General features: G+C 66.7%; 451 protein-coding genes, 2 tRNA genes, 2 pseudogenes and 1 riboswitch (2 of these 456 cut by a window edge). Of the genes and pseudogenes, 202 read left to right on the top strand and 253 right to left on the bottom strand.

The annotated features are described in order from the left end of the window. On the bottom strand, positions 1-579 hold the start of the coding sequence (locus tag AC5JBD_RS05520; RefSeq protein WP_495720755.1) for an alkaline phosphatase D family protein. Its footprint begins 1,011 nt before the window's first position; the window shows 579 of its 1,590 coding nt (coding positions 1-579); its start codon is at positions 577-579; its stop codon lies off the left edge, out of view. 167 nt (positions 580-746) lie between these two features. Between AC5JBD_RS05520 and AC5JBD_RS05515 the strand changes: the two genes are divergently transcribed. Both AC5JBD_RS05515 and AC5JBD_RS05510 read left to right on the top strand, forming a co-directional pair. Then, positions 747-1,673 carry an ATP-grasp domain-containing protein gene (locus AC5JBD_RS05515; RefSeq protein WP_495720754.1) on the top strand — a complete coding sequence of 309 codons (927 nt, stop codon included), beginning with the start codon at positions 747-749 and terminating at the stop codon, positions 1,671-1,673. Then, entirely contained in the window at positions 1,670-2,704 is a 1,035-nt protein-coding gene (locus tag AC5JBD_RS05510; RefSeq protein ID WP_495720753.1) for an LLM class flavin-dependent oxidoreductase, read from the top strand. Before AC5JBD_RS05515 ends, AC5JBD_RS05510 begins: the two co-directional genes overlap by 4 nt. Positions 2,705-2,771: 67 nt before the next feature. Here AC5JBD_RS05510 and AC5JBD_RS05505 read toward each other — a convergent pair whose 3' ends face one another. Continuing rightward, entirely contained in the window at positions 2,772-3,053 is a 282-nt protein-coding gene (locus AC5JBD_RS05505; RefSeq protein ID WP_495720752.1) for an SWIB/MDM2 domain-containing protein, read from the bottom strand. Positions 3,054-3,132: 79 nt separating this feature from the next. After that, positions 3,133-3,957, bottom strand: coding sequence for an LD-carboxypeptidase (locus AC5JBD_RS05500; RefSeq protein ID WP_495720751.1), 825 nt, complete (start codon positions 3,955-3,957; stop codon positions 3,133-3,135). 70 nt (positions 3,958-4,027) lie between these two features. On the opposite strand from AC5JBD_RS05500, the gene AC5JBD_RS05495 reads away from it, so the two are divergent. From AC5JBD_RS05495 to AC5JBD_RS05465, 7 genes are all read left to right on the top strand, one after another. Continuing rightward, the gene (locus tag AC5JBD_RS05495; protein ID WP_495720750.1) at positions 4,028-5,422 is read left to right on the top strand and encodes a UDP-N-acetylmuramate--L-alanine ligase; all 1,395 of its coding nucleotides are present in this window, start codon (positions 4,028-4,030) and stop codon (positions 5,420-5,422) included. Between the two features lie 37 nt (positions 5,423-5,459). Beyond that, positions 5,460-5,849, top strand: a complete 390-nt coding sequence (locus AC5JBD_RS05490; RefSeq protein WP_495720749.1) for a cupredoxin domain-containing protein — start codon at positions 5,460-5,462, stop codon at positions 5,847-5,849. Between the two features lie 22 nt (positions 5,850-5,871). Beyond that, entirely contained in the window at positions 5,872-6,270 is a 399-nt protein-coding gene (locus AC5JBD_RS05485; protein ID WP_495720748.1) for a hypothetical protein, read from the top strand. Between the two features lie 9 nt (positions 6,271-6,279). Beyond that, positions 6,280-6,750 carry an OsmC family protein gene (locus tag AC5JBD_RS05480; RefSeq protein WP_495720747.1) on the top strand — a complete coding sequence of 157 codons (471 nt, stop codon included), beginning with the start codon at positions 6,280-6,282 and terminating at the stop codon, positions 6,748-6,750. A gap of 558 nt (positions 6,751-7,308) precedes the next feature. Beyond that, positions 7,309-7,509, top strand: coding sequence for a hypothetical protein (locus tag AC5JBD_RS05475; RefSeq protein WP_495720746.1), 201 nt, complete (start codon positions 7,309-7,311; stop codon positions 7,507-7,509). Between the two features lie 11 nt (positions 7,510-7,520). Then, entirely contained in the window at positions 7,521-7,997 is a 477-nt protein-coding gene (locus tag AC5JBD_RS05470; RefSeq protein ID WP_495720745.1) for a hypothetical protein, read from the top strand. A 26-nt stretch (positions 7,998-8,023) separates the two neighbouring features. Next, the gene (locus tag AC5JBD_RS05465; RefSeq protein ID WP_495720744.1) at positions 8,024-8,665 is read left to right on the top strand and encodes a hypothetical protein; all 642 of its coding nucleotides are present in this window, start codon (positions 8,024-8,026) and stop codon (positions 8,663-8,665) included. 72 nt (positions 8,666-8,737) lie between these two features. On the opposite strand, the gene AC5JBD_RS05460 is transcribed toward AC5JBD_RS05465, so the two are convergent. The 5 genes from AC5JBD_RS05460 to AC5JBD_RS05440 all read right to left on the bottom strand — a co-directional run bounded on the left by AC5JBD_RS05460 (position 8,738) and on the right by AC5JBD_RS05440 (position 11,805). Next, entirely contained in the window at positions 8,738-9,151 is a 414-nt protein-coding gene (locus AC5JBD_RS05460; RefSeq protein WP_495720743.1) for an ExbD/TolR family protein, read from the bottom strand. Positions 9,152-9,267: 116 nt separating this feature from the next. Next, entirely contained in the window at positions 9,268-9,693 is a 426-nt protein-coding gene (locus AC5JBD_RS05455) for an ExbD/TolR family protein (protein ID WP_495720742.1), read from the bottom strand. 19 nt (positions 9,694-9,712) lie between these two features. Next, a complete protein-coding gene (locus AC5JBD_RS05450) occupies positions 9,713-10,198 on the bottom strand; it encodes an ExbD/TolR family protein (protein ID WP_495720741.1) in 486 nt (161 codons plus the stop codon). A gap of 92 nt (positions 10,199-10,290) precedes the next feature. Beyond that, positions 10,291-11,076 (bottom strand): MotA/TolQ/ExbB proton channel family protein, encoded by a 786-nt coding sequence (locus AC5JBD_RS05445; protein WP_495720740.1) that lies wholly within the window; start codon positions 11,074-11,076, stop codon positions 10,291-10,293. Between the two features lie 51 nt (positions 11,077-11,127). Continuing rightward, positions 11,128-11,805 (bottom strand): energy transducer TonB, encoded by a 678-nt coding sequence (locus tag AC5JBD_RS05440; protein ID WP_495720739.1) that lies wholly within the window; start codon positions 11,803-11,805, stop codon positions 11,128-11,130. A 259-nt stretch (positions 11,806-12,064) separates the two neighbouring features. On the opposite strand from AC5JBD_RS05440, the gene AC5JBD_RS05435 reads away from it, so the two are divergent. After that, positions 12,065-12,904: a hypothetical protein gene (locus AC5JBD_RS05435; RefSeq protein ID WP_495720738.1), complete on the top strand. Its 840-nt coding sequence runs from the start codon at positions 12,065-12,067 to the stop codon at positions 12,902-12,904. On the opposite strand, the gene AC5JBD_RS05430 is transcribed toward AC5JBD_RS05435, so the two are convergent. Together AC5JBD_RS05430 and AC5JBD_RS05425 are read right to left on the bottom strand one after the other, a co-directional pair. Continuing rightward, positions 12,894-13,295, bottom strand: a complete 402-nt coding sequence (locus AC5JBD_RS05430; protein WP_495720737.1) for a dihydroneopterin aldolase — start codon at positions 13,293-13,295, stop codon at positions 12,894-12,896. The genes AC5JBD_RS05435 and AC5JBD_RS05430 overlap by 11 nt on opposite strands. After that, positions 13,292-14,080 carry an SDR family NAD(P)-dependent oxidoreductase gene (locus AC5JBD_RS05425; RefSeq protein ID WP_495720736.1) on the bottom strand — a complete coding sequence of 263 codons (789 nt, stop codon included), beginning with the start codon at positions 14,078-14,080 and terminating at the stop codon, positions 13,292-13,294. Before AC5JBD_RS05425 ends, AC5JBD_RS05430 begins: the two co-directional genes overlap by 4 nt. A 56-nt stretch (positions 14,081-14,136) precedes the next feature. Between AC5JBD_RS05425 and AC5JBD_RS05420 the strand changes: the two genes are divergently transcribed. From AC5JBD_RS05420 to AC5JBD_RS05410, 3 genes are read left to right on the top strand one after another with little or no spacing between them, the layout of a single operon-like run. Continuing rightward, positions 14,137-14,703, top strand: a complete 567-nt coding sequence (locus AC5JBD_RS05420) for a DUF1285 domain-containing protein (RefSeq protein WP_495720735.1) — start codon at positions 14,137-14,139, stop codon at positions 14,701-14,703. Continuing rightward, positions 14,700-15,302, top strand: coding sequence for a CoA pyrophosphatase (locus tag AC5JBD_RS05415; RefSeq protein ID WP_495720734.1), 603 nt, complete (start codon positions 14,700-14,702; stop codon positions 15,300-15,302). Before AC5JBD_RS05420 ends, AC5JBD_RS05415 begins: the two co-directional genes overlap by 4 nt. 35 nt (positions 15,303-15,337) lie before the next feature. After that, complete coding sequence (locus AC5JBD_RS05410) at positions 15,338-16,519, top strand: CCA tRNA nucleotidyltransferase (protein WP_495720733.1); 1,182 nt, start codon at positions 15,338-15,340, stop codon at positions 16,517-16,519. On the opposite strand, the gene AC5JBD_RS05405 is transcribed toward AC5JBD_RS05410, so the two are convergent. The 3 genes from AC5JBD_RS05405 to gcvA form a co-directional block, all read right to left on the bottom strand. Continuing rightward, the gene (locus tag AC5JBD_RS05405) at positions 16,495-18,189 is read right to left on the bottom strand and encodes a putative bifunctional diguanylate cyclase/phosphodiesterase (protein ID WP_495720732.1); all 1,695 of its coding nucleotides are present in this window, start codon (positions 18,187-18,189) and stop codon (positions 16,495-16,497) included. The two genes, AC5JBD_RS05410 and AC5JBD_RS05405, sit on opposite strands and share 25 nt — an antisense overlap. Positions 18,190-18,368: 179 nt before the next feature. Further along, positions 18,369-20,615, bottom strand: a complete 2,247-nt coding sequence (gene parC / locus AC5JBD_RS05400) for a DNA topoisomerase IV subunit A (protein WP_495720731.1) — start codon at positions 20,613-20,615, stop codon at positions 18,369-18,371. 21 nt (positions 20,616-20,636) lie between these two features. Then, entirely contained in the window at positions 20,637-21,545 is a 909-nt protein-coding gene (gene gcvA / locus AC5JBD_RS05395) for a transcriptional regulator GcvA (RefSeq protein WP_495720730.1), read from the bottom strand. 127 nt (positions 21,546-21,672) lie between these two features. Between gcvA and AC5JBD_RS05390 the strand changes: the two genes are divergently transcribed. From AC5JBD_RS05390 to AC5JBD_RS05350, 9 genes are all read left to right on the top strand, one after another. Continuing rightward, positions 21,673-21,831, top strand: coding sequence for a hypothetical protein (locus tag AC5JBD_RS05390; protein WP_495720729.1), 159 nt, complete (start codon positions 21,673-21,675; stop codon positions 21,829-21,831). Between the two features lie 13 nt (positions 21,832-21,844). Further along, positions 21,845-22,219 carry a UrcA family protein gene (locus tag AC5JBD_RS05385; RefSeq protein ID WP_495720728.1) on the top strand — a complete coding sequence of 125 codons (375 nt, stop codon included), beginning with the start codon at positions 21,845-21,847 and terminating at the stop codon, positions 22,217-22,219. 123 nt (positions 22,220-22,342) lie between these two features. Further along, positions 22,343-23,308, top strand: a complete 966-nt coding sequence (locus tag AC5JBD_RS05380) for an alpha/beta hydrolase family protein (RefSeq protein WP_495720727.1) — start codon at positions 22,343-22,345, stop codon at positions 23,306-23,308. Then, the gene (kynU, locus tag AC5JBD_RS05375; RefSeq protein WP_495720726.1) at positions 23,305-24,525 is read left to right on the top strand and encodes a kynureninase; all 1,221 of its coding nucleotides are present in this window, start codon (positions 23,305-23,307) and stop codon (positions 24,523-24,525) included. Before AC5JBD_RS05380 ends, kynU begins: the two co-directional genes overlap by 4 nt. Before the next feature lie 120 nt (positions 24,526-24,645). Next, complete coding sequence (locus tag AC5JBD_RS05370) at positions 24,646-26,670, top strand: S9 family peptidase (RefSeq protein ID WP_495720725.1); 2,025 nt, start codon at positions 24,646-24,648, stop codon at positions 26,668-26,670. A gap of 134 nt (positions 26,671-26,804) precedes the next feature. Further along, a complete protein-coding gene (gene purC, locus AC5JBD_RS05365) occupies positions 26,805-27,584 on the top strand; it encodes a phosphoribosylaminoimidazolesuccinocarboxamide synthase (protein WP_495720724.1) in 780 nt (259 codons plus the stop codon). A gap of 68 nt (positions 27,585-27,652) precedes the next feature. Continuing rightward, positions 27,653-28,345: an SRPBCC family protein gene (locus AC5JBD_RS05360; RefSeq protein ID WP_495720723.1), complete on the top strand. Its 693-nt coding sequence runs from the start codon at positions 27,653-27,655 to the stop codon at positions 28,343-28,345. A gap of 11 nt (positions 28,346-28,356) precedes the next feature. Then, positions 28,357-29,580, top strand: coding sequence for a zinc-dependent alcohol dehydrogenase (locus AC5JBD_RS05355; protein ID WP_495720722.1), 1,224 nt, complete (start codon positions 28,357-28,359; stop codon positions 29,578-29,580). Next, complete coding sequence (locus AC5JBD_RS05350) at positions 29,567-30,349, top strand: SDR family NAD(P)-dependent oxidoreductase (protein ID WP_495720721.1); 783 nt, start codon at positions 29,567-29,569, stop codon at positions 30,347-30,349. The genes AC5JBD_RS05355 and AC5JBD_RS05350 overlap by 14 nt, the downstream gene beginning before the upstream one ends. Before the next feature lie 152 nt (positions 30,350-30,501). Here AC5JBD_RS05350 and AC5JBD_RS05345 read toward each other — a convergent pair whose 3' ends face one another. The 5 genes from AC5JBD_RS05345 to AC5JBD_RS05325 all read right to left on the bottom strand — a co-directional run bounded on the left by AC5JBD_RS05345 (position 30,502) and on the right by AC5JBD_RS05325 (position 35,165). Beyond that, complete coding sequence (locus tag AC5JBD_RS05345; RefSeq protein WP_495720720.1) at positions 30,502-31,134, bottom strand: M23 family metallopeptidase; 633 nt, start codon at positions 31,132-31,134, stop codon at positions 30,502-30,504. 215 nt (positions 31,135-31,349) lie between these two features. Beyond that, positions 31,350-32,177, bottom strand: coding sequence for a ferritin-like domain-containing protein (locus tag AC5JBD_RS05340; RefSeq protein WP_495720719.1), 828 nt, complete (start codon positions 32,175-32,177; stop codon positions 31,350-31,352). A gap of 231 nt (positions 32,178-32,408) precedes the next feature. Beyond that, on the bottom strand, positions 32,409-33,728 hold the full coding sequence (locus AC5JBD_RS05335) for a tetratricopeptide repeat protein (RefSeq protein ID WP_495720718.1): 1,320 nt from the start codon (positions 33,726-33,728) through the stop codon (positions 32,409-32,411). 37 nt (positions 33,729-33,765) lie between these two features. After that, positions 33,766-34,509 carry a DUF4331 family protein gene (locus AC5JBD_RS05330; RefSeq protein WP_495720717.1) on the bottom strand — a complete coding sequence of 248 codons (744 nt, stop codon included), beginning with the start codon at positions 34,507-34,509 and terminating at the stop codon, positions 33,766-33,768. Next, positions 34,509-35,165: a DUF4331 family protein gene (locus tag AC5JBD_RS05325; protein ID WP_495720716.1), complete on the bottom strand. Its 657-nt coding sequence runs from the start codon at positions 35,163-35,165 to the stop codon at positions 34,509-34,511. Before AC5JBD_RS05325 ends, AC5JBD_RS05330 begins: the two co-directional genes overlap by 1 nt. 249 nt (positions 35,166-35,414) lie before the next feature. Between AC5JBD_RS05325 and AC5JBD_RS05320 the strand changes: the two genes are divergently transcribed. Beyond that, positions 35,415-37,427 carry a TonB-dependent receptor gene (locus AC5JBD_RS05320; RefSeq protein ID WP_495720715.1) on the top strand — a complete coding sequence of 671 codons (2,013 nt, stop codon included), beginning with the start codon at positions 35,415-35,417 and terminating at the stop codon, positions 37,425-37,427. 33 nt (positions 37,428-37,460) lie between these two features. Next, positions 37,461-38,402 carry an oxygenase MpaB family protein gene (locus tag AC5JBD_RS05315; protein ID WP_495720714.1) on the top strand — a complete coding sequence of 314 codons (942 nt, stop codon included), beginning with the start codon at positions 37,461-37,463 and terminating at the stop codon, positions 38,400-38,402. Here the strand turns inward: AC5JBD_RS05315 and rarD are convergent. From rarD to AC5JBD_RS05300, 3 genes are all read right to left on the bottom strand, one after another. Then, positions 38,363-39,289: an EamA family transporter RarD gene (gene rarD, locus AC5JBD_RS05310; RefSeq protein WP_495720713.1), complete on the bottom strand. Its 927-nt coding sequence runs from the start codon at positions 39,287-39,289 to the stop codon at positions 38,363-38,365. The genes AC5JBD_RS05315 and rarD overlap by 40 nt on opposite strands. A 13-nt stretch (positions 39,290-39,302) precedes the next feature. Next, positions 39,303-39,878, bottom strand: coding sequence for a cysteine hydrolase family protein (locus AC5JBD_RS05305; protein WP_495720712.1), 576 nt, complete (start codon positions 39,876-39,878; stop codon positions 39,303-39,305). A gap of 76 nt (positions 39,879-39,954) precedes the next feature. Beyond that, on the bottom strand, positions 39,955-40,839 hold the full coding sequence (locus tag AC5JBD_RS05300; protein ID WP_495720711.1) for a LysR family transcriptional regulator: 885 nt from the start codon (positions 40,837-40,839) through the stop codon (positions 39,955-39,957). A gap of 111 nt (positions 40,840-40,950) precedes the next feature. Between AC5JBD_RS05300 and AC5JBD_RS05295 the strand changes: the two genes are divergently transcribed. Continuing rightward, positions 40,951-41,817: an ATP-grasp fold amidoligase family protein gene (locus AC5JBD_RS05295; RefSeq protein ID WP_495720710.1), complete on the top strand. Its 867-nt coding sequence runs from the start codon at positions 40,951-40,953 to the stop codon at positions 41,815-41,817. On the opposite strand, the gene AC5JBD_RS05290 is transcribed toward AC5JBD_RS05295, so the two are convergent. Continuing rightward, positions 41,801-42,700 (bottom strand): EamA family transporter, encoded by a 900-nt coding sequence (locus tag AC5JBD_RS05290; RefSeq protein ID WP_495720709.1) that lies wholly within the window; start codon positions 42,698-42,700, stop codon positions 41,801-41,803. The two genes, AC5JBD_RS05295 and AC5JBD_RS05290, sit on opposite strands and share 17 nt — an antisense overlap. Before the next feature lie 107 nt (positions 42,701-42,807). Here AC5JBD_RS05290 and AC5JBD_RS05285 point away from each other — a divergent pair, with 107 nt between their 5' ends. Beyond that, positions 42,808-43,356 (top strand): hypothetical protein, encoded by a 549-nt coding sequence (locus AC5JBD_RS05285; RefSeq protein ID WP_495720708.1) that lies wholly within the window; start codon positions 42,808-42,810, stop codon positions 43,354-43,356. Positions 43,357-43,374: 18 nt separating this feature from the next. Here AC5JBD_RS05285 and AC5JBD_RS05280 read toward each other — a convergent pair whose 3' ends face one another. Together AC5JBD_RS05280 and AC5JBD_RS05275 are read right to left on the bottom strand one after the other, a co-directional pair. Continuing rightward, positions 43,375-43,848, bottom strand: coding sequence for a peroxiredoxin (locus AC5JBD_RS05280; RefSeq protein ID WP_495720707.1), 474 nt, complete (start codon positions 43,846-43,848; stop codon positions 43,375-43,377). Further along, positions 43,838-46,552 carry a bifunctional [glutamine synthetase] adenylyltransferase/[glutamine synthetase]-adenylyl-L-tyrosine phosphorylase gene (locus AC5JBD_RS05275; protein WP_495720706.1) on the bottom strand — a complete coding sequence of 905 codons (2,715 nt, stop codon included), beginning with the start codon at positions 46,550-46,552 and terminating at the stop codon, positions 43,838-43,840. Before AC5JBD_RS05275 ends, AC5JBD_RS05280 begins: the two co-directional genes overlap by 11 nt. A gap of 105 nt (positions 46,553-46,657) precedes the next feature. On the opposite strand from AC5JBD_RS05275, the gene AC5JBD_RS05270 reads away from it, so the two are divergent. Next, entirely contained in the window at positions 46,658-46,807 is a 150-nt protein-coding gene (locus AC5JBD_RS05270; RefSeq protein ID WP_495720705.1) for a hypothetical protein, read from the top strand. A 16-nt stretch (positions 46,808-46,823) separates the two neighbouring features. Here AC5JBD_RS05270 and AC5JBD_RS05265 read toward each other — a convergent pair whose 3' ends face one another. The 3 genes from AC5JBD_RS05265 to AC5JBD_RS05255 all read right to left on the bottom strand — a co-directional run bounded on the left by AC5JBD_RS05265 (position 46,824) and on the right by AC5JBD_RS05255 (position 48,599). Continuing rightward, positions 46,824-47,486, bottom strand: a complete 663-nt coding sequence (locus AC5JBD_RS05265; RefSeq protein ID WP_495720704.1) for a sigma-70 family RNA polymerase sigma factor — start codon at positions 47,484-47,486, stop codon at positions 46,824-46,826. A 99-nt stretch (positions 47,487-47,585) separates the two neighbouring features. Then, positions 47,586-47,723, bottom strand: a complete 138-nt coding sequence (locus AC5JBD_RS05260) for a hypothetical protein (protein ID WP_495720703.1) — start codon at positions 47,721-47,723, stop codon at positions 47,586-47,588. Positions 47,724-47,804: 81 nt separating this feature from the next. After that, positions 47,805-48,599: a response regulator gene (locus AC5JBD_RS05255; protein WP_495720702.1), complete on the bottom strand. Its 795-nt coding sequence runs from the start codon at positions 48,597-48,599 to the stop codon at positions 47,805-47,807. 293 nt (positions 48,600-48,892) lie between these two features. Between AC5JBD_RS05255 and AC5JBD_RS05250 the strand changes: the two genes are divergently transcribed. Further along, a complete protein-coding gene (locus tag AC5JBD_RS05250) occupies positions 48,893-49,105 on the top strand; it encodes a NepR family anti-sigma factor (RefSeq protein WP_495720701.1) in 213 nt (70 codons plus the stop codon). 90 nt (positions 49,106-49,195) lie between these two features. Further along, positions 49,196-50,701 carry a sensor histidine kinase gene (locus tag AC5JBD_RS05245; RefSeq protein WP_495720700.1) on the top strand — a complete coding sequence of 502 codons (1,506 nt, stop codon included), beginning with the start codon at positions 49,196-49,198 and terminating at the stop codon, positions 50,699-50,701. Between the two features lie 20 nt (positions 50,702-50,721). On the opposite strand, the gene AC5JBD_RS05240 is transcribed toward AC5JBD_RS05245, so the two are convergent. Continuing rightward, positions 50,722-50,910 carry a hypothetical protein gene (locus AC5JBD_RS05240; protein ID WP_495720699.1) on the bottom strand — a complete coding sequence of 63 codons (189 nt, stop codon included), beginning with the start codon at positions 50,908-50,910 and terminating at the stop codon, positions 50,722-50,724. Between the two features lie 391 nt (positions 50,911-51,301). Between AC5JBD_RS05240 and AC5JBD_RS05235 the strand changes: the two genes are divergently transcribed. Together AC5JBD_RS05235 and AC5JBD_RS05230 are read left to right on the top strand one after the other, a co-directional pair. Beyond that, on the top strand, positions 51,302-51,430 hold the full coding sequence (locus tag AC5JBD_RS05235) for a hypothetical protein (protein ID WP_495720698.1): 129 nt from the start codon (positions 51,302-51,304) through the stop codon (positions 51,428-51,430). A 240-nt stretch (positions 51,431-51,670) separates the two neighbouring features. Further along, on the top strand, positions 51,671-52,249 hold the full coding sequence (locus AC5JBD_RS05230; protein ID WP_495720697.1) for a YMGG-like glycine zipper-containing protein: 579 nt from the start codon (positions 51,671-51,673) through the stop codon (positions 52,247-52,249). Between the two features lie 120 nt (positions 52,250-52,369). Here the strand turns inward: AC5JBD_RS05230 and AC5JBD_RS05225 are convergent, their stop codons facing one another. Further along, entirely contained in the window at positions 52,370-53,935 is a 1,566-nt protein-coding gene (locus AC5JBD_RS05225; protein ID WP_495720696.1) for a L,D-transpeptidase family protein, read from the bottom strand. A 210-nt stretch (positions 53,936-54,145) separates the two neighbouring features. Then, on the bottom strand, positions 54,146-54,610 hold the full coding sequence (gene argR / locus AC5JBD_RS05220; protein ID WP_495720695.1) for an arginine repressor: 465 nt from the start codon (positions 54,608-54,610) through the stop codon (positions 54,146-54,148). Positions 54,611-54,687: 77 nt separating this feature from the next. On the opposite strand from argR, the gene AC5JBD_RS05215 reads away from it, so the two are divergent. Continuing rightward, a complete protein-coding gene (locus AC5JBD_RS05215) occupies positions 54,688-54,855 on the top strand; it encodes a hypothetical protein (protein WP_495720694.1) in 168 nt (55 codons plus the stop codon). Between the two features lie 15 nt (positions 54,856-54,870). Here the strand turns inward: AC5JBD_RS05215 and AC5JBD_RS05210 are convergent, their stop codons facing one another. From AC5JBD_RS05210 to AC5JBD_RS05180, 7 genes are all read right to left on the bottom strand, one after another. Further along, positions 54,871-56,634: a phospholipase D family protein gene (locus AC5JBD_RS05210; protein ID WP_495720693.1), complete on the bottom strand. Its 1,764-nt coding sequence runs from the start codon at positions 56,632-56,634 to the stop codon at positions 54,871-54,873. Continuing rightward, on the bottom strand, positions 56,634-57,410 hold the full coding sequence (tatC, locus tag AC5JBD_RS05205; RefSeq protein WP_495720692.1) for a twin-arginine translocase subunit TatC: 777 nt from the start codon (positions 57,408-57,410) through the stop codon (positions 56,634-56,636). Before tatC ends, AC5JBD_RS05210 begins: the two co-directional genes overlap by 1 nt. After that, a complete protein-coding gene (gene tatB, locus AC5JBD_RS05200; protein ID WP_495720691.1) occupies positions 57,407-57,751 on the bottom strand; it encodes a Sec-independent protein translocase protein TatB in 345 nt (114 codons plus the stop codon). Before tatB ends, tatC begins: the two co-directional genes overlap by 4 nt. 26 nt (positions 57,752-57,777) lie before the next feature. Beyond that, on the bottom strand, positions 57,778-58,020 hold the full coding sequence (locus AC5JBD_RS05195) for a twin-arginine translocase TatA/TatE family subunit (protein ID WP_495720690.1): 243 nt from the start codon (positions 58,018-58,020) through the stop codon (positions 57,778-57,780). 29 nt (positions 58,021-58,049) lie between these two features. Beyond that, complete coding sequence (scpB, locus tag AC5JBD_RS05190; protein ID WP_495720689.1) at positions 58,050-58,637, bottom strand: SMC-Scp complex subunit ScpB; 588 nt, start codon at positions 58,635-58,637, stop codon at positions 58,050-58,052. Next, positions 58,634-59,389, bottom strand: a complete 756-nt coding sequence (locus AC5JBD_RS05185) for a segregation and condensation protein A (RefSeq protein ID WP_495720688.1) — start codon at positions 59,387-59,389, stop codon at positions 58,634-58,636. Before AC5JBD_RS05185 ends, scpB begins: the two co-directional genes overlap by 4 nt. An 87-nt stretch (positions 59,390-59,476) precedes the next feature. Beyond that, positions 59,477-59,848, bottom strand: coding sequence for a UrcA family protein (locus AC5JBD_RS05180; protein ID WP_495720687.1), 372 nt, complete (start codon positions 59,846-59,848; stop codon positions 59,477-59,479). 127 nt (positions 59,849-59,975) lie between these two features. Here AC5JBD_RS05180 and AC5JBD_RS05175 point away from each other — a divergent pair, with 127 nt between their 5' ends. Both AC5JBD_RS05175 and AC5JBD_RS05170 read left to right on the top strand, forming a co-directional pair. Then, positions 59,976-60,458: a hypothetical protein gene (locus AC5JBD_RS05175; protein WP_495720686.1), complete on the top strand. Its 483-nt coding sequence runs from the start codon at positions 59,976-59,978 to the stop codon at positions 60,456-60,458. Positions 60,459-60,468: 10 nt separating this feature from the next. Then, the gene (locus AC5JBD_RS05170; RefSeq protein ID WP_495720685.1) at positions 60,469-60,831 is read left to right on the top strand and encodes a DUF423 domain-containing protein; all 363 of its coding nucleotides are present in this window, start codon (positions 60,469-60,471) and stop codon (positions 60,829-60,831) included. On the opposite strand, the gene nagZ is transcribed toward AC5JBD_RS05170, so the two are convergent. The 23 genes from nagZ to AC5JBD_RS05055 form a co-directional block, all read right to left on the bottom strand. Further along, the gene (nagZ, locus tag AC5JBD_RS05165) at positions 60,822-61,829 is read right to left on the bottom strand and encodes a beta-N-acetylhexosaminidase (protein ID WP_495720684.1); all 1,008 of its coding nucleotides are present in this window, start codon (positions 61,827-61,829) and stop codon (positions 60,822-60,824) included. The genes AC5JBD_RS05170 and nagZ overlap by 10 nt on opposite strands. Before the next feature lie 115 nt (positions 61,830-61,944). Further along, entirely contained in the window at positions 61,945-62,625 is a 681-nt protein-coding gene (locus AC5JBD_RS05160) for an SPOR domain-containing protein (RefSeq protein WP_495720683.1), read from the bottom strand. Continuing rightward, entirely contained in the window at positions 62,625-64,352 is a 1,728-nt protein-coding gene (argS, locus tag AC5JBD_RS05155) for an arginine--tRNA ligase (RefSeq protein ID WP_495721191.1), read from the bottom strand. The genes AC5JBD_RS05160 and argS overlap by 1 nt, the downstream gene beginning before the upstream one ends. A 66-nt stretch (positions 64,353-64,418) precedes the next feature. Continuing rightward, positions 64,419-65,072: an NAD(P)H-binding protein gene (locus AC5JBD_RS05150; RefSeq protein ID WP_495720682.1), complete on the bottom strand. Its 654-nt coding sequence runs from the start codon at positions 65,070-65,072 to the stop codon at positions 64,419-64,421. Next, a complete protein-coding gene (locus AC5JBD_RS05145) occupies positions 65,072-66,238 on the bottom strand; it encodes a deoxyguanosinetriphosphate triphosphohydrolase (protein ID WP_495720681.1) in 1,167 nt (388 codons plus the stop codon). The genes AC5JBD_RS05150 and AC5JBD_RS05145 overlap by 1 nt, the downstream gene beginning before the upstream one ends. Continuing rightward, entirely contained in the window at positions 66,235-68,286 is a 2,052-nt protein-coding gene (locus AC5JBD_RS05140) for an SPOR domain-containing protein (RefSeq protein WP_495720680.1), read from the bottom strand. The genes AC5JBD_RS05145 and AC5JBD_RS05140 overlap by 4 nt, the downstream gene beginning before the upstream one ends. Positions 68,287-68,488: 202 nt before the next feature. Then, positions 68,489-69,964: a cell division protein FtsZ gene (gene ftsZ / locus AC5JBD_RS05135; protein ID WP_495720679.1), complete on the bottom strand. Its 1,476-nt coding sequence runs from the start codon at positions 69,962-69,964 to the stop codon at positions 68,489-68,491. 107 nt (positions 69,965-70,071) lie between these two features. Further along, complete coding sequence (gene ftsA / locus AC5JBD_RS05130) at positions 70,072-71,343, bottom strand: cell division protein FtsA (protein WP_495720678.1); 1,272 nt, start codon at positions 71,341-71,343, stop codon at positions 70,072-70,074. A gap of 9 nt (positions 71,344-71,352) precedes the next feature. Then, a complete protein-coding gene (locus AC5JBD_RS05125) occupies positions 71,353-72,279 on the bottom strand; it encodes a cell division protein FtsQ/DivIB (protein ID WP_495720677.1) in 927 nt (308 codons plus the stop codon). Beyond that, positions 72,276-73,199 (bottom strand): D-alanine--D-alanine ligase, encoded by a 924-nt coding sequence (locus tag AC5JBD_RS05120; protein ID WP_495720676.1) that lies wholly within the window; start codon positions 73,197-73,199, stop codon positions 72,276-72,278. The genes AC5JBD_RS05125 and AC5JBD_RS05120 overlap by 4 nt, the downstream gene beginning before the upstream one ends. After that, positions 73,196-74,068 (bottom strand): UDP-N-acetylmuramate dehydrogenase, encoded by an 873-nt coding sequence (gene murB, locus AC5JBD_RS05115; RefSeq protein WP_495720675.1) that lies wholly within the window; start codon positions 74,066-74,068, stop codon positions 73,196-73,198. Before murB ends, AC5JBD_RS05120 begins: the two co-directional genes overlap by 4 nt. 113 nt (positions 74,069-74,181) lie before the next feature. Continuing rightward, entirely contained in the window at positions 74,182-75,594 is a 1,413-nt protein-coding gene (gene murC, locus AC5JBD_RS05110) for a UDP-N-acetylmuramate--L-alanine ligase (RefSeq protein ID WP_495720674.1), read from the bottom strand. Further along, positions 75,591-76,763, bottom strand: a complete 1,173-nt coding sequence (gene murG / locus AC5JBD_RS05105; RefSeq protein WP_495720673.1) for an undecaprenyldiphospho-muramoylpentapeptide beta-N-acetylglucosaminyltransferase — start codon at positions 76,761-76,763, stop codon at positions 75,591-75,593. Before murG ends, murC begins: the two co-directional genes overlap by 4 nt. Further along, positions 76,763-77,971 (bottom strand): FtsW/RodA/SpoVE family cell cycle protein, encoded by a 1,209-nt coding sequence (locus tag AC5JBD_RS05100; protein WP_495720672.1) that lies wholly within the window; start codon positions 77,969-77,971, stop codon positions 76,763-76,765. The genes murG and AC5JBD_RS05100 overlap by 1 nt, the downstream gene beginning before the upstream one ends. Continuing rightward, positions 77,968-79,245: a UDP-N-acetylmuramoyl-L-alanine--D-glutamate ligase gene (gene murD / locus AC5JBD_RS05095; RefSeq protein ID WP_495720671.1), complete on the bottom strand. Its 1,278-nt coding sequence runs from the start codon at positions 79,243-79,245 to the stop codon at positions 77,968-77,970. The genes AC5JBD_RS05100 and murD overlap by 4 nt, the downstream gene beginning before the upstream one ends. Further along, positions 79,242-80,312, bottom strand: a complete 1,071-nt coding sequence (gene mraY / locus AC5JBD_RS05090) for a phospho-N-acetylmuramoyl-pentapeptide-transferase (RefSeq protein ID WP_495720670.1) — start codon at positions 80,310-80,312, stop codon at positions 79,242-79,244. The genes murD and mraY overlap by 4 nt, the downstream gene beginning before the upstream one ends. Then, positions 80,312-81,688: a UDP-N-acetylmuramoyl-tripeptide--D-alanyl-D-alanine ligase gene (locus AC5JBD_RS05085; RefSeq protein WP_495720669.1), complete on the bottom strand. Its 1,377-nt coding sequence runs from the start codon at positions 81,686-81,688 to the stop codon at positions 80,312-80,314. Before AC5JBD_RS05085 ends, mraY begins: the two co-directional genes overlap by 1 nt. After that, positions 81,685-83,100 carry a UDP-N-acetylmuramoyl-L-alanyl-D-glutamate--2,6-diaminopimelate ligase gene (locus AC5JBD_RS05080; RefSeq protein ID WP_495720668.1) on the bottom strand — a complete coding sequence of 472 codons (1,416 nt, stop codon included), beginning with the start codon at positions 83,098-83,100 and terminating at the stop codon, positions 81,685-81,687. Before AC5JBD_RS05080 ends, AC5JBD_RS05085 begins: the two co-directional genes overlap by 4 nt. A gap of 3 nt (positions 83,101-83,103) precedes the next feature. Further along, positions 83,104-84,753 (bottom strand): peptidoglycan D,D-transpeptidase FtsI family protein, encoded by a 1,650-nt coding sequence (locus tag AC5JBD_RS05075; protein WP_495721190.1) that lies wholly within the window; start codon positions 84,751-84,753, stop codon positions 83,104-83,106. Positions 84,754-84,791: 38 nt separating this feature from the next. Beyond that, positions 84,792-85,514, bottom strand: coding sequence for a hypothetical protein (locus AC5JBD_RS05070; protein WP_495720667.1), 723 nt, complete (start codon positions 85,512-85,514; stop codon positions 84,792-84,794). After that, positions 85,511-86,485: a 16S rRNA (cytosine(1402)-N(4))-methyltransferase RsmH gene (rsmH, locus tag AC5JBD_RS05065; RefSeq protein WP_495720666.1), complete on the bottom strand. Its 975-nt coding sequence runs from the start codon at positions 86,483-86,485 to the stop codon at positions 85,511-85,513. The genes AC5JBD_RS05070 and rsmH overlap by 4 nt, the downstream gene beginning before the upstream one ends. Further along, positions 86,482-86,988 carry a division/cell wall cluster transcriptional repressor MraZ gene (locus AC5JBD_RS05060; RefSeq protein ID WP_495720665.1) on the bottom strand — a complete coding sequence of 169 codons (507 nt, stop codon included), beginning with the start codon at positions 86,986-86,988 and terminating at the stop codon, positions 86,482-86,484. Before AC5JBD_RS05060 ends, rsmH begins: the two co-directional genes overlap by 4 nt. A gap of 381 nt (positions 86,989-87,369) precedes the next feature. Beyond that, positions 87,370-87,624 (bottom strand): hypothetical protein, encoded by a 255-nt coding sequence (locus AC5JBD_RS05055; protein WP_495720664.1) that lies wholly within the window; start codon positions 87,622-87,624, stop codon positions 87,370-87,372. A gap of 143 nt (positions 87,625-87,767) precedes the next feature. Here AC5JBD_RS05055 and AC5JBD_RS05050 point away from each other — a divergent pair, with 143 nt between their 5' ends. Next, the gene (locus AC5JBD_RS05050) at positions 87,768-88,145 is read left to right on the top strand and encodes a hypothetical protein (RefSeq protein WP_495720663.1); all 378 of its coding nucleotides are present in this window, start codon (positions 87,768-87,770) and stop codon (positions 88,143-88,145) included. 96 nt (positions 88,146-88,241) lie between these two features. Here the strand turns inward: AC5JBD_RS05050 and AC5JBD_RS05045 are convergent, their stop codons facing one another. Then, complete coding sequence (locus AC5JBD_RS05045; protein WP_495720662.1) at positions 88,242-88,712, bottom strand: VOC family protein; 471 nt, start codon at positions 88,710-88,712, stop codon at positions 88,242-88,244. Positions 88,713-88,803: 91 nt separating this feature from the next. Here AC5JBD_RS05045 and purL point away from each other — a divergent pair, with 91 nt between their 5' ends. The 6 genes from purL to AC5JBD_RS05015 all read left to right on the top strand — a co-directional run bounded on the left by purL (position 88,804) and on the right by AC5JBD_RS05015 (position 94,068). After that, positions 88,804-91,053 carry a phosphoribosylformylglycinamidine synthase subunit PurL gene (purL, locus tag AC5JBD_RS05040; RefSeq protein WP_495720661.1) on the top strand — a complete coding sequence of 750 codons (2,250 nt, stop codon included), beginning with the start codon at positions 88,804-88,806 and terminating at the stop codon, positions 91,051-91,053. A 43-nt stretch (positions 91,054-91,096) separates the two neighbouring features. Continuing rightward, complete coding sequence (locus AC5JBD_RS05035) at positions 91,097-91,558, top strand: hypothetical protein (protein ID WP_495720660.1); 462 nt, start codon at positions 91,097-91,099, stop codon at positions 91,556-91,558. After that, positions 91,558-91,965: a hypothetical protein gene (locus tag AC5JBD_RS05030; RefSeq protein ID WP_495720659.1), complete on the top strand. Its 408-nt coding sequence runs from the start codon at positions 91,558-91,560 to the stop codon at positions 91,963-91,965. Before AC5JBD_RS05035 ends, AC5JBD_RS05030 begins: the two co-directional genes overlap by 1 nt. 43 nt (positions 91,966-92,008) lie before the next feature. After that, positions 92,009-92,179: a (2Fe-2S)-binding protein gene (locus AC5JBD_RS05025; protein ID WP_495720658.1), complete on the top strand. Its 171-nt coding sequence runs from the start codon at positions 92,009-92,011 to the stop codon at positions 92,177-92,179. Between the two features lie 102 nt (positions 92,180-92,281). Beyond that, positions 92,282-92,761, top strand: a complete 480-nt coding sequence (gene bfr, locus AC5JBD_RS05020; RefSeq protein ID WP_495720657.1) for a bacterioferritin — start codon at positions 92,282-92,284, stop codon at positions 92,759-92,761. Positions 92,762-92,814: 53 nt separating this feature from the next. After that, the gene (locus tag AC5JBD_RS05015) at positions 92,815-94,068 is read left to right on the top strand and encodes a DUF418 domain-containing protein (protein ID WP_495720656.1); all 1,254 of its coding nucleotides are present in this window, start codon (positions 92,815-92,817) and stop codon (positions 94,066-94,068) included. A 6-nt stretch (positions 94,069-94,074) separates the two neighbouring features. Here the strand turns inward: AC5JBD_RS05015 and AC5JBD_RS05010 are convergent, their stop codons facing one another. The 5 genes from AC5JBD_RS05010 to panB form a co-directional block, all read right to left on the bottom strand. Beyond that, on the bottom strand, positions 94,075-94,503 hold the full coding sequence (locus tag AC5JBD_RS05010) for an Hpt domain-containing protein (protein WP_495720655.1): 429 nt from the start codon (positions 94,501-94,503) through the stop codon (positions 94,075-94,077). 101 nt (positions 94,504-94,604) lie between these two features. Next, positions 94,605-95,951, bottom strand: coding sequence for a ribosome biogenesis GTPase Der (gene der / locus AC5JBD_RS05005; protein ID WP_495720654.1), 1,347 nt, complete (start codon positions 95,949-95,951; stop codon positions 94,605-94,607). A gap of 215 nt (positions 95,952-96,166) precedes the next feature. Beyond that, entirely contained in the window at positions 96,167-97,528 is a 1,362-nt protein-coding gene (locus AC5JBD_RS05000) for an outer membrane protein assembly factor BamB family protein (protein ID WP_495720653.1), read from the bottom strand. Next, positions 97,525-98,253 (bottom strand): tetratricopeptide repeat protein, encoded by a 729-nt coding sequence (locus AC5JBD_RS04995; protein ID WP_495720652.1) that lies wholly within the window; start codon positions 98,251-98,253, stop codon positions 97,525-97,527. Before AC5JBD_RS04995 ends, AC5JBD_RS05000 begins: the two co-directional genes overlap by 4 nt. A 146-nt stretch (positions 98,254-98,399) precedes the next feature. Continuing rightward, positions 98,400-99,254: a 3-methyl-2-oxobutanoate hydroxymethyltransferase gene (gene panB / locus AC5JBD_RS04990; protein ID WP_495720651.1), complete on the bottom strand. Its 855-nt coding sequence runs from the start codon at positions 99,252-99,254 to the stop codon at positions 98,400-98,402. An 82-nt stretch (positions 99,255-99,336) separates the two neighbouring features. Between panB and AC5JBD_RS04985 the strand changes: the two genes are divergently transcribed. Continuing rightward, positions 99,337-100,605 carry a class I SAM-dependent methyltransferase gene (locus AC5JBD_RS04985; protein WP_495720650.1) on the top strand — a complete coding sequence of 423 codons (1,269 nt, stop codon included), beginning with the start codon at positions 99,337-99,339 and terminating at the stop codon, positions 100,603-100,605. On the opposite strand, the gene AC5JBD_RS04980 is transcribed toward AC5JBD_RS04985, so the two are convergent. The 7 genes from AC5JBD_RS04980 to AC5JBD_RS04950 all read right to left on the bottom strand — a co-directional run bounded on the left by AC5JBD_RS04980 (position 100,606) and on the right by AC5JBD_RS04950 (position 110,751). Beyond that, complete coding sequence (locus tag AC5JBD_RS04980; protein WP_495720649.1) at positions 100,606-101,190, bottom strand: thymidine kinase; 585 nt, start codon at positions 101,188-101,190, stop codon at positions 100,606-100,608. It abuts the gene before it with no gap. Between the two features lie 38 nt (positions 101,191-101,228). After that, positions 101,229-102,074, bottom strand: coding sequence for an EamA family transporter (locus AC5JBD_RS04975; RefSeq protein ID WP_495720648.1), 846 nt, complete (start codon positions 102,072-102,074; stop codon positions 101,229-101,231). Between the two features lie 120 nt (positions 102,075-102,194). Continuing rightward, entirely contained in the window at positions 102,195-105,578 is a 3,384-nt protein-coding gene (locus tag AC5JBD_RS04970) for a PAS domain S-box protein (protein ID WP_495720647.1), read from the bottom strand. Further along, positions 105,575-107,134: a glutamine-hydrolyzing GMP synthase gene (gene guaA / locus AC5JBD_RS04965; RefSeq protein ID WP_495720646.1), complete on the bottom strand. Its 1,560-nt coding sequence runs from the start codon at positions 107,132-107,134 to the stop codon at positions 105,575-105,577. The genes AC5JBD_RS04970 and guaA overlap by 4 nt, the downstream gene beginning before the upstream one ends. 97 nt (positions 107,135-107,231) lie before the next feature. Next, entirely contained in the window at positions 107,232-107,741 is a 510-nt protein-coding gene (locus AC5JBD_RS04960; RefSeq protein WP_495720645.1) for a hypothetical protein, read from the bottom strand. Between the two features lie 121 nt (positions 107,742-107,862). Further along, positions 107,863-108,441, bottom strand: coding sequence for a hypothetical protein (locus AC5JBD_RS04955; RefSeq protein WP_495720644.1), 579 nt, complete (start codon positions 108,439-108,441; stop codon positions 107,863-107,865). A 126-nt stretch (positions 108,442-108,567) separates the two neighbouring features. Next, positions 108,568-110,751, bottom strand: coding sequence for a prolyl oligopeptidase family serine peptidase (locus tag AC5JBD_RS04950; RefSeq protein WP_495720643.1), 2,184 nt, complete (start codon positions 110,749-110,751; stop codon positions 108,568-108,570). Between the two features lie 235 nt (positions 110,752-110,986). Here AC5JBD_RS04950 and AC5JBD_RS04945 point away from each other — a divergent pair, with 235 nt between their 5' ends. Further along, positions 110,987-111,211, top strand: coding sequence for a WGxxGxxG family protein (locus AC5JBD_RS04945; RefSeq protein ID WP_495720642.1), 225 nt, complete (start codon positions 110,987-110,989; stop codon positions 111,209-111,211). Between the two features lie 36 nt (positions 111,212-111,247). Next, a complete protein-coding gene (locus tag AC5JBD_RS04940; RefSeq protein WP_495720641.1) occupies positions 111,248-111,478 on the top strand; it encodes a WGxxGxxG family protein in 231 nt (76 codons plus the stop codon). A gap of 152 nt (positions 111,479-111,630) precedes the next feature. Here the strand turns inward: AC5JBD_RS04940 and AC5JBD_RS04935 are convergent, their stop codons facing one another. From AC5JBD_RS04935 to AC5JBD_RS04925, 3 genes are all read right to left on the bottom strand, one after another. After that, complete coding sequence (locus AC5JBD_RS04935) at positions 111,631-111,843, bottom strand: hypothetical protein (protein WP_495720640.1); 213 nt, start codon at positions 111,841-111,843, stop codon at positions 111,631-111,633. A 159-nt stretch (positions 111,844-112,002) separates the two neighbouring features. Further along, entirely contained in the window at positions 112,003-112,266 is a 264-nt protein-coding gene (locus AC5JBD_RS04930; RefSeq protein ID WP_495720639.1) for a hypothetical protein, read from the bottom strand. 49 nt (positions 112,267-112,315) lie between these two features. Beyond that, a complete protein-coding gene (locus tag AC5JBD_RS04925; RefSeq protein ID WP_495720638.1) occupies positions 112,316-112,681 on the bottom strand; it encodes a DUF1622 domain-containing protein in 366 nt (121 codons plus the stop codon). 66 nt (positions 112,682-112,747) lie between these two features. On the opposite strand from AC5JBD_RS04925, the gene AC5JBD_RS04920 reads away from it, so the two are divergent. Next, positions 112,748-113,419, top strand: a complete 672-nt coding sequence (locus AC5JBD_RS04920) for a protein-L-isoaspartate(D-aspartate) O-methyltransferase (protein ID WP_495720637.1) — start codon at positions 112,748-112,750, stop codon at positions 113,417-113,419. Here the strand turns inward: AC5JBD_RS04920 and AC5JBD_RS04915 are convergent. Next, positions 113,400-113,915: a TetR/AcrR family transcriptional regulator gene (locus AC5JBD_RS04915; RefSeq protein ID WP_495720636.1), complete on the bottom strand. Its 516-nt coding sequence runs from the start codon at positions 113,913-113,915 to the stop codon at positions 113,400-113,402. The two genes, AC5JBD_RS04920 and AC5JBD_RS04915, sit on opposite strands and share 20 nt — an antisense overlap. Before the next feature lie 144 nt (positions 113,916-114,059). Here AC5JBD_RS04915 and AC5JBD_RS04910 point away from each other — a divergent pair, with 144 nt between their 5' ends. Continuing rightward, the gene (locus tag AC5JBD_RS04910) at positions 114,060-114,683 is read left to right on the top strand and encodes a hypothetical protein (protein WP_495720635.1); all 624 of its coding nucleotides are present in this window, start codon (positions 114,060-114,062) and stop codon (positions 114,681-114,683) included. A gap of 20 nt (positions 114,684-114,703) precedes the next feature. Here the strand turns inward: AC5JBD_RS04910 and rplQ are convergent, their stop codons facing one another. The 4 genes from rplQ to rpsM all read right to left on the bottom strand — a co-directional run bounded on the left by rplQ (position 114,704) and on the right by rpsM (position 117,300). Further along, a complete protein-coding gene (gene rplQ / locus AC5JBD_RS04905) occupies positions 114,704-115,126 on the bottom strand; it encodes a 50S ribosomal protein L17 (RefSeq protein ID WP_495720634.1) in 423 nt (140 codons plus the stop codon). Positions 115,127-115,309: 183 nt separating this feature from the next. After that, on the bottom strand, positions 115,310-116,374 hold the full coding sequence (locus AC5JBD_RS04900) for a DNA-directed RNA polymerase subunit alpha (protein WP_495720633.1): 1,065 nt from the start codon (positions 116,372-116,374) through the stop codon (positions 115,310-115,312). A gap of 106 nt (positions 116,375-116,480) precedes the next feature. Next, entirely contained in the window at positions 116,481-116,870 is a 390-nt protein-coding gene (gene rpsK, locus AC5JBD_RS04895; RefSeq protein WP_019831586.1) for a 30S ribosomal protein S11, read from the bottom strand. Positions 116,871-116,931: 61 nt separating this feature from the next. Continuing rightward, positions 116,932-117,300: a 30S ribosomal protein S13 gene (gene rpsM / locus AC5JBD_RS04890; RefSeq protein ID WP_495720632.1), complete on the bottom strand. Its 369-nt coding sequence runs from the start codon at positions 117,298-117,300 to the stop codon at positions 116,932-116,934. A gap of 297 nt (positions 117,301-117,597) precedes the next feature. Between rpsM and AC5JBD_RS04885 the strand changes: the two genes are divergently transcribed. From AC5JBD_RS04885 to AC5JBD_RS04865, 5 genes are all read left to right on the top strand, one after another. Then, positions 117,598-118,716, top strand: a complete 1,119-nt coding sequence (locus tag AC5JBD_RS04885) for a glycosyltransferase family 2 protein (RefSeq protein WP_495720631.1) — start codon at positions 117,598-117,600, stop codon at positions 118,714-118,716. Positions 118,717-118,837: 121 nt separating this feature from the next. Then, positions 118,838-121,393 (top strand): sensor domain-containing protein, encoded by a 2,556-nt coding sequence (locus AC5JBD_RS04880; RefSeq protein ID WP_495720630.1) that lies wholly within the window; start codon positions 118,838-118,840, stop codon positions 121,391-121,393. Positions 121,394-121,578: 185 nt separating this feature from the next. Continuing rightward, a complete protein-coding gene (locus AC5JBD_RS04875; protein ID WP_495720629.1) occupies positions 121,579-122,898 on the top strand; it encodes a DEAD/DEAH box helicase in 1,320 nt (439 codons plus the stop codon). A gap of 78 nt (positions 122,899-122,976) precedes the next feature. Further along, the gene (locus tag AC5JBD_RS04870) at positions 122,977-123,831 is read left to right on the top strand and encodes a cytochrome c (RefSeq protein ID WP_495720628.1); all 855 of its coding nucleotides are present in this window, start codon (positions 122,977-122,979) and stop codon (positions 123,829-123,831) included. Positions 123,832-123,879: 48 nt separating this feature from the next. Beyond that, positions 123,880-125,907: a TonB-dependent receptor gene (locus AC5JBD_RS04865; protein WP_495720627.1), complete on the top strand. Its 2,028-nt coding sequence runs from the start codon at positions 123,880-123,882 to the stop codon at positions 125,905-125,907. Between the two features lie 7 nt (positions 125,908-125,914). Here AC5JBD_RS04865 and AC5JBD_RS04860 read toward each other — a convergent pair whose 3' ends face one another. The 3 genes from AC5JBD_RS04860 to AC5JBD_RS04850 all read right to left on the bottom strand — a co-directional run bounded on the left by AC5JBD_RS04860 (position 125,915) and on the right by AC5JBD_RS04850 (position 127,468). Next, positions 125,915-126,706 (bottom strand): EAL domain-containing protein, encoded by a 792-nt coding sequence (locus AC5JBD_RS04860; RefSeq protein ID WP_495720626.1) that lies wholly within the window; start codon positions 126,704-126,706, stop codon positions 125,915-125,917. Position 126,707: 1 nt separating this feature from the next. Continuing rightward, on the bottom strand, positions 126,708-127,076 hold the full coding sequence (locus AC5JBD_RS04855) for a response regulator (protein ID WP_495720625.1): 369 nt from the start codon (positions 127,074-127,076) through the stop codon (positions 126,708-126,710). A gap of 98 nt (positions 127,077-127,174) precedes the next feature. Then, positions 127,175-127,468: a PilZ domain-containing protein gene (locus tag AC5JBD_RS04850; RefSeq protein ID WP_495720624.1), complete on the bottom strand. Its 294-nt coding sequence runs from the start codon at positions 127,466-127,468 to the stop codon at positions 127,175-127,177. Positions 127,469-127,813: 345 nt separating this feature from the next. On the opposite strand from AC5JBD_RS04850, the gene trpD reads away from it, so the two are divergent. From trpD to trpA, 4 genes are read left to right on the top strand one after another with little or no spacing between them, the layout of a single operon-like run. Next, the gene (trpD, locus tag AC5JBD_RS04845; protein WP_495720623.1) at positions 127,814-128,881 is read left to right on the top strand and encodes an anthranilate phosphoribosyltransferase; all 1,068 of its coding nucleotides are present in this window, start codon (positions 127,814-127,816) and stop codon (positions 128,879-128,881) included. Then, positions 128,874-130,286: a bifunctional indole-3-glycerol-phosphate synthase TrpC/phosphoribosylanthranilate isomerase TrpF gene (gene trpCF / locus AC5JBD_RS04840; protein WP_495720622.1), complete on the top strand. Its 1,413-nt coding sequence runs from the start codon at positions 128,874-128,876 to the stop codon at positions 130,284-130,286. Before trpD ends, trpCF begins: the two co-directional genes overlap by 8 nt. Then, on the top strand, positions 130,286-131,455 hold the full coding sequence (trpB, locus tag AC5JBD_RS04835) for a tryptophan synthase subunit beta (RefSeq protein WP_495720621.1): 1,170 nt from the start codon (positions 130,286-130,288) through the stop codon (positions 131,453-131,455). The genes trpCF and trpB overlap by 1 nt, the downstream gene beginning before the upstream one ends. After that, positions 131,452-132,252, top strand: coding sequence for a tryptophan synthase subunit alpha (gene trpA / locus AC5JBD_RS04830; RefSeq protein ID WP_495720620.1), 801 nt, complete (start codon positions 131,452-131,454; stop codon positions 132,250-132,252). Before trpB ends, trpA begins: the two co-directional genes overlap by 4 nt. On the opposite strand, the gene AC5JBD_RS04825 is transcribed toward trpA, so the two are convergent. The 5 genes from AC5JBD_RS04825 to AC5JBD_RS04805 all read right to left on the bottom strand — a co-directional run bounded on the left by AC5JBD_RS04825 (position 132,230) and on the right by AC5JBD_RS04805 (position 136,964). Further along, positions 132,230-133,792 carry a sensor histidine kinase gene (locus tag AC5JBD_RS04825; RefSeq protein WP_495720619.1) on the bottom strand — a complete coding sequence of 521 codons (1,563 nt, stop codon included), beginning with the start codon at positions 133,790-133,792 and terminating at the stop codon, positions 132,230-132,232. The genes trpA and AC5JBD_RS04825 overlap by 23 nt on opposite strands. Beyond that, a complete protein-coding gene (locus tag AC5JBD_RS04820; RefSeq protein WP_495720618.1) occupies positions 133,789-134,496 on the bottom strand; it encodes a response regulator transcription factor in 708 nt (235 codons plus the stop codon). Before AC5JBD_RS04820 ends, AC5JBD_RS04825 begins: the two co-directional genes overlap by 4 nt. 14 nt (positions 134,497-134,510) lie before the next feature. After that, positions 134,511-136,100, bottom strand: a complete 1,590-nt coding sequence (locus AC5JBD_RS04815) for a DUF4153 domain-containing protein (RefSeq protein ID WP_495720617.1) — start codon at positions 136,098-136,100, stop codon at positions 134,511-134,513. 104 nt (positions 136,101-136,204) lie between these two features. Beyond that, positions 136,205-136,750 carry a DNA-deoxyinosine glycosylase gene (locus AC5JBD_RS04810; protein WP_495720616.1) on the bottom strand — a complete coding sequence of 182 codons (546 nt, stop codon included), beginning with the start codon at positions 136,748-136,750 and terminating at the stop codon, positions 136,205-136,207. Beyond that, entirely contained in the window at positions 136,713-136,964 is a 252-nt protein-coding gene (locus AC5JBD_RS04805; RefSeq protein WP_495720615.1) for a hypothetical protein, read from the bottom strand. Before AC5JBD_RS04805 ends, AC5JBD_RS04810 begins: the two co-directional genes overlap by 38 nt. Positions 136,965-137,088: 124 nt before the next feature. Between AC5JBD_RS04805 and AC5JBD_RS04800 the strand changes: the two genes are divergently transcribed. Both AC5JBD_RS04800 and AC5JBD_RS04795 read left to right on the top strand, forming a co-directional pair. Then, positions 137,089-137,433, top strand: a complete 345-nt coding sequence (locus AC5JBD_RS04800; RefSeq protein ID WP_495720614.1) for an ArsR/SmtB family transcription factor — start codon at positions 137,089-137,091, stop codon at positions 137,431-137,433. Then, complete coding sequence (locus AC5JBD_RS04795) at positions 137,399-137,785, top strand: VOC family protein (protein ID WP_495720613.1); 387 nt, start codon at positions 137,399-137,401, stop codon at positions 137,783-137,785. Before AC5JBD_RS04800 ends, AC5JBD_RS04795 begins: the two co-directional genes overlap by 35 nt. A gap of 35 nt (positions 137,786-137,820) precedes the next feature. Here AC5JBD_RS04795 and AC5JBD_RS04790 read toward each other — a convergent pair. The 4 genes from AC5JBD_RS04790 to glpX all read right to left on the bottom strand — a co-directional run bounded on the left by AC5JBD_RS04790 (position 137,821) and on the right by glpX (position 141,318). After that, positions 137,821-137,895 (bottom strand) — tRNA-Glu (locus AC5JBD_RS04790). Positions 137,896-137,987: 92 nt separating this feature from the next. Beyond that, positions 137,988-139,760, bottom strand: a complete 1,773-nt coding sequence (gene recJ, locus AC5JBD_RS04785) for a single-stranded-DNA-specific exonuclease RecJ (RefSeq protein ID WP_495721189.1) — start codon at positions 139,758-139,760, stop codon at positions 137,988-137,990. Positions 139,761-139,838: 78 nt separating this feature from the next. Beyond that, a complete protein-coding gene (locus AC5JBD_RS04780) occupies positions 139,839-140,282 on the bottom strand; it encodes a YybH family protein (protein ID WP_495720612.1) in 444 nt (147 codons plus the stop codon). Positions 140,283-140,337: 55 nt separating this feature from the next. Beyond that, on the bottom strand, positions 140,338-141,318 hold the full coding sequence (glpX, locus tag AC5JBD_RS04775; protein ID WP_495720611.1) for a class II fructose-bisphosphatase: 981 nt from the start codon (positions 141,316-141,318) through the stop codon (positions 140,338-140,340). 65 nt (positions 141,319-141,383) lie between these two features. Between glpX and AC5JBD_RS04770 the strand changes: the two genes are divergently transcribed. After that, positions 141,384-141,770, top strand: a complete 387-nt coding sequence (locus tag AC5JBD_RS04770) for a hypothetical protein (protein WP_495720610.1) — start codon at positions 141,384-141,386, stop codon at positions 141,768-141,770. 212 nt (positions 141,771-141,982) lie between these two features. Here AC5JBD_RS04770 and AC5JBD_RS04765 read toward each other — a convergent pair whose 3' ends face one another. Beyond that, positions 141,983-142,705 carry a hypothetical protein gene (locus AC5JBD_RS04765; protein ID WP_495720609.1) on the bottom strand — a complete coding sequence of 241 codons (723 nt, stop codon included), beginning with the start codon at positions 142,703-142,705 and terminating at the stop codon, positions 141,983-141,985. A gap of 469 nt (positions 142,706-143,174) precedes the next feature. Between AC5JBD_RS04765 and AC5JBD_RS04760 the strand changes: the two genes are divergently transcribed. Next, positions 143,175-143,558: a hypothetical protein gene (locus tag AC5JBD_RS04760; protein ID WP_495720608.1), complete on the top strand. Its 384-nt coding sequence runs from the start codon at positions 143,175-143,177 to the stop codon at positions 143,556-143,558. 133 nt (positions 143,559-143,691) lie between these two features. On the opposite strand, the gene msrB is transcribed toward AC5JBD_RS04760, so the two are convergent. Then, entirely contained in the window at positions 143,692-144,183 is a 492-nt protein-coding gene (msrB, locus tag AC5JBD_RS04755; protein WP_495720607.1) for a peptide-methionine (R)-S-oxide reductase MsrB, read from the bottom strand. A 55-nt stretch (positions 144,184-144,238) separates the two neighbouring features. Next, positions 144,239-145,999, bottom strand: a complete 1,761-nt coding sequence (gene pabB / locus AC5JBD_RS04750) for an aminodeoxychorismate synthase component I (protein ID WP_495720606.1) — start codon at positions 145,997-145,999, stop codon at positions 144,239-144,241. Between the two features lie 81 nt (positions 146,000-146,080). Between pabB and AC5JBD_RS04745 the strand changes: the two genes are divergently transcribed. Both AC5JBD_RS04745 and AC5JBD_RS04740 read left to right on the top strand, forming a co-directional pair. Next, positions 146,081-147,460, top strand: coding sequence for an L-serine ammonia-lyase (locus tag AC5JBD_RS04745; RefSeq protein ID WP_495720605.1), 1,380 nt, complete (start codon positions 146,081-146,083; stop codon positions 147,458-147,460). 161 nt (positions 147,461-147,621) lie between these two features. After that, positions 147,622-147,825 (top strand): hypothetical protein, encoded by a 204-nt coding sequence (locus tag AC5JBD_RS04740; RefSeq protein ID WP_495720604.1) that lies wholly within the window; start codon positions 147,622-147,624, stop codon positions 147,823-147,825. A gap of 313 nt (positions 147,826-148,138) precedes the next feature. On the opposite strand, the gene AC5JBD_RS04735 is transcribed toward AC5JBD_RS04740, so the two are convergent. Beyond that, entirely contained in the window at positions 148,139-148,534 is a 396-nt protein-coding gene (locus AC5JBD_RS04735) for a hypothetical protein (protein WP_495720603.1), read from the bottom strand. Between the two features lie 145 nt (positions 148,535-148,679). On the opposite strand from AC5JBD_RS04735, the gene AC5JBD_RS04730 reads away from it, so the two are divergent. Then, positions 148,680-149,342 (top strand): MBL fold metallo-hydrolase, encoded by a 663-nt coding sequence (locus AC5JBD_RS04730; RefSeq protein WP_495720602.1) that lies wholly within the window; start codon positions 148,680-148,682, stop codon positions 149,340-149,342. Here AC5JBD_RS04730 and AC5JBD_RS04725 read toward each other — a convergent pair. Together AC5JBD_RS04725 and AC5JBD_RS04720 are read right to left on the bottom strand one after the other, a co-directional pair. After that, the gene (locus tag AC5JBD_RS04725; protein ID WP_495720601.1) at positions 149,339-150,364 is read right to left on the bottom strand and encodes a cupin-like domain-containing protein; all 1,026 of its coding nucleotides are present in this window, start codon (positions 150,362-150,364) and stop codon (positions 149,339-149,341) included. The two genes, AC5JBD_RS04730 and AC5JBD_RS04725, sit on opposite strands and share 4 nt — an antisense overlap. Then, a complete protein-coding gene (locus tag AC5JBD_RS04720) occupies positions 150,361-150,801 on the bottom strand; it encodes an MAPEG family protein (RefSeq protein WP_495720600.1) in 441 nt (146 codons plus the stop codon). The genes AC5JBD_RS04725 and AC5JBD_RS04720 overlap by 4 nt, the downstream gene beginning before the upstream one ends. Positions 150,802-150,992: 191 nt before the next feature. Here AC5JBD_RS04720 and rpmF point away from each other — a divergent pair, with 191 nt between their 5' ends. The 5 genes from rpmF (at position 150,993) to AC5JBD_RS04695 (ending at position 154,008) form a co-directional block, all read left to right on the top strand. Further along, on the top strand, positions 150,993-151,172 hold the full coding sequence (gene rpmF, locus AC5JBD_RS04715; protein WP_495720599.1) for a 50S ribosomal protein L32: 180 nt from the start codon (positions 150,993-150,995) through the stop codon (positions 151,170-151,172). Positions 151,173-151,203: 31 nt separating this feature from the next. Then, positions 151,204-152,250 (top strand): phosphate acyltransferase PlsX, encoded by a 1,047-nt coding sequence (gene plsX / locus AC5JBD_RS04710; protein WP_495720598.1) that lies wholly within the window; start codon positions 151,204-151,206, stop codon positions 152,248-152,250. Beyond that, positions 152,247-153,212, top strand: a complete 966-nt coding sequence (locus AC5JBD_RS04705; RefSeq protein ID WP_495720597.1) for a beta-ketoacyl-ACP synthase III — start codon at positions 152,247-152,249, stop codon at positions 153,210-153,212. Before plsX ends, AC5JBD_RS04705 begins: the two co-directional genes overlap by 4 nt. An 87-nt stretch (positions 153,213-153,299) precedes the next feature. Further along, positions 153,300-153,623 (top strand): integration host factor subunit alpha, encoded by a 324-nt coding sequence (locus AC5JBD_RS04700; protein ID WP_495720596.1) that lies wholly within the window; start codon positions 153,300-153,302, stop codon positions 153,621-153,623. 4 nt (positions 153,624-153,627) lie between these two features. Then, the gene (locus AC5JBD_RS04695) at positions 153,628-154,008 is read left to right on the top strand and encodes a MerR family transcriptional regulator (RefSeq protein ID WP_495720595.1); all 381 of its coding nucleotides are present in this window, start codon (positions 153,628-153,630) and stop codon (positions 154,006-154,008) included. On the opposite strand, the gene AC5JBD_RS04690 is transcribed toward AC5JBD_RS04695, so the two are convergent. Both AC5JBD_RS04690 and AC5JBD_RS04685 read right to left on the bottom strand, forming a co-directional pair. Then, positions 154,005-154,544, bottom strand: coding sequence for a SixA phosphatase family protein (locus tag AC5JBD_RS04690; protein ID WP_495720594.1), 540 nt, complete (start codon positions 154,542-154,544; stop codon positions 154,005-154,007). The two genes, AC5JBD_RS04695 and AC5JBD_RS04690, sit on opposite strands and share 4 nt — an antisense overlap. Beyond that, positions 154,541-157,213, bottom strand: a complete 2,673-nt coding sequence (locus AC5JBD_RS04685; protein ID WP_495721188.1) for an ATP-dependent DNA helicase — start codon at positions 157,211-157,213, stop codon at positions 154,541-154,543. The genes AC5JBD_RS04690 and AC5JBD_RS04685 overlap by 4 nt, the downstream gene beginning before the upstream one ends. A gap of 92 nt (positions 157,214-157,305) precedes the next feature. Between AC5JBD_RS04685 and AC5JBD_RS04680 the strand changes: the two genes are divergently transcribed. Together AC5JBD_RS04680 and AC5JBD_RS04675 are read left to right on the top strand one after the other, a co-directional pair. Beyond that, the gene (locus tag AC5JBD_RS04680; protein ID WP_495720593.1) at positions 157,306-158,889 is read left to right on the top strand and encodes a lysine--tRNA ligase; all 1,584 of its coding nucleotides are present in this window, start codon (positions 157,306-157,308) and stop codon (positions 158,887-158,889) included. A 5-nt stretch (positions 158,890-158,894) separates the two neighbouring features. Continuing rightward, positions 158,895-160,178 carry a TCR/Tet family MFS transporter gene (locus tag AC5JBD_RS04675; RefSeq protein ID WP_495720592.1) on the top strand — a complete coding sequence of 428 codons (1,284 nt, stop codon included), beginning with the start codon at positions 158,895-158,897 and terminating at the stop codon, positions 160,176-160,178. A gap of 119 nt (positions 160,179-160,297) precedes the next feature. Here AC5JBD_RS04675 and AC5JBD_RS04670 read toward each other — a convergent pair whose 3' ends face one another. The 6 genes from AC5JBD_RS04670 to AC5JBD_RS04645 form a co-directional block, all read right to left on the bottom strand. Continuing rightward, positions 160,298-161,830 (bottom strand): hypothetical protein, encoded by a 1,533-nt coding sequence (locus tag AC5JBD_RS04670; RefSeq protein ID WP_495720591.1) that lies wholly within the window; start codon positions 161,828-161,830, stop codon positions 160,298-160,300. A gap of 101 nt (positions 161,831-161,931) precedes the next feature. Then, the gene (locus tag AC5JBD_RS04665; protein ID WP_495720590.1) at positions 161,932-162,636 is read right to left on the bottom strand and encodes an OmpA family protein; all 705 of its coding nucleotides are present in this window, start codon (positions 162,634-162,636) and stop codon (positions 161,932-161,934) included. 89 nt (positions 162,637-162,725) lie between these two features. Beyond that, on the bottom strand, positions 162,726-164,234 hold the full coding sequence (locus tag AC5JBD_RS04660) for an aldehyde dehydrogenase family protein (protein ID WP_495720589.1): 1,509 nt from the start codon (positions 164,232-164,234) through the stop codon (positions 162,726-162,728). A 116-nt stretch (positions 164,235-164,350) separates the two neighbouring features. After that, positions 164,351-165,010, bottom strand: coding sequence for a glutathione S-transferase family protein (locus tag AC5JBD_RS04655; RefSeq protein WP_495720588.1), 660 nt, complete (start codon positions 165,008-165,010; stop codon positions 164,351-164,353). Between the two features lie 41 nt (positions 165,011-165,051). Beyond that, on the bottom strand, positions 165,052-167,547 hold the full coding sequence (locus AC5JBD_RS04650; RefSeq protein ID WP_495720587.1) for an ABC transporter permease: 2,496 nt from the start codon (positions 167,545-167,547) through the stop codon (positions 165,052-165,054). Beyond that, the gene (locus tag AC5JBD_RS04645; protein ID WP_495720586.1) at positions 167,544-168,239 is read right to left on the bottom strand and encodes an ABC transporter ATP-binding protein; all 696 of its coding nucleotides are present in this window, start codon (positions 168,237-168,239) and stop codon (positions 167,544-167,546) included. The genes AC5JBD_RS04650 and AC5JBD_RS04645 overlap by 4 nt, the downstream gene beginning before the upstream one ends. Positions 168,240-168,257: 18 nt before the next feature. Between AC5JBD_RS04645 and AC5JBD_RS04640 the strand changes: the two genes are divergently transcribed. Continuing rightward, positions 168,258-168,914 carry an arylesterase gene (locus AC5JBD_RS04640; RefSeq protein WP_495720585.1) on the top strand — a complete coding sequence of 219 codons (657 nt, stop codon included), beginning with the start codon at positions 168,258-168,260 and terminating at the stop codon, positions 168,912-168,914. On the opposite strand, the gene AC5JBD_RS04635 is transcribed toward AC5JBD_RS04640, so the two are convergent. The 3 genes from AC5JBD_RS04635 to AC5JBD_RS04625 all read right to left on the bottom strand — a co-directional run bounded on the left by AC5JBD_RS04635 (position 168,911) and on the right by AC5JBD_RS04625 (position 172,974). Further along, positions 168,911-169,237 carry a PilZ domain-containing protein gene (locus AC5JBD_RS04635; RefSeq protein ID WP_495720584.1) on the bottom strand — a complete coding sequence of 109 codons (327 nt, stop codon included), beginning with the start codon at positions 169,235-169,237 and terminating at the stop codon, positions 168,911-168,913. The two genes, AC5JBD_RS04640 and AC5JBD_RS04635, sit on opposite strands and share 4 nt — an antisense overlap. Further along, positions 169,238-169,564: a PilZ domain-containing protein gene (locus AC5JBD_RS04630; protein WP_495720583.1), complete on the bottom strand. Its 327-nt coding sequence runs from the start codon at positions 169,562-169,564 to the stop codon at positions 169,238-169,240. It abuts the gene before it with no gap. Between the two features lie 170 nt (positions 169,565-169,734). Further along, complete coding sequence (locus tag AC5JBD_RS04625) at positions 169,735-172,974, bottom strand: amidohydrolase family protein (RefSeq protein WP_495720582.1); 3,240 nt, start codon at positions 172,972-172,974, stop codon at positions 169,735-169,737. Positions 172,975-173,182: 208 nt separating this feature from the next. Between AC5JBD_RS04625 and AC5JBD_RS04620 the strand changes: the two genes are divergently transcribed. Both AC5JBD_RS04620 and AC5JBD_RS04615 read left to right on the top strand, forming a co-directional pair. Then, positions 173,183-175,369, top strand: a complete 2,187-nt coding sequence (locus AC5JBD_RS04620) for a family 1 glycosylhydrolase (protein WP_495720581.1) — start codon at positions 173,183-173,185, stop codon at positions 175,367-175,369. Between the two features lie 146 nt (positions 175,370-175,515). Next, positions 175,516-177,321, top strand: a complete 1,806-nt coding sequence (locus AC5JBD_RS04615) for an ABC-F family ATP-binding cassette domain-containing protein (RefSeq protein WP_495720580.1) — start codon at positions 175,516-175,518, stop codon at positions 177,319-177,321. Here AC5JBD_RS04615 and AC5JBD_RS04610 read toward each other — a convergent pair. From AC5JBD_RS04610 to AC5JBD_RS04590, 5 genes are all read right to left on the bottom strand, one after another. Next, complete coding sequence (locus AC5JBD_RS04610; RefSeq protein ID WP_495720579.1) at positions 177,311-179,212, bottom strand: CocE/NonD family hydrolase; 1,902 nt, start codon at positions 179,210-179,212, stop codon at positions 177,311-177,313. The genes AC5JBD_RS04615 and AC5JBD_RS04610 overlap by 11 nt on opposite strands. Positions 179,213-179,400: 188 nt before the next feature. After that, positions 179,401-181,317 carry a tetratricopeptide repeat protein gene (locus tag AC5JBD_RS04605; RefSeq protein WP_495720578.1) on the bottom strand — a complete coding sequence of 639 codons (1,917 nt, stop codon included), beginning with the start codon at positions 181,315-181,317 and terminating at the stop codon, positions 179,401-179,403. After that, positions 181,314-182,678 (bottom strand): PEP-CTERM-box response regulator transcription factor, encoded by a 1,365-nt coding sequence (gene prsR, locus AC5JBD_RS04600; RefSeq protein WP_495720577.1) that lies wholly within the window; start codon positions 182,676-182,678, stop codon positions 181,314-181,316. Before prsR ends, AC5JBD_RS04605 begins: the two co-directional genes overlap by 4 nt. Continuing rightward, on the bottom strand, positions 182,675-184,768 hold the full coding sequence (gene prsK, locus AC5JBD_RS04595; RefSeq protein WP_495720576.1) for an XrtA/PEP-CTERM system histidine kinase PrsK: 2,094 nt from the start codon (positions 184,766-184,768) through the stop codon (positions 182,675-182,677). Before prsK ends, prsR begins: the two co-directional genes overlap by 4 nt. Beyond that, a complete protein-coding gene (locus tag AC5JBD_RS04590; protein WP_495720575.1) occupies positions 184,768-186,156 on the bottom strand; it encodes a TIGR03013 family XrtA/PEP-CTERM system glycosyltransferase in 1,389 nt (462 codons plus the stop codon). Before AC5JBD_RS04590 ends, prsK begins: the two co-directional genes overlap by 1 nt. A 208-nt stretch (positions 186,157-186,364) precedes the next feature. Here AC5JBD_RS04590 and AC5JBD_RS04585 point away from each other — a divergent pair, with 208 nt between their 5' ends. From AC5JBD_RS04585 to AC5JBD_RS04570, 4 genes are read left to right on the top strand one after another with little or no spacing between them, the layout of a single operon-like run. Then, the gene (locus tag AC5JBD_RS04585; protein ID WP_495720574.1) at positions 186,365-186,559 is read left to right on the top strand and encodes a hypothetical protein; all 195 of its coding nucleotides are present in this window, start codon (positions 186,365-186,367) and stop codon (positions 186,557-186,559) included. A gap of 42 nt (positions 186,560-186,601) precedes the next feature. Then, entirely contained in the window at positions 186,602-188,008 is a 1,407-nt protein-coding gene (locus AC5JBD_RS04580) for a right-handed parallel beta-helix repeat-containing protein (protein ID WP_495720573.1), read from the top strand. A gap of 50 nt (positions 188,009-188,058) precedes the next feature. Continuing rightward, positions 188,059-189,126 (top strand): mannose-1-phosphate guanylyltransferase/mannose-6-phosphate isomerase, encoded by a 1,068-nt coding sequence (locus AC5JBD_RS04575; RefSeq protein WP_495720572.1) that lies wholly within the window; start codon positions 188,059-188,061, stop codon positions 189,124-189,126. Between the two features lie 58 nt (positions 189,127-189,184). Continuing rightward, positions 189,185-189,478, top strand: coding sequence for a hypothetical protein (locus AC5JBD_RS04570; RefSeq protein WP_495720571.1), 294 nt, complete (start codon positions 189,185-189,187; stop codon positions 189,476-189,478). On the opposite strand, the gene AC5JBD_RS04565 is transcribed toward AC5JBD_RS04570, so the two are convergent. From AC5JBD_RS04565 to AC5JBD_RS04555, 3 genes are all read right to left on the bottom strand, one after another. Further along, positions 189,479-189,928 carry a hypothetical protein gene (locus AC5JBD_RS04565; RefSeq protein WP_495720570.1) on the bottom strand — a complete coding sequence of 150 codons (450 nt, stop codon included), beginning with the start codon at positions 189,926-189,928 and terminating at the stop codon, positions 189,479-189,481. It abuts the gene before it with no gap. A 90-nt stretch (positions 189,929-190,018) separates the two neighbouring features. After that, entirely contained in the window at positions 190,019-190,348 is a 330-nt protein-coding gene (locus tag AC5JBD_RS04560; RefSeq protein WP_495720569.1) for an ArsR/SmtB family transcription factor, read from the bottom strand. Beyond that, positions 190,335-190,781: an SRPBCC family protein gene (locus tag AC5JBD_RS04555; RefSeq protein WP_495720568.1), complete on the bottom strand. Its 447-nt coding sequence runs from the start codon at positions 190,779-190,781 to the stop codon at positions 190,335-190,337. Before AC5JBD_RS04555 ends, AC5JBD_RS04560 begins: the two co-directional genes overlap by 14 nt. Before the next feature lie 80 nt (positions 190,782-190,861). Between AC5JBD_RS04555 and AC5JBD_RS04550 the strand changes: the two genes are divergently transcribed. Beyond that, entirely contained in the window at positions 190,862-191,797 is a 936-nt protein-coding gene (locus AC5JBD_RS04550) for an aldo/keto reductase (protein WP_495720567.1), read from the top strand. A 5-nt stretch (positions 191,798-191,802) separates the two neighbouring features. On the opposite strand, the gene AC5JBD_RS04545 is transcribed toward AC5JBD_RS04550, so the two are convergent. From AC5JBD_RS04545 to AC5JBD_RS04535, 3 genes are all read right to left on the bottom strand, one after another. Then, the gene (locus AC5JBD_RS04545; RefSeq protein ID WP_495720566.1) at positions 191,803-193,119 is read right to left on the bottom strand and encodes an amidohydrolase; all 1,317 of its coding nucleotides are present in this window, start codon (positions 193,117-193,119) and stop codon (positions 191,803-191,805) included. Next, entirely contained in the window at positions 193,116-193,697 is a 582-nt protein-coding gene (locus AC5JBD_RS04540) for a DUF4893 domain-containing protein (RefSeq protein WP_495720565.1), read from the bottom strand. Before AC5JBD_RS04540 ends, AC5JBD_RS04545 begins: the two co-directional genes overlap by 4 nt. 109 nt (positions 193,698-193,806) lie before the next feature. Further along, the gene (locus AC5JBD_RS04535; protein WP_495720564.1) at positions 193,807-194,562 is read right to left on the bottom strand and encodes a 3-hydroxybutyrate dehydrogenase; all 756 of its coding nucleotides are present in this window, start codon (positions 194,560-194,562) and stop codon (positions 193,807-193,809) included. 115 nt (positions 194,563-194,677) lie between these two features. On the opposite strand from AC5JBD_RS04535, the gene ypfJ reads away from it, so the two are divergent. Continuing rightward, positions 194,678-195,577: a KPN_02809 family neutral zinc metallopeptidase gene (ypfJ, locus tag AC5JBD_RS04530; RefSeq protein ID WP_495720563.1), complete on the top strand. Its 900-nt coding sequence runs from the start codon at positions 194,678-194,680 to the stop codon at positions 195,575-195,577. Here ypfJ and AC5JBD_RS04525 read toward each other — a convergent pair. Together AC5JBD_RS04525 and AC5JBD_RS04520 are read right to left on the bottom strand one after the other, a co-directional pair. Next, entirely contained in the window at positions 195,574-196,260 is a 687-nt protein-coding gene (locus AC5JBD_RS04525; RefSeq protein ID WP_495720562.1) for a Fe2+-dependent dioxygenase, read from the bottom strand. The genes ypfJ and AC5JBD_RS04525 overlap by 4 nt on opposite strands. A gap of 11 nt (positions 196,261-196,271) precedes the next feature. Beyond that, positions 196,272-198,488: a TonB-dependent receptor gene (locus AC5JBD_RS04520; protein ID WP_495720561.1), complete on the bottom strand. Its 2,217-nt coding sequence runs from the start codon at positions 198,486-198,488 to the stop codon at positions 196,272-196,274. Positions 198,489-198,591: 103 nt separating this feature from the next. Between AC5JBD_RS04520 and AC5JBD_RS04515 the strand changes: the two genes are divergently transcribed. Next, positions 198,592-199,740 (top strand): PepSY-associated TM helix domain-containing protein, encoded by a 1,149-nt coding sequence (locus AC5JBD_RS04515; protein WP_495720560.1) that lies wholly within the window; start codon positions 198,592-198,594, stop codon positions 199,738-199,740. Here AC5JBD_RS04515 and smc read toward each other — a convergent pair whose 3' ends face one another. The 4 genes from smc to AC5JBD_RS04495 all read right to left on the bottom strand — a co-directional run bounded on the left by smc (position 199,741) and on the right by AC5JBD_RS04495 (position 205,225). Next, positions 199,741-203,181 (bottom strand): chromosome segregation protein SMC, encoded by a 3,441-nt coding sequence (gene smc / locus AC5JBD_RS04510; protein ID WP_495720559.1) that lies wholly within the window; start codon positions 203,179-203,181, stop codon positions 199,741-199,743. Between the two features lie 90 nt (positions 203,182-203,271). Then, positions 203,272-203,970, bottom strand: coding sequence for a thioredoxin domain-containing protein (locus AC5JBD_RS04505; RefSeq protein WP_495720558.1), 699 nt, complete (start codon positions 203,968-203,970; stop codon positions 203,272-203,274). Then, on the bottom strand, positions 203,967-204,713 hold the full coding sequence (locus AC5JBD_RS04500; protein WP_495720557.1) for a DsbA family protein: 747 nt from the start codon (positions 204,711-204,713) through the stop codon (positions 203,967-203,969). The genes AC5JBD_RS04505 and AC5JBD_RS04500 overlap by 4 nt, the downstream gene beginning before the upstream one ends. 2 nt (positions 204,714-204,715) lie before the next feature. Continuing rightward, a complete protein-coding gene (locus AC5JBD_RS04495; RefSeq protein ID WP_495720556.1) occupies positions 204,716-205,225 on the bottom strand; it encodes a DUF721 domain-containing protein in 510 nt (169 codons plus the stop codon). A gap of 103 nt (positions 205,226-205,328) precedes the next feature. Between AC5JBD_RS04495 and mutY the strand changes: the two genes are divergently transcribed. Genes mutY through AC5JBD_RS04475 form a run of 4 tightly spaced genes read left to right on the top strand, consistent with a single transcriptional unit; the run spans position 205,329 to position 208,202 of the window. Next, positions 205,329-206,378 carry an A/G-specific adenine glycosylase gene (mutY, locus tag AC5JBD_RS04490; protein WP_495720555.1) on the top strand — a complete coding sequence of 350 codons (1,050 nt, stop codon included), beginning with the start codon at positions 205,329-205,331 and terminating at the stop codon, positions 206,376-206,378. Next, positions 206,375-207,265, top strand: a complete 891-nt coding sequence (gene nudC / locus AC5JBD_RS04485; protein ID WP_495720554.1) for an NAD(+) diphosphatase — start codon at positions 206,375-206,377, stop codon at positions 207,263-207,265. The genes mutY and nudC overlap by 4 nt, the downstream gene beginning before the upstream one ends. Continuing rightward, on the top strand, positions 207,262-207,684 hold the full coding sequence (locus AC5JBD_RS04480) for a DUF1801 domain-containing protein (protein ID WP_495720553.1): 423 nt from the start codon (positions 207,262-207,264) through the stop codon (positions 207,682-207,684). The genes nudC and AC5JBD_RS04480 overlap by 4 nt, the downstream gene beginning before the upstream one ends. A gap of 56 nt (positions 207,685-207,740) precedes the next feature. Then, on the top strand, positions 207,741-208,202 hold the full coding sequence (locus tag AC5JBD_RS04475) for a pyridoxamine 5'-phosphate oxidase family protein (protein ID WP_495720552.1): 462 nt from the start codon (positions 207,741-207,743) through the stop codon (positions 208,200-208,202). A gap of 47 nt (positions 208,203-208,249) precedes the next feature. Here AC5JBD_RS04475 and AC5JBD_RS04470 read toward each other — a convergent pair whose 3' ends face one another. After that, positions 208,250-208,852, bottom strand: coding sequence for a hypothetical protein (locus AC5JBD_RS04470; RefSeq protein ID WP_495720551.1), 603 nt, complete (start codon positions 208,850-208,852; stop codon positions 208,250-208,252). A gap of 133 nt (positions 208,853-208,985) precedes the next feature. Here AC5JBD_RS04470 and AC5JBD_RS04465 point away from each other — a divergent pair, with 133 nt between their 5' ends. The 3 genes from AC5JBD_RS04465 to AC5JBD_RS04455 all read left to right on the top strand — a co-directional run bounded on the left by AC5JBD_RS04465 (position 208,986) and on the right by AC5JBD_RS04455 (position 210,503). Then, entirely contained in the window at positions 208,986-209,339 is a 354-nt protein-coding gene (locus AC5JBD_RS04465; RefSeq protein WP_495720550.1) for a DUF2200 domain-containing protein, read from the top strand. Between the two features lie 5 nt (positions 209,340-209,344). Beyond that, complete coding sequence (locus AC5JBD_RS04460; RefSeq protein ID WP_495720549.1) at positions 209,345-209,764, top strand: DUF1801 domain-containing protein; 420 nt, start codon at positions 209,345-209,347, stop codon at positions 209,762-209,764. Between the two features lie 88 nt (positions 209,765-209,852). Next, positions 209,853-210,503, top strand: a complete 651-nt coding sequence (locus AC5JBD_RS04455; protein WP_495720548.1) for a hypothetical protein — start codon at positions 209,853-209,855, stop codon at positions 210,501-210,503. 24 nt (positions 210,504-210,527) lie between these two features. On the opposite strand, the gene AC5JBD_RS04450 is transcribed toward AC5JBD_RS04455, so the two are convergent. From AC5JBD_RS04450 to AC5JBD_RS04390, 13 genes and pseudogenes are all read right to left on the bottom strand, one after another. Next, on the bottom strand, positions 210,528-211,340 hold the full coding sequence (locus AC5JBD_RS04450; RefSeq protein WP_495720547.1) for a class I SAM-dependent methyltransferase: 813 nt from the start codon (positions 211,338-211,340) through the stop codon (positions 210,528-210,530). A 206-nt stretch (positions 211,341-211,546) separates the two neighbouring features. Continuing rightward, positions 211,547-211,930, bottom strand: a pseudogene (arr, locus tag AC5JBD_RS04445) (NAD(+)--rifampin ADP-ribosyltransferase); the annotation flags it as partial. Between the two features lie 49 nt (positions 211,931-211,979). Beyond that, complete coding sequence (locus AC5JBD_RS04440) at positions 211,980-212,192, bottom strand: DUF4287 domain-containing protein (RefSeq protein WP_495720546.1); 213 nt, start codon at positions 212,190-212,192, stop codon at positions 211,980-211,982. A 31-nt stretch (positions 212,193-212,223) separates the two neighbouring features. Further along, positions 212,224-212,586 carry a VOC family protein gene (locus AC5JBD_RS04435; RefSeq protein WP_495720545.1) on the bottom strand — a complete coding sequence of 121 codons (363 nt, stop codon included), beginning with the start codon at positions 212,584-212,586 and terminating at the stop codon, positions 212,224-212,226. Positions 212,587-212,688: 102 nt separating this feature from the next. After that, positions 212,689-213,324: an energy transducer TonB gene (locus AC5JBD_RS04430; RefSeq protein ID WP_495720544.1), complete on the bottom strand. Its 636-nt coding sequence runs from the start codon at positions 213,322-213,324 to the stop codon at positions 212,689-212,691. Positions 213,325-213,382: 58 nt separating this feature from the next. After that, the gene (locus AC5JBD_RS04425; protein WP_495720543.1) at positions 213,383-213,778 is read right to left on the bottom strand and encodes a VOC family protein; all 396 of its coding nucleotides are present in this window, start codon (positions 213,776-213,778) and stop codon (positions 213,383-213,385) included. A gap of 17 nt (positions 213,779-213,795) precedes the next feature. Continuing rightward, a complete protein-coding gene (locus AC5JBD_RS04420; protein WP_495720542.1) occupies positions 213,796-214,263 on the bottom strand; it encodes a hypothetical protein in 468 nt (155 codons plus the stop codon). Then, positions 214,263-214,880: a S1 family peptidase gene (locus AC5JBD_RS04415; RefSeq protein ID WP_495721187.1), complete on the bottom strand. Its 618-nt coding sequence runs from the start codon at positions 214,878-214,880 to the stop codon at positions 214,263-214,265. The genes AC5JBD_RS04420 and AC5JBD_RS04415 overlap by 1 nt, the downstream gene beginning before the upstream one ends. 255 nt (positions 214,881-215,135) lie before the next feature. Then, complete coding sequence (locus tag AC5JBD_RS04410; RefSeq protein ID WP_495720541.1) at positions 215,136-215,651, bottom strand: hypothetical protein; 516 nt, start codon at positions 215,649-215,651, stop codon at positions 215,136-215,138. 62 nt (positions 215,652-215,713) lie between these two features. After that, positions 215,714-216,295 carry a GNAT family N-acetyltransferase gene (locus tag AC5JBD_RS04405; protein WP_495720540.1) on the bottom strand — a complete coding sequence of 194 codons (582 nt, stop codon included), beginning with the start codon at positions 216,293-216,295 and terminating at the stop codon, positions 215,714-215,716. Between the two features lie 26 nt (positions 216,296-216,321). Next, positions 216,322-218,232, bottom strand: a complete 1,911-nt coding sequence (gene thiC / locus AC5JBD_RS04400) for a phosphomethylpyrimidine synthase ThiC (RefSeq protein WP_495720539.1) — start codon at positions 218,230-218,232, stop codon at positions 216,322-216,324. Between the two features lie 11 nt (positions 218,233-218,243). Beyond that, positions 218,244-218,654 (bottom strand): hypothetical protein, encoded by a 411-nt coding sequence (locus AC5JBD_RS04395; protein ID WP_495720538.1) that lies wholly within the window; start codon positions 218,652-218,654, stop codon positions 218,244-218,246. 30 nt (positions 218,655-218,684) lie between these two features. Beyond that, a riboswitch (TPP riboswitch) is annotated at positions 218,685-218,794 on the bottom strand. Positions 218,795-218,821: 27 nt separating this feature from the next. Further along, positions 218,822-219,412 (bottom strand): SOS response-associated peptidase family protein, encoded by a 591-nt coding sequence (locus AC5JBD_RS04390; RefSeq protein WP_495720537.1) that lies wholly within the window; start codon positions 219,410-219,412, stop codon positions 218,822-218,824. A gap of 148 nt (positions 219,413-219,560) precedes the next feature. Here AC5JBD_RS04390 and AC5JBD_RS04385 point away from each other — a divergent pair, with 148 nt between their 5' ends. Continuing rightward, positions 219,561-220,736, top strand: a complete 1,176-nt coding sequence (locus AC5JBD_RS04385; RefSeq protein WP_495720536.1) for a hypothetical protein — start codon at positions 219,561-219,563, stop codon at positions 220,734-220,736. Positions 220,737-220,966: 230 nt separating this feature from the next. Here AC5JBD_RS04385 and dinB read toward each other — a convergent pair whose 3' ends face one another. Then, positions 220,967-222,088, bottom strand: a complete 1,122-nt coding sequence (gene dinB, locus AC5JBD_RS04380) for a DNA polymerase IV (protein WP_495720535.1) — start codon at positions 222,086-222,088, stop codon at positions 220,967-220,969. Between the two features lie 120 nt (positions 222,089-222,208). Then, on the bottom strand, positions 222,209-222,628 hold the full coding sequence (locus tag AC5JBD_RS04375; protein ID WP_495720534.1) for a hypothetical protein: 420 nt from the start codon (positions 222,626-222,628) through the stop codon (positions 222,209-222,211). Positions 222,629-222,922: 294 nt separating this feature from the next. Here AC5JBD_RS04375 and crtY point away from each other — a divergent pair, with 294 nt between their 5' ends. From crtY to AC5JBD_RS04360, 3 genes are read left to right on the top strand one after another with little or no spacing between them, the layout of a single operon-like run. Beyond that, positions 222,923-224,086, top strand: coding sequence for a lycopene beta-cyclase CrtY (crtY, locus tag AC5JBD_RS04370; RefSeq protein WP_495720533.1), 1,164 nt, complete (start codon positions 222,923-222,925; stop codon positions 224,084-224,086). Between the two features lie 10 nt (positions 224,087-224,096). Further along, positions 224,097-225,572 (top strand): phytoene desaturase, encoded by a 1,476-nt coding sequence (locus AC5JBD_RS04365; protein ID WP_495720532.1) that lies wholly within the window; start codon positions 224,097-224,099, stop codon positions 225,570-225,572. Next, positions 225,559-226,461, top strand: a complete 903-nt coding sequence (locus AC5JBD_RS04360) for a phytoene/squalene synthase family protein (protein ID WP_495720531.1) — start codon at positions 225,559-225,561, stop codon at positions 226,459-226,461. Before AC5JBD_RS04365 ends, AC5JBD_RS04360 begins: the two co-directional genes overlap by 14 nt. On the opposite strand, the gene AC5JBD_RS04355 is transcribed toward AC5JBD_RS04360, so the two are convergent. Next, positions 226,400-226,861, bottom strand: coding sequence for a hypothetical protein (locus tag AC5JBD_RS04355; RefSeq protein WP_495720530.1), 462 nt, complete (start codon positions 226,859-226,861; stop codon positions 226,400-226,402). The genes AC5JBD_RS04360 and AC5JBD_RS04355 overlap by 62 nt on opposite strands. Further along, positions 226,858-227,346 carry a sterol desaturase family protein gene (locus AC5JBD_RS04350; RefSeq protein ID WP_495720529.1) on the bottom strand — a complete coding sequence of 163 codons (489 nt, stop codon included), beginning with the start codon at positions 227,344-227,346 and terminating at the stop codon, positions 226,858-226,860. The genes AC5JBD_RS04355 and AC5JBD_RS04350 overlap by 4 nt, the downstream gene beginning before the upstream one ends. Positions 227,347-227,612: 266 nt before the next feature. On the opposite strand from AC5JBD_RS04350, the gene sucC reads away from it, so the two are divergent. The 3 genes from sucC to AC5JBD_RS04335 all read left to right on the top strand — a co-directional run bounded on the left by sucC (position 227,613) and on the right by AC5JBD_RS04335 (position 230,699). Beyond that, positions 227,613-228,812, top strand: a complete 1,200-nt coding sequence (sucC, locus tag AC5JBD_RS04345) for an ADP-forming succinate--CoA ligase subunit beta (RefSeq protein ID WP_495720528.1) — start codon at positions 227,613-227,615, stop codon at positions 228,810-228,812. Positions 228,813-229,011: 199 nt separating this feature from the next. Beyond that, positions 229,012-229,761 (top strand): electron transfer flavoprotein subunit beta/FixA family protein, encoded by a 750-nt coding sequence (locus AC5JBD_RS04340; RefSeq protein ID WP_495720527.1) that lies wholly within the window; start codon positions 229,012-229,014, stop codon positions 229,759-229,761. After that, entirely contained in the window at positions 229,758-230,699 is a 942-nt protein-coding gene (locus tag AC5JBD_RS04335; protein ID WP_495720526.1) for an electron transfer flavoprotein subunit alpha/FixB family protein, read from the top strand. The genes AC5JBD_RS04340 and AC5JBD_RS04335 overlap by 4 nt, the downstream gene beginning before the upstream one ends. A 13-nt stretch (positions 230,700-230,712) precedes the next feature. Here AC5JBD_RS04335 and AC5JBD_RS04330 read toward each other — a convergent pair whose 3' ends face one another. The 6 genes from AC5JBD_RS04330 to AC5JBD_RS04305 form a co-directional block, all read right to left on the bottom strand. Beyond that, positions 230,713-232,530, bottom strand: coding sequence for a YbhB/YbcL family Raf kinase inhibitor-like protein (locus tag AC5JBD_RS04330; RefSeq protein WP_495720525.1), 1,818 nt, complete (start codon positions 232,528-232,530; stop codon positions 230,713-230,715). Positions 232,531-232,586: 56 nt separating this feature from the next. Then, positions 232,587-233,588, bottom strand: coding sequence for a histone deacetylase family protein (locus AC5JBD_RS04325; protein ID WP_495720524.1), 1,002 nt, complete (start codon positions 233,586-233,588; stop codon positions 232,587-232,589). Beyond that, positions 233,588-234,880, bottom strand: a complete 1,293-nt coding sequence (locus AC5JBD_RS04320) for a hypothetical protein (protein ID WP_495720523.1) — start codon at positions 234,878-234,880, stop codon at positions 233,588-233,590. The genes AC5JBD_RS04325 and AC5JBD_RS04320 overlap by 1 nt, the downstream gene beginning before the upstream one ends. Further along, complete coding sequence (gene nhaA, locus AC5JBD_RS04315) at positions 234,877-236,160, bottom strand: Na+/H+ antiporter NhaA (RefSeq protein WP_495720522.1); 1,284 nt, start codon at positions 236,158-236,160, stop codon at positions 234,877-234,879. The genes AC5JBD_RS04320 and nhaA overlap by 4 nt, the downstream gene beginning before the upstream one ends. Positions 236,161-236,233: 73 nt before the next feature. Then, a complete protein-coding gene (locus tag AC5JBD_RS04310) occupies positions 236,234-236,851 on the bottom strand; it encodes an HWE histidine kinase domain-containing protein (RefSeq protein WP_495720521.1) in 618 nt (205 codons plus the stop codon). A gap of 38 nt (positions 236,852-236,889) precedes the next feature. Then, positions 236,890-237,681 carry a Crp/Fnr family transcriptional regulator gene (locus AC5JBD_RS04305; protein WP_495720520.1) on the bottom strand — a complete coding sequence of 264 codons (792 nt, stop codon included), beginning with the start codon at positions 237,679-237,681 and terminating at the stop codon, positions 236,890-236,892. A gap of 211 nt (positions 237,682-237,892) precedes the next feature. Between AC5JBD_RS04305 and AC5JBD_RS04300 the strand changes: the two genes are divergently transcribed. From AC5JBD_RS04300 to AC5JBD_RS04275, 6 genes are all read left to right on the top strand, one after another. Then, positions 237,893-239,269, top strand: a complete 1,377-nt coding sequence (locus AC5JBD_RS04300) for a glycosyl transferase family protein (protein ID WP_495720519.1) — start codon at positions 237,893-237,895, stop codon at positions 239,267-239,269. Between the two features lie 422 nt (positions 239,270-239,691). Further along, a complete protein-coding gene (locus tag AC5JBD_RS04295) occupies positions 239,692-240,339 on the top strand; it encodes a hypothetical protein (protein WP_495720518.1) in 648 nt (215 codons plus the stop codon). Between the two features lie 56 nt (positions 240,340-240,395). Further along, positions 240,396-241,307: a sulfite exporter TauE/SafE family protein gene (locus AC5JBD_RS04290; RefSeq protein WP_495720517.1), complete on the top strand. Its 912-nt coding sequence runs from the start codon at positions 240,396-240,398 to the stop codon at positions 241,305-241,307. Between the two features lie 44 nt (positions 241,308-241,351). Next, on the top strand, positions 241,352-242,068 hold the full coding sequence (locus AC5JBD_RS04285; RefSeq protein WP_495721186.1) for a TIGR02186 family protein: 717 nt from the start codon (positions 241,352-241,354) through the stop codon (positions 242,066-242,068). 96 nt (positions 242,069-242,164) lie between these two features. Further along, on the top strand, positions 242,165-243,865 hold the full coding sequence (locus AC5JBD_RS04280; RefSeq protein ID WP_495720516.1) for an ATP-binding protein: 1,701 nt from the start codon (positions 242,165-242,167) through the stop codon (positions 243,863-243,865). A gap of 170 nt (positions 243,866-244,035) precedes the next feature. Further along, positions 244,036-244,848 (top strand): PEPxxWA-CTERM sorting domain-containing protein, encoded by an 813-nt coding sequence (locus AC5JBD_RS04275; protein WP_495720515.1) that lies wholly within the window; start codon positions 244,036-244,038, stop codon positions 244,846-244,848. Between the two features lie 22 nt (positions 244,849-244,870). Here the strand turns inward: AC5JBD_RS04275 and AC5JBD_RS04270 are convergent, their stop codons facing one another. Then, complete coding sequence (locus AC5JBD_RS04270) at positions 244,871-246,382, bottom strand: M23 family metallopeptidase (protein WP_495720514.1); 1,512 nt, start codon at positions 246,380-246,382, stop codon at positions 244,871-244,873. Positions 246,383-246,596: 214 nt separating this feature from the next. Between AC5JBD_RS04270 and AC5JBD_RS04265 the strand changes: the two genes are divergently transcribed. The 4 genes from AC5JBD_RS04265 to AC5JBD_RS04250 all read left to right on the top strand — a co-directional run bounded on the left by AC5JBD_RS04265 (position 246,597) and on the right by AC5JBD_RS04250 (position 250,931). Beyond that, positions 246,597-249,107: a helicase-related protein gene (locus AC5JBD_RS04265; protein ID WP_495720513.1), complete on the top strand. Its 2,511-nt coding sequence runs from the start codon at positions 246,597-246,599 to the stop codon at positions 249,105-249,107. Beyond that, positions 249,100-249,393 carry an RNA-binding S4 domain-containing protein gene (locus AC5JBD_RS04260; RefSeq protein WP_495720512.1) on the top strand — a complete coding sequence of 98 codons (294 nt, stop codon included), beginning with the start codon at positions 249,100-249,102 and terminating at the stop codon, positions 249,391-249,393. Before AC5JBD_RS04265 ends, AC5JBD_RS04260 begins: the two co-directional genes overlap by 8 nt. A gap of 25 nt (positions 249,394-249,418) precedes the next feature. After that, complete coding sequence (gene fdxA / locus AC5JBD_RS04255) at positions 249,419-249,757, top strand: ferredoxin FdxA (protein ID WP_495720511.1); 339 nt, start codon at positions 249,419-249,421, stop codon at positions 249,755-249,757. A 106-nt stretch (positions 249,758-249,863) separates the two neighbouring features. Then, the gene (locus AC5JBD_RS04250) at positions 249,864-250,931 is read left to right on the top strand and encodes an NAD(P)-dependent alcohol dehydrogenase (protein ID WP_495720510.1); all 1,068 of its coding nucleotides are present in this window, start codon (positions 249,864-249,866) and stop codon (positions 250,929-250,931) included. 9 nt (positions 250,932-250,940) lie between these two features. Here AC5JBD_RS04250 and AC5JBD_RS04245 read toward each other — a convergent pair whose 3' ends face one another. Then, the gene (locus AC5JBD_RS04245; RefSeq protein WP_495720509.1) at positions 250,941-251,090 is read right to left on the bottom strand and encodes a hypothetical protein; all 150 of its coding nucleotides are present in this window, start codon (positions 251,088-251,090) and stop codon (positions 250,941-250,943) included. A gap of 109 nt (positions 251,091-251,199) precedes the next feature. On the opposite strand from AC5JBD_RS04245, the gene AC5JBD_RS04240 reads away from it, so the two are divergent. From AC5JBD_RS04240 to AC5JBD_RS04225, 4 genes are all read left to right on the top strand, one after another. Further along, on the top strand, positions 251,200-251,601 hold the full coding sequence (locus tag AC5JBD_RS04240; RefSeq protein WP_495720508.1) for a DoxX family protein: 402 nt from the start codon (positions 251,200-251,202) through the stop codon (positions 251,599-251,601). Between the two features lie 217 nt (positions 251,602-251,818). Further along, entirely contained in the window at positions 251,819-252,352 is a 534-nt protein-coding gene (locus AC5JBD_RS04235) for a CarD family transcriptional regulator (RefSeq protein WP_495720507.1), read from the top strand. A gap of 127 nt (positions 252,353-252,479) precedes the next feature. Further along, entirely contained in the window at positions 252,480-253,217 is a 738-nt protein-coding gene (locus tag AC5JBD_RS04230) for a head GIN domain-containing protein (protein ID WP_495720506.1), read from the top strand. Between the two features lie 48 nt (positions 253,218-253,265). Then, the gene (locus tag AC5JBD_RS04225) at positions 253,266-253,958 is read left to right on the top strand and encodes a GIN domain-containing protein (RefSeq protein ID WP_495720505.1); all 693 of its coding nucleotides are present in this window, start codon (positions 253,266-253,268) and stop codon (positions 253,956-253,958) included. 1 nt (position 253,959) lies between these two features. Here AC5JBD_RS04225 and AC5JBD_RS04220 read toward each other — a convergent pair whose 3' ends face one another. From AC5JBD_RS04220 to AC5JBD_RS04205, 4 genes and pseudogenes are all read right to left on the bottom strand, one after another. Further along, the gene (locus AC5JBD_RS04220) at positions 253,960-254,256 is read right to left on the bottom strand and encodes a DUF1489 family protein (RefSeq protein WP_495720504.1); all 297 of its coding nucleotides are present in this window, start codon (positions 254,254-254,256) and stop codon (positions 253,960-253,962) included. 318 nt (positions 254,257-254,574) lie between these two features. Further along, a complete protein-coding gene (locus AC5JBD_RS04215; protein WP_495721206.1) occupies positions 254,575-254,922 on the bottom strand; it encodes a hypothetical protein in 348 nt (115 codons plus the stop codon). Positions 254,923-254,995: 73 nt separating this feature from the next. Further along, positions 254,996-255,517: pseudogene (locus tag AC5JBD_RS04210) on the bottom strand (DNA cytosine methyltransferase); the annotation flags it as partial. Continuing rightward, complete coding sequence (locus AC5JBD_RS04205) at positions 255,480-255,800, bottom strand: Com family DNA-binding transcriptional regulator (protein WP_495720503.1); 321 nt, start codon at positions 255,798-255,800, stop codon at positions 255,480-255,482. The pseudogene AC5JBD_RS04210 and the gene AC5JBD_RS04205, both read right to left, overlap by 38 nt. Before the next feature lie 94 nt (positions 255,801-255,894). Here AC5JBD_RS04205 and AC5JBD_RS04200 point away from each other — a divergent pair, with 94 nt between their 5' ends. Then, the gene (locus AC5JBD_RS04200) at positions 255,895-256,092 is read left to right on the top strand and encodes a hypothetical protein (protein ID WP_495720502.1); all 198 of its coding nucleotides are present in this window, start codon (positions 255,895-255,897) and stop codon (positions 256,090-256,092) included. 149 nt (positions 256,093-256,241) lie between these two features. Here the strand turns inward: AC5JBD_RS04200 and AC5JBD_RS04195 are convergent, their stop codons facing one another. The 27 genes from AC5JBD_RS04195 to AC5JBD_RS04065 form a co-directional block, all read right to left on the bottom strand. Further along, positions 256,242-257,456 carry a phage head morphogenesis protein gene (locus AC5JBD_RS04195; protein WP_495720501.1) on the bottom strand — a complete coding sequence of 405 codons (1,215 nt, stop codon included), beginning with the start codon at positions 257,454-257,456 and terminating at the stop codon, positions 256,242-256,244. Next, on the bottom strand, positions 257,449-257,736 hold the full coding sequence (locus AC5JBD_RS04190) for a hypothetical protein (RefSeq protein ID WP_495720500.1): 288 nt from the start codon (positions 257,734-257,736) through the stop codon (positions 257,449-257,451). Before AC5JBD_RS04190 ends, AC5JBD_RS04195 begins: the two co-directional genes overlap by 8 nt. 7 nt (positions 257,737-257,743) lie before the next feature. After that, entirely contained in the window at positions 257,744-258,103 is a 360-nt protein-coding gene (locus AC5JBD_RS04185; RefSeq protein WP_495720499.1) for a hypothetical protein, read from the bottom strand. Beyond that, entirely contained in the window at positions 258,096-258,344 is a 249-nt protein-coding gene (locus AC5JBD_RS04180; protein ID WP_495720498.1) for a hypothetical protein, read from the bottom strand. The genes AC5JBD_RS04185 and AC5JBD_RS04180 overlap by 8 nt, the downstream gene beginning before the upstream one ends. Next, positions 258,341-258,910 carry an MT-A70 family methyltransferase gene (locus AC5JBD_RS04175; protein WP_495720497.1) on the bottom strand — a complete coding sequence of 190 codons (570 nt, stop codon included), beginning with the start codon at positions 258,908-258,910 and terminating at the stop codon, positions 258,341-258,343. The genes AC5JBD_RS04180 and AC5JBD_RS04175 overlap by 4 nt, the downstream gene beginning before the upstream one ends. Further along, positions 258,907-260,511 carry a phage portal protein family protein gene (locus tag AC5JBD_RS04170; protein ID WP_495720496.1) on the bottom strand — a complete coding sequence of 535 codons (1,605 nt, stop codon included), beginning with the start codon at positions 260,509-260,511 and terminating at the stop codon, positions 258,907-258,909. Before AC5JBD_RS04170 ends, AC5JBD_RS04175 begins: the two co-directional genes overlap by 4 nt. Position 260,512: 1 nt before the next feature. Next, positions 260,513-262,045: a hypothetical protein gene (locus AC5JBD_RS04165; protein WP_495720495.1), complete on the bottom strand. Its 1,533-nt coding sequence runs from the start codon at positions 262,043-262,045 to the stop codon at positions 260,513-260,515. After that, a complete protein-coding gene (locus AC5JBD_RS04160) occupies positions 262,042-262,425 on the bottom strand; it encodes a hypothetical protein (protein WP_495720494.1) in 384 nt (127 codons plus the stop codon). Before AC5JBD_RS04160 ends, AC5JBD_RS04165 begins: the two co-directional genes overlap by 4 nt. After that, a complete protein-coding gene (locus AC5JBD_RS04155) occupies positions 262,422-263,390 on the bottom strand; it encodes a hypothetical protein (RefSeq protein WP_495720493.1) in 969 nt (322 codons plus the stop codon). Before AC5JBD_RS04155 ends, AC5JBD_RS04160 begins: the two co-directional genes overlap by 4 nt. After that, on the bottom strand, positions 263,387-263,950 hold the full coding sequence (locus AC5JBD_RS04150) for a phage protein Gp27 family protein (protein WP_495720492.1): 564 nt from the start codon (positions 263,948-263,950) through the stop codon (positions 263,387-263,389). The genes AC5JBD_RS04155 and AC5JBD_RS04150 overlap by 4 nt, the downstream gene beginning before the upstream one ends. A 2-nt stretch (positions 263,951-263,952) precedes the next feature. Continuing rightward, positions 263,953-264,246: a hypothetical protein gene (locus AC5JBD_RS04145; protein WP_495720491.1), complete on the bottom strand. Its 294-nt coding sequence runs from the start codon at positions 264,244-264,246 to the stop codon at positions 263,953-263,955. Continuing rightward, complete coding sequence (locus AC5JBD_RS04140) at positions 264,243-264,602, bottom strand: hypothetical protein (protein WP_495720490.1); 360 nt, start codon at positions 264,600-264,602, stop codon at positions 264,243-264,245. Before AC5JBD_RS04140 ends, AC5JBD_RS04145 begins: the two co-directional genes overlap by 4 nt. A gap of 81 nt (positions 264,603-264,683) precedes the next feature. Continuing rightward, a complete protein-coding gene (locus tag AC5JBD_RS04135) occupies positions 264,684-265,172 on the bottom strand; it encodes a hypothetical protein (RefSeq protein WP_495720489.1) in 489 nt (162 codons plus the stop codon). Next, complete coding sequence (locus tag AC5JBD_RS04130; RefSeq protein WP_495720488.1) at positions 265,169-265,882, bottom strand: phage protein GemA/Gp16 family protein; 714 nt, start codon at positions 265,880-265,882, stop codon at positions 265,169-265,171. The genes AC5JBD_RS04135 and AC5JBD_RS04130 overlap by 4 nt, the downstream gene beginning before the upstream one ends. Continuing rightward, positions 265,875-266,147, bottom strand: coding sequence for a LexA family protein (locus AC5JBD_RS04125; protein WP_495720487.1), 273 nt, complete (start codon positions 266,145-266,147; stop codon positions 265,875-265,877). The genes AC5JBD_RS04130 and AC5JBD_RS04125 overlap by 8 nt, the downstream gene beginning before the upstream one ends. Continuing rightward, positions 266,144-266,560, bottom strand: a complete 417-nt coding sequence (locus AC5JBD_RS04120; RefSeq protein ID WP_495720486.1) for a helix-turn-helix domain-containing protein — start codon at positions 266,558-266,560, stop codon at positions 266,144-266,146. The genes AC5JBD_RS04125 and AC5JBD_RS04120 overlap by 4 nt, the downstream gene beginning before the upstream one ends. Then, positions 266,557-266,748, bottom strand: coding sequence for a hypothetical protein (locus AC5JBD_RS04115; protein ID WP_495720485.1), 192 nt, complete (start codon positions 266,746-266,748; stop codon positions 266,557-266,559). Before AC5JBD_RS04115 ends, AC5JBD_RS04120 begins: the two co-directional genes overlap by 4 nt. Beyond that, positions 266,749-267,027, bottom strand: coding sequence for a hypothetical protein (locus tag AC5JBD_RS04110; protein ID WP_495720484.1), 279 nt, complete (start codon positions 267,025-267,027; stop codon positions 266,749-266,751). Then, positions 267,024-267,689: a host-nuclease inhibitor Gam family protein gene (locus AC5JBD_RS04105; protein WP_495720483.1), complete on the bottom strand. Its 666-nt coding sequence runs from the start codon at positions 267,687-267,689 to the stop codon at positions 267,024-267,026. Before AC5JBD_RS04105 ends, AC5JBD_RS04110 begins: the two co-directional genes overlap by 4 nt. Before the next feature lie 11 nt (positions 267,690-267,700). Further along, complete coding sequence (locus AC5JBD_RS04100; protein WP_495720482.1) at positions 267,701-267,919, bottom strand: hypothetical protein; 219 nt, start codon at positions 267,917-267,919, stop codon at positions 267,701-267,703. Then, the gene (locus AC5JBD_RS04095; protein ID WP_495720481.1) at positions 267,916-268,230 is read right to left on the bottom strand and encodes a helix-turn-helix domain-containing protein; all 315 of its coding nucleotides are present in this window, start codon (positions 268,228-268,230) and stop codon (positions 267,916-267,918) included. The genes AC5JBD_RS04100 and AC5JBD_RS04095 overlap by 4 nt, the downstream gene beginning before the upstream one ends. Continuing rightward, positions 268,230-268,490: a hypothetical protein gene (locus AC5JBD_RS04090; protein WP_495720480.1), complete on the bottom strand. Its 261-nt coding sequence runs from the start codon at positions 268,488-268,490 to the stop codon at positions 268,230-268,232. The genes AC5JBD_RS04095 and AC5JBD_RS04090 overlap by 1 nt, the downstream gene beginning before the upstream one ends. After that, the gene (locus AC5JBD_RS04085) at positions 268,491-268,895 is read right to left on the bottom strand and encodes a helix-turn-helix domain-containing protein (protein WP_495720479.1); all 405 of its coding nucleotides are present in this window, start codon (positions 268,893-268,895) and stop codon (positions 268,491-268,493) included. Beyond that, entirely contained in the window at positions 268,885-269,733 is an 849-nt protein-coding gene (locus tag AC5JBD_RS04080; protein ID WP_495720478.1) for a hypothetical protein, read from the bottom strand. Before AC5JBD_RS04080 ends, AC5JBD_RS04085 begins: the two co-directional genes overlap by 11 nt. Beyond that, a complete protein-coding gene (locus AC5JBD_RS04075; RefSeq protein ID WP_495720477.1) occupies positions 269,733-270,503 on the bottom strand; it encodes an AAA family ATPase in 771 nt (256 codons plus the stop codon). Before AC5JBD_RS04075 ends, AC5JBD_RS04080 begins: the two co-directional genes overlap by 1 nt. Continuing rightward, positions 270,500-272,293: a transposase gene (locus AC5JBD_RS04070; RefSeq protein WP_495720476.1), complete on the bottom strand. Its 1,794-nt coding sequence runs from the start codon at positions 272,291-272,293 to the stop codon at positions 270,500-270,502. Before AC5JBD_RS04070 ends, AC5JBD_RS04075 begins: the two co-directional genes overlap by 4 nt. Before the next feature lie 142 nt (positions 272,294-272,435). After that, positions 272,436-272,693, bottom strand: coding sequence for a helix-turn-helix domain-containing protein (locus AC5JBD_RS04065; protein ID WP_495720475.1), 258 nt, complete (start codon positions 272,691-272,693; stop codon positions 272,436-272,438). Here AC5JBD_RS04065 and AC5JBD_RS04060 point away from each other — a divergent pair. The 3 genes from AC5JBD_RS04060 to AC5JBD_RS04050 all read left to right on the top strand — a co-directional run bounded on the left by AC5JBD_RS04060 (position 272,654) and on the right by AC5JBD_RS04050 (position 274,583). Next, positions 272,654-273,367, top strand: a complete 714-nt coding sequence (locus AC5JBD_RS04060) for an XRE family transcriptional regulator (protein ID WP_495720474.1) — start codon at positions 272,654-272,656, stop codon at positions 273,365-273,367. The genes AC5JBD_RS04065 and AC5JBD_RS04060 overlap by 40 nt on opposite strands. 389 nt (positions 273,368-273,756) lie before the next feature. Then, positions 273,757-274,242 (top strand): hypothetical protein, encoded by a 486-nt coding sequence (locus AC5JBD_RS04055; protein WP_495720473.1) that lies wholly within the window; start codon positions 273,757-273,759, stop codon positions 274,240-274,242. Positions 274,243-274,280: 38 nt separating this feature from the next. Beyond that, positions 274,281-274,583, top strand: coding sequence for a hypothetical protein (locus tag AC5JBD_RS04050; protein ID WP_495720472.1), 303 nt, complete (start codon positions 274,281-274,283; stop codon positions 274,581-274,583). A 114-nt stretch (positions 274,584-274,697) separates the two neighbouring features. On the opposite strand, the gene AC5JBD_RS04045 is transcribed toward AC5JBD_RS04050, so the two are convergent. Next, positions 274,698-275,642: an LAPAL motif-containing putative phage structural protein gene (locus tag AC5JBD_RS04045; protein ID WP_495720471.1), complete on the bottom strand. Its 945-nt coding sequence runs from the start codon at positions 275,640-275,642 to the stop codon at positions 274,698-274,700. A 178-nt stretch (positions 275,643-275,820) separates the two neighbouring features. Between AC5JBD_RS04045 and AC5JBD_RS04040 the strand changes: the two genes are divergently transcribed. The 24 genes from AC5JBD_RS04040 to AC5JBD_RS03925 all read left to right on the top strand — a co-directional run bounded on the left by AC5JBD_RS04040 (position 275,821) and on the right by AC5JBD_RS03925 (position 294,374). After that, complete coding sequence (locus tag AC5JBD_RS04040) at positions 275,821-276,807, top strand: hypothetical protein (protein ID WP_495720470.1); 987 nt, start codon at positions 275,821-275,823, stop codon at positions 276,805-276,807. A gap of 100 nt (positions 276,808-276,907) precedes the next feature. Continuing rightward, complete coding sequence (locus AC5JBD_RS04035; protein ID WP_495720469.1) at positions 276,908-277,255, top strand: DUF2190 family protein; 348 nt, start codon at positions 276,908-276,910, stop codon at positions 277,253-277,255. 109 nt (positions 277,256-277,364) lie between these two features. After that, positions 277,365-278,294, top strand: a complete 930-nt coding sequence (locus AC5JBD_RS04030) for a major capsid protein (RefSeq protein ID WP_495720468.1) — start codon at positions 277,365-277,367, stop codon at positions 278,292-278,294. Positions 278,295-278,376: 82 nt separating this feature from the next. Continuing rightward, complete coding sequence (locus AC5JBD_RS04025; RefSeq protein WP_495720467.1) at positions 278,377-278,748, top strand: hypothetical protein; 372 nt, start codon at positions 278,377-278,379, stop codon at positions 278,746-278,748. Between the two features lie 3 nt (positions 278,749-278,751). Beyond that, positions 278,752-279,081 (top strand): hypothetical protein, encoded by a 330-nt coding sequence (locus AC5JBD_RS04020; protein ID WP_495720466.1) that lies wholly within the window; start codon positions 278,752-278,754, stop codon positions 279,079-279,081. A gap of 270 nt (positions 279,082-279,351) precedes the next feature. Then, a complete protein-coding gene (locus tag AC5JBD_RS04015; RefSeq protein ID WP_495720465.1) occupies positions 279,352-279,681 on the top strand; it encodes a hypothetical protein in 330 nt (109 codons plus the stop codon). 4 nt (positions 279,682-279,685) lie between these two features. Beyond that, positions 279,686-281,464 carry a hypothetical protein gene (locus AC5JBD_RS04010; RefSeq protein WP_495720464.1) on the top strand — a complete coding sequence of 593 codons (1,779 nt, stop codon included), beginning with the start codon at positions 279,686-279,688 and terminating at the stop codon, positions 281,462-281,464. Then, positions 281,461-281,631, top strand: coding sequence for a hypothetical protein (locus tag AC5JBD_RS04005; protein WP_495720463.1), 171 nt, complete (start codon positions 281,461-281,463; stop codon positions 281,629-281,631). Before AC5JBD_RS04010 ends, AC5JBD_RS04005 begins: the two co-directional genes overlap by 4 nt. A gap of 7 nt (positions 281,632-281,638) precedes the next feature. Further along, entirely contained in the window at positions 281,639-282,361 is a 723-nt protein-coding gene (locus AC5JBD_RS04000; protein WP_495720462.1) for a phage protein Gp36 family protein, read from the top strand. Further along, positions 282,361-282,867, top strand: coding sequence for a phage virion morphogenesis protein (locus AC5JBD_RS03995; RefSeq protein WP_495720461.1), 507 nt, complete (start codon positions 282,361-282,363; stop codon positions 282,865-282,867). Before AC5JBD_RS04000 ends, AC5JBD_RS03995 begins: the two co-directional genes overlap by 1 nt. Then, the gene (locus AC5JBD_RS03990; protein WP_495720460.1) at positions 282,864-283,280 is read left to right on the top strand and encodes a phage tail terminator protein; all 417 of its coding nucleotides are present in this window, start codon (positions 282,864-282,866) and stop codon (positions 283,278-283,280) included. Before AC5JBD_RS03995 ends, AC5JBD_RS03990 begins: the two co-directional genes overlap by 4 nt. Next, entirely contained in the window at positions 283,277-283,468 is a 192-nt protein-coding gene (locus AC5JBD_RS03985) for a hypothetical protein (protein WP_495720459.1), read from the top strand. The genes AC5JBD_RS03990 and AC5JBD_RS03985 overlap by 4 nt, the downstream gene beginning before the upstream one ends. Next, a complete protein-coding gene (locus AC5JBD_RS03980; protein ID WP_495720458.1) occupies positions 283,468-284,406 on the top strand; it encodes a phage tail tube protein in 939 nt (312 codons plus the stop codon). Before AC5JBD_RS03985 ends, AC5JBD_RS03980 begins: the two co-directional genes overlap by 1 nt. Before the next feature lie 4 nt (positions 284,407-284,410). Continuing rightward, on the top strand, positions 284,411-284,854 hold the full coding sequence (locus tag AC5JBD_RS03975; RefSeq protein ID WP_495720457.1) for a hypothetical protein: 444 nt from the start codon (positions 284,411-284,413) through the stop codon (positions 284,852-284,854). Then, positions 284,815-285,189 carry a DUF1799 domain-containing protein gene (locus AC5JBD_RS03970; RefSeq protein WP_495720456.1) on the top strand — a complete coding sequence of 125 codons (375 nt, stop codon included), beginning with the start codon at positions 284,815-284,817 and terminating at the stop codon, positions 285,187-285,189. Before AC5JBD_RS03975 ends, AC5JBD_RS03970 begins: the two co-directional genes overlap by 40 nt. Beyond that, a complete protein-coding gene (locus tag AC5JBD_RS03965) occupies positions 285,186-288,398 on the top strand; it encodes a phage tail family protein (protein WP_495720455.1) in 3,213 nt (1,070 codons plus the stop codon). The genes AC5JBD_RS03970 and AC5JBD_RS03965 overlap by 4 nt, the downstream gene beginning before the upstream one ends. 5 nt (positions 288,399-288,403) lie before the next feature. Next, complete coding sequence (locus tag AC5JBD_RS03960) at positions 288,404-290,572, top strand: hypothetical protein (RefSeq protein WP_495720454.1); 2,169 nt, start codon at positions 288,404-288,406, stop codon at positions 290,570-290,572. Then, the gene (locus tag AC5JBD_RS03955) at positions 290,572-291,096 is read left to right on the top strand and encodes a hypothetical protein (RefSeq protein ID WP_495720453.1); all 525 of its coding nucleotides are present in this window, start codon (positions 290,572-290,574) and stop codon (positions 291,094-291,096) included. Before AC5JBD_RS03960 ends, AC5JBD_RS03955 begins: the two co-directional genes overlap by 1 nt. After that, complete coding sequence (locus tag AC5JBD_RS03950) at positions 291,093-291,491, top strand: hypothetical protein (RefSeq protein ID WP_495720452.1); 399 nt, start codon at positions 291,093-291,095, stop codon at positions 291,489-291,491. Before AC5JBD_RS03955 ends, AC5JBD_RS03950 begins: the two co-directional genes overlap by 4 nt. Further along, positions 291,488-292,276: a hypothetical protein gene (locus AC5JBD_RS03945; RefSeq protein ID WP_495720451.1), complete on the top strand. Its 789-nt coding sequence runs from the start codon at positions 291,488-291,490 to the stop codon at positions 292,274-292,276. The genes AC5JBD_RS03950 and AC5JBD_RS03945 overlap by 4 nt, the downstream gene beginning before the upstream one ends. A 37-nt stretch (positions 292,277-292,313) precedes the next feature. Next, positions 292,314-292,898 (top strand): hypothetical protein, encoded by a 585-nt coding sequence (locus tag AC5JBD_RS03940; protein WP_495720450.1) that lies wholly within the window; start codon positions 292,314-292,316, stop codon positions 292,896-292,898. Then, complete coding sequence (locus tag AC5JBD_RS03935) at positions 292,895-293,773, top strand: N-acetylmuramidase family protein (protein ID WP_495720449.1); 879 nt, start codon at positions 292,895-292,897, stop codon at positions 293,771-293,773. Before AC5JBD_RS03940 ends, AC5JBD_RS03935 begins: the two co-directional genes overlap by 4 nt. Beyond that, complete coding sequence (locus AC5JBD_RS03930) at positions 293,770-293,991, top strand: hypothetical protein (protein ID WP_495720448.1); 222 nt, start codon at positions 293,770-293,772, stop codon at positions 293,989-293,991. The genes AC5JBD_RS03935 and AC5JBD_RS03930 overlap by 4 nt, the downstream gene beginning before the upstream one ends. Beyond that, entirely contained in the window at positions 293,976-294,374 is a 399-nt protein-coding gene (locus AC5JBD_RS03925) for a hypothetical protein (RefSeq protein ID WP_495720447.1), read from the top strand. The genes AC5JBD_RS03930 and AC5JBD_RS03925 overlap by 16 nt, the downstream gene beginning before the upstream one ends. Positions 294,375-294,624: 250 nt before the next feature. Here the strand turns inward: AC5JBD_RS03925 and AC5JBD_RS03920 are convergent, their stop codons facing one another. The 3 genes from AC5JBD_RS03920 to mgtE are packed head-to-tail and all read right to left on the bottom strand — an operon-like array spanning position 294,625 to position 296,736. Next, a complete protein-coding gene (locus tag AC5JBD_RS03920) occupies positions 294,625-295,056 on the bottom strand; it encodes a helix-turn-helix domain-containing protein (protein WP_495721185.1) in 432 nt (143 codons plus the stop codon). A gap of 58 nt (positions 295,057-295,114) precedes the next feature. After that, positions 295,115-295,273, bottom strand: a complete 159-nt coding sequence (locus tag AC5JBD_RS03915; RefSeq protein ID WP_495720446.1) for a hypothetical protein — start codon at positions 295,271-295,273, stop codon at positions 295,115-295,117. 41 nt (positions 295,274-295,314) lie between these two features. Continuing rightward, the gene (mgtE, locus tag AC5JBD_RS03910; protein WP_495720445.1) at positions 295,315-296,736 is read right to left on the bottom strand and encodes a magnesium transporter; all 1,422 of its coding nucleotides are present in this window, start codon (positions 296,734-296,736) and stop codon (positions 295,315-295,317) included. A 130-nt stretch (positions 296,737-296,866) separates the two neighbouring features. Here mgtE and AC5JBD_RS03905 point away from each other — a divergent pair, with 130 nt between their 5' ends. Both AC5JBD_RS03905 and AC5JBD_RS03900 read left to right on the top strand, forming a co-directional pair. After that, complete coding sequence (locus tag AC5JBD_RS03905) at positions 296,867-297,328, top strand: peptidylprolyl isomerase (protein WP_495720444.1); 462 nt, start codon at positions 296,867-296,869, stop codon at positions 297,326-297,328. A 34-nt stretch (positions 297,329-297,362) separates the two neighbouring features. Further along, positions 297,363-298,121, top strand: coding sequence for an SDR family NAD(P)-dependent oxidoreductase (locus AC5JBD_RS03900; protein WP_495720443.1), 759 nt, complete (start codon positions 297,363-297,365; stop codon positions 298,119-298,121). A 39-nt stretch (positions 298,122-298,160) separates the two neighbouring features. Here AC5JBD_RS03900 and AC5JBD_RS03895 read toward each other — a convergent pair whose 3' ends face one another. The 3 genes from AC5JBD_RS03895 to AC5JBD_RS03885 all read right to left on the bottom strand — a co-directional run bounded on the left by AC5JBD_RS03895 (position 298,161) and on the right by AC5JBD_RS03885 (position 299,929). Then, positions 298,161-298,499, bottom strand: coding sequence for a hypothetical protein (locus tag AC5JBD_RS03895; RefSeq protein ID WP_495720442.1), 339 nt, complete (start codon positions 298,497-298,499; stop codon positions 298,161-298,163). 81 nt (positions 298,500-298,580) lie between these two features. Further along, complete coding sequence (locus tag AC5JBD_RS03890) at positions 298,581-298,958, bottom strand: hypothetical protein (protein WP_495720441.1); 378 nt, start codon at positions 298,956-298,958, stop codon at positions 298,581-298,583. Positions 298,959-299,026: 68 nt separating this feature from the next. Next, complete coding sequence (locus tag AC5JBD_RS03885; protein ID WP_495720440.1) at positions 299,027-299,929, bottom strand: LysR substrate-binding domain-containing protein; 903 nt, start codon at positions 299,927-299,929, stop codon at positions 299,027-299,029. Positions 299,930-300,262: 333 nt separating this feature from the next. Between AC5JBD_RS03885 and AC5JBD_RS03880 the strand changes: the two genes are divergently transcribed. Beyond that, positions 300,263-302,569 (top strand): CDC48 family AAA ATPase, encoded by a 2,307-nt coding sequence (locus tag AC5JBD_RS03880; protein WP_495720439.1) that lies wholly within the window; start codon positions 300,263-300,265, stop codon positions 302,567-302,569. On the opposite strand, the gene AC5JBD_RS03875 is transcribed toward AC5JBD_RS03880, so the two are convergent. Continuing rightward, complete coding sequence (locus tag AC5JBD_RS03875) at positions 302,547-303,806, bottom strand: MFS transporter (protein WP_495720438.1); 1,260 nt, start codon at positions 303,804-303,806, stop codon at positions 302,547-302,549. The genes AC5JBD_RS03880 and AC5JBD_RS03875 overlap by 23 nt on opposite strands. A 192-nt stretch (positions 303,807-303,998) precedes the next feature. On the opposite strand from AC5JBD_RS03875, the gene AC5JBD_RS03870 reads away from it, so the two are divergent. Further along, positions 303,999-304,616 carry a class I SAM-dependent methyltransferase gene (locus AC5JBD_RS03870; protein WP_495720437.1) on the top strand — a complete coding sequence of 206 codons (618 nt, stop codon included), beginning with the start codon at positions 303,999-304,001 and terminating at the stop codon, positions 304,614-304,616. A gap of 2 nt (positions 304,617-304,618) precedes the next feature. On the opposite strand, the gene AC5JBD_RS03865 is transcribed toward AC5JBD_RS03870, so the two are convergent. Continuing rightward, the gene (locus AC5JBD_RS03865; protein ID WP_495720436.1) at positions 304,619-305,794 is read right to left on the bottom strand and encodes a phospholipase D-like domain-containing protein; all 1,176 of its coding nucleotides are present in this window, start codon (positions 305,792-305,794) and stop codon (positions 304,619-304,621) included. Between the two features lie 120 nt (positions 305,795-305,914). Between AC5JBD_RS03865 and rpoZ the strand changes: the two genes are divergently transcribed. Further along, positions 305,915-306,256, top strand: a complete 342-nt coding sequence (rpoZ, locus tag AC5JBD_RS03860; protein ID WP_495720435.1) for a DNA-directed RNA polymerase subunit omega — start codon at positions 305,915-305,917, stop codon at positions 306,254-306,256. A 60-nt stretch (positions 306,257-306,316) separates the two neighbouring features. Next, positions 306,317-306,880, top strand: a complete 564-nt coding sequence (locus AC5JBD_RS03855) for a methylated-DNA--[protein]-cysteine S-methyltransferase (protein ID WP_495720434.1) — start codon at positions 306,317-306,319, stop codon at positions 306,878-306,880. Here AC5JBD_RS03855 and AC5JBD_RS03850 read toward each other — a convergent pair. Then, a complete protein-coding gene (locus AC5JBD_RS03850; protein ID WP_495720433.1) occupies positions 306,877-307,338 on the bottom strand; it encodes a winged helix-turn-helix transcriptional regulator in 462 nt (153 codons plus the stop codon). The genes AC5JBD_RS03855 and AC5JBD_RS03850 overlap by 4 nt on opposite strands. A gap of 123 nt (positions 307,339-307,461) precedes the next feature. Here AC5JBD_RS03850 and AC5JBD_RS03845 point away from each other — a divergent pair, with 123 nt between their 5' ends. Genes AC5JBD_RS03845 through AC5JBD_RS03835 form a run of 3 tightly spaced genes read left to right on the top strand, consistent with a single transcriptional unit; the run spans position 307,462 to position 310,403 of the window. Then, entirely contained in the window at positions 307,462-307,788 is a 327-nt protein-coding gene (locus tag AC5JBD_RS03845) for a CC_3452 family protein (RefSeq protein WP_495720432.1), read from the top strand. Positions 307,789-307,836: 48 nt separating this feature from the next. Beyond that, positions 307,837-309,924 (top strand): RelA/SpoT family protein, encoded by a 2,088-nt coding sequence (locus tag AC5JBD_RS03840; protein WP_495720431.1) that lies wholly within the window; start codon positions 307,837-307,839, stop codon positions 309,922-309,924. 8 nt (positions 309,925-309,932) lie between these two features. Then, entirely contained in the window at positions 309,933-310,403 is a 471-nt protein-coding gene (locus AC5JBD_RS03835) for a DUF411 domain-containing protein (protein WP_495720430.1), read from the top strand. On the opposite strand, the gene AC5JBD_RS03830 is transcribed toward AC5JBD_RS03835, so the two are convergent. Further along, positions 310,394-311,962: a PQQ-dependent sugar dehydrogenase gene (locus tag AC5JBD_RS03830; RefSeq protein ID WP_495720429.1), complete on the bottom strand. Its 1,569-nt coding sequence runs from the start codon at positions 311,960-311,962 to the stop codon at positions 310,394-310,396. The genes AC5JBD_RS03835 and AC5JBD_RS03830 overlap by 10 nt on opposite strands. A 97-nt stretch (positions 311,963-312,059) precedes the next feature. Here AC5JBD_RS03830 and AC5JBD_RS03825 point away from each other — a divergent pair, with 97 nt between their 5' ends. Continuing rightward, positions 312,060-312,860, top strand: coding sequence for a tryptophan 2,3-dioxygenase (locus tag AC5JBD_RS03825; protein ID WP_495720428.1), 801 nt, complete (start codon positions 312,060-312,062; stop codon positions 312,858-312,860). Here AC5JBD_RS03825 and AC5JBD_RS03820 read toward each other — a convergent pair. Next, complete coding sequence (locus AC5JBD_RS03820; protein ID WP_495720427.1) at positions 312,804-313,796, bottom strand: M48 family metalloprotease; 993 nt, start codon at positions 313,794-313,796, stop codon at positions 312,804-312,806. The two genes, AC5JBD_RS03825 and AC5JBD_RS03820, sit on opposite strands and share 57 nt — an antisense overlap. Positions 313,797-313,957: 161 nt before the next feature. Continuing rightward, positions 313,958-314,218, bottom strand: a complete 261-nt coding sequence (locus tag AC5JBD_RS03815) for a hypothetical protein (protein ID WP_495720426.1) — start codon at positions 314,216-314,218, stop codon at positions 313,958-313,960. A gap of 277 nt (positions 314,219-314,495) precedes the next feature. Between AC5JBD_RS03815 and AC5JBD_RS03810 the strand changes: the two genes are divergently transcribed. Continuing rightward, a complete protein-coding gene (locus AC5JBD_RS03810) occupies positions 314,496-315,086 on the top strand; it encodes a hypothetical protein (RefSeq protein WP_495720425.1) in 591 nt (196 codons plus the stop codon). Here AC5JBD_RS03810 and AC5JBD_RS03805 read toward each other — a convergent pair. Next, positions 315,083-316,081: an NAD-dependent epimerase/dehydratase family protein gene (locus tag AC5JBD_RS03805; protein ID WP_495720424.1), complete on the bottom strand. Its 999-nt coding sequence runs from the start codon at positions 316,079-316,081 to the stop codon at positions 315,083-315,085. The two genes, AC5JBD_RS03810 and AC5JBD_RS03805, sit on opposite strands and share 4 nt — an antisense overlap. A 186-nt stretch (positions 316,082-316,267) precedes the next feature. On the opposite strand from AC5JBD_RS03805, the gene AC5JBD_RS03800 reads away from it, so the two are divergent. Both AC5JBD_RS03800 and AC5JBD_RS03795 read left to right on the top strand, forming a co-directional pair. Beyond that, a complete protein-coding gene (locus tag AC5JBD_RS03800) occupies positions 316,268-317,554 on the top strand; it encodes a sugar transferase (RefSeq protein WP_495720423.1) in 1,287 nt (428 codons plus the stop codon). 28 nt (positions 317,555-317,582) lie between these two features. Further along, positions 317,583-317,867: a PqqD family peptide modification chaperone gene (locus AC5JBD_RS03795; RefSeq protein ID WP_495720422.1), complete on the top strand. Its 285-nt coding sequence runs from the start codon at positions 317,583-317,585 to the stop codon at positions 317,865-317,867. Here AC5JBD_RS03795 and AC5JBD_RS03790 read toward each other — a convergent pair. The 7 genes from AC5JBD_RS03790 to AC5JBD_RS03760 form a co-directional block, all read right to left on the bottom strand. Continuing rightward, positions 317,848-318,771: a hypothetical protein gene (locus AC5JBD_RS03790; protein ID WP_495720421.1), complete on the bottom strand. Its 924-nt coding sequence runs from the start codon at positions 318,769-318,771 to the stop codon at positions 317,848-317,850. The two genes, AC5JBD_RS03795 and AC5JBD_RS03790, sit on opposite strands and share 20 nt — an antisense overlap. Further along, positions 318,768-320,534: an ATP-binding cassette domain-containing protein gene (locus AC5JBD_RS03785; RefSeq protein WP_495720420.1), complete on the bottom strand. Its 1,767-nt coding sequence runs from the start codon at positions 320,532-320,534 to the stop codon at positions 318,768-318,770. The genes AC5JBD_RS03790 and AC5JBD_RS03785 overlap by 4 nt, the downstream gene beginning before the upstream one ends. A 12-nt stretch (positions 320,535-320,546) precedes the next feature. Next, the gene (locus AC5JBD_RS03780) at positions 320,547-321,005 is read right to left on the bottom strand and encodes a lasso peptide biosynthesis B2 protein (RefSeq protein WP_495721184.1); all 459 of its coding nucleotides are present in this window, start codon (positions 321,003-321,005) and stop codon (positions 320,547-320,549) included. A gap of 112 nt (positions 321,006-321,117) precedes the next feature. Next, positions 321,118-323,028 (bottom strand): asparagine synthetase B family protein, encoded by a 1,911-nt coding sequence (locus AC5JBD_RS03775; RefSeq protein ID WP_495720419.1) that lies wholly within the window; start codon positions 323,026-323,028, stop codon positions 321,118-321,120. Between the two features lie 52 nt (positions 323,029-323,080). Continuing rightward, the gene (locus AC5JBD_RS03770; RefSeq protein ID WP_495720418.1) at positions 323,081-323,215 is read right to left on the bottom strand and encodes a hypothetical protein; all 135 of its coding nucleotides are present in this window, start codon (positions 323,213-323,215) and stop codon (positions 323,081-323,083) included. Between the two features lie 81 nt (positions 323,216-323,296). Further along, on the bottom strand, positions 323,297-323,659 hold the full coding sequence (locus AC5JBD_RS03765; RefSeq protein ID WP_495720417.1) for a hypothetical protein: 363 nt from the start codon (positions 323,657-323,659) through the stop codon (positions 323,297-323,299). A gap of 188 nt (positions 323,660-323,847) precedes the next feature. Then, positions 323,848-326,175 (bottom strand): YadA-like family protein, encoded by a 2,328-nt coding sequence (locus AC5JBD_RS03760; RefSeq protein ID WP_495720416.1) that lies wholly within the window; start codon positions 326,173-326,175, stop codon positions 323,848-323,850. A 182-nt stretch (positions 326,176-326,357) separates the two neighbouring features. Here AC5JBD_RS03760 and AC5JBD_RS03755 point away from each other — a divergent pair, with 182 nt between their 5' ends. After that, positions 326,358-327,545 (top strand): nucleotidyltransferase domain-containing protein, encoded by a 1,188-nt coding sequence (locus AC5JBD_RS03755; protein ID WP_495720415.1) that lies wholly within the window; start codon positions 326,358-326,360, stop codon positions 327,543-327,545. On the opposite strand, the gene asnB is transcribed toward AC5JBD_RS03755, so the two are convergent. Genes asnB through AC5JBD_RS03725 form a run of 6 tightly spaced genes read right to left on the bottom strand, consistent with a single transcriptional unit; the run spans position 327,542 to position 336,060 of the window. After that, on the bottom strand, positions 327,542-329,536 hold the full coding sequence (gene asnB, locus AC5JBD_RS03750) for an asparagine synthase (glutamine-hydrolyzing) (RefSeq protein WP_495720414.1): 1,995 nt from the start codon (positions 329,534-329,536) through the stop codon (positions 327,542-327,544). The genes AC5JBD_RS03755 and asnB overlap by 4 nt on opposite strands. Positions 329,537-329,539: 3 nt before the next feature. Next, positions 329,540-331,054 (bottom strand): hypothetical protein, encoded by a 1,515-nt coding sequence (locus tag AC5JBD_RS03745; RefSeq protein WP_495720413.1) that lies wholly within the window; start codon positions 331,052-331,054, stop codon positions 329,540-329,542. After that, positions 331,051-332,607, bottom strand: a complete 1,557-nt coding sequence (locus tag AC5JBD_RS03740) for a hypothetical protein (protein WP_495720412.1) — start codon at positions 332,605-332,607, stop codon at positions 331,051-331,053. Before AC5JBD_RS03740 ends, AC5JBD_RS03745 begins: the two co-directional genes overlap by 4 nt. Beyond that, positions 332,604-333,986: an NAD(P)/FAD-dependent oxidoreductase gene (locus tag AC5JBD_RS03735; protein WP_495720411.1), complete on the bottom strand. Its 1,383-nt coding sequence runs from the start codon at positions 333,984-333,986 to the stop codon at positions 332,604-332,606. The genes AC5JBD_RS03740 and AC5JBD_RS03735 overlap by 4 nt, the downstream gene beginning before the upstream one ends. Next, positions 333,983-335,008 (bottom strand): lysylphosphatidylglycerol synthase transmembrane domain-containing protein, encoded by a 1,026-nt coding sequence (locus AC5JBD_RS03730; RefSeq protein ID WP_495720410.1) that lies wholly within the window; start codon positions 335,006-335,008, stop codon positions 333,983-333,985. Before AC5JBD_RS03730 ends, AC5JBD_RS03735 begins: the two co-directional genes overlap by 4 nt. Before the next feature lie 17 nt (positions 335,009-335,025). Then, entirely contained in the window at positions 335,026-336,060 is a 1,035-nt protein-coding gene (locus tag AC5JBD_RS03725) for a glycosyltransferase family 2 protein (protein WP_495720409.1), read from the bottom strand. Between the two features lie 274 nt (positions 336,061-336,334). Here AC5JBD_RS03725 and AC5JBD_RS03720 point away from each other — a divergent pair, with 274 nt between their 5' ends. Then, positions 336,335-337,885, top strand: a complete 1,551-nt coding sequence (locus tag AC5JBD_RS03720) for a hypothetical protein (RefSeq protein WP_495720408.1) — start codon at positions 336,335-336,337, stop codon at positions 337,883-337,885. Between the two features lie 51 nt (positions 337,886-337,936). Here the strand turns inward: AC5JBD_RS03720 and rfbH are convergent, their stop codons facing one another. Further along, the gene (rfbH, locus tag AC5JBD_RS03715; protein WP_495720407.1) at positions 337,937-339,277 is read right to left on the bottom strand and encodes a lipopolysaccharide biosynthesis protein RfbH; all 1,341 of its coding nucleotides are present in this window, start codon (positions 339,275-339,277) and stop codon (positions 337,937-337,939) included. A gap of 344 nt (positions 339,278-339,621) precedes the next feature. Between rfbH and AC5JBD_RS03710 the strand changes: the two genes are divergently transcribed. Beyond that, the gene (locus tag AC5JBD_RS03710; RefSeq protein WP_495720406.1) at positions 339,622-340,128 is read left to right on the top strand and encodes a GtrA family protein; all 507 of its coding nucleotides are present in this window, start codon (positions 339,622-339,624) and stop codon (positions 340,126-340,128) included. A gap of 11 nt (positions 340,129-340,139) precedes the next feature. Here the strand turns inward: AC5JBD_RS03710 and AC5JBD_RS03705 are convergent, their stop codons facing one another. Continuing rightward, positions 340,140-341,162 (bottom strand): NAD-dependent epimerase/dehydratase family protein, encoded by a 1,023-nt coding sequence (locus AC5JBD_RS03705; RefSeq protein WP_495720405.1) that lies wholly within the window; start codon positions 341,160-341,162, stop codon positions 340,140-340,142. 73 nt (positions 341,163-341,235) lie between these two features. On the opposite strand from AC5JBD_RS03705, the gene AC5JBD_RS03700 reads away from it, so the two are divergent. Genes AC5JBD_RS03700 through AC5JBD_RS03690 form a run of 3 tightly spaced genes read left to right on the top strand, consistent with a single transcriptional unit; the run spans position 341,236 to position 344,310 of the window. Beyond that, on the top strand, positions 341,236-341,934 hold the full coding sequence (locus AC5JBD_RS03700) for a glycosyltransferase (RefSeq protein ID WP_495720404.1): 699 nt from the start codon (positions 341,236-341,238) through the stop codon (positions 341,932-341,934). Between the two features lies 1 nt (position 341,935). Next, complete coding sequence (locus AC5JBD_RS03695; RefSeq protein WP_495720403.1) at positions 341,936-342,799, top strand: NAD-dependent epimerase/dehydratase family protein; 864 nt, start codon at positions 341,936-341,938, stop codon at positions 342,797-342,799. Further along, a complete protein-coding gene (locus AC5JBD_RS03690) occupies positions 342,796-344,310 on the top strand; it encodes a glycosyltransferase family 39 protein (protein WP_495720402.1) in 1,515 nt (504 codons plus the stop codon). Before AC5JBD_RS03695 ends, AC5JBD_RS03690 begins: the two co-directional genes overlap by 4 nt. A gap of 39 nt (positions 344,311-344,349) precedes the next feature. On the opposite strand, the gene AC5JBD_RS03685 is transcribed toward AC5JBD_RS03690, so the two are convergent. Next, a complete protein-coding gene (locus AC5JBD_RS03685) occupies positions 344,350-345,678 on the bottom strand; it encodes a glycosyltransferase family 87 protein (protein ID WP_495720401.1) in 1,329 nt (442 codons plus the stop codon). Positions 345,679-345,818: 140 nt separating this feature from the next. Between AC5JBD_RS03685 and AC5JBD_RS03680 the strand changes: the two genes are divergently transcribed. Further along, positions 345,819-346,838: a glycosyltransferase family 2 protein gene (locus AC5JBD_RS03680; protein ID WP_495720400.1), complete on the top strand. Its 1,020-nt coding sequence runs from the start codon at positions 345,819-345,821 to the stop codon at positions 346,836-346,838. Positions 346,839-346,864: 26 nt separating this feature from the next. On the opposite strand, the gene AC5JBD_RS03675 is transcribed toward AC5JBD_RS03680, so the two are convergent. Then, positions 346,865-348,733, bottom strand: a complete 1,869-nt coding sequence (locus AC5JBD_RS03675) for a hypothetical protein (RefSeq protein ID WP_495720399.1) — start codon at positions 348,731-348,733, stop codon at positions 346,865-346,867. A 129-nt stretch (positions 348,734-348,862) separates the two neighbouring features. Then, positions 348,863-349,216, bottom strand: coding sequence for a GtrA family protein (locus tag AC5JBD_RS03670; protein ID WP_495720398.1), 354 nt, complete (start codon positions 349,214-349,216; stop codon positions 348,863-348,865). Positions 349,217-349,469: 253 nt separating this feature from the next. Here AC5JBD_RS03670 and AC5JBD_RS03665 point away from each other — a divergent pair, with 253 nt between their 5' ends. The 6 genes from AC5JBD_RS03665 to AC5JBD_RS03640 all read left to right on the top strand — a co-directional run bounded on the left by AC5JBD_RS03665 (position 349,470) and on the right by AC5JBD_RS03640 (position 355,972). Further along, entirely contained in the window at positions 349,470-350,267 is a 798-nt protein-coding gene (locus AC5JBD_RS03665; RefSeq protein WP_495720397.1) for an aldolase/citrate lyase family protein, read from the top strand. Between the two features lie 146 nt (positions 350,268-350,413). Next, the gene (locus tag AC5JBD_RS03660; RefSeq protein ID WP_495720396.1) at positions 350,414-350,986 is read left to right on the top strand and encodes an SDR family NAD(P)-dependent oxidoreductase; all 573 of its coding nucleotides are present in this window, start codon (positions 350,414-350,416) and stop codon (positions 350,984-350,986) included. Continuing rightward, on the top strand, positions 350,970-352,112 hold the full coding sequence (locus AC5JBD_RS03655; protein ID WP_495720395.1) for a 3-dehydroquinate synthase: 1,143 nt from the start codon (positions 350,970-350,972) through the stop codon (positions 352,110-352,112). The genes AC5JBD_RS03660 and AC5JBD_RS03655 overlap by 17 nt, the downstream gene beginning before the upstream one ends. 34 nt (positions 352,113-352,146) lie before the next feature. Then, entirely contained in the window at positions 352,147-353,265 is a 1,119-nt protein-coding gene (gene rfbG / locus AC5JBD_RS03650; protein ID WP_495720394.1) for a CDP-glucose 4,6-dehydratase, read from the top strand. After that, positions 353,255-354,997 carry a thiamine pyrophosphate-binding protein gene (locus AC5JBD_RS03645; RefSeq protein WP_495720393.1) on the top strand — a complete coding sequence of 581 codons (1,743 nt, stop codon included), beginning with the start codon at positions 353,255-353,257 and terminating at the stop codon, positions 354,995-354,997. The genes rfbG and AC5JBD_RS03645 overlap by 11 nt, the downstream gene beginning before the upstream one ends. 3 nt (positions 354,998-355,000) lie before the next feature. After that, positions 355,001-355,972, top strand: coding sequence for an NAD-dependent epimerase/dehydratase family protein (locus tag AC5JBD_RS03640; protein ID WP_495720392.1), 972 nt, complete (start codon positions 355,001-355,003; stop codon positions 355,970-355,972). On the opposite strand, the gene rfbF is transcribed toward AC5JBD_RS03640, so the two are convergent. Next, a complete protein-coding gene (gene rfbF / locus AC5JBD_RS03635; protein WP_495720391.1) occupies positions 355,973-356,770 on the bottom strand; it encodes a glucose-1-phosphate cytidylyltransferase in 798 nt (265 codons plus the stop codon). 165 nt (positions 356,771-356,935) lie between these two features. On the opposite strand from rfbF, the gene rfbC reads away from it, so the two are divergent. Together rfbC and AC5JBD_RS03625 are read left to right on the top strand one after the other, a co-directional pair. Continuing rightward, positions 356,936-357,490, top strand: coding sequence for a dTDP-4-dehydrorhamnose 3,5-epimerase (rfbC, locus tag AC5JBD_RS03630; RefSeq protein ID WP_495720390.1), 555 nt, complete (start codon positions 356,936-356,938; stop codon positions 357,488-357,490). After that, entirely contained in the window at positions 357,487-358,989 is a 1,503-nt protein-coding gene (locus tag AC5JBD_RS03625; RefSeq protein WP_495720389.1) for an O-antigen translocase, read from the top strand. Before rfbC ends, AC5JBD_RS03625 begins: the two co-directional genes overlap by 4 nt. 56 nt (positions 358,990-359,045) lie before the next feature. Here the strand turns inward: AC5JBD_RS03625 and AC5JBD_RS03620 are convergent, their stop codons facing one another. After that, complete coding sequence (locus AC5JBD_RS03620) at positions 359,046-359,921, bottom strand: 2OG-Fe(II) oxygenase (protein ID WP_495720388.1); 876 nt, start codon at positions 359,919-359,921, stop codon at positions 359,046-359,048. A gap of 127 nt (positions 359,922-360,048) precedes the next feature. On the opposite strand from AC5JBD_RS03620, the gene AC5JBD_RS03615 reads away from it, so the two are divergent. Continuing rightward, positions 360,049-361,146 (top strand): glycosyltransferase family 4 protein, encoded by a 1,098-nt coding sequence (locus AC5JBD_RS03615; RefSeq protein ID WP_495720387.1) that lies wholly within the window; start codon positions 360,049-360,051, stop codon positions 361,144-361,146. Here the strand turns inward: AC5JBD_RS03615 and AC5JBD_RS03610 are convergent. The 5 genes from AC5JBD_RS03610 to AC5JBD_RS03590 all read right to left on the bottom strand — a co-directional run bounded on the left by AC5JBD_RS03610 (position 361,143) and on the right by AC5JBD_RS03590 (position 366,244). Next, positions 361,143-362,216, bottom strand: coding sequence for a glycosyltransferase family 4 protein (locus tag AC5JBD_RS03610; RefSeq protein WP_495720386.1), 1,074 nt, complete (start codon positions 362,214-362,216; stop codon positions 361,143-361,145). The two genes, AC5JBD_RS03615 and AC5JBD_RS03610, sit on opposite strands and share 4 nt — an antisense overlap. A gap of 22 nt (positions 362,217-362,238) precedes the next feature. Then, complete coding sequence (gene rfbD, locus AC5JBD_RS03605) at positions 362,239-363,129, bottom strand: dTDP-4-dehydrorhamnose reductase (RefSeq protein WP_495720385.1); 891 nt, start codon at positions 363,127-363,129, stop codon at positions 362,239-362,241. Continuing rightward, on the bottom strand, positions 363,126-364,193 hold the full coding sequence (gene rfbB, locus AC5JBD_RS03600; RefSeq protein ID WP_495720384.1) for a dTDP-glucose 4,6-dehydratase: 1,068 nt from the start codon (positions 364,191-364,193) through the stop codon (positions 363,126-363,128). The genes rfbD and rfbB overlap by 4 nt, the downstream gene beginning before the upstream one ends. Positions 364,194-364,210: 17 nt before the next feature. Next, positions 364,211-365,092, bottom strand: coding sequence for a glucose-1-phosphate thymidylyltransferase RfbA (gene rfbA, locus AC5JBD_RS03595; RefSeq protein ID WP_495720383.1), 882 nt, complete (start codon positions 365,090-365,092; stop codon positions 364,211-364,213). An 84-nt stretch (positions 365,093-365,176) separates the two neighbouring features. Further along, positions 365,177-366,244, bottom strand: a complete 1,068-nt coding sequence (locus AC5JBD_RS03590; RefSeq protein ID WP_495720382.1) for an EpsG family protein — start codon at positions 366,242-366,244, stop codon at positions 365,177-365,179. Between the two features lie 128 nt (positions 366,245-366,372). Here AC5JBD_RS03590 and AC5JBD_RS03585 point away from each other — a divergent pair, with 128 nt between their 5' ends. Further along, positions 366,373-367,503: a glycosyltransferase family 4 protein gene (locus AC5JBD_RS03585; protein WP_495721183.1), complete on the top strand. Its 1,131-nt coding sequence runs from the start codon at positions 366,373-366,375 to the stop codon at positions 367,501-367,503. Here AC5JBD_RS03585 and AC5JBD_RS03580 read toward each other — a convergent pair. The 5 genes from AC5JBD_RS03580 to AC5JBD_RS03560 form a co-directional block, all read right to left on the bottom strand. Continuing rightward, positions 367,500-368,873 carry an O-antigen ligase family protein gene (locus tag AC5JBD_RS03580; RefSeq protein ID WP_495720381.1) on the bottom strand — a complete coding sequence of 458 codons (1,374 nt, stop codon included), beginning with the start codon at positions 368,871-368,873 and terminating at the stop codon, positions 367,500-367,502. The genes AC5JBD_RS03585 and AC5JBD_RS03580 overlap by 4 nt on opposite strands. After that, positions 368,870-370,114, bottom strand: coding sequence for a hypothetical protein (locus tag AC5JBD_RS03575; RefSeq protein ID WP_495720380.1), 1,245 nt, complete (start codon positions 370,112-370,114; stop codon positions 368,870-368,872). Before AC5JBD_RS03575 ends, AC5JBD_RS03580 begins: the two co-directional genes overlap by 4 nt. Then, positions 370,104-372,326, bottom strand: a complete 2,223-nt coding sequence (locus tag AC5JBD_RS03570) for a GumC family protein (protein ID WP_495720379.1) — start codon at positions 372,324-372,326, stop codon at positions 370,104-370,106. The genes AC5JBD_RS03575 and AC5JBD_RS03570 overlap by 11 nt, the downstream gene beginning before the upstream one ends. 57 nt (positions 372,327-372,383) lie before the next feature. Next, entirely contained in the window at positions 372,384-373,124 is a 741-nt protein-coding gene (locus tag AC5JBD_RS03565) for a polysaccharide biosynthesis/export family protein (RefSeq protein ID WP_495720378.1), read from the bottom strand. A 130-nt stretch (positions 373,125-373,254) separates the two neighbouring features. Further along, a complete protein-coding gene (locus tag AC5JBD_RS03560; RefSeq protein ID WP_495720377.1) occupies positions 373,255-374,058 on the bottom strand; it encodes a metallophosphoesterase in 804 nt (267 codons plus the stop codon). A 360-nt stretch (positions 374,059-374,418) separates the two neighbouring features. On the opposite strand from AC5JBD_RS03560, the gene AC5JBD_RS03555 reads away from it, so the two are divergent. The 5 genes from AC5JBD_RS03555 (at position 374,419) to AC5JBD_RS03535 (ending at position 382,577) form a co-directional block, all read left to right on the top strand. Next, positions 374,419-376,545 carry an autotransporter assembly complex protein TamA gene (locus AC5JBD_RS03555; RefSeq protein WP_495720376.1) on the top strand — a complete coding sequence of 709 codons (2,127 nt, stop codon included), beginning with the start codon at positions 374,419-374,421 and terminating at the stop codon, positions 376,543-376,545. After that, complete coding sequence (locus AC5JBD_RS03550; RefSeq protein ID WP_495720375.1) at positions 376,545-380,774, top strand: translocation/assembly module TamB domain-containing protein; 4,230 nt, start codon at positions 376,545-376,547, stop codon at positions 380,772-380,774. The genes AC5JBD_RS03555 and AC5JBD_RS03550 overlap by 1 nt, the downstream gene beginning before the upstream one ends. A gap of 30 nt (positions 380,775-380,804) precedes the next feature. After that, positions 380,805-381,152, top strand: coding sequence for a hypothetical protein (locus AC5JBD_RS03545; protein ID WP_495720374.1), 348 nt, complete (start codon positions 380,805-380,807; stop codon positions 381,150-381,152). A 94-nt stretch (positions 381,153-381,246) separates the two neighbouring features. Beyond that, on the top strand, positions 381,247-382,293 hold the full coding sequence (locus AC5JBD_RS03540) for a J domain-containing protein (protein ID WP_495720373.1): 1,047 nt from the start codon (positions 381,247-381,249) through the stop codon (positions 382,291-382,293). Continuing rightward, positions 382,290-382,577 (top strand): HNH endonuclease, encoded by a 288-nt coding sequence (locus AC5JBD_RS03535; protein ID WP_495721182.1) that lies wholly within the window; start codon positions 382,290-382,292, stop codon positions 382,575-382,577. The genes AC5JBD_RS03540 and AC5JBD_RS03535 overlap by 4 nt, the downstream gene beginning before the upstream one ends. Here the strand turns inward: AC5JBD_RS03535 and AC5JBD_RS03530 are convergent. Then, the gene (locus tag AC5JBD_RS03530; protein WP_495720372.1) at positions 382,574-383,140 is read right to left on the bottom strand and encodes an HNH endonuclease; all 567 of its coding nucleotides are present in this window, start codon (positions 383,138-383,140) and stop codon (positions 382,574-382,576) included. The genes AC5JBD_RS03535 and AC5JBD_RS03530 overlap by 4 nt on opposite strands. A gap of 252 nt (positions 383,141-383,392) precedes the next feature. On the opposite strand from AC5JBD_RS03530, the gene gluQRS reads away from it, so the two are divergent. The 5 genes from gluQRS (at position 383,393) to egtD (ending at position 387,349) form a co-directional block, all read left to right on the top strand. After that, complete coding sequence (gene gluQRS, locus AC5JBD_RS03525) at positions 383,393-384,265, top strand: tRNA glutamyl-Q(34) synthetase GluQRS (protein WP_495720371.1); 873 nt, start codon at positions 383,393-383,395, stop codon at positions 384,263-384,265. A 9-nt stretch (positions 384,266-384,274) separates the two neighbouring features. Next, complete coding sequence (locus AC5JBD_RS03520; RefSeq protein ID WP_495720370.1) at positions 384,275-384,478, top strand: twin transmembrane helix small protein; 204 nt, start codon at positions 384,275-384,277, stop codon at positions 384,476-384,478. Between the two features lies 1 nt (position 384,479). Then, positions 384,480-385,052 (top strand): cob(I)yrinic acid a,c-diamide adenosyltransferase, encoded by a 573-nt coding sequence (locus AC5JBD_RS03515; protein ID WP_495721181.1) that lies wholly within the window; start codon positions 384,480-384,482, stop codon positions 385,050-385,052. Positions 385,053-385,118: 66 nt separating this feature from the next. Further along, a complete protein-coding gene (gene egtB / locus AC5JBD_RS03510; protein WP_495720369.1) occupies positions 385,119-386,390 on the top strand; it encodes an ergothioneine biosynthesis protein EgtB in 1,272 nt (423 codons plus the stop codon). 5 nt (positions 386,391-386,395) lie between these two features. Further along, on the top strand, positions 386,396-387,349 hold the full coding sequence (gene egtD / locus AC5JBD_RS03505; RefSeq protein WP_495720368.1) for an L-histidine N(alpha)-methyltransferase: 954 nt from the start codon (positions 386,396-386,398) through the stop codon (positions 387,347-387,349). Positions 387,350-387,436: 87 nt separating this feature from the next. Here egtD and AC5JBD_RS03500 read toward each other — a convergent pair whose 3' ends face one another. Beyond that, positions 387,437-388,717: a Xaa-Pro dipeptidase gene (locus AC5JBD_RS03500; protein WP_495720367.1), complete on the bottom strand. Its 1,281-nt coding sequence runs from the start codon at positions 388,715-388,717 to the stop codon at positions 387,437-387,439. 236 nt (positions 388,718-388,953) lie between these two features. Here AC5JBD_RS03500 and AC5JBD_RS03495 point away from each other — a divergent pair, with 236 nt between their 5' ends. Beyond that, entirely contained in the window at positions 388,954-389,583 is a 630-nt protein-coding gene (locus AC5JBD_RS03495; RefSeq protein ID WP_495720366.1) for a PEPxxWA-CTERM sorting domain-containing protein, read from the top strand. A 116-nt stretch (positions 389,584-389,699) separates the two neighbouring features. After that, positions 389,700-390,173, top strand: coding sequence for a GFA family protein (locus AC5JBD_RS03490; RefSeq protein WP_495720365.1), 474 nt, complete (start codon positions 389,700-389,702; stop codon positions 390,171-390,173). A 20-nt stretch (positions 390,174-390,193) separates the two neighbouring features. Here AC5JBD_RS03490 and lpdA read toward each other — a convergent pair whose 3' ends face one another. The 3 genes from lpdA to AC5JBD_RS03475 form a co-directional block, all read right to left on the bottom strand. Beyond that, on the bottom strand, positions 390,194-391,564 hold the full coding sequence (gene lpdA / locus AC5JBD_RS03485) for a dihydrolipoyl dehydrogenase (RefSeq protein WP_495720364.1): 1,371 nt from the start codon (positions 391,562-391,564) through the stop codon (positions 390,194-390,196). Beyond that, positions 391,557-391,934: an endonuclease domain-containing protein gene (locus AC5JBD_RS03480; protein ID WP_495720363.1), complete on the bottom strand. Its 378-nt coding sequence runs from the start codon at positions 391,932-391,934 to the stop codon at positions 391,557-391,559. Before AC5JBD_RS03480 ends, lpdA begins: the two co-directional genes overlap by 8 nt. Positions 391,935-392,041: 107 nt before the next feature. Beyond that, positions 392,042-393,388 (bottom strand): pyruvate dehydrogenase complex dihydrolipoamide acetyltransferase, encoded by a 1,347-nt coding sequence (locus AC5JBD_RS03475; protein ID WP_495720362.1) that lies wholly within the window; start codon positions 393,386-393,388, stop codon positions 392,042-392,044. A 124-nt stretch (positions 393,389-393,512) separates the two neighbouring features. Here AC5JBD_RS03475 and AC5JBD_RS03470 point away from each other — a divergent pair, with 124 nt between their 5' ends. Further along, positions 393,513-393,968, top strand: coding sequence for a universal stress protein (locus tag AC5JBD_RS03470; RefSeq protein WP_495720361.1), 456 nt, complete (start codon positions 393,513-393,515; stop codon positions 393,966-393,968). Here AC5JBD_RS03470 and AC5JBD_RS03465 read toward each other — a convergent pair. The 4 genes from AC5JBD_RS03465 to AC5JBD_RS03450 form a co-directional block, all read right to left on the bottom strand. Then, positions 393,965-394,798: an RcnB family protein gene (locus AC5JBD_RS03465; protein ID WP_495720360.1), complete on the bottom strand. Its 834-nt coding sequence runs from the start codon at positions 394,796-394,798 to the stop codon at positions 393,965-393,967. The genes AC5JBD_RS03470 and AC5JBD_RS03465 overlap by 4 nt on opposite strands. A 316-nt stretch (positions 394,799-395,114) precedes the next feature. Further along, positions 395,115-395,636 (bottom strand): GAF domain-containing protein, encoded by a 522-nt coding sequence (locus tag AC5JBD_RS03460; protein ID WP_495720359.1) that lies wholly within the window; start codon positions 395,634-395,636, stop codon positions 395,115-395,117. Continuing rightward, positions 395,636-396,049: an alternative ribosome rescue aminoacyl-tRNA hydrolase ArfB gene (gene arfB / locus AC5JBD_RS03455; RefSeq protein WP_495720358.1), complete on the bottom strand. Its 414-nt coding sequence runs from the start codon at positions 396,047-396,049 to the stop codon at positions 395,636-395,638. The genes AC5JBD_RS03460 and arfB overlap by 1 nt, the downstream gene beginning before the upstream one ends. Beyond that, the gene (locus AC5JBD_RS03450) at positions 396,036-396,695 is read right to left on the bottom strand and encodes an RluA family pseudouridine synthase (protein ID WP_495721180.1); all 660 of its coding nucleotides are present in this window, start codon (positions 396,693-396,695) and stop codon (positions 396,036-396,038) included. The genes arfB and AC5JBD_RS03450 overlap by 14 nt, the downstream gene beginning before the upstream one ends. A gap of 167 nt (positions 396,696-396,862) precedes the next feature. Here AC5JBD_RS03450 and ctrA point away from each other — a divergent pair, with 167 nt between their 5' ends. After that, positions 396,863-397,564: a response regulator transcription factor CtrA gene (ctrA, locus tag AC5JBD_RS03445; protein WP_495720357.1), complete on the top strand. Its 702-nt coding sequence runs from the start codon at positions 396,863-396,865 to the stop codon at positions 397,562-397,564. 102 nt (positions 397,565-397,666) lie between these two features. Here the strand turns inward: ctrA and AC5JBD_RS03440 are convergent, their stop codons facing one another. After that, positions 397,667-398,008: a VOC family protein gene (locus AC5JBD_RS03440; protein ID WP_495720356.1), complete on the bottom strand. Its 342-nt coding sequence runs from the start codon at positions 398,006-398,008 to the stop codon at positions 397,667-397,669. A 152-nt stretch (positions 398,009-398,160) separates the two neighbouring features. Between AC5JBD_RS03440 and AC5JBD_RS03435 the strand changes: the two genes are divergently transcribed. Genes AC5JBD_RS03435 through AC5JBD_RS03415 form a run of 5 tightly spaced genes read left to right on the top strand, consistent with a single transcriptional unit; the run spans position 398,161 to position 402,496 of the window. Continuing rightward, the gene (locus AC5JBD_RS03435) at positions 398,161-399,621 is read left to right on the top strand and encodes a circularly permuted type 2 ATP-grasp protein (protein ID WP_495720355.1); all 1,461 of its coding nucleotides are present in this window, start codon (positions 398,161-398,163) and stop codon (positions 399,619-399,621) included. Beyond that, the gene (locus AC5JBD_RS03430) at positions 399,599-400,531 is read left to right on the top strand and encodes an alpha-E domain-containing protein (protein ID WP_495720354.1); all 933 of its coding nucleotides are present in this window, start codon (positions 399,599-399,601) and stop codon (positions 400,529-400,531) included. Before AC5JBD_RS03435 ends, AC5JBD_RS03430 begins: the two co-directional genes overlap by 23 nt. Then, a complete protein-coding gene (locus AC5JBD_RS03425) occupies positions 400,531-401,361 on the top strand; it encodes a transglutaminase family protein (RefSeq protein WP_495720353.1) in 831 nt (276 codons plus the stop codon). The genes AC5JBD_RS03430 and AC5JBD_RS03425 overlap by 1 nt, the downstream gene beginning before the upstream one ends. Before the next feature lie 11 nt (positions 401,362-401,372). Further along, positions 401,373-402,143: a proteasome-type protease gene (locus AC5JBD_RS03420; protein WP_495720352.1), complete on the top strand. Its 771-nt coding sequence runs from the start codon at positions 401,373-401,375 to the stop codon at positions 402,141-402,143. Next, complete coding sequence (locus tag AC5JBD_RS03415) at positions 402,140-402,496, top strand: MmcQ/YjbR family DNA-binding protein (RefSeq protein ID WP_495720351.1); 357 nt, start codon at positions 402,140-402,142, stop codon at positions 402,494-402,496. Before AC5JBD_RS03420 ends, AC5JBD_RS03415 begins: the two co-directional genes overlap by 4 nt. A gap of 5 nt (positions 402,497-402,501) precedes the next feature. Here the strand turns inward: AC5JBD_RS03415 and AC5JBD_RS03410 are convergent, their stop codons facing one another. After that, the gene (locus AC5JBD_RS03410) at positions 402,502-403,263 is read right to left on the bottom strand and encodes an arginyltransferase (RefSeq protein WP_495720350.1); all 762 of its coding nucleotides are present in this window, start codon (positions 403,261-403,263) and stop codon (positions 402,502-402,504) included. A 124-nt stretch (positions 403,264-403,387) separates the two neighbouring features. Then, positions 403,388-404,626, bottom strand: a complete 1,239-nt coding sequence (locus tag AC5JBD_RS03405; RefSeq protein WP_495720349.1) for a threonine ammonia-lyase — start codon at positions 404,624-404,626, stop codon at positions 403,388-403,390. On the opposite strand from AC5JBD_RS03405, the gene AC5JBD_RS03400 reads away from it, so the two are divergent. Both AC5JBD_RS03400 and AC5JBD_RS03395 read left to right on the top strand, forming a co-directional pair. Next, positions 404,625-405,551, top strand: a complete 927-nt coding sequence (locus tag AC5JBD_RS03400; protein WP_495720348.1) for an NAD(P)-dependent oxidoreductase — start codon at positions 404,625-404,627, stop codon at positions 405,549-405,551. The genes AC5JBD_RS03405 and AC5JBD_RS03400 overlap by 2 nt on opposite strands. After that, the gene (locus tag AC5JBD_RS03395) at positions 405,548-407,212 is read left to right on the top strand and encodes an amidohydrolase (RefSeq protein ID WP_495720347.1); all 1,665 of its coding nucleotides are present in this window, start codon (positions 405,548-405,550) and stop codon (positions 407,210-407,212) included. Before AC5JBD_RS03400 ends, AC5JBD_RS03395 begins: the two co-directional genes overlap by 4 nt. 12 nt (positions 407,213-407,224) lie before the next feature. Here the strand turns inward: AC5JBD_RS03395 and AC5JBD_RS03390 are convergent, their stop codons facing one another. Continuing rightward, positions 407,225-408,889: a tetratricopeptide repeat protein gene (locus AC5JBD_RS03390; RefSeq protein ID WP_495720346.1), complete on the bottom strand. Its 1,665-nt coding sequence runs from the start codon at positions 408,887-408,889 to the stop codon at positions 407,225-407,227. Between the two features lie 241 nt (positions 408,890-409,130). On the opposite strand from AC5JBD_RS03390, the gene AC5JBD_RS03385 reads away from it, so the two are divergent. Together AC5JBD_RS03385 and AC5JBD_RS03380 are read left to right on the top strand one after the other, a co-directional pair. Further along, positions 409,131-410,726, top strand: a complete 1,596-nt coding sequence (locus AC5JBD_RS03385) for an alkaline phosphatase family protein (protein WP_495721179.1) — start codon at positions 409,131-409,133, stop codon at positions 410,724-410,726. A gap of 109 nt (positions 410,727-410,835) precedes the next feature. Further along, entirely contained in the window at positions 410,836-415,500 is a 4,665-nt protein-coding gene (locus AC5JBD_RS03380; RefSeq protein ID WP_495720345.1) for an NAD-glutamate dehydrogenase, read from the top strand. Here the strand turns inward: AC5JBD_RS03380 and AC5JBD_RS03375 are convergent. Genes AC5JBD_RS03375 through AC5JBD_RS03355 form a run of 5 tightly spaced genes read right to left on the bottom strand, consistent with a single transcriptional unit; the run spans position 415,497 to position 421,449 of the window. Further along, complete coding sequence (locus AC5JBD_RS03375; protein WP_495720344.1) at positions 415,497-415,733, bottom strand: ribbon-helix-helix domain-containing protein; 237 nt, start codon at positions 415,731-415,733, stop codon at positions 415,497-415,499. The two genes, AC5JBD_RS03380 and AC5JBD_RS03375, sit on opposite strands and share 4 nt — an antisense overlap. A gap of 4 nt (positions 415,734-415,737) precedes the next feature. Further along, positions 415,738-416,460, bottom strand: a complete 723-nt coding sequence (gene phbB / locus AC5JBD_RS03370) for an acetoacetyl-CoA reductase (protein ID WP_495720343.1) — start codon at positions 416,458-416,460, stop codon at positions 415,738-415,740. A gap of 35 nt (positions 416,461-416,495) precedes the next feature. Continuing rightward, entirely contained in the window at positions 416,496-417,503 is a 1,008-nt protein-coding gene (gene hemH, locus AC5JBD_RS03365) for a ferrochelatase (protein ID WP_495720342.1), read from the bottom strand. After that, positions 417,500-419,728 (bottom strand): xanthine dehydrogenase family protein molybdopterin-binding subunit, encoded by a 2,229-nt coding sequence (locus AC5JBD_RS03360; protein ID WP_495720341.1) that lies wholly within the window; start codon positions 419,726-419,728, stop codon positions 417,500-417,502. Before AC5JBD_RS03360 ends, hemH begins: the two co-directional genes overlap by 4 nt. A gap of 32 nt (positions 419,729-419,760) precedes the next feature. After that, entirely contained in the window at positions 419,761-421,449 is a 1,689-nt protein-coding gene (locus tag AC5JBD_RS03355) for a class I adenylate-forming enzyme family protein (protein WP_495720340.1), read from the bottom strand. 63 nt (positions 421,450-421,512) lie between these two features. Here AC5JBD_RS03355 and lgt point away from each other — a divergent pair, with 63 nt between their 5' ends. The 10 genes from lgt (at position 421,513) to AC5JBD_RS03305 (ending at position 431,203) form a co-directional block, all read left to right on the top strand. After that, entirely contained in the window at positions 421,513-422,388 is an 876-nt protein-coding gene (lgt, locus tag AC5JBD_RS03350; RefSeq protein WP_495720339.1) for a prolipoprotein diacylglyceryl transferase, read from the top strand. Between the two features lie 13 nt (positions 422,389-422,401). Next, on the top strand, positions 422,402-423,436 hold the full coding sequence (locus AC5JBD_RS03345) for a class I SAM-dependent methyltransferase (RefSeq protein WP_495721178.1): 1,035 nt from the start codon (positions 422,402-422,404) through the stop codon (positions 423,434-423,436). Beyond that, positions 423,433-423,954, top strand: a complete 522-nt coding sequence (locus tag AC5JBD_RS03340) for a GNAT family N-acetyltransferase (protein ID WP_495720338.1) — start codon at positions 423,433-423,435, stop codon at positions 423,952-423,954. Before AC5JBD_RS03345 ends, AC5JBD_RS03340 begins: the two co-directional genes overlap by 4 nt. After that, the gene (pgeF, locus tag AC5JBD_RS03335; protein ID WP_495720337.1) at positions 423,951-424,718 is read left to right on the top strand and encodes a peptidoglycan editing factor PgeF; all 768 of its coding nucleotides are present in this window, start codon (positions 423,951-423,953) and stop codon (positions 424,716-424,718) included. Before AC5JBD_RS03340 ends, pgeF begins: the two co-directional genes overlap by 4 nt. 75 nt (positions 424,719-424,793) lie before the next feature. After that, complete coding sequence (locus AC5JBD_RS03330) at positions 424,794-426,197, top strand: SLC13 family permease (RefSeq protein ID WP_495720336.1); 1,404 nt, start codon at positions 424,794-424,796, stop codon at positions 426,195-426,197. Positions 426,198-426,318: 121 nt separating this feature from the next. Further along, positions 426,319-427,629: a cystathionine gamma-synthase family protein gene (locus tag AC5JBD_RS03325; protein ID WP_495720335.1), complete on the top strand. Its 1,311-nt coding sequence runs from the start codon at positions 426,319-426,321 to the stop codon at positions 427,627-427,629. A gap of 147 nt (positions 427,630-427,776) precedes the next feature. Beyond that, a complete protein-coding gene (locus tag AC5JBD_RS03320) occupies positions 427,777-428,889 on the top strand; it encodes an ABC transporter permease (RefSeq protein ID WP_495720334.1) in 1,113 nt (370 codons plus the stop codon). Continuing rightward, on the top strand, positions 428,890-429,678 hold the full coding sequence (locus AC5JBD_RS03315) for an ABC transporter ATP-binding protein (protein WP_495720333.1): 789 nt from the start codon (positions 428,890-428,892) through the stop codon (positions 429,676-429,678). Further along, entirely contained in the window at positions 429,678-430,622 is a 945-nt protein-coding gene (locus AC5JBD_RS03310) for an MlaD family protein (RefSeq protein ID WP_495720332.1), read from the top strand. Before AC5JBD_RS03315 ends, AC5JBD_RS03310 begins: the two co-directional genes overlap by 1 nt. Beyond that, entirely contained in the window at positions 430,619-431,203 is a 585-nt protein-coding gene (locus AC5JBD_RS03305; protein ID WP_495720331.1) for an ABC-type transport auxiliary lipoprotein family protein, read from the top strand. The genes AC5JBD_RS03310 and AC5JBD_RS03305 overlap by 4 nt, the downstream gene beginning before the upstream one ends. Positions 431,204-431,209: 6 nt before the next feature. On the opposite strand, the gene pepN is transcribed toward AC5JBD_RS03305, so the two are convergent. Continuing rightward, positions 431,210-433,801, bottom strand: coding sequence for an aminopeptidase N (gene pepN, locus AC5JBD_RS03300; protein ID WP_495720330.1), 2,592 nt, complete (start codon positions 433,799-433,801; stop codon positions 431,210-431,212). A gap of 152 nt (positions 433,802-433,953) precedes the next feature. Between pepN and AC5JBD_RS03295 the strand changes: the two genes are divergently transcribed. Beyond that, positions 433,954-434,271, top strand: a complete 318-nt coding sequence (locus tag AC5JBD_RS03295) for a DUF6481 family protein (protein ID WP_495720329.1) — start codon at positions 433,954-433,956, stop codon at positions 434,269-434,271. Between the two features lie 12 nt (positions 434,272-434,283). Here the strand turns inward: AC5JBD_RS03295 and AC5JBD_RS03290 are convergent, their stop codons facing one another. The 4 genes from AC5JBD_RS03290 to AC5JBD_RS03275 all read right to left on the bottom strand — a co-directional run bounded on the left by AC5JBD_RS03290 (position 434,284) and on the right by AC5JBD_RS03275 (position 437,352). Beyond that, positions 434,284-434,541 (bottom strand): hypothetical protein, encoded by a 258-nt coding sequence (locus AC5JBD_RS03290; protein ID WP_495720328.1) that lies wholly within the window; start codon positions 434,539-434,541, stop codon positions 434,284-434,286. A gap of 67 nt (positions 434,542-434,608) precedes the next feature. Beyond that, positions 434,609-435,322: a PilZ domain-containing protein gene (locus AC5JBD_RS03285; RefSeq protein WP_495720327.1), complete on the bottom strand. Its 714-nt coding sequence runs from the start codon at positions 435,320-435,322 to the stop codon at positions 434,609-434,611. A 102-nt stretch (positions 435,323-435,424) separates the two neighbouring features. Then, positions 435,425-436,354 (bottom strand): DMT family transporter, encoded by a 930-nt coding sequence (locus AC5JBD_RS03280; RefSeq protein WP_495720326.1) that lies wholly within the window; start codon positions 436,352-436,354, stop codon positions 435,425-435,427. Further along, positions 436,351-437,352 (bottom strand): threonine aldolase family protein, encoded by a 1,002-nt coding sequence (locus tag AC5JBD_RS03275; protein WP_495720325.1) that lies wholly within the window; start codon positions 437,350-437,352, stop codon positions 436,351-436,353. The genes AC5JBD_RS03280 and AC5JBD_RS03275 overlap by 4 nt, the downstream gene beginning before the upstream one ends. Before the next feature lie 150 nt (positions 437,353-437,502). Between AC5JBD_RS03275 and AC5JBD_RS03270 the strand changes: the two genes are divergently transcribed. Together AC5JBD_RS03270 and AC5JBD_RS03265 are read left to right on the top strand one after the other, a co-directional pair. Beyond that, a complete protein-coding gene (locus AC5JBD_RS03270) occupies positions 437,503-437,931 on the top strand; it encodes a PilZ domain-containing protein (RefSeq protein WP_495720324.1) in 429 nt (142 codons plus the stop codon). A 34-nt stretch (positions 437,932-437,965) separates the two neighbouring features. After that, on the top strand, positions 437,966-438,307 hold the full coding sequence (locus AC5JBD_RS03265) for a PilZ domain-containing protein (RefSeq protein ID WP_495720323.1): 342 nt from the start codon (positions 437,966-437,968) through the stop codon (positions 438,305-438,307). Between the two features lie 16 nt (positions 438,308-438,323). Here the strand turns inward: AC5JBD_RS03265 and AC5JBD_RS03260 are convergent. Beyond that, positions 438,324-438,398 (bottom strand) — tRNA-Thr (locus AC5JBD_RS03260). A 93-nt stretch (positions 438,399-438,491) separates the two neighbouring features. Between AC5JBD_RS03260 and AC5JBD_RS03255 the strand changes: the two genes are divergently transcribed. Continuing rightward, positions 438,492-438,647, top strand: coding sequence for a hypothetical protein (locus tag AC5JBD_RS03255; RefSeq protein WP_495720322.1), 156 nt, complete (start codon positions 438,492-438,494; stop codon positions 438,645-438,647). Between the two features lie 14 nt (positions 438,648-438,661). Here the strand turns inward: AC5JBD_RS03255 and AC5JBD_RS03250 are convergent, their stop codons facing one another. Then, a protein-coding gene (locus tag AC5JBD_RS03250; protein ID WP_495720321.1) for an aminopeptidase P family protein crosses the window boundary here: on the bottom strand, positions 438,662-439,465 show its 3' portion. 990 nt of this gene lie beyond the right edge of the window; only the last 804 of its 1,794 coding nucleotides appear in the window; its start codon lies off the right edge, out of view — the gene reads right to left on this strand; the stop codon is at positions 438,662-438,664.

The following is a 439,465-nucleotide window of genomic DNA, read 5'->3' as shown; positions in this document are numbered from 1 at the left end:
ATATTCGTAGATATAGTCGCCATAGTGGAAGACGAAGTCGAGATCGGGCTCGGCGGCGAGCTTGCGGTAGGCGGTGAACAGGCCCTGCTCGTAATGCTGGCAGCCCGCCGACGCGAAGCGGACGCGGGCGAGGCTGGAGCCCATAGCCGGCATGGTCTTGGCGCGGCCGTAGAGGCTGCGCTCCGTGCCGGCGATGAAGCGGTACCAGTAGGTGGTCGCGGGATTGAGCCCCGCCACTTCCACATGGACGCTGTGGCCGAGCTCCGGCCGAGCGACGGCGGTGCCCTTCTGGACGATCGTCCTGAAGCCGCGGTCCGAGGCGACTTCCCACTGCACTTCGACCGGCTGCGACGGCATGCCGTGCCCGATTTCGAGCGGTTCCGGTGCGAGCCGGGTCCAGATGACGAAGCCGTCAGGCATCGGATCGCCGGCCGCCACGCCGAGCTGGAAGGGATAGGTGGCGAAGATCGGCTGGGCGAGCGCTTCGGTGCCGAGCAGCGGCATCGCCGCCAGCGCGCCGAAGCTCTGGATCAGGCGGCGGCGCGAAATCGCATAACGCTGCTCAAATATGCGGCTCATCGGGCAATCTCTTCCAAACTTCGGCGGTTGGCAGGAAATAAGCGCGACGCGGCTGCGCCGTGCCGGAGCTTCCTAAACGCTGGCCTTGCCGCGGCAAAGTTGCATTTCAGCGGCCCCGGACACAGATGGGCGCCTCCCGCCCGTCCGGGCGCATCACAAGGTCCGTCATGAAGCCGCAGCTGGCGGTGCTCTACGAGCACCCGAAATGGTTCGAGCCGCTGTTCGCGGCGCTGGAAGGGCGCGGCATCCGCTTTGAGGCGATCCGCCTCTCCGATCATAGCTTCGATCCGGTGTCGGCCGACATACCCGCGCCGGTGGTGCTCAGCCGTGTCGCCATGTCGAGCTTCCTGCGCGAGACCGACCACGGCATCTTCTATGCCGAATCTTTGCTCGCCCACTGGGAAGCGTGCGGAGCGCGGGTCCTGAACGGCGCCGATGTGATCGCGATCGACTCCTCCAAGGCGCGTCAGCTCTCGCTCATCTCGCGCCTCGGCTATGCAGTGCCGGAGACCCGGGTCGTGCACCGCGCCGACGAGCTGGTCACGGCGTCGCGAGGCATGCGCTTCCCTCTGCTGGTGAAGGCGAATATCGGCGGCTCCGGTGCCGGGATTACCCGCTATTCGAGCGAGGATGAGCTTGCCCGATCGGTCCGGGAGGGCACCGTGCCGGACAGCGTCGACAAGGTGCTGCTGCTCCAGGATTATGCCCCTGCGCGCGGCGGCTCGATCATTCGCATCGAGACGCTCGGCGGCAAGTTCCTCTACGCGATCGAGGTGGAGAGCGGCGGCGACAGCTTCGATCTTTGCCCGGCCGATGCCTGCATCGCGGCGCCGGGGCGCAAGGCGATCCGGATCGCGGCAGTGGCTCCCGCTCCGGAGATCGTCGAAGCGGCAGAGCGGATCGCGCAGGCGGTAGGCCTCGACGTCGGCGGCGTCGAGGTGCTGATCGACGATCGCGACGGCACGCCCCGCTTCTACGACATCAACGCCCTGTCCAACTTCGTTGCCGACCCGCTGAACGCGCTCGGCTGGGACCCGCACGAGCGGCTCGTCGATTATATCGCCGCCGCCATTGCAGAGAAGGACGCCGCATGAGGTTCGGTTACTGGATGCCCGTGTTCGGCGGGTGGCTTCGCAACGTGTCCGACGAGGGAATGGAGGCGAGCTGGGACTATGTGAAGCGGCTGACGCAGCGCAGCGAGCAGACCGGCTGGGACCTGTCGCTGATCGCCGAGCTCAACCTCAACGACATCAAGGGCGTCGAGGAGCCTGCGCTCGATGCCTGGTCGACGGCCGCGGCGCTGGCGGCGGTGACCGAGACGATCGAGCTGATGGTCGCGGTCCGCCCCAATTTCCACCACCCGGCTTTGTTCGCAAAGCAGGCGGCGAACATCGACAATATCAGCGGCGGGCGGCTGGCGCTCAACGTCGTCTCCTCTTGGTGGGCGAACGAGGCGAAGCAATACGGCCTGCAGTTCGACGAGCATGACGACCGCTATGCCCGCACGCGCGAATGGCTGACGGTGGTACACGGCCTCTGGACCGAGAAGCATTTCAGCTTCGAGGGCGGCCGCTACCACCTCGAGGACGCGATCTGCGAGCCCAAGCCGGTCTCCCAGCCCTGGCCGACCATCTATGCAGGCGGCGAGAGCGAGGCGGCCAAGACGATGATCGCGACGCAATGCGACGCCTATGTGATGCACGGCGACCCGCCCGAGGCGATCAAGCCGAAGATCGAGGATATGAACGAGCGCCGGGCCAAGGTCGGCGGCGATCGCATGCAGTTCGGCATGGCCGCCTATGCGATCGTCCGCGACAGCGAGGCGGAGGCGAAGAAGGAGCTGGCCCGCATTACGGCGATGCCGCCGCAGCCGCCCGCGGGCTTCGACAATTTCGACCAGTGGCTGTCGGGGACGCAGCTGGAGCGGGAGCTGAAGCTTCAGGAATATTCGGTGTCGAACCGGGGCCTCAGGCCCAATTTGGTCGGGACGCCGGAGCAGATCCGCGAGCGCATCGAAGAATATGAAGCGGTCGGCCTAGACCTGCTGCTGCTCCAGATGAGCCCGCAGGCGGAGGAGATGGACCGCTTCGCCGCGCAGGTGATCGCACCGATGAAGGCGGCCTGATCTAGGCCGGGCATGAAAAAGCCCTCTCCCAGCCGGGAGAGGGCTTTTGGAAGCCGGAAGTTGCGGCTTACGGCTGGCTCAGGTGGCCCGACAGGTGCTTGTTCATTTCGAACATCGAGACCTTGTCCTTGCCGCCGAAGATCTTCTTGAGCTTGTCGTCGGCCAGGATCTCGCGCTTGTTCTGCGGGTTCTGAAGATTGTTCTTCTTGATATATTCCCACATCTTGCTGACGACGTCGCTACGGGCGATGTTGCCCGTGCCCGTGATCGCCGCCAGATCGGCCGACGGCTTCAGCGGCCGCTGCAGACCGTCAGAACCACCCGATTTACCCGTTGTGCCCTTTGCCATTGAAGGCTCCTCCTCGTGAACTGCCTCTTCTAGAGCGCAAACGCGCGCCAAGTGCAATGGTCTCGGCTTCTGCGGCGACTCAAGCTGCCGGCGAGCCGAACGGCACGATCTTGTTGTCGGCATCGTGACCGATATCAGCCGGCCCCAGAAAGGGGATGCCGGCGCGGTCGCACCAGAAGCGCATTATATCCTCCTCGGTCTCGCCGAAGTCGGGGTCGTTCTCCGGCACCAGGCTGCAGCGGCCGAGGCGGATGCCGGCGACGCGTCGCACGTTCGCGCTGCTGGTGATGCGGAACAGCGCGCGGTCGGTGCGATAGCTGTGCTCGGAGACGTCCTCCAGCATCAGCACATGGCCGGCAAGATCGGGCTCGATGGCGGTGCCGAGCAGATGGCTCAGAACCGTGATGTTGAACGCCGCCGCCGGGGCTTTTCGGTCGAGCGAGGGCTCCAGCCCCTCGCGTCCGCCCTCGAGCCAGCCGAGCACCCGCAGCACCGCAGACTCCCCTCCCTCGCGCTTGATGTCCGCCGGCATCGGGCAGTGCACGACCCGCTCGAAACCGGCGCCGTAGAGGGCAGCGAGCGTGAAGCCGGCATCGCTATAGCCGAGATAGCTTTTCCGGCGCGCGGCCGGTTGGAGGCGCTCCACCAGCGCTTCCGCGATGCGATTGGAGCCATATCCGCCACGTGCGTGCCACAGCGCATCGAACTGGTCGTCATTGGCCACTTCGAGGAAGGCCGTCGCGCGTTCGACATCCGTGCCGGCGAAATGCTTGTGCGAGATGAAGCATTGCGGGTGAAAGACGATCTCGATCCCGGGATGATGCGCGGCAGCCAGGGCCGTGACGCGCTCGGCTACTGCCGGCTCGATCGGCGTGCTCGGCGCCACCACCCCTATCCGCATCACTGGCCCCTTTTCAGCGCTTTACCGGCCGCCGGTGCTTCCCATCGGCGGGGCGCATCAATAGGGCTGGCGCATGGACCAGACCAAGTATTTCTTCTGCGGGATCGGCGGGAGCGGCATGCTGCCGCTCGCCTGCATCGTCCGCGCGCGCGGCTCTGAAGTGGAGGGATCGGACCGCTCGCTCGACCAGGGGCGGCTCGCCGAGAAGTTCGAATTCCTGCAGCGCCTCGGCATCCGTCTCCATCCCCAGGACGGCAGCGGGATGCGCAGCGCCGATCAGCTGCTCGTCACCTCGGCTGCGATCGAAGAGACGGTGCCGGACGTGCAGGCGGCGCGCCGGCTCGGCGCCGAGCAGATCACGCGCCCCCAGCTCCTCGCCCGATTGTTCAATGAGGCGCGGATCTCGATCGCGGTCGGCGGCACCAGCGGCAAGTCCACGACTACGGGCATGATCGGCTGGATCCTGCACGAGACCGGCGTCAATCCGACGGTGATGAACGGCGCGGTGATGAAGAATTTCGTCACCGCCGACACGCCTTTCGCCAGCGCGCTGGTCGGCGACGGCGACGCCTTCGTCAGCGAGGTGGACGAGAGCGACGGCTCGATCGCGCTCTACCAGCCGCGCATCGCCGTGCTCAACAACATCACCCTTGATCACAAGTCGATGGACGAGCTGCGCGGCCTGTTCCTGAGCTTCGTCGACAAGGCCGACGTCGCCATTCTCAACATCGACGACGAGGAGACGCGGTCGCTGGCCGCGCAGGTCGATCCGGAGCGGCTCGTCCTCTACGGATTTGCCGACCTCGCCGACCTTCGCGGCGCCAATATCGTCGAGGAGCCGCTCGCGATAAGCTTCGATGTGACCGACGGAAGGAGCGGCGAGACGGTGCCGGTCCGTCTGGGCGTTCCCGGCCGCCACAATGCCGCGAACGCGCTGGCGGCACTCGCGGCAGCCCAGGCCGCGGGCGTCGACCTCCGGCAGGCCGCCGAGGCGCTCGCCGGCTTCCAGGGGCTGAGGCGCCGTTTCGAAGTGGTCGGCACGCGAGGCGGCATCACCGTCATCGACGATTTCGGGCACAATCCGGACAAGATCGCCGCGACGCTCGACACGCTCCACGCCTTTCCGGGACGCGTCCTGGCGATGTTCCAGCCGCACGGCTACGGCCCGCTGCGGACGATGCGGCAGGAGCTGATCGACTGTTTCGCGCAGCGGCTCGGGTCCGAGGACGTGCTGGTCATGCCCGACCCTGTCTATTTCGGCGGCACCGTGGATCGCTCCATCGGCAGCGCTGAGATTGTCGAGGGAGTCCGCGCGGCGGGGCGCAACGCTGAACATATTCCCGATCGCGCTCAATGCGGCGAGCGCCTCGGCGCGCTTGCCCGCCCCGGCGACCGCATCATCGTCATGGGCGCGCGCGACGACACGCTCACCCACTTCGCCGCCGACCTGCTCGCAAGCCTCGGCTGAGCGCGCTATGCTGGGGCGCTATTATCGGAGCCCACCCATGTATCGCTTGCTTGCCGCCGGCCTCCTCGCCCTTGCCGTCGCCCCCGCGGCGGCCGCGGCGGAATGGCGGCAGGCGCGCGACGTCGAGGTGAGGCTGTCCAACTTCGACATCGAGCCCGGCGCGATCCGCCTCAAGGCCGGGGAGCCGGTGCGGCTCCGCTTCGTCAACACCAGCCAGAGCGATCACAGCTTCAGCGCCGACGAGTTCTTCGCCGCCGGGCAGTTGCGCAGGCGCGACACGAAGGTCGTGAGAGGCGGCGGCGTGAACGTTCGCGCAGGCGACGTGCGCGAGGTCCTGCTCGTTCCGGCGGCAGGCCGCTACCGCGCTCGCTGCGGAAACATTCTTCACCGGATATTGGGAATGAGCAGCGAGATTATCGTCGAATAGATCTGACGGAGCAGGACCGATCATGGGCAAAGGCAAGAACAAGAAGAAGTCGAAGAAGAAGGACGAGCAGCTCCCCACCCGACTCGCCGGCGTTCCGCTGCCCGAGAATCTGAGGGAAGTGGCTGCCACCGCCCAGCAACTGGTCCGCCATCCCGTGGTCAGCGACATCATCTCCGCCGGGGTGCTCGCCGCCATTGCTGCCCTGGCCGAGAATGAGAGCGTGCGCCGCGCCGCGCGCAGTGCGGGCGAGGAGGCAGAGGACGCCGCCGGCGAAGCCGCACGCACGGCGAGCCGCGCCAAGGTCGCGGTCAAGGCCGCGGCGGGAGCGATGGGCAAGCGCCTGCTCGACGAAGTGAAGAGCAGCGCCGGGACCGGGAAAGGCGCGAAGTCCGCCAAGAAGGAGCCGGCGCACGCGGGCTAAAGGCTGGGAATGGGCAAGTATACGGCGACGATCGCCTGGCAGGATGACGGGGATTTTGCGAGCGGCCGCTACAGCCGGGCGCACAGCATCATCTTCGACGGCGGCGCCGTCGTCCGCGGCTCCTCCTCGCCGCACGTCGTGCCCCTGCCCTTCTCGGATCCAGCGGGCGTAGATCCGGAGGAGGCCCTCGTCGCCTCCGTCTCCGCCTGCCACATGCTCTGGTTCCTGAACCTCGCGCAGGAAGCCGGATGGCACATCGCCAGCTACCTCGACGAAGCCGAGGGCGCGATGGGACGGGTCAGCCCCGGCAAGATCGCGATGACCCGCATTGTCCTCCGGCCCCGCATTCGCTTCAGCGGTACAGAGCCGAGCCCTCAGCAGGTCGACCTGCTCCACCACGAGGCGCACGAGCGCTGCTTCATCGCCAATTCGCTCAAGACGGAAATCGTCGTCGAGGCGCCGGCCGCAGCCGAAAGCTAAGTTCCGGAAAGTTCCCGACATCCGTTCCGGGCACGTTACTTATCCACGTTATCCTCCTTATCCACAGGTCGATTCCGCTTCTGCGACTCGAAGCTGCGTGACAGGTTGCACTCATGGCCAAAGGGCAGCCCCGCCGGAAACGGCACGCCCTGAAGCCAAAGGTCCGCCAGGGCCGCTCCGGTGCCCCCGATTGAGCCGGAGCGCGAATGACGGGCAGGCGATCGCGGGAGACCAGACGCGGCGGCCAAAGTAGGGCCGGGACTGGCGAACTTCCGATAGAGCCGGCAGCGCGGCGGTCCGTCCGGACGTAACGTGCTGCAACGGACGTGTGGCTGGGTTCGCCCCCGGGCCGAGTGTCCATACCGAGCGACGCCGTCTTTGCCCGCTCCCTGGGCAAGGAAGCGGGCCGGCGCCGGGACGAGGGTGGGGGCCGGCGGCGACGCCGGCCCCCATTTTCCTTTCAGGCGCCATCAGCCTCCCCTCGCCTCTTCCTTCGCGTTCCGCTGGAACGGCATCGCTGCCGCGGCCGTTTCATCAGGCGCAGCAAGGAGCACCGACATGCCCAAGATGAAACCGGACCGGGACGATAGTCGCGGCGGTCTCGGCGCCGGAGGACCGCAGGACGGCCCCGTCGACACCGACGAGAACAATGCCCGCCGCGATCGCGGCGGCGACCTCCTCGAGACCGGCGGCGCCGGCCACGGCGAACTCGGCCAGGGCGGCCAGCGCCATCCAGGCGGCAGCAGCCGCGACCGCTAAGGGAGAATGAGATGACGCAGCAAGGCGGATTGAACGCATCCGAACTCGCCGACCGCGAGGATGAAGATCTCGGCGGCGCGGGCGGCTCAAGCGGCGGCGGCACGAGTGCCGGCCGAGGCGAGCCTTCGGGCGGAGCGATCGGTGGGAGCGGTGGAACCAGCGGCGGCGTCCCCGGCGACATGCTTGGCGGGGAGACACCGTTCGGCGCTGGCACCGGCAGCCTTTCCGGCCTCGACGGCGGCGGCATCGCCGCGGAAGCCGCGGCGCTGGGCACGGCCGACGGCTCGCTCGCCGACGCTGCAAGCGACCGGGAACCCGGCGCAGAGCGGCTGAGCGGCGGCCCGACCAGCGCCGAAGCCATCGGCCAGGGCGCGCGCCGCGGCGAGACCGGCTCCGGCACGCCGGGCGACACCGGCGATCTCGGCGGCGGCGGCGGCGGCACCGGGCCAAGCGGCACGGCGAGCCCGGGCGGCGAAAGCCGCGCCTGAATATCCAAGGACAAGGAGCAAAGAACATGGACCAGCAGCAGGATCAGGCGACACTTGACGAGCAAGGCAGCCGCGACGGTGCGCCGATTACGGGCGGGATCAAGGACGACCTCGAAGGCGGCACGACCGGCGCCGCCAGCATGACCGGCGGCGACAGCAGCGCCGCCTCTCCCGACCAACCTGGCGGCTCGTCGGCGGCCTCGGCGGCGGGCAGGGACAGCCCCGCCGGCGGGGACAAGGGCCCGATCGGCATGGCCAGCGCCGGCGGCAGCCCGGTCGGTGAGGCCGGCGGCGGAGCCCCCACCGGCCCCGGCGGCCAGGGATCGCTCGGCTCTGCCAATTATAACGAACGCGGCAATGTCACCGGCCCCGACAGCCCCGCCGGCTCAAACGCCGCGATTGGCCTCCCGCGTGAAGGTCAGGGCGAAGATCTGGCGAACCGTCTCGGCGGCGGCGACAATCCTCGCACCGGCCTCACCGGCGCCGGCTCCGTGAGCGGCGACATGAGCGCCGATCGCAGCGAGGCGACAGGCGAAGCCGGGGCCGGCGCTCCCGACGCCGGCAGCCCCGGCGGCATGGGAGGCGTTCATGCCCAAGGCGGCACGGGCACCGGCCGCCCGCCCGGTGGCGTCAGCCCGCTCCAGGACGGGCAGGGCGACAGGGAATAACGACCCGGCTTACGGCTTTCGAAAAAGGAAGGGCGGCCGCCGGCCGCCCTTCTCACATCCGCAGATGTGCGCTCAGAAGCTGGCGTAGGCCTCGTTGCCGAAGAAGCCCATCGCCTCGACTTTGGCGCGTTTGGTGATGGCCAGCACCCGATCGACCACCTCATAGCGTGCCTGCGGGTGCGGCTGGAGGTGAAGTTCGGGCGCAGGGGTCATGCCCGCGCTGAGATCGAGATACTGGCGCAGCTGCAGCTCTGTGGTGGGCGCTCCATTCCAGAGGATCGTGCCGTCGCGGTCGATCACGACCTTGTTCTTGACTGGATTGACCAAGCCGGGTGTCGGGCGCGGTAGATCTACTTCGACCGAGTGCGTCTGGACCGGAATGGTCACCAGGAACATGATCAGCAGGACCAGCATGATGTCGATCAGCGGCGTGGTGTTGATCTCCATCATCGCGCCGCCGTCCGCCTCTTTCGCCGCTGCAGTCATGCGATCCTCCTCAGATGTGATGCTATAACATACACCGTTGAAGGCCACACCGCAATCAGGCGAAACAAAAAGGGCGGCCCGAAGACCGCCCCTCACGCTTTCGAACGAGCTTGCCGTCAGAAGTTGGCGTAGGCCTCGTTGCCGACGAAGCCCATTGCCTCGACATTCGCCCGCTTGGTGACGGCGAGCACCTGGTCGACGACCTCATAGCGCGCCTGCGGGTGCGGCTGGAGGTGGAGCTCGGGGACCGGGGTCATCGTCTGGGTGATGTCGAGATACTGCCGCAGCTGCACCTCGTTCACCGGGGCGCCGTTCCACAGGATCGTGCCGCTCGGCTCGATCACGATCTTGTTCTTGATCGGGTCGATTGGCGGCGGATTGTTCTGCTGGCTGTCGACCGGCAGGTCGAGCTTCACCGCGTGGGTTTGGATGGGGATCGTGATGATGAACATGATCAGCAGCACCAGCATGACGTCGATGAGCGGCGTCGTGTTGATGTCCATCATCGGTTCGCCTTCGGCGCCACCAGTCGACATTGCCATGGCGTATTACTCCTGAAACTTAGAGGCGGGTGGTGGCGCCGCCCGGGGCGGGCTCGGAAATGAAGCCGACCCGGCTGAAGCCGGCGCGCTGCATGGTGAAGACGGCGCCGCCGACGCAGCTATAATGGGTGTTGATGTCGCCGCGGATGTGCGCCTCCGGCAGGTCGGTGACGTTGTCGGGTCCACCCTGGCGCTCGATCTCGTTCTTCAGCTTCTCGACGGCGCGGTCGAGAAGCTCTTCCGAATTGACCTTCTGGAGGCCCCAATAGACCTCGCAATTACCCTGGGTGCCGCGAACGGAGAGGGAGACGTTCTCGGGCTTGGTGGTGGTCGGTTCGAACCTGACCTTGGGCAGATCGACGTCGACCGTTTGGATCACGACCGGAACGGTGATGAGGAAGATGATGAGAAGCACCAGCATGACGTCCACGAGTGGCGTCGTGTTGATGTCCGACATCGGAGTTTCTTCGCCACTGCTGTCCGGAGAGCCGACATTCATCGCCATGGGGGATTCGTCCTGTCCTTGGTCTCAATCTGGCGGGTCTTGTGTAACCAGCCCTGAACGGCGGGGCGTCCGGGAACGCCCCGCCGATTCGATTACATCTTGTTGGCGCTGGCGGTGGTGGTGCCGGTGGCGCTGCCGGTCGCCGTGCTGCCCGCCTTGGTCGGCGTCGCGGCGGCGCGGCCCGCAGCGGCAGTGGCCGGACGGACGGAACCGCCGGACATCATGTAGCCGTGCACGTCGTTGGTGAAGCGCGCCAGCTCCTCGAGCACCGCCTTGTTGCGACGCATCAGCCAGTTGTAGGCCATAACCGCAGGCACCGCCACGGCGAGGCCCAGCGCGGTCATGATCAGCGCTTCGCCGACCGGGCCGGCGACCGCGTCGATCGACGCCTGACCGGCGGCGCCGATCTTGATGAGCGCGCGGTAGATGCCGATCACAGTGCCGAACAGGCCGATGAACGGTGCCGTCGAGCCGACGGTGGCGAGCAGCGCCAGGCCGGTCGAGAGCTTGGACGCGATCGCGCCCTGGCTGCGGGCGAGCGAGCCCATCATCCAGTCATGCTGGTCGATCGGATCGGTGAGCTTGTCATGCTGCTCCTGCGCCACGATCGCGTCGTCGACAATCTGACGGTAGGCGCTGTTCTTCTCGAGCTTGGCGGCGCCTTCGCGCAGGTTCGCCGCCTGCCAGAAGCTGGTGCGCGCCTTCTTGCCCTGGTTGATGATCTTCTGCTGTTCGAACAGCTTGACGAACAGGATGTACCAGGACGCGGCCGACATGATCACGAGGATACCGAAAGTCGCATAGGCGATCGTGCCGCCCTGTTCGAGTGCGGCCATGAGGCCATAGGGGTTTTCACCGCCTGCTGCTGGTGCTGCCATGATGTTCGTTTCCTCTCAGTCTTAAGATGAAAATCGCTGTGATACGGGTCTTTAGTCTTCCGGCAGGCGCCAGGTAATCCTGCTCGACGTGCTGTCGTTTGTCGGCTGACCGCTGCTGTCCCTGGCGGGCGTGAAGCGGGCTCGGCTCGTCATGATCCGACAGGTTGCCCGGTCGAGCGTAGAAGATCCGCTCGACGAGGTGATCGTGCAGTTGGTGACGCGGCCGTTGGGGCCGATTTCCAGCCGGAACCCGGTCGTCCCCTGCTCCTCCGAACGGATCGCGGCGTCCGGATAGTCGGAGTCCGAGATGTAGGAGGCGAGGTTGGCGCGAGCGCGAGCCGGTTCGACCTTCACCGGAGGCGGCGGCGGCGGCGGCGGCGCCGGCGGTGCCGGCGGTGCCGGCGGCGCGGTCGGCGTGATCACTACCGGCGGCGCCTGGCGGACCGTCTGGACAACCGGAGCCGGCGTGTTGACGCGCACGATCGGCGGCGGCGAGACGACGGGCGGCGGCTGAACCGGCTGCACGTCGGGCGGCGGGGGCGGCGGCTCCTCCTCGGGGGGCGGCGGCTCTTCCACAACGTCGAAGGTCTTGAGGTCCTCGGCGGCCTTCTTGATGACGTTGTAGGCAAGACCGGTGATGAACGCGTAGCCGAGCAGAGCATGGAGCAAAGCGACGATCACGATCGCCGCGATCCGCCCGTTGCTCATCTTTTGGTCAGCATATGCCATTAATCAGCCACACTCCCTCTCACGAGTTATGCCGTAGCGGCGGGCAGGCAGACAACGCAGCCGAACCATTACGGGTCCATGGATGTTTCAACATCTCATGGCTAGGGTTTGCGTCTCTAACGTCCTGTCATTTCGGAGGCAATCCTCCTGTGCGAAGTGACACCGCTGGTCGAAAACGGCTGTAAACAGCCAAAAACGTGGCTAATCAGGGGTTAACGAGCCATTCAGCAGCCGTAACGAAAAGCCTGTTCGCATGAAGATGAGCCACTTTGGAACTGCCGCCGCGGCCCTTGCCGCGCTCGCTTTGAGCCCTCCCGCCGAATCGCAGGCGCCGGTGCCTGCGCCCTCGCGACTGAGCTACGCCGACCTTGCCGACCTCGCCCTGGACGCACCGGTTGTCGCCCACATTCGGGTTGCGAGCGCCGCGCGGCTCAAACCGGAGGAGGCGCCTGGCCTCGCAGCCGGCCGCACCCGCTTCTATGTCGAGGCCGAAGTCCTCTCCCTGATCCGCAGCCCGGGCGGCCTCTCTGCCCGCGTCGCCTATCTCGTCGATCTTCCGAACGAGGGCGGCAAGCCGCCCAGGCTGCGCAAGGGAAGCGAGCATCTCCTGTTCGCGGCTCCGGTGCCCGGCCGGGCGAACGAGCTGCGCCTGACCGGCCTCGACGCCCAGCTCGCTTTCGCTCCTGCGGATGCCGAGCGGCTGCGGACGATCCTGCGCGAAGCGGCGGGCCCAGGCGCCGCGCCCGAGATCGTGGGCATCGGCCGGGCCTTCCACGTGCCCGGCTCGCTGCCCGGCGAGAGCGAGACCCAAATCTTCCTGCTTACGGCCGACAATCGGCCGGTCTCACTCAACGTGCTGCGCCGGCCCGGCCAGGCACCGCAATGGGCGGTGTCGCTGACCGAGATCGTCGACGACAGCGCCGCCGCTCCGTCGCGCGACACCTTACTCTGGTACCGCCTCGCCTGCTCGCTGCCGCGCGCCCTGCCCCGCCAGAGCCTGAATGAAGCGGGGGCGGAGGAAGCGCAGGCGATTGCAGCAGATTATCGCCTGGTGCTGGAGGGTCTCGGCCCGTGCCTCCGCACCAGGACTAGAAGCTAGCCAGGTCTACGCCGACGCCGGCGCAATCTGGATAGATGTCGGGCTTGCGGCTGCGCACGCGAAGCGCGGTCACGCCGCGGCGGGCAGCGACCAGATCGTAGATCGCGCGGACGAGTGTCTCCTGCAGGTTCCAGCGCCGCGCTCCCGCGATGGCACGGATCTCCGTCCTCAGGAAGTCGTAATCCCACGCTTGGGCTTCGTCGTCCTCGGCAGCGAAGGATTTTTCGTCCACCCACACTTCGACGCTGATCAGCAGCCGCTGCGGCGCGCCGACCTCGAATTCATGGAAGCCGATGTCGACGTCGAGGCTGAAATCCTCGAGTACGATCTTGCGGGTCTTGGGCGCGAGGTGATCGGGCACGAGGCCATCGATCTTGGGCCTGTGGTTCACGTGTTGGGCTCCAGGAATTGCCCGTCGCCGGAGGGCGACAGGAATTGAACATCGCGGGAGAGACCGAGGAAGCGCTGGCCCGCATCGAGGACGATGGTCTGGCCGGTATAGGTCGGCGTGGCGATGATGAAGCGCAAGGCGGCGACGATCTCGCTCACGTCGACGCCGCGGCCGAGCGCGTTGAGGCCGTGCACCTCCTCGAAATTGTCGCGGCTCTGCGGCCCCGAGACCAGGGTCACGGACGGTGCGATGCCGCAGACGCGGATGCCCCGGGCGGCATAGGCGCGGGCGGTCAGCTCGGTGAGGCCGGCCAGCCCCATCTTGGTGATGGTGTAGCTGAAGAAATCGGGGTTCGGGTGGCAGAGCTTGGCATCGAGCAGGTTGATGATCAGCCCGCCGCCCTCCGCCCGCTTCGCGAACGCCTGCGACAGCAGTGCCGGCGCACGCAGGTTGATCGCGTGGTTGAGGTCCCACTCCGTGACGCTGAACCCGTCGGCATCGTCATAGGCGAATCGCGACGCGTTGTTCACCAGCAGCCGCACCGGCGGCAGGTCCCGCGCGGCGGTGAAGATACGCTCGGCCGCATCTGCCTCTGCAAGCTCCGCCTCCACCACCCCGGCGTTGCCCAGTTCGGCGGCGAGCGCGTCCGCCTCGGCCCGCGACCGGTTGCAGTGGATCAGCAGGTGCCAGCCGTCGGCAGCCAGCGCACGGGCGATCTCCGCGCCGATCCGCTTCGCACCGCCAGTGACGATCGCCGTCCGCGGCCCCGTGAACTCACCTGCCATGGCGGCGCCGGATAGGAGCTTTGCGCTTGGCCTGTCGATCCCCTACCTGAGGCGCGATGCCGATGCCGGAGCCCCCGCAGGACCTCAGCCGTCTCTCGCTCGCCGAGATCGCCCGGCTCGCGGCGGAGCGCAGGCTGCCCCCGGTGGAGAGCTGGAACCCTACCCATTGCGGCCCCAGCGACATGCGCATCGCCCGCGACGGCACCTGGTTTCATCAGGGCAGCCCGATCGGCCGTCAGGCGATGGTGCGGCTCTTCTCCACCATATTGAGGCGCGAGGCCGACGGCGGCTATGTGCTCGTCACGCCCGTCGAGAAGCTCGATATCGAGGTCGAGGATGCGCCCTTCGTCGCGGTCGAGCTGAAGAGTAACGGCGAAGGCCGCGAACGCTCACTCGCCTTCCGGCTCAATACCGGAGATGTGGTTGTTGCCGGCCCGGACCACCCGCTCCGCCTGAAAGACGGCGAGGACGGTCCCCACCCTTATCTGGAGGTCCGCCGCGGCCTCGACGCACTGATCGCCCGGCCCGTTTATTATGAGCTCGCCAATTTCGCCCTGGCCGAAGGCGCCGAGCCGCCGGGCCTCTGGAGCAGCGGCGTCTTCTTTCCGCTGGACGCGTCGTGAGCCTCGCGCAGACCCTGCGGGAAGCGCTGGAGCTGGGACATCGCCGCTCGCCCGAGCTGATCGATGGCGATCCGCTCGACCCGCAGCTCCCCGATTCCGAAACGATCACGCCGGCGGCGGTTCTGGTGGCGGTGGTCGACCGACCGGAGCCGACCGTCATCCTCACCGTGCGGCCGGAGACGATGCGCCGCCACGCTGGCCAGATCGCCTTTCCGGGTGGCCGGATCGATCCGGGCGACGACGGCCCGATCGCCGCGGCCCTGCGCGAAGCGGAGGAGGAGATCGCCCTGCCTCGCTCTGCGGTGGAAGTGATCGGCATCGCCGACCGCTACCGCACCATCACCGGTTTCGAAGTCACTCCGGTGGTCGGCGTCGTGCCGCCCGGCCTCCCGCTCGAGCCGCACCCGGGGGAGGTGGCCGACGTCTTCGAGGCACCGCTCTACTATCTCCTCCGGCCGGAGCATCAGCTCGTCAGGACGGCGATGTGGCGGGGCCGGGAGCGCAGCTATTACGAGATCGACTATGAAGGCCGCCGCATCTGGGGCGCGACCGCGGCGATGATCGTCAATCTCAGCCGCCGCCTGGCGCTCGTCTCATGAGGCTCCCCGAAGCGCCCTGGCGGAGCCGCTCCGGCATGCGTAAGCTTCTGGCCACACTCGGCGCGGCCGAGGGCGATACCCGCTTCGTCGGCGGTGCCATCCGCGACACCTTGCTCGACATAAAGGTCAGCGACATCGATCTCGCCACCCGCCTCGCGCCGGAGACGGTGATGGAGCGCCTCAAAGCCGCGCACATCAAGGCGGTGCCGACCGGCCTCGCCCACGGCACCGTCACCGCGATCGTCGGCGGCGCGCCCGTCGAGGTCACGACCCTGCGCCGCGACGTCGCGACCGACGGCCGCCGCGCGACGATCGCCTATACGGACGACTGGCAGGAAGATGCCGCCCGCCGCGACTTCACCATCAACGCCTTCTACGCGGATCCCGCGAGCGGCGAGATCTTCGATTATTTCAGCGGACTTGCCGATCTCCAGGACCGCCGGGTCAGGTTCATCGGTGATCCCCTGACCCGGATCGCCGAGGATCATCTGCGCATCCTGCGCCTGTTCCGCTTCCACGCCCGCTTCGGCGCCGGCGCTCCGGACCCCGCCGCGCTCGATGCCTGCGAGGCCCGCGCCAACGACCTCATGGCCCTGTCACGGGAGCGGATTGCGGACGAGTTGCTGAAGCTCCTCGCTCTGCCCGATCCCACCGCCACAGTCAGGCTGATGGTCGAGCGAGGCATATTCAAGCCCGTCCTGCCGGAGATCGGCTCCGAGGGTGTCGACCGGCTTGCGGCGCTGGTCCGCCGCGAGAGCCTTTCGGGAATCGAGCCCGAAGCGGTGCGCCGCCTCGCCGCCCTGCTCCCGCCGGAGCCGAGCCTCGCCGCTTCGCTGTCGGCGCGGCTCCGCCTCTCCAACAAGGCGATCAAGCGGATCGTCGCCGCCGCCGAGCGCAAGCCCGGCGACGGCGCACGACCGCTCGCCCTCGCTTATCGTATCGGTGCCGACGAGGCGGTCGACCGGCTGCTGCTGGGAGAGGAAGGGGATTCCGTGACCGCCGACAAGGTGCAGAGCCTCGGCGGCTATGCGCGCCCACGATTCCCGCTGACTGGCGGCGATCTCATCCAGATAGGTCTCAGGCCGGGGCCGATCGTCGCCGCGACCCTGCAATCGATCGAGCGGGAATGGATCGAAGGCGGCTTTGCGCTGGATGAAGAGGGGGTGCGGCAGCTCGCCCGCGCCCGGGTCGATCAGGCGTTGCGCGCCAGCCAGTAATCGAGCGCCGCTTCCGGATCGAGCGGCTTGGCGAAGTAGAAGCCTTGGCCGTGGGAGCAGCCAAGCTCGGTCAGCGCCTTGGCGAGTTCCTCGGACTCGATTCCCTCGGCGGTGGTGGCAAGGCCGAGCGCTTCCGCCAGCGACAAGATGGCCCGCACGATCGCGACCGAATCCCCGTCGCCCAGCATGCCGGCGACGAAGCTGCGGTCGATCTTCAGCGTGTCGATCGGCAGCCGCTGGAGATAGGAGAGCGAAGTGTAGCCGGTGCCGAAATCGTCCATCGCGACCTTGGCATCGAGGGCCTTCAGCGCCTCCAGCACCCGCGTCGCGCGCTGGGGATCCTGGATGATCGCGCTCTCGGTCAGCTCCAGCGTCAGCCGGTTGCCGGCGATGCCGCTGGAATTCAGCGCGCCCGAGACGGCGGCCGCCACGTCGTCGCGAGCAATTTGGATGGCCGAAAGGTTTACGCCGACCGTCAGCGGCAGGCGCTTGCCGGTCTTTCGGTCCCATTCCGCCAAGGTTCGGGCGGCGGAATCGAGCGCCCAGCGGCCAAGCGCCAGGATCAGGCCCGATTCCTCGGCGACCGGGATGAATTCCGTCGGCGAAATCTGGCCCCGGTCCTCATGCTCCCAGCGTGCCAGCGCTTCGAAGCCGGACACCTGCCCGGTCGGCAGGTCGATCAACGGCTGGTAGGCGAGCTTCAGCCGGTCGCCTTCGATGGCGCGGCGGAGCTCGGTCTCGATGCTGAAGCGATGGCGGGCTGCCTGCGCCTGGTTGGGTTCATAGACCTGCGTCCGCCCGGTCAGCTTCGAGCGCTTGAGCGCGAACTGGGCGTTGCGAAGAATCTCCTCGGCCAGCTCGACGCCGCCGGTCAGCAGGGCGCAGCCAACCGAGCAATCGACCCGGATTTCCAGCTCCGACAGCCGGAACGGCGTCGCCAGGACCGAGCGGATCCGCTCGCCGAGCTCCAGCGCGTCCTTGAGACCGTTGTCGAGCCGCATGAGGATGCCGAACTCGTCGCCGCCGGTGCGGGCGAGCACGTCGCCTGCCCTGAGCGCCGAGAACAGCCGCCGCGCGAAGCTGATCAGCAATTCGTCGCCGGCCATCGCGCCGACGCATTCGTTGACGCGGCTGAAGCGGGTCATGTCGACGACCACGACTGCGTGACTGCCATCGCGGAAATTGGGATGCTCGAGGATCTCCTCCACCCGTTCGTTGAAGGCGAGGCGGTTGGGGAGGCCGGTGAGGCTGTCGCGGAGCATCTCCGCGCGCAGGCTTTTCTCGGTCTCGACTTGCGCGGTTTTGTCGATCAGCGAAACGAGGCAGCGGCTGGGATGGCCCGCCGTCGGGCTGAGCCGCGCCAGCCGCACCAGGAAATGGCGACCGCCGATCACCTGCCCGTCGCCCCCTTCGAACTGGTGCACCGGCTCCGACCCGTCGAGGAAGTCGCGCAGGCTGAGGCCGATCGGGCCGCGCTGGAGCAGGTCGATGCGATCGATCGCACCGCCGTCCAGACGCTCGTCGCAGCGGGCAAGGTGGCGGAAATGGTCGTTGGTGCGCTCGATCTCGTGCAGCCCCGCACGCGAACGCCCGACCACCGCCGCAGCGATGGGCAAGGCGTCGAGATATTCCTGCTGGGCGCCGGCTGCCTCTTCCGGGGCGATGGCCACGACGGCGCGTTTCGCAGCCCGGATCGGGGCAGCGGCAGTGTCCGGCGTTTTCCTGCGCCGGGGCGTGGACGCGACCTGCATGACAGGAGGCTCTAAACGTGAGCGGTTAATCTTCCCTTTCCGCTATGCGTGACAGCGGTTTCCGCGCGGGACGGAAGAGTTAATGCCGGTCCTGCCCCTTAAAACTTATTGTCCCTTGGAAAACCGACCGGGGGCATCCGGCCGGCGGCGCCGCGAGCGGTGCGCCACGCGGAAAGGTCGGCCTCGGTGCGGGTGCGGCCGGTGGCGCCGCCCATGCTCCAGCTCATGCCTTCCGCGAACTTGAAAGTAGTCACGTCGGAGAGACCTCCGTCGCGGTAGCGCTGGAGGGCGACGCCCTGGCCGCGGCCCATCTCCGGGAGCTCGGTCAGCGGGAAGACGACCATCTTCCGATTGTCGCCGATCGCGGCGACATAATCATCCTCGGGCCCGATCTGCTTGACGATGGCGAGCGTGGCGCCGGTCTTGAGGTTGACGACCTGCTTGCCCTTGCGCGTCTCGGCAATGGCCCCGCTCGATGAGGTGACGAAGCCGCGCCCGTCGGATGACGCCAGCAGCAATTTGGACGCGGCGCTCGCCGGGAACAGCGCCACGATGTTGCTGCCCTCGCCATCGAGGTCGACCATCAGCTTGACCGGTTCGCCAAAGCCGCGCCCGCCCGGCAGCTTGTCCGCCGCAAGCGTGAAGAAGCGCCCGTTCGCCGCCGCCAGCAGCAATTTGTCCGTGGTCTGGGCGTGGAAGAAGAAACGCGGGCCGTCGCCTTCCTTGAACTTCAGCGCTTCCGAGTTCGACAGCTCGACATGCCCCTTCATCGCGCGGATCCAGCCGCGCTCGGACATGATGACGGTGATCGGCTCGCGCTCGATCATCGCCTCCAGCGGAATCTCGCGCGCCGGCCCGGCTTCCTCGATCAGCGTGCGCCGCGCGCCGATCTCCGTGTCCTCCGCGTAGCGCTTGCGGAGATCGGCCAGATCCTTCTTCAGCCGCGTGCGCTGCCGCGCCGGGCTTTCGATCAGCTTCTGTAGCTCATCCCGCTCCTTCTCGAGCGTGTCGCGCTCGCCGCGGATCTGCATCTCCTCCAGCTTGCGCAGGGAGCGCAGGCGCATGTTGAGGATGGCCTCGGCCTGACGGTCGGTGAGGCCGAACTCGGCCATCATCACCGGCTTCGGCTCATCCTCGGTGCGGATGATCTCGATCACCCGGTCGAGGTTGAGGTAGGCGACCAGATAGCCTTCGAGCAGCTCGATCCGGTCGGCGATCTTCTGGAGCCGGTAGTTGGAACGCCGGACCAGCACCTCGAACTGGTGGGCCAGCCAGGCGAGGAGCGCCTCCTTGAGGCTCATCACCCGCGGCGTCCGCGTCGCGTCCAGCACGTTGAGATTGAGCGGGATGCGCACCTCGAGATCGGTCAGCCTGAACAGGCTGTCCATCAGCACGCCGGGATCGACCGAGCGGCTTCGGGGCTCCAGCACGATCCGGATCGCCTCGTCCGATTCGTCGCGGACATCCTCCAGGATCGGCAGCTTCTTCTCGGCGATCAGCGCCGCGATCTGCTCGATCAGCTTGCCCTTCTGCACCTGGAACGGGATTTCGGTGACCACCAGCGACCAGGTGCCCCGGCCCAGATCCTCCTGGCTGTATTTCGCCCTCACCCGGAAGCTGCCGCGGCCGGTGCGATAGGCCGCCGCGATCGTGTCGGCACTGTCGACGATCACGCCGCCGGTCGGAAAATCCGGGCCGGCGACGAAATCCATCAAGGCCGAATCCTCGGCCTTGGGATTGTCGATCAGGTGCGTCGCGGCATCGATCAATTCGGCGGCATTGTGGGGCGGGATCGAGGTCGCCATGCCGACCGCGATCCCACTCGCGCCGTTGGCGAGCAGGTTCGGGAACAGGCCGGGAAAGACCTCCGGCTCCTCGTCCTCATTATTATAGGTCGGCCGGTAGTCGACCGTGCCTTCATCGAGGCCCGCCATCAGCTCGATCGCGGTCTGCGTCAGCCGCGCCTCGGTGTAGCGGTAGGCGGCGGCGTTATCGCCGTCGACATTGCCGAAATTGCCCTGCCCGTCCACGAGCGGATAGCGGAGCGAAAAGGTCTGCGCGAGGCGCACCATCGCGTCATAGACCGACTGGTCGCCATGCGGGTGGTATTTGCCGATCGTGTCGCCGACGACGCGGGCGCATTTCTTGTAGCCCGCCGCAGGATCGAGCTTCAGCAGTCGCATCGCCCAGAGCAGTCGCCGGTGCACCGGCTTCAGCCCATCGCGCACGTCCGGCAGCGAGCGAGCGGTGATCGTCGACAGCGCGTAGACAAGGTAACGCTGCGACAAGGCGTCGTCGAACGACGCATCGACAATCTGGTCGAAGGGATCTTCAAGCTCGGCCATGCACCTGCGATAGCAAGGCTTTCAGCCTTCGACGAGGGTTTTAAGGTCGCTTTCGACCTCGGCCAGCAGCCATTCGCGGAAGCGCTTGATCTTGGGCACGTTGCGGCGGTGCTCCGGATAAACCAGCCAATAGCCGTAGCCGCGTGAGGAGACTTGCTCGAACGGCCGCACCAGCCGTCCCTGGGCAAGGTCGACGCGCCAGAAGAAGGGCGTCAGCATCGCCATCCCCTGCCCGGCGAGAGCGGCATTGCCTTCATGCGCCTGCGAATCCATGCGGAGGCCCGGCCGGATCGCGCCGTCGGGCACGTTGACGCCCGCCTCCTCCAGCCAGTATGACCACCACACGTCCTGCGGGCTAACGAGCGGCAGGCGGAGGAGGTCGGCGGGCTCGAGCTTGCCGCCGTGGCTTTCGAGGAAAGCCGGGCTGCACATCGGCGTGAAATTGACCCGCATCAGCCGCTCCGCATGGAGGCCCGGCCAGGCGGGTTCGCGACCCGCCCGCACCGCCACGTCGACATCGTCGGTGACGAAATCGGCGAGCGCATCGGTGGCGGCCAGCCGCACGGCCATATCGGGATGCGCCATCTGGAACCCGCCCAGCCGCCACGCGAACCAGGTGTTGGCGAAGGTGTGCGAGGTCGAGATCGTCAGCATCGATTCGTCTTCGGCGCGGAGCCTGGCGAAAGCGGAGTCGAGCGCATCGAAAGCGCGCGAGACCTGAGCGGCGGCCTTCTGGCCCGCATCGGTCAGCGCCACGCGCCGCTTCTGGCGATGGAAGAGAGGCAGGCCAAGCCGTTCTTCCAGCAGCTTTATTTGATAACTGACCGCCGCTTGAGTCATGCCGAGCTCGGCTGCCGCGCTGGTGAAATTCTGGTGGCGAGCGGCGGCTTCAAAGACCCTGACGGCCGGCAGAGGCGGGATCTGACGCATCCCCGTAACGATAAGCCACCCTTATCATCCATGTCGAGCCTTTAGTTGGCGCCGCAGCCGCTTTCCAGCCATCTTCCTCCTGTGCCGGACATGAACGACCGGCGGACATGGAAAGAAGGATCATAAGATGCGCGACCAGATCGATGGCCGCCTTTGGGCGGAGCATGGCCACCTTTTCGCGGAGCAGCTGGGCCAGCTGCTGGACACCACGATGCGCGCTTTCGAGCGCCTCAACGCGATCGAATTCGCCGCCCCCTGGCGCGCGAACTCGGCCGCCAAGTGCTGACGGGAGACAGATGATGATCGTTCAGGGAAAATTCGCCGGCCTCGCCTTTGCGGCGGCGCTCCTCACCACCGCCGCCACGCTCGCCGCCACCGGCGCGCCCGTCCACGCTGCCGAACCTGGCGCGGCTCCGGCCAAGGTGCGCTCCGTCGCCGTGCATCACGGCGACCTCGATCTCTCCACCAGCGCGGGGTTGCGCCAGCTGGAGAACCGGGTGCGCAAGGCCGCCGAACGCCTCTGCGTGAACGGCGGCACGGCGCCGCTGCAGGCGGCGGTGATCGCGCGCCAATGCATCGCCGAAGCGGTCGCCGGCGCGGCGCCGCAGGTCCGGCTGGCCACGGCCCGGCAGCGCCAGGCCCAGTTCGCTTCCCGCGCGCTGGCGAACGAATAGACGAGAGCGCCCCGCCGCTCCCACTGTGCCGCGCCGCCTTCCTCTCCGGCGCGGCACTTTTCCCCTTCCTGCCTCTAACGGAAAAGCGCTTTGCATCGTGGCGGCCCCGGCCTAGCGAAAAGCATGATCTCGGCCCGATCGCTTGCCCTTGCCGCCGCCTCGGCGCTAGCCGCCTGCTCCGTGACCAGCCCGACGCCCGCGCCTGCCCCCACCGCCACCCCGGCAGCGCTGATGACCTGGCCGGACCTGCTTGAACGGCCGCGGCCGGAGCCCAGCGCGACGATCGAATATGGCGACCAGCAGATGCAGCGGGTCGACCTCTGGCTGCCCGCCGGCAAGGGACCGCACCCGACCGTGCTGATGGTCCATGGCGGCTGCTGGCAGACCGAGATTGCCGACCGGCGGATCATGAACTGGATCGCCGACGACCTTCGCAAGCGCGGCATCGCCGTCTGGAACATCGACTATCGAGGCGTCGATCGCGAAGGCGGCGGTTATCCCGGCACCTTCGCCGACGCCGCCGCGGCGGCCGACGCGCTGCGGCTGCATGCGCCCCGCTACAATCTCGACATCGAGCCTTTGGTCGCCACCGGCCATTCCGCTGGTGGGCACCTTGCTCTCTGGCTGGCGGCACGGCGCTCCGAGGAGGCACGCGCCTCCAATCCGCTGATCCCGCAGGGCAGCCCCCTCCTCTCCCCCGATCCGCTGAAGATCGACGCCGTGGTCAGCCTGGGCGGCCTTCCGGATCTCGAGCTTGCCGCCACGCCGCCCGGCAGCGGCTGCGGGACCGCGATCATCGAGAAATTGGTCGGGCCGCCGACGCTGAGCGTCCGCAACGTCTATGCCGACACGTCCGTGCCCCGGCTGGCGCCGCTCGGCATCCCGCAGGTGCTGGTGAACGGACTTCAGGACCGCATCATCCCGACCGCCTATGCCACGGATTATGAGCGCAAGATGCGCGCGGCAGGCGACGAGGTCCGGGTGCGGACGATCGAGGATACGGGCCATGTCGAGCTGATCGCCCCGGAAACGGCGGCTTGGGCAGCCGCGGTCGAGGAGGTCGAGCGCGCCTTGGGACGTCGCCGGTGACCCGGGACGAGGCCCGCGCGCTCGACGCATCCGATCCGCTCCGCTCCTTCCGCGCACGATTCGAAATCCCCGACGGCGTCATCTATCTCGATGGCAACTCTCTCGGCGCACTCCCCAAGGCCGCCGTGGCGCGGCAACAGGGCGTCGTCGCACTCGAATGGGGCCACTCCCTCATCCGCAGCTGGAACGAGCATCATTGGATCGATGCCCCACAGCGCATCGGCGCCAGGATCGCGCCGCTGATCGACGCGAAGCCGCACGAAGTGATCGTCGCCGACTCGGTCACGGTGAATATCTTCAAGCTGCTCACCGCCGCGGCCCCGCTCGCGCCGGGGCGGCGGACGATCCTGTCCGAGGCCGGCAATTTCCACACCGACCTCCACGTCGCCAGCGGCGCGGCCGAGTTGCTCGGCATGGAGCTGAAGGTGGTCGAGCGGGAGGCGGTGGAGGCGTCGCTGGGCGCGGACACTGCCCTGCTCCTCCTCACCCACGTCCATTACAAGGCAGGCTTCCGCTTCGACATGGAAAAGGTGACGGCGCGGGCGAAGGCCGCCGGCGCGCTCACGTTGTGGGACCTCAGCCACAGCGCCGGTGCTGTGCCCGTCCACCTTAATCGGGATGGCGCCGAGCTGGCGGTCGGCTGCGGCTACAAATATCTCAACGGCGGCCCCGGCGCGCCGGCCTTCCTCTACGTCGCCGAGCATCTCCAGGAACGCCTCGTCCCCGCGCTCCGTGGATGGATGGGCCACGCCGCCCCGTTCGCCTTCACCGACGATTACCGGCCCGCGCCGGGCATCGCCCGCTTCCTCGCGGGCACGCCGCCGATGCTCAGCCTGTTGGCGCTGGAGAGCGGCGTCGAGAGCTTCGCCGGCGTGGACATGGAAGCGATCTGGGAGAAGTCGGTCCGCCTCTTCGACCTCTTCCTGCGCCTTGCCGAGGAGCGCTGCCCGGAGCTCGAATGCATCTCGCCGCGCGAGCCCGAGCGGCGCGGCAGCCACATCTCCTTCCGCCACCCGCACGCCTTCGAGATCTGCCAGGCGCTGATCGCCGACGGCGTGATCGGCGACTTCCGCGCGCGGGACGTGGTCCGCTTCGGCCTCACCCCGCTTTACCTCGGCTATGAGGACATTGTCGAAGCGGTCGAGCGCATGGCCGCGATTCTCGACAGCGGGCGCTGGCGCGACCTGCGCTTCGCCGTCCGCGGCAAGGTGACCTGACCAGAGCCGCTTATCCCTCTTGTGTATTGTGTCAGTAATACACTAAGCTCCCGTAGATTCAGGCTTTCCGCAGCATCGAAACGGGTTCACAAAAATGACGCAACACAGGGGGATGAGATCATGCGCAACAGACTGTTCCTGCTCGCCGCCGCCGCGGCGCTGCCGTTCGTAGCCATGCCGGCGCTCGCTCAGACCAGCGCGCCTTTGATCCCGCGCGAGAAGATCTTCGGCAATCCGTCGCAGACGGCGGGCCGGCTCTCGCCGGACGGCAAGTGGTTGTCCTGGATCGCGCCGCGCGACGGCGTGCTCAACATCTATGCCGCGCCGGCCTCGAACCCGAAGGCTGCGAAGGCACTCACCAACGAGCGGCAGCGCCCGATCCGGCAATATTTCTGGTCGCCTGACAGCAGGCAGATCCTGTTCATCAACGACAAGGGCGGGGACGAGAATTTCCTGCTCTACGGCGTCGACGTCACCTCCGGCGAGCAGCGTACGCTGACGCCCTTTGAGAAGACGCGGGTGCAGGTCGTCAACATCTCGAGCGACGTGAAGGATCGCATCCTTATCGGCGTCAACAATCGCGATCCCAAGTGGCACGACGTCCACAGCCTCGACCTCGCGAGCGGGAAATTGACGCCCGTGCTGATCAACAGCGGCGGCTATGCCGGCTTCATCGCCGACGAGCGCTTGCAGCTCCGCCTGGCGAGCAAGTCGCGCCCCGACGGCGGCACCGACTATTTCCGCGTTGCCGACAACAAGGTCGAGGCGGAGCCGGTCGAGCAGGTCGGCCTCGAAGACGCGCAGACCACCCAGCCCGCCGGCTTCACCGCCGACGGCAACACCTTCTACTGGATCGACTCGCGCGGCCGCGACACGGCGGCGATCTTCGAGCAGGATGTCGCTACCGGCAGGAAAACGCTCGTCGCGCAGGATGCCAAGGCGGACATCGGCGGCGCACTCGCCAATCCCAAGACCGGCCGGCTCGAAGCCTATGCGGTCAATTACCTGAAGAATGAGTGGGTGCCGGTCGGCTCTGCCCTGAAGGGCGATCTCGACTTCCTGAAGAGCCGGCTCAAGGGCGAGATCAACGTCACCTCCCGCACCGAAGCGGACGACAAATGGATCGTGGCGGTCGATCCGGTGACGTCCCCTTCCGCCGCCTATCTCTACGATCGCAAGGCGCGCACCCTCACCAAGCTCTACACCACCAGGCCGGAGCTCGAGGGCGCGCCCCTCGCGGCGATGCACCCGGTCGAGATCAAGACACGCGACGGCCTCACCATGGTGTCGTACCTGACGCTGCCGCCGGGCAGCGATCCCGACGGCGACGGCCGCCCGGACAAGGCGGTGCCGATGGTGTTGCTGGTCCATGGCGGGCCGTGGGGCCGCGACGGCTATGGCTTCAACGGCGACGTGCAGTGGCTCGCCAACCGCGGCTATGCGGTGCTTCAGCCCAACTTCCGCGCGTCAACCGGCTTCGGCAAGAAGTTCATCTCGGCCGGCGACCTCCAGTGGGGAACCAAGATGCACGACGACCTGCTCGACGCGGTCGAGTGGGCGATCGGGCGCGGCGTGACCTCGGCCGACAAGGTGGCGATCATGGGCGGCTCCTATGGCGGCTATGCGGTGCTCGCCGGCCTCGCCTTCACCCCGGACAAGTTCGCCTGCGGCGTCGATATCGTCGGCCCGTCCAACCTGAACACCCTGCTTGGTTCGATTCCGCCTTACTGGGAATCGATGAAGGCAGAGTTCGCCAAGCGGATGGGCGATCGGAACACCTCGGAGGGTCAGGCTCTGCTCAAGGAGCGTTCGCCGCTCTACAAGGCGGACCAGATCAAGCGCCCGCTGCTGATCGGGCAGGGCGCCAACGATCCGCGCGTCAACGTCAAGGAATCGGAGCAGATCGTCGATGCGTTGAAGGCGAAGAACATACCGGTCACCTATGTCGTCTTCCCGGACGAGGGCCACGGCTTCGCGCGGCCGGTGAACGACATCGCCTTCAATGCGGTGGCTGAGAATTTCCTCGCCAAATGCCTCGGCGGCCGTGCCGAGCCGATCGGAACGGCGCTGAAGGGCTCCACCGCCGACGTGCAGCATGGCGCCGAATATGCGCCCGGCCTGAAGGACGCGCTGGCGCTGAAGTAGAAACCGGGAGGCGCGGCGGCTGATTGCGCCGCTGCGGCCGCTCCGCTATACGCCCGGCCACACGCCCCGCCCGCGCGTTTCGAAGCGAACGCTGCTCGCGGGGCGCAGTCGTTTTTCGCCGGAGACTCGAGCCAATGTCCCGCCGCCGCCAGATTTACGAGGGCAAGGCCAAGATCCTCTATGAGGGCCCCGAGCCCGGCACGCTCATCCAGTATTTCAAGGACGATGCGACTGCCTTCAACGCGCAGAAGAAGGGCACGATCTCCGGCAAGGGCGTGCTCAACAACCGTATCTCCGAGTATATTTTCACTCTGCTCGGCCAAGTCGGCGTGCCGACGCACTTCATCCGCCGCCTCAACATGCGCGAGCAGTTGATCCGCCAGGTCGAGATCATCCCGATCGAGGTGGTGGTGAGGAACGTCGCCGCCGGCTCGCTTTCGAAGCGGCTCGGCATCGAGGAGGGCACCCAACTCCCGCGCACGATCATCGAATATTATTACAAGGACGACGCGCTCGGCGACCCGATGATCGCCGACGAGCATATCGCCTGCTTCGGCTGGGCGAGCCAGGAAGAGATGAACGACATAGCCGACATGGCGGTGCGCGTGAACGACTTCATGTCCGGCCTGTTCGCCGGCATCGGCATCCGCCTGATCGACTTCAAATTGGAGTTCGGGCGGATCTGGGAAAACGAATATGCCCGCGTCATCCTGGCGGACGAGATCAGCCCCGACGGCTGCCGCCTGTGGGACATGAAGTCGGGCGACAAGCTCGACAAGGACCGCTTCCGATTGGATCTCGGCGGAGAGGCCGAAGCCTATCAGGACATCGCCCGCCGGCTAGGCCTGCTGCCGGAGGGCGAGCCCAACATGGTCCTCGACCTCGACAAGCACCGCAAGAAGCGCGGCAAGTAGCGGCCACATCCACGCGGAGCCATTCGGCCTCAGGTCCGTTAACGGTCGGACTCTGAGGAGAATGGCCGATGCCCGAATATTATGAGGCGGATTCGAACGAGCGGATCCGCGAAGATGGATTTCAGCGCGCCCTGATCGGAGCGGCAGGCGTGGCGGCCGCCGCCGGGCTGGCTTATCTGATCGGCCGCAGCTTCACCCAGGATTCCGAGCGTCAGCTGATCAGCGACGCCCCCGCCTCCACCTTCCGCGGCCGCGCCGGCAGGGACGCGCCGATCCAGCGGACGGTGACGATCAACCGGCCGCGGCAGGAGCTTCACGCCTTCTGGCGCGACTTCACCAACCTCAGCCAGTTCATGGACAATATCGAGCGCATCGAACGGCTCGACGAGAACCGCTCGCGCTGGACGGTGAAGGCTCCGGCCGGCACCAGCATTGAGTTCGTCAGCCGTGTCACCGAGGATGTGCCCGGCTCCGTCATCGGCTGGGAAAGCGAGGAAGGCGCCGACGTGCGCAACAGCGGCCGCGTCGAGTTCATCGATGCGCCGCCGGGGCGCGGCACCTATGTTCGCGCGACCATCTCCTACGATCCACCCGCGGGCGCGCTTGGCAAGGCGATCGCGAAGGTCCTGCAACGCGAGCCGAACGTGCAGGCGCGCCGCGACCTTCGCCGTTTCAAGCAGCTGATGGAAACCGGCGAAGTGACCAGCTCCGCCAGCCCCTCGGGCCGCGCGTCCGAAGATCCGACCAAGCAATATCTCTAGGAGAATAAACGATGCGCGCCCTTACCTGGCACGGCCGCCACGACGTTCGTGTGGACAATGTTCCCGATCCCGAGATCGTCAATCCGCGCGACGCGATCATCAAGATCACCTCGACCGCGATCTGCGGCTCGGACCTCCACCTCTATGACAAATATATCCCGACCATGCGGGCCGGCGACATTCTCGGCCATGAGAATATGGGCGAGGTTGTCGAGGTCGGCCCGAAGAGCACGCTGAAGAAGGGCCAGCGGGTCGTGATCCCCTTCACCGTCTCGTGCGGCAGCTGCTTCCACTGTTCGAAGCAGCAATTCTCCGCCTGCGACAACAGCAATCCGGCGACCACGTCCGACATGTCGGAGACGCTCTACGGCTATCCGATGGGCGGCGCCTTCGGCTACGCGCACCTCACCGGCGGCTATGCCGGTGGCCAGGCCGAATATCTGCGTGTGCCCTATTCCGACGTCGGCCCGATCGTCATTCCGGAAGGGCTCAGCGACGATCAGGTCCTCTTCCTGTCGGACATCCTGCCGACTGGCTGGATGGGCGCGGAGAATGCTGAGATTGAGCCCGGAGACACGGTCGCGGTCTGGGGCTGCGGCCCGGTCGGCCTGTTCGCCATCCAATCGGCCTTGGTCATGGGCGCACACCGGGTGATCGCGATCGATCACTGTCCGCGCCGGCTGGAGCTGGCCAAGCAGATGGGTGCAGAGATCCTCGACTTCCGCGAGGTGGACGTGCGCGATGCCCTGTTCGAGATGACCGGCGGCATCGGTCCCGACGCCTGCATCGACTGCGTCGGCATGGAGGCGCACGGGCTCGGCATCGACAACCTGGCCGACCACGCCAAGGTCTGGACCAAGCTCGGCACCGACCGCCCGGCGGCCTTCCGCCAGGCGATCCTCGCCTGCCGCAAGGGCGGGCGCGTGTCGGTCCCCGGCGTCTATGGCGGGATGATGGACAAGTTCCCGCTCGGCGCCTTCATGGAGAAGGGGCTGACGCTCAAGACCGGCCAGACCCACGTCCAGAAGTACACGCAAAAGCTGCTCGACATGATCCAGGAGGGCAAGCTCGACGCCACCTGGTTCATCTCGCACCACGCCAGCCTTGAAGAAGGACCCGACATGTACCGGCACTGGCACGACGAGCAGAACGACTACACCAAGATCATCCTCAAGCCCGGCCTCGAGAAAGGCCAGGTCCAGACCGCGCAGGAGAAGCAATATGAGCCAGCGTAAGTTCGCCATCGTCACCGGCGCGTCCACCGGGATCGGCCTCGAGATCGCCAAGCTCGCCGCGAAGGACGGCTACGATTTGCTCGTCGCCGCCGATACGCCGCTGGTCGATGCATCATCGCAGTTGCAGGGCCTCGGCGTCGAGGTGCGCAATGTTGAGACCGACCTGTCTACCTTCGAAGGCGTCGACCGGCTGTTGGGCGCGGCCGGCGGCCGTGACGTGGACGTGCTGGTCGCCAATGCCGGCCACGGCCTCGGCCGCGATTTCCTGGGCCAGGACCCGGCCGAGTGGCGGCACGTGATCGACACCAACATCACCGGCACGATCTACCTCGTCCAGAAAGTGGCGCAGCGGATGGTGGCGCGGAACCAGGGCAGGATACTGATCACCGGCTCGATTGCCGGGCATATCGCCGGTGCCTTCCAGGCGGTCTATAACGGCAGCAAGGCGTTCATCGACAGCTTCTCCGATGCGCTCGGCAACGAGCTCAAGGACACGGAGGTCACCGTCACCTGCCTGAAGCCAGGCGCCACCGACACCGAATTCTTCGAACGCGCCGACCTCATGGACACCAAGGTCGGGAGCGACCCCAAGAAGGACGATCCCGCCGACGTCGCGAAGACGGGATGGGAAGCGATGAAGGAGGGCGAGCGTAGCGTCGTCCACGGGCTCAAGAACAAGCTTCAGGTCGCCGGCGCGAAGGTGCTCGGCGGCGGCGCCTCGGCCGAGATGCACCGCGACATGGCCGAGCCGGGGACCGCGAAGGAATAAGGCGAATCGAAGGAACCTGACTTCGGATTCGGTCCGGGTACTCCTTTCACGAGATCGGCGAAAAATGCCGGATTAGGGCCGGCGCGCACGTCCAAACAGAAAAGGCCCGCCGATCCTTGGACCGGCGGGCCTTCCTCTCCTATTTCGGAAGCTTACTTGGCCGGGTTGCTCGGGCCGCCCATGGCAACCTTGACCGCGGCGGCAGCGCGTTGCTGCACCGCGAGCAGATATTCGCCGGCTTCCATGAACGGCACCGGGTTCACGGCCTTGCCGTCGATCCGCACTTCATAATGGAGGTGGCTGCCGGTCGAGCGGCCGGTCGAGCCCATGTAACCGATCAGCTCGCCGCGCTTCACGCGCTGGCCCGCCTTCACGATCGAGCGGGTGAGGTGGCCGTAGCGGGTCTGGATGCCGCGGCCGTGGCTGAGCTCGATGAGGTTGCCGTAACCGTTCGCCCACTCGGAGCGGCCGACGATCGCATCGGCAGTGGCGTAGATGGCGGTGCCGAGCGGACCGGCGAGGTCGATGCCGGCATGCATGGCGGCGCGGCCGCGGAACGGATCGGAGCGGACGCCGTAGCCCGAGGTCAGCGCAGTGCCCTTGACCGGCTGGGCCGAGGGAATGGCGACGCTCGCCTGCGGCTTTTCGAGCTGCTTCCAGCTCATGAACATCTGTTTGAAGTTGGGGACCTGAGTGGTGAGCGGCTTCACCGCTTCGAACGGACCGCCCTGCCCAGTCTGGGCGAGCGCCGGCTCAGCTGCCGCGAGCGACAGCAAAGCGATCACCGCTCCACGAAAAAAATTGGCCGGCCTCAAAAAGTTACGGAACTTTCCAAACGCCGAACCATTGTTCGCATTAACCAAAGCAATCATCGCAATCCCCGATCGACCTGACGGTCGGCTCGGCCACGCGCACACGCAGCCTTTGTTAAGCAACAGGGGCTTTTCCGCCCGATTTGTTCGTCAGGAAGCTGCCCACCCCGTGACGTGAGCCAAGACTGTTAAAGTCCGCTTTCCGGGGCAAGCCCTAAGTAGAAATCCCGGGATAGACCGGCTTGGTCGCGCGCCGAACGGTTGAACGGCGGCTTTATTGCGGCCCTGCAATGACGTTCAACCAGTGATTGCCAATGGTTAACAGCTGAAAACCCGCGCGATTCTGCGGCGCGCCTGAACCAGCTCGTTCCTGCGGCGACATGGCGGATCTCGTCGCGGTAGATGCGGTCGAGGATTTTGGCGGAGCGATCGTCCCCCACAGCCTCGAACCGAGCGACCGTCGCGGGCGTCACATCGAGCCCCCGCGCCTCCAGCACCATCGGCACTACGGCCAGCCGCGCGAGCACGTCGCCGGCCGTCGCCGTCGCCGCTTCCCACAAACCGTCATGCGCCGGCAGCGCGCCGTAGGACGAGCCGAGTGCTCTCAAGCGTCGATCCAGCAGCGCAAAGTGCATCGCCTCGTCCGCGCCGACGGCGAACCAGTCGCTCACGAATTCCGGCGGGAACTCGGACCCGAACCGTCCCGCCAGATCGAAGGCAAGGTCGATGGCGCCGAACTCGATATGGGCGAGCGCATGCACCAGGGCGATCCGCCCCCGCTCCGAGCCGCCCTTCCCTCGCTTCGGCATCTTTCCGGGCGGCAGCAGCTCGGGCCGCGCCGGACGCGCGGGTCTGTCCGGCATCTCCACGTCGAAGCGATGCTCGAGCCGACCCGATCGCCATGCGCGGGCGGCGGTTCGGGCGGCGCGGATCTTCGTCCTGGGTTCCGCCGCTAGCAGCACCAAGCGTGCTGCCTGCGCGACGGTCGCGGGCTCAGCAGGAGGGGCGTCTGCCATCGGGGCGCTCTATGCTTCGATATTCACGAGCTGCCAGCAAATTCTGCCCTCTCCCCTTGCGGGAGAGGGTAGGGTGAGGGGTTCGCACGAGCAGCCTCGATGACTGCTCGTGCGAGGCGCGGCTGTGCCGCGCGTGTCGCTGAAGCGGCGCTCACCCTCTCCAACTCCGCCTAGGCTCCTGCGTCGCCAAGGCTTCGTATCCTCTCCCATCAAGGGAAAGGGAGAGTCCGTTCAGTCGAGTGCGTGCGGGTCCAGCGCCAAAGCCAGACCTTGCTGGCCCCGCGCTTTGGCCGCGTCGCCATTGGCCGCGTAGATTTCGGCTGCCACCTTATGGGCGGCCGGAGCTCGCCAGGACGAGGCGAGCACCGGCTCGATCGTCGCCCGCGCCTCCCCCGGGCGGCCGTTGTGGAGCAAGGCCTCCGCCAGGGCGATCTTGGCATCGCCATAAGGCCGCGCCTCGTGGTTGCGCCGGGCGAGCGCGAGCGCGCAGCCCCAGTCCCCCTTCTGCACGCAATGATCGATCGCATGGCCGAAGGACGCCTCGGGGAATTGCCGCAGGCGCTTTCGCCAGACCGCGTCGGCGCGCCGCGTCCAATCCGCCTGGGCGGCCTCGTCGCCTTGCTGCGCCGCGATGCCGGCGAGCGCGTCCATGAATTCGGGATGGCCGGTGCGGCGGACGATGTCGCGGTAGAGCTGCGCGGCGCCGGCGAGATCGCCCTTCAGCGCGGTCACCTCGGCGATATGCTCCTCGATCAGCCAATAGCCGGGAAACAGCTCGTCCGCCTTGCGGAAATGCGCGAGCGCATCGTCCCAGCGCCCGCGCTCGAGATCGAGGATGCCGCGCTGCAGCTCCATCCGGCCGCGCGCCTGTGGGGTCGGGAAGGGAAGCTCCCGCTCCGCCTTGTCGTAATAATCCTGGGCGAGATCGGGCCTGCCGGTCTTGCTGTAATAGACGGCGCGGCGGAAGTCGGATGTGGCAGGGAAAATCTTGTCCGCTTCGTCATAGCGGGCGAGCGCCGTGGCATAGTCGCCGCGGTAGAAGGCGATGTCGCCGCGCATCGCGATGATTTCGGCCAGATCGCCGCCGGCGGGCGGCACCGCATAGCCCTCGACGATGTCGAGATAGCGCTCCGCCTCCCCCAGGCGGTGCATCGAGAAAGCGAGGATCGCGCCGCTCATATGCGGGCCGGTGCGCGGCTCGGCGCGCGCGAATCCCCTGGCGAGGGCCGCCTTCGCCGCCTCATGATCGTCGTAGGAGCCGGTCAGGCGGGCCCGCCACAGCCACGCCCGCGCGAGGATGTCATAGACGAGCCAGCCGTCGTCCAGGCTCTCCGCCCGCCGCCGCGCGCCATCGATATGGACGTCGAGCCGCGCCAGCGCCTGGGGGTAATCCTCGGCGATGCCCACTAGGCTGACCGGCTGCCCCGCCGAGCGGAAGCCGAGCCGCTCCGGATCGCTCACACCCCATTCGATGGCGAACAGCGCCAGCCCGGCGATGACCGGGACGGCAAGCCAGCGCAGTGCCGGCGGAGCGACGGCGGCGCGGTTCATCTCGCCGCTCCCCGGCCGGACGTCACTAGCCGGACGCTCAGCTGGCGCAGGGCGTCAGCCCCGCCCCCTTGAGGTCGTCGTCGAGCTGGGTCGCCAGGATCCGCAGCGTGTTCACCATGTCCGGGACGAAGGTGCCGGCAATGTCGTCGGGCGGGCTCGCATCGTTGAAGGCGAGCTTGCGCGGCGCCGGGATCAACGCCGTCGAGGTCGCCGGGAAACCGGTCCGGTCGACGCGCGTATAGGCGTTGATCGGATCGTCGCGGAACCGGAAGCCTCCCTGCACGCCCGCTGCGATCGGCGGACTGCCCTGCGGCGCCGCCATGAACGGGAAGTCGGAGCGGAACGGCCGGTCGTTCGCCGGCGGGTTGAGCGGAAGGCTGGCGAACGTCGCCGCCGAATGGACGCGAAGGTCGAGCAGCAGCGCCGCGAGCGTGATGTCGACCACCGAATCCTCGAGCCGCCGCCCGTTCGGGAAGCCCGGCGGCTGACTGAGCCGGATTTGCGTGGTATCGGGGATGACGAGGCTGGCCACGCTCTGGCCCGGCCCGACCTCCTGGGTGATGCAGCGGTCGACGTTGAGCAACGCCGTCGGCGTCGGGCTCGGCGAAGGCGACGGGCTCGGGGAAGGCGAGGGACTCGGCGAAGGCGTCGGTGCCGGCGAAGGCGTGGGCGTCCCACCGATCGGCCCCGGATTGCCGCCATTGCCGTCGCCGCCGCAGCCGGCGAGCATGAGCGAGAGTGCGAGCGCTGCCAGCGGCAGCCGCATATTGATCGTGCGCATCACAGCTGCCCTCCGAACCTGCCGGTTTCAGACCAGATGTCGAGTGAAGCATTGCCGTTCTCGACCCGGCTTCGCGGGATCTGGATCACCACCCCGGTGATGTTGGCGTTGGCGAAGGAGCTGCGATCGTTGCGGAACATCAAGGTTCCCGTCGCACGCGTGTCGTTCAGGCCCTGAAGGTCGAAGAAGAACGGGTCGTCGAAGAGGCCGGCGCGGATCAGATACCCGCCCTGGGAAATGTTGGTCTCGACCGGTCCCTGGATAACGGTCGCGCCCGGCAGCCCGCGCACCTCGACGCCCGGATTGCTGCCGTCGAAGCCGAAGCGGACATCGACCGGGATTTCCGTATCGCTGCGGTCGCCGTCGTTGGAGATGTGGATGCGGTAGAGCACGTCGCGATCGTAGATTGCGGGCAGGTTGGTCGCCTGCGGTCCGCCAAAGGTGATGATCACGACCAAATCGGTCGCATTGTGGAAGGCATAGATGTCGGCGAGGTCGGCAGCCCGGTCGGGCGTCGGGTCGACACCGACCTGGGTCCGGGTGGCCGGCTCGTTATGATCGGCCGCGACGAGCGCGCGTTGACCGACGAAGACGAGAGCGGAGAGCGCAAGTGCTGATGGCACCGCGACTCTGGCGAGGCGCTTGATGTTCGACATCGTTCCCCCTTTTCTTGGTTCCACAGGAACTTAGTCAGGGTCATGTCAAATTGACGAATACAGGACTCGCCCCCGAAGCTGGTTAACGTAGCACAAAACCATTGTCACACAACTGTAGCTTAGTCTTATTTTCCACCTCTCTTGTCGCGGAATTGAAGTGGGGGCAGGATCAGAGCCAAGGATAAGACTGACGTTTTGAGCACCGTCTTATCAACGGAGGCTAAGCTATTGCTTTCACTATTTGCCGTTATGGCAGCTTCGACTGCCGCCGCGGCCGTTGAGGCACCTCAGGCGGCGGAGCCGGGGCCGCCGGAGGAACAGCAGGAGATCGTCGTTTACGGTCGGCAGCTGGAGCAGATCGGGACCGCGCAAACGGCATCGGAGGGGGTCGTCGGCTATGCCGACTTCGCGGGCAAGCCGATCTCCCGCGTCGGCGAACTCGCCGAGAACGTGCCCGGCCTGATCGCCACCCAGCATTCCGGCACCGGCAAGGCGAACCAGTATTTCCTGCGCGGCTTCAATCTCGACCACGGCACCGATTTCGCCGCCTTCGTCGACGGCGTCCCCGTCAACATGCGCAGCCACGGCCATGGCCAGGGCTATCTTGACCTCAATTTCATCATCCCCGAACTCATCGAGCGCATCGACTATAAGAAGGGACCCCATCACGCAGACACCGGCGACTTCAGCCTCGCCGGAAGCGCCGCCTTCCGCACCTATGATCGGCTCGCAGAGCCCTTCGTGGAGGCGACCGGCGGCGAATATGGCTATTACCGCGCTCTGGCGGCGGGCAGCGCCGCGGTCGGCGCGGGCGACCTGCTGCTCGGCCTCGAAGGCACGCTCTCCAACGGACCCTGGCTGCTCGACGAGGATCTGGAGAAGGTGAACGGCCTCGCGAAGCTGAGCGGCGCCGGCGGCCGCTGGCGCGTCACGGCGAGCGGCTATCATGCCAGCTGGACCTCGAGCGACCAGATCCCGCTCCGCGCAGTCGAGGCCGGTCTCATCCCGCGCTTCGGCTTCATCGATCCCGACCTCGGCGGCCGCACCACGCGCCTCGGCCTGAATGCGGGCGCGGACGTCGGCGACCTGTCGTTCGGCGCCTACGCCGTCCATTACCGCTTCCGCCTGACCTCCAACTTCACCTATTTCCTTGATGATCCCGTCAACGGCGACGAATTTCAGCAACGCGATCGGCGGAGCGTGTTCGGTGGCTCGCTCCGCTACGGCGTGGACAGCAGCATCGGCACCCTCCCCGTCTCTTTCCGCCTCGGCGCAGACGCCCGCTACGACGATGTCGGTCTGGTCGGCCTCTATCGAAGCACCAACGGCATTCGTCGCGAGACGGTGCGCGAGGACTCGCACGACGAATACAGCCTCGGCCTGTTCGGCGAGGCGGAGCTCGCCCTCAGCCCGCGTCTGCGCGCCATCGTCGGCCTGCGCGGCGAGACCTATGGCTATGATGTCCGCTCGGCTCTGGCCGCCAATAGCGGCGACGGCGACGAGTCCATCCTCCTGCCGAAGGTGTCGCTGGCCTGGCGCCCCGCTCGCCACGCCGAATTCTATGCGAGCTACGGCGAAGGCTTCCACTCGAACGATGCTCGGGGTGCCGCCATTGCCGTCGATCCGGTGAGCGGCGATCCCGCCGACCGCGTGCCCTTGCTGGTGCGCGGGCGCGGAGCGGAGCTCGGCGCCCGCGTGGAATATCCGCGTCTCACCGCCTCGCTCGCCCTGTTCCGGCTGACCATCGGTTCGGAGCTGGTGTTCGTCGGCGATGCCGGCGGCACCGAACCGAGCCCGCCGTCGCGGCGGCAGGGTGCGGAGGCGAACCTCTTCTGGCGCCCCCTCGATCGGCTGACGCTGGACGGCTCCGCCTCCTTCACCCGCGCCCGCTTCCGTGGGCTCGGGCCTGACAATCGCATTCCAGGCGCGGCCGGCGAGGTGTTGTCCGGCGGCGCCACCCTCGATGTCGGCCACGGCTTCTCGGGCACGATCCGCCTCCGGCACTTCGGTTCCGCACCTCTGATCGAAGACGGCAGCGTCCGGTCGGAGGGCACCACGTTGGTGAATCTCGGCGCCTATTACGGTTTCCGCGGCGGCCGGATCGCGCTGGACCTGTTCAATCTGTTCGATGCCGATGACGCCGACATCAGCTATTTCTACGCGTCGCGCCTGCCCGGTGAGCCCGCCGAAGGGGTGGACGACGTCCACTTCCACCCGGTCGAGCCGCGCCAGCTCCGCGCCTCGCTCCGTCTCGCTTTCTAGCAACCGCGCGCGCAGGCGACGCGTTCGCTGGAGATGAGCAAGCCGCTGACGCTCCCCTTCGGGCTCCAGAAGCTGGTCGAGCGGCTGGCGAGCGACCTCCTGCAGCCGCCGGGAATGAAACCCTTCGATTTCACCGTGCCGCCTGGGGAGCCGGCGCTGGCTGCGGCGGATTCGGTCTCGTGGCAGGTTTTCCGAAACCCGGTCTCGCTGTTCATCGGCGGCGTGACCGCAGTGATCCTGGAGCTTGCCGAGCCGCGCGTTCGCAGCGGCGTCTGGGAGCATAGCAGCTTCCGCACCGACCCGGTCGACCGCCTCAGGCGCACCGGGCTCGCAGCTATGGTGACAGTCTACGGCGCGCGCAGCGAAGCGGAGAAGATGATCGCCGGGGTCCGCCGTGCCCATGACCGCATTACCGGCGAGACACCGGCCGGCGCCCCCTACCGGGCCAACGATCCGGAGCTGCTGAGCTGGGTCCAGGCGACGGCGCAGTTCGGGTTCCTCGAAGCCTATACAGAGTACGTCCGACCGCTCAGCCAGGCCGAACGCGACCGTTTCCATGCCGAGGGCGCGCCCGCCGCCGAGCTTTACGGCTCGGTCGACACGCCGTTGTCGGAGAGCGCGCTTCGGGCTCTCATGGCGGCGATGACGCCCCGGCTGGAGGCATCACAGGTAATTATGGAGTTCCTGCGGCTGATGCGATCTGCACCGGTGCTTCCGGCCCCCTTCCGCCCGGTCCAGCACATGCTGGTGCGCGCGGCGGTGGCGATCGTCCCTTCCGACCTTCGCCCCCAGCTCGACCTCGGCCACAATTGGGACTTCCGGCCGGGTGAGGGTCTCCTGGTCCGCCGGCTGGCCCGCATCGCCGAGCGCATCCGCCTCAATTCAAGTCCTGCAACCCAGGCGAGTATCCGGCTCGGCCTGTCGCCCGACTATCTTTACGCCCGCCGCGCGACCCGCACCGCGTCAGCCGCATAGACGGCGAGGCCGATCCAGATGCAGGCGAAGGTCACGAGGTGCGCCCCGCTGAGCGGCTCCTTGAAGAGCAGGACCGCCAGCAGGAACTGAATGGTCGGCGCGACATATTGGAGCAGACCTAGCGTGGCGTAGCGCAGGCGCTTGCCCGCGGCCGCGAACAGCAGCAGCGGCGCCGCCGTCACGAGACCGCTGAGGATCAGCAGCGCGTCGGTCGAGCCGCTCTGCCCGAAGCTGCCCGCGCCCAGAGTCGCCAGGTAGATCAGGGCAAGCGGCGCCAGCAGGGCCGTCTCGGCGAGCAGGCCGGTCAGCGGATCGGCCGGCGCCATCTTGCGGATGAGGCCGTAGAGCGAGAAGCTGAATGCCAGCGCGAGGCTGATCCAGGGGAGGCTACCCTGCGCGACCGCGAGGATGGCGACACCGGTCGCGGCAAGCGTGACCGCGCCGATCTGCGCCTTCCGCAGCCGTTCCCGCAGCACGATCACGCCGAGCGCGACATTGACCAGCGGATTGATGAAGTAGCCAAGGCTGGTCTCCAGCACGTGGCCGGCATTCACCGCCCAGATGTAGATCAGCCAGTTGACGCCGATCAGCAAAGCCGTGAAGCCGAGCAGCACGATCGTGCGCGGATCGCGGGCCAGCGCGACCAGCGGCTGCCAGCGCCGCATCGCCGCGACCAGACCGGCGAGCAGCAGCACCGACCAGAGGATGCGGTGCGCCAGCACCTCCGGCGCGGGCACGTTGCCCAGCAGCTTGAGGTAGAGCGGGAGGAAGCCCCAGGTGAAATAGGCGGTGAGGCCGAACGCCACGCCCATAGCGGCGTCGCTGCGAAGCGATCGGGGATCGACCTGGGCCGGAATGGGCCGCGCAAGATCGGCAATGTTCGACATGCTTATGGATCCGTCAGGAGGCGAGGCGAAGCTGAGTCGCCTCCGCCAGCGTGGCGGTCGGCAGCACCCGGCCGAATTCGGTGTTGAGCGTAGCGAGATTGGCGCGGTGGATGGTATCGGCGTCGATGCACCCACCCGCGGGATCGCTCTGGCCCCACGTGTGGCAGGCGTCGCCGGCGACGATCACCTCGAAGCCCAGGTTCGCACCCATCCTTGCGGTCGTCGAGACGCACATATCCGTAGCGATGCCGAACAGGACGAGCTGCCGCACGCCCGCGCGGCGGAGCCAGGTCTCGAGGTCCGTGCCGATGAAGGCGCTGTTGACGGTTTTCGGCACGATCAGCTCGCCGGACCACGGCTCGAAGCCGGCTTTGAAGCCGTTGCCCGGCTGGTTCAGCGCCAGCGGCGAGCCGGAATTCTTGCTGTCGTGGCGGGTATGGACGACAGGCCGCCCGCTCGCTCGCCAGGCGGCGAGCAGGATGCGCCCGTTCGCCTCCATCTCGGGATTGTTGCGCGTGCCCCAGCTGTCGGCGTCGAAGCCCCGCTGAACGTCGATCGCGATGAGGGCGGCATTGGCGTGAAGCTGCATGTTCGGGCTCCCCTTGAGGTGCGCCCGCTCCATCCTCCCGCAGCGACCGGAGCGCCATTGCCCAAGTGCGCGAAGCCTATGCGCGTTTCTGCACAGGCCCCTCGATCGGCCGCCGGTCCCGCTCCAGGATTTCGATCATCGTGTCCATCACGGCGCGGACGCTGGGTGAGCGCCGCACGTCGGTGTGGACGACCATCCAGAATTCGCGCTGCAGCAGCGCGTCACCGGCCTCGATGCAGGCCAGCTCCGGCGCCAGTTCGGCCATATAATTGGACAGGACGGCGACGCCGATGCCGGCGCGGACGGCGGAGAACAGACCCATCACGTCGTTGGAACGGATCGCCAGCGGCCGGCCGGCGGCGTAGCGGCGCATCCACACCTGGTTGGACGTATGCTCCAGCGTCTCGTCATGGCCGAGCAGGGTCCATCCGTCCGAAGGCACGTCATCGACATAGTCCTTCCGGCCGAACAGGCCGTAGGCGAAGTCCGGCAGCCGCCGCGCCACCATCGATGCGCCTTCCGGCCGCCCGATCCGCAGCGCCAGGTCCGCCTCGCGCCGGGTGAGATTGGCCATGCGCTGCTCGCCGATCAGCTCCAGCTCGATGCCGGGATGGCGCTCGCGCAGCAGGCCCATGCGCGGCATCAGGAACAACGCCGCGAAGGCCGGCGGCGCGCTGACCCGCACCGTGCCGCCGAGCGCGCAGCTGCGCCCGCGGGCGAAGGAGGTGATCGCGAATATCTCCTCCTCCAGCGGCCGCACCCGCTCCGCCATCTGCTCGCCGTCCACGGTCAGCGCCCAGCCGCGCGGCAGCCGGTCGAACAGGCGGACGCCGAGGCTCTGCTCCAAGGCCGAGACGCGCCGCGCAACGGTGGTGTGGTCGACCTTCAGCGCCCGGGACGCGCCGGAAAGGCTCCCTGTCCGCGCCAGTTCCGCGAAATAGCGCAGATCGTCCCAGTCCATCGCCGCTCCCCGTGCATTCCCGCGCACCCGCCCGAACCTGCGGCGCATTAGCGCAGATGCCGCCCTATCATCTACTCTGGACCTTTTGTGAGGGACGGGTGTTCGCCGGACATGGTTGCTTTCACCCGCACGATCGAGCTGCCGCGTGCCGAGCCGCAGCGCGCGCCGCTCAAGCTTTCGCTGATGCACTGGTGGCGCAACGGGCACTTCCCGGATCTCGCCGAGCCGACCACCTTCAATGAGCTGGTCCAGGCGCGGAAGCTCAATGACCGCGATCCCCGCCTGCCCCTCCTCGCCGACAAGATCCGGGCGAAGGACCATGTCGCCCGCCGGCTCGGCGAGGAGTGGGTGATCCCGACGCTGTGGCACGGCACCGAACTCCCCAAGCACCCCGACTGGCCGCTCCCATTCGTCCTGAAATCCAGCCACGGCTGCTGCCAATGCGCCTTCGTCCGCACCGGCGAGGAGAATTGGCCGGCCATCCGCCGCCGCGCCCATCGCTGGCTGAAGCGCCGCTACGGCGGAATTCTGGACGAGTGGCTTTACGCCAACATCCAGCCGCGCCTCCTGGTTGAGCCGTTCGTCGGCCGCGCGGGCGAGTTGCCGGTCGACTACAAATTCTTCGTCTTCGGCGGCCGCGTCGAATTCATCCAGGTCGATACCGATCGCGAACATGGTCACAAGCGTGTGATCTTCGACCGGCGCTGGCGACGGCTTCCCTGTGCGCTGCAATTCCCGATGGAGCGGCGCGAGATCGCTCCACCTCGGTCCCTCCACCGCATGATCGAGGCTGCCGAGGCTCTCGGCCGTGGTTTCGATTTCGTCCGTGTGGACCTCTACGACCTGGAGGAGAGGCCGATGTTCGGCGAGCTCAGCTTCTATCCCGGCTCCGGCCTCGACCGGTTCCGACCGGCTCGTTTCGACGCCTTGTTCGGCGAGCATTGGCTCCGCGCCCGCGCCGTCAGCCCGTCCTGGTAGCCCAGCGCGGATAAAGAAGGCTGACGGCGAGCCCGGAAATTACCAGAGCGGCCGCGGCGATCTTCCATAGCGGCAGCGGCTCGCCGAGCCAGAGCAGCGACACGCTCATCCCGAACACGGGGACCAGCAGCGCCATCGGCGTCACGCTCGCCGCCGGATGGCGCTGGAGCAGCCAGCCCCAGGCCACATAGCCGAAAATGCCGGCCGCCGCCGAATTGTAAGCTATCGCGGCCCAGGCGCCCCAACCCGCTTGAACCAGGCTGCCCGCAATGGCGACCGGCCCTTCGAACAGAAGGGAAAGCAACAGCAGCGGCGGCGCAGCGAACAGGCTCGACCAGACGACGAACGCGAGCATGTCCGCCGGATCGGCGGCGCGCGCAGCGAGATTGCCTCCGGCCCAGCTCGCGGCCGCAGCCAGCATCAGTGCCACGCCGAGCGGAGTCGTGCTGCCGTCCGTATTGGCCATGATCGTCGCGAGCCCCGCAAAGCCGAGCAGCAGCGACACCCAGTGGAACGGCCTCAGCCGTTCACCCGCGCGCCACACGAACAGGCCGATGGTGAAGAAGACCTGCATCTGCACGATCAGCGACGCGAGGCCCGGCGTGATGTCCCGCTCCATCGCGATGAACATCAGACCGAACTGGCCGAAGCCGATCAGGAAGCCGTAGGTCGCCATGTAGCGCCACGGCACGCGCGGCCGCTTCAGAAAGAACGCGGCGGGCAGCAGCATGAAGGTGAAGCGGAGGCACGCGAACAGCAAGGGCGGCAGCTCGGCCAGCGCCAACTTGATGACGGTGAAGTTGGTGCCCCACACCGCCACCACCAGCAGCGCCAGCAGGATGTGCCGCAGCGGAAGATGGTGGTGCGAGGCGCCTTCTGTCACGCCGCGCGCTTAGCGGCTTCGCCCGATGCGGCAAACGGCGCTTGCCTCCGGCGCGTCACTCTGTGAGGGTGCATCCGCGTCAGGACCAGGCCAGGGGGAAGGTCGTCATGGTTTCCAAACGTCTCTTGAGCACGCCGATGCTGCTGCTCGCCAGCGGCTGCGCCTTCGTCGGGCCGATCTACGATCGCTCGCTCGAAGATGCGCCTTATTCGGCCTGCGCCCGGTTCGACGGCGGCAATGCGCCCGCCGGAGTCGTCGCGCAGAAGCCGGTCACCGTCGGCTGCTTCGACGTTGTCGCCCGCACCATGTCCTCCTACGGCGCCGCCTCGCCGGTCGACCACAATTTCACCGCCGACGGCCTCGCCATCACGAACAACGCCTCCTTCCGGCTGAATGGCGCGCAAGGCTGCACCGGCATGTTCACCAATTTCGTCGTCGAATATTCGACGCCCGAAGGCGGCGCGGCGATGCTGGGGGCGACCAGCGCGACCGGAACCGTGCTCGGCACCAGCCGCATCCGCGATGAGGCCTCGCCCAAGCTCCGCCGCACGGTCATGCGTGAAATGGGCGATCCGATCCGCGACCCCTCGATCCTCGAGATCAGCAATGTCGAGGGAACGGTGGTCGTCCGCTCCGTCTGCCTCAAGGGCTATTGACGCTCGGCCACGCCCGGATCAGGACTCCGCGTTCATCTCTCGCGCGGCGGCGAGCACTTCCTCGGCGTGGCCGGGGACGCTGACCTTGCGCCAGATGCGCTTCACGATGCCGTCGCGGTCGACCAGGAAGGTCGCCCGCTCGATGCCCATATATTTGCGGCCGTACATCGATTTCTCGACCCAGACGCCGAACGCCTCGCAGGCCGCGCCGTCGGCGTCGGTCGCGAGCGAGACCTTCAGCTCATATTTGTCGACGAACTTCCTGTGCTTGGCGGCGCTGTCTTTGGACACGCCGAGGATCCAGGTGCCGTCCTTTGCGAACTCGTCCGCCAGTGCGCTGAAATCCTGAGCCTCTTTGGTGCAGCCGCTCGTATCGTCCTTCGGGTAGAAGTAGATGACGAGCTTGTTGCCCTTGAAGTCGGCGGGGCTGACCGGCTTCCCCTCCACACCTTCCAGCTTCACGTCGGGTACGGGATCGCCTTCACTCAGCATCCGAATCTCCATCGGCCGACGCGACCTCGCGCCACAGCTCGACCACCCTCTGCCGCGCCGCGTCGTGGGCGGCAAGCAGGCTGTCCCAGTCGCCAAGTCCACAAGCTTTCGCGACGAGCGGCCGTGAGGCCGACGGCGGCTCCGCCGAACTGGGCGAGACCAGCCGCAATGTGACGAGGATGCGGGTCAACAGCCGAAGCGCCGGGTCGATATGCTCGGACACCAGACCTGCCGCGACCAGATCCGCAAGTGCGTCCTCCAGCCTCGGGTGGAGACCGACACCATGGCGGAGCTGGAGGGTGTGGACGGCGAATTCGAGATCGACCAGCCCGCCCGGGCCGAGCTTGATATCGAACGTCCCCTTGGGCGCCTTGTGGCTCGCCATCTCGGCCCGCATCGCGACTGCGTCCGCGGTGACCTTCTGTGGGTCGCGAGGCTTGGCCAGCGTGGCGCGGATCACGCCGGCCAGCGCCGCCTTCGCCTCGGCCGAGCCGTAGACCGGCCGACCCCGCGTCAGTGCCATATGCTCCCAGGTCCAGGCGCGGGTCTGCTGGTACTCGGCGAAGCTGGACAGGGTGATCGCGATCAGTCCGTCCCTGCCGGAAGGGCGCAATCTCGTGTCGACCTCGTAAAGCGGGCCGGCGGCGGTGGGCACGGTAAGTGCCGCCGTCACGCGCGGCGCCAGCCGGTTGAAATAGTCGGTCGCGCGGAGCGGCTTGCGTCCGTCCGACTCCGCATCATGCGTGCCGGTGAAGAGATAGACGAGATCGAGGTCCGACGCGTAGGTGAGCGCCTCCCCGCCAAGCCGGCCGAGGCCGAGGATCAGGAGCTCTGACCCCGCCACCTTGCCATGGACCGCCTCGAACTCGGCGATGGCGGCATCGGCAAGGACGTTGATCGCCGCCTCGGCTACCCGCGAATAGCCCTCCGCCACGTCGAGTGGGTCGCTGCGCGCGAGCACGAGCTGCGCGCCGAGCGCAAAGCGCCGCTCGTTCACGCGCCGGCGCACGCGGTCGAGCAGCATCTGATAATCTTCGCCGCTCCGCTCCGGCCGCGAAAAATCGGCGACGAGCACCTCGACCGCCGGAGTCGGAGCAAAGGCCGAGGCGTCGATCAGCCCGTCGAGCAGCTCCGGCCGCCGCCCGAGCTGCTCGGCCAGCGCCGGCGCATGGCTGAGGATCGTCGCGAGCAGCGATGTCAGCCCGGGCCGCGCCTCCAGAAGACGATAGAAATTGACGCCGCTCGGCAGCTTCATGACGAGATCGTCGAACCGGTTCATGGCCCGCATCGGTTCGGGCGCGGCGCCGAATGCGTCGATCAGCGCTGGCAGCATCGCCTCGAAGGCATCGCGCGCCGGCGCGGTGCGCAGCGAGCGAGGTCGGCCGGAGCGCCAGGCTTCGATCCGCTGTCGCGCAGCGGCCGCATCGGTGAAGCCGGCAGTCGTCAGCCGCCGCTCCAGCGCCTCCGAGGGCTGCGGCAGGCGCCGGCTGTCCTCGCCCCCCAGCGCGCCATAGATGGTGGCCACTCGCTCGACATGCGGCCGCAGCAGGTCCAGCAGCGCCGCACCGTCCTCCAACCCGTGCAGCCGCGCGACATTGTCGAGCGCGGCTGCGTCGGGCGGCATGCTATGCGTCTGCCGATCATCCACCATCTGCAGCCGGTGCTCGATCGTCCGCAGCAGCCGGTAGGCTTCGGCCAGCGCCGCCGCGTCGGGCGGCGGGATGCGGCCGGCTTCGGCGAGGCGGGCGAGCGCGTCCATCGTCGCCGGAGCGCGCAGGCCGGGCTCGCGGCCGCCATGGATGAGCTGGTGCATTTGGGTGAAGAATTCGATTTCCCTGATGCCGCCCCGCCCGCGCTTGAGATCGTAGCCGGGCCCGAATGCCTGGCCGCCCGCATAATGGTCGCGGATGCGGCCGGTGATCGCCTGGAGCTCGCCGATCGCTCCAAAGTCGAGGCTGCGCCGCCAGACGAATGGATGGATAGCATCGAGGAAATAGCGGCCGAGCGCCTTGTCGCCGGCCACCGTGCGCGCGCGGATGAAAGCCGCGCGCTCCCACGGCAGGGCGCTGGACTCGTAATAAGAGATCGCCGCATCGGCCGAGAGCGCGATTGGCGTGACCTCGGGCGACGGCCGAAGCCGCAAGTCGACGCGGAATACATAGCCTTCGCCGTCGCGCTTCTGGAGCAGCTCGACGACACGCTGGGCGACGCGGACGGCCGCCTGCCCCGGTTCCTCCCGTGGTTTCAGCGGCAGGGTGGCGGGATCGTAAAGGAACAGGAGATCTATATCTGACGAGTAATTGAGCTCGCGGCTGCCGAGCTTGCCGAGCGCGATGGCGACGAAGCCGGAGGGCGGGGCGGCCGGCGCGCGTTCTGCCAAGGCCGCCGCGATCGCCCGCTCTAGCGCTTCGTCCGCGAAGTCGGAGAGAGTGCCTACGACCCTCTCGAGCGGCAGCAGCCCTGCCAGATCGCCGACCCCGACTGCGAGCGCCATGCCACCCCTTCGGCGGCGAAGCGAGGCTCCTTCATCGGGCGCGTCTTGAGCACATTCCGTCGTGACTTCAATGGCTTGACCTATGTCGCCCTGAAGCAGGGCGGCGGCGACCTCCGGTCGCTTCTCAAGCTCCAGTCTCAGAAAGGGAGAGCAAGCGCGGGCCCTCTCCAGCGCATCCTGTATGGACCGGTCACTCCCTGTCTCTCTCATGTCACAATACAGATCAGTTCCGTTTGACAGGCGCAACATTTGCAACCGGGGGCCGGAAAAGGCGTTCTAGCATGCGTGAATACGATCAACCCGAGAAGAGAAGCCATGGTTAATGCTTCGTCACGCCGCTTCGTGAAGGTGGCGCCGCCCACCGTCCATGCCGGCGTCGGCAACGCGTTGCGTGAGGCCTTCGCGATGGACGGAGAGATGCGGTCCCTCGAAATGTTCGAGGAATTGCTCGCCAAGCTCGACTGAGCCGCCGCGCCTGCGGCTAATTTCCCCTGTTTCCCGCCGGATCCCGATCCCGGCTAAGATCGTCCACTTCGCTCATGATCGACTGGAGGGCCGTCTTGTTGGCGTCTGTCTCGTGCTCGCGGCGTGAGGGAAGCTTGCCTTCGGCGAGAAGGGTCTCAAGCGCGACCCGGCCGCGCGCGACGCGGCTCTTGATCGTGCCGACCGCGCAGCCGCAGATCTCCGCCGCTTCCTCATAAGCGAAGCCGCCTGCTCCGACCAGGATCAGTGCCTCGCGCTGCGGCTGCGGCAGGTGCATCAGCGCCCGCTGCATGTCGCCGAGTTCGACGTGCCTGTCCTGGCTCGCCGGTGCCGCGAGCAGCTTGGAGGCGGTCAACTCGTCCCACTCGCCCTTGAAGCGAGCGCGCCGCATCTGGCTGAGGAACAGGTTCCTGAGGATGATGAAGGTCCAGGCGCGCATGTTCGTGCCCGCCTGGAAGCGCTTCCGGGCGGCCCATGCCTTGAGCAGGGTCTCCTGGACGAGATCGTCGGCCAGGTCGCGACTGCCCGACAGGGAGCGGCCGAAGGCGCGCAGGTGCGGAATGACCTGCGCAAGCTGATCCTTGAACTCATTGTCCGGGAGCGGCACGGGCTCGTGCCCTGCCTTCGCCTCGTCCGTAAATGCCGGCTTATCGCCCGCCATCAAGCCCCCAATCCGAGCCTATCATGATTTAGGCCGCTCTCGCAGGGGCTGCTTGGGGCAACCGTTACAGCGGCACAATTATTTCGGTTAAGTATGTGCTTAGCGCCAGACAAACAAGATCAGCGCAAAGGCGATGACGACCAGCACCAGGGAGGCGACGAGGACCACCCGAGCCACATGGGGCGTCGTTCCCGCACGGGCTTCGGTCTTTCCGACATGACGTTCGGGTTCGAGCATCGGCGCAATCAATCCTGTTTCGCTTCTGCAACTGATGTTGCAACTGATGCGCCAACGCCCGCTTGGGTTGGCGGTTCCCGATCAGGCGGGAACCGTCGCCTGATCGAAGAACAAAGCCTGGGCGATCGCCGCCTTCACGGTCGAACGCTGGAACGGCTTGGTGATGAGGAAGGTCGGCTCGGGCCGCTCGCCGGTCAGCAGCCGTTCCGGGAATGCGGTGATGAAGATAACCGGCACCTGGAACTCCTGGAGGATGTCCTTGACCGCATCGATCCCCGAGCTGTCGTCGGCGAGCTGGATATCGGCAAGCACAAGGCCCGGCCGCCGCGCCATCGCCTGGGAGACAGCCTCGTCGCGGGTCACGGCCACGCCGGTGACGTTGTGGCCGAGGTCGCGGACGATCGTCTCGATGTCCATGGCGATGATCGGTTCATCCTCGATGATCAGCACTTCGGCGCGGGTCTGGCGCTCGATCTCGGCCAGCGCCTCGGCGACGAGATTCTCGACCTCGTCAGGCTCGGCGCCGATCAGGTAGCCGGCATCCTCGGGCGTGAAGCCTTCCATCGCGGTCAGCAGCAGGGCCTGGCGCGACAGCGGCGTGATCCGGGCCAGCCGCGCCTGCGCGATGCCTTCCGGATCGGAGGCGGCGGAGCCTTCCGGATCCTCCTCGATGTTCGCACTCGACCAGATGGCGTGGAAGGTGCGGTAGAGGCCGAGCCGGGGATCGACGTCACGCGGGAAGTCAGCCGGCGCCGCGACGATCGCCTCGAGCGTGGCGCGTACGAAGGCGTCGCCATGGCCCTGGCTCCCGGTCAGCGCGCGCGCATAGCGCCGGAGGAAGGGAAGGTGTGGCGCGAGTTCCTGACCGAGCGACATGATCGTTACGACTCCTATTCAAATCGCCGGTCTTGTGATGGGCTGTCGGCGCGTTGGCAAGCCCGCGCGGGGCGGCCTGTCCAGCGCGCGGACACGTGGAAAAGAACCCCGGCCCGCTCCTTTCCAGGGCATGGAACCAATGGACGACTTTTTAGTTTCCAAGGCCACGTGGGCGACATATGCGTCCCCGTGGCAACATTGTCTGTGCGACAGGTGGGTGCGCCGAACGCTCTCCCGCAGGCGCCTGGAACCAAAGAGCGGGGCGGCCTTTCGGCCGCGAGGGGTGGATTCATTTGACCTTCGCACGTGAAAAGAATGGCGGACGGCGGGGCGACCCTGGCCCAAACGCCGAGAGTGACGACATCAGCACCACCACCACACCCAGATCGAAGAAGAAGCGCGGCGACACCCCAGAGGTCGGTCAGGCGCTTCGTTCCGTGTACCAGCGGACCATCGAAGAGGACATTCCTCCCGATTTGCTCGATCTGCTCGGCAAGCTTGGATAGAAAAAGCGGCTCCAGACGTTCGGACGGGGCGTGAAGCACGAGCAGACAAGCTTTGCCTCCAGGGTCGGGGGAATTCCGACCGGACTGAAGATGCTGTTGATCCTCAGTCTGGGGCTGCTCCCGCTCGGGCTGATCGCAATCCTCGCCTCGATCGAGAGCGCCCGCGAGAACCAGGCGGAGCATTATGAGGAAATTGAGGCGCGCGCCCAGCTGAAGGCGCAACGGATCGACAGCATACTCTCCCGCAGCGTGCTGATGCTCCGCGCGGCGAGCGCCGCGAGCGATCCCGCCTACGGTCCCAACCTCTGCAACCGCACGCTCGAGCGACTCAGCCGCGCCGAGCAGCTGCCCGGCCGTTTCGCGCTCTATTCCGCCGGAACGCTGCGTTGCGCGACGCCGGGCTACAACCCGCCCACCTTCACGGCGATGCGTGGCGAGACGACGCGGATCGAAATCGCACCGAGCGGCGACATCCTCCGCTTCGCCGTGTTCGACGAGCGCGGCTGGATCGAGGGCAGCGGGGAGTTCAGCCGCGAAAACCTGGCGGGAGTGACCGACCTGCCAGGGGGCCGAACGACATACGACCTGACGCTCGCAAGCAACGGCCGCAGCATGGTGCTGCGGCAGGGGCTGCGGCAGGGCGCCCTGGAAAGGGTCGCGGATGTGCGGGAAGCGCTCGCTGGCGGACGGCTGCAGCTGCTGCTCAGGGACAGCACGGCGCCGCTCAGCGCGGCCGAGCTGCTGATCTCGCTGCTCCCCGTCCTGATGTGGATCGCCGCGGCGGTGATCGGCTGGGTGATCGTCGACCGGCTGATCCTGAAGCCGCTGGTCGGCATGCAGCGCGCGATCGCCGCCTATCAGCCGGGCGACAGCCACTTCGCGCTGCCGCCGCTGTCATCGCCGGCGCGCGAGATCGGCGAGCTCGGCGGTGCCTTCACCCGCGTGACGCAGACGGTGGCGCGGCACGAGGCGGATCTGGAAGCCGGCATCGAACGGCAGACGCGGCTCGTCCGCGAGGTCCATCACCGGGTCAAGAACAACCTCCAGGTGGTCGCTTCCCTGCTCAACCTGCACGCACGCGGCGCCCCCAGCGAGGATGTCGCGGCCGCTTATGCCTCGATTCAGCGCCGGGTGGACGCGCTCGCGGTGGTCCATCGCAACCATTATGCCGAGCTCGAGGAGAATCGCGGGGTCGCGCTGCGGTCGCTGATCTCCGAGCTGGGCGCGAACCTGCGCGCCAACGCGCCCAAGTCCGCCGCCCACATGCAGATCCGGCTCGACGTCGAGCCCTATTACGCCACGCAGGACGTCGCGGTGTCGATCGCCTTCCTGATCACAGAGGTGGTCGAATTCGCCATGTTCTGCGGCGCCCGGAACGTCGCCATCTCACTGCAGGGAGCCGACGCCGCGACTGCCCGCCTCACGATCGAGTCCGAGGCGCTGCGGGGCGAGATCAGCTGTGATGAAAGGCTCGCCGAGCGGTTCGAGCGGATCGTCACGGGCCTCGCCCGCCAGCTCCGCTCCACCATCGATCGCGATACCGAAAAGGGCTGCTACGCCGTCAACGTGGCCGTGGTGGATAAGGGCGACCGATAGGGAAGCGGGCGCCGCTCAGGTCACCGCGTACGGTCGTCCTTGTTCTTCTTATCCTCAGTATAGTCCGGTCGCGCGGCATTGCCGTCCTGCGCCCGCTTCAGGTCCTCGGCTCCCTGGCCGAGCTCCGCGGCCACGTCGGTGTTGCGGCGCTCGTTCTCGTGAACGCCGTCCAGGTCGGAATGGGGCGTCGATTTCGGCGGCTTCGGCATGCTTCGCTGCTCCTTCAATTCCCTCACAACCGGCGGGCCGAGCGCAGGTTGCGGAGCCGCCGCCTCCGCGCCGCAACTTTTTCGCTCGGATTGAAAATTTTTCAGCAGCGGGCGGAACCCCCGACCCGCTGCCTCGTTCTGCTCTTCGGATAGTGACCTTTTGCCCCCCCGCTCTCGCTATCCAGAACATGAGCCCGGATGCGCCAACCCTCCCCCCCCCGGTGGCGCTTCCGGGCTCAACATTTTTCTGGGGCTTCCTTTCCCATCCACTCGTCGGAACGCCTTCACCGCAGCCTCTGCACGGCCGCAGGCCAATTCGTTACGGCGTGGAACCCTTTTCGCAGGGGGGCATTTACCCGCTGCCCACCCCCCAAGTTCGGGAGACATGAGTATGATCCGTAAGGCCCTCAACATCGCCCTCATCACCGGTGCGATCGCCACCCTGGTTGCTTGCAACACCGTCCGCGGCGCCGGCGAGGATGTTCAGTCCGCCGCCAATGCCGTCGACAACGGCACCTGAGCGACTTCCCATAGTCTTTCAACAAGGCGTCACCTTCGGGTGGCGCCTTTCTTTTTGCCCCTTGTGCGCGAATGCGCCCGGGCGGGGGACGCTAAACTGCATCAGTCTTGGGGACGCCATTGCACGCACGGAACGTTCCTTGCGCGGCGTCGTTTGAGGGATGCAACTTGCCGGCCGTCCCGCGGCAAGACTTCGCGGGTTTTATGTGTTGCTCGGCTGGCCTCTTACAGGGAGATCGGGATGAAGAAGCCTTTGGTCGCCATTCTTATGGCCAGCTCACTTTCGCTCGGCGCATGCGCCACTGATCCTTATGCCGACGATACGCTCGCCAGTGCCGGCACCGGCGCCGCTATCGGCGCAGTCGCCGGAGCGGGCGCCGGCGCCGTCATCGGCGGCCTCAGCCCGATCGAGGGCGCGGCGATCGGCGCCGCCGTCGGCGGCATCGCCGGCGCGGTTTGGGCCGATCGCGACAATGACGGTTATGCCGACGGCTATTATCGCGACGGCCAATATTATGAAGGCGAGCCTTCGGGCTGGCGCACTGCCTCGGCCTCGCGCAGCTGCCCGTCCACGCTTGGCGGCGCGGCTACCGGTGCGGCGATCGGCGCGGCCGGCGGGGCCGGCGTCGGCGCCCTGGTCGGCGGCATCAACCCGCTGGAAGGCGCCGCGATCGGTGCCGTCGTCGGCGGCATTGCCGGCGCGGTCTGGGCCGATCGGAACAATGACGGCTGCGTCGACGGCTATTATCGCGAAGGCCAATATTATGAGGGCGCGCCGCCGCCCGCGCCGGTCTATTCCCGCGCCGGCGAGCGCGGCTGACACCTCGTTCAGGCCAGTTGATTACCGCCTGACGATCGAAGGGCGCTCCAGCACATGCTGGGGCGCCCTTTCTTGTGCACGCAAGGCCCTGCGGTGCGGAGGCCGTCGCTCAGGAAGGAACTAGCGTGATGCGCTGGCGAAGGACGGGCCGCGAAGCTGCGCGAGCTGCTCGCTATCGCGGCCATAAGCGTCGGCGCGAAAGGCGATGCTCTCGCCGGCAGGCGCCGCGGTCAGATAGGTGATGTAGACCGGCACCGGCCGCGGCAGATTGACGTGCTGCTCCGGCGCGTCCGACTTGGTGGTCAGCGGCCGTCCGAACAGCCACTTGGCCAGCCGCGGCGCATCCTCCACCCGCACGCAGCCCGAGCTGAACCGCCGCTCCGCCTTCTGGAACAGCTCCCGCTCGGGCGTGTCGTGCAGGTAGATGCCGAGATCGTTGGGCAGCATGAACTTCACCTTGCCCATGGCATTGTCCTTGCCGGGCAGCTTGCGCATCGGCAGCTCGATCCGGCCTGCCGCCACCGCCTCCCAATCGACCTCGGCGGGATCGAGCTTGCGGGCGTTGGAGGAGTAATCGGAGAGGACCTCGAAACGGTTGGCCTTCACGAACGATGGCCCGCGCTTCAGCACCGGCTCAGCGATCCGCTTGCGGGCGAGGTCGGGCGGCAGATACCAATAAGGATTGACCGCCGCGTAGCGGATATAGCCGGCCAGCATCGGCGTCTGCTGGGTCGGCATTCCGACCACCACTTTCATGGAATCGACCAGGCGGCCATCCTCATAGGCCAGGAGCCGCGCCGAGGCGGCGTCGACGATCAGGTGCCGACCGCGGCCGCCGGCCGGAAGCACGCGCGCCCGCTCCATGTTCAGCCGGATCACGTCCTCGCGATCGCCGGAACCTTCGTTGAGCGCCGCTAGGGTGCGCGGCCCCGCCACGCCATCGACGGGCAGGCCATGGGTCGACTGGAATTCACGAACCGCTGAGGCGAGCTCCGCATCGAACACGTCGGTGCCCGGAAGCCCGAAGCGCTCGCGGAGCAGCCTGACGCGCTCGCCTTTGGCGCCGGGCTTGAGCAGCGGCCCGTCGGCGATGAAGACGCCCTGCCTGCCGCCCCAATTGTAGCGGTAGTCGGTGAGCCCGCGGCGCAGCTCGGCATAGATCGGGTGCATCCAGCCGATGCTGGCGACATAGTCGCGAAGCGACGGCGCCGCGTCCGCCGCCTGAAGCACGGCGCGGGCCGAAGGCGCCGCCGGCGCGAGCTCGGCATCGATATAGCGCGTCTTGTCGAAGGTGGCGCGGCGCGTATCCCGCACATAAGCGACAAAGGCGCGCGACAGCATCATTTCGGCGCGCGCGACATCCTTGGCCGATCCTTCTTCCGACGCACGGTCGATGGCATCGACGAGCGCCCGGGGCCGGTATTCCTCCGGGTCGAGCCCGTCGAGATCGGCTGTCGCAATCAGCTCGACGAGCTGCCGGGCTGCAGGCGTGTCCGGCCCCTCCTCGAACCAGAGCGGCCGGTTCTTTCGCGCCTGATAGAAGGCCCGCAGTTCCCGGTCGGACTTGGCGGCCGATTTGAGTGCGGCGACGACCGAGGCCGGAGCCGCGACGGCGGCCTGACCGATCGGCAGCGGAGCCACGCTCAGCGCAGCAACGAGGCAAGTGGTGAGAAGAAGTTTACGCATAGACACAGATCGAGGCACTCCGCCCCGCTCCCGAACGCATTATGGCCCGATACAACCAAGCCCTTGAACACGCACAACTAAGCAATTCATCCCTCTCCGCCAAGCCGAGGCCGCGCAGCAACCTGGATCAGGTCCGCCAACGAGAGGCCGGTCGAATCGTTCCGGGCGCAACATGGCGCGCGTCCCGCCAGGGGACCGGCTCGCGCCGCGTCAGCCCCCGCCGAACTTGCGGAAGCGCTCACCGAGGACATGGGCGTTGACGCCGTCCCGGACGGCGATGAAGATCGTGTCGTCACCCGAGATCGTTCCCGCGATTTCCGGCACCTGCGCCTGATCCAGCGCCAGCCCGACGATATGCGCGGATCCCGGCGGGGTGCGCAGCACCAGCAGGCTGCCTGCCGGCTCGATCGACTGCACCCATTCAGCGAAGATCCGCTCGAGCCGCGAGGCAGCCCAGTCGCTCTCCCCCAGCTGATCGGGAAGCGCATAGCTGATCATGCCGCCGCGCTTCACCTTGACCGCTCCAAGCTGTACGAGGTCGCGCGACACGGTGGCCTGGGTGACGTTGAAGCCGGCCGCGCCGAGCCGCTCCGTCGCCTCTTCCTGGCTCCCCACCCCTTCGGAGCGGATGATCTCGGCAAGCGCCTTCCGGCGGCGGGCTCTCACGTCGCTCATGGATTGATTTATGCTGTGTTAAGCATAATTATGCAACTAACCTAGGTGAAGTTCCGCTGCTGAGTCGGGGAGGGATCATGGCAAAGTTCGAATGCTCGAAGGAGGCTCCATGGGGCATCCATTTGTCCCTGCTCGGCCAGCACTGCCCCCGTTGCGGCTGGGAAGCGCCGAAGCCGAAGCGGATACCGGCCGCGCCCGAGCCCGAGTTCGGCTGGATGCCCGTGGGCACGCTGCTCGCTTCGTAAGCGCTGGCGCCGCCGTCACACCAGATCGTCGGGAATGAACCAGTAGGGCCGCGCGAAACGGCGGGCGCGCCCGAGCTGATAAGGCAGCACGAACCCCTTGCGCTCGTGCGGCTCGGCGCCGCTGTTGAAGCGCGCGACGTCCCGCCATCCCTCCAGGTCCATCGTCTCGGGCAAGCTGCCGCCGAACAATTGCCACCATAATTTCCGCCGGAATTCGCCGATCGCGTCCCCCTTCTCGGCCCAGATGAAGCCGAGTTCGGTGTCCCATTCGAAACTGCGGCCGTTGATGTTGGCGGAGGAGAGCAGGCACGCCTCGTCATCCGCGATCAGCAGCTTCGAATGGATGTGGATCAGGCCGGAGCCGTAGGCGGTGCCGCGCGTCTCCTCGAACTTCTCTTCGTTCGGCTTCACCGGCTCGTGCTTCGCCAGTGTGAAGAGGCCGACCCGCTTCGGCCCCGCCTTCCTCAGCAGCCGTCCGAGGGCGCGGGCCTGGAGGTGCTCGCCGTGGCGATGCGCGAGGTTGTCGGTCTGCCCTTCGAAGGCGATCTCCTCCGGCGCGTTGGCGACGAGGATGATCACCTCCAGCTCCGGATGCACGCGCAGCGCCGCTTCGACCCAGTCGGCGGCATCCTTCGAGCGGAAGAACTGCGCCTCGATGTAGAGCAGCCGCCGGGCCGAGGTGATGATGCTCCGATGGGCCGCCTTGAGCTCGCGCACGCAATGCCGCGGCCCGATCGCAACGGGCGAGGCGTTGTGACGCGACAGGGTCCGGACGAGCTGTACCGTCGCCTCACCTGTCGGTGGGGGCTTATCCGTGGGGCTGGAGATCTCGCTAAGCGGATCGAGCATCAGCTCCTGCCCGCAACCGCCGATCCATTCCTCGACCGTCCCACGGTAGCGCGGCAGCTCTCTATTCCACAGCCGCGCGAAGTGTCGCGCGGCATCCCCCGCCGCGGGGCCTTCGATCAGCGCGGAAATGTCGTGCCAGGTCTCGTTCGCCCGCTGGCGATGGCGTCGGTCGTCCCAGCGCCGCTCGTCGAGATCGAGCCCGCCGACGATCGCCTGCCTCTGGTCGATGACCACGAACTTCTGGTGGTACGTCGCCGGCCACAGCCGCGGCGGCGGCGCGGCCTTGAACGCGGTGGGCTTGCCCTTCTCCCAAGCGAGATGGCGCCACAGCCCCGGTCGCGTGTCGAACCCGCCGTCGTCATTGTGGCCGCGTCGGAGCAGCTTGCCGACGACCTTGCGGATGCGCCGCCGCAGCAGCGGGCGGAGCAACTGCCGCCAGCACCAGCCGATCTCGCCCTCATGCTGGATGACGATGAGCTGCAGCCGATCACGCTCGGCTTCGTCCAGTGCCTCGACCACATCGCGGATGCGGCGATAGCTGTGCCACGACCCCGCATGGAGATAGTCGGCGAGCACCGGCTCGAAATCCGCAAGCAGGATCCGGACCTCTACGCCCCGCTTCACGACATAGGCGATCAGCGCCGACCAGTCGGAAAGCCCCAGCGCCTTCGCCTGGTCCGAGCGCAGCTTGGTGTCCGGGTCGAAGACGCGGAACGACAGCCAGACCGAGCTTTGCGCCTCCAGCACCAGCTGCTCCAGCATCGGATACATGTCCGCCGCCTCGATCAGCGGCGTCACTCGGCAGCCTTCGCGCGGCGGCGCGGGATCGAGCCAGTCCGGCCCCTCCTCCACCGCGAGCATCGCGTTGCTCCGATCCAGGAAAAGCGCCTCCGCATACATCGCGGCGCGGCGGGGATCGGCGTCTGCCACTACAACAGCTCGCTCCCGTTGGGCTCCCGCGCGCGGCGGCGCTCGGTGAACCAGATGGCGATGAGCGAGATCTCATAAAGCAGGATCAGGGGGACCGCGAGCATGAACTGCGAAACGACGTCGGGCGGCGTCGCGACAGCAGCAATCACGAATGCGATCAGGATCGCGTAGCGCCGCCCCGCCTTGAGCTGGGTGCGCGTGACGATCCCCGCCCGCTCGAGCAGCATCAGGAGGACGGGAAGGAGGAATGCGATCCCGAACGCCAGTATGAAATGCATCACGAAGGAGAGATATTCCCCCATCGCCGGCAGCGCTTCCTGCTGGATGCCCGGTATCTGCCCCTGATAGCCGAGGAAGAAGCGTATCGCCGTCGGCATCACCACATAATAAGCGAGCGCAGCGCCGAGCCCGAACAGTATGGGTGTTGCGATGAGGAAGGGAAGGAAAGCCCTCTTCTCCTTCGCATAAAGGCCCGGGGCAACGAACGCCCATATCTGATTGGCGATCACCGGGAAGGCGAGGAAGAAGGCCGCGAAGAAGGCGACCCGCACTTCGGTGAAGAACGCCTCATAGAGCTTGGTGTAGACGATGCGCCCCTCGCCCGGTCCGCCGAAGCCGTCGATCAGTGGCTGCACCAGGAAGCCGAAGATATCGGCGGCGAAATAGAAGCAGACCCCAAAGGCGGCGAACAGGGCCGCGAACGACCAGATCAGACGCTTCCTGAGCTCCACCAGATGGTCGAGCAGAGGCGCCGCGGTCTCGTCCAGATCCCTCACGGCAGTTCCGGCTTCGGCTGTGACGGCGGATCCGTGTCCGTCGGCGGCGGCTCCAGCTCGGCGCTCTGTCCACTCGGCGAGGGGAGCGGCTCGGGGGCGGCAGCGGCGGGAAATTCGCGCATGATGCGCTCATTCTCCGCCTTCCACTTCTTCTCCATCTCCTCGAGCTCGGACTCGCGGATCATGGTGTCGATGCCGGAGCGGAAATGGCGCGCCATGCCGCGCGCCTTGCCGACCCAGTGGCCGATCGTGCGCATCACCTTGGGCAGGTCCTTGGGCCCGATCACGACCAGCGCGACCAGCGCCACGATCAGCAGCTCGGTAGGGGCAATGTCGAACATCTACGCGCCCGCGACGCGGCGTGAAATCAGGGCTCGCGCCGTTCGACCGGATCGGCGGCGCGGCTGCGGTCGGCGCCATGGTCGATGGTGCGGTCGGCCTCCAGGCGGCGCTGCGCAGCGGCGGCCTCCTCGTCCTCGCTCATGCCCTTCTTGAAGCTTTTGATGCCCTTCGCAACGTCGCCCATCATGTCCGAGAAGCGACCCTTTCCGAACAGCAACAGGATGATCACGCCCACCACGAGCCAGTGCCAGAGGCTGAAACCACCCATTACAATTCTCCACAATACCTAGGTGGCATCTAATGCTCTTCGCCCTCACTTTCCAGTTCAAGCTGTCCCATCTGCTCCAGCGCGGCATCGATCGGGTCGAGCAGGCCCGCTGCCTTGAGGTCGTCGAGACCCGGCAAGTCGCGCCGGCTCTCCAGCCCGAAATGCTGGAGGAAGCCGACGGTGGTCGCATAAGTGAGCGGCCGCCCAGGCACCTCGCGCCGCCCCGCCGGCCGCACCCAGCCGGCCTCCATCAGCACGTCCAGCGTTCCCTTTGAGATCTGCACGCCGCGGATCGCCTCGATCTCGGCGCGGCTGACCGGCTCGTGATAGGCGATGATCGCCAGCGTCTCGACCGCGGCGCGGCTGAGCTTCCGCGCATCCTCCCGCTCGCGGCGGAGGATGTGGGCGAGGTCGGGCGCGGTCTGGAAGTGCCACTTCCTGCCGCGTTCGACGAGCTCGACGCCGCGGCCGCGATAATGCTCCTCCAGGATCGACAGCGCCTCCGCGACGTCCACGTCCGGCCCGACATATTCGGCGATATCGGCGGCGCTCAGCGGCTCCTCGGAGGCGAACAAAGTCGCCTCCACCGCGCGCACGTCGTCGCCGATCGGGCTCATGCCGCGCGGATGTAGAGCGGCGCGAAGGCCGATTGCTGGTCAAGGTGAAGCTTGCCCTGGCGCGCCAGCTCCAGCGTGGCGACGAAGCTGGAGGCCAGCGCCGAACGCCGATATTCCCCGTCCTGCGTCTCGGGCAGGAAGGACCTTATCTCCGCCCAGTCGACGCGGGTGCCGAGCAGCCGCTCCACCCTGGTGAGCGCCTCGTCCAGCGTCATCACCGGCCGGCGGCCGACGACATGCACCGCCGGCTCCATCCGAGCGCGAATGGAGCCATAGGCGCTGATCAGGTCGTAAAGCTCGGCCGTCCAGGCGGCTTTCTTCACAACCCTCAGTCCCTCCGGCGCGCCGCGCAGGAACACGTCGCGGCCGACCCGGTCCGATGCCACCAGCCGCGCCCCCGCCTCGCGCATAGCGCTGAGGCGCTGGAGGCGCAGCTGCAGCCGCATCGCCAGTTCCTCGGGACTGGGATCGGCGGCCGCCTCCTTGGGCAGCAGCAGGCAGGATTTGAGGTAGGCGAGCCACGCCGCCATCACCAGATAATCGGCGGCGATCTCCAGCTTCAGCTTCTTCGCATCGGCGATGAACGCGAGATATTGCTCGACCAGCGCCAGGATCGAGATCTCGCGCAGGTCCACCTTCTGCGACCGCGCCAGGGTCAGCAGCAGGTCGAGCGGCCCTTCCCAACCGTCGAGGTCCAGCGTCAGCCGGTCTGCCGACGCCACCGCGGGCGCCTGATCGAAAAGCTCTTCCACGAAGTGAGCTTAAGCCAGCCCCGCGCCCGCGCAAGCCTTGTTCGCGGGAGCCGCGCCTTCCGAAACGCGGCCCCCGCACGCGGAGCGCTAGCGGCGCGCCGCGACCTCGATGAGTCTTGGCTGCGCATCCTGCCGCCGCTCGAAGCCAGCAACCGCGAGGTCGATCTCCTCGGCAGCATCGGCAACCGCGGAGCGCATGCAGTCGCGCTCGGCCCGCATCTGCCAGAACGGCTCCATCCCATGCTTCATGCACAGACCCTCGGCCGCGCCGCGAACCCGCGCCTCGAGCGCCCGCACCCCGTCGGCAGTGGCGAGGTCGAGGTCGGCATAGCTCACCTGCGCGACTGGCGCTCCGATGCTGATCGTGACCGGCGCGACGCCGCTCGCCGCCGCCATCGCCGCACCGAGCGAGAACAATCCGAAGGAGGCGCTGATCGCCTGAAGATATCTGCCGGTCATCCGAGCCTCTCCTGCCCATGCGGCGCCGTTGCCGCGTCAGGGAGGAGCTAGGGCCGAAGGGTGCTTCGATCTTGAGGGCCGGCTGATAAGATCGTGGGTCAGAATCTTTCCACAATCGGGAGCCCGGATGACCGACCTCGACCCGCGCCTGCTGGAGACGCTGGAGCAGCTTGCCCCCTTCACGTCCCAACTCTCCGATCCGTGGTGGCTGTTCGGCAGCGCTGCCATGGCCCTCCACGGCGCCCGCCCGATCGCAATCGGCGACGTCGATCTGCTGGTGAGCCGCGCCGACGCGCCGACGCTGTTCGACCGCCTCGGTCTTTCGCTCGCTCCTGGCACGCAATCCGACCGCTTTCGCTCGGACATCTTCGCCTGCTGGCGCGATCCGCCGCTGTCGGTCGAGATCCTCGCCGGCTTCCACGTTCGCTCAGGCGACGAGTGGCAGGAGGTGCTCCCACGAACGCGGTTCGAAATGATGCTTCCCTCCGGCGTCGTTTACGTGCCGGACGTGCCGGAGCTCATCGCCCTCTGCCGCCTGTTCGGCCGGCCCAAGGATTTCGAGCGGATCGAGCTCCTCGAAGCGCTTGCTGCCGGCGATGGCGGGGCCTAGGCGGGGCGCGATGCGGTGGATCCTCCTCTCGGGCGCCTTGCTCGGCGGCCTCGGCGTCGCGTTGGGCGCCTTCGGTGCTCACGGGCTTCGCAATAGCCTCGACGCTACGCGCCTCGGCTGGTGGAACACCGGGGTCCAGTATCAGCTCTGGCATGCCGTTGCCCTGCTTGCGCTGGCGGCGCTGCCTCTGCCGCGCCGCGGACTTGCCGCCGTCCTGATGACGCTCGGCACGATCCTTTTCGCCGGCACGCTCTATGTCATGGCGCTGACCGGGTTGCGCTGGCTCGGAGCCGTCACGCCGCTAGGCGGGCTGCTGATGATCGGCGGCTGGGCCACCCTCGCCTGGGCTGCGTTCCGGGCGCCTCAGGCGTAAGCAAGCAACTCGTCGCGCCGCGCGGCGAGCTGGACATAATCCGGCCCGTCCTCCACCAGCGCGACCGTATCCATCGCCCGGTGCAGCCGTCGCCGCGACTCCTCGCCCATGCTTTCAAGCTCATGCGCGACGCCCTGCATCTCGCCCATCTTCCCTGAACAATGGAGAGCGACGTCGCAGCCCGCTGCCAGCACGCCCGAGGCGCGGTTGCCGAAATCGCCGGTCAGCGCATGCATGCCGATATCGTCCGACATCAGGAAGCCGTCGAAGCCGATCCGTCCGCGGATGATCTCATCGATCACCGTCGGCGATAGGCTGCCGCAGCGGCTGCGGTCCCAGGCGGTGTAGACGACGTGCGCCGTCATCCCCATCGGCGCCCAGCTCAAGGTCCGGAACGGCTCGATATCCGCCTCCAGCTCCGCTTCGCTGGCATTGACGACCGGCAGCTCCTCATGGCTGTCGACCAGGGCGCGTCCGTGCCCCGGCATATGCTTGACCACGCCGACCACGCCGCCCGCGCGCAGCCCTTCCAGCACCGCCCGGCCAAGCGCCGCCACCTGCATCGGCTCCGCGCCCAGAGCGCGGTCGCCGATGATATCGCTCGCCCCTTCCTGCCGCACGTCTAGCAAGGGCAGGCAGTCTACGTTGACGCCGACCTCGCGCAAGGTGACTGCAATTGCGTGTGCGTTCGCGCGCGCGGCCTCGATCGCCGCGACTGGTGAAATCTGGTAGAGCTTCGAGAACTTCTCGCCGGGCGGAAATGCCGGCCAGACCGGCGGCTTCATCCGCGCCACGCGCCCGCCCTCCTGGTCGATCAGGATCGGCAGATTGTCGCGCCCATGGATCGCGCGCAGCTCGTCGGTCAGTGCCCGCACCTGCTCCGGCGAGGAGACGTTACGGGCGAACAGGATGTAGCCCGCAGGGTTCGCATCCGTGAAAAAGTCGCGCTCGTCGGCCGTCAGCCGCTCCCCCGCCATCCCGTAAATCGCCGGCTGCATCGCTCTTCCCCTCACCCGCCAAAGCAAACCGCCCGCCCCGAGCAGGCGCGAGCCTCAGGCTCGACGGCTACTCGGGACGGGCGGCGAAGAAAAGCGCCGGCGCGCCGGCTGAATCTCAGTTCACGACGATGCAGCTCTCCCCAGCCACTTCGAGGCGGCGGCAGATGTCGCGGGCGTCGGCGCCGCTGGCGCGCAGGCGGTAGAAGGTGCGGCCGTTGACATTGGCGGTCATCACGCTCTGGCTCAGCGGCTCCAGATATTTAAAGCGGGCCGACATTGCCTTCCAGGCACTGTTGGCCGCGGCGTTGCTGTCGAACGCGCCGAGCTGGATGGTCGCGCCGCCGGCTGCGGGCGCCGCGGTGGGGGCCGGAGTCGGAGCCGCGGCGACCTGGGTCGGCCTCGGCGCCGGGGTCGGCTGCGCGGCCTTGGGCTGCGCGGTGACCGGAGCCTCGGAGACGGCGTCGACGTTGATCTTGCCCTGCGGCTCGGCGCCCTGGCTGGCGGCCAGCGCGGTCTCGTCGCGGTCGTCCACCTTCATGCCGCCGGGATCGTCCGGCTTGACCTTATAGTCGCCTTCGGGCGCGGCTATGAGCGTCTCGTCCTCGCCCGCGCCGCCGGCGCCGCCATCGCGGTTGCCCATCCAGAACAGGCCGCCGACGATCAGGCCGATCGCGAGCAGGCCGATGACGACGAAGGCAATGAGCTTGCCCGCGGACGGACCTTCGCGAGAATCGTCCTCGTCGACGGCCTCCAGCCAGGGCAGCCGATCATCGTCATCGGCGCGAACATCGCTCATCACTGCATCTCCTCCGCTGCGGCCACGCCCATTAACGCCAAGCCGTTACGAATTATTTGCCCTATTGCGGAAGCGAGTTCCAGACGCGCCCGTGTCATTTCGGGATTGTGTGCCAATAGAAAACGCCTGGAAGGATCATCATTACCCTTGTTCCAGAGGGCGTGGAACGAAGCGGCCAAGTCGTTGAGGTAAAATGCGATCCGGTGCGGCTCATGGGCCAGCGCCGCGGCCTCGACGATACGGGGATATTGGGCGGCGAGCTTCACCAGCGCCAGCTCGTCCGCGTCGAGCAGGGCGAGATCGGCCTCGCCGGAGAGATCGAACCCCTCCTCCTTCGCCTTCCGGTGCAGCGACGAGATGCGGGCATGGGCATATTGCACGTAGAAGACGGGGTTGTCGCGCGACGCCTCGACCACCTTGGCGAAGTCGAAATCCATCTGCGCGTCGTTCTTGCGGGTCAGCATGGTGAAACGAACGACGTCCTTGCCGACTTCCTCCACCACCTCCGCCAGCGTGACGAAGCTCCCCGAGCGCTTCGACATCTTGACCGGCTCGCCGCCCCTCAGGAGCCGCACCATCTGGACCAGCTTCACGTCGAGCGCCGGCCGCCCGGCAAGCGCCTCGACCGCCGCCTGGGTGCGCTTGACTGTTCCCGTGTGATCGGCGCCCCAGACGTTGATCAGCTCGTCGGACGCCTGGAGCTTCTGCAAATGATAGGCTGCATCGGCGGCGAAGTAGGTCCAGCTGCCGTCCGACTTCTTGAGCGGACGGTCCTGGTCGTCGCCGAAGCGGGTCGAGCGGAACAGGATCAGCTCGACCGGCTCCCAGTCTTCGGCGACCTTACCCTTGGGGGGCTCGAGGACACCGCGATAGACCAGCCCTGCGGCGTCCAACGCCGCCAAGGCGCGGTCGACGGCGCCGGACGCCTGCACCTCGGCTTCGGAGGAGAACAGATCGTGGTGGACGCCGAGCGTCGCCAGGTCGGAACGGATGAGGTCGAGCATTGCCGCCACCGTGCGGCGGCGGAAAAGCTCCAGCCACTCGGCTTCGGGAGCGGCAGCGTAGAGGTCGCCGAACTCAGCGGCGAACGTCTGCCCCACCGGCACCAGATAGTCGCCGGGGTAGAGGCCTTCCGGGATCTCGCCGATCTCCTCGCCCAGCGCCTCGCGGTAGCGGAGCCAGGCGGAGCGGGCGAGCGTATCGACCTGCGCCCCGGCATCGTTGACATAATATTCGCGGGTGACGGCAAAGCCGGCATGTTCGAGCAGGCTGGCGAGTGCGTCGCCGACCACCGCGCCGCGGCAATGGCCCATGTGCATGGGCCCGGTCGGGTTGGCGGAGACATATTCGACGTTGATGCGCTGCCCCCGGCCGAGGCTGGAGCGGCCGTATTTCTCGCCGCCTGCGAGGATGGCCCGCAATTCCTCCTGCCAGACGGCCGGGCTCAGCCGGATGTTGATGAAGCCGGGCCCGGCGATCTCGGCGCTCTCGACCTCCTCCAGCTCCCCGAGCTTCGGCGCGATCAGCCCCGCCAGCGCCCGCGGGTTCGTCCCCGCACCCTTGGCGAGCACCATCGCCGCATTGGTGGCGAGATCGCCATGCGACACGTCGCGCGGCGGCTCCACGGCGACGTTGCGGCGCTCCAGCCCCGCCGGCAGCTTGCCCTCGGCTTCGAGGCTGTCGAGAATGGCGCCAAGATGCGCAGCAAAGCGGGCGTAGAGTGTCACCATCTGGTCCGTGGCTTGGGAAAGCGCGCGGCTTAGACGAAGCGGCTCGGGATTTGAAGCGCCGCGCTATCGCCGCGCAAGAGCAAGGATGGCGCGATTGCCGTGCACGAAGGTCCCGGCCTCGGTGCGGCCGAGAACCGCGAGCATGGCGTCGGCAACAACATCAGCTCGGACTGCGGCATAGCGGTCGAGGCGCCCCTTGAGCAGCAGATTGGCGAGCGGACTGAGCGCGATGGCCAGCCGTTCGCCGGGACGGGGTGGGCCGCCGCGCGCCCCGAGCAGCAGGCCCGGGCGGAATATGTCGAGGCGCTCGAAACTGAGATCGCGCAACGCCGCCTCGGTCTGGCCTTTCACCCGCAGGTAGAAGGTGCGCGAGGCCGCATTCGCGCCGACGGACGAGACGAGCAGCATCTGGCGCGCACCAGCCTGCCGGACAGCAGACGCGAAGCCGACGATCGCGTCGTGATCGACGGCACGGAAAGCCTCCCTGGACCCCGCCATGCGCATGGTCGTGCCGAGTGCCGACACGGCCGCGTCCGGGCGGAGGCGGGTCAGGACGTGCGGCCATTCGTCGGCCGGTGCGACATGCTCACGCCAGGCGACGGCAGTGCGGCCGGTGGGGCGCCGGACGAGGGCGTCTACTTCGTGACCGGCGTCGATCAGCCGATCGGCGAGCTGCGCTCCGATCAGGCCGGTGCCGCCGATCAGCGCCACCCGCATCAGAAGCCTTCCGGCAACTCTACCGGCCCAACCAGCTCGCGATACTGGCGCACCGCATAGCGGTCGGTCATCCCCGCGATGAAGTCGCCGATCGCGCGAAGCGTGCTGACAGTCGAAGCGTCGGCGGGGCGCCATGTCTCGGGGAGGAGGCGCGGGTCGTCGCGATAGGCGGCGGCGAGGCCGGCAACGACCTTCTGCGCCTCGACGCGGACCGCCTCCACCTGCGGCGCCTTGTACATGCGCGCGTAGAGGAAGGCCTTGAGGGCCCGCTCCTCGGCGGCCACTTTCTCCGAGAAGCCGGCAAGCGGCCCGGGATGGTGGCGCACGTCTTCGACACTCTCGACGCCCGACGCCGCGATCCGGCACCCGGTCTCGATCAGCACGTCGTTGACCATCAGGCCGATCTGGTGGCGCACCAGCTCCGGCAGCAACCGCTCCGGCGCCACGTCCGGAAAGCGCCGCCGCACCGCATCCCAGCAGCGCGCGACGAGCGGTACGGCGAGCAGGTCCTCCAGCGTGAACAGCCCTGCTCTGAGGCCGTCGTCCACGTCGTGATTGTCGTAGGCGATATCGTCCGACAGCGCCGCGATCTGCGCCTCCAGGCCCGGCCAGGTGCCGAGGTCGAGCGGGAATTCGCCATTCGCCTCCGCCAGCGCCCAGCTCGGCTGCGGGATCGGCCCGTTATGCTTGGCCAGCCCCTCCAGCGTCTCCCAGCTGAGGTTGAGGCCGGCGAAGCGCGGATAGGGAGTCTCCAGCCTGGTGAGCAGGCGGAGCGTGTGAGCGTTGTGGTCGAAGCCGCCCGCCTCCTTCATCGCCGCCTGCAGCACGTCCTCGCCGCTATGGCCGAACGGGGGATGGCCGATATCGTGGGCGAGGCAAAGCGCCTCGGTCAGATCCTCGTTGAGCGCCAGCGCGCGCGCCAGGGTGCGGCCGATCTGCGCGACTTCGAGGCTATGGGTGAGGCGGACGCGGAAATGGTCGCCATCGGGCGCGACGAAGACCTGGGTCTTGTGGCGGAGGCGCCGGAACGGCACGGAGTGGATGATCCGGTCGCGGTCCCGCTGGAAAGCGTCGCGCGGACCGCGAGCCTCACCGGCCTCGGCCTCGGCATGCAGGCGCCCGCGCGAGTGGGCGGGATCGGACGCGTAGCGGGCCAGCGGCCTCACTTGGCGGCGAGCTTCTCGATCTCCTGTCCGTCCGCGCTCTTCCATGGCACGGCGGCTATATTCGACTTGGCGAGTTCGTTCACCAGTTCCTGCGCTTCCTTCTGGTCCTTGAACGGACCGACGAGGACGCGGTTGGTCGAGCGGAACGAGGCTTTCCAGCCGGTGGTCCCGCCGAGCAGCTTCGGCGCCTTCCCCTTCAGCCGTTTATATTCGCCCATTGCCAAGGCATCGGATGCACTGGCGATCTGGACCCAATGGCGGCTCGGTGCCTCGGCCTCGGCCACCTGTTCCTTCTCTGGGGCCTTCTTCGGCTCGGGCTTCGGCTCGGCCTTGGCGACCTTCACCGGCGGCTTCGGCTCTTCCTTCGGCGCTTCGTCGGGCAGCGCGCGGATTGTAGCCGCGAGCCCCGCGAGGCCGGATGAGGCGGCAGGCGAAACCACCGCAGCCGGCGGTGGCGCAACTTCGGGGCTGACGCTGGACGGCGGCGGCGTCACCGTCGCGATGTCTGCGTTCGGTGCGGAAGGGGCGGCAGCGGGCGGAACCGCCGCCGACGCGATCGACGAGGGCAGAAGGTTGGTCAGCCCGGTTCCCGCGTCCGCAGCTGTCGCCGCGACGTCGGCGGTTCCGGCTGCGGCCGTGCTTGGCCCGCTCGATCCCGCAGCTTGCGGGAGGATGTTGGCGGGTCCGCCTCGCGAAACCGTATCGGCAGCGATTGCCGCCGGTGCGCCGGCGTCGCCGGGAGGACCTTGGACGGGCCGTGACAGGGATCCGGCATCCGCCAGCTGCACCGGGCCGGACGTCGGCGGTGCCGTGATCGGCTTTGTCGCTACGGGCGTCGGCGCCTGAGCGGACTGAGCCGGAGGCGCCGCGACCCGCGCCGGCGACTGGCTCGCAGGTGCCGAGCTTGAGTTATTTTGGATTGGCACGGCCACGCGCGGTTCCGCGCGAGCGATGCGGGCGGGCTGCTCTGTTCTGGCGGGCTCGGGCCGCGCCTCGACGGGCTTGCTGACGCCGCGACGGCGGACCGTCCCGCCACCGCGAAGCAGATCACGCTCCTCGGCAAAGCTGAGGCCGGATTCCTCAGAGCCGCTTCGGCGGCGCGAGAAGGACGCGGCATCGCCCCTCTGCTCACGCCGTGCAGCAGGCGCGGTAGCCGACGCTGCCGGATTCCGCCGCGAAGATACCGTCGGTGTCGGGGTCGCGACCATGGGCGCCGTGCTGCGCGGCGGCACAGGCGTGACGCTCGCATATTGCTGCGGCACCTGAGCGACCTGGATCGCTCCGCCATCGTTCGGGAAATGCCCGAAATGAACGGCCATGGCACGGTCGGCAGGCCGAAGGGCGGGCAGCCTCGCGAGGAAGGGCTGCATCGCCGCCGCCTGCGCCGGCATCACCGCGCGCACGGCTTCGGTCGCGCCATTGGCGTCCCCAGTCAGCGCCAACACGAAAGCGCGAACGCGCCATGCTGCACGGTCCTGGCGCCGGAGCTGCTCGTCGATGATCGCCAGGGCGCCGGCGCGATCGCCGCTGATCGCCTTGGACAGCGCCATCCGCCGCCGCACCTCGGGCGTGTCGGCGGTGCGCATTGCGAGCGCGTAATCGCGCTGCGCCTGCGACGGATTGCCGAGCAGATCGTGGGCGAGGCCGCGGTCGGCGGCATATTCGCCCTCCGGCGCGCCGAGCGTCCGCGCGTCCTCGAAGAATTTGAGCGCCGCCTGCGCCTGCTCCATTGCAAGGAAGGCGGAGCCGAGTCCCGCCTTGATCCGGCCGTCGCGCGGCGCGACCTCCTCCGCCCTGGCATAGAAGGTCGCTGCCGCCTGCACGTCGCCTAGCTCGAGCGCCGCCTTGGCCGCGCCAGTCAGCGCGCCGAGGTTGCGCGGGGATTCGGCGAGCGTCTTCAGGTGCCGCGACAAGGCAGTGCCGGGATCCTCCTGGAGTGCGCTATAGACGGGCTGGGCAGCCGCCGGGGCCGCGACGGAAAACGCGATGCCGCTCGCCAGCAGGGCCACGCCCAGCCGGAGCCGCTTGTTAACCTGTATCGATCTCATGCACGAGAATAAGCCCTCGCCAAGCTTTCTGGGCAATGACCAAGTGCCTGAATCTGCGCCCGGGCGGTGCCTGAAGACGGTGAGCGGGTCGGCGACGTCGGGAACAAAGTTCCATGCCGCAGAAAAGAAGAACCCGGCAGCACGAGTGCCGCCGGGTTCGTTTTGCCTGCCTGCCCGCTCCCGATCGGGAGCGGAAGCTAAGTCACTGATTATTCTGGCGGTTCAGGAAGCGCGGAATGTCGAGCGGGTCGCGGCCATTGGCCCGCATCGGGGCCTGCGGCTCCTCGTCCACCTGCGCCTTGGCAGCGCCGCGGGCGATGTTCGACATGCGTTCAAACAAGGTGCCGCCGTCGCGGCGAACGGTCGGCTGGGGCGCCTCCTCGTCGGGGATCGGGCCGATCCAGCTGCGGCTGCCGTTCACCGCCGGCTCCGCCTTGGGCTCGTCCGTCGCCATCATGCTGCCGGCGTCGAGCAGCAGCTCGTCGCCGCCCTGATCGGTGTCGTCGAAGGTTACCGGTGCAAGATCGAGCAGGGTCGGATCGTTCGAGCCGGCAGTGATCGGCGCCGGCTGCGGCGCTTCCGCGATCGTCTCGGGCTCGGCCACGACGGGAGCCGCCGCCATCGGTGCAGCGGTCGGCGTCTTGATCGGCTCGGCGGTGCGTGCGGTGCCGGGGAAGGCGAACACCTTGGCCGGTGCGGCCTGCGCCTGCACGTCGGCATCGATGCCGGTCGCGACGACCGAGACGCGGATCTTGCCTTCGAGATCGTTGTTGAACGCCGAGCCCCAGATGATGTTGGCGTCCGGGTCGACCAGCTCCTTAATGTGGTTGGCGGCCTCGTCGACCTCCATCAGGCGCATGTCCTCGCCGCCGGTGATCGAGATGATGACGCCCTTGGCGCCCTTCATGCTGACGCCGTCGAGCAGCGGATTGGCGATCGCCTGCTCGGCCGCCTCAATGGCGCGATTGTCGCCCGAAGCCTCCCCGGTGCCCATCATCGCCTTGCCCATCTCGCCCATCACCGAGCGGACGTCGGCAAAGTCGAGGTTGATCAGGCCGGGCATGACCATCAGGTCGGTGATGCCGCGCACGCCCTGCTGGAGGACCTCGTCGGCCATCTGGAACGCTTCCTTGAAGGTCGTGTTCGGGTTGGCGATCCGGAAGAGGTTCTGGTTCGGGATGACGATCAGCGTGTCGACATGCTGCTGCAGCTCTTCGATGCCCGCGTCGGCGGCGCGGCCGCGGCGGGTGCCCTCGAAGCTGAACGGCTTGGTGACGACGCCGACGGTCAGGATGCCGCGATCACGGGCCGCCTTGGCGATGACGGGCGCCGCGCCGGTGCCGGTGCCGCCGCCCATGCCGGCCGCGATGAAGCACATATGGGCGCCTTCCAGCGCCTTCTCGATGTCGGCGATCGTCTCCTCGGCGGCCGCCTTGCCGATCTCCGGCCGCGAACCCGCGCCGAGACCCTGGGTGATCTTGAGGCCGAGCTGGATGCGCTGATCCGCCTCGGACGAATTGAGCGCCTGCGCGTCCGTGTTGGCAACGAGGAAATCGACGCCCTGGACATCGCTCTTGATCATGTTGGCAATGGCGTTGCCGCCCGCGCCGCCGACGCCGATCACGCTGATACGGGGCCGGAGCTCGTCGACTTCCGGCCGAATGAAATCGATACTCATAAGCTTACGCTCCCCTTACAACGCCCGCCGCCCGAGCGGTCTACACTGTTGAATCACATCTGATTCGCCCGATCCAGCGAAAAGTTAACGGGCGATTCAAATAACTGTTAATAACCGCTCCGGAACGCCGAAATCAGCCGCTGGACGACGTTGCCGCCTTCCTGTTTCGGCGCCGCCGACTGAACGTGAGCGGTCTGCCTGATGTCGATCTCCTTCGACGCCGCGAATTGCGCCAGACCGGCCAACGTGGTGAAGGCCGGACCGCTATGCGCCTCGGGCAGGCCCGCCATCTTCGGCCGCCCCACCCGCACTGCCCGTCCTAGCACTCCCTGGGCATAATCGGCGATCCCCTTGAGCTCCGATCCACCGCCCGTAAGCACCACTTGGCGGCCAAATGGCCCCGAGAAGCCGAGCTCCTTCAGCGCATTCGCGATCTCGCCCATCAGATGCTCGAGCCGCTGGCGAATGACGCCGATCAGTTGCGCACGGGTGATGCGCACCGGCTCCGTGCCCTCCTCCTGGCTGGAGATCGGGTTGACGTCGATCATGTCGTGATTGTCGCGCGGGCTCGTGGTGGCCGAGCCGTAGAAGCACTTCATCCGCTCGGCCTCGCCGCGGCGGGTGCCGAAGGCGGAGGCGATATCGTCGGTGATGTCGATCCCGCCCATCGCCAGCGACTTGAGGCCGACAAGCATGCCCCCGGCGAAGACGGAAACGTTGGTGACGCCCGCACCGAGCTCCACCAGCGCGACGCCGAGCTCGCGCTCCTCTTCGCTGAGGCAGGCCTTGCCCGCCGCGACGGGCGAAGCGACGATCGCCTCGACGCCGAGATGGGCGGAGCGGACGCAGAGGTCGAGATTCTTGACCGGCGACGGCTCGGCCGCGACGACATGAATGTCGACCGCGAGCTTGTCGGCATGGAGGCCGAGCGGCTTCTTCACGCCCTGCAGGCCGTCGAGCGTGTAGAGCGCCGGCAGCGCGTGCAGGATCATCCGCCCTTGGGGATCGATCGACTGCCGGCCAACGGTCATCAGCTGCTCGATATCCTGCTTCTCGATCTGCCGGCCGCCAATCTCCAGCTCGACGCTGGCAACCGTGCTGACCAGCCCGCCGGCCGAGAAGCCGACGAACACCTGGTCGATCGCAAGGCCAGCGATCCGCTCCGCCTGCTCGACCGCCTCGCGGATCGTCGCCTCGGTGCGCTCCATGTCGGCGACGAAGCCGCGGCGCACGCCCCGGCTCTCGCGCTGGCCGGTGCCGAGAATCTTGAGCTCGCCGTCATCGCCGGCCTCGGCGATCAGCGCCGAGACCTTCGACGATCCGATATCAAGCGCGGTGACCAGCTTGCGGGCCGGCGGAGGCGACGTCCTGTTCCTCAATTCAGGTCCTTAAATGACGGTTGCTGGATCGACCGGCCCGCCCTGTCCCGGCGCAGGGGCCGGCGGCGGCGGCGGATCCTTGATGATGGTACCGGGCTGGCTCGACACGCGGACGATGAACTTGCCCGGGATGCGCATGTCGAAGCGGACCAGGCCGCGGCCGAGCAGCTGCGTCATCTTGTCCATCCGCGCGAACTGGACCAGCGCCTTCTCCGCCGTCTCCTGCCCCTCAGGAAGCGCGAGCACCTCGCCCGACTGGAAGCGAAGGTCCCAGCGGCGCCCGCCGACCCAGCTCGCACCGGCCAGCTGCGGCTTCAGGTGCGGCGCGGAGGCGACCAGCTCGTTCAGCGCGGTCGCCTTGAGATTGGCGGCGGGGCCGATCACGAGCGGCAGGTCAGGCATCGCCTCCAGCTTCACCGGCTCCAGCGGCACGCCGGTGCGGTCGATCAGGGTCAGCTCCTGGTTGTGCTGCCAGATCGCGGCCGGCCTGCGCTCGACGATGTCGACGACAAGCGTGTCGGGCAGGCGCCGCGACACTCGCGCTTCCTCGACCCAGCCGAAGCGGAGCAGGCGCTCGCGTGTCGCGTCGAGATCCACCAGCGGCATCGCCATCGACTGCTGATCGAGCGCGGCCGCATAGATGGGCAGGCGCTGCATCCGGTTGAGACCCTTGATCTCGACCCTCTTCACAGCAAAGCCGGCCTCGCCCACCGCCTCGCCGGCAGCCACGCCCGCCATCTGCGGCACCTGGAAGGCGGTCAGCACGGCGAGCAGCAGCGCCAGCATCATGCCCGCGAAGATCCACATGCTGACCTTGCGCACCGTCTCGGCCGGCAGCGGCAGCGCCTCGACCGCCTTCGGCGACGCTTTGCGGGAGGGACCCTTCCCCTTCGGGCGGGTCCGGGCCTGGGTGCCGCGGGCGATCTTCGCCGTCATAAGGCCTCCTCAACGATACGCTGGACGAGCTCGGCATAGGTCATGCCGCGATATTTGGCCTGTTCGGGGACGAGACTGAGCGGCGTCATTCCCGGCTGGGTGTTGACTTCGAGGAGATAGAGCCCCTCCACTCCCTGCTCGTCGTCCCAGCGGAAGTCGGAGCGCGACGTGCCCTTGCAGCCGAGCGCCTGATGCGCCTTCAGCGCCATGTCCATCGCCGCGTCCCGGATCTCGTCCGGGATCTCAGCCGGGCAGACGTGCTGCGTCAGCCCGTCCGTATATTTGGAATCGTAATCGTAGAAGCCGTGGGTCGGCTTCAGCTCGGTCACCGCGAGCGCCTCGTCCCCGAGCACCGCGACGGTCAGCTCATGACCCTTGATGAACGGCTCGGCGAGCAGCTCATCGAACTCCTGCCACGGCCCCGCCACGTCGCGGCCGATCGGGTTGCCGTAATTGCTGTCGGCGGTGACGATCGCGACGCCCACCGAGGAGCCTTCGTTGACCGGCTTCAGCACGTACGGCCGCGCCATCGGGTCGGCCTGGTACAGGCTTTCGCTCTTGACCATGTGACCGCCCGGCATCCGGATCCCGCGCGGCACGAGGTGCTGCTTGGTCAGCTCCTTGTCGATCGCGATCACCGAGGTGGTGAGGCCGCTATGCGTGTATTTGATCTGCATCAGGTCCATCAGGCCCTGAACGGTGCCGTCCTCGCCCGGCGTGCCGTGGAGCGCGTTGAAGACGATGTCCGGCCGCACCGCCTCCAGCACCTGGGCAAGGTTGCGATCCATGTCGATGCGGGTAACGCGGTGCCCGACGCTCTCGAGCGCATCGGCGACGCCTGAGCCGCTCGACAGCGAAACCTCGCGCTCGGCCGACCAGCCGCCCATCAGCACGGCGATATGAAGCTTACCGGCACTCACTTAACCACCCCCACACGCTGGATCTCCCACTCCAGCATCACGCCCGAATGCGCGTGCACCCGGCGACGCACTTCCTCGCCCAATGCTTCGATATCGGCAGCTTTAGCATTGCCAAGATTGAGCAGGAAGTTGCAATGTTTTTCAGAGACTTGGGCATCACCAATTTGCAGTCCGCGGCAGCCCGCCTCGTCGATCAGCTGCCAGGCCTTCTTTTCCGGCGGATTCTTGAAGGTCGAGCCGCCCGTCCGGCTCCGCAGCGGCTGGCTCGCCTCACGCTCCTCGGCGATGCGGTCCATCTCTGCGCCGATCGCCGCAGGGTCGCCCGGCGCGCCCTGGAACAGCGCTTCGACCACCACCGCGCCTTCCGGAGTTTCGCTGTGCCGGTAGGTGTAACCGAAGCGCTCCGCCGGCCAGGTCCCGACCGTTCCGTCGCGCAGCACGACGGTCGCCTCAACAAGGATGTCAGCAACCTCACGCCCATAGGCGCCCGCATTCATGCGCACTGCCCCGCCCGTCGTTCCCGGAATGCCGCGCATGAATTCGAGGCCGGCTATCCCCGCATCACGCGCCTTGCTGGCGACGGTGATGCCCATGGCCCCGGCTCCCGCGCGGACCCGATTGCCGGGCTCGACCGTCACCTGCGCCAGGCTCTTCGGCAGCCGCACCACGACACCCGGCAACCCGCCGTCGCGGACGATCAAGTTCGAGCCGACGCCCACCGGCATCAACGGCACGGAAGGGTCGAGATGGGTGAGGAAGCGGGAAAGGTCCTCAATGTTTTTCGGCCGCACCAGCCATTCGGCCGGCCCGCCGGTGCGAAACCAGATGAAGTCAGCGAGGGAGCCGTTCTGGTCGACCGTTCCCTGCAATTCGGGTAGCACCCACCCCCTAGCCCCCTCCCTTGAAAGGGAGGGGGGAAGATCGGCCGCAAGCTCCCCCTCCCTTTCAAGGGAGGGGGTTGGGGGGTGGGTGCTGCGACCGGTCATTTGCTGAGCCTCGCCCTGCGCACGCCCTCAGCAAGGCCCGCGGCCCACTTGGTGATGTCGCCGGCGCCGAGACAGATCACCATGTCGCCCCGCGCAGCGATATCGCGCAGCTGGCGGGCGAGATCGTCCGCGCCTTCCACTGTCCGAACCGCCCGATGCCCGCGCTGTTTGAGACCCTCGGCAAGGGCCTCGGCGTCGACGCCTTCGATCGGCTCCTCTCCGGCCGCATAGACCGGCGCGACATAGACGATGTCGGCATCGTTGAAGGCGCCCTGGAACTCGTCCATCAGGTCGCGCAGCCTGGTGTAACGATGCGGCTGGACGACCGCGATCACGCGGCCCTGCGCACCCTCGCGCGCGGCGGCGAGCACCGCTTTGATCTCGACCGGATGATGGCCGTAATCGTCGATGATCACGGCGCCGTCCAATTCGCCGACCTTGGTAAAGCGCCGCTTCACGCCGCCGAACTTCTCAAAGCCCCTAGCGATCACCTCGTCGGAGATGCCGAGTTCGATCGCGACGCCGATCGCGGCCAGCGCATTCTGGACGTTGTGCCGGCCGGGCATGGGAAGCTCGACGCCCTGAACGGTCCGCTGCGTGTTGGCGCGGTCGCGGATCACGACGTCGAAGCGGTTGCCGCCCGGAAAAGGCTGAACATTCTCGCCGCGAATGTCGGCCAGTGCGGCAAAGCCGTAGGTGACGACCCGCCGGTCCCTTAGCCGCGGGATGATGGCCTGCACTTCCGGGTGATCCACGCAGAGCAAGGCGGCGCCGTAGAAAGGCACATTCTCGACGAACTCGACGAAGGCATCCTTGACGCCGTCGAAGCTGCCATAATGGTCGAGATGCTCCGGATCGATGTTGGTGACGACGGCGATCGTGCCGTCAAGCCGGAGGAAGGAGCCGTCGCTCTCGTCCGCCTCGACCACCATCCAGTCCGAGGTGCCGAGCCGGGCGTTGGAGCCGTAAGCGTTGATGATACCGCCATTGATCACGGTCGGGTCGATCCCGCCCGCGTCGAGCAACGCCGCCACCATGGAAGTGGTCGTCGTCTTGCCGTGCGTCCCGGCCACCGCGACCGTGTTCTTGAGCCGCATCAGCTCGGCGAGCATCTCCGCCCGCCGCACCACCGGAATGCGGCGTTCGTAGGCGCATTCGACTTCCGGATTGCCGCGCTTGATCGCGGTCGAGGTCACCACCACCGCGGCGTCGCCCAAATTCTCGGCCGCATGGCCGATCATCACCTTGATGCCCTGCTCGCGGAGGCCTTCGACGACGTAGCCTTCGGCGACGTCGGACCCCTGCACCTTATAGCCGAGGATGTGCATCACCTCGGCGATGCCGGACATGCCGATGCCGCCGATCCCGATGAAGTGGATCGTGCCGATGTCGGTGCCGACGCCTCTCATGCATAGGCACCTTGGGGCATCGGGCGCAGCACCGTCTCCTCCGTCGGCAGCGGATCGGACGCGCGGTCGCGGCCGGTGCGCTCGACGAGGTCGGCGAGGTCCCTGGTGGCGTCGGGGCGCCCGACGGCCTTAGCGCGCTCCGCCGCGCGGGCGAGCGCCTCCGGCTCGAGACCAAGCTTCTGCATCTGCTTGGCGAGTTCGACCGGGGTGAACTTCTTCTGCAGGATCATGCGCGCGCCGCCGGCCTTCGCCATTTCGCGCGCGTTCGAGACCTGGTGGTTGTCCGTCGCCGAGGGCAGCGGGATCAGGATGGCGGGACGGCCGGCGGCGGTCAGCTCGGCGATCGTCGAGGCGCCGGCGCGGGCGATGACGAGGTGCGACCAGGCGAGCCGGTCCGGCAGGTCTGGGAGATAGGTGGCGAGATCGGCGGGGATGCCGAGCTTCGCATATTTAGCGCGCACTTCCTCAATATCCTCGGCGCGGCATTGCTGTGTCACCTGGAGACGGCGGCGGAAATGCTCGGGCAGCATGGCAAGGCCGTCGGGCACGACGTCCGACAGCACGGTCGCACCCTGGCTGCCGCCGGTCACCAGCACCCGGAAGATGCCGTCTTCGGTCAAGGGCGGGAAGGGCTGGTTGCGCAGCCGCAGCACCTCGTCGCGCACCGGATTGCCGACGAGGTGGGTCTTGCCATTGTGCTTGGGCGCGAGGCGGTCGACCTGCGCATAGGCCGTCGCGATCGCATCGACCTTCTTGGCAACCAGGCGATTGACACGGCCGAGCACCGCATTCTGCTCGTGCACGAGCGTCGGGATGCCGTCCTTATGCGCGGCCAGCAGAGCCGGGAATGCCGGGTAGCCGCCGAAGCCGATCACGGCCGAGGGACGGAAAGTCTCGTACATGCGCGAGGCCATCTGCCGGCCGGCATAGATGCTCTTGAGGCCCCTGAGCCAGCCGATCGGGCCACCGCTCATCCGCCCGGCGGGAAGGATATGCACCGGCACCCGCTCGAACAGGCCGGGGATGCGCGCGCCCCGCTCGTCCGTCACCAGCGCCACATGATGGCCGCGCTGCATCAGCTCCTCGGCCAGCGCATGGGCGGGAATCATGTGCCCGCCGGTCCCGCCTGCGGCGAGCACGTAATGGCGCGAGATTCCGAACGTCTCCATCAGCGAGCGCTTCCTTTCACCACGTAGGGGGAGCGGTGCAGATAGGGGTTGCGGCGAGTGAAGGCGAGCAGCAATCCGAAGCCGATCGACAGCGCCACCATCGACGATCCGCCATAGGAGATGAACGGCAGCGTCATGCCCTTGGACGGCGCGAGCTGGGTGTTCACCGCCATGTTGATCATCGCCTGGAGGCCGAACTGGGCAACCAGGCCGCCGGTGGCGAGGACGAGGAACCGGTCCTCCTCGTGCAGCAGCTTGATCAGCACGCGGGCGATGATCGTCATGTAGATGATCGCGATGGCGAGGCAGGCGATGATGCCGAACTCCTCTCCGATCACCGAGAAGATATAGTCGGTGTGCGGCTCCGGCAGGTAGAATTTGCGCACGCCGCCGCCCGGCCCCGTGCCGAACAGCCCGCCCGCGGTCAGCGTCCTCAGGGCGCTGTCGGTCTGGTATGTGTCGGTGTCGCCGGTCGCGCCGAACAGGAAGGCGTCGATGCGCACTGTCGCCACGTCGTAGAAGAAATAAGCGGCGACGACCCCGGCCAAGGCGGCGCAGCCGAGGATCACCAGGAGGCGCATCGGCACGCCAGCCAGCGTCAGCAGGATCACCCAGGCGGCGGCGAAGATCACCGTCTCGCCGAAATTGGGCTGCTGCATCAGCAGCAAAGCGACCAGCCCGGTGACGATTCCGGACAGCGACACGACCGGCAGCGTCTTGTCCTTGTCCCTCAGCGATATCAGCCAGGCGAGGCTGACGATGAAGAGCGGCTTCAGGAATTCCGACGGCTGGAACTGCGCGAAGCCGACGCCGAGCCAACGGCGCGCGCCGTTCACTTCGACGCCGATGATCGGGACCAGGAACAGCATGCTGGTGAAGAGGATCGCGCCGATCAGGCAGAAGCGCCGCGCTTTCTCCTTGGGCAGCATCGAGACGCCGACCATCACCGGCACCGCCACCATGATCCAGACGAGCTGGCGCCAGAAATAGTGGAGCGGCGTGAAGCTGACGTCGCCGCCGGAATAACGCGATCCGGCCGCCGGCGAGGCGGCCGCGACGGCGATCAGGCCGATCGAGATCAGCACCGCGACCAGCAGCAGCAGCACGCGGTCGATCTCCCAGAACCAGCGGCCGACCGCGCTCCGGTCCGAGCGGCCGAACTTCGCCGCCTTCGATTTCCTGACCGTCGCCCCCTGCACCACGCTCATCGTAACGCCTCCACAGCGGCGCGGAACGCATCCCCCCGCGCCTCATAATCCCTGAACTGGTCGAACGAGGCGCAGGCGGGCGACAGCAGCACCACCTCGCCCGGCTGCGCGGCTTCTGCCGCGGCGCCGACCGCCTCGATCAACATCTCGCACTCGCGTACGGGCACCTTGTCCGCCAGCAGCTTCGCAAACATCGGACCCGCTTCGCCGATCGTATACGCTGCCCTGACGTGGCCCAGATGCGGCTCACAGGCGTCGAGATCGTCAGACTTGGGCAGCCCGCCGAGGATCCAGTGCACCGCCGGATAGGCGGCGAGTGCCGGCGCGGTCGACGTAGGGTTGGTCGCCTTGCTGTCGTTGACGAACAGGACGCCGTTCTTCTCAGCCACGCGCTCCATTCGGTGCGGCAGACCGGGATAGGTGGCGAGCGCCTGACCGATCACCTCATCATCGATGCCGAGGGCCCGCGCCGCGGCCACTGCTGCGGCGACGTTCTGCGCATTGTGCGGCCCCTGCAACGACGGCCATTGCGACTGGTCCTTCACGTCCTCGGCCGCGACCAGGATGCGCTCGCCGGTGAGCTGCCCGGCGATGGCGCGGGTGAAATCGTCCTCGGCGGCGACGATGGCGACATGCTCGGGCGACTGCATCGTGAACAGCCGCGCCTTGGACGCCGCATAGTCCTCGACGCCGTCATAGCGGTCGAGATGATCGGGGCTGACGTTCAGCAACACCGATACGTCGCAGTCGAGGCTGTGGGTGAGGTCGATCTGGTAGGAGGAAAGCTCCAGCACATAGACGCCGCCCTCGGGCAGCGGGTTCTGGCCGAGGATCGGCAAGCCGATATTGCCGCCCATCATCGTCGGCACACCGGCCGTCTTGAGGATGTGGTGGACGAGCGCCGTCGTTGTCGACTTGCCGTTGGTGCCGGTGATGCCGACCACCTTGTGCGGCGGCAGCGTTGCCCGCGCCTGCGCGAACAGCTCGATATCGCCGATCAGCGGCACCCTGGCGGACCGCGCCCGGTCCGCGATCGGGTGCTTGTTGAGCGGCACGCCCGGCGACACGACGACGCCGGCAAAGCCGTAGATGGACGTGGTGACCGGGTCCGCCAGCCGCGCCTTGCCGGCGACCGCCGCCCGCGCTTCCTCGCGGCTGTCCCAGGCCATGATCGTCGCGCCGCTCGCATAAAATGCGTCCACCGCGGCGAGGCCCGACCGGGCGAGCCCCAGCACCGCGTAGGACTTGCCGGCGAAGGCGGGGCTGGCGATCATCTCAGCTTCAGCGTCGACAGGCCGGCAAGGGCCAGCACGAAGGCGATTATCCAGAAGCGGATCACGACGGTGGGCTCGGACCAGCCCATTTGCTCGAAATGGTGGTGGATCGGCGCCATCTTGAACACGCGGCGCCCCGTGCGCTTGTAGAAGAAGACCTGAATGATGACGCTCATCGCCTCGGCCACGAACAGGCCGCCGATGATGCCGAGCACGATCTCATGCTGGGTCGAGACCGCGATCGCCCCGAGCGCCCCGCCCAAAGCGAGGCTGCCCGTATCGCCCATGAAGACGGCCGCCGGCGGCGCGTTGAACCAGAGGAAAGCGAGGCTCGCGCCGACGATCGCGGAGCACAGCACCGTGAGGTCGCCCGCGCCGAGCACGAACGGAATGCCGAGATATTCGGAATAGACCGCGTTCCCGACCAGATAGCTGATCAGGAGGAAGGCGAGGCTGGCGATGATCACCGGCATGCTGGCGAGGCCGTCGAGCCCGTCGGTCAGGTTCACGGCATTTCCGAACGCGACGATCACGAACGAAGCGAAGGCAATGTAGAACAGGCCCAGGTCGACGACCGGGCCGGTGTAGAAGGGTATATAGAGTTCGGTGCCCGTGCCGCGGAGGATGATGTAGCTACCGATGCCGGCCACCACGAATTCCGCGAGCAGGCGCGTGCGCCCGGAAACGCCGGCATGGTGGCGCTTGGTCACCTTGTCATAGTCGTCGAGGAAGCCGATCAGGCCGAAGCCCACCGTGATGAACAGGCAGGCCCAGAGATAGCGGTTGCCGAAGTCCATCCACAGCAGCATCGACACCGTGATGGACGTTAGGATCATGAGCCCGCCCATTGTCGGCGTGCCGCGCTTCTGGAGGTGCGACTGCGGCCCGTCGTCGCGGATCGGCTGGCCCTTGCCCTGGCGCACGCGCAGCCAGCCGATGAACTTGGGGCCGATGATCAGGCCGAGGAACAAAGCGGTCGCCGTCGCGGCGCCCGCGCGGAAGCTGATGTAGCGGAAGAGATTGAGAATCCCCGGAAAGCCAAGCTGTTCGGCAATGAAGAGAAACATCAGCCTTTTCCGCCCGCCAGTTCCTCCACGAGGGCGGCAAGCCCGATGGAATTCGACCCCTTGACGAGTATGGCGTCCCCCGGCCGGATCGCGTCGCGCAGCGGCTGGATCGCCGACCGCGCATCCGGGACATGCGTCATGTTAACCTTTTGGCCAAGCGCTTTCGCAAGCGCCTTCATCTCTTCGCCGACCAGTATGGCATAATCGACACAGGCGGCCTCGATCGGCTCGGCGAGGCCGGCGTGGAAGTCGTCCGAGCCCGCCCCGAGCTCGCGCATCGAGCCGAGCACGGCGATCCGCCGCCCCTCCACCTTCTGCTGAGCGAGGCTTTTCAACGTCGCCCGCATCGAAGCCGGATTGGCGTTGTAGCTTTCGTCGATCAGCAGCGCCTCCCCGCCGTCGATGCTGATGCGATGCCGCTCGCCCCTTCCCTTCAGCCCCGGCATGTCGGCCAGCGCGAGGCCGGCCGCGGCGAGATCCCCGCCGAGAACCTCCACAGCCCCGAGCACGGCCAGCGCGTTCGACACCCAATGCTCGCCGGGCTGCGAGATGGTGAAGGTCAGCTCCGCATCGGGCAGCACAGCCGTGAGCATCGTGCCGCCATTCTGCGCGGGCACCACGTCGCGGGCGCGGATGTCGGCGCCTTCGCCGAGGCCGAACGTCAGGATGTGAGTGGCGTAAGGGGTCGCCGCCGCGATCAGGCGATCCCGATGCGGGCTGTCGAAGGGGATGATAGCGGTGCCGCCGGGCTCCAGCCCTTGGAAGATCTCGCCCTTCGCGTCGGCGATCTCCTCCTCACTGGCGAAAAATTCGCGATGAGCAGGAGCGATAGCGGTAACGATCGCCACATGCGGCCGCACCAGCCGGGTCAGCGCGGCAAGTTCGCCGGCATGATTCATCCCCATCTCGAACACGCCGAAGCGCGCTTCGCGGGGCATGCGGGCGAGCGAGAGCGGCACGCCGGTATGGTTGTTATAGCTCTTGACCGACCGGTGCGCCTTGCCCGGCGCCGAGCGGTCGAGAGCTGCGAAAAGCGCCTCCTTCGTCCCGGTCTTGCCGACCGAGCCGGTGACGCCGCAAATCCGCGCCTCGCTGCGCGCCCGCGAGGCGCGGCCAAGATCGTTCAGGGCCCTGGTGGTATCCTCCACGCGGACGTGAGGACGGTCGATGGACTGGCTGACGATCGCTCCGGCTGCACCGGCTCCGTACGCCTTCTCGAGGAAGAGGTGCCCGTCGGTCGCCTCGCCTTTCATCGCGACGAAGAGGTCGCCCGGCCCAATCTCGCGGGAATCGAAGGCGACGTGGTTCACCTCAAAGTCTGCGGAGCGGGTGCCGCCGACGGCCTCGGCGATCTCCTGAGCGGTCCACAGGCTCATGCCGCGCACTCCCTCGCGACGGTCACGTCGTCGAAGGGCAGCACGCGGTCGCCCACGATCTGGCCCTGCTCGTGCCCCTTGCCGGCCAGCAGGATGATGTCCTCGGCGTCCGCTTCGGCGACGGCCGCGGCGATCGCCTCGCGCCGGCCGCCCACTTCGCGGGCACCGGGAGCGCCCGCCAGGATGTCGCGGCGGATCGCCGCCGGGTCTTCGCTGCGGGGATTGTCATCGGTGACGATGACATAGTCGGACAGCCGCATCGCCACCGAGCCCATTTCCGGCCGCTTGCCCGTGTCGCGATCGCCCCCGGCGCCGAAGACGGTGATCAACCGCCCCTTCGCGTGCGGCCGAAGAGCCTCGATCGCGCTCTCGATCGCATCGGGGGTGTGGGCATAATCGACATAGACCGGAGCGCCGGCCTTGGTGATGACCGCGCGCTCCAGCCGCCCGCGCACCGGTTGCAGCCGGGCGAGATTGGTCAGCGTCTGCTCGAGTTCGCCGCCGGTCGCGAGCACCAGGCCGGCCGCCGTCAGCACGTTGGCGGCCTGGTACGCGCCGATCAGCGGGATGTTGAGCGTGCGGGTCTTGCCGCCCGCCTCCACCGTCAGCGTCTGGCCGAGCTGGGTGGGCACGCGGGAGAGAAGCCGAAGCGTCTCCCCGCGCGCACCCACCGTCAGCCTGCGGAGCCCCCGCTCCTCGCATCTCCTGATCACTTCGTCCGACTTGGCATCGTCGGTCCAGATCACCGCCGTCCCGTCGGGCTCCACCACCTCGCTGAACAGCCGCATCTTGGCCTCGAAATAGGCCTCCATCGTCAAATGATAATCGAGATGATCGCGGCTGAAATTGGTGAAGGCCGCCGCCCGCACCGGCAGCCCCTCGGTCCTATATTGCGACAGGCCGTGGCTCGACGCCTCGAAGGCGGCGTGGGTGATCCCCATCCGCTTGAGGCCGGCCATGTTCGACAGGAAGGTGACGATGTCCGGCGTGGTGAGGCCGGTCGTCACCTGTTCGTCGGCAGTGGTGACGCCGAGCGTGCCGATCGAGGCGGAGGGATGCCCCCCCATCCGCCAGAGCTGCCGCGCCATCTCGACGTTCGAGGTCTTGCCGTTGGTGCCGGTGACAGCGACGACCACGTCCGGGAAAGGCGCGAAGAAGCGGGCGGCCAGCCGCGCGAATTCCCGCCGCGGCTCCTCGGCCTTCAGGTGCGGAGCGCCATCGACCTGGACCTCCGGCCGCGCCACGACGGCGACCGCGCCGGCGTCGACCGCCCTCGGAATGAAATCCTCGCCGTTGAATGCAGTCCCCTGGAAGGCGCCGAACACAGTCCCGGGGGCCACCTTCCGATGATCGATGGCGAAGCCTGTCACCTTTGAATCAGAATCGACTCCGGCGAGATCGCCCAGGCGCATCGCTCAATGCTTTTCGGGCTGAACGTAGGGAAGGACCTCGGCGAGGTTGGCGTCGCGGCGCATGTCGGGGACCACGCCCAGCACCGGCGCGATACGGGACACCGTCTTGGAGATGACCGGCGCGACGTTCCAGCCGGCCGTGCGGAAACCGTGGGTTTCCTGAATTCCTTTCGGCTCGTCGAGCATCGCGACGATCACATAGCGGGGATTGTCCATCGGGAAAACGCCCGCGAACGTGGTCACCAGCAACGAGCGGTTGTGATATTTCTCGGCCGAGCCGGTCTTGCCGCCGATCCGGTAGCCCGGGGCATCGGCCTTCTTGCCGGTGCCGTGCGTCACGACCAGCCGCAGCAGCGCCCGCATCTTGTAGGACGTATCCTCACTGAACACGCGACGGCCCTTCGGCGCCGGCCGGTTGCCGTCGACCTTGAGCAAGGTCGCCGGCCGCCAGATGCCGCCGTTGAGCAGGGTCGCATAGCCGGTCGCCAGGTGGAGCGGCGTCACCGCGATGCCGTGGCCGAAGCCCACCGTCATGGTCGAGATCTCGCCCCAGTTCGCGCCCGGCGACAGCGGCCGGCCGCGCTCCTTCAGCTCGACCGAGACCGGCTCGAGGAAGGCCATCTTGCGCAGGAATTCCTTCTGCCGCTCGGCGCCCAATTGTGCGGCGATCTGGGCGGTGCCGATGTTAGACGATTCCTTCATGATCTCGGCGACCGAGCAGGGGCGGCCGAACGGATGGGTATCCTTGATCGTGAAGCGGCCGGCGCTGAGGCCGCCCGGGCAGGGATAGATCTGGCCGAAGCTCTTCACGATGCCGGCATCCATCGCCATCGCGACGGTGAAGGGCTTGAAGGTTGAGCCGAGCTCGTAGACGCCAAGCGTGGCGCGGTTGAAGCGCGCGTCGTCGCTGCCCTTGCCGGGCGCGTTCGGGTTCAGCTCCGGCAGCGAGGTCATCGCCAGGATCTCGCCGGTGTGGATGTCCATGATGATGCCGGACGCGCCCACGGCGCTGAACTTGGTCATGGCCGCGCCTAGCTCGGCCTCCAGCGCATGCTGCACCTTGGCGTTGAGCGACAGGGCCACCGGCTCTCCGCGCAGGTCCTCGCGAGTGAGTCGATCGTTGAGCGCGCGCTCCATGCCGGCTTCGCCGACGCCGTCGAGATTGGTGTAGCCGATGATGTGGGCGGCAAGGCCGAGGTTCGGATAGAGCCGCTCCGGCTCGCGGTCGAAGCCGATTCCGGGCTCGCCGAGCGCGTTCACCGCCTGGACCAGCTCCGGCAGCGCCCGGCGCTTCAGATAGACGAAGGTCTTGCCGGATTTCAGCATGCGTTCGTATTCGGCGGCGCTCTTCTCGGGCATCAGAGAGGCGAGCTTGACCGCCAGCTCGGCCGGATCGCCGATCAGCTTCTTGGGGTGGACGCCGATCGACCAGGCGTCGATCGTCCGCGCCAGCGTAGCGCCGTTGCGGTCGACGAGGTTGGCGCGCGGCGGCAGCAAGGGGTTGGCGGCGCTGGCATTGCCGCCGCGATCGGTGAAGAGCTGCAGAAAAACGAGCCGCCCGACGATCAGAGTGGTGACGCCGGCGAACACCAGCATCATCAGCATCAGCCGGTGATAGGTGAGCGCCAGCGTGTCCGGCCGCTGGCCCGGCATCCTCACCCGTGGCGCATTGGCGGCTGCGGCGAACGTGGTCACCGGAGGCCGGCCTCCGCCTTCACCTTGCCGCCGCCGGTCACTTCGGCCGGCTTTTCGTCGTCCAGCCTGGCGACGACGGTCTTCAGGCTGCTCGCCTTCTTCGGCTCGGCTTTGGCTTCAGTATTTTTAGGCGGCGTTGACTTGACCTCGGCCTTCTTCGGCTCAGCCTTCGCAGCGACCTTGGGCGCCGCGGGCTTCGCTTCGAGCCTAGCGACGGTCGTGACCGCCTTCGCCTCGCCGGGCGTGTAGCTCGCCTGGCGCAGCAGCGGCTGGGACTGCGGTACGGCGCGCTGGGTGGCGACGGCGAACTGGACCGGCGGAAGCTTGCGAGCGGGCGCGAGCTCGGACTGCGGCTCGACGCGCGGCGCGGGCTTGGGCAGCTCGGCCGAGGCCATCTGCACCTTGGCCTTCTCCTCGAACGTCATCTCGGGCTGCTCGAAACGGGCGAGCGTCACCGCATCCTCCAGGAACTGGGCCTGACTGGGGGCGGAGAGTGCCAGTACTTCGGCGTTCCAATGCTCGAGCTGCTGCATCCGGCCGCGGGTGCCGAGCTCGGTCTGCAGCGAGCGAATGTCCTGCTTCGCGAGCAGAATTTCCCGCTCCAGCTTCGCCACCTCGGCGCGCTCGGCCGCGACGTTGAGCGAGAGCATGTAGCAGCCGAGAGCGGCGCCGCCGACGGCAGCGACCCAGCCGACCGGTTTGAAGCCTTGGGGCATCATGGGCGAGTTCCTTTACGCGTACGAGAGGGAGCGGAGGTGCGGCGCGCGACCCTGAGGGTGGCGGAGCGGGCGCGCGGATTGGCGGCGACTTCGGCCTCGCCGGCTTTGATGGCCTTGGCGACAGCTTCGAAGGTCGGCTGGATATCGTTGGCCGGTTGGGCCGGCAAATGGCGCGAAGCAGCGGGGACCGCACCGCTGCGCTCGCGCAGGAAACGCTTTACTACACGGTCCTCGAGGCTGTGGAAGGTGACGACGGCGAGGCGGCCGCCGGCCTTCAAGACCTGCTCGGCGGCTTCGAGACCGCCTTCGAGCTCGTCGAGCTCTTCGTTGAGGTGGATGCGGATCGCCTGGAAGGTGCGGGTCGCCGGATCCTTCTTCATGTGCGGCTTCCAACCGACCGCCTTGCGGACGATCTCGGCGAACTGGCCAGTCCGCTCGATCGGCCGCGCGGCGACGATCGCCCGGGCGATGCGGCGAGACTTGGGCTCCTCGCCATAAGTATAGATGACGTCGGCGATCGCCGCCTCGTCGGCATTGTTGAGGAAGTCGGCGGCGCTCTCGCCTTCCTGGCTCATCCGCATGTCGAGCGGGCCGTCGCCCTGGAAGGAGAAGCCGCGCTCCGCCTGGTCGAGCTGCATGGACGAGACGCCGATATCCAGCGTCACGCCGTCCACTTCCTCGACGCCGCGGGAGGCAAGCGCCTGACGCATCCGGGAAAAACGCTCCGGAACAAGCGTCAGGCGCCCCCCGCTCACATCCGCGAGCCCACTCCCGTCGCGGATGGCACTCGGGTCGCGATCGAACGCATACACTCGCGCACCCAAATCAAGCATGGCCTTGGTGTAGCCGCCGGCGCCGAACGTGCCGTCGACATGGATCTCTCCTTCCGTGATCGCGAGGCCGGCGATCACTTCGTCCAGAAGGACGGGGACGTGCGGCGCTGCAGCCCCGGAAGAGCCCAGGGCGCTCATAGCGGCAGCCCCTTCTCTTCGAGGCGGTAGGCGGCGAGGTCCTTGAGGTCGGCATCGCCGCTCTTCAGCGCCACATAGGGGTTCCAGATCTCGAACGTGCCGCCGACGCCGACGAACAGGGCGAGCTCCTCGATCTGACCCTTTCGGCGCATCATCGGGGGTAGGATGATGCGTCCGCTGGTGTCGTAGGGGACATCCTCGGTGATGCCGAAGGTCCGGCGGGCGCGAGCGTAGTGAGCCGCCGCGTCGCCGCCCTGCTCTTCCTCGATCAGGCGCTTGCGCTCGATCTCGGCCTGGAGGTGGCGGCCGTAGCCACGGTCATAAGCGGTGAGGCAGGAGTCGACGGCGTGCTGGCCGATGATGATTGCCTTGGCGTCCGAGCGGCGCTCCACCACCGAACGGATGAACGACGGAACGGAGAGGCGGCCTTTCGGGTCCACCGCGTTCAGCGCGCTTCCGTTGAAGAGGTGCTCCAACTCCACTTTGGCGTCCGTCCCCTGCACGCGGACCTTCCCTGTTCACGGACGCACGCCCTTGCGCCCGTGTGGCTCACCATCAGCCTGGAAGTGCCCCGAAACTCTTGAAGCCAGTGGATAACATTAAGGACTTGGTGATGGAAGGGGTTTTCATGCCCTCAACGGGGATTTCATGCCACAAGATGGGAATCCTCTGTAGATTTCTGGTTTGTTCTCCAAGAGGTTCCACTACTGTTCGCGTGGAGCAAGCCTGTGGATAAGTGTGTGGGATGAGACTCGGGGATGAGCGGCGACACGGGCGCCGGGCGAGTCTTGAGACATTCAAGGATCAGATGTCGCCGACCCGTTTTCAGCGCCGCATTACATGCGGCGGCAGCGATCAGGCCGAAATCGAGATTTAAGCTGCCGTCACTCTGCGGCGCCGGCGGCGTCCTTGCTGCTGTTCGAGTCGGCATTGCCGGGCGCCACGCCGAGTTCCGCCAGGGGTTCCTTGGGCTCCTCCACCGCGGCCGCCGTGCCGCCGGTTCCCGCGCCGCTGATCTGCCGCTCGATGCTATTGGCGGTGATCGGCTCTTCCTCGCTCGGGCTGGTGAAGACCGCGGCCAGCAGGACCAGCACGAATACGAAAGCCAATCCCGTCAAGCCGATGCGTACGCGCTGCATGCCGTGTGCGAAACCCTTCCACCCCTGGACCGGGAAGAGTTAACGCATGTGATGGGGCTTGTCGAACCTGGCCTGAACGCCGCGGAAAAGCGTCACAAATAATTCTCTTGACGGCGCGCTGCACTGCCGCAAACTGCGGACCTATGCACAAGACCCTCTCCCTCGCCGCCGCGGCTCTCGCGGCCACCCTCTCCCTCGCCGCCTGCAACAGTGAGCCCGAGGTCGTCGACACCAACCCCGATCCCCAGGCAGAAGTGCTGAAGAACGCGCCGCCGGTCGAACTGCCGCCGGCGATCGCTGCCAGCCGCACCTATCGCTGCAAGGACAACAGCCTCGTCTATATCGATTTCTACACCAACAACACGGCCATGTACCGGACCGAGAAGGGCGGCACGGCCACGACGCTGACCGCCGCCGAAGCGGGCCAGGCCTTCACCGCCGAAGGCTATTCGGTCAGCGCGAATGCCGAGAACATCACCCTCACCGCGCCGGGCAAGGGCACGCTGACCTGCAAGGCCTGATCGGCACGCTTTTACACCGGACCTACGAGGCCAGCCGGACCCGATCCGGCTGGCCTTTTCATATGTGCGACGATCGGAGGCGCCGCCCGCGGGCCGCTACTCGGCGGGCTCGCTCTCCTTCGAGGATTCCGCCATCCGCCGCTCCATCTCTTCCTCCGGCACGTCCTCGACATGCGTCGCCAGCGTCCAGACATGGCCGAACGGATCCGCCAGCGTGCCTGCGCGGTCGCCGTAGAATTGATCGCTCACCGGCCGCAGTTCCGTTGCGCCCGCTTCGATCGCGGTGCGGAAGGCGCTGTCGACGTCGTCCAGATAGATCATGAAGCTCGCGGTCGCGCCGCCGCGTGTCTTCGGGCCGATGTGGTTCATCTCGGGATGTTCGTCGGCAAGCATCACGTGCGAGTTGCCGATCCTGATCTCGGCGTGGCCGATCTTGCCGCCATGCTCCATCCGCATGACCTCGCTCGCGCCGAACGCCCGGCCATACCAGTCGATCGCTTCGGCGGCGCCGTCCACCGCCAGATAGGGGGTGACGCTGTGATAGCCGGGGGGTGGTGTCTGGGCCACGACTCGCTCCTCTCGATGTGAACGGAAGGCGAACATCTATAGCGGCTTTCCGCCCTTCGACAAAGCCTCATCGATCGGCTAGGCGCGCGCCATGACCGCGATAACGCCCGAGATCGTCGCCGAGCACGGCCTGTCGCCCGAGGAATATGAGCGCGTCCTGCACGCCATGGGTCGCGAGCCGAACCTCACCGAGCTCGGCATCTTCTCGGTGATGTGGTCGGAGCATTGCTCCTACAAGAGCTCGCGCATCCACCTGAAGAAGCTGCCGACCACCGGCCCGCAGGTGATCTGCGGCCCCGGCGAGAATGCCGGCGTCGTCGATATCGGCGACGGCCAGGCCGCCATCTTCAAGATGGAGAGCCACAACCACCCAAGCTATATCGAGCCCTATCAGGGCGCCGCGACCGGCGTCGGCGGCATCCTGCGCGACGTCTTCACCATGGGTGCGCGACCCATCGCCAACATGAACGCGCTCCGCTTCGGCCGGCCCGACCACCCGAAGATGAAGCACCTCATTTCCGGCGTGGTCTCCGGCATCGGTGGCTACGGCAATTGCGTCGGCGTTCCAACGGTCGGCGGCGAGGTCGCCTTCCACCGCGCCTATGACGGCAACATCCTCGTCAACGCGATGACGGTCGGCATCGCCGACACCGACAAGATCTTCTATTCGGCCGCCTCCGGCGTGGGCAATCCGATCGTCTATGTCGGCTCCAAGACCGGCCGCGACGGTATTCACGGCGCGACGATGGCGAGCGCCGACTTCTCCGAGGACAGCGAGGAGAAGCGCCCCACCGTCCAGGTCGGCGATCCCTTCACCGAGAAACTGCTGATCGAGGCCTGCCTCGAGCTCATGGCCTCGGACGCGATCGTCGCCATCCAGGACATGGGCGCCGCCGGCCTCACCTCCTCCTCGGTCGAGATGGCGTCCAAGGGCGGCGTCGGCATCGAGCTCGACATGAACGCCGTCCCCTGCCGCGAAGAGGGGATGACGCCCTACGAGATGATGCTCTCCGAGAGCCAGGAGCGCATGCTCATGGTTCTGAAGCCCGGCCGCGAGGATTTCGCCGAGGCGATCTTTCGCAAGTGGGAACTCGACTTCGCCGTCATCGGCCGCGTCACCGAAGTGGGGCCGGACGGGGGCCACATGGTGCTCAGGTTCAACGGCGAGGTCGCCGCCGACATTCCGCTCGCGCCGCTCGCCGACGAGGCTCCGCTCTACGACCGGCCCCATGTCAGCCAGGAGGAATACAAAAGCTGGGCGGGCGTGAAACCGCTCGGCGACGTGCCGGAGAGCACCGACGTCGCCGGCGATCTTCTGAAGCTGATGGCTTCCCCCGATCTCGCCAGCCGCCGCTGGATCTGGGAACAGTACGACCACATGGTCGGCGCCGACACGGTCCAGCGCCCCGGCGGCGATGCCGCCGTCGTCCGCGTCCACGACACCGACAAAGCGATCGCCATCACCACCGACTGCACGCCGCGCTATTGCTACGCAGACCCGGTCGAAGGCGGCAGGCAGGCGATCGCCGAAGCCTACCGCAACCTCTCGGCCGTGGGCGCGAAGCCGCTCGCGGTCACCAACTGCCTCAACTTCGCCAACCCGCAGCGGCCGGAGATCATGGCCCAGATCGTCGGCTGCCTCGAAGGCATGAGCGAAGCCTGCCGCGCGCTCGAATTCCCGATCGTGTCCGGCAATGTCAGCCTCTACAATGAGAGCAAGGCGACCGGCGGCGGCAGCGCGATCCTCCCGACACCGGCGATCGGCGGCCTTGGCCTGCTCAGGGACTGGCGCAAGTCCGCCACCATTGCCTTCAAGGGCATCGGCGACATCATCGTCCTGATCGGCGAGCGCAAGGGTCAGCTCGGCCAGTCGCTCTGGCTCCGCGAGCTGCACGGCCGCGAGGAAGGTCCGCCGCCGACGGTGGATCTCGATCAGGAGCGCCGCATCGGCGAATATGTCCGTGCCCATATCGAGAGCGGCTGCCTGACGGCCGTACACGACGTCGCCGACGGCGGTCTCGCCGTGGCCGTGGCCGAAATGGCGCTAGCCGGCAATTTCGGCGCCCTGCTGCACCCGGTCGAACCGTTCGGCGTCGCCGGCTCCTTCTTCGCCGAGGACCAGGGCCTCTACGTCGCCACCGTCGCCGACCGTTCGCTGCTCGGCTTCCTCTCCGGAGCCACCGCCGCCGGGATCCCGGTCGAGCCGATCGGCCGCACCATCGCCAGCCGGCTGATCTTCGAGCTCAAGGGAGGCGACTTCGTCGTCCCGCTGGCCGAGCTTCGGCGGGCTCACGAAAGCTTCTTCCCGGCGCTGATGGGGAGGGAACTGGCGGTCGCTTGACAGTCTCGGCGTAGCGGCGGAACTTCCCACCTGGGGAGGGCCCATGCTGAGACCGATCGTCGTCGCCACACTGCTTGCTGGCACTCTCGATATCCTGTCGGCCTTTGTCTTTGCTGGTATAGCGGGGATGACCCCGGTGGGCGTGCTTGCCTTTGTCGCGAGCGGGCCGTTTGGCGACGCGCCCACGCAGACCGCAGGCTGGGCACTGGCCGGGCTGCTCGTCCACTTCGCAATCATGGCCTGCATGGCCGCCGCCTACATCCTGATCGCGCCGCGCATTCCGGTGCTGATGCGTCATCCCATCCTTGCCGGCCTCGGCTACGGGGTCTGGCTCTGGATCGTCATGTATTGGATCGTCTGGCCGCTTCGCTTCCCCGAGCTGCCGCCATCGACGACGCTCTACGGCATCGCCAACCAGCTCTTCTCGCACTGCATCCTGGTCGGCATTCCAATCGCCGCGATTGCAACGCGCTATTTCGGCAGAAGCGCGGCCCGGACGGCCTGATGCCGTCCGGTTATTCCGGCACGCCTCTGGCGCGGAAGCTGTCGCTCAAGGACGGGCAGCGCGTCTGGTGGGAAGGCATGCCGGACGGCGTACGCGCCGAGATCGAGCAAAGCGGAACGGCGCTCCAGCTGCTGCCCGCGCCCGAGGCGCCGATCGAGGCTGCCCATGTGTTCGTCACCAGCCGGGCTGGGCTCGATGAAGCCGTGCACCGGCTCCGGCCGCTGCTCGCGCCTTCAGGGTTCATTTGGATTTCGTGGCCCAAGAAGGCGTCTAAGGTGCCGACCGACATCACCGAGGACGTGATTCGGGAGGTTGAGCTGCCGACCGGCCTCGTCGATGTGAAGGTTTGCGCCGTCGACGCGACTTGGTCTGGCCTCAAGCTGATGATCCGCCGGAACCAGCGCTGAAAGCTATTGCGACACGTTCGCATTAGCGATACATCCAATCACCATGATCGTTTGCATCTGTAACGCGATTCGCGAAACCGAGGTGAAGGCTGCGGCCCGCGACGGCGCTTCCTGCCCCAGCAGCGCCTATCGCAGCCTCGGCCGCAAGCCGAAGTGCGGCCAATGCTTCTCATTCGCGCGAGAGATCATTTCCGCCGAGCGTGCGACTGCCTAGCAAGAGCAGGTGCGACGGCCCAGAAATCCGCAGAAATCCGCCATTTTTTAAGTGATTTTCCGTACGTCTTGAGGTAGAGCCTCCCCCAACAGGAGGCATGCCATGAAGGGCAACGAGAAGGTCATCGAGTTCCTCAACGAGGCGCTCAAGAACGAGCTCACCGCGGTCAACCAATATTGGCTGCATTACCGGATGCTCGACAATTGGGGCATCAGGCGCCTCGCGGAGTTCGAGCGGCACGAATCCATCGACGAGATGAAGCATGCCGACCGTCTGTCGGAGCGCATCCTGTTCCTCGACGGCCTGCCCAACTTCCAGATGCTCGGCCGCCTTCGCATCGGCGAGAATGTCGAGGAGCTGCTCCGCGCAGACCTCGCGCTGGAGATGGAGGCGCTGACCCAGCTCCGCGAGGCGATCGCTTATTGCGAGAGCGTCCGCGACTATGTCAGCCGCGACCTCTTCGCCGAGATCCTCCAGAATGAGGAGGAGCATGTCGATACGCTCGAGCAGCAGTTCGTCATGATCGAGCAGATGGGCCTCCAGAACTACATCCAGCTCTGGTCCAGACCGGTCGACGGCTGAGCTTCCCGAACCTCGCTGCTTTGCGCTAGCCTCCCCGCGCCAGGGGGAGCCTTTTGACAGCCACGACCGAAAAGCCCTCGCGCATTGCGACGCTCGACATCGTGCGCGGCGTCGCGGTGATGGGCATTCTCGGCATGAACGCGGTCGGCTTCACCATGCCGGCGCAGGCCTATTTCAACCCGGCCGCCTATGGCGGTGCCGAGGGCGCCGATCTCGTCGCCTGGACGCTCGGCTTCATCTTCGTCGACGGCAAGATGCGCGGCCTCTTCTCGTTGCTGTTCGGAGCGAGCCTGCTGCTCATCACCGACGCTGCCGAAGCAGAGGGCCGCAGTCCGGCGGCGGCCCATTATGTCCGCACCTTCTGGCTCGGCGTCTTCGGCGCCGTGCACTATTACCTTATCTGGTGGGGCGACATCCTGCTCCACTACGCACTGGTAGCGCTGGTCGCCTACTTCTTCCGCCGCTTCAGCCTGCAGGGACTGCTCGTCGCGGCCGGGCTGCTGCTCCTCTACAATCTCTTCATAAACATAGGCTTCTCCTATTCGGGCATTGAGTTCGCAAGGGCCGCGGAAGCTCCGGGCGCGGAGGCCGCCGCGATCGAGGTCTGGCGCACCATCGTTGCCGACCTCGCCCCGCTCCCGCCGGCCGAACTCGCCGCCGAGCTTGCAATCCACCGCGGCGGCTTTTGGGAGCTTGCCGCTCATCGTTTCAGTGAGGAAGCATGGGCCCCAATCGACTATCTGCAGGTCGGCGGGCCGGAGACGCTGGCGCTGATGCTGATGGGCATGGCCGGGCTCCGCAGCGGCTTCCTGACCGGCGCGTGGGCAGCGGAGCGATATCGCCGCATCGCCTTCTGGTGCATCCTGTTCGGCGCGGCCGGCTTCGCCTTGGCCGCCGCGATCCAGATCCGCTCCGGCTTCGATCCGGAGACCGTGTTCATCATCCTCTGGGGTGGGACCGTCGTGCCGCGGATCGTCATGATCGTAGGCTATGCGGCGCTGGTGGTCCTGCTCGCGCGCCACGGCGGCGCAGTGGCAGACCGCATCGCCGCCGCCGGCCGCATGGCCTTCAGCAACTATCTCGGCACCAGCCTCGTCATGACCTTCATCTTCTACGGCTGGGGCCTCGGCCTATACGGCACCTTCAGCCGCGCCGAGCTCTGGCCGCTCATCTTCGCGATCTGGGGCCTCATGCTGCTCTGGTCGAAGCCATGGCTCGAACGCTATCGCTACGGCCCGCTGGAATGGCTCTGGCGCACGCTCTCGCGCGGCCGTCTTCAGCCGATGCGCCGGCCAGTGCCGGCCTGAAGCGCTTCAGATGCGCCCGAAATCCTGATTGCTGGCGTCGGTGCGTTGCGCGCTTGGCTTGCGCTGGGCGAGCGGATTGGCTTCCTTCTCGAACAGCTCGATGGTGGTCTGGTAGAGCGGGCGCAGGCTGGCGACCTTGGGCAGCAGCTCGTCCGGGAACAGCCGGCTCTCGATCGCACGACGCGCGGCGAACTCGATCTCTTCGGCCAACTCGCCCAGCGGGTCGGCACCGAACTGGCGCGCTTCGGACTTGAGCGTATGCGCGGGAAGGACGAGCGCAGCTGCATCCTTGCGGCGCATCGCGTCCTCGATCTTGACGACCGACTTCTCGCCATCCTCCTGGAAATAGCCCAGAATGCGGACGAAGCCCGGCCCGAGCTCGGTGCGCGCCTGCTGGAAGACGCTCCAGTCCACTACAGGGTCGGCTTCCGCCATCAGTCCCGTTCCTTCGCCCGCGCCTAAGTCCACCTGGTCGGAAGAGAAACTAGGCCTGCGGAGTAAACAGGGCGTTTAAGACGCGCCGAATAAGGCTGCGCTCAGCGATCCTTGTCGAACGGATTGCGCGAAGCCCTGACGTTGAGCCGCACCGGGACCGCGCCGAAGCCGAGTTCCTTGCGGATGCCGTTGATCAGATAACGCAAATAGCTGTCCGGCAGTTGGTCGGTTCGCGTCCCGAACAGGACGAAACTTGGCGGCCGCGTATTGACCTGCGTGATGTAGCGCAGCTTGATCCGCTTGCCGCCGGGCGCGGGCGGCGGGTTCTTCTCCACCGCATCCTCGAACCAGCGGTTGAGCTGCCCGGTCGAGACCCGCTTCGACCAGATCTCCCGCGCCTCGAAGGCGGCATTGATCAAAGCGTCGATGCCCTTGCCGGTCTTGCCGGAGACGGTCAGCAGCGGCACCCCCCGCGCCTGGCTCAGACCCTCCTCCAGAGCGCCCTTGATGCCGTTGAACAGCGAGCTCGCGTTCTCCGCCACGTCCCACTTGTTGATCGCGATGATCAGCGCCCGCCCTTCCTGGAGGACATTGTCCGCGATGCGCAGGTCCTGCGCCTCCAGCCCCCGAGTGCCGTCGAGCAGCAGCACCACAACCTCGGCGAAATCCACCGCGCGGCGCGCATCGGCGACGGACAATTTCTCGAGCTTGTCCTCGACCTTCGCCTTCTTGCGCATGCCGGCCGTGTCGATCAGCCGCACCGGGCGGCCCTGCCATTCCCAGTCGATGGCGATCGAGTCCCGCGTGATCCCCGCCTCCGGGCCGGTGATCAGCCGCTCCTGGTCGAGCATGCGGTTGATCAGCGTCGACTTGCCCGCATTGGGCCGGCCGACGATGGCGAGCTTCAGCGGCCCCTCGCCCTGCTCCTCGTCCTCTTCGGTCTCCTCGCGTTCGACATAGGGGCGGATATGCTCGAACAGGTCGACGACGCCTTCGCCATGCTCGGCGCTCATCGCGATCGGCTCGCCGAAGCCGAGCGCATAGGCTTCCATGATCCCCGCCTCACCGGCGCGGCCCTCGGCCTTGTTGCCGGCAAGGACGACGGGCGTGGTCTCGCTCCTGAGCCAGCGCCCGATCTCCTCGTCGAGCGGCGTCAGCCCGGCGCGCGCATCAAACAGAAACAAGGCAACATCCGCTTCCTTGACCGCGGCGATCGTCTGCGCCCGCATCCGCCCCGGCAGCGTGTCGGGGTCCTCGTCCTCATAGCCGGCCGTATCGATGACCCGGAAGTCGAGCCCCAGCAGGGTCGCCTCGCCCTCGCGCCGGTCCCGCGTCACGCCCGGCCGATCATCGACCAGCGCCAGCTTCTTACCCACCAGCCGGTTGAACAAGGTGGACTTGCCGACATTCGGCCGGCCGATGATCGCAACGGTGGGCAGCTTCGCCATGCGGGCGCAGTGGCCTCTGGGGCGCGGGGGGTCAACATCTAGCCCCTCTCCCTTTGACGGGAGAGGGTTGCGCAGCCTTAGCGAGCCGCTTGGCGAGCTTAGGCGTCGCTGGGTGAGGGTGACATCGCTGACGATAACCCGCCGCCTTCGTGCCCTCACCCTCCCATGCCTGCGGCATGGGCCCCTCCCTCTCCCATAAAGGGAGGGACATGATCTCACCGCCAAGCGGTCAGCGTGCCGTCGTCGTGCAGGATGTACAGCGTGCTGTTCGCGACCACCGGCGGCAGCGCGATGCCCGACTTGGTCTCCTGCGTCCCCAGCACCGTCCCGTCGATCGGGTTCACATAGGTAATCACGCCGCGATTATTGGCGAGGATCAGGCGGTCGCCGGCAAGGACCGGCCCGACCCAGTTGAGCGGCCCCTGCTTGTCCTCGACGTCCCTCCAGCGCGGCAGCTGGGTCATCCACTTCACCTTGCCGGTCGAACGCGCGATCGCGAGCAGCTGTGCCTGGTCGGTGACGACGAAGATCCACTCGCCGATCACCCAGGGCGTCGAGATGCCGGCGACGTTGATCTCCCAGACGCGCTGGCCGGTGTTGAGCTCGAGCGCGACCATGCGCCCGCCCTGGCCGATCGAATAGACGCGGCCATTGTCGATCACCGGTTCCGCGTCGATGTCCGACAGCGACGACACGGCGGTCGAGATGCTGGTCCGCGCCAAGGCGTCCTGCCAGACGACGCGGCCATTCTCGTAGCGATAGGCGGTGAGCTCGCCCGACGAGAAGCCCGCCACGACGGTGCCCGAAGCCGCCGCCGGCGCCGCCGTCCCGAACACGCCGGCCGTCTCGAGCGTGCCGGTCGCGTTCCAGCGCACCGAGCCGTTCGACGGGTCTAGCGCGAACAGCTGGTTGTCCTGCGTCGTCACATAGACATTCTCGTTGGCGATGGTCGGCGCGCCGCGCAGCGGTCCTGCCGGCCGGACGCGCCAGATCTCGGCGCCGGTCGCGGCGTCATAAGCCGCAACGTCGCCGATGCCGCTCGTCGCGTAGACCCGGCCATTGTCGTAGCTGACGCCGCCGCCGAACAGGATGCCGAAGGCGCCCGTCGACTCTCCGTTCCACCAGCTGATGCCGCCCTCACGGTCCTCGGGCGCGCCGACGCCGACCGTCCACACCTTGGCGCCGGTGTTCGCGTCGAAGGCGCTGACATTGGCGAGCGTGTCGATCGTATAGACGCGGCCGCCGCCCACTACTGGCGCGGAGGCGAGACGCGCACGGGCCTCGCTGCCGCGGCCGATGTCGGCCGACCAGGCGCGGTTGACCTGCGCCGGAAGGGCGAGGTGCCCCATCGACTTGGCGGCATTGCCGCCCGGCTGCGACCATTCCTCGTTCGGCGCCGCCAGGGGCAGGCTGATCTGGACATCGGCAAGCGCGGGATCGACCTCGATGCTGGCTTCGCCGCCAAGCACGGAGATACGCTCACCCACGGTCGGCGTCTTCGGCTTCTCCCGCCCGCCGAGTAGCCCGCAGCCGCTCACCAACGCCGCGGCCGCCAATACGCCAATTACTCGCTTCATTGCGTCACTTCCTTCGTTGCGGCGGCGCCCTTGGGCGCACCGGCCGCGTCACTCACCGCGTCCACGCCGAGCGCGCCCGCCATCTGCAGGGCGCGCGAGCGGATGCTCGACGGCAGGCTCTCATCCTTCGCCAATGCGGCGAAAATGGGGGCAGCCCGGGCCGGCTGCTTCTGCTTCAGATAGGCGAGGGCAACCAGCTCGCCGGCGCTGCCGAACCAGGGATTGCCGGCCTGCGCCAGCGGCTGCAGGCGGCGGATCACCTCGGCCGGCGGGATGCGGTCATATTCGGCGGTCGTCTGCCGGATGAGCGCCAGCTGCCGGTAGGGCTGGGCGAGATCCTCGTCTTCCGCCACCTGCTTGAACGTTGCGACCGCGGCCTGTGCATTGCCCTGCTGGAGCGCGATGTCGGCCTTGGTGAGCAGGGCGGCGGCGCGGTAGCCGGGTCCGCCTTCCTGCGCGATCGGGTCGAGCTTGGGGGCCGCTTCCTTGGCCTTGCCGGCCTGGATCTCGTCCAACACTGCGACCAGGGCCTCGCCGCGCTCGCCCGCCTTCACCTCCTGGCGGTTCTGCCACCAGATGTAGCCGCCGATCGCCGCCAGCAGCAGCACGACCGCGCCGATCACGATCAGGCCGTAGCGCTTCCAGAAGGTGCTCAGCTGCTCCTTCCTGAGCTCCTCGTCGACCTCGCGATAGAAGGTCTCATTGTCCTTCGGCTTGATCGCCAACCTCAGCTCTCCATGCGTCATGACGGCAGCCGCGCGGCACAAGCCCGCCCATCCGCCTTCAACAGGATCGAAGATGAACGGGAGATTGGCGCCGGCTTCCGACTTTATGTGCCGCTTCTAAAGACAGGCGCGGCGAGAGGAAAGGCCTACTTGGGACGGTAGATCTGGTCCTCGGTCGGGAAGCTGCGGGCCCTCACCTCGCCGGCATAGGCCGCCGCCGCCTCGCCGATCCGCGCCGCGAGATCGTCATAGCGCTTCACAAAACGCGGCGTCCGCTCGAACAGGCCTAGCATGTCCTCGGTGACCAGCACCTGCCCGTCGCATTGCGCCGAGGCACCGATGCCGATCGTCGGACAGGCGACCAGGCGGGTCGCCTCGTTGGCGATCTCCTCCATAACCCCTTCCAGGACGAGCGCGAAGCAGCCCGCTTCCGCCACCGCCTTGGCATCGGCAAGGATCTTGTCCCGCTCCGCGTCGTCGCGTCCGCGCGCACGATAGCCACCAAGCGAATTTACCGCCTGCGGCGTCAGCCCGACATGGCCGATCACCGGAATGCCGCGCCCGACGAGGAAGGCGACCGTCTCCGCCATCGCCTCGCCGCCTTCCAGCTTCACAGCCGCCGCGCCGGTCTCCTTCAGCACCCGCGCGGCATTGGCGAAGGCCTGTTCCGGGCTCTGCTCGTAGGATCCGAACGGCATGTCGATCGCCACCACCGCATGCCACGACCCACGCACCACCGCCGCGCCATGCGCGCACATCATCTCCAGCGTCACCGGGATCGTCGAGGGCAGCCCGTAGATGACCTGCCCGAGGCTGTCGCCGACCAGCAGCAGGTCGCAATGCGGATCCAGCAACTGCGCCATCCGCATCGTATAGGCGGTCAGCATGACGATCGGCTCGCCGCCCTTCATCGCCTGCACCTTGGGGACCGTCAGCCGCTTCATCGGCGCCGGGCTGGGCGTCGCGCGGCTGGTGGCGGTGTCGATCGTATAGGTGGACATGGCCGCAGCACTACTCCGGCCTTGCCTGGAAGGCAAAACGGCGCAGTTGCGCTCGCCGCCGCCTTGGTTATTCTCCCGAAACATGTGGCTTCTCGATAAGATGCTTCGCAAGCTCATCCGCAAGGGCGAGCTCACCCTCATCGACCATAACGGCAAGGAATATCGCTACGGGGTCCCCGACCCGGCGCATCGTCCGGTCAAGGCACGGCTGACTGACAAGGGCGCTGCCTTCGACATCGCGAAGGATCCGCGCGTCGGCGCGGGCGAGGCCTATATGGACGGCCGCCTCGTCATGGAGGAGGGCGACGTGCGCGACCTCATCCTCCTCATCCGCTACAATGCCCCCTGGGAGCGACCGGGCGCGCTCAAGTCCAAGAGCCCCATTGTCCGCACCGTCAACGCCGTCGGCGGCAAGCTCGACCAGATCAACTGGAAGACGCGATCGCGCGCCAATGCCGAGCACACCTACAACCTCACCCGCCGCCTCTATGAACTCTTTCTCGACGAGGACCGGCAGTATACGATGGCCTATTACCGGGACACCGGGAACAGCCTCGAACAGGCCCAGCTCGACAAGAAGGCGCACATCGCCGCCAAGCTCCACCTGAAGCCCGGCATGAAGGTGCTCGACATCGGCTGCGGCTGGGGTGGACTCGCCCTCTATCTCAACCGCCATTACGACGTTGACGTGCTCGGCATCGCGCTGGCGCCAGACCAGATTGAATTCTCGAAGGAGCGGGCGGCCGAGGCGGGCGTGTCCGACCGGGTCAAGTTCGAGCTGATGGACTATCGCGACGTCCAGGGCGAGTTCGACCGGATCACCAGCGTCGGCCTGATCGAGCATCTCGGCACGCCGCATTATCCCGGCTTCTTCAAGCATATGCATCGCCTGCTGAAGCCCGACGGCGTGATGTTCTCACATTGCTGCGGCCGCATGGGCGGGCCGGGCCTCACCGACAAATGGACCCGCAAATACATCTTCCCGGGCGGCTACATCCCGGCCCTGTCGGAGCTGGTCACCGAGGCGGAGAAGAACCGGCTGATCGTCAGCGACGTGGAGGCGATGCGCTACCATTACGCCCACACGCTGGAGGAATGGTATTGGCGGACGGTCGCCCACAAGGACGAGATCATCCAGCTCTATGACGAGCGCTTCTACCGGATGTGGGAATTCTACCTCGCCGGCGCCGAAGCGGCCTTCCGCTACGGCGGCCTCGTCAACTGGCAGCTCCAGTACATCAAGCGCCGCGACGCCATCCCGATGACCCGCGACTATATGTACGAGGAGGAGGAGCGCCTGCGCGGCCGCGAGGAGCCGCCCGAATGGCACCTCGCTAAAGCGGCGGAATGATCAGGCGGAGCGCCGCCGCTCTTCCATGAAGTGGCGGCGGCACATCGCGACGTAGCGATCATTGCCGCCGATCTCGGTCTGCTCCCCTTCCACCACCGCGCGGCCATGCGCGTCCACGCGCAGGTTCATCGTCGCCTTGCGCCCGCAGCCGCAGATCGCCTTGATTTCGGTGAGCGAGTCGGCCAGCCCGAGCAGCGCCCCGCTTCCCTCGAACAGGTTGCCGGCAAAGTCGGTCCTGAGCCCGTAGGCGAGCACCGGGATACCAAGCTCATCGCAGATCGAGGCAAGCTGCAGCACCTGCTCGCGGGAGAGGAACTGCGCCTCGTCCACCAGCACGCATGACAGCTCGCCGCGCGCATGCTCCGCCTCTACCTCTGCCCTGAGGTCCGTCTCCGGCGTGAATACGGATGCCTCGGCCTGCAAACCTATGCGCGAGGCCAGCACGCCATGGCCGTCCCGGTCGTGCACCGAAGCCGTGAACAGCATCGTCCGCATGCCGCGCTCGCGATAGTTGAAGTCGGCCTGGAGGAGGGTGGTCGACTTCCCCGCATTCATCGAGGCGTAGTAGAAATAGAGCTTGGCCATACGCGCTTCCTTCCACGCCCGCGCGCAGCGGGCAATGCTCAGCCGCCAAACTGCATCAGCACAAGGCCGGCAGCGAGCACGGCTGCGGCGATCATCCGGCGCCGGCCGAAGCCTTCGCCGAGGAACAGGCTCCCCATCGCCGCCGCGAACACCACCGAGGTCTCGCGCAGCGCGGACACCTTCGCCGTCTCCATTAGGCTGAAGGCATAGAGCGCAGAGCCGAAGGAGAGGATCGACAGCGCCCCGGCGGCGACTCCGTAGCGCCACTTCATCGCGATCGCCGTCGCCAGCATGTTGCGGCGGAGGACGAGTCCGGTGACGGTGATCAGGAGGCCGTCGACCAGGAACAGGTAGACGATGAAGGTGAGCGGGTCCGCCGCCAGCCGGACGCCGCGCGCATCGGTGACGTTGTAGAGCGAGATGCCGAGCGCCGTGCCGAGTGCCCAGAGCAGGGCGACGCCGTCCGGATGCTCGCGAAGCTGCGTGCCTCTGGGCGGCCATGCGAAAGTCGCCACGGCCAGCGTGGCGATGGCGAGCCCGACCCATGAGAGCGGCGCCAGCTCCTCGCGCAGGAGGATCAGAGCGGCGACGGCGGTGAGCAAGGGCGCGCAGCCCCGCATCACCGGGAAGACCAGCGACAGCTCGCCCCGTTGCATCGCCTTCACCAGGCAGATCTGGTAGAAATAATGGGCCGGCATGCAGAGTAGCAATGCGCCGAGCACCGCCTTGGTGGGCGGCGGCACGAACAGGGTCGCCGGCAGGACCAGCAGCGCCCCGCTGGTCGAAAGGATGGCCCGCCCGACCAGAATGTCGGTGCCCATTTTCACCGACATGTTGGCGGCCGCCAGGGTCACCGCGGAGAAGAGGCCGAGGCAGATGGCCACTAGGCTACTATCCATAGGGCGGACGTAAGGCCCCCCGGCCGTCGAAGTCACGCTCGACGTGAAGTCAGTCCTATTTGATCGGGCGCGGTGCAAGCTCTACCGCAGCGTCGCTCTATTTGATCAGCGCGCTCCGTCCAGCAAGTCGCGCACCCGCGCGGCGAGGTCGGCATAGGTGAATGGCTTGGTGATCAGCTCCACGCCCGCGTCGAGCCGGCCATGGTGGACGATCGCATTGCGTGCATAGCCGGTGGTGAACAGCACCTTGAGCTCCGGGCGCAGTTCGCGGGCGCGCTCCGCCAGCACGGCGCCGGTCATTCCGCTCGGCAGCACCACGTCGGTGAAGAGCAGGTCGACCCGCCCCTCCTGCCGCTCGAGCAGCCTGAGCGCCGACGGGCCGTCATGCGCCTCCAGCACCCGGTAGCCGAGCTCGCGCAGCACCTCGACCGAATAGGCGCGGACGTCGTCGTCATCCTCGCAGACGAGGATGGTCTCCTCGCGCGTGCCTTCCGGCACGATCTCCTCACGCGTCTCCGCCTCGTCCGGCAGCGAGCCGAGCAGGCGCGGCAGGTAGATCTTGAGCGTGGTGCCGTGCCCCGGCTCCGAATAGATCTTGAGGTGCCCGCCCGATTGTTTGACGAACCCGTAGACCATGGAGAGGCCGAGGCCGGTCCCCTTGCCCACTTCCTTGGTCGTGAAGAAGGGCTCGAACGCCCGTGCGGCGGTCTCCTCGTCCATGCCGGTGCCGGTGTCGGAGACGCAGATCACCACATATTGGCCGGGGACGACCTCGGCATTGGCGGCCGTGTAGCCGCGGTCGAGATGGGCGTTGGAGGTCTCGATGGTGAGCTTGCCGCCGCCCTGCATCGCGTCGCGTGCGTTCAGCGCCAGGTTCAGGATCGCATTCTCGAGCTGGTTGGGATCGGCCTCGATCCGCCACAGGCCCGAGGCGAGCACCGTCTCGACCTCGATCGTCTCGCCGAGCGTGCGGTGCAGCAGCTCGGACATGCCCGCGACCAGCTTGTTCGCATCGATCGGCTTGGGGTCCAGCGGCTGGCGCCGCGAGAAGGCGAGCAGCCGCTGGGTGAGCGAGGCGGCCCGCTCCGCGCCCCGTGAGGCATTCTCCGCCGCGCGCCGCAGCCGGGCCTGCTCCGGATCAAGGTTGCGCTGGAGGATCTCAAGGTTGCCGGAAACGATCTGGAGCAGGTTGTTGAAATCGTGCGCGACGCCGCCGGTCAGTTGGCCGAGCGTCTCCATCTTCTGCGCCTGGCGCAGCCGCTCCTCCGCCTCGGCGAGGGCCTGTGCCCGCGCCTTGGCGTCAGTGATGTCGCGCCCGACGCCGTGCAGGCGGAGACCGTCAGGGTCCGGCGACAGCCGCCACGAGATCCAGTGCAACTGGCCTTCCGAATCCTCCAGGCGGTCTTCGAAGCTGACCGGCTGCTGCGTGGCGCGCATCGTCGCCAGCGCTTCCAGGACTGCGGCCAAGTCCTCTGCATGGATCAGGCTCGCGTAGGACCGGTCGAGCAGGGTCGCCTCGTCATAGCCGAGCAGCCGCGACCAGGACGGGCTGACGCGCAGCAGCTTGCCCTCGTAATCGGCGGTGACGAGCAGGTCCTCCGACAGCGCCCAAAGCCGGTCGCGCTCGGCGGTCCGCTCCTCGACCTGCGCCTCCAGGGTCTGGTTGAGCCGCTGCGCCGCCTGGAACAGGCGCGCATTGTCGATCCCAATCGCCGCCTGCGCCGCCAAGCCCGACATCAGCCGCTCGGAGCGCTCGCTGAAGACGCCGACCTGCTCGTGCCCGAAGAAGAGCCCGCCGATCACCTCGCCCGAGCGGGAGACGACGGAGACGGCGAGATAGGAGCGCACCGGGAGGTGCCCCTCCGGCATGCCGTGATAGGGCGCCATCTTGCCGTAGCGGGGATCCTTGGTGATGTCCGCCGACCGCACCACGCCCTCCCCCCGGAAGGTCGGGCCGAAGATGTGCGTGTTCCGCGGCATCGGGAACTTGTCGAAATGGCTCGGATCCACGCCGGCGAGTGAGTAGAGCGTGTAATGCTCGCCCTGCTCGTCGATGACATTGTAGAAAAAGGCGCCGAACTGCGCGCCGGTAAGCTCCACGCCAGCGTCGGTCACCGTCTGGACAAGCTGGTCGAGATCGAGCTCGGCGGCGACTTTCGCTGCAGTGCGGTTCAGGACCTCCAGCGCCTCGCTCTCCTCGCGCAACGCCTCGCGCGCCTTGCGAATCTCGGTGATGTCCTCGACGACCTTGAGAAACAGGGCGGCGCTTTGATGGCCGCTGACGCGCGACAGGCTGCTGCGGACCCAGACGACCTCGCCATTCGGGCGGAGGTAACGCTTCTCGAACGCGACCCGGTTCTCCTCCCCTGCAGCAAGCGCCCGCAATGCTTCTTCGCCGGCGGCGACGTCATCGGGATGCGTGAACGAGAGGCAGTTCGCGCCCCGCAGATCCGCTTCGCTGCGTCCCGTGATCTCCCGATAGACTTCGTTGGAGTTGAGGATGTTCCAGTCGGCATCGATCTCAATCATGCCGACGGCCGCATTCCGGAAGACCTGGCGGAACCGTTCCTCGCTATCGCGCAGCGCCTCTTCCGTCACCTTGAGGTCGTCCACATCGGTGCAGGTGCCGTACCAGCGCGCAATCTGCCCGCTCGCGTCGCGGACCGGTTGCGCCCGTCCCAGCACCCAGCGATATCCGCCCGAACGGTGCCGCAGCCGATATTCGATATGATAGGGCTCACCCGTCTCCAGGCAGTGGCGCCATGCCTTCCAGGCGCGCTCCTGATCCTCGGGATGGAACATGTCGTTCCAGGCCTCGCCGTCGGTCGAGCCCTCGGGAACGCCGGTATATTCGTACCAGCGCTGGTTGTAATAATCGTGGAAGCCGTCCGGCCGCGTCGCCCAGATCATCTGGTCGATCGAATTGGCCATGGCGTGGAATTTGGCCTCGCTCTCGCGCAGGTCCCGGGTGACCCGCACCCGCTCGGTCGTCTCGACCACGATCGCGATCACGCCGGCCGGCCCGCCGCTCTCGTCCAGCACGGGGGAATAATCGAGGTCCATCCAGACCTGCTCCGGCGCGCCGTGCCGATGCAGCGTCAGCTCCTGGTCCTTGTAGGACAGGGTGCCGCCGCCAAGGCCCACCTTCATCACATGGTCGTTGAAGTCGGCGACCTCGGGCCAGCCTTCCCGGACCCTGGAGCCGAGCAACTGGGGATGCCGCCCGCCGGCGAACACGGCGTAGGCGTCATTGTAGATCATGACGCCCTCCTCGCCCCAGAGCAGGACGATGGGCACGGGGGAACGGAGGATCAGGCCGACGCTGGTCTTGAGGCTTTGCGGCCACGCCTCGATGGGGCCGAGCGACGTCGACTCCCAATCATGCGCAGCGACCAACGCGCCAAGCTCGCCGCCGCCGGCAAGGAACGACCGGGCTTCGCCGGAAGACGAAGCGGACCCCTCGGCGCCTCCGGAACCCTCGATCCTCATTCCCACTCGATCGTGCCCGGCGGCTTCGACGTATAGTCGTAGACCACCCGGTTGATCCCGCGCACCTCGTTGATGATGCGGGTGGCGACGCGGGAGAGGAAGGTGGCGTCGAACGGGTAGATGTCGGCGGTCATGCCATCGGTGGAGGTGACGGCGCGGAGCGCGCAGACGCTGTCATAGGTGCGGTGGTCACCCATCACGCCCACGGTGCGCACCGGCAGCAGGACGGCGAAGGCCTGCCAGATCGCGTCATAGAGGCCGGCGTTGCGGATCTCCTCGAGGTAGATGGCGTCCGCCTTGCGCAGGATGTCGCAGCGTTCCTTGGTGACCTCGCCTGGGATGCGGATGGCGAGGCCGGGGCCGGGGAACGGATGCCGGCCGACGAACGCCTCGGGCAGGCCCAGTTCCCGGCCGAGCTCGCGCACCTCGTCCTTGAACAATTCCCTGAGCGGCTCGACGAGCTTCATGTTCATCCGCTCGGGCAGGCCGCCGACATTGTGGTGGCTCTTGATCGTCACCGACGGTCCGCCGGTGAAGCTGACGCTCTCGATCACATCCGGGTAGAGCGTGCCCTGGGCGAGGAAGTCGGCGCCGCCGATCTTGCGCGCTTCTTCTTCGAAGACGTCGATGAAGGTCTTGCCGATGAACTTGCGCTTCTTCTCGGGGTCGGTCTCGCCGGCGAGGCCGCCCAGGAACATCGCCTCCGCGTCCACATGCACCAGCGGGATATTGTAGCTGTTGCGGAACAGGCTGACGACCTGCTCCGCCTCGTTCGCGCGCATCAGGCCGTGATCGACGAACACGCAGGTGAGCTGCTCGCCGATCGCCTCGTGGATCAGCACCGCCGCGACCGCGCTGTCGACGCCGCCGGAAAGGCCGCAGATCACCCGGCCCTTGCCGACCTGCGCGCGGATTTCCTCGATCTTGTTCTGGCGAAACTCGGCCATGGTCCAGTCGCCGGCCAGACCGCAGACGTGGCGGACGAAGTTGGCGAGCAATTTGCCGCCGTCCGGCGTGTGCACCACCTCGGGGTGGAACATCAGGCTGAAGAAGCGCCGATCCTCGTTGACCGCCACCGCATAAGGCGCGCCCGGCGACTGGGCGACGACGCGGAAGCCCTCCGGCAGCTGCTCGACGCGGTCGCCGTGGCTCATCCAGACCTGGTGGGTCTCGCCGACCGACCAGAGGCCGTCGAACAGCACGCTTTCGCCCGTCACTTCGATGAAGGCGCGGCCGAACTCGCGGCTCTCCGACGGCGCGACGAGGCCGCCCAATTGATGCGCCATCGTCTGCTGGCCGTAGCAGATGCCGAGGATCGGCACGCCGGCGTCGAAGAAATGCTGGGGCGCGCGCGGGGAATCGTCCCACGTCACCGAGGAGGGCCCGCCCGACAGGATGATGCCCTTGGGCTTCAGCCGCTCGAACGCTTCGTCGGCGGCGTTGAACGGCGCAATCTCGCTATAGACGCCCGCCTCACGCACGCGCCGGGCGATGAGCTGCGTCACCTGGCTTCCGAAATCGACGATGAGGATGGTGTCGGCCGGCTGGACGGTCATGGCATTCCGCGTACAGAGAGAATGCGCGGGAGCCCTAGGGCCCCCGCGCATTCCTGTCCAGCAAGCTACAGGCCGGAGCTACGCAAAGCTGTGGCGCTTACCAATTGTAGCGGTTGACGTCGAAATCCCGCACCCGGCCGTAGCGGTCGGTGGAGCAGGTGAACGCCACCCGCGCGTCGTAACGGTCGTAGCGGTCATAGCGGTCGTAACCGTAGCCGCGGTTGTAGCGGTCATAGCCGCCGGAGCTGTCGACCACGCCGCGCACCCGATAGCCGTTGCCGCGCCGGTCGACGTCGGTGACGCTCACGCGTCCGCCGCGACCATAACGCTCGGCCTCGTAGCCGCACTGGTTGACCGCATCGCGGTAATTGTCGCGATAGCGATAGCGATTGTTGTAGCCGTAGCGCTGGCCGTCATTGCCGATCGCCGAGGCGATGGCGGCGATGCCGCCGATGATGGCGACGCCGGCGATCACGTCGCCCGCATCGATGCCGCGGTCGCGGTCGTAATGACGATAACGCTGCGCTTCGGCCGGAGCTGCCGCGAAGCCGGTGGTGACGAGCGCGGCCGCAGCGGCGCCGGTGACGAGCTTGGAAATCTTGTTCATGCCGAACCTCCTAAAGAACCGCGTTCGAGTATTTTTCGAATCTATGCTGTTCTTTTAGCGGGTTACGGCTGAGTCGAAGCTGAACCGCAGTGACGGCTGCCGTTCATCTTCGCGGCCGCAACTATTCGGCGGGACGGCGCCTGAAGATCGTGATCCCTCGGAACCGGTGATTGGTCGATTTCCACATGCCGATCACCGCTTCCTGATCGAAGCAGCTCTTGCGATACATGGGCAGCACCTGGTCGAGCCAGACGACATGCGCGCCCGCCGGCAGCCGCTCCAGCGCCTTCATCACCTTGTTCCGCTTGATCATCGTCGTCTGGTAACGCTCGGCATCCTCGATGCTGTACGGGGGATCGGCGAGCACCAGATCGTAAGCCTCGAGCGGCACGTTCAGCAGCGACTGGGCATCATCGACATAGGTCGGTTTCAGCGCAGGGTTGATGTCCACCCGGTCGCCCGGAAAGGCGGAGACGTCGACCATCCCGCTGAACAGGTGCAGCACCTTCCTCTTGTCCGGAAAGAGCGCCTTCACCCGCCTCAGATAGCCAGCCGGATAGCCGCCATAATAGGCCGACTTTACCCGGTAATTGTTGCCCATGATCCAGGTACCGACGACCCGGCCATCCTCCGACACGAACAGGCTGCGCGGGAAGCCTGTCTCCCGCACATAACTGTCGATCCGCTCGTTCCACTCCATCGGCCCACTCTATCCACTTCCCGCTCGGGCTGAGCCTGTCGAAGCCCTGCCCTTCTCTCTGCAGTAAGAAAGGAAGGACAGCCCTTCGACAAGCTCAGGGCGAGCGGGTGAGGAAGACCGGTCGAACTACCGCGCCGCCGTCTGCGCGCCGCTCACATTCATGCCGGTATGATGCGCGATGAAGGCCCACATATCGGCATATTCCTCGATGATCTTCTCGGTCGGCTTGCCCGAGCCGTGGCCGGCGCGGGTCTCGATGCGGATGAGGTGCGGTTCCGGCCCGAGGTCCGCCGCCTGCAACGCCGCGGCATATTTGAAGCTGTGGCCCGGCACGACGCGGTCGTCGGTGTCGGCGGTGGTCACCAGGATCGCCGGATAGTCCGCGCCGCTACGGATGTTGTGATAGGGCGAATAGGCCCTCAGCACCCGGAAATCGGCCTCCTTGTTCGGGTAGCCGTAATCGTCGACCCAGTAGCGCCCGGCCGTCCAGCGGTCGAAGCGCAGCATGTCCATCACGCCGACCGCCGGCAAAGCCGCGGCGAACAGGTCCGGCCGCTGATTGACGACCGCGCCGACCAGCAGGCCGCCGTTCGAGCCGCCCTGGATGGCGAGCTTGTCCTTGGTCGTGATGCCTTCGCGGACCAGATATTCGCCGGCCGCGATGAAATCATCGAACACGTTCTGCTTGTTCGCCAGCCGCCCCGCATCGTGCCACGCCTTGCCATATTCGCCGCCGCCGCGGATGTTGGCGAGCGCGAAGACGCCGCCCTGCTCAACCCAGGCGAGCCGCGAGGAGGAGAAGCCCGGCAGCATCGACGCGTTGAACCCGCCATAAGCGTAGAGCAGGGTCGGGTGCGGCTTCTTCATGTCGAGATCGCGGCGGTGGACGATGAACATCGGCACCCGCGTCCCGTCCTTCGAGCGATAGAAGCGCTGGCTGACCGTGAAGTCCTCCGGCTTGAAGCCGACCTGCGGCTGCGCCCAGGGCGTCACCTGGCCGCTCGCGCTGTCATAGCGATAAATGGTCGTCGGCATGTTGAAGCTGGAGAAGGCGAAGAAGGTCTCGCTGTCGGTCGCATCGCCCGAGAAGCCGCCGGCGGTGCCGATGCCCGGCAGCGTCACCTTGTCGATCGGGCGGCCGTTGAGGTCGAAGGTCCGGACCTCCGTCTTCGCATCGACGAGATAGGAGGCGATCAGGCGATTGCCGACGATCGAGGCACCGCCGAGCGTCGCCTCATCCTCGGCGACGAGCTGCTTCACTTCCAGGCCCGGCTTGCTGATGTCGGTGGAGACGATCCTCAGGCGCGGCGCATCGGTATTGGTCGCCCAGTAGAAGCTGTTGCCGACATTGCCGATATAATCCCACTGGTTCTGGAGCCCCGTCACCAGCTTGCGCGGCGCGGCGTTCGGCTGCGTCAGATCGATCAAAGTGATGTCGTAGCGCTCGTCCGTGCCCTCCGACGAGGTGATGACGAGCCAGCGGCCGTCGTCGGAGACCTGGACGACGTTGCTGACCTTCGGCCGTGCCGCGTCGGCATAGACCAGCCGGTCCTGCGCCTGCGGAGTGCCGAGCTTGTGGAAGTAGACCCGCTGATTCTCGTTCAGCGACTGGAACTGCTCGGCCGCCTTGGGCTCGGGGAAGCGCGAATAATAGAAGCCGGAGCCGTCCTTCGCCCAGTCCAGATTGGCGAACTTGACCCACTTCACCTCGTCGGAAAGCACCTTGCCGGTATCGACATCGAGCACGCGCACCACCCGCCAGTCGGTGCCGCCTTCCTGCACCGAGTAAAGCAGGCGCCGGCCGTCCTCGGACGGCGACCATTCCGCCAGCGCCGTGGCGCCGTCGGCCGACCAGGTATTCGGATCGATCAGCATCCGCGGGGTGCCGTTCAGCCCCTCGCGCACGTAGAGCACATTTTGGTTCTGAAGCCCGGTATTGCGGCTGTAGAAGTAGCGGCTGCCCTGCTTCTGGGGGATGCCGTAGCGCTCATAGTCGAACAGCTCGCGCAGGCGCTGCTCGAACACCGCGCGGGCGGGGAGCGTCGCCAGGTAGGAATTGGTCAGCGCATTCTGCTGCGCCACCCAGGCCGCCACCTTCGCATCCTCGCGCACGTCATTCTCGAGCCAGCGATAGGGATCCGCCACAGCCTCGCCGAACTGCGTCTCGACGATGTTCTGCCGCTCGGTCACCGGATAGACGATCGACGCCTGAGGCGCGGTCGCGGCAGGCGCGGCGGCGGTTTCAGTGGCACTGTCGTTCATCGCGCAGGCAGTGGAGGCAAGCAACAGGACAAGGGCGGCATGGCGCATGGGGGACCTTCCTTCGAGGATTGTGCGGAACCTATACCGTCCCGCACTCAATTGAGAAGACTGGCCAATAGGCGCGATCAGGTGCTGGGACCGCCCTCCCGCCGCGAGCGCGGCGCGGACGCCGGGCACGTGTGATCCAGGTTAGTCACATTCCCGGAACGACCGTCGCCGGCCGCCCGTTTGCCCCCGACGCCGCCGCCCAACCCTGAGCAGCGGCGAACAGGAGGAAATGCTTATGCGAACCCGATCCAGCGCCCTGCTGGCGGCTGCTGCCTTCGCGATGCTCGGCGCGTCCGGGGCGTCCGCGCAGCAGACCGGCAACGATACCAGCATCGCCACCGAGACCCAGGAACGGCACGCCGAGGGCAGCGACAACGATTTCCCTTGGGACCTGCTCGGTCTGCTCGGCCTCGCCGGCCTGCTCGGTCTCAGGAAACGCGACGACGATCACCGCCGCTGAACTTCAGCCGTCTGATACTCAACAGGAGGACCTCACATGCGCACCAGACACATCACAGTAATCGCCGCGGCCGCCGCTCTCGCGGCTCTCACCCCCGCTGCCGCATCGGCGGCGCAAGCACCCGCGGTCGACACGTCCTACGGCAATCCTCAGCAAGAGGAAGATGACGGCTTTCCCTGGGGCCTGCTCGGCCTCCTCGGTTTGCTCGGCCTGATCCCGCGCAAGCGCAAGGATAACATCACCGTCGACAACCGCACCCGCCCCTAGCAGCCGGCGAGCGCCACTGCAGTCTTAGTCAGTTCGCCGGCGCTCACCCCAGAGCGTCGGCGATCTTGCCCATCACGCCGTGCCGCGGCGGCCTGCGGATCAGCCGGCGAGCGCACCCAGTCGAGAGGTCACCGCACTCTTCGTGTCGCCGGTCAGCGATCCAGTCGGCGAGAGGGTGCGCGCCAGGCGAGGCTCAGATCCGGCGGGTCGCCGGCGACCAGTGTGCGGTGCGCCCGCAGGCGCGATGCGTCCTCGACGCCTGGGTCGCCGCCTTGGCCGTCCCGGCCGGCATAGCTGATAAGCAGGAAAAAAGCGCCGCCGGTTTTGACGCCGGCGGCACCCTCGCCCCCGCAGAGCAAGATCATGGTGCGTCCTTCAGTCGCGCATCCCTTGGGCAGACTCCTCCCGCCGAATCAGGCGCTTGTCCATGTCCCATCTGGGACATGCGGCCGTGTGCGGGCGAGAGCGCGCGCCACCGTCCCGAAGTGGGACCGGAGGCTCTTCGACGCCTTCGGGAAGCGCTCTCAGTCCTTCTCGTCGCTCCGCCCGGGCTTGGTCTTCGCGGTCGCGGCATTGACGTTGCCGCCGACATCCTGCTCGCCGAGCTGCTCGCCGCCATGGTATGGCATCTCGGTCTGGCCGCCATGGCCCATGAAGCCGCCGTTGGTCGGCTCCTTGCCGGTATGCGGGTTCGGATAGGCGCCGCCGCCCGAATCCCCGCCGCCCTTGCGCCCGGTCATCTCCACCGGCTCCTCGTCGCGGCTGGTGCGGCTGGTCGTATCGGCCATGATCTGTCTCCTTTGCGGGAACAACGCTCGCGGCCCTGCCCAGGCTCCCTCAGGCGCGATCCTCGCCCGCCCGCCGCTGCCACGGCCAGCGTCCTTCGATCTCCACCTCCAAGCTGAAGCTGAGGAAAGTCCGGATCAGCACGATCCCCGCCAGCACGGCGAGACTGTCGAGGGTCGGCTCGATCGCGACCGTGTTGATGATGTCCGCCGCCACCAGGAATTCGAGGCCGAGCAGGATCGAGCGGCCGAGATCCGAGCGGAAGTCCGCAATGCGCCGCTCCTTGTCCGCGCGCCGCAGCGCCTGACGGATGAAGGCCAGCAACGCCGCCGCCGCGCCGACCACCATGATTGCGATCCCGACCCATTCGATGCCGCGCCCGATCCAGTGGATGACTTGGGTGAAAGGATCTTCCATACCAGCCGAACGAGCCCGCTTGCGCTTGGTTTCGGAACCGCGCCCGCCCCCAAAGCTTGAATCAGCATGAAACCGATGACCGACAAGCATCTCGCCGTCTTTCGCCGCCACATGGTGGAGGTGGTCGAGGTGCACTTCGACCTCACCGAGGCGGAGCTCGGCAAGGCCGCGCTCGACCCGCACGTCCGCGCCGCGATGCTGGAGGTTCCCCGTCACCTCTTCGTCCCGGCCCAGCTCGCCGCCGTCGCTTATCATGACGGACCTCTGCCGATCGGTTTCGACAAGACCATCTCGCAGCCCTATATCGGCGCGCTGATGCTCGACCTGCTCGAGGTGCGCCCCGGCCACAAGGTGCTCGAGGTCGGCACCGGCTACGGCTACCAGGCCGCATTGCTCGCCGAGCTCGGTGCCGAGGTGTGGACGGTCGAGATCGTCGAGGAATTTGCCGGCGAGGCGAGCCTCCGCCTCCAGCAACTGGGCTACAATCGCGTCCAGGTCCGCATCGGCGACGGCTCCCGCGGCTGGATCGAGCACGCCCCCTTCGACCGTATCCTCGTCACCGCCGCCGCCAAGGCCCCGCCGCCCGCCTTGCTCGACCAGCTGGCGCCCGACGGCCGAATCGTCGTTCCGATCGGCTCCAAGGAAGTCCAGCAACTGAGCGTCGTCACCAAATCAGCCGCCGGCGAGGCCGAGATACGCGAGGTCATCCCGGTCCGCTTCACCCAGCTCGAGATCTGACGAGCCGCCGCCCGCCCTCGCAGATGCTGCGGGCGAGCGCTTCGGCCGTGCAGGACGCCTCGCCCAGCAGCCAACCCCGCACCGGCGCGAGCGCTGCCTGCGCGAGCTGGGCGGCGTGCAGCCTGACCGGAATGTCCGCCTCGGCCGCGCGCCGGCTCAGCCTTTCCTCGACGAGCTCGGCCAGCAGCCGTGCGGCCTTCTCCCCCGTCCGCCCCTGCAGCACGTCCCGCGCCCGCTGCCGGTTCTCCCAGAAGTGGCGGAGCAGCCCCTCCAGCCGTTCGGCATCGCCCTCGCCCGCCGCCGCATCGGCGAGCAGCGCAAACGGCCGCGCCAGCGCCTCCATGTGGATCGCCTCGGGGCCGGAATAATGATCGTAGAAGGTCGAGCGGCCGACCTTGGCCTGGGCGACGATATCGGCGACCTTGATCGTCCGCGGCCCGCCGCGGAGCACGAGATGGTTGAACGCTTCGACCAGAGCGGCGCGCGTCCGCCTCACCCGCCGGTCCTGATCTGCCGCCGTAGCGCCCCTCTTCCCGGACAAATGGCCCCTGCCGTCCGGCAACGGACGCGCCGCGCGATTTGCCCCTTCCCTCCCGGCTTATCGCCCGACAGCAAGGCGAGGTCCACGGGGGGAAAGAAGATGGAAGCACGAGGGGACAGGATCGGCGGCGGCGCGCTGATCGCAGCATCGCTCGCCACGATCGTCGCGATGGGTCACCATCCCTCCAGCGCCCATTCGGGTGCCCTGGTCGGGATCGTCCACGGGGCGATGATCCTGTTCCTGGCCGCGATCGCGTTCGGCTTCGCCCGCTTCGCGCACCAGCGCGGCCTCGCCCGCCCGGCCGTGCTCGCCGGCGCGATCGCCTATGTGTTCGCCTTGTTCGGCCATGCCGGCGCGGCGACGATCAACGGCTTCGTTGTCCCGGCGCTGGCCGCGCGCGGGCAGCCGGTCGGCCACGACATCTTCCTGTTCGCCTGGGAAGCGAACCAGGCGCTGGCTCGGCTCGGCGTGTTCGCCAATTCGGCAGCGATCCTGTTCTGGTCCGCCGACCTCCTCGCCGGCCGCACGGCGCGTCTGCTCGGCCTTGCCGGGCTCGTCGCCGGCATCCTTCCCGTCGCCCTGCTCGCCACCGGCGCACTGCGCATGGACGTCGCCGGCGCCTTCATCGTCTACGGCCTTCACGCCGCCTGGACAGCTTTGCTCGGCCTGCAATTCTGGAGCGGTCTCGATGCGAAAAGGGGCCGCCGAAGCGACCCCTCCTGATTTCGTCGATGCTGACGCCCTCAGGCCGCTTCGTCGAACTCGTCGGCATTGAGGACCGGGCCGCTGTCCTGCCCCTTGGCGGAGACGTCGCGGTCGACCAGCTCGATGATCGCGATCGCCGCCGCATCGGAGGCCCTGAGGCCCGCCTTAATGATCCGCGTATAGCCGCCGTTGCGGTCCGCGTAGCGCGGCGCCAGCGTGTCGAACAGCTTGGTGAGCTGGGTGTCGTCCATCAGCCGCGCCTGCGCCAGGCGACGGTTGGAAAGGCCGCCCTTCTTGGCGAGCGTGATCAGCTTCTCGACATAGGGCCGCAGCTCCTTCGCCTTGGCCGTGGTGGTGGTGATCTGCTCATGCTTGATGAGCGCGGCCGCCATGTTGCGGAACATGGCCGCCCGGTGGCTCGAGGTGCGCTGCAGCTTCCGCCCGCCGACGCGATGACGCATGGTATCTTCCTTCCGTTCGTTCGGGGGCCGTATCAGGTACCCCGGACCAGGCGGTGAAAACGGGGCACCGCCCAAACCCCTTATGACATTCCGCTGCGCGGAATGGCTTTATCTGTTCCCCGCCCACTAAGCGGCGGTAGCGTGGTGATCGCTCGGATCAGTGCCCCGCACTGATCCGTGCGATCACCCCATCAGCTCCTGTTCGAGCTTCTTGGCCATTTCCTCGATATTCTCGGGCGGCCAGCCGGGGATGTCCATGCCGAGGCGGAGGCCCATGCTGGACAGCACTTCCTTGATCTCGTTGAGGCTCTTGCGGCCGAAATTCGGCGTGCGGAGCATCTCGGCCTCGGTCTTCTGGACGAGGTCGCCGATATAGATGATGTTGTCGTTCTTGAGGCAGTTGGCCGAGCGCACGCTGAGCTCCAGCTCGTCCACCTTCTTGAGCAGATAGCGGTTGAGCTGGTTGGCATCGCTCTCGATGTCGCCGCTCGACGACGGCGCGGCCATGCCGGCCATGGTCGGGACCGACACCATGCCCTCATCGAAGTGGACGAAGAGCTGGAGCTGGTCCTGCAGGATCCGCGCGGCATAGGCGAGCGCGTCGTCCGGCGTGATCGTGCCGTCGGTCTCCACCGTCAGCGTGAGCTTGTCATAATCGAGCTCCTGGCCGACGCGGGTATTCTCGACCTTGTAGCTGACCTGGCGGACCGGCGAATAGAGCGCGTCGATCGGGACCAGGCCGATCGGCGCGTCGACGGGGCGGTTGTTCGCGGCCGGCACATAGCCTTTGCCGGTCTCGGCGGTCAGCTCCATGTTGAGCGTCGCGCCTTCGTCCAGGTGGCAGATGACGAGGTCCTTGTTCATCACCTCGATGTCGCCGGTGGTGGCGATCTGGCCGGCGGTGACTTCGCCCGGGCCGGTCGCCGAAAGCTGCAGGCGCTTGGCCTGGTCGCCTTCCATGCGCAGCGCGATCTGCTTCACGTTGAGGACGATGTCGGTGACGTCCTCGCGGACGCCCGCCAGGCTCGAAAATTCGTGCAGCACGCCCTCGATCCGCATCGAGGTGACGGCGGCGCCCTGCAGCGACGACAAGAGCACGCGGCGCAGCGAGTTGCCGAGCGTCAGGCCGAAGCCGCGCTCGAGCGGCTCGGCGACGAAGGTCGCCTTGCGGCGCGCGTCGCCGGCGGCGCGCTTCTCGAGGGCGTTGGGCTTCTTCATTTCCTGCCAGTTCTTAGCGTTGACGGCCATGATCTTCCCTATGGTTCATCGGAAGGGCGGCAGCGGCCGCTCGATCCGGACTTCTAAACTTTCTTCGCCTTCTACCCTCGGCCAAAGTACCACTTTGGCCGAAGCGTCAGACGCGGCGGCGCTTGGACGGGCGCACGCCGTTGTGCGGGATCGGCGTCACATCGCGGATGGACGTGATCTGGAAGCCGACCGCCTGGAGGGCGCGGAGCGCGCTCTCGCGGCCCGAGCCCGGGCCCTTCACCTCGACCTCGAGCGTGCGCACGCCATGCTCGGCGGCCTTCTTACCCGCATCCTCGGCGGCGACCTGGGCGGCATAGGGCGTCGACTTGCGGCTGCCCTTGAAGCCCATCATGCCGGCCGACGACCAGGCAATGGCATTGCCCTGCGCGTCGGTGATGGTGATCATCGTGTTGTTGAAGCTGGCGTTGACGTGAGCCACGCCCGCCGTGATGTTCTTGCGCTCGCGCCGCCTGAGGCGCTGAGGTTCGCGTGCCATATTCTTTGTACCCTATCCTTGGAGATCAAGACGCGGGCGCGGACGAGCGCGCCCCGGCGGCTTACTTCTTCTTGCCGGCGATCGGCTTGGCCTTGCCCTTGCGGGTGCGCGCATTGGTGTGCGTGCGCTGGCCGCGGACCGGCAGGCCCTTGCGGTGGCGGAGGCCCCGGTAGGAGGCCAGGTCCATCAGCCGCTTGATGTTCATCGCCACCTGGCGGCGGAGGTCGCCCTCAACCGTGTAATCGGCGTCGATGCTCTCGCGGATCTGGAGGACCTCCTGGTCGGTCAGGTCCTGGACGCGGCGCTCGGGCGTGATGCCCAGCTTGGCGGTAATCTCCTTGGCCTTGGTCCTGCCAATGCCGTGGATATAGGTCAGCGCGATCTCGACGCGCTTGTTGGTCGGGATATTCACACCCGCGATACGTGCCATGCTCTATTTTCTCCTGCTCCACGGGGCGGCTGGCTGACCGCCCCATCTCAGCGCTTTTGAGGCCCGCCGAAACGGACAAAGCCGACGGGCGCACGGAATGCGCCGCCGGTTGACCGGAAAAACGGGATGAGCGGCAGATAGGAGTCGCGGCGCAGCGTGTCAAGCATAAGCCGGGCCGAAATTTGTGGGCTCGGGACGGCCGTCATTCACCGCCTTCGCCTCTGAATTGCAACCTTTATGAGCTGGGCTTAAATCCTGTTTGGGGAGGGCGTTGCAGTGGAAGCGCTCACGACGAGAATGGGAGCGACGAGCGCCGAGCTGGCGCCGCTCGAGCTCGCCGTCATTCTCCCGACCTTCAGCGAAGCGGACAATGTCGAGGAGGTGGTGCGGCGGCTCGAGGCGGCGCTCGAGGGCATCGCCTGGGAAGCGATCTTCGTCGACGACAACAGCCCCGACGGCACCGCCGAGCGGCTGCGCGCGATCGCCCGCAGTGACCGCCGCGTCCGCTGCCTGGAGCGGGTCGGGCGGCGCGGCCTCGCCTCGGCCTGCGTCGAGGGGATGCTGGCCACGTCTGCACCGATCGTCGCGGTGATGGACGCCGACCTCCAGCATGACGAGCGGCTGCTGCCCCAGATGCTGGAGCGACTGCGCGCCCGCCCGGCTTTGGACATCGTCGTCGGCTCCCGCTTCGCCGCCGGCGGCAGCGCGAACGGCTTCTCGGAAGAGCGCGCCTCGCAGTCGCGCCTGGCGACGCGTCTCAGCCGGGGTGTCATCTCGGATGATCTCAAGGATCCGATGAGCGGCTTCTTCATGCTTCGGGTCGAGCTGCTGCGCGAGGTGCTGCCCAACCTGTCCGCGGTCGGCTTCAAGCTTCTTCTCGACATCCTCGCGTCGGCGCGGCGGCCGCTCGCCTTCGAGGAGCTGCCCTACGATTTCCGCGAACGGCTGAGCGGGGCGAGCAAGCTAGATCGAATGATCGCGCTCGAATATCTGATCCTGCTCTACGACAAGGCGTTCGGCCGCTTCGTGCCCACCCGATTCGCCTTGTTCGGGACGATCGGCGGGCTCGGCGTGGGCGTGCACTTCGCCATTCTGACCCTGTTCTTCAAGGCGCTCGCGCAGCCGTTCGCGCCTTCGCAGACGATCGCCACGATCGGCGCGATGACGTTCAACTTCTTCCTCAACAACGCGCTGACCTATCGCGACCAGCAGCTTCGCGGCGCGAGGCGGCTGTTCTTCGGCTGGATGTCCTTCTGCCTCGTCTGCGGCATCGGCGCGGCCGCCAATGTTGGCGTCGCCACCTTCCTGTTCGAATATCAGGGCGCGCTCTGGACGCTGTCGGCGCTGGCCGGCGTGCTGGTCGGTGCGGTGTGGAACTACGCCCTCTCCTCCCGCTTCACCTGGGGCCGCTACTAAAGGCGCGCAGCCAGTGGGCGAACCGAACCCTGCTGATGAAGCAGTTGGTAACCTTCGCTGCCTAGGAACGCATGGGAACGGAAGCGGCAGCGCTGCCCGGCTTCACCATTCGGGGGTTGTCTTGCGTCATTACGATGCCGCGGAATTCGATGCGGCAGCACAATCTGCGACCGGCACATATGAAGGCACCGCCGGCGCGGCGCTGCAGGCCGCCGAGCTCCAGCTCGCGGAAAGCCGCCGCCAGTTCGACAGCCTGCTTCGCGCGCTGAGCGGCATCTTCTATCGATGCCAGCTCGCGCCGCCCTGGACGATGACCTTCATCAGCGACGGCGCGGAGACGCTGACAGGCTACAGCGCCCAAGAGATCGAGCAGATGGACGGCTGGGCCGACCTCATCCTGCCGAACGATCTCGCTGCCGTGCAGAAGGCGGCCGAGCGCGCCATCGCCGCCAATGAGAGCTTCGCGATCACCTATCGCATCGTCGATAAATCGGGCGATGTGAAGTGGGTCAGCGAGCAGAGCCACGCCGTCTGTGACGAGCAGGGGCGGCCCCTTTTCCTCGAGGGCGTCATCACCGACGTCAGCGGCCGCAAGCAGGCGGAGGAGCTGCAGCGCACGCTCGCCGGCCGCTGGCGCAAGACTCTCGACACGATCCCCCAGATGGTCTGGTCGATGTCGGCCGACGGATCCGACGAATTCTTCAACGTCCAGTGGATGGAATTCGCCGGCCAGAAGGTCGGCCGAGCGCACGGCCTGCCTCGCACCGCGCTCATCCATCCGGACGATCGGGAAAGAGCGCTCCAGTCGTGGGAGCGGAGTCTCGCGACCGGCGAAGCCTACGAAGCCGAATACCGCCTCCGCCATCATTGCGGCGAGTATCGCTGGGTGCTAAGCCGCGGCTGCGCGGAGCGCGATCCGCGTGGCAAGCTGATCCGCTGGTATGGCAGCTGCACCGACATTCACGACCGCGTTGCGGCACAGGAGCAGCTCGTCAGTCAGCAAAGCTTCGTGCGCAAGCTGATCGGCGCGACTCCGGATAGCATCGTCCTGCTCGACCAGAATGGCGTGGTCCTCTTCGCCAACGATAATGCGATGGCGGGTCTCGCGTCCGGCGGCTCGACCGAGGTGGCGGGACGGAGGTGGACCGATCTCGTGCCCGGCCGCTTCCGCCGCGATGCCCGCGCCGCCTTCCTGAAGTCGCGCGCTACCGGTCTCGCGACCCAGTTCACCGGGCGGCTCGGCGACGACGATGAGAAATGGTGGGACGTGATCGTCACGCCCGTCACCGAAGGCGATCACCAGGTCCGCCTTCTCGTCACGTCTCGCGACATCACCCATCAGAAACGGGTGGAGAACCAGGCGCGCTGGTCGGCGAGCCACGATTCTTTGACGCAGCTGCCCAACCGCTCAGTGCTCCAGCAGCGCTTGGCTTCGCTGACCGTGCCGGGTGCTCGCCGGCCCTTCGCGCTGCTGCTGATGGACGTCGACGAGTTCAAGCGCATCAACGACAGTCTGGGTCACGACGCCGGCGATGCCCTGCTCTGCACCTTCGCAAAGCGGCTGCGGCGGGTGGTGCGGCCCGAAGATTTGGTCGCGCGCCTCGGCGGAGACGAATTCGCGATCGTGGTGATGGGCCTGGACAGCGAACAGGACCTCGCTGCCTTTGCCGACAAGTTGTTCGAGGCGCTGCGGGAGCCCTGCCTGCACGAAGGCAAGCTGCTCGAATGCCGCGCCAGTATCGGCGCAAGCCTTTTCCCGATCCACGGCTCCGACCCGGGCGAGCTGCTCAAGGCCTCGGACCTGGCTCTCTACGGAGCCAAGGGTGCCGGCCGCGGCACGATCAAGCTGTTCGAGAACGGCATGCGGGCCGAGCGGCAGCGGCGCAACAGCATGATCTCGCTCGCCAAACGCGCGCTGGGCGAGAATCTGATCGTGCCGCATTATCAGCCCAAGGTGGAGCTCACCTCGGGCAAGGTCGCCGGCTTCGAGGCGCTGCTGCGCTGGCGGCATCCGCGAAACGGCCTGCAGATGCCCGACAGCATCAAGGCGGCCTTCGAGGATCCGAACCTCGCCGCCGAGATCAGCGACCGGATGATCGACGGCGTGCTGGCCGACGTGCGGAAGTGGCTCAGCGCCGATGTCGATTTCGGCCATGTCGCGATTAACTCGGCCGCCGCCGAATTCCGGCGCGGCCACTTCGCCGAGCGGCTGCTCGAGCGGATGGACAAGGCGGACATTCCCCGCCGCTGTATCCAGCTCGAGGTGACCGAGACCGTCTTCCTTGGCCGCGGCGCCGAATATGTAGAGCGCGCGCTCCAGACGCTGAGCGCGGCCGGCGTCGCCATAGCGCTCGACGATTTCGGCACCGGCTTCGCCTCCTTGTCGCACCTGAAGCAGTTCCCGGTGCACATCATCAAGATCGACCGTTCGTTCGTGCGCGACCTCCAGCTCGACGGCGGCGACGGCGCTATCGTCGATGCGGTAGTCAGCCTCGGCAAGAGTCTCCGCATCGACGTGGTCGCCGAAGGCATTGAGACGCAGGCCCAGCACGACACATTGCTGGCGCTCGGCTGCCGCTACGGCCAGGGCTTCCTCTACGGCAAGGCGGAGCCGGCGGGTCTAGTCGAAGCCATGCTCAAGGGAGGCGCACCGGCCGCGACTCGCGCTCTATCTTGACTTTTTGCGCCGCAGCATCTATCTGCCCGCTCAGCGAAGCATCATCGCAGCGTGAACGGCCCCACGGGCCCGGCTCTGCTTCGTCGATTTCCCAGGCTTTCCCTTTTCACGCGGGTCGGCAGTAACCGCCGCGTTTCCGCGCGCCATTCTGGCAGCGCGGCCCGCCGCATATTTGTGAGCTATACATGTCCTTTGAAAACCTGGGGCTTTCTCAGCCCATCCTCCAGGCGCTCGCGCTGAAGGAATATTCCACCTCCACGCCGATCCAGGAGCAGGCGATCCCGATCCTGCTCAAGGGCCGCGACCTGCTCGGCATCGCGCAGACCGGCACCGGCAAGACGGCTGCCTTCATGCTGCCGTCGATCGACCGCCTGACCCAGTCGGACAAGCGGCCGCAGCCGCGCACATGCCGGATGCTGGTGCTGGCGCCGACCCGCGAGCTCGCCTCGCAGATCGCCGAGAGCGCCCGCGCTTACTCGCGCTTCAGCCATATGTCGGTGGCGACCGTGTTCGGCGGCACCTCGATCAACAAGAACCGCCAGGACGTCTCCCGCGGGGTCGACGTGCTCGTCGCCACCCCCGGCCGCCTGATCGATCTGATCGAGCAGGGCGCGCTGAGCCTCAAGGCGGTCGAGATCCTGGTGCTGGATGAGGCCGACCAGATGCTCGACCTCGGCTTCATCCATGCGCTGAAGCAGATCGTGAAGATGCTGCCGTCCAGGCGCCAGACCCTGTTCTTCTCGGCGACCATGCCGAAGGCGATCCGGGAGTTGGCCGACCGCTTCCTCACCGACCCGGCCGAAGTCTCGGTCGCCCCGGCGGCCACGACGGCCGAGCGCGTCGATCAATATGTGACATTCGTGACGCAGCCCGAGAAGCAGGCCCTGCTCACCATGATGCTGCGCGCCGGCTTTTCCGAGCGCGGCAACATGGACCGGGTGTTGATCTTCACCCGCACCAAGCATGGCGCCGACCGGGTCGTGAAGCTGCTCGCCGGCAACGGCATCGTCGCCAACGCGATCCACGGCAACAAGAGCCAGCCTCAGCGTGAGCGCGCACTGGCCGAGTTCAAGTCCGGCAAGGCCAAGATCCTGGTTGCGACCGACATCGCCGCGCGCGGCATCGACGTCTCCGGCGTCAGCCACGTCATCAACTTTGAGTTGCCCAATGTCGCCGAGCAATATGTCCACCGCATCGGCCGCACCGCGCGCGCCGGCGCCGCGGGCGTGGCGATCGCTTACTGTGCGGAGGACGAACGCGCCTATCTCAAGGGCATCGAGAAGCTCACCAAGCAGCGCATCGAAGTGGTGCCGCTGCCGGAGAATTTCGTCAACGAAGCGAACCGCATCAAGTCCACCCGGGCCGCGCCGACGACGCCGGAACGGGCGGAGCGCGCTCCCGAGGACCGCAACCGCGTCCGCCGTCCCAAGAGCCGCCGTCCGAATTTCGGTTCGGCCGGTGCTCCGAAGACGAACCGGTCGCGGCGGCGGGCTTCGTCGCGCTGAATGACGGGTTGATCGAGCGGCGCTCCCCCGGGGCGCCGCTCAACGCCATGCGACCCCCGCCAATCGGGGACCGCTGGGATGATGATTCGTTGGGCCGGGCGCGCGCTCGCTGCGATCGCGCTGCTGCTTTTGTTCGGGATCGGCGGGATCTATGCCGCCTCGCAGGCGAAGCTCGCCGATGTTTCGGCGACGCAGCCGGAGCGGCTCGGCCGTCCGACACCGCAGCAATTGGCCGACGCGCCGCGCCAGGCCCGCATCCTTGGCTGCTATAGCTGTCACGGTGCCGGCCTCGGCGGCAAGATGATGGAGGATATCCCCAACGTCATCCGCGTCCATGCGCCGAACCTCACCGACGTCGCCGCCCGTGCCACCGACGAGCAGCTCGCCGCGGCGATCCGCCAGGGGATCGGCACGGACGGGCGCCCGCTCTTTGTCATGCCCTCACCGATGTATGCGCGCCTCAGCGATGGCGAGGTGGGCGCGCTGATCGCTCATATCCGATCGCTGCCGCGTACTTCCGGTCGCGCCGAGACGGTGTCTTTCGGCCCGGTCGGCCGTTTCGCGCTTGCGACGGGCAAGCTCCGCGCCGCGCCGGAAAAGGTCCAGGAGTTCCGGAGCCAGGCGCCGCTCGCGCTCGGCGCCGGGCACGAGGCGGGACGGCGGCTGACCGCGATCAACTGCTCGGAATGCCACGGCCCGGCTCTGTTCGGCGCGACCATGGAGGACGGCAACGTCACGCCCGACCTTCGCATCGCGAGCGGCTACGACCTTGCCCAGTTCACCACCCTGATGCGCACCGGCAAGGCGCCGCACGGCCGCGACCTCGGCCTCATGGCCTATGTCGCCCGCAACGATTTCAGCCACTATACCGACGGCGAGCTGGCTGCGATCCACCGCTATCTCTCGGCGCGGGCGGACAAGCTGGGCAGCTGATTCCAGTTTGACGCTTCCTCGCCGCCGGCCTTACGCTAGAGCGAGGCCATGCGTCTCCTGTTCATCGGCTTCGCCTTGGCGCAGCCCGCTCCCCCCGAAGAAATCGTCGTCACCGGCCGTGGGCTGGAGCGCGCCCAGGGCGAGGATGTCTACGATACCGTCCTGATCGGCCGTGAGCGGCTGACCGGCTCCGCCTCCGGGCGGCTGGACGAGATCCTGAAGGAGGTGCCCGGCTTCCAGCTCTTCCGGCGCTCCGACGCGCGCTCCGCCAATCCGACCAGCCAGGGCGCGACGCTCCGCGCGCTGGGCGGCAATGCGTCGAGCCGGGCCTTGCTCATCCTGGACGGCGTGCCGCAGACGGACCCGTTCGGCGGCTGGATCAACTGGCCGGCCTATGATCCCGAACGGCTCGGCCAGGTGCGGGTGGTGCGCGGCGGCGGCAGCGGGGCCGGCGGTCCCGGCGCGCTTGCCGGCACGATTGAGCTGGTCAGCGCCGATCCCGACGACCTCAGCGGCGTCGGCGGCAACATCTTCTACGGCAGCCGCGACAGCCTCGACGCGCGGCTCGGCGCCGGCGTGGCCCTCGGCAGCGGCTTCGCCAGCATCTCCGCCAGTTACGGCCGCGGCGACGGCTTCGTTCCCGTAATCGCGCGTCAACGAGGACCCGTCGACCGTCCCTCTCCCTACGAGCATGGCAGCCTTTCGCTCCGCGGGGTCGCGCCGCTCGCGCCTGGTACCGAGCTGCAGGCCAACGCCCTCCTTTTCACCGACGAGCGGGAGCGGGGCACTGCCTTCACCGACAACAGCACGCGCGGCGCGGACGCGTCGCTCCGGCTGGTCGGAAGTCGCTGGGAGGCGCTCGCCTACGTCCAGACCCGCGATTACTATAACAGCTTCGCGAGCGTGAACGCGGACAGGACCAGCGTCACCCAGGCGTCCGAGCAATATAACGTGCCGTCGACCGGCCTCGGTGCCCGTGCCGAGGTGCGGCCCCAGCTCGGCGCGATCGAGCTCCGCCTCGGCGCCGACTGGCGCGAGACCGAGGGCGAGACGAAGGAGCGCTATCAGTTCGTGAATGGCGCGGGCACCAGGCGGCGTCTCGCCGGCGGCCGCACGCGCACCCTCGGCGGCTTTGCCGAGGCTGCGTGGGAGAACGGCCCGGTGACCCTGACCGGCGGCGGCCGGATCGACCGCTGGCGTATCCTCGACGGCTTCCTCGACGAGCGCGTGATCGCCTCCGGAGCAACGCTCAACGACGTAAGCTTCGCCGACCGCTCCGGCTGGGAGCCGACCGCCCGCGCCGGCATCGCCTGGCGTCCGGCCCGCGCGGTGACGCTGCGGGCTGCCGGCTATCTCGGATGGCGGCTGCCCACCCTCAACGAGCTCTACCGCCCCTTCCGCGTCGGCCCAGACGCCACTGCCGCCAATGCCGAACTCGCGCCGGAGCGGCTGAAGGGGGTCGAGGCCGGCCTGGAATATCGCCCCCTCTCCACGGCCCGCGTCGGCATCACCGTCTTCGCCAACCGCCTCGAAGATGCGATCGCCAACGTAACCCTCGGCCGCGGCCCGGGCACCTTCCCCGGCGTCGGCTTCGTCGGTGGCGGCGGCGAATATCGCCAGCGGCAGAATCTCGAGGCAGTGGAGTCCGTCGGCATCGAGCTCGACGGCCGCCTCGACCTCGGCGCCTGGTCGCTGAGCGGCGGCTACAGCTTCGCGGACGCGGAGGTGCGCGCAAGCGGTCCCGCTCTGCCCCTCAACGGCCTCAGGCCCGCCCAGACCCCCAGGCACACCCTCGCGGGCACCGTCGCCTGGCGCTCGCTGGGCGGCGTCCGCGCCAGCGGGACGCTGCGCTACGCCGGCGCCCAATATGAGGACGACCTCAACCAGGACCTCCTTCCGGACGCGCTGACCCTCGATGCGGCCGCCTCGATGCCGCTGAACGACAGACTGAGCCTCGAAGCGCGCGGCGAGAACCTGACCGGCACCCGCGTCGTCGCTGCCATCTCCGGCAATGGCCTGATCGAACGAGCGACGCCGCGCACGCTCTGGCTCGGCCTGCGTCTCCGTACCGACTGAACGCCGGCTAGCGCGCCGCGCGCTCCCTCCACCTGGCGCCGTTCTCGAGCAGCCAGTGGGCGAGCGCATCCCCGGCCATCGGCATGGCGATCAGTTCGCCCTGCGCAAGATCGCAGCCGTAGCGGGCGAGGAGGTCGAACTCCGCCTCGCTCGCTACCCCTTCGGCGGTGACGCTCATGCCGAGGCCGTGGGCGAGATCGATGATCGAGTGGATGATCAGCGCGGAATCAGCCGAGCGCGTGCTGTCGGTCACGAACCATTTGTCGATCTTGAGTTCGTTGAAGGGCAATTGCCTGAGCTGCAGCAGCGACGAATATCCGGTGCCGAAATCGTCGATCGCGGCGCGGATGCCTTTGATGCGAAGGCGCGTCAGCGTGTCCATCAGGTGGACGACATGCTGGGTCGCCCCCTCGGTGAGCTCCAGCGTCACATGCTCGGCCGGCACCCCCGCCTCGACGCACAGGCGCTCCAGCCGGTCAGGAAATTCGAGATCGCCCAGCAAAGTCGGCGAGATGTTGTAGGCGATGTCGAGGACGATCCCCTGCTCCCGCCAGACGAGCCACTGCCGGAGCGCGGCCCTGAGCCCCGCCTCCGTAATCGCGCCGATCAACCCGCGTTCTTCGGCCAGCGGGATGAAGACGGACGGGCTCTGGGGGCCGCGCTCGCCGTCGGTCCAGCGCGCCAGCGCCTCGACACCCACCACACGACCGCTCCTGAACTCGAGCTTGGGCTGGTAGGCGAGGCCGATCGCGTCGTCGCGGATCGCGCGCCTCAGTGCCGCTTCAAGGTCATCCGCCATGTCAGGCCCGGGCGCGCAGGTCCTGGAGCAGCGCTTCCAGCGCATCCAGCCGCACCGGCTTCTCGACCGACCCCGCCATGCTGAGGCCGAGCGCCTCGCCCAGCCGCTCGGCCGTCTCGACCACGCGCCGGTCGAAGCCGCTGACGATCAGGATCGGGGCCTTGCAGCCCGCGTCGGCCAGGAAGCGCAGCAGCTCCACGCCGTCCACACGCGGCATGCCGAGGTCGATCGCGATCAGGTCCGCGCCCGCCACTTCGAAATGCCGCTTGAAGCTGTCGGCGTCGCTGGTCGCCGTAGCCGCATATCCCGCCGTCTTGGCCGCATGGGCGAGCAGCCGCGCCAGCTCGGGCTCGTCGTCGATGAGGAGCATCGTGCGCAGTTTGCTGATCCTTCGGCCGCTCAGGCGCTCTCTTGCGCCCGCTTTGGCGGCGGGTCCAGCGTCTAACGTGGTTACGGCTGGGCCAGCCCTCAGGCGGTGGCGGAGGAGCGGCGGATGTCGACGGGGTTGAAAAAGGCGGCGCCCATTTGTCCCTCGTGGCACCAGGCGACCTTGGCACGAACCAGGCCGATGTCGGGCAGGTCGATCGAAACGAAGTCGCCCCGCGTCAGCGCCACCTCGCAGCGAGCGCAGAAGCCGCCAAACGATAGGTTGGTGAGCTGCACCTCGACCTGGCGGAAGCCGCCGTGGCGCAGGCGCGTTGGGAGGTCGACGTCGACGCGCCGCGAAGCGCGCTTGACATGACTGGCCTGCCTCGACTGCACCCCGGATCACCCCTGTAGAAGCCCGTTCTCCATCATCGCTCGGGCTGCTTGAGAAACCGTTAAGCCTGCGGGAAACCGCAGGTCGAAGGTGGAAGAATCGGTAATTTGCGGCTTGACCGCTCGCCGAGTTTCGCGAATGTGGAGCCTGATGACTGCACACGCCTCCCTGTCGATCCTGGCTGCTCCGGCGGCGGACGCGGCGCGTGCATGGCGTTGGTGGCGCAATGCGACTCCGGCGGCGGCAGCCCTGCATCGATGGTGAAGCTGACTTTCTAAGTCACGACCCAAGACAGGCCCGCCCTTCCGGCGGGCCTTTTTTTTCGCGCTCTCACCAGGACCTGCATCATGTATCTCAACCACGATTTCGCCGAACCGCTTGCTCTCGACACCCGCCCGGAGATCCTTCCGGAGGAGGCGCTCGCCAAGCTTTACGAGGGCCGCTCGCTCACCGCCGACGAGGCCCAGCGCCTGTTCGAAGAACTGGTTGCCGGACGCCTCGGCGAACCGGCCATCGCCGCCATGCTGGTCGCGCTCCGTCTCAAGGGCGAAACCGCGGACGAGATGATCGGCGCGGCCCGCGCCCTTCGCGCCGCTGACGAGCCGTTCGAACGACCCTCTTATTTGTTCGCCGACAGCTGCGGTACCGGCGGCGACGGATCGGGCTCGATCAACGTTTCGACCGCAGTCGCCTTCGTCGCCGCCGCCTGCGGGCTGCCGGTCGCCAAGCACGGCAATCGCTCCGTCACCTCGCGCTGCGGCTCGGCCGACGTGCTCGAGCATCTCGGCGCGAAGCTTGACGTGTCGGCCAAGGTATCGCGGGAGGCGCTCGATCGCACCGGCGTGTGCTTCCTGTTCGCCCCCCGCTACCATCCCGGCCTCCGCCATGCCGGTCCGGTACGCCGGGCGCTTAAGGTGCGGACGATCATGAACATGCTGGGCCCCTGCGTGAACCCGGCCGAGCCGCAGGTGCAGCTGCTGGGCGTGGCCGATCCGAAGATGCTGCAGCCGGTCGCCCGCACCCTCGCGGCGCTCGGCACCAAGAGTGCGCTCGTGGTGCACGGCGCCGGATTGGACGAAGTGGCGCTGCACGCCGAGACGCAGGCTGTGCGGGTGACCGAGGGCAGGCTCGAGCGCCTGACCATCACGCCGGAGGATGCGGGCCTCGCGCGCGCCTCGGTGAACGCGCTGAAGGGCGGGAGTCCGGAGGAGAATGCCGAGCGCTTCAAGGCCCTGCTGATGGGTTATGCCCCCCGTGCCGAAGCCGACACCGTTGCCCTCAACACCGGCGCCCTGCTGATGACCACCGGCATCTGCCGCTCGCTGAAGGAGGGCGTCGACCTTGCCCAGCAGGCGATCGCGTCGGGCGCAGCTTATGGCCGCCTCAAGGCGTTCGTGGATGCGACCCATGCGTGAGATTGGCGGCATCCTCGGCGAGATCGTGGCGCGCAAGCGCCTCGACGTCGCCGCGCGTCTGGACGGGATCACGATCGAGGAGCTGCGCGCGCAGGTGAAGCCAACGCAGCGCAGCCTCCGCGCCGCCCTTGCCCGGCCCGGCGCCCGCTTCGTCATGGAGGTGAAGCGCGTCTCCCCATCCGAAGGCACGCTGCGCGAGGCGGCCGATCCCGCCGCGCTTGCCCGCGCCTATCGGGGCGCCGCCGATGCGATCAGCGTGCTGACTGACGGTCCCTATTTTGGCGGCTCCTTCAAGGACCTGGAGGCGGTGCGCGCCGCCTTCGAGGGACCGATCCTCGCCAAGGATTTCGTCGTCGACCCGCGCCAGGTGCCGGAAGCGCGCCGCCACGGCGCCGATGCCGTGCTCGTCATGCTGTCGGTGCTCGACGACGCCGAGGCGCGCGAGATTATCGAGGAAGCGCGCCGGCTCGGCATGGATGCGCTGGTCGAGGCACATGATGAGGAGGAGGTGCGCCGTGCCGTCGCGCTGGGCGCTCCGATCATCGGCATCAACAATCGCGAGCTCAAGACACTCAAGGTGGACCTCGCCGTAACCGAAAGGCTCGCCGGCCTCATTCCGTCGGACCGGCTGGTGGTGGCTGAATCCGGCATATCGAACCGCGCCGATGTCGAGCGGCTCAGCGCTCATGCCGACGCCTTCCTGGTCGGCTCCGCCCTGATGCGGGCCGACAATCCCGCCGAAGCGGCGCGTGCGCTCGCCTTCGGCAGGGTCAAGGTTTGCGGCCTCACCGACCGGCACGATCTTGAGCTCGCCGCCGAGATGGGCGCCAGCTACGCTGGGCTCATCATGGTCCCGAACACGCCGCGGGCGGTGACGCTCGCCGAGGCGAAGGAGATCGCCGTGGCGAGCCAAGGACTCGCCATTCGCCTCGTCGGCGTCTTTCGCAACGCGCCAGTCCCCGAGGTGGTCGACGCTGCCCGCTCCCTCCAACTCGCCGCCGTCCAGCTGCACGGACAGGAAGACAGAGCCTATATAGCCACGCTGCGCACGCTCCTGCCCGAGGCTTGCGAAGTGTGGGCGGTGGGCGCCGTCGGCCCGAACCTCCCGCAACCGCGCGTGGGGGCCGACCGCACCATCTTCGACACGGCAGTCGGCGGACAGTCGGGCGGCACCGGCCGCTGCTTCGACTGGTCGCGCCTCGAAGGGCGACAGGATCTCGCCACCGCCCTCCTCGCCGGCGGCCTCAAGCCTGCCAATGCCCGCGCCGCGTCCGGCGTCGGCGCCTTCGCGATCGACGTCAGCTCCGGCGTTGAAATGGCCCCGGGGCGCAAGGATGCCGGCAAGCTCCATGCCTTCTTCGAAGCGCTTCGTCCGCCGGTGCGCCGGGAGATCGCCGCTTGCTGATGTCCGGCCGCTTCGGCGCCTATGGCGGCGCCTATGTTCCCGAAATCCTGATGCCCGCGCTGGAGGAGTTGGAAGCGGCCTTCCTCGCGGCACAGGAGGATGAGGCCTTTCAGACCGAATTATCCGATCTCCTGCATAAATATGCAGGAAGACCGACGCCGCTCACCCGCTGCCGCAACCTCGGTAGCGACAAGGCTCGCATTTACCTGAAGCGCGAGGATCTGCTTCACGGCGGCGCACACAAGACCAATCAGGTCCTCGGCCAGGCCTTGCTCGCCAAGCGGATGGGCAAGACCCGCCTGATCGCCGAGACTGGCGCCGGCCAGCACGGCGTCGCCACCGCGATCGTCGGCGCCCTCTTCGGCCTCGAGACCCGCATCTACATGGGCGCGCACGACGTCGAGCGGCAGGCGCTCAATGTTTTCCGAATGCGTTTGATGGGAGCCGAGGTGGTGCCGGTGGAGAGCGGCGGCCGCACTCTCAAGGACGCCGTCAACGAGGCTTTACGCGACTGGACCGCGAGCTTCGCCGACACCCACTATCTGCTCGGCACGGTCGCCGGTCCCCACCCTTTCCCGCTGATGGTGCGCGAGTATCAGCGTGTGATCGGCAAGGAAGCCCGCGCCCAGATTTTGGAGGAGGAAGGGCGCCTCCCCGACGCCGTGATCGCCTGTGTCGGCGGCGGCTCCAACGCGATGGGCGCCTTCGCCGATTTCGTCGATGACGCCGCGGTGCGGCTGATCGGCGTCGAAGCGGCCGGCCGCGGGATCGACGGCATCGAGCATGGCGCGACCTTGCTTCGCGGCCGCCCTGGCGTGTTGCACGGCGCGGAGACCTATCTGCTCCACGACGAGGACGGGCAGATTGCCGACACCTGGTCCGTCTCGGCCGGCCTCGACTACCCTGCCGTCGGCCCAGAGCATGCATTCCTCAAGGACAGCGGCCGCGCCGAATATGTCGGCTGCACCGATCGTGACGCGCTCGACGCGTTCCAGCTCCTTGCCCGCAGCGAAGGCATCCTCTGCGCCTTCGAGTCCGCCCACGCCCTCGCCCATGCCCTCAAGCTGGCCGCCGAGGCGCAGGAGGAGACGGTGCTGGTCGTCAATCTCTCCGGCCGCGGCGACAAGGACGTGGCTCAGGCGCAGGAACTGCTGGCGCCCTCCGCATGACCGGCCGCTATTCCAGCATGTTCGCCCGGCTTGGCAACCAGGGCGCATTCGGTGCCTTCGTGATGCTCGGCGATCCCGACCTAGAAACCAGCGCCGCCATCCTGGACGCGCTGGTCGAGGGCGGCGCCGACATGGTGGAGGTCGGCATCCCCTTCTCCGATCCGGTCGCCGACGGCCCCACCATCCAGGCCGCCGCCGATCGCGCGCTCCGGCGGGGAGTGACCCCGGCTGCCTGTCTCGAGCTCCTGACTGGCTTCCGCGAACGCCACGCCCAGGTGCCGGTCGGCGTCCTCACCTATGCCAATATCGTCCTCGCCCGCGGCCGTGACGCTTTTTACCGGGCCGCAGCCGAGGCGGGCGTCGACAGCGTCCTCGTCGCCGACGTGCCGGTGATGGAGGCGGAGCCCTTCGCCGCAGCCGCCCGCGAGCATGGCATCGCTCCGGTGCTGATTGCCGCCCCCAACACCCCCCGCGCGACGCTCAAGCGGGTGGCGGAGCTCGGCGGCGGCTACACCTATTGCATGGCACGGGCCGGCGTGACGGGCGCCGAGAAGGAGATGGAGCTCGACCACGCCGACCTCTTCGGAGCCTTGGCGGACCATGGCGCCCCGCCGCCGGTGCTCGGCTTCGGCATCTCGACGCCTGCGCATGTCCGCTCGGCGCTCGACGCAGGCGCGGCGGGCGTGATCTCCGGCTCCGCCATCGTCAGGATCGTGGAGTCCGAGGCCGATCCCCTGCCACATCTGCGCCGCTTCGTCGGCGAGATGAAGGCCGCTACCCGGCGCGCGGCAGGCTGATCTCGAACAGCGCGCCCCGCTCCGCGGGACGGCTGACGATCGTCGCACCCACGGAAGCGAGCAGGGAGCGCGCGATCGAAAGCCCGAGCCCGGACCCGCCTTCCGCACGGCGGCCGGTGTGGAAAGGCTCGAAGATCCGGTCATGCTCCGAAGCGACTACACCCGGGCCGTCGTCGGATACGCAGAGGAGCACCCTCTCGCCCGCCTCCCGCGCGAGGATGCGCACCTCTCGCGCTCCTGCCTGCTGGCTGTTCTCCACCAGGGTCTCGACGACCGCCTCGATCAATTCAGGCGGAGCGGCCACCGGGGGTGCGTCCACCTCCGCCTGAACGGCGAGGCTTTGGCCCCGGTGCGCGTCGGCGACTTCAGCGATCGGCTCCGCGAGCGTCGTGCGGGCATTCTCGGCCGCCACCGCCATGTCGGCGCGCGCCTGGGCCAGTAGACGCTCCAGCAGATGCGACAGCCGGTCGGCGTCAGCGGTGGCATTGGCGATGAAGCGCTGCCTTTCCTCCTCGCTCATCGACGCGCCATGATCGCCGATCAGTTCCAGCGCGCCGCGTATGCCTGCGATCGGGGTCTTGAACTCGTGGCTCACCGCCGCCGCAAAGTCCTTGAGATAGCGGGAGCGCCGCTCGATCCGCTCGGCCATGGCGGCGAAATTCTCGTAGAGCGCGCGAATTTCGATCGCGGCGGTCGGCGGCGGCTCCGGCACCGTCACGCGCCCGCGCGCCACATTCTCGGTCGCCTCGCTAAGCGCCTCGATCGGCCGTGAGATGCCACGCGAAAGGAGCCCGGCCAGCAGCAGCAGGATCGTGAATATGCCGGCGATGCCGATCGCGATCTTGCCCCGGTCCTGATACATGCCGAGGAACAAGCCGCGGGGGCTCCGCGAGAGGAGCAGCACGCCGATCACCTCGCCGCCCGACCGGATCGGCCGCGCATGATGGACCCGGATCGCCGAGGCGCGGCTCAGCGCCTCGAGCGCATAGCGCGGCTCATAGCCTCCGCGCCGCCGCAACACGGTCTGAGTCTCACCCCGCAGCGCCCGCTGCACTTCCGGCAGATGCGCGTAGCTCCGTCCCACATCTTCGCGCCCGAGCACCACGACCCCGTTGCGGTCGAGCAAACGCACCGCCGCAAGCGTCGTGCGCGCGGTGTCCCGCACTATCGGCCGCACCGCCGCGGCCGCCGCCGCAGCGCGTGGGTCCGTCGCAGTCGGAGTCGGCCGCGGATCCGGCTGCACCGGCAGGATCGGCATCTCGTTCAAATCAATCGTTGGCCGCTCGGGCTCGTATCGCGCGCGCTCCCCATTTTCCGTCGCGCCGCCCGGCCAGAAGGAGCGATAGGCGCCGGCCAGCGCCGCGCCCTGGGCGATCAGCTCCGCTTCGGTCTGCTGGACGAGCGTATTCTCGTAAACGCGCAGGAACACCGCGCTAATCCCCGGCAGCGCCGCAACGAACAACAAAGTGGCGAACAGGATCGCCCGCAACCGCAGCGCCGGCCAGTAGCGTTTCAGCAGCTCCTTGCCGGAACGGATCAAGCGGCCTGGCCGCCGATGCAGGACCCGATCCTATATCCGACACCCGCCCGCGTCTCGATCAGGTCGGTGCCGCCGACGCCCGAGAACTTGGCCCGGAGGTTGCGGATATGACTGTCGATCGTCCGGTCGGTGATGGCGAAACCGGGTCCGTGCAGCCGATCGATGATGGTGTCGCGGGTGAATACGCGCGACGGCAGGCTGGCCAGCAGGAGCAGCAGCTGGAACTCGGTGACGGTGACGGTGACCGGCTCGCCCGCCCAGCGCGCTTCCCAGCCTTCGGGATCGAGCCTCAGCTTGCCATGCGATACCGGCTGCTTGCAGCCGGCCCGTTCGAGCGCCCGCCCGCCGCGCTTCAGAATTGCGCTGACCCGGGCGACGACCTCGCGCGGGCTGAACGGCTTCACGACATAATCGTCGCCGCCGAGCTCCAGCCCGACCACCCGGTCCACCTCATCGTCGCGTGAGGAGAGAAACAGGATCGGCAGGTCACCGGTTGCTCGCAAGCGCCGGCACACCTCCAGCCCGTCCATGCGTGGCATGTTGATGTCGAGCACGACCAAGTCGGGCTTCTTGGCGCCGATCGCCGCCAGCGCCGCCTCCCCGTCGCCCACTTCTGAGGTCTCCATGCCCGCCTTGCCGAGCGCGAAGCTCAGCACCTGGCGGATATGCGGGTCGTCGTCGACGATCAGGATCTTGTGGCTCATCGCGTACATGTCTGTCACCGCGGCTCGGCCGGTGTCAAAGGCGGCGGCGCGGGCGCTACCGTCGAGACGGTGTCGAAGTCGGTCCGGGGCACCGTGCCGTCGCAGTTGCGATAGGGGGCGACGAAACGCGGCAACCTGCGCTCCGCGACCGCCTCTCTCGCCGCCACCAGCCGCCGCGCGCCCCTCCAGGTCCACCCACCGCGCGCATCCTGCTGCGCCGCGAGCCGGTCCATCTGATAGTTGCGCAGCCAGCTGACGCGCGAGCGGAGATGGTCGGGAAGCGGCCGGCTCTCCAATTCGATGAGCGGGATCAGCGAGGACGGGCCCATCTGGAAGAGGTAGCAAAGATCGAGGCCGGCGCCGGTGCCGCCCACCTCCCGCGCATGGCGCACATTCCAGCCGGCGGCGATGCGGTCATAATCCACCGGGATCGAGACGAGCAGGACGGAAGCGGCGGCAGCGAGATTGGCATTGAGCAGCCACACCCCGGTCCGCCCCTTCCAGATGCGGATGCAGATGAGGATGAGCCCGACCGCCACCAAAGCCATCCACACCAGGGCCTGGATGCGCAGCTCGGTCAGCGAATAGGCCTCTATATAGTCGATCGTCCGCAGCATGGTGGACGCGACCAGGAAGACGTTCTGCCCGATCCAGACATAGACGAGCCGGCGGACGTCACGGCTCGCCGCCGTGGCGGAGCCGGGCTGGAGCGTCACCAGCACGAAGAGACCGGCCAGCAAAGCCGTCGCGATCAGCGGGTAGGCGCCGCGATGCGCATATTCGGCGTGGCTCATCCCCTCCGGCAGCGCCCCGCCGCTCCACAGGAAGGCGAGGTCGAGCGCGTTCTGGACGGCGAAGATCAGGTTGAATGCAAGAAGTGACAGGGTGACCGACGCGAGGCTGACCCCCGGCAGCCTCAGCGCCGGTTCGACGCGCGCCGGCTCACTCAGCCACAGCCGGGGCCGCAGCACGCGCCAGACCAGCATCAGGATGAGCAGCCAGAAGAAGAGCCGGACGACAGAGATCCGCTCGCCGAACCGCAGATCGATGCTGCCCAGCGCCTCCCCGATCAGCGGGTTCGCCTGCGCAAACAGGGCGATGAAGGTGATGCTGCCGACGAGCGGCAGAATGAGCATTGGCAGATGCTCTGAAATCTTGAACCCGTCCGACGAATGCCGCCCCACCCGCCTCAGCCGCCGCAGATCCGCGAATGGCCGGAATGGCGTCGCGGCCGTGTGGATGACGAGGCGCATCGCCCAGGTCCAGCCGCTGCCGAAGCCAACGGCGCGCGGCAGCAGCACCGCGAAGTTGATCGATGTCCAGAACAGCAAGAGCGCGAGCGGCCCCGGATCCTCGATCATCACGGCCGCGCAGTAGAGCCCGACGATCAGCGCGAGGCGGCTGCGCCGGATATCGGCGCGGACGGCAAGCACCGACAGCAGCAACACCGTCGCAAAGATGCCGAGCGTCGCCCCGACAGCCTCGGCCCGGTAGAAAAGCCGGTCCGCCACCGCGATCAAGGCCGCGGCGGCGAGGATCTTGATGAGGAAGGTGAACCGCGCCGGCACGGCCTGCCGTCGCAATATGGGAAGGGCCGCTTCCATCCGATTTCTCCTGTTGCCGGCCCGCTTGTCGCAGGCGCGGCTGGAGCGGCGATGAGCGGCTTATGGCGAGCGCGGGTTCTTCCCGTGCAGAAACGGTGCAGAGGCTAGAGCACGGCCCTGAGCTTGGACCAGGCCACCTGCTTTTCGGCGAAGGGCATCGTATAGGCCGGGCTGCTCGACGGCAGCTGGATCAGCTGCAGCGCCGTGTCGTCAAGAGCCTTGCGCCCAACCGCCGCGGACTTCCCGCCGTTGAAGGCGAAAGCCCGCAGCTCAGGCAGGCGCGCCGCCAGGTCAGGCAACGCATTGGCCGAATGATCGCGGATGGCACCATCGAGGCTCCCCTCACGCTTGGCCGATGCCACCGTGTCCCAAAGGCCGATGCGCGCGCCCAACAGCGTCTGCAGCCGCCCGTCATAATCGAGTGGCACCAGATCGATGTCGACGACGCCGCTCATCAACGCCCAGAACTGGTTGCGGGGATTGGCATAATATCGCCCCCGCGCGAGCGACTCCTCGCCGGGCAAGCTCCCGAGCACGATCAGCCGCGTGCGCGCATCCACAACAGGCGGAAAGGACCGCTTCAGCAGGTCCCCGGCCGGCAGCCCCTTGGGCTCAGTGGTTGTCGTGGCCTTTATGTTCGGCCTTCTCATGCTTCTCGCAGCAGGCCGGCCGCGTTCCGTCCTTACCGGGCTTGCAGCAGTCCATCGGCGTGCCGTCCGCATTCTTATGTTCGCAGCAACCCTTCTTGCCGTGATCCATGCCCTTGTGCTCGCCATGCTCGGCATGGGCGGGCTCGGCTGCTTGCGCATGCGCGGCGGCGGGCAAGGCAAACATCAACGCAGCGGCTGCGATCAGGATCTTCATGCGGACCTCCCTACTCCATTCCACATTGGGCGCTCCCTGCCCTCAAGGCAAGTCGCCGCGCCGCGCCGCGCCCTCATGTAACTCTACGGTTGCATGATACAGGCGTGCCGACTATGAGCGGCCCATGGAGCTCGACCCACTGTTCCGCGCGCTAGCAGATCCGACGCGACGGCGCTTGGTGGAGGAATTGGCGGAGCGGGACGGCCAGACACTGTTCGAGCTGCACGTTCGGCTGATCAGCTGGCACGGTGCGAGCTTGTCCCGCCAGGCACTGACCAAGCACCTCCTGCTGATGGAAGAGGCAGGATTGGTCCGCACCGAGTGGCGGTGGCGAAGCAAGCACCATTTCCTGGAGCGAAAGCCGCTGCGGCAGCTCCGAGATTCATGGCTGGGCCCGCTCGCGGACCCGGCGAACCGAGAGGAGAGAATTGCCCATGAGGATCGTGCTGACGAGCGTGCTGGTCGATGACCAGGAGAAGGCGCTGCGCTTCTACCGGGACGTGCTCGGCTTCCAGCCGAAGGTCGACTTTCCACTGGGCGAGCATCGCTGGCTGACGCTCGTCTCGCCGGGCGATTTCGACGGCGTGCAACTGTTGCTGGAGCCGGATGCGCATCCGGCCGCCGGGCCGTGGAAAGCGGCGCTTGTCGCCGACGGCATTCCGGCGGCATCCTTCGCCGTCGAGGACATCGGCGCCGAGCACGATCGTTTGTCCACGCTCGGCGTCGCCTTCACCCAGCCGCCGGTCGCGATGGGCCCCGTCACCACAGCCGTGTTCGACGACACGTGCGGCAATCTCATTCAGATCGCGCAGCACCATTGAACTGGATGTGGGTGAAGCCGCTGCAGCGGCCGTGGTGGTGACCCCTACGGGAATCGAACCCGTGTTTCAGCCGTGAAAGGGCCGCGTCCTAACCGCTAGACGAAGGGGCCACAGCAGGCGCTGCAAGCGAAGGCGGCACTTAGGGGAGCCACGCATGAGGGTCAACACTCAGCACGCTTGCAGGAGCATGCCTGGGCGGCTTCTAGTCGGCCCAGGCGGCGTCTTCGAGGTGGAGTTCGGCGGAGGGGCGGTCGCCCCAGTCGTCGCGCTTGATGCGGCCGGCGATCCAGAGCTTGCGGTGGCTGGGCGCGGCCAGCATCGCCTGACCGAGCGCGCTGTCGGCCATGCGGAAGGCGATCGCCTTTATGCGGCGGCCGTCGTCGCCGCTGACGACGAGGCGCAGATGGCCGTTGCCGACCACGTCCGCCTTGACGATCCGCACCGGTCCCGCGGCGACCCGGGGCGCCGGCCATCCGGCGCCATAGGGGCCGCCCGCCTCCATCGCCTCGCACAGGTCAGGGCAGACGCCGCCCGGCGCCAGCACGGCATCGAGCAGCAAGGCCTTGCCGTCGCGGCCGCGCGCCACGTCCTCCGCCAGCCGCTCGTCGAGGAAATCGACGAGCGCGTCCAGCCGGTCGCGGGCGACGGTGAGTCCCGCCGCCATGGCATGGCCGCCGCCGGCGATGAGCAGTCCGCTGTCCTTGGCCGCGAGCACCGCCGCGCCGAGGTCGACGCCCGAAATCGAGCGGCCGGAGCCCTTGCCGATGCCATCGGCGCCGATCGCGATGACGATGGCGGGACGGCCGAGCTTCTCCTTGAGGCGGCCGGCGACGATGCCAATCACGCCCGGATGCCACCCCTCCCCTGAGGCGACCAGCACGGCGCGATTGCCCTGGCTGCGGCACATGAGCTCGGCCGCCTCGGCGACCATGGCCTCTATCGTGCGCCGCTCCTCGTTGAAGCGCTCGAGCTCGGCGGCGATGGCTTCGGCTTCGGCATGATCCTCGGTGGTGAGCAGGCGCACGCCGAGGTCCGACTTGCCGACGCGCCCGCCGGCATTGATCCGCGGCCCGAGCGCGAAACCGAGGTCGGTGCAGGTCGGCGCCCGCGTCAGCCGAGAGGCATCGATCAGGGCGGCGAGGCCGACATTTCGGCGCTGCGCCATCACCTTCAGCCCCTGCGTCACGAACGCCCGATTGAGGCCGCGCAGCTGGGCGACGTCGGCGACGGTGCCGAGCGCGACCAGGTCGAGCAGCTCGATCAGGCGCGGCTCGGCGCGGTTTGCGAAGAAGCTGCGTGCACGCAGCGTCCGGATCAGCGCCGCCCCGAGCAGGAAGCAGACGCCGACGGCCGCAAGATGCCCGTGCGCCGCGGCGTCGTCGGCCTCGTCGAGGCGGTTGGGATTGACTAGCGCGTGGGCGACCGGGAGCGCGGCGGCGCATTTATGATGATCGACCACGACCACGTCGACTTCCGCCGCACGCGCCATCTCCAGTGCCTCGAAAGCCATCGCGCCGCAATCGACCGTGACGATCAGCTTCGCACCGCCCTCGGCGATCCGCACCAGCGCCTCGCCGGAGGGGCCGTAGCCCTCCATCAGCCGGTCCGGGATATAGACTTGCGGGTCGCAGCCGAGATCGCGGAGCAGGCGCACCAGCAAGGCGGCGGAGGTGGCGCCGTCCACGTCATAATCGCCGAAGATGGTGACCGGTTCGCATGCCTCGACCGCGTCCGCGAGCCGGTTGGCGGCGGCATCCATGTCGCGGAAGATGGACGGATCGGGCATGAAGCCGCGGATCGTCGGCTCGCGATGCCGCTCCAGCTCCTCCCGCACAACCCCGCGGGCCATGAGCAGCTGGTCGATCAGATCGTCGGGCTGGAAGGCGGCGTCAGTCGCGTCCGCGGCGGCGCCGCGCCAGCGCCACGGCTGGCCCAGGATCGACCGTTCGACACCGCAGACATGGCTGGCGCTCATCAGCATCGCGGTAGCCTAGGGGAACAAGGGAGCCGCGTGAATCCGCAGCCCGAAAAAGATGTGGAAAAGCTTAGCGCTTCAGCTCGCATGCTCAAAGACGATGCGCCAAGCGCCGTCGACTTGCTCCCACAGCTGGGTCGAGACTCCCCCCATCAGCCTCCGGCCGTCGCGGTCAATCGACCAGCGCACGACGATCAGCCCGGTCTCCGGAGAGACCTCCCTGGCGAGCAGCACTTCCCCCGAATAGACACCCATCTGCTCGGGCCGCCCGGCATATTCGTCGCGCATCGCCTGAGCGAAGCCGGCAAAGCCCTGGCTCACGCCGGCCTTGTTGACCCAGATGATCTCAGGCGACTTCCAGTAGAAGTCGAGGGCGGCTTCGATGTCGCCCTTGTTCCAGGCGATGCGCTGCCTGACGAACCCCTCCTCCGCCTGTTCGGCGGGGCCCGCCAGCGCCGCGGCCGAGATCGTCAGGGCACAAAGAGCGGCACCGATCCGGCACCCAATCGACAGCAAATTCATGACGCCCTCCCGCCCGAAAGACTGTTACGGGAGCGGATCAGGAGTCAACGCTCGCTCAATGCCCGCCCGGCTCATTGCGATGCTCGCCACGCACCCAGCGCACCGTGCCGGAGCTGGCGCGCATGACGACGCTTTCAGTGGTCATGCAGTTCTTGCGGCGCTTGACGCCGTCCAGCAGGGACCCGTCGGTGACACCGGTCGCGGCGAAGATCACGTCGCCCTTGGCGAGGTCCGTCAGGTGATAGACGCGGTCGAGATCCTCGACGCCCCATTTGGCGGCGCGGGCGCGCTCGTCGTCGTTGCGGAACAGGAGACGGCCCTGGAACTGGCCGCCGACGCAGCGCAGCGCCGCGGCGGCGAGCACGCCCTCCGGCGCCCCGCCAGATCCCATATAGACGTCGATCGTCGTGTCCGGATTGGTCACCGCGATCACGCCCGCCACATCCCCATCCGGAATTAGCATGATGCCGCAGCCGAGCGCGCGGAGCTCGGCGATCATTTTCTCGTGCCGCGGTCGGTCGAGCACGCAGGCGATGATCTGGGAGGGATCGACGCCCTTGGCCTTGGCGATCGCGCGGATATTCTCGCTCGGCGACCGGTTGAGGTCGATCGTGCCTTCCGGATAGCCCGGGCCGATGGCGAGCTTGTCCATATAGACGTCGGGCGCATTGAGGAGACCGCCCTCCTCGGCGATGGCGAGCACGGCAAGCGCGTTCGGCCCTGCCTTGGCAGTAATGGTGGTGCCCTCCAGCGGATCGAGCGCGATGTCGATCCGGGGGCCGGTGCCCTGCGCACGCCCGACTTTTTCGCCGATGAACAGCATCGGTGCCTCGTCGCGCTCGCCTTCGCCGATGACGACCGTGCCGTCGAAATCGAGCTGGTTCAGCGCCTCGCGCATCGCCTCGACGGCGGCATGGTCGGCGGCCTTCTCGTTGCCGCGGCCGATCAGCCTGGAGGCCGCCACCGCCGCCGCTTCGGTCACGCGCACCATCTCCAGCACGAGGACGCGGTCGAGCGTGTGGCTTGCGGTCACCATGGTTTCTGTCATCCTGTTGAAATTGCCCGCGGGCCGGATAAGCGAGCGAGGTGACAATGTCGAGAATGGCCCTCGCCGTCCTGCTGGTGCTCGCACCGGCACCCGCCGCGGCCGGTCAGGCGGCGACGCAACCCGCCCGCACGGCCGAAGAGGCGATGGCCAATTACCGCGAGACGTTCGACTCGGTGCGCGAGCTCGACTGTCCGACGCCGGAGGATCCGGAAGAGATCGTCGTGTGCGGCAGGCCGAGCGATGCGCCGGATCCCAACCGCGCGCCGCTTCCGATCGGCCCGGAGCCGGGCACGCGCGTGGTCGGCGGCGTTCCGTCGGCCCTCGAGTCGATGAGCGCGGGCGGATGCATCAGCCGCTGCCCGCAGCCGGTGATGATCGACGTCTTCAAGGCCGCCAAGTTCATGAAGAACCTGGCTGAGCGCATCATCGAAGGCGACTGAGCTTGCCGCCCCTCGTCATGCAGAACTCGTCAGCATCCATTCCGCAGCCGCACTGCCGTCACCGATGCCGAGCTGATCGTTACCGCGACGGCCATCACGCCCAGTTCTTTTCTTTCGAAAGCCATGGCCTTGATCCTACAGCGTCTAATGTGCGCGGATTATGGTCCGGGGCCGATGTCTGCTTTGGGTGGAAATCGGACCTTCAGCCGGGATCAGGATGCCTTCGCTGCGGGCGGGAGCAGCTTCGCTTCGGTGCCCTTCAGGTCCGTATAGGCGCCACCATCACCGTCAGCTGTGAAGCGCACCGTGACTTCGATGGTGCGGCCGCACAGCTCAACCGGCCAGACCTCGCTCCACGAACCGGCGTAACGAACCCCATAGACGTCAGCACCGAGACCGGGCTCTTCCTTAGCGACGCGGGTGACGCCTAAGCTCGCGCCATTCGGGTCACACTCAAAGCCATTCCGCTTGGCGGTCGCGGTAGCCTGGAGGAGGGCGAGCGGCCAAGTGTCACTGATCAGCGATTCATTGGCGAGCGACAGCCCCCGATTGGTCCGGATTGTGGTGAGCGCCCCCGCGCTGTCCTCAGAGATGGTGTAACGCACAGGCATGGCGTCGCAGTTTGGGTGGCGGGCGGTGACGGTCCAGCCGTTCTTGAGCCGCCCGGCGAGGATGCCCTGGAAGACGAACTTAGCGCTGGTCGCTGGCACAACACTGTCGACGACGACGCTAGTCGGAACGCAGCCGCCCGAGCGCTTCTGCGCGGCCATCGCGGCCTCCATGACCTGCTCTTGAATTGTCGATGGGGTGGGCTGCGGCGCCGCCGCGTTCCAAGCCGTCAGCCGCTGGAGAATGAGCGGATGCTGCGCGTACCCGGTAGTCGTCGAGCTGGCTGCAAGAGCAGCGAGAAGCAAGAGGCGATGACGCGCGTACATGGGCTCATGTCTCGCATTGTAAACTCACGTCTGCAATGGGTGGAAAGTAGACGAGCCTCGCCTCATAAGTCGCCACCATGACCTGGTCGCCGCTCTTGATCGCTGCTGCTTGCGCGCTTGTCATCGCGGTAATAATCATCGCCCTCGTTGAACGATGGGACCAGCTCGCGCCGGTCCTCACACGCTGGGCTTGGATTCCCGAAGGAGCGCTCGCCGTGCTTCTCGGCCAGTCTGCACTGGATAGCCTCCTCAATGGTCGGCCAGGCTTCGACTTTCTCGCGGCGGGCTTGTCGGTGATGTTCCTTTGGTCCGCAGGTTTGCATTTCCACAGGTTGCGGAAGAGACGCTCGTCGTCGTTCGGCTTAGGCCGAACGTCCGCAAAGGGTGGAAAGCGGGCGTGCGTGTCGCGGAACAGCGAAATTTCCTGAGGCGCCTTGAACTCGTGGCAGCAGATAACGGAGGAGCGGATATGCTCAGAACGATCCTTGTCGCCTCGGCCCTCTACCTTGCCGGGGTCGGTGCGGGGCTGATGCTGTTCCCGCTGCAATTCGGTGTAGGGGCGGTCCCCGCCGACGCGTCGCCCGAGTTGGTAGCCTTGTTGCGCCTCCTCGGCGGTCCTTTTCTCGGCATAGCAGTCCTGAATTGGCTGTCGCGAAACGCTAAGCCTTCGGCGGCATTGCGGGCCGTCCTGATCGCCAATGTGGTAGGTTTCGGTGCTGTCGCGGCCAATGATGTCTGGGGCGTTGCAACCGGCGAGGCGCGGGAGATCGCGAAAGTATTTCTGGTCGTACACCTGCTGTTCGCGCTCGCCTTCGCCGTTGCAGCCAAAACCAGCTCGCGCCCGCAGGGCTAAAACGTTCGCAATAGGTCGTAAGCAGACCTCAGGCGAGGAGTCCGCGACGGGTGGAAAGCGGACACAAGTTCCGACAAGACTTGGATGGCTAAAGGGGATTAGCGCCAAACAAGTTCGCGACGACGATTGCCGGTCAGGCTGGCCTGAACTTCATCGCCAGGCCGTTCATGCAGTAGCGCAGGCCCGTCGGCTTCGGGCCGTCGTCGAAGACGTGGCCGATATGGCCGCCGCAGCGCCGGCAATGCACTTCGGTGCGGGTGAAGAAGAGCTTGTTGTCTTCGCGCGTGGCGATCGCATTGGGCAGCGGCTTCCAGAAGCTCGGCCAGCCGGTGCCGCTCTCGAACTTCGTCGCCGAGGAGTAGAGCGGCAGCCCGCAGCCGGCGCAGACATAGGTGCCCTTGCGCTTCTCCTTGTTGAGTGGACTGGAGCCCGCCCGTTCGGTATTCTCCTCGCGCAGCACCTCATATTGTTGGGGCGTCAGCCGCTTCCGCCATTCGGCGTCGCTCAGCATGATCTCGAACTTGCCCTCGGCCGCGTGCGATTCGCGTCCACCGGCGAAGAAGGCGACGCCGCCGAGCAGCCCCGCGCCGCCGGCACCGAGCAGAAAACGCCTGTTCATCTGCATGTTGGATCTCCCATCCCCACGTCCTGCGAGAGCCGGCCTGAACGGGAGCTGAGGCTCAGCTCGCCCGCATCGCCTTGATCAGGCCGCGCACGCTGTTCCCGATATAGAATTCCGCCGGCAGGCTTGCCAGCTTTACGTCCCGTTCGACTGCATCGCCCTGTTCGATCATCCGCGCCCGGAGGATGCCCGGGAGCAGCCCGCGCGATAAGGGCGGCGTGACGAACCTGCCGTCCTCCTCGACAAAGATGTGGGTGAAGCTGCCTTCGGTCAGGAACCCGTCCTCGTCGACGAAGATGGTCTCGAAGCAGCCGCTGCCGGCCCGCGCCTCGTCATAGAAGCCGCGGTCGCTGGTCTTATGAGCCAGGCGGAAATCGTCGGTGCGCACCGCGCGCTCCCGCACCGCCACAGCGACGGGCTCATCGGGCTCGGTCGGAATCGGACGCGCTTCCACCGCGATCGCGCCGCTCGGCGAAAGGAGCAGCCGCACCTTCTTCTCCTCCCGAAGGCGAAAGGTCGCGGCCTGCAGCTCGTTGCGCGCGCCGTGCCGGTCGAAGGCGAAGCCGAGCGCGTCGGCGCTCGCCTTCATCCGATTGAGGTGGCGGTCGAGCTCGGAGATGCCGTCATGCGGATCGAAGCGCATCGTCTCGATCAGGTCGAAGTCGCTGCCCTTCAAGAACGCCCCCTTCGCCAGACATTCGCGCCACTCGTCGGGAGCGCGGCTGTCGGCCACGATGCCCGCGCCCAGACCCATCACGGCACGATGTTCGCCGTCGCGCAGGGTTAGGGTGCGGATGGCGACATTGAAGCTTGCCGAGCCGTCCGGCGCAACCCTTCCGATCGATCCGGTGTAGACGCCGCGCGCGCGACGCTCGGTTTCGGCGATGATCTCCATTGCCCGGATCTTGGGCGCACCGGTGATCGAGCCGCAGGGGAAGAGCGCCTCGATGGCGTCGATAGGCCCAAGCCCCTCCTCCAGCTCCGACGTGACGGTCGAGGTCATCTGGTGGACGGTCGGATAGGTCTCGACCGCGAACAGGGCGGGCACCTTCACCGTGCCCGGCTTCGACACCCGCGACAGGTCGTTCCGCAGCAGATCGACGATCATAAGATTCTCGGCGCGCTGCTTGGGATCGGTGCGGAGCTCCTCGATCGTGGCGGCATCGGCGGCAGGCTCGCGCTTCCGCTCGGCTGTCCCCTTCATGGGACGGGTCGTCAGCTTGCCGGCATCGAGCGTGAAGAACAGCTCGGGCGAGGAGGAAAGGATCCAGTGCGCGCCGGTGAAGACCAGCGCGCCATGCCCGACCCGCGCCCGCTGCCGCACGTTCGCATAGACTGCGGGCGGACTTCCGGCAGTCAGCACCTCCGCCGCGAAGGTCAGGTTCGCCTGATAGATGTTGCCGGCGGCGATATGCTCCTGGATCTTTTCGACCTCTGCTTCGAAACGTCGGCGCGCGACCATCGGCCTTGGCAGCAATGTCCAAGCCGAGGCTGGGTCGGGCAGCAGCGACGGGAGATCGCGCACCTCCTCGCAGCCTTCGAACAGCCCGAACCAGAGCAATGGGGGGCCTTCCGCGGAAGCTGAAGTCGCGAGCGGCGCCAGCTTCGGCTCCAGAGCGTGGCCGGCATCGTATGCGAGGAACCCGGCCGCGTGCAGCCCCCGCTCCTGCGCGCTGCGCAAATCTTGCAGCGCCGGGCGCACCTCGTGAGGTTCGCGTGCCTCGATGATCTGAATGGGTCTCTGAAACAGCAGCGCCGGCTCAGCGCTGGCGAGCCGATTGTCGTCGAGCAGGACGAAGGGCTCGCCAGTGCCGATCACGCGCCGCGCTTGCCTTCGCCTCGGCCCGAGCCCATGTCCGGCCTAGCGCTTCCGGCGGAAGCGCGCGCAAGGAGAATGTCCGTGGTCGCCAGCGTCTTCGATCTGTTCAAGATCGGGGTGGGCCCTTCAAGTTCGCACACGATGGGCCCGATGACGGCGGCGTGCCTCTTTGTCGAGACGCTCGCGCAAAAAGCGATGCTGGGCGGGGTCGAGCGCGTCGAGACGAACCTCTACGGGTCGCTCGCGCTGACCGGAAAAGGCCATGCCACGGACCGGGCCGTGTTGATCGGCCTTTCGGGCAAGCGCCCGGACCGGCTCTGCCCCGACGAGGCGGACGAGATCGTCGACCGCATCCGGAGCACCGGCCGCCTGCAGCTTGGCGGGCGCCGCGAGATCGCCTTCGACGAGGCGCGCGACCTGCGCTTTCTCCAGCGGGAGCGGCTGCCGCACCATTCGAACGGCATGCGCTTCACCGCCTTCGACGCGGGCGGTGCCAGCGTCGAGAGCAAGGTCTATTATTCGACGGGCGGCGGCGCGATCGTGGACGAGGACGCGATCGCGCGCAACGCCCCGCCCGAGGGTGCCTGGGACATCCCCTACAATTACCATAGCGCCGACGAGCTACTCGCCATCGCGGCGCGCGAAGGGCTGACCATTGCCGAGGTCGCCCGCGCGAACGAGCGCGCCGCTCTCTCCGATGAGGAGATCAACCGGCGCCTCGCCGCCATATCGGACGCCATGTCGGCGTGCATCGACCGCGGGATCGGCCAGGACGGCATTCTGCCAGGAGGGCTCAAGGTGAAACGCCGCGCCCCCGGCCTCCACCGGCTGCTGATCGAACGCGCCGAGCGCACGCTCCAGGATCCTCTGACGGTGCTCGACTGGGTCAACCTCTGGGCGCTGGCGGTCAACGAGGAGAATGCCGCCGGGGGTCGCGTGGTGACCGCTCCCACCAACGGCGCTGCGGGCATCGTGCCGGCGATCCTGCGTTACTATCAGCGCTTCACGCCGCGCGCGAGCGACGAGGGCGTGCAGGTCTTCCTGTTTACCGCGGCCGCGGTCGGCTCCCTTTTCAAGGAGAATGCCTCCATCTCCGGTGCCGAGGTCGGCTGCCAAGGCGAGGTGGGAGTCGCCTGCTCGATGGCGGCGGCGGGTCTGACCGCGGCGCTGGGCGGCACGCCGGCCCAGATCGAGAATGCGGCCGAGATCGGCATGGAGCATAATCTCGGCCTCACCTGCGATCCTGTCGGCGGCCTCGTCCAGGTGCCCTGCATCGAGCGCAACGCGGTCGGTGCGGTCAAGGCGATCGAGGCGAGCCGCCTGGCACTCGCCGGCGACGGCTCGCACCTCGTCAGCCTAGACCAGGTGATCGAGACGATGCGCAAGACCGGCCTCGACATGAACGAGCGCTACAAGGAGACGAGCCTCGGCGGCCTCGCCGTCAACGTGGTCGAATGTTGACGCGCCGGTGATCGCCCGGAAGAGGCGGACTGGCGACTCCGATCGTCGAGGACCGGCTCTTCCGACTCCACATTTGTTTAATTTTCGGTAAATTCCTCAGGGACTCGGGGAGTCGGCGCCGGAGTCGGGCCGCTTCCGTCCCACTCATGAGGATCCTGTCGATGTCCTATTATCGCCTGCTGTTCATGAAAGGTGTGGAAGGTCCGGTCGTCGGCGCGAAGGAGATTGCCGCGCGCGACGATGTCGACGCGGTGCGGATCGCGAAGGAGCATGTGTGCGAGCAGCCGCTCGAGCTCTGGTGCGACAAGCGCAAGGTGAAGCGCTTCCCCGCCGTCGAGACACGACAGTCCGCCTTCGCTTTCTAAGGCCGCACCTCTCGCTTCCTGTCAGCCCGGCGCAACCGGGTTTTTAGTCTCACCTGCGCGACGTCGCCGCTTCCGCGGGGATGATGATCGCATTCGCCCCGCCAAGCACCCCAAAACAATTCGCCCCGACAAAAGCCGGGGCGTGAGGTGGATCGCTACGGAGTGGGCAGTCGGAAGCGACCAGGGAGTTTCTGAGTCGTTTTAGGATGATACGCTTATTCGCGCGGACCGAGAAGCCCGCGCGCGAGCCGAAGTTGCGATTCCTGCTTGCAAAACAAGCAATCGCGAACCGTTCTTGCCGAAATGAGGTCGGTCAATCGACGCTGGAGACGATCACGAATCCCGCAACGGCGGCAAGGGCGACGGCCGCGCCGATCATGACCTTGTCGAGCCGCCCACCGCCGCCCGCCCCGGCCTCCAGCTTCGCCTGCTCGCCCGTGATAGCGCGTCCGGCGAGGTAGAGCGTCGGCTGCTTGCCCGTGAGCCTGAGATCCAAGCCATCGGCTTCGATCCGTCGCGCGCCCGGAGCCGACGACGTGCGATAATCATGCGTCATCGCAAGGCGCAGCCCGGCACGGGCTGGGAGATCGGCGCTCCGTGGGGCCCCTAGCGGGACCTTGAAATAGGCGCCCATCACCGCAGCGCTCCGCCGCGCGCCGCCGTCCCCGGAGAAGCCGAGGTCGGCAGCGAAGCTTGGTGTGGACGCCATCATCAATGCGGCGGTCAACGCGATCGTTCGTGCAAGCATCTGATCCCCCCTGCCTGGACCGAGTGCCCGCACCTTGCACCCAAGCGGCGGGCGCGGACAAGAGGCTCGCTTGCATCGAACGCGGCCAGACGCCATCTCCCGGCCCATGTCCAATCCCCCTCTCAAGGCGGCGATCGTCCCGGTCACGCCGCTCCAGCAGAATTGCACCCTGCTCTGGTGCACCAAGACGATGCGCGGCGCCTTCGTCGATCCCGGCGGCGACCTGCCCCGCCTCAAGGCGGCGGCGCAGCAACATGGCGTGACGATCGAGAAGATCCTGCTCACCCACGGCCATATCGACCATTGCGGCGGCGCCGGCATCCTCGCGAAGGAGCTCGGCGTCGAGATCGAGGGCCCCGAGGAAGCCGACCGATTCTGGATCGCACGGCTGGAGGATGACGGCCGCAGCTACGGCATCCCGGCTAAGGTGTTCGAGCCGGAGCGCTGGCTGAAGGAGGGCGACCAGGTCACCGTCGGCGAACTGACGCTCGACGTCTATCACTGCCCCGGCCACACGCCTGGCCACGTCGTCTTCCATCACCCGCCGTCGAAGCTCGCCCTCGTCGGCGACGTGCTGTTCCAGGGGTCGATCGGACGGACCGATTTCCCGATGAGCAATCACCAGGACCTGATCGACGCCATCCAGGCCAAGCTCTGGCCGCTCGGCGACGACACCGCCTTCATCCCTGGCCATGGGCCGATGTCGAGCTTCGGCCACGAACGCCGCAGCAATCCCTTCGTCGGCGACCGGGCACTCGCCCGCGGCTAGACCTTCCCGTAACAGCGATAGTCGCGATCGAAGTCGTTCGGGCGCGTGAAGTTGATGAAGGAGAGGCTGATCGTCACGTCCATACCGACGACGTGGTGCCACCAGCCGACCGGGATGAAGAGCGCCTGCCCCGGCTCCAGCGTGAAAGAGAGGATGGTCGGCCGCTCGCCTTCCGGCAGCGCCTCGAGTTGTTCGGGGCTCTGCCAGCCGCTGAAGCAATGTTCGACGTTCAGCATCCGGGCCGTGTCCCAGCTCGGCACCATCGTCACCCGCTTGCGTCCCATCACCTGCACGAGCAGGTTGTTGGTGAGGTCGTGGTGGAAGGGCGTGACCGTGCCCTTCGGCCCCAGCCAGAAATAGCCGTCCGCCTCGGCCGTCGGGTCGAGATAGCCGTGAATGGGGCCGATATCGTCCCAAAGCCGCGCCAGAGCCTCGCGATTATGGCCGCCATTCTTGGCGGTCACGTAATAATCGTTGGTCTCGCGTCCGTCGCGCAGCAGCGCCAGCAGCTCGCTGAGCTTCATCTGCCTGGCGAGCTTGTATGACTCCGATTCGTAGGCCGGGGTGCTCTCCCGATCCCGCTGCACTTCGAGCAGCGGGTCGCCGAGCACCTGCTCCAGATGTTCGAGGGACCAGAGCCGCATCGCCGGCCAATCGTCGACCAGACCGGAAATCAGCACGGGCCGGTGCGCACCGTAATAGTCGCGGAAGAAGCGTTCCGCCGGCAGCGCCTCAGCCCGGTCGATTTCGGCGAGCCCCTGCATGGCGGCGAGGCGGCCGATCGAGGAGAGGATCCATTCGCGCTTCGCCAGCCGCTGCTGGAGGATGTGGGCGCCTTGAAGATAGGGGCTGTCGAGCGCCCGCCGGACTTCGCCCGCCGCGACATGAGCAGGCCAGCCGTTGCGCTGCAGCTCGCCGCTCAGCGCCTCCGGCGGGATGCCGAACAGCAGCATCTCGGCGATCCAGCGCCGGGTCTCGTCCGAGGCGAGGCCGCTGTTGGTGCCGGACGTGACGACACTCATCCGGCAGTCTTCGTGATCAAGCCGGCGATGTTCTCGTCGAGGCGCGGCTCCGTATAGGGGATGCTTAGCGCATAGATCGCGAGGCCGATCAGCGTCACCCAAGTTATAATCGTGCCGATCATCCTCAGCGGGTTCGGCGCCGGGCGATCCATGCCGAACGGATGCATCAGCCGCCCCAGCACGAATATGATGCCGACCGCCCAAAGCCACGTCTCCGATCCCCGGGCCAATTCGACGAGGGCGAGCAGGATCAGGAAGAAGGGCGTATATTCGACGAAGTTAGCATGAGCCCGCATCCGTGCTGCGACAGCCGGGTTGCCGCCGTCGCCGACCGAGACCTTGTCGCGGATCCTCAGCTGGCTGACGCGTATGCCGAGCCAGAGGTTGAGCAGGGCCGCCGCCCCCGCGATGGTCAGCGTGATCGGCAGCACTTCCATGGCTTGCATCCTCCCCTTGCGCTCCCCAGCTTCGCACGGGCGCGCAGGTGCTTGCAACCGGCGGCAAATTCGCTTAGGCGAGCACCGCTCATGAGCGAGCACCCGGCCGCCAGGCCCGCGGCCGTATTGGCTGTTCAGCTTGGCGCCCTGCTCGCCCGAAACATCAAGATCAGACTGGAACAGGTGCCAGAATGGCCGTCCCCAAGAGAAAAACCACGCCGTCCAAGCGCAATATGCGCCGCAGCCATCACGCGCTGAAGCCGGTCAACTACCAGGAATGCTCGAATTGTGGCGAGCTTCGCCTGCCGCACAATCTGTGCGCGGCGTGCGGCCATTATAACGGCCGCGAAATCCGTCCGGTCGAGGCCTAAGCCCTCTCCTTAAGCAAGGAGGCGATCGCAAGTGGTGGCTTCGCCGCGGATCGCAATCGACGCGATGGGTGGCGATACCGGTCCGTCAGTGATGCTGGCGGGGGCGGCGCGCGCCCATGAACGGCGCGACGACCTCCATTTCCTGCTGTTCGGCGACAAGTCGGCGCTCCGGGCCGAGCTCGACAAGCATCCGGCGCTGAAGGACGCGGCCGAAATCGTCCATTGCGACGACGTGATCGCCGGCACCGAAAAGCCGAGCCAGGCGATCCGACGCGCCAAGACGACGTCGATGGGCCAGGCGATCGCGGCGGTGAAGTCGGGCAAGGCGCACGCCGCTCTGTCCGCCGGCAATACCGGCGCGCTGATGGCGATGTCGAAGCTCGCCCTGCGCACCATGCCGGCAATTGACCGGCCGGCTCTCGCTGCCTTGCTGCCGACGCTCGGCAAGAACGACGTGGTGATGCTCGATCTCGGGGCGAATACCGAGGCGGACGCCCAGAATTTGGTGCAGTTCGGCGTCATGGGCGCCGCCTACGCGCGCGTCGCGCTGGACCTGGAGCGGCCGCGCGTGCAGCTCCTCAATATCGGCACGGAAGAGCTCAAGGGCACCGACGAACTCAAGAAGGCCGCCGCGACCCTGCGCGAGGCCGATTATCTCGGCATGCGCTTCGACGGCTTCATCGAAGGCGACAAGATCTCCCGCGGCGAGGCCGACGTGGTTGTGTCGGACGGCTTTTCCGGCAACATCGCCCTCAAGACCGCCGAAGGCACCGCCCGTTTCGTCACCGACCTCCTCCGCCGCGCCTTCACCAGCTCGACCCGCTCGAAGATCGGCTTCCTCATCTCCCGTCCGGCCACCGAATTGCTCAAGCACCATCTCGACCCGAACAACCACAATGGCGCCGTCTTCCTCGGCCTCAACGGCATCGTGGTGAAGAGCCACGGCAATGCCAATGAAAAGGGCGTCGCCAACGCGATCCGCGTCGCCGGGCGGCTCGTCCGCGAGGACCTGACGCGCAAGATCGCCGAGGATCTCGCCAACATCGCCGCGCATCGCGCGCCCCTGGCGGCGAAATGACCCGCCGCGCCGTCATCGTAGGCACCGGCTCCGCATTGCCGGCGAACCGCGTCACCAATGCCGAGCTGGCCGCTCGCGGCGTGGACACGTCCGACGAGTGGATCATCGAACGGACCGGCATCACCGCCCGCCATTTTGCCGGCGACGGCGAGACTACAGCCACCATGGCGACCGAGGCGGCGCGAAAGGCGCTCGCTGCGGCCGGCGTATCCGCGGAAAGCGTCGGTCTGATCGTTCTCGCCACCGCGACGCCCGACCAGACCTTCCCGGCCTCGGCAACGCGGGTCCAGACGGCGCTCGGCATCAACGATTGCATCGCCTTCGACGTGCAGGCGGTCTGCACCGGCTTCCTCTATGCCCTCTCGATCGCCGATAATATGGTGAAGGGCGGGATGGCCGATTACGCGCTGGTGATCGGCTCCGAGACGTTCAGCCGCATCCTCGACTGGGAGGACCGCACCACCTGCGTCCTGTTCGGCGACGGTGCGGGAGCGATCCTCCTCCAGGCGCAGGACACCGAGGATCGCGGCATCCTCGCCACCCGTCTCCACGCCGATGGTCGCCACAACGACCTCCTCTATGTCGACGGCGGCGTCTCGACGACCGGCACGGTCGGCAAACTGCGCATGAAGGGCAAGGAGGTGTTCCGCCATGCGGTGGTGAACCTCGCCGACGTGCTGAACGAGGTGCTGACCGCCTCCGGCCACAAGGCGGAGGAGGTGGACTGGGTCGTCCCGCACCAGGCCAACAAGCGCATCCTCGACGCCACGGCCAAGAAGCTCGGACTCGATCCGGCCCGCGTCGTCGTCACCGTCGACCAGCATGCCAACACGTCGGCGGCCTCGGTGCCGCTCGCGCTCGACGTCGCTGTCCGCGACGGTCGGGTGAAGAAAGACGACCTGCTGGTGCTCGAGGCGATGGGCGGCGGCTTCACCTGGGGCGCGGCAGTTGTCCGCTTCTGACCTCCTCCTGCCGCATTCGCCGATTGCAACCAAAGTCAAGCTGGATTAAGCTTTTCCATTGATACCCGGGGGCTAAGGGGAATTACCATGGCAGACGCAGGGACTCTGAGGAAGGTTGAGGCGGGCACGCTGACCCGGGCCGACCTCTCCGATGTCGTGCACCGCGAGATCGGTCTCTCACGTGCGGAATCCGCGAGCATCGTCGAGCGGATCCTCCATCACCTCTGCCACGCGCTCAGCGAAGGCGAGAATGTGAAGATCTCGGGCTTCGGCAGCTTCATTCTGCGCGACAAGGGCGAGCGGGTCGGCCGCAATCCCAAGACCGGCATCGAGGTGCCGATCGCGCCGCGGCGGGTGCTCACCTTCCGCGCCAGTCAGATCATGCGCGACCGGATCACAGGCCGCGGCTGAGGCCGTGTCCGACTCGCCGCGCAAGTCCGACCAGGCTTTCCGCACCATCGGCGAGCTTGCCGATGAGCTCGGCGTCCCGCAGCATATCCTGCGCTACTGGGAAACGCGCTTTCCCCAGCTCCGCCCCCTCCAGCGCGCCGGCAATCGGCGCTACTACCGGCCGGCCGACGTCAACCTCGCCCACCGTATCCACCGCCTGCTGAACCAGGACGGCTACACCATCCGCGGCGTCCAGCAACTGCTCGACAGCGGCGCCGGTGACGGCGAGGACATCGCAGCGACGACCGCCCCGGCCCCGGCCAACGAGCATGGCGGCTTCCCGGCCGAAGAGCTCCGCGCGCTGCGCAAAGCCCTCGCCGGCGCGCTCGAAGCAGACAAAGGCTAGAAGCTGTCCTCGTCGGGCCCGAGCTCCGGGTCCAGGTCCCGCGGGCGGGTGAAGCGGGTGATGGTGCCGAGGCCTTCGGCGACCTCCGACCAGCGATCGACCTGAAAGGTGATCTGGGTCAGCGCCGCGGTCGGATATTTCAACTCGATCTCGCTGCGCAGCGCTCCCGCCCGCGACAGCAGGACGGCCAGCCGCTCCAGCCCCGGATTGTGGCCGACGATCAGCAGGTCGGCCTTGTCGTCGTCCGTCCGGTGGATGAGCTCGAGCAGGCACTCCGCCGACGCGAGGTAGACGCGGCGGTCATATTCGGGCGCGAACGCATGGCCGTAGCCGTCGCCGAGATCGCTCAGCGTCTCGACCACCCGGGCGGCCGGCGAAGCCAGCACCCGGTCGAAGGCGAGATGCTGCGCCCGCATCTCCCGACCGATCGCCCTGGCGGCGCGATGGCCGCGCGCGTTGAGCGGCCGGTCGAAGTCGCGGGCGGCCGCATCGATCCAGCTCGACTTGGCGTGACGCAGCAGCGTCAGCGTCTTCATACCAATCCTTCGGCTGCCCCAATGTCCTCGTTCTGATGCCCGAAAGCGGGGCCGGAAGAAAGACGGGAGCGGACCCGCTCGATCGCCTCCGCGAGCGGCACGCGGGTGACACTGACGCCGGGCGGAAAGGCATTCAGCAAGCGTGACGGCGTGGCCGCCGAAAGCAGGACGAACATGCCCCGGTCGCCCTGCCGCCGGATCAGGCGGCCGAAGGCCTGGGCGAGGCGGGCGCGGACGACGCGATCGTCATAGGCGGTGCCACCGCCCACGGTGCGCCGCGCGGCGTGAAGGACCGTCGGGCGCGGCCAGGGCACGCCTTCCATGACGACCAGGCGGAGCGAATCGCCGGGAACGTCGACGCCGTCGCGCAGCGCGTCCGTCCCGAGCAGGGACGCGCGCGGATCGTCGCGGAAGATGTCGACGAGCGTGCCGGTGTCGATCGGGTCGACATGCTGCGCATAGAGCGGCAGCCCGGCACGGGCGAGCCGGTCGGCGATGCGGGCGTGCACCGACTTCAGCCGCTGGATCGCGGTGAACAGGCCGAGCGTGCCGCCCCCCGCTGCCTCGATCAGGCGGGCATAGGCGCCGGCGAGGCCTGCCACGTCGCCACGCTTCAGATCGGTCACGATCAGGACCTCGCTGCTCGCGGCATAATCGAACGGGCTCTGCGCCTCGAAGCGCTCGGCGGGGCGATCGAGGTGGCAGGCGCCGGTGCGCGCTTCGGCGGCGTGCCAATCCTCCGAGCCGCGCAGGGTGGCGGAGGTGACGATCACGCCATGCGCCGGCTTCAGCACGGTTTCGGCCAGCGGTCGCGTCGGATCGAGCCAGCGGCGGTGGAGGCCGATGTCGAATTCGCGCCCATCGACCCGATCCACGGCCAGCCAGTCGACGAAGCTGGGATTGCCAGGGCCGCCGATCCGCGAACCGAGCGCGATCCAGCCCTGCAGCGTCTGCACCCGCCAGGAGAGGCCGCCGATCGCACCGTCGATCCTCGCGCGCGCCTGCGCGTCGAGCCAGTCGGGCGCATCCTCGATCACCGCCTCGAGCCGCTTGCCTAGTGCGACCAGCGGCCGCAGCAGATGCTCCATCGCCTCGACCGCCGGCGCGGACGCCTCGACCAGTTCCGGGTCCGGCTCGGCCATCTCAGTCTCGAGCCCGTAACCCGCATCCTGCGCGGAGGCGCGGGCGTAGACCGTGCCCCGGACGGCGGAGAGCAGCTTCTCCACCGGCCCGAACGGCGTGCCTTCGCCGATCCGCTGGAGCCAGCCGTCGCCCGGCAGCGCTCCGGCGGCATGGACGGCGGCATCGAGCGCCAGCGCGCCCGCCTCATCATAAGAGGCGACGTCCATCAGCCGCGCCGCCAGACCCCGCCTCCGCCCGCGCGACTTGCCCTCCGGCCCGATCAGCCAGCGGCGGAGCTCGATCGTCTCCTGTCCCGTCAGAGCGGCGGCGAACGTCGAGTCGGCAGCGTCGAACAGGTGATGGCCTTCGTCGAAGACGATGCGCGTCGGCGGAGTGGCGGTGTCGCGACCGCGAGCCGCGTTGATCATCACCAAAGCATGGTTGGCGATGACGAGGTCGGCGTCCGCGCTGGCCCGCGCCGAGCGTTCGATGAAGCATTTCCGATAATGCGGGCAGCCGGCATAGACGCACTCGCCGCGGCGATCGGTGAGCGCGGTCGAGCCGGCGCGGCGGAACAAGGTCGGCAGCCAGCCGGGCATGTCGCCGCCGACCATGTCGCCGTCGCGCGTATATCCGGCCCAGCGCGCCACGAGCTGCGCCAGGATCGCGGCCCGGCCGGCGAAGCCGCCTTGCAGCGCATCCTCTAGGTTGAGGAGGCAGAGGTAGTTTTCACGGCCCTTGCGGACGACGACCCGGGCCTTCCGCTCCGCCTCGCTGGGGAAGAGCCGGCGGCTCTCATGGTCGAGCTGTCGCTGCAGCGCCTTGGTATAGGTCGAGACCCACACCACGCCGTCAGCATTCCTGGCCCAGAGCGAGGCCGGTGCGAGGTAACCGAGTGTCTTGCCGATGCCGGTGCCGGCCTCAGCAAGCAGCAGGTTCGGCTGTCCCTCTATCCTGCGCGGCGCGAAGGCGCCCGCGGCGGCCGCGGCGTAAAGCTTCTGCCCCTCGCGCGCCTCGGCGCCCTGCCCCGTCAGTCCCGCGAGGCGCTCGACCGCATCGTCAGGTTCGATCCGAACGGTTCGCGGCTGCGGCCGCGGCGGCTTCTCCTCCCATTCCGCAAGCCTGGAGAACAGCCACCTCTCGTCCCGCTCCGGCCGTCGCAGCCGTTCGGACACTGGCGGCGCCCACGCCCAGCGCAGCCGGTAGAGCGACTGCGCCGAAGCCCAGGCGCCTTCCCGTTCAGGCCAGTCCCGCTCCAGCGTCGCGAGGAGAGACGCAGCCGCCGTCAGGAGAAACGTCGCCGCGTCGGCGTCCGTCTCCGGCGCCTCCAGCCCAAGCGCTTTCGCCAGGCCTTTCGGCGTCGGCACGGCGAACCGCGCCGGATGGACGAACGCAAACAGCTCCAGCAGATCCAGCCCCGACAACTCCGGATAGCCGAGCCGCTGCCCGACGAGCGGCGCATTGAGCATGATCAGCGGCGTCTCCGCCGCGCGTGCGATCGCCTGCCCGCGCCCCAGCGCTTCGACGCGACCGTCGGGCAGCGCCATCCAGATGCCGCCATGGGTTGCGTAGAGCGCGGGATAAGGCAAAGGAGCCGTCACTTCCCACCCATGATGCAGCAGGAACGAAAGGGCAACTCTTGTCGGTGGATCCAGCGCTTCGCGAGGCCGCTTCTGTATCCAAGGCCTGGCCCTACGAGGAGGCGCGCAAGCTGCTGAAGCGCTATCCGGATGGTCCCGGCGAGCGCGGCATCATCTTCGAGACGGGCTACGGACCGAGCGGGCTGCCGCATCTCGGCACCTTCCAGGAGGTCGCCCGCACTTTGATGGTGCGCCACGCTCTCGCCGAATTGGTGGATTGGCCGAGCCGGCTGATCGCGTTCAGCGACGACATGGACGGCATGCGCAAGGTGCCGCCGGGCGTGCCGCACCAGGACATGATGCACGAACATCTGCATCAGCCGCTGTCCCGGGTGCCCGACCCGTTCGGCTGCGGCCATGCGAGCTATGCCGCGCACAACAACAATCTTCTCCGGCAATTCCTGGATCGCTTCGGCTTCGACTATGAATTCCTGTCCTCGACCGACTGCTACGGCTCAGGCCGCTTCGATGAGACGCTGAAGGCGGTCCTGCGCAATTACAGCGCCATCATGGACGTGATGCTCCCGACCCTGCGCGAGGAGCGGCGGCAGACCTATTCGCCGGTGCTGCCGATCAGCCGGGTCACCGGCGCGGTGCTGCAGGTGCCGATCGTCATCGCGGACGCCGAGGCCGGAACCGTCCGCTACACCGACCCCGCGAGCGGCGAGACGGTGGAGCAATCGATCCTGTCGGGCGGCGCCAAGCTCCAGTGGAAGGTGGACTGGGCGGCACGCTGGGTCGCGCTCGGGGTCGATTACGAGATGGCCGGCAAGGATCATATCGACGGCATGATCCAGTCGGGCAAGATCGCTCGCGTGCTCGGAGCGAGGCCGCCGGATGGCTTCAATTACGAACTTTTCCTCGATGAGAATGGCGAGAAGATCTCCAAGACCAAGGGCAACGGCGTCACCATCGACGAGTGGCTGACCTATGCGCCACGGGAGTCGCTCAGCTTCTACATCTACCGCGAGCCGAGGAAGGCGAAGCAGCTCAGCTTCGGGATCATCCCCAAAGCGGTCGACGAATATCAGCAGTTTCTCGCCGCTTATCCGGGCCAGGCATGGAAGGAGCGGCTCGGCAATCCCGTGCATCACGTCCATTCGGGCCAGGTGCCTGCGGCGCGGATGCCGATCAGCTTCGCGCTTCTTCTCAATCTGGTCAGCGTCGCGCTGACCGAGGATAAGGAGCTGCTCTGGGAGTATGTGAAGCGCTACGCACCGGAAGCCTCCCCCGAGACCCATCCGGATCTCGACGCCCTGATCGGCCATGCCGCCGTCTACTTCCGCGACTTCGTGAAGAGCTCCCTCAGCCGACGCCCACCGGATGCGAAGGAAGCGGCGGCCCTGCGCGATCTGGACAGCCAGCTCTCGGCGCTCCCGGCCGATGCTCCGGCCGAGGATATCCAGAATCTCGTCTTCGAGGTCGGCAAGGCGCACCAGTTCGAGAATCTCCGCGACTGGTTCAAGGCGCTCTACGAGACCCTGCTCGGCACCAGTCAGGGGCCGCGCATGGGCAGTTTCATCGCGCTCTACGGCATCGACAACAGCCGCAGGCTGATCGCCGAGGCGCTGGGTCAAGTCTGATACAGATGAGCCCGCGCCAGCATTCCGGCCCGGCGCTGGGCTTCATCCTCGTCACGGCCGCTCTGGACGTGATGGCGATGGGCATCGTCATCCCTGTCCTGCCGGTGCTGGTCGAGGAATTCACCGGCTCCAATGCCGAGGCGGGCATCTACAACGGACTGTTCGTCACGCTCTGGGCGGCGATGCAGTTCGTCTTCTCGCCGATCATCGGCTCGCTCTCGGACCGCTACGGCCGCCGCCCCGTGATCCTGATCTCGGCGGCGGGCCTGGCCGCCGACTTCGCGCTGATGGCGCTCGCGCCGAACCTGTGGTGGCTGGCCGTCGGGCGCATCCTCGGCGGGATCACCTCATCCAGCTTCACCACCACCTTCGCCTACATGGCCGACTTCACCGCCCCGGAGCAGCGCTCGCGCGCGTACGGCCTGATCGGCGCGGCCTATAGCGCGGGCTTCATCGCCGGGCCGCTCGTCGGCGGCGTGCTCGGCGAGTTCGGCCCGCGCGTGCCCTTCTGGGCCGCGGCAGCGCTTGGCGGCGTGGCGTTCCTCTACGGCCTCGCAGTCCTGCCGGAATCGCTGCCGAAGGACCGGCGCATGGCATTCTCATGGACGCGGGCAAACCCGTTCGGGGCGCTGAAGCTGCTGCGCACGCATCCCGAGCTGGCCGGCCTCGGCTGGGTCTATTTTCTCTTCTACTTCGGCCACCACGTCTTCTCGTCTGTGTTCGTGCTCTATGCCGCCTACCGCTACGGCTGGACGACATGGGAAGTCGGCATGGCCCTCGCTTTGTGGGGCGTGCTGGACGTGATCGTTCAGGCGGTGCTGGTCGGCCCGATCGTCAAGCGCATCGGCGACAGGCGGGCGATGGTGATCGGCCTCTATTTCGGCGGCTTTGGCCTGGCCGGCATGGCGCTCGCCCCCGATGGCTGGAGCTTCGTCGCGGCAATCGTGCTGAGTTCGGTTTGGGGGCTGAGTCAGCCCACCATCCTCGCCCTCCAGACCCGGCGGGTTTCCGAACGCGAGCAGGGCCAGCTCCAGGGCGCGAACATGAGCGTCGCCGCCTTCGCCGGGATTATGGCGCCGCTCGTATTCGGCGCGGTCTATGCCGTCACCGTCGGCGCGGGCGCGACGGTTGATGCTCCCGGCGCCTCGTTCGGACTCGCCGCCGCAGTGCTGCTCGCCGCCGCCATGCTCGGTGCAATCGTCGCCAGACGCGCGGACGCCGCCGACGCCGGCGGGACTAGCCCAAGCGCAAAAACGGCCCGGAGCAGGGGACACTCCGGGTCGCCTTGACGGAACATGGGCGGGCCCATGCTCCCAGCCTGTCCGACTGTTACCAGCAGAAGTCCTGATCACGTCAGCCAGCAATCCATAGTCGGGCTTGGCTGAACGGCGCGAAAACGCGAACGGGTTCAGTCGCGGATTCGGAGGAACAGGCGATAGCCGGCCACCCGCTCCTGCTCCCGATAATCGGCCCAAAGTATCCTGAAGCGGGGATGGGCGATGAAATGGTCGAGATAGTCGAACGACCGTCCGCCAAAGCCGAGCTTGAATGGCCGGTCGTCCACAAGGATGATCTCGGGGCGAATACGCTCGAGCTCGCTCAGCAAGTCCTCGCGCTTCCTTTGGGTAACTTCGGCGACGCGTCCCGCATCTGCACGCTCGGCAGCGCGCACTTCCGCCGGAACCCACTGCAGGCAGCAGGCGGCGGCGGACCAGCGCATGCCCGAGGCGACGACCGCAGGGTGAACGGCGCGAGGCGAGGTGATGAAGGCGAATACCGCGCTGCCCGGCGCAGCGTGGCGCTTGAGCGCGGATGTGAGGCGGGCGACCTGCTCCGCATCGCCGCCACTGCGATACATGTCGCGCGCATCTGCGGCGAGGCCCCAGAAGGCACCTGCGAACAGGAGCGCCGCGGCCACGGCCGTGCGAGCCGACAAGGTGCTCCAGGCGAAGGAGGCGCAATAAGCGGCGGCGCCGGCTATGGCGGCGAAGCCGATCATCGGCAGCCAATGGTAGTCCCATCCCTTGAACTGGAGCACGGCCGCCAGCAGCGCCCCCGCGCTCGCCGCCAGCAACGCCGAGACCATCGGGTGCGGAAAGCGCATTTCCTCGCGCGCCAGCACGGACGCGAGAGCGAAGGGCAGCAACAGGCTGGGAAGCTTGAGCAGGAAACTGAGGCGGCTTTCGAAGGCCCAATAGACCGCTGCCGCATCGGGTACGACGCTTCGCAGATAGTCGGGCGCGGCAAGCAGAATGGCTGAGGCAAAAGCGACGCCCGTTGCCGCCACCGCTAGATTTTCCACCCTGGCCGCGTTCGACAGGCGCCGATAGCGCAGCAGCAGCCACGCTTCGACAAGGATCGGCACCAGCAGGAAATGGGGCTTGAGACAGAAGGCGAGGCCGGCGGCAACGCCGACAAGGATGCGCAGACGGCGCGGGATCGACACGCGCTCCGCGGCCGCGCCTGCGGCGAGTATCCAAGGGAGACCACCCGCCAGCATCAGATGCTCGCGCTGACCGAAGTCGATGCCGGGCGCGAGCAGGAGAATGGCGGCGACGAAGAGCAACAGCGCGTTGCGGGGCGCCTCGGCGAGCGAGGTCCGGCTGAGCACCGCAGAAACGAGCGAAATGCCCAACAGAGCAATCGTAGCCGTGAATAGGATTGCGGAGATGCCGAGGCCCAGGCCCGTCAGCCGCGCAAAGGCAGCGGGCAGAATCGCGATCCAGTAGGCGAGCGGCAGATTGGGATCGACCACGTCGACGCCATAGCGGCCGCCGTCCAGCAGCCGCTCCGCACCGATCATCGTGAAGGCAGTGTCGTGGTTCAGCGAGCCCATCAGCTGGATGACGAGCGACAAAGCGGCGAGGCCGAACAGCGACGGCCACAGCCAGCCGATCCGCACCGGCCGCCGAGCTTCGATCGCACTGGTTCCGGCCGTCATGCCCCTGCCCTCGCCTGCTGCCACGGGCAGCGGACGAGGGATAAGACGGCGTGGTTAACAATCCCCTTGCGGCCCCTCCTTAGCGGAGAGGCTTTGCGAGATCAGGAGACGAGCACTGCCTCGACGCGGCGATTGTCCTGCGAGGCGGCCGAGCGGCCGGGAAGCGGACGGTCGAAGCCGTAGCCGCGCACCTCGAACCGGTCGCGCGAGACGCCGAGGCTGGTCAGGTAGTCGGCGACGGCGCGGGCGCGGCGCTGCGAGAGGTCGAGATTATATTCGCGACCGCCCTGGGCGTCGGTGTGGCCCTCGATCACGAACTTCCTGGCCGAAAGCTGCGGCAGCTGCAGCGCCTGCGCGAACACGCGGGCCTCCGCCCGGGCCTGTGGCGTAAGGTCGGCCGAAGCGAGCGGGAAGGTCAGGCGAAGGTCAACGCGGCCGGGCCTGACCACGGCCGATTTCGCGGCAGCGGGTCTGGACTTGTTCACAGATGCGGACGCCGACGCGGTCTTAGTCGCGGGCTTGCCGCCGACCCGTGGCGCCCCGGTCGAAGCGCGGGGGGTGGAGGCGGCTGTGGTCGCCGGCTTGGCGCCAGGCTTGGCGGGGCGGCTGAGGCTGAAGCCGCGCGTGGCGCTCACCCGCGCTTTGCCGCGTTCGCCGGTCGTCTCTGTCTCCGTCGCGGCCTCGTCGGCGCACTCGCCGGTGAGTTCGCAGACATAGTCTTCCGGGCTGCGGCTCGGAGCTTCCTGCGCCACAGCGGCGACAGGAAGAGCGGCACATAAGATCGTAAGCGATACCAGACGGCGCATGTTCAATCCCCCAGAAACTGCTGAGCCCTGTTGTGACTCCTATAGCGCAGGTCAGGGTCTTAATTAAGTATTAACGCGACGAATCTGCCTTACAGCGCGATGGCCACGGTTTTGAGCTCGGTATAGGCTTCCAGACCATAACGGCCGCTCTCGCGCCCGAAGCCGGACTGCTTGTAGCCGCCGAAGGGAAGCGAGGTGTCGGCGGCGGAATTGGTGTTGCCCCAGACCATGCCGGCTTTGAGCTTGGCGGCCATCCTGTGCATGGCCGAAACGTCGCGGGTCCAGACCGTGGCGGCCAGGCCGTAGGTAGTGTCGTTGGCTTGGCGCGCGACCTCGTCGAGATCGTCGAAGCGCTGCGCGGCGAGCACGGGGCCGAAAATCTCCTCGCGGACCACCGACATTTCGGGCTTCACGTCGACCAGGATCGTCGGGCTGACGAAATAGCCGTCGCCGCCGGGCGCCTCGCCGCCGTGGAAGACGGACGCGCCCGATTTCTTGCCCTGCTCGATATAGCTCATCACGCGGTCGCGTTGCTCGGTCGAGACCAAGGGCCCCATCATCGTGTCCGGAGCGAGGCTCGGCCCCACCTTGAACCTTTCGGCAGCGGCGGCGACCGCTTCGATCAGGCCGTCGAAAATGTCGCGATGCGCGTAAAGGCGGGATCCGGCGATGCAGACCTGGCCGGAATTGGCGAAGATCGACCGCGCGGCGCCCGCGCCGGCTTTCGAAATGTCGACGTCCGGCAGCACGATGACCGGCGACTTGCCGCCGAGCTCCAGCGTCACCCGCTTCAGCGTATCGGTGGCGGCGCGGTTGATGATCTTGCCGACCTCGGTCGATCCGGTGAACGCCACCTTGTCGACCATGGGGCTGCGCACGAGCCGGTCGCCGGCCGTCTCGCCCATGCCGGTGACGAGATTGAACACGCCCGCGGGGAAACCAGCTTCGGCAACGAGATCGGCGAGGCGCAATGCGGTGAGGCTGGTCTGCTCGGCCGGCTTCAGGATCAACGTGCAGCCGGTGGCGAGCGCCGGCGCAACCTTTTGCACCGCCATCATCAGCGGGAAGTTCCACGGCACGATCTGCGCCGCGACGCCGATCGGCTCGCGCCGCACATAGGCATGGACCGCGCCGGTCGGGAAACCCGAAGGCTCGATATGCTCGCCCGAAATCTTGGTCGCCCAGCCGGCCATGTAGCGCAGCGCCTGCACGCTCTTCGGCAGATCATAACCCGCGCTGGCGGTCCGCGGCTTGCCGTTGTCGATCGACTCGAGCTCGGCGAGTTCGGCCGTGTTCGCCTCGATGAGGTCGGCGAGGCGGTTGATCAGCCGCTCGCGCTCATAGGGCGAGAGGCCCGACCAGCGCCCGTCGTCGAACGCCGTCCGCGCCGCCTGAACCGCGCGGTCCACGTCCTGGTCGGAAGCGTCGACGAAAGACGAGATCTCGCGGCCCGTGGAAGGATCGTAGACCGGGATCGACTTGTCGCCCGTCGAGCGCACCCACTCGCCGTTGATGAACAAAGCCGGCTCGCGTTTCAGCAGCGCCTGCACCCGTTCGGAATATGCAGGCTGGGCGGAAATGCGGCTCATCTCGTTCATAACAGTCTCCTTGGAGGCGCCTCTTACGCTTCTCGTCACCCCGGCGAAAGCCGGGGTCTCAGGACAGGAAGTCACGGCGGGTCGCGCTGGGATCACGGCTTTCGCCGGGATGACGGTTAGACCAGGATTGAGCGCGCCCTTTCGATCCGCGCCGCGTCGTCTTCAGCGCGCAGCGGCACGGCCCGCCCGCGCTGCACTGCCGGGCGAGCGCCAACCGCGTCCATCCAGCGCTGGAGATGATCGAGGCCAGTGACGTCGACGCCCGGCCATTCATGGATGTGCACCCAGGACCAGTTGGCGATGTCGGCGATCGAATAGTCGCCGGCGAGATACTCGTGGGTCGCAAGATGGCCGTCGAGTACCTCGAACAGGCGCCGGCTCTCGCGCTGATAGCGATCGATCGCGGCCGGTATTTTCTCGGGGAAATAGCGGCTGAAGACATTGGCCTGGCCCATCATCGGCCCGACGCCGCCCATCTGGAACATCAGCCACTGCAACACGCGGCTGCGGCCCTTCTCGTCGGCCGGGAGCAGTCGCCCCGCCTTTTCCGCGAGGTAGATCATGATCGCGCCGGATTCGAACACGGCGAAGTCGTCATTGCCCCGGTCGACGATCGCCGGAATGCGCCCGTTCGGATTGATCGCGGTGAACCAACGCTTCTTCTGCTCGCCCGAGGAGAGGTCGATGGCGTGAACCGTATAGGGGAGCTCAAGCTCCTCCAGAGTGATCGAGGCCTTCCAGCCGTTCGGGGTGGCGGAGGTGTAGAGATCGATCATGGCCGGCTCCTTCGCGATGTCGGTTGCGAAATAGGACTGGCCTAGAGACTCCGCAATGCCCGCGCCGGCCGCGCCGCCAGAGCGGGGAGCGATCCGAGCAATCCGAGCACCAACGTCACCACCGCGCCCGCGGCCAGCGTCAGCGCGACCACACCCCAATCCGGCGCCCATTCGAGCTCCAGCACCTCGACGACGACATACCAGCCGGACGCCGCGCCGAGCGCGAAGGCCACAAGGCTGACGACCAGCGCCAGCACCGAGAATTCCAGCGCCTGGGCGAGCAGGATGCGCCCTCTCGTCGCGCCAAGCAGCTTTAGCATCACGCTGTCATAGACCCGCGCCCGCCGCGAGGCGGCGAGGGCGCCGATCAGGACGGCGATGCCGGCGAGGATGGCGACCGAGGCGGCCGAGCGGACGGCGACGGAGAGCTGGCCGAGCATACCGGAGACGGTCTCGACGACCTCCTTGACCCGGATCGCCGAGACGCTGGGAAAGGCATTGGACACCGCGCGGGCGAAGGGCCGCTCCTGCGCCTCCGGCATGGAGATGGTCGCCATGAAGCTGTGCGGGGCATTCTCCAGCGCGCCGGGCGCGAAGACGATCACGAAGTTGAAGCCCATCGTGTCCCAGTTGATCTCGCGCAGGCTGCCGATCCTGGCCTCGATCTCGCGGCCGAGGATCGAGATGGTGAGGTCGTCGCCGACCTTGAGCCCGGCCGCGTTCGCCGCCTCAACGTCGAGGGAGATCAGTGGCGGGCCGGAATAATCGGACGGCCACCACTCGCCCGCGACGACGCGGCTCCCTTCCGGCACTTCGCGCGCATAGGTGAGGCCGCGGTCGCCGCGCAGGAACCATGCGCCTTCGGGGATCTGCGCCATCTCCGACACACGCTGCCCCTTCACCGCAACCACCGAGCCGCGCAGCGAGGGAATGGTCACGAGGTCCCCCTCTGGCGCGGCGCGGGTGGCGAGCGCCCGGAAGCGGTCGACCTCCTCGACGGGAATGTCGAGCATGAAAAAGCTCGGCGCCTTGTCCGGAATGGTCGTGCGGATCTGGCCGGAGAGGTTGGTCTCGATGACGGCCAGCGTGGTGAAGAGGGTGAGGCCGAGCCCCAGCGCCACCACCAGCCGCCCGGTCTGCGCCGCCGGCCGGTGCAGATTGGCCAGTGCGAGCCGGAGCAGAGGATTGCGCGGGCGCGGCACCCCGGCGGCGACCCTGCGGATGACCCAGCCGAGCAAGGTCAGAAGCAGGAGGAGACCGAGGGCGGAGGCGATGAACAGGGCAGCGAAGCCCGGTTCGCGTGCCGTCGCGATGGCGAGCGCGGCGATGAGACCCGCCGCCACGACCACTCCGAGCACGAGCAGCCAAGACGGCCGGCGCACCGGCTCCAGGCTGCCTCGAAACAGGGAAGCGGCCGGCACGGTGCGGGCACGAGCGAGCGGCAAGATCGCGAAGACGAATGCGATCAGCAGGCCGTAGGCGGCGCTGATCAGCAGCGGCGCCGCGTAGATTGCAAGTCTCGGCGGCACGGGCAAGGCGCTGCCGGCAATCAACGTAACGATCCACGGGACCAGTGCGCCGACGGTGAGGCCGACGACGATCGCGCCCAGCGCGACGATGCCGATCTGCAGCAGATAGCTCTGGAAGATCGTGGCGCTGGTGGCGCCGAGGAGCTTCAGAGTGGCGATGATGTTGCGCTTGGAGTCGAGGTAAGAGGTGACGCCGTTGCCGACGCCGATGCCGGCCACCACGAGGGCGGTCAGCCCGACCAGCGTAAGGAACTGACCCAGCCGCTCGATAAAACGCCGGGTGCCGGGGGCCCCGTTGGAGCGATCCTGTACCTGGAAACCCTCATTGCGGAACCGCTCCGTCAGCCGCTTGGCGGTGGCGCCGACGTCAGCTCCGGCTGAAAGTCGGAGGCGATAGGCGCTGGTATAGAGGCTGCCCGGCTGGACGAGACCGGTCGCGGCGAGCCCCGCCCGATCAACGAGGGCGGTGGAACCGAGGGTGAAGCCCTGCCCCACCCGGTCCGGCTCCTCGGCAATCAGGCCGATGATGCGCAGGCTCGCATTGCCGATGCGCAGGCTGTCTCCGACGCGGAGGGAAAGGCGATCCGCAAGCTCGGGGCCGACCGCGACTTGGTTCCCGCTCGGCCGCGCCTCCAGCGCCCCGGGCTGGAGCCGGAATTCGCCATAGAGCGGATAGGAACGATCAACGCCCTTCAGTTCGACAAGGATGCTCTCCGCCCCGTCCAGCCGAGCCGCCATCGCGCGCATGCGAGTGATATGGCTGACGTCTCCAAGTCGCCTGAACGCAGCGACCTCATCGGCAGTCGCCTCACGCTGCGAGACGGTGACCTGAATGTCCCCGCCGAGAATCGATTGCCCGCGCTCAGCGAGCCCTGAGACGATCGCGGACGAGAGCGAGCCCACCCCCGCCAGTGCCGCGACGCCCAGGAAAAGGCAGATGGCGAGCAGCCGCAGCCCGGCTAACCCGCCGCGCAGATCGCGCAGCGCGAGGCGAAGGGCGAGGCTCACGCCGCCGCCTTGCGATCCGAGACGATGCGCCCGTCCTGCATCTCCAGCACGCGCTCGCAGCGTAGCGCCAGCGCTGGGTCGTGGGTTATGACCAGCAAGGTCGCGCCGGTATCGCGCTGGCGAGCGAAGAGCAGATCGAGGATCGCGGCGCCGGTCGCGGCGTCGAGATTGCCGGTGGGCTCGTCGGCGAACAATATCTCCGGGCGCGGCGCCATGGCGCGGGCGATGGCGACCCGCTGCTGCTCGCCTCCCGACAGCTGGGCCGGATAGTGGGTAAGGCGGTGGCCGAGCCCGACCGCCTCCAGCTCCCGCGCCGCGGTGGTGAAGGCATCGGTCTCGCCGGCAAGCTCCAGCGGCACCGCCACATTTTCGAGGGCCGTCATGGTCGGCAGCAGGTGGAAGGCCTGCAAGACGATGCCGATGCGGCCCCTCCGCGCCCGCGCCAGACCGTCTTCGCTAAGTGAAGTAAAGTCCGCACCAGCGACCTGGACACCGCCGTCGCTCGCCCGCTCGAGGCCGGAAAGCACTGCCATCAATGATGATTTTCCGGAGCCGGAAGGCCCGAGCAGCGCAACGCTTTCGCCTTTCGCGACTTTCAGGTCGATGCCGCGAAGGATCGAGACCCGCCCGGGCCCCTGGCCGAGCGCCAAGGTGACATTCGACGCGTCGATGACAATATGGGAGGAGGTCATGAAGGAGAATGAGGTCCGATGTCGTTACGGGTGGCATATGGTGTGCGCCGGCTCTTTGTCCATCTGGCGCTGCTCGTGACGGTCGGCGCGGCCGCGCCCGCCGCGGCGCAGGAGATGCACATCCTCGCTTTCGGCGACAGCCTCACCGCTGGCTACGGCTTGCCGCAGGGGCAGGGTTTCGCGCCCCAGCTTGAGGATGCACTGCGGCGCAACGGCATACCGGCCCGGGTGACCAACGGCGGCGTTTCCGGCAACACGGCCGGCCAGGCGCGCGCGCGGCTCAAATGGACTCTCGACGGCCTCAAGCAAAAGCCGGATCTCGCCATCGTCGCGCTAGGGGGCAACGACATGCTGCGCGGCCTTCCGACGCGCCAGACGCGCGCCGACATGGATGCCATCCTGGCGGAGTTCAAAAGCCGCAATATCCCGGTGCTGGTCGGCGGCATGCTGGCCGCGCCCAATCTCGGGCCGCAATATGGCGCCGAGTTCAATTCGATCTTCCCGGACGTGGCGCGCAAGCATGGCGCCAGCCTCTATCCCTTTTTTCTAGCCAATGTGGCCGGCGTGCGCGGGCTGAACCTGCCCGACGGAGTCCACCCCAATTTCCAGGGCATCAAGCGGATGGTGACGGGCATTCTGCCGAGCGTGCTGAGCGCGCTCGGCCGCGAGGATTAGCCGCCGGCTTTCTTGCCGAGAGCATGGAATACCTTGAGCGGGTCGATCGGCTGGGCGAACTCGCCGCCGATCCGGCCGCTGTTCGTCCACACCACCAGCGCGTTGGCGCGGGCGACGCCGGGCAGCTTCAGCCAGACGCGCGAGCCTGCCTCGATCAGGGCTTCGGTCTCGGCCATGAAGCCGCGGCTCGACAGGTTGATCAGGCGCGCGTCGACCGCCTCGTGGCCGAGCTCGCGCAGCGGCACCTCGGCTTCGATCTCCAGCCGCGGCTCGCTCCGCCGCGCGTCGGTCGTGCCGGCCGCCGAAATCTTGGCATTGATCACTTACTTCCCCACTCTTTCCAATATGATCTCGTGGCCGAAACTGAGGCCGACGCGACCTTCGCGGACCCAACGCACGAAGCCGTGGATGCGGCAGCAATTTTCGAACTGAATCAGCACCGCCTCGCCGATCCGCGGCAGGATGTCGCATTCGATCATCGTGCCGCGCGAGGAGATGTTCACGACCGGGACCAGATAATCCTGTCCACGGAAGACGATGACCGCCCGGTCGACGAGGTCGTCGTGACGCGCTTCGGAGCGGTTGTCGGCAAGGCGCGGCTGAGCGCGAGGAATGATCTTCCCCACCAGCCTCAGCTTTCCGTTCTGCATGCCCATCCGACGCGCGCCCAGTCTCCAGGAGCAGGAAATCGCACGAAATGGTTTACAGAATCCCTAGCGCAGGATGCGGGTTCGACACGTCCTCGCGGCGAAAGCCGGGATCTCAGCGCGACTCGCCGTGACCTCTTGTCCTGAGACCCCGGCTTTCGCCGGGGTGACGGCTAAGGTTGCGCCGCCGTCACGCTCCCGACGCCTTGATCCTCCCAATAGTAAGGCTGGCGCCGCCGCGTGCCGGTCACTTCCTCGTTGAGCGTCGCGGCATCGTAGAGGCGGCCGTTCAGCATCACCTTGGAGATGTCGTCTGTGTTCTGGATGTCGGCCAGCGGATCGGCATCCAGGATGACGAGATCGGCGAGCTTGCCCGGCTCGAGCGAGCCGATGTCGCGGAAGCCCAAGGCCTTGGCTGGCGTGGCGGTGCCGGCCCTCAGCGCCTCCAGCGGAGTCCAGCCGCCGCGCACGAACGACCACAGGTCCCAGTGAGCGGCGAGGCCCTGCTGCTGACCGTGGCCGCCGATCGACACCGGCACGCCGCGCTGCGAGATCAGCTTCGCGGTGGCGGCGCTGACGGCATCGACATAATCCTCCTCCGGCGCCTTGATGACCCGGACGAGCTCGGAATTGAGCTCGTCGGCAGGCACGTGGCGGGTGAGGAGCGGGTGCCGGAACACCTCGCTCTGCGCGATCCAGTAAGGCTCGCCGCCCATGCCGCCATAGGTGACCCCGAGCGTCGGCGTGTAGCCGACCTTGGTGCCGCCATAGAAATCGAGCACGTCCTCGTAGAGCATCGCCTGCGGAATATTGTGCTCGAGCGTCGTGTTGCCGTCGGCGATCAGCGCGATGTCCATCTCGAATTGCGAGCCGCCCTCGGCGACGACGGCGATATTCTCGCGAAGCGCGGCGGCGACGACCTGCTGGCGCTGGTCGCGGCGGGGCTGGTTGTAGTTCTTGATCGAATGCGCCCCCTGCGCCTTGAGACGCCGCACATGGGCGAGCGCGTCGTCGAGGCTGTCGATCACCGCATAGCGGCCGGGCGAGCGGGCGCCGTAGACGATCTCGCCGGTCGAGAAGGTGCGCGGCGCGAGGATCACGCCTGCACGCTGCATCTCGCCGGCCTGGAAGATCTCGCTCGACGTGCTCGACGGGTCGTGGACGGTGGTGACGCCGAAGGCGAGGTGCGCCATCGCTTCCCAATTCTGCTGCGGGATGAGGTCGTCCTCGCCCTGCGCGCCATGGGCGTGGGCGTCGATCAGGCCGGGGATGATGGTCTTGCCGGTGACATCCACCGTCTGCGCGCCCGCCGGCACCGCCACTTCGCCGCGGCGGCCGACCGCGCGGATGCGGTTGCCCTCGACGATCACCACGCCATCCTCGATGATCCCGCCGGCCTCGTTCGCCATCGTGATCACCTTGGCGCCGACCAGCGCCACCGTTCCCTGCGGCACGTCGGCGCGGACCGGCATCGCCAGCGAGATGCCGGACTTGGGCGCCGCATAACCCGGCGAATCCTTGCTGTCGCCGGCCGGCAGCGCGCGGATGAAGGATGCGGTGTCGGCCGAATAGAGCGTCGGCCCGAGACTCCACGCCAGATTACGCCCGCCCGCGCTCCAGTGGACATATTGACCGCCGTCTCCGGTCGCCTTGGTGACCGGCAGTTGGGCCGCCTTGGCGCCGAGATCGAGCGTCTTGGCGCCGGCAAAGAAGGGCGTCACGAACACATTGTAATTCTCGCGGAATGCGAGGTGATCCCCGGTCGGCGACACCTGATATTCTGTGACGAGCTCACCCTGCGCATGGGTGCGCGGGTCCTTGCCGTTCATGTCGACGCTGATCAGCTTCAACTTCTGGTCGGCATTCTGCTCCAGATAGACGCGGTCGCTCGCCGCGCCGAAATGGGGGTTGCCGCCGTCGCGGGTCAGGCGCGTCATCGCCCCGCCATTGGCGGAGACGCGGAACACGCCCTGGTCTTCCGAGAAGCTGTCGGAGGTGAGATAGCCGCCGCCGCCGCGCTCGAACACGATCGTCTGGCCGTCGGGCGAGAAGCGCGGACGCCGATAATGGCCCGGCATGTTCGTAACGGTGCGCAGCCCCGATCCATCGGGCGCCACCGTGCGGATTTCGCCCAGCCTTTGGTCGTTCCAGCTCACGAAGGCGATGCGGCTGCCGTCGCGCGACCAGCTCGGATAGAGCTGGAAGTCGCCGTCCGCTGCCGTCAGCGGACGCGGCGCGCTGCCGCCTGAATCCTTCACATAGAGCCGCCCCAGGCTCTCGAACACGACCCAGCGCCCGTCCGGCGAGAGGCTGGCGAAGCGCGGCATCTTGGTCGTGAAGGTCTCCGCGAAGGCATTGACGAGCGGCCGCGGCGGATCGATCACTTCGCGGCTGTCGGCGACCTGGAACGGGATTTCCGCCGCTCCGCTGCCGTCCATGTTCACGCGCCGGATCTTGCCGCCTGCCCAGAAGACGATCGTGCGGCTGTCCGGCGTCCAGTTCATGTTCGGATAGACGCCGTGCACCGCCCAGGTCTCCTGCATGTCCTGGTCGAGATTGTCGTAGATCTTGCGCTCCTCGCCGGTGGTGAGGTCCTTCACATAGAGCTTCGACTTGGCCCGCTCGCGGTGGACATAGGCGAGATAGCGACCGTCCGGCGAAGGCTGCGGCCGCACCGCGCCCCCCGGTCCGCCGGCGACGGTCGTGCGCTCACCGGTCCTGAGGTCGTAACGCTCGATCGCGAACAGTTGCTGGTTCGAATTCTGCGCATATTCGAAGATGTTGCCGGGCGTGGTGTTGCGGCTGAAATAGATGCCGCTGCCGTCCGGCGTGAAGAAGGGCTCGCCGAGCTCCTTCTGGAATTGCGGGTTGGGCCGCTCGACGAGGGCGACGCCGTTGCCGCCCGCCACGTGATACATCCAGATCTCGCCGGTGCCGGCCGAACGCTGGGTGGTAAAATGCTTGCGCGCCGCGATGAAGCGGCCGTCCGGGCTCCAGGTCGGGTTGTTGAGGAGGGTGAACGTCTCCTTGGTCAGCTGGCGCTTGCCCGAGCCGTCCGCGTTCATGATCCAGATATTGTCGCCGCCGCCGCGGTCGGAGGTGAAGGCGATCTGCCGGCCGTCCGGCGAGAAGCGCGGCTGCCCCTCGAACGGCAGCCCGCTCGCAATTCGCGTCGCCCGGCCGCCGCCGATCGGCATGGTGTAGATGTCGCCGAGCAGGTCGAACGCGATCGTCCGCCCGTCCGGGCTCAGGTCCAGGTTCATCCACGTGCCTTCGCTGACGTTGATCGGCACGGACCGCGTCTTCATCGCCGGCGGGGCCGCCACATCCCACTTCTTCTTGTCGTCCTTGGCCTGCGCGAGCGCGGTCGAGGACAGGAGGAGAAGGGAGAGTGCAGCTATGCCTTTGATCATGAAGGACGCTCCGGAAGGTTCGCGCGGACGCGCGGATGCGGGGGGACGGGCTGACTAATCCCGTCCCGGCTTGGCACGCAAGCACCTTCGCCCGGACCCGATCTCGGCGCTTAATGGCTAACCTGCTTTAGACCGCCGCGCTTTTTGGGAACCTCTTCAGCTTTTTAGCGGTTCGTTTCCTTGCCGTTAGGAATTGATTGCGGAGCCTATGACGAGATCATCCGACGAGCCTCGCAAATCCGATCTGGAACTGTGGGGCGGCGCCGAATGCACGATCGTGCGGGTGGGCGACACCTGGCGGGACCAGAGCGTTGAGACCGGCCACCGGTTCAGGCCGGGCGACATCGACCGGATCGCGGAGCTCGGCATCAAGCGAGTGCGCTTTCCGATCCTCTGGGAATCGGTCGCGCCGGACAGCCTCGACGCCTTCGATTTCGAATGGACAAACGAGCGCCTGGCGATGCTCCGCGAGCGCGGCATCGAGGTGATCGGCGGCCTCCTCCATCACGGCTCCGGACCGCATTACACCGACCTGCTCGACCCCGATTTCCCGAAGAAGCTCGGCGCCTATGCCGCCGGAGTGGCCGAGCGTTACCCGTGGATCGACCACTGGACGCCGGTCAACGAGCCGCTCACGACAGCGCGCTTCTCCGGCCTCTACGGCCATTGGTATCCCCACCGGCACGACTACGGCGCCTGTCTCCGCGCGCTGATGAATCAGTGCCTCGGCACGCTGGAGGCGATGCGCGCCATCCGCGCGGTCAACCCGGCGGCGAAGCTCGTCCAGACGGAGGATCTCGGCAAGACCTTCTCGACCGCTCCGCTGGCCCACCAGGCACGGCACGAAAATGAGCGGCGCTGGCTGAGCTTCGACCTGCTCTCCGGCCGCATCCAGGAGAGCCATGGCTGGTACAAGATGCTGCGCGGAGCCGGTGCCGGCCTCGGCGCGCTGGAGGCGCTCGCGACCGGAGAGGCCCGGCCGGACATCATCGGCATCAACCACTACCTGACCAGCGAACGCTTCCTGGACCACCGCCTCGACCTCTATCCTTGGCTCGAGCCCGGTGGGAACGGGCGCGAGCGCTATGTCGATGCCGAGGCCGTGCGGGTGAAGCGCCTGCACCTGCGGACCGGCATCGCCGCGCGTCTCAAGGAGGCGTGGGAGCGCTACCGCATTCCGATCGCTATCACGGAGGTCCATCACGGCTGCACCCGCGACGAGCAGCTGCGCTGGTTCGTGGAGGTGTGGGACACCGCCAAGCGGCTCCGCGCCGACGGCATGGACCTGGTCGCGGTGACCCCATGGTCGCTGTTCGGCAACGTCGACTGGCGGTCGCTGATCACTCGCCACGACCGCCATTACGATACCGGCGTGTTCGACGTGCGGGGACCCGAGCCGCGCCCCACCGTCATCGCCGCCGCCGCGAAAGCGCTCGGCCGCGGCGAGCGCTTCGACCATCCGGTGCTCGACGCGCCGGGCTGGTGGCGCCGACCTGAGCGCCTCTATCCCTGGCACGGCCGCTGCAAGGCGCTGAAGGAGGGTGGCCGCAAGCTGCTCATCACCGGCGCCACCGGCACGCTGGGCCGCGCCTTCGCCCGCATCTGCGAGCATCGCGGCCTGCCCTATTGCCTCACCACTCGCGACGAACTCGAAATCACCGACGACGCCTCGATCCGTGCTGCGATCGAGCATTACCAGCCTTGGGCGATCATCAACACGGCCGGCTTCGTCCGCGTCGCCGACGCCGAGCGCGAGCGCGACGCCTGCCTAAAGTGGAACACCGAAGGCGCTGCCAAGCTCGCCGCCGTCTGCGCGGAAGTCGGCCTGCCGCTCGTGACCTTCTCGACCGACCTCGTCTTCGACGGCCAGAAGGGCGACGCCTATGTCGAAACCGACGAGGTCCGCCCCACCAACATGTACGGCCTCAGCAAGGCCAAGGCCGAGGAGCAGGTGCTGAAGCTGGCCGGGCAGGCGCTCGTCATCCGCACCAGCGCCTTCTTCGGCCCCTGGGACAAATACAATTTCGCCTGGCACACCCTGGATGCGCTCGCCCGCGGCGAGCCGGTCCGCGCCAGCGCGACCGCCGCGGTCTCGCCAACCTACGTGCCCGACCTCTGCCATGCGACGCTCGACCTCCTGATCGACGGCGAGACCGGCATTTGGCACCTCGCCAACCAGGGCAAGCTCAGCTGGCACCAATTCGCCACCGCCGTGGCCGAGCGCGCCGGATACGACGCCGGCATGGTCCTGCCGACGCACGAGGCGGAAGCGAACACGGCTCTGGCGAGCGAACGCGGCTTCATGCTCCGTCCGATCGAGCATGCCATCGACGACTTCCTCGGCACGATCGGCGAACGCCGCGAGCCCCCGATTCAGGACATCGCCGCGGAGTAACTCCCCTCCCGGATTCCCGGGAGGGGCTGGGGGTGGGCTCTTCTGCCTGCCTAGGGCTCGCTTCGCTCGCGCCCACCCCTCAGCCCTCCCAGAAATCCGGGAGGGGAGGCATTGAGCGTCGGGGGCAGCCTCTCTATCTGGCGCCGATGGTCGCACCTGTTCTCGCTTACGAAAACCTCGGACTCGTCCAGGGCTCCGGCTGGCTGTTCCGCGGCCTCGACCTGTTCATCGGCCCGCGCGACCGGCTGGCGCTGATCGGGCGGAACGGCGCCGGCAAGACCACCCTGCTCAAATGCCTCGCCGGCACGATCGAGACCGACGAAGGCCGCCGCACGATCCAGCCCGGCGTTAAGGTCGTGCTGCTGGAGCAGGATCCGGACGTCACCACCTTCGCCACCCTGCGCGATTTCGCTCTCGCTGCCGGGGCGCCCGCGCACGAGGTGGAGGCGATCGCCAGCCAGATCGGCATTGACCTCGACCGCGAAGCGGCCACTGCCTCGGGCGGCGAACACCGCCGCGCCGCCATCGCCCGGGCGCTGGCGCAGGACCCGCAGGTGCTGCTGCTCGACGAGCCGACCAACCATCTCGATCTCGCCGCGATCGAATGGCTGGAGGACTGGCTCAGCCGCTACACCGGTGCCTTCATCGCGATCAGCCACGACCGCACCTTTCTGAAGCGCCTCACCCGCTCCTCGCTTTGGCTGGAGCGCGGGACGGTGCGCCGCGCGGAGATCGGCTTCGGCGGCTTCGAGGCGTGGACGGAAAAGGTGTTCGAGGAAGAAGCGCGCAACGCCGAGCGGCTCGATGCGAAGCTCAAGCTGGAGGAGCATTGGCTGCTGCGTGGCGTCACGGCCCGGCGCAGGCGCAACCAGGGGCGCCTCACCAAACTGCTCGAAATGCGCGCCACCCGCGCCGCGATGCTCGGTCCGACCGGCGTCGCCAAGCTCGGCATCGCCAGCGACGACGTCCGGACCAAGGTGGTGATCGACGCGGAGAAGGTCACCAAACGCTTCGGCGAGCGCGAGGTGATCAAGGACTTCTCGCTCCGCATCACGCGCGGCGACCGCATCGGCGTCGTCGGCGCCAACGGCGCGGGCAAGACGACCCTGCTGAAGCTGCTCACCGGGGAACTGGAGCCGGACGAAGGCGCGGTCAAGCGGGCGAAGACGCTCGACGGCGTGATCATCGACCAGCAGCGCAAGCTGATGGATCCGGCCAAGTCAGTCCGGGACGTGCTCGCCGACGGCGGCGACTGGCTCGACGTGCGCGGCAACCGCAAGCACGTCCAGGGCTATCTCAAGGAGTTCCTGTTCGAACCTACACTGATCGAAGCGAAGATCGGCACCCTCTCCGGCGGCGAGCGCTCGCGCCTCCTCCTCGCCCGCGAATTCGCCCGCCGCTCCAACCTGCTCGTGCTCGACGAGCCGACTAACGACCTCGACCTGGAGACGCTCGACCTCCTCCAGGAGGTGATCTCCGACTATGACGGCACCGTCCTCATCGTCAGTCACGACCGCGACTTCCTCGACCGCACGGTGACGATCACGCTCGGCCTCGACGGCTCCGGCAAGGTCGACGTCGTCGCCGGCGGCTACGAGGATTGGGAGAAGAAGCGGAAGGCTGCTCTTCCGCGCGCGGGAGGGGTCGGGGGAGGGCCTGCCAAGGCGAAGGACAGCCCCTCACCCCAGCCCTCTTCCTCGAGCGGGAGAGGGCGGAAGCTCACCTACAAGGACCAGCGCGACTACGACCTGCTGCCGCAGCGCATCGAGGAGATCGAAGCCGGGATCGCCCGCGACGAGCAGGCCCTCTCAGACCCCAACCTGTACATCAGCGACCCCGGGCGCTTCACCCAGCTCACCGCCGCGATCGAGCGGGCCCGTGCCGAACGCGACGCCGCCGAGGAGCGCTGGCTGGAGCTCGCCGAGCAGGTCGAGGCGCTGGCTAGCGCCTGACCACCGGCAGCTCGACGAAGCTCGCCCGCCCCGGCGCGAAGTGGATGCGGTGGGTGGCGGCGCGGTAGGCGCCGGTGGGCGCCTTGCCGATATTGTCGACCCAGGTCTGCGGGTTGCGGTCGTAGAGCGGGAACCAGCTCGACTGGACCTGCACCATGATGCGGTGGCCGGGCTGGAAGGTGTGGTTGGCCTGCGGCAGCCGCACCCGATAGGGCAGCACCTTGCCGGCCGCGATCGGCTTCGGGTTGGACGGATCCTCCCGGTAGCGCCCGCGCATGATGTCGCCCGAGACCATCAGCTGGTAGCCGCCGAGCTGCGGGTTGGACCGCACTTCGGGCGGATGGACGTCGATCAGCTTCACCACCCAGTCGGCGTCCGTGCCTGTCGTCGAAGCGAACAGGTTGGCGGAGACCGGCCCGCTGATCGTCACCGGCTGCGTCAGCGGCTCGGACACGAAGGTCAGCACGTCCGTTCGGTCGGCAAACGGCCGCTGGTCGTCCACCAGCCAGTTTTTCCAGGTGGATTCGGTGTTGTACATCGAAAGCACCGGCCGCACCCGATACGGCACCGGCTTGGCCGGATCGGACACATATTCGGCAAAGCCGCGCCCGTCGCCCCGCGGCTCGGTGAAGCCGACGCGCCCGCCGGGCTGCAGGTAGAGCCGCGTCGCCGCGACTTGTCCATCCGCCGGCCAGCTCTGGTAGGTGCGCCACTCGTTGGCGCCCGTGTCGAAGGCGAGCACCGGCGGCGTCGGCTGCGCCGGCGCGCGGCCCCACAGGTGCTGGTTCCAGAAGCCCAGCAGTACCCTCTCCCGGAACCATTTGCTGGTGTCGGCATCCCACTTCAGCGCGCCGAGCGACGAACCCTCGCCCTGCGACTGTCCATGATTCCACGGTCCCGCGACGAGATGGACCATATCGTTGTTCACGTCTTTTGCCTCGAGCGCCTGATAGGCGGCGATGCCGCCGAAATTGTCCTCCTGGTCGAACAGGCCGTGGACGAACATCACCGGCAGCTTGAGTTCCGTCTTGGCGAGCAGGTCCTGCACCGCCTGGCCACGCCAAAATTGGTTGTAGCTCGCATTGTCGACCAGCTTGCGCCAGGTGGCGAGGTTCTGCCCGTTGTAGCGCGCCGCGAACGCGTCTGCGGAGCCGGCGTCCAGATAGGCCTCGTAGATGTCGCGATTGCCGAAGGGCGGGCTGTATTTGCTGCTTTTCTCCGATCCCATCTGGTAGATCCACTCGAACATGGTCTGCCGGAAGGCGCCATTGTGGTAGAAGTCGTCGCCGATCCAGCCGTCGACCATTGGATACATCGGCACCGCCGCCTTCAGCGCCGGATGCGGATCGAGGATGCCCATCAGCGTCAGCCAGCCGGGATAGGAGACGCCGGTGATGCCGACGCGCCCGTTCGTCTCCGGCACGTTCTTCACCAGCCAGTCGATCGTGTCGTAGGTGTCGGTGGTGTGGTCGACCTGGCGATTGTTGAGCGGTCCCCGCACCGGCAGCGTCATCACGTAATCGCCTTCGGAGCCGTAGCGGCCGCGGACGTCCTGGTAGACGCGGATATAGCCCGCGCCGAGCAGCGATTCGTCGGCGACCGGCAGCGTCATCGCGGCGAACGGGCTCGACGCCTGACTGGTCGGCTTCTCTGCGCCATAGGGGGTGCGGGTGAGGATGATCGGCGCCGGCTTTGGGCCGTTCTTCGGGATGACGATGATGGTGTTGAGCCTGGTCCCATCGCGCATCGGGATCTGGACCACTCGCCGCTCATGGTCGAACGCGGCTGTGACGGGCGAGAAGGTCGAAGGGATCTCGGTCTGCGGAACCGCGGGCGCGGCGAGGCCCGCTAACGCCGCAAAGACAAGGGCTTTCACGCGCAGCGGGATCATAGGCTCTCCTCCTCTTATGCGAGGAGCCCTAAGCGCCGCATCCGGGCTTTGGCAACATTTCCGCTCCCGGATTCCCGGGAGGGGTTGGGGGTGGGCGCTCCCTAGGACGGACGCCTGAAGCTCGCGCCGAAGAGGCGCTCGCGCCCACCCCCTACCCCCTCCCGCAAAGGCGGGAGGGGGATATCTCGCTATCCACGCCGCGCGGCCTGCAGATGAGACTGGATCTGGACGTCGCTCGGCGCGCCGCGGGATGCCTGTTCGAGCAGCACGAGGCCGCGCGCGCGGTCCTTGCCGCTCTTGAACAGGATCCAGCCGAACGTATCCATCGTCGCCGGGTTGCGCTTGTCGAGACCCCACGCCTTTGCCGCCAGCGGAAGCGCGCGGTCGAAATCGCCCTGCTCCATATAGGCCCAGGCGAGGTTGTTGAGCAGAGCCGCGTCCTTGTCGCCGGCGCGGCTGCGTATGCCCTCGTAGATGCGAATCGCCTGCGGCCATTTCCTCGCTTCCATGAAGCCGTTGGCGGCGAGCAGCATGGCGGGCAGGTTGCGCGGATTCTGCTCGAGGAAGAGCTGCAGCACCTTGGCGGCGGCCGGACCCTGCCCGGAGCGGCGCAGCGCCTCGATCAGCCGCAGCGCGACCGGCTCGGTGAAGGAGAGGTTGGCGGCTTTGCGATATTCCTGCGCCGCACCGGCAAAGTCGCCTCTGATGCCGAGCGCGTCGCCGACCAGCACATGCGCGTCGGGGGCGCCCGGATATTTCGACTGGAGCCGCCGCGCGCGATCGAGCGCCTCGTCCCCCTCGCCCCGCGACAGCAACGCCCCGACCAGCAGGATCTGCGCCTGGACCTCGTCGGGCTTCGCCTCGGCAAGCTGCCGCAGACCGTTCACCTGCTCGTCGCTCATCGGCGGGGCCAGCAGCGAGCTGACCGGCCGTTGCGGCTGGGCTGCACGGGCAAGAAAAATGCCTGCGCCGCGATCATCGCCTTTTTTCTGCAGCGCCTGACCGAGCAGCGAAAGCGAATAACTGTCCGCGTCAGGCCGTTCGGCTAGCGGAGCAATCGCAGCAATCGTCGCATCGACATTGCCGCGCTTCCAATGCGCCGCCGCAAGCAGCCGCCGTGCCTTGCGATTCTCCGGCTGCATCGCCACCAGCCGCTCGAGCTTCGACACCGCCTGCTCGACATTGCCGATCTGGAATTCGATCGCGCTCGCCAGCAGCATGCCGGCCGGCTGATCGTCGAACGCGCCCTCGGTGCGCTGGTAAAGCGATCGGGCGAGCTCGAAATTGCGCGCCCGCGCAGCCAGCATCGCCTGGAGATAGAAGGCCATCGGCTGCTTCGGGGCGATTGCGAGCGCCTTGCGCGTCTCCGCCAGCATTTGGCGCATCTCGCCCATGTCGCCGAGCGTCGCCGCCTTCTCGAGCATCGCCGGCACATAATCGGGGTCGATCTCCAGCGCCCGATCGAACCAGGGCAGAGCGGCCGCAAGCCCATATTGGCTGCGCGTCAACTCTCCCCTCAGGAGGATGGCATCGATGTCGTTCGACCTGGTCTCGAGAGCCGTATCGGCAGCCTGGATCGCGCCCGCCATATTGCCGATCGAGCGCCGGAAGCGCGCTATATCGACCCAGACGTCAGCATCCTTCGGAGCGACCTCCACGGCTCGATCGAACGCATCGGAGGCGGCGGCGAGATCGCCGAGCTTCACCTGCGCCTGGCCAATGATGCGTCCGGCATGAGCGGCATGGGCCGCCGGCGCCTTCGCCGCCTCAGCGACAGCCTGCTCGTTCTGGTTCTGGAGGAGGTAGGCGTGCGCCATCAGATGATGCGTGTCCGCCGGCGAGGCGCCGAGCTGGCGCGCGCGTGTGAGCTCAGCCTCCGCGGCGACCCCGTCGTTCAGCGCCAGATAGGCACGCGCTTGGGCGAGACGCAGCCCGGCATTATTGGGATCGCCCTTGATCGCGTTCAGGAACTCGATGCGGGCAGTGCGCGGCTGGTCCTGCTCGAGGGCCGCAAGGCCGCGCTGATAGGCCTGCTGGGGTGTCTCGGTTCCGCCGCAGGCCGCAGTGGCGAGCAGCATCGCCGAGAGGATCAAAGGACGGTTCATGGCTGGAGCCCATATTGCTTGAGAAGGTCGTAGAGCGTCGGTCGGCTGATCCCGAGCAGCTTGGCGGTATTGGAGATGTTGCCTTCGGTGCGGGCGAGCGCCTGGCGGATCGCCTTGCGATCGGCTTCCTCGCGCGCGGCCTTAAGGTTGACCGGCATGGCGTCTTCCGAGCCGTTGCCGAGATCGAGATCCTCGGCCGTGATGATCTTGCCCTCGGCCATGATCACCGCCCGCTTCAGCCGGTTCTCGAGCTCGCGCACGTTTCCGGGCCACGCCCAGTCGTTGATCGCCGTCAGTGCGCTCGGCGCGAATCCCTTCACCTGCGGGTTCATCTCCTTGGCGAAGCGGTTGAGGAAGTGCTTGGCCAGCAGGGTCGCGTCGCCATGGCGCTCGGCCAGGGTAGGGATGCGGACCACGATCTCGGCAAGGCGGTAATAGAGATCCTCGCGGAAGCTGCCGGCCTGGATCATCGCCGGCAGGTCCTGATGCGTCGCGCAGACGATCCGCGTATCGACCGCGATCGGCTTGCGCCCGCCGATCCGCTCGATTACCCGTTCCTGCAGGAAGCGCAGCAGCTTCACCTGCAGCGGCAGCGGGATGTCGCCGACCTCGTCGAGGAAGAGCGTGCCGCCATGAGCGAGCTCGATCTTGCCCTCGGTGGTTTTGATCGCGCCGGTGAAGGCGCCCTTTTCATACCCGAACAATTCGGCCTCGAGCAGGTTCTCCGGAATCGCCGCGCAATTGATCGCGACGAAGCCGCGATCCTTGCGCGCGCTCGACTGATGAAGCCCCCGCGCCAGCAATTCCTTGCCCGTGCCGCTTGCGCCTAGCAGCATCACCGACACGTCGGCATTGGCCACACGTTCGATCGTTCGGGCAACCTTCAGCATCTCCGGAGCCGCCGTGATCATTGTGCCAAGCACGGTGCGGTCGTCGCCGACCCGCTCCTCGAGGCGCCGATTCTCGTGCTCGATCCCGTGCAGCTGAAAGGCGCGGCGGACGATCAGGCCAAGCTGGTCGATGTCGACCGGCTTCTGGTAGAAGTCGTAGGCTCCCGACGAAATCGCCCGCAGCGCGCTCTCCCGCGGGCCATGGCCCGACGCCACGATCACCTTAGTGTCCGGCTTCAGCGACAGGATCGTCTCGAGGGTGGCGAAGCCCTCGCTCACCCCGTCCGGGTCCGGCGGCAGGCCGAGGTCCAGCGTCACCACCGCGGGCTCCTGGGCGCGCAGCAGGTCGAGCGCAGAGCTGCGGTCGGAGGCGACCAGCACCTCATAATCGTCATAGGCCCAGCGCAATTGGCGCTGCAGGCCCTCGTCGTCTTCGACGATCAGCAATTTCGCCTTTGCCTCGGCAGTCATGCGCGCACCCGTTCGGTCTTGGAGTTGAAGGCCCCGGCATCGGCTCCGCCGGCCGGAAGATGGATGATGAAGCGGCTGCCGACGCCTTCGCGGCTCTCCACTTCGATGCGGCCGCCCATCGCGGCGATCAGCGTCCGCGCCTCGAAGGCGCCGATGCCGAAGCCGCCGTCCTTGGTCGAGGCAAAGGGCTGGAAGAGGCGGGTGCGGATGAAATCCGCCGACATGCCGGCGCCGCTGTCGATCACGTCGATCGTGACCTCCTGCCCCTTCTGCTCGTAACAGACCCGCACCGCCTCGCCGGGGCGGCTGGCATCAATCGCATTTTGGACGATATGGGTCAGCGCCTGCTCCAGGCGTGCAGGATCGGCGACCACGGCAATGCCGGCCCGGCCGAACAGCTGCACCGGATGGACCCGCTGCTTCACCTCGACGAGCGCAGCCAGGATCGGCTGGAGCGGCGTGGCTCTCAGTGGCTCGCCCTCCACCTTGTTGCCGCGGTTGAGGCGGGCGAGCAGGTCGTTCATCTTCTTCACCGAGCTTTGCAGCGTCGCGATCATGTCGGCGCGAAACTCGGGATTGTCGGCGTGCCGCTCGGCGTTGCGGGCAACGAGGCTCAACTGGCTCACCAGATTCTTGATGTCGTGCATGATGAACGCAAAGCGGCGGTTGAACTCGTCGAAGCGCTGCGCATTAGCCAGCGCCTCCTGGCTGCGGGCCTCGGCGAGGTAGCTCGCCGCCTGGATGCCCGCCGTGCGGAACAGGTCGAAATCCTCCCAGTCGAGCGGCCGCCGCAGCAGCGGATGCTCGAGCACGACGAGGCCGACGAGATGATCGGAATGGAGGAGCGGGACGCCGGCCCACGCGGCATCGCTCTTCGCCAGCCACTCGGGGACCGGGACCCGCCCGCCGGTGCGGGTGGGAATGCCGTCCCGCACCGTCTCGAAGTCCACGACATGCGAGGTGGTTTCGATGAAGCGCACGAAATCGGTGTCCGCGGGTTCGCTGTGGCCGACATCGTGGTGCCAGTTCCAGCGGGCGCCGGGGGTCAGCCGATATTCGCTGTCGGTAAGCAGCAGCAGTCCGCTCGGGGAGCCGGCAATATCGGCCAGCGCCTTGACGATGCGGTCGCCCAGCGGCGCGGCGTCGTCGCCGGCCGTGCCGACCGTGCGGGTGAAGCGCAGCCACTCCTCGCGATAGTCGTAGCGATGCTCGAAGAAGTGCTTGGCAAGCACCACCCGCGCCCACGCCCGCGCCTTGCCGGACGGCAGGAAGATGAGCGCCGTCATTGTCATCGCGAAAACGAGCGCGATCTGGCCGATCCGCACCCACTCGCCGCCGATCAGCTCGAGCGCCTGCGTCGCAGACATCATCAGGATCAAATAAGCGAAGATCGCGATCACCGAGAGCGACTGAAAGGTCGCCGCGCGCGAGAGCTGCATCTTCCATTGGGCATTGCGGCGGCTGGCGATGGCGAACAGCGGCGTGAGCATCGCCACGATCGCGCCCCGCATCGCAAACAGATCGTCGACGGGCTCCTTGGTCAGATAGGCGACCGTGTAGAGGTGGAGGTCGTAGGCCCACATGCCGGCCAGCGCGATCATCGGCAGGCGGATGCCCCAGCGGCTGTCGGGCGAGGCCTGGCCGTAGAGATTGTGCACCAGCACCAGCGAGCCGGCCGCGATCGTCAGGCCGAGGACATGCGCCGTGGTCAGCAAAGCCGCATAGGCGCCGCTGTTGCTCTCGAACCGCGGCAGCACGCCGGCGACCACGATCTGCAGCCCGATCACCGCCGCGACGGTCGTGTAGACGAGCTTCACCGACCGCTGGCGGTTGATCTCCTCGGCGCCGCGAACGATGCCGTACATGAAGGCGAGGAACGAGAAGTTGCGCGCGCTCTCGGCAAGGCCCGACAGCAGGTGATGCGGCCCCAGGATCGCGACGAAGATCGACCAGACGGACATCACCGCGAAGGCCGCGACGAGCGGCCGGTTGCGCTGGTCGCCATTCCAGTGGCGCAGCTGCCAGAGCGCGAGCGCGCCGTAGAGCAGCGCCGCGAGTGCATGGCTCCAGAGACCGATCAGCCCCAGCATCAGCGCGCCCCGTCCGGCCAGAGGATGACGCGCAAGGTCGTCAGCAGGATCAGCACGTCCAGGAAGGGCGTGTAGTTCTTGGCGTAATAAAGGTCGTATTCGAGCTTCTGGCGCGCATCCTCGATCGAGGCGCCGTAGGGATAGTTGATCTGCGCCCAGCCGGTGATGCCGGGCTTCACCATGTGGCGCTCCGAATAATAAGGCAGCCGCGCCTCCAGGTCGGCGACGAATTGCGGCCGCTCGGGACGCGGCCCGACGAAGCTCATCTTGCCCCTGAGCACGTTCCAGGCCTGGGGCAGCTCGTCGATGCGCAGCTTGCGGATGATCGAGCCGATGCGCGTGACGCGGGGATCGTCCTTCTGCGCCCAGACGGCGACGCCGCCGACCTCGGCATCCTGGCGCATCGAGCGCAGCTTGATGATCTCGAAAGCCTGACCGTAGAGGCCGACGCGGCGCTGCCGGAAGAAGGCGGGGCCCGGACTCTCGAGCTTGATGAGGAGCGCCGTGGCGGCGATCACCGGTGCGGTCGGGATCAGGATGAGGGCACTGACCGCCACGTCGAACAGGCGCTTGCCGATGCTGGAAAGCCGACGTCCGGACTGGAAGCCGTCGGAGAAGATCAGCCAGCTCGGGTTGAGGCTGTCGAGGTCGACGCGGCCCGTTTCGCGCTCGAAGAAGGAGGAGAGGTCGGTGACGTGCACTCCCGTCGTCTTGACGCGGAGCAGGTCCGAGAGCGGCAGCGCGTTGCGTCGCTCCTCCAGCGCCAGCACGACCTCGCTGGCACCGAGGCCGACGACATAATCGGACAGGTTGGCGATCGTGCTGCGCTTGACCGCGTCCTTCACCGCCTTCGGGCCGTCGTTCATGCTGACGAAGCCGGCAACTGCGAAGCCGGCGCCGTTGCGGCGGGCAAGCTCATGCAGCCTCGCCGCCCGTGGACCTGCGCCGAGGACGACGATCCGGCGCTTGAACAGCTCGCCGCCGAGGGCGCGGCCGAAAAGCAGGCGGACGAGGCCGAGCCCCGCCAGCGCGAACAACATCGCGTAGAGCAGGTTCGACCGCCAGAAGCTGATCACCGGTACGAGGAAGAAGATGAGCGCAAGCAGAAGGACCGCGAGCGACACCGATACGAACAGCCGCGGTACCGACACGCGAAGGGCATGCACCGAGTCCGCGCCATAGACGCCGACGCCGATCATCGCGAGCTGGGTGGTAACGGCGAAGGTGAGCAGGAGGGGCAGCCGGGTAAAGTCCGGATCGATCTCGCCGTCGATCTGCCAGATGCGGAGCAGCCAACCGGCCTCGGCGGCGAAGATCAACAGCAGGAAGTCGACCAGCCCGAGCAGAATGACCGTATGCGGCACATAATGTTTGAAGAGGCGGATCATGCGCGATCCGCCCCACTCATTTTCCAGACCGGTGTAAAAAGGGCCGACACAGGCGGCTGTGTCGCCGAAATTGACAAATATTTCCTGAAAGCCGCCGAAAATCAGGCCGCTAGTCCGCGAACGACGGCCGGATTAGGCATTTCGCCATGACCGTGCTAGTCAGGTGCATCGGCCGGGGTGGGCGAGTCAAAGCCAGGTGAGTACAATCATGTCCCAGCACGATTTCTATATTGCTCGCGCTGCGGAAGCCCGCGCCGAAGCGGCCGCGGCCTCCCTCGACAATGTCCGGCAGCGCTGCCTCCGCTCCGAGGCAGCATGGAGCGAAATGGCCGCCCGCGCCGCCCGCACCGAACGCATGCGCGCCCGCAGCGAAGCCGAAAAGGCCGCCGTTCTCGTCGGATAGACGCTCATTGCGGGTTCACCTCCCCGCCGGCTAATGGGCGCCATGCAGATCACCCGCAGAAGCTTCGTCGCCGGCGCGGCCGCGCTCTCGTCCCAGCCCGCATGGTGCGCGCAGGCGGAAGGCCGCGTGCTGACACCCGAGATGTTCGGCGCCAAGGGCGACGGCGTCACCAACGACACCCGCGCTTTCGTCGAGCTTGCCCAGGTCATCCGCGCCAATCGCGGCGGGACAGTGGAACTGCGCAAAACGACCTATATTGTCGGCGAGCAGCTCCCGTCGCTGCGCGGTGAGGGGGGATGGTCCTATCCGCCGCGCGAGATCATGACCTTCAGCCGACTGACGCAACCGCTGGTCGTGCGCGGCAATGGCGCTCGCCTTCGATGCGCCGACGGCCTGCGCTACGGCACGTTCGATGCACGCTCAGGCCGCGCCACTAAGAATCCGATGCCCTTTCTGGGTGGCGAGCGGGCCTCCCCCTATACGGCAATGATCCGCGTTGAGAATTGCAGCGGTCCGATCGAGATCAGCGACATCGAACTCGACGGCAATGTCGAGCGGCTGCGCATCGGGGGGCAATTCGGCGACACCGGCTGGCAAATTCCCGCCTGGGGCCTAGCCCTGCTCAATAACAGCGGCAGCGAGACAGTGCGGAATGTATATACCCACCATCACGGACAGGATGGCATTTACATAGACGGGCTCCACGGGCCGGGATCGCAGCGTCGGCTGATCAGCAATGTCCGATCCGAATTTAATGGCAGACAGGGCTGCAGCATCGTCGGCGGACGCGGCTATGTGTTCGAGAATTGCAAGTTCAACCACACGGGACGTGCCAACGTGGCGAGCGCGCCGGGGGCAGGCGTCGACATCGAAGCCGAAGGCGGCAAAGTCAACCGCGACTTTTTATTCAACAATTGCGAATTTTCGGACAATTTCGGCTGCGGCATGGTCGCCGATAGCGGGGATAGCGAGGGTGCAACTTTCAATAACTGCACGTTCGTCGGCACGACCGCTTGGTCGGCCTGGCCTAGAAAGCCGCGCTTTCGCTTCAACAACTGCAATTTCATCGGTGCCATCGTTCAGGCCTATGGCGACCCAAATCCTGCGCGCGCGGCGCAATTCCACGGCTGCACCTTCCGTGACGATCCGCGCCTGTCACCGAACGGAAAAATCGCGCTGGGCGACAAGCCGACCGGCCCGATCGCCGATATGTCGGACACGCGCAACGTGCTGTTCAACCGCTGCAACTTCCTGCTCACCCACAATGCGGTGCTGCCCTGGTCGATCAACGTCATCTACCGCGATTGCCGGATGGAACAGCGGTCAAAGGGGCAGGCCTATCCCCGCGGGACGTTTCTCGGTCGCACTGTCATCAACGCCAATGTCGACCTCTACAATTCGAAGTTCGTTGGTGAAGTGATCCTCAACGGCCGCCGCATCGGCGCGTGAACTTTTCTTTCCTGCTTCGCGCGGAGAGTGGGTCCCGCTAAAGCCGCGGGATGGCGAGGCGGATCCTTCCTGTTATCCTCTCTGGCGGCGCCGGAACGCGCCTCTGGCCGCTGTCGCGAACGGGGCGACCCAAGCAGTTTATAGCGATCGATGGGGAGCGGACGATGCTCCAGCAGACGGCGCTGCGCACGGCGCACGCCGAGCGCTTCGCGGCGCCGATCGTGGTAGCGAGCGAAGACGATGCCGACGCGATCGAGGGGCAGCTCGGTGCGGTCGGTACACCGCCGGCCCTCCTCATCCTCGAGCCCGGTCGCCGGAACACCGGCCCCGCCATCGCCCTCGCCGCCCTCAGCGCGGCCCCCGACGACATCCTCCTCGTGATGCCGAGCGACCATGTCATCGTCGATGCCGACGCTTTTAGGGCCGCGGTCGAGGCCGCCCTTCCGTTCGCGCGCGACGACGACCTGCTGGTCACCTTCGGCATTGCGCCCGACCGGCCGGAGACCGGCTACGGCTATATCCGCCGGGGCGATCCGATCGGCGAAGGCGTCTTCAAAGTGGAGCGCTTCGTCGAGAAGCCGGGCATCGAGGCCGCGGCGGCGCTGCTTGCCGAGGGCGGCCACGACTGGAACGGCGGCATTTTCCTGTTCCGGGCCGAAGCCTATCTCGAAGCCTTGGAGGCGCTTGAGCCGGCCCTGCTCTCCGCCACACGCGCGGCTCTGGCCGCGCAGCGCGAGGACGGCATTCGCGTCTGGCCCGATGCGCGCAGCTTCGCCCGCGCCCCCGCCCTCTCGATCGACCGAGCGGTGATGGAGAGATGGGATCGGGTCGCGGTCGTGCCCGTCGAGATGGGCTGGTCGGACATCGGCAGCTGGGAGGCGCTGCACCAGCTCGGGCAGAAGGATGAAGCCGGCAACGTCCTCACCGGTGACGTGGTCGCGATCGACAGCCGCGACTGCCTGATCCGATCGGAGGGGCCGGTGATCGTCACTCTGGGCGCGGATAATCTCGTGGTGGTTGCCACTGAGCGGGCGGTGCTGATCGTTCCGCGCGGCGAGACCCAGCGCGTCAGCGAGGCGATCGAGGCGCTGCAGCGCCGCGAGCGCCCGGAGCCCTAACTCGGCATTAACCATCCTCGCCTAGACCGGCCACTCCTGGTTGAAAGGAGCGAGAGGCATGCTGGTCTTCTGCAAGATGGGCGCACATTCGGCCGCCGCGCGGCCTGTCTGGAACAATGGCTTCTATTTCAGCGCCTGCGCACGCTGCGGATGCGATCTGGTGCGAGGGGCACACGACAGTTGGCGCGCGGTCCCGAAAGGCTTCAAGGTCGTGTGGCGGCAGCGGCCGCCCGGCTATCCGGACTGGTCGCAAGGCACCCAGCCGGAGCAGGCCCCGCTGCGGCTGATCCCCCGTCCCGTGGCGATCAACGCGGAGCAGGCCGGCTTGTCGACGATGCTCGGGCGGAGCTGATCAGTCGCGGTAGGCGAGGCGGCCGGTGGGTTGCGCCCACTCGGCCGCGGTGCGGCGGTCCTCATCCGTGATGGTCACGGCGTGGAATCCCGGACGGCGATGCTCCTCTTCTTCCGCTGGAGCAGCCGTTGGATGCGACGGCCTGATCTGGGCGCACACGTCCTCGTCGCTGAGCGCGGTCTCGAACTGGATGGCGCATCGACGCCCCTCCGCCCAGGCGACGGTGGCGAATGCTTCGAGCATGCCGCGCTTCAGGATAACGTCGGTGCCTTCCGCAGGAAGGTTGAAGCCTTCGATCGTCGCCCCGGTCGGGGAGAGACTGCGCAGCTTCACCGCCAGCTCCCGCGTCGTCGTGATCAACGTCGCCAGAAGCAGCACGCGATATTCGCCTGGCCGCGATGCGCCTTCGTCCTCGCCGGCGGCCAGCCTCAGGCTCGCAGATCTGATCATTTCAACGTCCCCCACCCAATCCTTAATTCCGGACCGCGTAGTAGCCGCGTAACCCTACTATCGGATTAACCACAGGCGGAGAGCCCGGCCTCAGTCCTCCACGAAGGCCTTTAGCCTGCCGAGCGCCTCGTCCCACTGCGCAGAGATCTCCTCGAGAAAGGAGCATGCCGCCGCGATCGGCTGCGTCTGGAGCGCATAACGGCTCTCGCGGCCGGCCCGGCTGCTGCTGACGAGGCCGGCATTCTCCAGCACGTGCAGGTGCTTGGTGACCGCCTGGCGCGTGAGCCGTGTGTCGGCGGCCAGCCGGGAGATCGACAAGGTGTCGCCGCCGCTCAGCCGCATCAGCAGCGACAGCCGCGTCCGGTCGCCAAGCGCGGCGAAGACCGGAGCCGGATCGGCCCGCGCCTCAGCCCCCGACATAGGCCCTGACATTCTCCATCTGCTCCGCCCAGCCGCCCTCGTTGCTGCGGAAGGCGAGCCCGCGCCGGTCGGCGGGCAGCGAGTCGAAGCCGGACTCGACGGTGGTGAGGCGCGTGCCCTCGCCGCGGCGCTCGAGCCGGAACTCGACAAGGGTCCAGGGGTCGCCGGACGTATCCTCCTCGAGCCCGTGATAATAAGGCGGCCATTCGTAGGCGAAATAATGCGGCTCCTCCATTGCCACGATCCTTGCCTCCCAAGGGAGGTGCTCGAAGCCGGGATAGGTCATCTGGCCGGTCGAGCGCTCGCCGATGACGAACGGCTGGTCGAGCCTCACCTTGAACCACTCGCCGAACTGGACATGATCGGTGAGAGCGCGCCAGACGCGTTCTATGGGTGCGTTCAAATCTACATTCTTCTCGATTCGGTCGGACATAGTGCAACCTCCTGGTTGCATGTCTATCGCGACGGCCGAGCCGAATTGCAATCGATCAGTTGCGATCGAGAGGCAGCCAGATGGTTGAGGTGCGGGAAATCGGAACGAGCGGGCTGAAGACCCCGCGGCTGGTGCTGGGCGGCAACGTGTTCGGCTGGACCGTCGACGGGGAGGAGGCGTTCCGGATCCTCGACCGCTTCGTCGAGGCCGGCGGCACGATGATCGACACCGCCGACGTCTATTCCTCCTGGGTGCCTGGGCACCAGGGCGGAGAGTCCGAAGCGCTGATCGGCGAGTGGCTGAAGCGGCGGGGGCGGCGCGACGACGTGCTGATCGCGACCAAGGTTGGCTTCAGCGAGGGCCTGTCCGCGGCAGTCATCGAACGGGGCATCGACACGTCGCTGCGGCGGCTCGGCATCGATCATGTCGACCTCTACTACGGCCACAAGGACGATCCGGCGACGCCGTTCGAGGAGACGCTGAGCGCCTTCGATCGGCTCGTCGCAGCCGGCAAGGTGCGGGCGATCGGCGCCTCCCAGATTTCGCCCGAGCGGCTGGAGGAAGCGCTCGCGGTCAGCGCACGCGACGGCCTGATTCCCTATACGGTCCTCCAGACCTGGTACAACATGATGGAGCGTGCGCGTTTCGAAGACGGGCTCGCCGCCGTCGCGCAGCGACATGGCCTCGGCGTCCTCCCCTTCTACGGCCTCGCCAACGGCTTCCTCACCGGCAAGTATCGGAGTGAGGCCGATCTCGGGAAAAGCATCCGCGGCGACCGCGCAGTGCCCTATCTGAACGAACGCGGTTTCGCGGTACTGGCGGCGCTGGATGCGGTGGCGGCGGAGACGGGCGCGACGCCGGCGCAGGTCGCGCTCGCGTGGAATGCCGCCCAGCCTGCCATCACGGCCCCGATCGCCAGCGCGACCTCGCTCGCTCAGCTGGAGGAACTGATCGGCGCTATGGAACTGGAGCTCACCCGCGACCAGCTCAGCCGCCTCGATGCCGCCACCGGCTGAGCCGCTCAGCCCTTCCGCAGGACGCTCAAGGCAGCGGTGACCATTGCCTCGGTCGCGGTCCCGATCACCGCCTCCGCATCCGGCGCCCAGAATGGACTGTGCAGCGAGGGCAGCTTCAGCGGGTCCCCGGCCGCGGCCTGCCACTTGTCGGAAGGGACGCCGCCGACCCAGAAGAGCAGGCTTTCAATGTTGGGATCCTCGCGGTGGTAGCGGCTGAAATCCTCCCCCACCATTGGCGGCGGCACCTGGCGCACCCGGTCGGCACCGAAGCGGTCGCGGAAGCGGGCGACCACATTGCCGGTAAGCGTCTCGGTGTTGACCGTCGCCGGGGTGAACTCGCCGCGGCGGATCGTCACCACCGGCATCTTGTCGTCCGGCACTCCGGCCGCAATTGCCTCGCCGCGCGCGATGCGGGCGATGCCGTCGAGCAGCATCGACCGGGTCTTGTCGTTGTAGCTCCGGACGGTGAGCTGGAGCTTCGCCTCGTCCGAGATGATGTTGTGCTTGGTGCCGGACTGGAAGCTGCCGACCGTCACCACGGCGGCGTCCTGGGGGTCGAGCTCGCGGCTGACGAGCGTCTGAAGGGCGCCGACGATGCGCGCGCCGAGCACGATCGGATCCCTGGTCTGGTGCGGCACCGCGCCATGGCCACCGACGCCCCTCACCGTCACGTCGACGCTGTCCACATTGGCCATCGCCGGCCCGGGCGTGAAGCCGAGCGTGCCGGCAGGAAGCGAGGCGCTGTCGTGGAAGGCGATGGCGTGGGTCGGCTTGGGAAAGCGAGTGTAGAGCCCGTCCTCCAGCATCGCCTTGGCGCCCTCGCCGGTCTCTTCGCCCGGCTGCAGGATCATCACCAGAGTGCCGGACCATTGGTCCTTCATCGCCGAAAGGCGGCGCGCCGTGCCGATCCAGGCGGACATGTGCGTATCGTGACCGCAGGCGTGCATGACCCCGCTTTCGACGCCGGCCGAGCTCGCGGCGCGTGCCTTGCTCGCGAAGGGCAGGCCGGTCTGCTCCACCACGGGCAGCGCGTCCATGTCCGCCCGCAGCAGCAGGGTCGGGCCGGGGCCGTTCTTCATCACCGCGACGACGCCGGTCTTGCCGACGCCAGTAGTGACGTCGAAGCCGAGCTTCTTCGCCTCGGCCGCGAGCCTGGCGGAGCTCTTCACCTCCTGCATCGACAGCTCGGGATTGGCGTGAAGGTCGCGATAGAGCGTCAGCAGCGACGGCATGTCTTTCTGCACGGCGTCGCTGAGCGCGTCGGCATGAGCGGGTGTGGCAGCGGTCGCGGCGAGTGCGGCGGCGAGGATCAGCTTGTTCATGAGTTCCTCGGCGCGTTTGGGGCGACCGGCACCAGCTCGAGGATGTCGATCGTCGATTCGAAATGCGGATAGGGCAGGACCAGCCGCCAGCGATTCTCGCCGATCCGCTCGACGACGCCGGCCATGTCGCGCTCGCGGTCGCGGCCATATTGGAGGGCCCGTCGCTCGTCGCCGAGCTGGAGCGTGCCGAGGAAGACCATGCGCTGCTGGCCGGGAAACGGAAGGAACAGCCCGATGGGGCGTTGCGACCCGGTCATCTTGGCGAAGCTCATCAGCCCGCCTTCCTGGCGGATGCGGCAGGTGAAGGGCGGATAGGCGACGTAATCGAGCATGCCCTGCGACTTGGCGCCGATCTTGAGCACGCGGCAGCGATACTCGCCCTGCGGAGGATCGCGCCAGTCGATCGCGACGTCCGGCTGGAGCAAGGCGCCTTCGCGCGCGATCGCGCCGGCATTCCCCGAGCCCTGCGCCTTTCGCACGCCTTCCATCCAGGCGGTGCGCCAGTTCCTCAGCCGCTCGCGATCCTGGTTGGTGGCGATCGAGCGCCAGTCCGGCGGGGCGGATGCGGCCGTCCTCACGGATCCCTGTTCTGCCTTGGAAGCGCAGCCCGCGACGATGAGGGCGGCGCAGAGGGGAACCAACGCAAACTTCATCAAAGCTCCGATCGCTGCCCCCGCTCCATGCAGCTTACTGCGCAGTCCAGCCCCCGTCCATCGACAGGTTGGCGCCCGTGATCGCCGCGGCTTCGTCGCGGCAGAGGAAGAGGGCGAGCGCCGCCACCTGGTCGACCGTGACGAACTTCTTGGTCGGCTGCGCGGCGAGGAGCACGTCGTTCATGACCTGCTCACGGGTTAGCTTCCGCGCCTTCATCGTATCCGGGATCTGGTTCTCGACCAGCGTCGTCCAGACGTAGCCCGGGCTGATGCAGTTGACGGTGACGCCGCTCGTCGCCGTCTCCAGCGCCACGGCCTTAGTCAGGCCGGCAATACCGTGCTTCGCCGCCACATAGGGGGCCTTGTTCGGGCTGGCGACGAGGCTGTGCGCGGACGCGGTGTTGATGATCCGCCCCCACCCTTTCGCCTTCATCCCCGGCAGCGCCAGCCGGATGGTGTGGAAGGCCGCGGAGAGGTTGAGCGCGATCAAGAGGTCCCACCGGTCGACCGGGAACTGGTCGATCGGCGCGACATGCTGCATGCCGGCATTGTTGACGAGGATGTCGACCTCGCCCGCCTCCGCCATCATCTGCTCGATCGCGTCGGGCTTCGTCAGGTCGGCGCCGCTATGGCCGGCGTCCAGCTCGCTCTTCAGTCGCTCGATCTCGGCCGGGTCGCCGAAGCCGTTGAGGATCACCCTTGCGCCTTCGCCATGAAGCGCCCGTGCGACGGCAAGGCCGATGCCCGAGGTGGAGCCGGTGACGAGGGCGGTCTTTCCCTTGAGGAACATGGGGCTGGTGGTCTCCTGTGAAAGCCGCCGCCTTTTCGGGCGCGTCTCCGGTAAATGCAACCGCAGCGGCGTCCTGCGCATTGCACCGCTCAGTGGCTTTGGAAAGGACCGGCTGATGCGGCTCGGCGACGAAGAGAGAAGCGTCAATTTCGAGGACCGCACCGGCCGCGGCGGCATGGGTTTCGGCGGCGGCGGCGGGCTCGGCGGCGGCATGATGCCGATGCTGTTCGGCCTCGTGCTGAGCCGGTTCGGGATCGGCGGCGTGCTGATCCTGTTGCTCGGCTATTGCGCGCTGAGCACGTTCGGCGGCGGCGGCGGCGGCGGCACGATCGGCGGCACGCCCGCGCTTCAGACAGGCGCGCCGTCAGGGCAGTCGACGCTGGACCCGAACACCCGCGAGCTCCTCACCCGCGTCCTCGGCTCGACCGAGCGGCGCTGGACCGATCTCTTCGCCGCGCAAGGCCAGCGTTACCAGCCGACGACGATGGTCGCCTACTCCCGCACCGACCGCTCCGGCTGCGGCGCGGCGCAGGCGGCCATGGGCCCCTTCTACTGCCCGAGCGACCAGCGCATCTATATCGATCCCACGTTCTTCGACGAGCTCAGCACCCGCTTCGGGGCGCAAGGCGATTTCGCCCAGGCCTATGTCATCGCTCACGAGGTCGGCCACCACATCCAGAACCTCACAGGGGTTCTGGACCAGGCGCAGCAGGCGCAGTCGCGGGCGTCCGCGGCCGAGGGCAATGCGGTGCAGGTGCGGGTCGAGCTGCAGGCCGATTGCTATGCAGGCGTGTGGGCGGCGAACGATAAGAACCTGCTCGAGCCGGGCGACGTCGAGGAAGGCATGCGCGCCGCCGAGGCGATCGGCGACGACACCCTGCAGCGTCAGGCGCAGGGCCGGGTCGTGCCGGAAAGCTTCACCCACGGCACCAGCGCGCAGCGCATGGCCTGGCTGCGGCGCGGCCTGCAGACCGGCGACCCCGCCGCCTGCGACACGTTCAACCAGCCTATCTAGCTGTCGGCCCAGCGCCGCAGCAGGTTGTGATAGGAACCGGTGAGCGAGACCACGGCCGGGTCAGCGTCGCCGATGCGCTCCGCAAGCGAGCGGGTGGCGACGTCGAGGTCGAGCAGCAAAGTGCGCTGGCCGTCGTCGCGGACCATGGACTCGATCCAGAAGAATGAAGCGAGCCGCTCGCCGCGCGTGACCGGCTCTACGCGGTGGAGGCTGGTCGCCGGATAGAGGATCATGTCGCCCGCCGGCAGCTTCACGCGGTGAAGCCCGTACGTGTCCTCGACGGTCAGCTCGCCGCCTTCATAGTCCGCCGGATCGGACAGGAAGAGCGTGGCCGACAGGTCGGTGCGGATGCGGGAGCCGTCGGGCAGGAACCGGATCGCGTTGTCTACATGATTGCCGAACCCATGGCCCTCCGCCGCGCCGTAGCGGTTGAACATCGGCGGAAAGATCGTCTTCGGCAGAGCGGCGGAGACGAACAGCGCATTGCGGCCAAGGGTTCCGAGGATCGTCGCCCCGAGTTCCTTCGCCGCCGCGCTGCCCGGCTGAAGCTGCTGGTTGTTCTTGACCAGCGCCGACTGCGCACCGGCCGTTCCTTTGCCGTCGACCCACTCCGCCGCGCCGACCAGGCGGCGCGCATGCGTCACCTGTTCGGCGGTGAGGACGGAAGGGATCGTAATCAGCACAGGGTCGAGCGTTACATCCGGAACGCCAGCGTCGCTACCGCCGAGCGTCCGGGTCCCGGCACGAAATGGCCGCCGCCCACCTGATCGATGAAGCGCTCGTCGAAGATGTTGAAGACGTTGAGCCGAAGCGACGTGCTTGACGTGAACTCATAGGCGACAGTCGCGTCCGCCAGCCAGTAATCGTCGATCAGGCGGGTGTTGGCGACGTTGGTGAAACGCTCCCCGACATAGCGGACACCGCCGCCCAGCTCGAGGCCCATCGGGATCTTGTACGTCGTCCAGATCGTACCGCTATGGTCCGGCACGTTGCCGAGCCGGTTGCCGAGCTCGCCAGGAGTATTCGATTCCACCACCTCGCTGTCGAGGTAGGTGTAGGCGGCGATGAGCTGCCAGCGTTGAGTGATCCAGCCGGTCGCGCCGAGCTCGATGCCGTCCACACGCTGCTCGCCGTCGAGCACGATAGGAGCCTCGCCCGTCAGGCCCGGCGTCCGCGAGTTCGTCTTCTCGATCCGGAAGACGGCACCGTTGACCAGCAGCTTGCCGTTGAACGCGTCCCATTTGGCGCCGATCTCGAAAGTACGGCTGCGCTCCGGCTTCAGCGCATCGAGAGCGGCATTGGGCGCGACCTGCGTGAAGCCCTCGATCGACGGGTTCACCGACGTGCCGGCGCCGGCATAAAGGCTGACGTTGGGCACCGGCTTGTAGGTGATGCCGGCGCGCCAGGTGACGGTCTCGTCGACGCGGTCGAGGTCGGGCACGGGCGGCGTGGCGGGCGCGGGCCGATAGGCGCTTTCGTACCGCTCCCAACGGATGCCGCCGGAGAGCAGGAACTGGTCGCTGAAGTGGATCGTGTCGAACAGATAGGCGGCGAGCGTGTCCGCCTTCGCCCGCACGATCGCGCCGGGGGTATCGACGATCGTGCCGGTATAGGGGCGGGTCGGATCGGGATCATACAGATCGGTCGGCGTGCCGTTGGTGATCGTGCGCAGCTGGTTGCGGCTCTTTTCCTCGGATATCTCGAACCCGGCGATGAGGTCGTGCCGCACCTCGCCGGTTTTGAAGTCGGCGAAGAGATTGGTCTGGTTCAGCAGGATCTCGTCGACCGTGTCGCGCGACTGGGTCTGCGGGTTCACGAGAATGCTGTCGTTGCTGACGAAACGCGGCGAGGAATAGATAGAGTCACGAGTGGCGTGGCCGTAGCGCGTGGTGTTCGAGATGCGGATGCCTTCGCTCAGATCATGCTCGAGCGCGAAGGTGAGGATGTTCGTGCGCAGGTCCTCGCGGTCACGGGCGAGCAGCCCGTAATAATTGTCGAAGTCGACCGGCGCCGGCTGGTCCCTGAACTCAGCCAGGACGTTATGCGTCGTCGGGACGAAGGGGATGCCGTAATCGGGGACATTGTCCTGATCGAGCAGCATGTAGGTGACGATCGCGCGCGTCGAGCTGCCGAGGCCGACGGCGATTGCCGGTGCGAAGCCGATACGCTGGGTGTCGACGAAATCGCGGCCCGGAGAATCGACGTCGTGATAGAGCAGGTTGAGGCGCAGTGCGGTGCCGCCGCCGATGCCGAGGTCGTCGCCGCCGACGTTGAGGTCGGCGGTGGCGCGCCAATATTCGGGCGTGCCGACACCGACCGTGCCGCCGACGAAAGTGCCGAGCTGCGGCTGCTTGGTGAAGAGGTTGATGTAGCCGCCGGTCGAGCCGCGTCCGGTCTGGGCGGAGGACGGCCCCTTCACCACCTCGACCTGCTCGACGTTAAACGTGTCGCGCGTGTAGCTGGCGAAGTCGCGAATACCGTCGACAAAGATGTCGTTGCGCGCAGCGAAGCCGCGCAGGGTGAGGTTGTCGCCGGCTGGCCCGCCGCCGCCCTCGCCCGCGGCGAAGCTGATGCCGGAGACGTTGCGGAGCACGTCGCGAAGCGTTGTCGCCGCCTGCTGCTCGATCACTTCGCGCGGAATGACGCTCACCGACTGCGGGGTATCGCGCAGGTCGCCGAGGCGGGAGTTGAGGGTGTTGATGCGGAAGCGTTCACCGGTGACGACGATTCGCTCGCCCGGCGCCTGATCGTCGTCGGCAGCAGCTTCGGCCGTTGCCGCCCCGGCCGTGTCGGCCTTGGCTTCCTCTGCCAAGGCCGGATACCCCATCATAAGGGACGAGCCGCCGGCGAGGGCGAGCGCGGCCTTGCGGCAGGAATAGATGCCGGCCTGACGGCCGCCTTGATCGGACATGGTTTACCCCTAGTGCGCTATTGCGAAGCGTTCTCGATTCGATGCGGTTGATAATCATTCGCAACAAGGGTAATCAACCCCCAAAAGTTGAGGGAGCGAAATGATGAAGCACGAGACGGCGGTGCGTAGAGGTTCGGCACGCAAGCTGTGGTTTCAGGTCCACAAGTGGATCGGGCTCCTGCTCGCCGTGCTGATCATCCCGATCTCACTCACCGGTTCGGCACTCGTCTGGCACGACTGGTTGGATGAGACGCTGAACCCGCAACGCTATGCCGTGTCGGGCGAGGCGGCGCTCGCGCCTTCCGTCTACGCGCAGCGCGCCAGCGAGGCGCTGAGCGCGGAAGAGAGGGTCGCCACCCTCACCTTTCCCGAAGGCGAAGGTCCCGTGATGGTTAGTGCGGCGCGGCCGCCCGAGCCCGGAGCTGCGGGGCGCCCCATTCGCACCAACCTCTGGCTCGACCCCTCGGGCGGTCGTGTCATCGACCGCGCCGCCAGCAACGAAGGCGCCGTGCGGGTGCTGCACGTGCTTCACGGCAGCCTGATGGTGCCGGGGGTCGGCCGGCAGATCGTCGGCTGGGTCGGCGTGGCGATGCTGATCTCGTGCATCAGCGGCATCTGGCTGTGGTGGCCGACCAGCGGGCGCTGGACCCGCGGCCTGCGCTGGCGTCGCCAGAACAGCACCAACGCCAACCTTCATCACCAGGGCGGCTTCTGGATCCTCATTCCCCTCGCCATGCTCTCCTTCACCGGCGTCTGGATCTCCTTCCCTCAATTCTTCAGCCAGTTCACCGAAGCCTCCACGTCCAAGGGCGGCGGCGGCAACGACCGTGCGCGGCAGATGCGCGCGCGGCCGCTCGAGTCGACTGCGATGACGCCCGAAGCCGCACTCGCTGCGGCGGAGCCGCACGCCACCGGCCGGCTCATCTCGATCGCGTGGCCGACCGATCAGGCGCCGGAGTGGAAACTCAACTTCGCCCGCGAGGGCGGCCAGGCGGAGGTGAAGGTCGACGATGCGGGCGGCACGGTGACGCCGCCCAAGCCGCCGCAGCCGGAGACCTTCGCCCGCACTATGCGCCGCTGGCACGACGGCACCGGCATGGGTCCCGTCTGGCAAGTGATCATCTTCATCGGCGGCATCATCCCCGCGTTGCTCGCCGTCACCGGCATCATTATGTGGCTGCGGACACGAGGCTGGCGGAAGGACATCGCGCGCCGGCGCCAGGCACGGCAGGCGGCCGCCGCGGCGGAGTAGCTACTCCGCCGCGAGCAGCCGCTCGGCGCCGCCGAGATCGACGCTGACCAGGCGGCTGACGCCGCGCTCGACCATGGTGACGCCGAACAGGCGGTGCATGCGGCTCATCGTCACCGCATTGTGGGTGACGATCAGGTAGCGGGTGTCGGTCTCCTGCGTCATCCGGTCGAGCAGGTCGCAGAAGCGTTCGATATTGGCATCGTCCAGCGGTGCGTCGACCTCGTCGAGGACGCAGATCGGGGCAGGATTGGTGAGGAACAGGGCGAAGATGAGCGCGCTCGCCGTCAGCGCCTGCTCGCCGCCCGACAGCAGGGTCAGGGCCGAGAGCCGCTTGCCCGGCGGCTGAGCCATGATCTCGAGTCCCGCCTCGAGCGGATCGTCGGATTCTACCAGCTCCAGATGCGCCTGGCCGCCATCGAACAGGGTCGTGAAAAGGCTGCGGAAATGGCCGTTCACCGCCTCAAACGCGGCGAGCAGGCGCGCCCGTCCCTCCCGGTTGAGGCTGCCGATCGAGCCGCGCAGGCGATTGATCGCCAGGCCCAGCTCCTCGCGCTCCGCCTGGGACGCGCCGGCCTGCTCCTCCAGCTCCGCGAGCTCGCGCTCGGCGACGAGATTGACCGGCCCGATCCGCTCGCGCTCCGCGGTGAGCCGATCCAGCGCCGACGATTCGGCGGCGACGGTCTCGAGCGAGGTCTCATCGAAGCCGAGCTTGTTCGGCAGCAGCGGCGGCGGGCATTCGAAGCGCTCGCCGGCAGTGCGGGCGAGTTCGATCCGCCGGCTCTCCTGGTTCTCCGCGCGAGCGACCGCGCCCGCCCGCGCCTCACGCGCTATCGCGAGCGCTTCCGTGACCTGTGCCAGGCGCACATCGACCTCCCGCAGATGGGCCTCGGCAGCGCGTTCGGCAGCGAGCTCCGCTTCCGCGGCGGCGGCAGCACCTGCGCTCTGCTCCTCGATCGAAGCAAGCTCGCTCGCGACGCGGGCAGGAGCGTCCGCAAGGCCCTCGGCTTCCCGTTCCGCTTCGGCGATCCGTCGACCCATATCGGCGTGGCGCTTGGCGGCGTCGGAGGCGCGCATCCGCCACGCCTCCTTCTCCTTGGCCGCCGCCTCGCCGCGCTGCTTGTCCGCGCTGATGGCTCGAGCATGCGTCGCCGCCTCGGCCCGCACTTCCGCCAGCGCCCGTTGCGCAGCCTCGGCCCGCCCTCGAAGATCCGCGACGATCGCATCGGTTGCACGGGCATCCGGCAGCGCCGCGACCACCTCGTCGGCGATATCGAGGGCCCCACGCGCATCGGCGACATCCGCCTCGGCCTGGCTCATCCGTTCGACGATGCCGGTGCGGCGCACCTCGAGCCGCTCGATCGCTACCGCCGCGGAATCCTCGTCGCGCTCCGCCTGCCGGATCGCCGCGGCAGCCTCCGCCTCCGCCTTGCGCGCCGCGTCGCCGGCGGCGGCGGCCGCACGCATGCTCTCCAGAGCCTCATTCGTGCCGGCCTGAGCAGCGGCGACGGCCGCGGCAGCCTCGGGCAATGCCAGCTCGATCTCACCTAGCCGGTTGAGGCGTATCAACCGCTCCGCGGCCGCCGCGCCAAGCCCCGTCGCGACGAAGCCGTCCCACCGGCGCAGGCGCCCGTCGAACGTCACCAACCGCTGCCCCGCGGCGAGCGCGATGGACCCGTCATCCACCTCGACGACGCCGATCTGGGCAAGCCGCCGCGCCAGTGCCCGCGGCGCCTGGACATGGTCCGCGAGCGGTTTCACGCCCGGCGGCAGCGCCGGATCGCCGGGCTGCGGCACCGCGCCGGCCCAGCGTCGCTCCGCCTTCCCTTCCACCGCAGCTTCCGCGTCCTCGCCAAGCGCGGCGGCCACGGCGCGTTCGTAGCCCTTAGCCGCCTTGATGTGATGGATCGCCTTGTCGGTGCCGCCGCCGGTCTCGACCGCCTTCAGCAGCGCCTTTGCTTCCGACTGGAGGGCTGCCAGCCCGGCGCGCGCCGCAGCGCCTTCGCTCTCAGCGCGATCACGCTTGGCGGCTGCCGTGGTTCGCGCTGCTTCGGCTTGACGGAGCGCCTCGCCCGCGCTGGCCAGACGCGCCCCCGCATCCTCGACGATCTTGCGAGCCGCCTCGCGGGCGGCGAGGAGCGGCGCCTCGTCGCCGACCTCCTGGAGCTGCTGCTCAAGGCGGCGCACCTCTCCCTCGGCGCGGGCAAGCTTGGTCCTGGCCGTTTCCAGCGCGGCGAGTGCGACCCGCGCTTCCGCCTGCTCCGCCGCCTGGGTGGCGCGAGCCTTGGCCAGTGCAGCGTCGGCCTCGCGGGCGGCATCCTCATGCTCGACCGTGCGGACGTCGATGGTGGCGCGCGAGGCCTCGGCTGCCGCGACACGGGCTGCGATCGCCGCTTCTTCCTCCGCCAGCCGCTCCAGCGCCGCCTGTGCATCCTCTCCGAGCGAGGCCTCGCGAGTGCGGTCGGCGAGCAAGGTCAGGCGTCTTTCGGCAAGCTCGTTGATCCGCCGGCTGACGGCATCCCGCTCGGCCCGTAGCGTGCTGAGGCGGTGAGCGAGCGCCGCCGATCTTTCCCGCGCCGCCTGGGCCGCAGACCGCCGGTCGGCCAGCAGCTGCGCGGCTTCAACCTGGCGACCCGCAGCTTCCCGTTGGGCCTCGGCAGCCTTGTCCACCGCCGCCAGCGCAGCCTGCATCTCCTGCTTCGCGGCGTCGGCCGCCGCCGCGGCCTCGCGCCAGCGCGCGAAGATCAGCCGGCCCTCGGCGATGCGGATGCGGTCACTGAGGCTGCGATAGCGCTCGGCCGCCTTCGCCTGCCGCTTCAGCGCCGCCGCGCGCGATTCCATGTCGGCGATGATCTCGTCGAGCCGGGTCAGGTTCGCCTCGGCCGCGCGGAGCTTCTGCTCGGCATCCCGGCGCCGGACGTGAAGGCCCGCTATGCCCGCCGCCTCCTCCAGCATCTGGCGGCGCTCGGTCGGCTTGGCGGCGATGACCTGCGCGATCTTGCCCTGGCTGACGAGCGCCGGCGAATGAGCGCCGGTCGCGGCATCGGCGAACAGCAGGGCGACGTCCTTGGCGCGCACGTCGCGGCCATTGACCCGGTAGGCGGAGCCCGCGCCGCGCTCAATGCGGCGGGTGACCTCGACCTCGCCGCCGCCGATGCCGAGATCGCCGGAGAGGTCGTTCGCCTCGCGCTCCACCAGCAGCGAGACTTCGGCGAAATCGCGCGACGGCCGCGCTGCCGTGCCGGCGAAGATCACGTCGTCCATGCCGGCGCCGCGCATCGACTTGGGCGAGCTTTCGCCCATCACCCAACGGATCGCTTCCAGAACGTTGGACTTGCCGCAGCCATTGGGACCGACGACGCCGGTGAGGCCGGGCTCGATGCGGAGTTCGGCAGGCTCGACGAAGCTCTTGAAGCCCGCCAGCTTGATCCGCTTTATCCGCAAGTCAGCCCCCTGTGGGCGCATGTCCGGACGGAAAACCGGTTCCCACTTTTCCTGGACATGCTTGCCGCCCCCCAGCGCATCTCTGCCCCGCTACCCGCCCGCTTTTCGGATTTCGGCGTCGAGCTCCGCCCAGTCGTGAGCCTGCACCTTCGCACCGTTGACGAAGAAGGTCGGCGTTCCCTGCACCCCGAGCTTTACCGCCGCTTCGTACATCTGGCCGATGCGTGTGAGCGCCGCCTGGTCGGCAAGGCACGCCTTCGCCTTGGCCGCAGGAACTCCGCCCTGCGCGGCGAGCTGCGTCAGGCCTGCTGCATCGGCCACCGCCGAAAGGCGCTGCGCCTCCGGGAGCGCCTGGATCTTCTGCTTCTGCTCGGCGCTAAGGCCGCTGTACTTCGCGATCCATTGCGGCTGGGTGGAGTAGATGCGTTCGACCAGCGGGAAGAACTGGCCCGGCGTGCCGCAGCGCGCGAGCAGGGCGGCGGTCGCGTCGACGCCGTTCAGGACCATGTTGCGGAACTCGAAGCTGACCTTGCCCGCGCGGACGCGCGCCGCGAGCGGTGCCTTGGCGGACTCGCTGAACTGCGCGCAATGCGAGCAGGTGAGCGAGCCATATTCGACCACTTTCACGGATGCCGCTGGATTGCCCATGCGGTAGCCGCCCTCGGGCGTCACCGTGACGGTCTTCGCCCAATCCTGTTGCGCCGCCGCCTGCCCCTGGACCGGAGCCCAGCCGAAGGCTCCCGCGCCCAGCGTCGCCGCAGCCGCGATCAGGACGATCCGCCTGTTCATCCGCCGATTGCGGCGCGGAGCCGCGGCTCGAGCGCAGTCCAGTCGGCTGCACCCTGAACGACCTCATTGTTGATGAGGAAGGTGGGCGTTCCGGTGAGCTGATGGTCGCGCTGGGCCGCGCTGCCCATGTCGACCAGCTTCTGGATCGCGGCCTGGTCGGCGAGGCAGGCATTGGCCTTGTCGGCCGGGACGCCGCGGACCCGCACGAACTGGACGAGCCCGGCCTGTTCGGCGAGGGTCGCCGCGACCCGCTCCGGCGGCATCGTCTGGAGCTGCTGCTGGAGCGCGGGGCTCATCGTCTGGAGCTTGCCGAGCCAGTCCTCCTGCGCCGCGAACAGCTGGTCGGTCAGCTGGAAATAGGGGCCGGGGCCGCCGCAGCGGCTGAGCAGGGCGGCGGCAAGATCGGCGGGGTCGCGCACGTAATTGCGGACCTCGAAGCTGACCTGCCCGGTCTTCACATATTCATCGATCACTTCCGGGGCGCCGTCGGCCGAGAAACGCGCGCAATGGGCGCAGGTGAGCGAGGCATATTCGACCAGCTTCACGGGCGCATTGGGGTTGCCCATGACGAAGCCGCCCGCTTCGGTCTGCGAGACGACCTCGGACCATTCGCCGCCATTGGGGGCGGGCGTCGGCGCGGCCTTCACGCCGCCGCCGGCCGCTTCCTTGGTGCCGCCGCCTTCGCCGCAGCCGGCGACAAGCAGGGAAAGGGCAAGAACGGTGCCGGTGAACAATGATCTCATGCCTACCTCTTCAATTTGCCGACGACCGGGATCGTCATCATCTGCGGTACCGGTGCTCCTTCGCGCGCGGCAAGCCCCCGTGCAAGACCTTCCAGGACCGCACGAAGCTCCGGATCGGCCACCTCGCGCAGGCTGTCGCCGAGGTCGGCCGGGATCGGCCGGAGCGAGGGCGGCGCGGCTCGCGCCTTGGCCTTGGCGACCTGAACGATGCCTTGCCGAAACTGCACCCTGGCGACTGCCTGGTAGCCGAAGAAGCGATTGACCCGCTCCATGATGACGGGCGCGACATGCTGCATCATCGGCGCGTGCGCGCCCTCGACCACGAGGCTGAGGACCCCGTCGGAACGCTTGCCCGGCGGGAAGCGGATCGATTCGGGCGAGGAGACGCCGGCGTAGCGCTCGCCGACGATCTCGCGCCAGCGGCTGACGATCGAGGACTGGACGAATCCGAAGCGGCGGAAGGCGGCGCGGCCGACGTCGGGCAGCATGTCCGCCACGGCACGCGCGCGCATCGAACGCTGCGGCTCCTCGCCCTTTTTTCCCCGCCCGCTCAAACCGAAACGCCGCCCACGCCACTGGATTTTACCAATGGCGGCAGCATGGCATAAGCGGGGCATGTCCGTCGATGCTTCAGTTAACATTTTGCGCTGGTACGATTCCGGTCCGAAGCCGCTGCCGTGGCGCGCCGAGGCCGGTGAGCGGGCGGACCCATATCGCGTTTGGCTCTCCGAGATCATGCTGCAGCAGACGACGGTCGCTGCAGTCCGACCCTATTTCGAGAAGTTCACCGCCCGGTGGCCGACCATCGAGGCACTAGCGGCGGCGGACGAGGCGGAGCTGATGGCTGCCTGGGCCGGCCTCGGCTATTATGCCCGGGCGCGCAACCTGCTCGCCTGCGCCCGAACCGTGGCCGGCGTCCACGCCGGTCGCTTCCCACCCGATGAAGCGGAGCTTTTGAAGCTGCCCGGCATCGGCCGCTACACGGCGGCCGCCATTGCCGCGATCGCCTTCGGGCAGCGCGCCGTGGTCGTCGACGGCAATGTCGAACGGGTCGTCGCCCGCCTCTTCGCCGTCGGGGAGACGCTGCCGGGCGTTCGGAAGAAGCTCTACGGCCTCGCCGATCGTATCACACCGGCCGAACGTGCCGGGGACTTTGCCCAGGCGATGATGGATCTCGGCCGCACGATCTGCACGCCGCGGCGCCCCAGATGCGGCGCCTGCCCGCTCGCCTCCCTTTGTGTCGCCCGACTACAGGACCGTCAGGAGCAATTCCCCCGCAAGCAAGCAAAGCCTGTCAGGCCGCAGCGCGAGGGCTTCGCGTACTGGCTGGAGCATGGCGGCTGCGTGCTGCTCGTTCGCCGGCCGGCGCGGGGGCTGCTCGGCGGCATGCTCGGGCTCCCGACCGGCGCATGGAGCGAGCAGGCGGTGAAGGGCGAAGGTGCGCCGGCGGACGCGCAATGGCGAGAAGCCGGCTCGGTCGATCACGTCTTTACCCATTTCAGCCTCCGCCTTCGCGTGCTGCGAGCGGAGGCGCGCGACCGCTCCGCCGGCGAGGTCTGGTGGCCGATCGAGAATTTGGAGCAAGCGGGGCTTCCCACCGTCTTTGCCAAGGCCGCCGCTCGCGCCCGCGACGCTACCCTGCCGTTGCTCGAGCAGGCGGCATGATCGGCTTTACGGGCAGCCTCGTCGACCGCGCCGACCATCTGCGGCTGGAGACCGGAAAGATTGCGGAACTCGCCAGTGGCGCCCAGGCGCTGCTGCTGCGGCTCGACCGGCACGATCCGGTGCTCGATGAGACCGGCCGCCTCGCCTGGGGCAGCCTGGCTGAACTGGACGAGAGCGCCGAGCACATCTTCCTCGGCCTCCAGGGCGAGGCGCCGCTGTTCGCGCCGCTCGTCGAGGTCGAGACCGGCCAGCGCGCCTGGAACGTGTTCCGGCTGATGGCCCTGATGTCGCCCGAGGACCTCGCTTTGTGGGGCACGGCGCGCAGCCTTATCGAGTGGCACAACCGCCATCGCTTCTGCTCCAATTGCGGCACGCCGACGCGGCCCTTCCGCGCCGGCTGGGGCCGCGCCTGCGGCAAGTGCGCAGCCGAGCATTTCCCCCGCGTCGATCCGGTCGTGATCATGCTCGCCGAGCATGGCGGCAAGGTGCTGCTCGGCCGCCAGCCGCAATATCCGGCCGGCCGCTTCTCCGCCCTCGCCGGCTTCGTCGAGCCCGGCGAGTCGATTGAGGAGGCGGTCGCGCGCGAACTGCGGGAAGAGGCCGGCATCGAGGTCAGCCACGTCCGCTATGTCGGGAGCCAGCCCTGGCCCTTCCCGGGCCAGCTCATGATCGCCTGCATCGCCGAAGCGAGCGGCACCGCGATCACGCTCGACGAGAAGGAACTCGAAGCGGCGATGTGGGTCGACCGTGACGGCGTCCGCGCGGCGCTGGAGGGCGCAACGGGCGCTCCCTTCCTGGCGCCGCCGCCATTCGCCATCGCCAACACCCTGCTGCGCCGCTGGCTCGAAGGAAGCGAGGGAGCGACACCGATGGGGGACGACGCATGACCGACGAAGCAGCGAAGGAGGACGATCCCTCCCGACTGATCGATCAGCAGATCGAGGCGCTGGGGGACTGGCGGGGCGAGATGCTCGCCCGGGTAAGGGCGCTCATCAGGGAGGCAGATCCGGACGTGGTCGAGGAGGTCAAATGGCGCAAGCCGACCAACCCGATGGGGGTGCCGGTCTGGTCGCACGACGGCATCCTCTGCACCGGCGAGACCTACAAGGACAAAGTGAAGCTGACCTTCGCCAAGGGAGCGTCGCTGGACGACCCTTCGCGCCTCTTCAACGCCAGCCTGGACGGCAATTCCCGCCGCGCGATCGATCTCCAGGAGGGCGCCGCGATCGACGAGGCGGCACTGAAGGCCCTGGTCCGCGCCGCCGTGGATCTCAATCGGACGGGCAGCGCCGGCGCCCGCCGCTGAACCTTTGGCCACGCGGGCCGTTGGCGCCGAAACCAACCTCGATCAGGAGATACACCGTGGCCGACAAGAGCCTCGCCGATCTTGCGGAGAAGATGAAGGACATCGACTTCGCGATCCTTTCCACCCGCACCGCCAACGGTGCCATCGCCGCGCGGCCGATGAGCAACAATCGCGAGGTCGAGTTTGACGGCGACGCCTATTTCTTCACCTGCGACGAGACCCGCACCGTCGCCGACGTCGCCCGCGACCCGCAGGTCGGCCTCGCCTACCAGGCCAAGTCGGGCATGCTGGGGCTGCGGCCGTTCTTCCTGACGGTCGAAGGTCGCGCCGAGATCATCAAGGACAAGGGCCAATTCGCCGAGCACTGGACCAAGGATCTTGACCGCTGGTTCGAGCAGGGCATCGACACGCCGGGCCTCACCCTCCTCAAGGTGACGGCGGAGCGGATGCATTATTGGGACGGCTACGAGGAGGGCGAGATCAAGGTGAAGGCGGGACGCGAAGTCGCCGACGCCTGACGCGGTCGGGGCCCGGCCGAGTCACGGTCTGCCGCGGTCGGGCAGGATCAGGCGCAGCCCTCGACGTAGCCGAGCACCGGCATGGTGCCGGCGTGGATCAGGCTGACCTTGCCATCGGCGCCGATCTCGAAGCGGAGGGCCGGGTCACCGCCTTCCGCCCTGGGTGCGGTCAGATATTTGGCCGGGGCATCGACATATTTGTGCGGAGTTTCGCGGAAGTCGGGGAAAGCGGCGCGCACCTCCGCTTCGCTCGCGCCGACGCCGATGCCCTCGACCAGCTTCACATCGGAGCGCTCGCCCACGGTGATGCGGCGGACCCTGCCCTCTTCGACGATTGCATAGACGCCGGGGAAATCCGACGCGCTAAGCGTGCGGCACGTGTCGGAGATTTGCGCGCCGCGCTCGGCCCACGCGCTGTCCGCCGGCACCGCCTCACCGATCCTCAGCGCGCCCAGGCCCTCCAGCGTCAGCAGGTTCGCAGCGGACGAGGCCTCGGCAGGCTCCGAGGGTGGTGGCGCCACCGAAGGAGGCGGAGGCATGGCGGCGGCAGGAACGCTCTCATTGGAGGTTCCGGGCGGCGCGTCCGGCGCCTCGGAGGAACAGGCGGAAACGCAAAATACGAGCGCCGTGGCGGCTAGGATTTGTCTCATCCGCCTCCAACGGCGGCGGGGCCGGGATTGTTTCGCCCGGCGCGCCTCGAGCTGCTCGGGGGCCTGGCATCAACTGGCCGCTCCGCCCGAATTCGCATAGGGTAGACTTCCCACTGCCGACGTGGAGCCCAAGGTGGCCGGACATCGCATCTACACGACCAGTTTCGCCAGCGTGTATCCGCATTACGTCGCCAAGGCGGAGAAGAAGGGGCGGACGAAGGCGGAAGTGGATGAGATCATCTGCTGGCTGACCGGCTATAGTTCGGATGAACTGGGGGGCGAGCTGGCGGCGGGCACCGACTTCGAGAGCTTCTTCGCCAAGGCGCCGCGGCCCAACCCGGCGCGAGGTTCGGTCACGGGCGTGGTCTGCGGCGTGCGGGTGGAGGAAATCGAGGAGTCGCTGATGCGTGAGATCCGCATCCTCGACAAGCTGATCGACGAACTGGCTCGCGGCAAGAAGATGGAGAAGATCCTGCGGGAGGCGTGAAGCGCATGGCCGAGATCAAGACCAAGGCGACCGAGATCACCGTCGAGAGCTTCATCGAAGCGGTCGACAACCCGACGCGGCGCGGCGACGCGCACACGGTCTCGGCGATGATGGAGCGCATCACAGGGCACGAGCCGCGCATGTGGGGCCTCTCGATCATCGGCTTCGGCAGCTATCACTACAAATATGACAGCGGCCATAAGGGTACGATGTGCCGCCTGGGCTTTAGTCCGCGGAAGGCGCAGCTGGTGCTCTACGTCCTGACGGGCGCGGAGGGCGAGGCCGATCTGCTGTCGCGCCTGGGCAAACACAAGATCGGCAAGTCGTGCCTCTACATCAACAAGCTCGCCGACGTGGACATGGGCGTGCTCGAGACACTCACGACGCGCGCCTGGGACTGGATGAACGCGCGCTATCCGGAGTGACTGTCGCCGGCTTCGTGAAGAGGATGGACCCGGCTGGCCTGCTGCCGTATCAGTCGCACAACACACCTGCTGATGATCGGAGAAGCATATGGTGGGTTGGGTCGCCCTGGCGGCTGCGGGAATGTCGAGTGTGCCCGCCCAGATGCCGGCGGCACAGGTGGAAGGCGACCGGATCGTGCATGCCGCCGAGGGCGTCACCGTCGGGGTGCCGGCGGCTGCGACCTACGTGGGCGGTGAGCGGTTCACGCTGTATGGCGTGGCAGATGCCGAGATCCACGTTTTCGCCGAAGCCGACGCGCAGCGCCGCCTCGCCCGGCTCTACTGGATCCAGTTCGAAAGCTACCTGCCGAGCCGGCCCGAGCTGCGCTACGATTATTCCGACAACCGCCGCACCCTGCTTTGGGACACCGTCACCTGGGTCGGCGCGGGGCCGCGCGACACGAGCGACCCGGGCCGTCCCGGTTCGGACCGCCAGCAAGTCATGAATATCCTCGCGCGGGCCGGCTACACCGTCCCACCCGAGATGATGAATGCGCGTCTCGTCCAGATGCTCGACGACCCGGCCGGCACCGGCCGCGGGCGGCGCGAGCTGATGCTGATCTACTCCGAAGATCTCGCGCCAACCGGCAGACATTATGCCGAGCTGGTGCTGGACGGACGGACCACTGAAGCCTGGGAGCCGCTCGAACAACCGCTGATCGCCCGTGCGGCCGCGGCCTTCACCGTGGTGCGGCGATAGGCCGGCGCGCCGAAGCGCACAGGCTCATCGCTTGGTGACTGTGACTTTGAGATAAGTGGCCGGAATGATGGTGCGGTCGGGGCCGCCCTGGTTCTGCGCCTCGAACAAAGCGGCGAGCTCCGACCGGAGCTGGTCTGCCCGAGCATCCTTTTCGGCGGCTTCGAAGGCGTTCATCGTCGGCCCGTAATAGAGCCGGAAGCGGTCCAGGAACTCGGCCGGCGGCCCCGCATGGCGGAAGGTGTAGGTGGCGCGCTCGACCGAGATGTCCTCCGGATGGACGCCCGCGGCGCCGAAGCGGTCGCGCACATTCTCCTCCAGGCCCCAGGTGACCGGACTGATGAAGCCTTCGGGCGGCGGCGGGGTGTAGGCCGCGCTGATCTTGAGGATCTGGGCGACGAGCGTCGGATCGCCGGGAATCCAGTTGCCCATCACGATCCGCCCGCCGGGGCGGGTGACGCGTACCATCTCGCGCGCGACGTCGTGCGGCCGCGGCGCGAACATGGCGCCGAAAATGCTGACCACCAGATCGAAGCTGTCGTCGGCGAGCCCATCGAGGTTCGATGCGTCGCCTTCCTCGAAGCGCAGATTGGACAATCCCGCCTCGGCAGCGCGGGCCCTGCCGGCAGCGACGAGATTGGCCGCGATGTCGACGCCGAGCACGTTGGCGCCGCGCTCGGCCGCCGGAAGCGCGGTGGTGCCGTCGCCGCAGCCGAGGTCGAGAACGTCCATGCCGGGCTGGATGCCGAGCCCGTCCACCAGCTCCGTGCCGCTCTCGCGCATCGTCGCCGCGAGTCGAGTGAAATCGCCCTTTTCCCACAGGGCCTTGTTCGCATTCATCGCTTCTTCTCCGCAAAGGCCGAGGTTGAGCCTCTCGACGGGCGGAGCGGAAAAGGATTGCGACCAACTTGGCGGGATCGTCGATGATCATGTCGGCGCGGAAGTTCACGAGTGTCTTGCGCAAAGTATCGCCGTGACCTTCGCTCCAGCAGCCTGAGATTGCGAAGGCGCTGCCGAGGCCACAAAGCAGGGGCTGTAGGAGGGGCCTAGTCGATGATGTGGTCGCGTCCCTCGGCCGCCAGCCGGGCGAGGCCGTCCTTCATCGCCTGGAGCTGCTCGGGCGTATGCCCCTGCCACTCGGCCACCTCGCCGACCACGCGGAGCGGATCGCGGGAGCGGTAGGAGGCGGTGGGATTGCCGGGGAATTTCCTGTCGGTGAGGTTGGGATCGTCCTCGAACGGGCCGGTCGGCTCGACGATGTAGATCCGCTGCCGCCCCTCGCCTCGCGCCAGCTCGGCACCCCAGGTGGCGGCTTCCAGCGTCGCGGAGAAGTAGATCCAGCTGAGCTTGCGATCGGCATAGTTGGAGGTGAAGCCCGGCGCGAGCAGGTCGCCCACCTTCAGGTCCGCGCGGGTGCCGTGGTAGAAAGGCGGAGTGGCGTCGACTGCATAGGTCATGGGATCGTCAGGCCGCGGGAAGTCAGTCCTTGCCCTCGGCAAGCGTGTGGGCGACGAGTGCGTTGGCATGGCCGTGGCCCATCCCATGCTCCTGCTTTAGCCAAGCGACCAGCTCCATGTGCCGGGCCGGCGGACGGGCGCGCAGCAGCGCCTTCCACTCGGCGATGGAGCGGCCGTATTTCTTCTCGATCGAGGGGAAGTAGGAGGCGGGGCCTTTGACGGGTGCTTCGCTCATGGTGAAATTGGAGCAGGAGCGGCGGGGCGGGTCAAGCGGTCGGATAGGGCGGGTTTGGCGGCGTCGACAGGGTGATGCGGTTGCCGGCCGGGTCTTCGACCTGTGCCATCGTCGAATAGTCGCCCCGGATGTCTTCGCCCAGGGTTATGCCGAGGCCTTCGAGCCGGCGCCGCTCGGCCGCGATGTCGTCGACGAACAGGCTGATCGTGCCCTTGCCGCCGGAGATGACCGGGTCGGCGGCGAGGCCGAGGCCGGCATTTTCGAACAGCTCCCATTGCACCAGGGTGGGCATCGGCCGGTTGTCCGGGCCGCGGCCGAGGAGCTTCGTGTACCAGGCTTCCGACGCTGCCATGTCGGTGGCGGTCAGAATGGTGTAGATCTTGGTGGGGCTCATGGCGCACTCCCGGCAATATCGAGGAGCAACGTCAGGAGGGGCCGATCAGGTCCCAGAGGTTGCCGTAGAGGTCCCGTGGGCGGAGAAGTCGCGCCGGAAACGTCAGTCTTCAGGCTCCTGGGTCGTCGGGCTGCTCTCCTCCGGCGGAGTTGCCAAGGCCTTGCGGGCCTGCGGAAGCATGGTTTCGATCATCGTCTTTATCCCCTTGCGGGGCTCGGTCAGAGGAACAGGCGCCTCGATCTCTTCCGCGAAGAGGGTTTCCAGTCCCACGCATTGCACGAGGGCTCTCTCGGTGATCTGGCTTGCAGTCAGATCACCCGGCACGAACTTCGCGGCCTCGCCCGTTATGCAGTTGGTCCAGAGCGCCATGATCGTTTCCAGGCGCGGCGAAATGTCTGTCGGAAGCCGCCAGGTGATGCGGGACGCGATCTGATCGGCCACAGGCTTCCCATTAGCATCGCGAGCCGGCTGGAAGCGGGGGCGCTCCATCATGATCCGGCACGTCGTGCTGTCGAGCATGGCAGAGCCGCTGGATTCCACGACCGCACAGGCGGTGGGCTTGCCGTCGCTGCCGACGTCGAGGCGGAAGGCAACCGTGCCCTCTTCCTCCTTGCGGATCGCCTCATCAGGGTAGTCGGAGTCCCAAACGACGCTGTGCAGCCCCTCAGGCATGAGGGCTCGCGTCGGCGGCTCGGCGGAGGCGGCAGCGGACGTGAAGGCCAGGAGGCCGACCAGCACCGGGGAGAATAGGATCATCGGAGCAGGCTAAGCAGCGCGCGCCGGGGCCGCAAGCATGTCAGGCGAACTGCACCAGGTCCCAGAGGTTGCCGTAGAGATCCTCGAACACGGCGACCTTGCCGTAGGCGCGGGTGGCGGGATCGCGGACGAAGCGGACGCCGCGGGCGCGGTAGGCTTCGTAGTCGCGGTCGAAATCGTCGGTCTTCAGGAACAGGAAGACGCGCCCACCCGCCTGGTTGCCGATGAAGGCGGCCTGCTCCGGCGTCGCGGCGCGGGCGAGGAGGAGGGTGGCGGCGTTCTCGCCGGCGCCAGGCGGCGCGACGAGCACCCAGCGTTTGTTTTGCTCGGGCTGATACTCGTCGGCGACGAGGGTGAAGCCGAGCTTCTCCGTGAACCAGGCGATCGCCTCGTCATAATCGCGGACGATGAGCGCGATGTGGGCAATCTGAGGCACTCGATCTCAAACCTCACTCAGCCACTCGCAACGTCCGTATCTCCTTTCTCGGTGTCGGCTTGCGTCGCGCACCAGGCGTTAAGTCCGACTTTCGACGCCGCCGCGAGGAGTAAGGCGATAGCCGGTACCAGAACTACTGCAGCAACCCCGAGGACAGCGCCTACGGCCGCCGCAATGGTCATAGTTACCCCAGATTTGTACTTATTCCACGTGGTCGCTGCATCTCTCCTTACCTTGTCATATTCGGGATCTCCACAAATCAACTTGTTGAATTCTTTCTTCAGGTTTTCGAATAGCCCAGGTCCGGCAGTTGCAGTACCGAATGGAGCATTAGTGCCTGCGCCTATCTGTCCGACCCAAGCCGCCGCAGCTTCCTCATATGATAGTCCTGACTGCAAAAGTTCCTTGATCGTCCTGCTTTGGTAGGACGGGAGATCGGTGAGCCAATCTTCAGGCTGCGCTTCTTCCATGAAATTATCTACCATCAGAGCATTCCCTTGATGTACTCTGCGGAGACCGCATGCGTTGTTTGATGCAACGTCGCAGGATCAATGTTCCCCAAGATTATCCCAGAGCCTCCTGCTGGCCGGTAGGCGCCAATTACCATTGCACAGATAATGTTGTTCGCCATTACCGGGCTTCCCGACTGTCCCGGCCGCGTTTGGATGTTAAGCACGATGTGCTTCGTCTTCGCGCCGGCAGTTCCTAGCAGAACTCGTGCGCCCACCAGAGCAGCGTGCTGTGTAAGGACCAAGCGCCCGGTATCGGCGTGGGGAAACCCATGTGTCACGACAGGCGCCCCGGGAGGTGTGTCATCGGTAGAGCCGAGCGGAGATTGAGAAGCCATAGTCAGCCCTTCACAAGCGAGAACGGCAATATCCCGCACTGGATCGAAGGCGTGAAGCTTCAGTGGGACAGTCTGTATTTGGTTGTTGGTCGTATCTTGATAAGCTGATGGGCTCGATGACTGCGGCAGAACGCCTACGAGCGCATCGTCGCTATGGCCGACCACATGTGCGGCCGTAGCAAGCTGACCGGTAGCAATACCAAAGGCTGTTCCCAAGAGAGCAACCCCATCGGCACTCAGTCGGCCGATGGCCATAATGACTGGTCCGTGAAACGAGTGATGAACCATCACCTTCTCCTGAAGTTTATGCCGGCCAAACTGAAGGCACTCGCATTCTGCTTTGCCGCGAAAACTCTCACTTCCTGCGTGACCTTCATGGAGCAGAACTCAGGGCCGCACATAGAGCAGAAATGCGCCGTTTTGGCGTCATCCGCCGGCAGAGTCTGGCCGTGATATTACTCAGCGGTGTCGCAGTCGAGGCTCAGGTGGACGGGTCACGCCACAACCTCACTACGGCCGCACCAGCCACAGGCGCTCCTGCGCTCCCGGGCCTTTGCCGCTGCTATAGACCTCCGTGCGGATCGGGTGGTTGGGATCGGTGAGGTCGAGCCAGAGATCGTGCTGGTGGGATTCGCCCGCGTCGAGGTCGGTGGCGTCGCGGAAGGTGAAGTGGAGGCCCTGGGCGTCCCGACCCGCCAGCGCCAGGCGGGGCTGGTTGCCTTGCGGGCAGTAATGGGTGGCGATGAGGGACGGGCCGTCGCGGTGGTAGAGGGTGAGCGAGTGCGGCTCGCCGTTCGCGCGCTCCCAGCTTTCGACCAGCACGGTGCCGCCGGCGGTCAGGTAGAAATGGATGCTGAGCGAGCCGTCGGCGCGGTCGGCCGGACGCCAGCGGCCGACGAGCTTCGAGAGCTGGGCGAAAGCGTCTTCGGCCGGAACCGCGGCAGGGGCGGAAGCGGCCGGGCGGACGCCGGCCGGTGGGGCGAGAGCGGCGGCGACCAGCGCGAAGAAAAGGCGCGTGCGAGGCACGGCCTCTATTCCGCCGCCGGGAGGTCAATTTCGCCGCCCTTTCCCCTGAACTTCCGTCCTCATCACGCTTTTCCCTGCCGAACCATCGGCGTCAGGACCGGCGAGCTCTCGGTCCGGATCTCGCCAATGCGTTCGAAGCCGAAGCGCTCGTAGAGCGGGATGTTGCGCGGGTTCGAGCTCTCAAGATAGGCGGGGCGGCCGTCCGCGTCGATGTGCGCGATCGCCGCTTCCATCAGAGCGGTGCCGAGGCCCTGGCCCTGGCGGGCGGGATCGGCGGCGATCAGCGGCAGATACCAGTGCGGCTCCTTGAGGTGGAACTCCTCCATCTTAGCGAAGAGGGCGTCCATCTCGGCCTTGCGGTGCGCGGGCGTCTGTTCGTCCATGATCGCGGCCAGGCGCTCGCCGTCCGCATCGACGCCGGGCGGCAGCCAGGTCGCGACCGCCGCGCCGTCATCGGCGACGAAGGCGGTGCCGTGATCGAATGCCGCGCCGCCGAACGCGTCGAAGAACTCGACGCGGCGATCGAGATAGACGGCCGGGTCCGGCGAGGCCCAGCGCGCCATCGGATCGGCGGCGAAGCCGAGCACGATCGTCTGGAGGAGGCGGGTCTTGTCCTCCGGCCTGCCGACGGTGATCTCCGGCATGATCGCGCTCCTCGCTTGGGTGCGGCTCAGTCGTGCTCCCGCCCGCCCGCGCCCATGTAGAGCTGGCCGCCGGTGTCGCGGAAGGCCTTGCTCATCGCGGCCATGCCGGCTTCCACATCTTCCTCGCTGACAGGCCCTCCCCCGGCCCCTCCCGCAAGCGGGAGGGGAGCGCTGGCGGCGAGGAAGCTGTCGGCGCTCTGATTTTGCTTCGCGGCAAAATCGCGCACCTCCTGGGTAATCTTCATGGAGCAGAATTTGGGGCCGCACATGGAGCAGAAGTGGGCGGTCTTGGCGCCTTCGGCAGGGAGGGTCTGGTCGTGATATTGTTCCGCGGTGTCGGGGTCGAGGCTGAGGTGGAACTGGTCGCGCCAGCGGAATTCGAAGCGGGCGCGTGACAAGGCGTCGTCGCGCAATTTGGCGGCGGGGTGGCCCTTGGCGAGGTCGGCGGCGTGGGCGGCGAGCTTGTAGGTGACGACGCCCACCTTCACGTCGTCGCGGTCGGGGAGGCCGAGATGCTCCTTCGGCGTCACGTAGCAGAGCATCGCCGTGCCGAACCAGCCGATCATCGCAGCGCCTATGGCCGACGTGATGTGGTCGTAGCCGGGGGCGATGTCGGTGGTGAGGGGCCCAAGCGTGTAGAAGGGCGCCTCGCCGCAGGCTTCGAGCTGCTTGTCCATATTGGCCTTGATCTTGTGCATCGGCACGTGGCCGGGGCCCTCGATCATCACCTGGACGTCATGACGCCAGGCGATCTGGGTGAGCTCGCCGAGGGTGGCGAGCTCGGCGAACTGGGCCTCGTCATTGGCGTCGGCGATGCTGCCGGGGCGCAGGCCGTCGCCGAGGCTGAAGGCGATGTCGTACGCCTTCATGATCTCGCAGATCTCCTCGAAGCGGGTGTAGAGGAAGCTCTCCTTGTGGTGGGCGAGGCACCATTTGGCCATGATCGAGCCGCCGCGGCTGACGATGCCGGTGACGCGCTTCGCCGTCATCGGGATGTAGGGGAGGCGGACGCCGGCGTGGATCGTGAAATAGTCGACGCCCTGCTCGGCCTGCTCGATCAGGGTGTCGCGGTAGATTTCCCAGGTCAGGTCCTCGGCGACGCCGCCGACCTTTTCCAGCGCCTGGTAGATGGGGACGGTGCCGATCGGCGCGGGCGAGTTGCGGATGATCCATTCGCGGGTGTCGTGGATGTTGCGGCCGGTGGAGAGGTCCATGACCGTGTCGGCGCCCCAGCGGATCGCCCAGACCATCTTGTCGACCTCTGAGGCGACGTCGGAGGCGACGGCTGAATTGCCGATATTGGCGTTGATCTTGACCAGGAAGTTGCGGCCGATCGCCATCGGCTCGGATTCCGGGTGGTTGATGTTGTTGGGAATGATGGCGCGGCCGCGGGCGACCTCGTCGCGGACGAATTCGGGGGTGACGTGGTCCGGGATTGAGGCGCCGAAATCCTGGCCGTCGCGGATGTGCTCGCGGAGCTGTTCGCGGCCGAGATTCTCACGGATGGCGACATATTCCATCTCGGGCGTGATGATGCCACGGCGGGCGTAGTGCATTTGCGACACGTTCGCGCCGGGCTTGGCGCGGAGCACCTTCTTGCGGACGTTCGGGAAGGGCTGGACGCCGCCGGAGCGGTCGGGGCCGAGCTGGCCGTTATCCTCGGGCTTCACCTCGCGCTGGAGCACTTCCTCGACGTCGCCGCGGCCGCGAATCCAGTCGCGGCGGAGCTCCGGCAGGCCGGCCATGATGTCGATGCGGGCTTCGGGGTCCGTATAGGGGCCGGAGCAGTCGTAGACGCGCAGCGGCGGCTCGCCGGAGCTCGGCTCGAGGTGGATCTCGCGCATCGCCACCTGGAGCGGTCCGACGTGGATCTTGCGGGAGCCGCGGATGGGGCCGGTGGTGACCTTCAGTTCGGTTCTGGCGGGGACGTCGGCCATGTTCGGCTCCTTCAGTTGATGGGGGTGGCGCGGGCGGTGAGGCTCGCCGCGATGAGGAAGGCGCCCAGCAACAGCGCGAACAGCCCGAGGTAGCGGGCGTGGCGCATGAGCGGCCGGGCGATGCGGACGTAAAGGCGGGGCAGGCCGAGCAGCACCAGCCCCTCGAGGAAGACGATCCAGCCGATCAGCGAGACGAGCACCGCGAGCGGATCGCTCCAGCTACGATGGGAGAGGATCAGGAAGGCGCCGAACAGGATCGCGCCGAAGGCGGCGCCGACCGCCAGCATCGGCGCCTGCTCGAGCTCGTCGACCGCATCGACACCGTCGGCGGGCAGGAACAAGGCGACCATGCCGGAAGCCAAGCAGACGAAACCGGTCAGCAGCGCCAGTGGAATGGTGGCCGGGCTCGCCGTCTCGATCAACGCGCTCTCCTCCTGGAGGGAGCATGAGCGAAGGCGCCTGCTCTCCCTCCCTACGCCGGTGTCAGCCGGATCAGGTTCGGCGGGTCGCGGCCGGACAGCCGCCTCTCAACCCTGTGCGCAGGGTCCCCCGGGGAAGCGAATCCTCTACGCGCGCGGCACGCCCCCGTCTAGCAAATCTGCCGAACCTCGAGACTGCCGGCCGGGAGGGGCTTGAGCGCATCCCTCGCCGAGATATCCGGGTCGAGCCAGCGGGCAATGTCGGCGGGCGGGAGCAGCACGATCTGCCGGTTGTGATAGGGCGCGATGTCCGGCCCGGGCGGGGCAGTCAGCATCGTGAACGCTTCGCCGACTTGGGGATCGGCGCGCCAGAGGCCCGCGATCCCGAACCAGCTCTCGCCCTTCATCGTGAACAGCCATTTGTGCTTGCGCTTTATCTTCGGGTCGGCAGGGGTGGTGAACTCGTAGAAGCCGTCGGCGACGATGACGCAGCGGCCGCTGGAGAACTCCCGGCCGTCAGACCGGAAATTGAACACCGGCTTGCCGCCCGGGCCCGGCCAGCTCCAGCGGCGCTGAACCATTTCGACAGCCTCGGGTTCGTTCGGGGCGGCACGAATGATCGGAGCGCGATCCGTGATCCGCACGTCGTCGCGAGGCTCCATGTTCGGACGCCCCTCCGGAAAGCGGAGGGGAATGCGAAGCTGGCTGAACGCGCCCTCGATGGGCCCAAGCTCCGCGCGGATTCGGTAGTCGCTGCACATATCGAAAGCATCGCAATTGGTCGGTGAACGAGGTGAATAGGGGTGCCTGTGGCTTGAACGCAACAGTGCGGCAGACACAGCGAAGCTTGTCTTGCGCGCGGCCCTTCCCTTCGGCAGCCTAGTATCTGCAAACTAGGGGGAATTTCTGATGTCCATGCTCTTGGCGGTGCTTGCCGCCGCCGCTTCGCCTGCCGCAACGCCGCCGCCCGACGACAGTGCAGCTGAAATCGCCGAGGACGCCGCGCGCGATCTCAAGGACAACCGCTTCTACAACAAGCCGGGCGCGACGCGGGCGCAATATGATGCCGACTGGCAGGAATGCCGGCTGATCGCGCGCGGCTCGCGCACGCCGAGCGGCACCGTACCCGTCTTCTACAATCCGAACATCATCTCGCCGGTCGCGGCCGGCGCGGCGGGCGGGCTGGGCGCCTTCATCGGCGCCAAGATCGCCGAAGGCATCCAGCGGCGCGCCAACCGGCGCTCGTGCCTGCTCGTCAAGGGCTGGCGCCTGGTCGAGGTTGACGATGCGACCAAAGCCAAGGTCGCGGCGATGACCGATGCGGATCGCGACGCCTATTTCGCCACCATCGTCGGCGCCGATCGGGTCGACGGCAAGATCGAGGTCTTCGAGAACGCACTGGCCGCGCCGAAGCTGGCGGCCGGCCTCAACCCGGGCGGCAAGGTGACGGCGCCTGCCGCGCTGACCGCAGGCAAGAAGGTGGATCTCGGCGCGTTCAAGCTCGCACCGGGCCAAGGGGCGATCCTGGTCGGCTTCCGCCGTCCCGACGATCACAGCCTCGGCAAGTCGGCGTCGGCGAGCTTCGCGCGCTATGATGCCGAGCAGGGCGACCTCCACTACCAGCCGCGCGACTGGAAGAAGAAGGGCGACAAGACGACCTACGGCGTCCACGCGCGCAGCATCGACAAGAAAGCGGGGCACGAGCTCCACATCCTGCCGGTGACGGCGGGCCGCTACGTGCTGAGCAGCGCCCAGGCCGGGCCCTACAATCCGCAGCAGATCACCACCTTCTGCCTCGGCGCGCCGTCCTTCGAGGTGAAGGAGGGGGAGATCGTCTATTTCGGAGACCTCACCCCCTATATGAGCGCGCCCGCGAGCGATGGCGGCAAGCTGCTCGCCATGCCCTACAGCAGTGACGCCGAGGGCGCGCGCGCGTTGCTCGCCGGGCGCAAGGCGGCGCTTGCGGGGAGCTTCAGGTCGGCGGAGCTGCAGAACGACGCGACCTGGGGCTGCATCGGCCAGGCAATGACCGCTTATCGCGTGAAGGAAACAGCCGTCGCGAGCATTCCTGCGGGGAGCCAGTGACAGGCTGAGGGCTAAAGCTCCTCTCCCTTGATGGGAGAGGATACGGAGCCTTGGCGACGAAGGAGCCTAGGCGGAGTTGGAGAGGGTGAGCGCCGCCTGGGCGGCGCGCGCGGCACCGCCGCGCATCGCACCAGCGGCCATCGAGGCCGCTGCCGCGAACCCCTCTCCCTACCCTCTCCCACAAGGGGAGAGGGGGTTGGCTGCAGACAAAATGTCAAATGCGGGCGAGGCTAGAGCGGCAGCACGAGTTCTTGTGCGACCGCCGGGGCTTCGCTGCGTTCCTCGCCTAGGTTCGATAAGGTGAGGCCGAGCAGGCGGATGCCCTTGGGTGCCGGCAGCAAGGTCTTGAGGAGCGCGATGCCGATCTCGAGGAACTCGGTGCGGCCGCTCACCGCGCGGTCGAGCGAGCGGCAGCGCGTGACGATCTGGAAGTCCTGATATTTCACCTTCAGCGTGACGGTGCGGCCGGCGATGTCCCCTTTGTCGCCGATCCGGGTCCAGACCGTCGTGGCGATGCGGTCCAGCTCCGCGACCAAGGCCTCCTCCTCGCGCAGATCCTCGAAGAAGGTGTCCTCGGCGCCGATCGACTTGCGCTCCCGGTCGGCGCGGACCTGGCGATGGCAGATGCCGCGGGCGAGGTTGAAGTAATATTCGCCCGAGCTGCCGAAATTGTGGCTGAGGAAGTCGAGGCTCATGGCGCGCAAGTCCGCGCCCGTTTCGATGCCGAGCCGCGCCATCTTCTCCGCAGTCTTGGGGCCGATGCCGTGGAAGCGCTTGACCGGCAGGGTGGCGACGAAAGCGGCTCCCCTGGCCGGAGTGATGACGCAAAGGCCGTCGGGCTTGTTCTGGTCGCTGGCCAGTTTGGCGATGAACTTGTTGTAGGAGACGCCGGCCGAGGCGGTGAGGCCGGTCTCCGCGCGGATGCGGGCGCGGATCTCCTCGGCGATGCGGGTGGCGATGCCGATCCCCTTCAGATCCTCGGTAACGTCGAGATAGGCTTCGTCGAGGCTGAGCGGCTCCACGTGCGGCGTATAGTCGGCGAAGATTGCGCGGATCTGGTGCGAGACCTCGCGATAGGCGTCGAAGCGCGGCTTGACGAAAATGAGCTCCGGGCAAAGCCGCTTCGCCGTCACCGAAGGCATGGCCGAACGCACGCCGAACTTGCGTGATTCATAGCTGGCGGCGGCGACGACGCCGCGGTGCATGCCACCGACCGCGATCGGCTTGGCGCGGAGTTCCGGATTGTCGCGCTGTTCGACGCTCGCGAAGAAGGCATCCATGTCGACATGGATGATCTTGCGGACGTGCGTCGCAGGCCCTTCGACCGCGCTCGGAGCAGTTGCTGCGTTCACCCTTTGTGCTTAGCCGAGGCGCGGGAGAGGGGAAAGCGAATTGAGCGATTCGGGAGACGCGCACAGGCTCGTCTTCTGCTTTCCCCTCTCCCTACCCTCAGCCGGGGGCGAGGGATGGGTTCAGAACCGGACGCTGAAGCCGACTGCGGCCAGGGACCCGGTACGTTCGCCGACATCCTTCATCGGCTGGGTGCGCTTGAAGTCGCGCTCCTTGGCCGAGTAGCGGGTCACCGAGAAGATCCCGACGCCGACATGCATGTTCTCCGCCACCGGCATGCTGGCGACGAGGCCGTTGCGGGTCGCGCGCGAACCATCCTCCTCGAACTCGCGCCGGCTCGTCACGCCGAGGCCGTTGGCGCCCTCAGGGAACAGGGCACTGCTGGTCGCAGGATGATCGTTTCGCCGGCCTAAAACCTCCGCATAGCCAAGTGTCCCAACGGGACGCGCGCCACCATCACGAGCCGAAACCTGAGCGCCCGCGGGCGACACAAGAAGCCACGGCACAACGACGGCAGCGAGCCCGCACTGCCAGATCCTCATCTTGTGGGCTCCAAATGCTTTTGCGGATACAGCGTGCGAAGCCCGCGCTGAGTTCCATTGGGTTTCGAAGCTGTACTTATTTGAAGCAAGTCGAACGACGGGGTTAATCAGCCGCAACTTCGGTATGTGGCTGCGACAGGAACGCCGCGCGGTCACCGTGTAATCCGCCCCAGATGGTGCTAAGCCTCGGTCTCGGCTCGATTTCGTCTGGCTGCGTCCCAAAATGAACCTGCCCATCGAAGGGCTATAACAATCCGTAGCTTGGCGCTAAGCGCCTGATGTAAGCGTATGATGATGACCAAGGGCAAGAGGGACGGGTTGCTGATCGCGGGCGGGGGACTCTCCGGCTGCCTGGCCGCGCTCGCCATGGTCAAGGCGCGTCCCGAAGTGCCGATCCTGCTGGTCGAGGAAGGCGAGAGCTTCGGCGGCAACCACATCTGGTCCTTCTTCGATCCGGACGTCGAGGAGGCCGATCGCTGGATCGTCGATCCCGTCGTCGGGCATCATTGGGAGGGCTACTACGTCGCCTTCCCGGAGCATAGCCGCAAGCTCAAGGCCGGCTATAACAGCATCCGATCGGTCGACCTCGACCGCGCCGTGCGCGAAACGCTGCGGCCGGACCAGTATCGGCTGGGCACCAAGATCGCCGCGGTCCGCGACAACGAGCTGCTGCTGCTCGGTGGGGAGAAGATTCGGGCCGACGGCGCGATCGATGCGCGCGGCGCCGCCAATCTGTCGATGCTGGACCTCGGCTGGCAGAAGTTCGTCGGCCGCGAATATCGCTTCGCCGAGCCGCACCGCGTCGACCGGCCGGTGATCATGGACGCAACGGTCGACCAGCAGGGCGGCTACCGCTTCGTCTACTGCCTGCCTTTCTCGGAAGACCGGATGCTGGTCGAGGACACCTATTATTCGGACAGTCCCGATCTGGACGTAGCCCAGATCGGACAGCGGCTGGACGCCTATGTCGCCAAGCGCCGGTGGAAGCCGGCTGAGATCGAGCGCGAGGAATCGGGCGTGCTGCCGGTCACGATGGGCGGCGATTTCGGCGCCTTCTGGCGGGTCGGCGGGGCGCGGGTCGCCAAGCTGGGCCTGCGCGGCGGCTTCTTCCACCCGACTACCGGCTATACGCTTCCCGACGCGGTCCGCACGGCATCGATGCTGGTCAAGCAGAAGAGCTTCGACGGCGCCGGCCTGCACGATTTGTTCGAGCGGGAAGCGGCGGGGCTCTGGAAGAAGCGCGATTTCTACCGCACATTGAACACGATGCTGTTTCGCGCGGCCGAGCCCCATGAGCGGTACAAGGTGCTGGAGCGCTTTTACAGGCTTGATCCGGCGCTCATCGCCCGCTTCTATGCCGGCCAGTCGACGATGATCGACAAGATGAAAGTGCTGAGCGGCAAGCCGCCGGTGCCGGTCGGCAAGGCGGCCGCGGCGCTCAGGCAAAGGGCGAAGTGACCTTTCACGAGTGAAGACAGCAGCGGTCATCGGCGCCGGCTTCGGCGGGCTTGCGCTTGCCATCAGACTGCAGTCGGCGGGGATCGCCACCACCCTGATTGAAGGCCGCGACAAGCCGGGCGGCCGCGCATACCATTGGAAGCGCGAGGGCTACACGTTCGACGCCGGGCCGACGGTGATCACCGATCCCGCCTGCCTGAAGGAATTGTGGGCGCTGAGCGGCGCCGACATTGCAGCCGACGTCGAGCTGCTGCCGGTCTCCCCCTTCTACCGTCTCAACTGGCCGGACGGGACGAACTTCGACTATTCGAACGACGACGCGGCGCTGATGCGGGAGATCGCGGCGATCGAGCCGGAGGACGTCGCGGGCTATCTGCGCTTCCTCGACTATTCGGCGGGCGTCTACACCGAGGGCTATGAGAAGCTCGGCCACGTCGCATTCCTCGACTTCAAGTCGATGGTGCGGGCGGCGCCGGCGCTGGCCAAATATGAAGCCTGGCGGTCGGTCTATTCGATCGTCTCGCGCTACGTGAAGAGCGACAAGCTGCGGCAGGCGTTCAGCTTCCACACCCTGCTGGTGGGCGGCAATCCGATGACCACCAGCGCCATCTATGCGCTGATCCACAAGCTCGAGCGCGACGGCGGCGTCTGGTTCCCGCGCGGCGGCACCAATGCGCTGGTGGCGGGGATGGTGCGGCATTTCGAGCGGCTCGGCGGCACGGTCAGGATCGGCGATCCGGTCGAGGAGATCGAGACGCGCGGCGATCTCGTGACCGGCCTGAGGACGCGCGGGGGCCTGAACGAGCCGTTCGACGCCGTCGCCTCGAACGCAGACGTCGTTCACAGCTACGACCTGCTCAGGCACAGCACGCGCGGGCGGAGGGTCGCCGACCGACTGCGGCGCAAGCGCTTCTCCCCTTCGCTGTTCGTCGTCCATTTCGGTGTCCGGGGCGAGTTTCCGGAAATCCCGCACCACATGATCCTGTTCGGGCCGCGCTACAAAGGGCTGCTCGACGACATTTACGATCATGGGGTGCTGTCGAAGGACTTCTCGCTCTACCTCCATCATCCGACGGTGACGGATACGGCGCTTGCGCCGCCGGGCTGCTCGACCTTCTACGCGCTCGCTCCGGTGCCGCACATGGGCAAGCTCGCGGTTGACTGGGACGAGGTGGGGCCGCGCTACCGCGACCGCATCCTGGAACATCTGGAACAAAGGCTGATGCCGGGGCTGCGCGGGAAGATCGAAGTCTGCTTCCACTATGCGCCGTCCGATTTCGCGGGCGACCTCAACGCGCATCTCGGCTCCGCTTTCAGCCTTGAGCCGCTGCTCACCCAGAGCGCCTGGTTCCGCGTGCACAATCGCGACGATGCGATCCCTAACCTCTATTTCGTCGGCGCCGGCACCCATCCGGGCGCGGGGATTCCGGGCGTGGTCGGAAGCGCCAAGGCGACGGCGGCGCTGATGATCGATGACCTGCGCTAAGCACGACGGCCCCACCAGAGACGCCCTGGTCGCGACTGCGGGGGAGACGATCGCGCGCGGCTCCAAATCCTTCTCGCTGGCGAGCCGGCTGTTCGACCGGAAGACGCGTGAGCATGCTTGGCTGCTCTACGCCTGGTGCCGGCATTGCGACGATCTCGCCGACGGCCAGACGCTCGGCCAAGACGCGCGCATGGTAATCGACGCGCAGGAGCGGCTGTCGCTGATCCGGGTCGGCACCGACCGGGCACTGACCGGCGTGCCCGCGGGCGAGATGCCGTTCGACGCGCTCCGCATCGTCGCCGCGGAATGCGATATCCCCCACCGCTTTGTCTGGGATCATATCGCGGGCTTCGAGCTCGATGCGCAGGAGTGGCGGCCGCGCAGCGAGGCCGACATGATCCGCTATTGCTATCATGTGGCGGGCGCGGTCGGCTGCATGATGGCGGTGGTGATGGGGGTGGCGCCTGACGACGAGGAGACGCTCGGCCGTGCGTCCGACCTCGGCATCGCCTTCCAGCTCGCCAACATTTCGCGCGACCTGATGGACGACGACGCGGTCGGCCGCTGCTACCTGCCGGTCGAGTGGCTGGTCGAGATGGACATCCCGCCCGGCCAGCACATGAAGCCCCAATATCGCGAGCGGATGGCGGTGCTGGCGCGGCGGATCGAGCGCTTGGTCGACGGCTATGAAAGCTCGGCGCGGGAGGGAGCGAAGGCGCTGCCCTTCCGCTCGCGCTGGGCGGTGCTGACCGCCGCCGGCATCTATGGCGACATCGCCCGCGAGGTGGCGAAGCGCGGCGCCCGCGCGTGGGACAATCGCGTCGTCGTTAGCCGGCGGGCGAAGCTCGGCTGGGTGGCGAAGGCGTGGTGGCAGGCGCGGAACGGCTGAGCGCGATCAGCTCCAGCGCGTCCGCGGCGCGGCGCCGCTGGTGGAGCATGCGCCAGAGGATTAGGGTCGCCAGCGCGGCGATACCGACGAGGGCGAGCAACGCGTAGAAGATCGCCTCCAGCCATTCTGCCGGATCGACCGGCTCCGGCGCGGCCGGCGCGGCGACGACCTGATTGCTCATCGAGGCGCCGACAGCTTCCGACGTCTCCGGGGTCTCGCGCGGCAGGGGCATGGGTGCCGGCTGCTGTTCCGGTTGCGGGATCGGTTCGCGCTCGCCGACCCGGATCGCCTGCGGCAGGCTGCCGGAGGGGATCGCCGCGATCGCGCCGATGATCGACAGGGTGATCATGCCGGCCAGCACCAGCATGATCACGCGGCCGAGCCATTCGAAGAAGCTCATCGGCCGGCGGGCGCCCGCAGCTGATCCTTGCCGAGGCTCGCCTTCAGCCGCTCGGGCGGCGGCGCCCAGAGGAAGCCGAAGCTGACGGCGCCCTCGCGCTCCTCGACCGCATGGTGGAGGCGATGCGCCTGCACGATCCGCTTGAGGTAGCGCGATCGCGGCACGAAGCGGTGGCCGATGCGCTTGTGAACGATGATGTCGTGGAAGCCGAAATAGATGATGCCGTAGGCGGCGATGCCCGCGCCGAGCCACACCGCCCAGTCACCCCAGCTGCGGTTCATGCCGCAATAGATGAGCAGCACCGACGGTGCCGCGAAGATGATGGCGTAGAGATCGTTCGCCTCGAAGCGGCCGCCCGGCCGGTGGTGGCTCCTGTGCAGGAACCAGCCCGGGCCGTGCATCACCCAGCGATGCATGGCGTAGGCAACCCCCTCCATCGCCAGGATGGCGGCCAGGAAGAGCAGGATGCCGAGCGCGGGATGCATGCCGCAACCTATAGTGCCCCTCTCCCTTGGAGGGGAGAGGGTTGCGCAGCCTTAGTGAGCCTCTTGGCGAACTTAGGCGTAGCTGGGTGAGGGTGACACCCTCCGTCGGCAAGTCTCCACCGGTATCACCCTCACCAACACCGCCTAGGCTCCTTCGTCGCCAAGGCTCCGTATCCTCTCCCCTCGAAGGGAGAGGATGGTCTCCCGCTTTTCATCCCCCTTCGTCTGTGCTTTAGGCCCGGCAGCATCTCTTCCACAGGATTCCCATGAACATCCACGAATATCAGGCCAAGGAGCTGCTCGCGAAATTCGGCGTGCCGGTGCCCGCCGGCCATGCCGCGATGAGCGTCGACGAGGCCGTTGCCGCCGCGGGCAAGCTGCCGGGGCCGCTCTACGTCGTGAAAGCGCAGATCCATGCCGGAGGCCGCGGCAAGGGCAAGTTCAAGGAGCTCGGCCCCGACGCGAAGGGCGGCGTCCGCCTGGCGCGCACCGAGGACGAGGTCCGCGCCGCCGCGTCCGAGATGCTCGGCAACACGCTTGTGACGATCCAGACCGGCGCCGAGGGCAAGCAGGTCAACCGCCTCTACGTCACTGACGGCGTCGACATCGCCAAGGAATTCTACCTCGCCCTGCTGGTCGACCGCGACACCGGCCGCATTGCCGTCGTCGCCTCCACCGAAGGCGGCATGGACATCGAGACCGTCGCCCACGACACGCCCGAGAAGATCGAGACGATCACGATCGATCCCGCCACCGGGCTGATGCCGCACCACGGTCGCGCGGTCGCGGCGGCGCTGGGCCTTAGCGGCGATCTCGCCAAGCAGGCGGCGAACGTGCTCGCCAAGCTCTACGACGCTTTCCTTGGCACCGACGCCTCGCAGATCGAGATCAATCCACTGGCGGTCACCGACGACGGCAAGCTGCTGGTCCTCGATGCCAAGGTCGGCTTCGACAGCAACGCCATGTTCCGCCACAAGGATCTGGCCGAGCTGCGCGACCTCTCCGAAGAAGATCCGATGGAGATCGAGGCGTCCAAATACGACCTCGCCTACATCAAGCTCGACGGCGACATCGGCTGCATGGTGAATGGCGCCGGCCTCGCCATGGCGACGATGGACATCATCAAGCTGAACGGCGCCTTCCCCGCCAACTTCCTCGACGTCGGCGGCGGCGCCAACAAGGAGAAGGTGACGGCGGCGTTCAAGATCATCCTGTCCGACCCGGCGGTGAAGGGCATCCTCGTCAACATCTTCGGCGGCATCATGCGCTGCGACATCATCGCCGAAGGCATCATCGCCGCGGCCAAGGAAGTGAATCTGGGCGTGCCTTTGGTGGTGCGGCTCGAAGGCACGAACGTCGAGGAAGGCAAGCGCATCCTCGCCGAAAGCGGCCTGCCGATCGTCGCCGCCAACGACCTCGGCGACGCCGCCAAGAAGATCGTCGCGCAGGTCAAGGAAGCGGCGTGACTGTGTTTCCCCTCTCCCTTTGATGGGAGAGGGTTGCGTAGCCTTAGCGACGTAGGCGCTTAGGCGTAGCTGGGTGAGGGTGACACAGCTGGAGATGATTCTCCGCCGGTGTCACCCTCACCAACTCCGACTAGGCGGCAAGCCGCCAAGTCTCCGTATCCTCTCCCATCCAAGGGAGAGGGGTTGAGAGGGAGCTGACATGAAGCTGCTGGTGCCCGTGAAGCGGGTGATCGATTACAACGTCAAGCCGCGGGTGAAGGCGGACGGGACGGGCATCGACCTCGCCAACGTCAAGATGAGCATGAACCCGTTCGACGAGATCGCGGTCGAGGAAGCCATCCGACTGAAGGAGAAGGGCGTCGCGACCGAGATCGTCGCCGTCTCGATCGGACCGGCCAAGGCGCAGGAGACGCTCCGCACCGCGCTCGCGATGGGCGCCGATCGCGCGATCCTCGTCACCACCGATCAGGAGGTGGAGCCGCTCGCCGTCGCCAAGATCCTGGCGAAGATCGCCGGGGAGGAGCAGCCCGGAATGGTGATCCTCGGCAAGCAGGCGATCGACGACGATTCCAACCAGACCGGCCAGATGCTGGCGGCCCTGCTCGGCTGGGCGCAGGGCACCTTCGCCTCCAAGGTCGAGGTGAACGGCGAGGAGGTGAACGTCACCCGCGAGGTGGACGGCGGCCTCGAGACGGTGAAGCTCAAGCTGCCCGCCATCGTCACCACCGACCTTCGGCTCAATGAGCCGCGCTACGCCTCGCTGCCGAACATCATGAAGGCCAAGTCCAAGCCGCTCGCCCAGAAGACGCCGGATGATTACGGCGTCGACATCGCGCCGCGCCTGACGACGCTCAAGGTGGTCGAACCGTCGAAGCGGCAGGCGGGCGTCAAGGTCGGCTCGGTCGACGAGCTGATCGAAAAGCTGAAGGTGATGGGAGTGGTTGGATGAAGACGCTCGTCTGGGTCGAACATGAAGGCGGCCAGCTCAAGGACGCGACGCTGAGCGCCGTCACGGCTGCTTCGAAGCTCGGCGAAGTCCACCTGATCGTCGCTGGCCAAGGCGTCGGCGCGGTCGCCGAGGCGGCGACGAAGATCGCCGGCGTTGGCAAGGTCCACGTCGCCGACGATGCCGCCTACAGCCATGCGCTGGCCGAGAATGTCGCGCCCCTCATCGTGGACCAGATGAGCCATCACGACGCCTTCGTCGCGCCGGCGACGACCACCGGCAAGAACATCGCCCCGCGCGTCGCCGCTTTGCTCGACGTGATGCAGATTTCCGACATCATGTCGGTGGAGGACGAGAACACCTTCACCCGTCCGATCTACGCGGGCAACGCGATCGCGACCGTCAGGTCCTCGGACGCCAAGAAGGTGATCACCGTCCGCGGCACCGCCTTCGAGAAGGCGGCGACGAGCGGCGGCTCCGGCATGATCGAGCAGATCGGCTCCACCGGCGGCGCTTCTGCGGATCGGGGCCTGTCGAGCTTCGTCGGCTCCGAAATTGCCGCGAGCGAGCGGCCCGAGCTCACCAGCGCCAAGATCATCGTCTCGGGCGGCCGCGCGCTCGGCTCCTCCGAGCAGTTCCACGCCTTGATCGATCCGCTCGCCGACAAGCTCGGCGCCGGCGTCGGCGCCAGCCGTGCCGCGGTCGATGCGGGCTATGCGCCCAACGACTATCAGGTCGGCCAGACCGGCAAGATCGTCGCTCCGGAAGTTTACGTCGCGGTCGGCATCTCCGGCGCGATCCAGCACCTCGCCGGCATGAAGGACTCGAAGGTCATCGTCGCCATCAACAAGGACGAGGACGCCCCGATCTTCCAGGTCGCTGACATCGGCCTGGTCGGCGACCTGTTCAAGCTGGTGCCGGAGCTGACCGAAAAGCTCTGACCCGCCGGTGCCGTCACTTCGGCGGCGGCGCTGCCTGGCGGTAAGTGCCGACGACCTCGCCCTTGGCCAGCACATGGCCCCGCATGGCTCTCAGCAGGGTCTCGCGATCGGAGCCGGGCAGAATGTCGAGCATCGTGTCCAGCGCGAAGAGCTGGAAATGATAGCGGTGGGGGCGGTCGCCGATCGGCGGGCGGGGCCCGAAATAGCCGACTGAGCCGCGCGTGTTGCGACCCTGGCGCATGTTCTGGAGCGCGGGCAGCTGCGGCAGCGTCGGCACGGCTTCCGGCAGGCTCGCCATGGTCGGCGGGATGTTCCAGGCGACCCAGTGGGTGAATGGCTTGGCGCTGGTCGCGTCGGGATCGTCCATGATCAGGGCGACGCTGCGGGTGCCGGCGGGAAGGCTGCCCCAGCTCAGCGGCGGCGAGACATCCTCATAATAAGCGCTGTGCTCCTGCGGGAGCGGCGCGCCGGTGCGGAAGGCGGGCGACGAGACGGATACCGTGCGGGTGGTCTGCGTCTCCTCGCGGTCGAAGGCGATCGGGCCGCCCATGGGCGGCATTGCAATTCTCGTCGATCCGGGAAGCCCCGCGCCGGCGCTGTCCGGGCCGGCATAGCTGACGCGGTAGATCACGCCATTCTCGTCGTCGCTGAACAGCAAGGCGCCGTCGCGGGCGACCGCAAGGCCGGCGAGCCGGCCGCGATGGCCCCAGCCACCGCCTTGAAGGCGGGTGATGAAGCCGGTCACGAACGGCTCGATCGCGACTGGATTGCCGGAAGCGTCGAAGCGGACGCGGCGCACGTCATATCCGGAGGGCTCCTTGCGATTCCAGGAGCCGCGGAAGGCAGCGAACGCACTGCCCTGCTCACCGGCGGGGAACATCGCACCGCGGTAGAATGCCATCTGCATCGGCGCGGCATGGGCGTCGGTGCCGAGCACGGCGCGCTCGCTCATCCGGTCCCAATCCTCCATGCTGAGGTCGCCGGGCGGGTCGTCCTGGGGATTGTGCCCGCCCATGCCGTAGATGAAGGGCCAGCCATATTGCCTGCCCTTGTCGATCCGGTTCAATTCCTCGATCTGCTGGGTGTCGCCGAGCCAGTCGATGCCGTGGTCGAGACCCCAGAGCTGTTCGGTACCCGGGTGCCAGTCGAAGCCGATCGTGTTCCGGAGGCCTGAGGCGTAGATGGTGCGGCTCTTGCCGTCCTTGCTCGCGCGGACGATGCTTGCGCTTTCGGGGCTGCTCTCGGTGCAGGCGTTGCAAGTCGATCCGACCGATATGTAGAGCATGCCGTCCGGGCCGATCGCAATCGTGCGGTTCGGATGCTGGCCGGTGTCCGGCAGGTCGTCGATGATGCGCGTGAGCGGCCCGAAGCTGCCGTCGGCCAGGATCGGCGCAGTGTAGACGTCCCGCTGAGTGACGAGGAAAACAGTGCGGCCGTCAAGCGCAATGCCGTGCATGCCTGGGCGCCGGGCAACGGTGCGCACCTGATCGGCGCGGCCGTCATTATTGGTGTCGCGCAACATCTGCACGTCGCCCTCGGTGCGGCGCGTGAGATAGACGGTGCCGTCCTCCGCGACCGCAAGCATTCGGGCATTGCCGAGATTCTCGGCGAACATGCCGATGCGATAACCCTCCGGCACCTTCAGCGCGGCGAGGTCGGGCCGGAGCTTGAGCGGCTCGACGACGGCGGCGTCGAAGCGGATGTTGGCGGCCTCATGATCCGGAAGGGGCTGCCCGGATGGCTCGACCGGCCGCTCGCCGACACGGCCGGGCTGGGCGAGGGCCGGAAGGGAAATGGCGCCCAGAAGGCAGGCGATCAGCGCGCGTTTCATTCGTACATCCCCTGTTGATACAGGGGCGTAACGGAGGGTGCCGTGCGCGGTTCCGTCTAGAAGCCGGAGAGAAATGCGGAGACGTTGCGGCCGAGCGCGTCGACGGCGTAGCCGCCCTCCATCAGGATCAGCGTCGGCAGGCCGAGCGAGACGATGCGGCGGGAGATCGCGCCGTAATCCGCGGTCTCGATCGAGAAGTGGCTGATCGGATCGCCGGCATAGGTGTCTGCGCCGTAGGAGACGAGGAGCAGGTCGGCTCCGAAGGCGGCGATCGCCTCGAGCGATTGATCAAGTGCCCCCGTGAACTCCGGCAGCCTCGTGCCGCGTGGCAGCGGGAGGTTGAGCGTCGCGCCCTCGCCTTCGCCCTCGCCGCGTTCGTCGGCATGGCCCCAGAAGAAGGGATAGTCGGTGCTGGGATCGGCGTGGATCGAGGCGAAGAAGACGTCCCCGCGCCTGTAGAAGATGTCTTGGGTGCCGTTGCCGTGATGATAATCGATGTCGAGGATGGCGACGCGCCTGCCGGCCGCGACCGCGGCTTCGGCGGCGATGGCGGCGTTGCTGAGGAAGCAATAGCCGCCGGCATAATCGGCGCCGCAATGATGGCCTGGAGGGCGGCAGAGCGCGAACGCGGCATGTTCGCCGCCGAGCACCGCCTCGAGGGCCGAGAGCGCCGTCTGCGCGCCCCAGTAGGAGGCGGTCCAGGTGCCCTCCGCGATCGGCGTGGAGGTGTCGTAATTGTAATAGCCGAGGCGGCCGTCGATCCGCGACAAGTCGAGCCGGCGGCGCTGGACGAGCGGGAAGGTGTAGGGGATCGCGTCGCCCTCGCGGCCGGCGGCGCGCCAGTCGGCATGCGCCGCCTTAAGGAAGTCGAGATAGTGCTGCGGATGGACCCGGAGCAGCGGCGCCTCGCCATGATCGCGCGGGGCCTCTGTCGGGCCGATCGCTGCGAGGATCGAGTCGACGCGGCCGGAATGCTCCGCGGCCGGGTGGAGGCCGCCGTTGAAGAATTCGAAGCGAGGCGCGTGGAGCCGCTGCCGATCGTCCCAGAAGATACGCATCAGGGCCTGACGAGCAGGTCCGCCGGCAAGGTCGGCTCCGAGATGATCCGCTCGAACGCCGCCCAGCGCGCTTCCGGCGTCGCACCTGCCGCTTCGACGTAAGCGCGGGCCATGTCCTGGCCGAGGCCATAATTGATGACGTAGCTGCGATATTGCTCCGTGAAGTCGATCAACTGCTCGGCGCGCTGCTTCGAGACGAGTTGGTATTTCTGGGTGAGCTCGACCGCCTGTTTGCGGTTGATCCGGCCCTCCAGATATTCGCTCGCAATCGTGAACCGCGCGCCCTGGAGGTCGTTCATCGCCTCCTGCAGCTTCAGATATGCGTCGGCATCACGGGTCGGGATGCCGGCGAGCGGATAAAGCGCCTGCGTCTCATATTGCAGGCGCTGCTCGCCCGGGAAGGCGAGGTCGGTGCCGTAATTGGCCGTGCCCTCGGCGATCAGCGACTGCGGCGAATAGAGCGGGTAGACGCTGAACTCGATCCAGCCGTGCTCCTTCGTCAGGCGCTGCTCGAGCAGCATGTTGAGCGCGTGGTGGCCGGGATAGCCTTCGTGGCAGCCGAGATCGACCGCGCGGCTGATGCGGATCGGCAGGTCGGTGTTGATCTGGATGAGGCTGTGAAAGTCGCCCTGATAATAATTGTAGCCGGACCAGCTCTTGCCGGTGACGAACTCCATGGTGAAACGCTCGCCGGGTGGGAGCTGGATATGCTGCGCGGTGCGGCGCTTACACTCCTGGATGGCGGCGTCGAAGACCGGCTTCAGCCGCTCCTTGCCGATGGTGAACCGGTCCTGGAAGGCCTCGACGCGGTTGGCGAGCAAGCCGCGGCCGGGCACCAGGGCGGCGATGCGGTCGAGCACCGGATCGTAGCTTTCCAGCGGCTTCAGCTCGACGCGGACGCCGAACAGGCCCTGCGCCTCCTCGGCGAAGCTCAGTTTCTCCCCCTGGATCATGCGCAGGCGCGTCTGCGCCGCGCGGAGCTGGGCGAGGAGAAAGGCCCGGCGGCGGACGGAAAGCGGGTCGAGCTTGGCGGGATCGACGGCGTTCGTCCGCGCCGACAAAGCGGCCGCTTCAGCGATCAGATCGGGCAGCGACCGCGGCGCCGCCTTGGCCGCATCCGCCCATTCCTTCGGCCCGTAATAGGCGTCGACATAGCCGGGCTCGCGCTCGCCGATCTCGAGCGTCATCTGGACATAGTCCTTGGCGATCTCATCGAGGCTGTCGTTGGCGATCTGGTCCGAGACGCAGGCGGAGAGGAACAGGAAAGCGAGGAGCAGCTGGACAAGCTTCATGCGGTTCTTTCCTCCATTCGCGCTACATCCCCGTCCGCATCGATCTCGTCGCACTGCTCGCTCTCGCAGCGCGCGAGCTCGGGGTGCGGCCTGGCGAGCCTCAGCACAAGATAGCCCACGATGGCGGACAGGACCGAACCGAGGAGGACGCCGATCTTGGCCTCCTCGATCAGCAGCGGATTGTCCGGGAAGGCGAGCGCACCGATGAACAGGCTCATCGTGAAGCCGATGCCGCACAGCAGCGAGACGCCGTAGATCTGCAGCCAGGTGGCACCGCGAAGCTTCTGGGCGAGGCCGAAGCGGACGGCGAGGAGGATCGCTCCGAAGATGCCGATCTGCTTGCCGACGAACAGACCGGCGGCGATGCCGAGCGGCAGCGGCGCGAAGATCTGCTCCAGCCCCATGCCCTGCAGCGAGACGCCGGCATTTGCGAAGCCGAAGACCGGAACGATCAGATAGGCGACCAGCGGCGCGATCGCATGCTCCAGCCGGTGAAGCGGCGAGCTCTCGCTGTCCGGGGCGCCCGGCGTGCGGACGATCGGTATCGCCGACGCCGCGAGCACGCCCGCAATCGTCGCGTGGATGCCGGACATCAGCACCGCGTACCAAAGGGCGAGCGCCAGGATCAGGTAAAGGGAAAGGCGAGTGACGCCGCTCTTGCCCATCATATACATCACGAAGAGGATGCCCGCGGCCGCACCGAGCGCCAGCGTGTCGATCGAGGCGGTGTAGGCGATGGCGATGATCGCCACCGCCCCCATGTCGTCGACGATCGCCACCGTGGTGAGGAAAAGCTTGAGCGAGGTCGGCGCGCGGCTCCCCAGCAGCGCCAGCACTCCGATCGCAAATGCGATGTCCGTCGCCGCCGGGATCGCCCAGCCGGCGGAGAGGCCGTCCACATCGCGGGTGAGCAGCAGATAGAGGATGGCGGGAACGGCCATGCCTGCACCCGCCGCGATGAAGGGCAGCCGGCGCTGGCTCCAGCTGGACAGGCGCCCGTCGACGAACTCGCGCTTGATCTCCAGGCCGACGAGCAGGAAGAAGATCGCCATCAGCCCGTCGTTGATCCACAGATGCAGGCTCATCGGGCCGAGCTTCGGCGTCAGCTCCGGCCCCATCGGATCGTGAAGGATGTGGTGGTAGGTCTCGGCCAGCGGGCTGTTGGCGACGATCATCGCCACGGCCGCCGCCGCCATCAACAGGATGCCGCCGCCCGCCTCGCTCCGGAGGAATTCGCGTAAGGCTGAACGAGGTCTGGTGCGGGGGCGTTGCTGCGCCATCGGGTCTCCGGGGGTTACGTGACCCTAACGACCCCCGCCGCGAAGGGAAGCCGATTTACGTCAGCAAGGCGACTTAGCTGGCGAGCTCGGCCAGCGGGGCCGAGAGCGACCAGTGCAGGCCCTCCGGTTCGAAGCGGCAGTCGGCGGTGCCGCCGAGGCGGCGGGCAATGCCGGTGCCGATCAGGCGGGTGCCGAAGCCCTGCCGGGTGGGAGGAGTGACGGGCGGCCCGCCCCGTTCCTGCCAGACGATCATCAGGGTCGCGGAATCGCCGCCACTGATCACCGTCCATCGCAGGTCGACGCCCCCCCTGTCGTTCGACAGCGCGCCATATTTGATCGCGTTGCTCTCCAGCTCGTGCAGCACCAGGCTCAGCGACATGGCGGCGCCGGGCCCGACGGGAACCGGCGGACCGGACGCCCGGACGCGCCCCTCGAAGCTGCTGCTGTGAATCAGGCCGGCACGGACGACCTCCTCCAGCGAAGCCGGTTGCCAGGAGGTCTGGAGCAAGGTGTCGACGGCATTGCCCATCGCCACCAGGCGATTGCTGAGCACGCCCCGCGCCTCGCTCATCGTGCGCTCACCGCGCAGTGTCTGGTGGACCAAAGCCTGGACGATACTCAGGATATTCTTGGTGCGGTGCCTCAGCTCGAGAATGCGCAGGGCATCGTCACTGATGCCCTCGCCAGCCACGGGGGGCTCCTCGCGCTCGATTGGAGCCACCGCCGCGCTCACGCCATCCCGCCGCCGGCGTCGATCAGCTTCTGCGGCCTGGGCTCCGGCAGCACCGCGGTGAAATGGCGCTCGACGACGCCGTAGCATTCGCAGGCGCTGCGCTCGAGCGCGGGCCGATCCAAGATTTCGATGCGGCCGCGGCGGTAGCGGATGAGGCCCTTGTCCTGCAGCTGCTTGGCGATCGGGCTGACGCTGGTGCGCTGCACGCCCAGCATCTCGGCAAGATATTCCTGGGTCAGCGGGATGATCTCGCCCTCGACCCGGTCATGAGCGGTCAGCAGCCAGCGGCAGCAGCGGGCTTCGATCGGGTGAAAGGCATTGCACGCCACGGACTGCATGACCTGGGCCAGCAGCGCGTCGGCATAGCGGCAGAAGATGCTCCTGACATGCGCGGAGCGTGCCTTGGCGCTCTCGATCACGGAGATCGGAACGCGCAGCGCCGGGCCCGGCATCTGCACGACCGCCCGCGCGAAAGCCGGCGCGCTGCCGCAGCTGACGATCCCGCCGGCCGCGCCTTCCTTGCCGATCGTCGCGACCTCGACCGTGCGGCCGTCCTGCATGAACAGGACGAGCGAGATCATCGCGCCCGCCGCCGGGAAATAGCTTGCGGGCACTTCGCCGCCCGCGTCGAACAGCACTGCGTCGCGTTCGAGCTGGACAACTTCCGACGCGCTTTCAATGGCGGAGCGGTCGCCGGGACTCAGGGTCGCGAGCAGGCGGTTCCCTGCGAAGAGCGTGGCGATTGCGGACGTGCTGGAGCCGCCCGCGCCTTCTGCGGTTTCGACCACAATAATCCCCCCAAGACACTGGACCGGGCAGCCTGGCACGCGCCCACAAGGTCAAGGCGGACACTATAACATAACGGAAGGGGAACGTCTGTCGGCGAGTCGACAATCGCGTTCATAAAAAAGCTGCTTTAGATTAACAGAGCCGCGGCAATCACCGTCTTGCTTGGATCGCATCCGAAATGGATGTTCTCTTGTCCGAATCGGAGGCGGGATGGACGGACCGGGGCTGTTCTTCGCACTGCTCGGCTTCGTCATGCACGAGGCGCTGCTGTTCGCTGCCTGCGGGTTCCTGCTGCTCGGCGCGAGCGATCTCGCCGTCGATGTCATCTGGATTGCCAAGACGCTGAAGCGGCGGGTCGGCAACAGAATAATATGCGCCGACGTGCTCCCCGCGGCGAGCGAGCCGGGGCTGATCGCCGTCTTCGTCCCCGCTTGGGATGAGGGCGAGGTGATCGGAGACATGCTCCGGATGACGCTCGCGCGCTTCGGCGCAGGCGATTATCTTGTCTTCGTCGGCGCCTATCCCAACGATCGGGCGACTATCGCCGCCGTGAGGACGGTCATCGATCCGCGCCTTCGACTCACCGTCGGTCCGCTGCCGGGGCCCACCACCAAGGCCGATTGCCTCAACCGGCTATGGGAGGCGCTGCTCGAGGAGGAGCAACGGATGGGCCGACGAGCGAAGGCGGTCGTCTTGCACGACGCCGAGGACGTGGTTCACCCGGCCGAGCTGATGCTGTTCGACCGGCTGATCGAGCAGCATGATCTGGTCCAGCTGCCGGTCTTGCCGCTGGTCGAGCAAACCACCTTCGTCTCGAAAAGCTACGCCGACGAGTTTGCCGAGAGCCACGGCAAGGAGCTCGTGGTTCGCCAGGCTCTCGGCGCCAGCATTCCGTCCGCCGGCGTCGGCTGCGCCTTCGCCCGTGAAGCACTGGCCATGATCGCGGCCGAGAATGGCGGGCTCCCGTTCGAAGCCGACAGCCTCACCGAGGATTATGAGCTCGGGCTCAAGCTGCACGCCCGAGGCGCCAAGTCGGTGTTCGTGCGGCTGCGCAGCTCGCGGCGCGGCGCGATCGTCGCCACCAAGGAATATTTCCCGGGGACGCTCAAGGAGGCCGTCGCCCAGAAGTCTCGCTGGATGGTGGGGATCGCGCTCGCCGGCTGGGACCGGCTCGGCTGGAGCGGCGGTTGGGCGGAGCATTGGATGCGGCTGCGCGATCGCCAGTCGGTGCTGGCGGCAGTGCTGATCTCGGCCGCCTATCTGAGCCTCATTCTCATGGGCATCTTGCAGACGAGGGCGCTGATCACGGGCGTGCCGCTCCAGCCGGTCGGCGAGCCGCTGCGGAGCCTGCTCGAGGTCAACCTCGCCATTTTCGCCTGGCGGCTGGCGATGCGCTGCGCCTTCGTGACCCGCGCCTATGGCTGGCGCGAGGGTCTGGCTTCGGTGCCCCGCATCTTCGTCTCGAACCTGATTGCGATGTGGGCGGCGCAACGTGCGATCTATCGCTACCTCACTCTCCGCCGCACCGGCGAGACCACCTGGGACAAGACCGCGCATCGCTTCCCGGCCGAGATACCAGCCGAATGAGTGGCGCGGCGCCGCTGCGGTTCCTCGGGCTGGTCGTCGGCGGATGGGTGGCCGTGCGGGCGGCCTTGCTGGCGCCGGCCTGGTGGCCAGCGGGTGAGGCTGCTGAGTCCGCACCTCCTCCATCAGTGTCGCAGTCGAGAGTGCTCGCTATCTCGCCTGCGCCGTGGCCTCGGCAGGAAGCGACGAAGCTGCTGGTCATGCCAACTCGTCACCCCGGCGAAAGCCGGGATCTCGGGACAGGAAGTCACGGCGGATCTCCACGAGACTCCGGCTTTCGCCGGGGTGACGAGTTCGCTGGACGGGGAGAGGCGTCGCTCCAGCTCCCAGACATGTCGGGGAATGATATTCCTTTGTCCGAGCGGCCCACGCTTCCTACCGCGCCGAGCAGCGTCCGGACCTCCGCAAGCCTGCCGCTACCGCCGATGGGAACCGCTCAGCACCCTCTCCTGCCGAGCCGCTGGTCAATCTCCGCCTGGGCGCTGGTCCGCCGCGGCGAGGGACGGCAACTCGCACCCGGCGGCACGCTGGGCGGCAGCCAGGCCGGAGCGCGGATCACCTATGCGTTGCGGGACGGACTCCTGCTGGCCGGGCGCTTTTACAGTCCGTTGAACGACATGCAGGGAGCCGAGGCGGCGATCGGGGTCGAGGTTCAGCCGATCCGGGCATTGCCGGTGCGGCTGCTGGCCGAGCGGCGGCAGGCGATCGGGCGGGAGGCACGCTCGGCCTTCGCATTGCTTGCTCATGGCGGGGTCGGCGATCAGCCGGTGATCGGTCCGATGACGCTCGATGCCTACGCGCAGGCGGGGATCGTCGGGACCAGGTCGCGCGACGGGTTCGCGGATGGTGCGCTGCGTCTCAGCGTGCCGGTGGCGGCGGATGTCGGTGTCGGGCTCGGCGCCTGGGGCGCGGTGCAGCCGGGCGTGTCGCGCCTCGACGTGGGGCCTCAGGCGTCCTACCGGCTGCCGGCGTTGGGCGGCGGCGTGCGGATTTCGGCCGAGTGGCGGATGCGCGTCGCCGGCGACGCCGCGCCCGGCTCCGGTCCCGCTCTCACCCTCTCCACAGATTTCTGAGCCGCCTGTCCCGGCGCGGGTTCCCTTGGCTTGCCTTCCGCGGCTAGTTTCCGGCGGTGGACATCTACCTTCCCGTTGCAGGCCTGTCGGTCAATGTCCTGGTGATCGTCGGCCTCGGCGCGGTGGTCGGCCTGCTGACCGGCATGGTCGGGGTCGGCGGCGGCTTCCTGACCACGCCGATCCTCATCTTCTACGGCATCCCGCCCGCCGTCGCAGTGGCGTCCTCGACCACTCAGATCACCGGCGCCAGCGTTTCCGGCGTGATGGCGCATCGGCGCCGCAAGGGGGTCGACTATCGGATGGGCGGGGTGCTGGTCGCCGGCGGCATGCTCGGCGCGCTGGCCGGCGGCGGGCTGTTCCGCCTGCTCCAGGACACGGGGCAGATCGATACCGCCATCGCCTTGCTCTACGTGCTCCTGCTCGGCTCGATCGGCCTGCTGATGGCAAAGGAGGCAGCGACTTCGCTCGCCATCATCAAGCCGAGTCCCCGCAAGAAGCCGGCGAGGCGGCGCAACCCGGTGATCGCGATGCTGCCGATGCGGTGGCGTTTCTACCAGTCCGGCCTCTACATCTCCCCGCTGGCGCCGCTGGTGCTCGGCTTCCTCGCCGGCATGCTGACCGTCCTGCTTGGCGTCGGCGGCGGCTTCATCGTCGTGCCGGCGATGATCTATCTGCTCGGCATGTCGACCAGCGTCGTCGTCGGCACCTCGCTGATGCAGATCCTGTTCGTCACTGCCGCGACCACCATCATCCACGCCACCACGACCAAGTCGGTGGACATCGTGCTCGCCGGGCTGCTGCTGCTCGGCAGCGTCATCGGCGCGCAATATGGCGCCCGCTTCGCGCAGAAGGCGAAGCCGGAGATGCTGCGCATGTTCCTGGCCATCCTCGTGCTCGGCGTCGCCGCCCGGATGGCCCTCGAGCTCGGCTGGCGGCCGCCGGACATCTATACGGTGCAGGATCTGTGACGAGGCTGCGCGCCCTCCTCATGCTGCTGATGCTGCCGCTGCTGATGGCGCAGGCGGAGCCCAAGCTCGTGCCGGACGTGTCGCAGCGCCAGGTCGAGATACGCTACAGCTTCACCGGTGCCGAATTGCTGCTGTTCGGCGCGATCCTCTATCCGGGCGGGCGGGTGCCGAGCGATCCCGCTGACATCGTCGTGGTGCTGAAGGGGCCGGTCGAGCCGATCGTGGTGCGCGAGAAGCAGAAGGTCGCCGGCATCTGGATGAACGTTGAGAGCGAGCGCTTCCGCTCCGCCCCCTCCTTTTACGCGGTGGCATCATCCCGTCCGCTTCCCGATTTGGTCGATGACCGCATCGCGGCGATTTACGAGCTCGGCGTCGACAACCTCCAGCTCTCGCCGGGCGCTGGCTCGACGCCGCAGGAGCAGAGGCGCTTCGAGGCGGGGCTGATCGACCTGATGAAGCGGCGGCAGCTCTATTTCGAGGATCCGGACGGCGTCGAGATCAGCGAAGGCGTGCTCTACCGCGCCCGGCTCAGCATCCCCGCGCGAGTGCCGGTCGGTGACTATACCGCCGAGACCTTCCTCATCAAGGACGGAAAGGTGCTCGCCGCAGCGATCCGCGACATCCATATCGAGAAGCTGGGCTTTGAACGCTTCGTGGCGGACGCAGCGGAGGACTGGTCGCTCGCCTACGGCCTGTTCGCGGTTCTGGTCTCCCTCTTCCTCGGCTGGAGCGCGAGCGCGATCTTCAGCCGCCGCACCTGAAGCTCCGGCGCCGCAGCTCGCGTCGAACGGGTTGTTTACCCTTATGATTTAGCGGTTCCGGTCGACCCAGGGGCAATCACGGGAAGAGACGCCGCCATGACCGACATGCTGAACCCGCTCGGCTTTCAGGCTGACGAGAGTGCCGGCCAGCCCGAGCGCGCCGCGCCCACGGTGCCCGCGATCGCGCAGCCGCGGACGGAGCGCCATGCGCATATTGGCGAAGTTATCGAGATTTCCGGCGGCGGCGCCCGCATCCAGGTGGCCGGCGCGGCGCTTCGCGCGCTCGGCCAGGATCCCGATCCCAGCGTCGCCCTCTCCGGACAGGTGGGCAGTCAAGTGAAACTCGAGGTCGGCAAACGCTGGCTCCTCGCCAACGTGCGCAACCTCAAGACCGGCGAGGGCAGCGACGTCGTGCTCGCCGAGATCGACTTCCTCGGCGAAGGCGACGAGCATGAGCAGAGCGGCAAGCTGGTCAACTTCAAGCGCGGCATCACCTGCTATCCCATCCCCGGCAACCGAGTCTTCCCGGTCACCGGCGATGACTTGAAGCAGATGTTCGCCGCTGACGAGCGCGCCCACATCGAGATCGGCACCGTCTATCCGACCAAGGACGTGCGCGGCGCCCTCTACGTCGACGCCATGCTCGGCAAACACTTCGCTTTGCTGGGATCAACCGGCACCGGCAAGTCGACCTCCGCCGCGCTCATCATGCACCGCATCTGCGACATGGCGCCAGAGGGCCACATCGTGATGATCGACCCGCACGGCGAATATTCGGCCGCGTTCAAGGGCTATGGCGAGTTGTTCAACGTCGACAACCTTGCCATGCCCTACTGGTTGATGAACTTCGAGGAGCATTGCGAGGTGATCCTGACCTCGCAAGGCGCCGACCGGCAGCAGGATGCCGATATTCTCGCAAAATGCCTCCTCCTTGCCCGGTCGAAGAACCGGGCAGCCGAGGGGCTCACCAAGCTGACGGTGGATTCACCGATCCCTTACACGCTGACCGATCTCAGCACCGCCATCCAGAACGAGATGGGGATGCTCAACAAGGCGACGGACACGGCGCCTTACATGCGGCTCAAGACCAAGATCGACGAGCTGAAGGCCGATCCGCGCTACAGCTTCATGTTCTCCGGCATGCTCGTCGCCGACAGCATGACCGCGTTCATATCCAAGATCTTCCGCCTGCCCGCCAAGGGCAAGCCGATCTCGATCGTCGACGTGTCGGGCGTGCCGTCCGACATCACTTCTGTGGTGGTCGCGGTGCTCTCCCGCCTCGTCTTCGACTATGCGATCTGGTCACGCAACGAGCTCCAGCGGCCAGTGCTGCTGATCTGCGAGGAGGCGCATCGCTACGTTCCCGCCGACAAGACCTCCAGCGGCCAGGCCGTGCGCAAGATCCTCGAGCGGATCGCCAAGGAAGGCCGTAAATACGGCGTGTCGCTCGGCCTCATCACGCAGCGTCCGTCGGATCTGGCGGAAGGCGTGCTGTCGCAGTGCGGCACGATCATCGCGATGCGCCTCAACAACGAGCGCGACCAGCATTTCGTAAAGGCCGCGATGCCGGAAGGCGCGCGCGGCTTCCTCGACGTGATCCCCGCCTTGCGCAACCGCGAGTGCATCGTCTGCGGCGAGGGCGTGTCGATCCCGATCCGCGTCGCCTTTGATGACCTCGAACAAGCTCGTCGCCCAGCCTCGTCCGACCCGATGTTCTCCGAACTCTGGAAGCAGAGCGGCGAGGAGGAAGCGATGGTCGCCCGCGTCGTCAAGCGCTGGCGCGCCCAGGGGCGCTGAGCTGGAATATAAAGTTCACCGGCTGGGATCTGTCGCATTTCCGGACAACTATTAAGAAATCGCAATTGCCGACTCACCTCTGAATCGACTATTCTGCCCACGGCGCTGTGACACGCCTTTTATCGCTCGCCGCGCATCGGGGCCGGTAGAGCCGATTTCTGGGGGGAATAATGGGTTCGACTGCTTTTCGGCTGATCGCCGGCGCTTTCCTGTTCGCTGCGGCGAGCCCTGCATCGGCGGCCTACATCTTCAACGGCACCGAAGTCGCCATGTTCGACTTTACGAAGGGCAGCAACAACAACGTTCAGGACGGCAATGCCCGCTACTACAGCGCGACGTCACCGGACTTCGGCACCGTTCAGGTGCGCGTCACCGCCTGGAGCCTCGAGAAGGTCAAGACCGGCAGGGACAAGTACGGCAGGGACGTCTACGCGAACTACGTTCGCGACTCCAAGCTGATGGTCTATGACGGTGGCTTGGGTATCATCTCAGGCGACGATGACGGCGGCAGCAGCAACCAGCACACCGCCGACAATGAAGGCCGCAAGGACTTCTTCATGCTGCAGTTCAACGCGCCGGTCGCGCTGATCAGCGCCACGTTCAATACCTACAGCGTGCTCGGCAAGACGAAGGACAGCGACGCGACGATCATGCACGGGTGGAATTATGACACCCTGTGGAATCAGTCGCTGAACCTGGACGGCAAGACCGAGGGCTACCTCAACAGCCTGTTCGACGGCAGCTACGAGTCCCTGGGCGGGAGCTCCAGCAACCACCGCTTCATCAACCCGAACCTCGAATGGGGCAATGTCTGGCTGATCGGCGCGAGCTTCGCGAACAAGGACGGCAAGATCGACGGCTTCAAGCTCAACGATCTCGCGGTCGTTCCCGAGCCGGCGACCTGGTTGATGATGATCAGCGGCTTTGGCCTGCTCGGCGGGGCGCTGCGCCGTCAGCGCAAGGTCGCGCTCGCCGCCGCCTGAAGCGGCAGTTTCGCAGCTTTGCTCAGGGAACCCCTGCGGCATTTGCCGCGGCGCCACCCGCCCCGAGCCGCAGCAAGCTGTCCAGCCTGGACTTGAACGCCTTGAGGTCCGCGCCGCTGAGCTGCGAGCGCATCGTGAACTTCACCGAGGCCGGGTTGATCGCCACCCCGTTGCGATAAAGCTCGTAATGAAGATGCGGCCCGGTCGAGAGGCCGGTCGAGCCGACATAGCCGATCAGCTGGCCCTGTTTCACGTAGCTTCCCGCGTCGGCGATGATGCGGCTCATGTGGCTGTAGCTGGTGGTGAGGCCGCCGGCATGGCTGATCCGCACCTGCTTGCCGTAGCCGCCCGCCCAGCCGGCGCGCGACACGCGGCCGTCGGTGGCCGCGAGGATCGGCGTGCCGTAGCCGGCGCGGAAGTCCATGCCCTTGTGCATGCGCGTATAGCCGAGGATCGGATGGCGCCTCAGGCCGAAATTGGAAGAAACCGAGCCCGGCACCGGCCGCTGCAGCATGCCGCTCGCCTTGCCGACGCCGGAGGCTTCGAACCATTGGGTGCGGCCGCCCTGTTCCCAGGGCATCATCTTCAGGTCCTTGCCGCTGCTGCGCTCCAGGCCCGCATACAGCAGGGCGCCGCTTTCGCTTTCGCCCGTAGCGGCGCGGCGATGCTCGACGATGATGTCGAAGCGATCATCCTCGTCGAGACCGGCAATGTCGAGCTGGGCGGCAAGGGTGCGGATATAGGTTGCCACCGCCTTGGCGGGCACGCCGGCGGCGCGGGCGGAGCGGTAGAGGCTGGTGCCGACGCGGCCCTGGATGCGGAGCGGCGTCTCGTCGATCGAGATCGGCACGCGGTTCAGGACCAGGGCTCCGTCCAGTCGGCGGATCTCCAGCCTCAGGCCGAGGCTGGCGCGGAAGGACAGCGCTTCAAGCGGCCGGGCGACGTTGCGGTTCGGCCGCCGGCCGAGCGTCAGGTCCATCACAGTGCCAGGCTTGAGGTCAGCCGGATTCACGGCTTCAGCGACCATGGCCTCGATCTTCGAAGCTTCCGCGGCGGCGACGCCGGCGCGTTCCAGCACGCGCGTGAAGCCGTCGCCCTGACCGATCGTCGCGAGCAGGTCGACACTCGGCCGCTCCGGCATCTCCGTGAGCGGCACGACCGCGTCGGTTGCAGCCATGCGGCGGCCGGTGTCGGCGCCGTAAGCGAGAGGAGCGATGGCGAGCGCGCGAGATTCCTCCCATTGCGCATCGGCGAGCGGCGGCGGCGAGACGCCGGCTATGGCGTCGAAGCCCGGCGCGAACGAGTAGGTCGCGAAACATAATGCGAGGCAAGTGCCGAGGCCGCGAAACCATTCGCGCGAGCCGATCCGGACGCCGAGATCGACGATGAGGTCGATCTCGCCGGCACGGGCGCGCAGGTCGGCAGTCCGCTCGCGGAAAGTAGGAAGCGGGGCCGGGCGAAGGAGCGCGTGCTCCAGGCTCAGGGCCGTTGCCCCGCCGCCCGCGCCGACGCTGAAATCCCGATGTTGATACACGCTTGAGCCCCCGCAGCCCCGAATAACCCGCCGCGGAAACACGTCCCGCGCCCGGCCCGAGGACTGTGGGAGAAGCTGGTAAAAGTAAAGTTAACGTCGGTTCCAAGGCGGAACGAACGGGACAGGACGTGCCGTCCTTCCCGATGAGCCGAGCCCATTCCCCGGATTAGCCTAAGCTGTTGCGCTTTCTCGCCCGAAGCCCGATCTTCAGTCCATGAGCGATTACGCCCGGGCGCCGCTGACGGCCATTCTGGGGCCGACCAACACGGGTAAGACCCACCTGGCGGTCGAACGCATGTGCGCTCATTCCAGCGGCATGATCGGCTTCCCGCTGCGGCTGCTCGCCCGGGAGGTCTACGACCGCGTCGTCAAGCTCAAGGGCGAGAAGCAGGTCGCGCTGATCACCGGCGAGGAGAAGATCCTGCCGAAGGATGCGCGCTGGTTCCTCTGCACGGCGGAAAGCATGCCGATGGAGCGCGATTTTGCCTTCGTTGCGCTAGACGAGGCGCAGCTCGGCATGGATCCCGAGCGCGGCCACGTCTTCACCGATCGCATGCTCCACGCACGCGGCCGCGAGGAGACGATGATCCTCGGCTCGGAAGCGCTGGCGCCGATGGTGCGGGCGCTGCTCCCTAAGGCGGAGATTATCGGCCGCCCGCGCTTCTCCACCCTGAGCTACGTCGCCCCCACGAAGCTGTCCCGCCTGCCGCCGCGCTCGGCGATCGTCGCCTTCTCGGCGGAGCAGGTCTACGCCGTCGCCGAGATGCTGCGCCGGATGCGCGGCGGCGCCGCCGTGGTGATGGGCGCCCTCTCCCCTCGCACGCGCAATGCGCAGGTGGCGATGTATCAGGCCGGCGAGGTCGATTACCTCGTCGCGACGGATGCGATCGGCATGGGCCTCAACATGGACGTGAGCCACGTCGCCTTCGCCGGCCTCAGCAAGTTCGACGGCAGGCGGCGGCGGCGGCTGACTCCGGCGGAGATGGCGCAGATCGCCGGACGTGCGGGGCGGCACCAGCGCGACGGCACGTTCGGCAGCCTGACGCTGGAAGGCGAGCTCAGCGCCGAGTTCCGCCCGGAGGAGGTGGAGGCGATCGAGGAGCATCGCTTCGCGCCGCTCGACTTCCTCTACTGGCGCGAGGGCGATCCGGACTTCCGCAGCGTCGATGCGCTGATCCGCAGCCTCGAGCGGCGGCCCGACAGGCCCGGCCTCCGCCCGGCGCCGGAAGCCATCGACCTCGCCGTGCTGAAGCGGCTGGCCGAGGATCCGGAGGTTCGGGAGCGGGCGAACGGCTTCGAGCGCGTGCGGCGCCTTTGGGCGGCGTGCGGCCTGCCGGATTTCAGGAAGACCGGACCCGACCATCACGCCCGCCTCGTTGCACGCATCTACGTCCACCTGACGGAAGGCAATGGCCGCATCCCGCAGGGCTGGTATGCCGAGCAGGTCGCCAGGCTCGACAATGTCCAAGGCGACATCGACACGCTCGCCGACCGCATCGCCGGGGTGCGGACCTGGGCCTATATCGCGCATCGCCCCGACTGGCTGGCAGCTCCCGAGGAGATGGCGGAGCGCGCCCGCGCGGTCGAAGAGAAATTGTCCGACGCGCTGCATGAGCGGCTCACCCAGCGCTTCGTCGACCGCCGCACGTCGGTGCTTATGCGCGATGTCGGCAAGGGCGCCGGCGAGTTCCCGGTCGTGATCGACGAGCAGGGCGAGGTCAGCGTCGGCAGCTATTCGATCGGCCGACTGGACGGATTCGAGTTCCAGGTGGACCCGACCGCTCGCCACTCCGACCGCAAGATGCTGCTCGCCACCGCCGAGCGCCGTCTCGGCGGCGAGTTCGAGCGCCGGGCACAGGCGCTGGTCGCCGACAGTGACGAGAATTTCTCGCTTGCCACCGATGCCGACCGGCCGGTCGCCATCCTCTGGCGCGGGCATCTGGTGGCGCGGCTCGGGCCCGGCAAGAACCTGCTCTCGCCACGCGTGTTGCTCGACCAGCGCCTCGAGCGGCTGTCGCCGCGCGGCAAGGAAGCGGCGATCGAGCGGCTGAAGCTATGGGTCGCCCACCAGATCGAGCGCTGGCTCGGCCACCTTCGCGTGGCGGGAATGGCGACCCACGATCCGGGTGCGACCCCGGCACTCCGGTCGGTGCTGGCGATGCTGGTGGACGAGGGCGGCATCGTCGCGCGCGAGGCGGTCGCCAAGCCGCTGGCCCAGCTCGACCGCGATCAGAGGCGACGGGTCTCCAAGCTGAGGATCCGCATCGGCGCGCTCGACCTGTTCATGCCCGAAGTGCTCCGGCCCGAGGCGCGGAGATGGCGCGCGGCCCTCCGAGCCGCCGCGGCCGGCCAGCCGATGCCAGCGATGCCGCCGGAATCGAGCGTCGTCCTGCCGACGCCGGACGACAAGGCTCGCGATCTCCTCACCCGGCTCGGCTTCCGCACGCTCGGACCGCAGATGCTCCGCGTCGACATGGCGGAGCGGCTCGCAAAGCACGCCCATGAGGCGCGCGCGGGGAAGCAGGCGCAGGTGGTCGACGAGGCTTTGGTGACCTCGCTTGGCCTCCAGCCGCAGGCGCTGGCGAAGCTCCTGAAGGATGTCGGCTTCCGCCCCTCCTCGGGAGAGGCCGGTTGGGTGTGGCGCGGCAGGGTGCGCGAGCGGCCGCAGGCGCCGGCCGACCCATCGCACGCCTTCGCTGCGCTGGCGGGCCTCAGGCGTGGCTGACAGCCTGAGGCTCGACAAGTTCCTCTGGTTTGCGCGGATCGTGAGGACCCGCGCGCTCGCCCAGACGCTTGCCGAGGGCGGCCGCGTGCGCCTCTCCGGCCGCACGGTCGACCGTTCGCACGCGCCGGTGAAGGTCGGCGATGTGCTGAGCTTCGCCGTCCACGGCCGCATCCGGGTAATCCGGGTCGAGGCGATCCCCTCCCGCCGCGGCCCGCCCGCCGAGGCACGCACCCTCTACACCGAGCTTCCTGAGACCCCGTTGACGAGCGAAGCGGGCGGGGACTAGGGCGTAAGCCGTTCAGGAGAAGCAAATGACCTACGTCGTCACCGAAGCGTGCATCCGCTGCAAATATATGGACTGCGTGGAAGTCTGCCCGGTCGATTGCTTCTACGAGGGCGACAACATGCTGGTGATCAATCCCAGCGAGTGCATCGACTGCGGCGTCTGCGAGCCGGAATGTCCGGCCGAGGCGATCCTGCCCGATACCGAGCCCGGTCTCGAGAAGTGGCTGGAGGTCAACGCCACCTACTCCGCCGAATGGCCCAATCTCACCCGCAAGCGGCCCTCCCCCGAGGATGCCGATGAGCATAAGGGCGAAGAGGGCAAGTTCGACAAATATTTCTCGCCGGAGCCCGGCCAGGGCGACTGATCGCCCAAAAAGGCGCATCAACTTTCGGAGCAGAGGTGGCGGCAGGCCGAGCGCGACCTATATCCGCGTGACTGCGGCGATACGCCGCCTCCGTCCCGAGGTCCCGATGCCCACCAAAGCGAAATCCTACGCCGCGCAGTCCGCGGAAAGCCCGATGGCGCCCTTCAGCTTCGACCGGCGCGATCCCGGGCCGAAGGATGTGGTCATCGACATCCTGTTCTGCGGCGTCTGCCACTCCGATCTCCACACCGCCCGCTCCGAATGGGGAGGCACCCTCTACCCGTGTGTCCCGGGCCACGAGATCGTCGGGCGGGTCACCGCAGTCGGCGGCGAAGTGACCAAGTTCCAGGTCGGCGACGTGGCCGCGGTCGGCTGCATGGTCGACAGCTGCGGCCACTGCCCGTCCTGCGCCGAAGGCGAGGAGCAATATTGCGAAACCACCGGCATGGTCGGCACCTATAACGGCCGGGACGAGGTGCTCGGCGGCCATACGTTCGGCGGCTATTCCGATCATATCGTCGTCGTCGAGGACTTCGTCCTGAAAGTCAGCCACGCCGAAGCCGATCTTGCCGCGGTGGCGCCTCTGCTCTGCGCGGGGATCACCACCTATTCACCGCTCAGGCACTGGAAGGTTGGCCCTGGCCAGAAGGTCGGCATTGTCGGGCTCGGGGGCCTCGGCCACATGGGCGTCAAGATCGCCGCGGCGATGGGCGCGCACGTTGTCGTGTTCACCACCACCCCGGACAAGCGCGAGGATGCGCTCCGCCTCGGCGCGCACGACGTCGTCGTCTCCCGCGACAAGGAGCAGATGAAGGCGCATCGCGGCAGCTTCGACTTCATCCTCAACACGGTCGCGGCGCCGCATGACCTCGACGCTTTCCTGGTCCTGCTGAAGCGCGACGGCACGATGACCTTGGTCGGCGTGCCGGCCTCGCCGCATCCGGCGCCGTCGGTGGGCAACCTCGTCATGCGCCGCCGCGCGCTTGCCGGCTCGCTGATCGGCGGCATCGCCGAGACGCAAGAGATGCTGGATTTCTGTCAGCAGCACGGCCTCACCGCCGACATCGAGATGATCCCGATCCAGGAGATCGACACGGCCTATGAGCGGATGGCGAGGAGCGACGTCAAATATCGCTTCGTCATCGACATGCAGTCGCTGAAGAGCGCCGCCTGATCCGGACGCTCATTTCTCGTCGGTGAAGCGCTTGACCTTGACCGGCAGGTCCTTGCCCTTGGTGCGGCGGGAGGGGATCTGGACCGGGTGCTTCTTCTTCCATTGCGCCCAGGTCATCGGTCCATCCGGCGTTTCGATGATCTCGTCGTCCAGCGACATATATCCGCTCCTCGCTAAGCTCCGGCAACTCGTCGGGGTCGCACCGGTTGCAGCATCGGCCGGATCGAACCATGATCCGCCGCTGCTACAACCTGAAGGGAGCGACTTCATGGATCCTGTTCGGCTGACGGCCTGGGCGCCGCGGGTGCTCGGCATTGCCCGCATCGTCGCGGGCCTCATCTTCATGGAGCACGGCACCCAGAAATTCCTCAGCTTCCCGCCGGGCGAGAATGCCGGCTCCGGTTTGGGCTTCGGCGGCCTCGGCGCCTACGCGGGGATCATCGAGCTTGTCACCGGTCTCCTGATCACGATCGGACTGTTCACCCGCCCGGCTGCTTTTCTCGCCTCCGGCACGATGGCGGTCGCCTATTGGTATGCCCATGCGCCGCAGAACTTCTTCCCCGTCAACAATGGCGGGGACGCGGCGATTCTCTACTGCTTCTTCTTCCTCTATCTGGTGTTCGCCGGTCCGGGCGCCTGGAGCCTCGATCGGCACCGAAGCGACGCCTGAAGGCGCTGCTTTTCTCCCTTTTAGGACAGGAGCAGAGACTGCAAAGCTAGCTTCGCGTCCTAATTTCTGTTATATAATCGTCATCGAAGCGGAAACGGCTCGTCTCCGCACTGGTGATCACACGAGAATCGCCGTCAAACCGGATGACTGGAACGCGTCTTATGGGGTGGATGCGCTTTGGCATGGTTGGCGGCCAAATCCACAGGAAGGCGAATAAATGGCAGCGAAAGCGTTGAGCTTCGACGTTGGCGACTATGTGGTTTATCCCAAGCACGGCGTCGGCCGTGTCATCGAGCTTCAGAGCACCGACATCGCCGGTATGGCGCTCGAGCTTTACGTGCTTCGGTTCGAGAAGGAGCGGATGACGCTCCGCGTCCCCACCAACAAGGCCGAGATGGTCGGCATGCGCAAGCTGTCGTCCGACAAGACGATGCAGGAGGCGCTCGCCACCCTGAAGGGCAAGCCTAAGGTCAAGCGCACCATGTGGTCGCGCCGCGCCCAGGAATATGAAGCGAAGATCAACTCGGGCGACCTCGTGTCGATCGCCGAGGTGACCCGCGATCTGTTCCGCGCCGACGACCAGCCCGAGCAGAGCTATTCGGAGCGTCAGATCTTCGAGGCCGCCTCCAGCCGGCTCGCCCGCGAGCTCGCTGCGATGGAGCAGGTCGACGAGCCCGCCGCGCTCGACAAGATCCTCGACATCCTCAACAAGGCTGCCGCGATCTACAACAAGGAGAAGGTGGTCGGCTGACCGGCTTTCACCTCACCCTATTCCCGCAAGGGAGCGGAAGGGCGGCTCGGCGACGGGCCGCCTTTTTCCGTTTGCGGACCCCCGCCACAGCGTGTATTGTGCGCGTAATACAGCAGGGAGTCCGGCAATGCGATTGGCAGCAATTCTGACATCCACCCTGGTGCTCGCCGCCTGCAACATGGGCGCGAACGCACAGGAAGGCGAACCTTCGGGAGGCGGCGAGATGACCCAGCGCAGCTATCAGCTCAGCGGTTTCGATGCCGTCGGCTCGGCCGGCTCGCAGGACGTGATCGTCGCCGTCGGCGGCCAGCATTCCGTGCGGGCAGAAGGCAATTCCGAGGTGCTCGACCGGCTCGAGATCCGGGTCGAGGACGGGACGCTGAAGATCGGTCACAAGAGAGGTTCCGACTGGTCCGGCATATTCAAGGGCGACCGCGGCAGGACCCGCATCTTCGTCACCATGCCGGCGATCCGCTCGGCCGCCGTGGCGGGATCGGGCGACATGAAGGTCGACCGCGTCCAGGGCGAGAAGTTCGCCGCCTCTATCGCCGGCTCCGGCGACATCGAGATTGGCCAGATGCAGGTCCGCGATGCCAAGTTCGAGATCGCCGGCTCCGGCAACATCAAGGCCGCGGGGACTGCGGAGAAGTCGACGACTTCGATCGCCGGCTCCGGCGACATCGATGTAGGCGGCGTGCAGGTGCGCACCGCCTCCGTCTCCGTGGCGGGATCGGGCGACGTCCGCATTCATGCCAGCGAGACTGCGGACATCTCGATCGTCGGCTCGGGCGACGTCGAGGTTGGCGGCTCGGCCCGCTGCAACGTCAACAAACGCGGCTCCGGCGAGGTCCGCTGCACCGCCTGAGCATTCTGGTTAGCCGCGCTTTAACGAATCGGGGGCATGGTCCTGGTCATGATCAGGATCCTGCCCCTCGCCGCCCTTGCTTTGCTCGCCCAGCCCGCCGCCGCGGCGGAGCGGCGCTACAGCGTCACCGATTTCGATCGCATCCAAGTCGAGGGGCCGTTCCAGGTGACCCTGGCCACGGGCAAGTCGCCGTCCGCGCTCGCGACCGGCGACACCCAAGCGCTCGAGCGCGTCTCGATCGAGGTGCAGAGCCGGACCCTCAAGATCCGGCCAAACCGCTCCTCGTGGGGCGGCTATCCGGGTCAGCAGAGCGGCGGCGTAAAGCTGACCGTCTCCACGCACGGCCTTCGGTCCGCCGCCATAGCCGGCTCCGGCAGCCTCGCCATCGACAAGGTCAAGGCGATGAAGTTTGACGCCGCCGTGCAGGGTAGCGGCCGCGTCGGCATCGACAGCCTCGAGGTGGACGTGCTCACTTTGGGTCTGCTCGGCGGCGGCAAGCTCTCGGTCGGCGGTCAGGCCAAGACCATTCGCGCCACGATCAGCGGCTCGGGCGATCTCGACGCGGCGTCGCTCCAAAGCGAGGATGCCGAGATCAACGCCGATACCTCAGGCACCATCGCCCTCGGCGTCCGCCGCGCCGCCAAGATCACGGCAACGGGCGCCGGCGAGGTGACAATCGGCGGCACACCGGCCTGCACCGTCACCAACCGCGGCGCCGGCACCGTCAGCTGCGGCAATTAGGCTAGATCAGCGCCAGCGCCGAAAGCTTCACCGCCAGGCCCGGCGGGAGCGCGCCGATGCCGTCGTCACCACCTTCAAAATCGCCCGGCGCGTCGCTCGGCGCGAGATAGCGCCAGCCTTGGTGGGCGCGCTTCGGCAAGGCCTTGACCGGCACCAGCTCCGAATCGAGGTGGATGATGGTCCGCCGGTCCTCGCCCTCGGCAAAGCCAACGATGCGGTTCCTGGCGGTGATGCGGTGCTTGACGATCCAGTAGATCGAGCCGCCGATCAGCTCGTCGGCGCGCTTGTGACTGGCCATTTATTCTATCGAGACAAACCGGGCGGGATTTGGCGCGCCGTAGTGGGATATATCGGGCTGCAAGTGGCGCTTTTCCGCGGGTTCGGCCGCGCAGCGGCCTGTGATCCATCTCTCAAACAATTATTGGCCTACTGCGTCTTTCAACCTCGCTGAAGGCCTGTTGCAGCATCTGAAAAGGCGCGGATTTCCGTCGTCGCGTCAGAGTTCCTCGATCGGCTGCGTCAGACTTTGCGTGAAGGGCGGAAAACCGCCAGTTTCGCGCTCGCTTTCGATGCAGCACCGGTCCGGCAGAACTCTGACGAGAGACGGTCCCCATCGCTAACCCTCCTCAGGCTCTGCGATGAACGTGGAAAGCAGATTTGAGAACTGCCCACGCGACCGCTGCAACCATGCTGAAAACGCCGTTACCTGCTCCTCTGGTGCGGTCCATCCGATCGGCCATCCCATGATCAGCTCGTAGAATTGCGGGTTGGGCGTCAGGGTGCCGATGAAGGAGCTCTTCCCATGCTTGAAGCTCACCCGGACCGGGAGCGAAGAGGGGTGCCCCGCCGTCGCCGCCCGCCATCCGAGAGCCCGCAGGATGAGCCATAGCACCGTCCAAGTCCTGGCCGCTTCGCGAAGGGGATATTGGCCGCCGCTGCCCTCCGAGATGTCGATCGGAGACACCGACCTGATCGATCCCTCCTGCAGAATCAGATCCGGGAAGTAGCCTGCGTCCGAAGCGGTCGGCGTGGGCCAGGAGGAAGAGGCGGCGACGCCGGTGGCTACCGCCCGCCTCTCTCGCCGTGAACAGGCCCGCCTTTGTCGTGTAGCCCAGCCCTCGAAGGCTCGCGGCGACTTCGGCAAAGCCCAGGGACATGTGCCCCTCGACATTTTCGCAGAAGACCCACTCAGGCTCGACCTCTCCGACGATCCGCGCAACGTCCGGCCAGAGGTGGCGGGGATCCGATGCCCCTCTCCGTTTGCCGGCCTGGCTGAAGGGCTGGCATGGATAGCCGGCAGAGACGAGATGAACGCGGCCGCACCAAGGGCGGCCGTCGAAGGCTCTAAGGTCGTCCCAGACAAGCGCCTCAGCCAAGGCCTTGTCTTCCATCCGGGCCACGAGAGCGGCCGCCGCATGGCTTTCCCGCTCGACGAAAGCCACAGTTCGGTAGCTGGGCTCGGCGATGTGGAGACCGAGGTCGAGACCTCCGTATCCGGCGCAGAGGGAGATTCCCCGGAAGTCACTTGGCTCCGGGCTGAAGGGGGCAGGTATGTCCACAAGGCAGGTTCCTCGCAGCCGCTCGATCGGCGGTCGTGGGAGGGCTCGATGGCCTCATGGAATTGAAGGTGCCGCACCGGCGGCACTTGATCTCGATTACTCCTGAAATAGCAGCCGGCGCCGCTTTGAAGAGAAGTGCGCCGCAGCTCGCGCAGCGGTAGCTCGTCTTCGCCAGCGCCGGCCCGCCGTGAGCTCTGGCAGCTCCTCCGGTTGGACTCGACTCCACGTCTGTTCTCACTACGTTCCGCCCGCTCGTGCGCGAGTGGCGGGGTGATTCCGGCATAGATCGGCCGGATCATGGCGGGTAGTGACCGCCGGCTAGGGGCGTTGGCGCGCCCCGGCCACCGCCTCGCGGCGATGGAAAGGAGGAAGTAGGTATGGCACGTCTGAAGCTCGTGCACTTCAAGCTTAAGTTTGGAGGTGGTGGCGCAGTCGGCGTTAACCCTCGGACGGTAGGAGCGATCATCGAGCGCCAAGAGGGAGGCACGATTATTCGAGTTATCGGCCGAACCGAGGACATTGTCGTCGATGCGGGCATCAACGACGTGTGGGAGAAGCTCGATGTGGAGGACTGACCGCCTTCGTTGAACCTCGAACCCGGCTCCGCTATATCGGCGGAGCGGCGCACGCGACGCGGTAAAGCTGCCCACCGTAGCTCGAGGCTTCTGGCCTTTGACGGCTTCGTGGGGGACCGGCAGTCCCCACCGTGCGTCGCACCCTCTCCTCATTCGCCCCTCCGGTCGAGCAGCAAGGTGCCGCGGCGCAGCTCGCGGCGGATCTCGCGCTCCTGGACAACGTGGTAGGTGACCACCGCGGGGTTCGGCTCGCCCGAGTCTACGCGGACGATCGCCTTCAGCATGCGCCCAGCACGATCGCGGAAGTAGATCAGCCGCTCCTCGCCCAGCGCAATGACTACGAGCGCGTCGTGGACGAGGTCAGGCAGCCCCCGATATTCGGCAACGCCGATCTCCGGGTGATGCGCGAGCTGCTTTCTGTAGACGCCGACCGGCAGGACGACGACGCGGGCCGGCGCCGCAAGGCGCGCCTGGTCGTCGGCCGAGAGGATTGCCACCGGGAAGGCGCCCTCGGGCTGGGCGAGGAAGTGGGGGAAGGCCGGCGAATCGACCAGGTCGCGCAGCACCGCGCGGGCGGCGCTGACGTCCTGGCCCGCGGCGCGCTCGAGGCTGCGGATCGCCTTCTCGGCGATCGGCGCCATGCTCGCCTTGCCAGGATTGTAGGCAAAGCCCGGATCGATGCCGGCGGGCACGAGGACAGGCTTGTCGGCGCCGGCCGGCCAGAAAGGCCTGCCGGGCCCGGAGGGCGGCGGCGCCTTCGACACCTCCCAGCCGAAGCTGCGGAGGTCGCGATCGGAAAGCTGCTGGACGGTGCAGCGACAATTCCAGCCGCACGGCGGGTAGTGATCGTCCCACCAAGGATCATCGACCCGCAGGATCGTGCCATGCCATTGGCGGTGGAGCGGCCGCGTGCGGGTGTCCATGACGGCCGAGTAGCGAAGATAGGGCGAGCGGGCCTTGCTCTCCTGGATGCGCGCCCACTGGCCAGCGGCGCGGCTCATGCGGAGATTGGTGTCGTAGATAGTCCTCAGGCGGCGAGCGCCGACGACGATTGGCTGGCTGGTGCCGGTGAGCTCGCGGTCCTCGACGCGGCCCCACCAGCCGGCCTTCTCGAGTGTCGGGATGAGGTTCGCCTGCCACTGCTCGAAGGTGCCGCCATTGTGGACGACGTCGGCGAGGCTGGTGCGGATGTCCTCGAGCAAATCGAGCTTGGCGACCTTGGCGACGGTGAAGGCGCGGCTGTGCTCGTCATGGAGCATCTCGCTCCACTTGACGGTGGTACGCAGCTCCTCGCGCGCGTCGAAGGCGCGGACGGTGTCCTCCGGCGGGAGGGTGATGACGGTGCGGATCGGAACTTCAGCCACTGGCAGCACTCTTCTGAAGCCTGAAACTAGAGCTGAAGCATTGGACGAGCACGCCAGCACCGCGGCGATCCACCCTCAGGCTGGCACTCCACCCACCCGAAAAGGTGGCTTCGATGCGTCGGACCTGCCCCGCCTCGAGCCAGGCGGCCGCTTCCGCCGGATCTTCGTCACAAGCGACGAAACCCGCGTCGCGGAGAATCGCGCCGGCTTTGGAAAGGTCCAGAGCAAAGCGTTTCCAGGCTCGCCGCACGCCGCGGGGACTGCCGATCATGTTAGCCATGCGATCCTCAGTCGTCGTCCTGCAGGAAGGAAGGGGCGAACTCGGGCTCGTCGTCCCCTTCCTCCTCCTCGGCAACGGGCGGCGCCGAGAGCAGCTCGGGCGGGAGCGCGGCCCGGATGCTGGTCGGAAGCTGCCAGTCCTGCTTTGGCTGGCGCGCCGCAGCGATCTCGACCGAGCACGGCGTGAACTGGTAAATCGAGCTGCCGCCGATCAGCACGGCAGGGAGCAGCTTGCCGCCGAACAGCGGCTCGATCGACATGAGCTTCGTGCCGAACCGCTCGACCTCCTCGACCCGTCCCACGATGGTCCGGTGACCGAGGACCTCCACGATTGCATATTCGCCGGCGGGCAGCGCAGCGTCATCCATATCCTGTCTCCTTCAGTGCCTTTGCGATGAGATTGCCGACTGGCTCAGCGAGCCGGCGATGGGCGAGGACCCGGCCCTCCCGAATGGGCTTGGCGGTCGCGAAATCGGCGCCCTTGGCGTAGACGCGGACCCGATAGTCGCCGCGGGTCCGGGTGCCGCCGATGTTGTCGATCACGAGCGTGCCCAGGTTGTGAACGCCGCCCTGAACGGCGGCATAGAGGAGGATCGGAACGACGATCATGCTGCCACCTGGTCAAAGCGAGTCACGTCGTTGCCCCAGACTTCCCAGCCAGGCCGGCTCTCGCGGCCGAATAGCTCGCAATAGGGACCGGCGTAGAGCGCCTCGACGTCGCGATGCAGATCGTCAGGCTTGCGGCTGTGCTCACGGACTGGGGCGGCGATCAGGTTGCGAACCGAATGTGATCGGACCTGCGGCTTGCCGATCGTGCCGAGCAGGTAGAATTCGGCTGCCGAGCGGAAGCAGTAGCCGGTGCCGAATGCCCACTTCTCTCCGGTCGAAGACTGCTTCGCCCAGGCACCGGCGCTCTTGAAGGTGAAGCCCCAGCGGCACATCAGCTCGATCGCGTCCGGCAGCATCGGCGCCGTCGCCCACATGAACAGGGCGCAATCGGGTGCGGCGAGCTGGCTCACCGGCAGAGCCGCGATGTCGGCCGTCCTCATGCAGGAATAGTGGGCGACCGGGTTCTTAGCCTCGCCCGCCGCCGAGTAGTTCTCGAAGCGCCACGGCGGATCCGCGATGATCGCCCCGTAGCGGAGCGGAATCAGGTGACCGAACGGCCAGGTCATTCGGCGCCATCCTGCCCGGCGGTGGCGGCCAAGCGCACGGCGAAGCCGGCGCGCTCGAGGCTGGTGACGAGCGTGCCTTCGTCATCCAGCTCGGCGGCGCGGGCGAGGATCGCCTGGACCTCTTCCTCGCTGCCGGCGCGCGCGAGCTCGGCAAGCAGCGACCCGGCGAAGGGCTCCAAAACGCCGGTGCGCCAGCCTTCGTCGGCCATGATCTGAGCGACCGCCTCGTCGACGATGTCGCCGCCGATCGGCGCCTCCGCGAAGCTAGCTTCGCGCCGAAGCGGGATGATGTTACCCTCGTTTTGGCGGCGCACCTCTCCGGCCGCATCGCCCTCCTCGTCGGCACTGCCGGAGGAGGGCGCTTTTTCCACCGGCTTGCGCTCGAACCCGTCGCCATAGGTGTCGCGGAAGCTCTCGTCGGTGCGGACGTAGCCGAGGCTCATGATCGCCTTGTCGGCCTCGGCGATCGTCTTGGTGTCCTCTTCCTCCTCGACCAGGCGGACGACTCGCGGCGCGGCGACGTCGGCGCCGAAGTTGAGGTCGGTCCACCAGCGCGCCGGGCCGGAGCTGAAGCTGTCAGTGAGGAGGTCCGCGTCGGAGGTGATGACCTCGAGCTTCACGCCGGCCTGGACGTCGGCGAGGCCGGAGCCGAGGCCGGTCGGGCCGGCGGTGTTGGTCATGGTCTGGCCGAGGATGATCTTGGCGATCGCCGCGTCCATGAAGGCGGGGAGCTTCTCGAAGTCGATGCCGGTCGTGGCGACGTGGAGCAGCTCCACGGCCATACCTTCTGGGATGACGAAGCCGGTGTCGTTGGCGATCGAGGAGAGCGCCGAAAGGAGGCGCTGGATGTCCTGCTCGGGCGTGCCAGGCCGATAGGTGCCCTTGGCGGTCGGCACGCTGAACTTGTCCAGGAACGTGTTCCAGAAGCGGATGCCGTTGCGCTTGAACAGGCACGGCCAGTAGAGCCACTCGGCCAGGCCGCGGCCGTAGGGCTGGTCGTCGTCGGTGGCGCCGACCGTCACCTCCCAGAACTTGCGCTCGGGCAAGATCTCGCCGGTCATGTTCGTGGTGGTGATCAGCCGCAGCCGTCCGTCCTTGTCCTGGCGAAAGCGCCGAGCGTGCCGGACGTGGATCGCCCGCGTCCGCCCGGCCGGCACGAAGCCGATGAGGCCGTCGGGACGCAGGCCCCACATCAGCTCGGCGACGCCGAACCCATAGAAGGGCGTGTAGAGCATCTTCTCGGTGACGCGGTCCCACCCGATATCCTCGAGGTTCGCCTTGAGAGCGTCGCCGGCAGCAACCGAACGCGGATCCTCCGCATCGCCGGGCAGCACGTCCCATTCGCGGCTGACGACGGCGCCGATGCGCTGGGTGAGGCAGGACTTCACCTGGTCGTCGAGCAGGATGCGGTCATATTCGCCCCAGTCGACGGCGCCGAGGAGCCGGCGATCGTTGAACTCGTGGAGCTCGCCGACATAGGGCTTGGTGATGTCGCGGCCGTCGTGCGTCGTCGCGATGACCTGGTTGAGCTCGGCCGGCATCGAGGTGCGGCCGGGGCTGCGGCGCACGGCGGAGCTGTAGGGCTTGGGGCGCTGGGCCATGTTACCAGTCCAATCCTGAGGCGCGGCGGGTGATCGACCCGAAGCCGCGGGTGGTGACGATCGTCTCGGCGGCGGCCGAGCTGCGGGCGCCGGTGGAGGCGAAGAAGAACTCGCCCGGATCCTCGTCGGCGGCGGCGCGGAGGTGCATCAGGGCGACGGCATTGTCCCCGTGGCGCTTGCCCTTGGAGCCGTCCGCCTTCGAGACGACGGAGCGGTCCGGGATCTTCGGCACGCCGCGGACGAGCTTGATCATCCGCAGATCCTCGAGCGTGCCCTCGTCCTTGGGAATGATGAAGGTGCCGTCCTCGATGCCCGCGCGCAGCTTCGGCATGAAGGCGAGGTAGGTCTTGTCGGACGCCATCACGGCCTCGATGCGGTCGAAGCCCCAGCGCTGCTGCATCGCCTCGGCGAGGGCGGAGCCGTTGCCGCGAGCGTCCATTTTGCCATGGGCGAAGAGCGGCAGCCGCTCGACGATCCAGTTCAGGACGAACTCCTGCTCCCGGAAGGGCACGTTGCGCATCTCGAGGATGAAGCGGGCGACCAGGCGCATGTGGGCGTCGTGCTGGCCGACGGCGACGGGAGAGACGTCGCCGGTGCGGGCGAAGTCCTGGCCCATGAAAGAGCGGCGGGTGCGGTCGAAGTCCTTTAGGTAGGGAGCGACCTCCTCTTCCAGGAATTCGCGGACGAAGTCTTGGCGATAGTGGTCGCTCTCGCGCTCGAAGCCGTCAGGGCAGCGCAGGTAGATGACCGGCAGCTCGGCCGACATGGCGCGCTCGATCGTGGCGCGGGCGAGATAGGTGCCGGAGCCGCGGGCGGGGATGACGTCCAGCTCCTCCTCGGCGGCTTCGCCGTAGAAGGCGCGCAGATCCGCCTCCCAGGCCGCTTCGGCCTCCGGCGACCAGGTCTTGCCGGTTCGGAGGCATATGCGCCTGTAGAGGCCCTGAACGAGCGCCTCCTTGAGGGTGATGCGCTGGACGACGCCCTTGCGTTTGCCGGCGCGGATGTCCTCGATCAGCGAGTTGAACGGGTTGTCGGCGCCATCATGGGTTGAGATGACGACGACGCGGCCGCCCCACATAAGCAGCGCCAGGGCGGCCTTGAGCAGTTCCTCCAGCTGGTCGTGGAAGGCCGCCTCGTCGATCAGGACCACGCCCTGCTTTCCGCGCAGCGAGCGCGGCTTGGATGAGAGCGCGACGATCGAATGTCCGGACGGGAAGTCGATGCGGAAGGCCTTGATGCCGGCCTCCGACCCATCGTCGAACAGGAACTCGGAGGGCGCGCTGGCGACCTCGTTGAACGCCTTCAGGAACGCCCCGCAATAGTCGATGAACTCGCGGGTCATGTCGAGATTGTAGGCGATGTAGAAGAAGTCCATGCCGCCGCGCGCCGGCGCGACGGTGAGGACGGCGTCGGCCGCGAAGCCGTAGGTGAGGCCGGTGCGGCGCGACTTCTCGCAGACGTAGAGCGCGTGAGCGTGGCTGAGCTGAAGCGCCTCCTGCTGGTAGGGCAGAAGGACGGCCGGGACGTCGGTCATCGCTGGCCCTTCCGCTTGGGGCTCATTTCCGCGGGCGCCCACGCCTCCTCCCCGCGGCCGACGCGGCCCACGAAGCCGATCGCCAGTTCGAAGCCGGCGGTGCCGTCGCGGCTCACCAAGTCGAAGTGCGGGCGCTCGTGGCCGGTGCGGCGCGGCGGAGGGTGATCGGAGAGGCGGATGTGCCAGTGGCGATTGCGGTCGTCGCGCAGGATGATGTGTTTCGTGTGCGAGCCACGGATCCGACTGCAGCGGAGGCGGACGACGGCGAGGCCAACGCGCCGCGCATGGTTGGCGAGCTCCCAGGCGAGGGCGCCGATCGCGCCAGGCGGCGGCGCGAATTCCGCCGAGCCGGCGAGGACGCGGGTGCAGACCTGGCTCATGCCGCGAGCGGTTCCATGCCGCGACTGATGGCGAGCTGGATCAGCTGCTCGTTGGAGAATGCGCCGGTGTAGCCGGAGACATGCCAGCTCGGGATCACCGCGTCGCGCGAGGCTTGAACGACGGAGCAGCTGAGGCCCCTGAGGTAGGCCTTCGCCTTCTCGAGGCGCTGGATATATCCCTCAATGTAGCTGACCCTCCGCACCGGGGTGGTGGGTGTCGCTATGCCGAGGCTGAGGCGGGCGCTGGCGGGCATGGCAGGCGCGCCGCCGCTCATCTCCTTACCGAGCCGGCGGATGCGGTCGGCGACAGTCTCCGGCTTCAGCTCGAGCTCGGCGCCAGCACCCAGCTCACGATGTCCCAGTCGCTCGGCGCCTGCTTCGACCACTGCCAGTTCCGGCTCTTCGCCTGCAGCGGCCCCTTCTCGGTCCTGTTCCGGTAGCGGATCCGCACCATCGTTTCCGGCGGAACCGGCATCGCTCGGCCGTCGTGCTTCCGCCAGTCCGTCACTGGAGGCGAAAGGGCGGCTCGCGGTGTCCGCCACCTCCCCTGCTGCGAAGCGCGCCAGGGCTGCGTCCCAGCGGGCGGCGAAGGCCGGCGAGGCCTTCCGCATCCCATAAAGACCAGCTTTGCCGGTGAGGCCGAGCGCCCGCACGGCTGCATTCACTTCGCCAGTCCGCGCCAGCTCGCCCAGGAAGCGCTCGCAGCGGTCGGCTGGCCACAGACCCTTAGGCTGGGCGGCCTTGCCTTCTACGGGCGCTTTCCGGGCCTCTACGGCGGCGATCGGCGCTGGAAGCGCGATTGGACGGTAGGTCTCCGGCTCTACCAGGCCGAGCCGGCGCAGGTTGTTGACCACCCGGCTCATCTGCGAGGGTAGGCGCGTGCTGCGCGCGATGGCCATGCCGCGGGCACGGTTGGCGAGGAGGCATTCGTAAAACGACCGCTGCTGAGCGGTAAGCTGGTTCATGGCTCGATCCCCAGGATTGCAGCACGGACAGTGCGGATGGTTTCCTCGGAGGCGCCGGCGCCCCTGGCGCTGATGGCGGCGGCCTCGGCCGCGGCCTGCTTGGCGCGCTTGAAGGTCTCGTCGCGGACCTTTGCCTCGCGATCGACGTCGGTCTTGGCGGCGGAGGCGGCGTCCTTCACCGCGCGGGCGAGGAAATGGAGATCCTTGAAGTCGGGAAGATCCTCGTCGTCGCCGGTGACCACCGGCATGGTGACGCGCGTGATCAGGCTGGTGAGCAGCTGGTTCATCAGCCGCCCCTGATTGTCCCCCTCCTGGCCGAACTCCTGGCCGAAGGCCTTGGCAACCGACTGCAGCTCGCGCTGCCGCTCGGCGAGCTGCCGGTAGTTCTTCGAGTAGCGGCCGACGGCGGAGCGGGAGACGGGCTCGGACAGCTCGCCCGCGTCGTGCAGGTCGAGCAGGACGCCGACGATCTCGTCGATCGTGGCGCCGTTCTTGATGGCGGCGTCGACCCGCTCCCGCACCTCAGGGGGCAGGCGGTCGATGGACGAGCGTTGCGCCATGCTCAGTCGCCCGTCTTGAAGCGGTAGATGCCCTCGACCAGGAGCCGCCCCTCGGCGACGTCGCGGCCGTCGGCGAGGATCCGAGCAACCTTGTAGGGGCCGAGATCCTCAAGCCGGATCAGCTTGGCCTCATTCGCCAGCCAGGCGAGTTGCTCGGCGACGTCGCGACGCGCGACGCGGTGGCCGAGCCCGTTGAGCAGCTGGGTGAGGACGTCGTCATTCTGCTCGCCGCCGATGTCGAAGAGCAGGTCGATGATGGCGCGGCGGACGACCGGGAGGATGACTGAGGCGATCATCCCTTGATCGCCTTCTCGATGAGGGTGTGGACGTAGTCGTTCTGGGTGTTGAGCGCCTTCTCGAGGCCGCGCAGCGCCGTCTCGACGCCCGAAGTCCGGCCGGCGAGCGCGGCGTAGAGGTTGCTCAGATCCTGCTTCGAGGGAGAACTCTCGCAGTCGTCCTCGACCAGGGCGACGCGCTTATCGAGGTCAGAGAGCTTGCGGGATCCCTCGGCCAGCCTCTGCTGGATCGTGTCGAAGTCCGTCTTTGAGGGGAATTGGGTCTTGAGCCAGAGGAAGCCGGCGCCGGTGACCAGCGGCATCACGACGATGGCAACGGGCCAGAGGGTACGTATCAGCTCTAGAAGCCAGCTCACGACACGCACCCTTCAAGCTCATGGAAACAGGGCTTTCATGGCGGTTGCGGGCGGCTGCGATGTGCTTGCGTCGGCGGAAGGTCAGCCGTCTTCGTCGCCGAAGAGGTGGAGCTGGCCAGGGTGGCCGCGCGATGGCCGGCGATCCTCGCCCTCGGCGGCCTCGTCAGACTGGTTGACGAGGAAGGCCAGATAGGAGCGCGAGGTGCGGAGGATCCGCGCCGCGTCGCCGCCACTCATATCACCCGCTTTGACGGACGCAATGATGGCCTGCCGGCGGGCTCGGGCGAGCGCATGCTTGGCCGTCGGGATCTGCAGCACCTCACGGCCGTAGACGTGGCTCATCGTAGCGGCCGCTTCGGCGCCGATGAGGTCCCTAAGCTTGCTCTTCGATGGGTCGACCGGGATGTAGAGCTGCTCGCCGCCATAACGGTCGACGATCAGCAGGGTGCAATAGGCGCCGATATGCTCGGCCATCTCGAGCATCTGCTCGGTCCAGAATCGGTCCGGCCGGACGTCTTGGGGGATCGGCAGCTGATCGGGAGGCGGGAAGTTGTGCCCGATGCTGCTCATCGCGCAGCATCCTTCCGACCGGTGACGTGACGAAGCCGCTTGCCGAGAAGCTTGATCGCCGCGTCGAGCTCGTGCGGCGTCCAGCTCCAGTGGTTGCAGCCGAGGCCGAGGGCCTTCTCGCAGTAGCTGAGGTGGCTGCTGTTGAGGGCGCCGACGTCGCGCAGCTTCACGCCGATCGCTGCCAGGACGGCGTGGCGATCGAGCTTCCCGGCATCGACACCAGGCTGAGTGACGGTGACCTCGGCCAAGCGCTCCGGACCTGGCCAGGAGACGCCCTCGCGCGCTGCCCAGGCCTTCAGCGCCTCAATGACGCTGTGGGCCTTGCGGCTGTCGAGGAAGCGCAGGGAGGAAACGCCGGCCTGGCGCTTCACGAAGGCGTCGAGCGGCCGATCGGCGGGATCCTCGATCGCGCCCAGCCAGTAGAGGGTCCACCACAGCGCGCGGATCTTGCCGGCGTGGGCGCGGTGGCCCATCGGCCCTTTCCAGTCCTTGTTGAGGCGGTCGAGCACTTGGCCGATCTCGGCGAGCGACATGTCGCCGAGCGAGATCTTGCCAGTGAGCTCCTGCTGCAGGGCGCGGCGATCGTCGTCGTTCATGCCGACGCGCTTCGCGGCCATGCGGACGGCGCCGATCATCTTCGACCGACTGTCGGCCTTGCCGCTGGCAGTGCGGATGGCGCGGGCGGCGGTGGCGCCGAAGGCCTTAGCCATGGGCAGCTCCGCGGCGCTCGAGCTCGGCCCAGAGCGCCGATGTCGGCACTCGGGCGAGGTCATGTTCCACCAGCTCAATCGAGCGGTTGCGGCCGGGACGGGTGCGGATGAGGCCGAGGGCGACCAGGCCGTCTACCCGTCGCTTCACGGCGGACTTAGCCTTCCCGCCCAGCAGCTCGCCAATCTCGGTGAAGCTCGGCGAGAAGCCGCGCTCCTGGATGAACCCCTTCACGGCTTCGAAGGTCTGCTTCTGCTCCGGCGTCATCGACTGATCCCGATTAATTCGGCCGAGCGGCGATCGCGGGCGTTGTTGAGCAGTAGATCGCTGAGCAGCTTGAACGGGCCGTCCTCGCGGCGGCGGCGATCGGCGCAGGCGACGAGCGCGCGAATGGTGGTGTGGTCGCGATCGCCGAGGGCCTCGCCGATGCGAGCGAGCGGATAGCGAGTGCCGTGGCGAGCAGCCCAGGCGACGGCGCGCCGCGCATCGCCAAGCTCCTTCACGCGTCCGCGAGCGAGAATGTCCGCGGCCGGATAGCCCAGGATCGTGCTGGCGTCGGCGACGATCGCCGCGATCGTCGGCTTCGTGAGAAGGGAGCGCTCGATCGGCGTGAGGCCGGCGAGCCGCGCCTCGATGTCGAGGATGCGGGCCTCGAGGGCGGCGCAGCCGGGACAAGTCACAGGCTCTTCCAGTAGGGCTCGGGCGGAAGCTCCGGCTCGCTTGAGTCCGGCGAGGTGGCGAAGGAGCCGCGGTGGAACAGGCGCCAGCGCGCCTCCTGGAGGGGCAGCTGCTCCGCCATGGCCAGCTCCATCGCCTGCCGGTGCCGGCGAAGTCTGCGCAGCGCGATCGGGGCGCGCGAGCGAGGCACTCATTGGAACTCCGGCGGCGACGCCCGGTCATCAAGCATCGGCATGTTCTTCGAGGTCATCGAGACCATCTCCGCAAACTGACCGAGGAGGGCGGGAGGCAGCACGGCGAGCAGCATCCGGCCGTCCTTGTGCCGGATGGAGATGGTGGCCACAGGCTTGCCGTCGACTTCGGTGGCGCTGACGCCGACGCCGAACTTGTCGTCCTCGCCGGCGATCGGGCGCGGCTCGATCACCAGGCAAGTGAGGCCAGCGATCGCCGTGACGATCTGCCCGCTCATTCCGCCGCCTCTTGGACGATTTCCACGGCCGCAGGTTTCTCCCCGGCGCGGTCGATGAAGAACTCCTCCTTCTGGACGGCGGTGAAGCCGAGATCCCTAAGCGTCACGATCGGCAGGATCTGCTTGGCGAGAGCGATCAGCTCCTCATCGTCCACAGTATCGATGAGGTGGCGCCAAGCCTCCGGGCCGCTGACACTCGCAAGGTTGGCCTTCTCCTGGAGCTCTTCCCATCGGGCGAGCGTCTTCAGCACCGCCGGCTTATCGACCTCGACCTTGTGTCGGCAGAGCTCGGCCAGGCCGACGTTGACCAGGAGCAGTGCCGCCTCTTCTGCCTTGGCCGGCATCTTGAGGCTCGGCGGCGTGGTGCGCTCCCCGAGGACGCAGCCGGCGAGCTCGTGGCTCTTGCGCTTGCCCTCAGTCAGCTCGGCTCCGGCGACGGCCCACCAGGCGCGAAGCCGAAGGAAGATCTCCTTCAGGCGCTGCTCGAGCGGCGCGACCATGCGGTCGCGCTCGGCCTTGATCGCGGCGATCGACGCGACGGCGTCGGCCTCGAGCTCCTCGATGCCGGTGAGGATGTCGGCATATTCGGCGAGCTCCCCGATCGCCTCCTCGAGGGTTTGCGGGGCTTGCTGGCGAACGGCCTTGCGGCGGGTGGCGCCCATGGACTTCCTTTCTACGCTTTCACAGGCGGCCGGGCGGCCGCGGGGTGGATCGGGATGGCGGTGGAGCAGAAGGCGCACTCGGCCGAGGTGCGGCCAACGAGCCAGTTGGAGCGACCGCAGCCGGGGCAGTAGGTCGCGACGTCGCGGCGATAGAGGACGGCCAGGCCGCGGGGCTGCGGCTCGTCGACCATGTCGTCGGCGCTGAGGTGGATGGGCGGACCGTCAATCATGCCGGCACCGGGATGCGGCAGGCGGTGCAGAGGTCATCCTCAGCCCAGGCACAGTGGGTCAGGCCCTCTGCGCAGGGATCATATTGGCTGCAGCCACAGACCCGGCAGATCGGCTCCTCCTGGCCCCTGCAGAGCGCGGCCAGGACGTCTGGGTCGAACGGGAACAGCTCGCGCAGCCGGGTGGCATCGTGGACGGTGATCGGAGCGCCGCCCGTCTCGATGTCCTCCAGGCTCTCCTGAAGTTCGGCGACGTCTGCGATCGCCACGCCGGCCGCTTCGCGCCGGAGGCGAAGATAGGTGCCCGGTTCCATCAGCCGACCGCCTGCAGCTTGGAAGCCGTGCGGGAGTGGCGGCGGCGGGCGCGATCAACCAACCCCTGCTGGTCGAGGACTTTGCTCTCGATCCCGTCAATCAGCTCGGCGAAGCACATGCGGTCGCGGGTGGCGCGGAGGTCCGCCTGTGTGGCGTGGTCGCGGATGCCGGCGAGCTCGTCGAGCAGCTCGTCGCGGTCAATTCCGCCGGTGGTTGCAATCCGGCTGATCAGGCACTGCAATCGACTAGAAACGCTCATTCACTCCTCCTCTGACGCTGACGGACGGTCGGTGTTGTTCGGGCAGGCCGGGCAGTGGCGCGCGTGCAGGTGGTGGACCTGGTTGCGGGGCAGCCCCTTTCGGCGGCGATTGCGGATGCAGCTGGCGAGCGGGATCGAGCCCCAGATCGGGCAGACCACGTCCTCATTGCCGTAGGCGGCGCGGACGAGCGTCTCCGCCTCCTCGTAGCTGCCGCCGTAGGAGCGGTTGATCAGCCGGCTGACATACGCGGACGACTTGCCGAGGCGCTCGGCGACGCGGCGCTGGCCACCGGCATCGCTGGCGCTGGCCAGGAGCCGCACCCAGCCGGGGATCGTGGCGCCCCAGGCGGCCTCGGCCTTGGCGACGTTGGTGGCCGCAGATGCGAAGGCGTGGTTAACAATCATGGTTACCTCCGCGGCGCTGGCGCGGCACGTGGAAGGCGAGCTCGACTGAGGCGCCGGTATTGTGATCGGTGAGGCGCTGAGGCTCGGCTTTGCCGCGATAGGCACTGATGGTGGGGTGGCGCGGTCCGGTGTTCCGGAGCAGGGTGTAGGTCGACCAGTCGCGGACGGCACCGCTGCCGAGACGCTTGAAGTTGTAGCCGTTCATCCGGACGTAACCGGCTCGGACGAGCAGGTTGAGGAAGTCGTCGCAGGCGCGGCGCTTGACCTCGGCCGCTATCATCAGCGTCGGGACGTCGAAGGTTTTGAGGACGCGCATCACCTTCCAGATCCGGGAGCGGGCGCTGCGGCGCGGCGGCAGGACCTGGCCGCGATCGTTGACCTTCGGCGGAACCGGCGCGTCGGGCGCGGACTGGGTGAGTGAGAAGCGGCGCGGCTCCGCGGGCAGGACCCGCAGGAAGCCCTGCTCGGCCCAGCGCCAGAGGCGGCAGTAGAGCGCGCGATCGGCGGCGCCGGTGGCGGCGAGCAGCTCGTCGAAGGTTGCCGGCCGGCCGATCCGGCGGAGCGCGGACCAGGCGGCGCCGGCGATCTCGCCAGGATAGGGCGGCTCGACCAGGTGAGCGGCGTCAGCGGCGATCTGATAGCGAGGCGGCAGGCCTTCCTCGATGGTGACGAAGCCGCACTGCGCCCAGCGGCGCAGCCGGGTGCGAATTGCCTGCGGATGGGCGCGGCTGGCGCCGTGCAGCTCGTCGATCGACGCCGGCGCCGCCGCCGCCTTAAGGGCAGCCCACAGCGGCTCGCTGCATTCGCCAGTGGCGCTATGGGCGGCGTAGTCGGCCATCAGGCGGCGAGCCTCCGGACCGGAACCTCGCCAGTGGCGAAGGGACGGGTGCCCCACCAGGCGAGGTCGATCGAGTCCACGCCCTCCTCGGCCGCGATGCGCTCCGCCTCCTTCAGGCACACGACGATGCGGCGGGTGACATGGCGGCAGGCGCGGACGATCCGCTCCACCAAGTCGTCCGCCATCGCGACCCGCGGGCAGTAATGATCGCGGAGCTTGCGGGCGTCGTCATCCGTCGCCGGCTGCGCGGCCGTGGCGACCAGGATGCGGTTGTGGAAGCGCTCCCAAGCCTTCAGCTTCGACGGCAGGGCCTCCTCGCCGACGAGCAGGATCGGGATCCGGGTCGCGTCGTGGATGTCGCGGATGATCTCGACATGCTGCTTGCGGACCAAGTGGTCCATCTCATCGATGATAAGCCCGCGGGGCTCGCGGTTGAGTTGGTCGATGATCTGCTCGAGGATCCGCGGGCCGCTTCGCTCGAGCGAGCGGATGCCGATCTCCTCGGCGATCGCCTCGAGCAGCGAGCGCTGGGTCCAGATCGACTTGGCTTCGAGATAGGCGGCGTCGGAGCGCTGGGCGGTGAAGCCCATCGCCACCGTCTTGCCGTAGCCCGAGGGGCCATACATGACGCCGATCCGAGGTAGACCGGCCGCCGCTTGGGCGCAGTCATAATAGGTGCGCAGGGCCAAGTTCATGTTGGTGAGCTGGGCCGGCCCCGGAGGCAGATGGTCCCCAAAGTCCAGGCGTGCCTGGAAGGATAGATCGTTCACGCGCTGTGCCTCCTGTCGTTTGCGGCGGGTGTCTGAGCGCCACCGAAGTGGGCGATGATCGTCTTTTCGGCGCGGTAGGCCGTCGTGGTGGCGAACAGGCGGGCGCGCTTCAGCTCGTCAGGGTCGACCTCGACGCCGCGCTCCGCAGCGCCGATGATGCGATCCGCAGCGGCGACCTTCTCGGCGATCGAGAGCGTCGGCGCCGCCCGGCGCGGCTCCATCTTGCGGACCGCCTCTTCGATCCGCGCTTGGCTCGGCATCGGAGGTTCCGGCCGAACTGCGATGCTGTCGAGCTGCGGCGTCGACCGCTCGACCGTCGGCGTCGGGAAGTAGGTAAGCTTGCCGGCACGCTCGGCGTCGTCGCGGAGCAGCTGGTCGCGGGCTTCCTCGAAGCGGAAGCGGCGCTTCTTCTCGCGGAGCTCGGCCTTCGCGCCGGACAGCCACTCGGCCTGCTGGCGGGCGGCTGCTTGGGCGAATTGCTGCTCGGACAGACCGGCGCGCTCCGCATTGACTGCCGTGTCGATGAAGTGGCCGTCTTCGTCGAAGATGAAGAGGGCGCCGAGATCCTCTTCGTCGCGGCGAACCTGAACGGCGCGGCCGACGAATGGGACCAGGGCGGCTGCCCAATAGCGGCCGCCCTTCCAGACGACACCGCGCTTGCCGACGGTGGCGACACGCTCGAAGCGGGAGAGCGCGATCTTGAGCGTGTCCTCGCTGGGTGCTCGGCGGGCCGGGACCGGCGACGAGAGCCACCGCCGCATCGGCGTCGTGTTGATGCCGCTGTGGACGCGCTGATGGTAGACGCCGTCGACCCAGGCATTCAGGACTGCCTGCAGCTCCTCCGGCTCCATTTCGGGCAGCACGATTGCGCGGCCGGTCTCCTTCTTCGCCTTGGAGCGGAGCGCCTGCGCCTGGGCGACGTTGTGGCCGGAATAGCCGCCGAGCAGCTCGGCCCGCTCGCGGGTGAAGGTGCCAAACAGCCGCTCGACATATGGCTTGTCCTCGGGGGTGCCGGGAAGGCAGCGCTCGTGGACGATGCCGAGCGTATCGAGGGCGGAGACGATCGAAGCGTTGATGTAGCCGGAGCCGTTGTCGGTCTTCACCGTCTCGGGGACGACGCCCCACTCGCGGATCGCCTCGATCAGCAGGCGGCGAACGGCCTGGCCGCTTTCTGATGGCGCCACCATGAAGCGGGCGCGGCGCGACCAGCGGTCGATCAGCCCGAGGATCATCTTGCGGCCGCCCTTGGTGAGGACGTCCGCCTTGGTCGTGTCGATCTCCCAGACCTGGTGGGCGTGGGTGACGCCGCCGTCGGCGCGGCCGAGCGCCAGCTTATACTGGCCCTTATAGAGATCGGGATTGCGAGTGGCGGCGAGCAGGGCCGGCTTGTCGCTCTCGAGCTTCTGGATGAAGCGGGCGAGGGTGCGACGGGGCGGCAGCGTTGCCGGCGGGAAGCGCCGAGCCAGCAGCTCAAGTATGCGGGCGGCGGACAGCTGCCGATCGGCTAGGATTGCCTCGACCGCATCGGCGACCTCTATGTTGCGGCTGAAATAGTCGCTGCCCTTGGGGCGACCGACCGGACGGAGGTTAGCGGGAACTCGGGCAGTGGCGCGCGCTTGAACGGCGGCGCGCGCCTCGGCCGGCAGGTCGGCGACGGCGTATAGCCGGCCGCCGCCTCGGCCGATCCGGTCGACGAACGGCCAGCCATCGCCCTTGGCTCGGCGGATGATGCCGCTCTCGGTTGAGGGGAGGCCAGGAAGCTGAAGCGACGCGAGTTCGGCCGCGCTCATGTGAGTGTGCGGCGCCGTCATCGAGCCCCTCTCGGGGCAGCAGCACCTCTCTCAGAGGAGCGGAGGTTAGACTGGCGAATTTCCGTCCCAGTAAGCTTCAGGTTAGGGCGAGACTTCGCTGCTCGAGTTTGATACCGCTCGCTCACCGGCCAGATCCTGCGCCGGTGAGGCATGCTTCAGGGATTGGTTCATTGAGGGCATCGTCGATCGCATCGGCAACTCGAGCGCTTTTTCTGCCGCGCAGGATTTCGTTCACGGACTTGGCGGGCAAGTTGCGTGACCGTTCGAAGGCCGCGACGCTGCCGAACCGCTTCCGCAGTTCCGCCTTAACGTCTTCTCTGTGCATCGATCCAAACATCCATGAATCCGAAATCTCGTAACGAAACTTCGGATAATCCACCCCAGAGGCGCAGTCAACGCCCGAAAACCGAAAATCCGGTCGGAAATCGCATCTTGGACGCCTTGGGTGACCGAGATCTCGTTTGGCTGCACGAAAAGGCGGGGATTCCGCTTAATACACTCCGAGATTACGTTCGGTCGGGGATCACACGTGCAGACAACGCCGAGCGCATTGCGCAGGCGCTGGGCCTGACGCTTGACTGGCTTCTCGCCGGGAGAGGCGCGAGTGCTACTAGTGCAGAGCCGCCGCCAGAGGATTTGGTGAGCATCCCGATGCTCGACGTTACGCTTTCCGCCGGGTCAGGCTCGTTGGCTGCGGGCGCCGGAAAGCAGGCTGGCTGGGTCTTCCCCAGAGACTGGCTGAGGCGGTCTTTCGGCCGCATTGATGGGCTTCACATGCTCGCAGTGAAGGGAGACAGTATGGTGCCGACGCTTCACCCTAATGACTGGGTGATGGTGGACACCTCCCGGACCGCGCCCCAGGACGGCATCTTCGCCGTTCGGCTAGATGACGAGCTCTATGTGAAGCGACTCCAGCGTCTCGGAAGGCGGCTTGACCTAGTGAGCGACAATCAGGCCTATCGCCCGGTTCCTATCGATCCTGAGAATCAGGCGCTCGACTTTCAGATCATGGGTCGGGTGGTGTGGAGCAATCACGTCCATCCGGAAGCCTAAATTTCGGCCTCCCAGACCCAGCTGAAGACATTCAGATAGACGTTGCCAGTATGACGATCGACCGTCGCCTCGCACGCCTTGATGCCGTCTGCATAAGCGTCCGTCCGGCTTTCACGCCAGGGTCCGAGGGGGCGCTCGAGGAGCATGAAACGATACCGCTTCCGTGCTTCATACCTACGTCGCAGCTCCAGCTCCTCGTGGGTTCGGCGTGGCATCTGGCGCGAATAAGAGAAACGATATGGGTCGGGGCCAGCAGCGCGCTGTGTTCTCATCACTGAGCTCCTGCGATTCGTTGTTCGCCTTTCGTTCCAGTTTTAGGCCCGGTAGGAAAGGGCTCGACTCGACGAAGCTGCTGAAGTCGTGCAAAAATCTAGCTGAGAGGAACGACCTTGATCGCCGCTACCATTTCCATGTTGATCGCTGCATCTGCTCAGGTGGAAGCTGCGCCTAGTCCAGATGGGTGGAGCTTCAGGGAGCGCGTCGATCCTATCACGGACTTGGGCTCGGCTAGCGCCTGGGTGTCGGATGAAAACGGGAAGGCTCAGTTCCTGTTGGTCTGCAGCGCAGCTGACGAACAGGTCGTGTCACTCCAGTATCTGCCAGGCCGCTACCTTGGTAGCCGCGAGGTCGAAGTCATCGTGCGGCCGGACAAGGCTTCGCCGATTTCGACCTACTGGGAGACGGTGCTTAAAGGCGCCTATGAGCGGGATTGGCAGGACGTCGTTCGGATCGCCACAGCGATCGCCGATGCGAAGCAGCTGACCGTTAGGGCCATGGCGTTCGATGGCCAGCCGGTCGACGCCTCGTTCGCGATCGCGGGGGCTAGGGCCAAGTTCAACGAGGTCTTGAGGGTCTGCGGTAAGCCGCCACTCTGACCTCTTGCCGAATCGTTCCTGCTTCGTTCACTGGGCCGGTGGCATTCAATCACCGACCCAAATGCCTCTCCGACCTCCACCGTTGGAATGCGAACCTGAAGGTGACCTGCCTCTCCTGCGGCCGATCGGGCACCTACCGCACACAGGACGTCGTCGCCTATTTCCAGAGCAGGGCCTGGAACCAGGCCTGGGAGATGGTTGCCCGCCGCTTCCGGTGTGAGGGCTGCGGCGCCAGGAACGCTCGCGTCGACATGACGCCGATCGAGCGTCCGCCGGAGATCCCGCCGCCGGCGCCGACTAAGGCGGACCTGAAGGCCCAGTTCCGTCGGCGGAGGGGATAGGCCGAGAAACGGCCCCAGAAGGCGCAGGAGCGCCCTTCCGCTACCCAGACACCTAAAATCGCGGCGACATGCATGTACAGGCTGCCCACGGGCTCCTGATGGCCACCCGCCTAGCTATTGCACCGGCGTACCCAGCGCGAGCTGCTGAGGCGGCGGCATAACGTCGAGGACCTTCTCGACGATGTAGGTCGGCCGGCCGATTGCCCGACCTTCCAAAGTGAGCCGGGCAGTCTCCGTCATTACCACCTGGAGCGAGGTGTTCGGCGGAGCGTGTATGCGGTTCGACTGAAAGCCTTCGACGAATGACTGGTCGGCCATGTCCGCGTCGATGGCGCGGCCGTTCCACAGCAGCGCCCATTTGGCCGCGCCTTCGTATTGCGGCGCCTTGATGCGCACGACGCCCTCAATCCGCGATACGCTCTGGGTGGGAGGCGTCTCCAGATCGAGCGGCGGCGCTTGGATGATCGCTTCCGCCTGTGGCTTGTCCACCTCAAAGGAGGGCCGGTTATCCTCGAGGAAGGCGAGGCTTTCGTAGCCCTCACGCTGCAGCGGCCGCAGGACTGCCTTTGCTCGATCGACGATCGCCGGCTGTCGGACGAGGTCGTAGGATTGCGATGGAACGCTGATCGTGTTGCCGTCGCCTGTTATGTTGATTGTAGTCGAGCCGCTCTCCTGCGTCACCTGGATGGATGTGCGAGCGTCTGGCGTTCGGCCCGCAAACAGCTTGAGGATCGCGAAGAGCCCGCCGCCGGCGCCTCCGATAATGCCGATCCACTCCGCGATCTCCTTCGCCGTCGCGACCTCGGGCTGGCTGAAGAAGGTCTTCGCCTGCTCAAGCAGTGACTGGACCAGGCTGATATCGATCTGGAAGCACCGCTGCTCGACATCGGCGTTGACCAGCACGCGCATCGCCGCTGCATCGCCATTGAAGTGGCGGTTTGCGATCTGGATGATGTCGGCGAGGGCCAGAAGCGCGGGCGCCAGATCCTGCACGTCCATCTCATGACCGGCGAGGGCCGGTCCGTCGTATCGGATAGTGGTGCGAATGTGGCGGGTCATCGATTCAGATATAGGAATCCAGCACTTGCGCCATAGGGATTTCGGCTAGTCTGCAATTTCCAGCATTCCTGTTGCACTCTCGTCGGCGAGCTATCATGAAGAGCGCGGCTCCAGGCCGCTGCGCCCCTTCTGCTGGCGCAAGGACACGTCCCACCTTTTCCCGATCTATCTCCGCGGCATGGGACAGACGCCGCGCATCAAGATCATGCCTCCTGGCCGCTTCACTTCGGTGGAGGGGACAGTCGTCGACTTCAGCGAGGAAGCACTGCGCCAGGCGGCCGAGGCCTATGATGCCTCCACCGATCCGGCGCCGCTGGTCGTCGGTCACCCAAAGCTGGACGCTCCCGCCTATGGCTGGGCGAAGAGCCTCGCGTTCGAGGACGGCCACCTGGTCGCCGAACCCGACATGGACAAGCTCGAGCCGGCGTTCGCCGAGGCGGTCCGCGCCGGCCGCTACTCGAAGGTCTCGGGCCGATTCTATCTGCCCGACGGCCGCGGCAATCCAAAGCCGGGCTCCCTCTACCTGAAGCATATCGGCTTCCTCGGCGCCGCGGCGCCGGCGGTGAAGGGCCTCGGCACCGTATCGTTCGCCGAGAGCGAAGATGAGCGCGGGGGCGCCGTCACGATCGAAACCACCCCGGAGACCATTATGACCAAGACCACCACCGACACCGTCGACTTCGCCGAGCGCGAGGCCGAGCTCACCCGCCGCGAGCAGGAGGCGGCCGATCGCCTCGCTGCAGCCGACGAGCGCGAGCGCACCGCCGCCGCAACGATCAAGTCCTCGCTTCACGCCGGCAATGTCGCCTTCGCCGAGCAGCTGATCGCTGCAGGCAAACTGGCGCCGGCCGGCAAGGACCTGGTCGTCGGCGTGATGGACGAGCTCGAGGCGACCGCGACGGTCAGCTTCGGCGAGGCCAACGGCGAGATGACGCCCGTCGCTGCGTTCCGGAAGCTGTTCGATGGCGCGAAGCCGGTCGTCTCCTTCGGCGAGGCCGCCGGCCCCGACGACGAGGACGAGGGCGACGACCAGGTCAGCTTCGCGGCGCCGCCCGGTTACACGGTCGATCCGAAGGCGCTCGAGATCCACGCCAAAGCGCTCGAGCTGCAGCGGGGAACCGCAGGCCTCTCCTACATCGACGCGGTCAAGCAGGCGGGAGGCTGATCTCCAAGGTCCGTGCGGGGCTTCATGCCCCGCCGGTTCCCAAAGCGGCCGCGAGCTGACCGCTTCGTGAACTGAATGGCCCGAGCTGGAAGGACCAACGATGCAGAAGATCACCATCCTCACCCTAACCCGCGTCGCAGCGGCGGCCGTCGCGACGGCCCGCTTCGTGGACTTCGACGGCACCCAGTGTGACGTCGCCGGCGCCAAGCCGATGGGCGTCTCCGTCAACGCCGCCGCGATCGGGGAGGCCTTCCCCGTCGATGTGCTTGGCACCACCAAGATCGAGGCCGGCGCCGCGATCGCGCTGGGCGCCAAGGGTCTCACCCCGGTCAAGACCGACGCTAACGGCAAGGCGATCGCCCAGGGCGGCGTCGGCGAGATCGCCGGCTACGCGCTCCAGGCGGCCGCAGGCGACGGACAGATCATCGAGGTGCTGCTGACGCCTTAGCGCCGGCTCACCTTGGCCATGCTGGCGGGAGCTCGTCTCCCGCCGGTTCCGGAAGCGGCCGACACCGACCTCTTCCGGAACCGTTCAAGAGCGAAGGGCAAAGACGACCATGAACATGAGCACCTCCCAGGCGCGGGTCGTCGACCCGATCCTCACCAACCACGCCCGCGGCTACACGCAGGATGGCTATATCGGCGATCTGCTGCTGCCGATCGTCAACATGCCGACCCGGCAGGCGAAGCGGATCGAGTTCGATCGCACCGCCTTCAAGCGGCCCAAGATCATCCGTGCGCCCGGCACTGCGATCGCGCGCATCAGTGTCGGCTATGACGGCAAGCCGGTGGCGCTCATCCAGCGCGCGCTCGGCGCCACCACGCCGGTCGAGCACATGCAGGAGGCCGCCGAGGTCCCCGGCATTGACCTCCTTACCGAGGGCGTCAACACGGTGCTGAACGTGATCGGCCTCGACCGCGAGATCAGCCAGGCCACGGCCGCCCGCAACGCCGCCACCTATGCCAACACCAATAAGGTGGCGCTGGCCGGCGCGGCCAAGTGGTCGGACCCGGCCTCCAATCCCGGCAAGGCCGTCGAGGACGCCAAGGAGGTCATTCGCAAGCGGACCGGCCGCCGGCCGAACACGCTGGCGCTGGGCGCGACCGTAGCGGCCGCGCTGCGCCTCCACCCCACGATCGTCGACCGCTTCAAGCACACCAAGTCGGACACGATCTCCGACGAGATGCTGGCCCAGTATTTCAATGTCGCCCGCGTCCTGGTCGGCGACATGATCTATGACGACGACCAGAACGTCTCCTTCGACGTTTGGGGGGACGACGCGATCCTTGCCTTCGTTCCCGGCAAGGGAACCGAGGGCATGCGCGTTCCGGCCTTCGGCTACACCTATCGCCTGCTGGGCCACCCGTTCGTCGAGCCCGCCTATTACGAGAAGGGCGTGCGCAGCTGGCTCAACGACGTCTTCGACGAATGGTCGCCGGAGATCGTCGGCGCCGACGCTGGCTTCCTGTTCCAGGCCGCAGTCTAAGTCCCATCGCCGCCTGGGAGCCGGGCGGAGCATCATCCCGCTCCGCCCGGTAGTTCTCCAGCCTCTCTCCGGAGATCCTGCCATGCCATTTTACAAGGTCATCACGCCGCTCGACCAGGGCGGCGACGAGCTGGTCGCGCCCGGCGAAACGATCGAGCTGAGCAAGGCCGAGGGTGACGCCCTGGTGGCGATCGACGCGCTCGCCAAGGCTGAGGCTCCCGCCCGGCGCCCAGCTCCGCCGCCGCCTCCACCGCCGCCGCCTCCTCCACCGCCGCCGCCTCCTCCACCGCCGCCGCCGTCGGCCAGCGAGCCGAAGCCGCTCGCCGAGCAGTCGCTCGAGGAGCTGCAGGCCACGGCCAAGGCTGCGAAGATCAAGGGTTGGGCGCTGCTCAAGACCCCGGAGAAGCTGATCGGCGCGATCGAGAAGGCCGCGGCCGAGAAGGCGGAGGGCTGACCTATGCTGGGGGGAAAGCTTGCCGCAACCGTCGCGCTGCTGGCGATCGGGCCGGCTGCCACGCCGATTGAGACGCCAGCGATGGCGCCGGCGATCGACTTCGCCCAGGCCATCGGCATCTGCCGCATCGGCTTCCTCGAGCAGCTGCAGGACGAGGAGCCGGCGAAGGCCGCAGCGCTCTTCGCTAAGCTGCCCGAGGCACACAAGCCGGCGGTGGCGGCGATCTGTTCCTCCTACCAGATCGGCCAGCAGGATCTCGCCAGCTACATCGAGGCCGCCGAGGCCGCCGCCGCGCCGCCCGCGCCGGCCGTGCTGGAGGACAACTCGATATGAGGGGCTTCTTCAACCGCGGATTGATGCTGGCAGCATCGGTGCTGTTCGTGGCGCCCGCTGCGGTGCTCGCTGCGATGCCTGGGCTGCCGGCCATGGGCGGGGCTCTGGACGTGCGACCGCAGCGTATTGGTCGGCGCAGGTTGTCGCTTGCTCAGGCGGCTCCGCGGTACCGCCGCTCAAAGAACCCACCCGATCGTCGCCAGCTCCGGGCGAACCGCCTCCACATCAGCCGGCGCACCCGCCGGCGTCACCGCCGATCGAGGAACTAGCATGGCAGCCGAGATCTCCTTCTTCGATGAGCGCTACGGCGATGCCGACGGCCCTGTCGATGTGTTCAAGCGTCCGCCGCTGGGGGTCCAGTCGGTCGCGATCGGCGCGGCCGCCCGATCGAATGCTGCGCCGCTGAAGTCCCGCTACGCGCGCCTCACCCTGTCGGCGAGCTGCAGGATCCTGGTCTACGCGCCGCCGGAGGGAACGGACAACACGGTCGCGGTCGCAGACGGCTCCGACAATAAGTCGGAGTTCTTCGACAAGGGCGAGCACGTCATCGGCATCGCCGCTGGCGAGAAGATCGCGGTGATCGCGGCGGTTTCCGCCTGATCCGGTGCGGGCCTTCGGCTTTTCCGTAAGCTTCGCCGTCAGACGGCGAACAGCAGATGCGCTGCCGGCCGCGGTCGAGCTCGGCATCTTCGCGGTCACAACCGACATGGGCCACTTCGGATCGAGCACCGAGGCCGGAGCTTCGGGAACCGATGCGCCATCGAAGCACCTGGCGAACAGCCTGACCACGGGCGGAACTTATTGGCCCGCCACCAGCGGCGCCCCTCCCGGCGTCGGCGGGGTCATCATCTACAATGGCGGATCCGGCGGCCAGAACTCGACCGGCGTCGCGGCGATCGTCAACGCCGCCAGCGCCAGGGTGAAGGCTGCGCCGACCGTGCTGCAGCTCGCCGGCCATTACGAGGCCGGCGTTATCAATCCCGAGAACACGATCGCTGCCAATGCGGCCGTCATTCTCGGCTATCTCGGCCATGCCAACGTGCTGTTCTGCAACAAGCACAATGACGAAAACGCTCATTCGGGCTCGTTCGACAACACCAGGATCAAAGCGACGAACCGGAAGCTGGCCGGCCTCTACCCGGGCAAGGTCTGGGATATGGGGCTGACGTTCCGCTTCTATGCGACACTCGATCCCACCGACATCGCCAACCAGGTGATTGACGAGGTTCCGGCATCGCTGCAGATCGACGCGGCCCACTGCAACAATCTCGGGAACATCGAACTCGGCAAGGTGCGCCGGCGCTTCGCGGCCGCGCTGCAGGGCATCCTGCCCCTCGTCTGCGACCAGAAGCTCGCACAAAATACCGGCGCCGGAGCTCGTATCACCAATGGCGCCTTGGTGCTGGACGTTCCGCACCATCCCTCGAGCGCCGGCGGCCTGGCGGACTGCACGGTCAGCCTGGTCCCGGCGGATCCGGATTTCAGCGTCGCGATCGAAGGCGGCGCGCTCAAGGTGCGGCGCGCCTCCGTCAATCCGCTGATCTACGGCTATTACGATCTGCCGATCCGCGTCGAGAAGGGCGGCCTCTATGCCGTCTCCAGGATACGCGGCTATCCGATCGACACTGCCAATCCGACGCCGCGAAAGGTGAGGTGTGGCGCCGCCGATTACCTGGTGAAGGAAGGGCCGCTGGCGCTGGTCACCAACGCCTCCAGGGTGTTCACCGGGTTCATCTTCATGCGGAAGCTGACCCAGGACGGCGCCGTCACCAAGGGCATGGTCAATCTCGGCAACACGGCGGGGCTGCGGCTCAACCTGAAGACTACCAACGTCTCCGAGTTCCTCATCCGCAACGCCGGCAACACGACGAACATCGTTAACCTGGACGGCAACCAGCAGATCCTCACCAGCAACGCCAACGTCCGCTGCATGGCGTTCAAGGCGCGGACGACCGCCGGGAGCAAGGTCCAGCAATCGCGCGTCGATAAGCTCGCGCTGCAGAGCAACGCGGCGCTGCTCGCCGCCGACGATGAAGCGTTGATGATCTGTCCGACAGGGGCGACGACGCTTCATACCCTGCTGCAGGCCCAAGCCGCCCAGAACACCGAGGATTATTCCGGCACCGGCTACTCCAAGGACTTCGTTGCCATGTGGCTGGCCGAAGGCGATCTCGACATCTCGAGCGATATCGTGATCGACGGAGTCCGCGACAGCGTGACCGGAATGCCGCGCTTCCATGAATATGGCGGCGTCATCAACGGTGTGGCGCCCTTCCTTTGGATGCAGGGACCTGCAGCCAACGTCCAGGCCGGCGCCAACCTGGCCGATCTCAACGATCCCTGGTTCGCGACCGATCGGGCGCGGATGTTTGAGGTCGCATGATCCAGCTGGCCGCCCTTCTCACCTCACTGGCTGCGATCAGCTGGCAGACCGACTTCATGCCCGGGACCGCCCGCGGCCTCTACTTCGGCGAGGGTGTCTCGGCCGGCCTCACCGCCTCGGCCGTGCTCGCCTGGACCTTCGCCATCGCCTCCTCGCTCCTGGGATGAAACCGACATGCAAGTCCTGATCAAGCAGCCTTCAGAGGCATTGAAGCGCGAGCTCCCGTTCGTCGGCGGCGGCGCGATCGCCGCGATCATCGAGGTGTCGTCCGCAGCGCGCGAGCTCGTCGCCGGCAGCGCCGCCCTGGTGGTCGCCGGCACGCTCACCGCGGGCATGCTGTTCGTGACGATCGAGGGCGGCACGGACGGCGAGCGCTACCTCGTCACCGCACGGGTCACCACGGCGGCCGGCGAGGAGCGCGAGGGTGAGATGGAAGTCGCCGTCCTCGACCGCGAGTGGGCGATGCCGGACGGCGGCGCCGCTTACCTCTCGATCGGCGAGTTCGTCGACCGCTTTGGCCTTGAGGAGGCAGTCCGGATGACGGACCAGGACGGCTCCGGCCGGATCGATCGCCAGTTCCTGGTGAGCGCGCTCGCCGCCGTCCAGTCGGTCGCCGATGCCTATCTCGCGGGTCGCTTCGCGGTGCCGCTGGCCGAGGTGCCGGAGGTGGTGAAGACGGCGATCGCCGACATGGTCCGCGCCAGGCTTTACCCGCGAGGGGCGCCGGAGGGCGTGGCGGAGCAGGGCAAGGCGGGCCTCAGGATCCTGGAACGCCTGGCCGACGGAAGGCTGACACTGCCGACGCTCAGCCCGGCCGCGCCGGCGCCGTCGACCACGCCGATCCTGCTCAACCCGGGGCAGCGGCGCTACGGCGCCGGCGAGCTGGACAGCTACTAATGGCTGGCCTGGTCATCTCGCTCGAGCTCGAGGAGAACATCTCGGCCGCGCTTGGCCGCACGATCGCTGCCGGCGCCGACCTGACGCCGGCGATGCAGGACATCGCCAACCACCTCGCTCTGACGACGAGCAAGCGCTTCGAGGATGAGCGAGGGCCCGACGGGAAGCCTTGGAAGCCTTCGAAGCGGGTGCTTGATAATCCCGGCGAGAAGACGCTGCAGCTCTCCGGCGACCTCAAGAACTCGATCCGCCCGGACTGGGATCGCGACTATGCGGCCGCCGGTCCCGAGGCGTCCGGCGGTGCCGCCATTTATGCCGCGATACACCAGCTCGGCGGCACGATCCGGCCGAAGGTGAAGAAGGCGCTGAGCTTCGGCGGCCGCATCGTTGCCAGTGTGACGATCCCGGCGCGCGAGTATCTCGGCTTCGACGAGGTGAACCGCCGCACGATCGTCGAGATCCTTCGCGAGCATCTCGGTGACGCACTGGGAGGCCGCGGCGCATGAAGCTCTCACCGATCGTCGAGCGCCTGAAGGGCGCGGGGCTGAGGCGGGTTTATGGCGCGCTAGAACTCGCCGGCCTGGAGAAGCAGCCGGGGAGCCTGCCTCAATATTTCGTCGTGCCTGAAGGAAGCGACGCCTCACCGAACGACAGCACCGGGATCCATGCGCAGCTGGTGACCTCCACCTTCATGGTGGTGGCAATGATCGACGGCGCAGCCAGGCGGGAGGATTCCGTCTCCGAAGGCATCGCCGACCAGGAGCAGCTGCTGATCGATGCGCTGGCAGGCTGGACGCCGGCCGAAGCCTCGCGCGCGTGCGACTTTGCCGGCGCGCGCCTCCTTTCCGTTGGCGGAAGCACAGTCAGCTGGGGCGTCCGGTTTAGGACAGCCCGGCGCATCCGAAAGGCAGCAGAATGACGAAGACGGTCACACAGGACGAGCCGACCCAGCCGCGCAAGCGCGACGGCGCCGGCCGCGAGCTGGACAAGCACGGCCTGCCGCTTTCCGGGCCGGCCCGCATCCGAGCGCTGGCCGGCAAGCCGGATCCGGCCCTCGCCCCGCCGCCGCCCGCTGCCAAGACTGCCGCGAAAGAGGGAACTGAATAATGGCCGTTCCGAAGACAATCCTCCTCAAGAAGGAAGCCGTCTACGGCACCGACGCCGTGCCGACGCCGGCAGCGAACGCCGTAGTGACGCGCGGCTTCACGGCCAAGCCGATCGAGGTCGACACCCTCGCCCGCGAGCTCGACTTGCCGAGCCGCGGCCGCACCAGGAGCGCCAACACCGGCCGTCGCGCCACGTTCGGCTTCGAGCTCGACCTCGCCGGCTCTGGTGACGCCGGCACCGCCGCGCCCTTCATGGAGATCCTCCAGGCCTGCGGCATGGCCGCGCCGACGCTTCTCGCCGACACCCATGCCGAGCAGAAGTTCGCCGCGGTCGGCGCTGCTCTCTCTTCGCTCAGCGCCTATCACTGGACCGGGGTGGAGCGGGCGCGGGCCTTCGGCGTTCGCGGCAGCTTCGGCCTCAACTTCACCGTCAGCCGCTATCCGTTCATGACCTTCAACGGCATCGGTCTGCTGCCGGCGTCGCCCGTCGTGGACGCCACGGCGCCGGGCGCCGCGGCCGATTACGCGCGCTGGCTGGAGCCGGTCGAAGTCAGCACCGCAAACACCGAGTTCCTGCTCGACGGGTTTGCCCTGGCGCTGCAGAGCTTCACGCTCGAGGACGGCGCCAACCTCGCCTACACCGCCCTGGTCGGCGAAAATTACGTCAGCCGCGGCAACCACGCCCTTACCGGGCGGATCCGCGGCAAGGCGCCCGCCCTTGGCTCCAAGAACTTCTACACGGCGCTCGACATCGGCGACGAGGTTCCGCTCAGCCTGGTCCACGGCACCGAGGCCGGCAACATCCTCGAGCTCGAGAGCGACTATCTCCAGATCACCAACATCGACCGCGCCGAGGAGAATGACGAGCTGTTCGTCGACATCGGCTTCGGCCTCAACATCAACAGTGGGTCCGACGACCTGCTGATCCGCGCGAAGTAGGGCGATGGTCAAGATTGTCGCGCAGCCGCGGGCCTGGTGGCCGGTCACCTTCAAGGGCGTCACCGAAGATGGCGAGGTCGTCGAGAACGGCTTTGATATGCGCTTCCTCCTCCACAGCGAGGACGAGCATGCCGAGATCATCGCCGAGGCGGGGCGATTGCCGGAACGCGCCCAGGCAAGGTTCGAGGAGCTGGAGCGGGCGGATGCCAGTCTCAGCGACGATGAGCGTGCCGAGCGCAAGCGGACGATCCTGTCCACCCTCTATGCCGAGTTCGTCCAGCGCCTGTCGATCGACTGGCGCAAGGTCGAGGCGGAGAATGGCGACCCGCTCAAATTCGATCTCGAGCACATCCGCCAGCTGATGAACATGCCGGGCGCCTTCAAGGCGACGGTGGCGGCCTACGGGCAGTGCCGGCTCGGCGAGAAGGACATCCGGGCGGGAAACTGAAGGCCGCCGCGCGCCGCTGGGCCGGCGGGCGTGGCGGACCGGACGTCCCGGCCGGCGACGCGCTGACGGCCTCGGCGCCGCTTCCTCGGCACCGGCTGCCGAGTAGCGACGAGGAGATTGAGCTTCCGGGCGAAGACGCTGCCGTCGTCGGCCTCTTCTTCGCCCTGGACACGCAGTGGCGGCGCCATCCGATGACCGGGGTGCGGCTCGGGATTGATTATGCGGCGATCGGTCCGACCGCGCAGATGCTGGAGATCGACGTGACGCCGCAGCTGCTGCCGAGGCTCAGGATCATGGAGTCCGCCGCGCTCGAGGTGCTGGCGGAGCGGGCATGACGGATCTAGTCCTTTCCGTCCGGCTCAACGCCGACGGCTCCGGCTTGGTCGGCCAGCTCAAACTCAGCAAGGACCAGGTCGACCAGCTGAAGGTGGCGCAGACCGGCGCTGCTGGCGCGGCCAAGCAGCTAGAGACCGCGACGACGGCGCTCGGCAATGCCCAGGCGCGGACGGCGACGCAGGCGCGCGCCGCGGCGCAGGCGGTGCAGGTCGGCACCTCTTCACTGCGGCAACAGCAGGCCGGCATGCAGCAGCTGGGCATGCAGTTCGGCGACTTCACCCAGCAGCTCGCGCTCGGCACACCATTCTTCCTCGCGTTCGGTCAGCAAGCGAACCAGGCAGCCGGAGCGCTCGCACTGATGGGGGGAAGAGCTGGCGCGGTCGGCGCAGTGCTGGCTGGACCATTCGGCGCCGCCGCCACGGCGGCCGTGACTATCGTCGGCATGCTGACCATGTCGCTGCTCCAAAACGAGGAAGCATCGAAGCTTGCCGAGGCGGGCGCGGACGGGCTGTCCGACGCGCAGAGCGCACTCGGCGGGATCTTCGACCTGGTATCGGGGAAGATCGAGAAGCAGAACCAGTTGCTCGTGCTGAATGCACGGCTGATGGCGATCAACCTAAGGGCGGAAGCCCAGAGCCAGCGGGCGTCGGCCCGCGACACGTTTGCCAATGCCGGCGACGTCAACGCGCTGGGGCAGGTCGCGGGAATTTTCAATCGCTACACCGGCGATGTGATGGGCGCCCGCGGCGGTGCGCAGGATCGCCTCTACCGTGACGTCCTCGAGAAGCGGATCAGCATCGAGGAAGGGCTGAAGCGCTCCGAGGGTATGAACTTCGACGGGCTCGAGGTGAGCCGAAAGGAGTTTCAGCAGGCGCTCATCGACACCGTCTCGGCAGCCTACAAGGAGGAGACGGCGCGGCTGATCGATCAGTCGCTGGACCAGGGCCGGCTAGCGGAGGCCCTCCGCCGCGATCCGCCGAAGGGCAGACAGCGCAAGCCCCGCGACGGCACCGCAGCGGCCGAACGGCTCGAGGAGTTCGGCGAGGACGCTGCCAGCCGCATCGCCGGCATTACCGGCCGCTTCGCCGGTCAGCCGAAGCTCATCGAGCAGGCGGCCGCGGCGATGCGGCAGCTCGACGACATCGTCGACGACATAAATCGAAAGAAGCCGCCTAACCTCCAGCAGCTGCTGGATGACGCTGGCAAGGCGCGCACGGCGATCCAGGAAGGCGTAAATCGGCCCTACCAAGACTACGTCGAGCAGCAGCTACAGGCGATCGATAATATCCGATTGTTGAAGAGTGGCCGTGAGGCTGAGGCGGCGGCGATGCAGGTCATCGTCGCACTCGAGGAGAAGATGGGGGCGCTAACCCCGGCGCGGAAGGAGGCGGTGCTTGCCACCGTAGAGGCTCTCCGCGCAGAGGAGCGCCAGCTCGACATCATCCGGCAGAAGCAGGAGACATACCTCCGCGCTCTTGGCGACGTGAGGGCAATCATCACCGACACGATCGCCGACGGCGTTCGCGGGTTGGAGGATCTGCCGGGGCAGCTGCTCGCCTCGTTCAAGCGGCTCACCGCCGAGGTCCTGGTCGAGAGCCTGTTTGGCGACACGTTTCGTAAGATCGAGGATCAAATCACCGGCGCCAGCGTCGCCACTGACGCGGCCGATCGCATGGCTGAAGCCGTCGACAAGGCGGCCGCGTCGATCGCGAAGCTCGGCGATGCTGCAGAGAGCGCCGCGACCGGGGTTGCCTCTACCGCCCAGCAGGATGCTGCCGGCTCCACAGATGGCGAGATCGTCGTCACTGGATCGAGGGTGCCCCGCGACCCAGCCGGCTTCTTCGGCTACGTCGTCGAGAAGCTCGCCGGCGGCATCCTCGGCGAACGCGCCTCCAAAGCGATCGGCAAGGTAGTCGGCGACGGCCTGCAAGGAGCCCTGGTGGGGCAGATCGCGGGAGGCGTTGCCGGCTCCGTCTTCGGCGGCCGTCAAAGCGACACGGGCGCGGCGATCGGCGGCGCGATCGGCAACATTGCCGGCAAAGCACTAGCGCCGGCCATGACGGCCGTGTTCGGCCAGGCGCTGGGTTCGGCTGCCGGGCCGATCGGCTCGATCGTCGGCGGTATCCTTGGCAGTGCCGTCGGCGGGCTGATCAAGGGTGCCCAGCGGGGCAGTGCCACCATCACCGGCATCGACAGCGGCATTTCGAGCCGCGGAAACAACAGCCAGTTTAAGTCGGCCGCCTCAGGGCTGGCCAAGAACGTGCAGGGTGCCCTCGGCCAGATAGCGGAGCAGCTGGGCGGCGGTGTCGGCGACTTCAACCTCTCGGTCGGCGTGCGCGACGGCAATCTCCGCCTCGATCCCACCGGTCGCGGCGTCACCAAGACCAAGAAGGGCGCGATCGATTTCGGTAAGGACGAGGCGGCGCTCATCTCCGCCGCGATCGCCGACGCGATCCGCGACGGCGGCGTCACCGGGCTGTCGGCTGCGGTCCAGCAGGCGCTTCGCTCGAGCAGCGATATCGACAAAGCGCTCCGCGAGGCGCTGAAGGTCGACGAGGTCGAGACACTGCTGCAGGGTCTCGGTGGCACGCTTCAGAAGGAATTCCGAGACTTCGAGCGCCAAGCGGCCGAGCGCGTCCGGATCGCGCGCCAATATGGCTTCGACCTGGTGAAGCTCGAGGAGCTCAACGCCAAAGAGCGGTCGAAGATGTTCGAGGACATCCTCGGCAGCCGGATCGGCTCGCTTCGCGACCTGCTCGAAGATCTCGACTTTGGCGACCTCTTCGAGGGTTCGCTCGTCGAGCAGCGTGATAAGCTGCTGGTCGAGATTTCCAAGGTGAGGGCGGACGCGGCCGCCGGCGTCGACGGGGCAGCGGACAAGCTCGCCGACCTCAATCGCCGCTTGATCGACCTCAGCCGCGACGCTTTTGGCACCGCCGGCGGTGAGTTCGCGGCGGACCGGTCGGCAGCGCGAAGCGCGGCCGAGGAGATCATCCGCATCGAGAATGAGCGGGTGAAGGCGGCGCAGGACGCGGCGATCGGTACGAACCAGAAGCTCGACACCGCTAACAATCTCGCCAACGAGACCAACGACCTCTTGGCTGAAACCAATGCGATCCTACGCAGCCTCGCCGCGATCGGCGTCGGCGGCGGCAACGGCGCCGTCGCCCGGTTCGCCCTCAACACAGCCCGCCAGGTGCAATTTTGAGCCGGGTGGCCTGGGTAACCGCCACGCCGCGAGTCGCGGCGACCGGAGCCGCCACGACGGTGCGCCTGGCAGGAGGCGGCGACGTCGCTCCCTATTACCGGGGCGGCAACCACTATCGGGCCGGCATCGTCACTTTGCCGCGCTATCGGGCGCAGCTCGGCTTTGACGAGAATGGCTGGACCGGCGGCACCGTGCCGCAGACCGGGAACATCATCTTCAAGCCAGGGCAGCCGAGCCTCGCCGATGAGCTCGCCGCGCTCTACTGGATGGATGCGCCGATCACGGTGGAAACCGGCCTCGAGGGCGGTGCGGTCGCGGTGGAGCTCACCGGGACCGTCGCCTCGGTCGCCGTCGTCGACGGCGCCCTGGTGATCGAGCTCGCCGACCTCTCCAAGGCGCTCGACAAGCCGGTCGTCACCGCCCGCTTCGCCGGTACCGGCGGCGCCGAGGGCGGCGGCGAGGCAAAGGGGCGCGTGAAGCGGCGCAGCTGGGGCCGAGTCTTCAACATCGAGGGCAGGATCCTCGACAAGGCAAACAATGTATTCGAGTTCGGCGATCCGGCCTTTCCCTGGCAGCAATGGGACGTGCTTCGCGACAAGGGCCGTGCCGCGGCACCGGCGCCGGCCGTGCTTGCCTGGCAGGGCTCGGTCGCCGCGACGCTCACCGCTCTCAAGGCGTCGGCGCCGGCGCAGGGCTCCGGGGTTGTCGCCCCGTCGATCGCCTGCGCCAAGTGGTGGACGCAGCCGGCGGGTCCGCTCACGGCCGACGTCCGTGGCGAGATCGGCACCGGCTATGTCGAGACGGCGCCGGAGATCGCGGCGAGGATTAGCACCGTCGCGGGCGGGCCGGGCTTTGCGAACGCCGGCACGATGGCAGCGCTGCGGGCCGGCGCCGCGGGGCTCCACATCGGCGACGAGAACGAGACTGCCGCGGAGGCTCTCGATCGGCTTTTAGGCGGCGTCTCGCTGCTCTGGGTCCTGGAGGCCACGGGGTCGATCCGCCTGCGCGAATGGACGTTCGGCGCGCCGGTGGAGACGGTGATCGCGCGCTCGGTGTCGCGCCGGCGCAGCTTTCCCCCCGTGGAGACCAGGCGCCTCGGCTACCAACGGGCGCACCGCATCCATAGCGACGGCGAGATCGCCGCCGTTCTGCTGATCGAGGACGTCGATGGCCTGCAGGGCGAGCTGGATGCGAAGAGCGCCACCTTCTTCCAGGATGACGTGCCGACCGCAGACCGCATCGGCGACACCTGGATCAGGCCCTCCGACAATCCGCGCGTGCTGAAGGCGTGGGACGGCGACAGCTGGGAGCGGGTGGCCAACGACGTTACCCAAGGCACACATATCGGCGTCGAGAACGGCGCCGACGTGACCAGCCAGATTGATGGCCCCAAGACGATCACGGTCAAATGCGACCATCTCGGCACTCCCAAGGCGGGAGAGCTCAACGCCACGTTCCCTTTCAAGCTGGTTCGCAACGGCGTCGTGGTGACTGCCGGCGTATCCTGGTCGACGCAGATTACGAGCGGAAAGCGAAACAACGCGGACGCCGGCCCGACCTTCTACAATGCGAACGCCTTCGTTGTTAACGGAGTGTTGAACGAGCCACTTTTCTCGTTTGAAACCGACGAGAGCCGGAGCACCTTCAAGGCGACCTATGCGGGGACGGTGCGCACGCTGGAAGTGCTCTTCAGGAAGGAAAAGGATCCGCCGCCCGGGTCCAGCGGCGCCGGCGGCGGCACCGGCGGCACCGGCACCGGCAACTCCGCATCCGTCAATCACGTCAACGGGGTCACCAGCTATCCCGGCACCGCGTCGGCGGGGCCGATCACCTGCAAGTCGGGCTCCGGTGGCGTCGTCAACATCACCGCCTCGCTAACCTTCGGCGCCAGCGTCAACGCCAACCGGCACGGCTGGGGCAAGGTGCAGTTCTCGACCGATGGCTCCAGCTGGTCGGACGTGGAGGCGGAGACGCTCTCTCAGCAGCCCTGGACTAGCTACGACGACGCGGAGGGGCTTCCTGTCCAGCAGGACGGCGTGCTCAACATCGAGGCGCAGAAGACCGGCCTCGATACGTCCGGAGCCACAACCTACCACTTCCGGCTTTGCCTGCGGAACAACAGCGTCGGCACGACCCTCTATTTCACCGGCACGTTCGGGATCCAGGGGGCGTGATGGACTGGCACTTCATCCGCCACGTCGACACGGCCGAGGAGCAGATCGTCGCCGGGCTCGGCGGCATCGACCTGGACCAATGGGAGGCGACGCCGATCGCCCGCGCGCCAGATGAGTTCGAGCGCGTCGTCGACGGCGAGATCGTGCTCGACACCGTGGCGATCGACAGCGCGCTGCATGCCCGCATCGACCGAGCTGCCGGGGAGGTGCGGTGCCGCTTCATCACCGACGTGGCCGGGCAGCAGCTGACCTACGATCGAAAGGAGCGCGAGGCGCGCGCCTGGCTGGCGGCCGAGGCGCCGGAGATCGCCGACTATCCCTTCATCGCCGCGGAGGCTGCGGCGACCGGGGTGGAGCCAGGCGCGGCCGCTGCTGAGATCGTCGCCGCGGCGGACGCCTGGGCCGGGATCGGCAGCGCCATCGAAGGTCTGCGCATCGGTGCCAAGCGCGCCGTGACGGCCGCCTCGACCCGTGAGGCCAAAGAGGCCGCCGCGGCCGTCGACTGGGAGGCCCAGCTACCATGAGCTTCGTCGATCTCGAGCTCGCCCGCTGGCTGAAGGAGGGAGCCCTCTGGACGTCGGCCGACAATGCGGGCGTTGTGGCAGCCTTCGGTGCGATCGCTCGCACCACCGAGATCCGCAGCCCATTGGCGCTGGCCGCCGGCGCCGACGCCGAAGCCGTGCGCCAGGTCGCTTTCCTGGGCGGCCCGCTGGTGGAGGACGTCGCAATCGTTTCCGGCCTTCGCCGGGATCTGCTCGGCCAGGCGATCACGCTGAAGGCAAATCCGCCCGATGGCGAGGCCGCAAGTGCCGTCCGGCAGCTCGGCTACGAGGTCGGGAAGACCGCCTTCGTCATCGCCTACCAGGAGCATGACGACATCGAGCAGACCACCCTTGTCGTCTTGAGGAAGCTCGCATGAGCCGGATGATCCTGTTCGAACCGATGACGCCGGTGGCGCTCAGCACCAGCACCATTCCCGGCGGCCCCGGCATCGGCTCGGGCGCGCAGAACCTCCTCTCGCCAGAACCTAAGGAGGTCTACACCGACAATGGCGGCGGCAGCTGGCGCCATATCGACATCGATTTTGGAAGCCTCCGCGACGTCGACTGCGTCTTCATTGGCTTCACCCGAGGCGCGGCGGCCGATGCATTCTTCTATGTCATGGGAGGCACGAACTCTCCGGAGGAGCGTGAGCTCTCCGGAATTCGGCCGCTCTACTCGCCGAGCTCGTCGGCGGCGCCGAAGCGTCGTCACGCCTTCGTTAAGTTCCCTGCGCTGCAAAACGTCCGCCGCGTCAGCGTGAGGGTCAATTCGAATACGAATAACGAGATGACGATCGGCGTCGTCGCGATCGGCAAGGCGCTTCAGACCACCTACAACCGCGAGAAGGGCGGCGGACGTTCGATCATCGACACCGGCTCGAAAGAGAGCAGGCAGGACGGGGGCTTCGGGACCGGGCACGGCACGACCAAGGCGGGCTTTCGCTGGACCTGGGGAGATCTCTCAGATGCGGAGATCGAGGCGATCTACGACCTCGGTCTCAGGGTCGGCGAGCGGAAGCCGATCGTGGTCGTGGAGGATCCCGACGCAACGACGGGACTGAACGAGCGCCTCCACTACTGCACCTTCGACCGCTTCGAGGCCTACGAGCGAGGTGACCCTGGCAAGCACCGCTGGGCGCTGTCGGTGACGCAATGGGTCTGACCTTCCGCAGGCGTAAGCGAAGCGTCGTCTCGCGCGCGTGGGACAACCGCCTTCACGGTCGGTGGAGGCGATCAAGCTGATGGACGGGAGTGCCGACAGACAGGGCGTGAGCGCCGGGCCTCCACCGGCTGCCGATCCGCAGGATCCGCTGCCCGAGAGCAACTGGACCTGGCGCCGCATCCTTGTTCTCGCCGGCGAGGTCGCGCGGACTGCTGCCCTCGCCTACATCCTCTGGGTGCTTGCGGAAGCGGCCCTGTCCGGCAGCGTCATCGCCATCAAATTCCTTCATGAGCTGGCACGGCTGATCCTGCTCTACGGGCTTATCGACCGGCTCCTCTACCTGGTCGCTCCCTCATTTGAGCAAATCATCAGGGCGGGGCAGCTCGTGGCGGCGGTGAAGGCCGGCCTCAGCTTCCGTAGCGTGGCGAAGGCTGAAGGCCCCGCAGGATCGGCAGTCTCAGACCTGACCGCCGGACCCGCCGCGCCGGCGGTTCCTGCGACCCCGGCTGCTGCGCCCAAGCCGGCGACGCATGTTGCCGCGAGCGTTGTCCCCTCTGACAGTGCTTGGCAGCCCGAAGCGGACCGGCCTTCGTCACGCGACCCTTGGGAGCCGCAGCCGTGACGCTGCAGAGATTCGTCCCTGTCATTCGCGACCATCTGACCAGGGCTCTTTCCGGTCTCGACGCTCTTGCAAGGCTACCGGCAGACACGGCGCCCGAGCCGGCGCCGATCGGCGCGCTGCCGAACGACGGAGCGATCTACGGGGCCGTTCGGGCGATGCTTGGCGGCCGCCTCTCGACCGAGAACTTCGAGATCCTGCAGCGCGCGATCGCACGGTCGATGCTGCCGCCGCCGCCGATCGTCCAGCTCGGCCTCACCGTCGACGACTTCAACTGGGCGGCCGCCGAACTCGGCGGCACCTATGCCCAGGTTCGCAGCGTCGACACCGTCGAGAGCAACGGTGGCGGCTTCGAGCTGGCCCGTGCAGCCATCCTTGCCTTGGATGGCGAGGGCGGCTTCATCGACGGCGAGAACCTGCCGAAGACCCTCTTCGAGGCTCATAAGTTCGCGCGCCATACCGGCGGCCGCTTCAACGCCAGCCACCCGCGGCTGTCCTCGCCCAAGTGGAACCGGTCGCTCTACTTGGGCGGCCAGCGTGAATATGAGCGCATCCACGCAGCGATGCAGCTCGACGAGGAGGCGGCGCTCAAGTCCGCCTCGGTCGGCCGCTACCAGATCCTCGGCGAGAATTACGAGCTCGCCGGCTTCACCAGCGTCCGCGCCTTCTGGGACGCGATGATGGAGAGCGAGCGGCGCCAGCTCGAGGCGTTCGTCTCCTTCGTCAAAAAGGCCGGCCTGGTCGACGAACTGCGCCGGATCTCGAACGATGCGGACGACTGCGACGAGTTTGCAGCCGGCTATAACGGCAGCGGCTACGCCGCCCACGGCTATCACCTGAAGATCGCGGCCGCTCACAAGAAGTGGAGCGTAGCGTGATCGCGTTCATCATGTGGGTGGCGATCGCCGGCGTCGGCGTCGCGGGTCTGAGCCTCAGCGACCTCATCCAGCCCTGCGCTCACTACAAGCTGTGCTGCCTTCTCTGGTGCGCCTGGCCGGTCGTTATGGCCGTCGCGATCGGCTGCCTGCTTTGGGTCTTCTGGGGCGACCTCGCCCTCTCCACGGTCAACAGGAGGAAGCGGTGGGACTACTTCTAGGCCTCGTTCTCAAATCCGGCGTGTCGCAGCGCTTTGCGAAGCCGGTGCTCTATGCCGTCTTGCTCGCCCTGGCCGTCGCGGCATTCTTCGGCGCCAAGGCCATCTACGATCACAACCTCGTCAGCAGCCACGACGCCAAACAGGAGGCCAAGGCGACCAAGGCCACCCTGAAGCGAGAGCGCGCCGCCAATGCGGACGAGGACCGCGGCGAGCAGCACGACGAGGAGCAGGCCGCCCAACTTGAAACGGAGGTGCAGAATGCAATCCAGACCCACCCTGTTGAGGCTCGCCGTTCTAGCGGCCCTGCCTCTAACGCTGCTCTCGGCGAGCTGCGGGGCCGACAGTCCGCCGCCGGCAAGCGCCAGCACAAGGCCGGCCGCTGATCGCTTCGAAGAGGTAGCCGCGCCCACTATTCCTGAGGCGACTACGCCCTGCCAGTTCGACCAGGCTCAGCTCTGCAACTCCGATGAGGAGACGGCAGGCGTGATCGGCGGCTACGACTCGGCGCTCGCCGAGGCCAATCGCCGCATCCGCTGGTTCTGTGTCTGGTTCGGTGTCTGCAAGCCGGAGTGATCCGGTCCGCTCTTTGACAATGTAGATTAGCAGCCTTTGAAGGGCCGTTTCAGGAGGCCTTCAGGGGCGCTTCCAAAGCTCGGAGCGAGGGAAGATTGCTCGCGCGTCGCGGCGCCAGTCCTCCCATGCGGCGGCTGGCATTTTGGCCTGGTCGCACTCCCACTTCTGCCACATCGCCTCCGAAACTCGAGCGATTACGGCGGCGCCATGTTGGGTGAGATCAAGAACGAATCGGGCGTTCTTGAGGTCACTTGGGGAAGGGCTCGCGAGTGGCCTGGGCGCCGATCCGGCTACGAGCTTCTTGATCTCGCGCCACGCGATTGGCCGAGGAGCGGAAGCACCTTCCTCCCAGCGTCTCCAGGTTCGGTATGACGTGCCCGCCCGAGCTGCCGCCTCTTCTTGCGAGAGCCCCGCCGACGTGCGCAGATTGCGGACCTCCTCAGGGGCCGGGCGGGAAGGGTCTTCGAGCGTTCTAGGACGCCCTCGGGTCATCGGCATGAGGCGCTTATTAGGCCCGATTTATTGGCCGGTAAACGACCTCTGACGGCAGCTAATTTTTGGCCAAGGTTTTTGGCCAGCTACAGCGCTTCGGCTTGAAGCGGGTCGTGATCGGCACCACGCCGCCGCTTGCCCGCGCCTCCTGCCGCTTCCTGAGCGCGTCGAAGCTCGCGCAGCCGACCGCCACCTTGCTGATGTTGAGGGATCCCATAAGCCCGCCACTTGCCGCATTAGCGGCCGTAGATCAATGGTTTAGCCGGCCAATCCGGAGGCGACCGCAAGACCAAGGAAGGCGAAAAAGCCCATCGAATCGGTGATCATCGTAACAAACACGGACGAGGCCACCGCCGGATCCTGATCGAGCCTTTCCAGCACCACCGGCACCAGCACGCCGGCGAGGCCAGCGACCGCGATGTTGATCAGCATCGCCGCGGCGATCACGGCGCCAAGCTGCGGGTTCGAGAACACCAGGCCCGCGCCGACGCCGATCAGCACCGCAATGGTGAGGCCGTTCAGCAGGGCCAGCCGGATTTCCCGCCAGATTGTCCGCCAGCTGTTGGAGCGGGTCAGCTGGTTCATCGCCAGTGCGCGCACCGCCACCGCCATCGTCTGCGTGCCGGCATTGCCGCCGATCGAAGCGACGATCGGCATCAGCACCGCCAGCGCCACCATCTCCTCGATCGCCGCCCCGAATGCGGCGATGATCGCCGACGCCACCAAAGCAGTGAACAGGTTCGCGACCAGCCAGCGCACCCGAGCGCGGTAGCTGTCGCGGATTGGCTGGTTGATGTCGCCTTCGTCACCCGCGCCCGAGAGGAGCAGCACGTCCTCCGACGCTTCCTCCTGGATGATGTGAACGATGTCGTCGACGGTGATCATGCCGACCAGGCGCCCCACACCGTCCACCACTGCGGCGGAGATCAGCGCATATTTCTGAAAGCGAAGCGCCACTTCCTCCTGGTCCATGTCGACGGGGATCAGGGTCTGCTCGCGCTGCATCAGGTCACCGACGGCGAAGCTGCGCGGGGTACGCAGGATCCAGCTCAGCATCACCGTGCCCACCGGATGGTGACGCTGGTCGACGACGTAGATTTCCCAGAAGTCGGTGGTGAGATCGTCGCCGGCGCGGAGGTAATCGATCACCTGCCCTACCGTCCAATGCTCCGGCACGGCGACGAAGTCGCGCCGCATCAGGCGGCCGGCCGACTCCTCCGGAAAGGCGAGCGCTTCCTCGATCGCGGCGCGGTCGTCGGGGTCGAGCGCGCGGAGGACGGCCTGCTGCTCGTCCGCCTCCATGTCCTCGATGATGGCGACCGCATCGTCGGTGTCCATCTCGCCGGCAATCTCGGCGACTTCGTGCGGCTCGAGCGCGTCGATCAGTTCCTCGCGCACCCAGTCGTTCATCTCGGCGAAGACGTCGGCGTCGAGCAGGTCGGCCATGGCGGCGGCGAGCGCGCGGCGCTCGTCGCTGTTCACCAGCTCGAACAGGTCGGCCTTGTCGGCGGGGTGGAGCGGCTCGACGAGTTCGCGCGCGCCGTCCGTGTCCCCTGCCTCCACCCGATCCAGCACGGAGCGGACGAATTCCGGCTTCAGCCGGTCGTCCTCATCCATTCTCTCTTCGGGAGGCGCTGCGGGCACGGCGGTGTCGGGCGCTTCGAGATCGCTGTCGCTCATCGCCCTCTCCGCTGGAAGTTGCGCCGTTCGGGGTTCCTAGGCCGGGCTTTGGCGCCTGTCGATATCGCAAAGCGGTGGCGCCGCCGCGCCGGCTCGCCTAAGCGGCAGCCAAACCGAAAGGAGAAGCCGTGTGGCCGACGAACTCAATACATTGGTGCTCAATCTCGACAGCGGCGGCGACGTCGTGATCAAGCTGCGCCCGGACCTGGCCCCCGGCCATGTCGAGCGCATCAGGGAGCTTGCCCAGGAAGGCTTTTACGACGGCGTCGTCTTCCATCGTGTGATCGACGGGTTCATGGCGCAGGGCGGCGACCCGACCGGCACCGGCATGGGCGGCTCGAAGAAGCCCGACCTGAAGGCCGAGTTCTCGCGCGAACCGCATGTCCGCGGCGTCGCCTCGATGGCACGCTCGCAGAACCCGAACTCGGCCAACAGCCAGTTCTTCATCTGCTTCGACGATGCCCGCTTCCTCGACGGCCAATATACCGTCTGGGGCGAGGTGGTCGAAGGCATGGAACATGTCGACGCTCTCCCCAAGGGTGAGCCGCCGCGCAATCCCGGGAAGATCGTCAAGGCGTCGCTGCGCGCCTGATTTCGCCTATCGGCGCATTGAGCTATGACGGGGCATGAGCCGTCCCGTCACCCTCATCACCGGCGCGTCCGCCGGCCTCGGCGTCGAATTCGCCCGCGCCTGCGCCAGGCGTGGCGAGGAGCTGGTGCTGACAGCACGGCGCCGCGAGCGGCTTGAGGCCCTCTCTCAGGAGATCGGCGGCAAGACGCATATCGTCGCCGTCGACCTCTCCCGCCCCGATGCTCCGGCCGCGCTGCTCGCCGAGGTCCAAGGGCTCGGCCTCACCGTCGACACGCTCATCAACAATGCCGGCTTCGGCGGCGGCGGCCGCGTCGCCACGCAGAGCCCCGAGCGCCAGCTCGAGATGATCGATCTCAACATCCGCGCGCTGACGGAGCTCGCCCGCCGCGCGCTCCCACCGATGCTGGAGCGCGGCCGCGGCGCCATCCTCAACGTCGCCTCCACCGCCGCTTTCCAGCCGGGCCCCGGCTCCGCGGTCTATTTCGCGACCAAGGCTTTCGTGCTTTCGTTCAGCGAGGCGCTGCACGAGGAGCTGAAAGGCACCGGCATCCAGGTCTCTGCGCTCTGCCCCGGTCCCACGGCGACCGAGTTCGGCGTCGCCGCGGGCTATACGGGCGCGCAGCTTCGCCGCTTCAGCGCCGACGCGCGCCCTGTCGTCGAAGCTGGGCTCGCCGGTCTCGCCCGCAATCGAGCAGTGGTCGTGCCCGGCCTTGGCAACAAGGCAACTGCCCAGGCGCACCGCTTCCTGCCCCGCGCCCTCATCCGCAAGATCGTCGCGGCGAGCAAATTCTAGACCGGGGCTGCTCCCGGCAGGGAGCAGCCCGGTCCAGGCTCAGCCCAGATAACGCCAGAACATGGCGCCGATCGGCCCCAGCGTCACCAGCAGGAAGGTGAAGACCTCCCGCGCATTCAGGCGGAAATGCTGCTGGTGCTGCTTGCGGAAGCGCTCCACCGTCTCGCGCAGCTCGTCACTGCCGGAGACGAGGCCCACGTCCAGATGGCTTCCGGTGGCCAGGAAATGGCGGATCTCCGCCGTTTCCGCGTCCTTGATCTCGGGCCATTCGCGGAGCAGCTCCTCGATCCGCTGCCGTTTCGCGCAGTTGCCGAGCTTGACGTCCGCGCTTCCAATCGAGGTGACGTCCCGCACCTCCACCACATTTGCTGATTTCATTGCACAATACCTCCTGGCGCGCGGCAGGGGCCAGCGCGCATTGCCGACATGATCGATGCGCCCGCACAGGGGGCGCAATCGTCAGGCGTGGGGAGGTGCTCGTGCCTGGTTGGCTTCGGCCGCAGGCGCCGAAGGCGGTGCCGTTGCTGGCGGAAGGCGCCGTGGGTTGCGAGCCCGGATAGGATCCGGAGCCGGCCGGCCACTGCTGAGGGCTAGGGGAAGGTCGCCGCCGCCGTCGAGCTCATCTCTGTCCTGAGCGGTCGCAGTCGCGACTTCGGGAAGCGTGGCGGCGGCATGAGCGGCCGCCTCCAGCGCCGGAACCAGTGCGGAAGCCTCGTGGCGGGCCGGCTCGGCACCTATGCGGGCCTGAGCCGCCGCGGGGATCAGCGACAGCCACAGCGCCAGGAAGAGGATCGGCCCCCTCCGCCACGCCGCCAGTGCCGAACTCAATTTACCCACTGACGCTGCCTAGCCAGAATGAGCCGACGATGTCGAACCGCCGCGCCGCGAAATCAAGGGCGGGGCCCTCACGCGGCCTGCCGGATGTCCGGCGCGGCGATGGTATCGAGCAGCCAGTCGTGGAAGATCCGGACCGGCCGGCGGTTCAGCGCCGAGCGGCGGCAGGCGAACCAATAGCTGTAGGGGCTTGGCACGCTCTGGTCGAACAGGCGGACGAGCCGGTCGTCGCTTGAGCCGAACAAATGGCTCTCCAACATGAAAGCAACGCCCAGGCCCTCAGCGGCCGCGTCGAGGATCAGCTGGCCGGAGTCGAAATGGTCGATCGCCGCCGGCTGAAGGTCGGGCAGCCCGACCGCCTCGCGCCAGTAGCTGAAGCTTTCAGGCATATCGCGGTGGACGAAGATGGTGGCGCCAGCAAGCTGTGCCGGCTCGCAGATCGCGTTCGGCCCCTCCTGCACCTCGCGCGAGCCGATCGCGATCACGCAGTTGCTGTCGATCCGGCGGGCGTAGAGCACCGGGTCCACCTCCGTCGTGATCGCGATCGCGGCATCTACGCCGTCATCGAGCCGTGCGAGGCGATTGGCGCCGGTATCGAGATCGATGTGAAGATCCGGGTAGCGCGCCCTCAGCGACGGCAGATTCGGCATCAGCCTCTGCGAAGCGAAGAGCGACGGGACGGCAAGCCGGAGCCGCATCATCTCGCCCTGGCCGGCCGCTCGCTCCATTGCGAGCGCCAGTGCGTCGATCGAGGGACCGATCTCGCCAAGCAGGCGCTCGCCGTCGGCATTGAGCGCCACTGCCTGATGCCGGCGCTCAAACAAGGGATGTCCGACGAACCGCTCGAGCGCCTGCACACGGCGGGTGAGCGCGGGCGACGACAAGGCCAGCGCTTCGGCGGCGGCCTTCATCGAGCCCAGCCGGGCGACCTGAACGAAGGCTTCTATGGCCGTCAAAGGGGGCAATCTGCGCATCTTACGAAGCCTACCTCTTCCGCACCTTTGTGCGCTGCAACTTCCCCGCCCCTTGGCAGGAACGTGGCTGATACGGGCCGGATTTCAAGATGCAGCGTGTGCAATCGTAACATATCCGTTCGCAATTGCACAATCGATATCAGTTGCAGATAAGGACCCTGCCTTTCAGGCATCCTCTCCTAAAAACTTTCATGGGCCGGCCCTTCGGGACCGGCCCTTTTTTTGCGCTCGCCAGCGGCATGGGGCGCTGCTCGCCGCACGGAATGAACCTGCGGGGTGGAAGCTTGGTTGTCCCTTCTTATCTGGCTGAGGAAGCCGAGAGAGGAAGACAGCATGGCCGACGACGAAAGAGCCCCGACGCGCTTGCAGGTGGCGAACATGCGGCCCGACGACAGCGGCCGCGGCATCGCGCGCCTGCCGCGGGCTGTAATGTCGACGCTCGGCATCAGCGAGGGCGACGTGGTCGAGCTGGTCGGCAAGCGCACCACGCCGGCACGCGCCGTCTCGCCCTATCCCGAGGATGAGGGGCTTTCGATCATCCGCCTCGACGGCCTCCAGCGCGCCAATGCCGAGATCGGCTCCGGCGATTTCGTGGTGGTGCGCAAGGCCGATTCGAAGCCTGCCCAGCGCGTGGTCTTCGCCCCGGCGCAGAAGAATCTGCGGCTGCAGGGCTCGGCCAATGCGCTGAAGCGCAGCTTCGGCATGAAGCCGGTCACTGCCGGCGACGTCGTCGCGACCACAGGCCAGCAGCAGGTGCAGCGCAGCGACATCCCGCCCGAGCTGCGCCAGATGCTGAACGCGCCGGCGTTTGCGCTGCAGGAGATCAAACTGTCGGTGGTCTCGACGACGCCCAAGGGCATCGTCCACATCGACGCCAATACCGAGGTCGAGCTCCGCTCCGAATATACCGAGCCCAAGGAGGCGCGGCGGGCGGACGTCACCTATGACGATATCGGCGGCATCGGCGCGACCATCGACCAGCTGCGCGAGATGGTCGAGCTGCCGCTCCGCTACCCGGAGATTTTCGAGCGGCTCGGCGTGGATCCGCCCAAGGGCGTGCTGCTCCACGGACCGCCCGGCACCGGCAAGACCCGGCTGGCGCGTGCGGTGGCGAACGAAAGCGACGCCAATTTCTTCCACATTGCCGGCCCGGAGATCATGGGCTCGGCCTATGGCGAGAGCGAGAAGCGCCTCCGCGAATTGTTCGAGGAGGCGGCCAAGGCTGCGCCCTCGATCATCTTTATCGACGAGATCGATTCGATCGCGCCCAAGCGCGGACAGGTGCAGGGCGAGACCGAGAAGCGCCTCGTCGCGCAGCTCCTGACCCTGCTCGACGGTCTCGAGCCGCGCCAGAATCTGGTCGTCATCGCCGCCACCAACCGCCCCGAAGCGATCGACGAGGCGCTGCGGCGCCCCGGCCGCTTCGACCGCGAGATCGTGGTTGGCGTCCCCGATGAGCGCGGGCGGCGCGAGATTCTCGGCATCCATACTCGCGGCATGCCGCTGGACGGCGGCGTCAATCTTAATGAGCTCTCCCGCCGCACCTACGGCTTCGTCGGCGCCGATCTCGCCGCCCTCACCCGCGAGGCGGCAATCGAGGCGGTGCGCCGCATCATGCCCCAGATCAACCTCGAGGAGGGCACGATCCCGCCCGAGGTGCTGGAGACGCTGTCCGTCAAGGGCAGCGACTTCGACGAGGCGCTGAAGCGCGTCCAGCCGTCCGCCATGCGCGAGGTGATGGTGCAGCAGCCGAACATCGGCTGGGACGATATCGGCGGCGTCGACGACGCGCGCGAGCGGCTGCGCGAGGGCGTCGAGTTGCCGCTCAAGGACCCGGAGGCCTTCAAGCGGCTCGGCATCCGCCCGGCCAAGGGCTTTCTGCTCTACGGGCCGCCCGGCACCGGCAAGACCCTGCTCGCCAAGGCGACGGCACGTGAGGCGGAGGCGAACTTCATCGCCACCAAGTCGTCCGACTTGCTGTCGAAGTGGTACGGAGAGTCCGAGCAGCAGATCGCCCGCCTCTTCGCCCGCGCCCGCCAGGTGGCGCCGACCGTGATCTTCATCGACGAGCTCGACAGCCTGGTGCCCGCGCGCGGCGGCGGCATGGGGGAGCCGCAGGTCACCGAGCGTGTCGTCAATACCATCCTGGCGGAGATGGACGGACTGGAGGAGCTCGGCTCCGTCGTCGTGATCGGCGCCACCAACCGGCCGAACCTCATCGATCCGGCGCTGCTCCGGCCGGGTCGCTTCGACGAGCTCATCTACGTCGCCGTTCCTGATCAGGCTGGACGGCGGCATATCCTCGGCATCCACACAAAGGCGATGCCGCTCGCGCAGGACGTCGACCTCGACGATCTGGCTGGGCGCACCGATCGGTTCACTGGTGCCGATCTGGAGGATCTGGTGCGTCGTGCCGGGCTCTTCGCGCTTCGGGAGTCGCTGGAGGCGCAAGCCGTCACGGGCGATCATTTCGAGCGGGCGCTGAAAGAGACGCGCGCCTCGGTCACGCCGGAGATGGAAGCCGATTACGAGAAGATCCAGGCGCACCTGAAGCAGGATGCGATGAGCAGCGGCGGCATCGGCTTCATCTCGCCGGGCATGCTAACGCCACGCGGCCCTAAGGGCGGAGACGAAGGCTGATCCAGAAGGCGAGGCCCACCATCAGGAATCCCGTCATCATGAACGGGAGCGGCATCCATATCTGGTAGAGCGCAACGCCGACCGCCGGCGCGACGATATAAGGAACGCCGTTCACGGACGCGACCATGCCCGCAACGGCATTCTGCTCGTCAGGCTCGACGGCCAGCGAGGCGCCGCTGGTGAAGCCCGGCCGGTAGAGGCCGAAGCCGATCGAGGCGAGCGCGAAGCTCATCGTCAGGCTGTACACGCCGCCGGCGAGGCCGAGCACCGACGATCCGATCGCGGCGACCAGCGACCCCCAGAAGACGAGCGCGCGCGGCGACAGCTTGAGCTGCGGGATCAGCCACCATTGCGCGAACAGGGTCGCGACCGCGCCGGCGATGAGCACCAGCGCGATCGACTGCTGCGCATGGTCGGGCGGGAGCTTCAGGCGGTCGATGACGAGGAAGCCGATAATGCCCAGCAAGGCGGCATAGCCGTGGCCGCCGACGATGCCGGCGATGCTCCAGGGCAGGATGCGCGGGTCGCGCCAGGCGAGCTTGGTGGAGCCGCGATCCTCGCCCTCCAGGTCAGGCCGGCCGGGCCCGCCGATCGAAGGATATTCGATGATGCGGCCGCGGGCGGGGTTCTTTGGCGTATCGTCGGGAAGACGGAGGACCAGCGCGGTCAGCACCGCCACTCCAACCAGCGCGAAGATGATCAGCGGCCCCGACAGACCGAGGGGATCGAAGATGAAGAGCGGTGCAATGGCGGGCCCGATGATCGTGCCCAGCCCGAAGGAGGACGCGATCGCCGCGAGCGCGCTGGTGCGCTGGTCGCCATCTGTGCGCGCCGCGATATAGGCCTGGACCGCGGGCGGCGAGGCCGAGCCGTACCAACCGTACACCCCCCGTCCCAGCATGAAGATGAAGAACACGGCCATCGGCGCGAGCAGCCCGGCCAGTCCCGCCGCAAGCACACCACCGCAGATCAGCATCGAGGCGATGAAGCCGAACAGGCCGAGCCGCATCAGCGCGCGGCGGCCGCGCTGGTCCGCGCGCCTCGCCCAGTAAGGAGCCGCGATGACCCAGAGCACGGCCGAAAGGCTGAACGCGACCGCCACCCAAAGATCGGCGACCCCGAGTTCACGGCCGATCGAGGGCATCAGCGACTGCATGGCCGTGTTGCCCGCCGCGGCGACCAGCATCACGGCGAAAAGCAGGGCGAAGCGCTCGCGCGAAAGAGAAAAGCCGTTCACCACCCGAGGCTGCCCGCGGCCGGGCGCCGGCGATCCATATCCCTGATTCGGCACGATTTCACGGCGAAGGTCTCGCAAAAATGGCGGCTGGTCCCGCAAATCCGCATTTTTGTGGACCCGCAATGACCCGCCCTTGCCATTGCAGCGTTGTTTTGCCAACGCACCTTGCCGCGTTTGCCACCGGGAGCCGTAATGACCTTTTCCGCCGAACAAGCCCAACGAGACCGGGCATTTACGCGACGCGCAAACGGGGGACCGCTCTGGCAGTTCCTGCGCGGCTTCATCAAGCATCCGGTCATGGTGGGATCGGTCATCCCCTCCTCGAAGATCCTGATCGAGAAGATGCTGGAACCGGTCGACTGGCAGAATACCAAGCTCTTCATCGAATATGGCCCGGGCGTGGGCACCTTCACCCAGCACATCCTCGACAAGCTCGCGCCGGACGCGACCCTGCTGACGATCGACACCAATCCCGACTTCACCGCCTATCTCAACGGCAAGTTCACGGACTCCCGCCTCGAAGCCGTGTCCGGCTCGGCGGCGAACGTGCGCAAGATCATGGCGGAGCGCGGCTTCACCCAGGCCGACTACATCCTCTCGGGCCTGCCCTTCTCGACGCTGCCGCCCGGCATTGGCCCGAAGATCGCTGCCGAGACCGCCGAGGCGCTGCGGCCGGGCGGCGCGTTCCTCGTCTATCAATTCTCGCCCAAGGTGCGGCAATATATCGCGCCGCATTTCGACCGGATCGACAAGGGCTTCGAGTGGATCAACATCCCGCCCGCGACCCTCTTCTGGGCTTGGAAGGACTGAGCTTACCGGCCGTTCAGGCCGAAGTTCAGGACCCGCGAGATGCGGTAGTCCGCGACGGCGACGATGAAATAGCCGATCCCCCAGCGTAGCCGGTTGAACAAGGTGCGCTGCGCCTTGTGCCCCTCGCGGGTGATTTCCTCGCTGTTCGCCACCTCGCCATCCACGAAGCGGCGCATCGCGGCGGCAAAGGCCTTGTCGTCGACCCGCAGCATCATCTCCAGATTGAGGAACAGGCTGCGCATGTCGAAATTGGCCGAGCCGATGTGGACGACGTCGTCCACCACGAACAGCTTCGTGTGGAGCTTGGTCGGCTGATATTCGTAAACCTGGACGCCGCGCTTCAGCAGCCACCAATAGGTGCTGCGCGCCGCGGCGATGGTGGCCGTGTTGTCGGACTTGGCGGCCGTCACGACGCGCGCGGTGCCGCGGCGCGCGATGCCGGAGATGCGACGGAGCATGCCCAGGCTCGGCGCGAAATAAGCCGCGATGAGGTCGAGGCGGCGTGCATGCTTCATGTCCTGGCGCACGGCGCGCGCCCAGGGGCTGAGTCGGCGCGTCGGACCGCCGAACAGCCAGTGCAGCTTGCCTTCCGTGACGCTGCCCTGCTGGAGCACGCGGCGCAACTCGCGGATGCGCCCGTGCGGCTTCTGCGCCCAGGCGAACAGCCGGTCGAAATAGTCGACCAGGCATTTGACGCTATCGCCTTCCACCTCCAGCCCGAGGTCGCGCCAGGCGCCGGACTCGACGGTGCCGAAATAGTCGTCGGAGACGTTGAAGCCGCCGATCAGCACACGCCGCCCGTCCGCGAGCGCAAGCTTCTGGTGATTGCGGAGCAGGTAGCGGCGGCCATATTTGGCGCTGAACCGGCAGAAATTGACATCGCTGTCGATCAGCGGCTGGAAGAAGTCGGCCTTCGCTGCGTCGCTGCCGAAGCCGTCGACCAGCAGCGAGACCTTCACACCTCGCGCGGCCGCCGTCATCAAGGCGTCGCGCACCCGCTGCCCCGATTCAGTGTCGAGGAACATGTAATAGAGGAAGCGGAGCGACTCCCGCGCCTCCTCGATCAACGCGATCAGCGCCTCAAGCCGCTGCGGCCCGTCCGGCAGCAGCGTCAGCCGGTTGCCGTCGACGGTCGCGGCGACGTCCGGCGCATTTCGTTGCGGGTTCGCATCGGCCATCCGGGTCCAGATGATGGTGTGAGCGAGGGAGCGCAACCCCTGAAAATCTTGACATTCGGGCGGCCTGTGCCTAGTTCGCGGCCTTTCCCACCGAGCATTAGCTTTAAGCGGAGCTGCTTCATGGCGCGCGTTACCGTCGAAGATTGCGTCGACAAGATCCCGAACCGGTTCGATCTGGTGCTGCTCGCCGCCCAGCGCGCGCGGCAGATTTCGGGCGGCGCCGAGCTGACCATCGACCGCGACCGCGACAAGAACCCGGTGGTCGCCCTGCGCGAGATTGCCGAGACCACGGTCCGGCCGAAGCAGCTCGAAGAAGCGGTGATCATGAACCTGCAGCGCGTGCAGGTCGACGACGAGGATGCGCCGGACGAGGTCGGCTCGCTCAGCGCTTCGGCCGAGGCGCTTCGCCTCACCGCCGCCGCGCCGCCGCGCAACACCAATCTCGGCGGCGATTACGAGTAAGCGCTTCCGTCTGCGCCAAGCAGACTAGGAGAGGATGTCGGCAGGCTTTATGCTTGCCGCATGATCGGCTTTGCCATCTTCGACACCGCCCTCGGCCGCTGCGGCATCGCCTGGCGGGGCGAGAAGGTGGTGGGCACGGCGCTTCCCGGGCCCCACGGCGAGAGTCCGCGCCCCTATCTGGAGCGGCGTTTTCCCGGCGCCGAGGAGCGCCCTGCGCCTGATTTCGTCCGCCAGGTGATCGGCATGATCGCGCGGCTGCTCGAAGGCGAGCCGGTGGATTTCTCTTCGGTCCCCGTGTCGCTCGAAGATTCGGCTCCATTCGAGCGCCAGGTTTATGCCGAAGCGCTGGCCATTCCGCAGGGCGAGACCCGCACCTATGGCGAGCTTGCTCGCGCGATCGGTCAGGCCGGGGCGGCCCGGGCTGTCGGGCGAGCGCTCGGCCGCAATCCCGTTCCCATCATCATCCCTTGCCACCGCATCCTGGCCGCCGACGGGCGCAGCGGCGGCTTCAGCGCGCCGGGCGGCGTCTCCACCAAGATGCGGCTGCTGCAGATCGAACGCGCCCGACGAGGAGCCCAGCCGAGCTTGTTCGAAGACCTCGGCTGGAGTACCGCCCCGGCTTAAGCCTGGCTCACCTCGGAACGGTCGATCCAGTCGAGCTCGTCGAGCGACAGGAGCCGCCCGTCCTGCGCCCGCACCGCGATTGGCGCGACGGGACGGCGTCCCTCGCGATCGACCAGCACGGGGTTGCCGGGCACGCCCGATACCCAGACCTCCCCCCACTGCCGCAGCGCGATCAGCACCGGCAACAGGGCTCGCCCCTTGTCCGTCAGTAGATAGGCGACGCGGCGGCGGTCGGCAGGATCGGGCTCACGCTTCAGGATGTCGTGCTCAACCAGGCGGGCGAGGCGGTTGGAGAGAATGTTGCGGGCGATGCCGAGGGTGGACTGGAATTCCTCGAAATGCTGCAGGCCGTTGAAGGCGCCGCGCAGGATCAGGAACGACCAGCGCTCGCCGACCGCCTCCAGCGCAGCTGGAATCGCGCAGTCGGTCACCACAGTCTTTTGATGGTCGGCCTTCATCTTGATCTGCCGAGGTTTACGCCTTTTTTCGGCATTGTCATGTGGTGAAGCCGTTTTGGTTGCGAATCGATACTGACAGCGATATAAGTTGTGCAGAACAACTTGCCGAAAAGGGAGCCTTCGATGGTCCGTGCAGCCATTCTCGCCTTCGCGCTTGTCGCCACTCCGGCCTTCGCTGCTCCGCTCTTCCAGGCGCAGCCGGACGCGGCGCCGGCCGCGTCGAAGTTCGCACTGCGTGACACCCTGTGGAAGTGCGACGAGGCAGGCTGCACCGCCACTGCCAGCAACAGCCGTCCGGGTGTCGTTTGTGCGGTGCTTGCTAAGGAAGTCGGCACGCTTCGCAGCTTCGCCTTCAAGGGCACGAACCTGTCGGCTGAGGAGCTCGGCAAGTGCAATGCGCGGGCGAAGAAAGCCGCGGCGAAGCAGGTTCTCACCGCTGCGCAACGGTAAAAGGCGTTTTCTGTTGCAACGCATCGGCGCCGGACCCAATTTGGTCCGGTGCTGAGGCAATATGAACTGCTTGAAAAGGTAAGGGCCTACGATCCCGAAGCGGACGAGGCCCTGATCAACCGCGCCTACGTTTTCTCCATGAAGGCGCACGGCTCGCAAAAACGCGCCTCGGGCGATCCCTATTACAGCCATCCGATCGAGGTCGCCGGCATCCTCACCGATCTCCATCTCGACGATGAGACGATCGCGACCGCGATCCTGCACGATACGATTGAGGACACGGTGGCGACGCCGGAGGAAGTCGAGAAGCTGTTCGGCAAGAATGTCGCGCGGCTGGTCGACGGGGTCACCAAGCTGTCGCGGATCGAGGCGCAGAGCGAGAGCCAGCGCGCGGCCGAGAATCTACGCAAGTTCCTGCTCGCCATGTCCGGGGACATCCGCGTGCTGCTGGTGAAGCTCGCCGACCGGCTCCACAACATGCGCACGCTGCACTTCATCCAGAATGAGGAGAAGCGTCGCCGCATCGCCCGCGAGACAATGGACATCTATGCCCCGCTCGCCGAGCGGATCGGCATGTACGAGTTCATGCAGGAGATGCAGACGCTCGCCTTCCGCGAGCTCGAGCCGGACGCCTACAAGTCCATCTCCAAGCGGCTCGAGCAGCTGCACAAGGGCGGCGGCGACCTGATCGACCGCATCGGCCGCGGCATCAAGGCGCATCTGGAGGCGCACGGTTTCGAAGCGCAGGTGCAGGGGCGCGAGAAGCATCCTTATTCGATCTGGCGGAAGATGGCCGAACGCCACGTCAGCTTCGAGCAATTGTCGGACGTGATGGCGTTCCGAGCGATCGTCGGCAGCGTCGAGGAATGCTACCGGACGCTCGGCCTCATCCACCAGCGCTGGCCGATGGTGCCCGGCCGCTTCAAGGACTTCATCTCGACCCCCAAACGCAACGGCTATCGATCGCTGCACACGTCGGTGATCCATGACGAGCAGATGCGGATCGAGATCCAGATCCGCACCGAGGAGATGCACGCCCAGGCCGAGCACGGCCTCGCCGCCCACTGGGCCTATAAGGAAGGCAAGGCGGCCGCAAAGACGCAGCATCCCTGGATCAGCGACCTGATCGAAATCCTGGAACATGCCGGCTCGGCCGAGGAGCTCCTCGAGCACACCCGCATGGCGATGTACCAGGATCGTATCTTCGCCTTCACGCCGAAGGGCGAACTGATCCAGCTCCCCAAGGGCGCGACACCAGTCGACTTCGCCTATGCGGTGCACACCGATCTCGGCGACCAGACGGTCGGCGCCAAGGTGAACGGCCGGGTGATGCCGCTCCGCACGCCGCTCGATAATGGCGACCAGGTCGAGATCCTCGTCTCGAAGGCGCAGCACCCGCAGCCGACCTGGCTGAATTTCGTCGTGACCGGCAAGGCGCGCGCCAAGATCCGACGGTTCGTCAAGTCCAAGGAGCGGGAGGAGACGGTCGCGCTCGGCCGCAAGATCTTCGACGAGATCGTCCAGCGCCTGCCGGCGCCGCTCGGCTGGGAGTCGATGGCCGAGGCGCTGAAGCGCCTGCACCTCCATGACGATGATGCACTGCTGGAGGCGATCGCACTGAAGCGCATCGACGACGTGCAGGTGATGGAAGCTTTGATGCCGGGCTCGACCAGCCGCGAGGGCGTGAAGCCGCCGCCGCAGCGCACCGCCATCTCGATCAAGGGCCTGACGCCGGGCGTCGCCTTCGATCTCGCCGAATGCTGCCATCCGATTCCCGGCGACCGCATCGTCGGCTTGCGCCGTGAGGGCACCGGGATCGAGGTTCATGCGATCGGCTGCGACCGCCTGGCCGACGGCATCGACGCGGACTGGGTCGATCTCGCCTGGGGCGACGAATCGGACGGCGGCACCGCGCGCCTGTGCATCGTCATCAAGAACGAGCCCGGTTCACTCGCCGTAATCACCGGCATCCTGGGCGGCCATGGCGCCAATATCGTCAGCCTCGACCAGACCAATCGCGACGGCCAGTTCCACACCTTCCATCTCGACATCGAAGTCCACGACGTGCCGCATCTGATGCGCATCCTGGCGGCGCTCAGAGCGACCGACGTCGTCTCGACCGCCGAACGCCTCTAGGAGCCGCCATGACAGCGCTGATTGACCGCCGCTTCTTCCTCGGCACCGCCGCCGCGGCCGCTTTGCTCCCCGTGAGCAACTTGCTAGCGGCGCCGGCGAACAGCTTCGTGATGTGGCACAGCCCGGGCTGCGGCTGCTGCCTGGAATGGGCGAAGCGGATGGAGGCTGCGTTCAGCCGCAAGCTGCCGATCGTCGAAGCGCCCGACATGCATCGAATCAAGCGCGCACAGGACGTCCCGGAGGGCCTGCACTCCTGCCACACAGCGCTGATCCACGGCTATGCGGTCGAGGGCCATGTGCCGCCGGCCGACATCCAGCGCCTGATCCGCAGCAAGAGCAAACTCGTCCGCGGCCTTGCCGTGCCCGGCATGCCGGCCGGATCGCCGGGCATGGACGTCGGCCACAGCCGGCGCGATGCCTATCAGGTGATCGCCTTCGCTCCGAACGGCCGCCGCTCGGTCTTTGCCCGCTACGGCTGAGCCCGCTCGACCCGAAAGATCTCGCCATCGAAATCGACGATGTAGAGATTGCCGGCTTGATCCACGCCGAAGCTGGTAATGCTGCCGATCGCCCCGGCATTGGGTGTGAAATCAGCGCGCCGGTTAGTGAAGCGGCTGTTCGGTGCGGTGCTTCCGGGGACCAGCTCCGACAATGGCAGCGACCATATGTTGCTGCTTATGAAGTCGGCGAAAAAGTAGAGCCCCTGCAGCGACTCGACCGGCCCCCGATAGACGTACCCGCCGGTGACGGTGCGGCCCTCGAGCGGCCCGGTGCCGTGCGGATATTCGGCGACGGGCGGCATGAACGAGGGCTGGCCCGGGCCCTTGAACTGCCGCGTCCCTTCCAGCACCGACCAGCCGAAATTCGCGCCGCCATCGGACGGCCTCATCAGGTCGATCTCTTCGATCGCGCCCTCCCCGACATCGCCGATGAAGAGATTGCCGGTGACAGGATCGAAGCTGGCACGAAAGGGGTTGCGAAGCCCCACCGCCCAGATCTCGCCCGCGCCCCCGCCGGTGGCGAACGGATTACTGGCGGGGATGCCGTAATCGCGGTTAGCGTCCGCAGGGAAATCGTCGCGGGATACGTCAATGCGCAGCATCTTGCCGAGCAGGAGATTGGTGTTCTGTGCGTTGTTCGACGGGTCGCCCGATCCCCCGCCGTCTCCGACCCCAAGATAAAGGAGATTGTCAGGACCAAAGCCGATCCAGCCACCGTTGTGGTTGTTGGCGCCGGAGTGCGGGATGACGAGCAGCACGTCGCCGCTGGTTGGCTCCGCGATGTCGCGGGCGGCGGTGGTGCGGTAGCGCCGCAGTTCGATATTACCCTGCGGATTGGTGAGGTAGACGTAGAAATTGCCCGTCGCCTGGAAATCGGGCGCGGTGGCGAGACCCAGCAGCCCCCTTTCCCCATTGGTCGAAACCAATGCGCTGAGGTCGAGGAAGAGGACGGACGCGCCGCCCGGCGTCAGGATGCGGATCCGGCCGCCCTTTTCCACGACGAACACCCGGCCGGATCCGTCCGGCAGCGGCGCCACGAAAAGCGGCTGGGCGAAGCCGGTGCCGACTCGCGTCACCCGGAAGGCGTCCGTCCCTGAATTGGTGACGGTGACGGAGAGGTCGAGCGTGGCGCTGGTCATGCCGTCGCTGACGCCGATCCGGACCAGATAGACATTGTTGCCGTCGGCGTCGGCCGGCGCTTCGAAATCGGGCGGCGTGGCGAAGGAGAGCGCGCCGCTCGCAGTGATGCGGAGCAGCGCCTGGTCGGCGCCGCCTGCCAGCGAGAAGGTGAGCGCATTGCCGTCCGCATCGCTGGCCGTGGCCGTGTAGATTGTGCCGCTGCTGTTCTCGGGCACGCTGGCGCTGGCTGCCGAGGTGAAGACCGGTGCCTGATTCGCAGGTGTCGGCGTTGGCGTCGGCGAAGGTGCCGGGGTCGGCGTGGGAGCAGGCGTGCCGCCGCTGCCGCCGCCGCCGCAGCCGGCGATCGCCAGCGCCCCCGCAACGGCGAGCCAGGGATGAGATCGAAGTCGCCTGCGCATCGGCGCGCTCCTGCTGAGTCCTCCGACTTTGACGCCCCTTTGCTGCGGCTGGCAATCGCTCTTTTTGCGCCGCCCGGCGGTCATGCTAGGGCGAGGCATGACCGACACGCCCGCCGCGATGACCTATGGCGACTATCTGGGTCTCGACCAGCTGCTCACCTCCCAGCATCCGATCTCCGACCATCATGACGAGATGCTGTTCATCATCATCCATCAGACCAAGGAGCTGTGGCTGAAGCAGATCGTCGGCGAGCTGAACCTCGCCCGTGAACTGATCCGCCAGGACTCGCTGATCCCGGTCCACAAGATCCTGTCGCGCGTGTCGCGCATCCAGGCAGTGATGACGCTGAGCTGGGACGTGCTGTCGACGATGACGCCGGCAGACTATACGAGCTTCCGGGGCGTGCTCGGCTCGAGCTCCGGCTTCCAGTCGGCGCAGTTCCGGCTCGTCGAATATCTGCTCGGCCTCAAGGACGCGGCGCACCTGCGCTATCAGCCCGGGGGATCGGAATGGCATGCAGCCTTGTCCGAGGCACTTCATCGCCCGAGCCTCTGGGACGAAGCCAATGCCGCGATCGCGCGCGCGGGCCTTCCGCTGCCGGCGGAGGTGCTCGAGCGGGACTGGAGCGAATGCTACCAGCCGAGCGAGGCGGTGGAGACGGCCTGGGCAGAGGTCTATCGCGACACGGCGCGATGGTGGCCGCTCTACCAGCTCGCCGAGAAGCTGGTCGACCTCGACGATGCGATGGCGACCTGGCGGCACAAGCATGTGCTCACGGTCGAGCGCATCATCGGCCTGAAGCGCGGGACCGGCGGCACGGCCGGGGTTGCCTATCTGCAGTCAACGGTCGGGAAGCGCGCCTTCCCGGAACTCTGGTCGCTGCGCACTCGCGTCTAGGGCGGCAAGGGTCTCGGTGATGATGCGCTCGCGCGCCGCCAGGGTCGGATGCGTGCGGAACAGCTGCGGCCCGTCGAACCGCTCATAATAACGCCGCCAGAAAGGAATGGCAGCGGACGCATCGAAGCCGGCCGCCCAGACGAGGCTGATGCCGAGCCGGTCTGCCTCCTCCTCGGTCGCGCGGACCTTGTCGGCATTGGCGCCGAATCCGCGAAGCAGCCCCTCGCGCGGCACTCCCTGTTCGTCCAGCCGGTCGGGATGATTGAGGATGTTATGGGCCAGTTCGTGCCCGATCATGACCGCGACCTCGGCGTCGCTATTGGCGAAATCGACACCGGAGGTCGTCAGCGTCACATAGCGCCCGTTCGCGAACGCATTGGTCTGCGTCGAACGGGCGAGCCGAACCCGCACCGGGCAACCCGGCGTCGATCCCAGCCGAATCGGAAGCGTCTCGCCGTTCCGAAGAATTGTGATGTCGGCTGGGCCTTGGCCCAAAGCCTCCTCAATCTGCATCTCGGCGGCTTCGAGCACCGCCCGCCGCGGCGTTGCGCGAGCCGGGGCGCGACTGGCGTCCTGCCGAATCGGCTCTCCATTAACGGCGACGATCACGTCGCCGGCACGAAGCCCTGCGACGGCGGCCGGGCTCCCTCCGATTACGCTGAGAATGCCGAGGCCGCGATCAAGGCCGTGACGGTCGATCATCGCGGCCCGCCCGGCCGCCTCATATTCGTCGAGATGGTGGAACAGGAGACCCGTGACCGGGTGCGGAGCCGGGCAGAAGCGCGTGCCACCCAAGGCGAGCCGATAAGCGATTTCTCCGATCCGGTGATCCGCCGCGCGGAGCAAGGAGCCCGACGCCTCAGCGGCTTGCGCGGCCGCGGGAGCAACCTCGATGAGCGCCGCGGCACAGAGAAAGGCGAAGGGTAAGAGCTTCATTGGAGCAACGACCTACGGCGCAAGTCGCTATGGCCCTAGCAAGAGCGGCTGCATGGCCGCTGAACGGCCTCCCCTGCACCCAGGCCAAACGAAAATGGCCGGATGAGGGAAACCCTCACCCGGCCAATTCGATTCAAAATCCGACCTAAGCCGGCCCGTGCTTACGGGCTGACCGGCGGACCCTCTTCGTCGTCGTCGACGGCGATGTAGATGCCGATGATGATCGTGATGATCACGAGCAGCGGGATGATGAAGCCACCGCGGCCAAACATCTCGCTCTCGCCATCGACGGTCTCGTCAGCCGGAGCAATCTCCGCGCTGGCCGCACGAGCGGCAGCAGCCGAACCATTGGCGGCAGCGATCGCCGGCGTCGCCGACAGACCGATGGCTGCAACCGCAGCGATAAGTCCCTTGAAAACCACGTCAGCTTCTCCCTTCGTACTCAAACTTCTGCTTTGATTTCGCGTCCTGATATCCGAGGCATAAGCACCTGTCTACCCCGGAATTCCCGAACCGAACTGCTTGTGAAACCTGCCATAGGCTCGTTCCGTTTACGAACCCTGAACCGCCGAACGCCGGTCGGCAATGGAAGTTCACCCCATTCGATAATATTTGCCGGATTGTTGCCATTGCGCATCAGGCCGTCGTAGAGGGTGTGCATCCGCCTAGTAACATGCTGTCATTGCAAGGGTTTTAGCCTTGATCACAGAGCCAGTTCCGATCCTCGCCGGCCGCCTCCATGCGCGAGTCGTGCTCCAGTTGCTCGGAATGTGGCTGCTCGTGGCGGCCGCTCCCGCCTCGGCCGCGGTCGAGATCACCTTTCTCTCCAAGGAGTTCGGGGCCAGCTTCCCGCATGCCTATGTCGCACTGGAAGGCACGCTCGACCGGACGGGCGAGAGAATCAATGCCAACTATGGCTTCACGGCAACACATGTCTCTCCCGCGGTATTGCTAGGCTCGGTTAAGGGAGAGGTGATGTCGGTCGATCCCGAATATATGAGCAACAGCGACCGGCACTTCACCATCACGCTCAGCGACGACGACTATGACCGCGTCATGGCCACGGTCGAGCGCTGGCGAACGCTGGAGCAGCCCTCCTATCATCTCAACCGGCAGAATTGCGTCTTCTTCGTCGCCCACGTCGCCGCCGCGCTGGGGATGAAGGCCGACACGCCTAAAGCGCTGATGAAGAAGCCGCGCTCGTATCTGGAGATGCTGACGCGCGAGAATCAGCCTTGGCTCGCCGAGCGCGGGGCGCGGCTGATGCGGGGTGCGGCCGCCTCGCGCTAGACGCCGTGATAGGCGCGATACCAGTCGACAAAGCGAGGGATGCCGACGTCGATCTTCGTCGACGGCTGAAAGCCGAGATCGCGCTGGATGGCGCTGATGTCGGCATAGGTGTCGCGCACGTCGCCGGCCTGCATCGGCATCAGGATCTTCTCGGCCTTGCGCCCGCACGCCTCCTCGAGGATCGCGATCATCCGCGTCAGCTCCTCGCTGTTATTGTTGCCGATATTGTAGAGCCGGTGGGGCCCCTTGCTGCCGCCGGCCTTCTCCTGCCCGTCGTCGGGCGGCGGGTTGTCGAGCGCAGCGACGATACCGGTGACGATATCGTCTATATAAGTGAAGTCGCGGCGCATGTTGCCCTCGCCGAACACTTGGATCGGCTCGCCGGCGAAGATGGCGCGGGTAAACAGCCACATCGCCATGTCCGGCCGTCCCCAGGGGCCGTAGACGGTGAAGAACCTGAGCCCCGTCTGCGGCAGCCGGTAGAGATGGGCGTAGGTCTCGCTCATCAATTCGTCCGCTTTTTTGGTCGCCGCGTAGAGGGAGAGCGGGTGGTCCACCCGATCCTCCACCCGGAAGGGCAAGTTCTTGTTGCCGCCATAGACCGAGGAGGATGAAGCATAGACGAAATGCCGCGACTGACGGTGTCGCGCGATCTCCATCATGTTGAGATGACCGACGAGGTTCGACTGAACGTAGGCGCCGGGATTCTCAATCGAATAGCGGACGCCGGCCTGCGCGCCGAGGTGCACGATGCCGTCGAACGCCTCTCTCTCTAGCGCACCACCCAAGGCGGCCGCATTCGCGAAGTCCGCCTCGATGAAGAGGAAGGCGCCTCCGAATTGGCGGCCGAGTTCGGCGAGGCGATCGCGCTTCAGCTGTGGGCTGTAATAATCGTTGACGTTGTCGAGGCCGAGCACCGTCTCGCCACGCTCGAGCAGGCGCCGCGCAACGCTGGAGCCGATAAAACCGGCCGCGCCGGTGATGAGGGTGGTCATGCAATTCCGCCTGTTGGGGGTCGGGCGCCGCTTAGACGAGGGTCCCGGCGGCGACAACTGGTGCCATCCCGGCATTGTGCGGTGCAGCGCGCGCCGCTATCCGTCTGTGGATTCAGGCGGTCAAAGCTCGTAACGCTGGCACGGAACGCCTTTTACTCCCGCGGGAGCCGCTCGGGCCTAGTCTACGTGTCGATCGAAACCGGAAAATTTGCCAGTGTGCGGCCCACCTTCTGGAACAGGGTGCGGCTCCAGCTCGGCATCGGCCTGCTGCTGGCCGTACTCGCCCCCTGGGCAGTGCGCGTCCAGCTCGAGATGCAGGAACTCGAATATATCGGCCTACAGAATTCGCTGGCTGGGACCTTCGTCGCGCTGGTGCTCGGCTATTACGGGTTCCGACGGCTTTCCCGCTATCCGGGCGTCCGGGCATCCTTCCATATCCTCCCCTCCTTCGCCGTCTCCTATGGACTTGTCCTCGCCTTCTTCTTCTTCGCCCGCCTCGACTATAGCCGACTGCACTTCGTCACGAGCTTCGCGCTGGCGGTCTTCTGGTACTATGTCATCTACTTCAAGCTGCAGCGGCAGCAGCGGCTGACCATCGGCGTAATCCCGCATGGCCAGGTCAAGAGCCTGTTCGGCATACCCGGCGTAGACTGGATCGAGCTGTCGAGGGACGATCCGACTGCCGATCAATATCCGGTGATCGTTGCCGACCTGCGTGCCGACATTCCCGATGAATGGGAGCGCTTCCTGGCCGACCGGGCGCTGAACGGCACTCTGGTCATGCACGTCAAGCAGATCGAAGAATCGCTGACGGGACGAGTGGCGATCGAGCATCTGTCCGAGAATAATCTTGGATCGCTGATCCCCGGCATCGTGTTCGCGAAGGGAAAAAGGGCATTCGACTTCGTCACAGCGCTTCTCGCACTTCCGCTCCTCCTTCCGTTCCTGCTGCTCATTGCCCTGCTGATCCGCATCGATTCACCGGGTCCGGTGCTCTTCCGGCAGCAGCGCATGGGCTATCGCGGCTCCCCGTTTCTGATGTTCAAGTTCCGCACCATGCGAGAGACGGCGCCCGGGATCGGGGCCGATGCGCGGCAGGCGGCGATCACTCGGGAGGACGACGAAAGGGTCACCCGGATCGGGCGCTTCCTCCGCCAGTATCGGATCGACGAGCTACCCCAGCTGATCAACGTCGTCCGCGGCGAGATGAGCTGGATCGGGCCGCGTCCGGAGGCGGTGCCGCTGTCGCTCTGGTATGAGGCCGAGCTCCCCTTCTACCGATATCGACACATCGTCAGGCCCGGCATTACGGGGTGGGCGCAGGTTAAGCAGGGCCATGTCGCCGACGTCGACGAGGTGCTCTGGAAGCTCCATTACGACTTCTATTATATCAAGAACTTCTCCTTCTGGTTGGACGTGCTGATCGTCGCGCGCACCATCCGGACGATTGTGAGCGGCTTCGGCGCCCGTTAGACGCCGCTCGTGATTGGAGTGAATAAAGATGACTGACGACCGGCACGCGCGGATCATCCGCTGCGAGGACCTGCTCGAGGCGGACGTGAACGGCGAGATCGTCGCGCTGCATATCGAAAAGGGCCAGTGCTACGGCATGAACAATGTCGCCTCGCGCATCTGGGCACTGCTCGCCGAGCCGATCTCGCCCGAACAGATCTGCGCCACGCTCGCGGAGGAATATTCGGTCGACCCTGCAACCTGTCGGGCAGATGTCGATGCCCTGCTGACCGATCTTAAAGCGGAAGGCCTGATCAAGCCCGCCGGGCAGTAGGCGCACGCGCCGCGATTTGCTCTCGAGCATGCGCTTCCAGCGCGGTCGCCTGCTCGTCAAAATCGGCAAAGCCCCAGACGCGCGTCGCGGCGAAGACCGGCACCTTGCGCACCAGATCCAGGCACGAGGCCAAATGCTGCCGCGTTGCGCCGATGCGGCCGACATAGCCGCCGCGGTACGTGTTCGCGACCAGCGCATCGACCGCTTCCACCCCCACCAGCCGCTGGACGCCGGCCTCGCCCCCTTCAGCCTTGCGAAGCAGATAGACGTGGTCGAGCGGCAGCGGCCTGGTGTCCTCCGGCCGCGGCGTCGGGACGTTATATTTGTCCATGTCGTCGAACGAGAGCTCGTAATCCTCGACCGTGCGACCGCTCACCTCGATCGCTTCGCGCCATAGGCGCAGGCGGGGAATGCCCCGATGCGCAAGCGGCTGCCCCGCTTCGTCCATGGTGACGACGCAGACGTCGTCGGCAAGGACGCGGTAGCCACGGTCCAGGAACCAGGCGGCCATGGTGGATTTGCCTGCACCGCTATGGCCCATGAAGGCAACCGCACGCCCTTCTATCTCAATGGCGTTGGCGTGGAGCGGAAGCAGCCCGCGTTGATGGAGGATACCGCCCAGCGCCGAGCCGAGCAGGAACAGCCTGATGTTACGCTCCGAGCAGCCGGGAACAGGGTCGATCAAGATCTCGCGCCCGCCGGTGATTTGATACGAGGCGACCTTCGGGATGACGAGGCGGATCGCCTCCGGCGTGAGCGCATATTCGCCTTCGACCCTGCCGTAGCGGATGACGACATCCGCCTCGCCGGGGCCATGAGCTGGGAACAGCTCCGGCAGCGGAATCTCCGACCGGAGCCGCAGGCCGAAAACGCCATAGAGGTCCGGCGCGTCAGGAGACGTCACGCTGCCACCGCCATTCCGTCGCTGAACCTGATCAGCTTCTCGCAGAGGCTGAGGCTCGCCTCGCGATGTGCGATCATTACGATCGTCGGCCGGTCGGGTGCGCTGCGCAGCTCGCTGAGGATCGCCCTCTCCCCTTCAACGTCGATAGCGTTGGTGGCCTCGTCGAGGAGAAGCAGCGACGGCCGGCGCAGCAGCGCGCGGGCAAGCGCGATCCGTTGGCGCTCACCGCCGGAGATCAAAGTGCCTCGCTCGCCCACCAAGCTCTCCAGTCCGAGCGGCATCCGCCGGACGAGCGGCTCGGCGCCCGCGCGCCGGAGCGCTGCCCAGAGATCCTCTTCGGCGGCGTCGGGTCGCGCCCAGAGCAGGTTGCGGCGAACGGTGTCATGGAACAGGAACGGGTCTTGGGAGACGTAGCTGATCGAAGCGCGCCAGGCGAGCAGATGCTCGCCCTCGAGCGGCTTGCCCGCCACTTTGATGCCCCCTGACTGCGGAGAGTAGAGGCCGACAAGCAGATCCGAGAACGTCGTCTTGCCGGCGCCCGATGGCCCGGTGATGCCAACGAAGCTGCCCTGCTCGACGGCGAGATTCAGCTCCCTCACTCCACCGGTTCCCTCGCCGCCGCTCGAGCCGCTATGCGTGAAGCTGACGTCCTTGAACGTGACGGCGCCTTCGATCCTTGCCTCGGTTGCGGCTCTTGGCGGCTCCGCGTTCTGCTGTCGGCTGAGCTCCGCCTCGAGTTCCTTAATCTTACCGTAGGCGGGAAGGCTATGAAAGATCTGCTGCGCCGCGCTCTGGATGACCATCACCGGCCCATTCATCCGCGCCAGCACGAAGAGGAAGGCGATCAGCGCCGTCGGCGAAGCGTCGAGCAGACCGATGCCGACCAGCATCGCAACGCCCGCGACCAAGGCGGCCGTCGAGGTCAGCGCGAGCTGAGCGCGCGTGCGCTGGCGCGTGAACGCCACCCGGCGCGAGCCGGCGTGGCCGAGCGTCTCCTCGAACTCGGCAACGAAGCTCCGCTGGAGGTCTTGGCTGAGCGCGAGCTTGAGGCCGCCCAGGAACTGGGTTGTACTGGTGACCAGCGCCAGATTGGACTCGGTGAGCTGAGCACCCAGCGCGCGCGACCGCCGCAGCACCGGCCGGAGCGCCAGGGCGCCGCCGGCCAGCAAAAGGACGACGATCAGGGCGAGTACCGGGGACAGGAACAGGACCAGCAGGGTCTGTCCAGCGAGCATGGCCAGGTTCACCGCGCATTGCAGGCCGAGATAAGCCGCGTCGCCACAAGCCTGTATGTCGCCGCCAAGCACATGCGTCACTCGTCCGTGCTTCAACCGCGAGATCACGTCCCAGCGGGTGTTGGCGATCAGCCTGATGATCCGGAGGCGGTGCGATTCGAGGAAACCGATCTGCAGCCGCGCCAGCGTCACGTCTCGCTTGATCATGATCAGCGACCGGATTGCGAGCAACAGGGCGAACAGGCCCAGCAGGAAAGCGAGTTGCCAGAAGGGCGTCGCGGCCGGGATGAAGGTGACGAGCTGCCGGCTGAAGTCTGCGATCCAGCCGCTGGACGAGCCGGCGCCGAGAACGACGGTCAGGATCGGCAGCAGCAGAAGCAGGCCGATGCCCTCGACCAATGCGCCGAGCACGAGCAACGCCCCCGCGCCCCAAGCGCGCGATCCCATGAAGCGCAGGAAATCGCCCGCAAACTCCCGCAACGTGCCGAGCTTCCGAGCAGGAGCCGGCGTCGAGACCGCCTGATGCACGACCAAGGCGCCTCAGTCCCGACGGGCGGGAGGAAATGAGGCGAGGCAGGTGAACTGGGGGGCCTCCTCACCGCCAAGCACGGTCCGCCCGCCAGCATCGATCCAGACATGGGCACGCAGCCCTTCCTCTCTGCCTTGCGCCACCCCATAGTGGAGGATCGACCGGATCCCTCGCCGTCGCAGCATCAGGTGCAAGGCCAGCCCGCGCTGGAAGCAGACTGCCCGCCACGGCACCCGATCCGCCCACGTCCGCACCGCCCAGCGGCATTGAGCAATAAGACGATCATGCTCGGACGAGTCCGGCTCCATCCGCCTCGATCGTGTTTGCATCAGCTCCGCAGTTTGCCTGAACGGCAGAATTCGGATCGCCACGGACGAGGCGATAAGGCTCAATATCGCCTCGGTCAGAACAAGCCAGTTGGAACCGCTGAGGCGCAACAGTCGGTGAATGTTAGAAGGAGCTCTAGTCATATCGGTCGTTGCTGCCTGAGGCGGTTCATATCGCCCGATGCGCAACCTGTCAGCCAACCAAGCCGAGCTCTATCGGGCGAGGTGATGACGGCGCGTTCCATCCCTGCTGTTTTCAACGCGTTGTCGACAGAATGAAATGTCCTGCCGAGAGCGCGGACAGCAGCACCAGCCGATACTGGGTCATTACTCTCGGATTTTCCCAGCCGCTGCTCGGCCATTCGCGGATCCAAGTTCTCATCGCGTCGACATCAAGGATGGATGAGGCAGTGGCATTTGCCGCAATCTCTTCGACCAACTTCGCGATCGACCCGAGATCCTTGGTCATACCTTCGTGCCAGTCGGCGGCTTGGTAACCCTTGCGGCGCTCGTCGAGCACCGCCGGAGGCAGCCGGTCCGACAGAGCAGCGCGAGCGAGCGGGCGACGAACCCCGTCCTTGAGCAGCATCTCGGTGGGTAGCGACAAGCAGAATTCCATGAGCCGCCGGTCCGCGGTGGGATCACGCTCATCGATTCCCCAGTTGGCAAGAGCGCCCTTTCGATAGTTGCCGAAGTCATAGCCTGCGATCACCTGAATTGCGGCCTCTAACTGGTCACCCGGCTTTTTCCGACCTTTCAAGTGAGCCCGTCGCTTTTCGATAGCCCGCTTCATATGCGGGTGAACGGCGGCGTTGAGCAGATTGTGCGGCTGCGATGACAGTTTCTGCGCGCGCTCCATGATGAGCTGAGGCACCCACGGACCGAAGGAATTGGCGGCGATGACTCGCACCCGGGCTTTCCTAGCTGCGAGCAGGGCCCTGGATTCCCGCCACCAGTCGCGCAGCCGTCGCTGGCGAATTAGGTCGGCGAGCAGGCGATAGGGTGCCGCGCTGATGTTGAGGTTGCCGAGTTCGCCAGTCAGCAGGACGGATGCACCCCTGGCACTTGCAAGGCGCTGGATCTCGCCCATCCATAGGAAGTTGCAGAGATTGTGGAGTGGCCGATCATATGTCTCCACATAACGATCGAGGCTTGCGATCGGAGAATGATCCGACCCTTCGACCAGCACGTGCTCGATGTTGGCATGCAGCGCCGCAGCCTCCGCCGCGATCCCGCCCTCATCCGCGATTCTCCCGAATGGGGCGACCGAGCGGCTGGCGCGGCTCGGCACCGAAGTGAACGCAATCACGGAGCCGTTGGCCGGCAGACGAAGCATCGCTGCCGTAGAGGTCACTGCGCTGCTGTCCCACCCGCCGCTCAGGTGGGAAGCCACCTTCTGGTCCACGCCCCGCAAACGTGATCTTACGGCTCTGTCCAGCTCTGCTCGAAAAGCCTCGCGATACTCGCGAAAGTCCTTGAGGCCGAGATCCCGGGATTGAGGCCGCCAATATCGCCACTGGACCAGCTGGTCCCGCGTCACACGCAGCGCATGCCCGGGCAAGATTTTGCTCACCCCCGCATAGTGCGTCGCTTCATCCAGGTCCGGCACGAGGGCGACGAACTCGGCGAGTTTGGCTTCATTGGGACGGCGGGGAACCTGCGGCAGGGCATGGAGCCCTTTCGGCATCGAGGCGAAGGCGAAGAAGTCCCGCCCGCGGTGAAAGAAGAGTGGTCGCTCGCCAAACGGATCGCGCGCGAGGAAAAGCCGATCTTCCGCGGCATCCCAGACCGCAAAGGCATAGTCACCCACGATGAAGTCGAGAACCTGTTCGTGCCAGCGCTCGAAACAGAGCATCAAGAGCGCGGAGTCGGCAAGGGAGTGGCCTTCGGAGCCACTCACTCCAAGACGCTCCATCAGTTCCGACCGGTTATCGAGACGGATATCAGCGACAAGTAGATAGCGCCCGCCGCCGCCCACGATCGGCTGCCTGTCATGCATATCCTCAGGAAGCGTCCTGTAGAGGCAGCGACCTAGGGCGATATCCGCAAGCGCTCGATAGGCGCTATCATGAGGACCATATGCATGCTGACTGCGAAGCATGTCGCCACAATATTGGCCAACACTTTCCGTGCTCGCCCAGCGCCAGAAGCCAGCAATAGCGGACATAGAAAAGCCTCCGCCTCATCGAGGCGGAGGCCCTAACAGAGTTGGTTCGAGATTAAGAAGCCTGCGGGCCGCTCCCGTCGGGCGTGCCGCCCTCATCGCTTTCCGCGGAACCTGCGTCGAGCCGCTGCAGAGCCGGGCGAACCCACTCCTGCTTCTCGAAAACTTCGTTGCTCATCTCGTTGCTCATACAATCGTCTCCCTGACAAAGAGTGTGTCGCCGTCCTATCTCAAGCCCCTGTAACTCTCAACCCATTCTTTTGTTCGCATATCAACCTCTTGTGGAGCCTTGTGAAGTCAGTGGCACGACCGCGATTCCGAATATTCGCCACTGCCCGCCGATATTCTGAAAGAGCAGGTCGAAACCGACCGCATTTGGCCTGAGCGGGAAGCTGCCCCGCGCCCGCAGCAACCCGTTCTCGTTGATTACGGGAGGGATTTCGAAGGCTGGCGTAACCACGAGCGCGTTCGAGACATCTACGCGCTGGTTACGCAGCGACTGAAAGATGCCGGCGAGAGTGGCCGCCGAGTTATTGGCTTGGAAGCTTGGCGCTCCAAGGTCGCGGAGCACCGAATAATTGCCTGTCTGATTGGCATGATCCAGCGCTGCCATGGCGGACCAGATCAACTTCATTACAACGAGCATGTCGGGGGCTGCGGCTTGAGCAGGAGCCGCAGGACGCGCTTGGGACTCGGCCGACCGCGGCTGCGTTCTAGACTGGCCGAAAACCGGCCCTGAGACTGAGATCAAAACAGCCGTGAGAAGAAAACGGGCCGGGGCACGAAGCCCCGACCCGCCATTCTTTCCGCTTGAGCGGATGCTTACCATGCAACTTGGAAGCCGGCGCGTGCGCCCACTTCCCCGCTGTCGAAGCCGACGCCGACGCCGGCCGAAACCGACGACATCTCGCCGACCCGCGCCGAGAAGGCGGCAGTGGCGGCGGCTCGCTCGTCGAAATAGCCGATGCCGCCCGACATGGCGTAGTTGGCGCCAGCCGGAATGCCCGGGGTTTCCATGGCGAGAGCCATCGCGACGCCCTCATGCGCCCTCCGGATGTCGCGGCGATTGATGTCCGCGAGATCGAACAACTGCGCCGTCTGGGTCTGCAGCGTTGTGACGTTGCCCTGAAGGGTGCTGATATTTGTGCCGAGGGCGGCAATCGAAGCCGCGCTCACCGTGCTCCGGCCGAGGATGCCATTGGCGTCGATCGTCGCCAGGTTGGCCGAAGCCGCCGTCTGGGCCGCAGTGCTGGCTGCGATGTCGCCGAACCGCACCGTGCTGCCTGCCCCGCCCAGCGAAACCTGGTTGGCGGCAGTGGTGGTGGCGCCGGCACCGATTGCCGTCGAACCGGCAAAGGTCGCCGTAGCACCGCTGCCGATCGCAGTGGCGTTAGTCGCCGAGGCGGTTGCGGTGTTGCCGAGGGCAGTGGACGTCGCGCCGCTCGCCACGGCGCTCTTACCGATGGCCGTTGAACGAACGCCAGTCGCCAGCGCCTGATGGCCTGAAGCGAGCGAGAGCTCTCCCGAGGCCTCGGACTGCCAACCGAACGCCTGAGCGCCGCGCCCCGTAGCTCTCGCCTCGCCGCCGACGGCGGTGGAGTGGAAGCCGGTGGCGGTTGCAAGGTCGCCCACGGCGACCGCGTCCTCATCACTGGCCACAGCGAGATTGCCGACCGCTGTCGAGGTCAGGCCGGAGGCAGCGGTGTCCTTGCCGATAGCGGTCGAGCGGACGCCCGTCGCCTGCGCGACGTGGCCCGTAGCCAAGGAGAAGTCGCCCGACGCATTCGCCCGCCAGCCGAACGCCTGCGATCCGATGGCGGTTGCACGGGACTCGCCGCCAAGCGCCGTCGAGTGGAAGCCGGTCGAACGGGCATCATCCCCGAGCGCTACCGCATCCTCGCTAGTCGCCTGGGCCAGGTTGCCGATCGCGACGGACGTGCCGAGCGAAGCTACGCCCGACGGGGTCGTGCCCGCCGCGGTGCCCGCGCCGTTGCCGATCGCGATCGAGCTCAAGGCGCGCGCAGTGGCATTGCTGCCGACTGCGACGGAGTTGGCCGCGATAGCATTGGCATTGCTGCCGAATGCGCTCGACAGGTCGCCCTCCGCGCTCGAAACGTTGCCGACCGCCGTCGAACGCGCCCCCTGAGCGAAGGCCGTGGCGCCCACCGCAGTCGACCGCAGACCAACCGCGGTTGCGGTTTCGCCGACTGCCGTCGCCCTCTCGCCCGTCGCATCGGAGTCGGCGCCGAGGCTCGTCGAGCGAAGACCATCGGCATTCGAATTCGCGCCGACCGCCGTCGCGGACGCGCCGTTCGCGTTGGCGTTGCTGCCGAAGGCGCTCGACAGTTCACCCAGCGCGCTCGAAACGTTGCCGACCGCCGTGGAGCGCGCGCCCTGGGCAAAGGCCGTAGCGCCCACTGCAGTAGAGCGCAGGCCCGTCGCGGTCGCGGTATCGCCCAATGCGGTCGACCGTTCGCCGGTCGCGTCGGAGTCGGCGCCCACGCTCGTAGAACGGAGCGCCGCGGCGTTGGAATTCGAGCCAAGCGCAGTCGACGATTCGGCGTTCGCATTGGCGTTGCTGCCGAAGGCGCTCGACAAATCTCCGATGGCGCTCGAAACATTGCCGACCGCAGTCGCACGGGCGCCGCTCGCGAAGGCCGTGGCGCCGAACGCGCTGGAACGCAGGCCGGTGGCGGTGGCGGTTTCACCCACTGCCGTCGCGCGTTCACCCTCTGCATTGGCACTCACGCCGACGCCGGTCGAGCGAAGGCCCGCCGCAACCGAGTTGGAACCAAGCGCCGTGGCTTCGGCGGCGTCGGCATTGGCATTGCTGCCCACTGCGGTGCCGAGATCGCCCAGCGCGCTGGAGACGTTTCCGACCGCCGTGGAGCGGGCGCCCTGCGCGAACGAGGTCGCGCCGACTGCAGTCGAGCGCAGCCCGGTCGCCGTCGCGGTTTCGCCGACTGCAGTCGCGCGCTCGGCAGGCGCATTGGAGTCCACGCCGCATTCCGTGCTGCGCAGCGCCGCAGGGTTCACGTTCACGTTGCATTCCGGTGTCGCGTCGGCGAAGGCCGGGCTGGCGACGGAAATGGCGATCAGGCTCGCCGCTGCGGCGAAGGCGCTCTTGGTGATCTTGTTTGAAAATTGCATGCCGTTCACTCCCTGTTCGACGGACGCGCTATGCCTGCGCTTCGCTGATGGTGTCTAGTTCGGGCGGCGAGCGCTTGGCAATCCCATTAAATCAATGCGTGCGGCGGAAAAGCAACGAGTTTTGCCGTTTGCGATTGATTTAAGCTAAGCGGCGGCGGCAGGGCCTGCCGACATAATCGGGGATGAAAGTGAAGCTCGGCGACGAATTCCTGCTTACCGCGGCCTGTTGTCGCTGGCCGCCCTCCCCAGAGCGTGACGAGACCGTGCGCGCGGCTGCTTCGCAGGACATCGATTGGTCCCGGTTCCTGCGGATCGTGCGGCGGCAACGGGTCGAGGGGCTCGTCAGCGATGCTCTCACGTCGGCAGGGGTGAGCGCGCCCGCGAACGTCGTCGCGCTGCTGGACGGAGAGGCGCACGCCATTGCCCGACAGAACCTCGCGTTCGCGGCGGAGTCGCTGCGCCTCAAGCGGCTCTTCGAGACGGCGGAACTGCCCTTCCTGTTCGTAAAGGGGGCAACGCTAGACATGCTCGCCTACGGCACGTTGGGGCTCAAGAGGGCGCGCGACATCGACCTCGTCGTGGCGTCCGAAGCGGTCGAGCAAGCGTGCGAATTGCTGGCGCAGGCCGGCTATGCCCGCACCCTCCCAGGTCCCGAAGTCGGGTCTGATAAGCTCCCGATCTGGCTAGCTCTCTGCAAGGAGACAGGGTGGAGGCATCCGCGCAACGGCATCATTCTGGAGCTCCATACCGGCCTCGTCGACAATCCCCGCCTGATGCCCAGGATCGATGCCCGATCACCCCGCCAATGGGTCGCAATCGCCCCGGGTATCGAGCTTCCGACGCTCGCCCGGGACGAGCTTTTTGCCTACCTTTGTGTCCACGGCGCAACACACGCATGGTCGCGCATGAAATGGATCGCCGACCTGGCCGCGCTGCTGAAGGATGCCGAGTCGAACGAGCTCGAGCGGCTCTACCGCCGCTCGCTCACCCTCGGCGTCGGCCGCTGCTCCGCCCAGGCTCTGCTCCTGTGCGAGCGGCTGTTCGACCGCACGCTCCCGCCTGGTCTTGCCGCGGAGCTGAAGGCCGATCCGGCGACACGGCGCCTGGTGCGGGTCGCGCTCGGCACCATGGCGGGGCGCTATGGCGAGACCGAACTCGACGATACCGTGCTCGGCACCGTTCCGATCCATCTCGCCCATTTCCTGCTCGCGCCCGGCTGGCGCTACAAGGCGTCGGAGATCCGACGCAAAAGCCTTAGCCATCATGACCGCGCGATGCTCCCGCTGCCGCGGCCGCTGCACTTCCTCTATCCGCTGATGCTGCTGCCGAGCTGGCTGTGGCGCCGCGTCCGCGGGCCGGGCCCGCTCTAAGCGGCCTGGTTCTCGCGCGCCCAGGCCTGATACATCAGAACCGCCCAGAGCGCCGGCGTCGCGTCGCGTTCATGCCTCAGATGCTGCCGCCAGCGGCGCTGAATGACGTCCGCATCGAACAAGCCCCCTTGTCGGAGCGCCGAATGGTCGAGCAGTTCCTCGGCCCACGGCCGCAACGGTCCTCGGATCCATTCGCCCACAGGAATGCCGAAGCCGGCCTTGGGCCGCTCAAACAGGCCCGGCGGGGCCTCGCGATAGAGCAATTTGCGGAGGATCTGCTTTCCCTTGCCGCCCTGGATCTTCATCGACGCCGGGATGCGGGCGGCGAGCTCGGCGACCCGGTGATCGAGGAACGGCACGCGCGTCTCCAGGCTCACCGCCATCGCCGCCCGGTCGACCTTGCAGAGGATGTCGTCGGGCAAATAGGAGACGGCGTCGCAATACATCATCCGCACCGCGTCCGACGCGCCGGGCGCCACGTCCATGTCGAAGCCCAGCCGGGCTGATGCCGCCTCCGCGCCGAGTAGCGGCGACGCCTCGAAGCTCCATTCGTCGAGGAAGCTGTTGTAGATGTCTTCCACGCCGCGGGCACCGCCCATCAGGCGGAGCCCCTTCTGCACCTTTGTGCCGAAATGCGGGCGATGCTCCATGCCGGGCACCAACCGCGCAAGACGGTTCCAGGTGGTGGCGGGAAGGCGGCTGAGCGGCGCCCCGACGAGAGAGCGAAGCGGCCGCGGGACCCTGCCGACCCGCTCCCACAGGAGGGGCACTTGAAAATGGCGGTTGTAGCCGCCGAACAGCTCGTCGCCACCGTCGCCGGAGAGCGCCACCGTGACCTGCTCGCGTGCGAAGCGGCTGACGAGGTGGGTCGGAATCTGCGAGCTGTCGGCGAAGGGCTCGTCATACATGATCGGGAGAAGCGGGATGACCTCCTGCGCCTCCTTCACAGTGACATAGCGCTCATTATGGTCGGTGCCGAAATGGCGCGCGACAGCCTTGGCGTGCTCGGCTTCATTGAACGCATCCTCCTCGAACCCGATCGAGAAGGTGCGCACCGTGTGCGGCGAATATTTCTGGTAGAGCCCGACCACCGTCGACGAATCGATCCCGCCGGAGAGGAAGGCGCCGACCGGCACGTCAGCGACCGACTGCCCGCCGATCGCCGCCGCCAAGGTCGATTCGAGACGCTCGAGCGCCTCTTCCTCATCGGCGATCGGATCGGCGAGCCCTTGCCCGACGACGTCGCGATATGACCAATAAGGTTGCAGCGTGAGCCCATTGGCGGGGCCGCCCGCGACCGGCGGTTCGGCATAGGGATGCTTCCATGCGTCCGTGGCCAACGACAGGATGCAGCCGGGTTCGAGCTTGTAGATCCCGCGATAGATGGAAAGCGGCGCGGGTACATAGGCCCGTGCCGCGAGGAGCCGAACGGCGCGGCGGTCGATCTCGTTGGCGAAACGCGGATGGGATCGGATCGCCTTCAGCTCGGACGCGAAGACGAAATCGCCGCCTGCCCAGCCGTAGTAAAGCGGCTTCTCTCCGAACCGGTCGCGAGCGAGCAAAAGCCGCCGCTCCTTCTTGTCCCAGAGCGCGAGCGCGAACATGCCGACGCTCTTCTGTAGCGTCGCCTCGAGCCCCCAGGCCGCAATACATTCGACCAGCGTCTCGGTATCGCTGTGCCCGCGCCACGGAAAGCCGTTGCCGACTGCGCCTTCACCGGATCCCTCTAGCGCCCGGCGAAGCTCGAGATGGTTGTAGATCTCGCCATTGTAGCTGAGCACCCAGCGACCGTCGTTCGACGGCATCGGCTGGTGCCCGAGCGGCGAGAGATCGACGATAGACAGCCGGCGGTGACCGAGGCCGACACCGGCCTCCTGGTCGATCCAAACACCCGCATCGTCGGGACCGCGGTGAGCAATCGGATTCGTCATGCGCTCGATGGCGGCGCGCGTGACCGGCTCACCGGAGAGAAGGCCAGCTATGCCGCACATGGATCAAGGGTCCAACGCATAGATGGCGACATCCTCATTCTCGTAGAGCGGTTGCTGTCCGGCAGCCGCGAAGCATCTCCGGTGGGTTTCCGCCCAGACATAGCTCGCGCGCCCAAAACCGCGAATCTTCTGCAACAGCCCGGCGCATCGTTCATCCGCCTTCAGCGCCTCCGACATGTCGAACCAGCGGCCGAACTCCCGGTTGGGCAGCCACTCGCGTCCCTGCACCGTGGTCGTGCTCGTGGCGCTGGCGAGTACGGGAAACCATTCTGCGCTGGCATCATAATACCAGGGCGCTTCGGTCAAAACAGCAAAAGCCTCACCCGGGCGATGCGCGGCAACCCAGGCCATCCCTGCGCGGAGGTCTGGATCCAGCGGACGGTATACGGGCGAAGACAGACGCAGATCGCGCTCGATCCGCACGCCCACGATCACCAGGGCTAGTGCTGCAGTCGCCGCAACCGCAGTGCCGAAGCCGATCTTCGCGCGCAGCAATCTCGCCGTCGTGACCGCACCCTGCGCCGCGAATACTGCGATCGGCAGCGACCAGGCAGAGGGCGCCAGCCTCGGCGTCAGCACAATCGCGGCGAGGAGGAACAACAGCCAGAAGTAGTCGCGCCTCAGCAGCAGAGCGGCGGCGCCTATGGCGATAAATGGATTTATCAAGACCGCTTTGACGAAGGAGATGATCGTCGAAGGCATCGCGCTGTGTTCGCCGGTTGCCGCCGCCGCTGCGAACGGGCCCGAGCCGTGCGTACTCAAGATATGGGCGATCCAGGGGATCGTGATCGCCACCGCTGTCAAGCCGACGATCAGGCTTCGGATGATGAAGATCCGGATGCCGCCGCCTTGCACTGCCAGCATCGCAATCGCCGCGGCCGCCGCCAGGATGCCCCACTGCGGGTGGCTCAGCACGGCAGCGGCCACGCAGCCGCCCGCGGCGGCCAAGCGCAGGATCTGCAATCGCCCAGGATGCGGGCTGCGGCAGCTCAGGATCAACAGGGCTCCGACCATGGACAGGGCGCCGAGCTGCCGCGCCAGACCGCCGCCCATGATCAACCACTCGAACGAGCGAAAGTTGGTGATGAAGAAGAAGAGCGTGATCGCGATCACCAGCTCCGGCACGCCGAGCCGATAGAGCAGCCAGGTGAACAGCCCCAAATAGAGGATATTCATGAGAAGCGGCGCGACGCGGACTATTTCGAGCGGGTCGGCTCCCATCTGCGTCAGCCCGCCTGCCATCCAGAAGGCAAGCGGCGGATAGGCGAAAGGAATCCCAAGACCATTGAAGGTCACGCTCGCAGGCAGCGCCGGAAAGGTCGCGGCCGCCGAGCGGACGAACTCCAGGAAGAGGGCGCCGTCGTTGATAGGAAAGTCGAGCGTCAGGGCAAGCACCGCGCGATGCAGCACCGCCGCCCCGAGCAGGACCAGCACCGCGAGCCTTGCGGCACCCCAGCCCCCGCTGGATACGCCCGCCGCGCCCGCCGGGGCCAGGCCAGTTGATGCCAATAGGTTCATTGCGAGGCAGCTTCCCCGACTTCGTAGATCTTGACGCTGCCTCTCTCATGGACAGGAGCGGATCCGGAGCCGGCCATGCAGTCCGGCTCGGCCTCTATCCAAATGAAGTCGACCTTGTTGCGGGCCGCAACTGAGCTGATCGATTGGCAGTTGCCGGTCCCATTCATCTGCTTGGCTTGCTGAACCCGTTGAGCATAGGCGCCGGCCGGGAGCCATTCGGAGCCCTGAACCGTTCCCACACTGTTCGCACGCGCGAGGACAGGGAACCATTCTGACACACGGTCCATCTCCCAGGCCCTCCCGCTGACAATCAGGAAACGCGCGCCCGAATGCTCGGCACGTACCCAGGCCATGGCAGCTCGCTGATCGGTGCTGAGAGGCGCCGTCGCGTCGCTGAACGACGGCGCATCGCGATAGAGCCTGAACCCCGCCAGGAACAGGACCGCCATGCCGGTGACAGCCAAGGCCGTCCGCGGCGCGATATATCTGGTAAGCACTGCCAGCAGGCCGACTGCGCCCGCTGCGCTGAGAACCGCCAGCGGCAAGCTGGCAGCAGTGCCGCCATGCCGGGGGGTCAGGAACAGGGCCAAAAGCAGCAGGCCTGGCCAAAAGAACTGCCGCTTCATCAACAGGAAAAGCGCACCTAGGGGGAGCAGTGGATTGGTCGCCGCCGTCCTCACCAGGAAGACCAGATGCGACTGCAGGAGTTCCGCCTCCCACGAGCCGCTTCCGCTGGCTGCTTCGAACGGAGCGAGCCCGTGCTGCCGCAGCACCGCCGCCACCCAGGGCAATACAACCAGTAACGCGGCCGCCGCCGACAACGCGCCCTTCAAGAAGAACTGAGACGGGCTCTGCGCACGCAGGAGAACTGCCAGCGCGACCGCTCCAGCCGCCAGCAACCCCCATTCGAGGTGAGACAGCATCGCTCCGCCGGCAGCGAGACCCGCCATGATCGCATTGCGGCTGCCGAGGCGCTCATCCGGTCGCTCGGCGGAGGCCAAAATGGCCACCAAAGCCAAGGTGAAGAACAAAGCACCGATGCCGCGGCTGAGGCCGCCGCCCATGACCAACCACTCGAACGAGCGTAGCCGGACGCAGAAGAAGAGCAAGGCGAGGCCCGCGAACAAGCGCGAGGGGCTGGTTCGCACGAGCAGCCAAGCGGTGGCCGCGAGGCAGAATATATTCACGAGGATCGGCAATGTGCGGACCAGCGTGAGCGGCTCCGCGCCGAGCCGTGCCAGCAGGCCGCTGATCCAGAATGACAGCGGCGGGTAGGCGAAGGGAATCGTCTCGCCATTGTAGCTGATCGTGGCGGGGAGGTCCGGAAATGCGCGTGCACTCGCACGAACAAATTCCAGGAACAGGCCGCCATCGTTGAGCGGAAAGTCCTCCGACACGAACAGCCATAGGCGATAGGCCAACGCACCCGCGAGCACGCCGATCAGCAAGATGATGCCGATCCGCCGGGCTCTGTCGGGCGCGGCGTCCGACGCGGCTCGCAATGCCTCGTTCCAGATGCCTGACGATCGACGGGCCGAGCTCGCCGCCATCACGCGACGGCTTTCTGGGGGATCCTCTCCGCCGGCGCGCCCGCATCTCCGTGGAGACGCGCGCTGAGCCGGGCAGCGACGCGTCGGCCTTCGCGGATCGCATAATTGGTGCCCCGATCTTCCGGATAGATCTGGGCCATTGAGGTGATGAGGACGTTTGCTAACGGCGTGTCTTCCGACGGGATAAGACCGGAATAGTGTGGCTCGGCGATCGGCTGCGAGAAGCGGGCGCGCCAGACATGGTGCTCGGTTACCCATTCACGCCGGAAATCGGGGAACATCCGCTGCAGGTGCGGGACCGCGAAGTCGAGCACCTCCTCGTCGCGCATCCGGTAGAGCGGGTCGGTGTCGGGCAGATATTTGGACAGGAAGACGATGTGCCGCCCGCCGTAATTTTCGGGGGGCTCGAAATTGGTGTGCTCGATGACTCCCACGAACGGGAAGGTCGGATCGTTGACGTTGAGCCAGTAGGTTTCGGAAAGGCTCCGATCCATCTCCAGAACGAGGCATATATTGGCTAGGTAGCTGATGCGGCGAAGGCTTTCGACATAATCGATCGGTGCATGCGGATCGAGCAGATCCGCGATCAGCGGCAGGGCCTGCGTCATCAGCACGGTGCCTGCGCGAATGGACCCGCCGGGAGTGTGCACGGCAGTCACCCTGCCGCCCTCTGCGTCGAGGCCGGTGACGGGGCTGTTCACCCTCACCTCCACGCCCAGCTCCTCCAGTCGGCGCTTCAATGCCTCGGCAAGCTCTGAAAAGCCGCCCTTGTAGTAAGCCAGGACTTCGCGACCCTCCTTGTCGCGGCTGCCGCCGCGGAGCGCGAGCTTCTTCCAGAACCAGACGGCACCGACCTTGTCCGCGAAGGGGCCGAACTTGCCCACCAGGAGCGGCTCCCAGACCACACTGAAGACTTCTTTGCCGGCCATCTTGATGAGCCAGTCGCGGGCCGTCATGTGCTCGATCGACCTCCAGTCGCGGATGCTGCGCGCCCGCAGCGCCAGCAGGCCGAGCCGGATCCGGTTGACGAAGCTCAGCGCGCTGAACTTCAGCAGGTCGAGCGGCGTCGAAAGACGAAAGATCGTGTTGGCATAATACATACCCGTCCGCGTCGGCCGGAACACGACCTCATCATATTTGCCAATGTCCTTGATGAGCTCCATCACGTGAACATCGTTGGTGAACCAGTGGTGATAGAAGCGCTCAAGCGTAAATTCCCCGACGGTGAACCCACTTGCCAGGCCGCCGACGCTCGGCTCCTTCTCGAGCACCACCACCTTGTGGCCGGCCTTGGCGAGATCATGGGCGGCCGAGAGGCCCGTAAAGCCGCCGCCGACGATGACGATCGGCTCAGCCGGAGCGATGGAGGAAGGGGCGTTCACTGCACGAATTCCTTGTTGGTGGGGGCGGACGCGGCTGCGCGCCCGCCGGTCATGCCGCTCACCGCCAGGAGGATAAAGCCCGTGATGGTCGTGACCAGCCACAGCAGCGCGTGGACTAGGAGCGCATAGGCCGCAGCTCCTGCGCGATCCGCGCCGAGGGCTCCGATCGCTTGGGCGGTGAAATAGTGGAAGGTGCCGACATATCCGGGCGAACTCGGAATGATGGTCGAAAGCGTGCCAAGGCTGAGCGCCAGCAGAGCGGCCTGCACGGTCGGCGCCACGTCGAGTGCCTGGCCGACTGCATAAAAAATGCCCCCCTCCGCCAGCCAGGCAAGGAAGCTCAGCAGGGTCAGTTGGAACAGCAGCCCTGGTCTCGAAAGTGTTGCCAGCGCCTCGGAAAGTCGCAGGAGAGCCTCACCGGCTTGCCGCAGGCGAGGAAGCCGCGCCTCGACCCAGCGCACGATCGAGCGGATCACATGCGGGGCAGCGATGAACAGCAGAATGGCCGCAGCGATGGCCAAGGCCGCGTAGCGCAGCGCGGAAAGCAACGTCCCATCGATCGCGTCAATCTGCCAGAAGCTGATCGTGGCGAAGAGGATGGTCATCAGGACGAACAGGTCGAGCAAGCGCTCCAGCAAGAGCGTGCCAAGCTGCCCCGAGGGCGCGATGCCGGTGAAGCGTTGAAAGGCGACAACCCGAATGATGTCGCCGGCGCGGAGCGGCAGGACATTATTGAAGGCTATGCCCCCCAGGAAGGGCGGCGCTGCATCGGCAAATCCAATCCTGGCCCCGAGACTCCTCAGCATCGTCGTCCATCGCAGGATCTTGAGTGCGTAAGCGAGCACGAGGAAAGCAGCCGCCGCTCCGAGCCAGCGTGGGTCCGCCCCGAGGAGCACGGCGCCGACGCGCGCAAAGTCCACCGTCGCAAAGGTCACATAGAGGAAGATGGCGCTGATCAGCAGGCCGAGGCCAAGCTTGACCCACTTGCCTCGTCCCCGATCTGTCACGGGCGAGCTCTGCATGGAGGCGGTCAAGTTGGCTACCGTGCCAGAGGTGCGCCGGCCGGACGCTGCACCTGCCCCGGCGCGAGGCTGGTCGGCCGCCGGTCGAATGTAAGCGAAGGGGGATCAGCCGCGTCGAAGCCGAGCTCCTCCATGACGAGGAAGAGCGGACGGCCCTTGGCTTCACTGTAGATGCGGCCGACATACTCTCCCAGAACGCCCAGGAAGATGAACTGCAGACCGCCGATCAGCATCACGGCGATGAAGAGGATCGTCCAGCCGGGCACCCAATTGTCGCTCCAGAGCCGCATAGCCACCGCATACAGGATGCCCAGAAGCGACAAGGCGGAGAAGGAGAGGCCGACCATCGTGACCAGCTTCAGCGGCACGGCCGAAAAGGAGACGATGCCGTCGAGCGCCAGCGTCAGCATCTTGCGCAGGGGATATTTCGATTCGCCGGCAAAGCGCTCGGCGCGAGAATAGGGCAGAGCGACCTGCCGGAACCCGACCCAGCTCGTCATCGCACGCAGCAGGCGATGCCGCTCGGGCATGCGTCGAAGCGCGTCGACGACGGCACGATCCATCAGTCGGAAGTCGCCGGTGTCGAGTGGAATCGGCACCTCGGAAAGTCGGTTGATCAAGCGATAGAAGGCCCGCGCCGTCCAGAGCTTGAACGGGGTCTCTCCGGAGCGCTCCGCGCGCTGGCCATAGACGACATGATAGCCCTCGCGCCACTTGGCCACCATGTCGCCGATGACCTCAGGCGGATCCTGCAGATCCGCGTCGATCAGGACCACCGCCTGCCCCGTCGCATATTCGACGCCGGCGGTGACGGCGATCTGGTGGCCGAAGTTGCGCGCGAGGCGGATCACGCGCGCTTGAGGGCTGGCCGCCTGAATATCGTGGAGAAGTTCCGCGGTGCGGTCGCGGCTGCCGTCGTCCACATAGATGATCTCGAAATCGGGGGTGATTTCGGACAGGGCATCGACCAGTCGTCGATGCGTATGCTCGATCACCTCCTGCTCGTTATAGCAGGGGACGATCACCGACAGGCACAGTTCCAATCGAGTCATTGATATCGTCCCACGCGCCCCACGCTCTCATTAGCCTGAAGGGCAACATCAACCTCCCCCGTTCGCCAGCGGCCAACGTCCCGAACGGGGCAAGGCAAACTATGGGAAAGAGGCAGTTTCTCGGCCAGCGCGGCTGTGGCATGCGGGTGCCGTCCTGTCCAGTCCGGGAAGTTCGAGAGCCGCTCGGATCGATCCCAAACCGCTATGGCGCCCGTGTCGTGCCTCGCCTACGGAGCTGACAGCATCAAGAGTGGCAGTCAGAGGGGGATGATCGTTGAGCGCAACTGTCGCGGCTGAGCAGCCGGCGGAACCTGTGCACTCGCCAGCGCCGGAGAACGCGCGGTCGGTGGGGTATGCGCTCGCCTTCATCTTTTTCGTCTGCGCGCTCGACCACCTGATTTTGTGGATCTTCGTCGGTCTGAGCAGCCCGTGGCTTTACCTGACCGGTGGAGTCCTGGCCGCGCTGATCTGCTTCTGGGCCGCAAAGTCCGTCCGCAGCCCCGGCTTTGGCATCGCTCCCGGGCGCCTCGTCTTAGCCTGCGCCGTTGCGGCGGTCCTGCTGATGCTGGGCGGCGAGGGGCGACTATTCTACGCCAATGTAGATTGGCAGATCCGCGATGCTGTCATGCGCGACATGGCGGAACTGAGTTGGCCCTTTGCCTATACCTCCAGAGGAATGGCCGAGATCCTGCGCGCGCCGCTCGGCATGTATCTCGTGCCTTCGGCATTGCGAAAGCTGGCCGGCTTGCCCGTCGACGTGACGCTGCTTGCGCAGAACATCATTCTCTTCGGCCTGCTGTTCTCCACAGCCTCGGTCCTCTATTCGACGCGGCGTGCTATGGCGATCGCGTTGCTCGTGTTCGCGCTCTTCAGCGGACTCGACATTCTCGGCGTCTCGCTGCTCATGATGCGCGGGGACATCAAAGCGATCCCAGATCACCTCGAAAACTGGTCTGCCCTTCAATATTCATCGCATATCACCCAGATTTTCTGGGTCCCCCAGCATGCGTTTGCCGGGTGGGTTTGCGGCCTCCTCTTTTTGCTTTTTCGGACGGGGCGTATTCGGGTGGGGCCGCTGCTCGCCGCCGTCCCCCTGCTGACCTTATGGTCTCCCCTCTCGACGATAGGTGCCCTGCCCTTTGCAGCCTATGCGGGTATATTGGCGTTGAAGCGGCGCGAGCTGAAGTTCACTGACGTGCTCTTTCCAGCGGCCACGACGCTTCTAAGCGCGCCGGCGCTGCTCTATTTGGCCTCGGGGGGTGACGACGTGGCCCTGGGCCTGTTCCCGCTCGGGGTTCGACAGTATCTCGTCTTCGTCGGCTTGGAAGCCATTATCTTCTTCATCCCGTTGATCGCATTGCGCTCAAAGCTGAGCTTCGGACGCGACACTCTAATCCTCGTAGCGGTGTGCCTGGTCGCAATACCCTTCTTGCGCATCGGCCCCACCATCGACTTCACGATGCGCGCGTCGATGCCGGCGCTGATGATCCTTTCGCTCATGCTCGCCGAAGCGCTCACTGAGCATTGGCAAACCCACTTCGAAGGGGGCGCCAGACGCGTTGGCGTCGGCATCGTAGCCTTGTTGGCAGTAGTAACGCCGGGATTCGAGCTCGCGCGGGCATTACGGCTCCGGCCGACCCCTGTCGTCAATTGCACCCTGACCGAAGCGGCGAAGCAGGTGATCGGCCTGCCCAGAACTACCCTGTCGACCTACTTGGCTCCGGTAACGAGCCTACCCGAGGTCATTCGTCCGCAGGCTTGGCGGACGATAGTCGATCGACCGAACGCCGCCTGCTGGTCGCGCCCATGGAAAACGCGGCGTTGAGCATCTTCGGGCCGGCGGCGGACGCGCGGCCCGGAGACCAGAGGCTGCGAACTAGGCCGTTACCTGTGGACGGGCCGGGGCTAGCAGCTCTTCGGTAAGGCCGAGAAGGGTGTCGGCCATGTAGGCGATACGGGGCTCGTCAATGCCTGGCCAGACGCCGATCCAGAAGCTGTCGTTCATGATCTTGTCGGTGTTGGTCAGCGTCCCATGAATCCGATAGTTCACGTCCTGGAAAGCCGGCTGCTTCGTGAGATTGCCCGCAAACAGCATGCGGGTGCCGACCTTGCGGTCCTCGAGCATGCGAGTCAGCATATTCCGATCGACCCCCGCGCCGTCGCGCACCGTCAGTAGATAACCGAACCAGCTCGGCTCCGTGCCCGGCGTCGCGACCGGCAGGTGGTAGTAGCGATCAAGACCACGGGCACGCAGTGCGTGTTCTATGGCGGCGAAATTCTCCCGGCGGCGCTCGACGAAGCGGTCCAGCTTCTTGAGCTGGCTCACCCCGACCGCGGCCTGCATATCGCTGACCTTCAGATTGTAGCCGACGTGGCTGTAGGTATATTTATGGTCGTAGCCCTTCGGCAGCTGACCCAGGCGCCATCCGAAGCGCTTGTTGCAGGTGTTATCCATCCCGGGCTTGCAATAGCAGTCGCGACCCCAATCCCGGAAAGATTCCGCTATTTTCGCAAGATGTGGGCTGTCTACCAGGACTGCGCCGCCCTCGCCCATGGTAATATGGTGGGCGGGATAGAAGCTCAGCGTCGCAACATCGCCGAAGGTGCCGACATGGCGGCCGCCAACATAGGCACCGAACGCATCGCAGCAATCCTCGATCAGCCACAGCTTATGCTGCTTGCAGAGTGCCGCCACCCGGGCAACATCGAACGGATTGCCGAGCGAATGGGCAATCATCACGGCACGCGTCTTGTCGGTAATCGCCGCCTCGAGCAGGTCCACGTCGACATTGTGGGTGTCGAGGTCGACATCGACGAACACGGGTATGCAGCCATATTGCACGATCGGCGAAACGGTGGTCGGAAAGCCGGCGGCGACGGTAATGACCTCGTCGCCCGGCTTGATCCGCCTGTCGCCCAGCTTCCACGAGGTAAGGCACGCAAAGGCGAGCAGGTTCGCAGCCGAGCCCGACACGGTGAGTTTCGAGTAGCGGCGGCCAAACTTGACGGCGAGCTCCTCCTCGAACTGGTCGGCGTAGCGGCCGGCAGTCAGCCACATGTCCAGCGAAGCATCGATCAGGTGCGCGCAATCGTCCGCGTCCATCACCTTCCCCGAGGGCGGAATATAAGTTTCACCCGGAACAAAGGCCGCTTGCGGGCGTGAATCGAAATATTCACGCGCAAGCTGTATGATCGCGGAACGCTGGCCGTCGGACATCGTATTCTTTCTGTCGATGGGGGTCTTGAGCGGGCGGTTGCACCATTTTGCTTTCAAGCTCAACACCCTGATGGACACAGGCGGAGAATGAGCAGCGAATGCGGCCGATCTCCAACCGATCCGAAGCGTCTGGTTCAGTTAAGGATTGCAAGCCGAAGCCCATCCAGATAGCGGGCACGGCGAACGAGTTTCCAAGGCCCTTTTTTCATGAAAGCTGCCATTGTGTCGGGCGGCCTCGACGTAGAACGGGCCGAAACTGCAGTAACGCGGTTTGCGCCGGATTGCGTCTCCTCGCCTGCCTCGATGAGCCACATTTCCTGCCCCGCCTGGGGCTCGGAAGGCGGATGATCGAGCGTCTTATCCGAACTTTCGAACGCATTCTGATGGCGGGCGTCGGCTGGCTCGAACGCCTCGACCAACCTTGGCTGAACCCGCTGCTGCGCTTGATCCGCGAACGAGGATTTTGGCAATTCGTCCGTTTCCTCGGGGTGGGAAGCCTCAATTTCCTATTCTACTATACTCTCTTCACTGGGCTGCACCTGTTGGGTGTGCCGCCCACCGAATCAGTGGTTGTGGCCACCGCCGTGGCGGTTCTCTTCAACTTCTGCACCACAGGTCACCTGGTGTTCGGGAACGGGCGCTTCCGCCTCCTGCCGAGGTTCATTTCGGTCTACCTCGTCCAGATGCTGCTCAACATCGGCTCGCTCCGAACGCTGATGGCGGCCGGCGTTCCGGTGCTCATTGCCGAAGCTTTGGTGATCGGGGTGCTCGCCGTGCTGACGTTCTTTGCCCTGAAGCGCTTCGTATTCAGCGAACTCGATACCGAGCGGGCACCGGTTCGTCCCGGTTGACGGCGGCGCGATCAGTGGCTTTCGCGGACCCAATCGATCATCTGGCGGAGGCCAGATGTCTTGTCCGTCCTGGGCTGCCAACCGAACAGCTCTTGCGCTTTGGTGAGATCGGCGACGAAAACCTTCTGGTCACTGTGCCGCGGCGGTAGCTGCTTGTATCTCAACTCAATCGCGAGTTCCCGTTCAAGGATATCGAACAACTCGAGAATCGAGAGGCTGTTGGCATAGCCTCCGCCGATATTGAATGGCTCCCCGCTCGTGCGGTCGATATGATCAATAGCCGCGAAATAGCAGTCGACTAGATCGGGCGCGAACAGCACGTCCCGAACCTGCTTTCCGTTGCCGGAGATCGTGAATGGGGTGCGATCCGGCTCGGCGGCCGTCTCCACCGCCTGTTGCACGAACCAGCCGATCCAGCCCTGATCCGCTGTCGCGAACTGGCGCCCCCCAAAGATGGTCGAGTGCCGGAAGACGATCGTCCGGAGGCCGAAGGTAAGCGAATAATCGCGGATATATTGGTCGGCCGAGCCTTTCGAACACCCATAAGGGGTTCGAAAATCCAGCGGCACGCTCTCGGGAAAGCCTCGCGGGAAATCGTCGCACACGTAGCGAGTTGGCGTCTCGGAGTAGCGATAGCTCTCCAGATCGCCGTAAACCTTGTTGGTGGATGAAAACGTGATGATGCTTTCGGGGCTGTGGAGGCGCGTGGCCTCCAATATGTTGATTGTCCCCAGTGCGTTGGTCTCGAAATCAAGGCGAGGATCCGCTACCGACGTTGTCATCGCCACCTGTCCGGCGGTATGGAACACGACATCGGGTCTGATCTCGCGAACGGCCTTTCCGACGCTTTCCTGGGAGCGAATATCCTCTTCGTAGAACTTGAACGCGCCCTGCCCCCGCAGCCATGCTAGGTTCCGATCGGCGCCACGCCGAGCGAGGTTGTCAAACACAGCCACGTCATGGCCGTTACGGAGTCCCTCGCTTGCGAGGTTCGAACCGAGAAAGCCGCAGCCGCCAGTAACTAGGATTTTCATTTCATTCCCACTGCCATACGCAATCGCGCCGAGCGCATAGCGACTGCCCGTGGCACTGCCAATCTAAACAGAGGTGCTCGTGTCTTGTGAACTCTCGATCGTCCTCCCAGCATTCAATGAGGAGGAGAATCTTCGTCTGCTGATCCCGCGCGTTCGTCACGCTTGCGAGGAGCTGACCGGCAGCTTTGAGATCCTCGTAGTCGACACGATGACACCGATGGACGGCACTCCTGAGCTCTGCGAGGAGCAGGGCATACGCTATATCAGTCGCACGGGCGGCAATCTTTATGGTGATGCGGTTCGGACCGGGATTGGTCAGTCCAACGGTCGTTACATTGTCTTCATGGACGCTGACGGCTCGCATCCGCCACACTTCCTGCAGGACCTGTGGCGCGAACGCGAAAATGCCGATGTGATCGTCGCATCCCGTTACGTGAGCGGCGGCTTCACCGAGAACAGCAAGGTGCTGGTGCTGATGAGTTGGTTCGTGAACATCGGCTACAGAGTAGTGCTGGGCTTGAAGTGCAAGGACGTCTCGAACAGCTTCAAGCTCTATCCCGGAGATGCGCTTCGTGCGCTCAAGCTGCGCTGCGACAACTTCGACATCGTCGAGGAGATTCTGGTCCGGCTGGTCCGTGGCAATCCGGGCTTCAGCATCCTGGAAGTGCCCTTCACGTTCAAGAAGCGCATGTTCGGACAGACCAAACGAAACCTGATGACCTTCGTATTCAGCTACAGCGTGACGCTGGTACGGTTAAGGCTCGGACGCTGACATGAGGAAGGTATTGTTTCTCGGCGGAAGCGGCTTCCTGGGCCAGCACCTCCTCCGATCGCTTGCCGGCGACTTCCGGATCTTCGCGGTCGCGCGCTCTCAAGCCGCCGCCCGAAAAATTCAAGAAGCGTCATCGTCGGTTCGGATCGTGTCCGCGGATGAGGCGGCAGAGACCCGGTTTGACCGCATTCTCAACCTGGTTGTCGACTATGGAAGAGGCGGGACGTCGCTGACGGAACTGATGCAGCCCAACCTTCTGTATCCGCTCGCGCTTCTCGAGCAAATCGAGGCCGAGGTGGTAATCAACGTGTCGACCGCGCTTCCGTGCTCCTACTCCAATTACGCGCTGAGCAAGAAACTGCTCGAGCAGTCCCTGAACTATCTGGAACAGCGGACCGGGAGGCGGTTCCTTAACATCCACCTCCACAACATGTACGGTCCCGGAGCCGAGATAACGGAGATCGTCGGCTACGCAGTGTCGAGGATGCTCGCGGGGAAGAGCGTGGAGGTATCCGACTGCCGCAACAGTCGCGACTTCATCTTCGTGGCCGATGTTGTGGAAGCACTTGCGGCGATATCCGCCCATCCCGAATCACTTGCCCGCGGGGTACCGGTGGAGGTTGGCAGTGGCCGTTCGACCTCGTTGCGGGAGCTTATCTCCCGGATCCAAAGCCTGGCTGGATCAGCCGCTGATATCCGGTTTGGAGCAAAGCCGTGCAATCCGTTTGAACCACCTGTTCTGAAGGCTAAAATCGCGCCGCTGCGCGCCTTGGGCTGGACACCGCGATACTCGCTCGACGAGGGATTGCGGGCCACCATGGATGCCCTCGCAGCGCGGCGCCGGCAGTTTGCGGAGCAGGCTTGACGCTCCTTCACAGTTTCGACGATGCCGATGATGGCGACGGACGGCAGCCGCTGGCGCTGCGATTGTTGGTCATCTCATCCTTAGTGGTGGGTCTCCTTCTTCGCCTCTCACAAAACTACACGGAGCCCCTTTGGCTCGATGAGACCTTCACCGGGGCGATCGCGATCGGCCGGAGCTTCCCGCTCTTGGTTGAGGATCTTTTCAATGAGGTGGGGGGACCGGTCTATTACTCGCTGATGTGGGCATGGGAGAAACTTGCCGGACCCAGTAATATCGCACTGCGTATCCCAAGCCTTGCTTTCGCGGCCGCAGCCCCTGTTCTGGTTTTGTGGCGAGGGCATCACGACAAGGCGGTGCGCTGGACGTGGGCGATCCTGCTCGCGCTCTGGTTTCCAAGCGTCTCCTACGCGGCGGAAGCCCGGAGCTACACGCTGCTATTCCTGCTGAGTTGCGGTCAGACCATCCTGTTCATCCGTATGGTCGAGCGGCCGATTATGGGATCAGTGCTGCCTTGGTCGTTGATATCGGGCGTGGCGATCCTAACACATTATCACGCCTTGGTTCTGGTGGCTTTGCAGGGCTTGAGCTTCCTTGCCGTTCATCGGTGCAAGGCCGTTCGGGTCTGGCCAGCCTTTCTCCCATTCGCTCCAGTAGCCGCTTTCATCGGTGCACACCTTCCGCAAAATGTCGGATCCGCGAAGGTTTCTTGGTACAAGCTTCTCGATCCGCGAAGTGCGGTCGGAGGCTTGGTCGATCTGTTGCTTGGGCTCGGATGGTTCGGAGCGCCCCTTTTGGGGATCCTGGCTCTCGCAATTGGCAGTGGCTTGCTCCGCGCCGCGAAGGGAAGCAATCCCTTGCCCTATCGCTGCGTTGACGTGCTGGCGGTCTCCACCAGTGTCGTTGCCGTGCTGATCGTTTTCGTCCTGGGACACATCAAGCCCAGCTTTTCTGCCCGTTACCTGTTCGCCTACATGCCCGGCGTCCTGCTCGGCATGGCACTGACGATCGCCGTGCTCGGCCGACGCTCTCCCCTGTTGCCGGTTCTCCTGCTGGGCTATCTGCTGACCTGCGGAATTGCCCGGCTCGGCGCCGCTCTCATCGAAGAACCATCGGCCTTCCGCAGAGGCTATAGTTGGGAGGAGGCATCGGCATATCTGCAGCAACAGGATGTTGAACGTGTCATCTTCCTGTGGGACAATGTTTCTGTGCTAGGTCACCACAAGCCGCTGCTCGCGAGGGTGGGGAGCTTTTACTTCGATCGGGCCGGTATTCCTATCCAACGAGGCGCGCTGGCGGTCCAAGGATCAGATGAGCAGCTTCGTTCCGCTTTGCTCGCCGCTGCTTCTGCCGGCAGCGCGGCACGGCAGACGGTTGGCACCATCCTGGTCGGGCGACAAATGAAGCTCTCAGCGTCAGATCCGCATTGGCGCTGCATCGAATATGGCGGCCCCGCTTACGACATCGACATTCACGTGACTGCTTGCGCGAGGCCACCCGTCCTATCTTCCTGAAAAAGGTCGCGGATCGGACGGCGAGTTCGTCGGAGAAGCTTAGCCCGCCGCCACTGCGTTTCGATGAGCCCGGATCCCCGTCCAGACGATGTGAGCCATGATGATCGTCATCAGGATTGGATTGAGCAGGACGTTGATCGTGACTTCGTCGCCCCTCGAAAGATATGCCTTGGGAATGAGGACCAGCCCGAACAGGATCGCGTAAAGCCGGTCTTCGCTGCGCGCCGCCGGCGGCGCCGAGACGAACAAGGCAAGCGGCGCGAGCAGGTGGATCAGCTTGTAGTCAAAGGACACTTCCGGAATGATTATTGCCAGGATCGAAAGAAGACACATTTGCTTCCAAAGCACTTCCTCATATCTGAATATATAATAGAGAATTCCGACAAATAGCATCATGGACGCAATGATGTAAGGCGTGCGCACGAGCTCAGCTAAGCGAGCAACATTCATCCCTGTTTCGTGTAGAATGAGCTTTATCACTGCGAAGTAGTTGGAGCTGAACTGGATGGTATTTGCACTGAGGATATATTCCTGCCGGAAATGTTCCAGATTGCTGCTGAGCAGCGCGAATGTGCCAGCGACCCCGCCTGGGAACGTGGCAGACGCTCCAACTGTGAGAAGCAGCGTCGCCACTGCGGTCACAGCCGCGGCGACATATTGCCGCCTCTTCAGCAGGAGAACCCCGAAGACCCCAGGGTAGAATTTCATCGCTATGGCGCAGGCGAGGGGCAACGCCGACCAGCGATAGGCACCGCGCTCGAAGAGAGCGAGGAACCCGAGGACAAAGCAGAAGGTGAGCATCTCCAGGTTCGCTCGCGTGAAACAGAACAGGAAGCCATATGTGCCGAACGCCATGATGATGGTAGCAAGGACCCGCGGGCGTTCGTCTAGAAATCGCAGCTTGCACCAGAAGAAGTAGAACGTGACCACAGCAAAGACGAAGAGAGTGATGCGTAGCGCATTCCAAGGCTCCAATCCGACAAGCGGATACAAAAGGGCATAGGAAAAGGGAAAGTAGACAGCCAGATTGCTTCCGAGCGGCGAACCCGCCTGCACGGGGAGAAAGATATCGACGAAGTCGCTAAAATTGTGCTTCGGTCTGAAGAGGAAGGTATTGAGTGGATAGTTGAACCCCAGCACGCTGCCCAAGATCCAATGATACAGGATGGAGAGTGCCAGCCCGCCTACGAGAAGGACGCAAATCAGCTTTACCTTGGCAACTCTATCCATTCCTGCTTCTTTCCACCCGACGAGTTGAACATTCGACATGCGCTCGGTTGACGAGAGGCCGCAGCGCACCGCTCCACGAAGCCGCTGCCTTAGGCGATGAGCGCGGCCTGGGCAGCGTCCGCATGAAGCAGATTTCATGGCACCCTTCCATGCCGCTAAGGCGAGTAGGTCAAGCAATATCACCGCGAGAGCGGCAAGCCCCGCCCATCCCGCCGTCTGGTGTTGCGCAAGTCGTGACGCTACGCAGTTTCGGCTTCAAAGTCGGGCGGGAGCGTGCCATGCGCACCGTCATGTCGAAGAAGCTGATTTCTGTTGTAACCCCTTGCTATAACGAGGTGGAGAATGTCCGCGAGCTGGCGAGCCGGATCCGGGCGGTGTTCGATGGTCTGCGCGACTATGATTATGAGCATATCCTGATCGACAACGCCTCGACCGACGGCACCCAAGATCTGCTTCGGACAATGGCGGCTGAGGACCCGAAGATTAAGGTGATCCTCAACACCCGTAATTTCGGCCACATCCGCTCGCCCTATTACGGCCTTCTGCAGGGCGTGGGCGATGCGGTGATCAGCATGGCCTCCGACCTGCAGGACCCGCCGGAGATGATCCCTGACTTCGTGCGCAAGTGGGAAGACGGCCATAAGGTCGTGATGGGCGTCAAGACGAAGTCCCACGAATCCGCTGCCATGTTCGCCGTCCGTAGACTTTATTATGGGCTGAGCGGCAGCCTTTCCGACATCAAGCTGGTCACCAATTTCACCGGGTTCGGCTTGTACGATCAGGCCGTGATTGCGCAGCTGCGCCGCGTCGACGACCCTTACCCCTATTTCCGCGGGTTAATCGCCGACCTCGGCTACGAGGCGGCGGTGATCGAGTTCACCCAGCCGCGGCGCAAGCGCGGGATCACGAAGAACAACTTCCTGACCCTTTACGACATGGCCATGCTTGGCATCACCAACCATTCGAAAGTGCCGCTTCGCCTCGCGACCATGATCGGCTTCCTCCTCTCCGCGGTCAGTCTCCTGATCGCGATCGCGTACACGTTCGCCAAGCTGTTCTACTGGAGCCAGTTCGCGATGGGCACCGCCCCCATCCTGATTGGCTTCTTCTTCTTCATGTCGGTGCAGCTCTTCTTCATCGGCATGATCGGCGAATATGTGGGCGCAATCCATACGCAGGTGCAAAGGCGCCCGCATGTAATCGAGAGCGAGCGGCTGAACTTCGACCGACCGGCGCTAGTCGGCGCGGCCGACGAGGCACGACAGGTGTTCCCGCAGACAAGGAATGAACGCTTCTGATCACCGGCGGGCAAGCTGCGTTTCGATCATCCGCTCGCTGCTCCCGCACGCATCCGATCAAGCCGGCGATGGTTCGAGCGCGGCGACGCTCGCTCCTCCGGAAGATGACGGCCGGAGCGATCGGTTCTAAGCAGAAACCAGTGTGAGTCCGGGAATGCCCTGGATTCGTGAATGACTTGCCATTCGCCTCGGCTGACACGCTCGCCGATATAAGCTTCCAGCTTGCGATAGGGCAGCGGCTGACCTCGATGGAAGAGCGTCTCGTGAAAACGAAGCGCGCCCTCAAGTTTTTGATACAGCACGTAATCGGGCGGAGACCGCCGCAGGTCGGCCAGCAGGCGCGTGATCTTGGGAGCCGTTGAAAGATCGTACCATGTCTGGAGATAGCCCCGCCAAGCCGGAACGCCGCAATAGTAATTGGCGAAGGAGAATGGCGTCGACCACATGGTTTTGCTGGTGTCGAGCTTGGCACAGACAGGATCGATGAAGCTTGCCAGCTCCGACGTGATGAAGTGCGTGCCAAGCCGATCGTCCTGGCGAATGCTGACGTTAGGCGCTGGTGCGCTCACGCGATAGCTCCACCAGGACCACGGATTGTTGAAGCGCGCCTTCACTGCATATGCGGCGAGCAGGAGACAAAGCGCCGCGAAGGCGAAGCGCGCTCCTGTTTTGAAGGGCGGAGATAATGAGCTGAGCGCCACAAGCGGAACGAGGAGGAGTGTCACCGCGAGCGGGAATTCCAAGCCTCCAAATCCCCCCCCCGAACTGAGGCTGCCGAAGATGAACAGGAATATAGGATACAGGCCTAGAGCCCAGATCCCGGATTGCGGATCGGCACGCTGAACTTTGCGGGTGGCGGTATGCAGCGCCCTTCCCAGGACCAGAGCGATCATGCCGAGCAGAACCCAAGGAGTAAGTGAGTAGAATATGTCGGACTGGTAACCCCATCGCAGGACAAAGATCAGGTAGAGGCCGGTTATCGCAACCAGGGCATTGGAGACCCGCGGCTCAGATCGCTTGCGCCAAGCCAAGGCAAGTCCCGCAACGGCCGGCAGAAGCAGCAAAGGAAGCGGTGCAAGGGTCGGCGTGGCGACATAGGCGGCCGAGTTCATCAGGAGCCTGAAGGGATAGCGCCAGATTCCTTCTCCTCCCTTGGCGGTCGAAGCCTCCAGCAAGGTGCTGTTTACCCAGGCGGTCGGCGTTTCTCCGAGCACGAGAAGCGCGACGGCGATGATCGAGGCCGAAAGCAACAGGGCCCCCGTCCCGACCAGCATGAGTTCACGCGAGAACCGCTGTTTGAGAACAACGATCAGGCCCACCGAGGCGGCGATTGCCAAGGCGTCATTGATCCGCGTGAGGAAGATCAACGTCGCAAGCGTCACCTGCAACAGAACATAGCGCCGAAGCGGTTCGGCTCCGGAAATGTATCGTGCTGACAGGAAAACCGACGTCAGCACCCATACGTGCGTCACGGCATGATAATCGTCGAACCTGAAAAAGACGGGGTGGATCGCCGTAAAGAAGACCGCAAGCTGGAGCAGTCCGGATTCCATCGGATGAAGCCGCGCTAGGCGGGATGTTCGGTAAGTCAGATACACATAGCAGAGGAGCACAAGGCCCGGGAGAATGCGCTGGCCCAATATGGTGTTCGGAGCAATGCCCAACGACCACATCGACAGGATGAAATAGAGCGGCTGCTGATTGACACCTAGGTCAGAGTAAAGCCTGCTGCCCTGGCGCATCAGCTCGGCATGCAAGGTCCAATATCCGTCCGCTGGCGACACAACATAGACAAGCAGAAAGACACCGAAAAGAAAGCAGAATCCGGAGACGAAAAGGCTGAAAAGGCGCTGAGCGTAAGCGCGTTCCGCCAATAGGGCGAGCACATGAGTCATGGGTATGCCCCCGGGGCGCGCTTTGCCGGCACTATATTTTCAGAAAGCGAAGAGGGGCGATCGACGGGCCGGAGCCAGACGCGCGCCTCTGGCGTGGGACGCCCTGTTGGTTGCAGGTGCCAAGCAGCATCATTCATCGCCACCTCTGAAGACGAAGTGGCGCATGGCCAGATAGGTGAAGACCGCCAGTGGCGGCAGCGTGACCGCGCCCGCGAGCAGCGGGCCGAGGCCGACCCGCTCCAGCGCCGTGATCGCAGCGATGTTAAGCCCCATCTGCACCACGTAGACCCCGGCAAAACGCGGCAGCAGGCGAGCGGCTCGGTTGCGGAAGACGATCGTTCCGGTCGCCACGAAATTGAAGAGCACGCCCAGGATTGTGCTGAGCACGACTGCCCCGGGTGTAGGAACGTCGAGCAGGATCAGGGCAGCGTAAAGCGCATATCCAACCAGGGTGTTGATGCCGCCTACCGCAAGGAAGAGCACGAAGCGCCAAAGTCCTTGAGGGTACGACCGAGCCCCTTCCGGCGGGGTCTCCACGCTGGTTGCCCTCAACTTCAACATGTTACATCTCGCTCCACCCATTCGGTCAGGGCAGCCACATCAGGCGGTTGTCCCGCTTCGTCAACAGTCGCGGGCACCCTTTGCATTGGCCGGTCCCGCGGGGTTATGGGTTGACGGAATTGGGCGTCTCCGCCAAGCGCCACCTCATTCAGCCAGTTAGACAGAAGGTAAGGCCGTGAACTCGACTGAACGCAAGATGCTGGAACTCTTGAAGAAAGGGCGCGACCAGCATGGCGTGGTGGCGGTCAAGGCTGAGTTCGAGGCTGAGGGCACGCGACCGGACGAATTCCACCGCCTGCTTGAGCTCGCGCAGCGCGCGGACCTTAAGGTCGCGCTGAAGATCGGCGGTTGCGAAGCGGTCTCCGACCTGTTCTCCACCAAGGTTTATGGCGTCGACTATGTGATCGCGCCGATGGTCGAGACGCCTTATGCGCTCACCAAGTTCATCGACGCCAAGAACAAGACACACGGCGCGCACGAGGAGCGGACGAACTTCCTGTTCAATCTGGAGACGCAGACCGCGCTGGAAAACCTGGACGCCATGCTTCCGTTGGCGCGCGAGAACCGCGTCGGCATCGTCTTCGGCCGCGTCGATTTCACGCTTTCGCGCGGCCTGCCGCGAGGTGCGATCAATGATCCCTCAATCACCGAGGCGGTCCTCAAGGTGGCGCATGCCTGCCGCGAGGCCGATCTTGAACTGGTGGTCGGCGGCTCCGTGTCGACGGACGCGATTGAGGCGCTGCGCCAGATCCAGGCGGTCCGCCTCGACCGCTGCGAGACTCGCAAGGTTATCTTCGACGGCGCTGCCGTGGTGGGCGACGGAATCGTCGCGGGCATCGCGAATGCCGTGGAGTTTGAGCTGCTGTGGCTCAAGAACAAACGGGACTATTACCACCGCATCGCTGAGGAAGATGTGGCGCGCATCGAAATGATGGAAGCGCGGATGCGGAAGGCTCCGGCCACGGCCGGCTGACCTATTGCCGGATGGCGAATTGGCGTCTGCTCGTCTTCGGAGCGTCGGGTGCGATCGGGCGCGCAGTTGCGCGACGAGCCCTTGGTCGCGGCTGGTCGGTGACCGGCGTCTCACGTGGCGCTCCGCCGGACGATGCTGCGGCTGAGATGCGCTGGCTGAGCTATGATCCGCTGACGAGCGCCGGCTCTTTCCCGGACGACGAGCCTTATGACGGCGTGTGCTGGGCGCAAGGCGCCAATATGGCCGACTCCCTCGATGGGTTCGACGCTCAGCGCCACATGGAACTCTACGCCGCCAACTGCCTCTCGGTAATGATCGCGGCCTCCGCGCTGCTGCGATCCAATCTGCTGAGCGCCAACGGCGCACGGCTCGCGATCGTCAGCTCGATCTGGCAGGAGCAGGCACGGAGCAACAAGCTGTCCTACACCGTATCCAAAGCGGCCATTGGCGGACTGGTGCGGTCAGCGTGCGTGGACCTCGGCACGAGGGGCCATCTCGTCAATGGCGTGCTGCCGGGTGTGCTCGATACTCCGATGACCGCCGCGAACCTCTCTGCCGAGCAGATCGCCGCAGTGGCCGGCATGACGCCGCTTGGCCGGCTGCCCGATCTTGATACCCTGGCTGATCTGATTTGCTTTCTCTGCTCCTCGGACAATAACAGTATCAACGGCCAGTCCATCGCTGTCGATCTTGGAATGAGCAATGTTCGCCTCCTTTGACATCGTCAGCACGACGGGCAGCTATGGCGTCGAGATCGAGCCCGGACTGCTCGCTCGCACCCTCGCCGCGCCCGGCGAGCGGCTGTTCATCGTCGACGAGTTCCTGAGCGAGCGGCTTCGTGCTGTCGGCATCGATCCGATCACGATCGTGGCGGACGAGCATGCCAAGTCGCTCGACCGGATGACCGAAGTCATCGTCGCGCTCCGGGACCGCCGCGCAACCCGCAATTCCGAGCTGGTCGCGATCGGCGGCGGGGTCGTCCAGGACGTCGCCGCTTTCGCCGCGTCCATCTATATGCGCGGTGTCGGCTGGACCTACGTCCCGACGACTTTGCTGAGCATGACCGACAGCTGCATCGGCGGCAAGTCGTCGATCAATGTGGGAAAATACAAAAATATCGTAGGCACTTTTCATCCACCTGCCGCCGTCCTGATAGATCCGGCGCTGACCCATACGCTTTCGGTCGAACAGAGGGCCGCCGGTCTCGTCGAGGCCGCAAAGATCTGCCAGTGCAGAGGATCAAAGGTCTTCGGGCGCTATTTGGCACTGAAGCCGGAAGTGGGGGCCGACGAAGGAACGCTGGCGGCGATCATCGACGAAAGCCTGCGCGCCAAGAAGTGGTTCATCGAGACGGATGAATTCGACCGGGCCGAGCGGCTGCTCCTCAACTTCGGTCATACTTTCGGACACGCGCTCGAGGCGGCAAGCAGTTTCGCGGTGAGTCATGGAATCGCAGTGGGGCTCGGCATGCTGGCTGCACTGGAACTCGGCCGGGTGATCGGTCTCACCGACCCGCGCGTGCCGGAGATCGTCCGCTTCCGCGCGCATATCGAAGGCCTCGTCAATGTCGTCGAGAATCTACCGGCTGTGCTGGCCGGCCTCTCCACTCCGGCGCTGCTGGAGGCATTCGGGTCGGACAAAAAACATAGCCGTGATCGGTTCGCCCTTATTCTAATGAACTCGGATGCGGAGGTGGAGCGTCATTTCCTCACGCGCGATGCGGCCTCTGCCGATCTCATCGGATCGGCATATGATGCGATGTTGCGCCGGATCATCCATGGACCGGACGGATCGGAGAAGCCCATAGATTTCCAAGGGCGCGACGAGTGGCGCCGTCGCTCGTGACAAGTTCCTGTTCAAACAAGATCGAGTATCGTCGATGACAGATTGGAAGGGACGAAAGGTCTTCGTCACCGGCCATACAGGTTTCAAGGGAAGCTGGCTGTGCCTGCTTCTGAAGGAGTTGGGCGCTGAGGTCAGCGGGTATGCGCTGCCGCCGCCCACGGACCCAAGCCTGTTTTCAGCGGCCGACATCGCGGGTCTGACGCAGGGCGTGTTCGCTGACATCCGCGATTATGACGCTGTTCTGGCGAGCATGCGGGCGGCCGACCCGGAGGTGGTCTTTCACCTCGCTGCGCAGCCGCTGGTTCGCTATTCCTATGAGCAGCCGATCGAGACCTACGCGACGAACGTGATGGGAACCGTCCACGTGCTCGAGGCGGTCCGAGCGTTGGGAACGGTGAAGGCGGTCGTCGCCGTGACGAGCGACAAATGCTACGAGAACAGGGAGTGGGTCTATCCCTATCGTGAGACGGACCCGATGGGCGGCCACGATCCCTATAGCAGCAGCAAGGGCTGCTCCGAGCTCGTAATCGCCGCTTATCGAGCTTCCTATTTTCCACCGTCGAAGCTCAAACAACACCAGACTGCGGTGGCGTCGGTGCGTGCCGGAAATGTGATCGGTGGAGGCGACTGGGCGCTTGACCGCCTGATCCCTGACCTCGTCCGCGCCTTCGAGGCTGGTGAGGCGCCGGTGATCCGCTCCCCTGGGTCGGTGCGGCCGTGGCAGCACGTTCTCGAAGCCTTGGTCGGTTATGTTCAAATCGCCGAGCACCTGCTCGCCGGCGAGGCTCGATTCGCAGATGCCTGGAATTTCGGTCCGGCCGATGAGGATGCGCAACCCGTGGCCTGGATCGTCAACCGTATGGCCGATGCCTGGGGCGTTGCGAGCGGCTGGCGCGACTGGCAGGGCGACATCCCGCACGAAGCGGGCCTGCTGAAGCTCGATTGCTCCAAGGCCAAGGCTGAGCTTGGCTGGCGACCGACGTTGACCCTGGACGAGGCTATCCGCTTCATCGTTGAATGGCACAAGGCCGTGGCAAGAGGTGATAGTCCGCGGGAAGTCAGTTTGAGCCAGATTCGAAATTTTCTTGCCCGCCGTGACGAAACGGTGCGCTGCATGGCTAGCGGACGGACGGATGTAGCCGATGAAGTATAGCGACCAGATCGGTGCCTGGCTCAAGGCCGCCGGCTACACCCACTATTTCTACGTCGGCGGAGGCAATATCATGCATCTGACCGAGAGCCTCGATCGCTACCTCAAGGGTGTTCCGGTCGTGCACGAAGTCGCTGCGGGCATCGGGGCCGAATATTTCAATGAGATCGCCGCGCCCGCCAAGGCGCTTGCCCTCGTGACGGCCGGCCCTGGCCTCACCAACATTGTCACGGCCCTTGCTGGCGCTTTCCTGGAAAGCCGCGAATTGCTCGTGATCGGCGGCCAGGTGAAGACCGCGGACCTGTCCCATGGGCGCCTTCGTGCCCGTGGAATCCAGGAAATAAGCGGCGTCGAGCTCGTTCAGTCCACGACCAAGCTCGCCTACCGGTTCCTCGAGCCGATCTCGGGCGAGGCTTTCCACGAGAAAATCGCGATGAGCTGGACTCCACGCAAGGGCCCCGTCTTTCTCGAGATGCCGCTCGATATCCAGGCTGCGCAAGTTGAAGAGACTTCTCTGCCGCCGCTCGCCTCGGCGTCGTTACCGCAGGCGACGGATGCGGAGATCGCCAACGTGGCGGATCTCTACGCTCAGGCGGAGCGGCCTATCCTGCTCATAGGCGGAGGTGTCGATTACCGCACGGCTCGCGACCTTCACGGGCGCTTTGCGGAGCTCTCAGTTCCTGTGGTCACCACGTGGAACGGTACGGATCGGTTCGACGCCGGCGATCCGTTCTATTTTGGTCGGCCGAACACGTGGGGGCAGCGCAGCGCGAACATCATCATCCAGCGGGCCGACTTGATCGTTGCCGTCGGCACACGACTTGGCCTGCAGCAGACCGGCTTCAACTGGCAGGAATTCGGCCGCGACGCCACCATCGTGCATGTCGACATCGACAAAACCGAGCTTGAAAAAGGCCATCCGCGGACCGATCAGCGCCTCGCCGTGGATGCCAACCATTTTCTGCGAGCGCTGCTTTCTGGGGAGCTGGAGGCGAAGCCTGCCTGGATGGCCGAGGCGCGCCGCATCCGGGATGCGATCCCGCGCGTGGAGCCCATCAACAACACCGGGGAGGGCTATCTCTCGCCTTACGACCTAATGGTGCGACTGGACGAATTCACGACCTCCGACGACATTGTCATCCCCTGCAGCAGCGGCAGCGCCTTCACCTTGGCTATGCAAGTGTACATGCAGAAGCTCGGGCAGCGGGTGATTACCAACAAGGGCTTGGCCTCAATGGGTTACGGGCTCTCTGGAGCAATAGGCGCCGCGATTGCCGGCAATGGTAAGCGAACAATCCTCTTCGAAGGCGATGGCGGCTTCGCCCAGAATATGCAGGAGCTTGGCACGGTTTCCGTTAACGATCTGAATCTCAAGATTTTTATCTTTCACGATCAAGGCCACGCGTCGATCCGCATGACTCAGCGCAACTACTTCAACGGTAAATATCTCGGCTGCGATCGCCCCTCCGGGCTTGGTCTGCCGGATTGGACGCGTCTGTTCGCCGCCTGGGATGTTCCGGTGATGACGCTCCCGCTCGATTTCGAGAAGGACGCCGAGTTCAGGCAGCGGATGGATGGAGCCGGGCCGCAGGCTTTCATCGTGCAGATCGACCCGGAACAGACCTATTTCCCCAAGATCAGCAGCCGTGTCACCGCCAATGGGTCGATGGAATCAAACCCGATTGACCGAATGACGCCGGAAATCGACTATCTCAACGAGCTTTCCGACGCCTAACTGATGTCGCGCGGCCGCTCTCTCCTTCTAATTGGCGGCTCAGGCTTTTTCGGCAAATCTTTTCTCGACGCTTATCGGCGAGGTTTGCTGAAACCATGGGGCATCGACCGGATCAAGGCGGTCGCCCGAAGCGCCTCGACGCTCGCTCATGACTATCCTGAGCTAATCGGGCCCGGTGTCGAGCTAGTCGACGCGAATGCCGGGCTCATCCGGCGCCTCCCCGAGGCGGATTATGTCGTGCACGCGGCCAGCACGACGGATGCGCGCCGTTACGCCGAAGATCCCCAAAGCGAGCGGGCCAACATCCTCGCTTCGGTCGACAATTATGTTCAGATTGCCACGCAGGACCATCGGTCCAGCCGTATCGTTTACGCGAGCAGTGGTGCCGTATACGGACAGCAGCCGCCGAACCTGCTTGAGCTGGCAGAGGATTTCATGCCCGGAGAAGCAGGCGAGCTGGCCAGTTACAAACGCGACTATGCCGAGGCCAAGCGCCTTGCCGAACAGCGAATCGCGAGTCTCGGCCATGTCGGCATCAGGACGGCCGTCGCCCGATGTTTCGCCTTTATCGGCGTCTATCTCCCGCGTGATCAGCATTTCGCGATCGGCAATTTTCTGGCCGATGGCCTTGCGGCCCGACCTGTGCGTGTCAACGCGCGCAAGGCGGTCTATCGCAGCTACATGCACGCAGACGATCTCGTGCGCTGGCTGATGATGATTGCCGACGCGAGTTCCGTCGACTGTCCCATTTACAATGTTGGTTCGGACGAAGCGGTGACGATGGGCGAGATCGCTCGCGTCGTGGCCGACCGCTTCGGTGTCGCCGCGGAGGTTCCACCTGTCAGCGAGAGCGACGTGGATCGCTACATCCCCTCGATCCGACGGGCCCGTGCTGAGCTAGGTCTCGAATTATCCTTTAACCTCGAGTCGTCCGTAGATGACGTCGCGGCGCGCCTGGAGGCGGCGCGACACTGATCATTTCCAGGTACGCCACGGCGCCTTCTTGCTCGCCCACATCTCTTCGAGCAACTGGCGGTCGCGCAGCGTGTCCATCGCCTGCCAGAAGCCGTCGTGGAAGAATGCGCGCAACTCTCCCTCCTGGGCGAGCGTGGTCAAGGGCTCGCTCTCCCAGATAGTCTCGTCACCAGCTATGTAGCTGTCTATGTTGCGGGACAGGACGAAAAAGCCGCCATTAACCCAACCGCTCTCGTCCTTCGGCTTTTCCATGAAGCCGGTCACCGAGTTCCCGCCTTCAAATGTCAGCTGGCCGAAACGCCCGGGGAGACGCACCGCTGTCACGGTGGCGAGACGCCCGTGCGCGCGGTGGAATTCGATCGATCCCGAAATGTCTACGTCACCAAGGCCGTCGCCGTACGTGAGGCAGAACTCCTCATCGTCGCCGATGTAGCGCAGCGCCCGTTTCAGGCGACCGCCGGTCATTGTCTCGTCACCGGTGTCGATCAGGCTGATCCGCCAGTTTTCGGCGAGGTTGCGATGAACCTCGATCGTGCCCTTCTGAAGGTCCACCGTCACATCCGACATGTGAAGCCCGTAATTCGCGAAATACTCCTTGATCATGTACCCCTTGTAACCGAGGCACACGACAAAATCGGTGATCCCATGCTGGGCATAGCCCTTCATGATGTGCCAGATGATCGGGCGGCCGCCGATCTCAACCATCGGTTTCGGGCGAACGCCGGTCTCCTCGGCCAGCCTCGTTCCCAATCCCCCGGCAAGTATCACCGCCTTCATCAACATACCCTTTTTCGACACGGAAAGCGCCCCTTGGACGAAGGGAGGCCTAGCAGCGCCTGACTGGGCAAACAACCTTGGAGCGTCGCGCCGGCCAAGGCGCCGCTGCGCCTGCATCGGGCATGATTGCCTTTACGTGCCACCTCCAGTAGCGCCGAGCCATGTCCTATCATCCTGTGCGGCACCGTGAAGGGCGTTGAAACCGGGCTTTCCGGTCTTCGCATCCTTGAGCCGACTGTTTTCGCCGACGAGCGCGGCTTCTTCATGGAAAGCTTCAACCGCGCGCGCTTTGCCGACCTGGTCGGTCGAGACATGGATTTCGTGCAGGACAATCACAGCCGCTCATCCAGAGGCGTGCTGCGCGGCCTCCATTATCAACTCGAACCCCATGCTCAGGGCAAGCTGATCCGGGCACTCCGAGGAGAAATCTTCGACGTCGCGGTCGATATCCGCCCCGGCTCAGCAACCTTCGGCCAGTGGCGTGGCGTCCTCCTTTCTGAGGAGAATAAGCGGCAACTCTGGATCCCGGAGGGCTTCGCTCACGGCTTCCTCGTCGTAAGTGACGTGGCGGACGTGCTCTACAAGGCGTCCTCGTTTTACGCGCCAGCCGCAGAGCGCTCGATCCGGTGGGACGATCCTGCGATCGGGATCGACTGGCCGATGGCAGGTGGAATAACTCTGTCGGCGAAGGACGAGGCGGCCTCGCTCCTCGCCGACGCCGAGCTGCCGGGAGCATCATGACCGAGGAGGCATCCTCCTACCGTCAGATATTGCGGGCGACATCGATTATCGGAGGAGCGACGATCGGCTCGATCCTGATCGGACTCGTCAGGACGAAGATTTTCAGCCTAGTGATTGGGCCCGCAGGGATCGGCCTGATGGGCGTGCTCAATTCGATCATGATGACGGGTGCGGTGCTTGCGGGTGCGGGCCTCGGCACCAGCGGCGTCCGGGAAGTCGCGGCCGCCGACGCCAAGGACGATTCGGCAGCCGCCGTGCGGGTTCGTGTGGCTTTGTGGTCTTTGACGTGGATGCTGGCACTTGCTGGCGCGTTGACGCTCTGGGTCCTTCGGGAGCCTTTGGCTCGGTTCGCCGCCGTTGGCACCGAGCATGCTGGACTCGTTGGCTGGCTGAGCATCGGGCTGTTGCTTTCGGTGGTGGCCGCATCCCAGTCTGCGGTGCTCCAGGGCTATCGTCGGATCGCCGATATAGGCCGGATAAAGCTATATGGCGCGATCATCGCTGCCGTTCTTGGGATCGTTGCTATCGCCGTCGATGCTTACGCCGGCATTGCGCTTGCGCTGATTGCCATCCCGCTCGGCTCGGTGTTGGTGGCTCTCTGGTGCGGTCGCCGTCTCCCGGCGCTCGGGTCCAGTAAAGTCACGGCTCGACAGGTGAAGGCCGAATGGACGCCCCTCCTGACGCTTGGTCTGGGCGTGATGGCATGGACGCTCATCAGCCAGGTGACCCAGCTCGGCGTACGGGCGATTATCGTGGACGAAACCAGCCTCGACGAGGCAGGCCTCTTCCAAGCCGCATGGATGACGTCCACAAATTATATCGGCCTTGTGCTTGGAGCGATGTCGGCCGACTATTTGCCGAGACTGAGCGCCCTCGACCGCTCGCCCGAGACCCAGAAGCTCGTCGACCATCAGCTTCATGTCGCCCTCCTGCTCAGCCTTCCGCTGATCGCCGTCCTAATCGCCGCGGCACCGCTGGCCCTGACGGTCCTCTACAGCTCTGCATTCACCGAAGCCGCCTCGCTCCTCCGTTGGCAACTGGCGGGCGATTTCCTGAAGATCGCCGGATGGGCCGTTGGGTTCGTGCTGCTCGCACGCAAGGACATGGTCGTCTTCTTGCTCGCGGAGGCAGCGCTGAGCCTCGTCTATATCTGCGGCGTCGGTCTGCTGTTGCCGCGGATCGGGCTTCAGGGGGCCGGTGTCGCCTATTTCGGGGCATATCTCCTATACCTCGGCTGGATCTCGATCCTGTCCCTGCGCCGGCACCGGATCGTCATATCTCGCGGTAACTGGAGCATCATCGCAGTGGCGCTGCCAGCCCTGCTCGTGTTGATCGGCGCCTCGTATATCTCAGAGGCTATTGTCCTCGTCACCGGCGCCGCTATCGCAGCGGCATTTACCTTCACGGCGCTCCGGCAGTTAGGGAGCTCGGCCGGCATCTCAAGTCGTATTTTGGCGTCACGGGGGTATGGATCAGGCAACGACCTGCCGAGTGAGTAAGCCGCCCGCCACATATCGCTCTGCGCCGCAGCCGGAGGTTGCCGTGCAGCTGGATCCTACTTCTCGCGACCGACGGCCTTCCGAATAAGGGGAGTCCGGATCAGCAACTGGTGCAGAAAATGCTTCAGCTTGCCCTTTCCGAACTCTTCCTCCGGACGCTCGCGATAATTCGTCATGGTCGAGGTGCCGAAACGGGTCTCTGATGCAGGGCGCTCGGCGGAGTAATAGTAGAGCGCCACGGAATTTCGGCGCACCTCGGCCGGGCAGGTCAGCGGATCGGGATGTCCATGATAGGATTCATCGGTCGTGGAGAAGATCACCATTCGGTTGAAGACAGGCGCAATTCTTGCGCCGCAGGATGATACCTTTTCGTCCCAAAGCTCAAGGTGCCCGTTCCAATCATCCTGCCAATTCTCGTTCAGGTAGACGAGGATGTTGATGCGGCGATGAAGCTTCAGTGACCGGTGCCAGTTAAAGTCGGTATGGACCTTGAGGAACCCGCCCGGGCCGATCTGGTGAATCCCGCCCCCCTCGAGATGAGGATCGGGGATGAGGCTGTCGATACCCGTCACCGCTTCCAGGAAGCGCAGAAACGGCGCCGCATTGAGTTCGTCGATAAACCGCCGGCTCGTCGGTCCCAGCGCACTGATGTTCGAGATACGGTGCTTCTGGAAGGAGCCGTAGAAGCTCTTCTCAATGGTTTCGTCGGACGTGTGAATTTCAGCGGCAACGGAGCGCAAGAGAGACTCGGGAAAAATCCCGTCCAACACGATATGCGGGTATGGTTGGGCTGACCTGTAGGCCTTGGCGAGCGCCTCGAGGTCCAGCGACAGCAACTCACGTGCGTCGATCGTCTCGATCGACGGGATTTGAGTCTTGGAAAGCTGGTTCTGAACGATCATGCTGCTGCCTTGCTCGCCTCTGCCGAACATTTGCTCTTTTGGAGCAAGCCGCTGAGGCTCATTGAAAAAGCTGGCTTCGCCTACCGCCTGGATCGACTCTCAGCAAGAGCGGCGGCGCGGCTTGCTACCTTCTAGTGCAGGCCGTAGCGCAAAGCGCGTGCCCGAAAAACCAGTGGTCATCATTGTCGACGCCGCGATCAGCTTCACCGGGGCGATCAAGGCCGCGTGTCGCGAGGCTGCGATCCTCAACGATGTGGCCACGTTCATCCTCGTGCTTCCGATCGATAGCGGGATCAAGGACGATGAAGTTCCCGAATTCGACCGTATAATCAGGCTCCCGCTCGCTCAGCTTCGACGGTCGGCTCGCTCCCTCCTCGGCTACGCTCCCGGCCTGCTACGCGCTGGCCTTCAACTCCGGCGCTTGGCCCGCGAGACGAGGTGCGAGCGCCTTCAGATCAATGACTTCTTCATCCTTGAAGGAGCAGTCGCGCGGCTACTCGGCTATCGAGGCACCATCCTAACCTGGATACGCATAGATCCCCGCCGCTTCGGAACGCTTGGACGAACCTGGCTTGCCATAGCTCGCCGAACGTCTCAGCACCTGATCGCCGTTTCGGAGTTCATTGCCCGGCGCGTAGCCGCAGATGATGTGAGGATCGTCTACGATCCGTTCCCCTCCCTCGGCTGCGGAGACGTGGACGGCGATTCCTATCGACTGATCTTCGTCGGCAACTATATCGACGGAAAGGGGCAGGACCACGCCATCCAAGCCTTTTCGCTCATCGCTGCCCGACATTCTCATGCCGAGCTCCACTTCTATGGAGGCGACATGGGGCTCGCAAAAAATCAATTCTATCGAAACCGCCTCCAGGATATGGCATCGACAGCCGACGGGGGGGATAGGATCTATTTTCACGGCTTCGTTCAGGATGTCAGGGAGGCGTTTCACGGTGCGCGAGCACTGCTGAATTTCTCGTCATCGGAGTCCTTCTCGCTGACATGCCAAGAAGCAAGCGCATACGGGCTCCCAGTAGTCGCGACGCGCTGCGGCGGCCCGGAGGAGATAATCGAGGATGGGCGAACGGGCTTCTTGGTGCCGGTTGGTGACATCCAAGCAATGGCCGATCGCATGGACACCATTCTTGCGGACTCGGACCTTGCCCGACGGATGGGCCGATCAGGCGCTGCCCTAGTGCGGACCCGTTTTGCCGTGGAGCCGTTCAGAGATGAATTAAAGAAGCTTCTGAGACTCTAAACATCCCGCCGCTCAAGCGAGCGAAGCAAGTCAAGAAGCCGGGGTGCGTGAACCTTGAGCGAGTATTCATTCTCCACGCGGCGTCTGCCTGCCGCACCCATGCTTCGACGTAGCGCCGCATCCTTCAACAGGCGTTCCAAACCCTTCTTCCACTCTGACAAGTCCGATGCGACGAGACCGGTGGTTCCGTCGAGCACGATCTCGCCGTTGACGCCGACCGGCGAGGCAACGGTCGGAAGGCCGCACGCCATATATTGAATAAGCTTGTAGCCGCATTTGCCGCGGGCCCACGGCTCATCGGGGACCGGCATGATGCCGATATCCATATGCTGGATGTCGGTGATCTCCCGCTCCTGGCTCCACTCTCTCGCGTCGATCCAGGACAGATCTCCGGCCTTGGGTCCGGCACCCACGACCAAGAGCCTCGCGCCGAAGCGGGGAAGCAGTTCCCGGAGCATCGGTAGCAGAGGCTCAACATAGGTCCAAGTCGATGGCGAGCCGATCCAGCCGACCGTCAGCGGCGGATTCCCGGCACCGGCGACCGATGACGGCCGATAGGCGTCTGTATCGACGACGGTTGGAAGGATGATGCTCCGCGAGCAATATTGAGAAGCATAAGCGTGGAGATAGGCATTGCCGCAGGTGCATGCGCTCGCCGCCCGCAGCAGCGGGACGAGCTTTCTGCCCAGCAGCCGCCTGACCAAAGGCCGGCGATGGGCATCGTACATGTGGAAGATCGCATCGTCATAGTCGAAGATGATCGGTTTGCCGCTCGCCCGAACCAGTCGCTCGAACGCACCCGGCAGATAGGGAAAGAGCTCAGCATAGACCCACAGCAGGTCGAAGTCGCGCCGGCGCAGGAGCTGGACCATCCGCTCCGCATAGGCCTTCGCGATGGCGGTCTTGCTTCCGGACTGCCCCCTCGCCAGCGCGCGCATATAGTCATTGCCGTGGAGCGGTAGACAATCGACGTCCACCCCGTGCTCGCGCAGGTAAGGAACATATTGAAGGAGGCGCTGGCGCGTGCTCGCGGCCAGATCGCCATATTTCGGGAAGGCCAGGATCCGCATGGCTGTTCGCAGCAGCGCAGTCTCAGCGCGCCGGCGATGCCGCCGCGCGATGTGCGACAAGGCGTTCGACTACCCTGCCAAGCGTATCTTGAAGCGCAGTGGGCTTGATACCGAACTGAGTCACGAACGCAGAGGTTTCGAGGCGAGAATTCTGCGGTCGGGCGGCCTTGGTGGGCCAATCCCTGCTCAGGATGGGTCGCACCGCCGCAGTCGGCCCACCGAAACGAGCGCTCGTTTCCAATATGCGCTCCGCAAAGGCGGCCCAGCTCATTTCATCGGCACCCCCGAAGTGGAAGGTGCCCGATACGGCGTCCGTCTCCACCACGCTCAGCAATGCCTCGGCAAGATCGAGCGCATTGGTCGGGTTGCCCACCTGATCCGCGACAACGCTGAGCTCATCACGCGTCTCAGCGAGCGACAGCATGGTCCTAACGAAATTCTTTCCCCATGGACTGTAAACCCATGCGGTCCGGACGATGAGGTGATCCGGGCATCCGGCACGAGCTTGATCCTCGCCGAGCAGCTTGGAACGCCCGTAAACGCCAAGCGGAACTGTCGGTGCGTCCACGCGATACGGTTCGGTCGCCGTCCCGTCGAACACATAATCGGTCGAGACATGGATCAGGCGGGCGCCGATGGCATGCGCCGCGGCAGCAATTTCACCGACCGCATCGCCGTTGATCCGGAAAGCGCGGGCGGGCTCATCTTCGGCCTGATCGACGGCCGTATAGGCAGCCGCGTTGATCACCACGTCGGGCGAGATGCGGCGGACGGCTTGGTCTGCGCTGCCGGGCAGTTCCAGATCCAGCTCAGGCCTGCCGAGCGCGATCAGTTCAAGGTGCGGGCGGCCGCCGCCGCGCTCGATCAGGCTTCGGGCAAGCTGCCCCTCGCGCCCAGTGACGAGTATCCTCATCCAGCGGTTCCGAGCCGGGCGCCCGCATATTTCTGCTCGCGGATCTTGCGCCACCACCATTCATTTTCGAGATACCAGTCGATCGTCTTCTCGATGCCGCTCTCGAAGCTCTCCTGCGAACTCCAGCCCAGCTCTTGCTCGATCTTCGAGGGATCGATCGCATAACGGCGGTCATGGCCCGGCCGATCGGTCACGAAGGTGATAAGGTTTCGCCTGCGATCGCCGCCGGAGAGTGGCACCTTCTTGTCGAGCACGTCGCAGATCGTCTCAACCACCGACAGGTTGGTTCGCTCGGCGCGCCCGCCGACATTGTAGCTCTCGCCGATCCGACCATTCATCATGACGAGCTCGAGCGCCCGCGCATGGTCGTCGACATAGAGCCAGTCGCGCACATTCTCGCCCTTGCCGTATACGGGGAGCGGCTTACCCTCCAGCGCATTCAGGATCACCAGAGGGATCAGCTTCTCTGGGAAATGATAGGGTCCGTAATTGTTCGAGCAGTTGGAAAGGACGACAGGCAGCCCGTAAGTCTCATGCCAGGCGCATACGAAATGATCCGAAGCTGCCTTCGACGCGGAATAGGGCGAAGAGGGGGCATAGGGCGTTTCTTCCGTGAACACGCCACTGTCGAAGGGCAAATCGCCAAATACCTCGTCAGTCGACACGTGATGGAAGCGGAAACGCCGCTTCGCCTCGTCGCCAAGCTCTCGCCAGTAGGTGAGCGCGGCGTCGAGCAGGCGGTACGTTCCGATGACGTTGGTCTCGAGGAAGATAGCGGGGCCGTCGATCGAGCGGTCGACATGGCTCTCAGCGGCGAGGTGCATGATCCGGTCGATCCGCTCTGCGCGCAGGATCTCCAGCATCGTCCCGGCGTCGCAAATGTCCGCCTGGCGAAATGCATAGGTCGGTTCGCTGTCGATCTCCCGAAGCGAGTCGAGATTGCCCGAATAAGTCAACTTGTCGACGTTCACGACCTGATAGCCGCTGCGGACGAGGTGGCGGCATACCGCGCTGCCGATGAAGCCGGCACCGCCGGTCACAAGGATGCGTTCAGGGGTTTCCATATCGTGTTCGCCTGGCTTCAAGCTTCTGCGTGCTCGCGAGCGCGCCGCCGGAGATATGCGGCATAATCGGTCTTGCCGAGCGCGTCGGCGCGCGCGACGACGGTCTCGGGGGTCAGATAGCCGAGTTCGAGACCAATCTCCTCCAAGCACATGATCTTGAGACCCTGCCGGTGCTCGATCGTACGAACGAAGGAAGACGCCTCGTGAAGGCTTTCATGCGTGCCCGTGTCGAGCCAGGCATAGCCGCGACCGAGCCGGGACACATGGAGCAGGCCCCGCTCCAAATAGGCGCGATTGACGTCCGTGATCTCGAGCTCGCCGCGCGCCGATGGCTTGATGGACGCGGCGATATCGAGAACCTCGTTGTCGTAGAAATAGAGGCCCGTCACCGCCCAGTTGGACTTCGGATCCGCAGGCTTTTCCTCGATGCTTATCGCCGCCTGCGTCATTTTGTCGAAGGTGACGACGCCATAGCGCTCCGGATCCTCGACAGCGTAGGCGAAGATCGTCGCCCCCTCCCTGCGCCCCGCCGCGTCCCGGCAGATCTCGGGCAGGCCCGCTCCATAGAAGATATTGTCGCCGAGGATCAGAGCGACAGGATCATCGCCGACGAATTCGCGCCCGATGATGAATGCCTCGGCTAGTCCGTTCGGCGCCGCCTGTTCGGCGTAGCTGAGCGAGATGCCGAAGGCCGAGCCGTCGCCAAGGAGGTCACGAAAACGCGGGAGATCTGCGGGCGTCGAGATGATCAGCACCTCGCGAATGCCCGCGAGCATCAACACGCCGAGCGGATAGTAGATCATCGGCTTGTCGAAGATCGGCAGCAGCTGCTTAGACACAACGATGGTGGCCGGGAAAAGCCGGCTGCCGGTCCCGCCGGCAAGGATGATACCCTTCAAATCAGCATTCCTCACGGGCCTGGCTGGTCAGGTCCCGCGCCTAACCAGCAGAAGTTAAGGTTGTCGTTCGTCGTGTCGATGCCTTCAGGCGTCACCGAACAAGGGATAGATCTTGTAAGGTAGCCAGAATTCGGAGTGGGTGGCGTAGTTCAGCCAGACGAACTGAATCAAGGCGGAATAGGCGATCACCAGGAGACCGGCCTCGCCACTGGCTCTGCCCCTGGCGCCGAGGGCGCTCGGCAAGGACGATAGAACGGCCAATTGCAGGGGGATGAGATAAAGCGCCAGCCGGTCGACGACGGCCGATCCTTCGGTGAAGTAGAGCATGATCAAGGTCGCGAACGCAGCGAACGAGAAGTTACGCCACAACTTATCCTGCTGAACGCTGAAGAAGCCAAACCTCTTGCGGAAAAATATGAAGATGGCGGCAGGGACGATGTTCATCGCCAGCCGGATCGCAGCGCCCTGCGAATTATAACTCTGATCGACATAGACGGCGACCATGCGATCGAATGACGATTGCACGAAGAAATAATAAAGCATCAAAGCCAGTACAAAGAGGAGTCCGACGACGACAAAGCGGTTGCGCGCGGCGGCTAGGGCGACGAGCGGAAGGACGATGACTGCCGATTTGTGGAAGGCCGCTGCGAAGATGATATAGCCGCTGAAACGGAGGATCGTCGATCGGTCCAGAACCGAGAGGCCCGCCAGCACGATGCCTATCGCAACACCTTGGCGGCTGTAGCCCATGGCGACCACGATAGTCAGATAGGGGATCGCGACGACGACAGCGAGCCACGGATTTGGCATGCGGCGGGCGAAGCGGATCAGGCCCCAGGTGAATATCAGGCCGCAGATGAGATTGACGAGCCACATGCCGGCACCGACTTCATCCGCCAGCCAGTTCAACGCCGCATAGCCGGGGTCTCCTGACCGAAGCGCCGGGACAAGATCCATGTAGCTGATGTAGAAGTAGATTTCTTCGTACGCGCCCCAGTCGCCGCCGACCTGGTAACGCAGACCGATCATCAGCGCCATGAGGAGCGCCGCCGTCGCCAGGAAGGGCGCCGCCTGGCTACCTATCGGCGCACGTCGCCGATATTCGATCGCGCCCGCTGCAAAAATGCTGAATAGGAGCCAATAGGGGAACAAAGCAGTCTCGAATCTGGGTTTGGAATCACCGTCGCTGATGTTAACGCCGACGGCTGAAGCGCTTATAGGCGGAGCTCCAGCCTCCGTCCACCGGCGCTAGGCGACTATATCACAAGGAAAAATTCGCCCTGACGCGACCGATCGCCGCGATCTCGATCAATGCGGCCTGGAACATTGTCAACTTCAGACGCGGGCTCATTGCGCAACTCCAGCGCGAGGGATTTCACGTCGTCGCGATCGCACCGCCCGATGAGTATAGCGGGCGGCTGGCCGATCTTGGCGTCGATTACATTCCGATCGAAATGGACAAGCAAGGCATTTCTCCGCTCGCGGACCTGCAACTGCTCGGGCGCTACTATCGCATATTGCGTCGCCTTCGGCCTGACATTTATCTGGGCTACACGGCCAAGCCGAACATCTACGGCTCGCTCGCGGCTCACGCGCTCCAAATACCGGTCATCAACAACGTGGCCGGACTGGGGACTGCCTTCATAAAGCAAGGCCTGCTCACTCGGATCGTCAGCGGCCTGTATCGGATCGCCTTCGGGCGGTCCGCTGTCGTCTTCTTTCAGAACGAAGACGACCTGACCATGTTTGTGGACGAGCGCATCGTCACACCGGACAAGGCTCGACTCCTGCCGGGTTCGGGCATCGATGTCGCCGCATTCACGCCTGCGCCCACAGGATCGAAAGGCGCCGAAGGATTGACGTTCCTGCTCATCGCACGGCTGCTTTGGGACAAGGGCGTAGCTGAATATGTGGAGGCCGCGCGCCGCCTGAGAGACGAATATACCGGGAGCAGGTTCCAGATGCTCGGCTTCGTAGACGTGCCGAATCGCACGGCCGTCGCCCGCAACGATCTGGAGAAGTGGATCGACGAGGGGCTGATCGAGTACCTGGGCCATGCCGACGATGTTCGTCCGTTCATCGCGGCAGCCGACTGCATCGTGCTCCCCTCCTATCGCGAAGGCCTGCCCCGCGTCCTGCTCGAGGGTGCGGCGATGTCCAAGCCGCTTATTGCGACGGATGTGCCCGGGTGCCGGCATGTCGTGGAGGACGGCACGAACGGCTATTTGTGTACAGTGAGGGATTCCTCTTCGCTGGCGAACGCGATGCGAAGGATGATCAAGCTGACAGATGAGGAGCGCAATGCGATGGGCGCGGCCGGACGCCACCGGATCGAAACCGAGTTCGATGAGCGGATCATGATTCAGCGTTATCTGGAAGCAATTGAGGCGGCTGCCGCCAGAAGAGGTTAGTCGGCCGACAGGTGCCGGACGCCACTTTCGGCCGCCGGGTCTTCGCCGCGACGTACGCGAGCCCGCGGTTCGGCCATCAGCGCGACACAGACTGCGAACAGTGTACTGATCGCAGCCGTTCGGAGCGGATAATCGACGATGCTGTGCGCGAGGACGGCAGCGGAGGCGATGGTCGCGGCTCGGGCAAAATGATCAGGTTTCTCGGCCCGCCATATCGCCGATACGCGGGCCAGCCACCAGATCAGGAACAGCAGCAGGACCAGGAGACCCGGCAACCCTGTTTCGAGCGCGAGCTCGATATAGTCCCCATGCACGTGGTTCACGTAGGTGCGCTCGATCGCCTCGGGATCCTCGTAGCGGGGATAGATGTCGACGAAAGTGCCGATGCCGGAGCCGAACGGGAAATAGTCGCCTGCGGCCTCCAAGCTGTTCGAGAAGGACGTGTAGCGTGAATATGGTGACGCCTGCGCTTGTGTGGTCGTCAGGTTGTTACCGAGCGGGGCGCTGAACGGAATGTAGACGCAGGTGATCGCAAGCAGCGCGAGCAGTCCAATGACCCAGGCGGAAATCCTGCGGCGCCTGGTCAGCAGCATGAGCAAGCTCGCTCCGGTTACCGGCACGGCCAGCCCAATGCCCGCCAGCGAGCCGTTGATGGCGACGCCGACCACCAGCACCATCAAGGCACCGAGCAGGATCACGAGCATACCGGAGGCGTGTTGCGCCGAGCGCCCCTTGCCGGTCCCCGCCAGATAAAGCGCGGCGAGAAAGGGCACCGTCGCGACGAGCAGCGTCGCCTCGTGGTTGGCGTTGGAGAAAAAACCCACCCCGACGCCGTAGTTGGTGATGTCATAGAAATACCAAGCGGATCCCATCCCGCCCGCGAGCTGCATCGAGCCCACGGCGACGGAGAGAATGGTGACGCCGGCGAGGCCCCATGCGAACCAGCTCGCCTTGAACCCGCCAAGCTTCACGATCCCCAGCAACGCGGCGACGGCGGGGATCAACCACAGCAGCGACGAGAGCGTCTTGTGCGGGGCCAAAGAGATTGGCAGCCTCGGCAGATCCTGGCCAAGAAGCTCGTAGCCCGCGACGACCATCTCGCGCCCGCCCAGGCTCGTCCAAATCGCGGGCGGGAGCGGCACAAGCTGGATGAGCGGCACCAGCAGCATCAGCACGAGCAACGCCACCAACTGGCGCGCAGGCAGACCCATCGGCGTCCGCCGCACGGCGATCAGCGACCAGAAAATGAGGGCGAGGCCGGTCAGCTGCAGAAACAAGTTAGGCCAGTAACCGGCGGCACTGGCGCCGCCCAGAAGCAGGCAGAGGACCAGGTAGAGCGGTACGATGGAAACGCGAAGATGATGGCTCACGACCTGCCCCCCTTGCGCACCTGTAGGTCGCTGATCGTGATGCTGTGGGCGGCTGGGAATTCTGCCGGAGTTCCGATCAGCCGCAGCCATTGCGCCGAGCAGCCGCTGGGCGGGACGACGAAGCTCCCGACGATCGCACGTGCGGCATAGTTGAGCTTGCTGATCGGCACGGAGGCGATCTCGGCCTGGCTCGGATGGCAGACCAAGCGCCAGGACACGCTGCTGCCACGCTCGGGGGAGTCGCCTGCCGCTTTGAAGGTGAGCTGATAACGGCCGGGCGCCAACACCATCAGCTGGCTGGCAAGCTCCGCGTCGACCCGCCCATAATATTCGACTTGGAGGGCTCGCGACTTGGTCGGCTCGGCGACGCCTGCCGGGCTGCTGGCGAACTGCCAGTTGAACGGCGGCGGCCCCGGTCTCCGCTCGAACTGCCCATCGTAAATGCCCGCCGCGACAGCGGCTGGGACGCCGGCCAACCGATACCAGAGCGAGCGCGCCTCCGCCACTTCGTTCCTGTTGACGAGCGAGGCCAGCAACTGCTGCTGCCAATAAGGAGACTGGCCCGCGGGCGCGGGGCCCGCCTCGCTGCCCGCGAGGCGCAGCACCGTCTCCGGCGCAGCGCCGGTTGTTGCCAGGTGTTCGAGGAGCCCACGCTTGAGTTCCGGGTCGGCACGCAGAATGTCCGCCAGCGCGGCTCGCGTCTTAGGGTCGGCGCTGAAGCGAGCAAGCTCCGGGACAAGCACGTTTCGCGTCCCCGGGACGAGCCGGCTTACGCCGGAGATTTCGACCGCCGCCTGCCGAAGATTACCGGTGCGCAGATAACGGTCGAGTAGAAGGATGCGCGTCGCGCGAGAACGAGGGTTTCGTTTTCTGGCTTCGATCAGCAACCGCTCCGCCTGAGCCTCCTCGCCCCGGACCAGTGCGTCGACGGCGGCAAGGAAAAAAGGCTCTTCGGCAAGCGGCGCTTCCTGGAGCGAAGCGATCGCCCGCGTCGCCAGCGAGGGCGTCACGGCTCCTTGCTTCAGACGGAACTCCGTCATGGCGAGTGTCATCGGGATGCGCGGGTCGCCCGGCGCCACCGTGGCGGCCGCGTGAGGGTTGCGCCGCACCAGAGCATCAACGGCGGCCGATTTCACTGCCAGCCACCCGATAACGATCATTCCGCCCGCCAGCAGGATGATCTTCGGCAGTGCCTTCCAGTCGAACGCCCTTGAACGAGCTTTCCGCCGCCTACGCTTCACGATGCGCGATTAGCCGGATTTCACGCTCGCGGCTACCGATACCGCCATATTTGTACGGCTCGTAGCTGTAGCCGTAGCCATAGCCATGCGACTGCTGCTTGAACTTGGTGAGCACCGCACCGACAAGGTGGCTGCCCGAAGCCTTGAGGCGGTTAACGGCGTCGACCGCGGCCTTGGTGCGGGTCTTGCCGCTTTCCACGACCATCAAGGTGCCACGGCAGACGGCGCCGAGCAGCGGAGCGTCGGCCAGACCGAGCACCGGCGGGCCGTCGACGATCACCATGTCAAACTGGCTTGCCGCCTCGTTGATGAGCGCCTTGAGGCGGGGCGAGGCGAGCAGCTCGGCCGGATTGGGCGGCAGCGGCCCGCAGGGCAGCAGCCAGAGATTGTCATGCTCCGTCTTCAGCACATGCTCGCCCAGAGCATCATGGTTGGTCAGCAGCTTGGAAAGACCGTCAGTGGGATCCGCACCGGTGACGAAGGCCGGCTTCCGAAGATCGCCGTCGATCAGCAGCACGTTGTTGCCGAGACGCGCAAAATTCTGCGCCAATGCAAGCGTAGTGCTCGACTTGCCCTCGGCCGCCCGGGTGCTCGTAATCAGCAGCGTCTTTGGAGCGCCACTGTCGGTTGTGAACTGAAGCGACGTCCTCAGCGAGAAATAGGCCTCGGACACGGCCGACGACTGGTCCTTCAGCTCCTCGGACACCGACTCCTGGGTGAGCTTCTTCGGAATAACGCCTAGCGAAGCGAGCCGCAGCTTGTCGCGCACGTCGTCCGGGGTCTTGATCGTGTCGTTGATGAACTCGAGCGCCAGCGCGGCGGCGAGGCCGCCGAGCAGACCGATCGCGAAGCCCATCGCCAGATTCAGGAACAGGTTCGGCTTGAACGGCCCACCCGGCACTTCGGCCCGATCCACGACCGACACGAGGTTCTTTCCGATGCCGCCGGCGACGCCGATCTCCTTGTAACGCTGAAGCAGCGCGTCGTAGAGTGAGCGGTTGGTGTCGACCTCGCGCTGAAGAATGTTGTACTGGATCGAGCGGCCGCGCAGGTTGAGCACCGCGCCCTTCAGCTGATTGACCCTTCCCTGCAGTGCGCGCTCGGCCTGCAAGGCTGCCATATAGTCGGCCCTGAGGGTGCTCGCGCGGCTGCCGGAGACCTGGCCTGCCTCGGTGTTGATAGCTTCGCTAAGTGCATCGATACGGGCGCGGAGCGCGACCATATCCGGATATTCGGGCCGGAAGCGGCTCAGCTTCTCATTATATTCGGCCTCGAGGCCGGCGCGCTGCGCGCGCAGCGACGCGGTGCTCTGTGTCACCTCGGACCGCGCGCCCGCCCCCGCCTGACGGTAGGCCTGCTCGGCTGAGATGCGCCGCGTCTGCGCCTGGGCAAGCGCAGAATTCAACGCCACTAGCGACGCGCCCTGCAACGAGCCGGCATCCCCGCCTTCCCCTGCCTGGCCGCCGCCCAGCGCGACGATTCCTTGCCGCTGCGCATAGGCGACGAACTGCCGCTCGGACCTTTCCAAGTCGCGTTTCACGTTGGCGATCTGCCGCTCAAGGAACGAGCGGGCATAGGATGACGCCTCATAGCGGCGCTCGAGATTGGAATTGATGAAATTGTCAGCGAAGCTGTTGGTCACCTGCGCAGCGAGATTGGGATCGGCCGATGTGAAGGAAATCTCTACCAGGCGGCTCTGGGGTACCGGCTCGACTTCGAAGCCGCCCACCAGGTGCCCTGTCGCGATCTTCAGCTTGGTCGCGCGGTCGGCTTCGGCTGGGGCAATCTGCTCGTTGCTGCCGAGGTTCAGCTCCTGCGCGACACGCTGCGCCAGCGTCCGGCTGCGCAGTAGGCCATATTGAGTAGCCAGGAACTCTCGATCGTTGGCAACCACCGGTTGGCCTTTCGCGCCATCCATGATCTCGACTGCGGGAGGATTGATCTCCAGCACCGCAGTCGACTTGTAGAGCGGTGTCGTCAGCAGAGTGAAGACGATCGCGCCGGCAAGGCCGACCGCAGTGGCACCAAGGATCAGCCAGCGCCACTCGTGGACGATCCGCCAGATCGTCTGGAGGTTGAGATCGAGGGCCGAATCCCCGTCGGCCCGCGGCTGCTCCCACTGGCCGGGCAACGCGAGCCCGCCGCCACCGACATGAGGCGCCAGCGGCCAGATCGGCGTTGCGCCCGCGGGCTCGATGTCGTTCTTGCTCATAACCGAATGAGATGCCTTTGCTGATCGGCGCCAAGCTGCCTCCGAAGAGGCAGAATCTTAGAACGGCCGGAAGAAACCAAGAATGGGAAGGGCGGTGAGGATCTCACGCTGCCAGGCGCGGACGTTCGAGCCGTTCACGATGATCAGATCGCCGCTATAGACTTCCGGATCCTCCATCCGGCCGCGCTGGATGCTGATCAGGTCGAAGGCAGCCCCTTGGCGCTTGCCGTCTATCGTGCGCACGATCGCAACCTGGCGCGGGTTGGCGCCGTCATCGTAGCCTCGAGCCAACGCGACTGCCTGAACGAGCGTCATGGGACCGTTGACCGGATACAGGCCAGGCGCGCGCACCGAGCCTGCCAGCGTGACGTTGCGGCGCGCCGACGCTTTAAGGCCGACGCTGACGTCGGGGTTCTGAAGATATTTCGCCCCGAGCTGCTGCGTGATCCGCTGATCCAGCTCGGCGGTCGTCATGCCGGCCGCCTTGACGGTCCCGAGCAGCGGCAGCGCGATCTGGCCGGTGAGGTCGACCGCAAAGTCACCCGAAAGATCAGGAACCTGGAAGACGGCGATCGACAGCGTGTCGCCCCCGGCGATCTTGTAATCCTCCTCCACCGTCAGCAGCGACGGCTCGTCCGGGCGCCCGAAGTCCTCGACATTATAGGGAATGGGACCACCGCGGGAGCCGGCACATCCGGCAAGCAGAGCGAGCGCGCAGAGGGCGGCGAGCAAGGCGAAGAGGCGAGAAAGCCCCTTGCCACGCGGCGCAAGATCAGCGGCGGACATGCTGGTCACCATGAATCACCCTTTAAAAACAACGCGACCCCCCCCCTTTGCGAAGTGGCCATTACCCTGTCCTGAACAATAAAGCGAGATGGCGCGTGACACCAGTCGCCGACTCCCGCCGGACGAGATCGGCAGTTCTAGGTCAGGCCGCTTCAGACCTCATCTTTTCCTCAGCCTCAGCGTTTTCCGCGCCGGTGAGAAACCACCGTCTATCGTCCTCCACCGCCAATGCCGTCAAGACGCCGCTATGATAGGCGCCCGTGTCGATCGCGATACGGTTCGGTCGCTCTTCGACGCGTTCCACGATGGTATGGCCGTGGACGACGACGAAGCCATGCTCTTTGGCGTCGCTGAGGAAGGGGTCGCGGATCCAACGAAGGTCCTGGCGGCTCTGCTCGTCAACCGCCACGCCAGGTCGGATGCCGGCGTGGACGAACAGATAGTCGCCGAAGCTGAACGTGTCGGCGAAGCTCTCCAGGAATTCGCGATGCGCGCGCGGCACCTTCGCCCGCACCATCTCGATTGCGGCATCCTCGTGCACCCGGGCAAGCTCGACCACGTCGATGCCGTAGCTGGCGGCGCATTCGATGCCGCCGAACTTGAGCCAGCTGGGCAGAACGCCGCGCTTCCCCGCCAGGATGTTCAGCAGCACCTCCTCATGATTGCCGCCAAGGAAGACCAGGCGCGCGTCCGGATTGCGGTAGGTGCGCAGCCGCTCGACCACGCCCGCGGATTCGGGGCCGCGGTCGATCAGGTCGCCGAGGAAGATGATGAAGGTGCGGCGCCGCTCGCGCGAGGCCATGTCGGCTTCGATGTTGGCGAGGAGGCGATCGAGCAGGTCCAGGCGGCCATGAATGTCGCCGACCGCGTAGGCGCGGCAGCCTTCCTTGCCCCTGGGCAAATTCTTGTCCGCGCCGAGCAGTCCCAGTTTACGTAGCAGATTCATCGCAAGCTCTACTCTCACCAACTCGCCGATGGCGCCGTCCTGTACGAGACGCCGCCGATCCTCGTTTACCACATTTCCGCTGGCCCCGAATCGGGGATGTCGCCACTGCGTCACCAGCCAATTCGCGGCAGCGTCTGCAGGGAGAGGGACCGTCCCTACACGCCTGACACAGCTTGGCGCAACCGGCTATACGCCCGGGCGTGACGCTTGTTCCCGGCGACCCGCAAAAACTGTTGCGCAGCCGCATCAACCCGCCTTGGAAGCCGCGAAAAAGCGCCACTTGCTCTTCAAAGCGCATTGATTTCCGGACAAACTTCCGTGCTTCCCGGCGGCGGAGAGACTTTGCGCAGGTCAGTCATCTTGAAAGCCGCGGTGGCGATCGGTGCGGTGGCATGGGCCACGGCGGCCGTCGCCCAGCAGCCGGCGCCGGCTGAGACCCCGCCCGAAGCAGCGCAGGACCCCGGTGCGCCGATCATCCCCGATGCCGAGTTCGAAGCGGAGCTGCCGTCGCTGGACCCGGCCATGGACGCGCCGCTGGAGCCGATCGAGAGCTTCCCGATGCCGGCCGTGCCGCCGGCCGGGGCCGAGACGGTGCCCGATGCGCCGCCGCCCGACGATCCCGCGCTCACCGAGCCGCTACCGCCGCTCGCCACGTTCGACGTGACCACACCGCCGGCGACGGCCGACCCCGAGCAGGAGCCGCCGCCGGTTCGCTATGCGCTCGAGATCGAGGGACTGGATGAAGTCGGCCTGGAGGGGCGCTTCCGCGACCTGTCCGCCCTCGAGGACGGCGATGGCGAGGCGGCGAACGGCGCTCAGATCGCGGCTCGGGCACGCGAGGATGAGCAACTGCTCGTCCGGCTGCTGCGCTCCGAGGGCTATTATGACGGCACCGGCACCATCGCTGTCGAGCAGGTGCCGGAGCAGGCGGGACAGCTCAGGGTCACCGTCGCCGCCGCACCTGGCGAGCGCTACACGCTCGGCGAGATCGCGATCGCCGGGCCGGAGACGGTGCCGCCGGCCCTCGCCCGTGAAGCGCTGCCGCTCAAGACCGGTGATCCGATCGTCTCGGTCGACATCGTTGCGGCCGAAGCCAATGTTCCGCTCAAGCTCTCGCAGCAAGGCTATCCGTTCCCGGAGATCGGCGTCCGCGACATCCTGCTGAATCCCGATACCGACACTGGCGACTATACGCTGCCGGTCGAGCCGGGTCCCCGCGCCAGCTTCGCCGGCTTCACCACCGAGGGCGACCTCGCCTTCGACGCGGAGCATGTCGGCGTCCTCGCCCGCTTCGAGCGCGGTCAGCTCTACGACAGCCGCCTGGTCGACGATTTGCGCGAGGCGATGGTCGCCACCAACCTCTTCGCCAGCGTCTCGGCCGAACCTGTCCTCACCGGAGAGGCAGCGCCGGATGGGACGCAATATGTGAACGTCCTCGTCCGCCAGGACGCCGGACCGGCCCGATCCCTCTCCGCCAATGCCGGGTTCAGCACCGGCGAGGGCATCCGCCTCGAAGGTTCGTGGGAGCATCGCAACCTCTTCCCGCCTGAAGGCGCGCTGCGCGTCGCGGGCGTGGTCGGCACTCAGGAGCAGTCGCTTGGCGTGACCTTCCGCCGCTCCAATGCCGGCAAGCGCGACCGCACCGTGAATGTCATCGCCGAGGCGGCCCGGCGCAATTACGATGCCTACGAGGCCTTCACCGCGACACTGGCCGGGCGGATCTCGCGCGAATCCACGCCGATCTGGCAGAAAAAGTGGACCTGGTCCTACGGCGTCGAACTGGTCGCCACCAACGAGGACCGCGTCAACGTCGCCCTCGGCGAGCGGGAGCGGGCGACCTTCTTCATCGGCGCAATCCCGCTTCAGCTCGGCTATGACGGGTCCGACAGCCTGCTTAATCCGACCGAAGGTTTCCGCATCACGGGCCGGATCAGCCCCGAGGCGGCGCTGGAGAACGGCACCGGCTTCTATTCGCGCAACCTGATCGACGGCAGCGCTTATTATCCCGTCGCCGAGAACATCGTCCTGGCCGGCCGGGTCCGCTTCGGCACGATCAACGGCATCGACCGCGACGACCTCGCGCCTTCGCGCCGTTACTATGGCGGCGGCGGCGGATCGGTGCGGGGCTACGGCTACCAAGATCTCGGCCCGAGAGCCGTCATCACCAACCCCAAGTTTGACCCGGAGGATCCCGAAGAGGAGGATCCGCCCACCATCTCGGTGCCGATCGGCGGGCGCAGCCTCAACGAATTCTCGCTCGAGGGACGTTATCGCTTCGGCGACTATGGCGTGGTCGCCTTCGTCGATGCGGGCCAGGTCTATGAGAGCCAGTTCCCGCGCCTGTCCGACCTGCGCTTCGGCGTCGGCGTGGGCGGACGCCTCTACACCAATTTCGGGCCGCTCCGCGTCGATGTCGCGACACCGCTCGGCCGCCGGAAGGGCGAGCCTTGGGTGGCCCTCTATGTCTCGATCGGGCAGGCCTTCTGATGGCCGACGAACTGCCTCCCGAAGATGTTGCCGAGGCGCCGGAGCCGGAGCGGCGGCGGCCGAACTGGGGCAAGCGTGTCGCGATCGGCGTGGTCGTGGCGGTCGGTGCCATCCTGCTGCTCGTCGCGGGCCTCTATTTCGGCATCAACACCGAGCTCGGCCGCCGCTACGTCACCCGCCAGATCAATAATCTGGAATTCGCATCCGGCCTCGATATCGACATCGGCCGGCTCGAGGGCTCGCTCTATGGTGAGCTGATCATCCACGACCTGACGCTGAAAGACGCGAAAGGCACCTTCTTCGTCGCGCCGCGTGCCGAGCTGGACTGGCGGCCCTTCTCCTATTTCCGCAACCATGTCGACATCAAGTCGCTGGAGATCCCGCGGGCGCGGCTGGGCCGCCTGCCGGAGCTGAAGCCGGGCGATCCGAACGCGCCTCTCCTTCCCGATCTCGATATCGACATCGGCCGGTTCAGCGTCGGCCGGCTTGAGATCGACCCGCCGGTCACCGGCCAGAGGCACCTCGCCTCGCTCAACGGCAACGTGATGATTGCCGACGGCCGAGCGCAGGTCGCGCTCGACGCCGGCGCGATCGCCGCGCCCGGCCTTGCCGGCGGCGACCGGCTGGCGCTGAAGCTCGATGCCGTGCCCGAAGCCAATCGCTTCGATATCGAGGCGCGGTTGCAGGCGCCGGCGAACGGCTTCGTCAACACCATGACCGGCTTCAAGCAGCCGCTCGCGGCGCAGATTTCCGGGCGAGGAACCTGGCAGAACTGGCAGGGCCGCGCCCAGGCGATGCTCGGCGGGCAGCCGCTCGGCAACCTCGCGATCAGCGGCAAGGACGGCACCTTCACCGTCAACGGCCCCGTCCGCCCGAACCTGATCCTCGCCGAGGGGCCGCTGTCGCAGCTGATGGCGCCGCTGGTGCAGGTGAACCTCGTCACCACGCTTGCCGAACGCCGCGCCGATATCCGCCTCCGCGCCAACTCGGCGGCTATCGCCGTCGCGGCCGAGGGCCTCGTCGACCTCGGCCAGAGCCGGATGCAGAACCTGAAGGTCGCCGCCCGCCTCCTCCGTCCGGCCGCGATCGCGCCCAACCTCAACGGCCGCGACGTGCGCCTGGCGATGGTGCTGAACGGTCCTTTCGCCACGCCGACCGTGCTCTACGACCTCAACGCCTCTGCGCTGGGCTTCAACGAGACGGTGGTGGAGGGTCTCCGCGCCCAGGGCCGCGCCCGCGTCGCGAGCGACCGCATCACCATTCCCATCTCGGCGACTGCGCGCCGGATCAGCGGCCTCAACGAAGCGGTCGGCGGCCTCCTCACCAACGTCTCGCTGGACGGGACGCTGAACATCGCCGGCACCCGCATCCTTTCCGATGATCTCAAGATCCGCTCCGACAAGCTGAACGCCACCGCGGTGGTGGTGGCCGATCTCGCCAAGGGCGAATATCGCGCCGGGCTGCAGGGCCGGATCAACAATTATCTGGTTCAGGGGATCGGCCTGCTGGACATCGACAGCGATCTCGATGTCGTGAGCCAGGGCGACGGCTTCGGCATCCGCGGCCGCGTCGCCGTCCGCACCCGCCGCATCGACAATGCCTCCGCGCGCGATTTCCTTGGCGGCAATGCCATCGTCACCGCCAGCATCAACATGAATCCGGCGGGCGTGGTGGCGATCGACAACATCCGCCTCGCCTCGCCGCAGCTGCGCATCACCTCGGGAAGCGGCACCTACAATCTGGATGGCCGCATCAATTTCCGCCTCAGCGGCGTGTCCAATGCCTACGGCCCCCTCTCCGTCCAGGTCAGCGGCACGACGACAGCGCCCGACATCCGGCTGCAGGCGGCGAACCCGGGCTTCGGCATCGGCCTCTCGAACGTCGAGGCTCGCATCCGCGCCACCGGCCGCGGTTACGAGATCAGCGCCACCGGCCAATCCCAATATGGCCCCTTCACCGCCGATCTCACCGTGCTCACCGGCGGCGGGCCGCTGACGATCGAGATCCGCCGCCTGGTCTTCGCCGGCATCACCTTCACCGGCCGCGTCACCCAGACGCCGGCTGGGATCTTCGTCGGGACGCTCAGTATGAACGGCCAAGGGCTGAACGGCACCGTGCGCCTCTCCGCCGCCGGCGGCTACCAGGCCGCGACGATCGTCGCCCGCGCCAACGGCGCCCAAATCCCCGGGACGACGCCGATCACGATCCAGCGCGGCCTCATCAACGCCAACGTCATCCTGTATCCCGACGCGCCGCAGATCGTCGGCGACGCACAGCTCGCCGGCGTTCGCAGCGGCGGGCTGCTGATCGAGCAGGCGCGGGCGCGGGTGAATTACCGCGGCGGCCGCGGCACCGCCCAGATCCTGGCCGAGGGCCGGAGCGGCGTGCCGTTCCGCGTCGCCGCCAATGCGGCACTGACCCCGACCCTGATCCGCGCGGCGATCCAGGGCAACGTCAACCGCGTCGCCTTCCGCCTCGCCCGGCCCGCCGACATCCGCAAGGTGGGTTCGGACTGGGTGCTCGCCCCGACCACGCTCGTCCTGCCCCAGGGCAATGTCCAACTCGCCGGCCGCTACGGCGATGAGCTGGAGATCCAGTCGCGCTTCGCTAATCTCGACCTCTCCCTGTTCAACGCTTTCTCGCCGACGCTCGGTCTCGCCGGCCGCGCCACTGGCAGCCTGGACTTCGCCCAGCCAAACGGCACCACCTTCCCGCGCGCCGACGCCCGCCTCACGATCCAGGACTTCACCCGCGCCGGCATCGTCTCCCTGTCGGAGCCGGTGAACATCGCCTTTGCCGGCCAGCTTCGACCGGAAGGCGGCCGCGCCTCCGCCGTGATCCGCGATGACGGCCGAGTTGTCGGGCGCGCCCAGGTGCGGCTCGAGCCGCTGGGGCCAGGCGCCGGCTCCTGGACGACCCGCCTGCTGGCGGCCCCGCTCGCCGGCGGCATTCGCTACAATGGCCCTGCCGAAGTGCTCTGGTCCCTTAGCGGCATGACCGACATGCAGCTCTCAGGTCCGGTCGGCATCGCGGCGGACTTCTCCGGCCGCGTCCAGGATCCTGATTTCCGCGGCGTCATCCGCGCCAACAATCTCACCTTCGTCCATGAGACGTACGGCACCCGTATCACCAACCTCGCCGTCGCGGGCCAGTTTACCCGCTCGCGTCTTGAGATCACCCAGCTCAGCGGCCGCGCCGGCCGCGGCACCGTCACCGGGAGCGGCACGGTCGGCCTGGCTTCGGACGCCGGCTTCCCGATCGACGTCCGCCTGAATTTCGAGCGCGCCCAGCTCGCCCGCGGCGACGATCTCGGCGCTTCGGTCTCGGGCCAGGTGGCGATCGTCAACAATGCCAGCGGCGCCTCGATCACGGGCGACCTGACGCTGCCGGAGGTGCGCTACCAGATCGTCCGCCAAGGCGCGGCCGAAGTGGTCGACCTCGCCGGCGTGCGCCGCCGCGGCGAGCCCCTGCCCGATCCCGACGAGGCGCTGGCCGAGGACAGCGCGGTGCCCAGCATCTGGAATCTCGACCTGCGCGTGCGCGCGGACAATCAGGTGTTCGTCTCGGGAATGGGCTTGGAATCCGAGTGGGAGGCCGATCTTCGCGTCCAGGGCACGTCGGCGACCCCGAGCATCACCGGCGAGGCCGAGGTCATCCGCGGGACGTTCAGCTTTGCCGGCCAGCGCTTCGAGCTGACCACCGGCCGCATCAGCTTCACCGGCGCGCGGCCGCCCAATCCGCGCATCAACATCGCCGCGACCACCGAGATCGAGGGCGTCGACATCAACCTCAACGTCACCGGCAGCGCCTACAATCCGCAGATCGCCTTCAGCTCGAACCCGGCCCTGCCGCAGGACGAAATCCTGGCTCGGCTGCTGTTCGGCGGATCGGTGACCGAATTGTCCGCGCTCCAGGTCGTGCAGCTCGGCGCCTCCCTGAACTCGCTGCGCGGCGGCGGCGGCGGCCTCAACCCGCTCGGCAAGCTGCGCGGCGCCAGCGGCCTCAGCCGCCTGCGCGTGCTCGGCGCCGACGAGGCGACCGGCCGCGGCACCGCCATCTCGGCCGGCTTCTACATCAGCAACGACATCTATCTGGAGCTGATCACCGACGCCCGCGGCTTCACCGCCACCCAGATCGAGATCGCTCTGTCTCGCTCGCTCAGCATCCTTTCCCAGGTGAGCTCGTTCGGCGGCACCAGCGTGAGCGTCCGCTACCGCAAGAACTATTGAGCCGCCCGGCCTGCCCGCCTAGGCGGCGGCATGGACTGGTATCAGGTCAAGGAATCGATCGAGCTCTTCACCGGCCTCGATATGGACGCGCTCCACGTCCATGTCGGCATCCTGGCGCAGATCGGCGTCGCGCTGCTCATGCGGCGCACCCTCGGCAGTCCCTGGCCGTGGCTGGTCGTGCTCGCCGCCGCAATCGGTAACGAATATTACGATCTGGCCTATGAGACCTGGCCCGAGCCGGAGCGGGAGCGCCAGTTCATGGAGAGCGTCCGCGACGTCTGGAACACTATGCTGATGCCGACCCTGCTCCTCCTTCTCTGCCGCTTCGCACCGCGCTTGTTCGTGCGGCCCGCGCTCGCCGAGGAGACGCCGGTCTAGCGCCCGCACTTGCGGAAAGTCCCTGTATTTGCTGGATGGGTGCGGGATCGTCCGCGGCAGCCTCTCCCGAGCCGCGCGACCTCCTGGAAAGTCCATGCGCAGCAGGAACGGCCTCTACACCCTTCTCCAGGTCCTCCCGGACGCCGATCCGGCGGTGATCGAGGCTGCCTACAAGGCGCTGATGAAGAAGTTTCATCCCGACGTCGTCGGCGGGGTCGATGCCGAGCGCAAGGCGGCGGAGATAAGCCACGCCTTCAACGTCCTGCGCGATTCCGACCGCCGCGCCGCCTATGACGCCGACGAGAAAGCGCGAGAGGAGCGTTATCGAGTCGAGCTCGCCCGCGCCTTCCCCGAACCGCCGCCGAACGGAACCGCGGCCGATGCGGGCCGGAGGGGCACACAACTCCCTGTGCACGTGCCGCCGCGCCCTCGCCCGGGTCACCGCGCGGCGGGCTGGGTCGGGCTCGCCGGCGCGCTTCTGCTGGCGGCGACGGTCGTCCTGTTCGCACGAGGCGGTCCCGAGGCTCCGAAGGCGAACGCGACGGCAGCGCTCGCGACCTCCGACAGCGGTGAGGCGGCCGATGCCGACGCCGCGCAAGACCCGATACCGTTCCGCGACCAGCCGGTCAGCCGCAGTCAGGTGACGAAGGCCGTATCCGAGTTCAAGCGCATCGCCGGCATGGCGGGCATGGCCGGCGCCGCCGACTTCAGCGAGCGCTGCTTCGAGGGCCAGGCGCAGTCGCTCGACGTCAACGACTTTGATTATTGTGTCGCGTTCGATCATGCGGCGGGCCGAACCGACCTGACGCCCCAGGCAGACCTCCGCACCGCGGCCGCACGCCGCTTCCAGCCGCAGAACCAGGTGTCCCGCCACGTTCGCGCCGCCGATCCGATGGCCGACACCTTCGCCTCGATCGAGCTCCGCCTGTTCGAAATCCGCCGTTTGGCGGACACGGCGATCACCGAGTTGACCGCTGTCGAACCCGCCGAACTCAGCGCGTTGGCGTCAGCGGCTCCAGCCCCGCAGCGACGCTACACCGCGCGGCCCGCTCCTCCGCCTCGCCGCACGGTGCGACCGGCACGTGGCCGAAGGCCGCAGCAGGAACAGGATTTCCTCGAGCGCGAAGGCGGCATCTACTGAGCCTGCAGGCGGATGCCGATCTGGTCTGCTTCCTCTGCGAGCGGCCGCTGGGCCGGCGGATCGAATGGCATCATCCGGTGCCCAAGAGTCGCGGCGGGCGTGAGACGGTGCCGGTCCATCCGATCTGCCACCGCACCATCCATCGCACGCTCGGCAACAAGGAGCTGGAACGGGACTTCGCGAGCGCCGCCGCCCTGCGCCGGCATCCGGATATCGCCCGGTTCATCGACTGGATCCGCAACAAGGATCCGGATTTCCATGCACCGACGCGGCGCGCGCGTTAGGCGTCCAGCACGATGTCCCAATAGAGATAGTCGCGCCACGTATCGTGCAGGTAGTTGGGCGGGAAGCTGCGGCCGTTTTCCTGCAGCTGCCAGCTCGTCGGGCGGATCGGCCAGCGGTAGAGCTGCATGTGGGCCTGAGCCGGCGTTCTCCCGCCCTTCCTGAGGTTGCAGGGCGCACAGGCGGTCGCGACATTCTCCCAGGTCGTCCGCCCGCCATGCGCGCGCGGGATGACGTGATCGAAGGTAAGCTCCCTCGGATCTCCGCAATATTGGCAAACGAACTTGTCGCGCAGGAACAGGTTGAACCGCGTAAAGGCCGGATGCTCGGACGGCCGCACATATTGCCGAAGGGCGATCACGCTCGGCAATTGCATCGTCCGCGTCGGGCTGTGCACCTCGCGCGCATAGTTGGCGACGATGTCGACGCGCTCCAGGAACACGGCCTTGACCGCCGTCTGCCACGGCCACACGCTCAAGGGGTAGTAGCTCAGCGGCGTATAATCGGCGTTGAGGACCAGGGCCGGGCAGCTGTCAGGATGTCGGATAAGATCGGGGTGATACATGAACCGGCACAGGCCTCCCGTTTCGTGCGGAGATACTCTTCCGAAACGCCGGCCCCCGGACTGTCGCACCCAGAACAGGGGAGACTGGCCTCTCGAGCCTTTTCTCCTGTTCGCGCCACGTTAGCTGCCCTTACGTGACGACGTCATGACACCACAGGTCGCGACTCGCGGTCAAGAGCCACGTTCGGGTGAACCTGCGCAGTGTCATCATTACGAGCGGAGCGAAGCAATCCAGCCACATGGCACTTCCCTATGAACGGATTGGTCACCCGCTTCGCGCCCTCGCCAACCGGCAGGCTGCACCTCGGCCATGCTTATTCGGCGCTGCTCGCTCACCGGCTCGTGCGGACAGACGGCGGTCGCTTCCTGCTCAGGATCGAGGATATCGATCCCGGTCGCGCGCGTGAGGAGCATGTCAGTGCAATCATGGAGGATCTCGCCTGGCTCGGCATCGACTGGGATGGCGAGGTGGTGCGCCAGTCGCGGCGCCTGCCGCTCTACGCGGAGGCGCTCGACCGGCTGAAGGCGGTAGGCCTCGCTTACCCCTGCTTCTGCACTCGCTCGGAGATCGCGGCGGAGATCGCCGCCAGCGCCTCGGCGCCGCATGGTCCGGACGGTCCGCTCTATCCCGGTACGTGCCGGCGCCTCAGCGAGGAGGAGCGCCAAGAGAGGCTGCTCCGGGAGCCGCATGCCTGGCGGCTCGATATGATGAAGGCGGTCCGCGCAACTGGCGACCTCCACTGGACCGATGCCGCTGCGGGCGAGGTGCTGGCCGAGCCGGACCGCTTCGGTGACGTCGTGCTGGCGCGCAAGGACGCGCCGACCAGCTACCACCTCGCCGTCACCGTCGACGATGCCGCGCAGGGGGTAACCGATGTGGTCCGGGGTCGCGACCTGTTCGCCGCCACCGACGTCCATCGCCTGCTCCAGGCGCTGCTCGAGCTCCCGGTGCCGCGCTACCACCACCATGCCTTGCTTGCCGACGAGAACGGCCGCCGACTGGCCAAGCGGAACCACGCCCCCACGCTGGCCGACCTGCGCGCCGCCGGCGCCGATCCGGAGCGGCTCGCCGCCGATCTTCTCGATGGCATATTGCCTGCTGGATTTACCGCCGCCGCGTCCTAGATAGACGCTATGCAGACCCTCCTCATCATCCTGATCGTGCTCGCCGCCGGCGCGACGCTGTTCGTGCTCGTCAAGGGCGTGATCGGCATGGCGCAAGGCAAGGATATTACCGGCCAGCGCAGCCAGGACCTGATGAGGAAGCGCGTCATGTTCCAGGCGATCGCGATCATCCTGGTCGTGCTGCTGCTCGTGCTCGCGAGCGGCGGGGGCTGATCTGGTCAGGCTCAACAAGATCTACACCCGCACCGGCGATGCCGGCGAAACGGGCCTAGTCGACGGCTCCCGCATCTCGAAGGCGCATCCGCGCGCGGCCGCGATCGGCGACATCGACGAGGCGAACAGCGCGATCGGCGTCGCGCTCCTGCACGTCCGCGACGAGACGCAGCGCGCCATGCTCGGGCGCATTCAGAACGAATTGTTCGATCTTGGCGCCGACCTCGCAACGCCGGGCGAGGACTTCACGCCCGGCGAGATGACGCTGCGCGTCACTGCGGAACAGGTTGCGCGCCTGGAGCGCGAAATCGATCGGATGAACGAAGATCTGGAGCCGCTACGCAGCTTCATCCTTCCCGGAGGCGGGGCCGGCGCGGCGCACCTCCACCTCGCCCGCACCATCGTCCGCCGCGCCGAGCGGACGGCCGTGGCGGCAGCCGCGGAGATCGCTCTCAATCCCCAGGCGCTCATCTACATCAACCGGCTGTCCGACCATCTCTTCGTGCTGGCGCGGTTGGCTGCGAAGGCGGACGGCGGCGACATCCTCTGGCAGCCCGGCGCGACGCGCGGCTGATCCCGACTGGTTTGCTTTGAACCGCGCGCGCGCTCCTGTAAGCATCGACGCGGCAGGAGGTAGCGTATGGCGACACTGATCCGGCGGGTTCTGACCGGCGACGATCTGCCGGAGCGCTTCGGCGAGGTGAGGGCCCTCAGCCGGTCGATCGCTGCGCCGCTTTCCGATGCCGACGCGACCATCCAGCCGCATCCGGACGCCTCCCCTGCAAAATGGCATCTCGCCCACACCACCTGGTTCTTCGAGACCTTCGTGCTGCGCGATCACGTTGCCGACTATCGCGTCTTCGACGAGCGCTGGGCGTTTCTGTTCAACAGCTATTATGAGGGGGAGGGCGAACGCCACGCCCGCGCCCGCCGCGGGATGCTGAGCCGCCCGTCGCTGGACGAGGTGCTCGCCTACCGAGACCACGTCGACGCTGCCCTCGCCGCCGCCTTGCCATCGCTGTCGGGAGAAGCGCGCGAGCGGGTGGAGCTCGGCCTTAATCACGAGCAGCAGCATCAGGAGCTGATGCTGATGGACATGCTTGCCGCCCTTGCGGAGAACCCGCTCGCGCCTGCCGCCTGGCCGCGCGAGGATGCGTCCGCCGCCGCTCCGATGGTGCCGATGGGCAGCGTCGTCGGCCGCGGCGGCATCGTCGAGATCGGCCACGGCGGCACCGGCTTCGCCTTCGACTGCGAAAAGCCGCGCCACCAGCAACTCCTCCGACCCTATGAGATCTCCGATCGCCTCATCACCATTGGCGAGTGGCTGCGTTTCATCAACGAGGGCGGCTATGAGAGCGCCGACCATTGGCTCGCCGACGGCTGGGCCTGGGTGCAGGCGAACACGATCGAGGCGCCGCTCTACTGGCGGCGGCACGGCGGCTGGTGGCAGCGTTTCGGCCTCGACGGCCTGCACCCGCTCGATCCTGCCGAGCCGGTCTGTCACATCAGTTACTACGAGGCGGACGCCTTCGCCCGCTGGGCCAAGGCGCGGCTGCCGACGGAGGCCGAATGGGAAGCGGTCGCCGCCGCGCTCGATCCCCGCGCCGGCAATCTCCTCGACGAAGCCGGGCCGGTGCGCCCCGCCGCCGCCGCCGCGACGGGCACGGCCCTCAGGCAGATGTTCGGCGACGTCTGGGAATGGACCTCCAGCGCCTTCTCGCCTTACCCCGGCTTCAGGCCCGCCGAGGGCACGGTCGGTGAATATAACGGCAAGTTCATGTGCGGCCAGTTCGTGCTCCGCGGCGGCAGCTGCGCCACCCCCCGCGGCCATGTCCGGCCGAGCTACCGCAACTTCTTCTACCCACATCAGCGCTGGCAGTTTTCCGGCCTTCGCCTCGCGCGGGACATCTGATGGACATGCCGAGAGCCGTCGCCGATCCCGCGTTCCGGGCGGACGTGCTCGCCGGCCTTGCCGCGCGCATCCCCGCTATTCCGGCGCGCTGGCTCTACGACCGCCGTGGCTCGGAGTTGTTCGAGGCGATCACCAGGCTGCCCGAATATTATCCGACCCGCGCCGAGCGCGGCATATTGGAGGCTCATTGCGGAGACGTGGCCGCGATCGCAGGGACCGGCGACGCAGTGATCGAATTCGGCTCGGGCTCGTCGACCAAGACCCCGATACTGCTCCGCGCCGTCCGCCCCGCCGCCTATGTGCCGATCGATATTTCCGGCGAGTTCCTGCGCCAGTCGGCCGACATGCTGCAGGACGAGTTTCCGGACCTCGCCATCCATCCGGTCGAAGCCGATTTCATGCGCCCGATTACGTTGCCCCTGCAGGTCGCCGATGCGACCAAGCTCGGCTTCTTCCCGGGTTCGACGATCGGCAATCTAGTGCCGCGCACCGCCGTCGACCTGCTCCGCGCGATGAAGGACACGCTCGGCGAGGGCTCCTATCTTCTGATCGGCATGGACCGCATCAAGGAACCCGACGTGCTGATCCGCGCCTATGACGATGCCGCCGGAGTGACCGCCGAATTCAACCTCAACCTGCTCCACCGCATCAACCGGGAGCTCGATGCCGACATTCCCGTGGATGCGTTCCGCCACCGCGCGATCTGGAACGACCGGATGAGCCGGATCGAGATGCACCTCGAGGCAATGCGCGATGTCGGGTTCGCGATCGAGGGCGAGCACTTCTCGTTCCGCGAGGGCGAGACGATCCACACGGAGAACAGCCACAAATACGGCTTCCGCGATTCCCGCCTGCTGCTCCGCGCCGCCGGCTGGGCGATCGTGCGGGAGTGGACGGACGAGGCCGACCAGTTCGCGCTGCTGCTCGCCGAAGCGGAGCCGCCGCGCTTCGCCCCCTGATGCCGCCCCGGCGGGGCCGGGGTCTCAGCCGACGGAAAAACGACGGCGCGTTCGCGTCCTGCGATCCCGGCCTGCGCCGGGATGACGTTACTCGCTCTTCGCGACCACGCCGCCCTTGATCACGACGTCGACATCCTCAAGCGCGCGAACGTCCTGGACCGGGTTACCATCCACCGCGATGATGTCGCCGTAGCGCCCGGCCGCGATCGCCCCGACGTCCCGCTCCCGCCCCAGCGCCTGTGCCGCGTTGCGCGTTGCCGCCTGGATCGCCTCCATCGGCGTCATCCCATATTCGACCATGTAGCGGAACTGCCCGCCCGCGGTGCCGTGCGGCATGACGCCTGCGTCGGACCCGAACACCATCTTCACCCCCGCCCGGTGCGCCGCTCGGAAATTATCGCGCTGGATCTGCGCGATCTCGCGGTCCTTCCGCAGATTGTCTTCCAGAACCCCGTTCTTGCGCCCCTCGGCCTGGGTATATTCGGTGTTGAAGATATCCATCGCGAACCAGACCGGCCGGCGGCGCTCCGCCGCCAGCCTGATCCCCTCCGCGTCGACGAGGCTGGCATGCTCGATGGTGTCGATCCCGGCGCGGATCGCCGCCTTGATGCCGTCCGCGCCATGGGCATGGGCGGCGACCCTCAGGCCCCATTGATGCGCCTCGTCCGCGATCGCCCGCAGCTCCTCCTCGCTGAGCTGCTGCTGCCCCGGCTCGGTGTTGCGCGAGAAGACGCCGCCGGTTGCGCAGACCTTGATCACCTCGGCGCCATATTTGCGCTGCTCGCGCACCCGCCTGCGCAGCTCCTGCGGACCGTCGCCCACCGCCTCGCCCTTGGCCTCGAAGGAAGGCGGCAAATAGGTCTGGTCGCAATGGCCGCCGGTCGCGCTCAGCGCATGCGCCGCCGGCACGATGCGGGGTCCCGCGATCAGCCCCTCCTCGATCGCCTGCTTGTAGGCGACGTCCGAATAATTGTCGGATCCGACGTTGCGCACCGTCGTGAAGCCGGCAGCCAACATGTCCCGGGCGTTCGAAACGCCCTGCACCGTCCAGAACTGGTCGGTGAACTGCAGCCCGGTATAGCCGCCGTAGCGGGGGTTGCTGTCGAGGTGGACGTGCATGTCGATGAGGCCCGGCAGGATCGTCTTGCCTGGAAGATCGATCCGCCGCGCGCCTTCCGGGATCACCGGCCGCGCCCCGCCGCGCCCCACCACCGAGGCGATCCGGCCGTCGGTAATGACGATTACCGGCTCCTCGACCACTCGGCCGGCGAGCACGTCGACCATCCGGTCGGCGGTGACGACGACGGTCTCGGCCTGAGCCGCGGCGGTGCCGGCGAGCAAAGCGGCGAAAATCATGGCGTGGCGCATTTCTCTCCCCTTTTGAGGCGAGACAGTAGAGCGGCTCGCAGTCCCCGCAATGGAAAAGGCGAAGACTTGCGGGCGCCGCAAAGTGCCGCCCGAGGAAAGCCAAGTCCCGATACGGATCAAATAGCTCTAAGTACCCGCTGGTTAACGGGCAGCAAGAGGCATAACATGCCTTGGATTGCCTGAGTCGAATATGACCCGCCCGGGGGCGCGGGTGCAATCGCGGGGAGAAAATCACTATGCGAAACAGACTTATAGCGACCGTTCTTCTGGCTTCGGCGACGCTCGCTGCATCTCCGGCGGCAGCCGTCACGACCTTTTCGAACAACTGGGACAGCGTTGACTTCGGCTCCGGCCCCGGTTTCGTCATTCTTCCTTCCTACGAAGGTTGGAACTCGGTCGCCGGCGGCGGCATCGAAGTTCAGTATAACAATGTGGCAGGGCAGCCTTTTTCGGGCGAGAACCTGGTCGAGCTCGACAGCACCAGCAACAGCACGATGGAACGCTTCATCGACCCCGGGGCCTATTTGCTGACCTTCTATTATTCGGCGCGCCCGAACGTACCTGCAGACAGCAACGGCATCACCATTTTCGCAAACGGCAGCCAGATTTACAATGTCACCGGTGCGGGGACGGGGAATACCAACTGGATGTTCCAGCAGGTCAAATTCTCGATCAACGCGCCCGGCAGCCTGCGCTTCGCCGCGGTCGGCACCAGCAATTCGCTGGGCGGTTATATCGAGAATGTCAGCTTGAGCGGGGCAGTGCCCGAACCCGCGACCTGGGCGATGATGATCTTCGGCTTCGGCGCTGTCGGAGGAGCGATGCGGACCGCGCAGCGCAGAAGGGCGGTCTTGGCGACCGCCTGAGGCCTGCACACACGAGAGATCGAAGGAAAGGGCGGGCGGGAGTCCGCCCTTTTCCGTTGCACGTACCGCCCCGAGTGCGGCTGGAGCTGCCGCTCCGCGAGCGCTAGGATGAGGCGATGAGCGACGCGACCGACTGGAAGCTCCCGTGGGAGGGCGGCTGCCGCTGCGGCGAGGTACGCGTCCGCGTCACCAAGGCGCCGCTTCTTGCGGGCGCCTGTCATTGCACCGGCTGCCAGCAGATGACGGCGAGCGCCTATTCGCTCACCCTCACCGTCCCTGCCGACGGCTTCGAAGTGACCGACGGCGAGCCGGTGATCGGCGGGCTACATGGTCCCGATGCGCACCATTTCCACTGCGCACGCTGCAAGAGCTGGCTGTTCACCCGCGCCGAGGGTTTCGACTGGTTCGTGAACCTGCGCCCCTCCACACTCGACGAGCACAGGTGGTTCGAGCCCTTCATCGAGGTCTGGACGCGCGAGATGCTGCCATGGGCGAAGACGCCGGCACGCCACAGCTACGAGACCATCCCTCCCCTGGAGCAGTGGGAGACGCTGATGCAGGCCTACGCCGCTGAAGGCGCGCGCCCTTAGCGACAGCGCCGGACTTCGCGTCAATAATGCAGCGCGCGGCCGTAGGCGTCGAGGACGCTCTCGTGCATCATCTCGCTGAGGGTCGGGTGCGGGAAGACGGTGTGCATCAGGTCTTCCTCGGTAGTCTCGAGCTGGCGGGCGACGGCATAGCCCTGGATGAGCTCGGTAACCTCGGCGCCGACCATGTGGGCGCCGAGCAGCTCGCCGGTTGTCTCGTCGAACACCGTCTTCACGAAGCCCTCCGCCTCGCCGAGCGCGATCGCCTTGCCGTTGCCGATGAAGGGGAATTTGCCGACCTTCACCTTGTGGCCGGCCTCCTTCGCCTTGGCCTCGGTCAGGCCGACGGAGGCGACCTGCGGACGCGAATAGGTGCAGCCGGGGATGTTCCAGGTCTCGAACGGGTGCGGCTTCTTGCCGGCGATCGCCTCGACGCAGACAACGCCCTCATGGCTCGCCTTGTGCGCGAGCCAGGGCGGGCCGGTGACGTCGCCGATCGCGTAGATCCCTTCGACATTGGTGCGGCCGTAGCCGTCGGTGACGATGTGGCCGCGGTCGGTCTTCACGCCAAGCGCTTCTAAGCCGATATTCTCGCTGTTCGGGACGATGCCGATCGCCACGATGGCGTGGCTGAACTCCTGCTCGCCCGCGCCCTTGATCGTCGCCTTGACGCCGTTCGCACTGGTCTCGAGCTTGTCGACGCCCGAGGACACGTGGAGCTTCATCCCCTGCTTCGTCAGCGCCTTGTGGACGAAGGCGCTGACGTCCGCGTCCTCGACGGGCAGGATGCGGTCGAGCATCTCAACGATCGTCACCTCGGCGCCCATGTCCGAATAGAAGCTGGCGAATTCGACCCCGATCGCGCCCGATCCGATGACGAGGAGGTTGGTCGGCATCTCCTTCGGCACCATCGCATGCCGATAGGTCCAGATGCGGTTCCCGTCCGCCTTGGCGAACGGCAGGTCGCGGGCGCGGGCGCCGGTCGCGATGATGATGTGCTTGGCCTCGAGCGTCTTGTCGCCGACCTGCAGCTTGCCTTTGCCGGTGATCTTCCCCTCGCCTTCGACAACGGTCACCTTGTTCTTCTTCATCAGCCCCTTGACGCCGGCATTGAGCTGCCCCGCGACCTTGCGGCTGCGGTCGACGATCTTCGCGAGGTCGAACGACACCTTCTCAGCGCTGAGCCCGTAGGCGGATGCGTGCGTCAGATAGTGATTGATCTCGGAGGTGCGGAGCAGCGCCTTGGTCGGAATGCACCCCCAGTTAAGGCAGATGCCGCCCAGCTTCTCCCGCTCGACGATCGCGGTTTTCAGCCCAAGCTGCGCCGCGCGGATCGCCGCGACATAGCCGCCCGGTCCCGAGCCGAGGACGATAAGGTCGTAAGTGTCAGCCATTCGATGCTCCAATGAGCCCCTCTCCCCTTGCGGGAGAGGGAGGGGCCCAAGCCGCAGGCTTGGGAGGGTGAGGGAAAAGGGCGGCGAAGATTGCGCTGCTTACAGCAGCAGTGTCGCCGAGAACCTGATTGTTCCAGAAGCGGAGGAGGCGAAAGCCCTGCGCCTGAAGATAGGCGTCCCGCCTCACATCGTCCTTGTTGCCGGCGTGCTGCGAACCATCAGCCTCGATGATCAGTCGCTCGGCGAGGCAGACGAAATCGACGATGTAGGGTTCAATGATCTGCTGGCGGCGGAATTTGAATGCGGAAAGCCGTCGGTCGCGCAGGATAGACCAGAGTCGCTTTTCTGCCTCAGTCGGCTGGGCACGCATCCATTTGGCACGGGCGAGCAGTTGCTTCCGGGTGGGGATCGTTCCCTCACCCTCCCACCCGCTTCGCGGGCGGGCCCCTCCCTCTCCCGAAATGGGAGAGGGGTGCATTACGCAATCATTCCCAGTGGGCTTTCGATCAGTTCCTTGAAGCGCTTCATCAGCGCCGCGCCGTCGGCGCCGTCGATGGCGCGGTGGTCGAAGCTGCCGGTGGCGCTCATCACGGTGGCGATCTGCAAGGAGTCGTTCACCACATAGGGGCGCCTTTCGCCGGCGCCGATCGCCATGATCATGCCCTGCGGCGGGTTGATGACGGCCTCGAACTGCTTGATGCCGTACATGCCCATGTTGGAGAGGCTGGCGGTGCCGCCCTGATATTCGTGGGGCTGGAGCTTGCCGTCGCGGGCGCGGGCGGCGAGGTCCTTCATCTCGTTGGAGATGGCGCTGAGGCTCTTCGAGTTGGCGTCGGTGATGATCGGGGTGATGAGGCCGGTCGGCGTCGACACCGCGACCGAGATGTCGGCGCGCTTGAAGGTGACGAGCTCGGTCGGCGTGTACATGACGTTGCACTTGGGCTCGTCCATCAGCGCGACGGCGAGCGCCTTGATCATGAAATCGTTGACCGAGAGCTTCACGCCGCGCGCATCGAGGCTGGCGTTGAGCTCGGTGCGAAGCTTCAGCAGCGCGTCGAGCTGGATGTCGACAGTGAGATAGATGTGCGGGACCTGCTGCTTGGACTCGGTCAGCCGCCGCGCGATCGTCTTGCGGATGTTGGACAGCTTCACCGCCTCGTGCGGGATCTCCGGCACTGCATGGGCAGTGGCGGCCGCGGGCTGCGGCGCCGCGACAGGGGTCGACGGCTGGGGCGCTGCCGCGGGAGCCGGAGCAGGCGCGGCCTTGCCGGTGGCGCCGTCGATATCCGCCTTGACGATGCGGCCGCCGGGGCCCGAACCTGACAAAGCCGACAGGTTGATACCCTTCTGCTCGGCCAAGCGGCGGGCGAGCGGGCTCGCCTTGACGCGGTCGCCGCCGTCGGCGCGCGGCTGGGGAGCCCCCTGGGCGATCTTCTGGTCTTCGGCCGGGCTCGCGCCATAGCCCTTCACCTCGGGCGCCGGAGTCGGCGTCGCCGGCTGCCCTGCGCCCGTCTCGCCGCCGCCTTTGGCGACAGGCTCGGGAGCCGCGCTCGGGGCGGAAGCGGCGGCGCCGGCATCCTCGCCCTCGCCTGCGATGAGGGCGATCACCGTGCCGACCTTAACTTCGTCCGTGCCCTCGGCGACCAGGATCTTCGCGATCGTGCCTTCGTCGACCGCTTCAAACTCCATCGTCGCCTTGTCTGTCTCGATCTCGGCGAGGAGATCGCCGGCGGCGACGCTGTCGCCTTCCTTGACCAGCCACTTGGCGAGCGTGCCCTCCTCCATCGTCGGCGAGAGTGCGGGCATCTTGAGTTCGATCGGCATCGCTGGCGTTCCTCATGGGTCCGGGCACTCCCGCTCAAACAGCTTTGGCCTTGCCCGGTCAAGTGGAGCGCTTGCCTTGACGAGCAGTTCTGGCGCAGCATCGGCGTCAACAGGGGAAAAGAGCATGCGAAGCTATCTCGTCGTCATGGATGAGAGCCAGGAGGCGCGGGCGGCGTTGCGCTATGCGGCTAAGCGCGCGGCGCGGACCGGCGGCACGGTCGAGATCCTGGCGGTGATCCCGCAGGCCGAGTTCGTCCAGTGGGGCGGCGTTCAGGCGGCGATGGAGGAGGAGGCGCGGCTGCGCGCGGAGGCGATGGTGCTGCAGGCGTCGAGTGCGCTGGCCGAGGAAGCGGGCCTGACGCCGGTGATCACGGTCAGGCAGGGCGACGCGATCAAGGCCGTCGCGGACGTACTGGCCGAGCGGGAGGACCTCGCCGCCCTCGTGCTCGGCGCCGCTACCGAAGGTGGACCGGGGCCGCTCGTCACCCATTTCGCGGGAGCCGCCGCGGGCCAGCTTCCCTGCCCGCTGACGATTGTGCCCGGGACGCTGCCCGAAGCGGTGCTCGACGGCCTGGTCTAGCCGCGCTCGCCCTTCAGCCGCGGCTTGCGCTTCTTGGCGGGCCGCTTTTGATGCACATCCTCGTACCACACCTTCTCGGTGACGGTCGGTGCCGTCGTCGTGATCGTCTCCGTGATCACGATCGCCCCGGCGCCTTGCGGATAATGGTAGCCATAGCCGCCCTGACCGTAGCCGTGATGTCCGGCATAGCCGTCGCGGCCCTCGGCCCAGGCATAATCCTCGTCGTCCGGATAATAATCGCCGTCGCCGACATATTCGGGAATGCCGTCATCTCCACGGCGCCAGTCGTGGTCATATTCGTCCCACTTCATGCCCCACTGGCCATCGATGACCTGGCCATAGGGATCGACCAGCAGAGCATCGTCATAATAGCGGATCCAGCGCCCGCCCCACATCGGCTGGTAAAAGCCGTAGCGGCCGAAGTCCTGGATGTGGAATCGCGGGTGCATCCAGTAGCCCGGGACGCGGTGGCCGCGCTCGATCCGGAAATGACCGGCCGGCGCGCCATGGTGCGGGCCGCGATGCTCGATCATCGGGCCGGGCCCAGCATGGTGTGGCCCGTCATGATCCATCCGGCGCCGGACCACGACGCGCTCCCGATGAGGACCCGGCCTCTCGAGGATGATCTCGCGATCGCGCACATCCATCCGTTCGGCCGACGGGGGCGCGCGGTGAATGACGACCCGAGGCGGCGGCGGGAGATCCCTCGCGGCTGACGGAGCGCGCTGCACCTCCACCCGCACCGGCGGAGGCGGCGGAGCTGCGTTGGCGCTCGGAGCGGGGACGACGACGACGCGGGCCGGCGGAGCCGGCGGCGTCGGAGCTGCCACCACGGGGGCGGGAGGAACGGGCCGCGCAACGACAGGAGCCGGAGCCGCGCGGGGAGCGGGCGCGGGTGCCGCTCTCTGCTGCCAGCTCACGCCAGGCGCGGGCGTCGGCGTCGCTGCAGGTGCAGGGGTCGCTCTCGGTGCCGGCGTCCTCAGCGTTGCGGCGGGAGTGTCCTCCTCGGGCGGGGGGGTGACGGTCTGGGCCAATGCGGCCGCTGGGAGGAAGGAGGTGGCCGCCAGAGCGTAGATGCCGAGCCTTTTCATCGATCACGTCCCCTGTTCGGACAAGTGCTTGCCCCGGCAGGACGTGCCGGAGCCGTTAGGGAATTCTTAACTCCCGCACCTCGGCATTTCTACCGCCGGAGAGGCGGGGGCCGAGCATCTGTGCCAGTCTGACACAGCCGTCCACGTCCTCCTGGTCGAAGCGGCCGCGCTTCGGACTGTCGAGGTCCAGGACGCCGATCAGCTCGCCCTCGTGGACGATCGGCACGACCAGCTCGGAAGCGGAGGCGCTGTCGCAGGCGATGTGGCCGGGAAAGGCGTTCACGTCCTCGACGCATTGCGGCTCCCGGCTCGCCGCGGCCGTGCCGCAGACGCCCTTGCCGAACGGAATGCGGATGCACGCGGCACGACCCTGGAACGGGCCCAGCACCAGCTCGGCCTCCACATTGCGATAAAATCCCGCCCAGTTGAGGTCGGGCAGGCTCTCCCAGAGCAGGGCCGATATGTTGGCCATGTTGGCGATCGGGTCCGGCTCCCCGTGGGTCAGCGCGTCGGCGGCCTCGATCAACTGGCGGTAAAGCTCGGCCTTGTCGGCGGCGTCGATCCTGAACTCGTACATCAATCGATCCTCGGCTTGGCGCGCGCGCCCTTGATCGCGCCGCGCTGCTTCTTCGCATCCACCCGCTTCGCCTTGGCGGCCCTGCTCGGCTTGGTCTTCACGCGCTTCTCGGGCCGGACATGGGCCTTGGCGACGAGTTCCGCCAGCCTCGCCCGCGCCTCCTCGCGGTTCGCATCCTGGGTGCGGTGGGTGCGGGCGGTGATGACGATTTCGCCGCCGCTGGTCATGCGGCTGCCGGCGAGCTGCTTGAGCCGCTGATAGACTGGCGGGGCCAGGCCAAGCTTGAACACGTCGCAGCGCAGCTGGACGGCGGTGGCGACCTTGTTGACGTTCTGACCGCCCGGGCCGCTCGATGCGATAAAGCTTTCGCTCAGCGCCTCCTCCGGGATCGAGGGCGGATCAGCCGAGGACATCGCCGAATCCCGCATCTATGAAGGCCGGCGGCAGCGGCGCCTCCGCCTCGATCGGCGGCTTGGCGCCGCGCTCCAGCCGCAGCGACAAAGCGTGGAGCAGCATGGGCCCGCGGCGCGACCCGTAAACGGGGTCGCCGGAAATAGGCAGCTTCAGGCCCTCGGCCGCATGGACGCGCAGTTGGTGGGTGCGGCCCGTTTCCGGCATGAACAGGATCGCGGCCCGGCCCTCATTCTTGCTCACGACGCGCCAGCGGCTGACCGAAGGGCGTCCGCGCGGATCGTGCGCCATCCGCCAACCCTTCTCCTTCGACGAGACTTTGGCGAGCGGCATGTCGATCACGCCTTCCGCCGCGTTGGGCACGCCGTCGACGATCGCCAGATAGGTCTTGGTCACCTTCTGCTCCTCGAAGGCCCGCGAGAAACGCTTGTGCGCCTTTGGGTTGCGGGCGAGCAGCAGACAGCCGGACGTGTCGCGGTCGAGGCGGTGGACCGGGTTGGGCGGCCGCTCGAATCCGAAGCGCAGCCGGAGCAAATGATTTTCGAGCGAAAGGCTGCCGTCACGCGGCGCATCAACCGGCAAGCCGGCCGGCTTGTCGATCACCAGCGCCTCGCCATCGAGGAACAGAACACGATCAGTCCACATCATTTCGTTCACTTCCGGCTGTTGCAGCGGCGCAACGATTGCCCCGCGACTCGCCGCAAATCCTGTGTTTACGAGGAATTAACCTTTTAAGTTCACTTATGGCGTGATTAATCAAGGTTACCGGGTTCCAAAGGCCAACAGGTCGGGTCCGCGAACAAGGGGCGAATCTTATGCGTGTGTTGCTGATTGAGGACGAGCCGACGACTGCCAAGAGCATCGAGCTGATGCTCACGACCGAAGGCTTCAACGTCTATACCACCGATCTGGGCGAAGAGGGTTTGGACCTCGGCAAGCTCTACGATTACGACATCATCTGCCTCGACCTCAACCTTCCCGACATGCACGGTTATGACGTGCTGAAGAAGCTGCGGGTTGCCAAGGTCGGCACGCCGGTTCTCATCCTTTCCGGCATCAGCGAGATGGACAGCAAGGTCCGTGCGCTCGGTTTCGGCGCCGACGATTACGTCACCAAGCCGTTCCACCGCGACGAGCTGGTCGCCCGCATCCATGCGGTCGTCCGCCGCTCGAAGGGCCACTCGCAGTCGGTGATCAAGACCGGCAAGCTGGCGGTGAACCTCGACGCGAAAACCGTCGAGGTCGACGGCGCCCGTGTGCACCTCACCGGCAAGGAATATGCGATGCTGGAGCTGCTTTCGCTCCGCAAGGGCACGACGCTCACCAAGGAAATGTTCCTGAACCACCTTTACGGCGGCATGGACGAGCCCGAGCTCAAGATCATCGACGTGTTCATCTGCAAGCTTCGCAAGAAGCTGTCGCTCGCTTGCGGCGGCGACAATTATATCGAGACCGTCTGGGGCCGCGGCTACGTGCTGCGCGATCCGGAGGAAGTCGAGCAGGCCCAGGTCGCCTGACACACCAGTTCCTGTTCCAGTAAGAGTAAGCGTACGACCGGCGCCGCAGCAATGCGGCGCCGGTTTCGTTTGGTGTCTCGGCCGACCACGCGGCCAGCGCGGTCAGAGATGGGCCACCATCACCACATAGCCGTCCGGGTCGATCAGCCGGAACTCGCCTTTGGGATTGTAGAAAGGCTTGGCGACGGCTCCCGGGGAAAGCCCCGCCTCGCTCAATTGCGCATGCATCGCCTCGACGTCCTCGCAGTAGAGGTAGAAGAGCACGGCCTGCTCGTCCGGGAGGATCGGCGCGCTGGCCCGCGCCAGCATCAGCTCGGCGCCGCCCGACATCAAAGCGGCCCAGGATGGCGACTCCTCGCCGGGTGGCGTGAAGCTGCCGGCGACCTCGAGGCCGAGTTGCTCGTAAAAGGCTACCGAGGCGGCGAGATCCGCGGCGTGAGCCATCGGAACGAGCGATCGGATGCGCTGGCGGTCCATGATGCTGGAGCATAGGTCATCCGCAGCGCTGACTGAACCCCGTCGCCCCTTTGCGCCCCAAGGACTTCGTGCCATGATCCTCGCCTCGGCGCAGGGTCGAGGGGGCGAGACTCGGGGCCATGGCGGCGCAGGCGGCATTCGACGAGCTGTGGGGCATCAGCCGAGGCAAGGCGGCGAGGCCGGGCTTCGAGCCCCTTGCCGAATGGCTCAGCGAAACTTCGGAAGTGGAGCTCGACCGGCGCCAGGAAGCGGCCGAGGTCGCGTTCCGCAATCTCGGCATCACCTTCGCCGTCTATGGCGACGAGCAGGAGGCCGAGCGCATCATCCCGTTCGACATCGTGCCTCGCGTCTTCACCGCCAGGGAATGGGACAATCTCGCGGCCGGCCTTGAGCAGCGGGTGCGGGCGATCAATGCCTTCATCGACGACGTCTACGGGGATCGCCGGATCATCGCCGACGGCGTGGTGCCGGCCGACATCGTCCTCGCCAATCCGCAGTTCTGTGCGCAGGTCGCCGGGGTGAAGCCGCCGCACGGCATCTATTCGCATATTTGCGGTATCGACCTGGTGCGCACCGGCCCGGACGACTTCTTCGTGCTGGAGGACAATTGCCGCACGCCGTCAGGCGTCAGCTATATGCTCGAGAATCGCGAGGCGATGCTGCGGCTCTGCCCAGAGCTGTTCGACAAATATGACGTGCGGCCGGTCGACACCTATCCGGACCTGCTGCGCGAGACCCTGCACTCGGTCGCGCCGGCGGCGGCCCACGATCCGGTGGCGGTGCTGCTGACGCCCGGCCACCACAATTCCGCTTTCTACGAGCACAGCTTCCTCGCCGATTACATGGGCATCGAGCTGGTCGAGGGAAACGATCTGGAGGTCGACGACGACATCGTCTGGATGCGAACGATCGAGGGGCGGGTGCGGGTCGACGTCATCTACCGCAGGGTCGACGACAATTTCCTCGACCCGCTCGTCTTCAACCGGGATTCGGTAGTGGGCGTGCCCGGCGTGATGGCGGCGTACCTGGCCGGCAACGTGACCCTGGTCAACGCGCCCGGCACCGGCATCGCCGACGACAAGGCGATCTACAGCTACATGCCGGAGATCGTCCGCTATTATTCGGGGCAGGAAGCGAAGCTCCCCAATGTCGAGACCTGGCGCTGCCGGGAGCCGGATGCGTTGCGCTACACGCTCGATCACCTCGGCGAGTTGGTGGTGAAGCTGGTCGACGGTTCCGGCGGCTATGGGATGCTGGTCGGCCCGACCGCCACCAAGGCGGAGATCGAGCGCTTCCGCGCCGCCCTCGTCGCCGAGCCTCACCGCTACATCGCGCAGCCGACGCTCGCCCTTTCGACGGTGCCGACGCTCACCGACCAAGGCTTTGCGCCGCGCCATGTCGATTTCCGACCCTTCGTTTTGAGCCGCGCCGACGGCGTTCAGATCGTGCCCGGCGGCCTGACGCGGGTGGCGCTGCGGGAGGGGTCGCTCGTCGTCAATTCGAGCCAGGGCGGCGGCACCAAGGACAGCCTGATCCTCGCGCCCGAGGAGGAGCAGCATGCTCTCCCGTACGGCCGCTAACCTCTACTGGATCGGCCGCTACATGGAGCGGGCCGAGTTCACCTCGCGGCTGATCGAGGCGACGATCCGGCTGGGCTCGCTGCTCGGCGACACCGAGAGCATCAACGCCTGGAAAAGCGCGCTGAGCGTGGTGGGCGCCGATCTGTCGCTGTCGGAAAGCCCGCGGCTGACGGCGTTCAATGCGCGCCGCTACCTCAGCCTCAGCGCCGAGAACCCGAATTCGATCCGATCCTGCATTGCTGCCGCGCGCGACAATGCGCGGGCGGCCCGCAACGCGATCAGCCGCGAGGCGTGGGAATCGATCAACCGCGCCTGGCTCAACACCCGCGACCGCTCCAGCCCCGGCGGCACCCAGACCACGCTCGACCTGGTCGAGGAGCTGAAGGCCGACACCTGCGGCTTCGAGGGCGCGGTGGCGCGAATGCTGAGGCGCGAAGGCTATTGGTTCATGCGCCTGGGCGCGGTGATCGAACGGGGCGACAACACGGCACGCCTGCTCGACGTCAAATATTATCTGCTGCTGCCGGCGGGCGAGCGGGTCGGCGGCACGCTCGACCGCGATCAGTGGACGACGATCCTGCACACCGTGTCCGCGCGCAACGCCTACCGCTACATCTATCAGGAGACACTGCAGCCCTGGCTGATCGCCGACCTGCTGATCTTCCGGCGGGAGCTGCCGCGCTCGCTCCATGCCGCCGCCGAGGAGACGGCGGAGCTGCTCGGCGAGCTGGCGGAGCGGACCGGCCGGCAGGGCGAGGCCGACCGCCTGGCCCGAAACCGTCTGATGGAGTTCGATGAAGGCGACATCAACACGGTGTTCCAGTCGGGGCTGCACGAATCTTTGCGCCGCTTCATCGCCGAGAACGCCGCGCTCGACCATGCGGTCGCGACGCAGTTCAGGTTCGGCTGATGCGGCTCACGGTTCACTATAACACCAGCTACAGCTTTTCGGAGAAAGCCCGGCGGGTCATCCAGCTGCTGCGGCTGACGCCGATCACGTTCGACGGGCAGATCGTCCACGACTGGCGTATCGACGTCGATGTCGATGCCCGGCTGCGGGAGGGCCGCGACGGCTTCGGCAACATCATACACATGCTCTATGTCGATCAGCCGGTCGACGGCCTGAAAGTGTCGGTCAACGGCCGCGTCACCACCGAGGACCGCGCCGGCCTCGTCATCGGACAACCGCACGAGCTTCCGCCGCAGGTCTATATGCGCTCGACACCGCTCACCGAGGCCGACGCCGCCCTGCGCGACTTCGCGGGCTCCATCGGCGACGGCAACATGCTGGAGCGACTGCATCGGCTGAACGCCACCATTCACGAGCGCCTCGGCTTCGATACCGGCACCACCGAGACCGACACCAAAGCGGCGGAGGCCTTCAAGGCTGGCCACGGCGTGTGCCAGGATTTCGCCCATATCTTCATTGCGGCGGCGCGCCAGATGAACATCCCCGCGCGCTACATTTCCGGCCATCTGTTCCGGCGAAACGGCGCGCCCGTTCAGGAAGCTTCGCACGCCTGGGTGGAGGCCTATGTCGAGGATCTCGGCTGGGTGGCGTTCGACCCGACCAACGGTATCGGCGCGGACGATGCCTATATCCGCGTCGCCTGGGGGCTCGACTATCGCGACGCGGCGCCGTTCGCCGGCGCCCGAGCAGGGGGCGGGCATGAGGAGCTCGATGTCGACGTAACGGTGCGGCTCGCGCGCGTGCAGGCGCAGTCCCAGTCGCAAAGCTAGGAGAAGGCAAGATGACCTATTGCATCGGACTGCTGCTGAACGAGGGGCTGGTGATGATCTCCGACACCCGCACCAATGCGGGCGTCGACAATTTCTCCTCATACAAGAAGATGCACAAGCTCGCCGACGCCGACGACCGGCTGATCTACGCGGCGACGGCAGGAAGCCTGTCGACCAGCCAGTCGGCGATCGCGATGCTGGAGGAAGGGCTACCGCCAGTGGGCGACGGCTGCGATCTGCCGCGGACGCTCGCTGCGGCGCCGACCATGTTCCGCGCGGCGCAGCTGGTCGGGGAAGCGGTGCAGACCTGCAGCCGCCAGGTCGCCGCCGCTCTGGTCGGATCGAATGTCAGCAGCGCCGTCTCGATCCTGCTCGGCGGCCGGATCGGCAACGAGCCGCCCTCGCTATTCCTGATCTACTCGGCGGGCAATTTCATCGAGTGCAAGAAGGAGACGCCCTTCCTCCAGATCGGCGAGCTCAAATATGGCAAGCCGATCCTCGACCGGAACATCACGATGGAGACGCCGCTGGACGAGGCGCTCAAGATCGGATTTCTTTCGTTCGATTCCGCGATCCGCTCGAACCTGGGCGTCGCCCGGCCGCTCGACATCATGGTGATGCCTACCGACATGAGCCGCCCGGTCATCACCCGGCGGATCGGCATCGACGACGAATATTTCGACAACCTCTCGCGCCAGTGGGGCAGGCTCCTCCACGATGCCGCGCAGACCATTCCCAATCCGCCGTTCATGGAGCCCGCGGTCCGCGCCGCCGCCGAGTGACGAGGATTGCCGAGTCCTTCGAAACGCTGCGCCGCCACGGACTGAGCTTGCCGGAGGCTGTCGAGGAATTTCCCTGGGGGCATTCGGCGCTGAAGGTGCGTGGCAAGACGTTCGTTTTCCTCAACCATTCTGAGGAGGAACTGAGCCTGTCGGTCAAGCTGCCGGTCAGCCGTGACTTCGCCCTGATCTTCGACTGGACTGAGCCGACCGGCTACGGCCTCGGCCGCAGCGGCTGGGTCAGCGCGCGGTTCGGACCGGCCGACGAGCCTGATCTGGAGCTGTTGGAGCGCTGGATCGCCGAGAGCTACAAGGCGAACGCGCCGAAGAAGCTTGGAGCGCTGGTAGCCGGCTGACAGGATCAGGCGGTCAGCGGCAGCTCACTCTGGTCGGGCTCGAAGCGGCGCCAGCCGTCCGGGCCGAGCCGCTCCAGCGGCCGGAACTTGGCCTTGTACGCCATGCGCCGCGAGCTCTCGACCCAATAGCCGAGATAGACATAAGGCAGCCCCGCCCGGCCGGCGCGGATGATGTGGTCGAGGATGATGTAGGTGCCGAGGCCCGGGCGCTGCCGGTAATCGGGCTCGAAGAAGCTGTAGATCATCGACAGGCCGTCCGCCTGCTGATCGGTGAGGCAGGCGCCGACCAGGCGGCCGGGGCGCCCGTCGAGCGACGGCTCACGATACTCCACCACATAGGTCTTGACCGGGCTCTGCTCGACCATGTCGGCAAAGTCGCTCTCGTCCATGTCGACCATGCCGCCGCCCGGATGCCTGTGCTTCAGGTAGCGGCGGAGCAGCGCATATTGCTCCTGCGTCGTCCACGGCTTGCAGGCGGTGACCTCAAGGTCGGCGTGGCGGCGGATCATCTTGCGCTGGGTGACGCTCGGTTGGAATTCGCCGGCGATCACCCGCACCGAGACGCAGGCGGCGCAGTCGATGCAGCTCGGCCGATAGGCGACGCCCTGGCTGCGGCGGAAGCCGATGCGGCCGAGCGCGTCGTTGAGCTCGCTCGCATGCTGACCCGACAGCTCCGTGAACACCTTCCGCTCGGTCTTGCCCGGGAGATATGGGCAGGCCGAAGGCGTGGTGACGAAGAAACGGGGAAAACGAAACGGTGCGCTCACCGACTCTCCGGGTGCTGCTGGCTGGTCCAGCGCCTTTTATGAGCCTTTGAACTTGTGAAGAAAAGGGCGGGGTTGGGTTAATGCCATAGGATGCGGCGAGCCGTTCCGCGGTGGAACGGAAAGCTCAGTGAATCTCAACCGGATGAACGTCGAACCCGCTGGCCTCGAGGTCGTCGAGCAGGCGCCTCAGATGCGCCGCGTCGCGCGCCTCGCAGTCGAAATCGGTGTAGAGCCCCTTGGCCGGCAGGGTCGTGAAGATGCGCTGGTGATAGATTTCGATGATGTTGATCTGGTGCTTCTCGAACAGCCGTATCACCGAGAAGAGGGCGCCCGGCCGGTCCTGGAGCTGGATGCGCAGCCGCGCCATGCGGCCGGAGCGGGCGAGATCGCGCAGCAGCACGGTCGCCAGCAGTCGTGTGTCGATATTGCCGCCAGTGAGGACGAGGCCGACGGTGCGGCCCTTGAGACGCTCGGGGTGAGTGAGCAGGGCGGCAAGCCCAGTAGCCCCGGCACCCTCCGCCACCGTCTTCTCGATCTGGAGGAGCAGGCTGACGGCGGTCTCGATGTCGCGCTCCGGCACCAGCAGGATCTCATCGACCACCTCCTCGATGATCGAGGCGGTCAGCTCGCCCGGCCTCTTGACCGCGATGCCCTCAGCGATCGTGTCGCCGGAAGAGGGGAGGTGGCGGCCGGTGAAGCGGCAATACATTGAGGGGTAGAGCTCGGCCTGGGCGCCGATCACCTCGATGCCGGGCTTCACGGCCTTGGCGGCGGTGGCCATGCCGGAGATCAGCCCGCCGCCGCCGATCGGGATCACCAGCGTCTCGATATCGGGCGCGTCCTCCAGCAGCTCCAGCGCCACCGTCCCTTGCCCCGCAATCACGAGCGGGTCGTCGAACGGGTGAAGGAAAGTCAGGCCCTGCTCGCGCTCCAGCTCCTGCGCGCGGGCATAGGCCTCGTCATACATCTCCCCGTGGAGGATGACGTTGGCGCCGTGCCCCTCGGTCTGCATGACCTTGATGGTCGGCGTCGGCTTCGGCATCACGATCGTGACCGGCACGCCCAGCCTGCGTCCGTGATAAGCGACCGCCTGCGCATGGTTTCCGGCCGAGGCGGCGATCACTCCGCGGCCGCGCGTCGCCTCGTCCATCAGCAGCAATTTGTTGAGCGCGCCGCGCTCCTTGTAGGCGGCGGTGAACTGCAGATTCTCGAACTTGACGTAGATGGTGGCGCCGGTGAGCTGCGACAGGGTCTGGCTCAGCATGGTGGGCGTGCGCACCACCTGGCCCCGGATCCGCTCCGCCGCCGCCCGGATGTCGCCGAGGGTGACCGGCAGGGGGCTCTTGGGTGCGGGGCTCGCCATGGAGCGAGGCTCTAAACCCATCTGGCGCCCCTCGCAAACAGGCCTTATGCCGCTGGCGATGGCACGGATCGCTTTCATCGGCCTTGGCGTCATGGGTGCGCCGATGGCGCGGCACCTGCTCGCCGCCGGCCACACGCTCGTCGTCTACAACCGCACCCACGAGCGCGCCCGCGACTGGGTCAAGAGACACGGCGGCAGCTATGCCAGCACGCCCGCCGCGGCGGCCGGTGGCGCGGACGTCGTGATCAGCTGCGTCGGCGCGGACCACGACGTCGAGCAGGTTACGATCGGCCACGACGGCGCGTTCCGCAACATGAAGCCGGGTGCGCTCTACATCGACCATACGACCGTCTCCGCCAGGATCGCCCGCCGCCTCGCCGATGCTGGGCGCAAGGACAACATCCTCTGTCTCGATGCGCCGGTATCGGGCGGCCAGGCCGGGGCCGAGAACGGGCAGCTCGCGATCATGTGCGGCGGCACGGCCGAAGCTTTCGCCGCGGCCGATCCGATCATGCGGGCCTATGGCGCGCGCATCATTCATGTCGGTCCGGACGGGTCGGGTCAGCTCACCAAGATGGTCAACCAGATCTGCATCGCCGGCGTCGTGCAGGGTCTCGCCGAAGCGCTGCATTTCGCCAAGGCGGCCGGACTCGACACCGAAAAGGTGTTCGAAGCGGTGTCGGGCGGCGCTGCGCAGAGCTGGCAGATGCTCAACCGCTGGAAGACGATGGACAAGGGCGAGTTCGACTTCGGCTTCGCCGTCGATTGGATGCGGAAGGATCTCGGCCTCACCCTGGACGAGGCGCGCCGCAACGGGGCGCGCCTGGCGCTCACCGCGCTCGTCGATCAATTCTATGCGGACGTGCAGGCGATGGGCGGCTCCCGCCAGGACACGTCGTCCCTGATCAGAAGGCTTACTGAATGAAAGCTCTCCTGGCCGCTTTGGTGGCCCTGTTCCTCGGCAGCGCGGCGCTCGCCGACGTGCTGGTCGACAACGTCAACGGCTACACGCTCGACGGCGACGGCAGGCTCGTCCGCTTCGGCTCGATCCTGGTCGGCGACGACGGCCGCGTGCGCCAGCTCCTCCCCCGTGGCCAGAAAGCCACGCAGCGCGCCCAGTTCCGCATCGACGGGCGCGGCCGGACGCTGATCCCCGGCCTGATCGACGCGCATGGACACGTTATGGGCCTCGGCTTCGGTGCGCTTCAGCTCGACCTCAGCGATACGCGCAGCCTTGAGGAAGCGCAGGCGAAGATCGCCGCTTATGCCGCTGCCAATCCAAGCCCGCGCTGGATCGTCGGCCGCGGCTGGAATCAGGAAAGCTGGGGCCTCAAGCGTTTCCCGACCGCCGCCGACATCGACAAGGTGGTCCCCGGACGCCCGGTCTGGCTGGAGCGGGTCGACGGCCATGCCGGCTGGGCCAACAGCGAAGCGATGAAGGAAGCCGGCGTCACCGCCGCGACCAAGGCGCCGTCTGGCGGCAAGATCGAAATGGCCAGTCGTAGCCCCAGCGGCGTCTTCGTCGATGCGGCGATGGAGCTGGTCGGAAAGGCCGTTCCTGCGCCGCTTCCGGTCATCCGCGACCGCGCCTTCCGCCGCGCCCAGGAGATCTTGCTGTCGAATGGCATCACCACCGTCGCCGATATGGGCACGGCGGCCGAGGACTGGGCCGTGATCCGCCGCGCCGGAGACCTCGGTCAACTCAATGTCCGCATCCTTTCCTATGCATCCGGAGTCGATCACCTGCTGGCGGTGGCCGGCACGCAGCCGACGCCCTGGCTCTACGACAGCCGCCTGAAGATGGTCGGAGTGAAGCTCTACAGCGATGGCGCCCTGGGCTCACGCGGCGCCTGGCTGAAGCAGCCCTACAAGGATTCGCCGGGCGAAAAGGGCCTCGCCTTCCTCTCGGACGCGGAGCTCAAGAATTTGATGAGCCGGGCTGCGATGGACGGCTTCCAGGTCGCGGTCCACGCCATCGGCGACGCCGCCAACGCCCAGCTGCTCGACGGCATCGCCGAGCTCGCCCTGACCTACAAGGGTGACCGGCGCTGGCGGGTGGAGCATGCCCAAATCGTCGATCCGGCCGACCTGCCCCGTTTTGCGCAGAACGGCACCATCGCGTCGATGCAGCCGGTCCACCAGACCTCCGACTGGCGAATGGCCGAAGCGCGGATGGGCATTGAGCGGTTGGGCGGCGCCTATGCCTGGCGGAGCATGCTCGCCAACAACGTGCCGCTCGCCTTCGGTTCGGACTTCCCGGTCGAGCATCCCAATCCGTTCCCCGGCCTCGCCGTCGCGATCAGCCGCGAGGACGCGCAGGGGCAGCCGCCGGGCGGCTGGCTGCCGGAGCAGAAACTGAGCCTCACCCAGGCGCTCGACGCCTTCACTCGCGGCGGCGCCTATGCCGCCTTCGCCGAGGACCGCCTGGGCTCGCTGGAGCGCGGCCGCCTCGCCGACTTCATCATCATTGACCGCGACATCTTCGCCGGCGCCACCCCCCAGCAGATCCGCGAGACGAGGGTGCTCGAGACCTATCTCGCCGGACGAAAGGTGTGGGAGCGAAGCGCCCCCAACCGGGCGCGATGAGGCGAAACGCCCTTAAGCGAGCGCCAGGGTCACCCGGCTGAAGTCTCCGGCCCAGGCGTTTCGCGCCCGCGCCTCGTAGCCGTCCGCCAGATCGCCGCGGCCGAGCGCGCGCTCCGCCTGCGCCAGCAGATGATAGGCGACCGGATCGTTCGGCCAGTCCGCCAACGAGGCGAGCAGCTGGTTTCGGGCGCCGCGATAGTCGCGCTGCGAAATCAGGGCGGCGGCGACGCTGCGGCGCACCGGGTACCACCAGGTCGGCGGATCGGTGGAGAAGCGGGCCTTCCGCTGCTTGGCCATCGCCCTGCGGAAGGCTTTCTCCGCCGCTTTCGGATGCCCTTCGAGCAAAGCCGCACGGCCTTCGATCACATGCTGGGCGATTTCGAGCATCGGCGCGCCCCAGCGCCCCGCCTGCGGCGACGGCACATCCGCCGTCCTCATCCTGGCGATGGCGGCGGCCTCGCGGCGCGCGCCGGCCGCATCGCCGGCACGGATCAGGGCCTCGCCGCGCGCATAGTGGCGCATGGCGCGCAGCAGCGGCGTCTTCTCCGAGGGCTCCGGCAGCGCCATGACGTCATTCAGGCTGCCGTGGACGCCATAAGCGTAATATATCGAGGCGCGGGGAAACAGGCCGCCCACGTCATCGGGCTTGGCGGCATAGAGACTTCGGAAATAGTCGGCCGCCTTCAGCGCGCTGGCGGCATCGCCGATCATCAGCGCGCTGCCGATCGCGAAATTCGTGTTGTGGCGGTTGAGGCCGGATCGGTACGCGCTCTCCGGCGGCCGCACCTTGGCTTCATAGTCGCGGTCGATGCCGATCGCGGCCAGGTTCGCCTTCATCGCATCCTTGTAGCGGCCGACGCCGTAGAAGGTGTGCGACGGCATGTGAACGAGATGGCTGGATCCCGGCGCCAGTCCGCCAAGCCGGCTTGCATGCTGCTCGGCCAGCCGCTCGTCCTCGAGCCAGTCGGTAAGGTGGATGTAGAAGTGGATCGCGCCCGTATGGTCCGGGTTGCGGCCGAGCACGCCTTCCAGCAGCCGTTGCGGCAAGGTGCCCTTGGGCAGCTTCTCGAGCTCCGTTTCCTGCATCGCCGCATCGGCCGCGAGCAAGGTGATCACGTCATCCTGCGGGAAGCGCGCGGCGGCGGCCGCGCTGGCCGCGGCATATGCTTTTCCGTCGAACGCCGAGGCGCCGGCAGTCCTCACCCGCATCAGTTCGACCAGCAGCCGGTCGCGTTCGGGAAGCTTACCCGCCAGCGATACAGCCTTGGCGGCGGCCGCTTTGGCAGCAGCGAATTCCTCCGTGCGTCCGCGCAAATTGAGCGTCGGGCTCCGCGCCCAGGCTTCACCCCAGAAGCAGAGGGCGCATTCCGGATCGAGCGCCTGCGCCCTTTGGAAGGCGCGAATGCCCTCCGCCTCGTCAAACGCCCAGACGAAGCGGATGCCCTGATCGAACCAGCGCTGAGCCTCCGCATTCTTCGTGTCCGCCGCTATGCCGGAATAGCCCAGGCCCTCCACCAGCACGGGCGGAGGCGCTTCGGCGGCCTCCGCGAGGCTGGCTGCACTCCCGCAGAAGGATGCGAAGGCGGCGAGGATCGGCTTCGGCGCGGAATCGCCGCCCGCCGCGGCCGGAACCGACGTCAGGACAGACCCCGCTGCGAGCCACGCCCAGTTCCGCATCACATCCTCCCCTTTTTTGTGATGCTAGGGGAGCCGGCCGGCGAGAAAAAGCAGCTTTTCTGCGAGCGCACTAATGGGTCTGCCCAACCGCGGGGTTCTCCGGGCTAAACCTCAGCTCCGCACGCAAGCTCCTTGCCCATTCAGGGGAAGCCTCTAGCATCGCTTCGCATTCCGATCACTCGCCCCAAGGGGAATCGCCTTGAAGTTGCTTAGAGCCGCCGCCCTCGCGGCCGCATCCGCCATGGCCGCGCCGGCCCCCGCCCAAACCGCCTCCAGCCCGACGGCGCCACCGAAGCTGATTGTGGTGATTTCCGTCGACCAGTTTTCCTCCGACCTGTTCGCGCAGTATCGCCAGCATTTCACCGGCGGCCTGAGGCGCATGTCCGGCGGCGTCGTCTTCCCCTCGGGCTACCAGGCGCATGCCGCGACCGAGACCTGCCCCGGCCATTCGACCATCCTCACCGGCTCGCGTCCGGCGCGCACCGGGATCATCGCCAACGCTTGGTTCAACCTCGGCCTCAGCCGCGAGGACAAGCAGGTCTATTGCTCCGAAGATCCCCGCGTGCCCGGCTCCACGTCACGCGATTACACGGTCTCCACCTACCATCTGAAGGTGCCTGCGCTCGGCGATCTCATGAAGCGGCGGGACCCGGCTTCGAAGGTGGCGGCGATCGCCGGCAAGGACCGGTCCGCGATCATGATGGGCGGCTACGCGCCCGACCAGCGCTTCTGGTGGAGCGACAAGGCTTTCGTCGCCGGGGCGGAGGCACCGATCAAGTCGCTCGCCGCGGCCAATGCCGCCGTAGCTCAGGCGCTCACGCAGCCCCGCCCAGCGCTGGAGCTGCCGCCGGCCTGCGAGGCGCGCCACCGGGCTATCCCGGTAGAGGGCGAGAGCGGACCGGTCGGCACGGGCCGCTTCGCCCGCGAGGCAGGCGACAGCCGCGCCTTCCGCGCCTCGCCGGAGCTGGACGGAGCGACGCTCGCCCTTGCCGCCGCCACGCGCGCGGAGATGAGGCTCGGCGAAGGGAAGGCCACCGACCTGCTCATCGTCGGCCTCGCCGCGAGCGATTATGTCGGCCACAGCTACGGCACCGAAGGCAGCGAGATGTGCCTGCAGCTCCACTCGCTCGACCGCGACCTCGGCGACTTCTTTGCCACTCTCGACAGTGCCGGAGTGGACTATCTGGTGGCGCTGACCTCGGATCATGGCGGTATCGACATCCCCGAGCGCCATCGCGAGCACGCCATGCCCGGCGCGGCGCGCGTCGCCGACGAGCTGAATCCGGGCCAGATGGGCAAGGCGCTGGGCGAGCGGCTCGGCCTCACCGGGCGCGTGCTCTACGGCAATGGCGCGTTCGGCGACATGTATGTCAACCGCGCGCTCAGCACCGCCCAGCAGGCGCGCGTCCTAGCGGAGGGGGTGCGCAGCTATCGTGCGCATCCGCAGGTGGCGGCAGTCTTCACCCAGGCCGAGCTGCGCGCCGCGCCCAGCCCCTCGGGCCGCCCCGATGAGTGGAGCCTGCTGGATCGCGCCCGCGCCTCCTTCGATCCCGAGCGCTCGGGCGATTTCGTCGTGCTGCTGAAGCCGAACGTGACGCCGATCGCCAAGCCCGGCCGCGGCTACGTCGCCACCCACGGCAGCCCGTGGGACTATGACCGGCGCGTGCCCATCCTCTTCTGGCGCAAGGGTCTGATCCCGTTCGAGCAGCCGCTGCCGGTCGAGACCGTCGACATCATGCCGACGCTCGCCGCCCTGATCGGCCTCCCGATCGCGCCGGGCAGTATCGACGGCCGCTGTCTCGATCTCGCGGAAGGGCCGGAAACGAGCTGCCGCTGACCCGGGACGGGCGGTGCTGCCACGGGTTGCCGCCGCGTCGCTCCGGTCGCTATAGGCCGCCGCAACGAAGCCGGCGGCCGGTTCGCCGCTCGGTCCGGGAGCCGGAAATATGAATGCCGATAGCGCGGGTGCGGAAGTCAAGGCCGCTGACCTGCCTTATGTCGACGCGCTCGCCCGCGCGCTGGTGGACAGCGCCCTTCCCCGCGAAGTCGAGGATTTCCCCGAGAACGAAACAATGGAGGCGGCGCGCTTCGTCGCCGCCTGTGCCCAGCGCCGGCCGCCCGGCATCGCACTCGTCCGGCTGGAATCTCTCGGCGGCCAAGTCGGTCAGCGGCGGATGCGCATCTGCATCGTCAATGACGACATGCCGTTCCTGGTCGATTCAGTGGCGAACACGATCGCCTCTCGCGATCTCATCATCCATCGGCTGCTGCACCCCGTCCTTTGCGTTGAGCGCGATGGGAACGGTTGCCTGACCTCCGTCGCGCCGCTCTGCGATGACGACCGCAAGCGTGAGTCGATCATGTATATCGAGGTGGACCGGACCGATGCCCGCGAGCGTCGCGATCTTGTCGCCGACCTCCACCACGTGCTGGCCGACGTCCGCGCGGCGGTTTGCGACTGGAAGGCGATGCAGGCGCAGATGCGCGCCGACGCGGCCGAGATCGAGGATTCCGAAGGCCGGGCCTTGCTGGAGTGGTTCGCCGACGGCGCGATGACCTTGCTCGGCTATCAGGTCGAGCGTCTCGAAGGCCAGCCCGTCAACACCCTCGGCTTCTTCCGCATCCCGGGCGAGCCGACCGACCCGGGCGGTGCGCTGGGCGCGATGAATTATTTCAAGGCCGGCGGCGCAGTGCCGCTGATGGCCAAGGCGGACCGCAAGTCCTCAGTCCACCGCCGCGTCCCGCTCGACCTCGTTGTCGTGCCGATCCGCGAGAATGGCGAGGTGACCGCGATCGGCGTCCATGCCGGTTTGTGGACCAGCCAGGCGCTGACCCTCCCGGTCGAGGAGGTGCCCGTCCTCCGCCGCATCCAGGCCGAGCTGGAGGAGGAGTTCGGCTTCGACCCCAAGGGCCATTCCGGCAAGGCGCTGCGCCACGCCATCACCTCGCTGCCGCGCGACCAGCTGATCAACTTCAGCCGTGATGCCGTAAAGCGGCTGGTCGTCACCGCCATGTCGCTGGCGGACCGGCCGCGCCCGACGCTGCTGCTGGTGCGCAGCATCCTCAAGGGCCACCTGTTCGCCTATGTCTGGCTGCCGCGCGACGAGCTCAGCACGCGCCGCCGCACCGACATCGGCGACATGATCGCAGGGGCCGCCGATGCCCAGATCGTGAGCTGGTCGGTGGAGCTGGGCGAAGGCGATCTCGCGCTGATCCGCTTCACCCTCTACATCGATCCCGAAGCGCCCACGCCCGATGCCGCCGCGCTCGACCAGCGGCTGGACGTGATGGTCCGCGGCTGGGAGCCCGCGGTCGAAGAAGCATTGGGATCGCTGGTCGGACCCGCCCGGGCGACGCGCCTTGCGCTCACCTACATGGAAGATTTTCCGGAGAGCTATCGCGTCCACACCGACCCCGCCGACGCGGCCGAGGACGTGCTGCGCATTTGCGACCTGGACGGGGCCAACAGCCGCGACGCGCGCCTGTTCCGCAACGAGGGCGACGCGCCGAACGAGCTCAGGCTGAAGACCTATCGCCTGGCCGGCGTTATCCCACTTTCCGAAGCAGTACCCGTCTTCGAGAATTTCGGGTTCCGCGTCCTGGAGGAGCAGCCGACTGCCCTCGACGGCGGCCAGCTCGGTTACATACACGACTTCGCCCTGGAGATTCCCGGCGACGGCCATGCCGAGGACGTGCTGAAGCACGGCAAGGTGCTGGAGCGCGCGCTCGCCGCGGTTCTCGAGGGCCGCGCCGAAAATGACGCGTTCAACCAGCTCCTCGTCGGTGCGGGCCTGAAGCCGCGCGACGTCGTGCTGTTCCGCGCCTGGTTCCGCTACCTCCGTCAGACCGGCCTCTCTTATTCGCTGATCACGGTCGTCGAGGCGCTGCGCCGTGCCCCCGGTGTCGCCCGCGGCCTGATCGCCTTGTTCGACGCGCGCCACGATCCGGCCTTCGAAGGCGGCCGGGACGAAGCCGTGCGCGCCGCTGAAAACGCGATCTATCATGGCCTGGCTCAAGTCGCGGCGATCGACGAGGACCGCATCCTGCGCCTGATCCGCGGCGTTATCGAGGCCACGCTGCGCACCAACGCTTATGCCGAATCCGGCCGCGAGGCGCTCGCCTTCAAGCTCGATTCCAGCCTGGTTCCGGGCCTTCCGGCGCCAGTGCCATGGCGCGAGATCTGGGTCTACTCGCCGCGCGTCGAGGGCATTCACCTGCGCGGCGGCCCGGTCGCGCGCGGCGGCCTGCGCTGGTCTGATCGGCGCGACGACTTCCGCACCGAGATCCTGGGCCTGATGAAGGCGCAGGTGGTGAAGAACGCCGTCATCGTCCCGACTGGCGCCAAGGGCGGCTTCTATCCCAAGCAATTGCCGCCGACCTCCGATCGCGACGCTTGGCTGGCCGAAGGCACGGAAAGCTACCGCACCTTCATTCGCGCCCTCCTCTCGGTCACCGACAACATCATCGACGGCGAGGTCACCCACCCAGTGGGCGTCACGATCCGCGACGGGGACGATCCTTATTTCGTGGTCGCAGCGGACAAGGGCACGGCGAGCTTCTCGGATGTCGCCAACCAGATCGCGGTCAGCCGCAAATTCTGGCTCGGCGATGCCTTCGCGTCGGGCGGCAGCCAGGGCTACGACCACAAGGCGATGGGCATCACCGCCCGCGGCGCCTGGATCTCGGTCCAGCGCCACTTCCTGGAAATGGGCATCGACGTCCAGACGCAGCCGATCCGCGTCGCCGGTGTCGGCGACATGTCAGGCGACGTGTTCGGCAACGGCATGCTCCTCTCCAAGGCAATCAAGCTGGTTGCCGCCTTCGATCACCGCCACATCTTCCTCGATCCGGATCCGGATGCGGCTCGGAGCTGGGAGGAACGCGACCGCCTGTTCAACCTGCCGCGCTCGAGCTGGGCGGACTATGACGCGTCGCTCATTTCCGCCGGCGGCGGCGTCTTCCCGCGCACCCAGAAGGTGATCCCGCTCAGCCCGGAAGTCCGGGCGATGCTCGGCATCGAGGCCGAGGAGGTCGATCCGGCCACCCTGATCAGCGCGATCCTGAAGGCGCCGGTGGACGCGCTCTGGTTCGGCGGCATCGGCACCTACATCAAGGCCAAGGGTGAAGCCCATTCGGACGTGGGCGACCCCGGCAACGACGCAATCCGCGTCAACGCCGCGGACCTGCGCGCGAAAGCGATCGGCGAGGGCGCGAACCTGGCCATTACCCAGGCAGGCCGTATCGAGTTCGACCAAGCGGGCGGGCGCATCAACACCGACTTCATCGACAACAGCGCCGGCGTCGACTGCTCGGACAATGAGGTCAACATCAAGATCCCATTGAACCAGGAGATGGCCTCCGGACGGCTGAGCTTCGAGGACCGCAACGCTCTACTGGCGGAGATGACCGACGAGGTCGCGGCGATCGTGCTTGAGGACAACCGCCTCCAGACGCTGGCCCTGTCCATTGCCGAACGCGGCGGCGCGGAGTCGCTGCCGCCACTCGTCCGCGCGATCGAGATCCTCGAGGATAGCGGCCGCCTCAACCGCCAGGTCGAGGGCCTGGAGGGCAACGAAGAGCTGCTCCGCCGCGCGCAGGACAATCGCGGCCTCACCCGGCCCGAGCTCGCGGTGCTGCTTTCCACCACCAAGCTTGCGCTCCAGGCGGCATTGGAAGCCGGCAAGATCACCGAGGATCCGACGCTGACGCCGGAGCTGTGCGCAGCCTTTCCGGAGATGATGCAGCAGCGGCACGGCGACGCGATCCTCCAGCATCGCCTGCGGCGTCAGATCATCGCTACCAAGATCGCCAACCGGTTCGTAAACCGTCTCGGCATCACCGCCGTCTTCTCATTAAGCGAGGAGGAGGGCGCGTCCTTCGGCCAGGCCGCCGCCTGCTTCGTCGCGGCCGAGCGATTGTTCGACATGGAAAGCCTGTGGCGGACGCTCGACACGATCGAGCTCCCGGAGGAGGCGCGCCTGGAGCTGTTCGACCAGGCGAGCCAGGCGCTCCAGTTCCACGTCGCCGACCTGCTGCGCAACACCTCGGCCACGACCAAGATCGCCGAGATGGTGGAGACGCTGCGGCCGGGCCTCGACAAGCTCATTGAGGCGCTGAACAGCCTGCTTCGCGACGAGGCGCGCAGCCAGGCCAATGCTCAGCGCGAGCGGCTGCGGGCGCTCGGCGCACCGGAGGAAGTCGTCGAGCGCATCGTGCGCCTGTTCGAGCTGAACGGCGGCGTCGGCATCGCCACTCTCGCACAGAAGCTGGGCATGGACCCGATCACGCTGACCAGGGCCTACACCAAGCTCGGAGCGGCGTTGGGCCTCGATTGGGCTCAGGTCGCCGCCAACCGCTTCGCTGCGCGCGACCAGTGGGAGCGGTTGCTCACCGCGGGCCTCGCCCGCGACTTCGAGCAGCTCCGCCTCGAATTCCTGGAGCGGCAACGGGGTGCAGACCCCAAGGCCGCCGTCGACCAGTGGGTCTCAGCCCAAGGCCCGCGCATCGACCAGTTCCGCCGCCTCGTTGACCGCGCTCGCACCGCGTCCGTCACGACCGCGCCGATGCTGGCCCAGATCGCGACCCAGGCCAGGGTGCTGCTCGGACGCTAACTCCCTCTCCCCGGCGGGGAGAGGGCGCGCTCGAACAGCCATACGCGGATCGCACTGCCGAGGTTGGGTGGGTTCGGCACCTGGATGCGTTCGGCGTCGATGCGGGCGACGAGGGCGTTCAGCGGCAGCCCTTCGTCCGCCGCCGCTTCGCGCAACGCGTCCCAGAAGACCGGCTCCAGGCTGATCGACGTCGCGTGACCCGCGATCATCATCGAGCGCTTCACCGGCCCCATGGGATCAGTACATGTGCTGGCCGCCGTTGATGGAGAGAGTCGAGCCGGTGATGAAGCCGGCATCCTCGCCGCACAGGAAGGTGACGCCGCGGGCGATCTCGTCTGCGCGGCCGAGCCGGCCGACCGGAATGCGGGCGACGATCTTGGCGAGCACGTCCTCGGGCACCGCGGCGACCATCTCGGTGTCGATATAGCCTGGCGCGATCGCGTTCACGGTAATGCCGCCGCGGGCGCCTTCCTGGGCAAGCGCCTTGGTGAAGCCGTGGATGCCCGACTTGGCGGCGGCGTAATTGACTTGGCCATATTGGCCGGCCTGCCCGTTGATCGAGCCAATATTCACGATGCGACCCCATTTGCGGGCGCTCATGCCGTCCCAGACTGCCTTGGCCATGTTGAAGCAGCCGCCTAAGTTGACGTCGATGACGTCGTCCCACGCCTGCCGGTTCATCCGCTTCATGGTGCCGTCGCGAGTGATGCCGGCATTGTTGACCAGCACGTCGACCGGACCCAGCTCGCTCTCGATCTGCTGTACGCCCGCCATGCACGCGTCGAGGTCGGAGACATCCCATTTATAGGCCTTGATGCCGGTGCGGTCGGTGAATTGCCGGGCCTTCTCTTCGTTGCCCGCATAATTGGCGGCGACGGTGAGGCCCTGATCGCGCAGAGCCAGACTGATCGCTTCGCCAATGCCGCGGCTTCCGCCCGTCACAATTGCAACGCGTGCCATGATGATCCCTCCTGTTTATATTTTATGTTTGCGCCTTAGGCAGCGCTTACCCACCCCGCAAGTTCCCGGCGGATCAGCGCGCGCAGCATCGCCATACCGGCTTCGGAATCGTTGAGGCAGGGGAGGTAGGCGAAGTGGGTGCCGCCCGCCTCCAGGAAGGTCTCGCGCCCGCGGATCGCCAGCTCTTCCAGCGTTTCGAGGCAATCGGCGGAGAAGCCCGGGGCGAGGATCGCAACCTGCTTGACGCCCTTGGCCGGCAGCGCGGCGAGCGTCACGTCAGTGGCCGGCTCGAGCCACTTGGCGCGTCCGAAGCGGGACTGGAAGGTGACGATGAGATCCCGCCCAGTGGCCTCGCTCAGCAGCCGGGCCGTTTTCTGGCAGTGGCAATGATAAGGATCGCCGAGCTCCAGCGTCCGCTGCGGCATGCCGTGGAAGCTGGCCAAGATCGCCTGTGGTTCGAAGTCGAGCGTCGCCAGGCTCTCCTCGAGGGAGGCTTTGAGCGCATCGATGTAGAGCGGATCGTCATGATAAGGCGGCAGCGTGCGCAACGCCGGCTGCCATCGCATGGTCGAGAGACGGCGGAAGGCAGTGTCGTTGGCGGTGGCCGTCGTGGCCGCACAATATTGCGGGTAGAGCGGCGCGAGCAGGATGCGCTCGCAGCCCTGCCCCTTCAGTGCATCCAGCCGGTCGGCGATGGCGGGGCGCCCATAGCGCATCGCGTAGTCGACGATCACCTCATCGCCGAACGCGCCCGCGAGCGCACCCGCCTGGCGCGCAGTGATGGCGGCGAGCGGCGAGCCTTCATCCGTCCAGACCTGCTGATAGGCATGAGCCGACTTCTTCGGCCGCGTCCGCAGCACCACGCCGCGCAGGATCGGCTGCCAGACGAGATAGGGGATTTCCACGACGCGCGGGTCCGAGAGGAACTCGCGGAGGTAAATGCGCACGGCGCCGGGCTCGGGCGCATCGGGCGTGCCGAGGTTGATCAGCAGCACGCCGATCTTAGGCGTCGGGATCGGCGGATGATCGGCGGGCGGGATCATGCGCGGCCCGTCGCCAGCGGCAGCGAACGCAGGCGCTGCCCGGTGGCGGCGAAGAGGGCGTTGGCGATCGCCGGCGCCACTACCGGCACCGCCAGTTCGGTGACGCCGCCGGGCTCCTCCTGGCTTTCGATGATCTCGACGATGATCTCCGGCGCCTCCGCGAGGCGCTGGAAGCCCATCGCGCGAAACGATTGGATGCTCGGGAGACCGCCCTCGAACCCGATCCGGCTGCCCGTCGCTCCGGCAATGCCGTAGATGATGCCGCCCTCCACCAGCTGCCTCACGATGTCCGGATTGATCACACGGCCGCAATCCACCGCACAGACGGCGCGGCTGACGCGGATGCGCTGATCCTCGCCGACTTTTGCCTCCAGCACGAGCGCGGCGTGGCTGCCAAACGCGCTGTGCGCCGCGAGGCCCATGTTGCTGCCACGGCCGCCACCGTCCCATCCGGCAAGCGCCGCCGCCGTCGACAGGGCGCGGGCGAGACGCGGATTCTGGGTGAGCATCCCCATCCGATAGGAGAGCGGCTCGATTCCCGCCTTTCGCGCAAGCTCGTCGACGAAGCTCTCGGTGAAGAAGGCGGTGTAGCTGTGCGCGCCGGAGCGCCAGATGCCGGTGCGAAGGCCCGCATCCACCGGCAGATGATCCACGGCTACGGCGGGAAACGCATAAGGCGGCACCGCGCCGTCGATTGCGGCGCCGTCGGCTTCGATCTCCGCCGGCTCGCCCTGTAGCCGACCGATCACTTGCCGATTGGTTGCGGGAGCGGCGATACGGGCGTGCCAGCCGCCGATCATGCCGCCCTCCAGCACCCGCGCCCGGATCACCGCCGAGGCGGGGGCGCGGAAGCTGTCCTGGATCGTTTCCTCTGCGCGTGACCAGACCAGCTGGACGGGGCGCTTGATCTCCCTGGCCATGTGCACGGCCTGCTCGATCGCCGCAGTCTCCAGCTTGCGCCCGTAGCCGCCGCCGATCAGCATCGGATAGACGGTCACCTGGCCTTCGGAGACGCCGCCCGCCCGAGCGGCGGCGGCACGGGCGAAGCCGGGCGCCTGGGTCGGCGCCCACACCTCCAGCCGCCCGCCGGTCCAGCGCGCGGTTGCGGTCAGCGTCTCGACCGGCGCATTCGGCGCCACGCCGGCCGAATAGCGGGCGAGGAAGGCTCCTCCACCCGCAAAGGCCGCTTCCACGTCGCCGCTCGTATGGAAGCGCGTGCCTTCGCTCTCGAAGGCGGCTTCCAGGCGCGCCTCCGTCTCACCGCTGTCGGCGAGCGCGCCCTCGGTCCGGAAGACCGGCCGCAGCGCCCGCAGCGCCTTGTCGGCCGCCCACCAGTTGGTGGCGGCGACGCCGACCCAGCGCTCATGCTCGACGATGCCGACCAAGCCCGGCACCTTTTCGGCTGCGGCGTGGTCGACACGGGCGAGGTAGGAATCGCCGATCGGCCCAGACATCACCGAGGCGAACACCATGTCGGGCAGCCGCACGTCGCCTGCGAACTGCGCCGTCCCGTCCACCTTGGCAGGGAGGTCGATGCGCGGCACGTCCTCCCCCACGAGACGGTTCTCGACGCCGCCGCGCGCGGGCAGGGTGGCGGGCACCTCGAGCTGCGCGGCGCGCTCGGCAAGCTCGGCAAAGGGAATGCGCTCGCTGCCGTTGACGACGAAGCCGCCGGCCGTGTCGAGCCGCTCCCATTCCGCGTCCCAGCGCTCCGCGGCCGCCATGCTGAGCAGGGCGCGGGCCGCGGCTCCGGCTTCGCGCATGCGCGGCTCGAAGGCGCGGATCGAGCTGGAGCCGCCGGTGAGCATCAATGCGTTCCGAGTTGCATATTCATGCGCGGCCCAACGGGCGATCCCCTGAAAGGCCGAAGGGAGACTGGCGCCTGCCGTCTCCTCGGCGAGCAACTGGTTTGCATAAAGCGGATTGATCGGCGCCGGTTCGACCGACACCGTGCGCCAGTCGGCGCCGAGCTCGTCCGCCAAAATCTGCGGGAGGCTCGTATAGACGCCCTGGCCGAGCTCGGCCTGTGGCACGGCGACGATGACGCGGCCGTCGCGGGCGATCTTCAGGAAGGCGTTGACCAGCGTCTCGCCGGGCGCTGCGCGAAGGTTGGGCTGGTAGCTGCGCGGCAACAGGCCCCAGGCGACGACCAGCCCGACCCCCACTCCGCCGCCGACCAGCAGAGTACGCCGGCTGATGCCCAGTCCTTTGCCGCGAAGCGCCATAAGCGGCTGATAGGGCCGACGCAGCTTGACTGCTAGGCGGCCTCGCCGGTCACTTCCTGCCGATACTGCTTGCGCAGCGTCACCTTGTCGATCTTGCCGGTGCCGAGCTTGGGCAGCGGCTCGTGCCAGAACCAGATGCGCGCGGGGAGCTTGAAGGCGGCGAGACGCTCATGGAGGAAGCCGAGCAGCTCCTCCTGGTCGAGCTTGCGATCCGTCTCGCAGTAGATCACCGCCGCCGGCACCTCGCCGAGCCGATCGTCGGGGACGCCGAACACCGAGGCTTCGGACACCGACGGATGCGCGTAGCAAGCCGCTTCCACTTCCTGCGCGCTGATATTCTCGCCGCCGCGGATGATGATGTCCTTCTTGCGGTCGACGATGAAGAGATAGCCATCCTCGTCGAGATAGCCGACGTCGCCGGTGCGGAAATAGCCGTCTTTGGTGAACGCCGCTGCGGTCGAGGCCGGGTCGCGCCAGTAGCCGCGGATGTTGGCCGCGGATCGGATGGCGACCTCGCCCCGCTCGTTGGTCGCAAGATGGCGGCCGTCTTCGCCCAGGATCGCCAGCTCGACGATCGGCCGCTGCGCGCGCCCCGTGGAATCGGGCTTGGCGGCATAATTGGACCAGAAATTGCCGCAGCCGACTGCATTGGTCTCGGTGAGGCCGTAGCCCAGCGCCGGCTGGGCGCCGGTGAAGCTTTCCTGCAGCCGCTTCACATGGCTGACCGGCCGCGCCGCCCCGCCCGCCGCGATGTCGGTCAACGACGAGAGATTGTATCTGTCGCGGTCCGGATGCTGCATCAGCTCCAGGCTCATCGTCGGCACGCCGACGAAATAGGTGACGTTCTCCTTCTCGATCAGGCGCAGCGCTTCGCCCGGATCCCATTTCGGCATCAGCACCATGCCGCGCCCGATGACGAAGCTGTTGAGCATCACCGGCACCTCGCCGGTGACGTGGAAGAGCGGTACGTTGACCAGCGTCTTGGGCGGGTTGACCGGCGGATCGCCCATCCCCTCCTTGATCGCCAGCAGGATGGCGAGGCCCAGCGTATAGGCATAGACGCCGGTGGTGACGGCGCGGTGCGTGGACACGGCCCCCTTTGCTGCCCCCGTCGAGCCGGACGTGAAAAGGATCGTGGCGTCGTCCTCCGGCGTCACCTCGGGAAGGGTCGTGCCTTCCCTGGCCGAGGCAAGCAAAGGCGCGAGCGCTTCGTCGAGATGTTTCTCGGCCGGCAGGCTGACGATGTCGAGCGCGAGACCGGTTGCGTCGATTCGTGCGGCGCGGGGACTATCCGCGATCACCAGCTTCGGTTCGGTGAGCCGCAGCCCGTGGGCGAGTTCGTCGGGCTGCCACCAGCCGTTGACGAGGGTCGCGATCGCCCCCGCCTTGAGCACGGCCATGTAGGAGACGACCCAGGCCGGGCAGTTGCGCATGGCGATCGCGACCCGGTCGCCCTTGGCGATGCCGCGCCCTACGAGCGCATGGGCAAGCTTTGTCGCATGAGCGTTGAGATCGGCGAAGGTCAGCCGTTCCTCGCCCGCCACCACGGCTTGGACGGCGCCGTTCAGCATGCAGAAGGTGTCGAAGAAGACAGGCAGTGTCGCCGGGAAGTTGGTGACGATCGCCCGGCCCTCATTATCCTCGCCGATGATCAGCCGCCCGCCCGGGCCGATGACTGCGCCGAGGACCGCATCATATTTCAGGTCTAGCTCACTCGGCATTCACGGTCCCTTCCGCTCCTCTTCTCCCGCTCTTATGAGGGGTCAAATCCTCAGGGGGAAGCCTTGTCACTGCCAGCATTCGCGGCCGCCGCGCTTGACGCTACGTCAGCCATACGTTGGGACAATCTCGGCCTCGATCCGATCGCGCTCGATCTCGGCTTCTTCCAGCTGCGCTGGTATTCGCTGGGCTATCTGGCCGGCATCATCGTCGGCTGGTGGTATCTGTTGAAGCTGATCGATCGCCCGGGGGCACCGATGGCGCGGCGCCATGCCGACGACATGGTCTTCTACGCGACGCTCGGCATCCTGCTCGGCGGCCGGCTCGGCTACGTGCTCTTCTACCGGCCCGGCTTCTACCTCGAGAACCCCGCCGAGATCGTGCAGCTTTGGGATGGCGGCATGTCGTTCCACGGCGGCGTGATCGGGACGACGCTCGGCATCCTTTGGATGGCCCGCAAGCATGGCCTGAACTGGCTGCGCGTCCATGATTACGTCGCCTGCTGCGCTCCCTTCGGCCTGTTCTTCGTGCGGCTCGCAAACTTCGTGAACGCGGAGCTGTGGGGGCGGCCGACCAGCGTGCCCTGGGCCGTCGTCTTTCCGACCGGCGGCGAGGTGCCCCGCCATCCCAGCCAGCTCTACGAGGCCGTGCTCGAGGGGCCCGTGCTGTTCCTGATCCTCTGGTATCTCTTCTGGAAGACTAACGCGCGCTACCAGCCGGGCAAGCTCGTCGGCACTTTCATCCTCGTCTACGGCCTCGCCCGGTTCGCGGTCGAATTCGTCCGCCAGCCCGATGCCGGCCTCGAGAATCTCAGCTGGGGCCTCAGCATGGGCCAGACCCTGTCGACGCCGATGATCCTCGGCGGCATCTACCTGATCGCCACCGCCAAGGGACGGCGCCAGCGGGTGGAATCGATCGCCGGGCAGGAAAGCGTCGCCTGACGCGGTGGGGGGGATCGCCGATCGCCTCGCGCGCCTGATCGACAACACCGGTCCGATCTCCGTCGCCCACTACATGGCGGAGGCGAACGCGCATTATTATGCATCGCGCGACCCGCTGGGCGCAGCCGGCGACTTCACCACGGCCCCCGAGATCAGCCAGATGTTCGGGGAGCTCGTCGGCCTGTGCCTGGCCGATATCTGGGCGCGGGCGGGCTCGCCGGCCCAGATCGCCTATGTGGAACTGGGTCCCGGCCGCGGCACGCTTGCCGCCGATGCCTTGCGGGCAATGGGTGCGGCCGGGTTGCGGCCACCGGTTCACTTCGTCGAGACGAGCCCCGTCCTGCGGCAGGCGCAGGCGGAGCGTGTGCCGAACGCGCATTGGCATGACGATGCCGGGACGTTGCCGGCGGACAGGCCGCTGCTGATCGTCGCCAACGAGTTCTTCGATGCACTGCCCGTGCGGCAGCTCGTCGCGACGGAAAGCGGCTGGCACGAGCGGCTGGTCACCCACGAGAACGGCCGCTTCCGGCCCGTGGCCGGCCCCCGCATCGGCACTGAGCCGATTCCTGCGAATTTGCGCGCGGCGGTACCCGGAACGGTGCTGGAAACCTCTCCCGCATCCGCAGCCATCGCGCGCCAGCTTGCGCAGCTAGTAGCGGCATCGGGCGGGGCCGCCCTGATCATCGACTACGGCCATGCCGAGACCGCTCACGGGGAGACGCTTCAGGCGGTGGTGCGGCATGATTATGCAGATCCCTGGATAAATCCGGGCGAGCAGGACCTCACCGCCCATGTCGATTTCCAGGCGCTCGGCGAAGCCGCCCGCGCGGAGGGCGTGCGGGTGCTCGGCCCGGCGAAGCAAGGCGACTGGCTGCGCTCGATCGGCATTGCCGAGCGCGCCGCGGCGCTCGCCCGCTACTCTCCCGGGCGGGCGGAAGAGATTGCGGTCGCGCGTGATCGGCTGGTAGCGGCCGACCAGATGGGTACGCTCTTCAAGGTGATGGTGCTGGTTGCGCCCGGCTGGCCTGACCCGGCGGGGTTCGCATGAGCGCGATCACCTATCGCGATGCCGCTCCGGCCGATGCTTCGCTGCTGGCGAACCTATTCGAGCGCAGCTTCACCGATACGTTCGGGCACCTCTACAAAGCGGAGGACCTGTCCGCCTTCCTGAACCAGCTGGACGAGCAGGGTTGGGCCGAGGAGTTGGGCGATCCCCGCCTCGCGATCCGCATTGCGGAGGCCGACGGCGCTGCGGTGGCGTTCGCCAAGGTGGGGACGCTGAGCCTGCCCGTGACGCCAGACCGCCCCGCCATCGAGCTGCGCCAGCTCTACGTGCTGAAGCCGTGGCAGGGCGCCGGCATCGCGCACGAGCTGATGCGCTGGGCGCTGGACTTCGCGAAGGCGCGGCTGGCGAAGGAAATGTATCTCACTGTCTACGTCGACAATCACCGCGCCCGGCGTTTCTACGAACGCTACGGCTTCACCTTCGTCGCTCCCTACGCCTTCATGGTCGGGAATCAGGCCGACGAGGATCACATCATGCGGCTCGACCTGGAAGCCCAATGAGCGTGGACGTTATTCGGTCCGGCCTTCTGGCCGACATTCCCCACGGTTTCCTCGGCCGCCGTGGCGGCGTCTCGGCGGGCGTCTGCGCGGGGCTCAACGTGGGCTTCGGCTCGCAAGACGAACGTGAGGCGGTGCGGACCAACCGCCGCCTGGCAGTCGATGCCGTCGCTCCGGGGGCGAAGCTCGTGACCCTGCACCAGGTCCATTCCGCCACCGCCATTCCCGTCACCGAGCGTTTTCCCGACGATGCGCGCCCGCAGGCCGATGCATTGGTGACCGATCGTCCGGGTCTGGTCCTGGGCATCCTCACCGCGGACTGCACGCCGGTTCTGTTCGCCGATCCCCGGGCCGGCGTAATCGGCGCTGCGCATTCTGGATGGAAAGGCGCGATCGGCGGCGTCGTCGAGAGCAGCCTCGCCGAGATGGAAAAGCTCGGTGCCGAGCGGTCCAACATCATCGCCGCCGTCGGCCCGACCATCGCGCGCAGATCCTACGAGGTGGACGAGGGCTTCTTCCGCCGCTTCGTCTCCGAGGATCCGGAGCATGAACGCTTCTTCTCGGCCGGCAAGCCCGGCCACCACCAGTTCGACCTCGAGGGCTTCGTCGTCGCCCGCATCGCCGCAGCCGGCGTGAGCCGGGTGGAGGCGCTCGGCCTCGACACCTATTCCGACCCCGAGCGCTTCTACTCCTATCGCCGCGCTACCCATCTCGGCGAGCCGGACTATGGCCGACAGATCTCCCTGATCGCGCTTCCCGCCCACTGAGACCCCCGCCTGGGCCGTGATGGCGTGACTGAGCGCTGCGCCCGTGCCATCACCCTGCGGAAATTGGGAGGGGCAATGGCGGCGCGTTGGGGTTTGTGGGGCGGATTGGCCGTGTTCGTGGCGATGCTGACCCTGCCGGCGCCGCAGGGCATGCCGCTCGCTGCCTGGCATGCCTGCGCGATCGTTGTGCTAATGGCGACCTGGTGGATGACGCAGGCGCTGCCGCTGACCGCCACCGCTTTGGTGCCGTTCCTCGCTTTTCCGCTGCTCGGCATCATGAATGCGAGCGACACCGCGGCGGCTTATTATTCGCCGATCCTGTTCCTCGTGCTCGGCGGGGCGATCATCGCGCTGGCGATCGAACGGACCGGGCTCCACCGCCGCCTCGCGCTGGCGATCGTCAGTCGCGGTGGATCGACGCCGGCGGCGATGCTGCTCGCCTTCATGGCCGCGACCGCGATCCTCAGCCTGATCGTCTCCAACACTGCGACGACCTTGATCATGATGCCGATCGCCGTGGCGGTGCTCCATGCCGCGAGCATCAAGGAAGGCCACACGGAAGGCTTTGCGGGCGCCCTGGTGATGGGGATCGCCTTCGCCGCTTCCATCGGAGGACTCGGCACGCTGGTGGGATCGCCGACCAACGCGATCGCAGCCGGGATCATCGAGCGTTCCACTGGCCTGCGCATCGATTTCCTGACCTGGGCGATCTACGGGCTGCCGCTGGTGCTGATCGCCATCCCGCTCTGCTGGCTGATCCTGCTGAAGGTCCAGAGCGTGCGGCCGACCGACTTCGATCCCGCCGCCGCCCGCGCCGGCATCGGCGAGGCTTGTGCCTGGTCGACCGCGGAGAAGCGCCTCGTGCCGCTGATCGCTGCCGTGGTGGTCGCGTGGGTCGCCATCCCTTTCTTGACCCCGCTCCTGCCGCGAGACTCGCTCACAGACGGGACCATCGCCGTGCTTGGGGCCCTTTTGCTATTCGTCATTCCCGACGGCACCGGGCGAGCGATCCTCAACTGGGACGAGGCCAATCGTGCGCCCTGGGGGGTGATCATGATGTTCGGCGGCGGCCTGGCGCTGGCGGCCGGGATCGGCGCATCGGGCCTCGCCGACTGGCTCGGCGTCGCGCTGCAGCCGCTGCGCAGCGTCCATCCGCTCGTCATCGTCTGCGTGCTGGTGGCGATCGTGATCGTCATCACCGAATTCGCGTCGAACGTGGCGGCGGCGAGCGGCATCATACCCGTGGTCGCGGGCATCATCGCCGCGACGGGCCTGGATCCGATCCTGCTCGCGCTGCCGGCGGCCTGGGCGGCTAGCTGGGGCTTCATGCTCCCCTCCGGCACCGGCCCCAATGCGATCGCCTGGGCGACCGGCCACATCGCCTTGCCGCGCATGCTGAAGGCGGGCCTTTTGCTCGACGTCGCCGGGGTGCCGCTGATGGTGGGCGTGGTCTGGATGGTTGCCGCCCTGCTCTCCTGAAGCTAGTAGGCGCGCGGGCAACTGACCTCACCCCTGGGCCGCTCGGGCTGAGCGGTCCTGGGCCCGTCTCCTGACGGCGGGCCCGGTCTCCACGCAGACCTGCGCTTCAAGGAGACATGATATGCAGGACGAATCCGACCTCACCGGCGGCACCCCTCGCCGCCGCCCCAAGCCGGCCGTGCTCGAGATTGGCGGCCGCAAGCTGAAGCCCGCCACTTTGATGATGGGCCACGGCTTCGATCCGGCCCTGTCTGAAGGCTCGCTGAAGCCGCCGATCTTCCTCACCTCGACCTTCGTCTTCGAGAATGCGGCGGCCGGCAAGCGCCACTTCGAGGGCGTCACCGGCAAGCGCCCCGGCGGCGCCGAGGGCCTCGTCTATTCCCGCTTCAACGGACCCAATCAGGAGATTCTGGAGGACCGCCTCAGCGTCTGGGAGGATGCCGAGGACGCGCTGACCTTCTCATCGGGCATGTCGGCGATCACGACCCTGCTGCTCACCTTCGTGCAGCCCGGCGACGTCGTCGTCCATTCAGGGCCGCTCTATGCCGCGACCGAGACCCTGATCGGCCGCATCCTCGGCCGCTTCGGCGTCTCCTGGCTCGATTTCCCCGCGGGCTCGACCGAGGAGGAGATCGAGGCGGTGGTCGAACAGGCGAAGGCGCAGGGCCGCGTGTCGCTCATCTACCTCGAGAGCCCGGCCAATCCGACAAACGCCTTGGTCGATGTCCAGGCCGTCGCGCGCGTCCGCGACCGGGCGTTCGGCGAGAACAAGCCGCCGATCGCGATCGACAACACCTTCCTCGGCCCGCTCTGGCAGCAGCCGCTGCGGCACGGCGCGGACCTGTCGGTCTATTCGCTGACCAAATATGCGGGCGGCCATTCGGACCTGGTGGCGGGCGGCGTGATGGGCTCGAAGGAGCAGATCAACGCGATCCGCCTGATGCGCAACACGATCGGCACGATCACCGACCCGAACACCGCCTGGATGCTGCTCCGAAGCCTCGAGACGCTCGAGCTCCGCATGAACAAGGCGGGCGAGAATGCCGCCCGGGTCTGCGCCTTCCTGCGCGGTCAGCCGAAGGTCGAGAGCGTCGGCTACCTCGGTTTCCTCGAGGATGGCGGCGACGCGCGCCAAGCGGATATCTACCGCCGTCACTGCACCGGCGCCGGCTCGACCTTCTCGCTCTACCTCAAGGGCGGGGAGCGCGAGAGCTTCGCCTTCCTCGACGCGCTGCGGATCGCCCACCTGGCGGTGAGCCTCGGAGGCACGGAGACGCTGGCCAGTCATCCCGCCGGAATGACCCACCTCTCCGTCCCGCCGGAACGCAAGGCGGCGCTCGGCATCACCGACAATCTCGTGCGCATCTCGATCGGCGTGGAGGATGCCGACGATCTGATCGCGGATTTCGACCAGGCGCTGGCGGCGATCTGATACGGACCCGTCATCCCGGCGAAAGCCGGGATCTCAGGACCAGAAGACGCCGGTGCAAGCTCTCGCTGAGACCCCGGCCTCCGCCGGGCTGACGTCCAGCCGAAACAACCTTGCCGCTGCTTGGTTATTGCCTCAGTGTCGCCCGTAATGACCGGAACCGCGGATTTCAGCGAAAGCGTGGAGGGTGACCGCCACGTCCTGCACTTCAGCGGTCCGCTGACGCTCGCACGCATCGGCACGCTTCCCGACCGGCTGGACAGCCTCGCCAACGGCCGGCCGATGACTTTGGACCTGTCGGGCGTCGAGCGGATGGACACGGTCGGCGCCTGGCTCGTTTATCGGCTCGCCCGCAGGAGCGAGGCGCAGGTCACCGGCACCGATCCGCATATGGAGACGCTGCTCGATCAGGTCGCGCATGCCGATCAGCCGGTGAAGGTGCGGCCGGACCGGACGCCGCCTTTCTATCGCGTGCTGAGCCAGATCGGCGGCGCTACCGCCATGGCGGGCCGTACCCTGCTCGGCCTGGTTGGCTTTTTCGGCGCGCTGCTCATCTCCCTGTGGAACGTCGTTACCCACCCGCGCCGCTTCCGCCTGAACGCCGTCACCCAGCAATTTGAGCTGCTCGGCATTCACTCGCTCGGCATCGTCGGCCTGATGAGCTTCCTGGTTGGTATCGTCATCGCCCAGCAGGGCGCCGTCCAGCTCCGCCAGTTCGGGGCCGAGGTGTTCACGGTCAACTTGATCGGCCGCAGCGCGGTCAAGGAGCTTGGCATCCTGATGACCGCGATCATGGTCGCCGGCCGCTCGGGCTCGGCCTTCGCCGCCCAGATCGGCTCGATGAAGCTCGCCGAGGAGGTGGACGCGATGCGGACGATCGGCGTCTCGCCGATGGAGGCTCTGGTCATCCCGCGTGTGCTCGCCGCGGTGCTGATGATGCCGCTGCTCGGCTTCTATTCAGCGCTGCTCGCGATCGTCGGCGGCGGCCTGTTCTGCTGGATCGACCTCGACATCCCGCCGATCACCTTCGTCCAGCGCATTCGCGAGGTCGTGCCGATCACCGACCTCTGGCAGATGCTGATCAAGGCGCCGGTCTTCGGCCTGATCATCGCCATGGCCGGCTGTTTCCAGGGCATGCAGGTAGAGGGCAACGCCGAGGCGGTCGGCCTGCGGACGACGTCGGCCGTGGTCCAGGGCATCTTCCTGGTGATCGTGCTCGACGCCTTCTTCGCCGTTTTCTTCACCTCGGTCGGGTGGCTGTAGATGGCGCCCGAGAACATCATTGAGGTGCGCGGCCTTCAGAACAGCTTCGGCACGCAAATCGTGCACGAGAATCTCGATCTGGACGTCCGTCGCGGCGAGATTCTGGGGGTCGTGGGCGGCTCCGGCACCGGCAAGTCGGTGCTGATGCGCTCCATCATCGGCCTCCAGAACCCGGACGCCGGTGAGGTCACCGTCTTCGGCGAGCCGATGGTGGGCCGCGACGAGGAGGAGGCCAAGGATGTCCGCCGGCGCTGGGGCATCCTCTTCCAGGGGGCGGCCCTGTTCTCCACTCTCACGGTGGCGGAAAATGTGCAGGTGCCGATCAAGGAATATTTCCCGAGCGTCGGCCCGCAGCTGCTCGACGAGATCGCCTCCTACAAGATCGTGATGAGCGGGCTCCCGGCCGAAGCCGGTCCGAAATATCCCTCCGAGCTCTCCGGCGGCATGAAGAAACGCGCCGGCATCGCCCGCGCGCTCGCACTCGATCCCGAGCTCCTCTTCCTCGACGAGCCGACCGCCGGCCTTGATCCGATCGGCGCCGCCGCCTTCGACCAGCTGATCCTGGAGCTGCAGAAGGCGCTCGGCCTCACCGTCTTCCTGATCACCCACGATCTCGACACGCTCTACGCGATCTGCGACCGAGTAGCGGTGCTGGCCGACCGCAAAGTCGTCGCGATTGGAACGATTCCGGAATTATTGGCTTTGGACCACGAATGGATACAGGAATATTTCAGGGGCCCGCGCGGACGCGCCGCCAAAACGTCGGTCCGCGAGGGCGCTGACGCCTGATGGAGACCCGGTCCAACCATATTCTCGTCGGCGGCGTCGTCTTGGCGATGATCGCCGCCGTGCTCGCCTTCATCATCTGGCTGAGCCAGGTGTCCGGCGAGGACAACAAGCAGTATGACATCTTCTTCAATCAGGCCGTCGACGGCCTGGCCCGGGGATCGGCCGTGAGCTTCTCAGGCGTTCCGGTCGGCACGGTGCAGCAGATCGCGCTTGAGCCGAAGACGCCCGAGTTCGTCCGCGTCCGTATTGAAGTCCGGACCGACACACCGATCCTGCAGGGCACAACCGCCACGATTGAGGGCGTAGGCTTCACCGGCGTGTCCCAGATCCAGCTCGACGGCGCCGTTCGCGGCGCGCCGCCGATCACCGAGAGCGGCCCCTATGGCGTTCCCGTCATTCCCGCCAAGCCGGGCGGATTCGCGCAGTTGCTGAACAGTGCACCGGAGCTGCTGAATCGCGTCTCGACGCTCACCGAGCGGCTCACCGAATTGCTGTCGGACCGCAATCAGAACTCCATCTCCGACATCCTCGAAAATGTCGAGAAGATGAGCCAGAGCCTCGCCGACCGCTCGCCTGAGATCGCCGCGACGCTTGCCGATGCCCGCGTCGCCATCCGCCAGGCCGGCGATGCCGCCGAACGCTTCGGCCGCGTCGCCGACAGCTCCAATCAGCTGTTGAACGAGGAGGGCCGCCCGCTGGTCCGCGACCTGCGCGAGACCATCCAGGCCGCGGAGCAGAGCATGGCGGCACTGAACGCCACGATCGGGGACGCGCGGCCGGGCGTCCAGGCGCTGACCAAGCAGACCATTCCCGAGGTGGGCCAGCTCGTCCGCGACCTGCGCGCCACCACCGAATCCCTCCGCTCCGTCACCGAGCGCCTCGACCGCGAAGGCGCTTTGTCGATCCTGAACGGGCAGAAGCTTCCGGATTACGAGCCGCAATGATGAAAAGAACGATCCTCGCCCTCGGCGCCTCATTGACCCTCGCCGGCTGCTTCGGCGGCGCCAAGGTGCCCGACACGCTGATGACGCTGAGCCCGACCCAGACGCGCGCCGCCGCCGCCACCCGCACCGCGGGCGAAGGCGAGGCGGTCACCGTGGTGGTCCCGAACGTGCCGCGGGAGCTTGCGACGCTCCGCGTGCCCGTCCACGAGACCGACACCGCCGTTTCCTACCTGAAGAATGCGCAATGGGTGGAAATGCCCGACGCGCTGTTCGCCCGCCTCCTCTCGGAGACGATCGCCGCCACGACCGGGCGCGTCGTCCTCGACCCCAGCCAGTTCACGTTCGATCCCGGCCAGCGCCTCACCGGCACTCTACAGCGTTTCGGCTACAACGCTCCCACCGCTGAGGTGGTCGCCATCTACGACGCCGTCCTCGCGCGCCAGGGCGGCGGCGTCACCACCCGCCGCTTCGAAGCCCGCGTGCCCGTCGCTGCGCCAGACGCCGTGAACGTCGCGCCTGCGCTAAACCGGGCCGCTAACCAGATCGCCACCGAAGTCGCGGCCTGGATCGACGCCGCCTGATCGCGATCAGGCGAGGCTCTTTGAAGCCTGCTCGAATACGTCCTTGCTGAGGCCCTGAGTTCCCACGATCCGCTGCAACTCGGCCTGCATCAGCGCGGCCCGACCCTGGTCAAAGCGGCGCCAGCGGCCGAGCGGGGGGACGAGCTTGGCGGCTGTCTGCGGGTTCAGCTTGTCGACTGCCAGGATCATGTCGGCGAGGAAGCGGTAGCCGCGCCCCGACGGTTCATGGAAGGCGGGCTGGTTGACCGCGAACGCCCCCACCAGCGAGCGCAGGCGGTTGGGGTTGCTGAGCGTGAAGTCAGGATGCTGGGCGAGCCTCGCCACCGCCTCCGGGGTGTCGGCCCGCGTCGAGAGCGCCTGCACCGTGAACCACTTGTCCAGCACCAGCGCGTTGTCCCGATAGCGCTCGTAAAACTTCGCCAGGGCCTGGGCGCGTTCGGCGGCATCGCTGTTGGCGAGGGTGCCGAGCGCCCCCTGGCGGTCGGTCATGTTGTCCGCCTCGTCGAACTGGCGCATCGCCATGGCCGGTGCGTCCTGGGCTCCCGAGGCCGCGAGATAGCCGAGCGCGACGGTGCGCAGCCGGCGCGCACCCTTGGCCGAGGGCGAATATTCGAAACGGTTGGCGGCATTCGCGTGATAGGCGCTGCGCCACATATTCTCGAGCTCGCTGCCCAGCGCCGCCCGCAACCGCTCCCGCGCAGCGTGGATCGCCTCGGGATCCACCACCGGCATCTGGTCGCCGATGAAGGCCTCGCTCGGCAGCAGCACGGCTTCGGCGATGAAGGCTGGATCGAGTTCGCGGTTGCCGAGCGTCTGGCGCACCGCCTCGATCACCGGCTCCTGGTCAGCCTCGCCATTGGCCACGCTCGCGGTCAGCGTGTCGAGCATCAGCTGCTGCATCGCCTCGTAGCGCGCGAACGGATTGTCGTCGCGCGCCGACAGGAAGGCGAGGTCCTGCGCCGCCCGGTCGCTCTCGACCACGATCGGCGCGGAGAAATCGCGATTTATCGACAGGATCGGCCGCTCGCCGATGCCTTCCAGCACGATCTCCTGCCTCTTCTCCTCGAGCAGCAGCAGCCGTTCGTCATATTTCTCGCCGGTCAGCTCGCCGAACAGCGCCAGCTTCAGCGGGATCGGCATCGGCTTCTTCTTCGGCTGGCCGGGCGTCGGCGGCACTTCCTGCTCGATCAGCAGGTGGGCGCGGCCGTCGCCCTCGCGGTGGGTGAGCTTCGCCTTCACCCGCGGCGTTCCCGCCTGGCTGTACCAGAGCCGGAACTTGGCAAGGTCGACGCCGCTCGCATCCTCCATCGCCGCGACGAAATCCTCGCAAGTCGCCGCCTCGCCGTCATGGCGCTCGAAATAGAGGTCGCTGCCGGCGCGGAACTTCTCGGGGCCGAGGATGGTGTGCATCATCCGGATCACCTCGGCGCCCTTGTTGTAGACGGTCGCCGTGTAGAAGTTCGAGATCTCCATGTAGCTTTCGGGGCGGATCGGATGAGCGAGCGGCCCCGCATCCTCCTGGAACTGCGTGGCGCGCAGCATCCGCACGTCCTCGATCCGCTTGACAGCGGCCGACCCCTGGTCGCCGGAGAATTGCTGGTCCCGGAAGACGGTGAAGCCTTCCTTCAGCGACAGCTGGAACCAGTCGCGGCAGGTGACCCGGTTGCCCGACCAATTGTGGAAATATTCGTGCGCCACGACGCCTGCGACCGCGTCATAATCCTGGTCGGTCGCGGTGTCCGGATCGGCCAGGATGTAACGCGAGTTGAAGATGTTGAGGCCTTTGTTCTCCATCGCGCCGAAGTTGAAATCGGAGACGGCGACGATGTTGAACACGGCCAAGTCATATTCGCGGCCATAGACCTTCTCGTCCCAGGCCATGGACGATTTGAGCGCGTCCATCGCGTGCTGCGTCTTGGACAGGTCCGCCTCGCGCACCCAGATGCCGAGCTCGACGGTGCGGCCGGAGCGGGTAATGAACTGGTCCTTGTTGGCGACGAGATTGCCCCCGACCAGCGCGAACAGGTAGCAGGGCTTCGGGAACGGGTCGTGCCACTCGGCCCAGTGCCGCCCGCCCTCCAGCTCGCCGCTCGCGACCGGATCGCCATTCGCCAGCAGCACCGGGTAGAGCGCCTTGTCCGCGCTCATCCGCACCTTGTAGACGCTGAGCACGTCCGGCCGGTCCGGGAAGAAGGTGATGCGCCGGAAGCCCTCGGCCTCGCACTGGGTGCAGAGCAGACCGCCGGAGGCGTAGAGGCCCATCAGCTGGGTGTTCTTGTCCGGCGCGATCTCGACCAGGGTTTCGACCAGGCCGCTGTCGCCGCTGAGCGGGACGGTGAGCACCTCCCCCTCGTAGCGATGCTCGGCGGGCTTGCCGTCCACCTTCACGCCGATGAGGGCGAGTCCCTCGCCGTCGAGCCGCAGCGGCTCGTCATGCCCACCGTTGCGCTCGACCTTCAGCCGCGCGCGAACGCGGGTGCGGTCCGCCGCAAGATCGAAGTCGAGCTCGATCTCCGGCACCAGCCAGTCGGGCGGGCGATAATCTTCGCGGTGGATGGTGGCCGGAGGCGCGGCCGTCGCGATCTGGGCGTCGAGCATGAGTCCGATCTAGGCCTCACGGCGGCAGGGCGCAATCAGCCACGCTCAGGGACTGACGGCAACGCCGCTAACGACCATTGCCGAGTTGGAGCGGCTTGCTCTACGGCTGCCGCCGATAGCTGCATCGAGCCGCGCCAGGAGTGTCGCCAGCAATGAAATCATACAAGGATCCATCCTTCCAGGATCGGGTTGGACGCGCTGCGGAAGCGAAGAAGAAGGCCTTGGACAGGTTGCGCTCGAAGCCGCCAGTGGACGAAAAGGCCGTCGCCGAGCGCCAGGCAGCGCGCCTGAAGCGCGAAGCTGCGGATGCCGAGAAGCGTGCCGCCAGGAAGGCTGCGGAGCAGGCGGACAAGGAGAAGCGAGCCGAGGCCGCGAAAGCCAAGGCCGCTGCAATACCGGCGCCCCGGACCGAGGCGGAGCTGAAGGCGGCGCGGGATGCGCGTTACGCCGCGCGGAAGAACCGCGGCTAAGGCCTCACCGGTTCAATCATCTACCCGGTCGGCCAGGTCCATGAAGTTCCGCGCCGCGTCGCGATCCAGTTCGTCGGGGAAGGCCACGTGAAGGTCGGGTGCGGCCCCCAGCATGTGCATCAGCGTCCAGAGAGCGAAACGCCGGCCGCGGTCCTGCTCCAGCCCCAGGTCGACCCTCATGCGCTCAAGGCCCGCACCGAGAGCCTCGGGCTGGATCGACGCGAAATCCGCCGTCCCGAAATAGCGGCGGAGTTGATCGTCGAGGTCCATTGGCCGGTCCTAGACGATAACTGGCCGCTGTTCACTCATTGCGGATGTTCAAGGCGGACTTCTGTGATCACGACAGGGAGCGGATCCCGGGGCCCACATCATGCCCGCTCGTCAGCTCTGCACCATCCGGACATTGGCTGTGGCGACGCTCCTGGATCCAGCGAACCAGCAGTTCGAAGGGCAAGCGCTCGTTGAAGGCGAGGCCGACTTTGTTGCCCTGGGACCAGCGCACGTCGCCTTCCAGCGAGCCGAGGTCTGGCAAGGTAAGGATGGCTTCGCCCGATCCCTGGAACGGGCGGTGCGTCTGCAACTTCGCGCCGCCCTGCGAAATATCGGCGAGGCTCGCCAGATAGAAGCGCGAACCAACCCTCAGGCGGCAGCGGCATTCGATTTCGATGCGAGGCAGCCTTTGGCGGCGGCCGTCTTCTGTGACCCAGCGGCTGGTGAGCACGGCTTCGACGTCGATCTGCTCGGGAAAGCCGATACCGATCTCGAAGTCGCGGACCCATTGCACGATGCCCGCGATGCGTTCGTCCGACCTCAGCTCCACCTCCACCGGCTCCCCTACCGCGAACGAGCGATAGACCCGGGCGGACAGCCCGCCTGCCGAGATGTTCTTGACGACGCACAGCTCCTTGCCCTGCGCGGCATAGAGGACAGCGACGCGAAGCATGGTGACATGCCTGACATGGCTACGCCGCTCGGCGCCCGCGATAGCCTCTCCGAGCTGTTCCGGAGAAGGAGTATCGGAACTTAAGCGATGCATCCTGAACTGCAGCATGGTGTCGTGCCCTCCGCGATCACCAATAGGCGGGGACGGGCCAATCCACTGATAATGCTGCCATTCGGGTTTCTACGGTAGGCGGCCGAATGGACGCCATCGTCACTCTTGCTCGGCGGCGCGAACCTCGGGACGGGAGCGGAGCGCGATGAAGAGGCCGATCAGCGCGAGCACACAGCCGGCGACGGCGAGGCGGGACCAGCGATAATCTTCGAGCGCGGTCGAGAAGGCCATGGCGATGATCGGCACGAGCAGGCTGGAATAAGCGGCGCGGCCCGGCCCGACCTCCCGCAGGATGCCGAAATAGAAGGTGAAGGCGAGCGCCGAGGCGATAAGCCCAAGGTAGATCAGGCCTGCCCAATAGCCTAGCCGATACTCGACCACCGGCGGTCCGGCGAGCAGCAGGGCCAAAGCCGCATTGACGATGGTCCCATAGAACATGCCCCAGGCGAGCATGGCGACGATCGGCCGCTCGCGGAGCTTGCGCATCCCCTGCATCACGTTCGAGACCGAGGCGGAGAGGACGCCGAGCAGGGTGAGGCCGATGCCGATCGCCACTGCGCTGGGCGCCACCGTCGCTTCCCTCAGCTCGTTGAGAAAGAGCAGCCCTACGCCGGCGACCGCGACGGCCGAGCCGATCAGGAAGCGGCGCGTCATCGGGTGCTTCAGGAACGCCCAGGCCAGCGCGCTGTTCGGCACCAGCAACAGGGCGAACACCACCGCGACGACGCCCGAAGTGATATATTGCTCGGCGGCATAGACGAAGTTGAAGTTGAGCACGAACTGCGGGATGCCGAACGCGACCGCCAGCATGTGCCCCTCCCGGCCGATGCCCAGCGGCACCCGCTTGAGGGCGGCGTAAGCGAACATCGCGCTGCACGCGATGACGTAGCGATAGGTGACCGACCAGGCCGGCGGCACCGACCCGAGCTGATCCTTGATGACGATCCAGGTCGAGCCCCAGATCAGGGTGATGATGATGAAGGGAATGAAGACGCGCGGCTTCAGGAAGGCGCGGTCATGCTCGGTCACAGCGCCCGGATCGCCTCCGCCAGCGCCTCGACATGGGCGGCGTCGCTGTCCCAGCTCGTCACCAGCCGCGCCTCGCCCGGGCCCCAGTCGTAGAAGTCGAAGCCCTTCTCCCGCAGGGCCGCCGCTTCGCCGGGCGTGACCTTCAGAAAGATCTCGTTCGCTTCCACCGGCAGGACGAGCCGCCCGGCGGCCGCTTCAGCCAGTGTGCGGGCGCTCTCGTTCGCCGCCCGCGCGTTGCGCAGCCAGACGTCGCCCTCAAGCATCGCCAGCACCTGCGCAGCCAGGTAACGACCCTTGGAGAGCAGATGCCCCGCCCGCTTGCGGCGGTAGAGCGTGGCATCCGCCAGCTCGGGCCGGAAGAAGACCAGCATCTCGGCCGACATGCCGCCATTCTTGACGAAGCCGAAGCTCAGCGCGTCGACGCCCGCCCGCCAGGTCAGCTCCGCCGGCGAGCACCCGACCCGAGCCACCGCATTGGCGAAGCGCGCCCCGTCCATGTGGACGCCGAGGCGCCGCTCACGCGCGAGCTCGCCGAGCGCCGCCACTTCGTCCGGCGTATAGACGAGGCCATATTCGGTGGCATTGGTGATCGACAGAGCGGCCGGCTGGACCTGGTGCACATCGTCGCGGACCGTCGCCAGCAGCGCCCTTACGCTCTCGGGCGTCAGTTTCGCGCCCTCGCCCTCGGCGAGCAGCAGCTTGGCGCCATGGGTGTAGAATTCGGGCGCGCCGCATTCGTCATTCTGGATGTGGGCGTCGCGGTGGCAGACGATGCTGCCGTGCGGCGGGCACAAGGCGGCGAGGGCGAGGCTGTTGGCCGCAGTCCCGGTGGCGACCCAGATCGCCCGCACATCCCTCCCGAACAGATCGGAAAAGGCGCCGTCGAGACGCTTGCTGAGCGCGTCCCCGTCATAGGCGGTGTCGAGCCGGTTGGCGGCGGCGAGCGCGGCCATCACCTCGGGGCAGGCGGCGGCGGCGTTGTCGGAAAAGAAGCGCATCGCGGGCGCCATAGTCGGAGGCGGCGGGAGGTCAACGAGGGACTGACGCAAGGGGCAGCGCGGACGGCGATTCCGGCCCCTTCGTTAACCTCCCTTTAGGCAGCTTTCCTTAGTGTCGGAAGCCGGCCGATAGACGGGGGAATAGCGAGCATGGGCGTCGAGAATTTCACGAAGGCGACGCAGGATGGCAAGCGCAGCGTCAAGCGCGCGCGCGTGCTGCTCGCCGCCACGCTGCAAACCCCGACCGGCGAAGTCGAAGCCCGCCTGCGCGACCTGTCGCGGAGGGGCGCCCTCGTCGAATGCGCCGATACGCTCGAGGCTGGCAGCGAGATCGTCTTCGCGCGCGGCAACACCGTCGTCCCCGCCCGCGTCGCATGGGCGAGCGGCAACCGCGTCGGGCTCGAATTTCATCGCATGATCGACGAGAGTGAAGTGCTCGTCCAGCTCAACCGCACGTCGGGTGGCGCCGTACAGCCACGCTTCCGCCGGCCGCGCCTGTTCGGCGAAGGCCTCAGCGAGCAGGAACTGACGATGGTCAGGAAGTGGGGAGCCTCGGTCGGTATCGCGATACCGGACTGAGACGTAGCGACGGACAGCGGCTTTGGAAGCTCCGATGTTCCACGATCACGACCACAGCGAGCCGCTCACCGGAGAGCTCGCGACCGGGAGCGGCGCGGCGAACCCACGCAAGGCGGAGCGCACCCAGGTCGAACTCGGGGCGGGCCTCCGCCAGCGCGGGGCGAGCGGCGTCAACATCCAGGTGCTCGATCTGTCGACCCACGGCTTTCGCGGCTCGACCCATCTCGACCTGCAGGTCGGCACCGACGTCTGGCTGAAGCTCGACGGCCTTGAGCCGCTGCACGCAAGGGTCGCCTGGATGGACGGCTATCTGGTCGGTTGCGAGTTCATCCGCCCGCTCCACCCCGCCGTGCTGCAGATGGTGGTGCGACGCTAGGACCCGCTTGTAGCGATGGTGCTGCCGGTGAGGATTGAACTCACGACCTCAGCCTTACCAAGGATGCGCTCTACCACTGAGCTACGGCAGCATCGCTATCGGGAGACGCGGCGCTATCGCCGCTGACCCGGAGCATGTCAAGGCAGCTTGCGGCAAGGCCCGGGAGACGCTTAGCTATCTGCCGATGAGCAAAGCCGACGAGGAACGCGCCAGGCGACTGGCCGAGGCGCTCCGCCAGAACCTGCGCCGGCGCAAGGCGCAGGCGCGAGAAGCCGATTCAGCTCAGCCAGCCGTTGGCGACCGCGATGGCAACCGCGACGGCGACGATCACGCCGATTAACGCACCGGGTCTCTTCACAGCGGCGTGCAGCTCCGCTTCAGCCAGTCAAGCACGTCGCCCTCGAGCTGCGGTCCGACCACCTCCAGCACCTGGGCGTGATATTCGTTCAGCCAAGCCCGCTCCTCCGGGCTCAGCATCTCGACCACGATCAGGCTGCGATCGATCGGCGCGAAGGTCAAAGTCTCGAAACCGAGCATCGTCTTTTCGGCACCCGCGATCTCCTGCGGGGTCACCATCACCAGATTCTCGACGCGGATGCCGTAATCGCCGGCCTTGTAGTAGCCGGGCTCGTTGGACAGGAACATGCCGGCCCGCAGCGGCTCGTCCCAACCGGAGCCCGGATAATTGGCGGCGCTGATCCGCTGCGGCCCTTCGTGGACCGACAGGAAGCTGCCCACGCCATGACCGGTGCCATGGGCGTAGTCGAGTCCGGCCTCCCACAGATATCGACGCGCGAAGCTGTCGAGCTGGCTGCCGCGGGTGCCGTCGGGGAAGATCGCTCGCGCGACCGCGATATGGCCCTTCAGCACACGGGTGAAGCGGTCGCGCATCTCCTCGGTTGGCGTGCCAACCGCGACCGTGCGGGTGATGTCGGTGGTGCCGTCAGGATACTGGCCGCCTGAATCGATCAGGAAGAGCGAGTCGAGCTCGATCGGCAGGTTGCTCTGCTCGTCGACCCGATAGTGCGGGATCGCGGCGTGAGGACCCGCGGCCGAGATGGTATCGAAGCTGAGGTCCCGGAGGTCGCCGCCCTCGCGCCGGAACTGTTCCAGCCGCGCCGCCGCCTTGAGCTCGTCGAGCCCGCCTTTCGGCGCCTC

This window comes from Allosphingosinicella sp. (assembly GCF_059502505.1).
The sequence above is the reverse complement of the archived record's forward strand: the minus strand, read 5'-3'. Positions and strand labels throughout refer to the sequence as shown.

Coding starts and splice junctions, on each gene's coding strand:
- AC5JBD_RS05515 (WP_495720754.1), top strand. CDS start 747: ATGAAGCCGCAGCTGGCGGTGCTCTACGAGCACCCGAAATGGTTCGAG.
- AC5JBD_RS04960 (WP_495720645.1), bottom strand. CDS start 107,741: ATGAACAAGATTTCCAAGCTCGTCACCGGCGCCGCTGCGGCCGCGCTC.
- AC5JBD_RS03980 (WP_495720458.1), top strand. CDS start 283,468: ATGGCCGTTCCGAAGACAATCCTCCTCAAGAAGGAAGCCGTCTACGGC.
- AC5JBD_RS05455 (WP_495720742.1), bottom strand. CDS start 9,693: ATGGCAATGTCGACTGGTGGCGCCGAAGGCGAACCGATGATGGACATC.
- AC5JBD_RS03640 (WP_495720392.1), top strand. CDS start 355,001: ATGTCGCGCGGCCGCTCTCTCCTTCTAATTGGCGGCTCAGGCTTTTTC.
- AC5JBD_RS05490 (WP_495720749.1), top strand. CDS start 5,460: ATGTATCGCTTGCTTGCCGCCGGCCTCCTCGCCCTTGCCGTCGCCCCC.
- rplQ (WP_495720634.1), bottom strand. CDS start 115,126: ATGCGTCATCGCGTCGGCGGGCGGAAGCTGCAGCGCACCTCGAGCCAC.
- AC5JBD_RS03845 (WP_495720432.1), top strand. CDS start 307,462: ATGGTCCGTGCAGCCATTCTCGCCTTCGCGCTTGTCGCCACTCCGGCC.
- AC5JBD_RS03765 (WP_495720417.1), bottom strand. CDS start 323,659: ATGAAGTTGATCTGGTCCGCCATGGCAGCGCTGGATCATGCCAATCAG.
- asnB (WP_495720414.1), bottom strand. CDS start 329,536: ATGTGCGGCATAGCTGGCCTTCTCTCCGGTGAGCCGGTCACGCGCGCC.
- AC5JBD_RS04605 (WP_495720578.1), bottom strand. CDS start 181,317: ATGAACCGTCCTTTGATCCTCTCGGCGATGCTGCTCGCCACTGCGGCC.
- AC5JBD_RS04100 (WP_495720482.1), bottom strand. CDS start 267,919: ATGATTGACGGTCCGCCCATCCACCTCAGCGCCGACGACATGGTCGAC.
- AC5JBD_RS04085 (WP_495720479.1), bottom strand. CDS start 268,895: ATGATTGTTAACCACGCCTTCGCATCTGCGGCCACCAACGTCGCCAAG.
- AC5JBD_RS03795 (WP_495720422.1), top strand. CDS start 317,583: ATGACTGACGACCGGCACGCGCGGATCATCCGCTGCGAGGACCTGCTC.
- AC5JBD_RS04545 (WP_495720566.1), bottom strand. CDS start 193,119: ATGAACAAGCTGATCCTCGCCGCCGCACTCGCCGCGACCGCTGCCACA.
- AC5JBD_RS03625 (WP_495720389.1), top strand. CDS start 357,487: ATGACCGAGGAGGCATCCTCCTACCGTCAGATATTGCGGGCGACATCG.
- AC5JBD_RS04435 (WP_495720545.1), bottom strand. CDS start 212,586: ATGAGCCCCACCAAGATCTACACCATTCTGACCGCCACCGACATGGCA.
- AC5JBD_RS05465 (WP_495720744.1), top strand. CDS start 8,024: ATGGACCAGCAGCAGGATCAGGCGACACTTGACGAGCAAGGCAGCCGC.
- AC5JBD_RS03805 (WP_495720424.1), bottom strand. CDS start 316,081: ATGACCACCCTCATCACCGGCGCGGCCGGTTTTATCGGCTCCAGCGTT.
- AC5JBD_RS03470 (WP_495720361.1), top strand. CDS start 393,513: ATGCGAAGCTATCTCGTCGTCATGGATGAGAGCCAGGAGGCGCGGGCG.
- AC5JBD_RS05285 (WP_495720708.1), top strand. CDS start 42,808: ATGGTTTCCAAACGTCTCTTGAGCACGCCGATGCTGCTGCTCGCCAGC.
- AC5JBD_RS04950 (WP_495720643.1), bottom strand. CDS start 110,751: ATGCGCCATGCCGCCCTTGTCCTGTTGCTTGCCTCCACTGCCTGCGCG.
- rsmH (WP_495720666.1), bottom strand. CDS start 86,485: ATGAGCGCCCTGGGCTCTTCCGGGGCTGCAGCGCCGCACGTCCCCGTC.
- AC5JBD_RS04500 (WP_495720557.1), bottom strand. CDS start 204,713: ATGAGATCATTGTTCACCGGCACCGTTCTTGCCCTTTCCCTGCTTGTC.
- AC5JBD_RS03490 (WP_495720365.1), top strand. CDS start 389,700: ATGAGCGACGCGACCGACTGGAAGCTCCCGTGGGAGGGCGGCTGCCGC.
- AC5JBD_RS05170 (WP_495720685.1), top strand. CDS start 60,469: ATGCGGTGGATCCTCCTCTCGGGCGCCTTGCTCGGCGGCCTCGGCGTC.
- AC5JBD_RS05125 (WP_495720677.1), bottom strand. CDS start 72,279: ATGACGGCGAAGATCGCCCGCGGCACCCAGGCCCGGACCCGCCCGAAG.
- ypfJ (WP_495720563.1), top strand. CDS start 194,678: ATGCGGCTCGGCGACGAAGAGAGAAGCGTCAATTTCGAGGACCGCACC.
- AC5JBD_RS04920 (WP_495720637.1), top strand. CDS start 112,748: ATGAAACCGATGACCGACAAGCATCTCGCCGTCTTTCGCCGCCACATG.
- AC5JBD_RS03355 (WP_495720340.1), bottom strand. CDS start 421,449: ATGCCGAGTGAGCTAGACCTGAAATATGATGCGGTCCTCGGCGCAGTC.
- glpX (WP_495720611.1), bottom strand. CDS start 141,318: ATGGTGACCGCAAGCCACACGCTCGACCGCGTCCTCGTGCTGGAGATG.
- AC5JBD_RS03475 (WP_495720362.1), bottom strand. CDS start 393,388: ATGCCGATCGAACTCAAGATGCCCGCACTCTCGCCGACGATGGAGGAG.
- AC5JBD_RS04940 (WP_495720641.1), top strand. CDS start 111,248: ATGCGCACCAGACACATCACAGTAATCGCCGCGGCCGCCGCTCTCGCG.
- pgeF (WP_495720337.1), top strand. CDS start 423,951: ATGAGCGTGGACGTTATTCGGTCCGGCCTTCTGGCCGACATTCCCCAC.
- AC5JBD_RS03395 (WP_495720347.1), top strand. CDS start 405,548: ATGAAAGCTCTCCTGGCCGCTTTGGTGGCCCTGTTCCTCGGCAGCGCG.
- prsK (WP_495720576.1), bottom strand. CDS start 184,768: ATGCTGGGGCTGATCGGTCTCTGGAGCCATGCACTCGCGGCGCTGCTC.
- AC5JBD_RS04620 (WP_495720581.1), top strand. CDS start 173,183: ATGACGAGATCATCCGACGAGCCTCGCAAATCCGATCTGGAACTGTGG.
- AC5JBD_RS04515 (WP_495720560.1), top strand. CDS start 198,592: ATGAAGCACGAGACGGCGGTGCGTAGAGGTTCGGCACGCAAGCTGTGG.
- AC5JBD_RS03610 (WP_495720386.1), bottom strand. CDS start 362,216: ATGCGGATCCTGGCCTTCCCGAAATATGGCGATCTGGCCGCGAGCACG.
- AC5JBD_RS03755 (WP_495720415.1), top strand. CDS start 326,358: ATGAAAGTGAAGCTCGGCGACGAATTCCTGCTTACCGCGGCCTGTTGT.
- AC5JBD_RS05085 (WP_495720669.1), bottom strand. CDS start 81,688: ATGAGCCTGTGGACCGCTCAGGAGATCGCCGAGGCCGTCGGCGGCACC.
- AC5JBD_RS04725 (WP_495720601.1), bottom strand. CDS start 150,364: ATGAGTGTCGTCACGTCCGGCACCAACAGCGGCCTCGCCTCGGACGAG.
- AC5JBD_RS04885 (WP_495720631.1), top strand. CDS start 117,598: ATGGGAGCGACGAGCGCCGAGCTGGCGCCGCTCGAGCTCGCCGTCATT.
- AC5JBD_RS04570 (WP_495720571.1), top strand. CDS start 189,185: ATGCTGGTCTTCTGCAAGATGGGCGCACATTCGGCCGCCGCGCGGCCT.
- panB (WP_495720651.1), bottom strand. CDS start 99,254: ATGTCCACCTATACGATCGACACCGCCACCAGCCGCGCGACGCCCAGC.
- AC5JBD_RS03270 (WP_495720324.1), top strand. CDS start 437,503: ATGGGCGTCGAGAATTTCACGAAGGCGACGCAGGATGGCAAGCGCAGC.
- crtY (WP_495720533.1), top strand. CDS start 222,923: ATGACCAAGGGCAAGAGGGACGGGTTGCTGATCGCGGGCGGGGGACTC.
- AC5JBD_RS04615 (WP_495720580.1), top strand. CDS start 175,516: ATGGTCGCACCTGTTCTCGCTTACGAAAACCTCGGACTCGTCCAGGGC.
- AC5JBD_RS04105 (WP_495720483.1), bottom strand. CDS start 267,689: ATGGGCGCCACCCGCCGCAAGGCCGTTCGCCAGCAAGCCCCGCAAACC.
- AC5JBD_RS03435 (WP_495720355.1), top strand. CDS start 398,161: ATGGCGGCGCAGGCGGCATTCGACGAGCTGTGGGGCATCAGCCGAGGC.
- AC5JBD_RS03400 (WP_495720348.1), top strand. CDS start 404,625: ATGGAGCGAGGCTCTAAACCCATCTGGCGCCCCTCGCAAACAGGCCTT.
- AC5JBD_RS04070 (WP_495720476.1), bottom strand. CDS start 272,293: ATGAGCGCGGCCGAACTCGCGTCGCTTCAGCTTCCTGGCCTCCCCTCA.
- AC5JBD_RS03320 (WP_495720334.1), top strand. CDS start 427,777: ATGACCGGAACCGCGGATTTCAGCGAAAGCGTGGAGGGTGACCGCCAC.
- AC5JBD_RS03545 (WP_495720374.1), top strand. CDS start 380,805: ATGGACTGGTATCAGGTCAAGGAATCGATCGAGCTCTTCACCGGCCTC.
- AC5JBD_RS04205 (WP_495720503.1), bottom strand. CDS start 255,800: ATGCCGGAATCACCCCGCCACTCGCGCACGAGCGGGCGGAACGTAGTG.
- AC5JBD_RS04865 (WP_495720627.1), top strand. CDS start 123,880: ATGCGTCTCCTGTTCATCGGCTTCGCCTTGGCGCAGCCCGCTCCCCCC.
- AC5JBD_RS04005 (WP_495720463.1), top strand. CDS start 281,461: ATGATCCAGCTGGCCGCCCTTCTCACCTCACTGGCTGCGATCAGCTGG.
- AC5JBD_RS04185 (WP_495720499.1), bottom strand. CDS start 258,103: ATGGATGACGCTGCGCTGCCCGCCGGCGAATATGCAATCGTGGAGGTC.
- AC5JBD_RS04360 (WP_495720531.1), top strand. CDS start 225,559: ATGACCTGCGCTAAGCACGACGGCCCCACCAGAGACGCCCTGGTCGCG.
- AC5JBD_RS04585 (WP_495720574.1), top strand. CDS start 186,365: ATGTCCCAGCACGATTTCTATATTGCTCGCGCTGCGGAAGCCCGCGCC.
- AC5JBD_RS04350 (WP_495720529.1), bottom strand. CDS start 227,346: ATGCATCCCGCGCTCGGCATCCTGCTCTTCCTGGCCGCCATCCTGGCG.
- AC5JBD_RS03995 (WP_495720461.1), top strand. CDS start 282,361: ATGGCTGGCCTGGTCATCTCGCTCGAGCTCGAGGAGAACATCTCGGCC.
- AC5JBD_RS04025 (WP_495720467.1), top strand. CDS start 278,377: ATGCCATTTTACAAGGTCATCACGCCGCTCGACCAGGGCGGCGACGAG.
- AC5JBD_RS05025 (WP_495720658.1), top strand. CDS start 92,009: ATGATCGTTTGCATCTGTAACGCGATTCGCGAAACCGAGGTGAAGGCT.
- AC5JBD_RS04795 (WP_495720613.1), top strand. CDS start 137,399: ATGAGGATCGTGCTGACGAGCGTGCTGGTCGATGACCAGGAGAAGGCG.
- AC5JBD_RS04480 (WP_495720553.1), top strand. CDS start 207,262: ATGACCGACGAAGCAGCGAAGGAGGACGATCCCTCCCGACTGATCGAT.
- ftsZ (WP_495720679.1), bottom strand. CDS start 69,964: ATGAGTATCGATTTCATTCGGCCGGAAGTCGACGAGCTCCGGCCCCGT.
- AC5JBD_RS04730 (WP_495720602.1), top strand. CDS start 148,680: ATGTCCAATCCCCCTCTCAAGGCGGCGATCGTCCCGGTCACGCCGCTC.
- AC5JBD_RS03360 (WP_495720341.1), bottom strand. CDS start 419,728: ATGGCGCTTCGCGGCAAAGGACTGGGCATCAGCCGGCGTACTCTGCTG.
- AC5JBD_RS04780 (WP_495720612.1), bottom strand. CDS start 140,282: ATGAATTTGCTGTCGATTGGGTGCCGGATCGGTGCCGCTCTTTGTGCC.
- AC5JBD_RS04705 (WP_495720597.1), top strand. CDS start 152,247: ATGACCCGCCGCGCCGTCATCGTAGGCACCGGCTCCGCATTGCCGGCG.
- AC5JBD_RS03385 (WP_495721179.1), top strand. CDS start 409,131: ATGGCCGCGCCGGCCCCCGCCCAAACCGCCTCCAGCCCGACGGCGCCA.
- AC5JBD_RS04640 (WP_495720585.1), top strand. CDS start 168,258: ATGTCGTTACGGGTGGCATATGGTGTGCGCCGGCTCTTTGTCCATCTG.
- AC5JBD_RS03680 (WP_495720400.1), top strand. CDS start 345,819: ATGCGCACCGTCATGTCGAAGAAGCTGATTTCTGTTGTAACCCCTTGC.
- AC5JBD_RS05140 (WP_495720680.1), bottom strand. CDS start 68,286: ATGAGATCGATACAGGTTAACAAGCGGCTCCGGCTGGGCGTGGCCCTG.
- AC5JBD_RS03685 (WP_495720401.1), bottom strand. CDS start 345,678: ATGAAATCTGCTTCATGCGGACGCTGCCCAGGCCGCGCTCATCGCCTA.
- AC5JBD_RS05050 (WP_495720663.1), top strand. CDS start 87,768: ATGCACAAGACCCTCTCCCTCGCCGCCGCGGCTCTCGCGGCCACCCTC.
- AC5JBD_RS05450 (WP_495720741.1), bottom strand. CDS start 10,198: ATGGCGATGAATGTCGGCTCTCCGGACAGCAGTGGCGAAGAAACTCCG.
- murD (WP_495720671.1), bottom strand. CDS start 79,245: ATGATCGCCAGCCCCGCCTTCGCCGGCAAGTCCTACGCGGTGCTGGGG.
- prsR (WP_495720577.1), bottom strand. CDS start 182,678: ATGACTGCCGAGGCAAAGGCGAAATTGCTGATCGTCGAAGACGACGAG.
- AC5JBD_RS04335 (WP_495720526.1), top strand. CDS start 229,758: ATGAAGACGCTCGTCTGGGTCGAACATGAAGGCGGCCAGCTCAAGGAC.
- AC5JBD_RS04550 (WP_495720567.1), top strand. CDS start 190,862: ATGGTTGAGGTGCGGGAAATCGGAACGAGCGGGCTGAAGACCCCGCGG.
- AC5JBD_RS04045 (WP_495720471.1), bottom strand. CDS start 275,642: ATGACCCGCCACATTCGCACCACTATCCGATACGACGGACCGGCCCTC.
- AC5JBD_RS03530 (WP_495720372.1), bottom strand. CDS start 383,140: ATGTATCACCCCGATCTTATCCGACATCCTGACAGCTGCCCGGCCCTG.
- ctrA (WP_495720357.1), top strand. CDS start 396,863: ATGCGTGTGTTGCTGATTGAGGACGAGCCGACGACTGCCAAGAGCATC.
- AC5JBD_RS04015 (WP_495720465.1), top strand. CDS start 279,352: ATGGCAGCCGAGATCTCCTTCTTCGATGAGCGCTACGGCGATGCCGAC.
- AC5JBD_RS05475 (WP_495720746.1), top strand. CDS start 7,309: ATGCCCAAGATGAAACCGGACCGGGACGATAGTCGCGGCGGTCTCGGC.
- AC5JBD_RS04090 (WP_495720480.1), bottom strand. CDS start 268,490: ATGAGCGTTTCTAGTCGATTGCAGTGCCTGATCAGCCGGATTGCAACC.
- AC5JBD_RS04810 (WP_495720616.1), bottom strand. CDS start 136,750: ATGAGAAGGCCGAACATAAAGGCCACGACAACCACTGAGCCCAAGGGG.
- AC5JBD_RS04295 (WP_495720518.1), top strand. CDS start 239,692: ATGGGAACCGCTCAGCACCCTCTCCTGCCGAGCCGCTGGTCAATCTCC.
- AC5JBD_RS04935 (WP_495720640.1), bottom strand. CDS start 111,843: ATGATCTTGCTCTGCGGGGGCGAGGGTGCCGCCGGCGTCAAAACCGGC.
- AC5JBD_RS04875 (WP_495720629.1), top strand. CDS start 121,579: ATGTCCTTTGAAAACCTGGGGCTTTCTCAGCCCATCCTCCAGGCGCTC.
- AC5JBD_RS03870 (WP_495720437.1), top strand. CDS start 303,999: ATGACCTTTTCCGCCGAACAAGCCCAACGAGACCGGGCATTTACGCGA.
- AC5JBD_RS04955 (WP_495720644.1), bottom strand. CDS start 108,441: ATGGAGTGGAACGAGCGGATCGACAGTTATGTGCGGGAGACAGGCTTC.
- AC5JBD_RS04495 (WP_495720556.1), bottom strand. CDS start 205,225: ATGCGCGCGCGTGCCGTGGCGGACATGCTGCCCGACGTCGGCCGCGCC.
- nudC (WP_495720554.1), top strand. CDS start 206,375: ATGATCGGCTTTACGGGCAGCCTCGTCGACCGCGCCGACCATCTGCGG.
- mraY (WP_495720670.1), bottom strand. CDS start 80,312: ATGTTTCTCTTCATTGCCGAACAGCTTGGCTTTCCGGGGATTCTCAAT.
- AC5JBD_RS03570 (WP_495720379.1), bottom strand. CDS start 372,326: ATGAGCAAGAACGACATCGAGCCCGCGGGCGCAACGCCGATCTGGCCG.
- AC5JBD_RS05070 (WP_495720667.1), bottom strand. CDS start 85,514: ATGATGCCCCAAGGCTTCAAACCGGTCGGCTGGGTCGCTGCCGTCGGC.
- AC5JBD_RS05260 (WP_495720703.1), bottom strand. CDS start 47,723: ATGCTCGAACCCGAACGTCATGTCGGAAAGACCGAAGCCCGTGCGGGA.
- AC5JBD_RS03660 (WP_495720396.1), top strand. CDS start 350,414: ATGCGCTGGCTGAGCTATGATCCGCTGACGAGCGCCGGCTCTTTCCCG.
- AC5JBD_RS04300 (WP_495720519.1), top strand. CDS start 237,893: ATGGACGGACCGGGGCTGTTCTTCGCACTGCTCGGCTTCGTCATGCAC.
- AC5JBD_RS04280 (WP_495720516.1), top strand. CDS start 242,165: ATGACCGACATGCTGAACCCGCTCGGCTTTCAGGCTGACGAGAGTGCC.
- AC5JBD_RS04220 (WP_495720504.1), bottom strand. CDS start 254,256: ATGGCCAGTCACAAGCGCGCCGACGAGCTGATCGGCGGCTCGATCTAC.
- msrB (WP_495720607.1), bottom strand. CDS start 144,183: ATGCAGATGAACAGGCGTTTTCTGCTCGGTGCCGGCGGCGCGGGGCTG.
- AC5JBD_RS05030 (WP_495720659.1), top strand. CDS start 91,558: ATGCCGTCCGGTTATTCCGGCACGCCTCTGGCGCGGAAGCTGTCGCTC.
- AC5JBD_RS05255 (WP_495720702.1), bottom strand. CDS start 48,599: ATGTCGCTCGGTCAGGAACTCGCGCCACACCTTCCCTTCCTCCGGCGC.
- guaA (WP_495720646.1), bottom strand. CDS start 107,134: ATGACCGTCCAGCCGGCCGACACCATCCTCATCGTCGATTTCGGAAGC.
- AC5JBD_RS04660 (WP_495720589.1), bottom strand. CDS start 164,234: ATGAACGAGATGAGCCGCATTTCCGCCCAGCCTGCATATTCCGAACGG.
- AC5JBD_RS05055 (WP_495720664.1), bottom strand. CDS start 87,624: ATGCAGCGCGTACGCATCGGCTTGACGGGATTGGCTTTCGTATTCGTG.
- AC5JBD_RS05460 (WP_495720743.1), bottom strand. CDS start 9,151: ATGACTGCAGCGGCGAAAGAGGCGGACGGCGGCGCGATGATGGAGATC.
- AC5JBD_RS03775 (WP_495720419.1), bottom strand. CDS start 323,028: ATGTCCGCTATTGCTGGCTTCTGGCGCTGGGCGAGCACGGAAAGTGTT.
- der (WP_495720654.1), bottom strand. CDS start 95,951: ATGGCGAAGCTGCCCACCGTTGCGATCATCGGCCGGCCGAATGTCGGC.
- AC5JBD_RS03295 (WP_495720329.1), top strand. CDS start 433,954: ATGAAATCATACAAGGATCCATCCTTCCAGGATCGGGTTGGACGCGCT.
- AC5JBD_RS03480 (WP_495720363.1), bottom strand. CDS start 391,934: ATGCGTGCCCAGCCGACTGAGGCAGAAAAGCGACTCTGGTCTATCCTG.
- AC5JBD_RS04060 (WP_495720474.1), top strand. CDS start 272,654: ATGAATCCGAAATCTCGTAACGAAACTTCGGATAATCCACCCCAGAGG.
- AC5JBD_RS04675 (WP_495720592.1), top strand. CDS start 158,895: ATGAGCCCGCGCCAGCATTCCGGCCCGGCGCTGGGCTTCATCCTCGTC.
- AC5JBD_RS03450 (WP_495721180.1), bottom strand. CDS start 396,695: ATGATGTGGACTGATCGTGTTCTGTTCCTCGATGGCGAGGCGCTGGTG.
- AC5JBD_RS05235 (WP_495720698.1), top strand. CDS start 51,302: ATGATCCGTAAGGCCCTCAACATCGCCCTCATCACCGGTGCGATCGCC.
- trpD (WP_495720623.1), top strand. CDS start 127,814: ATGTATCTCAACCACGATTTCGCCGAACCGCTTGCTCTCGACACCCGC.
- AC5JBD_RS03520 (WP_495720370.1), top strand. CDS start 384,275: ATGCAGACCCTCCTCATCATCCTGATCGTGCTCGCCGCCGGCGCGACG.
- AC5JBD_RS03745 (WP_495720413.1), bottom strand. CDS start 331,054: ATGAACCTATTGGCATCAACTGGCCTGGCCCCGGCGGGCGCGGCGGGC.
- AC5JBD_RS04580 (WP_495720573.1), top strand. CDS start 186,602: ATGCAGATCACCCGCAGAAGCTTCGTCGCCGGCGCGGCCGCGCTCTCG.
- AC5JBD_RS05245 (WP_495720700.1), top strand. CDS start 49,196: ATGCTGTTGATCCTCAGTCTGGGGCTGCTCCCGCTCGGGCTGATCGCA.
- AC5JBD_RS03855 (WP_495720434.1), top strand. CDS start 306,317: ATGATCGGCTTTGCCATCTTCGACACCGCCCTCGGCCGCTGCGGCATC.
- AC5JBD_RS04470 (WP_495720551.1), bottom strand. CDS start 208,852: ATGAGACAAATCCTAGCCGCCACGGCGCTCGTATTTTGCGTTTCCGCC.
- AC5JBD_RS04285 (WP_495721186.1), top strand. CDS start 241,352: ATGGCGCAGGCGGAGCCCAAGCTCGTGCCGGACGTGTCGCAGCGCCAG.
- AC5JBD_RS05505 (WP_495720752.1), bottom strand. CDS start 3,053: ATGGCAAAGGGCACAACGGGTAAATCGGGTGGTTCTGACGGTCTGCAG.
- rfbB (WP_495720384.1), bottom strand. CDS start 364,193: ATGGAAACCCCTGAACGCATCCTTGTGACCGGCGGTGCCGGCTTCATC.
- AC5JBD_RS04245 (WP_495720509.1), bottom strand. CDS start 251,090: ATGTCGCTGGACGACGAGATCATCGAAACGCCGGATGGACCGATGACC.
- AC5JBD_RS03975 (WP_495720457.1), top strand. CDS start 284,411: ATGGTCAAGATTGTCGCGCAGCCGCGGGCCTGGTGGCCGGTCACCTTC.
- AC5JBD_RS04985 (WP_495720650.1), top strand. CDS start 99,337: ATGTGGCTTCTCGATAAGATGCTTCGCAAGCTCATCCGCAAGGGCGAG.
- AC5JBD_RS03285 (WP_495720327.1), bottom strand. CDS start 435,322: ATGCTGCAGTTCAGGATGCATCGCTTAAGTTCCGATACTCCTTCTCCG.
- AC5JBD_RS04590 (WP_495720575.1), bottom strand. CDS start 186,156: ATGATCCGCCTCTTCAAACATTATGTGCCGCATACGGTCATTCTGCTC.
- nhaA (WP_495720522.1), bottom strand. CDS start 236,160: ATGGCGCAGCAACGCCCCCGCACCAGACCTCGTTCAGCCTTACGCGAA.
- AC5JBD_RS04240 (WP_495720508.1), top strand. CDS start 251,200: ATGGATCCTGTTCGGCTGACGGCCTGGGCGCCGCGGGTGCTCGGCATT.
- trpA (WP_495720620.1), top strand. CDS start 131,452: ATGACCGGCCGCTATTCCAGCATGTTCGCCCGGCTTGGCAACCAGGGC.
- AC5JBD_RS05305 (WP_495720712.1), bottom strand. CDS start 39,878: ATGCAGCTTCACGCCAATGCCGCCCTCATCGCGATCGACGTTCAGCGG.
- AC5JBD_RS04035 (WP_495720469.1), top strand. CDS start 276,908: ATGCAGAAGATCACCATCCTCACCCTAACCCGCGTCGCAGCGGCGGCC.
- AC5JBD_RS04040 (WP_495720470.1), top strand. CDS start 275,821: ATGGGACAGACGCCGCGCATCAAGATCATGCCTCCTGGCCGCTTCACT.
- AC5JBD_RS04110 (WP_495720484.1), bottom strand. CDS start 267,027: ATGAGCGGGCAGATCGTCACGGCGATCGCTGGCCTCACTTGCCTGGTG.
- AC5JBD_RS04910 (WP_495720635.1), top strand. CDS start 114,060: ATGGAAGCACGAGGGGACAGGATCGGCGGCGGCGCGCTGATCGCAGCA.
- AC5JBD_RS03255 (WP_495720322.1), top strand. CDS start 438,492: ATGAGCAAAGCCGACGAGGAACGCGCCAGGCGACTGGCCGAGGCGCTC.
- phbB (WP_495720343.1), bottom strand. CDS start 416,460: ATGGCACGCGTTGCAATTGTGACGGGCGGAAGCCGCGGCATTGGCGAA.
- AC5JBD_RS04820 (WP_495720618.1), bottom strand. CDS start 134,496: ATGAGCCACAAGATCCTGATCGTCGACGACGACCCGCATATCCGCCAG.
- AC5JBD_RS04815 (WP_495720617.1), bottom strand. CDS start 136,100: ATGGAAGCGGCCCTTCCCATATTGCGACGGCAGGCCGTGCCGGCGCGG.
- purL (WP_495720661.1), top strand. CDS start 88,804: ATGACCGCGATAACGCCCGAGATCGTCGCCGAGCACGGCCTGTCGCCC.
- AC5JBD_RS04175 (WP_495720497.1), bottom strand. CDS start 258,910: ATGACCTGGCCGTTCGGTCACCTGATTCCGCTCCGCTACGGGGCGATC.
- AC5JBD_RS04460 (WP_495720549.1), top strand. CDS start 209,345: ATGGCCGAGATCAAGACCAAGGCGACCGAGATCACCGTCGAGAGCTTC.
- AC5JBD_RS05420 (WP_495720735.1), top strand. CDS start 14,137: ATGCCGATGCCGGAGCCCCCGCAGGACCTCAGCCGTCTCTCGCTCGCC.
- AC5JBD_RS03460 (WP_495720359.1), bottom strand. CDS start 395,636: ATGTACGAGTTCAGGATCGACGCCGCCGACAAGGCCGAGCTTTACCGC.
- AC5JBD_RS04665 (WP_495720590.1), bottom strand. CDS start 162,636: ATGCGCCGTCTGGTATCGCTTACGATCTTATGTGCCGCTCTTCCTGTC.
- AC5JBD_RS03850 (WP_495720433.1), bottom strand. CDS start 307,338: ATGAAGGCCGACCATCAAAAGACTGTGGTGACCGACTGCGCGATTCCA.
- AC5JBD_RS04505 (WP_495720558.1), bottom strand. CDS start 203,970: ATGAACAGGCGGATCGTCCTGATCGCGGCTGCGGCGACGCTGGGCGCG.
- AC5JBD_RS04200 (WP_495720502.1), top strand. CDS start 255,895: ATGGCACGTCTGAAGCTCGTGCACTTCAAGCTTAAGTTTGGAGGTGGT.
- AC5JBD_RS04645 (WP_495720586.1), bottom strand. CDS start 168,239: ATGACCTCCTCCCATATTGTCATCGACGCGTCGAATGTCACCTTGGCG.
- AC5JBD_RS03900 (WP_495720443.1), top strand. CDS start 297,363: ATGAGCCGTCCCGTCACCCTCATCACCGGCGCGTCCGCCGGCCTCGGC.
- AC5JBD_RS03340 (WP_495720338.1), top strand. CDS start 423,433: ATGAGCGCGATCACCTATCGCGATGCCGCTCCGGCCGATGCTTCGCTG.
- AC5JBD_RS03730 (WP_495720410.1), bottom strand. CDS start 335,008: ATGCAGAGCTCGCCCGTGACAGATCGGGGACGAGGCAAGTGGGTCAAG.
- recJ (WP_495721189.1), bottom strand. CDS start 139,760: ATGAGCGCCAGCCATGTCTGCGGTGTCGAACGGTCGATCCTGGGCCAG.
- trpCF (WP_495720622.1), top strand. CDS start 128,874: ATGCGTGAGATTGGCGGCATCCTCGGCGAGATCGTGGCGCGCAAGCGC.
- purC (WP_495720724.1), top strand. CDS start 26,805: ATGTCCCGCCGCCGCCAGATTTACGAGGGCAAGGCCAAGATCCTCTAT.
- rpmF (WP_495720599.1), top strand. CDS start 150,993: ATGGCCGTCCCCAAGAGAAAAACCACGCCGTCCAAGCGCAATATGCGC.
- AC5JBD_RS05295 (WP_495720710.1), top strand. CDS start 40,951: ATGGTTGCTTTCACCCGCACGATCGAGCTGCCGCGTGCCGAGCCGCAG.
- AC5JBD_RS04805 (WP_495720615.1), bottom strand. CDS start 136,964: ATGAAGATCCTGATCGCAGCCGCTGCGTTGATGTTTGCCTTGCCCGCC.
- arfB (WP_495720358.1), bottom strand. CDS start 396,049: ATGTCCTCGGCTGATCCGCCCTCGATCCCGGAGGAGGCGCTGAGCGAA.
- AC5JBD_RS04020 (WP_495720466.1), top strand. CDS start 278,752: ATGCTGGGGGGAAAGCTTGCCGCAACCGTCGCGCTGCTGGCGATCGGG.
- AC5JBD_RS05440 (WP_495720739.1), bottom strand. CDS start 11,805: ATGGCATATGCTGACCAAAAGATGAGCAACGGGCGGATCGCGGCGATC.
- AC5JBD_RS03830 (WP_495720429.1), bottom strand. CDS start 311,962: ATGCGCAGGCGACTTCGATCTCATCCCTGGCTCGCCGTTGCGGGGGCG.
- AC5JBD_RS04630 (WP_495720583.1), bottom strand. CDS start 169,564: ATGCAGAACGGAAAGCTGAGGCTGGTGGGGAAGATCATTCCTCGCGCT.
- AC5JBD_RS04800 (WP_495720614.1), top strand. CDS start 137,089: ATGGAGCTCGACCCACTGTTCCGCGCGCTAGCAGATCCGACGCGACGG.
- AC5JBD_RS03310 (WP_495720332.1), top strand. CDS start 429,678: ATGGAGACCCGGTCCAACCATATTCTCGTCGGCGGCGTCGTCTTGGCG.
- AC5JBD_RS04145 (WP_495720491.1), bottom strand. CDS start 264,246: ATGATCGCCTCAGTCATCCTCCCGGTCGTCCGCCGCGCCATCATCGAC.
- AC5JBD_RS04000 (WP_495720462.1), top strand. CDS start 281,639: ATGCAAGTCCTGATCAAGCAGCCTTCAGAGGCATTGAAGCGCGAGCTC.
- AC5JBD_RS03835 (WP_495720430.1), top strand. CDS start 309,933: ATGACAGCGCTGATTGACCGCCGCTTCTTCCTCGGCACCGCCGCCGCG.
- AC5JBD_RS03950 (WP_495720452.1), top strand. CDS start 291,093: ATGAGCTTCGTCGATCTCGAGCTCGCCCGCTGGCTGAAGGAGGGAGCC.
- AC5JBD_RS04155 (WP_495720493.1), bottom strand. CDS start 263,390: ATGAACCAGCTTACCGCTCAGCAGCGGTCGTTTTACGAATGCCTCCTC.
- AC5JBD_RS03290 (WP_495720328.1), bottom strand. CDS start 434,541: ATGGACCTCGACGATCAACTCCGCCGCTATTTCGGGACGGCGGATTTC.
- AC5JBD_RS04455 (WP_495720548.1), top strand. CDS start 209,853: ATGGTGGGTTGGGTCGCCCTGGCGGCTGCGGGAATGTCGAGTGTGCCC.
- AC5JBD_RS04720 (WP_495720600.1), bottom strand. CDS start 150,801: ATGGAAGTGCTGCCGATCACGCTGACCATCGCGGGGGCGGCGGCCCTG.
- AC5JBD_RS04855 (WP_495720625.1), bottom strand. CDS start 127,076: ATGCTCCTCATCGACGACGAGCCCGAGCTGGCGCGGCTGCTCGCCCAT.
- gluQRS (WP_495720371.1), top strand. CDS start 383,393: ATGAACGGATTGGTCACCCGCTTCGCGCCCTCGCCAACCGGCAGGCTG.
- AC5JBD_RS05340 (WP_495720719.1), bottom strand. CDS start 32,177: ATGGCAGACGCCCCTCCTGCTGAGCCCGCGACCGTCGCGCAGGCAGCA.
- tatB (WP_495720691.1), bottom strand. CDS start 57,751: ATGTTCGACATTGCCCCTACCGAGCTGCTGATCGTGGCGCTGGTCGCG.
- AC5JBD_RS04870 (WP_495720628.1), top strand. CDS start 122,977: ATGATGATTCGTTGGGCCGGGCGCGCGCTCGCTGCGATCGCGCTGCTG.
- AC5JBD_RS03725 (WP_495720409.1), bottom strand. CDS start 336,060: ATGACTCGATTGGAACTGTGCCTGTCGGTGATCGTCCCCTGCTATAAC.
- AC5JBD_RS03915 (WP_495720446.1), bottom strand. CDS start 295,273: ATGGGATCCCTCAACATCAGCAAGGTGGCGGTCGGCTGCGCGAGCTTC.
- AC5JBD_RS05330 (WP_495720717.1), bottom strand. CDS start 34,509: ATGCGCACGATCAATATGCGGCTGCCGCTGGCAGCGCTCGCACTCTCG.
- AC5JBD_RS05080 (WP_495720668.1), bottom strand. CDS start 83,100: ATGCGCCTGGGCGATCTCGCCGGAGTCGATTCTGATTCAAAGGTGACA.
- rfbG (WP_495720394.1), top strand. CDS start 352,147: ATGACAGATTGGAAGGGACGAAAGGTCTTCGTCACCGGCCATACAGGT.
- AC5JBD_RS03920 (WP_495721185.1), bottom strand. CDS start 295,056: ATGACCCGAGGGCGTCCTAGAACGCTCGAAGACCCTTCCCGCCCGGCC.
- AC5JBD_RS05445 (WP_495720740.1), bottom strand. CDS start 11,076: ATGGCAGCACCAGCAGCAGGCGGTGAAAACCCCTATGGCCTCATGGCC.
- AC5JBD_RS04225 (WP_495720505.1), top strand. CDS start 253,266: ATGATCAGGATCCTGCCCCTCGCCGCCCTTGCTTTGCTCGCCCAGCCC.
- AC5JBD_RS04555 (WP_495720568.1), bottom strand. CDS start 190,781: ATGTCCGACCGAATCGAGAAGAATGTAGATTTGAACGCACCCATAGAA.
- AC5JBD_RS05315 (WP_495720714.1), top strand. CDS start 37,461: ATGAGCAAGCCGCTGACGCTCCCCTTCGGGCTCCAGAAGCTGGTCGAG.
- rpsK (WP_019831586.1), bottom strand. CDS start 116,870: ATGGCACGCGAACCTCAGCGCCTCAGGCGGCGCGAGCGCAAGAACATC.
- AC5JBD_RS05370 (WP_495720725.1), top strand. CDS start 24,646: ATGCGCAACAGACTGTTCCTGCTCGCCGCCGCCGCGGCGCTGCCGTTC.
- AC5JBD_RS05075 (WP_495721190.1), bottom strand. CDS start 84,753: ATGCCGGGCCAGCGGCCGGACACGCTGGCGCTCACCTATCACCGGCTG.
- AC5JBD_RS04900 (WP_495720633.1), bottom strand. CDS start 116,374: ATGGCCGTCAACGCTAAGAACTGGCAGGAAATGAAGAAGCCCAACGCC.
- rarD (WP_495720713.1), bottom strand. CDS start 39,289: ATGTCGAACATTGCCGATCTTGCGCGGCCCATTCCGGCCCAGGTCGAT.
- AC5JBD_RS04930 (WP_495720639.1), bottom strand. CDS start 112,266: ATGGCCGATACGACCAGCCGCACCAGCCGCGACGAGGAGCCGGTGGAG.
- AC5JBD_RS05100 (WP_495720672.1), bottom strand. CDS start 77,971: ATGAGCGTGGTGCAGGGGGCGACGGTCAGGAAATCGAAGGCGGCGAAG.
- AC5JBD_RS03770 (WP_495720418.1), bottom strand. CDS start 323,215: ATGAGCAACGAGATGAGCAACGAAGTTTTCGAGAAGCAGGAGTGGGTT.
- AC5JBD_RS03550 (WP_495720375.1), top strand. CDS start 376,545: ATGGCCGACGAACTGCCTCCCGAAGATGTTGCCGAGGCGCCGGAGCCG.
- rfbD (WP_495720385.1), bottom strand. CDS start 363,129: ATGAGGATACTCGTCACTGGGCGCGAGGGGCAGCTTGCCCGAAGCCTG.
- AC5JBD_RS03820 (WP_495720427.1), bottom strand. CDS start 313,796: ATGAAGCTCTTACCCTTCGCCTTTCTCTGTGCCGCGGCGCTCATCGAG.
- pepN (WP_495720330.1), bottom strand. CDS start 433,801: ATGCTCGACGCCCAGATCGCGACGGCCGCGCCTCCGGCCACCATCCAC.
- rpoZ (WP_495720435.1), top strand. CDS start 305,915: ATGGCGCGCGTTACCGTCGAAGATTGCGTCGACAAGATCCCGAACCGG.
- AC5JBD_RS04560 (WP_495720569.1), bottom strand. CDS start 190,348: ATGTCGGGGGCTGAGGCGCGGGCCGATCCGGCTCCGGTCTTCGCCGCG.
- AC5JBD_RS04385 (WP_495720536.1), top strand. CDS start 219,561: ATGTCCATGCTCTTGGCGGTGCTTGCCGCCGCCGCTTCGCCTGCCGCA.
- AC5JBD_RS04275 (WP_495720515.1), top strand. CDS start 244,036: ATGGGTTCGACTGCTTTTCGGCTGATCGCCGGCGCTTTCCTGTTCGCT.
- AC5JBD_RS04700 (WP_495720596.1), top strand. CDS start 153,300: ATGGCAGACGCAGGGACTCTGAGGAAGGTTGAGGCGGGCACGCTGACC.
- AC5JBD_RS05480 (WP_495720747.1), top strand. CDS start 6,280: ATGGGCAAGTATACGGCGACGATCGCCTGGCAGGATGACGGGGATTTT.
- rfbH (WP_495720407.1), bottom strand. CDS start 339,277: ATGTCCGACGGCCAGCGTTCCGCGATCATACAGCTTGCGCGTGAATAT.
- AC5JBD_RS03305 (WP_495720331.1), top strand. CDS start 430,619: ATGATGAAAAGAACGATCCTCGCCCTCGGCGCCTCATTGACCCTCGCC.
- AC5JBD_RS04420 (WP_495720542.1), bottom strand. CDS start 214,263: ATGGTAGATAATTTCATGGAAGAAGCGCAGCCTGAAGATTGGCTCACC.
- AC5JBD_RS05010 (WP_495720655.1), bottom strand. CDS start 94,503: ATGGCGGAAGCCGACCCTGTAGTGGACTGGAGCGTCTTCCAGCAGGCG.
- AC5JBD_RS04565 (WP_495720570.1), bottom strand. CDS start 189,928: ATGATCAGATCTGCGAGCCTGAGGCTGGCCGCCGGCGAGGACGAAGGC.
- AC5JBD_RS04440 (WP_495720546.1), bottom strand. CDS start 212,192: ATGAGCGAAGCACCCGTCAAAGGCCCCGCCTCCTACTTCCCCTCGATC.
- AC5JBD_RS04180 (WP_495720498.1), bottom strand. CDS start 258,344: ATGATCGTCGTTCCGATCCTCCTCTATGCCGCCGTTCAGGGCGGCGTT.
- AC5JBD_RS04970 (WP_495720647.1), bottom strand. CDS start 105,578: ATGAGGATCGAGGGTTCCGGAGGCGCCGAGGGGTCCGCTTCGTCTTCC.
- AC5JBD_RS05195 (WP_495720690.1), bottom strand. CDS start 58,020: ATGGGTGGTTTCAGCCTCTGGCACTGGCTCGTGGTGGGCGTGATCATC.
- AC5JBD_RS04770 (WP_495720610.1), top strand. CDS start 141,384: ATGGCCCTCGCCGTCCTGCTGGTGCTCGCACCGGCACCCGCCGCGGCC.
- AC5JBD_RS04390 (WP_495720537.1), bottom strand. CDS start 219,412: ATGTGCAGCGACTACCGAATCCGCGCGGAGCTTGGGCCCATCGAGGGC.
- AC5JBD_RS03645 (WP_495720393.1), top strand. CDS start 353,255: ATGAAGTATAGCGACCAGATCGGTGCCTGGCTCAAGGCCGCCGGCTAC.
- AC5JBD_RS03710 (WP_495720406.1), top strand. CDS start 339,622: ATGATCGAGCGTCTTATCCGAACTTTCGAACGCATTCTGATGGCGGGC.
- AC5JBD_RS05280 (WP_495720707.1), bottom strand. CDS start 43,848: ATGCTGAGTGAAGGCGATCCCGTACCCGACGTGAAGCTGGAAGGTGTG.
- AC5JBD_RS05360 (WP_495720723.1), top strand. CDS start 27,653: ATGCCCGAATATTATGAGGCGGATTCGAACGAGCGGATCCGCGAAGAT.
- AC5JBD_RS03325 (WP_495720335.1), top strand. CDS start 426,319: ATGCAGGACGAATCCGACCTCACCGGCGGCACCCCTCGCCGCCGCCCC.
- AC5JBD_RS03440 (WP_495720356.1), bottom strand. CDS start 398,008: ATGGCTCACGCCGCGGATCTCGCCGCCTCGGTAGCCTTTTACGAGCAA.
- AC5JBD_RS03330 (WP_495720336.1), top strand. CDS start 424,794: ATGGCGGCGCGTTGGGGTTTGTGGGGCGGATTGGCCGTGTTCGTGGCG.
- AC5JBD_RS04150 (WP_495720492.1), bottom strand. CDS start 263,950: ATGGCGCAACGCTCGTCCATCGACCGCCTGCCCCCTGAGGTGCGGGAG.
- AC5JBD_RS05000 (WP_495720653.1), bottom strand. CDS start 97,528: ATGAAGCGAGTAATTGGCGTATTGGCGGCCGCGGCGTTGGTGAGCGGC.
- AC5JBD_RS04610 (WP_495720579.1), bottom strand. CDS start 179,212: ATGATCCCGCTGCGCGTGAAAGCCCTTGTCTTTGCGGCGTTAGCGGGC.
- AC5JBD_RS04320 (WP_495720523.1), bottom strand. CDS start 234,880: ATGAAGCTTGTCCAGCTGCTCCTCGCTTTCCTGTTCCTCTCCGCCTGC.
- AC5JBD_RS04095 (WP_495720481.1), bottom strand. CDS start 268,230: ATGGAACCGGGCACCTATCTTCGCCTCCGGCGCGAAGCGGCCGGCGTG.
- AC5JBD_RS04625 (WP_495720582.1), bottom strand. CDS start 172,974: ATGATCAAAGGCATAGCTGCACTCTCCCTTCTCCTCCTGTCCTCGACC.
- AC5JBD_RS04375 (WP_495720534.1), bottom strand. CDS start 222,628: ATGAGGATCTGGCAGTGCGGGCTCGCTGCCGTCGTTGTGCCGTGGCTT.
- AC5JBD_RS05270 (WP_495720705.1), top strand. CDS start 46,658: ATGGTTAATGCTTCGTCACGCCGCTTCGTGAAGGTGGCGCCGCCCACC.
- AC5JBD_RS05390 (WP_495720729.1), top strand. CDS start 21,673: ATGCGCGACCAGATCGATGGCCGCCTTTGGGCGGAGCATGGCCACCTT.
- AC5JBD_RS05265 (WP_495720704.1), bottom strand. CDS start 47,486: ATGGCGGGCGATAAGCCGGCATTTACGGACGAGGCGAAGGCAGGGCAC.
- AC5JBD_RS04230 (WP_495720506.1), top strand. CDS start 252,480: ATGCGATTGGCAGCAATTCTGACATCCACCCTGGTGCTCGCCGCCTGC.
- AC5JBD_RS03895 (WP_495720442.1), bottom strand. CDS start 298,499: ATGAAATCAGCAAATGTGGTGGAGGTGCGGGACGTCACCTCGATTGGA.
- AC5JBD_RS04170 (WP_495720496.1), bottom strand. CDS start 260,511: ATGGCCCAGCGCCCCAAGCCCTACAGCTCCGCCGTGCGCCGCAGCCCC.
- AC5JBD_RS04655 (WP_495720588.1), bottom strand. CDS start 165,010: ATGATCGATCTCTACACCTCCGCCACCCCGAACGGCTGGAAGGCCTCG.
- trpB (WP_495720621.1), top strand. CDS start 130,286: ATGTCCGGCCGCTTCGGCGCCTATGGCGGCGCCTATGTTCCCGAAATC.
- scpB (WP_495720689.1), bottom strand. CDS start 58,637: ATGAGCCCGATCGGCGACGACGTGCGCGCGGTGGAGGCGACTTTGTTC.
- AC5JBD_RS05300 (WP_495720711.1), bottom strand. CDS start 40,839: ATGGACTGGGACGATCTGCGCTATTTCGCGGAACTGGCGCGGACAGGG.
- sucC (WP_495720528.1), top strand. CDS start 227,613: ATGAACATCCACGAATATCAGGCCAAGGAGCTGCTCGCGAAATTCGGC.
- AC5JBD_RS04165 (WP_495720495.1), bottom strand. CDS start 262,045: ATGACCGACGTCCCGGCCGTCCTTCTGCCCTACCAGCAGGAGGCGCTT.
- AC5JBD_RS04265 (WP_495720513.1), top strand. CDS start 246,597: ATGAGCGATTACGCCCGGGCGCCGCTGACGGCCATTCTGGGGCCGACC.
- AC5JBD_RS04030 (WP_495720468.1), top strand. CDS start 277,365: ATGAACATGAGCACCTCCCAGGCGCGGGTCGTCGACCCGATCCTCACC.
- AC5JBD_RS05335 (WP_495720718.1), bottom strand. CDS start 33,728: ATGAACCGCGCCGCCGTCGCTCCGCCGGCACTGCGCTGGCTTGCCGTC.
- egtD (WP_495720368.1), top strand. CDS start 386,396: ATGCCGAGAGCCGTCGCCGATCCCGCGTTCCGGGCGGACGTGCTCGCC.
- AC5JBD_RS03500 (WP_495720367.1), bottom strand. CDS start 388,717: ATGCGCCACGCCATGATTTTCGCCGCTTTGCTCGCCGGCACCGCCGCG.
- AC5JBD_RS05320 (WP_495720715.1), top strand. CDS start 35,415: ATGGCAGCTTCGACTGCCGCCGCGGCCGTTGAGGCACCTCAGGCGGCG.
- argR (WP_495720695.1), bottom strand. CDS start 54,610: ATGAGCGACGTGAGAGCCCGCCGCCGGAAGGCGCTTGCCGAGATCATC.
- mgtE (WP_495720445.1), bottom strand. CDS start 296,736: ATGAGCGACAGCGATCTCGAAGCGCCCGACACCGCCGTGCCCGCAGCG.
- AC5JBD_RS05230 (WP_495720697.1), top strand. CDS start 51,671: ATGAAGAAGCCTTTGGTCGCCATTCTTATGGCCAGCTCACTTTCGCTC.
- AC5JBD_RS05355 (WP_495720722.1), top strand. CDS start 28,357: ATGCGCGCCCTTACCTGGCACGGCCGCCACGACGTTCGTGTGGACAAT.
- AC5JBD_RS04250 (WP_495720510.1), top strand. CDS start 249,864: ATGCCCACCAAAGCGAAATCCTACGCCGCGCAGTCCGCGGAAAGCCCG.
- AC5JBD_RS03780 (WP_495721184.1), bottom strand. CDS start 321,005: ATGACTAGAGCTCCTTCTAACATTCACCGACTGTTGCGCCTCAGCGGT.
- AC5JBD_RS03495 (WP_495720366.1), top strand. CDS start 388,954: ATGCGAAACAGACTTATAGCGACCGTTCTTCTGGCTTCGGCGACGCTC.
- AC5JBD_RS03985 (WP_495720459.1), top strand. CDS start 283,277: ATGACGAAGACGGTCACACAGGACGAGCCGACCCAGCCGCGCAAGCGC.
- AC5JBD_RS05325 (WP_495720716.1), bottom strand. CDS start 35,165: ATGTCGAACATCAAGCGCCTCGCCAGAGTCGCGGTGCCATCAGCACTT.
- AC5JBD_RS05035 (WP_495720660.1), top strand. CDS start 91,097: ATGCTGAGACCGATCGTCGTCGCCACACTGCTTGCTGGCACTCTCGAT.
- AC5JBD_RS03405 (WP_495720349.1), bottom strand. CDS start 404,626: ATGGCGAGCCCCGCACCCAAGAGCCCCCTGCCGGTCACCCTCGGCGAC.
- AC5JBD_RS05425 (WP_495720736.1), bottom strand. CDS start 14,080: ATGGCAGGTGAGTTCACGGGGCCGCGGACGGCGATCGTCACTGGCGGT.
- AC5JBD_RS04160 (WP_495720494.1), bottom strand. CDS start 262,425: ATGAGCCAGGTCTGCACCCGCGTCCTCGCCGGCTCGGCGGAATTCGCG.
- AC5JBD_RS05215 (WP_495720694.1), top strand. CDS start 54,688: ATGGCAAAGTTCGAATGCTCGAAGGAGGCTCCATGGGGCATCCATTTG.
- AC5JBD_RS05240 (WP_495720699.1), bottom strand. CDS start 50,910: ATGCCGAAGCCGCCGAAATCGACGCCCCATTCCGACCTGGACGGCGTT.
- AC5JBD_RS05385 (WP_495720728.1), top strand. CDS start 21,845: ATGATCGTTCAGGGAAAATTCGCCGGCCTCGCCTTTGCGGCGGCGCTC.
- AC5JBD_RS03675 (WP_495720399.1), bottom strand. CDS start 348,733: ATGACTCATGTGCTCGCCCTATTGGCGGAACGCGCTTACGCTCAGCGC.
- AC5JBD_RS04135 (WP_495720489.1), bottom strand. CDS start 265,172: ATGAGCAGCATCGGGCACAACTTCCCGCCTCCCGATCAGCTGCCGATC.
- AC5JBD_RS03315 (WP_495720333.1), top strand. CDS start 428,890: ATGGCGCCCGAGAACATCATTGAGGTGCGCGGCCTTCAGAACAGCTTC.
- thiC (WP_495720539.1), bottom strand. CDS start 218,232: ATGGCCGACGTCCCCGCCAGAACCGAACTGAAGGTCACCACCGGCCCC.
- AC5JBD_RS04860 (WP_495720626.1), bottom strand. CDS start 126,706: ATGGCGGATGACCTTGAAGCGGCACTGAGGCGCGCGATCCGCGACGAC.
- AC5JBD_RS04520 (WP_495720561.1), bottom strand. CDS start 198,488: ATGTCCGATCAAGGCGGCCGTCAGGCCGGCATCTATTCCTGCCGCAAG.
- AC5JBD_RS03420 (WP_495720352.1), top strand. CDS start 401,373: ATGACCTATTGCATCGGACTGCTGCTGAACGAGGGGCTGGTGATGATC.
- AC5JBD_RS05485 (WP_495720748.1), top strand. CDS start 5,872: ATGGGCAAAGGCAAGAACAAGAAGAAGTCGAAGAAGAAGGACGAGCAG.
- AC5JBD_RS04980 (WP_495720649.1), bottom strand. CDS start 101,190: ATGGCCAAGCTCTATTTCTACTACGCCTCGATGAATGCGGGGAAGTCG.
- AC5JBD_RS03865 (WP_495720436.1), bottom strand. CDS start 305,794: ATGGCCGATGCGAACCCGCAACGAAATGCGCCGGACGTCGCCGCGACC.
- AC5JBD_RS03695 (WP_495720403.1), top strand. CDS start 341,936: ATGAGGAAGGTATTGTTTCTCGGCGGAAGCGGCTTCCTGGGCCAGCAC.
- AC5JBD_RS04190 (WP_495720500.1), bottom strand. CDS start 257,736: ATGGCTAACATGATCGGCAGTCCCCGCGGCGTGCGGCGAGCCTGGAAA.
- bfr (WP_495720657.1), top strand. CDS start 92,282: ATGAAGGGCAACGAGAAGGTCATCGAGTTCCTCAACGAGGCGCTCAAG.
- AC5JBD_RS04235 (WP_495720507.1), top strand. CDS start 251,819: ATGGCAGCGAAAGCGTTGAGCTTCGACGTTGGCGACTATGTGGTTTAT.
- AC5JBD_RS04735 (WP_495720603.1), bottom strand. CDS start 148,534: ATGGCGTCCACACCAAGCTTCGCTGCCGACCTCGGCTTCTCCGGGGAC.
- AC5JBD_RS05225 (WP_495720696.1), bottom strand. CDS start 53,935: ATGCGTAAACTTCTTCTCACCACTTGCCTCGTTGCTGCGCTGAGCGTG.
- AC5JBD_RS03390 (WP_495720346.1), bottom strand. CDS start 408,889: ATGCGGAACTGGGCGTGGCTCGCAGCGGGGTCTGTCCTGACGTCGGTT.
- fdxA (WP_495720511.1), top strand. CDS start 249,419: ATGACCTACGTCGTCACCGAAGCGTGCATCCGCTGCAAATATATGGAC.
- AC5JBD_RS03945 (WP_495720451.1), top strand. CDS start 291,488: ATGAGCCGGATGATCCTGTTCGAACCGATGACGCCGGTGGCGCTCAGC.
- AC5JBD_RS04355 (WP_495720530.1), bottom strand. CDS start 226,861: ATGAGCTTCTTCGAATGGCTCGGCCGCGTGATCATGCTGGTGCTGGCC.
- AC5JBD_RS04670 (WP_495720591.1), bottom strand. CDS start 161,830: ATGACGGCCGGAACCAGTGCGATCGAAGCTCGGCGGCCGGTGCGGATC.
- AC5JBD_RS03955 (WP_495720453.1), top strand. CDS start 290,572: ATGGACTGGCACTTCATCCGCCACGTCGACACGGCCGAGGAGCAGATC.
- AC5JBD_RS03425 (WP_495720353.1), top strand. CDS start 400,531: ATGCGGCTCACGGTTCACTATAACACCAGCTACAGCTTTTCGGAGAAA.
- AC5JBD_RS04340 (WP_495720527.1), top strand. CDS start 229,012: ATGAAGCTGCTGGTGCCCGTGAAGCGGGTGATCGATTACAACGTCAAG.
- AC5JBD_RS05470 (WP_495720745.1), top strand. CDS start 7,521: ATGACGCAGCAAGGCGGATTGAACGCATCCGAACTCGCCGACCGCGAG.
- murG (WP_495720673.1), bottom strand. CDS start 76,763: ATGGAGACGTTCGGAATCTCGCGCCATTACGTGCTCGCCGCAGGCGGG.
- AC5JBD_RS04325 (WP_495720524.1), bottom strand. CDS start 233,588: ATGCGTATCTTCTGGGACGATCGGCAGCGGCTCCACGCGCCTCGCTTC.
- AC5JBD_RS03885 (WP_495720440.1), bottom strand. CDS start 299,929: ATGCGCAGATTGCCCCCTTTGACGGCCATAGAAGCCTTCGTTCAGGTC.
- parC (WP_495720731.1), bottom strand. CDS start 20,615: ATGGCCGAGCTTGAAGATCCCTTCGACCAGATTGTCGATGCGTCGTTC.
- AC5JBD_RS05180 (WP_495720687.1), bottom strand. CDS start 59,848: ATGACCGGCAGATATCTTCAGGCGATCAGCGCCTCCTTCGGATTGTTC.
- AC5JBD_RS04125 (WP_495720487.1), bottom strand. CDS start 266,147: ATGACGCCGGAGCAGAAGCAGACCTTCGAAGCCGTGAAGGGGTTCATC.
- AC5JBD_RS03705 (WP_495720405.1), bottom strand. CDS start 341,162: ATGAAAATCCTAGTTACTGGCGGCTGCGGCTTTCTCGGTTCGAACCTC.
- AC5JBD_RS04415 (WP_495721187.1), bottom strand. CDS start 214,880: ATGGCCATCGGCCGACTGAGTGCCGATGGGGTTGCTCTCTTGGGAACA.
- AC5JBD_RS05275 (WP_495720706.1), bottom strand. CDS start 46,552: ATGAGAGAGACAGGGAGTGACCGGTCCATACAGGATGCGCTGGAGAGG.
- AC5JBD_RS03965 (WP_495720455.1), top strand. CDS start 285,186: ATGACGGATCTAGTCCTTTCCGTCCGGCTCAACGCCGACGGCTCCGGC.
- AC5JBD_RS04080 (WP_495720478.1), bottom strand. CDS start 269,733: ATGGCCGACTACGCCGCCCATAGCGCCACTGGCGAATGCAGCGAGCCG.
- AC5JBD_RS04405 (WP_495720540.1), bottom strand. CDS start 216,295: ATGCCGGAGATCACCGTCGGCAGGCCGGAGGACAAGACCCGCCTCCTC.
- AC5JBD_RS03430 (WP_495720354.1), top strand. CDS start 399,599: ATGCTCTCCCGTACGGCCGCTAACCTCTACTGGATCGGCCGCTACATG.
- AC5JBD_RS04760 (WP_495720608.1), top strand. CDS start 143,175: ATGCTCAGAACGATCCTTGTCGCCTCGGCCCTCTACCTTGCCGGGGTC.
- AC5JBD_RS05350 (WP_495720721.1), top strand. CDS start 29,567: ATGAGCCAGCGTAAGTTCGCCATCGTCACCGGCGCGTCCACCGGGATC.
- AC5JBD_RS05150 (WP_495720682.1), bottom strand. CDS start 65,072: ATGCGGGTGGCGCTGATCGGCGGCACCGGCCTGATCGGAGCGCAGCTC.
- lpdA (WP_495720364.1), bottom strand. CDS start 391,564: ATGGCTGACACTTACGACCTTATCGTCCTCGGCTCGGGACCGGGCGGC.
- AC5JBD_RS03880 (WP_495720439.1), top strand. CDS start 300,263: ATGGCCGACGACGAAAGAGCCCCGACGCGCTTGCAGGTGGCGAACATG.
- AC5JBD_RS04535 (WP_495720564.1), bottom strand. CDS start 194,562: ATGTTCCTCAAGGGAAAGACCGCCCTCGTCACCGGCTCCACCTCGGGC.
- AC5JBD_RS05160 (WP_495720683.1), bottom strand. CDS start 62,625: ATGAGCGATGTTCGCGCCGATGACGATGATCGGCTGCCCTGGCTGGAG.
- AC5JBD_RS04765 (WP_495720609.1), bottom strand. CDS start 142,705: ATGTACGCGCGTCATCGCCTCTTGCTTCTCGCTGCTCTTGCAGCCAGC.
- mutY (WP_495720555.1), top strand. CDS start 205,329: ATGTCCGTCGATGCTTCAGTTAACATTTTGCGCTGGTACGATTCCGGT.
- AC5JBD_RS03825 (WP_495720428.1), top strand. CDS start 312,060: ATGACCGACACGCCCGCCGCGATGACCTATGGCGACTATCTGGGTCTC.
- AC5JBD_RS03275 (WP_495720325.1), bottom strand. CDS start 437,352: ATGCGCTTCTTTTCCGACAACGCCGCCGCCGCCTGCCCCGAGGTGATG.
- nagZ (WP_495720684.1), bottom strand. CDS start 61,829: ATGCAGCCGGCGATTTACGGGATGGCGGGGGAGCGGCTGACGGCCGAC.
- AC5JBD_RS03540 (WP_495720373.1), top strand. CDS start 381,247: ATGCGCAGCAGGAACGGCCTCTACACCCTTCTCCAGGTCCTCCCGGAC.
- AC5JBD_RS04330 (WP_495720525.1), bottom strand. CDS start 232,530: ATGAAACGCGCGCTGATCGCCTGCCTTCTGGGCGCCATTTCCCTTCCG.
- murC (WP_495720674.1), bottom strand. CDS start 75,594: ATGAGAGGCGTCGGCACCGACATCGGCACGATCCACTTCATCGGGATC.
- hemH (WP_495720342.1), bottom strand. CDS start 417,503: ATGATCCCGCCCGCCGATCATCCGCCGATCCCGACGCCTAAGATCGGC.
- AC5JBD_RS03565 (WP_495720378.1), bottom strand. CDS start 373,124: ATGGTGACCAGCATGTCCGCCGCTGATCTTGCGCCGCGTGGCAAGGGG.
- AC5JBD_RS05510 (WP_495720753.1), top strand. CDS start 1,670: ATGAGGTTCGGTTACTGGATGCCCGTGTTCGGCGGGTGGCTTCGCAAC.
- AC5JBD_RS03620 (WP_495720388.1), bottom strand. CDS start 359,921: ATGTTCGGCAGAGGCGAGCAAGGCAGCAGCATGATCGTTCAGAACCAG.
- AC5JBD_RS04130 (WP_495720488.1), bottom strand. CDS start 265,882: ATGGCTAAGGCCTTCGGCGCCACCGCCGCCCGCGCCATCCGCACTGCC.
- AC5JBD_RS05495 (WP_495720750.1), top strand. CDS start 4,028: ATGGACCAGACCAAGTATTTCTTCTGCGGGATCGGCGGGAGCGGCATG.
- AC5JBD_RS03990 (WP_495720460.1), top strand. CDS start 282,864: ATGAAGCTCTCACCGATCGTCGAGCGCCTGAAGGGCGCGGGGCTGAGG.
- AC5JBD_RS03560 (WP_495720377.1), bottom strand. CDS start 374,058: ATGAATCTGCTACGTAAACTGGGACTGCTCGGCGCGGACAAGAATTTG.
- AC5JBD_RS04690 (WP_495720594.1), bottom strand. CDS start 154,544: ATGAAGACGCTGACGCTGCTGCGTCACGCCAAGTCGAGCTGGATCGAT.
- AC5JBD_RS05435 (WP_495720738.1), top strand. CDS start 12,065: ATGAGCCACTTTGGAACTGCCGCCGCGGCCCTTGCCGCGCTCGCTTTG.
- AC5JBD_RS04575 (WP_495720572.1), top strand. CDS start 188,059: ATGGCGAGGCGGATCCTTCCTGTTATCCTCTCTGGCGGCGCCGGAACG.
- AC5JBD_RS05410 (WP_495720733.1), top strand. CDS start 15,338: ATGCGTAAGCTTCTGGCCACACTCGGCGCGGCCGAGGGCGATACCCGC.
- AC5JBD_RS03655 (WP_495720395.1), top strand. CDS start 350,970: ATGTTCGCCTCCTTTGACATCGTCAGCACGACGGGCAGCTATGGCGTC.
- AC5JBD_RS03760 (WP_495720416.1), bottom strand. CDS start 326,175: ATGCAATTTTCAAACAAGATCACCAAGAGCGCCTTCGCCGCAGCGGCG.
- AC5JBD_RS05380 (WP_495720727.1), top strand. CDS start 22,343: ATGATCTCGGCCCGATCGCTTGCCCTTGCCGCCGCCTCGGCGCTAGCC.
- rpsM (WP_495720632.1), bottom strand. CDS start 117,300: ATGGCACGTATCGCGGGTGTGAATATCCCGACCAACAAGCGCGTCGAG.
- AC5JBD_RS04925 (WP_495720638.1), bottom strand. CDS start 112,681: ATGGAAGATCCTTTCACCCAAGTCATCCACTGGATCGGGCGCGGCATC.
- AC5JBD_RS04945 (WP_495720642.1), top strand. CDS start 110,987: ATGCGAACCCGATCCAGCGCCCTGCTGGCGGCTGCTGCCTTCGCGATG.
- AC5JBD_RS03375 (WP_495720344.1), bottom strand. CDS start 415,733: ATGGGGCCGGTGAAGCGCTCGATGATGATCGCGGGTCACGCGACGTCG.
- egtB (WP_495720369.1), top strand. CDS start 385,119: ATGGCGACACTGATCCGGCGGGTTCTGACCGGCGACGATCTGCCGGAG.
- AC5JBD_RS05175 (WP_495720686.1), top strand. CDS start 59,976: ATGACCGACCTCGACCCGCGCCTGCTGGAGACGCTGGAGCAGCTTGCC.
- AC5JBD_RS04450 (WP_495720547.1), bottom strand. CDS start 211,340: ATGAATGCGAACAAGGCCCTGTGGGAAAAGGGCGATTTCACTCGACTC.
- AC5JBD_RS04740 (WP_495720604.1), top strand. CDS start 147,622: ATGTCCTATTATCGCCTGCTGTTCATGAAAGGTGTGGAAGGTCCGGTC.
- AC5JBD_RS03380 (WP_495720345.1), top strand. CDS start 410,836: ATGAATGCCGATAGCGCGGGTGCGGAAGTCAAGGCCGCTGACCTGCCT.
- gcvA (WP_495720730.1), bottom strand. CDS start 21,545: ATGCGTCAGATCCCGCCTCTGCCGGCCGTCAGGGTCTTTGAAGCCGCC.
- AC5JBD_RS04685 (WP_495721188.1), bottom strand. CDS start 157,213: ATGGCGCTGCCCGACGGTCGCGTCGAAGCGCTGGGGCGCGGGCAGGCG.
- AC5JBD_RS03265 (WP_495720323.1), top strand. CDS start 437,966: ATGTTCCACGATCACGACCACAGCGAGCCGCTCACCGGAGAGCTCGCG.